This is a genomic window from Kribbella sp. NPDC104740 (assembly GCF_055583505.1).
The window spans coordinates 292682-683579 of sequence record NZ_JBVJNV010000001.1 but is presented as its reverse complement, the minus strand read 5'-3'; the positions used below and the strand labels follow the sequence as shown (position 1 = coordinate 683579).

The following is a 390898-nucleotide window of genomic DNA, read 5'->3' as shown; positions in this document are numbered from 1 at the left end:
GCAAGGGAAAAAGGGAGGGAGGTCACCCCCATCGCTGGCTCCACCAACCACCCCCCCCCCCCCCCCCCCCCCGCCCCGCCCGGGGCGGGAAGGGAAGGAAGGCGGGAAGCTCCGCTGTGGAGAGCGGAGGGCTGGGGTCGGAGCTGGCTCAGGTGAAGGTGGGCGTGTGCGGCCGGACCGAGCCGACGGGGACTCCTCCACCCAGCAGCGGCGAGTGCAGCTGCTTGTCCAGCACCTCGTGCTCGAAGCCGAGCATCTTCAGCGTCGCCGCCATCACGACCGCACGCGCCCGCGCCCCGCCGTCCTCGATCTTCAGCGCGATCCCCCGCCCGTCCGGCAGCCCGACGGCGTACACGCTCTCCGCGCCGACCTTGCCGAACAGGCCCGGGATCGCGTGGATCAGCTCCGACTCGTCCCGACGAGACCCACTCGCGTACTCCGGGAACGCCCGGAACGCGTCCGCCACCCGGCCTTCCAGCGTGGACGGCGAGGCCGCCGCGAACAGCCCGAACGACCGCGCCAGACCCGCGAGGCTGATCGCCAGAATCGGCGCCCCACAGCCATCAACAGCAACATGCGTGACCTTCTCGCCGGCCGAGTCCTCGACAGCGGTCCGGATCACCTGCTGCAGCGGGTGTTTCGGCGAGCGGTAGTCGTCCGCACCCCACACCCCGTCCGGCGACGTCTCCCGCGCGGCGTCGTGCAGCGGCCAGCCGTTCGCGACGCAGGTCGCGAGCATCGCGGCGTGCTTGCCCGAGCAGTTCATCGTGATCCGCTCCGGACCGTGCCCGGCCGCGATCCACTCGTCGCGCCGCCAGTCCTCGACCGGGTACTGCGCGGGCGTCCGCAGCGCGGACTCGTCCAGCCCGACCGACGCCAGGATCTCCCGTACGCCGTCCAGATGGATCTGCTCGCCGGAGTGCGACGCCCCGGCGAGCGCGAGCAGCCGGCCGTCCAGGTCGAGCCCGTGGCGCAGCATGCCGAGCGCCTGCATCGGCTTGTTCGACGAGCGCGGGAACATCGGCTGGTCGACGACGCCGACGGACCACTCGACGCCGCCGTCGGGGTTCGTCACCACGACGGAGCCGCGGTGGTGCCCTTCGACGAAGTCGCTGCGGACGACGTCGGCCACGATCACAGGTTCGGTCACGCCTGAACTGTACGGCTCCGGAGTCAGGAGCAAAAAGCCAAGTTGGGGATGATCCCGCTCACAGGCGCGAGCGGACGTGCAGCCCGACCTCCGGGTCCACGATCAGCTCCTGCGTCGCGGTCACCGTCGGCTGCTCCTCGGCCACGACCTGCAGCTCGATCTCGCTGTCCACCGAGCGCTTGACCAGCGCCAGTGCGATCGGCCCGAGCTCGTGGTGCCGCGCGGCGGACCCGACGAACCCGACCTGCTTCTCACCCACCCGTACGGCGTACCCGTGCTGCGGCAGGTGGTCGACCGAGCCGTCCAGGTGCAACCGGACCAGCCGTCGCGGCGGACGACCCAGGTTGTGCACGCGGGCGATCGTCTCCTGGCCGCGGTAGCAGCCCTTGTTCAGGTGCACGCCGACGCCGAGCCAGCCCAGCTCGTTCGGGATCGCGCGCTCGTCGGTGTCGAGCCCGAACCGCGGGTGCCCGGCCTCGATCCGGAGCGCCTCGTACGCCCACACACCGGCCGGCGGCCCGGCCAGCTCGGCGTACGCCGACAGCTCCGCCCGCGGCACGAACGCCTCGTACCCGCCGAGCGAGTCATCGCCGGACCGCGTCAGCGGGCCCCCAGCGGGCGCAGCGCCCGGCCGCCACACGATCGCGAAGCGGTCGGTGACGTCGGCGATCTCCACCCGCGACATGAACACCATCTTCTGCAGCCACTCCACCAGCGCCGCGGCCGCTCCGGGCTCGGTGTGCAGCCAGAAGGTCTCGCCGTCGTCCACGCCGTACATCGCGTGCTCGACGTGCCCGGTCGGCGACAGCAGCAGCGCCGTCGTCGACGTACCAGGCTTCAGGCCCTCGAAGTACTGCGTCGTCAGCGCGTGCAGCCAGGTGAGCCGGTCCGGCCCGCTGATCGTCACCACGTCGCGGTGCGAGAGGTCGACATACCCCTGACCCGCCGCCAGAGCCCGTTGCTCGCGCAGGTCCGAGCCGTAGTGCGCCGCGACTCCGGCGTCCAGGCCGTCGGCCTCGACCGCCGCGGGCAGGTCCAGCAGGGGGCTGCGCATCGATGACATGTCACCAGCGTACGTCGCGCGGCGTACGGCCGATGCCTCCCTCCGTGGGATGTGGACAACACCCGCGATCGCGACGCTGGAAGGACCACTCGGAGAGGACAGGACGATGACAGACAAGCGCTTCCGGTTCGGCATCGTGGCCACGCCGGACGATCAGTGGACCAAGACCGTACGCCGGGCCGCCGAGCTCGGGTACGCCACGATCCTGATGCCCGACGGGCTCCAACTGCTGTCGCCGTTCCCCTCCCTGGCGATGGCCGCCGCGGTCGCCGACATCCGCGTCGGCACGTTCGTCGCCGCGGCGCCGATGCGCACGCCGTACGCCGCCGCCTGGGACGCGCACACGCTGACCGTGCTGACCGACGGCCGGTTCGAGTTCGGGATCGGGACCGGGCGACCCGGGACGGACAAGTTCGCGGAACGGCTCGGACTTCCGTACGGATCGGCTTCGCAACGCCTGCAGCAGGTCCGCGAGACGCTCGACCACCTCGCGGAGCTGGACGGGGACCGGCACACGCCGGTGCTGATGGCCGCGGGCGGGCCGAAATCCCTGGCGCTGGCGGCCGAGCGCGCCGACGTGGTCTCGATCGCGAAGGGTGCGATGACGCCGCGCGCCGAGGTACAGCAGCTCGCTCAGGACCTGCGGGCGATGGCCGGCAGCCGGGCCGACGACATCGAGCTGGCGCTGAACCTGTTCGCGGCCGGGGACGGCGAGTTGCCGCCGTGGACGAAGCAGGCGACCGGCGTCGAGCCGGACGAGCTGCGGGCGACCGACTCGCTGATGCTGCTGCCGGGGAGTCCGCGGGAGATGGCGGACGAGCTGCTGCGGCGGCGGGACCTGCTCGGGGCTTCGTACATCAGCGTCAACTCGGCGTACCTGGAAGAGCTGGCGCCGGTGATCGAACTGCTGGAAGGGCAGTGAAAGGCCCAGCGCCCGTCATCTGTGGCTGACGGGCGCTGGGCTGAGGGGTGGGACGGATGGACTAGTGGTCGCGCTCCGGCGTCGTCTCCGGACCGGTGCCGACAGCGGCCGGTACGTCGCCCGCATGCGTGTCACCGGCGGCGAAGGCAGCCTCGTCGAACGGGTCCTCGCCGGCGAAGACCTGCTTGACCTGCTCGCGGTCGAGCTCCCCGACCCAGTGGCCGACCAGGACCGTGGCGACCGCGTTGCCGGCGAAGTTCGTCAGCGCGCGGGCCTCGGACATGAACCGGTCGATGCCGACGATCAGGCCGACGCCGTCGACCAGCTCCGGGCGGTGCGACTGCAGACCACCGGCGAGCGTCGCCAGACCGGCGCCGGTGACGCCGGCGGCGCCCTTCGAGGCGATGATCATGAACGCCAGCAGCGAGATCTGCTGCCCGATCGAGAACGGCTGGTCCATCGCCTCGGCGATGAACAGCGACGCCATCGTCAGGTAGATCGCGGTGCCGTCCAGGTTGAACGAGTAGCCGGTCGGGACGGTGATGCCGACGACGCTCTTCGAGACGCCGAGGTGCTCCATCTTGCCGATCAGCCGGGGCAGGGCGGTCTCCGACGACGACGTGGACACGATCAGCAGGAACTCGCGGCCCAGGTAGCGCAGCAGCTGGAAGATCGACAGCCCGGTGACCACCCGGAGAATGGTGCCCAGGACAACGACCACGAACAGCGCGCAGGTGATGTAGAAGGCGATCATGATCTTGCCCAGGCTGACCAGCGCGTCCACGCCGGTGGCGCCGACGACCGCGGCGATCGCGCCGAAGGCGCCGATCGGGGCCACCCACATGATCATCGCCAGCACCTTGAAGACCAGCCGCTGCAGGTGCGCGATCCCGTCCAGGACCGGCTGGCCCTTCGAGCCCAGCGCCTGCAGCGCGAAGCCGATCAGCAGCGCCACGAAGACCGTCTGCAGCACCTCGCCCTCGGTCAGCGCCGAGACGATCGTCTTCGGGATGATGCCGAGGATGAAGTCGGTGGTGGTCTCGTGCGCCGCCCCGACCTGCTTCTGGCCGGTCTCGCGGAGCTTGTCGGTCAGGTTCAGGCCGGACCCCGGCTGGACCAGGTTGCCGACCACCAGACCGATGCCCAGGGCCACCGTCGACATCACGATGAAGTAGAGCAGCGCGAGGCCACCGACCTTGCCGACGCTGGCGGCCTGGCGGACCGAGCCGATGCCGAGCACCAGCGTGCAGAAGATGATCGGGCTGATCATCATCTTGATCAGGTTCACGAAGCCGGTGCCGAGCGGTTTCAGCTCGACGGCGAAGTCGGAGAACAGGAAGCCGACGCCGATCCCGAGCAGGACGGCGACGATCACGGCGATGTACAGGAAATGGGTCCGGTCGTTGCGGACCGGGGTCGGGCGCGGTGCGGTGGTCGACATACGTGGCTCCTTGGCCGGGCGGTGCGGGGTTCTGAGTAACTGTGACGTGACGCACAGGACAACTGCGCATTTCGTTCATATCGTTCGTGGTCGGTACGCACAGTTCGGCGCGCGGCGAACCGTCGTACGGCGGCGAACAGATGCCGCGCACTACCAGTCGGGGCGCTGGTGTGGAGAATGTCGGCATGAAACGTCGGCCGTGGGAGCTGCGGCGCCAGGTGCTCTGGCTGCAGACCGGCACGGTCGCGGTCCTGATCGTGATGGTCTGGATCATCCTGGCCAGCCGGACCCGGGCCCGCGCCGACCGGGACGCCGCCCTGGCCGGGCTGACGCCGCCGGGCTGGGCCGAGCTGCTCCGCGGCGAGACCCGGACCATGCTCGGGATCGCCAGCCTGATGCTCGGCGTCGCGATCGCGGGCAACGCACTGGTCGCCTGGCGAGTCCGCCGCGCTACTCGCGGGATGGGGACCCAGACGCTCGCCTGGATGCTCGACTTCTACCAGGGCGTCCTGCGTGCCGCCCGCGAAGGCCTGCTGCTGATCGACGCCGAGGGCCGCGTCCAGCTGGTCAACGACGAGGCCCGGAAGCTGCTCGGGCTGCGCCAGGTCGAGGCGGGGACGACGGTCGAGGAGCTGCACCTGCCGACAGCTCTGTCCGAGTTGCTGTGCGCCGGGCGTACGGCGTACGACGAACTGCACCTCGGGGCGTACGGCGTGGTCGTGGTGAACCAGCAGCCGGCCCGGTCCGGGCGGATCGTGACGCTGCGCGACCACACCCAGCTGCAGGCGCTGCTCGGCGAGCTGGACGCGGTCCGGAGCCTGGCGGAGTCCCTGGAGGCGCAGAATCACGAGGCATCGAACCGCCTGCACACGGTGGTCAGCCTGATCGAGATCGGCCGGCCGGAGCGGGCGAGGGAGTTCGCGGTGTCGGAGCTGCAGTTCGCGCAGGCGATGACGGATCGCGTCGTCGGCACGGTCGGCGACCCGGTGCTCGCGTCACTGCTGCTGGCGAAGCTGTCGCAGGCGCAGGAGCGCGGCGTACTGCTGACGCTGGACCTCGGCTCCGAGGCGCTGAACACGCGGTTGCCCGCGCAGGACGTCGTCACCGTCGTCGGAAACCTGCTCGACAACGCGATCGAGGCGGCCCGGAGTGGGCCGGCGCCGCGCCGCGTCGAGCTGAAGGCCGGTACGACGCCGGACGCGATCGACCTCGCCGTCACGAACACCGGCGCCGAGCTCGGCTCGGTCGAGCTGGCCCGGATGTTCGAACGCGGCTGGACGACGAAGAACGAGCCAGGGCACGGACTCGGACTGGTGCTGGTCCGCAGCACGGTCGAGCGTTGGCAAGGGACGTTGATGGTCGACCCCGACTCCGAACTGGACGAGATCCCCGCGCTGACCGTGCGGGTCAGGCTGCCCCGGGCGGTGAGCGCGAGTGCCTGACCTTCTTCGGGTGCTGGTCGTCGAGGACGATCCGGTCGCCGCGGAAGCCCACCGCACTTACGTGGATCGTCTTCCAGGCTTCACCTGCGTCGGCATCGCCGGTACGGCGGCCCGCGCCCTCTCCGTCCTCTCCCAGGGCCAGATCGACCTGGTCCTGCTGGACATGAACCTCCCCGACGGCCACGGCCTCGACGTCGTCCGCCGGATGCGCGCCGCCGGCAACGCCACCGACGTCGTCGCCGTCACGTCGGCCCGCGAGGTCTCCGCCGTCCAGGCCGCCGCCCGGATCGGCGTCGTCCAGTACGTGCTGAAGCCGTTCGCCTTCGAGACGCTCCGCGACCGGTTGTCGGCGTACGCCCGCCAACGCCGCGCCGCCGAGTCCGGCCAGATCGTCGCCGACCAGGACGAGGTCGACCGCTTGTTGCACCCAGCAACAGTTTCCTCAGTGCCCAAAGGCCTGGCCGGATCGGTGTTGGACCGCGTAGTTCAACTCCTGGGCAACCGCGAAGGCTGGACCGCCGAGGAGGTGGCCACCGAACTCGGCACCTCCCGCATCACCGCCCGCCGCTACCTCGAGCACCTCGCCGACCAGCAGCAGGCTCTCCGCACCCAACGCTACGACGGCCGCAGCGGCCGCCCGAAGGTCGAGTACAGCTGGGTCAGCGAGAGCTGAGCCCCGCACCACCGGCAGGCTCCGGAGCGCCGACCCGGCTCCTACTCCCCGCGAGCTTGCTCGCGTACCCAGCCAGGCAGGCGGATCAGACAGCAGACAACGGGGTGCAGCGCGGGTTGGTCTGTTCAGACCCGAACGAGCGTCGCCCACAGGTGGGGCTGGAGCGGCTGGCCTTCGCCGGCCATGTCGTACGCCCAGAGCAGCTCGCCCTTGACCAGCCCGTAGAGCCGGTGCCCGGCGGTGACCTCCTTGGCGGTGGCTGTGCGCGCGATCACGTCGGTCTGCATCTCGACCTTGGCGCCGTCGATCTCGCCGTACCAGATCTCCGCGAACCCGGTCGGGTGCGCCAGCACGACCTCGAGCTTGTTGTCCGGCTTCGGCCGCCAGAACCCGGTCTCGACCGCGAGCGGACGCTCCTTGGTGCCGTCCTCGCCGACCACGTAGGTCTGGCTGACGTAGTGCAGGTACGGCTTGCCGTTGTGGCTGAAGTCGACCTGCTGCCCGAACTCGAACTTCTCGATCGTCGGGTAGTCACCGTGCCCGCGCCCCTCCCACCGGCCGAGCAGCCAGGCGAGCGGCATCAGGTCGGGGTGCAGGTCCTGCGGGATCTCGAAGGCCATTGGCTCAGTCTGTCAGTTCGCGCTACGGCCGCGGTACAGGCGGTAGACGACGAACGCCGAGAACCAGGCCATGAACACACTGACCAGGACCAGGAGGGTCGTGAAGATGACATGCAGCACGTTCGCCAGTCTAGGGGATACCCGTCCCGGCCCTCCGCTACGGTGGCGTGATGTCCCGCACGCTGGTGATCAAGCTGACCGCAGGCGCCGAAGCACCCGAACGCGCCAACCAGGCCTTCACCGTCGCCGCCTCAGCCGTAGCCGCCGGCGCCACGGTGTCCCTGTGGCTCACCGGCGAGTCCGTCTGGTTCGCCGTCCCCGGCCGGGCCGAGTCCTTCGACCTCCCCCACGCCGCCCCTCTCCCCGACCTCCTCGCGAGCGTCCTGGCCGGCGGCACCCTCACCGTCTGCACCCAGTGCGCCAAACGCCGAGACCTCACCGAGGCGGACTTCCACCCCGGCACGAGGGTCTCCGGCGCCCCGACGTTCACCGAGGAAATCCTCCAGGACAACGCCCAAGCAATCGTCTACTGACAGCCGCCCGGTGTCGCCCGCGACCTGACGCGGACCACAGGGCGCCCGCCGCTCGGCGGGTGCGGCCGAGACCTCGATTGCTGCTCAGCGGCTTCGGTCGCGGTCCTGGGAGTCCTGGCCGCGGTCGGTGTCGCGCTGGTGCTGGGCTCCCGCCGTACGGCCTGCTTGGCCGGCGGTCTCCAGCTGACGCTGAGGCCCACGCTCGGCCGGGCCCGCAACACCCTCGCGAGTGAGCGCACCGAGCTGTGCCTTCTCCGCATCGGTCATCGCAGGCGCATTGCTCTGCTGCCCGTTCGTCCGCTGCCCATCCTGCTGAGCTGCAGCCCTCCGGTCCTCTTCCAGCCGAGTCTCCAACGGCCCTGACGGACCCTGCGCCTCCCGAGCCTGAGCTTCAGCTCGCAGATCCCCACCGGTAGGCAGGCTCGAGGTCTCCACCTCAGCTCCCTCCTGCTGCTGCCGATCCACCTCGTCCCGCCCAGCAGCCCCCGGCTCATCCCGCTCAGCCTGCTCGACCTGCTGATCCCGCCCAGCCTGCTCCTGCTGATCCCGCCCCGGCAGTTCCTGCTCGACCTGCTGATCGCGAGCCGGCTGCTCCTGCTCGACCTGATCCCGCCCAGCCTGATCAAGCTCGTCCGGCGCCGGCCCTTCCTGCTCAGCCCGTACGTCGTCCTGATCCCGCTCAGCCTCGTCGCGCTCAGGCTGCTCAACCACAGACTCGTCGACCTCAGGCCGCTCAACCTCAGCAGGCTCCCGATCAACCTGTACGTCGTCCCGAGCAACCTCCCCCTGCGCAACCTCCGGCTCACCCTCAGCCCGGTCAACCTGCTCCACCGCCTGCGGATCAAGCCCCGGCTCGCCCTGCGCCACCGCCTGCGGATCGCGATCAGGCTCCGCCTGCTCGATCTCCTGCGGGTCGCGCTGCTGATCCGTCTCCTGCTCGTCGCGCTCGGCGTCTACCTGCTGGTTCTGGTCAGCCTCCGCCTGCGGCCCCTGGTCGGGCTCACCCTGCTCCGGGCCGTTCTCCCCTTGCTCAGGCTCGCCCTGCCCATCCCGCTCCGCCGCCTCCTGGACCTCCTGCGGATCGCGATCAGCAGCCTGCTCGGCCTCCTGCGGGTCGCGGTCTACCTCCGGCGACTCCCGGTCGACCTCCAGGTCATCCCGCGCGACCTCACCCTGCTCGACCTCATCCTGCCCGTCCCGATCCAGCGCCTCGGCCGCCACCGCAGCACCGGCCGCCGCAGCAGGCAGCCCATCAGGCCTACCCTCACGATCGCGATCCTCCGCGGCCTCACCCTCGCGATCCGGCTCACCATCGCGCCCCTGCTGCTCCGCCGTCCGCGCCTCGGCGTCCTGCTCGGCGGTCTCGGCCTCGCGGTCCTGCTCCGCGGTCTCCCGCTCGCCCTCCTCGCGATCCCGCTCAGCAGACTCCCGCTCAGCAGTCTCCCGCTCATCCCCCTCGCGCTCGTCGCGCTCGGCATCCTCCCGATCCCGCTCGAGCGTGTCCGGCACCCGATCCCCATCGCGATCGGTCAGCCGATCCACATCCGCGTCCCGCAACTCCCGGTCCCGCGTGTCCAGCACCCGATTCCCATCGAGATCCAGCGGATCCCGCTCGTCCTCCGGTCCGTCGACAGCCAGCGTCTCGTCCCCGATCGCCCGCTCCACCAGCCCCAGCGTCAACATCCGCCGCTGATGCTCGGTCAGGTTGTCCAGCTGCGCCCGCGCCTCCGGGTTGTTGCGCATGTACTGCACGACCGCCTCGGTCATCGCGCGGCGTTCGTGCTCGTCGAGCTCGCGCTCGCGCTCCTGCAGCTGGTTGTCGTCGAGCTCCGGCCCGTCGTTCGGGGCGAGCGTGTTGTCCTGCCCGCCCACCGCCGGCGCACCGACCCGCTGCCGGCGTCGCCCGCGCAGCAGCCGCCGCAGCCCGCGGAACTGCGCCCGCACAACGCGCGCGAGCTGCTTGAACCCGCGATACAGGCTTTCGAGCAGTTCTTCCTCGACCGACTGCGCCATCACGCCACCTCGCTCGCATAGACGGAGTACGCGAAGCCGGCGGCCGGATTCGCCTCACCCGGCAGCAGCCGGGTGGCGTACAGGTGGAACTCGGCGCCGGGGCGCAGCCACACCGCGAGGTGCCGCCGCCGTTCCCGCCACTCGCCGGGGATGCGTGGGTCGTTGCCCGGCCCGACGAACACCGGGTCGCCCCAGTGCTGCCGCGCGAGCGCGAGCTGGTCGGGCCAGTGGTCGTCGATCAGGTCCTCGGCGTCACCGACCTCCTCGGCCGTGATGTTGTACGCCGACCAGGTGCCGCGCGGGCTTTCCGGCAGGACGGCGTCCGGCAGCGCCAGCATCACCGTCTCGCGCGCGGTCACCAGCCCCCACGCGTACTCGGCCGGGTCGATGTCACCGGGCGCCCACGGCTGCCAGCCGGTCGCGGCGACGACCCGCGCGACCAGCGCGCGGATCCCGGCGGGACCGGTCTGCGGCGGCCCCCAGAGCCGGCTCCAGTCGCCCACTTCCGCGAGGTCGGACATCGCACGCGCGTCCTCGTCCGGCGACCGCAGCTGCGTCCTCACTGACCTTCCCTTCTCCGACCCCGACCAGAAAGCACCGACCTCGAGCAGACCACCAGGTTATGCCGATCCGGTGCCACCCGTTCCGACGTATCCACAGGCCCACCGGATCCGTCCCGATCCGGCCCGCGCGACCAACCACCCTTGCACGCCGTCGAGGCGCAGGCGACCCGCCAAAACCTGCAATCCGACAACGATCCGGCCTCGCCGCGCCAGCCCGGAGGCCGATCCGTCGGGGACCCGTAAGCCGCACCCGCGGACGTTCGCAGGAGGTAACCGCAAGGACGTCGCCGACCGGCGCCGGAGGCGTTCTGATGAAGAGATGAAGCTCCCACAGCCCGCCTTCCGCTCGGCGCTGCACCACCCGAGGGTCGCCACCGTCGTCGGCCGCTGGCTGGCGGTCGCGGTCGTGGTCTGCTTCCTGACCGGCCTGTTCAGCCACTTCCAGCAGGCGACTCCGGGCTGGTTGCACATCCCCAGCCGCCCGGCGTCCCTGTACCGGGTCACGCAGGGCCTGCACGTCCTCAGCGGCACCGTCGCGATTCCGTTGCTGCTGGCAAAGCTCTGGACGGTCTACCCGAAACTCTTCGAGAAGCCCCCGTGGCCGCCGAGCCGGGCCGCGCTCGCGATGCTCCTCGAACGCCTCTCGATCCTGGTCCTGGTCTCGGCGATGGCGCTGGAGCTGTTCATCGGCTTCCTCAACACCCTGCAGTGGTACCCGTGGCCGTTTCCCTTCAAGGAAACCCACTACGCCCTGGCCTGGATCATCGTCGGCGCCCTGCTCGTCCACCTCGCGGTCAAACTCCCGCTGATCCGCACCCACTGGTCCAGAACCCCAGCCGACCGTACGCCGTACGCACCGCTCGCCGCCGAGGCGTCAGAGCCAGTCCCCGCCGCAGAGCAGCCCCTCGCCGGCGAACCGCCGCGGGGCTCCCTCCCCGCCGAGACCCCGCCGCGTCTCTCTCTCCCCGCCGAGATCACCGGTCTCAGCCGCCGCGGCCTCTTCCGCACCGTCGCCGGCGCCGGCGCTCTCGTCGGCATCGCCTCGGTCGGCCAGTCCGTGCCCGCGCTCGGCCCGATCGCCGTCCTCGCCCCGCGCAAGCCGAACGTCGGCCCGCAGGATCTCCCCGTCAACCGCACCGCCCACGACGCCGGCGTCACGGCGGTCGGCGACGACTGGCGTTTCACCATCAGTGGCCCCCAGCAACTTTCCTGGTCCCTCGCCGACCTGAGATCCCTGCAGCAGCACCGCTCCGACCTCCCGATCGCCTGCGTCGAAGGCTGGAGCCAGGGCGCCACCTGGGGAGGTGTCCGCATCCGCGACCTGCTCCGCCTCGCCGGCGCTCCCGACCACTCGACCGTCCGCGTCGTCTCGATGGAGAAAGGCGGCTTCTACGCGACCAGCGAGCTCCCGCCCCAGTTCGCCGCCGACCCGCTCACGCTGCTGGCACTGAAGCTCAACGGCACCGACCTCGACCTCGACCACGGGTTCCCAGCCCGGATCATCGCCCCGAACCGCCCCGGCGTCCTGCAGACCAAGTGGGTCCACCGCCTGGAGGTCATCGCTTGAAAATCCTTCGCGCCGCCATGGCAGCCGTCGGCGTCGGCCTGGGCCTCTGGGGCCTGCGTCTGCTCCTTCAGACGCTCAGCCTCGACGCCCTGATCCGCCTCCCGCTCTGGCTGGGCGGCGCCGTCCTCGCCGACGACTTCCTGCTCGTCCCACTCACTGTCGCGGCCGGCTGGCTCCTGACCAGATGGTCGATCGGCCCCGGCCGGCACCGCACGGTCGGCACCGCCCGCACCACCGCCCTGTACGCCGGCCTGACGACCCTGATCGCCCTCCCCCTGCTGCTCCGCCAGGGCAAAGGCGTCAACCCGACCGTGCTCCCGCGCGACTATCTCCGCGACTGGTTATTGCTAGAGGCAACAATCATCGCCACCGGCGTGATCGTCGCGACCATTCAGTCCCGGCGCGCGCCTCGGACCCGGCGCGCGCCTCGGACCCGGCGCGCGGCTTGATCCCGGCGCGCCGCTCAGTCCCGGCGCGCGACGTTCAGCAGCTCACGCGCGGCATCCGTCGACATCGGCGGCCGCTGAGCCAGCGTCGCCAGCGCCGCAGCCCGCTCGACCAACTCCGCGTTGTGCGTGACCGGCTGTCCCTTGGCGAGCGTCAGCGTGTCCTCCATCCCGACCCGCAGATGCCCGCCCTTCGACAGCGCAGCGAGTGCGACCGGAATCGTCGTCCGGCCGACACCGGTCGCCGACCACGACGTCACCGCCGACGGCAGCGCGTTGACCGCGGCGACGAGCGCGTCCGGCGTACCGGGCATGCCACCGGGGACGCCCATCACGAGATCGCAGTGCACGCGACCGCCGTACGGAAGACCGAACTTGTCCAGCAGCCGGTGCAGCGCGGCGACGTGGCCGAGGTCGAACAGCTCGAACTCCGGTACGACGTGCCGTTCCTGCGTGAGCTGGTAGAGCTCGGTGACGAACGGCCACGGGTTCATGAACACGTCGTCGCCGAAGTTCACCGTGCCCATCGTCAGCGAGCAGGAGTCCGGCGCGGCCTCGAGGACGCGCAGCCGGTGCTCGAACGGGTCGGTGACGGCGCCGCCGGTGGAGAGCTGGACGATCAGCGCGGTGTTCTCGCGGACCGCGGCGACGGTCTCGGTGAGCCGGCCGAGGTCGAGCGTCGGGCGGTGCTCGGCGTCGCGGATGTGGATGTGGATCATCGCGGCCCCGGCCGCCTCGCAGCGCTTGGCCGTCTCGACCAGCTCGTCGAGGGTGGTGGGCAGCGCCGGGCAGTCCGCCTTGGCGGTCTCGGCACCGGTCGGGGCAACGGTGATCAACGTCGACGTCATGGACGAATCGTGCCAGATATCCCCCAGAAGCGGGAGATTCCCCCGTCGAAGACCCGATGAACCGGACATTTTCCCGAACGGCAGACTGTGACCCATGAGAGCTGTGGTGCAACGAGTGACGGACGCGTCGGTCGAGGTCGACGGCGAGGTGGTCGGCGCGATCGACCGCCCCGGGCTGCTGGTCCTGCTCGGCGTCACCCACGACGACACCGGGGAAACCGCCAAGACCCTCGCCGCGAAGCTCTGGACGCTGCGCATCCTCCGCGACGAACGCTCCGCCGCCGACGAGGACGCCCCGATCCTCGCCATCAGCCAGTTCACCCTGTACGCCGACACCCGCAAAGGCCGCCGCCCGTCCTGGAGCGCCGCCGCCCCCGGCCCGGTCAGCGAACCCCTGTACGACGCCTTCTGCGCGGCCCTGGAATCCCTCGGCGCCAAGGTCGAACGCGGCCGCTTCGGCGCGAACATGCAGGTCCACCTCACCAACGACGGCCCGGTCACCCTGATCCTCGACGCCTGACAACCCCACAAAACAACGGCCCCGGCGCGGATCCGAGGATCCGGCCGGGGCCGTGTGGTGCCTGTACTGGATCGGTGAGGTTCGACTCAGTCAGGTGGGGTGTGGGGCTGGATCAGCCGATCACACCGGCGGCCGAGTGGCCCACGACAACCTTGGTGTTCAGGCTGTAGACGTCGATCACCAGGGCGTTGACGGAGATGTAGCGGCTCTGCCGGAGGACCTGGTTGAAGGTCAGCTTGGCGACGCCGGGGATCTCCAGCTCGGCGTTCTCACCGGTCTTGACCGGGTAGACCTTGTTGCCGACCTTGATCGAGGCGATGGTCGAGTGCGAGTTCAGGCCGACCTTGCCGTCCTTGGTCTTCCACGCCGAGGCGGAGGACTCGATGGCGCCGATCGACAGGTTCGCGACCTTGATGCCCGCGACGTGCGAGCTGAAGTCCACGTAGGACTTCTCGGTGCCGATCGCACCCCGCTTGGTGGTGAACGCGGCGCCGACGTAGGCGACCTTCGGGATGTTCAGCTCGCCGACCGCGACCCGGTCCGTACGGCCTTCCGTGCCCTGGCAGGTGGCCTGGTAGGAGGTCGGACCCGACTTGACCAGCTTGTCGACGTTCGCCTTGGTGGCGTACGCGTCACCGATGACCAGCGCGGTGGCCGGCTTGGTGACCTCGGCGCGGGTCTTCAGGACCGCGACGTCGACACCCTCGGGGATGTACTTGTTCTTCACCGTCGCGTGCAGCACGACCGCCTGCGCGTACGAGTAGATGCCGGTGCTGGTCTTCACGCCACCGACCCGGTTCAGCACGATGTAGCCCAGGCCCGGGATGGCGACCTTGGTGTTCGGCTTGGCCTTCAGCAGCGACGGAACGTTCACGGCGCCGATCTTCACGCCGGCGAAGGTAGTGCTGCCGGTGTAGTAGGTGACGCCGTTCTTGATCCACGCGGTGGTCGTGGTCTTGGCGCCGGTCAGGTGCAGCAGCGAGCCGACCCGGATGTCGGCGGCGGTGGCGGTGCTGGTCACGCCGTTGCCGCGCTTCTCCGCGAAGGCGAAGGTGTCCGTGGTGACCGTCTTGGCGATGGCCTGGTTGTTCACGTTCGCGGTCGCCAGGTCGTTGCGGGACTTGCGGCTCGCGTCGGTGGTGCAGCTGATCTCGCTCTTGACCTGCGGGCCGCTGGCAGCGATGCCACCCTGGACGTCCGTGCCGATCGAGTAACCGTTGTAACCGTAGACCGGCGAAGCGCTCGCCGAGCCCGAGGTGAGCGCGATCGTCGAAGCCACGCCGACGACGGCGGCAACGCCGACGGCGGCGAACTTCTTGTTGATGCGGGGTCTCATGACCCCTCCTCCCTGAGTGATGACGTGACCCGAACTGCGGGCCAGGACACAGACACAACTCAGTCGGTCGCGGTAGGTAACGAGCCGCAGGGAGTCCGTAACCAAACCGTTACCCAACTCCCTGACACGCCGATGACACGCCGAAAACCCAGCAAATATTGGTGTTTCGGCACCTACCGTGCATCAGTACTGGCACCCGGCAACCAGTACGACGGCAACGAAGAGGGGCCCGAGCGCGCAAGGCCCGGGCCCCTCAGGGTCGTTCAATCTACAGAGCGTCAGACCGCGACGGCCACCTCGGCCACCTCGCCGTACTGCGCGACGACCTGCCGGTCGACCGGCTCGGCCTTCGGCGCGAGCGTCCGCAGCGTCCAGCTGCCGGGGGCCGCGAAGAAGCGGAAGTGCCCGGTCGCCGAGGTCGGGACCTCGGCGGTGAACTCGCCGCTGGAGTCCAGCAGCCGCACGTACGCGCCGCCGACCGGCTCCTCGCCGCGCAGGACCTGGCCCTGGATGACGGCTTCCTTGTCGATGTCGACGCCCTTGAGATCAAGGCCGCCCTGCTTGGCTCCGCACATGTCAGGCCTCCCCGGGCTCGTCGCCGAGCGCCACCGGTACGCCGACCAGCGAACCCCACTCGGTCCACGAACCGTCGTAGTTCTTGACGTTCTCCTGGCCGAGGATCTCGTGCAGCACGAACCAGGAGTGCGCCGAGCGCTCGCCGATCCGGCAGTACGCGATGGTGTCCTTGCCGAAGTCCACGCCCGCGTCCTCGTAGAGCTTCTTCAGCTCGTCGTCGGAGCGGAAGGTGCCGTCGTCGTTGGCCGCCTTGCTCCACGGGATGCTGGCCGCGGTCGGGATGTGCCCGGCGCGCTGGGCCTGCTCCTGCGGGAGGTGGGCCGGCGCCAGCAGGCGGCCGGCGTACTCGTCGGGGCTGCGCACGTCGACCAGGTTCTTGACGCCGATCGCCTCCTCGACCTCGCCGCGGAACGCGCGGATGTCCAGGTTCGGCGCCTTGGCGGCGTACTCGGTGGCGTCGCGCTTGACGACCTCGTCGGTCAGCTCGCGGCTGTCCAGCTCCCAGCGCTTGCGGCCGCCGTCGAGCAGACGGGCGTCCTCGTGGCCGTAGAGCTTGAAGTACCAGTAGGCGTAGGCCGCGAACCAGTTGTTGTTGCCGCCGTACAGGACGACGGTGTCGGTGTTCTTGACGCCCCGCTCGGACAGCAGCGCGGAGAACTGCTCCTGGTTGACGAAGTCGCGGCGGACCTGGTCCTGGAGGTCGTCCTTCCAGTCCAGCTTGATCGCACCGGCGATGTGGCCGGCGTCGTACGCCGAGACGTCCTCGTCGACCTCGATCAGCACGACGTTCTCGTCGGACTTGTGCTCCTCGACCCAGTCGGCCGAGACGAGAGCGGATTCCCTGCTCATGTGTGCTGCCTCTCAGTTGGTAGTTGCGGGGTTGGGCGTACGAATGCGTTGGATCAGCAAGAAGGCCTCGCAACCGAGGCACAGCCCGACCGCCGCGTTCACGAACGCGGCGACCAGGGCGAATCCGGTGGCCACGACGCCGAGCACCTCGGCGCCGCTGAGGTAACCGATCAGGCCGAGCCCGGCGAAGACCAGCCCGACCAGCTGGGCGAACCGCGGCGGTGCCGCGTCCTCCAGCTCCTTGGGCGGCGCCAGCCGGGGCCGGACCACCCGCTTGAACAGCAGCCCGTACGGCGACGCCTGGACGCCGAACACGACCGAGATCGCGAACACGACCGCCTGGATCGCCAGCGGCCACGGACTGTTCAGGATCAGGGTCAGCGCCAGGACCACGGTGGTCAGGGCCGCCGCGAACCGGAGTCCACGCGGATCGACCTGCGGGGTGACAGTTTCCGACATACGAACTCCTCGGCAAGGAGCTGGATCGAGACTCGCCCGCCCGACGGACTGCGGGAGGCGGCGTACAGCCGGACCGTGCTCAGCTACCGGTTCCGGAGCGCTCGGGACGCCGCCTGGTCAGGGGCGACGACACAGGGACGAGCGCATCCGGCAGTTGTCCACTGCCCTGCGCTTGGTCAGCCATGTCGTGTAAGCCACGTGTCGAGAGTACGGAAACCCGGCAGGCCCACCACCCGTGGTCCCACTTCCTGAGACAACTGATCAGGATGCGGGATCTCTCAGCCGGCCTGGCGGTCCACGGCCGCGCCCAGCGCGGCGATCACGTCGGCCTTGCGCGGGGCGCCGCTGGCGCGGGTGACGGTGTCGCCGGCGGCGTCGAGGACCAGGACGGTCGGGGTGCGCAGGATGTTCAGCCGGCGGACCAGCTCGAGGTGGGACTCGGCGTCGAGCTCGACGTGGCGGACGCCGTCGACCATGCCCTCGACCTCGGACAGGATCCGGCGGGTCGCGCGGCAGGGAGCGCAGAACGCGGAGGAGAACTGGAGCAGGGTGGCCCGCTCGCCCAGCTCGGCTCCGAGGTCGTCGGCGGTCAGGTGGTCGGCGCTGTCCACTGCTTGTCCTTCGCTCCTGCGGAACCGTCCGTCGTACCAGGTCTTGAGCACGCTGAGCAGCACCCCGGCGGCGACCGCGGCGACCAGCACGACAATCCCGGTACTCACAGCATTCGAGAGTACGTCGGTCGACTTTGCGGGCCGGCCCGCCGTCCCACTCCTTGGACGGTCAGCGAGCAGCGACGGTGATGACGACCCGGCGGTTGAGCTGCCGGTTGGCGGCGCTGGTGTTCGGTACGGCGGGCGCCGTCTCGCCGAAACCCTTGGTGGTGATCGCGTTCGCGGCGAACCCCTCGTTGCGGATCAGCCACGTCGCGACCGCCAGCGCGCGGCGCTCCGACAGCCGCAGCCCGTACGTCGCGTCGCCGCGATCGTCGGTGTGCCCCTCGACGCGCAGCAGCGGCCGGGCGTTGGCGGCCTTGATCTTCACCGCGATCGCGTGCAGCGCCCGTGCCGCGTCCGGCCGGATCGCCGCCTGGTCGGTGTCGAACAGGACGTCGCCGGGGGCGACGTAGGAGATCTTGCCCTCGCCGGTGAACACGTCGACCTTGTCCTGCCCGGGCAGCTTGCGCGACTCCAGCCGGGCCGGGTCGACATCCACACCGGGCAGCCGGACGGGCTCCAACTTCACGGTCTCGACCGCGACCCCGTCCGCGGAGCCGCCGGGCCGGGCGCCGCCGTTGCGCGACACCTCACGCCGTACGACGCCCTTGCGGGAGACCGTCGGCAGCTCGCCGTCCTTCTCCACCTGGCAGACCTGTGGCGAGTCGACGGGCGGCGCCTGCGCGCCGGCGAGTGTGACGGCGGCGAAGACGCGGCCCTCGACGCGGCTCTCCGGGATGGTGACCGGCGGGATGGCAGCGCCGGAGATCTTGATCGCGCCGAGGCAGCCGCCGGGGGCGTCGTACTGGACGACGCAGCCGGCGTCGATCACCTGGGCGGGGAGGGTGAATCCGTCCATGACGGTGCGGTCGCCGGACTTGAGCGGCGCGACGGTGACGGCGGGGACCTGGAGGTCGGGGAGCTGCTTGACGGTCCGGCCGGGACCGGGGGTGCACACCGGATCAACAGGCGGCGGCGTCACGGACGGCATCGACGGCGTACTGGAGGGCGTGCTCGAAGGAGTGCCGGACGGCGTCGTCACGGTGGCCGGCGCGGGCTGTTCAGCCGCTTGATTTCCGCCGGAACAACCGGTCAGCGCGGCGACGGCGATCATTGAAGGTAAACACCATTGCACGCGGCGTGACATTGTCGGCATTCCCCGATCTTTGCCCCTCCGCATGAATTGTCAATGAACGATCTCCCGAACAATGCCTGCCGTTTACCTTGCTGGGATTGGCTTCCTTCGTCGACGGGGCCCGGGGGTGGGCCGGACGCTTGCGACCGCGCGATCGCGGTGGGGGGAACAATGACGGTGCTTCACCTGGCCGAAAACCGGCTGGCGCTCGGTGACGTGTGGAACTGGATCACGAGCATTTCCTTTTCGGTCGACGACCTGTCGCGCTGGCGCGACCTGGTCCCGCTGGCGCTGGCCGGCCTGGTGGTCTGGGGGCTGTGGCTGTACCGGTTCGTGCTGTCCCGGCTGGCCCGCCCGATCGAGAACGACTTCACCACGACCACGTCGGTCGTCGTCCCGTCGTACCACGAGGACCCGGACATCCTGATGCGCTGCCTGGAGAGCTGGCGGTCGCAGCAGCCGGACGAGATCATCATCGTGCTCGACGTCGCCGACATCGAGGCGTACGAGCGGCTGGTCGCGCTGAACGACCCGGTGATCCAGCCGATCCTGTTCAAGCACGCGGGCAAGCGGTCCGCGCTCGGCGTCGGGATCCGGGCGGCGACGTCCGAGGTGCTGGTGCTGACCGACTCCGACACCAGCTGGGAGCCCGGGCTGCTCCGGGCCGTGCAGCACCCGTTCGCCGACCCGGAGGTCGGCGCGGTCAGCACGCAGCAGAACGTGCACGAGCGGACCACCAGCATCTGGCGCCGGGTCGCCGACTGGCTGGTCAACCTGCGGTACTACGACTACGTCCCGGCGATGGGCCGGGCCGGCGCGGTCGCCTGCGTCTCCGGGCGCACCGGCGCGTACCGGCGTACGGTCGTGCTGCCGGTGCTGGACAACCTGGAGAACGAGTTCTTCCTCGGCCGCCGCTGCGTGTCCGGCGACGACGGCCGGCTGACCTGGCTGGTCCTTGCCTCCGGCTACAAGACCGTGCACCAGTCGTCGGCCAAGGCGCTGTCGATGTTCCCGGCCACCTTCCGGGCCTTCGCCAAGCAGCGGATCCGCTGGAGCCGCAACTCCTACCGCTGCTACCTGACCGCGATCTACAAGGGCTGGCTGTGGCGGGTCCCGCTGGTCACCAAGGTCACCGTGCTGCAGATCCTGCTCACGCCGGTGACGATGGGGATCACGATGGGCTACCTGATCTTCAGCCGCCTCGACCTGACCTGGCAGAGCATCACGCTGGCCGTCGCCTGGCTGATCATCGCCCGCGGCATCCGCGGTATCTCGCACCTGCGCAGGCACCCGGCCGAGATCCTGCTGCTGCCGGTGGTCGCGGCGACGGTGATCCTGATCGCGCTGCCGATCAAGCTGTACGCGTTCGTGACGATGAACAAGCAGGGCTGGCTGACCCGGTCCGCCGACACGATCGGCGGCGAGGGCCAGGACGCCGCGTCGCTGCGCGGAGCCGGTACGACGACGCCGCTGCGGACGGAGACGCTGGCATGAGGAAGACAGCTCTCGCCGGGGCGCTCGGCATCGTCGCGCTGACGCTCGTCGCACCCAGCGCGTCCGCCGCCGACCCGACGACCCCTCCGGCGACGCCGAAGCGCCCGGCCGTCACACCGGTCACACCGGGCACACCCACGAAGCCCGCCGCCCCGACCACTCCGCCCGACGCCGACCAGCCGACCGACCCGAGCCGGAGCGCCGAGCCCGACGACAAGGCGATCGACCGGCTTCCCTACCCCGGCGACCCCGAGGCCGAGTCGGCGTACGTCGCCGACGAGGACCGCCGGCTGGTCGAGGTGCGAACCGTCGACTCGCTGGCGCGCTGGAGCAAGACGTCGCTGAACACGCCGTACCGGATCGCCACCGGGTCGGCGTACACGCTGGTGCTGACGCCGCGGCGCGAGGCGTACACGATCAAGGACCTGCTCGGGCTGGCGCCGCAGACCTTCGTGCGGCAGCCCGACGGCGGGTACCTGCTCTCCGAGCACGTCGTGGTGCAGTCCGGCGCGACGCTGAACCTGTCCTCGTCGGGCGGCCTGAAGCTGCGGCTGGCCAGCGATCCCGACGGCTTCGTCTCGATCGTCAACTACGGCGGCGTCCTGAACGTGCAGGGCGCCGAGGGCAAACCGGTCCGGATCAGCAGCTGGAACCGCGACACCGACAGCCCGGACACGCTCACCAACGACGGCCGCGCATACCTGCGCTCGCTCGGCGGCCAGGTCCGCTTCCGGTACGCCGAACTGTCCGACCTCGGCTTCTGGAGCGGCCGTACCGGCGGCCTGTCGCTGACCGGTACCGACCGGCCGAACAGCGGGTCGCTCGACAAACTCGGCAAGACGATGCAGGTCGGCAAGCAGGCCGACCGGGAACGCGCCAAGGCCAAGACCGACGACACCAAGAAGCCGGTCACGCTGGACGGCGCCGGCAAGTCGACGCTCAGCCAGATCCTGCCCGCCGGCGCGCTGCCGCTGCCCGAGGTCGACATCGCCACCCCGGAGTACAGCTACGTGTCGGCGCTGATCCAGAAGACCACGATCAAGCGGAACGCGTTCGGCCTGTTCGCCGCCAGCGCGAACGGCCTGGACATCCGGGAGAGCCGCTTCGACGACAACCTGGTCGACGGGCTGGTCATGCACCGCTACGTCACCAACGCGGTCGTCGACTCGACCGTTGCCGATGGCAACGCCGGCGACGGTTTCGTGCTGTCCCGTGCGACCACCGGCATCGTGCTGTCCGAGATCGAGGCCAGCCGCAACCACCGCAACGGGCTGACGATGTCCGGCCTGCCGCTGGCCGACGGCCCGAGCGCGACCGGTTCGAGCCTCGGCAGCTACGGCAACAACACCGTGTCGAACAGCAAGCTGACCGACAACGCCCGGTACGGCGTGGAGGTGGTCGGCGGCACCAACGTCGGCGTCAACGCCAACGACTTCCGCGGCAACGACATGGCGGTCGTGGTCCGCGGCGGCGCGCGGGACGTGTCCGTGGTCGGCAACCGGGTCACCGACCCGGGCCGGCAGGGCATCGCGCTCCGCGACGACGTGCACGCGTCGGTGGTGTCCGGCAACATCGTCAGCGGCGGCAGCACCAGCGTCTACATCCGCGACTCCGGTGCGAACGTCGTCCGCAACACGCTGTCCGACGCCGACTCGCACGCGGTCTCGCTGGTCGGCACGGTCAGCCTGACCAAGGTCAGCGAGAACACGATCAGCGGCCGCGGGCCGAGCGCGATCGACAGCAAGCGGGCCGACGACGTGAACATGCGGCGCTGGAAGAACGACGAGAGCAACTGGCACGACACGACGCCGTTCCTGGTCACGCTGAAGCGGTTCCTGCAGCCGCTGACCGCGATGTGGCTGCTGCTCGCCGCGCTGCTGATCTTCACCGCGGCCCGCGGCACGCGGCGGATCCGCCGGTTCGTGCACCCGTACGCTGACAAGGCGCCGGTGAGCGACGGGCGGCCCGTGCCCGCGTCGGCGGTCCCGGTCGACCAGCAGGGGGCGAGATGAACCGGCGTGACCTGATCGTCGCGGGATCCGCGGCGGCCGCCGTACTGCTGGTCGGTGGTGGGATCGTGGCGGCGGCGTGGCCTTCGCCGAGCGAGCCGGTGGTGGCGCCGTCCGTGCCGACGGTGCCGCCGGCGCCGAGCATGCCGCCGCTGGATCCTTCTCCTTCTGAGCCTTCTGCTGACTCGCCCTCTTCGTCGCCGGACGACGAGGAGTCGCCGGACAACGGCAAGCGCAAACCCGAGGACGCGCCGCTGCTCGCGGGCGTGGCTCCGGCCGGCCAAGGCCCGCTGCCGAACGCGTCGCCGGTCAGTTGCCCGGCCGCGTCGGTCCAGGTCTCCGACGCCGACGGCCTGACCAAGGCGCTCAAGGACGCCGCGCCGGGGACCAGCATCGCGCTCGCCGACGGCCGGTACGCCGGGAAGTTCGTCACCACCGCGTCCGGTACGGCGGACCGCCCGATCTGGCTGTGCGGCGGCGCCGGCGCCGTACTGGACGGCGACAACGTCCGCGGCGGTTACGTGCTGCACCTCGACAAGGCGCAGTACTGGCGGCTGGTCGGGTTCACGGTCACGAACGGGCAGAAGGGCGTGATGGCCGACACCACCACCGGCACGGTGATCCAGGGGCTGACCGTGCACGGCATCGGCGACGAGGCCATCCACCTGCGCGCGAACAGCACCGACAACGTCGTCCTGGCCAACACGATCCGGGACACCGGCAAGCGCCGGGACAAGTTCGGCGAGGGCGTCTACATCGGGTCCGCGGTCAGCAACTGGTGCACGGTGAACGACTGCAAACCCGACCGCAGCGACCGCAACGTCGTCAAGGACAACAAGATCGGCCCGACCACGTCGGAGGCGGTCGACATCAAGGAGGGCACCACCGGAGGGTTGCTGGAGGGGAACACCTTCGACGGATCGGCGCTCAGCGGCGCCGACTCCTGGGTGGATGTCAAGGGCAACAACTGGCTGATCCGGGGCAACACCGGCACCCGGTCCAGCACGGACGGTTTCCAGACCCATCAGATCCTGAAGGGCTGGGGCGACCACAACCTGTTCACCGGCAACACCGCCACCGTGAACGGGCCGGGCCTCGGTTTCGCACTGCGCCCGGCCGAGTCCAACGTCGTTGCCTGTGACAACAAGGTCACCGGCGCGGCCGAGGGCGTCAGCAACGTTTCCTGTCGCTGAACGATCACACACCTTCTTTTGGGGGGACACCCATGTCCGCACTTCCACGTCTCACCGTTCTCGGCACCGGCTACCTCGGCGCCACCCACGCGATCTGCATGGCCGTGCTCGGCTACGAGGTGCTCGGCGTCGACACCGACGCGGCCAAGATCGCCGCGCTCGCCGACGGGCGGGTCCCGTTCTACGAGCCCGGGCTGCCGGAGATGCTGCGCAAGGCGCTCGACTCCGGCCGGCTGCGGTTCAGCACCGACATCGCCGAGGCGGCCGCCTTCGGCGACGTCCACTTCGTCTGCGTCGGGACGCCGCAGGCCGCCGACTCACCGGCCGCCGATCTGCGGTACGTCGACCAGGTGGTCAGCTCGCTGGCGCCGTACCTGACCCGGCGGTGCCTGGTCGTCGGCAAGTCGACCGTGCCGGTGGGGACCGCGGCGCGGCTGACCGCTCTGCTGCAGTCGCTCGCTCCGGCCTCCACGGACGTCGAGCTGGCCTGGAACCCCGAGTTCCTGCGCGAGGGCTTCGCCGTCGAGGACACGCTGCGACCGGACCGCCTGGTCTTCGGCGTCGCGTCGGACTGGGCGCTCGAGCAGCTGCAGGCGTCGTTCGCGCCGCTGCTGGAGGCGGAGGTCCCGGTCGTCGTGACCGACCTGCCGACGGCCGAACTGGTCAAAGTCGCCGCGAACTCGTTCCTGGCCACCAAGATCTCGTTCATCAACGCGATGGCGGAGGTCTGCGAGCAGACCGGCGCCGACGTACAGCAGCTGGCCGCGTCGCTGGCCTTTGACCCGCGGATCGGCGGGCGATTTCTGCGGCCGGGGCTGGGTTTCGGTGGCGGATGCCTGCCGAAGGACATCCGGGCGTTCATCCACCGCGCCGAGGAGCTCGGGGTCGGCCAGGCGGTTTCGTTCCTGCGCGAGGTCGATGCGATCAACGGACGACGGCGGCAGCGGACGGTGGACCTGATCCGGGCGCAGGCCGGCGGGTCACTTGCTGGGGTGACGGTGTGTGCGCTGGGGGCGGCGTTCAAGCCGGACTCGGACGACATCCGGGATGCGCCCGCGCTGGATGTCGCCCGGCTGCTGGTGGCCGAGGGGGCTGTCGTGCGGGTGTACGACCCGCAGGCGATGGAGAACGCGCGGAAGGCTTACCCCGATCTGCACTACGCCTCCGGGGTCGCCGAGGCTGCCTCCGGTGCTGATGTCGTCGCGCTGCTGACCGAGTGGGACCAGTTCCGCGACCTCGACCCGTCGTGGCTCGGCTCCCTGGTCGGGCACCGGAAGATCGTCGACGGCCGGCACGCGCTCGACCCGGTTTCGTGGCAGGCGGCCGGCTGGGACTACCGGGCGCTGGGCCGGGCGGCCTGAAACCAGAGGAATTCTGCTGTCTGTATCGGGTTGAATAGGAGTGTGGACGGCGGGCTGACAGTGCGAGCGGGGGTGGTGATCCCCGAGGCGGAGCTGGGATGGCGGTTCTCCCGGTCGAGCGGCCCAGGCGGGCAGTCGGTGAACACAGCCGACAGCCGCGTCGAGCTGATCTTCGACCTGGCCGCGACGACCGCCCTCGGGGAGCCACTCAAGAACCGCGCCCTCGAGCGCCTGTCCACCCGCCTGGTCGACGGCGTCCTCACGATCGCCGCCTCGGAGCACCGCTCCCAGTGGCGCAATCGCGAGGCCGCCCGGGCTCGCCTCGCCAGCGTGCTGCGCGAGGCGATCGCCGCCCCGCCTCGCCAGCGGCGCCCCACCCGTCCGTCCAAGGGCGCGGTCCGCCGTCGCCTCGACGACAAGAAGCGCCGAGGCGAAACCAAACGCCTCCGCGGCCGCCCGTCCGACTGACGAACCTTCGGCTGGATACGCTTCGGCCGTGCAGGAAACGGGGAGCAAGGAGCAGGAGGAACTGCCCGAGCTGAAGGACGTGAAAGTCCGCGGCCGGTCGGTGAAGACCTGGGTGGTGAGCGCGGCGGTCGTGCTGCTGGCGATCTCGGCCGCGTTCGGCGGCCTCGCGAAAGCCTCCGCGGAGACCCCGCAGGTCGGCCCAGGAGCAGCAGTCGACGCCGGCCAGTTCAGCGTCACCGTCCAGCGCGTGGTCGTCGTCAAGGACCTCGAACCGCTCTTCAAGCCCGACGACGGCGGCGCTCTGATCGCCGTCGTCCTCAAGCTCGAGCTCACCGACAAGACCGGCGTCAAGGTCCCCAGCGACCTGATCCGCCTGCTGAACGTCAACGGCGTCACGCCCGAGGACCGCCCGTACGGCACCACCAACCTGCGCGACCAGACCCAGGACCCCGTGCTCACCCCTGACCACGCCGAGGACGTCGCCTACGTCTGGAAGTTGCCGAAGGCCACCGACCTGCCGACCGAGGTCGAGCTGAGCGTGCAGCACTACGAGTTCCGCGAATCCGTCCTCGACCACCACGTGAACTGGACCAAGGACACGATCGCCGCCGAGGTGACCGCTCCGGTGAAGGACAACACCCGATGACCCGCCGCAAGCTCGTCGACGGCGTCCTGGTGGTCGTCGTCCTGGTCGCGATCGTCGGCCTGTACCGGGTGACGCCGGACGACACCGACTTCCAGCAGCCGATCGCGGTCAAGGGCGTCACCGGCCAGGCCGTGCACACCCCGCGCTTCGACGTCACGGTCGAGAAGGTCCGGACCAGCAAGAAGCTCCGCGTCCCGCGCACCACCCCCGACCGCGACACGCTGACCGACTTCGTCGTCATCGACGCCGTCGTGACCGCGAACCGCGAACCCATCCACCTGCAGAAGATCGGCATCCAGGCAGCCGACGGTACGACGTACGCCGCCGCGAACCGCAGCGGGCTGGACCGCATCGATCTCCTGCACTTCCAACTCGCGCCCGGAATCCCGGTCCGCGGGCCGATCGTCGTCGAGATGCCTGCCGACCAGTTGCCCGGCGCAACCTTGCTGGTGCTGGAGCAGCAGATCTTCAACGATCTGCAGCCACAGGCAACGATCGCGCTGAAGATCGACGAGGACCAGCTGCCCGCGCTGCACGAGGACGTCGCGATCCTGAACCCGGCGGTGGAGCGATGACCGCCCGGCGCGCCCGCCCGGGCTGGATCCGGCGGAACACGGTCGCGCTCGCCTCGCTGGTGCTCACCATCCCGCTGCTCGGCTGGTGGTCGGTGCGCAGCGACTACGACTCCTGGTACAAAGCCGAGCCGCGCGACGCGGTCGAGGTCGCGGCCGGCGGTACGGCGTACCAGGACGCGACCTGGTTCGCGGCGAGCGTCGAGACCGACCCTTCACCGCGGGCGGGACGAACCGGCACACCCCTACCGGACGGCACGACGCGGGTCCGGGTCTACGTCCGGCTGCAGGTCGACGACCTCGCCAAGCTGGAGAAGCTCGGTGGTTGCCTGATGCACCTTCGCGCGAACGACGGGCGGACGTGGGACGAGTCGATCCTGGACGACGAGTTCCAGGACCGCCCGAGCGGCTGCACCGGCGGCGACGACGAGAAGCTGCAGAGCTGGCGGGACCCGCAGCTCGCGCCGTACTACCTGAAGCCGGTGGCGGGCAAGCCGTTCGAGACCGTCGCGGTGTTCGTCGTACCGACCGCGGTGGCCGGCGAGGTGACGCCGACGATCACGTGGGCGACCCGTCTTCCGCAGTACCTGGCATTCCCGAGGTAGCGGCGGTCAGGTCGGTGACGCCGTGGTCCTCGCCGCTGGCGGCCGTCGGGTGCACCGGGCGCGTCCGCGGTGTGAGGTAGCCGGCCAGGCCGCCGACCATCCGGTCGTACGCCGCGGCCAGCAGCGCGATCTGCAGCATGATCTTCAGCGCCTCGACGGCGAGCGCGATCGGGTCGTCGATCACCTTCCAGAACTGCAGCGACTGCGGCCCGACGACGTAGTCGCGCAGCAGGATCCAGACCGCGCCGGCGGCGTACGTGACGACGGCCCAGGCCAGGAAGTAACCGAGCATCGGCCGGATCCCGGACCGGGCGACCAGCCGGAACGCGTCGCGGACCGGCCGCCAGCGGTCGCGCCAGTCGGAGACCATCGAGTTGCCGGCCGCCTGCACCAGGCGCGGGGTGCGCTGCCAGCGGTTGCTGATCCGGTCGAACCGCCAGCGCAGCTGCTCGATCCGCTCGGCCTTCGGCACCACCCGGCCGTAGATCACCGCGGTCATCGTGATCCACATCAGCGGCAGCACCGCCGCGCTCCACAGATCACCGATGCCCGCGGCAACGAATCCGGTGACGGCGTCCCAGATCTCGCGGATCCGCTCGACGCCGAGCACGTGGTCGAGCACCCAGCCGTACGCGTCGTGACCCCACTGCCACAGCACCCGCTCCTGCAGCCAGCTCTTCGGTGAGGGCAGGTACGCCGACGCCTGGTAGGCGACGACGAAGATCCAGAGCGCCTCGAGATAGGTCGCGAACAGCTTGCGCGCCGGGCCGGTCTCTTCTGCGCCCTTCTTCTTCTTGAACACCAGCCGCAGCAGGTACGCCGCGACGCCGAGCGCGATGAACAGCCAGGTCGACAACGCCTGCAGCCCGGTCGGCGCCTGCGCGACCGTTCCACCAGTGAGAATGGTGGCGGCGTCATCCATCAGGTTGTGCACGGCCAGCTGGTACTCGTAGTTCAGCGCCTCGGCCTGCAGAAACTTGTACGCCGCGTAGAACGCCAGAAACGGCAGCAACGCCGACGCGAGCGCGTCAACCGCCCGCGCTTCCTTCCCCGCCTCGACCCCGTCCGGCGCCAGCACCCCTTCGGACACCGCCCGCCGGTGATACGGCAGCTCACCCCGCAGCACCAGGAACATCGCGACGTACATCGCCAGCGAAACCACCACCAGCAACGCCAGCACCGCAATCCCCGCCGCCTGCACCCGAGCGCCCGCCTGCACCGCGACCCACAACACCCCGCGATGCACCAGCTCCGCAACCACGAACACAGCCAACAACCGAGGCCAGGCCCGCCCGAACAACCCAGCAGCCCGCCCGACCGTCGTCAGCAGGTTCCCCGTATCCCGTGCCACAACCGCGCAATCTACCGCCCGAACAGGTCCCCCACCCCGAGCCACGGCCACCCTGACTCGAACCACGGCCGCTCCCACCCACAACCACGGTCCCCCTCGCCCCGGACCACGGCCCCCCGGTCCCAAGTCCCGCTCGGGCTACATCTCTCCCGGCCGGTGCGACCTCAGCCAGCGCCGACCCCACCGGCCGCATCGCAAACGACCGGCACCACAGCAAGACGCACTAGGGCCCGCCCATCCACCCATCGCCGAGATCCCATCGCTCAGGCCCTGGCTCTTACTCCCCGGCCGGCGCGGCCTCAGCCAAAACCGACCTCACCGGCCGCATCAAAAGCCGACCCGCACCACAACCGGCGTACAGAAAATCAGCCACCCGCGAACGGCGGCAGCGCGTCCACCAGCGCCCCGTCCGCGAGGCTGGCAGTCAGCTCAACCCGCTCCCCATCGACGAGGAACGTGCAAATACCCAGCACCCGAGCCAACTCCGGGCGATCGGCAGAAACCGCACCCACCAGCTCCTTCACCGACGCAGCCCGAGCCGTCGCGGTGGACTCGCCGGCGGCAGCGCGTGCAGCAGCGAAGTACCTGATCGTCACTTCCGGCATGTGGAAGACGCCTCACTCATCGATGGGTCCTGGAGTATTATGTCAGCTTGCTGTTCCACACCAGTGTGTCTCGGGCCCCCGGCAACGACGCCGTCGGGGCCTGACGTGCTTCAGGACCGGATCGCTCACCCGCGCTCCGCCGACCCGCACAAGGAGACAGCGTGAGCACGTTGTTGCTGCTGACGAACGCGCTGCAGGCCTCCACCGAGGTCCTGCCCTCTCTGGCCCTGCTCCCGCACCACATCCGGATCCTGCCGTCGGAGGTCGCCGCGCTCGTCGACGCCCCGGACGCCGACGCGGTCCTGCTGGACGCCCGCCGCGACCTGGTCACTGTCCGTGGTGTCGCCCGCCTGATCCGGACGACCGGCATCGACGTACCGCTGTTCCTGGTGGTCACCGAAGGCGGCCTGACCGCGGTGAACGCCGACTGGGGCGCCGACGACGTCCTGCTCGACACGGCCGGCCCGGCGGAGATCGAGGCCCGGTTACGCCTGGTGATCGGCCGCCTCGCCGCGGCCCGCAACGAGGACCCCGAGACCACGCTGATCCGCAGCGGCGACGTGGTCATCGACGAGGCGTCGTACACGGCGAAGCTGAACGGCCGCGCGCTCGACCTGACGTACAAGGAGTTCGAGCTCTTCAAGTTCCTCGCGCAGCACCCGGGCCGCGTGTTCACCCGCGAGCAGTTGCTCCAGGAAGTCTGGGGCTACGACTACTTCGGCGGTACCCGCACGGTCGACGTCCACGTCCGCCGCCTGCGCGCGAAACTCGGCCCCGAGCACGAGTCCCTGATCGGCACGGTCCGCAACGTCGGCTACCGCTTCGTCATCCCGCCGACCACGAAGGACCGCGAGACCGCCGACTCGCGCGCCTGAGTCCCACCAGTCACATCAGTCACGCCAGTCACAGCGCCGGGCTTTCCCAGCCCTGCAACGCGATCCGCGCGATCAGCCCCGCACAAGATCGGGCTTGCACCACCGCGTAGGCGGGGTGCTACCTTGCGTATTCGGTCTGTTCACGAAAGGTGACCGATGGCGCACGCTCCGACTTCGCACCGCCGTGGTGGTGGTGCTCACGCTTCGCATCGCAGCGATCCGTCCGACGGACCGATCCAGACGACCACCTGGCTCGGCCTGACCTTCGCCCTGGGCCTCGGGCTGCTGCTCAGCAGCCGCGCCCACGTCGGCGTCCACGCGGCCGGCATCACGCTGCTGGTGATGCTGATCCCGCTCACGCTGGCCGTCTTCGGCACCGGCGTCCGCCGCGGCATCGGCTCCGGCCGCGCCGCCATCGCAACCGGCGTCGCGCTGACCTTCGTCATCCTCAAGTTCGTGCTCTGAGCGTTCTCCACGCTCGGGCTGATCGGCCAACGCCTCATCGCTGCGCGCCTGATCACTCGATCCGGCTCAGCCCCGAAGCACACCCGCCCGGGCCACCTCCGCTGGAAGCAACCCGGGCGAGCGTCGTACAGCTGAGTACTACGAGATGCTGATCCGGTCCGTCGGCCCCGGGGTGTACGGGTCGTGCGCGGCCAGGTACGCCGCGAACGCGTCGATGTCGAGCCCGCCGAAGAACTTGTTCGTCGCCGTGGTGAAGGCCGGGAAGCCGTCACCCCCGTCGGACAGGAAGTTGTTCGTCACGATCCGGTACGACGTACCGTCGACGATCGGCTGCCCGGCGATCTTGATCGACGCCGCGTCCACCTTCGCGCCCGGCGTACCGGCCGGGTTGTAGGTGTAGGTGATACCGGCGATCTGCAGCACCTTGTTCGCGGCCTGGTTCGGGCCGGAGAACTGCTGCTCCAGCAGCGCCTTGATCTGCGTCCCGGTCATGTCCATCGAGACCAGGTAGTTGTTGAACGGCTGCACCGTGAACGCCTGCCCGAACGTCACCGCACCACCGGTCGAGGCCAGGTCGGCCCGGATGCCGCCCGGGTTCATGAACGCGACCACCGGCGTCTTGCCGCCGGTCACGGTCGACGGGTCGGCCAACTGGGCGTCGGCGATCAGGTTGCCCAGCGGGGACTCGCCGGAGTCGTCCGCCGTCCGCACCACCGACGGCGTGGTGATGTGCCCGATCACCTTGGACTCGATCGGCGCGACCAGCCCCTGGTACTTGGTGATCAGCTTGGTCAGGTCGCGGTTCTTCGGCACGTCCTGGGTGACGATCAGGTTGTTGGCCAGTGTGTTCAGCCGGTCGACGTCGTGCGTCGCGTTGTCGATGCTGAGCCGGACCTGGGTGACGACCTTGCCGAACGACGACGCGCTGGTGACGAGCCGCGGCTTGCCGGCCGGGTCGTTGATCGAGCAGTTGTACGCCGTGTGGGTGTGACCGGAGATCACCGCGTCGATCGCCGGGTCGAGGTTCTTGGCGATGTCGGTGACCGGGCCGGAGATCCCCGGGCAGCTGTTGAACGCGCGCGGGTCGCTCGGGAACCCGCCCTCGTGCAGCAGCACCACGATCGACTCGATGCCCTGCTTGCGCAGCTTCGGGACCAGCGCGTTCGCGGTCTCGACCTCGTCGGTGAAGGTCAGCCCCTCGACACCGGACTTGGTGACGATGTTCGGCGTCGCCTCCAGCGTCATCCCGATGAACGCGATCTTCTGGCCGCTGCGGAACTTCTTCACCGTGTACGGCGCGAGCAGCGTCTGCCGGGTGTTCTCGAAGAACACGTTGGCCGACAGGTAGTCGAAGTCGGCGCCCTTGAACTTGGCCTTCTTGTCCGGGCAGGAGTTCTGGTTGTTCTGCCCGTCGCCGTCGTTCAGGCAGCCACCGGTCTGCATCCGGAGCAGCTCGTGCCAGCCCTCGTCGAACTCGTGGTTGCCGACCGAGGCGGCGTCCAGGCCCATCTCGTTCATCGCCTCGATGGTCGGCTCGTCGTGGAACGCGGCCGACAGCAGCGGAGAGGCACCGATCAGGTCACCCGCGGCGACCGTCACGCTCTCCTGGCCCTGCGCCTTCGCGGCGGCGCGCAGGTTCTCCAGGTGGGTGGCGAGGTACTCCGCGCCACCGGCGGGCGTGCCGTTCACGTTGCCGCTGGAGCTGGTCGCCGGGTTGGGCGCCAGGTTTCCGTGGAAGTCGTTCAGCGCCAGCAGGTTGATCTGCGTGTGCGTCGGCTTCGGTTTCGCGGGTGCTGCCTGGGTCACGGTTCCCCCCGTGGCCAAGCCGAGTGCCACCGCGGCTCCGGCGGCCAGCAGGGCAACCGCCCGCGGACCCCTGAACCACGTCCTGTCTCGTCCTGTGAAGGCCATGTCTACTCCGTCGTAGTTTTCGATGCGGTGCCGCGAAGTTACCCGACGTACGGCGGCCCGGAACAGGACCTGAGCATGAACTCACCCGGACCTTTTACGGTATTCAGGTGACCCTCGAAGCAGTTCCCTCACCGTTGCCCTCGGCCACCGCCGCCGCCGTCACCGAACTCGCTCGCCTGGCCGCGCAGAGCGACGACGTCAACCCGCTGTCCGAGCAGACCCTGCTGCACCTGAACGGCGAGCACCACGGCGACCTGCACGTGCTCGCGTACGCCGGTGAGCCCGCGACCCTCGACGTCACCGGCCTCCACTCCACCCCCGGCGACCTGGTCGGCTACGCGTCGCTGAGCCCCGACGGCTCCGCCGAGCTCGTCGTCGCCCCCGAAGCCCGCCGCCAAGGCACCGGTACGACCCTCCTCCGCACCCTCCTCGACCACGCCCCCACCACCCTCCGCCTCTGGTCCCACGGCCGCCTCCCCGGCGCCGACGAGCTCGCCGCGCACTTCTCCCTGGAAGTCGCCCGCGAGCTCTACTTCCTCAGCCGCGCGAGCGCTCCCCTCCCCGAGATCACCTGGCCGTCGAACATCGCCGTACGCACCTTCGTCCCCGGCCAGGACGACACCGCCTGGCTCAAGGTCAACGCCGAAGCCTTCGCCACCCACCCCGAACAGGGCGCCTGGACCCAGGCCGACCTCACCGACCGCCTCAACCAGCCCTGGTTCGACCCCGAAGGCTTCTTCCTGGCCATCGACCGCAACACCAACGAACTCGCCGGCTTCCACTGGACCAAACTCGAACACAACGAGGGCGAGGTCTACGTAGTAGGCGTCTCCCCCACCCACCAGGGCACCGGCCTAGGCAAGGCCCTCACCCTCCAGGGCCTCCACCACCTCCAGGAAACCCGCGCCCTCGACACCATCACCCTCTACGTAGACGGCACCAACACCCCCGCCCGCCGCCTGTACGAATCCCTCGGCTTCACCACCGCGGCGCTGCACGTCCAATACGCCCCCACCGCCCTGTGAACGGTGTCACACCGAAATCATCCGCTCACACCGCGTCATAAACACGCTTCTCGCCCGTCCCACCACCAACCAGGAGCCGTCCGAGCCTCTCACCCCCCAGCCGGGCGGCTCCTGGCCCCAAACCTGGTTATCCACAGCTTGCAGCTTTGCCACCCACTGACCTCCCGCCCCCGACTACGATCAGAAGTCGACTACGGAGGGCTGACAAGAGTGACGTTCCGCAACCACCTCACCACCACGCTGATGGCCGCCACCCTGGCCACAGCCCTCGCCGCCTGCTCGAACAGCAGCCCTGAGGCCGGCAGACCGGACACGGGCCCGTCATCTCCCACCAGCACGTCTGCGACGGCGCCAACCACCACACCGTCTCCGACGATCGGGACACCGCCCTCTCGTCCCACGGCTGCCTCCGGTTCGAGTCTGGCCGCGGGAGAAGCCTTCATCGCGTACTACGTGGGCCTCCTGAACTACTCGTACACGACCGGCGACCCCAAGCCGTTCATGGCCGAGAGCGATCGGGGCTGTCTCGGTTGCAAAGCGCTCGCTGACTACGTCCAGAAGGTGAACGCGAAGAACGGCGGACTCACCGGTGACTACGTGGACAAGGTGCAGGAGGTCAAGGAGATCTACCGGGGCGCGGAGGGCAAGGCCGGGGGTTCCGCCATTTTGAAGTCCGGCGACTTCATCGAGCGAGCCGGGCCTACCGCCTCGCCGGTCCCGAAGAAGGCCACCACCGGGACCCTGGAATTCACCCTGTCCCCCTCGGGCGGTAATTGGGTGATGTTCGAGATGCAGATCGACTGATGAAGACGTCTCTTCGATCCTGCGCAGTGCTGACGTCACTGTTTGCCGTCGGGACGATGGGCATCGGTGTGACATCGGTGGTGACAGCCGACGGCGCCGCCGCCGGACCGACGGGGACCGCCGAGAAGCCGACCTCGGCCTCGACGAAGAAGCCGGACGTGAACGGCGATCCCACCCGTTGGGGCATCGTCCTGCACGGCGGTGGAAAGAATTCCGGGCGACAGATACCCAGGCTGGGCGCGAAGCCTTCCGCAAAACCAGACGACGGCTATCCGAGGAAAGACGTAGTCAGACCTGCTGGGGAATCGGAGCGGCGGCTGCCGTTCCGTCTGAACCGGGGGATTTGCGGGCTACCCGCGTCCGACGGGAGTGGGCGGATCGGGCCGACACGCTGTCAGGAAGCGGAACGGTTGCAGCCTGAGCAGACCACGCCTCCAACAGTTGCGGTGCGGGACCTACCTCGGCCCGAGGACGTCACCTGGGAACAGGTACTGGACGAGACCAGGAGTGTGGCGTTCCCCGGGTTGCGGGTAAAGGTGCAGCCTTCGGGGCGGACCTTGGTGAATCTCGACACGATCGTCTACACAGACCAGGCGAAGGTGTCGAACACGACCGTGAGGTTGCTGGGGTTCCCGGTGGCGGTTGAGGCGACGCCGATGAGCTATACGTGGAATTTCGGGGACGGGACGAAGATGACAACCGACTCGCCGGGGAAGCCGTACCCAGCCAAGGACATCACGCACAAGTACCTGAAGCGTGGCTCGGTGAGTGTCACCCTGACGACCAACTACGCCGCTCGCTTCAACGTTGACGGGACCGGGTGGCAGTACATCAACGGCACCGTGCCGATCACCGGGCCTGGTACACCTCTGCAGGTGCGGGAGGCCGTGCCGGTGCTGGTGGATCCGCCGAACTGATGCTTCGTCGTCAGTTAGGGGAGCGCCGGACGCAAGCCTGGATACTCGTCGGCTGCCTGGCCGTGGCACTCGCCGGCTGTTCCGGCGAAGGCCCGGCGGGCACCTCGGCGCCGTCCTCGGCAGGCGACCCTGCACCGTCAGCGTCTTCGCGTACGGCGACCCCGAGTGCGGTCCCCGAACGTCCAGCCGACGCGAGCGGGCTCAGCCTGGCGGCGGCCGAGGAGTTCGTCCGGTATTACAGCGACCTGATGAACTACGCCTCGGACACCGGTGACACCGCACCGATGCTGAGCAACAGCGACCCCGGCTGCGAGACCTGCAAGGCGTACGCGGACTTCGTCAGGGTCTCCAACGCAGCCAACGGTTTGCTGAAAGGCGACTACGCCGAGAAGGTCAGCGAGGTGACAGGACTGGCCCGTGGCGACACTGGGCGAGTCGGTGGCTCGGCGACGATTCGGGTCGGTCAGTACGTCAGCCGCCAGACGCCGGCGGCAACTCCTTTCACGAGCAAGGCCGCGACCTACACCCGCGAGTTCGCGCTGTCGGCTCGCGGAGAGAAGTGGGTCATGTACGAGATGAAAATGGTCGAGCTCTGAGTTGCGGTTCACTCTTCACGGGTTGAGGACCGACTTCACGTGGGCGTGGATTCGTAGCTGAGCCGCGCGCGTAGCGCCGCCCAAAGCGAGCATGTTGGCGAAGCCGTGGATGAGGGTGGGTTCCTGGTGGAGGACGGTGGGGACGCCTGCGGTTTGGAGGGCTTCGGCGTACTCGTTGCCTTCGTCTCGGAGGGGGTCGAAGCCGGCGGTGACCACATAGGCGGGGGCCAAGCCCTCCAACGAGCCGAACAACGGGGAGACCAGGGGATCTGGGCGGAGGGCTGGGTCGGGGGTGTAGTGCTCTCGGTACCAGAGGATTTCTTCTTCGGTGAGGAAGAAGCCTTCGGAGAAGAGGTCTCGGGAGGGGCGGCGGCCGACGAGGTCGACCGCGGGGTAGATGAGGAGTTGGAGGGCGGGCGGCGGGATGTCGCGTACGACGCATTGCTGGGCGACGACGGCGGCGATGTTGCCGCCGGCTGAGTCGCCGCCTACTGCCACCAAGGAGGCGTCGGCGCCGAGGTCTGCAGCGTGTTCGACGGCCCAGCTGAAGGCGGCGATGGCGTCTTCGGCGGCGACGGGTGCGGGGGCCTCGGGCGCCAGGCGGTAGTCGACGGACAGGACGCGGACGCCGGTTTCGGCAGCGACGTCGCGGCAGTAGGCGTCGTGGGTGTCGAGGTCGCCGACGACCCAGCCGCCGCCGTGGAAGAAGACGAGGAGGCCGCGGCCCGGCGTACGGGGGACGTAGAGGCGGGCGCCGAGTTGGCCGTCTGCGCCTCGGACGGTGAGTTCGGTCACGCGCTGGACCTCGCGGAGGGGGCCGGCGACGAGGGCGGTGCCGCGGAGCAGGCCGGCGCGGGCGGCGGCGACCGACTTGGGGACGCCGCCGCTGCCGGGGAGCATGGCTTCGAGTTTGAGCAGGAGCTGCACGTCCGGGTCGAGCACGTTGCCGTCGATCACGACCGAGGCGCCCGCGAGGCGGTGCCGGACCGCGGGGGGCAGGGCGTAGACCGGGGTCAGGGCATGGCTCTGGACCGCTTTCTGGACCGCGGTCAGCCCGGTCCGCAGCAGCGCGTCCACTCGTGGGTTCACAAAGCGTGACGCTAGCAACAATCAGCGAGATCGCGCAGACACGACCCTGACATGCCCTGCGCCACCTGACGTTCACCAAAGGATGGGATGCTGGTCAACGTGGCAGGAGACTTGTTGGCGTCGCACAACCGGGAGTACGACGTCGAGCCCCCGTACGACATCACGGAGGCCGGCGACCTACCCGAGGACCGGTTCTCGGACCGCGAGCTGAGCTGGCTCGCCTTCAACCAGCGGGTGCTGGAGCTCGCCGAGAACGACCGGGTCCCGCTGCTGGAGCGCGCCAAGTTCCTGGCGATCTTCGCGAGCAACCTCGACGAGTTCTACATGGTCCGCGTCGCCGGTCTGAAGCGCCGCATCGCGGCGGGCGTCGCTGTCCGGGCGGCCAGCGGCCTGATGCCGCGTGAGGTGCTCGACCGGAGCCTGAGCCGCAGCCGTGAGCTGATGGACCGCCAGGCCGAGACCTGGCGCAAGAGCGTGCTGCCGGCGCTGGTCCAGGAGGGCATCGACATCCTCCGCTGGGACGAGCTGGAGCACGCCGAGCGCGAGGCGATGACGACGTTCTTCAAGGACCGCGTCTTCCCCGTCCTGACTCCGCTCGCGGTCGACCCGTCGCACCCGTTCCCCTACATCTCCGGCCTGAGCCTGAACCTGGCCGTCGTGGTCCGCAACCCCGACTCCGGCGGCGAGCACTTCGCCCGGGTGAAGGTGCCGCCGCTGCTGCCCCGGTTCGTGCAGGTCGCCGAGGGCCGGTTCGTCCCGCTCGAGGACGTGATCGCGACCCATCTCGGCCAGCTGTTCCCGGGCATGGAGGTCACCCAGGTCCACACCTTCCGGGTGACCCGCAACGAGGACCTCGAGGTTGAGGAGGACGACGCGGAGAACCTGCTCGCCGCGCTCGAGAAGGAGCTGCTGCGGCGCCGGTTCGGCCCGCCGGTCCGGCTCGAGGTCGAGGAGTCGATCGATCCGAAGGTCCGCGCGCTGCTGGTCAGCGAGCTGGGTGTCACCGAGGCCGAGGTGTTCGAGGTCCCGGGTCCGCTGGACCTGCGCGGCCTGTTCGACATCGCCTCGCTGGACCGCGCCGAGCTGAAGTACCCGGGTTTCGTCCCGTCGACGCACCCGCAGCTGGCCGAGGTCGAGACCTCGAACCCGGCCGACATGTTCCACGCGCTCAAGCAGCGCGACGTGCTCGTCCACCACCCGTACGACAGCTTCTCGACCAGCGTGCAGCGCTTCATCGAGCAGGCCGCCGCCGATCCGCACGTGCTGGCGATCAAGCAGACCCTGTACCGGACCAGCGGCGACTCCCCGATCGTCGACGCGCTGATCGACGCCGCCGAGGCGGGCAAGCAGGTGCTGGTCCTGGTCGAGATCCAGGCCCGGTTCGACGAGCAGGCGAACATCAAGTGGGCCCGGCAGCTCGAGCACGCCGGCTGCCACGTCGTGTACGGCGTGATCGGCCTCAAGACGCACTGCAAGCTGTCGATGGTGGTCCGCGACGAGCCGGACGGCCTGCGCCGCTACGCCCACATCGGCACCGGCAACTACCACCCGAAGACGGCCCGGATGTACGAGGACCTCGGCCTGCTGACCAGCGACAAGGTGGTCACCGAGGACATCGCGCACCTGTTCAACCACCTGTCCGGCTTCGCCCGCAGTACCGGCTCCCGGCGGCTGCTGGTCGCTCCCCAGTCCGTACGCCGTGGCCTGCTGGACCGGATCGAGCGCGAGGTCCAGCACCACCTGGCCGGCCGCCCGGCCCGGGTCCGGATCAAGGTGAACAGCCTGGTCGACGAGGCCCTGTGCGACGCGCTCTACCGGGCGTCGCAGGCCGGTGTCCCGGTGGACCTGTGGATCCGCGGGATCTGCACCATCCGGCCCGGCGTACCGGGGCTGTCGGACAACATCCGGGTGCGCAGCATCCTCGGCCGGTTCCTGGAGCACAGCCGGGTGTTCTGGTTCGAGAACGGCGGCGAGCCGGAGGTGTGGATCGGCTCGGCCGACCTGATGCACCGGAACCTGGACCGCCGCGTCGAGGTGCTGGTCCAGCTGAAGCAGCCGGACCAGATCACCGAGCTGACCGACCTGTTCGACCTGGGCTTCGACGAGCGGACCGGGTCGTGGTGGCTGCAGCCCGACGACACCTGGCAGGCCCGGCTCAGCGGCCCCGACGGCGAGCCGCTGCGCGACCTGCAGGAGCGGCTGATCGCGACCCGCGGCCGGCGCCGCCAGGCCGACCCCAATCAAGCCTGACCGAGGAGACGATGAACAACCCGGCGACCGTGATCGCCGCGGGTGGTGTGGTGTGGCGGGAGGACCGCGGCACGCGCCGGGTCCTGCTGGTGCACCGCCCCCGGTACGACGACTGGTCGCTGCCGAAGGGGAAGCTGACCGCGCACGAGCACGTGCTGTCCGCGGCCCGCCGCGAGATCGAGGAGGAGACCGGCCTGCGGGTCGTGCTCGGCCCCTCGCTCGGCATCCAGCGGTACGACGTCCGCAAGAACGGCAGCACCGTGCCGAAGCTCGTGCACTACTGGTCGGCCGAGACGTACGACGACTCCGCGTTCGTCCCGAACGACGAGGTGGACCGGGTCGAGTGGCTGCCGGTCGAGGACGCCGCGCGCCGGCTCAGCTACCCGCGCGACGTGGACATCCTGCGCAAGCTCGAGCACGCCGTACCGGTGGTCGCGTCGCTGGTCGTGATCCGGCACGCGGAGGCAGTCAAGCGCAAGGACTGGGACGCCGACGACACCGACCGCCCGCTGACCGCGCACGGCAAAGCCACGGCGGACCGGCTGGTCGACGTACTGGCTGCTCTGGGTGTCGACCGGGTGCGCAGCAGCGACGCGGAGCGCTGCGCGACCACGGTCACGCCGTACGCCGCCTCGATCGGCCGCAAGATCCACCTGCACCCGGAGATCTCCGAGCGCGGCTTCGAGGCCGACCCGGCGGCGATGGACGGGCTGGCCGGGACCGCCTGGAAGCACGGTCACGTCACCGTCGTCTGCTCGCATCGCCCGGTCCTGCCCGCGCTGGCCCGCGAGCTCGGGCTCCCGGTCGGGAAGTTCTCCCCCGGCGCGTTCGTCGTCGCGCACCTGCTGGCCGACGGCCGGGTCGCCCACGAGCGGTTCGGCGCGCCGTAGCCGCGGTGACTCCACGCGACCTCGCCAATGCAAAGAGATCGTCACAGTCGGGGTCGCCGACGGGTGCGCCGGGGCCTGCCGGGTATGTTCCTACCGAGGAAACCGGCGCCCTACCGGGAGCCGGCGGCACGGAGAGGCCGGGACCGCACCATGACATCGATGCGCGAACTGACCCTGATCGGGATCCGGATGGAGTCGCCCAACCGGGCACCCGTGATGATGCTGCGCGAGACCGAGGGCTACCGCTACCTGCCGATCTCGATCGGTTCGGTGGAGGCGACCGCGATCGCCTACGAGGAGCAGGGCCTGCGCCCCTCCCGGCCGCTGACCCACGACCTGATGCGGGACCTGATCGAGGCCTTCGGCGTGCACATCGAGGCGGTCGAGATCGTCGAGCTGCGCGACGCGGTCTTCTACGCCGAGCTGGTGCTGGCCAACGGCGCCCGGGTGTCGGCCCGCCCGAGCGACTCGGTCGCCCTCGCGGTCCGGCTCGGTACGCCGATCCGCTGCACCGAGCAGGTCCTGCGCGAGGCCGGCGTCGCGACGCCGGAGGAGGAGCAGGCCGAGCTGGAGCGCTTCCGGCAGTTCCTCGACGGGGTAGCACCGGAGGACTTCTCCAGCTGAGCGTGCGCTAACCTCTGCGTGCGCCGGCGGCAGGGGTGACCCCCGGGCACCGACCTGGGGACCTCAGATGCGTATCCGCCGTACCGTCATCGCCGCCGGCCTGGCCGTTGCCGCCGTCGCTGCTTTCACCACGTCCGCCGCCGCGGCCGGCCCGGCCGCGCCGACCGGCGTGAAGATCGCCTGGGCCGACGCGACCCAGGAGCAGATCCGGGTCACCTGGACGGACGCGGGCGAGGCGAACAAAGTGCAGTTCGACGGCGAGGCGTTCGGCGCCAAGCAGGTCGGCGCGGTCGCGGCCGGCGCACCGAACGAGGTACTCGTTCCCACCGACAGCATCTACGGGGGCTACCGGGCGAACTTCACGGTCGCCCCGGTCGACAGCGCCGGTACGGCGGGTCCGATGGCGAAGTCGGTCGAGTTCGACACGTCCGCGATGGAAGCCGTCCCGATCACGTACGCCGCCCCGAGGGCGGACGGCTCGCTGCTGATCTCCTGGCACGACGCCGTACCGCAGTACGACTACAACCCGAACGACCCGTTCGACGGCTCCGGGCCGGTGCGCTACTCGGTCCTGGACCTGAACGGCAGCGGGGCCCAGACCCCGGTGCCCGGCAACATGCGGTTCGCCGTCGTCAAGACCCGGCCGCGGCCGTACTACGTCTCCGTGCGAGCGGACAACGTCTGGGGCCCGTCCAACTCGCGTCCGTTCACCTTCGACCAGACGGTCATCAGAGGCGGCGCGATCCCCACCTCGGCGGCGTACGGACAGATGCTGACCGTCAGCGGCACGACCGGCAACGGGCAGCAGCACATCGCGCTCCAGGCCAGGGACTCCGCGAGCAGGCCGTGGGTCACGCTCACCAGCACCTACTCCGGGTTCGACGGCGTCTTCCGCCTGCAGGCACCTTCCCCGGGCACCCGGCAGTACCGGCTCTACGCGCCGGCCTGGAAGCGGCAGGACAGTGCCGCTCTCGAGTACGCGACCGGCGTGACCACCTCGCTGACCAGGCACTCGATCGGCACCGCCAAGTTCAGTGCGAACGTCGTCAGCCTCGGCCAGAGCGTCACGGCCAGCCTCTCCATCGCCCCCGCGACCGGGATCCGCACGACGCTGCAGCGCTGGAACGGCAAGGCCTGGGTCGGGGTGAAGGACATCATCCTGTCCAAGGGCCGCGGGTCCTACACGTTCAAGCCCACGGCCCGCGGCACCACGGCGTACCGGTTCTTCGTCCCGAGTACGACGTACGGCGGCCGCGCGATCACCTGGACGACATCGGCATCGCTTCCGCTGGTCGTGCGCTGATACCGGACCGTGACCAAAGGGTGCTTGAAATCACTCAGCGTCACGGTCCTTAACTCAGTTCATCTGCTGGCCTCCTGGCGGCACGCCAGTCGTCGCGATTGCTACCGAAACCGTTCACCGCTCGTTCATCCGCGACGGACCGTGCGGTCATCTGCTCTCCCTACCGTCTGTGGCAGTTCACAAAGTCTGAATTCCCGCAGAAGGGCAACACTCTCGTGTCCGTCAATCGCCTGCTCCGCGTCGGCACCGTCGCCGTGGCTTCTCTCGGCGTGCTCGCACTGAGCGCTTGTGGCAGTGACCCCGAGCCGTCCGGCTCCTCGACCCCGTCGGGCGACAGCTCGGCCTCCACCGGTGGCGCCGACTGCCCCGAGGGCACCCTGAACGCCGAGGGATCCTCGGCGCAGAAGAACGCCATCGAAGAAGTCATCGCCAAGTACAACGAGAAGTGCGGCGACGTCACGGTGAACTACAACCCGACCGGTTCCGGTGCGGGTATCAAGCAGTTCAACGCCAGCCAGGTCGACTTCGCCGGTTCCGACTCGGCGCTGAAGACCGAGGGTGCCGACGGTGGCGAGTCCGAGGCCGCCGCTGCCGCCAAGCGCTGCCAGGGCAGCCCGGCGCTGAACCTGCCGATGGTCATCGGCCCGGTCGCCATCTCGTACAACGTCGACGGCGTCAGCAAGCTGATCGTCGACGGCCCGACCGCCGCCGGCATCTTCCAGGGCACCATCAAGACCTGGAACGCGCCGGAGATCGCCAAGCTGAACCCGGGTGTCACCCTCCCGTCGGCTCCGATCGCGGTGTTCTTCCGCTCCGACGAGTCCGGCACCACGGAGAACTTCACCAAGTACCTCGAGGCGGCCGGTGGCGGCGCCTGGAAGGGCAAGCCGGCCAAGAAGTGGACCGGCACCGGCGCCGGCAAGGAGAAGTCGGCCGGGGTCGCCGAGGGCGTCAAGAGCACCAAGAACTCGATCACCTACGTCGAGTGGAGCTACGCGGTCGACAACAAGCTCGGCATCGCGCAGGTCGACTCGGGCGCCGGCCCGGTCGAGCTGACCGCCGAGTCGGCCTCGAAGGCGCTGGCCGCGGCCAAGCCGGCCGGTACCGGTGCGGACCTGTCGCTGAAGCTGGACTACGCGACCAAGGCGCCGGGGGTCTACCCGATCATCCTCGCGACCTACGAGATCGCCTGCAGCAAGGGCCTGCCGGCCGAGAAGACCGCGCTGGTGAAGAGCTTCCTGAGCTACTTCGCGAGCGCCGACGGCCAGGGCGCGCTGACCGAGCTCAACTACGCGCCGCTCCCGGAGGAGCTGCGGACCAAGGTCGACGCCGCCATCCAGGGCATCAGCTGACCTGCGAGACCCGCGGTACGGCGTGATGCGAGCCCCGGCTTCCCTCCCACTGGGCAGCCGGGGCTCGCCTCGTGACCGAGCACTCCTTCCACCCAGGCGCTTGGAGCAGCACCTATGAGCAGTACAGACGGCACGGCCCCGCCCGCGGCTCCGTCCGACGACAAGAAGCTGGAGCTCGGCCCGGTCGGCCACCTCGGCGACCGGCTGTTCGCCGGCCTGGCCCGCGGGTCCGGCGGACTGGTGGTCCTGATCGTCGCCTTCGTCGGCATCTTCCTGCTGGCACTGGCGATCCCGGCCCTCACCAAGAACGACAGCAACTTCCTCTTCTCCCGGATCTGGGAGCCCGGCGCGATCCCGCCGCAGTTCGGCATCGCGGCGCTGTTCTACACCACCGTGGTCAGCTCGATCATCGCGATGGCGATCGCGGTCCCGATCGCGGTCGGGGTGGCGCTGTTCACCACGTACTACGCCCCGAAGCGGCTGGCCGCGCCGGTCTCGCACGCGATCGACCTGCTGGCCGCCGTACCGTCGATCATCTACGGCCTGTGGGGCATCATGTTCTTCGCCCCGATCCTGCGGCCGGTGATCGACGGCCTCAGCTCGGCGCTGGGCTGGATCCCGCTGTTCGAGAAGCCCGCGACCGACAACGTCGGGGTCGTCTTCACCGCGTCGGTGGTGCTGGCGATCATGATCCTGCCGGTGGTCACCGCGATCAGCCGGGAGATCTTCGCGCAGACCCCGATCGCGCACCGCGAGGGCGCGCTGGCGCTCGGGTCGACGCGCTGGGAGATGATCCGGATGGCGGTGCTGCCGTACGGCCGCTCGGGTGTGGTCAGCGCGTCGATGCTCGGCCTGGGCCGCGCGCTCGGTGAGACCGTCGCCGTACTGATCATCTTGTCGGTGCCGAACGGCAACGACCCGTGGAACTCCTCGATCTTCGCCGGCGGCGAGACGTTCGCCTCGAAGATCGCCAACAACGCCGCCGAGTTCGACTCGCCGGAGAAGACCGGCGCGTACATCGCGGCCGGTCTGGTGCTGTTCGTGGTGACCTTCCTGGTCAACTCGGCGGCCCGGCTCATCGTGGCCCGCAGCGCCCCCGGCGGCAAGCGGACCCGCAAGGTCAAGCGCGTCGGCGACAAGCCGCAGAGTGAAGGAGCATCGCTGTGACCACTCTCGCGGCGAACCGTCCGGCCTACGACGGCAAGACGCTGGACCTGACCGGCAAGTCCGGGGCGCGGGCCTTCCGCAACACCCTGGCCACGGTCCTGATCGTGCTGTGCTTCCTGATCGCGCTGGTCCCGCTGCTGTGGATCCTGTGGACCGTGATCAGCAAGGGCTACCACCTGCTCTTCGACGCCGGCTGGTGGTCGGAGTCGCAGCGCGGCATCACCGTACGCCGCGAAGGCGGCGGCGCGTACCACGCGATCATGGGCACGCTGATCATGTCCCTGATCACCGCGGTGATCGCGGTCCCGATCGCCATCCTCGGCGCGGTCTACCTGGTCGAGTACGGCAAGGGCACCAAGGCCGCCCGCGCGGTCAGCTTCATGATCGACATCCTGACCGGTGTCCCGTCGATCGTCGCGGCGCTGTTCGTCTACGCGGTCTGGATCACCGTCTTCGGGTTCAACCGGGTCGGTTTCGCGGTGTCGCTGTCGCTGGTGCTGCTGATGCTGCCGGTGGTGCTGCGCAGCACCGAGGAGATGCTCAAGCTGGTCCCCGACGAGCTCCGCGAGGCGTCGTACGCGCTCGGGGTGCCGAAGTGGAAGACGATCCTGAAGGTGGTCGTGCCGACCGCGTTCGGCGGCATCGTCACCGGCGTGATGCTCGGCCTGGCCCGGGTGATGGGTGAGACCGCGCCGCTGCTGATCCTGGTCGGCTACTCCAAGAACATCAACCTGAACCCGTTCGAGGGCTTCATGGGCGCGCTGCCGACGATGATCAACCAGGACCGCACCGAGCTGGCGCTGCAGCCGGCCGCGGACCGGGTCTGGGCGGCCGCGCTGACCCTGATCCTGCTCGTCCTGCTGCTCAACGCGCTGGCCCGCCTGGTCGCCCGCTTCAGCACGATCAAGTCCAAATAGTCGAGAGGTACTGAACCGATATGGCAAAGCGCATCGAGGTCAGCGGCCTCAACGTCTACTACGGCGACTTCAAGGCCGTCGAGGACGTGTCGATGACGATCGAGCCCCGCTCGGTCACGGCGTTCATCGGCCCGTCCGGCTGCGGCAAGTCCACCTACCTGCGGACCCTGAACCGGATGCACGAGGTGATCCCGGGCGCCCGCGTCGAGGGCAAGGTGCTGCTGGACCAGCAGGACCTGTACGCCAACGGCGTCGACCCGGTCGCGGTCCGCCGCGTGGTGGGCATGGTGTTCCAGCGGCCGAACCCGTTCCCGACGATGTCGATCTTCGACAACGTCGCGTCCGGGCTGAAGCTGAACGGCGTCAAGGACAAGAAGAAGCTCACCGAGGTGGTCGAGCAGTCCCTGCAGGGTGCCAACCTGTGGAACGAGGTCAAGGACCGCCTCGACAAGCCCGGCGCGGGTCTGTCCGGTGGTCAGCAGCAGCGGCTGTGCATCGCCCGGGCGATCGCGGTCGAGCCCGAGGTGATCCTGATGGACGAGCCGTGCTCGGCGCTGGACCCGATCTCCACGCTGGCGATCGAGGACCTGATCGAGAAGCTCAAGGACCGCTTCACCGTCGTGATCGTCACCCACAACATGCAGCAGGCGGCCCGGGTCTCCGACCAGACCGCGTTCTTCAACCTGGCCGCGACCGGCAAGCCCGGCCGGCTGATCGAGATGGGTCCGACCAAGCAGATCTTCTCGAACCCGACCGAGAAGGCGACCGAGGACTACATCACCGGCCGCTTCGGCTGAGCCGGCCGGTTAGGCGCCGCGGGCAAGCAGTTGCGCCCGCGGCGCTTTTCCTTGCCTGGAAGGGATCTAGACCAGATTCCGCAGTACGCCGTACGCCGCCATCGCGCCGAGGAACACCAGCGGCGCGACCTGCGCGAACCGGGCGCCCGGCCGGGGCCGCGGCAGGCGGAACCGGGCGAACCGCTCCAGCGTCCATGCCAGCAGCAGGTAACCGACCACCAGCGCGACCACCGGGAGCACCACGAACATGGGCGGGTTGTACGACCAGGCGCGCGCCACGTCGCCCTCGAGCAGGGCGGCGGCCATCCGCGTCGTCCCGCAGAACGGGCAGTTCAGCCCGGTCACGGCGTGGAACGGGCACGGCAGCCCGATCCGCCCACCCGACAGGCCGTTGACCGCGGCAAGCACCGCACCACCGGCCAGCACCGCCGCCAGCCCCCGCACCCGGCGGTCCAGCGGCTCAGGCATGGCGGATGCGCCTGCTGTGCCTCTAGGGTGTGCCGGTTGCATAGCTCCACGGTAGACCGTCATCCGGACTCTCCGGTGCGGTGCGTGGCCGGTGAGCCCCAGACTCGCTAGCCTGCATTGACTCCTCAACGAAGATCAGAAGGGATCGTCGTGAGCACTCCGACGCCACCACCGGGTTTCGACCCCCAGGACCCGAACCAGGGCAACGGGGATCAGACGCCGGACCAGCCGGGCCAGTACGGTCAGCAGCCGGGCCAGTACGGCCAGCCCCAGGACCAGCCCGGCGGTTACCCGGGTCAGCCGGGCCAGTACGGCCAGCAGCCTGGGTACGGGCAGCAGCCGGGACAGCCGGACTACGGCCAGCAGCAGCCGGGGCAGTACGGGCAGCAGCCGGGCTACGGCCAGCAGCAGCCGGGCGCGTACCCGGGTCAGCCGGGCGGCCAGTACGGGCAGCAGCAGGGCCAGCCGGGTCAGCCGGGTGGGTCCTCCTACCCGTCGTACCCGCAGGCCGGTGCGACGCCGTACGGCTCCTCGCAGCCCTACGGTGGTTACGGCTACGGCAACCCCGGCGGTGAACTGGCCACCTGGCCGGTCCGCGTGGGCGCCTCGCTCATCGACGGCATCATCGTCGCCATCCCGGGCTGGATCGGAAACCTGATCTCCGGCGCGGGTGACGGCGGCGCCGGCACCACCATCGTCGGCCTGCTGTTCAGCCTGGTCGGCCTCGGCCTGTGGATCTACAACCGTCTCGTCCTGCAGGGCCAGACCGGCCAGAGCTGGGGCAAGAAGGCCCTCGGCCTCAAGCTGGTCTCGGCCGACACCGGCCAGACGGTCGGCGTGGGCAAGGCGTTCCTGCGCGAGATCACCCACATCCTGGACGCCCTGCCGTGCTACCTGGGCTACCTGTGGCCGCTGTGGGACGACAAGAAGCAGACCTTCGCGGACAAGATCAACACCACGTACGTCGTCAAGCTCTGACGCCGGACCCGTCTGCGTACCGGACGCCGTGGCCCTCACCGGCCACGGCGTTCTGCTTGTCCAGAAAGGACTGTTGTGAGCACCCCTCCGTTCGACCCGAACCGCCCGCAGGACCAGCCGCCGCAGTACCCGGTCGTCCCCGGGCAGCAGCCGCAGCAGCCCGGCCAGTACGGCGGCCCGCCGTCGCCGTACCCGGGACAGCCTGGGTTCCCGGGGCAGCCTGGTCAGCCTGGCTACCCGAATCAGCAGCCGGGCTTCCCGAACCAGCCGGGCAACTACGGCCCTGCGCAGCCGGGCTACAACCCGTACTCCGGTGGCGGCGGTGGCTACGGCTTCAACTACGCCCTGCCCGGCCCGCTGGCCTCCTGGGGTTCCCGCGTACTGGCGTCGATCGTGGACTCGCTGGTCCCGATCGTCATCATCCTGGTCGGGGTGTTCGCCGGGATCGCGACCAGCGGCAGCCTGGAGACGATGAGCGACGCGGGCAGTGCGGTGCTGGTGATCTGCTACCTCGGGGCGATCCTGTTCCAGATCTGGAACCGGCTCATTCGGCAGGGCCGCACAGGGCAGTCCCTGGGCAAGAAGGTGGTCGGCCTCAAGGTCGTCTCCCCCGAGACCGGCGAACTGATCGGCTTCGGCCGCAACCTCGGCCGCGAGGTCTGCGCCTTTGTCTTCAACTACTTCTGCTTCCTCAACGTGCTCTGGCCGCTGTGGGACGACAAGCACCAGACCTGGCACGACAAGGTCGCCTCGGACATCGTCATCAAGCTCTAGTGGGAGAGCAGTAGCCCCGCACAGGTCACCGACCAGAGCACGCTGGTGAAGGTGCCGATGATGAACCGCTCGGCGACGGCCTGCGGGGTGACCGACGCCGGCTGGTCCGGACTGCGCAGCTCGGGGTACCGGGCCAGGCCCTTGATGGCCAGCACGATCGCCAGTCCCTCGGGCCAGCCGGCCACCATCGACCCGTAGATCGCGCCGCGCTCCAGCGCACCGATCAGCGCACCACCGCGAAGCACCTCACCGGCCTGCTGGGTCGACTGCGACCGGGTGTTGTTGCGGTCGACCAGCGACAGCACAGACGTCGTCAGCGGGCCGCCTCCCGCGACGGCGAGCCCGCCGGACACCAGGAGCAGCACGTTCCACCAGCCCTCGCGCCAGCCGGTGACGCCGTCACCGGCGAGCAGGATGATGCCGTCTGCGACCAGGCAAGCCAGCATCACGCCGCTGACCACGATCTCCTGCGTCGACCCGGCGGGCAGGATCCACGCCACGACAGCGAGGACCAGCCCGACCGCCGTCAGCGCCAGGACAGCGGCCGTCATGCAGCTGCCTGTACGACGAGGGGCGCGGCGCTCGTGCAGCAGCTCGCGGCGCTCACGCGGCAGCGCCCGGTACGAGCAGCTCGGCGGCCAGGAGGCGCCCCCGTTGCTCCTCGGCGAACCCGGCCGCCTGCGCCCGCTGCGTCACCGCCGACTGGCTGATGCCGAGCTTCACGCCGATCTCCCGGCGGGTCAGCCCCTCCGCCAGCAGGTCGGCCACCGCCCAGCCGCGCTCGCTGCGACGCCGCAGTACGGACGCCATCAGCCACAGCACGCTCTCGACCTGGTCGGCCACCCGCGGGTCGTCGCCGACGACGTTGACGTGGTGCGGGCTCGACTTCGCCTTGGTGACGGCCTCCCGCGCGTTCAGGAACGCCGACCCGCTACCCGCCCGCGTACTGCGCGGCAGCGGCTGGTCGACGGCACCGACGCCGAGCCCGACGTACCAGTGGTCGGCACGGATCAGCTGCACGATCACCTCGACCGTCGCCCGCGCCTCGGACAGCACACCCTGCACCTCGTCGCCGGCCGTCCGCTCGAACTTGCGCAGCAGCCCGGTCCGGCGCGGCCGCCGGTTCAGCGTGTTCAGCAGCTCGGGTACGAGATCACTGGCGCTACGACTGCCCCGCTGATCTACCGTGAGAACGAAGACCACCGCCCTGCACCTCCTTCTCGACGCAAGATTAAGGCTACAGTCTTATTCACGTAGAGTGAAGGAAAAAACCTGAACCGGTTCGCCCGATCACTCCCAGTGACCACCCGCGAGGCTCACCGAACTACCAATTCTCCGCTCAGAACCGGGGTCTTCGCCCACCGACTCACCGCGAGATCTCACGCGGAGTCAGGGATCTTGAGCACCCGAATCCCGCCCTCGACGGCAATCGCGAGCCGCTTGCCGGTTGGATCCAGAGCCACCACGGGCGACGGCAGGTGAGTGACTCCGAAGCAGGTGTCCCGATCGCTCACCTCGACGTCCTGCCACTCGGCCAGCACCTCACCGGTCCGTACGGACAGAACCCTCGGCCATCCGGACAGCGACACCAACTGGTTGCCCTGCCCAAGGATCGTCCCGAGCGGCCGGTCGCTCCGGTGCCGATGAACCCAGGCCGACGCCTCGAACGACCAGACCCCGAACTGCTGCGCTCCCAGCGCAGCCGCCTGGTCAGACCCGTCGCCAGTGGCAACAGCCACCCGGTCAGCGCCCAGCCAACAGCCGGAGATGACCTCAGCATTCTGCGCCGGATCCAACGGCAGCACACCGTCCCCGTCGAGCACCCCCGGCGACTCGACCGCCCGCTCCAGGTCGAACACATGGGCCAGCCCCGCCGGCTGCCATACCCACCCGGCCGACAGCACCCGGCGCCCGTCAGGACTCACCCGTAACTGCGAGTAGAACACGTCCGCCGGATCCCGTTCCCCCGCGGTGATCCGCTCCCCGGTCCCGAGCTCCTCGACCTGCAGGATGTTGTACTCCTCCGGACAGTGCACGACGACATCCCGCCCGTCCGGCAACATGCCGAGAGCAACCGGGTAGTCGTAGTCCTCGGCACAGTAGTAGCTCCGGTTGAGCTCCCGAACGAACTCTCCGTCCTTCAGCACCAGGGCTTTCGTCCCGCGCTCGCCGTACAGGACGGAGTACCGGCCGTGCGACACCGCTCGGTCGAACAGCGATCCCCAGTGCACCCTCCCGTAGTGCTCCACACCGTCGGGGGTCCACCGGCGGACTCCGATCGCGTCGACCAGGTCAGCGCCGTCCCACGACAGCGACAGGACCTCACTCGTCGCTTTCAGAAACCCACTCAACGCGGGTTCTCGCACAGGAACGGCGCCCGCTGCCCGCCCGCGTGGTACTCATACGTCCGCCCACCAGCAGTCAGGACGATCCGGCTCCCGCTCGTCAGCACCTGCGCGTACATCATCCCCGGCTCCGGGCACCCAAGGCTGCTGTCCGGCCAGGTGACCTCCTCCGCGCTGACCAACGTGATCTCGTCGAGGGCCAAGCCGAGGCGCTCAGCGAGGTCGGTCTTGGCTTGTTCCTGCGGTGTCATGGCGGGCTCCCGGTGCGGCGGCGGACGATGGAACGCCATCGTAGGGCGGCCCCGGTTGCCCGGGGCCACCACCACGTCCGCTCAGTCCGCGAGCGGCAGGTAGAGCTTCTTGTCGTGCGACTTGAACGTCTCCGACATCTCCGCGAAGCCGGCCTCGATGGCTTCCTCGGAGTCGAGGCCCTTCTCCTCGGCGTACTTGCGGATGTCGGCGGTGATCCGCATCGAGCAGAACTTCGGGCCGCACATCGAGCAGAAGTGCGCGGTCTTCGCGGGCTCGGCGGGCAGGGTCTGGTCGTGGTACGAGCGCGCGGTGTCGGGGTCCAGCGACAGGTTGAACTGGTCCTCCCACCGGAACTCGAAGCGGGCCGTCGACAGCGCGTCGTCCCACTCCTGCGCGCCCGGGTGCCCCTTCGCCAGGTCCGCCGCGTGGGCGGCGATCTTGTACGTGATCACGCCGGTCTTCACGTCGTCGCGGTCAGGCAGCCCGAGGTGCTCCTTCGGAGTGACGTAGCAGAGCATCGCCGTGCCCAGCCAGCCGATCTGGGCCGCGCCGATCGCGCTCGTGATGTGGTCGTACGCCGGGGCGACGTCGGTCGCGAGCGGCCCGAGGGTGTAGAACGGCGCCTCGCCGCACAGCTCCTCCTCGAGCCGGACGTTCTCGGCGATCTTGTGCATCGGGACGTGCCCGGGCCCTTCGATCATCACCTGGACGTCGTGCTCCCAGGCGACCTTGGTCAGCTCACCCAGCGTGCGGAGCTCCGCGAACTGGGCCGCGTCGTTGGCGTCGGCGATCGATCCGGGGCGTAGCCCGTCGCCGAGCGAGAAGGTCACGTCGTACGCGCGGAGGATCTCGCAGAGCTCCTCGAAATGCGTGTACAGGAAGGATTCCTGGTGGTGCGCGAGGCACCAGGCGGCCATGATCGAGCCGCCGCGGGAGACGATGCCGGTGATCCGCCGCGCGGTCAGCGGCACGTACCGCAGCAGTACGCCGGCGTGCACGGTCATGTAGTCGACGCCCTGCTCGCACTGCTCGATCACGGTGTCGCGGTAGACCTCCCAGGACAGCTCGGTCGGGTCGCCCTTCACCTTCTCCAGCGCCTGGTACAGCGGCACGGTCCCGATCGGGACCGGCGAGTTGCGGATGATCCACTCGCGGGTCTCGTGGATGTTCTTGCCGGTGGACAGGTCCATCACGGTGTCGGCGCCCCAGCGGGTCGCCCAGACCAGCTTCTCGACCTCTTCCTCGATCGAGCTGGTGACCGCGGAGTTGCCGATGTTGGCGTTCACCTTCACCAGGAACTTCTTGCCGATGATCATCGGCTCGGACTCCGGGTGGTTGTGGTTGGCCGGGATCACCGCGCGGCCGCGGGCGACCTCGGCGCGGACCAGCTCCGGGTCGACGCCTTCGCGGACGGCGATGTAGCGCATCTCCTCGGTGATGGTGCCGGCCCGGGCGTGCGCGAGCTGGGTGAGCTTCGGGCGGCCGCCGACCCAGTCCTTCCGGATCGCCGGCAGGCCGGCCTGGACGTCGATGGTCGCGGCGCTGTCGGTGTACGGACCGGAGGTGTCGTACAGGTCGAAGTGCTCGCCGTTGGTGAGGTTCACCCGGCGGCCGGGGACCCGCAGGTCGCCGATGTGGATCTTCTCCGAGCCCGAGATCGGGCCGGTGGTGACGGTCGGGCGAACGGAGTTGTTGCCGATGGTGGTCACGATGCTGCTCCCTACGCCGGAATTACCCGGACAGGTTCGGCGGTCGGCGGCACCGGTTCGCCCAGCCTGGCCGGTCCGGTCTCCCGGTCCACCAGGGGTGCGCAGTCCAGCCGCCCTCTCAGCCCGCTTCCAGCGCGAGCTCCCGCGTTTCGACTTTCCGCCGCCTACGATAACCAATCGGTCGTCTACTGCGTACTGGATCCCGCGCGTCGCCCGATCGCTCGGGTGGTGCAGGTCATTGACGCCGACCGGTAGCGTCGAGCCATGCGAGACATTGTCTACCCGCCGGTGATCGCCTTCGCGAAGACGGCGTTCAAGGTGCTCGACCTGAAGTTCGCGATGGTCGGCACCGAGCACGTGCCGCGGACCGGCGGAGCGGTGATCGCGCTCAACCACATCAGCTACGTCGACTTCGTGATCGGCGGGTTCGGCGCGCAGCCGAGCAAGCGGCTGGTCCGGTTCATGGCCAAGGAGGTGCTGTTCCGCAACCGGTGGTCCGGGCCGCTGATGCGCGGGATGCACCACATCGCGGTCGACCGCGAGGCGGGCTCCGCGTCGTACCGGCAGGCGTTGAGCCACCTGAAGGCCGGCGAGATCGTCGGGGTCTTCCCGGAGGCGACGATCTCGCGGTCGTTCGAACTGAAGGAGTTCAAGTCCGGGACGGTCCGGATGGCCGCGGCGGCCGGCGTACCGGTCATCCCGATGATCCTGTGGGGAACGCAGCGGATGCTGACCAAGGACCACCCGAAGGACTTCTCGCGGCACCAGAACGTGTCGATCACGGTCGGGGCGCCGATCACGGTGACCCGTAAGGACGACGCGACCAAGGCGACCGAGCACCTGCGGTCGACGATGGCCGGGATGCTCGACGAGACGATCCGGGCCTACCCCGAGCAGCCCGCGGGCGCCTGGTGGCTGCCCGCCTCGTACGGCGGGGGCGCGCCGACCCCGGAGGAGGCCGAGCGCCTCGACCAGGAGGAGCTCGCGCGCCGCCGCAGCCGCTGAACCGAACCTGTGCACCGGTGAACAACCCCTTGACCCCGCGCGGTCCCGGGGGTACGAAAGGCCTTTGGTTGTCGTGCTGGACCTGGGGGGTCCGTCTCGGCACGGTCGACGGCTCCTGGGCGGGGACGCCGGCTGACGGTTCCAGGCGGTCGGGGGAAGTTGCGTGGTGTTCGATTCCGAGGAGTTGCATCTCTTCGAACCGGGGCGGTTGAAGGTGGCCCCTCATATCGCCGAGGAGATCCCCGATGCGGGGGTCTTCTTCCTGTCCTGGGCGACCCAGGGGCTGCGCGAAGGGCAGGCGCGCGAGATCGAGTCGGCGGTGAACGGCCGGCGCTGCACGAACGGCTGGTTCCCGCTCGGCAGCCTCAGCGGCGTCGCCCTGCGCGGCCTGCGGCCCGGCCCGCTCACGTACCTGGCCCGGATGACCGCCGAGGACCCGGAGATCCTGCGTCGCTGGGCGACCAGGGCGCTGCCCGACCACGGGCGGACGGGCGAGGCCAAGCGCCGCATCGACGACACGTCGAACCACCTGCTGCTCACGCAGGGCCACGCGGCCGCGGCGACCTGGGTGGTCGCCGTACGGCCGCAGGCGTTCCTGGACGTGGGCATGCTCGGCGACAAGCTCTACGCGACCTGGGACGCGTACCTGAACTCCCTGCGCCCCAAGGACATGGTCAAGGCCGTACGCCGCTGGAACCGCTAGCTAGTGGAACTGCGGGATGATCAGGTACAGCCCGTAGAGCACCGCCGCGACGCAGGCCAGGAAGCAGAGCCCGGCGACAGCCGTGTCCACCGGCGACACCGCCCGCTTCTCGTCGACGGCGACCGCCCGCCGCGACAGCGCGGTGACGCCGAACGCGAACAGCACCGCCACGCCGACCCCGAAGAGCAGGCTGACCACTGCGACCTGTCCGAGTGCGCTCCAGTCGATGTGCATCCGCTGACTCCTCTCAGGCCACCGGCACCGAGGTGCTGGGGTACTCGTTGACGTTGCCGGCCGTGACCGGCTTCCGCCGGGAGGCGACGTAGATGGCGAACCCAGCAGCCGCGGCAGCGACCGCGATGATGGCGACGCCCGCGTTGCCCGAGTTGGCCACCCGCCCGGCCAGTGCGCCGACCACCGCCGCAGCAGGCAGCGTGAACAACCAGGCGAGCGCCATCCGCCCGGCGACGGTCCAGCGGACCTCAGCGAGCCGCTTGCCGAGCCCGGCGCCGAGGATGCTGCCGGAGCAGACCTGCGTGGTCGACAGCGGGAAGCCCAGGTGCGACGACGCCAGCAGTACGGCGGTGGAGCTGGTCTCCGCGGCGAACCCCTGCGGTGACTCGATCTCGGCCAGGCCCTTACCCATCGTGCGGATGATCCGCCAGCCGCCCAGGTAGGTGCCGGCGGCGATCGCCAGCCCGGCCGCGCCGATCACCCACACCGGCGGCCGCGAGCCGGGCGCGAGGCTGCCCGAGGTGATCAGCACCAGCGTGATGATGCCCATCGTCTTCTGCGCGTCGCCGGTGCCGTGCGCCAGCGAGACCAGCGAGGCGGACGCGATCTGGCCGGCCCGGAAGCCGTCGTCGACGGTCTTCTTCCGGCCGCGCTGGGTGATCGTGTACGCCAGGTAGGTGCCGAGCAGCGCGACCACCCCGGCCACGATCGGCGCCGCGACGGCGGGGATGACGATCTTCTGCACGACGGTGCCGAAGTTCACCGCGCCGCTGCCGGCCGCGATCCAGGTGGCGCCGATCAGCCCGCCGAACAGCGCGTGCGACGAGGAGCTCGGCAGGCCGACGTACCAGGTCAGCAGGTTCCACAGGATGGCCCCGACCAGGCCGCCGAAGATGATCGGCACGGTCACCTTGGCGTCGTCGACCAGCCCGCTGGAGATCGTCTTGGCGACCTCGGTGGAGATGAACGCACCGGCCAGGTTCAGTACGGCGGACAGCCCGACCGCGACCTTGGGTCTGAGCGCGCCGGTCGCGATGGAGGTGGCCATCGCGTTCGCGGTGTCGTGGAAGCCGTTGGTGAAGTCGAAGACCAGTGCGGTCGCGATCACCACGACGACGAGGAACGACAGATCCATCACGATCACATCCCGGAGAAGGGCGGCGTCAGGAACGCATTCGACGCTAATCCTTCCGGGTGAACCGGGCGTGAACTACTCGAGGACCAGGTGTGCCAGCCAGTAGCAGCACGCGGCGACGACCCCGGCGGCCGGAATGGTCAGCACCCAGGCGGTGACGATCCCCTTCGCGACCCCCCACCGGACCGCGGACAGCCGCTTGGTCGCGCCGGCGCCCATCACCGCAGAGGTGATCGTGTGCGTCGTCGAGACCGGGGCGTGCAGGCCGATCGCCATCACGTAGAGCACGGTCGCGGCGACCGCCTCGGAGGCGAAGCCGCGGGCCGGGTCCAGGTGGATGATCCGGCGGCCGAGCGTCCGCATGATCCGCCAGCCACCGGAGTAGGTGCCGAGCGAGATCGCGGTCGCGGCCGAGATCTTCACCCAGATCGGGATGCCCTGGCCGGGCTGCACGTGCCCGGTGGTGAGCAGCGCCAGGAACATCACGCCCATCGTCTTCTGGGCGTCCTGCAGGCCGTGCCCGAGCGCCATCGCGGCCGCCGACAGCGACTGCGCCAGGCGGAAGCCGCGGGTGGTCTTGCCGGGGTTGCTGCGCCGGAAGATCCACAGGATCGCGGTCATCAGCGCGAACGCGCCGAGGAAGCCGATCGCCGGCGACAGCACCATCGGGATGACGACCTTGTCGACGATGCCCGACCAGAGCACCACGCTGGTCGAGGCCAGGCCGGCGCCGACCAGGCCGCCGATCAGCGCGTGCGACGAGGAGCTCGGCAGGCCGAAGTACCAGGTGATCAGGTTCCAGGTGATGGCGCCGATCAGCGCCGACAGCACGATCACCAGCCCGTGCTGCCCGCTCGGGGTGACGATGATGCCCTTGCCGACGGTGTCGGCCACCTCGGTGCCCAGGAAGGCGCCGACGAAGTTCATCACCGCCGCCATCAGCAGCGCGACCCGGGGCGTCAGCGCCCGCGTCGACACCGAGGTGGCGATCGCGTTGGCCGCGTCGTGGAACCCGTTGGTGTAGTCGAAGATCAGGGCGATCGCGATGACCGCGACGACGAGCGCGAGCTCCACGCTCAGCTCTCCTTGACGGCGATCTGCTCGACCGTGTTGGCGACGTGCTCGAACGCGTCGACCGCGTCTTCCAGCAGGTCGATCACGGTCTTCACCTTCATCACCGTCAGCGCGTCGAACTCGCCGCTGAACAGCTTGGCGATGATCCGCCGGTGGACCGCGTCACCGGTGTTCTCCAGCCGGTTGATCTCGATCCAGTACTCGGCCAGGTCCTTCATGGTGCGCAGCCGCGGCATCGTCTCCGACGTCAGCGCGGCCATCCGCTGCAGAACCTCGATCTGCTCGGCCACCTCGCTGGGCAGCGACTCCAGGTTGAACAGGTGGATGGCGTCGACGGCCTCTTCCATGAAGTCCATCACGTCGTCCAGGTCGGACGCGAGACGGTAGATGTCCTCGCGGTCGAACGGCGTGACGAACGTCGAGTTCACCCGGCGGATGATCGAGTGGGTGGTCTCGTCGGCCGCGTGCTCGGCGTCCTTCATCTGGGCGGCGATCTGGTGACTGGACGACAGTCCGGTCCCCGCCGTGCTGCCGAGCAGGTCGGCCAGGATGCGGGCGCCGTCAACGAGGTGGTTGGCGGACTCGGTGAAAAGGTCGTAGAACGTCGGGTCGTTCGGACGCAGACGTAACGGCACTTCAAGCTCCGGGTGAACGAGGGACAAACCGTGAACATGCTAGGGGCAACGGACCGTTGAGCAGGCATCCGTCCCTGCAAAGTACCGCGAGATGGTGAACACATAGACTCAGTGCAACCAATCCGTGACCAGGCGGTTTCAGCGGGTGATCACGGCGTACAGGTCGAAGAGTCCGACCAGCAGGACCAGCCCCGCGGCGGCCTGAAGCACCCGCTCCTGGCCCAGGAAGCCCGGCGGCCTGTCCCCGGAGGCTTTGCGGAAGACCGCGCTGACAGCGGCCCAGCAGGCCAGCGCCAGCACGATCACCACGATGCCCAATCCGGTCCGTACGGCGGAACTTCCGTGCCCGGAGGCGAACAGCAGCACCCCGTTGGCGACTAGGCCGAGCGCCGTCCGCCGCCACGCGAGCAGCGTGCGCTCGGGCTGCAGACCGGGGTCGCGGGTCATCGCCAGAGCGCGAACAGCAGGCCGACCAGCCCGACCACCACGATCGTTGCCCCGAGCACCAACGGGAGCCGGGTCACCGGCAGCGGCCCGCCGCTGCGCATCGCGGTCAGATTCGCCTGCCAGCGGCGGAATGCGCCTGCCGTGGTGAGCAGACCGGCACCGACGAGCACGATGCCGATGATCCGGGCCGGCCAGCGGTCCCGGCCGAGGTCGAGGAACTGGACCGCGGACAGCCCACCGGCATAACAGGCGAGTGATGTCCGCAGGTACGCCAGGTAGGTGCGCTCGTTGGCGAGCGTGAACCGGTAGTCGGGCTCCTCGTCCGGGATCACCCGCAGCTCACCAGTCCCCGGCTCTGCTTGAGCGCGAGCACCCGGCGCACGCTGGCGTCGACCTGGGCGGAGAACTTCTTGTCCTGCTGGGCCTTCGCGACCACCGCGTCGACCATCGTCGCCGTCAGCGACGCCTTGGCCGTGATCACCACGTCGCCACCGGCCTCGATGAACAGCGTCGCGCGGTCGCCGGCCGGCACCGACGCCACCTCGGCGGCGGCGCCGACGTCGTCGGTGATCACCACGCCGTCGTACCCGAGGTCGCCACGCAGCATCCCCTGGACGATCGTCGGCGAGAAGACGGCCCGGTTGGTCTTGTCGATCTTGGTGTAGGTGACGGTGGAGACCATCACCAGGTCGCTGCCGGCCTCGATCCCGGCCGCGAACGGCGCCAGGTCGGCGTCACCGCGGACGGTGACGGTGTCGACGACGCCCGAGGAGAAGTCGGTGTTGCCGCGCACCCGGCCGAGGCCCGGGAAGTGCTTGACCGACGTCATCACGCCCGCGGCGTCCATGCCCTTCACGAAGGCGGCGACGTGCACGCCGATCGGGCCCGGCGTACTGCCGTAGCCGCGGTCGAGCGCGCCGATCGGCGCGTTGTCGTCGCCGAGGGACTTCGGTACGACGTCCGCGACCGGCGCGAGGTCGAGGTTCACCCCGGCCTGCTTGAGCTGCCGGCCCCACTGGGTCGCCTCGCTGGTGAGCTTCTGCGCCGACCAGCCGGCCTGCACGGTCGCGGCCGGGATCCGGTCGAAGCCGGTTCCCTTCAGGCGCTGGATCTTGCCGCCTTCCTGGTCCGCGGCGACGAACGGCTTGATCCCGTTCACCGTGGCCGCGGCGGTCGCGGCGGCCATCGCCGTCCGGGTGTGCGTCAGGCTGCCACCGTTGCCCATCAGCAGAACGCCACCAGGCTTACGACCCCGTACGACGGTCCGCTCGGCCGAGGTCATCCCGGTCGCGGTGATGCCCGTCATGATCAGCTGCGCCGCGCGCTCGCGCAGGGTGAGCCCGGCCAGCTTCTGGTCGAGGCAGCCGGTCTGCGGCGTGCCGGACGGCGTACTGGGCTGGTCGGTCGGGGTGCTGACCGGCGGTGGCGTGTTCGACGGCGGGAGCGGGACCGACGACGACGGCGCGGTGCTCGGGCCGGCCGTCGGTGAGCTCGTGTCAGCGCAGGCGGTCAGCAGAAGGGCGGTGGCTGCGACGGCTGCGACTCCCTGGAAGGTCTTCATCGCTGCCCATTGTTACCGCACCCCTCAGCTGGACTCCCAGGAGGCACTGTCGTCGGAGTGGCGGACCAGCGCGGCGCAGATGTCGTGCAGCTGCTGGACCTGCTCGGTGGTCAGTGGGTCGAAGACCGCGGAGCGGACCGTCTCGACGTGTCCCGGCGCGGTCTCCTCGAGCTTCTCGCGGCCCGCGTCGGTGAGGATCGCGACCTGCCCGCGGCGGTCCGAGGAGATGCCCTCACGGCGTACCCAGCCGACCTGCTCGAGGCGGTTCACCGCGTGCGACAGGCGGCTGCGCGAACCCAGCGTGGCGACCGCGAGCTCGCTCATCCGCAGGCGGCCGTCGGCCGCGTCGGAGAGCCGGACCAGGATCTCGTAGTACGTGTGCGGCATCCCGGCGTCGCGCTGGAGCTGCTGCTCGATCCGCCCGTTGACCACCCGCTGCGCCGCGATGAACGCGCGCCAGGCCTGCTGCTCTCGATCGTCCAGCCACCGGGGTTCCGCCATCACCGAAGCGTAGCCATCCCGGGGTCTTCACGTCCGGACGGCACGGTGGTCGGGACGACGAATCAGTCCGACCGCGACCGCGCAGATCACGATCCCGGCGGCGGCGAGCCAGCCGATCGTCTCGTGGAACATCAGGTACGCCAGCAGCATCGTGGTCGGCGGGACGAGGTAGAGCAGCGAGCTCACCCTGGTCGCGCCGGAGAGGCGCAGGTTGACCAGGTACAGACCCCAGCCGCCGGTGGTCGAGAGGACGACGAGCCAGACGGCGGCGCCGTAGAAGCCGAGGTCGTGCGGGACAGTCATCTGCCGAGTCGCCTGGGCGAAGCTGAGGAAGAGGACGCCGGAGACCAGGCTCTGCAGGCAGAGCGCGTCGAGGAGGTGGGCCTGCGGCTTGCGCTTGCGTTCGAGAACCGTCCCAGCGGCGAGGCCGAGCAGACCGCCGAACGGGAGCAGGAAGAGCAGCGGGGAGCCGTGGCCGAGGTCGTCGGCGACGACCAGGCCGACGCCGCCGAGGCCGACGAGCAGTCCGGTCCACTGCAGCGCGGTGACGCGTTCGCCGAGGAGCGGCCCGGCGACGGTGGCGATCAGGATCGGCTGGAGGGACCCGATCAGGGCGGTGATTCCGGCCGGGATGCCGTGGTCGATCCCGGCGAAGATCAGGCCGAGGTAGACGAACTGGGTCAGGAAGGCCATCGCGCCGTGGGTGATCAGGTCCTGGCGACTGATGCTCGGTCGGCGGATCGCGAGGATCACGGCGGCGATCGTCCCGGCGAGCAGGAAGCGCCAGGCGAGCAGGTCGACCGCGGAGCTGTACGTCGTACCCCAGCGGGCGCCGATGAAGCCGGAGCTCCAGAACACGACGAACCCGGCGCCGGCCAGCGCCGGGACGGCCTGCGATCTCTGGCGGGCGGCTGCTGCGATGGTCATACGAGTGACGTAACCATACCGGTCGGTATACTGTCAGTATGGTCGATCAGCAGCTGAGACCCACCCTGCTCGTGGAGCGCGCCCTGGTCCCGGCCGAGCGGCTGACGCCGGCCGGCGAGCGGATCCTCTCCGCGGCCTCGACGTTGTTCTACGCGTACGGCGTACGGGCGGTCGGGGTGGACGCGATCGCGGACGCGGCCGAGGTGACGAAGAAGACGCTGTACGACCGGTTCGGGTCGAAGGACCGGCTGATCGCGGCGTACCTGGAGGAGCGGAACCGGCAGTGGCACGCGTTCCTCGACGCCCAGCTCGCGCGGCGGGCGCCTTCAGGGCCTGAGGACGTGATCCTGGCGCTGTTCGCGGCGCTGGGCGAGTGGATGGAGGAGTCGCAGCGCGGCTGCGGGTTCATCAACGCGAGCATCGAGCTGGCGGCGCCGGACCATCCGGCGATGCCGGTGATCGTGGGGCAGAAGCAGTGGATGCGGGCGGAGTTCGTGGCGCAGGCGGAGCTGGCCGGGTTCGCTGAGGTGGAGGAGCTGGCGGATCGGTTGCTGCTGCTGCACGAGGGGGCGCTGGTGAGCTACCGGGTGATGCCTCATGCGCCGGAGGTGGCGCTGCGGGCTGCCGATGATCTGTTGGCCGGGTGGCCGCGCGCTTAGCTGCGCTTGGCGACCGTGAGACCGACGAGACGCGAGACCACCATCGCGACGTACCCGAGACCGGCCAGCTGCTCGAGCATGACCACCGAGCGCGCCCACGACTTGATCGGCACGATGTCGCTCAGGCCCGTGCTGGACAGCGTGGTGAAGCTCAGGAAGAGCAGCTCCATCCAGGTCCGGTCGTTCTGCGGGTTCACCGCGGCGATGAAGCTGCCTGGGTCGAGCGCCTGGACGACCACGAAGACGTACGCGAAACCCCACGCCACCAGCGTGAACGTCGCGCCGGTCGCGTACAGCTCGTCGACGCTGACGTCGTGGTCGGACAGCATGTACCGCAGCAGGCTGTACGCCGCGTAGAAGTAGAACGCCGCGTGGAACGCGCCCGAGATCGGCACGATCGCCTCGGTCGGGCGCATCGCGTCGACCAGTGACAGCACCACGGCCGGGATCCCCAGACACACGCTGACCCAGGTCAGACCGGGCGTCGAGCGGACCGAGAAGACCGCCAGCACCAGCACGATGATCCCGAGCGTCTCGAACCCGACCCGGCCCGCCCGCGACCCTTCCATCGCGGGATACACCAGGACGCCGAGCAGCTGCACGACCAGCAGCACGGCCGACGGGTGCCGCCGGGCGCTAGTGACCAGCGTCATCGAGATCCTCGCGGGAGGCGATGATCGCCTTGCGCCGGGCCAGCCGGTGGCTGCGCCGGATCTCGGCCTCGCGCATCCGCCGCCGGTCCTCGTCGTTCTCCGGCTCGACCTGCGGAACGAGCCGCGGCTGACCGTCGGAGTCGACGGCGACGAACACCAGGTACGCCGTGGCGACGTGCACCTGCGGACCGACCGAGTCCCAGCGGTCGGCGGTGATCCGGACCCCGATCTCCATCGAGCTGCGGCCGGTCCAGTTCACCTGGGCGGTGAAGTGCACGACGTCGCCGACCCGGACCGGGACCAGGAACTGCATCTCGTCCATCGACGCGGTGACCGCCGGGCCACCCGAGTGCCGGGCCGCGACGACACCCGCGACCGAGTCGACCAGCGTCATGATCACGCCACCGTGCACGGTGCCGAGCAGGTTGGTCTCGTTCTGCGCCGTGATGTGCGACAACGACAACCGCGCCGCCGACGACGGTCGCGACGCCGGGGTCTCCGCCATACCTCACCCTCCAGGAACTCGACTGCGGGCAGGATAACGGTCGCCTTGTCCACAGCCTGCGAACTCGTCGTCTCCGGCCGCCGAAGTCCTCGTACTTTTCTTGGCAAGGAGGCAAACATGACCATTCACCGACCCCCGGAACGGGCCCCAGGCAACAACTCTGCGCACAGGCCGGGCAGTGCTCCCGACCCTGTGCTGGCTCCGTTGACCGGCCCGCAGACCGCTCAGCTCATCCGGCTTGCGCTCGACGCCGCCGGCGAGCACGGCCTGCACGCGACCTTCGACGGCACCGACGCGTTGCTCCTCTCGCCAGGCCCGCTGCTCCCTCAGCTCAACTCCGACCTCGTCGCCGGGTTGAGCAACCTGGCCCGCGTCGTCGCCCCCGAACACCCCCACCGCTGGCCCCGCCTCGTGAGCGACCACTTCAACCGCCTGGGCGCCCACCTCAGTGACGGCCCACCTCCACCACCCACCGATCCCACTCACGACCTGATCGCGCGACTCGTCCCCACCACCGCACTCCCACCCAGCTGGACAGCCGGCATGCCCGAGTTCCTCCCCGGTCTCCTGGCCGTCCCCGCAACCCACACCGACGGTGTCGTCACCCTCCACCTCGACCCGAACGACTTCGGCATGACCCGCGAGGAGGCCCTCGACACCGCCCTGACCAACCTCCGGCACCACCCCGACCACGTCGAGCACTTCACCCACGAGGGCGCGACCATCACCGCTCTCAGCGGCTCCACCTTCGCCGCCTCCCGGGCGCTCGTCCTCGACACCGTCCTCCGCGAAACCCTGCACACCGAGAACCCACCACACGGCGTACTGGTCGCCCTCCCAGCCCGCAGCCTGCTCCTGATCCGCATCATCGAAGACCTCTCGATCCTCCCCGCCCTGGCCGTGATGCTCGGCCTCTCCCTACGCACCCACACCACCCAACCCGGCCCACTGACCCCATGGATCCACCACGTCACCGCCGCCGGCTGGTCCCCCGCGACCACCCAGCCCGACGACCTCCAGTCCATCCACCTGACCCCGGCCCTCCAAGCCCTGACCCGCACCTTGCCCTGATCCCCCGACCGAATGGGACAGTCAGACCATGCAGCCCTCGTCGCCCTCCCACGAGCTCTTCACCCGCGCCGCGGCCCACGCCGCCGCCTTCCGCGACTCCCTCGCCGAGCGCCCGGTCGGTGCCGCGCAGTCCTACCCGAAGGTCCGCGCCGCCTTCCGCCGCCCGCTCAACGACACCGGCCGGCCGGCACCGGAGATCATCGAGGACCTCATCGCCACCGCAGACCCAGGAATCGTCGCGAGCGCAGGCCCGCGCTACTTCGGCTTCGTCGTCGGCGGCGCACTCCCCTCCGCCACCGCCGCCGAGATCCTCGCCGCCGGCTGGGACCAGAACGCCTGGAACAGCGTCCTCTCCCCCACGACGGCAGCCGCGGAACAAGCAGCCGCCGACTGGCTGAAGGACCTCCTCGGCCTCCCACCCACAGCGTCGACCGGCTTCACCACCGGCGGCCAGTCAGCCAACACCGTCGCCCTGCTGGCAGCCCGCCACCACGTCCTCAACCAAGCCGGCTGGGACGTCGAGTCCGACGGCCTCAACGGCGCCCCCAAGGTCCGCATCGTCGCCGGCGAAGAACGCCACGCCACCATCGATCGCTCCCTACGCCTCCTGGGCTTCGGCTCCCGCTCCCTCGAACTGGTCCCCGCCGACACCAACGGCGCCCTGGACCTCGAAGCCCTGCGAACCCACCTCACCGGCCACACCGGCCCGCTCATCGTCTGCCTCCAAGCCGGCAACGTGAACACCGGCGCCGCCGACCCCCTCGGCGAAGCCTGCGACCTGATCCACGAACACGGCGGCTGGGCCCATATCGACGGCGCCTTCGGCCTCTGGGCGGCGGCCAGCCCCACCCACGCCCACCAGGTCACCGGCCTGGACCGCGCCGACTCCTGGGCCTGCGACGGCCACAAATGGCTGAACCTCCCGTACGACAGCGGCTTCGTCTTCTCCGCCCACCCCAAGTCACACGCCGACGCCCTCTCCTACAGCGCCTCGTACCTCGTCGCCTCCGGCGAACCCGAACCAGGCGACTACGCCCTAGAATCCTCCCGCCGAGCCCGAGGCCTAGCCGCCTGGGCCGCCCTCCAAGAACTAGGCCGCAAAGGCGTCCAAGACCTCGTCACCCGCACCTGCGCCCTAGCCCGCTCCTTCGCCACGCAACTAGAAGAAGCCGGCTACGAAATCGCCAACCAGGTAGTCCTCAACCAGGTCCTGGTCTCCTTCGGCTCCAACACCACAACCGACGAAGTAATCACCGAAATCCAAACCTCCGGCACCTGCTGGATGGGCGGCACCACCTGGCAAAACCGCCGCTACATGCGAATCTCAGTCTCCAACCACCTCACCACCGAGGCAGACGTCGCCCTCTCAGTCCAAGCAATCATCACCGCAGCCAACAAAACCCAACACCGCCACCACGCCGAGTGACCCCCACGATGCGCAGATCGGAGCCCTAGGCAACAAACACACACCACGCCACGACCATCCAACGAACGCGACGCCAGCCAGCAACGCACTCACCGACCACTCGTTCCCCAGCCGTCACACGGACGTCTGCGGCGCACTTCGCCGCCTCACCAGGCACCTCGTTCAACAACTGACCGCTCTCCACACCGCCATGAGCCCGCGACCGGCTCCTCACACCCCGAGCCCACCTCTGGGTCCCACCTGTGTGCGAGCTCGCCCACCGCTCGCTTCCTCACACCTCCGAGCCCACCTCTGCGTTCCACCCGTGCGCGAGCCCGCCCGCCGCCCACTTCCTCACACGCGCAAGCCCACCGCCGCCCCCTACACCCGTGCGCACCCCGGACGAACCGGTCCCGCCCCTGCCCCCATCACCACCCGACGGCGTCCCCTGTCCCAACGCAGGACGACGCACGCTGCCGTCCCTGTCCCCGCCTCATCGCGGGACGGTGTACTGCCGTCGAGACTCTCACCTCGCCACTGGCGCGACCTTCCTACCCGCGTTCACCGCCTGCTGGGTTCCGCCACCCGTCATATGGCTCGGCCGCTGCACCCGCATCCGCGGTCCAGCTGGCTGCCTGCCTTCCAACTTCCCCCAGGTCGCCCTGCCCTCCCGACCAACAGTTGCGCTCAACCAGCCCCACGAGCTCGCCGCCGGCTCCTCACACGCGAGCCCGCCCTTCGCCTACGCATGTGCCTGAGCCCACCGCTGGGCGCCGCTCGGTGTCGCTCCCGCGCCACCGCCCGACGCGCCGTGCCTTCCCGGGCTCCCCGGCTGCCGGATCTCGCCAGCCGCCGTCGCGTTCGGCCGCTGCGCCCACACCCGCAGACCCACGTGATGACTGCGTTTCGCCCTCCCGACAGATCGCCCCTGCACTCTGCTCGCCCGGCCAACGGCCGCGCTCAACCGATGCACGAGACCGCGCCTGGCTTCCTCATGCGCACGAGCCCACCGCTGCCTTGCTCACGTGCGCGAGCCCCAACTGGCTCCTCATGCGCGAGCCCACCGCGGGCTTCCCCGTACGTGAGCCGCCGTCCGGTCCTCATGTGCGCGATCCACCGCAGACTTCCACGCGCACAAGCCCACCGCTGGATTGCCTTGTGTGCGGCCCGCCGCTCGGTCTCCTAAGCACGCGGGCCCACCGCTGGCCTGCTCACGTGCACGAGCCCATCGGTGAACTCCGCATACGCAGCGCCGCGGGCGGCTTCCGCATACGCGCGAGCCCGCCGGTAGCTCCTGGGTGGGAGCTACCGGCGGGCTCAGCGAGCGCCGCAGATCAGGCGGCCGGGGGCATCAGGACCGTGTCGATCAGGTAGACCGTGGCGTTGGCGGTCTTGACGCCGCCGCAGATGACCTTGGCGTTGTTGACCATCAGGTTGTCGCCGGAGCCGGTGACGGTGACGGCGCCCTTTTCGACGGTGGTCTGCTTGCCGACGACGGCGGTCGGGTCGAGCTGGCCCGGAACGACGTGGTAGGTCAGGATCTTGGTCAGCAGGGCGCTGTCGGTCTTCAGGGTGTTGATGGTCGCGGCGGGGATCTTCGCGAAGGCCGAGTCGACCGGGGCGAAGACGGTGAACTCGCCGCCGTTGAGGGTCGAGACCAGGTCGACCTTCGGGTTCAGCTTGCCCGACACCGAGGCGACCAGGGTCTTCAGGAGCGGGTTGCCGGACGCGGCGGTCGCGACGGGGGCGGCGGCCATGCCGTCGATCGAGCCGGCGCCGGTGGCGTTGGCCTTGGCGTAGTCGGCGCAGCCCGGGCCGACCAGGCCGGACATGTTGTCGGCCGACGGGGTGGCGCTCGGGGTGTCCATCGGCGTCGAGGAGGTGCTGGTCGACGGGTTGCTGCCGCTGCCGGCGGTGTCGTCGCCGCCACCACAGGCAGCCGTTGCGAACAGCAACGAAACGGCCGCGGCGGAGATGGTGACGCGCTTGAGGGTGTTCGCCATGATGATCGTTCTCCTTTGAGTGGTGCTGGATCAGTACTTCGAGAAGTTCGTTGTTCTGTGGAAGTTTTGGGCTCTGTGCGTGGCTACTCGACCATCACCACCGTGTTGTGGAGGCCGCTGGAGCCGTTGGGGCGGGGAGCGGCACGGTCCGCGGTCTGGACTTGGCCGGTCCGGTCGGTGGCCCGGACGGTGAGGGTGTGGTTGCCCGGGGTCGCGTTCCAGCGGAAGGTCCACTGGCGCCAGATGTCGATGCCGGCCTCGTCCGCGAGCTGGGCGGGTTGCCAGGGGCCGTCGTCGACCTGGACCTCGACCTTGGCGATCCCGCGGTGCTGGGCCCAGGCGACCCCGGCGGCGACCGCCGGGCCGGGCTTGATCCGGGCGAAGCCCTTGGGGACGTCGATGCGGGACGAGGTCTTGATCGGCGCCTCGACCGACCAGCCGCGGTCGGTCCAGTAGGCGCTGAAGTCGTCGAAGCGGGTGACCTCGAAGTCGACGATCCACTTGGTCGCCGAGACGTAACCGTACAGACCGGGGACGACCATCCGGACCGGGAAGCCGTGGTCGAACGGCAGCGGCTCACCGTTCATACCGATCGCGAAGATCGCGTCCCGGCCGTCGGTCAGCGCCTGCAGCGGCGTACCGATGGTCAGGCCGTCGACGCTCGTGGACTTCACCGCGTCGGCACCGTCCTGCACGCCGGCCTCGCGGAGGATCTCAGCGATCGGTACGCCGATCCAGCGCGCGTTGCCGACGTACGGGCCGCCGACCTCGTTCGAGACGCAGGTCAGGGTGATGTCGCGTTCGATCACGCGGCGGTTGAGCAGGTCGGCGAAGTTCAGCCGGAGCTCACGGTCGACCATGCCGTGGATGCGGAGCTCCCAGTTGCGCGGGTCGACCTTCGGGACGGTGAGCAGCGTGTCCACGCGGTAGAAGGACTTGTTGGGGGTGGTGAAGGGGCTGACGCCGGCGACATCCGCGGAGACGCCTGCGGGTAAGGGCTTCGCCCGGCTCGCGGGTACGGGCAAGCGGATGCCGCGACGAGTTGCTTCGTCGACGCCGTCCGGGAGGAACCGAGCGACCGCTCCGCCCGCGACACCCGCAGCGCCCAAGGCGAACGTCGTCGCCAGGAACTTGCGGCGGTCGAAGCCCTCCGGGGCTTCGGCTTCGGGCTTTCTGCGGGTCAGGTAGCCGCCTGCCCGTAGTACGAGCCACATCCCGATCGTTGCTACCAGCAACGTGATCACACCGGGGAGCACCCGGACGAATCCGTTGGAGGCCAGCGATCGTCCGGTGGCCGCTGCGAGGATGGCCAGCAAACCCAGCAGGACGGTCATTCCGAGCGCGACCCGGGGGCGCTTGACGCCGATTGCTCCGGCGGCGAGCGCGAAGATGGCCACCGCGACCAGTACGCCGCCGACCAGGATCGGTTTGTCGGCGGTGCCGAGGTTCTTCACCGCCCAGTCCTTGGCCGGGCCGGGCGCGAGGTCGATCAGTTGGGTGCCGACGCCAACGACCGGTGAGGTGCCGCCGGCGATCGCCGCGGTCAGCTCGCCGAGCCCGAGGCCGGCTCCGGCGGCCACCAGGCCACCTACCGCTCCGAGTACTCGCTGCCGCACAGTCATGCCCGGACTTCGGACCTGTGCTCGACCCGGATGGGTCACTGGAGAAGATTTCTTCGAGCAGGCGGGAAGCTCCTGCCAGGTCAGCTACTTCTGGTCGTAGTGCCCCGGCCAGTCGTCGTAGCGGATGCGGGTGATGTCGAGGATCTCGCCGATCGTCGACCACTCGTTCTTGCCGAGGCGGGCCAGCGGGCGGAGGCGCTGGATGTCCGGGTGGTCGCCGTCCATCACGTCCTCGGCGATGGCGATGTGACGGACCCGCCCGATCACGACCGTGCAGTCGCCGAGCTCGAGGGTGGTGTGCAGCGTGCACTCGATCGCGACCGGGGACTCGGCGACGCGCGGCACCGCGACGGTCGTCGAGGGTTCGGTGGTCAGGCCGACGGCCTCGAACTCCGAGATCCCCGGCGGGAAGTTGGTCGCGGTCGCGTTGATCTGCTCGAAGAGCGGCTCGGCGGCGAAGTTGACCACGAACTCACCGGTGGCCTCGACGTTGTTCAGGCTGTCCTTGCGGCCGACCGAGGTGAACTGGACCATCGGCGGGCGCACGCAGGCGACGGTGAAGAAGGAGTGCGGTGCGAGGTTCAGTACGCCGTCCGCCGAGACCGAGGAGACCCAGGCGATCGGTCGCGGGACCACCACCGAGTTCAGCGCGGAGTAGATGACGCGGCCATCGACGACTTCCGGATCCAGATCGACTCGCATCGGTGCAGTATCTCGCGCGAAAACCGGTGGGCCTGCCGCGGCATCCCCGGAGGCGGAAGACTCGGCGCGTTAGAGCGTGTGCCGAACGACAGCGGAGGCGAGGGATGGGCAGCCGAGCAGTTGGTCGAGCGCGGCGGTCTCGATGCCGAGTCTGGGCGGTGGTTACAGGGCTGGATGGACGAGCTGCGCGAGCGCTTTGACGAGAACTCGCCGAAGGTGCTGCTGCACGGGGATCTCGCCTCGCAGAACCTGATGGTCGGCGACGACGGGCAGCTCGCGGCGCTGATCGACTGGGGTGACGCCGCCTGTCGAACCTCACCGGACCAGCCCACAACGGCGGGCGGCACTGGACCGCGGCCCCCGCGAGCCGCGTGCTGGGCGTGCTGCGGTTCGTCGCCTCAAGCCCGCCGGCGCCCTGGGACGGGCTGATCAAGAAGGTGGATCTCTGGGTCTGATCGACGGTGGTTGTGCTGGAATACAAGGGGTTCGCGGTCTTGTCACGACATGGTGCAGACTGAGATTCGTGACTGACTACACAGCAGCTGAGAACCGGTACGACGACCAGATGGCCTATCGGCGGACGGGACGCAGCGGTCTGCAGCTGCCGGCCATCTCGCTGGGTCTGTGGCACAACTTCGGTGACGACAAGCCGTTCGCGACGCAGCGCGACATCCTGCGCCGCGCGTTCGACCTGGGCGTCACCCACTTCGACCTGGCGAACAACTACGGCCCGCCGTACGGCTCGGCCGAGACGAACTTCGGGACGCACTTCGCGCGCGACTTCGCGAAGTACCGCGACGAGCTGATCCTGTCGACCAAGGCCGGGTACGACATGTGGCCGGGCCCGTACGGCCAGGGCGGCGGCTCCCGCAAGTACCTGCTCGCCTCGCTCGACCAGTCGCTGGACCGGATGGGCCTGGACTACGTCGACATCTTCTACTCGCACCGCTTCGACCCCGACACCCCGCTCGAGGAGACGATGGGCGCGCTCGACGCGGCCGTCCGCTCCGGCAAGGCCCTGTACGCCGGCATCTCGTCGTACTCCGCGGAGAAGACCCGCGAGGCGGCGGCGATCCTGGCCGACCTCGGTACGCCGCTGCTGATCCACCAGCCGTCGTACTCGATGCTGAACCGCTGGATCGAGGAGGACCTGCTGGACGCCGTCGGTGAGCTCGGTGTCGGCGTGATCGCGTTCTCGCCGCTGGCCCAGGGCATGCTGACCGACCGGTACCTGGACGGCATCCCGGCCGACTCGCGCGCCGCGCAGGGCAAGTCGCTGAGCACCGACATGCTCACCGAGGAGACCCTGAAGCACGTCCGCGCGCTGAACGAGATCGCGAAGCAGCGCGGCCAGTCCGTCGCGCAGCTCGCGCTGGCCTGGACGCTGCGCGACGACCGGGTCACCAGCGCGCTGATCGGCGCCTCCAGCGTCGCGCAGCTCGAGGACAACCTGGCCACGGTGAAGAACCTGAAGTTCAGCCAGGAGGAGCTCGACGCCATCGACGCGGACGCGGTCGAGGCCGGCATCAACCTGTGGAAGAAGAGCTCGGACCACTAGAAACACCTCGGTGAGCGGCTCGGCGCGCCCGAGCCGCTCACGGTCCGATCACGTGCGGTTGCGCGTGGTGGGGAGCGGGCGCACGCTGGGGAGAACCCCCAGGAGGTGGTTTCGATGACCGCTTCTACTCTTGAAGTGGCGCTCGGCTACGAGCACGGGAAGATCCGTGAACTGGCCGAGCCGGCCCACGAACCGGACGCGAGCCTGCCGCACCGGCGGCACGAGACGGACTGGTTCTACGCGATCGCGGCCCAGCACCTGGCCGCCGCGGAGGACGTGTTGCTGCCGAAGGTCCGGCGCCTGCCCGACGGGCGGTACCTGGTCTCCGCGTACGTCGGCAACGCCAAGCAGCTCGAGCGCTCGCTGCGGTTCCTGAAGGCCCGCCAGTACGGCGACAGCCGCGTGCTGCACCTGCGGGCCGACGAGGTCTGGCGGGTGCTCGACCGCCAGCTCGACGAGCACGAGCGGATGGAGACCGAGTACAGCCGGCAGCTGTGCGACACGCTCGGCGGCGAGGAGGTCAGCGCGCTGACCGAGCGGCTGCTGAGCGCCGAGGAGGTCGCGCCGACCCGGGCGCACCCGTTCTCGCCGCACACCGGGATGGCCGGGCGGATGGCGCACCGGATGTGGCGGGTCGCGGACACCGCGTGGGACAGCGCGGAAGGTCGCGTCGTACCGATGAACTACCACGCCCACCCCAAGCGCGACTCGGCCCTGTCGCACTACCTGCGCGGCGCCAAGATCCCGGAGGACCAGGACAGCTGAAACAAGTGATCGGACCGGCCCGAGGGATGCCTCCCGCGGACCGGCCCGATCGTGCTCCTGCCACTGCGCCTGGTTGTGGCGGGAGCGGGGCCTTCTCCACAGCGCCTGGAAGCGGAGAAGGTGTGGTTCCCGCCTCCGTCGCGCCTACGAGCGGAGATGGGACCCGGCGCCCTCCCCCGCTGCGCCTGGTGTGCGGGGGAGAGCGAGCTGTGCAGTTATTTGAGGGACTCGAGCGCCTTCTTCGCGCCCGGGTGCAGCGGAACCGGATCGGTCTGGGCGGCGGTCTCCAGGGTGATGTCCTTGGCGGCCGCGTTCACCTGGACCAGGGCGTCCTTGTTGTCGTAGATCACCTTGGTGAGCTTCTCGGCGAGCTCGTCCGGCATGTTCTTGCGGACCAGCAGCACGTTCGGAACGATGATCGTCTTCACGTCGCCCGGCTGCTTGTACGCCGCCGCCGGGATGGTGCCCTCGGCATAGATGGTGCCGTACTTCGTCGTCAGCGCCGGCAGCAGGTCCGTGATCGGGATCAGCTGGACGCCCTTGCCGAGGCTCGTGGTCAGGTCGGTGATGCCACCGGTCGGGATGCCGCCGGACCAGACCAGCGCGTCGATCGAGCCGCTCTTCATCGCGTCGACGGACTCGGGCAGGCCGAGCCGCTGCGCGGTGACGTCCTTGGCAGGGTCGAGCCCGGCCGCCTCGAGCAGCCGGCGCGCGATCACCTCGGTGCCGGAGTTCGGCGAGCCGGTCGAGACCCGCTTGCCCTTCAGGTCCGCGAACTTCGTGATCCCCGCGCCGGACCGGACCGCGACCTGGGTGTAGTTCGGGTAGAGCCGGGTCAGCGCGACCACGTCCTGCGGCTGCTGGAAGCTGTTCTGGCCCTTGACCGCGTCGGCGGCGGTGTCGCCGAGCGAGAACGCGATGTCGTAGTTGCCGGCCACCAGGCCCTGCACGTTCTGCACCGAGGCGCCGGTCTCGCTGGCGGTGGCCCGGTAGCCCTCGACCTTGTCCGAGATCACCGAGGCGAGCGCGCCACCGAGCTGGTAGTACACGCCGGTGGTGTTGCCGGTGGCAATCGTCAGCCGGCCACCGTCGGTCCCGGCGCCACCGGCCTCGGGTTCACGCTGCCCGCCGCAGGCCACCAGCGACACCGAGGCGGCGAGGGCGAGTACGGCGACGGGGAGGCGTCGGATTCTCATGAAGTGACGGATCCTTCCGGTTGTCCGGCCTGGCGCTGCCGCCGGACCAGGTTGATGACGACGGCAACAAGTAGCAAACCGATTCCGGCGGCGATGGTTACGGGCGCCAGGTAGAGCAGCAGCAGCGCGGCCGGGACGCAGAGCGCCCGCTCGACCCAGCTGGTGGCGACCAGGATCCAGCCGCCGGTGACCACGGCCAGCGCCGCGACCGCCAGCATCGACACCGCCAGCGTCCAGACCATGCCGACGAACGATCCCTGACCGAGCAGGTGCGCGCCGTTCTCGGTGAGCACGAACGCGAACGGGACCAGGAAGGCCGGCAGCGTGTACTTCCAGGCCTGCCACATCGTCGCCATCGTCCGGCCGCCGGTGATCGCGGAGGTGGCCACGGCGGCCAGCGCGGTCGGCGGCGACACCTCGGACAGGACGGCGTAGTAGAAGATGAACATGTACGCCTCGGCCTGGGTGACGCCGAGCTGCACCAGCGCCGGCGCGATGATCACCGCGGCGATGATGAACGACGCGGTGACCGGCACCGCGAGACCGAGGATCAGCACGGCGATCGCCGACAGCGCCACGGTCAGGATCAGGATCACGGTCGGGTCGTCGGTGACGCCGCGGCCGGCCTCGACGATGATCTCGGCCAGGTTCAGCCCGAGCCCGGTCTGGGTGGTGACCGCGACGATCACGCCCGCGGTCGCGCAGGTGGCCGCCACCGGCAGCACCGATCGGGTGCCCTGGGCAAGCGCCTTGAACAGCGGCCCGGGGGTGAGCCGGTGCTCGCGGTCGAGGAAGGACAGCACGATCTGCAGCAGTACGGCGTACACGACGGCCTTGAACGGCGGCACGTCGACCGCCATGAAGCCGATGATCACGAACAGCGAGAGGAAGTGGTAGCTGAACCGGAGCAGCAGCTTGCGGGCCGACTGGGTCGAGGTCTCGGCCGAGGTGGTGCCGTGCCGGCGGGCGTCGATCTCGATCGCGAGCAGGATGCCCAGGTAGTAGAGGATGGTCGGGATCACCGCGAAGCCGAGCACCGTCAGGTACGAGACCTGGAGGAACTCGGCGATGATGAACGCGGCCGCGCCGAGCGTCGGCGGGGACAGGATCGCGCCGATGCCCGCGGCGGCGAGCATGCCGCCGGCCGGTTCGGGTGGGTAGCCCGCGCGGCGCAGGATCGGCCAGGACACGGTGCCGAGCGAGACGGCGGTCGCCGTACCGGAGCCGGAGACGCTGCCGAGCAGGAAGCCGGCCAGCGTCACCGTCCGGCCGGGAGCGGTCCGGCTGCGCTTGAACGCGGCGAAGGACAGGTCGATGAAGAACTTGCCGGCGCCGGAGTAGTCGAGCACGGCGCCGTAGATGGTGAACAGCACGATGTAGCTGGCGGCGACGCCGAGCGGGGTGCCGTAGAAGCCGGCCGTGCCCATCGTGAACTGGGCGATGATCGCGTCGAAGTTGAAGCCCTGGTGCGCGAGCGACCAGGTGTAGGGCAGGTAGCCGCCGTAGTAGGCGTAGGCGATGAAGAGCAGGCTGAACAGCGGGAGCACCCAGCCCGTCGTACGGCGGCAGGCTTCGAGCAGCAGGATCAGCAGCAGCGCGCCGACCAGGACGTCGGTCGAGGTCGGCGCCTGGCGGCGCTCGAGGAAGCCGTCGAAGTCGAGCAGCGGGTAGAGGCAGACGACCAGCGCGACCGCGGCCAGGACCCAGTCCAGGATCCCCGGGTCGTCGTGGGTGCGGCCCTTGAACGGGTTCAGGAAGGCCGGCACCTTCCAGCCCCGATAGCACAACAAAGTGATCGGGAGAACCGCTGCGAGAAAAATCACTAAGTAGTACTGCGTGCCGGCCGACAGCGGGAAGAACACCTGGAGCAGGACGCCGACGCTGACCACCGCGCACCAGACCGAGATCACCAGATCCAGGGCAGGCCGCAGCCGCCGAGCGGGTTTCTCCTGCTCGTACTCGGCCAGCTCGGCGTCGGAGAGCGCGGCGGTGCCGCCCCCCGTACCAACACCCACAGTCATTGTCCGGTTCCCTCCCGTGGTCGGAGACTAGTGTCGCCGACCACGGCACGCAGTCACGTGATTACGTCTTTACCAAGATCTGACACATGTGAGCGTCTCCTGCCCTACGATCACGGCATGAGCGGCGCGGTGCGGATCCTGTTGGTCGAAGACGATCTCGACATCGCCAATGCGCTGATACCCGCGCTGCGCCGGTACGGGCTGATGGTGACGCACGTCCGGACCGCCGCCGACGCCCTCGCGGCCGACCCCGGCGACCTGGTCCTGCTCGACCTCGGACTGCCCGACGGCGACGGCATCAACGTCTGCCGGCAGATCCGGACCGTGTCCGACGTCCCGGTGATCGCGGTCACCGCGCGCGGGGAGGCGGCCGACCGGGTCCGCGGCCTGCGCAGCGGGGCCGACGACTACGTGGTGAAGCCGTTCGCGATCTCCGAGCTGCTGGCCCGGATCGACGCCGTACTGCGCCGTACCGGACTGCTCCAACCCCGCCCCCGGGTGACAGTCGGCGACCTGACCGTGGACATCGAGGCCCGCACCGTCCAGGTCGCCGACAAGCCCATCAGCCTGACCCGCAAGGAGTTCGACGTGCTAGCTGTGCTGGCCGCGCACCACGGCCGGGTGGTGCCGCGTGAGCAGGTCGCGCTGTACGCCTGGCAGTCCGTCTTCGAGGCGTCCTCGCGGACGATGGACGTCCACGTCGCCAGCCTGCGGGCCAAACTGGGCCGCCCCGAGCTGGTCCAGACGATCCGCGGCGTCGGCTACAGACTCGGTTCGGACTGACCGTTGCGCCGTCGCCTGCTGCAGTCCCTCGTCCCCCTGGTCGCCATCCTGGCCATCGTCGCGGCCGTGCCGCTGGCCAACTTCATCGCGACCAACACCACCCGCAACCTGTTCCTGTCGCGCAGCAACGACGCCGACTGGTTCGCCACCATGGCCGAGTCGCCGCTGCAGTCCGGTGACATCGCCACCCTGCGCGAGCTGGCGGTCCGCTACCACGAGCTCTACAACACCCCGGTCTTCGTCGTCGACGTCGACCGCCGGGTGGTCGCCACCTCGCGCTCCGGCGTGGACGTGAAGGACCCGGACATCAAGCTGGTCCTGGACAGCACCCTGTCCGGCCGGCTGCCGGCCGAGCCGAAGGCGCTGTGGCCCTGGCAGTCCGGCGAGATGGTCGTCTCCCGCCCGGTGGTGAACAACGGCCGTGTGCTCGGCGCCTCGGTGCTGCGGGTACCGACCGAGAAGGGCCGCCAGGACGTCCAGAACGGTCTGCTCCTGCTGCTCGGCGGACTGCTGATCTCGGTCGGAGCCGTTGTCATCGGCATCGTTCGCCCGGTCACCCGCTGGGTGCTCCGGCCGCTGAACGACCTGGACAACGCCACCCACCAGGTCACCCGTGGCGCGCTCGACACCCGGGTCTCCACCGACGGCCGCGCGCCGGAGCTGCGCCGGCTCGGCGACAGCTTCAACTCGATGGCGCTCAGCCTGCACCAGGCCCGTCAGCGCGAGCGTGAGTTCGTCGCCGACGCCTCGCACCAGCTCCGGACACCGTTGACCTCGGCAAGAATCCACATCGAGGGCCTGTCCCGGCTGTCGCCGACCGCGCGGTTCGCGCTCAGCGACATCGACCGGCTCGGCCGGATCGTCCAGCGGCTGTCCCGCCTGGCCGGCTCCGACCGCCCGGGCGACGTCGAGGGCAGCGAGGCACCCCTGGACCTCGCGCAGGCCGTCAAGGAGCGTCTGGTCGGCTGGAAGGCCGTGTACGCCGCCGACGACCTGGAGCTGATCATCGGCGAGATGGTCCCGGGCGGGGTCGCCGCCGAGCTCGAGGTCGACGACATCCTCGACGTACTGCTCGACAACGCCAGCAAGTACGGCGCCCCGCCGGTCGAGGTCTCGGTCACCCGGGACGGCACCGAGGTGGTGATGTCGGTGCGCGACCACGGGCTCGGGCTCGGATCGCGCGACCTGAAGAAGGTCGGCGAGCGGTTCTGGCGCAGCGCGCACCACCGGGAGATGCCCGGCACCGGGCTCGGCCTGGCGATCGTCCGCTCCGAGGCCGCCCGGGTGGGTGGCCGGGTGGTGGCCCGCCCGCCGATCGGTGGCGGTCTGGTGATCGAGGTCCGGGTCCCGCTGATCGACGACTACGAGGACTGAGTCCTTCAGACACACGAAAGGGCGGTGGAGGCAACGGCCTCCACCGCCCTTTCGGCGTTCTCAGACGTGGTTCTCCTTGTACCAGCGCTCTGCCGCCGGGTGCAGCGGGATCGGCATCGTCGCGATCGCGGAGCGGGCGTCCAGGGAGCCGGCCTCGGGGTGGATGGCCATCAGGTCGGCCTGCCGGCGGAACATCGTGCTCAGCGTCCACCAGGCCCAGGCGTCGGACAGGTTCTTCCGGGCCAGCAGGTAGTTCGGTACGGCGAGCGTCGGCACCGACGTCGACAGCTGGTACACCGACGGCGGGATCGACGACAGCACGTAGCCGCCGAAGCGCTTGCTGGCGATCTGCTGCGCGGTGGCGCCGATGTCGACCAGCTTGAACCCGATCGACTTCTGCAGGTCCAGGATCGGTTTGGTCGGCAGGCCGCCGCTCCAGATCAGCGCGTCGATGCCCTTCTTCGGGTTGGTGAGCCGGTCCTGCAGGCCCTGCACCGCGGCCTCGAGGCCGAGCGTCTTCTGCTGCACGCTGATCCCCGCGGTCTGCAGGATCCGCAGCGCCACCACGCGGGTGCCGGAGTTGACCGGCCCGACGCTGACGACCTTGCCCTTCAGGTCGTCCAGGGTGTCGATCGGCGACGAGGTCGGGACCACCACGTGCACGTAGTTGTCGTACGTCCGGGCCAGCGCCGTGAACCTCTTCAGCGCGCCGCTGCGGAACGCCGTGCCCGGGGTCCCCTCCCAGGCGTCCAGCGCCGAGTCGGACAGGCTGAAGCCGATGTCCGCGCTCCCGGCGGCGAGCATCCGCAGGTTGGCGACCGAGCCGTCGGTCATCACCGGCTTCATCTCCACACCGGTCTGCTCGGTGACCAGCTTGGCCAGGCCGGCGCCGTACACGGCGTACACGCCGCCCTCGTTACCGGTGGCGAACCTGGCGGGTCCGGCGGGAGCCGGCTCGTCGGAGCGGCCGCGGGAGCAGCCCGGGAGGAGCAGGGACCCGGCGGCCGCGGCCCCCAGTCCCAGCGCGTGGCGGCGGGTCAGCAGGCGGGGACGATCCATGGGGACAACCTAGTCGGGCTCAGGGTGCGGATGCCATCGCGGTCCGGTCACGACTGCTCACCCCACGTCCAGCTCCGGCGACTTCGAGCACCGTTCAGCCAGAAATCGGGCCCGGGAGTGACTGGCCGGTGCCCAAAGTGGTGCTGGGAGGGGGCTGCGGAGCGGTTTGCGTCTGGACGGGCCCCGGGATTGTGTGACAGCGTTGTCAACACAGTCGGCCTGGATGGCCGCGGAACCCCGTCAGCGGAGGATGATTTCGTGCACGACGACCGACAACTGATCGAGGAGCGGCTCAAGCGCGCCCTGCGGGAGCGGATCCGCCCCGCGGTCTACGGCGCCGCCGTCCCGCTGGCCATCGAGGTGTGGCACGCCCCGGGTGAGCCGGTGTCCCCCGCCGAGGCGCTGGCCCAGACGTTCGAGCCGGCCGAGATCGGCCTGCCCTGGGGTCCCGCCTGGGGCACCGCGTGGTTCAAGTTCAGCGGCACCGTTCCGGCCGAGTGGGCCGGCTCCGAGATCGAGGCCGTCATCGACCTCGGTTTCAGCGGCGGCCCGGGCTTCTCCTGCGAGGGCCTGGTGCACACCACCTCCGGCGTACCGCTGAAGGGCCTGCACCCGCGGCAGACCTACGCGCCGCTGTCGATCCTCGGCCCGGACGGCACCGCCGCCCAGCCGGGTGACGAGATCACCTTCTACGTCGAGGGCGCCGCGAACCCGGAGATCCCGCTCGACAACGCCTACGCCAAGGTCGACATCGGCGCCAAGCGCGGCGAGACCCCGATCTACCAGCTGACCCGCGCCGACCTGGCCGTGTTCAACGCCGACGTCTGGAACCTGATCCTCGACCTGGAGTCGCTGGACGGGCTGCAGAAGGAGCTGTCGCCGCAGGAGCCGCGGCGCCGGGAGATCCTGCGCGCGCTGAGCCGCGCCCTGGACGCCCTGGACTACGAGAACGTCGCCGGCACCGCCGCCGACGCCCGCGCGCAGCTCACCGACGTACTGAGCCGTCCGGCGCACGCCAGCGCGCACCAGCTGTCCGCCGTCGGCCACGCGCACATCGACTCGGCGTGGCTCTGGCCGCTGCGCGAGACCCGCCGCAAGGTCGCCCGGACCGTCTCCAACGTCGCCACGCTGGCCGAGGAGTACCCGGAGCTGGTCTTCGCGTTCTCGCAGGCCCAGCAGCACGCCTGGGTGAAGGACAACTACCCCGAGGTCTGGGAGCGGCTGAAGAAGGCCGTTGCCGAGGGCACCATCGTCCCGGTCGGTGGCATGTGGGTCGAGTCCGACACCAACCTGCCCGGCGGCGAGGCGCTGGCCCGGCAGTTCGTGCACGGCAAGCGGTTCTTCCTGGACGAGTACGGCATCGACACCCAGGAGGTCTGGCTGCCGGACTCGTTCGGTTACACCGCAGCGCTGCCGCAGCTGGTCAAGCTGTCCGGCTCGAAGTGGTTCCTGACCCAGAAGATCTCCTGGAACAAGGAGAACCGCTTCCCGCACCACACCTTCAACTGGGAAGGCCTGGACGGGACCCGGATCTTCACCCACTTCCCGCCGATCGACACCTACAACTCCGACCTGTCCGGTCGCGAGCTGGCGCACGCCCAGCGCAACTTCCAGGAGAACGGCGCCGCGACCCGCTCGCTGGTCCCGTTCGGGTACGGCGACGGCGGTGGCGGCCCCACCCGCGAGTTCGTCGCGACCGCCCGCCGGGTGGCCAACCTGGAGTCCTCGCCGCGGGTCACCATCGAGTCCCCGACCGAGTTCTTCAGCGCCGCCGAGGAGGAGTACGCCGAGCACGCGCCGGTCTGGTCCGGTGAGCTCTACCTGGAGATCCACCGGGCGACGTACACCTCGCAGGCCAAGACCAAGCAGGGCAACCGGCGCAGCGAGCACCTGCTCCGCGAGGCCGAGCTCTGGTCGGCGGCGGCCGTGGTGGCGGGCAAGCTCGACGTCTACCCGTACGCCGACCTGGACCGGATCTGGAAGGCCGTGCTGCTGAACCAGTTCCACGACATCCTGCCCGGCTCGTCGATCTCCTGGGTGCACCGCGAGGCCGAGGCGACGTACGCGCGGCTGGCCGAGGAGCTCGAGGCGATCATCGCGAAGGCCCAGCAGGCGCTGGCCGGCTCCGGTGACGCGCAGATCGTCTTCAACGCCGCACCGCACACCCGTGGTGGCGTGGCCGGGCTGGGCGCGGGCATCGCGGCCGGCGAGGGCCAGGCGGCGACGATCGACGGCAACGTCCTCGACAACGGCCTGATCCGGGTCACCGTCGACGAGCGCGGCCTGATCACCTCCCTGTACGACGTCGCGGCCGACCGCGAGGTCGTGGCCCCCGGCACCGCGGCGAACCTGCTGCAGCTGCACGTCGACACCCCGAACCATTGGGACGCCTGGGACGTCGACTCGTTCTACAAGAACAACGTCCGCGACGTCACCGAGGTCGACTCGGTCGACTTCAGCTCCGTCGACGGCGTCGCGACCGTGGTGGTCAAGCGGTCCTTCAACCGCTCCACGGTCACCCAGACGCTGCGGCTGCGGCCGGGCACCAAGCGGGTCGACATCGAGACCGCGATGGACTGGCACGAGTCGGAGAAGTTCCTCAAGGCGGCGTACCCGGTCGACGTGCACGCCGACCGGTCGGCCTCGGAGACCCAGTTCGGGCACATCTTCCGGCCGACCCACACCAACACCTCGTGGGACGCGGCGAAGTTCGAGATCGCGGCGCACCGCTGGGTGCACGTCGGCGAGCCCGGCTACGGCGTCGCCGTGGTCAACGACTCGACGTACGGCCACGACGTGAACCGGACCGCGCGGGAGGACGGTGGCACCACGACCACCATCCGTACGTCGCTGATTCGCGCTCCGCGCTTCCCCGACCCGAAGACCGACCAGGGCCTGCACGTGGTCAACCACGCGCTGGTCGTCGGCGCCGGGATCCCGGAGGCGATCGAGGAGGGCTACCGGATCAACCTGCCCGAGCGCGTCGTCACCGGCGCCGAGGGTGTTGCCCCGCTGTTCGAGGTGAGCAACGGCAACGTGATCGTCGAGGCGGTCAAGCTGGCCGACGACCAGTCGGGCGACGTCGTCGTCCGGCTGTACGAGTCGAGCGGGGGCAAGTCGCGGGCGACCGTGACGCCGGGCTTCGCCGCGGCATCGGTCACCGAGGTCGACCTGCTCGAGCGGCCGCTGGCCGACCGTGAGCTGGCCGACGGTGGAGTGGCGGTCGCGCTGCGTCCGTTCCAGATCCTGACGCTGCGGTTCAAGCGGGCCTGATCTAGCTGGTCGGGGCCCCGGGAGTTGTTGCCCGGGGCCCCTTCGCTATCTCCGGCGGACGTCGGTCCAGGCGGAGTCGGTGCACAGGCCGCAGTTCGGGCCGGTGAACTCGCGCGCCGCCTGGGGGTTGCTCTTCAGTTGGTAGGCGAACCATGCGGTGACGACACCACGGAAGCCGCCGCCGTCACCGGTCGGCTCCATGTGGGTGGCGCCCTTGAGCGACGCGTAGACGGTCGGGGCCGGTGCCTTCTGCCACATGCCGGCGACCAGCGCGGCGGGGACGACCGTGTCGGCGGCTCCGGAGAGGAACAGGCTCGGGCTCTTCAGGTTCGCCGGCGCCGCGAGCGGGCCGGGTTGCAGCGGGATCGTGGTGTCGATGCGGGCGTCCGCGCCGGCGTTGATCGCACCCTGACCGCCTTGGGAGTGCCCGGCCGCGCCGACGTGGTCGAGGTCGACGTGCTGGTGGAGGTCGCTGCCGGCTTGCTGGTCGAGGGTCGCCAGCAGGTCGATGCCCGCGCGCATCTCCGCGCCGGTGCCGGATATGGTGGTGTTCGCGGCGGCGACGATGAAGCCGTGGCTGGCCAGATGGCGGAGGAGTCCGCTGTAGATGCCCGGTACGGCGCCGGTTCCGTTGCCCCAGACAACCACAGGAGCTCGGCCGGAGATGGTCGCCGGGTAGTAGAGGGTGTGCGCCGCGAGGATCTGGGTCTTCACGGCGCTGGGGCCGGGGCCGGCCCAAGCCGGATCAACTGCAGCTGCCGGCGGCGCAGGCGCCGCCGCTGCGCCGAGCGCCGGAGGCGCTGCGGCGAGCAGCACGGCGAGCACGCAGGTTGCGAGTCGGCCGCGCATCATCGCGCCGCTCCGGCGACGATCTTCCCGAACGCGGCCATGCCCTGGGCGCTCGGGTGCAGAGGCGCGGCGACCGAGCTCGGGACCAGCCCCTCCAACCACCGCGTGCCGATCGGCGCGCACGCGTCGTGCCCGACGCTCGGCGTCCGCAGGTCGACGTACTGGGCACCATGCGCGGCCGACTGCTCGGCGAGCATCTGGTTGAGGCGGTCGATGGTCGCCTGCAGGTAGTTGGCATCGACGCCCCAGACCGGGACGGTCGGCCAGCACCCGTTCGGGCGGACGTACGTGCCGTAGCCGGTGACCAGGATCTTCGCGTTCGGCGCGAGCTGACGGATCTGCGCGAGCGCCTGGCCGAACGCCGGCGCGGTCGCCGTGATCCGCGCGGCGAGCTGGTCGACGCCGCCCGCGGTGAAGCGGCTCTTGCACGACGTACCGGCCGGCGGCGGCAGCAGGTTGATGCACGAGAGCGCGGCCGCGACGAGCCCGGTGTCGTTGCCGCCGATCGCGACCGTGACCACGTCCGTCGACGCCGACAGCGAGCGGAACTGCGGCGGCACGAAGCCGAACTGCTTTCCGGTGAAGTCCGGGATCACCGCGCCCGAGCAGGTCACGTCGGTCAGCCGCGCTCCGAGCGCCTTGGCGGCGACGTGCGGGTAGTTGGCCGACGAGCGCAGGCAGGCCAGGTCGATCTGCGGCAGGATCAGCGGCCCCGCGGCCGACGAGTCGCCCAGCGCGACGTACTCCAGCGGATCGGCCGCCTGAGCCGGTCCCGCGACCGCCCCACCCACCAGTACGCCGGCCGCGAGCGCCGCCACCCATCGTCCTCGTCGCATCCTCATCACCCTTCGCAGTCGTACGATCACCGAATACTTGCAGGTAATGTTCCAGCACAAAGCCGCTCCAGGTCGCTGGGGCGCGACCCAGACTTCCGGGGCTGATCGTTGTGACGGATCACAAGCTGACGGCCGGCGGGATCCCCGTCGACCGGATCCTCACCGGCCACCTGAGCCGGCTCGCCGACCAGGTCCTCGAGCATCTCGTCGGCAGCATCCCGCTCTACGCGCAGCTCCCGCGCGAGGAGCTGCAGGGCGACATCCGCCAGATCACCGAGCGCACGCTGCGCGCGTTCGCCGAGACCTTCCGCACCGGCGTGATCCCGACCGGCGCGACCCTCGAACCGCTCCGCGAGTCGGCCGCCAGGCGCGCCGAGGAGGGTGTCCCGCTGGAGGCGCTGCTGGCGGCGTACCACCTCGGCGGGCGGGTCTGCGCGGACTTCGTCGCCGACGGTTTCCGGCCCGAGGAGCTCCCCGACGCGCTCGCCCTCAACCGGCTGATCCTCGACTTCCTCCAGCAGGTCACCGCGACCGTCTCGGCCAGCTACTTCGAGGAGCGCCAGATCATCGCCGGCGAGGAGCAGGCCGGTCGCCAGTCGCTGCTCACCACGCTGCTCGACGGCGGTCCCGCGGCCGAGACCGCCCGCCGCACCGGTCTCCAGCTGCCCGCGGAGTACGCCGTCCTCGGGCTCGCGTACGGCGCGCACGCCGACGAGCAGCAGCCCGGCGTCGACGTCCAGATCGTTGCCCGCCGCAAGCTCCGCCGGATCCGCCTGGAGCTCGACCGGGTCGCTACCGGCGGACCGGGCAGCCCTCCGATGGCCACGCTCTCCGTAACCGACGGCATCGTTCTGCTGCCCGCTCCAGCGCCCGACCTCGACCTCCTGCGGTCCCGGATCGGCAAGGCCGCCGGTGTGGAGCTCGTCCTGGCCGTGTCGACCGCTGTGCCCGACCAGGTCCCCGCCGCCGTCGAGCTGGTCCGGGACCTGCTCGACGTGGTGCGGATCCACCGGCGGCCGCCCGGTGTCTACCGGCTCGACGATCTCGTGCTGGAGTACCAGCTCAGCCGCCCGAGTCCGGCGCGCGACCGGCTCGCCGTACTGCTGCAGCCGCTCACCGACCGCGCCGACCTGCTGGCGACGCTGCGCTGCTACCTCGCGAACAGCCGCAACCGCCGCCAGACCGCGACCGACCTGCACGTCCACCCGAACACCGTCGACTACCGGCTGCGTCAGGTCGCGCGGCTCACCGGCCTCGATCCGACGCAGGCCGACGACCTCCCGCGGCTCGTCGCGGCGCTGGCGGCGTACGACGCAAGCTGACGTTCACCTGGCTGTCGTAGCGTTGCCGCACTCACCTCGGGAGGTGGCATGACGCCGACACCGTTGCTCGGTGCCCGCACGCTCGACCGGCAGACCGCCCGCACCCTGCCGCCCGGCCCGAAGCTGCCGACGCTGGTGCAGACGGTGCTGTTCGCCGGGCACCGCAAGACGTTCTTCCCCCGGATGCGCGCCCGGTACGGCGACACGTTCACGATCCGGCTCGTCCCGTCCAGCCGGGTCTGCGTGGTGCTCAGCCGGCCCGAGCACATCCGCGACGTCTTCACCACGCCGCCGAGCGTCATGCACGCCGGCGAGGGCAACGAGGTGCTCGCGCCGATCATGGGCGAGCACTCGCTGCTGCTGATCGACGACGAGGACCACGCCCGGATGCGGCGGCAGCTGATGCCCGCGTTCCTCGGCCACGCACTGCGCGGGTACGCCGACATGATCGGCCAGCTGGCCCGCGCGGAGGTGCAGACGTGGCCGGTCGGGACGCCGTTCCGGATGCACGACCGGATGCGCACGCTGACGCTCGAGGTGATCCTGCAGGTCGTCTTCGGCGTCACCGACTCGACCCGGCTGAACGAGCTGCGGCCGCTGGTGGAGAAGATCGTCGAGGTCCGGCCGCTGACGATGCTCGGCGCGTTCTACCCGCGGCTGCTGAAGTACCCGCCGTGGCGCACGTACCTGGAGACCCAGCGGCGCGTCGACGAGATCCTGTACGACGAGATCGCGCGCCGGCGTACGGACGATGCCGGACGCAACGACGTCCTCAGCCGGCTGCTGGCCGCGGGCGAGTGGTCGGACGTGGAGCTGCGCGACCAGCTGGTGACGCTGCTGCTCGCCGGGCACGAGACGACCGCGACGGCGCTGGCCTGGGCGTTCCACGAGCTGGCCCGGATGCCGCAGGAGCTCGCGGCCGGTCAGCAGGCCGCCGACGAGGGCGACGACGAGCGGCTGGAGGCGATCACGAAGGAGTCGATGCGGCTGCACCCGGTCGTCTACCAGGTCGGCCGCCGCGTCACCGAAACGGTCGACATCGCCGGCTACCGCCTCCCCCGCGGCACCACGATCATGGCGGCTATCGGCCTGGTCCACGAGGACCCCGAGAACTACCCCGCCGCCCCGGTCTTCCGCCCGGCCCGCTTCCTCTCCGAAGACCCGCCCGCGCCGTCCACCTGGATCCCCTTCGGCGGCGGCGCCCGCCGCTGCATCGGCGCCGGCTTCACCCTGCTGGAGTCGACGGAGATCCTCCGCGCGGTGCTGTCGCAGTACGACGTACGCCCGGTCCGCCCAGCCCCCGAAAAAGCACAGCCGCGCAACGTGACCCTGGTCCCGTCCCGCGGCTGCGAGGTCGTCATCACCCGCAGGAGCTAGTCCTCCAGGTCGCCCACGTCTCCCAGGTCGACGTCGCGCAGCGAGTCGAGGTCGGACTCGTCCTCGTCGTCCAGCTCGAAGGGCTCGTCGTCGCTGACGACGTGGACGGCCGCCTCCTCGGCGCTCGCCGCGGCGCCGTCGAAGCCGACGTCGGTGGCGGTCAGCTCGTCGTCCTCGTCGGAGTGCGCGCCCTCGTCGGGCGCGACCAGGCGGCCGGAGCGCTCGGTACCGACCTCGGGGCCGCCGACGTTCTCGTCGTCCTCGGCGTACGGGTCCGTGTCGGGCTCCTCCTGGGCCAGCCGCTGGTCCAGCGACTCACCCTGCAGCGCCTCGTCGGCCGTCGTGCCGAACCCCTCGCCGGCCGACCACTTCTCCGGCGGCGAGTAGCCCTCGTCGAGCAGGTCGTCGACACCGCGGTCGTTCAGAGTGTCCTCCGGCTGCAACTGGTCCTCGTCGTCGACGCTGTAGCTGCCGTAGTCCTCACGGTTGTTCTCGGTCATGGACACACCCTGAACCTTCCGGCCGCCCCGAATCAACCCAGCGCGCGCCCGTGTCCTGGATGATGGCCCCATGGACCCGGTCCGACTGACGCTGGATCAGCTGCGCGAGCTCCGCGACGACATCGCGCCGCACGCCGCGCAGCGCTCGGCGGCCTCGGTCCGGCGCCGGATCGAGCGCTGGCAGAACCGGTCGTTCTTCATCGTCCAGTGCGCCCTCGCGGCCGCCGTCGCCTGGACGCTGGCCCGCTACGTCCTGGGCCATCAGCAACCGTTCTTCGCGCCGGTCGCGGCGATGGTCTGCCTCGGGTTCAGCTTCGGCCAGCGCCTGCGCCGGGTCGCCGAGGTGATGGTCGGCGTGGCGGTCGGGGTCGGCGTCGGCGACCTGTTCGTCCGCTTCTTCGGTACCGGTGTGGTCCAGATCGTCTTCGTGATCGCGCTGGCGATGAGCGTCGCGGTGCTGCTCGGCGCCGGCACGCTGATGACGACGCAGGCCGGCGTCCAGGCCGCGATCGTCACCACCCTGATGCCGAACGCCGGCGCCGGCTTCAACCGCTGGCTCGACGCGGTCCTCGGCGGCCTGGTCGCGCTGGCCGCCGCGACGATCGCCCCGGCGGCGGCGATTCGTCGCCCGAGGCAACAAGCTTCCGGCGTACTGAACGAGCTGGCGGCGATCCTGATCGAGACCGCCGAAGGCCTGCGGAACAGCGACGAGGACGCCGTCACCGACGCGCTGCGCCGCGCCCGGGCCAGCGAGGGCCTGCTGGACGACCTGCGCAGCGCCGCCGACGAGGGCGTCGCCGTGGTCCGCCTGTCGCCGTTCCGCCGCCGGCACCGCGGCCGGGTGAAGGAGATCGCCGACCTGGTCGTCCCGCTCGACCGCGCGATCCGCAACATCCGCGTCCTGGTCCGCCGCTGCGCGGTGTCGGTCTGGCGCGACGAGCAGATGCCCGCGGAGTACCCGATGCTGCTCGACCGGCTCGCCGACGGCACCCGCCTGATCGCCGAGTCCCTGTTCGAGCCGCAGGCCGACGTCGCCGCGCACCGCGTCCTCGGCGAGCTGGGCCGCCGGACGGCGGTGATGCCGATCCCGGGGTCGCTCTCGGCCGTCGTCGTGCTCGGCCAGATCCGTTCCACGGTCGTCGACCTGCTCGAGCTCACCGGTACGACGTACGACGAAGCGCGGGTGCTGGTCCCGCTCCGGCCGGACGGCCTGGACGAGAAGTAGCCGCGAGACCTAGGTCACATCGAGAAGTTCTGCGAAATCTCCGTCATACCCGGCGGTCCCGTGCGTCTCACCGGCATGACGATCCACCGACTGATGGCAGCCATCGCGACCGAGCAGGTCACGCTGCGCGACGGCGAGCCCACCGAGACCCCCGACGACCGGAGCGACGCCGCCGCTGAGCACCACTAGGCGCGAACCGGACGGACGGAGCCCAGGCGGCGCACCCGGACGGTCTTCCCCACCGAGGTAGACCGCACGGATGTCGCACACCAACGCAGAGGCGCCCATGCGAGGCGCCGCCGGCTCCGTCGAGTGCACCGCCACAGCGGTGCACGCAGAACCACCCGGCCACACCTGTCCTGACGCCGCTTGCGCGAGGCTCAGGCCAGGGGCCGGGTGGTTCTCTGCGTTTCAGAGGCTTTCCAGGCTGGTCAGGCGACGATGATCTCGGTGGTCACCGAGTTCGCGATGAAGCACTCCTCGTGCGAGCGGTGGTGGATCCGCTCCAGCGTCGCCGCGTCCGGCTGCTCGCCGGCGAAGACGATCTTCGGGTGCAGGGTCACCTGGGTGATCGCGATCCTGCCGCGCTCGTTCTTGGCCATCACGCCGACCGCGTGGTCGTCGTACGAGTCGACGACCAGCCGCTTCTTGGCCGCGATCGCGAGGAAGGTGAGCATGTGGCAGGACGACAGCGAGGCGATGAACGCCTCCTCGGGGTCGACCGGCCCCGGGTTGCCCAGGTACGCCGGGTTGGCGGACCCGGGCACGGTGATCCCGCCGTCGAAGCGCCACTCGTGGTCGCGGTTGTAGGTCTGGTAGGTGAACTCGTGCTCACCACGGCTCCAGCTGACGTCGACCACGTGCTCCGACACAGAACTCACCTCTCCGAGACGTTCCCCCTGCACCAGGCCGGGGCGGACACCGGGTTGCAGCGTACTGCGACGCCCCCGGGCAGCTGCGCGACGAAGTCGCTGTCGTAGCGGGCGGCCATCCCGGCGACCGGGAAGTCGGTGGTCACCCACTGCGCGCCGCTGGCCAGCGCGATCCCGACCCGGCTGGTCTCGCCGTTCAGCACGGTCGACATCGGCTCGTCGGAGCGGGTCCGGACCAGGTAGCCCTTGCGGACCAGCCGCTCGATCTCGGCCTGGTTCGCGCCGCGCGGGTCGTTGACCATCGTCACGGCCGCGTCCGGCTGGCCCTCGGGACCGCGGGTGAACACGGCCCGGCCCTCCAGGTTCGGCTTGCCGGTCCGGTACAGGTCGCGGATCGCGCCCTCGCCGCCGTTGTCGAAGAAGAACATCACCTTGCCGCGGGCCTGGTCGAGGGTCGGCCAGCCCTTCTTCAGCACCGACTGCTCCAGCGTCAGCCCGGGCTTGCGGACGTCGTCCGGCGACAGCAGCCGGCGCTCACCGAAGACCGAGCGGATCTCGGTGTCGATGCTGTCCAGGTTGGCCGCGTCCCACGGCGGAGCCTGTACGCCGCCCGCCGCGACGATCCGCGGGTCGGACTGCTTCAGCTCCAGCTGGATCACGATCGGCGCATGGTCGCGATGCTGGTCGGACCAGGTCTTCACCTGCTGCAGGCAGACGACGAAGCTGCGGCAGTTGGTGTTGTAGTCGAAGTCCGGAACGTGCATCACCTTGATGCCGGGCTTGGCCAGCTCCGGGTCGGTGAGCGGACCCTGTCCGGTCAGCTTCCGGATCAGCGGGTAGGTGTAGAGGCCGCCGGCCGGGTCCGGGAACAGGTCGAGCTCGAGGGCCCGGATGTTCTGGTCCTGCAGCTGCTGCGGGATCGAGGCGTGCGAGTACCAGATGTTCACCGCGCCCGGGTCCTGCGCCTGCTGCACCTGCTTCTCGGCGGCGCTCAGCTCGCGGTGGTAGGAGTTGTGCGCGCCGAGGGTCTGGATCTGGTTCATCCGGAGCGCCGACCGGGTCTGCTGCTGGTGGTCGGCGGCCTGCTGGGCGTCGCTGCCGCTGCCGCCGTTGCCGAGCGACGCGCCCGCGAGCCCGGCGGCCGCGACCGCCGCGGACGCGAGTCCGGCGGTGAGTTTGCTGCTGATCCGCATGCTGGTGGTTCCCCTCCGTCGATCTGGGCGGTACTGCTGGTGAGGATTGTGTCGCGCCGCAGGTCACAACCGGACGGCGAGAAGCTGTCATCGAACTGAACGACGGCGGATGGCAACGTTGTCCCCCTGCGCGGGGCACAATGACCTCATGGTCTCCACTACCGCTGGTGAGGAGCCGGGCGCGTATCCGTTGCGGCGGATGCCGACCCAGGACCGGGCCAGCCGTCAGGTCGAACGCATCCTCGACGCGGCCTGCGCCGAGGTGGTCGAGCGCGGCTACGACGCCGCGTCGACGAGCAGCATCGCCAAGCGCGCCGAGATCGCGGTCGGCAGCGTGTACCGGTACTTCCCGGACAAGCGCACGCTGATCCAGGCGATCGAGCGCCGCAACCAGCACCGCTACACCGAGGCGGTCCGGGAGCGGCTGGCCGTGGTGGCGGACTGGCGCGAGGCCGTCGACGTCACGCTGGACACCTTCCGCGAGATGCACCGGACCGACCCGGGCTTCCGCGCCGTCGTACTGAGCGGGCTGGGTGATCCGGAGCTGGAGGCGACACCGGGTGAGTTCGACGACCAGCACTCCGGCGAGTTCGCGGAGCTGCTGACCCAGCGGTTCGGCGCCACCGACAGCCGCGAGTTCCGGCTCGCGGTGACGCTCACGATCACGATGGGCGAGGCGCTGTCGCACCTCGCCGAACGGCTGCCCGCCGAGGACGCCGACGTGGTGCTCGCGCAGGGCCGGCCGACGTTGCACCGGCTGCTGGAGCCGTTCCTGCCCTGAAGCACGAAATCCCCCTGCCGTGAGGCAGGGGGCCCGAGCCGGTCGTCCGGCTCAGGACACCAGGGCCGTAGGACCCGGGTCCGAGGATCTCGGACCCAGCTGCGGCCAGTGGCTGACCCGTCCCTCGACCCGGCTCCGGCGCGGGTTGCGGACGTCGTAGCTCACGATCGCCCGGTCCTCGGCGGCGTACAGGTTGCGGCTCGCCGTCGGCAGCCGGCGGCTGACCTGGAACGGGCCTTCCCCGCGCCGCGTGTAGTACTCGACGAGGACCTCGACGTACTCCGCCGGGACACCGCCCTCGACCTGTCCGCGCAACGGTCCGCGAACCCGGACCACCCGGCCGGCGGTCCGCTCCTCACCGAGCCCGCGGCGCCGCTTCCGGCCACCCGCGAACACGTCCGACACGATGCATGCGGTGACCAGCAGCACCAGGCCGAATCCGCCCAACACAATGATCGTCAACATCGCACTCACCCCCGACGGGCCGGTCCCTGCGACCTGTGCAGTTCGCGACCGTCGTTCTCGTCACTTCCTGCGGCGGCCCTCGCCGCACACTCGTGAGACGACGCCACCCGGCACTTGGTTCCACGTCCTGACAAAGTCGCCGAAGGTGATCGGAGTGCTGCGGTCAGTCGCCGAACATGCCGAACTCGTAGCGCGCCGGGACGGGCCTGCTGGTACCCAGCAATGCTTGGGCTTGCTGCCAGTACTCCGCGAGCGGGTTCTCGCCCTCCCGTACGCCGGACGGCTCGACGCCCTCGTCGAGCAGCTTCTCCGCGCCGGCGCCGTCGCCGATCTCCAGCAGGTAGCGGACCTTGACGAGCCTGATCCGCTGGTCCTCGTCGTTGGCTTGCTCCAGCATTCGCCCGGCGCGCGCCGGATCGACCGCCAGCGCTGACGTCACCGCTTCCACGATCAGCGGCACCAGATCGGGCAGCAACTCGACCGCTCGCTCGTACGCCATGAGGTCGTTCGTCGCGATCGCCAGGTTCCGCAGCGCCCACGGGTTGTCACCCGACGCCCGCCACGCGTCGACCGCACCTTGCTCGTCGTCGGCGAACCAGCGCGCAACACCGCGGTGATACCAGGTCAGCCAACTGTCCTCAGCCTGCTCCAGCAACTCCTTCCACCCAACCAAGGTCCCATCGACCGCGGCAGCAACTGGCGAACCTCCTTCAAGTACCGGCGCCCAAGCCCGTTCCCGCTCGCCGATCGTCTCCGCACCGAACGGCGTCCCCGCCGACACCAACCACCCCGTGCGCACGAGCTCCAACGCACCCCACCCCGAGCCCTGCGCCAACTGCTCCGCCGGCGCCGCTTCCACGACCTCGAGCCAGCTCCGCTCCAGCGCTTCCAGGTCCCCCACCCGCGCGTCGAGCACCTCATCGGCCGCACCCCACTCACCGTGCGCCAGCGCCGGATCCACCGACACCCGCCCGTACGCCTCCAACCAGCTCCAACTCGTTGCTCCAGGCAACTTCAGGTGCTCCAGCTGCGTCCGCGCCAGCCCGGCCTGGATCTCGCAGTACCCCGGTCCATCGAGCCCCGGCGACAACCACTCCTGCCAGCGCCGGCCGCCGCGACCCTCGCCCCAGACGAACAGCTTCCGCCCGCGCAGCCGCTCAGTCGACGCCTGCAGCAACCCGTTGCCTTCAGCATCAACTGCCGCGATCCACGGTCGTTGCCCCGGCACCGGTTCGAAGAAGAAGTCCACCGCGCGCTTGTGCCGCATCGGGTATGTCAGGTCGATCCCGTCGTACTCCGGCACCCCGACCAGGTCGAGATTGTTGCCGTACCCGAACCGCCACGCCTGCCGCGCCGGGACCAGCACCCGCGTCTCCGGCGACTGCTCGACCGCGATGTTCGACCACCAGTACGCCGGGACGACGTCCGGCGACGGGTTCTGGATCCGCGCGCCGACGTACAGCAGGTCGGAGTCCGTGGGGAGCCAGAAGTCGAGCTGGGTGACGAGGTTGCGGCTGCGCTCCCACTCCCACAGGCGCAGGATCGGCGTACCGTCGGGGCCTTCGACGCGGGCCGCGTGCAGCGGGGAGCAGGTGCCGGTCCAGTGGCCGGTGCTGCCGAGGTTCCACTCGACGCCGCCGGCGAACCAGGCGTTGCGCAGGGCAAGGTTCGCGGGCTGGATCATCGGGTTGCGGTAGAGCAGCTCCTGGCCGGACGGTTTGTGGGCGAGCGAGTAGAGGCGGCCGCCGAGGCTCGGGAGGATCGTCGCTTTCAGCTGGTCGTTCTCGAGGACGAGCGCGGGGAGCTCCTGGTCGGTCAGCGCCCGGCCGTAGCCGTCCTGGTCGAGACAGGGCAGGACGCTGCGCAGTCCGCCGTACCGGATGTTCTCGGCGAGGTCCTCCGGGAGGGCGTCGAGGTTCTGGACGCGATGCAGGTCGCGGCTCCCGTGCAGCGGGGGCAACGGGTTCTCCTCGCCGAGGGCGGCGACGGGCAGGATCAGCGACTGCGCAGAAAGGGTCGTCACGGGGCTGATTCTTGCAAGTCTGCGCAGGTGCGGTCCAGGGGTCGCGTTGTCTGGTATCCATGGACGACCGACGCGAGGGGATGGGCCGATGGATGCAGATGTGATCGTCGTGGGCGCGGGACTGGCCGGGCTGGCCGCGACCGCCGAACTGGCCGACGCGGGCCGCAAGGTGCTGCTGCTCGACCAGGAGCCCGAGGCGTCGCTCGGCGGCCAGGCGTACTGGTCCTTCGGCGGCCTGATGTTCGTCGACTCCCCCGAGCAGCGGCGGATGGGCATCAAGGACTCCCACGACCTCGCGCTGCAGGACTGGCTCGGCTCGGCCGGCTTCGACCGGCTCGACGACGAGGACCACTGGGCCCGGCAGTGGGCCGAGGCGTACGTCGACTTCGCCGCCGGCGAGGAGCGGCCCTGGCTGCACGCGCAGGGCGTGCGCTGGTTCCCGGTCGTCGGGTGGGCCGAGCGTGGTGGGTACAACGCCGACGGGCACGGGAACTCGGTGCCGCGGTTCCACATCACCTGGGGGACGGGGCCCGGGCTGGTCGCGCCGTTCGAGCGGCGGGTGCGGGAGGCGGTCGCGCGCGGTCTGGTCGAGATTCGTTTTCGGCACCGCGTCGACGAGCTGACCGTCACCGGTGGGGTCGTCGACGGGGTCTCCGGAAAGGTGCTGGAGGCAAGCACCGTCGGGCGCGCGGAGCAGAGCTCGCGGGTCGAGGTCGAGGACTTCGCGCTGACCGCGCAGGCCGTGATCGTCACGTCGGGCGGGATCGGCGGCAACCACGACCTGGTCCGCTCACAGTGGCCGGCCCGGATGGGCAAGCCGCCGGAGAACATGATCAGCGGCGTACCGGCACACGTCGACGGGCGGATGCTCGCCATCACCGAGACCGCCGGCGGGCGGTACGTGAACCGCGACCGGATGTGGCACTACGTCGAAGGCATCCGCAACTGGGACCCGATCTGGCCGATGCACGGCATCCGAATCCTGCCCGGACCGTCGTCGCTGTGGTTCGACGCGACCGGCAAGCGGCTGCCGGTGCCGCTGTTCCCCGGCTTCGACACGCTGGGGACGCTCGAGCACATCATGAGCACCGGGTACGACTACAGCTGGTTCGTGCTCACGCAGAAGATCATCGAGAAGGAGTTCGCGCTGTCCGGGCAGGAGCAGAACCCTGACCTGACCGGCAAGGACATCCGCGGGGTGCTCGGTCGGGCCCGCGGCGGGGCGACGGCGCCGGTCCAGGCGTTCATGGACAAGGGCGCGGACTTCGTCGTACGGGACAACCTCGCTGATCTCGTGCGGGGGATGAACTCCGTTGCCGGGTCCGAGCTGATCTCGCTGCCCGAACTGGAACGCCAGATCGTCGCCCGCGACCGCGAACTGGAGAACACCTTCACCAAAGACCTCCAGATCACCGCCCTCCGCGGCGCCCGCAACTACCGCGGCGACAAACTCATCCGCGTCGCCCCGCCGCACCGCATCCTCGACCCGAAGGCCGGGCCGCTCATCGCCGTCAAACTCAACATCCTCACCCGAAAGTCCCTGGGCGGCCTGCAAACCGACCTCTCCTCCCGAGTCCTCCGCGCCGACGGCACCCCACTCCCCGGCGTCTACGCCGCAGGCGAAGTAGCCGGCTTCGGAGGCGGCGGCGTCCACGGCTACCGCTCCCTGGAAGGCACCTTCCTAGGCGGCTGCCTCTTCTCCGGCCGAACCGCAGGCCGCGCCGCCGCCCGCGCCGCCAGCTGACCACCTTTCCCCCACGCGGGCTCCTCCGTTCGCCAGCGCTCACTACGGTGCCTGCTCCCACCCACCCTTGGTTCAGCTGCGCGCTGACGCGCTTCAAGTGCGCGCTGACGCGCTGAGGTTAAAGCAGGTGCTTGCACACCTCCCCGGGCGCGATCTGTACGCCCAAGCGCGCGGCCCCTGCGCGGCGCCAACCCGCCGAGAGGTACGCCCACCGCGCAGGCGCCTCGCTCGCGTTCCTGGGTGCGCGCGGGGCTCGCGGGCTAGCGCCCGCCGTGCGCGTGCTTCATCCACTTCAAGTGGGCACTGCCGCACTGAAGGAGTGCAGCTCGTCGCGCGGCATGTATACCTACCAAGTGCCTGCGCCTTGTGAACTCCTCGCCGCGCTTCCCCATGCCTCCCCGCGAGTCAGGATGGGCCGCATACCTGCACTCCTAGTCACTCGTGTTAGTAAACACCCACGCGACCGGCACGCCCTTCTAACTGCGGCAGACGCCCGGCCGTTGTGAGCTCTCGCCCGCCGTGCGCAGGCTTCAGGCGCTTCAGATACGCACTGACGCGCTTAGCGCGATAGATGTCGGGCGCTCACCGCAGCCCTGTCTCTGACACCGGTGATGGACGCGTCCACCCGAGTAGCGCGAGTCCACTCAGTCCGAACATGATCGAGATGCCAGAAAGAAGCCAACTCGGGCCTTCACAGCGACGCCTACGCCAAGCTTGTCAGCTTGCCACGTCTTCGAGATGCTTCCGCACCTCGACCCTACGACTCGAAGCGCTGCACGAGCGCACCGGTTTCTTCCGACGAAGGCTGGTTGAGGCACTTGGCCAATCCCCACGCGATCGGACCGTCGCGACTGCTCGGCGAAGGCTGGGCCCATCAAGTCACCTCTACGCGAGGGACGTCATCTGGGCAGACATCACTCGACTGAGGAACATCACGCTCGATGTGTTCGGCGAGCCGGCTGGCGCTGTCTCCCACCGATTCCCTGCTTGAGCAGTCACTCACCGGTGGAGGCTCGGAGTGTATGCGCGTGTCCCTCCGGCCAAGCAGTCGGACTGGCCCGGCGCCCCCACGGACGAATCGAACAATCGCGTTCATCGTTGCCGCCGCTGCCGTTGAGAGCCGGCGTCGACATAGTTAAGCCCGCCGATGAGCCGAGCATCAAAGTTCCCACGAAGGATCTCTTGGCTGCGGGTACTGGCCGTGCTCCACCACCGCAGTCTGTGTGCTCCGATATCAGGTGTCACAGAGACGGCAGGCGTCCTCAAGATTCCGTTGACACTACGGAGCGCCAGGTCACCAGGGCCTTATGCGAGAGGCGGGGCCGCGACCCAGCGCTTGCGGACTGGATCTGACGTCCGACAAGTACTTCGAGAGCCACCTCATGCCGCCTGGCATCCAAGTAGTCAGTCCAGTCGGGTTCGCGGCAACACTCGCAGACCAGCCTGAACTCGCACTGGATGCGGTTACCGCGATGTCCGAGAGACAGAGGAACCCTGATGTCCATCGATGAGATCCTCGGCTTCCTCCACGACCAGTACGGCATGGAAGAAGCGATCGAACTGATTAACGACGCCCGATAGCCCGCAAGCAATCGGAAGCGGACGTTCCATAGAGTCACTAGCTACGCTGCGATAGTTGACTAGTAGCGCTCTGGAGGCCGATGCTCGTCTTGCATCTGACATGCAAGCCGAGCACACACTGAGACAAGCACGAGGCTAGTTGGATTAGGAATCAGACAACGATCAAACATCGACAGATCAAGAATCTGAGGCGACTTAAGTTCCATCAGATTCGTAACTGACGCTCTACTAGTCATCTCATCGATCTGCATCTTTGAGAGATCTTCCTCGATGCATGAGAGATGCAAGGTCTACACTTCGATCTATAGAGAAGCTGTAAGAGTGTGTAGAGTAGAGCTATCGGAGAGATGAGAGTCGTCCGACGGACTGCGGGGACCCTACCCAGTGATGAGTAGAGCCCCCGACAGGTGCGGCGCCTAACTAGCGCCGTTACGCCACGCCCAGTAGAGGGCCAGAAGAGCCGATCCTAGGCCTACCGCATCAGTTGCGAGCTGAAGTCTGCGGCGCCAAGGGTCGGTTTTTCTGTCTTCCGAATGATCTGGACCGCGATCCAGATCATTCGACCTGCTACTCGGATCACCTGGACTCACGCCTGGATCTTCCGAGGGGTCTTCACCTTCAGGCTCAGCCATCAGCCTCACCATCCTTCCTTTTGGGGGGTGCAGTCGTCGAACTCATTCGACGACTGGACCCACCCCAAAGGCTGACGGAACACTGACGGGATCCGCCCCCCGACGGGTTTCATCGAGGAGTTGGCGACCACCCGGACCCAACAATAGACGATGCCGCGGTGACTTTGTCCCCACCGTCGCCACGACGCCCAATCCAAGCAATTCCAAGCGGCCGTTCTAGGCCTATGATGTTCTACGCACAGTGACATTTGTTCGGCCAAAAGGCAGCGCGCACACTCAGTCTCGAACACGAGACTGATTACAGAAAGTAGTCTCCCTGCGGAGCGGTCGCGACTCACCAGATCAACCCCCGCGACGGCCATGCAATCTTGAATGCTACGCTCAGCAAACCGTTCGTCGCTGTCCGTCAGGGCGTCCAGAATGGGCGGTCAGACCACCCATCACTCCAAGGTCGGCGTGCCGAGGTCGACCAGCCTCCTGCCAAGCGAGAGGCCGCGGACTCGGGCGAGGTTCAGGCAGCAGACTCGATGTTCGACTTCCCCTCTGACTGATCGAGTTGGAGTCACCCTCAAGCCGGGGCGCCCTGACGCGACAGCCTGCCGCCGATCGACCCGGAAGCCGCGGAGTCACCACGCCGAGCGGGTAAGCAAAGAGTCCCCGCAAGCAATACATGTCCAGGTCTCCTGGGATCGAGCCGACATCGAAGCCTGCGACAGCCGCGAGTACACAGCAGCAGGCCGGCATCGCCGGAGCCCCGCGTCCGGCCGACCGCCGCTAGCAGATAGGGAACCAAGGTCGGGCCGTTGATCAGTCTCCAGCAGGTACACCGCAGTCAACACCAGCACCACTGACCTGGCGACGTGAAAGCCGGTCAGTCTCGGCCCGCCGATCCTCCGACACGGCTCGGGATCGACCCTCGATTGTGTCGACTTTAGTTCAGCAGAGGCTGGCGCCCGCCTGCGCCCGCTGACGCGCTGAGTTAAAGCAGGTGATCGCATACTCACCCAGCACGACTCCGCCCTGGCGACGGGTTTTCCCGCGTGTGCGGGTTGCACTACAGCTAGCTCAGCATGTGATTACACCCCCCTCACGGCCTCCCCACGCGCGTCAGGATGATCGCGTACCGGCACTCCTCATCGCTCGTGTTCGCGAACACACAGGCCACCGGTTCCCCCACCTCGATCGAGTCGCCCGGTCCAAGATCGTGGATGACGTCGCCCTCGTGGAACGTCAAGCGGCCCTCCAGCACCCACACCGCCTCGCGCTGGAACGCCAGCGATGCCGCGGGATACGGGATGTGCGCCCCGGGCGGCAGGAACACCTCTGCGATGTCCGTCGGAAAGCCCGGACCGGTGATCTGCCTGCGTCGATACCCCGTGTCCGGGTCGTGCCACTCGGCCGATTCAGCCGCGCGGTGGACGCCGCTCGGCTCCGCGGGCGCCAGGAGCGCGGAGACGCTGACCTGGAACGCCGCCGCGAGCTTGCCGAGGATCACCGCCGTCGGGCTGCTCTCGGCCCGTTCGATCCGGTTGATCATCGCGCGGGAGACGCCGGACGCGTCGGCCAGCTGGGAGAGGGTCCAGCGGCGTTGTTCGCGTTCGGTGCTGATTCTCGCAGCGATCTGTTCGATCAATGGATCTACTATATTGGACACAGCGCTATTATATAAGAAACGGGACCATCGGGTCCCTGAATGCTGGAGGACCTATGGAACTCGGTCTCGCCCTGCCCGTCGCCGGGCCGGAGACCTCGCCGGAGGCGATCGTGAAGGTCGCTCGGGAGGCGGAGCGGCTGGGGTACGCCGCGCTGTGGACGTTCGAGCGGCTGGTGCGGCCGCTGGAGAAGATCACGATGTGGTCGGGGGGTGAGCCGTCGCTGATGCCGGAGTTCTACGGGTCGGTGTACGAGCCGCTGGAGACGCTCAGCTACGTCGCGGCCGAGACGTCGCGGATCAAGCTCGGTACGGCGATCATGGTGGCGCCCGTGCACGTGCCGGTGATGCTGGCGCGGCGGTTCGCGACGCTGGACCGGTTCAGCGGTGGGCGGGCGATCGCGGGGCTCGGGCAGGGGTGGTTGCCGCACGAGTTCGAGACGGCGAACGTGCCGATCAGTCGCCGGGGTGCTCGGACCGAGGAGTTCATCGCGGCGATGCGGGCCTCGTGGGGGCCGGACCCGGTGCAGCACGACGGGGAGTTCTACAAGATCGCGCCGTCGCAGGTGAACCCGAAGCCGGTGCAGAGCCGGGTCCCGGTGCTGCTCGCGGCGAACGCGCCGGCCGCTGTGAAGCGGGCGGGGCGGATCGCGGACGGGCTGATCCCGATCACCGGCTCGGCGGAGGAGCTCGCGGGAATCGTCAAGCTGCTGCACGAGTCGGCACGGGAGGCGGGGCGTGATCCGCAGGAGCTGATGATCGTGAACCAGTCGCCGTGGCCGACGCCGATCACCCGCGATCCGATCGGCGCCAACCGTCCGTTCCTCGGCGGGTCGCCGAAGCAGGTCGCCGAAGATCTGCTGGCGGCGCGTGCGACCGGCGCCACGCAGGTCTACCTCGCCGGTGGGCAGGGCCTCGGTCTCGACGAGGGGATGAAGGCCGCGGACGTCGACGAGTGGCTCGAGCTGCTCGGCGAGGTCATCGAAGCCGCCAAGAGCATCGGCGTACTGGAGGAGTAGGGCGAGAGAGCGCGTACGGCATGTGGTGACGAGCCACTTGCCGTACGCCGCTTGTGGCGCTCGATCACCTGCCGGGCAACGGCGGCGGGCACCTACCTTGGCGCGCATCCGATCTCTTGGAGGGTCCATGCGCCGCCTCGCTGCCTCGCTCACTCTTGCCTTGTTCACAGCAGGTCTCGCCGTACCGGCGCAAGCCGCCAACTGCAAGCCGCTGAAGGTCCCGAGAGCGGAGTACAGCGAGACGACCTGTCTGCAGGACCTGACCACAGCAGGCGGTCGAACCAACCCTGCCGACTACGCCGGGCTCACTCACGCCGGACTGCCGCAGCCCAGGCCCGTCAAAGGCGTCCAGGTCGACGGCTACTTTCACGACACCTCGCACACGAACACCAACAACGGCTGGAACCACGACGCGCAGTTCGTGATCCGGCTCCCGCACCGCTGGAACGGCGGCCTGGTCGTCGCCGGCTCACCGGGCGTGCGAGCGCAGTACGCGAACGACCGCGCGATCTCGGACGACGTACTCGCGAAGGGCTACGCCTACGCGGCGACCGACAAGGGCAACACCGGCGCGGAGTTCTTCAAGGACGGGACCAAGCCGGGGGACGCGATGGTGGAGTGGAACAACAGGACGACCGAGCTGGCCAGAGCAGCCCGGCAAGTAGTTGCCCACCACTACGGGCGAAAGGCACGAACGGTCATCGCGGCCGGGATCTCCAACGGGGGTTATCTGGTGCGGTGGCAGCTGGAGAACCACCCCGAGCTCTACACGCGCGGGGTGGATCTGGAGGGCACGTTGTGGACCGCCGACGGACCCAACCTCTTCACCTTCCTGCCACCCGCGATCAGGGGCTATGAGCAACAAAATCCCGCCTTGATTATCGCGGCCGGGTTCGACAGCAGGTCGAGCTTTCTCTGGGACTACCACTACGCCGTCTACTGGAAGCTCACCCAGCGCATCTACGCCGCCGAGCTCGACCCCTCGTACGCCGGCCCCGAGGCCGACTACACCATCACCCCCGAAGCCAAGAAGGCGATCCGCCGCATCGCACTCACCGGTAACCTCAAGCGCCCGCTGACCACCATCCACGGCACCTACGACAGCCTGCTCCCGATCACCCAGGACTCCGACGTGTACGCCGCCATGGTCCGCCGCGCGGGAAAGCAGAAGCTGCTGACGTACCAGCGGGTCGAGGCAGGCAACCATGTCGACGGTCTCGTCGACGCCTACCCCGACCGGCTGGTCCCGCTGGTTCCCCTGCTGCGCAAGGCGATCTAGAACACCATCGACAGCAGATCGGCGAACAGCTCCTGCTCGTCGATCTCCAGGCCGCGGTTGGTGAACCAGGTCGCCATGTTGTGGCAGTCCCGGAGCAGGAACTCCATCCCCTTCGGGTTGCCGACGATGTCGAGCACCTGCGGCAGGTCGATCATCACGATCCGGTCCGGCTGGGCCAGCACGTTGTACGGCGACAGGTCGCCGTGCGCGAGCCCGGCGCGGGCCAGTTCGCGCATACCGCCGCGGAGCTGCTCGAAGTACAGCTCCAGCACGTCCTTCGACGGGCGGACCTGGGCCAGCCGGGGCGCGGCGCCGCCCTCGCCGTCGTCGATGAACTCCATCAGCAGCTCGGTGCCGTCGACCTGCACCGGGTACGGGACCGGCACGCCGGCCTTCCACAGCCGGTTCAGCGCGTCCCACTCGGCGTAGGCCCACTGGCCGGCCGCGACGCTGCGGCCGTGCGACGACTTCTTCGCCATCGCCCGGCTGTCGCGGGAGTTGCGGGTCCGGCGTCCTTCGACGTACGCCGTACTGCGGTGGAACGAGCGGTGCTCCTCGGTCCGGTACCGCTTCGCCGCGAGCAGCGACGAGCGGGCCGGGCTGTCGCCGATGGCCTCGACGGCGCGCTCCAGCAGGAAGACGTCGGCTTCCTTGCCGGTCTTGAGGATGCCGAGCTCGGTGTCGATCGCGGCCTGCTCGGTCACCACCCAGTCAGGGCGAGGTTCGGGACCGCGGCAGCCGCGTTCGACGTCGAGCCAGGTGGTCCAGCGCTGGTCCGGCCCCAGCCGTTCGTCGACCTCGGCGAACTGGAAGACGAAGTGCTCGTCGAGAGGCTCGGCGGACTGCTGCTCGGGCAGCTCGGTCCAGGGAAGGTCAGAGAGTTCGTGCTCGGTACGAAAGACGTCGGAAGACATCGGAGGTGCTCCTGGAGTGTGAGGTGAGTCTGACGCGGGCATGCCGCAGCACAGTGATGGCCATTCGTCAGCCCTCCTCAGGTCCAGGCAGCGTGAGTCGCCGCACAAACTCGACCAGGATGCCGGGAGTCCTTCCCCGGCGCAATTGATTTATCGGAACTGCGACCGCGCGGTCGGGCGCAGGCGCAGATGCTGGGTGCGGCGCCCGTCCAGCGCGGGCCGGTTCTCGAAGTACTCCCGGTACGCCGTGTCGTCGGCGAAGCGCGCGAACCAGACCAGCACGGTCTCGTCGCGCAACGGCAGCGCGGGGAAGTTGTTCGCGACCGGGAGGGTCTCGAAGACGCCGGCCAGCGGGGGCAGCCCAGGAACAACCTCAGCCATGAAGTAGTCGAGGAAACCATCGTCGAGCGATGGACGGTGGTAGACGGCACCACCAACAACAGAAGAAGACTCAAGTGGTGCTCGTGAGGTTTCCAGTGTCGGCCAGTCCTCCCCCAGCATCACCGGGCGCAGCAGCAGCGCGTCGTCCGAGTCCTTCATCGTCGCGTTCGCCGCCGCCGCGTACCGCTTCCACACCGGGCCGGAGTAGAACCCCTCCAACGCCTCCGCCCGAGCGGCGTACGACGTGAACCCCCGCAACCACACGAACCGATCCGCATCATCCAGATCCCGGAACTGCCCGCACAGATGCATCCCGTACGCCTCCTGCCCCTCGACGAACTCGCGATCGAACAACTCGATCAGCTCGTCGCGACGCCCCGGGAACAACGTGTACTGGCGCAGATCCAGCACGGCACAGGAATCCATGGCGCTCAGTCAACAGCCGAAACCTGTCATCCCCTGTCAGCGTTCCGGACAGGCCGGAGGGCCGCACCCCAGTGGCTGCGGCCCTCCCGGCACTCCCCAGGATCAGGTGAAGATGCTGACTCCGCCCGGGCCGACCAGCAGGCCGACGACGATCAGGGCGATGCCCATCAACAGTTGCCCGCGCACGAGCGAGACGATTCCGGAGATGACGAGAATCGCCGCGATGATCAAGAGCACCAAGGTCATGGTCGTTCCTTTCTCGACGCCGGACGATCGGTCCGGCAGCTGTACCCCGTGCCGCTGTGCAGCGGTTGCCCGCCCACACATCCAGTGCCCGCCGCCGACCCGGGCAAACGGTCCGCAGTACGGCGAATGGCGGGCGCGACCGCCGGGAACCGGGCAGGCACAGACCGCGAGCGAAGGAGACCCCGTGAAGATCGGCTACTTCCTGTCCAGCGAGGAGTACACCCCGGCCGAGCTGATCGAGCAGGCCCGGCTGGCCGAGGAGGCCGGTTTCGACGGGCTGTGGATCAGCGACCACTTCCACCCGTGGAACGACGAGCAGGGCCAGAGCGCGTTCGTCTGGTCGACGATCGGCGCCGTCTCGCAGGTCTGCGAGCTGCCGGTGACCACCGCGGTGACGTGTCCGACGGTACGGATCCACCCGGCGGTGATCGCGCAGGCGGCGGCGACCAGCGCCGTACTGCTGAAGGACCGGTTCCGGCTCGGCATCGGCAGCGGTGAGGCGCTGAACGAGCACGTGCTCGGCGACGTCTGGCCGACCGTCGACGTCCGGCTGGAGATGCTGGAGGAAGCGGTCGAGATCATGCGCCGGCTGTGGACCGAGGACGGATTCGTCTCCCACCACGGCAAGCACTACACGGTCGACACCGCGCGGATCTACACCCGCCCGGACGCGCCGCTGCCCATCTACATGTCCGGTTTCGGGCCCGAGGCAACGGACGTCGCGGCCCGGATCGCCGACGGCTTCATCACCACGTCGCCGGACAAGGAGCTTCTCGACCGCTTCCGCGCCCACGGCGGCGGCAGCAAACCCGCCCAGGCCGGCTTCAAGGTCAGCTACGCCCCGACCGAGGACGAGGGCATCGACCAGGCCCACCGCATCTGGGGCAACTCCGGCCTCCCCGGCGAACTCGCCCAGGTCCTCCCGTCCCCGCGGCACTTCGAGCAGGCGACCCAACTCGTCACCCGCGAGGCCACCGCCAAGGCGATCGCCGCCGGCCCCAAGGCCGACACCCACCTCGAAGCCTTCAAACCGTACGTCGACGCCGGCTTCGACGAGATCTACGTCGCCAACATGGGCCCGCACACCCCCGACATGATGACCCTGTACCGCGAGGAAGTCCTGCCCGAGCTACGCCGTACCAAGTAACTCCACGGCCCGCCGCAGATCCTCGACGAACAGCCCGAAGTCCCGCCGGAACTCCTGCGACCGCACCACCGCCGAAGGATGCACGGTGACGGTCGCCGGAGTCCCGTCCGGCAGCTCGATCGCCTCGCCCCGGTGCTCGGTCACCTTGAACCCCGTCCCCACCACCGCCCGCGCCGCCACGGCCCCGAGTACGACCACCAGCTCCGGTTTCACGATCCCCAGCTCCGCGGTCAGCCAGGGCGCGCAGGCACCGATGTGCCCGACGGCGGGCGTCTTGTGGATCCGCCGCTTGCCGCGCCGCTCGTACCGGAAATGCTTGACCGCGTTGGTCAGGTACACCTCGTCCCGCACGATCCCCGCGGCGTCCAGCGCCTTGTCCAGCAACCGCCCGGCCGGGCCGACGAAGACGTGCCCCTCCTTGTCCTCGACGTCGCCGGGCTGCTCGCCGATCAGCATCATCCGGGCCCGCGCCGGGCCTTCACCTGGTACGGCGTGCTCCGCGTGCTCCCACAGGTCGCAGCCGCGGCAGTCCGGCAGGGCAGCGCGCAGGCCGCGCAGGCCGCCGCGGGGCGGAACGAACTCTTCGGCGCCAGTGAAGTCGTTCACAGTTCACCGGTGCCCTGCGCGGGGTAAGCCCATTCCGGGCAGGTTTCAAACACCTGTAACAGCTGCGGGGTTGCGTGCGCGGCCGAGGGCTGGTCTGGTGGAGGAGAAGCGGCTCAGCCCATGACGCCGCCTCCCGCAGGACGACACGACGAGGTTTCTCCCGTGACGCTCGCACCCGCACCTCCTTCCGGCAGCAAGCAGCAGATCGCCGATCGCACCCAGGAACTGCTGGAGCAGGCCGCTGGTCTGCCCGAGCCCGAACGCCAGGACCTGCTCGACCAGGTTGTCATCCTGAACACCCCGATCGCCGTCTCGATCTCGTCGCGGTACCGGCGCAAGGGCGTCGACGCCGACGACCTCGAGCAGGTCGCCTGCCTCGGGCTGGTCAAGGCGGCCAACGGCTACAAGCCCGGTGAGGCGACCAACTTCCTCGCGTACGCCGTACCGACGATTCGCGGTGAGCTGAAGCGCTACTTCCGCGACTGCGCGTGGGCGGTCCGGCCGCCGCGCCGGGTGCAGGAGATGCAGGGCACGATCGCGGCCGCCGAGCCGGAGCTGACCCAGCGACTCGGGCACCTGCCGTCGGACCAGGAGACCGCGGAGGCGCTCGGGACCGGGCCCGACGAGGTCGCCGAGGCGGCGTCGGTGCGGGGCTGCTTCAGCACGCTGTCGCTGGACGCACCGGGGTCGACCGAGGGCGGCGCGACGCTGATCGAGACTGTCGCCGACGCCGAGGACGGTTACGAGCTGGTCGAGAACGTGCACACGCTGACGCCGGCGGTCTCCGACCTCGACGACCGTGACCGGCGGATCCTGGAGCTGCGGTTCTGCAACGGCCTCACCCAGGAGGAGATCGGCAACGAGCTCGGCGTCAGCCAGATGCAGGTCTCCCGGCTGCTCCGTGGCATCCTCGAACGGCTCCGCGCGGAGCTCAGCGCTCCGCAACCACAAGGCTGACGACGTACCCGAGTACGGCGGTCATCGCGAACAGCTCACCGCCGTCCTCCAACAGGTGCAGCAGCTGCAGCCCGCTGTCGCCGACGCCGGTCGCCAGGCCGTCCACCAGCATCCCGAAGACCGCCAGCACCAGACTCAGCCCGAACAGCCGCCGGTACGTCGTACGCGTCCGCGCGGTCCCCCGTCGGTAGCCCCAGGCAATCAACGCGAACAGCAACGCCCAGGGCAGATAAGACCGCCGCCGGCCGAAAAGCGCCAACTAGGCCAGCAGCAGCACCGCCCAGAACAGCTGCACGTAACCGAAGCTCTCCGCGATCCCGTGGTCGCTGGAGATGTTGAACGCCGCCGACTTCACCACCGGCACCCGCAGCCCGACTTGGACGCTGCGGTGCGCGAGATGCAGCACGAGCATCACCAGGTCGGTGCAGACGAGCAGATTAGAAAACGCTCATCGTCGCCAGCGCCAGTCGCGGACCTCGGGCAGGTCCTCACCGTACGTCGTCGTGTGCGCACGATGCCGAACCCGCTGGTCGACGAAGTACTGGCGCGCCTTGACCGCCCGCGTCCGCAGCGACGGCACGCGGTCGATCACGTCCATCGCCAGGTGGTACCGGTCGAGGTTGTTCAGCACCACCATGTCGAACGGCGTCGTGGTGGTGCCCTCCTCGACGTACCCGCGGACGTGCAGGTTCTCGTGCCCGGTCCGCCGGTACGTCAGCCGGTGGATGAGCCACGGGTAGCCGTGGTACGCGAAGATCACCGGCTTGTCGGTGGTGAACAACGCGTCGAACTCCGGCCCGGGCAGCCCGTGCGGATGCTCGGACGAGTCCTGCAGCCGCATCAGGTCGACCACGTTGACGACCCGGATCTTCAGGTCCGGCACGTGCTCGCGGAGCAGGTCGACCGCGGCGAGCGTCTCCAGCGTCGGTACGTCGCCGGCACAGGCCATCACGACGTCCGGGTCGCCGTCGTCGTTGGACGCGAAGTCCCAGACCCCGATCCCGCGCGTGCAGTGCAGCGCGGCCGCTTCCCAGTCCAGCCAGTTCGGCTGCGGTTGCTTGCCGGCGACAACGACATTGACGTAGTTCTTGGTCCGCAGGCAGTGGTCCATGGTCGACAGCAGCGTGTTGGCGTCCGGCGGCAGGTAGACCCGGACCACCTCGGCCTTCTTGTTCATCACGTGGTCGATGAACCCGGGGTCCTGGTGCGAGAACCCGTTGTGGTCCTGGCGCCAGACGTGCGAGGTGAGCAGGTAGTTCAGCGACGGGATCTTGCGCCGCCACTCCAGCCGGTTGATCGTCTTCAGCCACTTCGCGTGCTGGTTCACCATCGAGTCGACGATGTGCACGAACGCCTCGTACGACGAGAACAGCCCGTGCCGGCCGGTCAGCAGGTAACCCTCCAGCCAGCCCTGACAGGTGTGCTCGCTCAGCATCTCCAGCACCCGCCCGTCGGCCGCGAGGTGCTGGTCGGTCTCCCGCCGCTCGCCGAGCCAGGCCTTGCCGGTCACGTCGTACACCGCGTTCAGCCGGTTCGACTCGGTCTCGTCCGGGCCGAACAGCCGCAGGTTGCGGTGCTCCGCGTTCAGCGTGAACGAGTCCCGCAGGTACTGGCCGAAGACCTTCGTCGGCTCCCCGTCCTCCGCACCCGGCGCCTTCACCGGTACGGCGTACTCCGCGGGATCCGGCAGCTCGAGATCGCGGGTCAGCAGCCCGCCGTTCGCGTGCGGGCTCGACCCCATCCGCAACTCCGGCGACGGCGCCAGCTCCAGCACCGACGCGACCGGCTTGCCGTCGGCATCGAACAGCTCGTCCGGCCGGCAGCTCTTCAGCCAGTCCTCCAACTGGCGCAGGTGATCCTCGTTCGTCCGTACGCCGGACAACGGCACCTGGTGCGCCCGCCAGGTGTCCTCGACCGGCTCGCCGTCGACCGTGTGCGGACCGGTCCAGCCCTTCGGCGTCCGGAGCACGATCATCGGCCAGTCCGCCCGCGTCGGCGTACTTCCCTCGGTCCGCGCCTCCAGCTGGATCTCGTCGATCCGGTCCAGGCAGCGATCCATCGCCGCGGCGAGCGCCTGGTGCACGGCCGCCGGGTCCGAACCCTCGACCAGGTACGGCTCGTGGCCGTAGCCGCGCAGCAGCGAGTCCAGCTCGTCGTCGCCGATCCGGGCCAGCACGGCCGGGTTCGCGATCTTGTAGCCGTTCAGGTGCAGGATCGGCAGCACCGCGCCGTCGCGCCGCGGGTCGACGAACTTGTTCGAGTGCCAGGACGTTGCCAACGGCCCCGTTTCGGCCTCGCCGTCACCGATGACGCAGGCGACGACCAGGTCCGGGTTGTCGGCGGCCGCGCCGTACGCGTGACTGAGCGAGTAGCCCAGCTCGCCGCCCTCGTTGATCGACCCGGGCACCTCGGGCGCGACGTGGCTCGGAATCCCGCCGGGGAACGAGAACTGCTTGAACAGCCGGGCCATCCCGGCCAGGTCGCGCCCGGTGTTCGGGTAAGTCGCCGTCCAGCTGCCCTCGAGCCAGGTGTGCGCGACGATCGCCGGGCCGCCGTGGCCGGGCCCGATCACGTACATCAGCTCGCGCTCGCGCTGCCGGATCACCCGGTTCAGGTGTGTGTAGAGCAGGTTCAGCCCAGGCGTCGTACCCCAGTGCCCGAGCAGTCGCGGCTTGATGTGCTCGGGCCGCAACGGCTCGGTCAGCAACGGGTTGTCGAGCAGGTAGATCTGCCCGACTGACAGGTAGTTCGCGGCCCGCCAGTACGCGTCGAGGCCCTGCAACTCCTCGTCGCTCAACGGAGTGGCGTCGATTTGCTGCACCTGCTGCCTCCTACGGCTTCAGCAGCACCTTGACGGCGCCGTCCTGCTTCTTCTGGAACATCTCGTACGCCGCCGGCCCCTCGCTCAGGTCCAGGTGGTGGGTCGCGAAGCTCTCGACCCCGAGCACGTCCTTGTCGTCGAGCAGCGGCAGGATCTTGTCCGACCACCGGTGCACGTTGGCCTGTCCCATCCTGAGCTGGATCTGCTTGTCGAACAAGGTCATCATCGGCAGCGGATCCGCGCCGCCGCCGTACACGCCGCTGAGCGAGATCGTGCCGCCCCGGCGGACCGCGTCGATCGCGAGGTAGACCGCGGCCAACTGCTCGACGCCGATCGTCTCCATCATCTTGCGCTGGATCGCGTCCGGCAGCAGCCCGGTCGCCTTCTGGGCCAGCATGGCCTTCGGGGAACCGTGCGCCTCCATCCCGACCGCGTCGATCACGGCGTCCGCGCCGCGCCCGTCGGTCAACGTCCGGATCGCCTCGGCGGTGTCGTCGGAGTACTCCAGCGTCTCGACGCCGTTGTGCCGGGCGCGTTCCAGCCGCTCGGCGACCAGGTCGACGCCGATCACCCGCAGCCCGCGGTGCATCGCGATCCGGGTCGCCATGTCGCCGATCGGGCCCAGACCGAGCACGACGAGCGTGCCGCCGTCCGCGACGTCGGCGTACTCGACCGCCTGCCACGCCGTCGGGAGCACGTCGGACAGGTAGACGAACCGGTCGTCAGAGGGTCCGTCCGGCACCTTGATCGGCCCGTACTGCGCCTGCGGGACCCGCAGGTACTCCGCCTGGCCGCCCGGGACCTGCCCGTAGAGCTTCGTGTAGCCGAACAGCGCCGCGCCCATGCCCTGCTCGCGGACCTGCGTGGTCTCGCACTGCGTCTGCAGGTCCTGGTCGCACATGTAGCAGCTGCCGCAGGCGATCTGGAACGGTACGACGACCCGGTCGCCGGCCTTCAGGTTCGTGATCGAGGAGCCGACCTCCTCGACCACACCCATCGACTCGTGCCCGAGGATGTCGCCGGGGTCCAGGTACGCGCCGAGCACCTCGTACAGGTGCAGGTCCGAGCCGCAGATCCCGGTCGACGTGACCTTGATGATCGCGTCGGTCGGTTCCTCGATCTTCGGGTCCGGCACCTCGCCGTACTCGATCTTGCGCTTGCCCTGCCAGGTCAGTGCCTTCACGAAGTGCTCCTCTAGCGGCCGACAGCCTTCTCCAGCTCGGCCTTGCTCATCTTGGAACGGCCCTTGATGTTCTTCTGCTTGGCCTCGTTGTAGAGCTGGTCCTTGGTCCGGCCCTGGGACCCGCTGTGCGAGCGCAGGCCACCGCGCCGGCTGGACGAGATGTCGTGGGTGGAGCTGCGGCTCTTCTGCTTGGCCTCGCCGGACCGGGCGCGCTCCTTGTTCACCGTGCGCGCGGCGATCTCCTCAGCGACGTCCTCGCTGCGGCCGCTCTTCTTCAGCCCGGCCTTGATGTGCTGGTACTGCCGCTCACGCTTCTTGCTCGACCCTGCGGGCATGGTCCGCTCCTCTCGCGCTGACCGCCCGGTACCCCTCGCCTCCGCGGGCAATCAGTCCGGCGGTGCCGGGACCGGCGTGGCGGCCAGGGCCTTCGCGACCGCGACCAGGTTGCTCGCCATCGCGCGCCCGGTCTTGGCCGACCAGTCGTGGCCGTGCCCGGTCTCGTCGTAGCTCGGGCCGGGCCCCGGACCCTTGTTCCAGTACGTCCACGCCTGGCCCGGGATCGTGTACCCGATGTCGCCCAGCCCGCCGCTGATCTCGGAGATCACGTGGTGCGCGCCGTCCTCGTTGCCGGTGACGACCACCCCGGCGACCTTGTTGTACGCGACCGGCCGGCCGTCGCCGTCGGTCTCGGAGATCATCGCGTCCATCCGCTCCAGCATCCGCTGCGCGATCGACGACGGCCGCCCGACCCAGGTCGGCGTGGCCACGATCAGGATCTCGCAGGCCAGCAGCTGCTCGTGAACGGTCGGCCACTCGTCCCCGGTGCCCTCGTCGCTGGTCACGCCCGGCTGCACCGCCAGGTCGGCCAGCCGGACCCGGCTGACCTGGACGTCCTGCTTCTCCAGCGCGTCCACGACCACGTCGGCCAGCGAGTCGGTGTTCGACTTCGCCGGTGACGCCTTCAACGTACAGTTCAGCACCAAGGCCCGCATGTCCGCTCCTCCGTTTCGGCAACCCCCGTCGCCCCGCCGGTGCCCCGCGCCGAACCGCCCAACCCTGCTACTCCCGGGCGTCCTGGTCGAGCAACTTGTTCACCGAACGTTCGACCTTCGCCCGGGTCTTGGGGTCGTCGAGCTCGTCCACGTCGTCCACCGTCGCGGGGATCGTCCGGCCGCGCTCGTACTGGTCCACCACCCGCGGATCGACGTACGACGCCCGCGCGACCGTGGGCGTGTTCCCGAGGTGGTCCGAGACCTCGTCGAGCATCTCCTTGACCGCGCCGTTCAGCGCCTTCTTGGTCGTCGGCGGCTCCGCGCCCGCCAGCTCGATCGCCGCGACCACCGTCGCCGTCCAGGTCCGCAGGTCCTTGACCGTGTAGTCGTCGCCGACCAGCGCGTGGAAGCGCTCGTTCACCATCGCCGCGTCGATCCCGTGGTAACCGTCGCCGTCCCGGAACACCAGCAGCTGGTCCTTGTCGTGCCGCGCGCGCTTCAACGAACGCACCGCCGTGGCCAGCCGGTCGTCGTCCAGCTCCAGCTTGCGCGCGATCCCGCCCTTGGCGACGAAGTCGAACACCACCGTGCCGCCGCGGCGGACCGTCACGTCCTCGCGGAGCAGCGTGGCGGCGCCGCGGCTGCCGTACTCCTCGGCGTACCGGGTGTTGCCGGTCCGGAAGACGCCGTAGTCGAGCATCCGGAGCGCGACCGCGAGGACCTTCTCGCGGCCGAGGCCCTTACCGGCCAGGTCCTTGTCGACCGCCTCCCGGAACGCCGGGAGCTTGCGGGCGAGGCGGCGTACGCGGTCGTGCTTGTCCGCGTCCTGCGAGGTGCGCCAGTCGTCGTGATACAGGTACTGCCGCCGACCCGCCTCGTCGGTCCCGGTCGCCTGGATGTGGCCGTTCGGGTACGGGCAGATCCAGACGTCCTTCCAGGCCGGCGGAATCGCCAGCGTCCGGATTCGCTCGACGACGTCCGCGTCGGTGATCTTCCGGCCGTTCTCGTCGTGGTAGCTGAAGCCGCGGCCGTGACCCTTGCGGGACAGGCCGGGCTTGTCGGGAGTGGAACGCCGCAGCCGCATACCGGTCGGTACCCGGATCGCATGCATGAAGCGTGCGGGCCCGGGAACCGGACCGGCGTTGGGCAACGCGAGTGCGAGGAGAGGCTGGACATGGGTATCGGCGACAAGATGAAGAACGCGGCCGAGAGCGCCAAGGGCAAGATCAAGGAGCGCACCGGCGACGCCACCGACAACGAGGACCTGCAGGCCGAGGGCCAGACCGAGAAGACCAAGGCCGACCTGAAGCAGGCCGGCGAGAAGGCCAAGGACGCGTTCCGGGACTGACCTCACGCGTGGATCCCCACCACACCTCAATCCCCCCAGGGTGGTGGGGATCCGCTCTGTCCGGGCCCTGTTGCGGGGCCGGTGATCCTGTAGCGTCGGGCGGGTGGACTTCGAGGAGGCGGCGGACGCGCTCTACGCGGCGCCGGCGGCCGACTTCATTGCTACCCGCAACGAGCTGGCCAAGCAGCTGAAGGCCGATGGCGACCAGCTGGGGTCGACCCGGCTGAAAGCCCTGCGCAAACCGACCGTCGCGGCCTGGCTGGCGAACCTGGTCAGCCGGGAACAGCCCGACGAGATCGACGACCTGCTGGCGCTCGGCGACGAGTTCCGCGAGGCGACCACCGACCTCGACGGCGAGCGGTTGCGGGAGCTGACGCCGAAGCGGCACAAGGCGATCGACGTTCTGGTCAAAGCGGCCGGGAAGCTCGCCGACCAGCACGGGCAGAAGGTCAGCGCGGACGTCGGGCAGAAGCTGCGCGAGACGCTCGACGCGGCGCTGGTCGACCCGGCGGCGGGCGACGCCGTACGGGAGGCTCGGCTGAGCAGCGCGCTGCGGCACGTCGGGTTCGGGGTGGTCGACGAGAACGGTGAGCCGTCGAACGTGACGCCGCTGACCGACGACCGCCGGCAGGCGGCGAAGGACCGGCGGGCGAAGGCGCGTGAGGCCGAGGCCGAGGACGTTGCGGGCGGGGAGTCCGCGGCCGAGCGGAAGGCCCGGGAGAAGGCCGAGCGCGAGGAAGAGGAACGCGAGGCGGCCCGGAAGGCGGAGGCGCAGGCCGAGTTCGAGGCCGCGGTCGCGGCGGCGGAGAGCGCCGAGGCGACGGTCGAGGAGCTCGACGGGCAGCTCACCGACGCCCAGGAGGCGCTCGACCACGCCCGCGAGGAGGTGCGCCGGCTGACCGCGGAGCTGGACGAGGCGAAGAAGGTCGCCCGGGACGCGCAGAAGGAGAGCCGGGAGGCGCGCAAGCGCTACAACCGGCTCTGAGTGGGTACTTGCCGGACCGGAGAGGAGCTGGTCATGGCGAGGTCGATCTGGAGCGGGTACATCAACTTCGGGCTGGTGTCGGTGCCGGTCGGGCTGTACAGCGCGACCAAGGAGCACACGCTCGACTTCCACCAGTTCCAGCGCGGCACGTCGGACCGGATCCGCAACAAGCGCGTCAACGAGCGCACCGGCCGCGAGGTCGACTACGACAAGATCGTCAAGGGCCACGACATCGGCGGCGGCGAGTACGTCGTCGTCGAGCAGGACGAGCTGGCCGACATCGCGCCCGGCAAGTCCCGCTCGCTGGAGATCTCCACGTTCGTCGACCTGGACGAGATCGACCCGATCCACTTCCAGAAGAGCTACTACCTGGCGCCGTCGGACCGCGAGAACGCGTCGTCGTACGCACTGCTGCGGGACGCGCTGGCGAAGACGAACCGCGCCGGGATCGCCGGTTTCGTGATGCGCGGCAAGGAGTACCTGGCGACCATCCGCGCCGACGGCAAGGTGCTGGTCCTGGAGACCATGTACTTCGCCGACGAGATCCGCGACCCCGCCAAGGAAGTCGGCACACTGCCCGCCAAGACCTCCGGCAAACAACTCAAGATGGCCACCGACCTGATCGAGGCGATGGCCGGCCCGTGGAAGCCCACCGACTACAAGGACAGCTACACCGCCCGCGTGAAGAAACTGATCAGCACCAAACGCAAGGGCAAGGAAGTCGTCTTCACCGAGGAAGAGCCGGAGGCCACGTCGAGCACCGACCTGGTCACCGCCCTCCGAGCCAGCGTCGAAGCAGCCCGCGCCAAGCGCAGCGCCGGAGGCGGTAAGAAGACCGCCGCGAAGAAAACCACCGCCCGGAAGGCGACCGCCGGGAAATCCACCGCGAAGTCCGCCACCAAGAAAACCGCCAAGAAGGCCCCGGCGAAGAAGACGGCCAAGAAGAAGGCGGCCTGAACTCGCTGATTTATCAGGAACCTCTGCGCTCGCTCGTTCGTTCTCGTCGTGTCGGGTGGAGTGCGCGAGGGTTGGCGATGGAGCTTTCTCCGAGGGGTCGGCGGGTGGCGGGGGCTGCTGCGGCCGGGGTTGGGACTGCTGGGGCGCTGGTTGCTGTCCTGATGCTGGGGGCGGCGGCGACGGTGGCGCTGGTGGGGATCGTGTTCGCGCTGGTGTGGCCGTTGGCGGCGGTGATCAAGCACTTGGCCGACGAGCCGATCAGGCAGTCGTCGGCGGCGATCGCGGCGTACGCGGCGGGGGCGGTGTTGTGCCTGCCGGGGGTTGCTCGGTTGATCACCTGGGGAGCGATCGGGTTGGCGATCATGCTGGTGGTCGCCGCGGTGTTCGTGGGGCTTGATCTGGTGGTGGGGCGGTTGCCTCGGCGGGAGCGGCGGCTCACGTGGGACGAGGAGCTGGACGACGAGCGGTTGATCGCTTCGCTGCAGTGTCCGTTGAGTATCGAGGAGCTGTGCGGGGTGTGGAGCGAGACCGCGGCGACGCTGGCTGACAACGCGGGGACGCGGGATCGGCAGGCGGTGGCCGAAGTACGGCGGATCTGTCTGGACGAGTTCGAGCGGCGGAACCCGGCGGGGTTCCAGCAGTGGATCGAGGCCGGGGCGCCGAGCGATCCGAAGGGGTATCTGCTGCCGGAGCCCGAGACGGAGTCCTGACACGGGGTCGTGATCTGATGGGCGGATGATCAGATCGCGGGAGGATGCCGACTTCGTCGACTGCGTGGTACTGCTGCGCGACGTGCACGAGACGGCCGGCTACCCGATCAACTGGCCGGGCGACCCGAAGACCTGGCTGACCCCGCCGAACCTGCTCGGCGCCTGGGTGATCACCTCGTACGGCGAAGTCGCCGGCCACGTCGTCGTCACCGCCGTCGACGGCCGCGCGACCGTCGAGCGGCTGTTCGTCGACCCGAAGCAGACCGGCCAGGGCCTCGGTCGGCAGCTGCTCGACCACGCGGTCGCGGTCGCCGCCGAGCAGGGCCTCGAGCTGGCCCTGGATGTCGCCGACAACTGCACCGCCGCGATCGCCCTGTACGCCCGCGCCGGCTGGAAAGAAACCAGCAGACAGTCTGTGGACTGGGGTGGCGATCAGGTCTCCGCGCTGATCAGTTTCTCTGCGCCTTCTTCCTGATCCAGCGGGTTGGCGATCTCGTCCGACCGCATCCTCCCGAACCAGATCACCGCGAACGACACCAGCGCCGGCCCGACCCCGGCGACGATGAACACCGCCGTCACGCCGAACAACGCCCCGGCCGGCCCCGCCAGCGCCATCGACACCGGCATCAGCAGCAGCGACACGAAGAAGTCCAGGCTCGAGATCCGCCCGCGCAGGTGGTCCGGCACCCGGCGCTGCAGCAGCGTTCCCCAGATCACCATCGCCGCCGATCCGGTCGCGCCGACGATCGCGGCCCCGGCCATCATCAGCCACAGATCCCGCGCGAAGCCGAGCACCACGATCGGCACCGCCCCGACGCCCCACATCAGCGTCATCACCGTCAGGTACCGCCGGGGCAAGGCCCGCGACGAGATCAGCAGCGCACCGACCGCACCGCCGATCCCGAACGCCGCCATCACCAGCCCGAACTCGCGCGCGTCCCCGCCGAGCTGGTCGCGGATCGCGAACGGCACCAGCACCTCGAGCGGCCCGAGGATCAGCAGCACGAAGAACGTCCCGAACAGCAGCGACGCCAGCAACCACCGCGTACGCCGTACGTAGGTCCATCCCTCGCGCAGATCCGCGACCATCGCCCGTACGCCGGTCACCTCGCTCTCGGCAGCAGCACTCCCCGGCTCGTCCCGCAGGTTCATCGCCAGCACGCATCCGGCCGAGAACAGGTAGGTCAGTCCGGTCACCAGAATCGCGACCCCGGGCGAGATCGCCGCGATCACCAGCCCGCCGATCACCGGCCCGGTCGCCTGCTGCGCGAGCGGCCGGAGCGTCCCCTCCAGCCCGTTCGCCGCGAGCAACTCGTCGGCCGGCAGCAGCCGCGGCACCAGAGCCGTGTACGCCGGAATCAGGAACGCCTCCCCCGCGCCGACGAGCACAGCCGCGGTCGCCAGGTGCCAGATCTCCAGCAGCCCGACCAGCGCGAGCGCCGCCAGCCCGAGCAGCACCACCCCTCGTACGGAGTCGGCGACCACGATCACCGACCGCTGCGACAGCCGGTCGGCCGCGATGCCACCGAACAGCACGCAGACCAGCAGCCCGATGCTGTACGCCGTCGTGACGAACGACAGCTGCACCGGACCGCCGCCCAGCTCGATCACCTGCCAGGCCAGCGCGACCAGCCACAGCCCGCTCCCGAGCAGCGCGACGGCGAGCCCGATCCACAGCAGGCGGTAGTCCCGGTGCCGTAGCGGCCTGACTGCCTTCCAACCGACGCCCACGATGCACACCTCAAGAGTTGACAGCGAAACTATTGGCGCTCACCTTACGCAGATCAACAGTTCACCTGTCAACCGTTTACTCGTATACTCAAGGCCATGACCGCTTCGAGCACCGAGCAGCTGGACGCGTGGCGCGCGCTGTACCGCGCCGACACCCTGCTGTTCACGCATCTCGACCAGACCCTTCGCAGTATCGCCAAGATGACCTACTTCGAGCACGAGGTGCTGCGCGCGCTCGACGAGGCCGGCGGGAAGCTGCGGATGGCGCCGCTGGCGGAGACGCTGATGATCTCCCGCAGCGGCGGGACGCGGCTGGTGTCGAAACTCGAGGACAAGGACGGCTGGGTGGTCCGGACGACGTCGCCGGCCGACCGGCGCGCGACCTGGGCCGAGCTCACGCCGGCCGGGCGGGAGGCGCTGAAGGCTGCCCAACCCGTGGTCGATGCGGTGGTCGCGACGTTCTTCGCGGATCATGTTCCGGGTGAGGAGCTTCGACGAGCATCCCGGATCATGCACCGACTGGCCGACGCGAACCCCAACGACGACGGCTTCGACTGCGGCCTGTGAGCCGCCGGAGGTGGCGCGGTGAGTCAGGTCGACGAGTTGTTCGCCGAGCGCGTGCACGCCCTGAAACCCGCTCCCTGCGCGCACCCGCTCGACCTGGTCGACCGCCTGTACGACGCCCAGCTCGGCAGCCGTCACGCCGACCTCGCGGCCCGCTGGCTGCAGTCCCAAGGCCAGGGTTTCTACACCATCGGCTCCTCGGGTCATGAGGGCAACGCAGCCGTCGCCGCAGCCCTCAGGCCCACCGACCCTGCGCTGCTGCACTACCGGTCAGGCGCCTTCTACCTGGCGAGAGCCGAGCAGCACGGGGACAAGACGGCGCTCAGAGACATCCTGCTCGGTGTCGCCGCCGCGACCACCGAGCCGATCGCCGGTGGTCGCCACAAGGTGTTCGGGCGCCACGATCTCGCGGTGATTCCGCAGACCTCGACGATCGCCTCGCACCTCCCCCGGGCGATGGGCGTCGCGTTCTCGATCGCGCGGGCCGGCAAGCTCGGCGTCGAGTCGCCGTGGCCCGCGGACGCCGTCGTGGTGACGAGTTTCGGGGACGCCTCGGCGAACCACTCGACCGCGACCGGCGCGATCAACGCGGCGCTGCACGCGTCGTACCAGGGTCTGCCGATGCCGCTGCTGTTCGTCTGCGAGGACAACGGGATCGGCATCAGCGTCCGGACGCCGGACGGCTGGATCAAGCAGGCCTACGGGCAGCGCCCGGGGCTCCGGTACTTCGATGCCGACGGCACCGATCTCGACGCGACGCTGACGATGGCGACCGAGGCCGCCACCTTCGTCCGCCGCAACCGCCGCCCGGCGTTCCTCCGGCTGCGCACCGTCCGCCTGCTCGGGCACGCCGGCTCCGACGTCGAGGCGGCGTACCGGTCGCCGGCCGAGATCCTCGCCGACGAGGAGCTCGACCCGCTGCTCGGGACCGCCCGGATCCTGCTCGGTGCCGGCTGCAGCGCGGCCGAGATCGTCGACCGGTACGAGGCGAAGCGCGCCGAGGTGATGCAGCTCGCGCAGGAGGTCGCCGGCCTCCCGCAGCTCGCCTCCGCCGAAGCCGTGACAGCTCCGCTGCGGCTCAAACAAGCTCCGCCAGCCCAGCTGACCACCACCAGCACGGAGCCGCTCACCCTCAGCCAGTCCATCAACCGCGCCCTCGGGGAGGTCCTGACCACCTACCCCGAAGCGATGGTCTTCGGCGAGGACGTCGGCCGCAAGGGCGGCGTCTACGGCGTCACCCGCGGCCTCCAGAAAACCTTCGGAGCAGCCCGGGTCTTCGACACCCTGCTCGACGAACAGTCGATCCTCGGCCTGGCGCTGGGCGCCGGCGTCTCCGGCCTGCTCCCGCTCCCGGAGATCCAGTACCTCGCCTACCTGCACAACGCCGAGGACCAGCTCCGCGGTGAGGCCGCGTCGCTCAAGTTCTTCTCCCAGGGCCAGTACCGCAACCCGATGGTCCTGCGGATCGCCGGCTACGGCTACCAGAAGGGCTTCGGCGGCCACTTCCACAACGACGACGCGATCGGCGTCCTGCGCGACATCCCCGGTCTCGTCATCGCCTCACCGTCGCGCCCCGACGACGCGGCCGCGATGCTGCACACCTGTACGGCGGCCGCCCGCCACGACGGCGCCGTCTGCGTCTACCTGGAGCCGATCGCGCTCTACCACCGCCGCGACCTGCACGAGGACGGCGACGGCGAGTGGCTCGCGCCGCCGCCGGCCGAGCACGTCCCGATCGGCAAGGCCCGCACGTACGGCGACGGCCAGGACCTGACGCTGCTCACCTTCGGCAACGGCGTCCCGATGAGTCTGCGCGTCGCCGCGCGCGTGCCCGGCGTACGGGTGGTGGACCTGCGCTGGCTGGCGCCGCTGCCGGTCGAGGACCTGGTCCGCGAGGCGGAGACGACCGGCCGGGTGCTCGTCGTCGACGAGACGCGGCGGTCCGGCGGCGTCTCCGAAGGGGTGTTGGCCGCGCTCGTGGATGCCGGGTTCACCGGCCGGATGGCCCGCGTGACCAGCGAGGACAGCTTCGTGCCGCTCGGTGCCGCCGCTCAGCACGTCCTGCTCAGCGAGGAGACGATCGAGAAGGCAGCCCGCGACCTGATCAGCTGAACAGCCGCTGCCAGAACGACTTCTTGCGCGGTGCCGGATCCTCGGCGGCGGCAGCCTTCCGGCGCGCCTCGCGGGCCGGACGCGCGGCCAGCCACTCCTGCACGACCGCTTCCTCGTCGACCATCCCGACCGGTACGACGACGCCGGTGGTGTCCCGGATCTGCACCCGGATCCGGACGTTCAGGTCGCGCAGGTACTCGCGGACCTCGGACTCCGTGCGTAGCGTCGCGACCTTCTCGGCGACCTGCGCCTTCTCCTTGCGCAACTGCATCGACGGCGGCAGCAGCGCGTCGGTCTCGATGTTCTCGCGGCGGATGAAGTCCTTCACCCACCAGTCGGGGTCGTGCGCCTCGGCCAGCTTCAGCGGCTTGCCGGCCCCGGGCAGGTCCTCGAACTCGCCGCGCTGCTCGGCCTGCTTGATCTGGATCTCGACCCAGTCCTGGGTCTTCATGCCCGGCGGTTTCCGGTCGGTCATGATCGCCTCCCGTGGTTGCTCCTCACCCGGGACCTTGCCCGGACCAGCCTCCAGACAACCATATTGTGAACGTTTTCACAAGCCTTCTTTCCGCTCCGGCCAGAGCTCCGGCAGCGGGATCGGCATCCGCCAGATCCGCAGCCCCGGATCGACCAGCCCGTTCCGTACGGCGACGTACCGCAGCAACCGGAGCGGGCCCGCGATCAGCACGAACGCGAGCGGTAGCTCGATCACGACCGCGCTCAGCACCGCCTGCATCCGGTCGCCGCCGGGATGGCTGGTCAGCACGTCGAACCACGCGTCGCACAGCAGCAGTACGCCGGACGCGAACGCCGTCGGGAACAGCAGCTGCCGCCGCCGGTACCCGAAGATCGCGGTCAGCAGCAGCATGATCGTCAGCACGACGTCGAAACCGACCCAGGTCGCGACCCAGTTCCGCGCCTCGTACCGCTCCGGCAGCGTCACCGCGAGGTAGACCGTCCACGGGATCAGCGCCGCCACGCACAGCAGGATCAGCACGAACCGCCAGCGCCGGATCCGCTCCATCACCCGCCGGGCCGGCAGCAGCCCGGCCGGGACCGGCGCCAGCCGCAGGATCAGCTCCCGGCGCTCCTGCGTGGACATCTCCGCGATCTGCTCATCGGTCACCCGCACGCCACTCACAGTGCATGCTCACATGGGACGATGGCAGACACGAGCACCGCACGTCGAGAGGACAAACTTGTGCCGTCCGTGATCCTGTCCGTCGTCGCCGGGGAGCGCGTCCCGAACCCGCTCCGCACCACCCGCTCGACCAACCCGGCGAACACCGCCGATCTGGTCGGCGAGATCGGCCTGGCCGGTCCCGAGGTGTTCGTCGAGGCCGCCCGCGCGGCCCGGGCGGCGCAGACCGGATGGGCGGCGCTGCCGGCGCCGCAGCGCGGACAGGTGATCGCGAACGTCGGGCGGCTGATGACGGCGAACAAGGACCGGCTGGCCGCGCTGGTCACCCGCGAGATCGGCAAGCCGCTGGCCGAGGCGCTCGGCGAGGTCCAGGAGATCATCGACACCTGCGACTTCTTCCTCGGCGAGGGCCGCCGGCTGTACGGGCAGACGGTGCCGTCGGAGATGCCGGACAAGCAGCTGTTCACGTTCCGCCGTCCGGTCGGCACGGTCGCGGTGATCTCGGCCGGCAACTTCCCGGTCGCGGTCCCGTCCTGGTACATCGTCCCGGCGCTGCTCTGTGGCAACACCGTGGTCTGGAAGCCGGCCGAGTACTCGGCGGTCGTCTCGGACGCGTTCTACGAGATCTTCGCGCACTCCGGCGTACCGGCCGGGGTCTTCGACGTCGTGCACGCCGACGGCCCGGACACCTTCGCCGGGCTCGAGCAGGCGCTGGCCGCCGGGCTGGTCGACAAGGTCGGGTTCACCGGGTCGAGCGAGGTCGGCAGCCGGATCGGCGAACTGTGCGGCCGGCACCTGCAGACCCCGTGCCTGGAGCTCGGCGGCAAGAACCCGATGGTGATCACCGAGAACGCCGAGCTCGACCTGGCCGTCGAGGGCGCGCTGTTCTCGGGCTTCGGTACGGCGGGGCAGCGCTGCACCTCGCTCGGCACGGTGATCGTCCAGGAGGCCGTGCACGCCGACTTCGTCGAACTGTTCGCCGCGGCGGTGTCGGCCGCGAAGATGGGCGACCCGACCCAGGATGTGCTGTTCGGTCCGCTGCTCGACGAGAAGTTCGCCGCCGGGTTCGAGAAGTCGCTCGGCTGGATCGGCGACCACCACCGCGTCCTCGGCCGGACCGGCCGGGTGACCGCGGACAACCCGCGCGACGGTTTCGTCGGCGACCCCGCGGCCGGGCTGTTCTACCACCCGACGATCGTGGACGGCGTGCTGCCGGACGACGAGCTGTTCCTGAACGAGACGTTCGGCCCGGTGGTCGGCGTCACGACGTACGGCGACCTCGACGAAGCGATTGCTCTGGGCAACAAGTCGGGCTACGGCCTGTCCAGCTCGATCTACACCACCGACCCGCGGCAGGCGTTCCGGTTCGCCCAGGGCATCTCGGCCGGGATGGTCAGCGTGAACAACTCGACCTCCGGCGCCGAGGCGCACCTGCCGTTCGGCGGCAACGGCAAGTCCGGCAACGGGTCGCGGCAGAGCGGGATCTGGGTGCTCGACCAGTTCACCCGCTGGCAGTCGCTGAACTGGGACTACTCGGGCAAGCTGCAGAAGGCCCAGATGGACACGGTCACGGTCGAGGCCGACTTCGGGTTCCTGCTGCCTTGAGCCCGACGCCGCTGCCCGGGTCCGCCGACGTGGTGATCGTCGGCGGTGGCGTGATGGGCACCAGCATCGCCTTCCACCTGGCCGAGGCCGGCGTCCGGCGGGTGCTGCTGCTCGAGCAGGACGCGCTCGGGGCCGGGTCGACGTCGAAGGCGGCCGGCGGGGTGCGGGCGAACTTCTCCGACGCGGTGAACGTCGCGCTCGGCGCGCGGTCGCTGCGCGCGTTCGCCGACTTCGCGCAGCGGCCGGGGCAGCAGATCGACCTGCACGAGGTCGGGTACCTGTTCCTGCTCTCGACCGACGAGCAGGTCGCGTCGTTCGAGCAGAGCACCCGGCTGCAGAACGATCTCGGCGGGCCGACCCGGATGATCTCGGTCGACGAGGCGGTCGCGCTGGCCCCGCTGATCTCGCCGGACGGGCTGGTCGGCGCGTGCTTCTCGCCCGACGCCGGGCACTGCTCGCCGGAGTCGGTCGTGCTCGGCTACGCGACGGCCGCGCGCCGGCTCGGCGCGCAGCTGGTGACCGGGTGCGCGGTGACCGGGATCGATGTCGCGGGCAACGACATTCGCGGCGTACAGACCTCACTCGGCCCGGTCCGGACGTCGACGGTGATCTGCGCGGCCGGCGCCTGGTCGGCCGAGCTCGGCCAGTACGCCGGGGTGGAGCTGCCGGTGACGCCGCTGCGCCGGCAGATCGTCGTCACCGAGGCTGTGGCCGGTCTGCCCGACGACCTGCCGATGACGATCGACTTCGACAGCACCTTCTACTTCCACCGCGAAGGCCCCGGTCTGCTGGTCGGCATGTCCGATCCTGGTGAGCAGCCGGGGTTCCACCTCGACCGCTCCGACGCCTGGCTGCCGGGTTTGACCGAGGCGATGGAACGCCGCGCCCCGAGCCTGCTCGACGTCGGTCTGACCGGCGGCTGGGCCGGCCTGTACGAGAACACCCCTGACCACAACGCACTGATCGGTGAGGCGGACGACGTGAGCCGATTCCTCTACGCCACCGGCTTCTCCGGGCACGGATTCCTGCAGGGCCCCGCCGTCGGCGAAGTGATCCGCGACCTGTGGCTGCGGCGACCGCCGGTCGTCGATGTCTCTCCCCTGCACGCCCGTCGCTTCCGCGACGCGGCGGCCCGCGCGGAATTCAACGTGGTCTGATGACACTGCTGCTGAAACGCTCCGACATCCTCGGGCTGCTCGACGTCCCGGCCGTACTGCGGACGTTGCGCGCGGGGTTCACCGCTGCCGTTGGGGTCGAGCCGCAGCGAGTCCGCACGGATCTGCCCGGGCCCGGTACGGCGACGACGCTGCTGCCCGGGACGATCAGCGGGATCCCGGCGTACACGGTGAAGGTCAACGCGAAGTTCCCGCAGTCGACGCCGGCGCTGCGCGGGGTGGTGTGCCTGCACGATGCGCGGGACGGTGCGCTGCTGGCGATCCTCGACTCGACGACGATCACGGCGTGGCGGACGGGGCTTGCTGCTGCACTGGCGACTGATGTGCTGGCGGCGAAGACGGCGCGAACTGTTGGCGTGGTCGGGACCGGGGCGCAGGCGTCGATGGTGGTGCGCGGGTTGCGGGTGCTGCGCGAGGTCGAGCATCTGGTCGGGTACGACGTGGACCGGCGGCGGGCGCGGACGTTCGTCGCGCAGGCGGGGGTGCCGGGGGCGGTGGTCGACAGCGCGACCGGCGTCGCCGCCCGCGCGGAGATCGTGGTGCTGGCGACGTGGTCGCGGACGCCGCTGCTGACGGCGGCCGACGTACGGCCGGGGCGGCACTTCACCACCCTCGGCGCGGACGAACCCGGCAAGATCGAGGTCGGCGCGGACCTGCTCGCGGGGGCTCGGGTGGTGGTCGACGACGCTCGGCTGGCCACCGCGATGGGTGCCATAGGCAACGTTGGGTTGGACGAATCGTCGATCGGTGCGACGCTGGGTGAGGTGCTGTCGAACGCCAAGCCTGGAAGGGAATCGGCGGCGCAGGTGACGGTTTATGCGCCGGTCGGGTTACCGTGGCAGGACCTGGCCATCGCCTGGCCGGTCTACCAAGCAGCGCAGGCCACCGGTGTCGGAAGGACGATCGACTTCCTCAGCTGAGCAAGCACTCCGGCCGATGCCAGTGCGTGCGCCCGGCGCCTCGAAGGGGCGTCAGCGGTGCGTGCGGGGGGTGTTCGGCGGGTCGTCGGGGTCTTCCCAGTTGTCCGGGTCGCACCAGGCCGGGTCCCAGCCGCGCTGGCGGCAGTACTCGGCGAGGAGTTCTTCGCGGGTCATCGTGCGGGTGGGGGTGGTCCGAGGCGGGCGCGGCGTCCGGGTGACCGTCTTGGTCGGCTGCGGGTCCTGCTCCTCGGTGCGTTCCGGCGTCCGCGTCGTGCGCGACTTGGTCGGCACGGTGGTCGGCTTGACCGTCGGCTTCGTCGGCACTGGGGTGCTCGGGCGGACGGTCGGCGGTGGCGGGACGGACGGGGTCGGCGTCTGCGACGGGGTCGGGCTGCGGTCGTCGAGCAACGGGGCGGCCTGGGACTGCGGGGGTTCACCGTCGAGCGTCGACAGTCCCCAGAGCGCGAGCACCAGCACCGCGGCGACTCCGCCGGCGCCGATGATCACCAGGCGCCGCGGGGGTCCGCCGTACCGGCCGACCGGGCCGCGGACCGCGTTGCCCTTGCCGTCGACCCAGAAGTCCCAGTCCTCCGGCGCGGGCGGCCAGGAGGGGTCGGGCCGCCACGTCTTGGGCGGCACCCAGCTCCGGCGAGGCGGCGTGGGCCAGTTCGGCGGTACGACGAACCGCTTCACCACAACCTCCACCTCGCCGACGAAAACCCGACCCAGGCTAATGGATCCGCCGATCCCCAGACACCCCGCCCAGGTCAGCTTTCCGTTAGGACTGCACTGACCCAACGATCCAGGCCCCCGAAAAGCTACTTCCCCTATCAGGAATCCTCCGCTGATAGCCAGGACCGATGGCTACCAGTCCAGCTCCGCGGCAACGAACGGCACGTCGTCAGGTGCTGCCTTGCGGGCATTCAGGAGCGCCGACGCGTTCTCACCGACAGGGATCCGAAACGGCGCCTTTCCACCCTCAGCGACGGTTGTCGCGACCACCTCAGCGACCTCCCGCACCGACACCGGCTCCGCACGGAACGGCCCGAGCTTGTCCAGCAACGGCCGGTACGGATTCGCGTCGTCGAGGTACACCTGAGCGCGCTCCGCGCCACCCGACGACACCGCCGGCGGCTGCAGCACATGCACGGACACCCCGAAGTGCCCGGCCTCGATCGCGAGCACCTCGGCGAACGCCTCCAGTGCCTGCTTCGTCGCGCCGTACGCACCGATCAGCGGGATCACCATCCGCCCCTGGATGCTCGACATGAAGATCAGTTGCCCGGCGCCGCGCTCCCGCAGCTGCGGCAGCACCCCTTGCGCGACCCGCAACGCCCCGAAGACGTTCAGCTCGAACAGCTCACCCAGCGCCCCGAGCGGGATCGTCTCGATCGGCGCCCGCACGGTCGCTCCCGCGTTGCTGAGCAGTACGTCGACCCGCCCTGCTTCGGCGAGCGCCCGGTCGACCGAGGCCTGATCGGTCACGTCGAGCTGCACCTTCTGCGTCACGTCGAGGTCGTCCAGCATCGCCACGTCGCGAGCCGTCGCGATCACCTCGTGCCCGCGAGCCTGCAACGTCTCCGCCGCACCTCTGCCGATCCCCCGGGACGCCCCGGTGATGAGTACCCGTGCCATGTCGAACTCCTCAATTAGGTATGCTGACCTGCATAGTATCTGGGCAACGAAAGACCCGCCCGAGAGAGCCAGTCCCTCAGGCGCCCTTCGGGGAGACCCGCGCCGCGTGGCCGGCCAGGACCGTCCGCACGGAGTCCCACGGCGCCGGGCTGCGCAGCGCGCGGGAGGTGATCATCGCGCCCTCGACTCCCGCGATCACCGCCTCGGCGAGCACCCGAGCCTCCGCCCGCTGCACCCTGAACGCCACCAGATGGAACGCCATCCGATCCGTCATCTCGGCGTACGCCCGCCGCCCGGTCTCGGCGATCTCGTCGGACTCGGCCGTCGCACCCTCGATCACCAACGGGGCAATGCCGCAACCACGCCCATAGGAGCTGGCGACCATCCCGTCCCGACCCAGCTCGACGTACCGCTCGACCAACTCCCGGGCCGAGCTCGACTCGTCCGCCGCCCGGTCGATGATCGCGACCTGCTCGAACGCGTGCGCCTCGGCCGCCTCGATCGCCAACTGCGTCTTGCCCCCGGGAAAGTGGAAGTACACCGACCCCCGCGACGTCCCGCTGCGCTCGAGCACGTCGGAGAACGCGGTCGCGTGGTACCCGCGCTCCCGGATCAACTGCTGGGCGGCCTGCACCATCTGCTGCTTGGCGTCCGTCCGCTTTCCCATCCCGCACCCGCTCCCGTCAAAGGTATGACGGTAACCATACTACTTGCCGATCAACTTGGCGGCCGAGTCGAGCATGTCCGTGGCGTAGCGCTCGCTGAAGCCGGCCGCGAAACCGGTGACGGCGAACACCGCGACCGAGGCCGGCGTACCGACCGCGGAACCGCCCGCGAGGATGCCGGCCAGCAGTGTGAAGTAGGCGAGCGACCCGAAGATCGCGCCGACGCCCGGACGGAAGGCGCCGAGCAGCGTGCGGTGCCAGCGGGATGCGCTGTGGTCGATGACCAGCGACCCCTTGGACATCCGCTGGATGACGGAGATCGTCGCGCCCAGCGCCGACATCGCGACGGCAGCGACCAGCGCCGACGGGACCAGCGCGTCCTTCCACCAAGCGCTCGCGGCCAGACCGAGGAAGATCACCAGCAGGAACGTCGGCACGATCCCCGCGAGCACGCCCTGGAAGTACTCGAGCCGCGCCTGCCGCTGCAGCAGCACCTCGACGCGGGCCTTGACGACCTTGACCTCGTTCTTCGCGGCCGCGACCGCGGCGGCGATGTCGTCCACCGGCGCGTCGCTCGCGACCAGGTCCGCGGCGACCATCACGCGTGTCAGCCCGGAGTACGCGTGGTCGGTCGCCTCTTCGAGCTGCTGCACGACGTGCTTGCCGCGCAGCCCGTAGCCGGCTTCCTTGGCCATCACCTTGCAGTCGATCTCGGCGTCGACGAGCTCGGGCGGCGGCGAGTTGAGGATCGAGTAGACCGTGCGGTCCTTGGCCAGCAGGCAGCCGCCGACGACGGTGCTGCAGTAGTACTCCTTCTCGATGCCGCCGTGCAGCTCGGAGAACTTCTCGGCCACCGCCGGGATCAGCCAGAAGCCCGCCGTACTGGCGGCCTGGTCGGTCGAGGCCGCGAGTTGATGGGCCTGCACGAGATGCCGGAAGGTCGCGGGCCCGTGCGTCGCCGCCTGGTAGAGATCCGGGTACTGCGCGGCAGCGTCTTCACCCGATGTCATGCGCAGAGCGTACGGCGCGAATCATCCGCGCGGTGGCCCGCTGGTGTCGCGCACCTGAAGGCTCATCGGCAAGTACGTCGGCTCGGCGTCGTCGCCGTTCACCAGCAGCTGTTCGAGCAGCTCACCGGCCCGCCGGCCGAGCTCGTCACGCGGCACCGAAACCGTGGTCAGGTTGGAGTGCGCGACGCGTTCCAGCGAGATGTCGTCGAACCCCACCACCGAGTACGCCGAAGGCACCGCGACCCCCAGCTCACGCATCCGCGCCAGCGCGCCGAGCGCCACCAAGTCGTTGTAGCCAAGGATCGCCGTCACCTCCTCGGCCGCCAGCACCGCCGCGACAGCGTCGTACCCGGCCTCGCTCGTCGCACCGCACTCGACGACCTCGACCTCCAGCCCGAACGCCCGCGCCGAATCGAACGCCCGCAGCCGTTCCGCGTTCGCCCACGAGGCCGACGGCCCGCTCAAGTACGCCGCCCGCCGGTGCCCGAGCTGCGCCAGGAGCCCGCACACCGCGGTCATCCCGCCGTGGAAGTCGACCGAGATCGACGGCACCGGCAACCCCGGCACGATCCGGTTGAACAGCACGAGCGGATGCTTGCGGGCGACCAGCTCGGCCAGCTCCGTACGCGGCATCCGCGGCGAGCACAGCAGTACGCCGTCGCAGCAGCGCATCAGATCCTCGACCAGATCGTGCTCGACCGCCGGATCCTCATCGGACTCCATCACCATCATCCGCCGGCCGTGCGATCGCGCGACGGCCGAGACCGCCTTCAACACATCGGGAAAGTACGGGTTCGCCAGGTCCGGGACCAGGACGCCGATCGTTCCCCACTCACCGCGGGCAAGGCCCTGCGCGGCCGCGTTCGGGCGATACCCGAGGGTCGCGACCGCGGCGTGCACCCGGTCGACGAGCGACGAGTCGACCCGGGCGGTCCCGTTCAGCACCCGGGACACGGTGGCGGCGGAGACGCCGGCCGCCGTACTGACGTCGCTGATCGTGACGCGTGGCGGCCGGCCGGGACGCAGCGGCACGGCGGACCTCCCTCGTCGAGAAAGCGCTTGCAGGCAGATCCACAGGCTAACCGGCGCGACCGCTCAGCGGAACGCGTCGAAGGATCTGAAATCGCTTTCAGGCCAGGCCTTGCCAGCGTCCCGAGCGGCGACTACCGTCAATCGGCAAGCGCTTACCGAAGCACGTGAAGGGTGATTCCATGCAGCTGGACCGTCTCTCGTCCTTCCCGGTGACGGCGTTCGACGCCGCCGGCGAGCTGGCCCTCGGGCCGTACCGCGAGCACCTGCGGCAGCAGATCGACGCCGGCCCGGCCGCGATCTTCGCCTGCTGCGGGACCGGCGAGTTCTTCTCGCTCACCCTCGACGAGTACGCCGCCGCGGTCCGCGCCGCCGTGGAGGAGACCGCCGGAGCGCTCCCCGTCTTCGCCGGCACCGGCTACGGCACCGCGATGGCCAAGCAGTACGCCGCCGCCGCGCAGGAGGCCGGCGCCGACGGGCTGCTGGTGCTCCCGCCGTACCTGATCAAGCCGTCGCAGCAGGGACTGCTCGACCACTTCCGCGCGCTCGCGGCGTCGACCAGCCTGCCGCTGATCGCGTACCAGCGCGACAACGCCGTCTTCACCCCGGACTCGGTCGCCGAGCTGGCCCGGATCCCCAGCGTGCAAGGCTTCAAGGACGGCATCGGCGACCTCGACCTGCTGCAGCGAATGATGGCCGTCGCCCCCGGCCTCACCTACTTCAACGGGCTCCCGACCGCCGAGGTGACCGCCCGCTCGTACGCCGCGGTCGGTGTCAAGGCGTACTCCTCGGCCGTGCACTGCTTCGCCCCCGAGATCGCGCACGCCTACGAGGCCGGGCTCGACGAGCTGCTGCCGGAGTTCTACCTGCCGCTCGTGAAGCTCCGCGACAAGGGCGCCGGGTACGCCGTCTCGCTGGTCAAGGCCGCCGTCCGCCGTCGTGGTGTCGACGTCGGACCGGTGCGGTCGCCGCTGACCGACCCGCTGCCCGAGCACCTGGACGAGCTCGACCAGATCATCGAGCAGGGACTGACCGTGGTCCGGAAGGCGAACGCATGAAGATCACCGACGTCAACATCACCCCGATCGCGATGAAGGACCCGCCGCTGCGCAACATCCACGGCGTGCACCAGCCGTACGCGCTGCGCTCGATCCTGCAGGTGCACACCGACGAGGGCCTGACCGGGCTCGGCGAGACGTACGGCGACCTGGCGATCCTGACCGCGCTGCGCAAGGTCGCGCCACGGCTGGCCGGGCTCGACGTGCTCGACCTGAACGGGCTGGAGCGGATCATCCGGGAGACGCTCGGCGCGAGCGCCGGGCTGGCCACGCACGGGCTGGTCGGCGAGGCGAGCGACGAGAAGACGGTGATGACCGTGCTCTCGGCGTTCGAGGTGCCCTGCTGGGACCTGCAGGGCAAGGCGCTCGGGCGCCCGGTCGTCGACCTGCTCGGCGGCAAGGTGCGCGACGCCGTACCGTACAGCGGCTATCTGTTCTTCAAGCCCGCGGCGCACACGCCGTTGCCGGACTACCCGACCGACGCGTGGGGCGAGGCGATGGACGCCGAGGGCGTCGTCGCGCAGGCCCGGAAGATGGTCGACGGGTGGGGCTTCAAGTCGCTCAAGCTGAAGGGCGGCGTACTGCCGCCGCAGGACGAGGCCGACGTGATCCTCGCGCTGCGCGACGCGTTCCCGGACCATCCGCTGCGGCTCGACCCGAACGCGGGCTGGACAGTCGAGAGCAGCATCGCGGTGGGGAAGAAGCTCGACGGCGTCCTGGAGTACCTCGAGGACCCGGCCGGCGGCATCTCCGGGATGGCCGAGGTGGCTCGTGAGGTTTCGATGCCGCTGGCAACGAACATGTGCGTGACCGAGTTCGCGCACGTGAAGCCGGCCGTGCTCGTCGACGCCGTCCAGGTGATCCTGTCCGACCATCACTTCTGGGGCGGGCTGCGCCGGTCGCGCGAGCTGGCCGGGATCTGCCGGACCTTCGGGATCGGGCTGTCGATGCACTCCAACTCGCACCTCGGGATCAGCCTGGCCGCGATGACCCACCTGGCCGGCGCGACGCCCGAGCTGACCTACGACTGCGACACGCACTACCCGTACCTGGTCGAGGACGTCGTCGTCGAGGGAGTGCTGGGCTTCGTCGACGGCGCTGTGAAGGTCCCGGACGGCCCGGGGCTCGGCGTCGAGCTCGACCTGGACGCGCTAGCGCGGCTGGCCGAGCAGTACACGAAGTGTGGGTTCGACACCCGCGACGACATCACGCCGATGCGCGCCGTCCAGCCGGACTGGGACCCGGTGATCCCGCGGTGGTGAGGCACGGCGCGTTCGCCTACACCTGGGATCTGGTCGGCGATCCGTCGGCGGGTGACCGGATCGCGTCCTTGGGTGTCGACACGGTGACCTTGCAGGCGGCGTACCACTCCGTACGGGCGACGACCGCTTGGCACCCGCGGCACCGAGTCGTGCATGCGGAGCACGCGGCGGCGTACTTTCCGGTGCGGCCGGACCGGTGGACCGGGCGGCTTCGTCCGCCGGTACCGACCTGGGCGGTCGAGGACCCGGACCGCTTCGGTACGGCGTCGGCTGCGCTGAGCGCGGCCGGGCTGCGGACCGAGGCGTGGATGGTGCTCACGCACTCGTCGATCCTCGGGCGGTCGGCGCCGGATCTCACCGTGCAGAACGCCTACGGGGAACGGTTCAAGCATGCGTTGTGCCCGGCGCAGGCCGAGGTGCGTGAGTACGCGCTGACGCTGGTGCGGGAGGTCTGCGAGCAGTACGACGTACCGGCGTTGATGCTGGAGGCGTGCGGGTGGCTCGGGTTCGAGCACCTCGGGGCGCACGAGAAGACGAGCGGGGCCGATCTGTCGCAGTGCGCGCGGGATCTGCTGTCGATCTGCGTCTGTGCTGCCTGCTCGCCCGATGAGGAGCTTCCCGCGCGCATCCGGGCGCTGCTGGACCGTGAGCTGCAGGACGGCGTTCCTGCCGGCGACAACCTGGTCGACGCGCTCGGTCCCGACCTGGCCGGCGCGCTGTTCGCGCACCGGACGCGAGTGATCGGCGACCTCGTGCGTGACATCACCGCGCTGGCCGGTGATCGGCAGATCTTGCTGATGGCAACCGACGACCTGCAGGTCACCGGGCCCGATGTCGGGGTCGACGTGACCTCGATGTCGCCGACCGCGTACACGCTGAAATGCTGGGACGGGTCGGACACTCCGGTTAAGGCAGCGGCGGCTCGGACCGACGTTCCGCTCGTTGCCAACGTCAACGCTGTCGGCGAGCGCCCTGATGAACTGCCGTCGCTGGTCGGGCGGCTCGTGGCGGCTGGCGCCTCCGAGATCCGTTACTACCACGCCGGGCTGGCCTCCCCGGCGCGCCAGGCGGCGATCCGCGCCGCCGTACAGGAGGTGCAGTGATGCTCAACGGCCTCTACGTGATGGATCTGGCCCGCTTTCCCGACGTGTACGGCGAGGACGAGCGTGCGGCGCTCGAGAAGCACCTCCACGTGGTGGCGCCGCCGCTGACGCCGGCTGACCTCACGCCCGAGTTGCTCGCGGATGTGGATGTCCTCGTGACTTCTTGGGGTGGGCCGCAGCTCACTTCCGAACTGCTCGCCGCCGCGCCTCGGCTGAAGCTCGTGCTGTACGGCGCGGGGTCGGTGCGCTCGATCGTCACGCCGGAGTCGTGGGCGCGCGGTGTCCGGGTCACGACCGCCAACGCGGTGATCGCGGAGTCTGTCGCGGAATTCACGCTGGCCCAGGTGCTGTACGCGCTGAAGCACGGCTGGCGCTACGTCCTCGGTGCGCGCTCCCGTGGCGAGTCGTTGCCTCGGGCCACCAACGAGCCTGGTGCGAACGGCTCGGTCGTCGGCCTGCTCTCCCTGGGCGCCACCGGCCGTGCGACCGCTCGCCTGCTTTCCCGGCACGACCTGGTCCTGCAGACCCACGACCCGTACGTCGATCCGGCGACCGCCGCGTCGCTCGGCGTCCGGCTCGTGTCGTTGGACGAACTCTTCGCGACCTCGGACGTGGTCAGCCTGCACGCCCCCGTCCTGGACGCCACCCGCAAACTCGTCAGCACCGACCTGCTGCGCTCGATGAAACCCGACGCCACCCTCATCAACACCGCCCGCGGCGCCCTGATCGACGAGGACGCCCTGATCGCCGTACTGGCTGAACGCCCGGACCTGTTCGCGGTCCTGGACGTCACCGACCCCGAGCCTCCGCTCCCCGGCTCCCCGCTCTTCACCGTTCCGAACGTCGTCGTCACCCCGCACCTGGCCGGCACCCTCAACACCGAACGCCGCCGCCACGGCCGCCTGATGGCCGAAGAGCTGGCCCGGTACGTCGCCGGAGAACCGTTGCAGCACGAGGTCTTCGAAGCAGGTCAGGCGAGGTCCGCATGAACACAACTCTTGTTCTTCTCCCTCCACAAAGGGAAAGTGCTGCAGGTTGGGCCGAACAACTGATGTCGGACGTGCCCGAACTCACCGTCCTCGCCCCCGAACCCTCCGAAGTAGTGGACGCCCTGCGGACCGCCGATGCCGCCTACGGTGTTCTCCCTGCCGAGCTTCTTGCGGCGACCACCCGCCTCCGCTGGCTCCAAGCCCAGCAAGCCGGCCCACCGCCCGGCTTCTACTACCCCGAGCTCGTCGCCCACCCGCTCGTCGTCACCAACATGCGCGCGACGTACACCGACCACGTCGCCGAACACACCCTCGCGCTCATCCTCTCCCTCACTCGCGGCCTGCCCCGCTACGTCCACGACCAGGCCCGCGCCCAGTGGAACCCCGACTGGGACCCGCGCTCGGTCACTCCGTTGTCCGAGGCAACCGCCCTGGTCATCGGCGTCGGCGCGGTCGGCGCCGAGATCGGCCGGCTGCTCGCCGCCTTCGGCACCCGTGTCGTCGGCGCTGACCCGCGCCGTACCGAAGCCCCCGGCTTCACGGAGATCACCTCTGAGCCCGAACAACACCTGCCCACCGCCGACCTGGTGATCCTCACCGTCCCGCACACCCCGGCGACCGAGGGCATGGTCGACGCGCGCTTCCTCGAGCAGTGCAAGCGATCGGCGTACTTCGTCAACGTCGGCCGCGGCCCCACCGTCCACCTCGACGACCTCGACGCCGCCCTCGAAGCCGGGGAACTGCGCGGCGCCGCGCTCGACGTGTACGAGATCGAACCGCTCCCCACCCACCACCCGCTCTGGCACCGCCCGCGCGTCCTGCTCACCCCGCACGTCGCCGGAGCCGGGCCGCACGAGGCCGAGCGGCGGTACGCCGTACTGGTGGAGAACTGCCGGCGCTTCGTCGCCGGTGAGGACCTGATCAACGTCGTCGACAAGACCCAGTGGTACTGACCCGGAGGTTCTGCAAGGCCTCATAAGTCCGCCCCGATGAAGGAGTCCGACCATGCGTGGTACCCGCCCCCTCGCCCTTCTGGCCGCGCTCGCCGCGAGCGCCGCCGCCCTGACCAGCGCCGGCCCCGCGACCGCCGCCCCCGCCTGCACCTACCCCGCCGAGGTGCTGAACCTGAGCCGCTGGAAGCTGCAGCTCCCGCTGGACGACCCGAACCAGTCCGGCACCCAGGTCCTGCAGATCACCCAGCCACGGCTGAACACGTACGTCGTCAACCCGTGGTTCAAGCCGAACGCGTCGTGCAGCGGCGTGCAGTTCCGCAACGCCGTCAACGGTGTCACCACGCCGAACACCAGCTATGCCCGCTCGGAGCTGCGCGAGATGGAGAGCAACGGCACCAGCGAGATCAAGTGGTCGTCGAACTCCGGCACCCACACGATGGTGATCGACCAGTCCATCGACCACCTCCCGAACACCAAGCGCCAGCTGATCGCCGGCCAGATCCACGACGGCAACGACCGCTCGACGTTCCGCATCGACGGCTCCAGCCTCTACATCACCCGCGACAACGACACGAAGTACAAGCTGGTCACCAGCAACTACGTCCTCGGCACCCGCTTCCAGGCCAAGTTCGTGGTCAGCAACGGCTCCATCAAGGCGTACTACAACGGCGTGCTGCAGACCACCATCCCGGTCAGCTTCACCACCGGCTACTTCAAGGCCGGCGTCTACACCCAGGCCAACTGCACGAACTCGTCTCCGTGCGACTCCAGCAACTACGGCCAAACCACCTTGTACGGCGTGACCGTCACCCACAGCTGACAGAGCACGGGACCGCGAGCACCCTGTCCTGGGTACTCGCGGTCCCGTGGATCTGTGGGTCAGCGCTTGCGGTGCTTCGGGTCGGCGTCGTCGACGACCTCGACCTGCTCCTTGCGGACCTTCTCGCTGATCTGCTGCTCCTCGCGAACCGTCTCGGTGTCCAGCCCGACGCGTTCGACCGCGACGGTCTCCTTCGCGACCACCGGGCGCTCCTCGTGCAGCGTCACCTCGACGTCCTGCTCGCCGATCTTCCCGCCGGTGCGCCCGTCCTCGATCGGCTCGCGGACGACGTGCACCTCCTCGTGGCTGACCGGAACGGTGATCTGCTGTTCCTCGGTGACGACACGCTTGTGCAGCCGCACCTTGCCCGTCTCGACCGTCTCGGTCCCCGCGTGCAGCCGCTCCTCGGAGCGGACCATCTCCTCGCGGCCCTTCATGTCCTTGTTCTTCCCGGACATGCCCTTCCTCTGGTCGCCGCGCATGTCCTGCCCCGGCTGCATCGACCCGCCCATCTGCAGGTTGTAGTGCCGGTACAGCTCAGCGGCCTCGGCCTCGGAGAGGTGCCCCTGGTCGTCGATCCGCGGCGCGTCCTTGATCAGGTCCTTGCGCTGCCCCACGTGCAGCCCGTCCTGCTCGGCGTGCGCACCGGCCAGCGGGACGAACGACTCCTTGCTGCCGAACAGGCCGGTCTTCACCGTCACCCACTCCGGCTCCCCGGACCGGTCGGAGGCGTACAGGTTCGCGGCAGTGCCGACCTTCTGGCCCTCCACGTCGTACACGTCCTGCCCCATGGTGCGTTCCAGCTCCTGCGCGGTGCTCATCGCGGTCATCCCCGTTCTGCTTGTCGAAGGCAACATCCCTACGACCGCCGGGTACCCGGCGTCACCGACGGTAAACAGCCCGTTGCCGTCGGCAATTCAGACCACGTGCTCGAGAACCGCCTGCAGATCCACCCCCAGCGGCCGGTCCGCGACGATCGGCGGCACCACCGCGTCCACGGCGGCGTGCAACTCCCGCAATCCTTCAGGGATTTCCCGCTCGGACAGCGCGAACGCCTGGTGCACCGTCAGCAACTCACCCGCAACAACTTCGCGCGCCAATCGTACGGCGGTCGCAAGATTTCCAGCCGCCTCCCAGGAGAAACTCTGCACGTCCTCCTGCCCGTTCGACGTCTCCATCGCGCCGATTGCCGCCGGCAACGAGAGCCGCCGCAGCGCGTGCGTGGTCGCCACCGCCCGCTTGTGCACAGTCACCAGCCCCGCCTGAGGCCCCGGCACCCGCGCCAGCTGCGCCGGCAATCCCGTCACCGCAGGATCCAGCAACCGATGGATCCGAGCCGTCGAAACCTCCGCCGCATGCGTCAACGCCGCCACCACGTGATCGCAGTGCGCCGCCAGATCAATCCCGTGAAACCCAGCCGTCCCGAGAAACTCCCCGTCGAGAAAGGCCGGCGAGTCAGTCACCCCGTCCAGCCCTCGCTCCACGGCCTCCCCCAGCCGTTCCACAGTCCGCCTGACATGCGAGACGACCTGTCCCGCCACCCGAAACGAAACTGGAGCCTGCAAGGTCCCCGGCGCCCGCTCTTCGCCGGCCAGTCGAAGAATCCGAGCCTGCTCCGCAGCGAGCAGGTCATCCGCCCGCCCCACCCGGGCGTCGTACGGATCGCGGTTGGCCCCCACCACAGCAACCGCCCCCGCAGCCACCTCCCCCATCCGCCCCACCAGCCGCTCCAACACCTCTACCTGCAACCACGCCCGCCCAGTCGCTCCGGGAATGCCCGCCAACAAGGCGATCCCCTCCTTGGGCCCGAGTTCAAACGAAGAGTTGGTTGCTGGGTACAGCTTGCCTTCGGCATCCACCAGTTGGCCGATCCCCACCAGCGGGCCGAACGCGTGCGCCAGCGGAATGATCTCTCCCGCCGACCCCGCCCCCTCGGCCGGGATCGCGGGAGCGTACCCGCTGTTCAGCAACGCGACGAGCTGCTGGCACAGCTCAGGCGAAACACCTGCATCGCCGGTGAGGAACGTCCGCAAACGCGCGAGCACCACCGCGCGGGCTTCGGCGTACGGGAGCCACGGCGGGCCGCCGACTGCTCGGCCCAGCAGCAGATTGCGTTGGTGGACGCGTTGTTCGGCGTCGTCCAGGCGGCGTTTGCTCATCGCGCCCATGCCCGTGTTCACGCCGTAGACCGGCTCACCTGAGGACAACGCCTGGAGAAGGGCCGAACGGTTGGCGCGAAGCGACTCGAGCAGAGCAGGCGACAACTCCACAGGCACAGCGTCGAGGGTCAGATCCTCCGCGCGCTCGATCAGCATCAGTGGAACCTGAGCATCGTGCCGACCTCGGACTCCTCGGCGCGGCGCAGGATCAGGTGTGCGATCGCCACGTCGAGCAGGGACAGCCCGCGGTGCCACAGAAGCGTGCGCTCGGCGTCGGATTCGCGCCCGGGCTTGGCGCCGGCGACGATCTGACCGAGCTCAGCATGCAGCGTCTCCGGCGACAACCGGCCCGTGTCCACATGCCGCCGCAGCGAGCCGAACCGCCCGGACTGCGCCTCCCGCCAGTCGTCGACGACGACCTTGTCGATCACATCCAGCAGGTCCAGCTCGACAGCGCTCACCGTCCCGTACGGTACGACGAACGCCCCCGGCTTCACCGCCGCCGTACGCAGCAACACCTCCGGCTCGTTCAGCCGCGTCGCCTCGACGATCACATCAGCGCCGTCGAACGCCTCCTCCGCCGACGCGACCACCCGCACCGGCGTCGACAGCTCCGCCGACAGCTCCTCGGCGAACTTCTCCCGCGACTCCGGCCGGCGCGACGTCACCCGGATCTCGTCCAGGTCGAACAAGTCGTCCAGCATCGTCACGTTCCACCACGCCGTACCGCGTGATCCCGCGTGCCCGAGGATCTTGCTGTCCCGTCGCGCCAGATGCCGCGCGCCGACCGTCGTCATCGCGCCCGTCCGGGCAGCGGTGATCATCGTCGCGTCCAGGATCGCCAGCGGCACCCCGGTCGTCGGGTCGAACAGCGTCGCCACCGCCAGCTCGCTCGGCAGCCCGACCTGGTAGTTCGGCACGAAGTCACCGACCACCTTCACCCCGCTGACCCCGTGCTCGCCGAGCCGGTTGAGGTGCCCGCGCAGCACGTTGAAGTGCCCGATGCCGCCGTTGTCGGGGACCAGGTGCACCCGCGGCTCGAAGCTGGTCTGCCCCTCGCCGTGGTCGCGGACCGCCTCCTCGACGGCGTCCACGATCTCGGTCCGGGTCAGGCCGAGCGACTCGATCTCGGGCCCGGACAGGAAGCGCAACCAGATTCCCTCAGCCATGCGGATGTTCCTTTCCCAGTGCGACTTTGGTCTCGACCAGGTTCGCAGGCACCGACTTCGGTATCGCGAACCGTCTCAACGGCTGACCGCGGGCGTGGCGCGCTGTTACCGTCGGTGACCTGCGACGAGAAGGAGTACGACGATGCCGGCGAACACCAGGACGGTGGTCGGGCACTCCGCGACCGACAAGGCCCTGCTGTACGGCGGACTCCCGCTGCTCGGCGGCGCGCTCGGCTACTTCCTGCCCCGGATCGCCGACTGGGCCGCCGGCCTGCGCTGGGTCCCGTGGAAGGGCCTGTTCGAGCTGGTCGCCGGCTGGGACGCCTGGTGGGCGCAGCTGATCATGGTCGCGGTCGGGCTGGTCGGCGGGTTGTTCCTCGGCGCGATCGCGATGGACGACTCGCTGCGGATCACGGTCACCAACAGTGACGTCGAGCTGCTGAAGAACGAGAAGACCACGCTGATCCCGCGGGAGCGGATCGCGGCGGTGTTCCTGGACGGCAAGGAGCTCGTGATCCAGGACCGCGAGTCCGCGGAGCTGGCCCGCGAGAAGCACGACCAGCTGAAGGGTGACACGAAGAAGATCGGCGCCGCGTTCCGCGCGCACGGCTACCCGTGGTCCGACGGCGGCGACCCGTACGGCGAACGCTTCCGCCGCTGGGTCGAGGACGACCCGGAGCTGCCGCCCTCGGTGAACGCGGTGCTGCGTGCCCGCGCCAAGGCGTTCAAGTCCGATTCCGACGCCGCCGATCTGCGGGAGCTCCGCGCCGAGGTCGCCAAGCTCGGGTACGTCGTCCGCGACCAGGACAAGAAGCAGTACTGGCGCCCGACGACTCGCTGAGACTCAACCCTCCAGCAGGTCCAGCAGCGCGTCAGCGTACGCCTGCTCGGCGTCTGGACCGCTCGTCGAACCAGCAGTCGTGTTGACGGTGTAACCGTCCCCGGTCGCCTCCAGGCTGACGAACTGCGCCCCGAGCAGCGTCCGCAGCTGCTCCTCGCGCGGCAGCCAGATCACCTCGCGCTGCTCGATGCTGTCCAGCGCCCACTCGGTGGTCCCGTTGAAGCCGATCACCTTGCCGCCGGGGTAGTCGTGCACCTCGACGGTCATGTCGCTGACCACGAACACGTCGTCGTCCATCTCCCGGTCCGGGACCACGAACCGGTCCCCCGCGCCGGGCACCCACAGCGCGCCGGCCTTCCGCAACCGTCTTGCCTGCTCGACCGTGATCACGCTTTCCATCCTCCCCACCGAGGCAAATCCCAAAGATCGGCGGGCAGCTCCCAGCAACGGTTCAGCGCGACAGCGCCCGCCGCAGCTCGGTGGCGCGCGACCGCATCCGGTCCCGCGTCCCGGTCGTGAACCGGTGCAGCGGCAGATCGACGACCGCCGCCGCCTGCCCCTGGCTGACGGCGAGCAGCGCACGCACCCGCCGTACGGCGGTGTGCCGGTCAGGTGCCGCGGCGATCACGTCGAGCACCTCGTCGCGGCGCTCGAACGCGGCCAGCACCGCGTCGTAGATCTCCAGCTGCGTGTACGCCGACCGGTCGGGCTCGGGCTGTACTGCGTGGTCCTCTCCCCGGGCGCCGCCGCGGACGACCTGCCGCCACAGCGCGGGGACGACCGGACGCTGGCTGCGCCGGGTGGAGAGCCGGGTGCTGGTCACGGGCAAGGTCATCGTCATGTCGGGCGCTCCTGGTTTCACTTGGCGAGTGCGTAGGGTTCGCGGGGCGGGCACTTGCGGCCCGGGGCGGTCAGGGCCTCGAAGTGCCACGGTTCGTTGTCGTAGCGGCGGCAGATCCCGTAGCGGTAGCCGTTCAGCTCCAGCCACTTCGCGCCGGTGGCCGGCGTGATGTCGACCGCCCGGCCCTTGACGTGCTCGGAGAACTCCGGCGGCAGCACCCAGCGGACGGCGGCCTTGTAGGACCCGTACTTCTCGATCGCCTCGTCGAGCAGCCGGCGCTGCTTGGCGGCGCTGCGGCGGCCGGAGTTGATCCTGAGGTCGACCCCGTCGGCCTTCGCGGCTGCCATCGCCTTCAGCAACCGGGACCGCAGCTTGGGCGACATCCCCTCGGTCGACTCCTCGTCGTACGCCTGGCTGTCGGTGCTCTTCGTCTTGGTGGGCTTGGGTTTGGGGGTCCTGGTCGGCTTCGGCTTCGGTCGCGGTGTGGTGGTCGGCTTGTGGACCGGCGTCCCGGGGACGTCGCTGTCGGCGTCCAGCACCCGGCCGGTCGGTCCTGACCCGCCGACCACGGGCGCCTTGTCGCCGGGCGATCCGAAGCCGAGGAAGTCCGCGACCTGGCCGTGCCAGACCAGCAACGACGCGAGGACTGCGATCCCGGTCACGGACAGCAACCGGGCCCGGACCGACAGGCTCCGCGGCGGTGGCTCGTCGTTCGTCATGGGGTACAGCCTCTCGGTTCGCCGCGCCGGTCACATCCCTCCCAGGGACCGTCCTGCGCGACCGGAAGTCGGACCTGGGTAGCAGGTCCGACGCGGTCCCTCGTCCGAAAGTTGGAGCTTTTGCCCGTTCGGGCGAAGGAACCGGTAAATGATTGCCGCGACTACGCTGAGCTAGGTGTGGAGCCTTTGGCGGGGGATGTCGCAGCTGCAGCGGGACGTGCTGCTGGCTGCGCTCATCGGCGTCGGCTGGTTCCTCGCGCTGGCGGTGGTGAGCGACAGTTCGCTGCGGCCGGCGAACCCGAGTGTCTCGGTCGTGACCGGCCTGTTCCTGGTGATCACGGTCGCCGCCGGCCGGAGCCTGCCGCGGACGACGCTGGTCTTCGTCGCGCTGCTCTACCCCTTCGTGTACGCCGCCGCCGGCACCGGGCTCGCCTCGCAGGCGGGCTTCCACGTCTTCGGCCAGCCGGTGATCGCGAACGCCGCGCTGCAGTCCGAGATCCATCTCGTCCCGCTGCTCGTCGTCGGGTACGTCGCCGCCGCCAGCGGCGTCCGGCGGTTCACCTGTCTGTTCTTCACGATGGGCAGCCTGGCCGGCCTGATGATCGGGCTCCCGACCGTGGTCGCGCTGGTCCTGGCCAACTCCGACGTCGTGATCAGCCGCCGCTACCGCAACCTCCCGACCGATCTCTACAGCCTGTACGGCTACATCGACGTCTCGCTGTTCGTGTTCGCCGAGGCGCTGATCGGGGGCATGGTGCTGCTCGGCGCGAACGCCCTGCGCCGCCGGAAGTCCGTGCTGGTGCTGGAGAACCGCAACGCCGAGCTGGTCCGGCTGCGCAAGATCGAGGCCGAGCGGGTCGCCGCCGCCGAGCGGACCCGGATCGCCCGCGACCTGCACGACGTCGTCTCGCACCACATGAGCGCCGTGGTGATCCGGGCCCAGGCCGCCGACCGGGTCGCGGACCAGAACCCCGCCGCCCTCCGCGAGGCGGTCCGCTGGATCATCACCAGTGGCAAGGAGGCGCTGACCGCGATGCGCGAGACCGTGCGCGTGCTCAACACGGCGTCGCCGGGCAGCGGCGGCGAGACCACCCCGGTGCCGGACCTGGCCGACGTGGCCCGGATGGGCGACCGGCTGAAAGCGGTCGGCGTCGACGTGACGATGACCCTGCCGACCCGGCACCGCGAGCTGACCAGCGCGACCGACCTGACCGCCGTACGGATCATCCAGGAAGCGCTGACCAACGTGATGGTGCACGCGAAGGCGTCCGCGGCCCAGGTCAGCTGGCAGAGTGGGCCGCAGGGCGAGCTGCTGACCATCGACGACAACGGGAGCGGTGGCCCGCCACCGGTGAACGTGCTGGAGAACGCCCGGCGGAGCGCGAGCGGCCGCGGCAACGGACTGATCGGGATGCGCGAACGCGCCTTGGCTGTCGGCGGCACACTGGCTGTCGCAGCTGGACCCCTGGGTGGATGGAGAGTGCAGGCATGGTTGCCGCCGCAGAGATGACGGACCAGATCCGGGTGCTGGTCGCCGACGACCAGGGCGTGATCCGGACCGGGCTCGCGATGATCCTCGACCACGAGCCGGACCTGACCACGGTCGCGCAGGCCGGGGACGGCGAGGAGGCGCTGCGGCTGATCGACGAGTTCGACCCGGACGTGGTGCTGATGGACATCCGGATGCCGGTGATGGACGGGCTGGTCGCGACCGAGCGGATCACCCGGGCCAACCAGGCGGCCGGGAGGAGCAAGCCGGCCGTGCTGGTGCTGACCACGTTCGACGACGAGGCGTACGTGCTGAGCGCCGTACGGGCGGGGGCTTCGGGGTTCCTGCTGAAGGACACCGACCCGGATCTGCTGGTGTCCGCCGTACGGGCGGTGCACCGCGGGGACTCGCTGGTCGATCCGGCGTCGACGCGGGTGCTGCTGGAGCGCTGTGTGGAGCTGGAGCGCAAGGTCGGCGACGGCGGCAACGCGCCCGCCCCGCAGGACGCCGGGCGGTGGATCGGGGTGCTGTCGCAGCTGAGCGAGCGCGAGCGCGACGTCCTGGTGTGGATGGCCCGTGGGCTGTCGAACCGGGACCTGGCGGCGAAGCTGTTCGTGAGCGAGACGACGGTGAAGACCCACGTGAGCAGCGTGCTGTCGAAGCTCGGGCTGTCGAGCCGGGTGCAGGCGGTCGTCGTCGCCTACGAGGCCGGGGTGGTCCGGCCGGGCGAGGCCGAGGTGCGGTGGGAGTCCTAGAGGTACAGCCAGAGTCCGCCCGCCACGACGGCGAGCACGAGCAGGACGGTCAGGATCTGGCTGAGCACCGACGCCTGGCGGCGGCGGGGTAGGAAGTCTCCGGTCATACCCCCAAGCCTGCAAGGAATCCGGCCGCCAACCATCGGCCGCGGGGACGATCTCGCGGTGACGGAAGTCGCCCCCAGGTCGCAGCAGCCTCATCCTCCAGGAGGAGACCGTTGCTTCAGGCCACTATCCGCTCACCCGAAGTAGGCGGCCCGGACCTTCTGCGGCACGCACATCGCCCAGGCCTCCAGGACCAGCTCGCGCAGCTCGTCGGTGTCGATCGCCTCCAGGTGCACCTGGATCCAGCGGAACCGCTCCTCCGACGGCCGCGGCCGGAAGAACTTGTGCGGCTCGGCGGCGATCGCCGCGTCCCGCTCCTCCTTGGGGAAGCCGATCCCCATCGTCGTCTCGTCGGCCGACAGCGCGAGGTAGACGATCTGCCCGACCCGGAACTTCACCCGGTCCCGGACCAGCACCTCGTAGCTGCGCGGCAGACCCTCGGTCACCGCCCGGATGTCGCTGAGATCCACCATCCGTCGAAGGTAACGCGGATCACTGCCAGAACGTGTCAGTGATTACGTCCGGACCGGCGGATGCCGGGGTTTCGGCGACCGGCACGTACCGTGGTCGGATGCCCGACGAGGTGAAGAGCGCGGTCGAAGGGGCCGAGGTGGTGTTCCGCCTCGCCGACCCCGGCCACGCCCTGCCCGGCGTCCGGCTGTGGGAGGAGCTCGGGCTGGCCGGTGAGCTGCTGGAGTTCAAACCGGTCGAGTACGGCTGGGAGCTGCGGCTGCCGCGCCCGTCGGTGCACCGGATGGAGTACCTGTTCGACGTCGCCGACGCCGGGATGCGCACCGACCCGACCAACCCGCGGGTGGTCGGCGGCGCCTTCGGCGAGCACTCCTGGCTCCCGCTGCCCGGGTACGTCGAGCCGGCCTGGATCGAGGTCGAGCCGATCGCGTCCTCGCTGACGCCGCTGCCGGTCGCGGAGTCGCCGGTCGGCGCGGTCGACGTACAGGTCTGGTCTCCGGACGGGATCGCGCCGTCGTTCGAGCTGCCACTGCTGCTCGCGCACGACGGCCCCGAGTTCGCCATGTACGCCGGGCTGACCCACTACGCCGGCGCGATGGTGGCCGACGGCACCCTTCCGCCGTTCCGGCTGGCGCTGGTCCGGCCCGGCTCCCGCAACCTCTGGTACGCCGCCAACCCGGCGTACGCGGAGACGCTCGTCGACCACGTGCTGCCCGCGATCACCTCGGCTTACGCGAGCAAGGCGCCGGTGCTGATGGGCGCGAGCCTCGGCGCCCTCGCCGCCCTGTACGCCGAGTGGAACCACCCCGGCACGTTCGCCGGGCTGTTCCTGCAGTCGGGGTCGTTCTTCACGCTCACCACCGACCCGCAGGAGTCCGGCTTCGAGTACTACGCCGAGGTGACCGGCTTCGTGAACCAGGTGCTCGGGGCAACCGCCGCCCCGAGCGCGCCGCGGATCGCGATGACCGCCGGGACGCCGGAGGAGAACGTGCACAACAACCGGGTGATGGCCGCCCACCTGAGCAGCCTCGGGCTGGACGTCGAGTTCGACGAGACCCCCGACATGCACAACTTCACCGCCTGGCGCGACGTCCTGGACCCGACACTCACCACGTTGCTGAAGTATCTCTGGAGCTGAAATCGTGCGAGGGTAGCGAGACTGCGCGAAGGGGTGAGGCCGGTGGAGCGTGAACAGGTCGAGCTGGACGCACCTGGGCTGGACCGGCCCGGGACACTGATCCGCTACGGGCACTACGGCCGGCCGGTGCTGGTGTTCCCGAGCGAGCAGGGCCGGGCCTGGGACTACGAGAACAACGGCATGGTCGGTGCGATCGCCGACCTGATCGAGGCCGGTCGGGTGAAGCTGTACTGCGTCGACTCCTACGACCACGTGAGCTGGTCCGACCGGAGCATCCCGCTCGAAGAACGCGCGCAGCGGCACGGCCTGTACGAGTCGTGGATCCTCGAGCAGGTGGTGCCGGCGATCGGCCGCGACACCCCGGGCGCGTCCGACATCATCACCACCGGCTGCAGCCTGGGCGCCTTCCACGCGCTGAACTTCGCGCTCAAGCGCGCCGACCTGTTCCCGATCGCGATCTGCCAGTCCGGCAACTACGACGCCGCCAGCTGGCACGCGTGGGGCGACCGCGGCGACGCGACGTACTTCAGCAACCCGGCCGACTACCTGCCCAACCTGGACGGCGACCACCTGGAGTGGCTGCGCAACCGGGTCTTCCTGCTGCTCACCGTCGGCCAGGGCGACTGGGAGACGCACCCGACCGGCTCGCTGCCATCGGCGCGCGCGACGGCCGCCGTACTGGCGGCCAAGGGCATCCCTCATGAGCTGGACCTGTGGGGGTACGACGTAGCTCACGACTGGCCTTGGTGGCGCAAGCAGCTGGCCCATCACTTGCCCCGATTCTGTTAGGAGTCCAACTGTGCCTGACCGCTCTCAGCACTTGATCGGGTTGTTGCTCGGCGCCGAGGAGGACTGGCCGCAGGCGTTCGAGGCGCTGCTGCGCCGGGTCGGGCCGGTCCAGTACGACGGCCGCACGCACGAGTTCGGTACCGAGCGGCTGACCATCGAGCCGTTCGACCTGAACGACCCGGTCCGGGTCGGGCTGGTGATCGACCGGCTGGCGTACTGGTACTACCACCCGCGCGAGTGGCTGAAGAAGGCCGCGCTGATGAACGGCACCTACCTGCTGAACTCGCCGTTCACCTTCCAGTCGATGGAGAAGCACTCGGCGTACTGCGCGATGCTGCGGCTCGGGCTGAAGATCCCGCGGACCGTGCTGGTGCCGTACAAGAACCCGGTCGACAACGTCCGCTGGGCCTACACGTCGGCCAAGTACAACAAGTCGTTCGACCTGGACAAGATCGCCGACGACCTGGGCTACCCGATGTACATGAAGCCGTTCGACGGCGGCGGCTGGCGCGGGGTGTCGCGGATCAACAACCGCGAGGACCTGCACGCGGCCTACGACGAGTCCGGCGAGATGCTGATGCACCTGCAGGCCACGGTCGAGTACGAGAAGTTCGCCCGGGCGCTGTCGATCGGCGCCGAGACGATGGTGATGGACTTCCGCCCCGAAGAGCCGATGCACAACCGGTACGCCGTCTCGCACGACTTCCTGTCGCCGTCCGCGGGCCACCAGGCGGTCGCGATCAGCCGGATCGTGAACGCGTTCTTCGGCTGGGAGTTCAACTCCTGCGAGATGCTGGTCGCGGGCGACTCGGTGCACCCGATCGACTACGCCAACGCCTGCCCGGACGTCGCGGTCACCTCGCTGCACTACTACTTCCCGTGGGCGATCGGCGCGCTGGTCAAGTGGTCGGTGTTCTCGCTGGCGACCGGCCGGCGGACCAAGGTCGACCTGCACACCGAGCGGTACTTCGCGATCGCCGACGACGAGTCGCTCGACTACGATGCCAAGATCGACGCGTACCTGGCGCTGGCCGACGAGCACTTCGAGACCGCGAAGTACCAGGAGTGGTGCGCGCAGAACCTGCCGCACTTCGACGAGCAGCTGGTCGAGTGGGTCTCCGGGCCGGACTTCGACCGGATCCTCACCGAGACGGTCGCGGCGACGTACCCGGCCCACGAGCAGGACAAGTTCCAGGCCCACTTCCGCGGGCTCACCGGTCTGTGGGTGCTCGACCAGTCGCGCTGATCAGCCGGGCCGCCGGGCGGTGGGTCCATTCACCGTCCGGCGCTTGCTGGAGGAACTTCGCGCGCAGGTCGTCGACGTACGCCTCGCCGCGGGCGTTCGCGGTGGCGCGCATCGGGCCGGAGTGTGCGTAGGCCTCGAAGAACGTCGCGGCGTCGTCGTGGGTGATCGGAAAGCGGACCAGCTCGTCGCGGTCGAGGGTGAGCACCACAGCTGGGTCCTCCTCGGCTGCTGAGGCTCCGGGACGCAGCAGTGCCTTCATCTGGCTGAACGGCCCGTCCTCCTCCGTGACGGACGGCCAGTAGACGACCGAGAGCCTCCCCTCGGAGCGCAGCGCGTCGTACCAGGAGCTGAGCGCCTGCTGCGGATCCGGCAGCTGCTGCAGGCCGAACACCGACACGACCGCGCTGCAGGTCCGGTGCCACTGGGGGTCGAGCGTGGCGGCGTCGCCCTCGACCACACTGACCAGGTCGTGCCCGGCGGCCCGCTGCCGTGCCAGCTCGACCATGCCGGCAGACAGGTCGATGCCGACGATCTCCCGGTTGGGGAACTGCTCCAGCAACAGGTCCAGCTCGGGGAACGTGCCGCAGCAGGGCACCAGGATCGGACCGGGCGGCAGGTCGCCCAGCTCGGCCACTGCTGCCTCCACCCAGGGCCGGAAGCGCGGGACGAAGTACTGCTCGTAGCCGTCGGCCGCCTCGTCCCAGGCCCGGGCCAGCTCGTCGCTCACAGCAGCACCGCGCAGAACGCACCAGCCAACAGCAGCTGTACGACGGTGGAGGCGCCCCGGCGAGCGGACTTGGCCCAGCTCAGCTCAGACCACCTCCAGCCGGCCAGTGCGGTCGCGCCTGCCATCAGTGCGAGGCCGACGAGCCAGAGCCAGGGCGGTGACGCGTTCCAGTCAGCAGTGGCCCGGACGACGAGGAGGAACAGGACACCGGTGACCAGCACGATCACCAGGTCGGCCCGGTCGCGCAGCTTGCGGGCGTGGATCTGCCAGAGCGCCAGGACCGGGTAACCGACGGCCAGGGCGATCAGGATGATGTCCCTCACTGGGCCTCCAGGAGCTTGGTGGCGAAGTCGTCGACCGGTACGGCGACGTCGGACAGGACGACGACCGCGCGGCGGCGTTCCAGGTCGATCCCGATGAACGAGCGGTAGCCGCCGGTGCCGCCGTTGTGCCAGACCATGCTGCGATTGTCGGGCAGCGGAGTGGTCAGCCAGAAGAGCCCGATCCGGTCCTCGTCGAAGTCACGGCGCGGAGCCAGCGCCTCGACGTACTGGCCGCTGAGCAGAGCGCGAGCCAGCACTGCGAGGTCGTTGGCGGTGGAGACGACTCCACCGGCTGCCGCGTAGCCGGTCTGGACCCACGGCGCTTGCCGGCGCCCGCCGGAGCCGTAGCCGTCGGGGGCCGCGCCGGCGTCGCTGACCGGCGTACGGGTCTCCTTCATGCCTGCTGGTTGGAAGATGTCGTTCTGCAGGAGCTCCGGGTACGTCGTACCGGCTCGTCGAGCCAGTGCCTGGCCCAGCAGGGCTCCACCGAGATTCGAGTACGTCGACTTGCCGCGGCCGTCCGTGCTCGCCGCGCGGGCGTGGTCGAGCATCTGGTCGACGCTGTACGGGTACGGGTTCCCGGCGGACAGGCTGGCCACCAGCGAGCGCACCAGAGGCAGCGGCTTCCTCGTCGTGTTGGGCAGACCGGACTGGTGGGTCGCCAGCTCCTCCAGGGTGGCGGTGGCGACGTCCGATCCCTCCAGCGGCAGCAGCGAGCCGACCTGCTGGTCCAGCGTCACCTCGCCGCGGCGGACCGCCTCTCCGAGCAGGATCCCGGTGAGCGCCTTGCTGATCGAGCCGATCTCGAAGCTGCCGTGCTCGTCGGTGCCGCGTCCGGCGTACCGGGAGTTGACTTCGTCGACCACGGCCACGGACAGGCGGTGGCCGGGTCCTTCGTAGTTGTCGTCGATGAAACGCTGCAGCTCGGAGTCGCCAGTACGGGACTCGGCCAGGTGCAGCGCGCCGGGCCGGATCAGCCAACCACCGACGACCAGTGCGACGGCGAGCAGTACGGCGATGAGCTTCATCGGCTACCTCTCCAGAGCGGCCAGGATCGCGAGCAGCGCGACCTCCCGGGCCGGGGGGACGGCGAAGACGCCACGGCTGGGGGTGTGCAACCAGCCTTCGGCCGTCAACTGCCGCAGGTGGTGGTAGATCTGCCCGCTCGTGCCGAGGCCCTCGACCTCGCTGAGCGCGCTGACCGTCGTCCGTCCCCGCAGGATCTCGCGGAGCAGGGTCAGCCGGACCGGGTGCCCGAGCGCGGCCAGCGCCGAGGCCTGCGCGGCCCAGTCGGCGCTTTCCGGTGGACGAAGCCGCGCGGACTCCAGCGCGGCGACCCGCTGCTCCAGCGCCGCGAGCCGGTTATCCACAGGCTTCTCCACACTGTGGATACTACGTAGCTACGTAACTTCTACAAAGCGTCAGCGTGTCTAGAGTGTTCGGGTGCGTGACGACGAGGTGCCTGCGTGGTGGCGGCGGTTGGGGCTCGAGGGGCTGGTGGACGTGCACGTCCACTTCCTGCCCGACCAGGTGATGAACGCGGTCTGGGCGTACTTCGACCAGGCCGAGACGCACTACGGCGTGGCCTGGCCGATCAACTACCGGACCTCGGCGGCCGAGCGGGTGCAGACGCTGGGCGATCTGGGCGTCCGGCGGTTCCCGGCGCTCGTCTACCCGCACAAGCCGGGGATGGCCGCTTGGCTGAACGGGTGGGCGCGCGAGTTCGCGGCGGCGACGCCGGGCTGCGCGGTGAGCGGGACGTTCTTCCCGGAGCCCGGCGCGTCGGCGTACGTGAAGGAGGCGCTGGAGCTCGGCACCCGGATCTTCAAGGTGCACGTCCAGGTCGGTGACTACGACCCGCGCGACGAGGAGCTGGACGCGGTCTGGGGTCAGCTGGCCGAGGCCGGCGTACCGGTGGTGGTGCACTGCGGGTCGGGGCCGATCCCGGGCCGCCACACCGGGCCGGGCCCGTTCGGCGACGTACTGGCCAGGCACCCGCGGCTGACCGCCGTCATCGCGCACCTGGGCATGCCGGAGTACGCCGAGCACCTGGCGCTCGCCGAGACGTACCCGAACGTGCACCTGGACACGACGATGGCCCTGACGCCGTTCACCGAGTCACTGGCGCCCTACCCGTGGGAGCTCCGGCCCCGGATGGCCGCGCTGCAGGACCGGGTCGTGCTCGGCTCGGACTTCCCGAACATCCCGTACGCGTACGGCGTACAGCTGGAGGGCCTGGAGCGCCTGGACCTCGGCGACGACTGGCTGCGCGCCGTCTGCTGGGAGAACGGCCTACGGCTCCTCGACGGGTAGCCGCCCGGCGAACCAGGCCAGCGTGAGCCCGGTGAGCAGGGCGTCCCGGTCGATCTCCAGGCTGACCAGCTGCGCGTTCCAGGCGAGCAGCGCCGTGCTCAGCACCAGCGCGGAGATCTGCTGGCCCTCGTTGAACGCCGTGAGGTTCTCGTTGAACCAGCGGACCTCGGCCAGCTCGGCAGCGTCCAGCCCGCGCTGCTGCGCGACCGCCTCCGACACTGCCGTGTACGCCGGGGTGGCGCCGAGCCCCTCCCGGTCGTCGCCGACCTGGTACTCGTCGTAGCCCAGGCGGCGCATCAGCTCGTCCCAGCCGGCCGCCGCGCGCCTGCTGGGCGAACCGCCTTCCGGACCGTTCAGCGCGGTCCAGGCGATCGACGGGATGACCAGGTGGTACATGCCGGACACCTCCAACCGCATCGCCCTGTTCAGTACGTCCATCACGCCGCTGGGCCAGGCGTGCGTGAGCAGCGCCGGCCGGGCGTCCGGGTGCGGGGAGCGCAGGTGCAGGAAGTGGACGAACTGGCCACCGATCTCGGTGCCGTAGTGGTGGTAGGCGTTCAGCCGGGCCTCGTGCACCCGCCAGTCGTACTCGCCGAGCCAGTGGTCGAGCAGCTCGTCGGCGTACGCGGCCGGCACCACGCGGTCCAGGCCCGCGGCGATGTACCCGCCCCCGTCGCGGAACGCGCGGAGCCGGTCGTACAGCGCGTCGAGCTCGGCCTGCGGCACCCGCAGCCGCAGCTCCCGGACCTCGGCGGTGCGCTCAGTTCCCACCCATCGACCTCTCCCTCTCCCCGCTCTCACCAGCATGACGCTCCGGACGGACAGATTGTTGGTCCCGGCGCAGAGTTGCCTCTTCTGACAAAGAACGACCTGGTCGCCACAGAGTTGCACGCCGGGACTGACAGGTTGCTGTCATCTCGTTCTGGCGGAAACCGTTGACAACGTTGCCCACGCCTCGGCCACCCCGTTGCCGGGGCTATTCCAACGTTGTAAAGTCGGCGCCGACCTGCTCAGCACACCTCACGGGAGCAACTCGATGCCAAGCACCCAGCCCCGCCCCGAGCACCCCCGGCCGCAGTTCGTCCGCCCGCACTGGCTGAACCTGAACGGCGAGTGGCAGTTCGAGGCGGACAAGTCCGACTCCGGCCTGGAACGCGGCCTGGCCGAGCGCGAGCTCGAGCGCCGGATCACCGTCCCGTTCGCCCCGGAGTCGCAGCTGTCCGGGATCGAGGACGTCGACTACCAGGAGGCCGTCTGGTACCGGACCACCGTCACGATCCCCGCCGGCTGGACCGGCCACGACGCCGTCCTGCACTTCCAGGCCGTCGACCACGACGCCACCGTCTGGGTGAACGGTGTCGAGGTCGTCCGGCACCGCGGCGGCTTCACGCCGTTCAGCGCACCCCTGGCCGGCGTCGCCGCGCCGGGCGAGGAGGCGCTGATCGTGGTCCGCGCCCGGGACAGCAAGTCCGGCGCCCAGGCCCGCGGCAAGCAGAGCACGCTGTACTTCAACCGCGACTGCCACTACACCCGCACCACCGGCATCTGGCAGACCGTCTGGCTGGAGGCCGTCCCGACGGTCCACCTGGGCCGCCCGCGGATCACCCCGGACGTGGCCGGCTCGGCGTTCCACCTGGCCGTCCCGGTGTCGGCGAACAAGCCGGGCTGGAAGGTCCGAGCGGTGCTGTCCGACGCCGACGGAGAGGTGGTCGCCGCCGAGGTCCGGGCCGACCTGGACCTCGCCCCGCGCCTGCTGCTCGCCGTACCGGCTGACCGGGTGCGGCTGTGGGACACCAGCGACCCGCACCTGTACGACGTACGGCTGGAGTTGCTCGACGCCGACGGCACTGTGGTCGACCAGGCCGCCAGCTACGCCGGGCTGCGGTCGGTGTCGATCAACGGGCAGGCCGTGCTGATCAACGGCAAGCACGTGTTCCAGCGGCTCGTGCTGGACCAGGGCTACTGGCCGGAGTCGCTGATGACCGCTCCGTCCGAGGAGGCGCTGGTCGCTGACATCGAGCTGAGCCTGGCCGCCGGCTTCAACGGCGCACGGCTGCACCAGAAGGTGTTCGAGGAGCGCTTCCTCTACCACGCCGACAAGATGGGCTACCTGGTCTGGGGCGAGTTCGGCGACTGGGGTGCGGGGGTCGGCGACACCAACGTCGACAACCAGCAGCCGACCGCCACGTTCGTGACGCAGTGGCTGGAGGCGGTCGAGCGCGACTACAGCCACCCGTCGATCATCGGCTGGTGCCCGCTGAACGAGACCCACCAGCTGCTGCACGACCGGATCACCCAGCTCGACGACGTGACCCGGGCGATGTTCCTGGCCACCAAGGCGGCTGACACCAGCCGGCCGGTGCTGGACGCGTCCGGCTACTCGCACCGGGTGCCGGAGACCGACATCTGGGACTCGCACAACTACGAGCAGGACCCGGTCGAGTTCGGCAAGCAGATGGCCGGGCTGGCCGACGGAGCGCCGTACGGGAACACCGGTGGGCGGGAGGACCGGCCGATCTCGCAGCCGTACAACGGGCAGCCGTACTTCTGCAGCGAGTTCGGTGGCATCTGGTGGAACCCGGAGGCGGTCCAGCTCGCGGGGACCGACCGGGCCGAGTCGTGGGGCTACGGCCAGCGGGTGAAGGACGAGGCGGAGTTCTACGACCGCTTCACCGGGCTGGTCGACGTACTGCTCGACGACCCGCGGATGTTCGGCTACTGCTACACGCAGCTGACCGACGTCTTCCAGGAGGAGAACGGCATCTACCGCTTCGACCGGTCGTCGAAGCTGGACGTGGAGCGGATCCGCAAGGTGCAGATCCGCGCGGCCGCGTTCGAGCAGCAGGGTTAGAGCTCCAAGGCGGTTCGATCCGGTAGGACCTTGACCCCCGCTGCACGCACTCCCCTGTGCTGCGAAGAGCGGGGGTCAAGGACCGGATTGGTGTTGTTGAGGTGCGTGTAGACCCAGCTGGTGCCGGGCTGCAGCGCGCTCAACTTCCGCAGGTGGTCGAGGCTGGTGGCGATCGGGACGTGGCCCATCACGACCTGGGCCTGGTTGTCTGCTTGCGCCCGGCCGGTCATCTCCCCGGCGTCGTAGAAGGTGCCGTCGAGGATCACCGTCGTGGCGCCGTCGACGAAGTCCTCGAACTCCGGCGGCAGCGAAGCCAGGCACGGCGCGTAGACCAGTACGCCGCCCGTGCGCGGGTCCTGGAAGCGGTAGGCGACCACCCAGGGGCCGGCGCCGCCCGACGCGTACTTCGGCCGCTTGTCGCCGACCGGCAGGGCCTGGACGTGGAGCCCGGCAATCTGTTGGTGAGCACCAATAGTTGGCCATGACCAACTGCCGTACCGCTCGACGATGCCGCGGACCGGGAAGTCGTCGCGCAACGCGGCGTGCACGGCCGGCGGCGCGTGCACCTCCAGCCCGGCGCCTTCGCGCAGCATCAGCAGCCCGAGCGTGTGGTCCAGCTCGGCGTCCGTCAGCAGGACGCCGCGGATCGGTGTGTCCCGCGGCCCCGGGCCGGCGCGCAGCTCCGGCGCGGCGAGGATCTGGGAGCGGATGTCCGGGGACGCGTTGACCAGGTACCAGTCGCTGCCGTCGGCGCTGATCGCGAGCCCGTCCTGGGTCCGCGGAGGCAGCGCCGGGTCGGCGCACGTCGTACAGGCGCAGTTCCACTGCGGGAAGCCGCCGCCGGCCGCCGTACCGAGGAGGAGGACCTTCACCGGGCGCGCTTCCGCATCACGAACTCCTGCTCGGTCCGCGGCGTCCGCAGGATCAGGTCGACGATCCCGCGGTCCGGCGACTTGTGGCAGACCGGATCGGTCGAGGTCGCGTCGCCGGTGAGCAGGAACGCCTGGCAGCGGCAGCCGCCGAAGTCGACGTCGCGCCGGTCGCAGCCGCGGCAGGTCGGGCTCATCCACTCCTCGCCGCGGTAGGCGTTGAACGACTCCGAGCCGTACCAGATCTCGTGCATCGACGTCCGGCTCGCGTTGTCGAGCGAGAGCGTCTCGATCGCCGACGCCGCCGGGCAGGGCAGGACGGTCCCGTCCGGCGCGATCGTCAGCTGCCGCGCGCCCCACCCGTACATACAGGGTTTCGGGTACTCCTCGTAGTAGTCGGCGACCACGTAGATCACCTGCATCCGGCCTTTGAGGCGGTCGATCGCGGCTCGTACGACAGGCTCTGCCGCGGCAAGCTGCTCGGGTGTCGGCATCAGCTGGTCGCGGTTGCGCAGCGCCCAGCCGTAGTACTGGGTGTTCGCCAGCTCCAGCCGGTCGGCGCCCATCCGCTCGGCGAGGTCGATGATGCCGGCCAGTTGGTCGTGGTTCGCGCGGTGCAGGACGACGTTGACGCTGAGCGGCAGTCCGGCCCGCTTGATCAGCTCGGCGGCCACGATCTTGAGGTGGTGCGCGCGCGTCCCGGCGATCTTGTCGGCGCGGGTCGCCTCGGCGGCCTGGACGGAGAGCTGGATGTGGTTGAGGCCGCGGTCGACGAGGTCGTTCAGGCGCTGCTCAGTGAGCCCGAGGCCGCTGGTGACGAGGTTGACGTAGGCCCCGAGCCCGGCGGTGTGCTCGATCAGTTCGGGCAGGTCGGGGCGGCCGAGCGGTTCACCGCCGGAGAAGTGCACCTGGAGGACGCCGAGGTCGCGGGCCTGGGTCAGGATGTCCTTCCACTGCTCGGTGCTCAGCTCGTCCTCGCGGGCGAGCAGCTCGAGCGGGTTGGAGCAGTACGGGCAGTGCAGCGGGCAGCGGTGGGTGAGCTCGGCGGTCAGGCCGAGCGGTGCTTCGGTCATACCCACTCCACCACCTGACGGTCGGCGAGGCGGTCCAGTACGGCGTGGATGTCTTCCGTTCGGACGTTCTCGTACTGATTGCCCAGGGCAACGGCGATGTCGGCCGGCGTGCGTTCGCCGTCGCACAGCCCGAGGACCGCCAGGGCTGTGGGGTTGGGGACGAGGACACCCTCCGGGTAGAGGAGGACTTGCAGATCTCTGGTCCGGTCGTACGTCACGCGTACTCCGCGCCGCAGCTTCGGCCGGGTGCTCACTGCTTGGCCGCCGCGCGCTCGATGGCGTCGAGCAGCGACCACAGCACGTCGCACTTGAACGACAGCGCGGCGACCGCGGCGTCCTGCTGCTCGCGGGTCACGCAGTGCTCGACGACCAGTTCGAGCGTCTCCTGCCCTTCACCGGAGACCGCGTCGATCCGGTTCGTGAAGTAGGCCAGATCCTCGGCGCGAATCCACTCGTACGCCGCCAGCATGTCGACGACGCGCTGCTTCATCAGGTGGCCGGAGAACATCTCGGTCAGCCCGGAGGCGACCGCCTCGACCCACGACCGGGTCCGCGCGAACGTCACGTACGCGTCGACCGCGAACCGCGTCGCCGGTGCGAGGTGGCGCTGGTCGAGCACCTCCTCGCGGGTCAGCCCAACGGCCTCGCAGAGTCGCAGCCAGCGCTCGAGTCCACCCTCGCCGGCGGTCCGGCCGTCGTGGTAGACGATCCGGTCGAGCCATTGGCGGCGTACGGCGGGGAGCGGGCAGTTGCTGAGGATCGCCGCGTCCTTCTGCGGGATCATGCTCTGGTAGTACCAGCGGTTCGCGGCCCAGACCCGCAGCTCGCGCTCGTCCAGTTCGCCGTCGTGCAGCCGCCGGTGGAACGGGTGCGAACCCCAGTACCGGTGCTCGAGACCGCGTAATGCGGTACGGAATTCCTCGGCGTCCAACAATGCGGCGGCCACGGTACCTCCGGGGTTTGGAACGTCACAAATGGAACCATCGGACATTTCTCCCCACGGCGTGGAACACATTTGTCACAAATGCGCGCCGGGGGCGGCCGGACAGCCGGCGGAGCCCCGGGGAAAGGGACCCCGCCGACCGCGCCTCAGTCGACCCGGGCCGCGTAGGACGTGACTTCGGTCGGGGTCTCGAACTCGACGAAATCGGGCGTGGTCCAGGCTTCGCGCTCGGTGGGTTCCACCATGGTCTGCTCCTGACGTACATGACGGGGGGCGCCGTCATCCGCTGCCGGCCCGGCGGACCGGGAATCAGACCATAAGACTTAGGCAGGGAGTTTTTCTAGCCCTGTCCCTGAATTCGGAATACGCATACCACTAAAGTGTGCCGGTCGCCAGCTGAAGGCCGAGGCTGCCCAAACTCACACAAACCCAGAGAATCGCGCCGAGGCCGAGCGGACGCCATCCGGCTTTCCGCAGCTCACCGACGCGCAGCGAGAGCCCGATCCCGACCAGCGCGCTGGTGATGAGGAAGGTGCCGACGAGGGCGAGGTCGCTCTGGCGCTCGTCGGGCACGAGACCGGCGGTCCGCAGACCGGCCGCGACGAGGAACCCGACGAGGAACAGCGGAAGCATCCTGCGCCACGGCAACTTCTGACGAGAAGAGTCAGTGTTGTTTCGGTTGTCACGCCGAGACTTCAGAATCACCAAGCCCAGCACGATCGGCACCAGCATCAACGACCGCGTCAGCTTCACCACCAGCGCGTGATCGCCGGCCTCCTGGCTGAACGCATATCCCGCCGCCACCACCGACGACGTGTCGTTGACCGCCGTACCGGCCCACAACCCAAAGGCTTCCGGCCCGAGCCCCATCAGATGACCGAGCGGCGGGAACGCCAGCACGGCCACGACGTTGAACGTGAAGATCGTCGCCAGCGCGTACGCGACCGACGACTTCTTGGCCTCGATCGCCGCCGTCGTCGCCGCGATCGCCGACGCCCCGCAGATCGCCGTACCGACTCCGATCAGCGTCCGCGTGTCCCCGCGCACCCCAAGCAGCCGCCCGAACAACCAGGCTCCACCGAGCGCGATCGCCAGCGTCCCGAGCATCACCGGCAACGACCCGACACCGACGTGCGCGACCTGCTGCAACGACAGCCCGGTCCCGAGCACGACGATCGACACCTGCAGCAGGAACTTCGACGCGAACTCGTACCCCGGCCGCGCCCACTCACCACGCAGTACCGGCACGACCGCACCAACGAGAACCCCGAGCACCAGCCCGAAGACCGGCCCGCCGACAACAGGCACCAGCCGCCCCAGCGGCACCGCCGCCATCGCGAGCACGAGCACCACCAGCAACCCGGGCAGCCGCTCGACGAAATGAGGTTTCGCCGCCGCCTCCGGCGACGCCTGTGACCTAACCTCGACCTGCACGCCGGAACCCCTCGCTCTTAAATGTACGCACATTTAAGCTAAGAGATGACCGGACATTTGGCAAGCGAGTGTGACCGACGGATCGGACAGGAAGGCCTCGATGACCGAGCGCAAGCTCAACCGCGGCGGCGGCCGCCCGCTGTGGAAACAGCTCCAGGAGGAGCTGGTCCGCCGGCTCCGCGCGGGTGAGTTCGACGACGTCTTCCCCGGTGAGCTGGCCCTGGTCGAGGACTACCAGGTCAGCCGGCACACCGTCCGCCAGGCGCTCAGCCAGCTCCGCGCCGACGGACTGATCGTCGCCGAGCGCGGCCGCCAGCCGCGGGTCGCGACCGCGCCGGAGATCCGGCAGCCGATGGGCGCGCTCTACAGCCTGTTCTCCTCGGTCGAGGCCTCTGGCCTGACGCAGCACAGCGTCGTACGGGCTCTCGACGTGCGCGCCGACGGCGTGATCGCCAGCCGGCTCGGCCTGGAGGCGTCGATCCCGTTGGTCTACCTCGAACGCGTCCGTTTCGCTGGCGACGAGCCGCTGGCCCTCGACCGCGTCTGGCTGCCGGCTGACGTCGCCGACAGCCTGCTCGAAGCCGACTTCAGCCACACCAGCCTGTACGCCGAACTGGCGGCCCGCACCGGCCTCCGCCTGGAGAACGGCCGCGAGGACATCCGCGCCGTCAACCCGACCCCGGCCGAGCGGGCCCTCCTGCACTGCCCCGCCGGAGCCGCGGTCTTCTCCATCAACCGCCTCGCCCACGCGCAGGGCCGCCCGCTCGAGTGGCGGCACACCGTCGTCCGCGGCGACCGCTTCGCCCTGGCCGCGGAGTTCTCGGCCCACCAGGGCTACCGCCTCACCCCGTCGACCGACACCAGCCTCGCCTGAGCTGGTTCACGCCGGGCGCGTTGGCCGCTGGAGTGCGCCCGGCGTGAAGCTTTCTACAGCGTGATCGACTCCAGGTGGTCGACCTTCCGGAACTCGGCGCCCGCGGCAACGACCGACGCCTGCAGCTTCGCGAGACCACCCCAGTCGACGGCCGGCTTGTCGAGCGGCTCGTCGAAGTCGTCCCAGTGCGTCGCGATCACCAGCGGTACCGGCTTGATCGTCGACAGCAGCCGATCGGTCACCCCGGGCTCACCACCGGGCGCAGCCAGTACGACGTCCACCTGCAGGTCCTTCAGCGCCACCGGGTCGAACCCGGCCGTGCTCAGACTCAGGATCCGCAGCCCACCGATCGTCAGCACGTAGGCCAGCGTCCCGCCCTCGACCAGGTCCGCGATCGTCCGCGGCTTGGCCGGTACGGCGCCCGGCCGTGTCCCCGGGTACGCGAACTGGTGCCGCGCCCCGCCGCAGGAGTGCAGCGACCGGAACACCTCCACGGTGAAGCCCTTGCTGAAGGGCAGGTACTCCCCGCCGACCACCTGTGTCAGCTGGTCACCCGGCGCCCGCAGCGCCCGCAGCAGGTTGAGGTGCGTCTCGTTGCCGAGCACCGTCGCCTTCGTCCGGCGTGCGACGTACGGGACGTCGGGGAGGTGGTCGTAGTGCCCGTGGTGAACCAGGATCGCGTCGGCCTTGGTGACGTACTTGTCGATCACGCTGGGCTTGCTGACGATCCTGGTCGAGTCGTCCGCGCCCTCCGGCTTGTAGGTACCTGTGCGGAACCTGGTCAGCCACGGGTCGGTCAGCACCACCGCATCTCCGCAGCGGATCTGCCACGCGTGGTTGCCCCACCAGGTCAGCTCCACGGGCTGGCGGTCGGTTTCTGCTGTTTCTGCGGTCGCAGCCCGTACTCCTGCGGTTGTCGCGGCAGCACCCACCGCCGCGACCGCTGCTCCCTTGAGCACACCTCTCCGGCTCACCGTCATCCCCAGTCTCCTCACCTCGACGTGTTGCTCAGTCAAGGCGCTTCGGTGCGGCGATGTCGAATATGCTCTTACACATGACCCGATTGCCTGCACATATCGCCCCAGGTCAGCCAGGTCATGCTCACTGAACGCCACCTGCAAATCTTCGTAGCACTCGCCGATGAACAGCACTTCGGCGACGCCGCTCGCGTCGTCGGCATCACCCAGCCACCGCTCTCCCAGGGCCTGCGCCGCCTGGAGTCCCTGGTCGGCGCCAAGCTGTTCGAACGCGGCCCTGGCCGAGTCCAGCTCACTCCTGCCGGTGCGGCCCTGCTCCCGTACGCCCGGCGCGCGCTGGGCTCGCTCGACGAGTTCCACCACGCAGCAGGTGCCCAGGACCCCGAGGGCCCGGAGGTGCGGCTCGGGCTGACTCCGGAGGTCCCGCCGTCGCTAGGAGCGGCTGTAGCCGCAGCCCTGCCCTCAGGCCGAGTCACAGTCGTCACCGCTCCGACCAGCCAGCTCCTGCCGCAGCTGACGTCGACGCGGCTGCACCTGGCCGTCGTACTGCACCCGGCTGTGCTGGACGGGCTGGAGGCCGGCCCGGTGACGCTCCTGCCGACTCACGCGCTCGTACCGACCACCCTGCACCCGGACGACGCCACACCGCTCAAGCTGCGGGACCTGGACGCCCTGCCGATCGCCGTACGCCCGCGGGCTGAAGCACCGGCGGCCAGAGACCTCGTACTGGACACCCTGGACCTGCACAGACCAGCAGGCGGCACAGTGGTCGTCACCGACGACCGAGCGGCGCTGGCCATGGCCGCTGCGGGCCAGGCCATCGTCGTCACCCCGGACTCGGGTCTGCACGCCACCGGCCTCGGCCGCCATCCGCTGGTCGACGACCCGCTGCCCGTCCGCCTCCGCCTGGTCTGGCCGGCCACCCGTACGCCGTCCGCCCTGCTCCCCGAGGCCTTGGCCCGGATCGCCCAGGCTCTGGCGGTGACGCCGTGAGCGCCCGACTCCGAGCAGCCGTTCCGGCGGTGACGCCATGAGCGCCCAGCTCCGCGCGATCTTCGAGGACGCCGGCGCCCGCGGCTGGTTCCACGCGATCTCCCTCGACCGCCCCGACGAGGCGATCACCCTCGACGCCGACGACGTCGTACCGATGGCCTCGGTCTACAAACTGCCGCTCGTCATCGCCTTCGCCGAGCTGATCGACCGCGGCCTGGATCCTCGGGAGCCGGTCACCCTGCAACCGACCGACCGCACCCCCGGCCCGACCGGCCTCTCGATCTTCACCGACCCGGTCACCCTCTCGCTGCGCGACCTCGCCGCCTCGACCATGGCGCTGTCCGACAACGCCGCCGCCGACGCCCTGCTCGACGTCGTCGGCCTCGACCGCGTCGCCGACCTCCTGCACCGCACCGGCCTGACTGGTACCCGCATCCGCCGAGGTACCGCCGACAACCTCCGCGACCTCATCCGCCGTACCAGAGCGACCGACGCCGACGCGGCCCTCGCCGCCCTCGCGGACAACGACGCCACCACCCCGCCCGGCGTCTACGAAGCCGCCAACGCCTCAGCCACCACGGCCCGCGACATGACCACGCTCCTGCGCGCCCTCTGGTCCGGCGACCTGCTCTCCCCCGACCAGACCGCGTTCGTCCAGCGCCTGATGGCCCAGCAGGTCTTCACCCAACGCATCGCCGCCGCCTACCCCCACGACAGCGTCCGCACCTACGGCAAGACCGGCACCTTCGGCGCCCTCCGCCACGAGGTCGGCGTCGTCGAGCTCCCCGGCGGCCCGACCGTCGCCGTCGCCGCCCTCACCCGAGCCGCCCGCGCCGACCGCCGCCTCCCCCGAGTCGACGCAGCGATCGCGCAAGCGACCCGGTACGCCGTGGACCGCCTCCGCTAGTCGGCGACCACGGCGTACGCCTCGACCTCGAGCAGGATCTCCGGCCGGAACAGCCCAACCACCTGCACCGCCGTACTGGCTGGTGGCCGAGCCGTGTCCACATGCTCGTCCCGCGCCACCCGCACGGCCGGCAGCACCGCCAGATCAGTCACGAAGAAGTTGAGCTTCACGACATCGGCGAACGTCGCGCCGGCCGCCTCCAGACAAGCCTTCAGATTCGCGAATACCTGCCGAGCCTGCGCCGCCGGATCGCCGACCCCGACGACCTCACCATCGGCATCCAGCGCGACCTGACCCGAGATCGCGACCCACCGTCCCGGGCCGGTCACGACATGGCTGTAACCGTTGCCTGGGGCAACACCTTCGGGCTGCGGGTAGGAAAGTTGACTCACGAGAACACCCTTTCGTCGAGAACTCGCCTCCCATCCTGCCCGACGACTCTTGACCTCAAGTCGACTTGAACGGTTTCACTGGGATCATGACCAACGAGTGGGGTATCGAGCGGCTCGACCTGGACGCCTACCTGGCGCGGATCGGCGAGCCCGCCGGCGACGTCTCGGTGGAGACGCTGCACCGGCTGCACGCGGCGCACGTCCGCGCGATTCCGTTCGAGAACATCGACGTCATCCTCGGCACCCACCCGGGGCTCGAGCTCGACGTGATCCAGGCCAAGCTCGTCGGCCGCGAGCGCGGCGGCTACTGCTACGAGCACGCGCTGCTGTTCGCCGCCGTACTGGAGACGCTCGGTTTCGAGGTCGAGCGCCGGGTCGCCCGCGTCCAGCCGCACAAGTCCGGGCCGAAGACGCACATGAACCTGCTGGTCCGGATCAACGACGAGCCGTGGCTGGCCGACGTCGGCTTCGGCGCCGGCATCCTGCACCCGATGCCGCTCAAGGACGGCGCCGTCGTCGACCAGGCCGGCTGGGAGCACCGCCTCACCCAGGACGGCCGGACCTGGACGCTCGCGAAGCGCACCGCCGACGGCTGGGTCCCGCAGCACGCCTCCGACGACGAGCCGCAGCGCCTGATCGACTACCTGGTCTACCACCACTACGTCGCGACCAACCCGCACTCGCCGTTCTCGACCAAGCCGGTCGTGATGCGCCTCACCGACGGCGTCAGCCGCCGCCTGGTCGGCACCGAGCTCACCACCGAGCACGCCGACGGCCGCACCGAGCACCGCACCCTCACCACCGAGGACCTCGGCCCGGCCCTGGCCGCGCTGGACGTCGTACTCAACGACGAGGAACTGGACCGCCTGCTGCTGCGGTAGTGGGTTCAGACGCTTCGGCCCGCGCCGAACCGAGGGCGAGGCACGATGGGTGGATGACGACGACCGAGGGGCAGGAACTGGCGGCGTGGGCGCGGATGCTCGCCGACGGTACGCGGGCGACCGTCTGCCTCGCGCTGCTCGACGGCCGGGCGTGGACCGCGACCGAACTGGCGGCGCTGGCCGGTGTCTCCCGCCCGACGATCAGCGAGCACCTGAACCTGCTGGTCGAGGGCGGACTGCTCAGCGAGGTGCGGCAGGGCCGGCACCGGTACGTCGAACTGGCGAGCCCGGAGACCGCGCACCTGCTGGAAAGCCTGTCCGCGCTGGCTCCCCGGCGTACGGAAGTCGCGACCAGCCTGAAGACCGCGAGCCGCCGCGATGCGTTCGCCCGCGCCCGCACCTGCTACGACCACCTGGCCGGACGGCTCGGCGTCGCCGTCATCGACACGATGACCGAACGTGGCCTGCTCGACTGGACCGACGGCCTCGCGCTGACCCCCGATGGCCTGCGCTGGCTGGAGGAACTGGGCATCGAGGTGAAGACCGGACGAGGCCGCCCGCTCGTCCGTTCATGTCTTGACGTGACCGAACGCCGGCCACACCTCGCAGGCGCGGTCGGCTCCGCCCTGTGCACGCACGCGATCGGCCAGGGCTGGGTCCAGCGGATCCCCGGTGGACGCGCTCTCAAGGTGACCGGATCGCTCACCGCGCTGGGGCTTTCTGTCGGCGTGGTGCGAGAACTCGCTTCCAGGGTGTGAGATTCCCGGCAGGGAACACGCCTTCGACAGGCGATTGTCGGCGGAAACGCCTAGCCTTCGGCCATGACTGGTTTCGAGCCCGACACCGAGCTGGTGTCCCGCCTCCCTCTGCCCAGCCATGTCGTCGTCCAGGTGGACGGCGTCTGGTACCGCGGCTGGCTGATCGGCCGCGAGCACGAGGACGCGGGATGGACCGGTTTGGTGCAGTACGAGGGCGACGACGGCGTCGAGCGGACCGAACGGCTTCCGGCCGACCGGATCGCTCTGCCGGAGTCGGACCGACCGACTGAGCGAGCGTCGTAGGAGGAACGACCACAGACAGGCCCCCGGGGATGATCCTCGGGGGCCTGTCTGTGTAACGGGTACTTCGGGCGCCTCGCGCGAGAGCGGATCCCGCTCCAGGCCCTTCGGGCGGTTGACCTGGAGCGGGATCGCAGCGTTACACCCTCTGTATCGGTGGCGACACGGCCGGTGTTACACGGGTCAGGAACTTTTCTGGGCTCAGGACAACTTCCGGGTCTCGATCAGCCGCTGCGCGACGTCGCGCAGCTTCACGTTCCGGTCCTGGGAGTACCTGCGCAGTACGGCGAACGCCTGCTCGTCGGTCAGGTCGAAGCGTTCCATCAAGATCCCCTGCGCCTGGCCGATCAGCTTGCGGGCGTCGATCGCCTGCCACAGCGTCGACTCGCTGCGCGCGTTCGCGACCGCGACCGCCGCGTGGTCGGCGAACACCTGCGCCACCACGTCGTCGTACGCGCCGAAGCGCTGCGGCGCGGCGTCGTACAGGTTCAGGACGCCGACGGTGGTGGTCGGCGTCCGGAGCCGGACGCTCAGCACGCTGCGCAACCCGACCCCGGCGACGCCGACCGACCAGCGTGGCCAGCGGAGATCCCCTGACACGTCCCCGCTGACCACGTTCTTCTCGTCCTGCACGACGCTGAAGCTCGGCCCCTCGCCGGTCTCGAGCTGCACCCGGTCGGCCTCCTCGACCAGCGCGTCGGTCGCCGACGCCGACTCCAGCCGGCCGCCGCGCATCACCAGCAGCAGGCTGGCGTGCCCGGTCCCGATCCGCGGCAGCACGAACTCGAGGAAGCGTTCCGCGGTCTGTTCCACGTCAGGCTGCTCGTGCAGGACCTGGGCCATCCGGGCCAACTCCTGGGCGAACTCGTCGTTCACCGGGCCACTGCGCCCGACGGGTAGGGGGTTGGTCTCACCGGCGTGTGTCCTCAACGCGTCGAAATCACTGCGGGCGGCATGCTGCGCCACCGGCTGACTTCCCAACCGCGATGAACTTTAACACCGACCCCGAAACCGCCCCCAGGCAGCAGGCGACCCCGGTGCGTCGGGTCTGAACACCGGGGCCTGGAACGACCTGCCTCTCGAGCGACCGGCCCTTCCTGGCTCTCAGGTTCCCGTTCCCCCGGCCGTCATGCGCTCCGGTCGTTGCGGTCTCAGAAGTGCACCGCGAGCAGGATCCGGCCGCTGTCGGAACTGCGGATGTCGAGCGCGCGGATCTCGCTGCGGTGCAGCTTGGTGGTCGCGGCCGGGCGGACCGTCGTACCGGGTGAGGCTGTCCAGCTGGCGATCAGCGTCGACTTGCCGCTCTCGTCGGTGACGAACAGGTCGTAGCCGCGGGCCCGTTCGCTGGGCGTCGCGAGGTCGTCGTACCGGCAGCTGATCTCGATCGTCGTCCCCCAGCGCTCCTCGACCAGACGGGCGTCGGCGGTGAGTTTGCTGGCGACGGTCTGCGCGAGTACGACGTAGTCGCCCTCGGGCTCCTCGCGGGCCAGCGGGATCGCCACCACCGCGCCGATCGCGGCCGCGGTGGCGGCGGTCGCCGCGACGAGTCCCGCCACGCGGAACCGCCGCTTGCGACGGTCCCGCGTGACGGCCCGGACCAGCCCGGGCAACAGGTTCGGCGGGGTGGGGTCGAGGGTCGCGAGCGCCCGGTCCCCCGGCAGCAGCGCCAGGGTCCCGGGGACGCCCGCCAGCGACGCCACCTCCGCCGAACAGTCCGTGCACTTGCGCAGGTGCTCCTCGTACGCGCGCCTGTCCTGCGCCGACAACGCGCCGAGCAGGTAGGCAGCGTCCCAGTCCCGGTACGGATCGCTCATTCCTGCGTCACCCCCCTCTCCTGCAGCGCGAGCTTCAGCGCCCGCATCCCGTAGTGCAACCGCGACTTCACCGTGCCCGGCGGGATGTCGAGCTCGGCCGCGATGTCGGTGACGGTCCGCCGGCCGTAGTACGCGCGGACGATCACTTGCCGATGGTCCTCCGACAGCTGCGCCAGCGAGTCCGACACCAGCCACGCGTCCAGTACGGCGTTCGCGTGGTCCGCGCTCGGCCGCTCCGGGAGGTCGTCACTGGCGACCTCCCGGTTGACCCGGGCACTGCGCCGGTCGTCGATGACCAGGTTCCGCGCCACCGTGAACAGCCACGCCCGAGCCCCCGCTTCGTCCTCGGTCAGGATCTGCGGCCGCCGCCAGGCCCGCAACAGCGTCTCCTGCACGACGTCCTCCGCGAACCGGTCGTCACCGGTCAGCCGCACCACGAACCGCCACAGCGAGGGCGCATGCACATCATGCAGCTCCCGCAGCAGCGCCGCCCGGTCGTCGGCCATCGGCACTCCAGCTCTGTCGTCGTGCACCGCCACGGCGGCCCTCAGCCGCTCGTCTTGCTCCTGGAAGGAAGGCTACTTTCCAGCGCCCAACGCCCGTTCCCGAGCACCGCGATCAACAAGAACGCGAACGCGAACAAAGCCGCCTTCTCCCCACCGTTCTCCACCGGCAGCACCCCGTCAACCTGATGCACCGTGAAGTACGCGTAAGCCATCGACCCCGAACACAACAACGCAGCCCACCGAGTCCCGAACCCCACCATCACCAGCGCCCCCGCCACCCCCTGAATCGCCGCCGCCCACCAACTGGGCCAAACGAAGACCTCGATCCGCGTGGCTCCGAGCACCCCGAACAACGCCGCGCCCCCATGACTCGCAAACAAGAACCCCACCACAACCCTGAACAACCCCACCGTGTGCCCCTGCCAACGCTCCATGCCAACTCCTCAGGTGAATGGACGGCTTCCCACCCCCACCCGCCTCACGCTGACAGGGGCGCTCCTTCACCCCACAGAACGACCAGCACCCCCATCCGGTTCAACCCAAAGTCACTCTCCTGTCACCCTAAGAAACCACCCCACCCACTGGTCCCATATTCCTGAAGTCCGTTACCAGTTGGCCCCCCACCCCCCCGACCTGTCACACTGGACCCCACACCCGGGCCTCTAGCTCAACTGGCAGAGCAGCGGACTTTTAATCCGCGGGTTGTCGGTTCGAGTCCGACGGGGCCTACCACTACAAGGACGTCGCCTCCGGCGACGACAGCACAACCGGCGCCTCCGGCGCGGGCGCCTACTGTGGGTGCCCAGCGAGCACCGCCGGCGGTTTGCACGAGGGCTTACGGACCTGCCGCCGGCCTAAGGCCACCGAACAGCATGCTTTTGCGTCGTGCACCGTCTTTGCGAGGACCCTTCCAGCGCACTCCACGCGAGGGATTCTTCGCCTTCCGACCCATGTAGACATCCTGAGTCATCGACGGTAGAGAGTGTCCGGGCCGCGCGATCTGCCGAGCACTCTGGCCGGCGTCATCCAGCATCGTTGCGTGGCCTTCCGGAGCACGTGCAAGGTTCGAGTCCGTCGGGGCCATCAACTACAAGGCACCCGTCTATGGCGGCGACAGCATCACCGGCGCCTCCGCCGTGGGGTCTGATGGCTCGGATCTGCCGTGCGGCGTTGAGGGCCGCCGGTGGGAATGTCACTTGCTGCAATTCGGGTCGCCGTCGATTGTCGGTGCCAGGCCGCGATGTCTACCGTTCCCCTACTTCGAGCCTGTGGGGGAACGATGAGAATGGTTCGGCGCGTGTGTGCACTGTTGCTGGTGGTAGCTGTTGCCCTCGTCATCGACCTCGTGCCGGTGCATGGGCCTGCGACGGCGCAGGCCGTCCAGGTTGCGCAGCAGGGTGGGTCGAGGCCGAAGGGGGCTGCGACGGTGGCCGACGGTGAACCTGCGGCAAGCATCGGCATCGCTCTGGCCGGCGACCAGCGGACCTACCGGCTTCGCGTCCTCTCGCGCCGTTCGGTCGCCGGCGCCCGTCTCGTCTTCCGGGTGTCGGTCGGCAACACAGTCATCCGCACCAGCAGCGAGCCGTTGGGCGCACTGACTCCGGCTGTGGCTGTCGCCAAGACCTTCGACGGCGGTACGCCGCCCGCCTCGACGTTCGCGGTCACCGCCGAGGTGGTCGCGAACGGTGCGGCGGTGGCCGCCGCGACCCTCGCGGCCGGCGCGGTCCGCGGCACACTGCTCACCGCCGCGACGTTTGAGCAGCTCGAGAACAAGAAGATCGAGTACGCCGTAGGCAAGCGCTGGTTGTCCGCGGCCGCAGGAGACGAGCAGCGCCGCACCCGTGGAGCGACCGACGCCGGGCGGCTCACGAGCAACCTCGTGGCCGGTCTCACTGTCTCCGGAGTCGCCAAGTACACCGACGGCCGCGGTGTACAGCTCCCGATCCGTAACGGCCTGGTCCAGCTGTGGCGCGGGTCTGCGGTCGGGTCGGCGCGAACATCGGCCACAGGCGCGTACTCGATCACTCTCGGAACCGGTACCGCCGGGACCTACTCGGTCCGGATCATCGCTGACATGGGCAACGGCAGCGTCCTCTATCCCAACAATCAGCAGTACGTTGGCTACGGACCCTCCAAAGTGCTGTCCGACGGAATGTCCTGGACCGGCGCGAACATCACCACCGATCGTGACTCTGACACCGGTCACGCCTTCGCGGCGATGGACACGTTGAAGACGATGTCCGACTACTACCTGACCAAAAAGGCTTCCGGCTGGCCGACCGGTCTGAGCATTCGCTATCCCAGTGGCGACAACACCAGCTACGCGCGGGAAAGCGATCAGGCGATCTACATCGGCGGCGGCAATGTGCGCTGTGGAGACAGCTGGTGCGAGGAAGACGCCTTCGACTGGGATGTCATCGCACACGAGGTCGGCCATGTCGTCGCCTATCGAGCCGACATGGACGCTTCGGACGGCGGCCCCCACAACGTCTGCGACGACGCGTGGACCGGCAGCCAGACCAAGGCTGCCGCCGCGCGCCTGGCCTGGAGCGAAGGCTGGGCAAGCTTCTGGGGACAGGTCGCTCTGCGGGAGGTCTCCAAGCCTGCCGGACTGGCCTCCGACATCGGCGACGGGCGGTACCACGACTCGTCCTGGCCCCCGAACAATGCGGGGCTGTCGTTCTCGTACGGGTTGGAGGACGCGGGAGCATCGCTGTGCGGCGACGCAGCGGTGGGCGAGACCAGCGAGATGGGAGTCCAGGCAGTCCTGTGGGACCTGTACGACAACGTCGCCGACAACGAATCTTTCACCTCGGCGTCGGCGCAACTGTACGCCGCGATCTGGTCCGCGAAGCCGGTGACTCTGTCCCCTGCTGTCCAGTCGATTCTCGCGGCCCGCACTCTGGCGGAGCGCGAGAGTGCGACTGCGGTCTTGCGGAACGGCGGCCTCAGTCCGGTCGTCACGTCCCATGTATCCGGCCCGATCGGTGGATCGACTGCGCCCGAGTTCACCTGGTCGCGCGGCGGACCGAGTGGCCACCCCAACAACTCGTTCACCTTCGTGGTCCGGCGCAACGGCTCAGCCGCAACGTTGGCGAACATCTTCTTGGGCAACCAGACAAGGTTCCGTCCAGCCGACTTGGACTGGCTCGCCTGGGGCGCGGGTGGCGGAACGATCGTGATCGAGGTGCAGGGCAACGAGACGGCATCGCCGATCAGCGGGCCGTTCACTTCGCCACCGGTGAAGTTGACCTTCAGTACCGCTCCCATCAAGGTGATGGTCGTCGGGGACTCGATCAGCCAGGGTCACGAGGGCGACTACACCTGGCGTTACAGGCTCGCGAACCACCTCGGGTCGGCGGTGGATTTCGTTGGACCCTGGAGCGGTACGACGGACCTGCCGCCGACCTTGCCGACGGGCTGGCCGGACACACCGGTCCCACCGGAGTACCACGGTGCCTACCGGCCGGGGATCTCGTTCGACAGTGACCACTACGCTCGCTGGGGACGCCAACTGCATGAGGCGAAGGACAACATCCGCAGCACGGTCGCGGCGCAGAATCCGAAGTACGTCCTGCTCGAGCTAGGGTTCAACGACCTCGGCTGGGGCGTCTCCGGACCGGACGGTCTGTTCAACGATCTGAAGACTTTCGTCGCCCAGGCGCGGCTGGCCCGGCCCGACGTCGTTGTACTGGTCGCGAACGTGACCCAACGCACGCCCCTGGGGAGCAATCCGGGGCTGCCCGCCACCATCTCGTCGTACAACACGTTGCTGGCGAACTCGATCGGTTCCCTCAGCGCGACCGGATCGCCGGTCGCGCTGGTGGACATCGACGGACCCATGACGGTGGCCGACACCTATGACGGGCTCCACCCCAACGGAGTCGGTGAGTACAAGATCGCCAAGGCGTTCGCGAGCGTGCTGTCCAGCAAGTTCGGGCTGGGTGCGGCCTTCGGTACGGTTCCGTCGACCGTTGCGCCGTTGAACCCGGTCACACCGACTGGGATTCAGGCGATCAGTACCGACGCGGGCATCACCATCTCCTGGAACCACAGCTTCGGGGCAGGTGGGTACTGGTTGTACCAGCGCAACGCAACCCAGAACGGTGCCTGGGAACGTTCGGCTGCGCAGATCCCCGCCGACAGCTGGCGGATCAGCTGGGTCTTCAGGACGCACACCTACGAATTCAAGGTGGCCGCAGCACGGGGTGACTACGAGTCCGGCGTATCCGGAGTGGCCTCCGCAGTAGCGAACCCGACCACGGCTGACGGTCCGACCGTGACGAAGGTGATGCCCGGGTCGAACTACGTCGACCTGACCTGGACGCGGCCGACGGGTGCGTACAGCGGGACGGTGAGCTCGTACGTCGTGTACTACCTCGACGAGAACGAGCCGGACGCGTGGGTGAGCAGCGTGAAGACGTCTTCGACCTCGCTCCGAATCGCGAACCTGGTCGCGGGCCATCGGTACAACATCGCGATCGCGTCCGTGAACGCCTCCGGTGACGGATTGCCGAGCGGAGCACCCGGTGTCATCCCCGGCCGCGGGACGCCAGGCGTGCCGGGCGGCTTCACCGCGCGGATCGCACCGGACAATGTGTACTCGGCGCTGCTGTCGTGGTCACCGGTGAGCGGTGCGGCGGGCTATGCGGTGCAGTACCGCAACTGGGTACGAGAAGAGCCGTACCACCAGCTGTTCTTCTCTGTCGTCGGACGAACGACCGAACGGGTCGATCTGCTGATCTGGGACGGAGCCGCCGCTCATCAGTTCTGCGTGAGAGCATTCAACGGCACCCTGGTGTCCGCGTGGAGCAGCTGCTTGATTCCCACCGAGCAGGCACCGTCGAAGCTATCGGACGGCGCCGCACCACATGGGATACAGGAGAACGGTTTGATGCCGGAGTGGCGCTCTCGACTCGCACCGTCGTTGGGCATCGCTGCGGGCACAATGAACAGATGAAATCCTTCCAGAGGTCTGTCGCGTACGCCGTACTGGTGATGGTGGCAGCAGCCTGCTCCGGAGGACGGACGTGCGGTCCGTGCGCACCGCCGGCGCTGATCGAGGTCAGCGGACTGGCGGCGAGCGCGACCGCGGTCCGCGTCTGTCTCGACGACCGCTGCGAGCAACCGATCATCTTGGCCGCCGGGTCGCAGACCGTTGCCGTTGACAACGGAATCTACGACGCCTCGACCGTACGGCTGGAGGTGTTCGCGGGGAGCAAGGTGATCGGCTCGCACGCCGCGCAGGTGACATTGCGGCGACCGAGCGGCAAGGACTGCGACTGCGGCGAGTCGGCTCTGCTCGCGCCTGGAGCGAACGGCTCCCTGATCCGAAAATCGTAGAGCGCGGCCGATTCGGCGGTCTGGCCTTTGTCCTGGCCCTGCGTGGTTGCGAAGTATGGGGAAGGTCAGAGGTCCTTTCGGCTGAAGGACAGGGCGGCCAGACCCCATAACATCGTGATCCAGAGGGCCACCCAGGCTAGGTAGGCCGGGGTTAGGGCGGCTGGGCCTAGGAAGGGGAAGGCTTGGCCGCCTTCGTCGTTGGTGAATTGGGTTAGGGCGGCTGGGTCTTGGAAGGCGTGCATGGCGCCTCGCCAGAGGGCGTCGGTGGGGAGGAGGATTCGGGAGAGGGTGCCGATTCTGGCGATTGCCTCGTTGCCGAGAGAAGCTCCGATGCCGCCTACTACGCCGGCTACCCAGGTGGTGCCGAAGAGGCCTACTGCAACTACTCCGGAGGCCATGGGGGAGATGGCTGTGGAGAGGAGGGTTGCCAGGGTTAGGAGGACTGTGGTTTGGGCTGCCAGGAGGAGAAGGGCGCCTGCGGGGTTGGGGGGCCAGTAGCCGGTTGTGGCTAGGACTACTAGGCATTGGGCTAGGCCGGCGAGGATTACGAAGCCGGCGCCGAAGATGACTAGGCCTAGCCATTTGCCTAGGAGGAAGGTGCTGCGGCGGATGGGGCGGGCCAGGACTGTCAGGGCTATGCCGGATTCGGTTTCGCCGGCGAGGGTGGGGCCGGTTAGGAAGGCTGTGCCTAGGGCGGCTATGAGGCTGAAGCCGAACATTACGAGGTTCAGGAGGATTGAGGCCGTTAGGCGGGCTTCGCCTGTGGTTAGGGTGCCGCCTGATTCTGCTGCCAGCTTGGAGAAGCCCCAGGCTGAGAGGGACAGCAGGAGGACGGTGAGGATGCCCAACGCGAGCAGCACTCGGCGGCGGGAGGCTTCGCGGAGGGTCAGGGCGGTGATGGTGAGGACTGTGGTCATTGGTCTGCCTTGCGGAGGATGCCCAGGAGGCGTTCTTCGAGGGTGATTCGGCCGGGTTCTACGGCGTGGATTTGTACGCCGAGGGCGGCCAAGTCGCTGACCAGTTGGGGGACGGTGGCGTCGTCGTCTGCTGGGAGGGCGACGGTGGTCCAGTCGCCGGAGTGGTCGAGGATCACCGTTTGGGCGAGGCGGGCCTCGGCGTCAGGACCAACGCTGGTGAGGTGCAGGCGGACTTCGCGTTGGCCCAGGAGTTCGGCGAGGGTGCCGGCTGCGGCGACCTTGCCGTGGTCGAGGATGACTACTCGGTCGCAGACTCGTTCGACCTCGCCGATCAGGTGGGAGTTGAGGAGTACGGCGACTTCGCGTTGCTTCAGTTCCAGGACGATGTCGCGGACGTCGGCGCGGCCGAGGGGGTCGAGGGCGCTGGTGGGTTCGTCGAGGATCACGAAGTCGGGGCGGGCGACCAGGGCGACGGCCAGGCCTAGGCGTTGTTGCATGCCTTTGGAGAAGCCGCCGACGCGGTCGGCGGATCGTTGCCCTAAGCCCACAAGGTCCAGAGCTGCCTGGCGATCGGCCGCAGCGATGTTGGCTCGGGCCAGTTTCACGTGCAGGGTGAGGACCTCAGAAGCGCTTAGCCAGGGCTGGTAGCGGAAGAGTTCAGGGAGGTAGCCGACTCGGGAACGCGCCAAGGGCTCGTACGCCGGGCGGCCGAGCAGCGTGACCTCCCCGGCGTCCGGTGCGACCAGGCCGAGGAGCATCTTGATCACCGTCGTCTTGCCGGCGCCGTTCGGGCCGAGCAGGCCGACGACCTCGCCGCGGGCGACCTCCAGCGAGACGTCGTCGACCGCCACTCGCTTGCCGTACCGTTTCCGTAGCCCGGAGCAACGAACCGCGAACTCCGCCGCGGCCCGCGGTTCGTTGCTCACAGCATCCACGGCTTCGACGGCGTTCAGCGCAGGCCCCGTGCGACGTCGAGTACCTCGGACTTGTCCAGCGATCCCGCAACAGCGGTGACAACGCCGTCGGAGACCCACACCACCGCGGAGACCGACCGGTCTCGCGATGTCAGAACCGTTGCCTGGTGCCCGTTCACCGACTCCGAAGACGTGGTGACCTGGTCTTCCGGGACAGGCAGCGGCAGCGTCGACCCGTCAGCGCTGAAGGTCTTCAGCTTCGCCGCGACATCGGCGGGGATCCCTGGCAGCGAGAGCAGGTAGTCCCGCGCCACTGCGAACTCGATCCCCGACGAGTGCGCCGTCGGGGCGACCGCGCGGCCGACCAGCAGCGCCGGCATGCCGCTCGTCGACTCCCACAGCTGTCCCACCCCAGGTCCGGCATCGAGCCGAAGGGGCTTGCCGTCAAGCCCAGCAGGGGCCGGAGGCAACTTCTTACCGGCCGCCTTCGTTGCCTTCGCCTCCGAGTACGTGAAGGTCACGCTGACCTTCCCGCCCACCTGGTACGTCGGCGTACCGGTCACGCCGCTCGGCAGCTTGCTCACCTCGGGAACGTCCAGCCCCGACCGCTTCGCCGCAGCCGCCGCGTCGTCCACCTTGCGCAGGCCGTTCGCGCCGGTGATCTGCACGTCGCCGTACGCGCGCAGGTCCGGCAGCGCGACGAGGTCGGCCGCGCTCAGGCTGATCGGCGCGACCTTCTCGGTCTGGAAGATCGGCAGCCAGTCCTTCGCGGCCGCCGTACCGGCGCCGGCCATCACCACAGCCACAGCCAGTACGGCGACCGCGGGCCGCGTCACCAGGGTCGTCAATCTCCGAGGCAGCTTCTCCATGCATTGAAGATCGCTCATTATCGATCGAAAGTCAATAGACGCTCAGCCTGCCAAGCGACCGCCGGAGAGCTCGACAATCCGGCCGGCGAATCGCCGCGCGAGCATCCGATCGTGCGACACCACGACCAACGCACCCCCGTACGCCGACAACGCGCTCTCCAGGTCCTCCACCAGCGCCGGCGACAGGTGGTTGGTCGGCTCGTCGAGCAGCATCAGGTCGACCGGCCGGTGCAGCAGCCGCGCGAGATCGAGCCGCCGAAGCTGCCCGGTCGACAGCTTCCCGACCGGCGTGTGCAGGTCGTGATGCCGGAACAGCCCCAGCCCGAGCAGCGCACCGCGATGCTCGTCCGGCGTACCGCCAAGCCCACGCGCGTACGCCGCCAGCAACGGCTCGCCCGGCCGAGTGACGACGGTCTGCTGCGGCAGCCACCCGATCCGCGCCGGCCGTCGTACGTCGCCCTGGTCGGGCGCGAGATCCCCGGCCAGCACACGCAGCAGCGTGCTCTTCCCAGCACCGTTCGGCCCGATCACATGCAGCCGGTCGCCCGCCTTGATCTCCAGGCTGCGCACATCGAGCCGCCCGTCGACCTTCACCTGATGCAGGTCAGCGAGCGTGCTGGTCTGGGACGAGCCTCCCGCGACCTTGGCCGTGAAACGCATCGGCGCAGGCGGCCGCGGTACCGGCTCCTCCTCCAACCGCCGCACCCGCTCCTTGGCCTGCCGAACGCGCGCCGAGATCTGCTTCTCGACGTTGCGCTGATGCCGTCCCGGCGCCTCCGCATCGGGCCGCGGCCCCGACGCCAGCGTGTTCGCCGCCTTCCGCGCGAGCTCCTTCTGCCGAGCCAGCTCGACCTGCCAGTCCTCGTACTCCTGCTCCCACCGCAGCCGCGCGGTCTGGCGCGCCTGCAGGTAACCGGCGTACCCGTTCCCATACCGTACGACGACCTGCTGCTCCGCGTCGACCTCCCACAGCGCCGTCGTCACCCGCTCGAGGAACACCCGATCGTGCGACACGACCACGAGGCTCCCCGGATGGTTGCGCAGCCGCTCCTCCAACCACTCCAGCGCGGACGCGTCGAGGTGGTTGGTCGGCTCGTCGAGCAGCAGCAGCTGCGGCGACGCGGCCAGGATGCAGGCCAACCCGAGTCGGCATTGCTCGCCTCCCGACAGCGATCCGAGCAGCCGGTCGCGTTTGATGTCAGCGAGGCCCAGCCCGTGCATCGCCGACTCGACCCGCGCGTCGGCGGCGTACCCGTCGCGGGCCTCGAACGCCTCCAGCAGTTCGCCGTACGCCGTCAGCAGCTCGTCGAGATTCGCCGGCTCCGAGGCCAGCGCTTCCTCGGTCTCCCGCATCCGCGTCTCCAGAGAACGCAGCTCGGCCAGCGCATGGTCGACCGCGTCCTGGACGGTGTCGCCCGGCGGCAGCGACGGGGTCTGCGGCAGGTACCCGATCCCGCCCGGTACGTGCGTCCGGACCTGCCCGCCGTCCGGCCGGTCGATGCCGGCCAGCACCCAGATCAGCGTCGACTTGCCGGATCCGTTCTCACCGATCACACCGATCCGCTCGCCGAGCGCGACGGACTGGCTGACGCCGTCGAGCACGGTCCGCCCACCCGGAGCGCGGACGACGTCCGCGAGCACGGCCTGAAAGTTGCTTGTGTCCCTCATCAGATCTCACTTCTCGGTCGCAAACGACAGATGAACACCGAGAACGAGGAGTCGTGGATCAGCGCAGCACTCGACCCGTCCGGGCGCGACACAGAAGGTCGACGGCCCGCGACTCCCCGCAGGGGATCAGACGAAGAAGTAGTAGTGCATGCCGGAAACGGTAGCCGAAGCAACCGCCCGAGCGCTGCTGATTTTTCGCCGCCGACCGGCGTACTCTCGGACGATGACGCCCAGTCGATCGCCCGCCGGGCTGATCGGGCGCCGGGACGAGTGCCGAGCCCTCGACGCCCTGCTGGAGGGCGCGAAGGCCGGGCAGAGCGCCGCGCTCGTCGTCCGCGGCGAGGCCGGGATCGGCAAGTCCGAGCTGCTCCGGTACGTCGCCGAGCGCACGCCCGAGGACCGTCTGGTCCGAGCGGCCGGCGTCCAGTCCGAGATGGAGCTCTCGTACGCCGGACTGCATCAGCTCTGCAGCGCGCTGCTCGGTGGTCTGGACCACCTGCCCGGCCCGCAACGCGACGCGCTCGCGACGGCGTTCGGCCTGCGCGAGGGCCCGGCACCCGACCGTTTCCTGGTCGGCCTCGCCGTGCTCAGCCTGCTGGCCGATGCCGGAGGCAACCAACCGCTGGTCTGCCTGGTCGACGACGCGCAGTGGCTCGACCGCGCGTCGGCCCTGACGCTCGCGTTCGTCGCGCGCCGGTTGCTCGCCGAGTCCGTCGTGCTGATGTTCGCCGTCCGCGAGCCGACGCCCGACGAGACGCTCGCCGGGCTGCCCTCGTTGCTCGTCGAAGGGTTGCGCGACCGGGACGCGCGGACGCTGCTCGACTCGGCCGTCTCCGGGCCGCTCGACCAGCGGGTGCGCGACCGGATCGTCGCGGAGTCGCGCGGCAACCCGCTCGCGCTGCTCGAGCTGCCGCGCGAGTGGTCCGCGGCCGAGCTGGCGGGCGGCTTCGGGGAGCCGGATGCGCGGCCGGTGCCGAGCCAGCTCGAGCGGGAGTTCCTGCGGCGCGTCGCGGCGTACCCGGAGCAGACGCGGCGGTTGATGCTCACGGCCGCGGCCGAGCCTGCGGGCGACGTACGGGTTCTGCGTCGGGCTGCTGCGCGGTTGGGGATCGATGTCGAGGCCGCCGCGGCGGATGCCGCGGAGCTGCTGACGCTGGGGACGCGGGTGCATTTTCGGCATCCGCTCGTCCGGTCGGCGGTCTACCGCGCGGCGTCGCAGGCCGAGCGGCAGCAGGCACATCGGGCGCTCGCGGAGTCGCTCGACGCCGCGAGCGATCCGGATCGGCGGGCTTGGCATCGCGCGCAGGCTGCGGGCGGGGCCGACGAAGAGGTCGCGACGGAGCTGGAGCGGTCGGCGGAGCGGGCGCAGGCTCGCGGCGGGATCGCTGCGGTCGCGGCGTTCCTCGAGCGGGCGGCGGAACTGACCGACGAGCCGGTACGGCGTTCGCAGCGGTCGGTCGAGGCGGCGCAGGCGAAGTTCCGGGCGGGGGCCTTCGAGCCGGCGGCGTCGCTGTTGACGGCGGCCGCGGCTGGGCAGCCTGACGACTTCACGCGGGCGCGGATCGACGTACTGCGGGCCGGGATCGCGTTCACGCAGGGCCGCGGCAAGGAGGCGCCGGCGCTGCTGCTCGGTGCTGCGCGGCGGTTGGAACCGCTGGATGTCGGGGTGTCGCGGGAGGTGTACCTGGAGGCGGTCGCGGCGGTGATCTTCGCCGGGCATCTCGCCCGAAATCCTGACTGGCGGGAGATGGGCTCGGCGGCCCGCGAGGCGCCGGCCGCCGAGCAGCCGCGGGCAACCGACGAGCTGCTGGACGCGCTCGGCGTACGGCTTGCGGACGGGTACGCCGAGTCGGTGCCGATGATCGAGCGCGTCCTCACAAGGTTCTCCGGCGACGACGTACCGGTCCAGGAGTCCCTGCGCTGGCTCCTCCTCGCCGGCGTGATCGCCGCGGACCTCTGGGACCTCGACCGCTGGCACCAGGTCGCCGCCCGCCACGTCGCGATCATCCGCGAGGCCGGCGCCCTCAGCGAGCTCCCGCTCGCCCTCGACTCCTCCGCCGTCACCCACGTCTTCGCCGGCGAACTCACCACCGCGGCCGCGGTGATCGAGGAGGTCCGCGAGATCAGTACGGCGATCGGCAGCAACCAACCACCCTTCGGCGCGCTCGCCCTGGCCGCCGTACGAGGCCAGGAACGCGAAGCCCGCGCGATCATCGACGCCACCATCCTCGAAGCCGCCCCCCACGGCCAGGGCCTCGGCGTCACCGTCGCCCACTACCACGACGCCGTCCTCTGCAACGGCCTCGCCCGCTACGACGAAGCAATCACCGCGGCGCAGTCAGCCGCCATCCATCCCGAGGAATTCGGCGCGCCCCGCTGGGCCCTCGCCGAACTCGTCGAAGCGGCCGTCCGTACTGGCGCTCACGACCTGGCTTCAGACGCGCTGACCCAACTGTCGACCGCAACCGCCGCGTGCCAGACCAACTGGTCCCTCGGCATCCAGGCGCGCTCCCAGGCGCTGCTCGCGGACGACCCAGAACCGTTCTACCGCGAGGCAATCGACCGCCTCTCGCAGACGCGAGTCCGTGTGCATCTGGCCCGGACGCATCTCCTGTACGGCGAATGGCTCGCCCGGCAACCGCGTCGCGTCGATGCGCGGGAGCATCTGACCACGGCGCACGAAATGCTGACGACCTTCGGCGCCGATGCGTACGCCGACCGAGCCCGCAGAGCGCTGCACGCGACCGGCACGAAGCTCCGCCCACGCGGTGCGAGCCCGACGAGCGCGCTGACCTCGCAGGAGTCCCAGATCGCCCACTTGGCGTCGACCGGGCTCACCAATGCGGAGATCGGCGCGAGGTTGTTCCTCAGTCCGCATACGGTGGACTGGCATCTGCGGAAGATCTTCAGCAAGCTCGGGATCACTTCGCGCCGGGAGATCCCGACGCCGGCGTAGGTGCCCGAAGGCTCGCACTCAGCGCATTCGCCGCCAGCGCTCCAGATCCTCGATCACTTGTTCATTTCGTCTGGCGACGGGCGCGATGACGATCCCGAACTCCGCGAAGGCGACGATCGGCGTCCACACAATCCTTCCGGATCCACTGGCCCAGCGGACTGCAGGGAGCGCAGTGATTTCGCGGATCGTCGACCGCTGGATCGTCCGGCTGCGGAACAGGCCTCGGACGGTGAGAGCCTCAGCGTCGCACCGGACGGCGAGCCGGTAGCCGCGCACCATGACGACGACTCCGAGGATCGCGACGACGGCGGCACTGACGTGATGCCTGCCATCGGTCGTGTCGAACCACCAGCAGAGGCCGACTCCGGTCATGGTGCCACCTGGCAGGAGGTTGGCGATGCGCGTGAGCAGCAGCGGTCGCAATTCCACAGCAGCATGCTGCCAGTCGGAGCACTGCGCGGCGATCAGTCGGTGGTTCCACCCGCAGGTCGCCGGCGGCGCTCGGTGGGCACCTGGGTAGGCGCCCCAAAAAAGACTGTCGCCGCCGGAGGCGGTGTCCTTTGAGGCCAACCAACTGAAGGATCAGCGCAAGCGCGCGATGCCGCCGTACTCGATCCACTCCTGGGTGAGCTGCCGCGGGATGTCCTGGTCCGCCTCCGGGCGCCAGGTCGAGACCTCGACCAGCCCGGGCTCCAGGATGTCCATGCCCTCGAACCAAGCCGCGACGTCCTTCTCCTCGCGGACGCGGCCCCAGTGGCCTTGGGTGACCTGGTCCATGATCTTGGTGACCGAGTCGCGGATCTTGGCGTCCTCGCTGACCAGCTGGCACATCACCAGGTAGCTGCCGGGGACCAGGCGCTCGGCCGTACGGCGTACGACGGCCATCGGGCCGTCGGTGTCGCTGTCCGGGATGCAGTGGAAGACCGAGTTGAACAGGACCGCGACCGGCTCCTTGAAGTCGATCAGGCGGAGCGTGTCGGGGTGGGTGAAGATCGTCTCGGTGTCGCGCATGTCGGCCTGGATGACCGTGGTGCGCTCGTCCTCGACGAGCAGCGCGCGGCCGTGCGCGAGCACGACCGGGTCGTTGTCGACGTAGACGACCTCGGCCGCCGCGTCGACCTTCTGGGCGACGTGGTGGACGTTGTTCTGCGTCGGCAGGCCGGAGCCGATGTCGAGGAACTGCCGGATGCCGTGCTCCTCGGCCAGCACCCGGACGGCGCGCTGCAGGAACTGCCGGTTGTTCACAGCCAGGGCACGGGTGCTGGGGACGACCTTGTCCAGCTCCTCGACAGCCGCGCGGTCAGCCGCGAAGTTGTCCTTGCCGCCGAGGTAGAAGTCGTACATCCGGGCCGCTGTCGGAATGGACTCGTTCACCGTGGACTGTGACTCAGGCTGCATGGACCTTCCCCAAATTCGGAGCTGCGCGGAACGAACCGCCGGCCGACGACACCTTACTAGTTCCCGGTCACTAGCGGTATCAGCAGGCCACGCCAAGTGACAGCTCCGCCGTACGCCGGCCTCGGCGATCAAGGCCGGCGTCGGACGATCAGCAGAGACTCAGCAGGGCGTGATGCCGCTGTAGCTGTAGCCGTGCCAGTAGTCCTCGATGGCCCAGGCGCCGGCGGTGCGGGTCTCGCCGTCGCCGGTGTTCCAGTGGAAGGTGGCGACGGTGTGGCCGGTCTGGTTGTTGACCCAGGAGAAGAAGTCGGTCTCGAAGGGGTAGAACCGGCAGTTGTAGAACGTGTACTTGTTCCCGTTGAAGTTGCCGCGGTCGTAGACGCAGAAGTTCCCGTACGGGCAGGTCTGCCAGTCTCCCGCGGCCTTCTCCTGTCCGGGGTACGGGATCGTGGTGTCGCCGCCGCCGTCGGCCCAGACGACCTTGTTCGGGGCGACCTGCTCGCCACCACGAACGGCGAGCTCGGCGTCGACCGCGCGCTGCAGCTCCTGCTGCTGCGCGGTGGTGAGCTGCTGGTACGACGAAGCGCCGGCCGGCAGCGCCTGAGCCGTCAACGGGAGCGTGACGACAAGAGCGGCGACGATCGCCACCGCGCGAGAACGAAGGGACATCTGGGACCTCTCGGATCAGGGGCGGATCTTCGGGACCCCGAACCTAATCGAACCCGGGTTCACCATTTAGTTGTAGACAGCAACATCATTCCTTGCCCAGGGCCCGCAGTTCGGTCAGCCAGCTGGCGATCTGGGCCCGCGACCGGAAACCCAGCTTGTCGAGGATGTGCACGACGTGCGACTCGGCGGTCCGCCGGCTGATCACCAGCTTCAGCGCGATGTCCTTGTTGGAGAGGCCATCGGCAACCAGTACGGCGACCTCCTGCTCGCGAGCGCTCAGCGGACCGTACGACGGCGCGGCCGCGCGGGGCTTGCTGACCCGACCGAGCGCGTACGCGATCGCGGCGTCGAAGTCGGTCGCCGCCGCGGTGCCCCGGTCGAAGGCGGCGCGGTAGCGATCGGCCCCCAATGCCTCGCCGGAGTCACGCTCACAGCTGTCGTGCGCGTCCGACATCGCCAGCGAGCCGAGCATCGCCCGCCCACCACCCATCGGCCACAGCCTGTCGGCGACGCCGAGCAGCTCGGCCGCGCGCTCGTGCCGTCCCTGCGCCGCCGTCGTCCAGCAGAGCAGTTCCAGCCACGTCACCGCGCCGAGTACGTCGTGGAAGGTCTGCGCCAGCCGCACCGCCTCGACCAGGTGCGCGGCCGCGTCGTCGTATCGGCCGAGCATCCACTCGCTGAGCGCGCAGGCGAACAGCAGCGCGCTGCGCGCGTACAGCTCGCCGCTGTCGTCGCAGAGCTCCAGCCCGCGGGTCGCGATCGCCAGGCCCTCGTCGGGGTGGCCGAGCCAGATCTCGGTCTGGGCCAGCGCGGAGTGCAGCTGCCGGACGAAGCTGCTCGAAGGGTCGAGCGCGTGCAGCTGGGCGAGCGCGGTCCGGAACAGCGGCAGCGACTTCTCGACCTCGCCGCTGAGGAAGTAGTACGAGCCGAGCAGGAAGACGGTGTGCGCCGCGATGTCCTGGTCGCCGTGCGCGTCGGCCCACTCCTCGGCCTCGCGCGCGTACGCGTAGGTGCTCGACGCGTACCCCAGCAGACTCAGCGCGTACGACGTGATGCCGAGCGCCGCCGCCCGGTCGCGCGACGGCCCGGGGTTCAGCTCGAGCGCCTGCTCGAGCCACTGCCGGCCCTCGGCGGAGCGGCCACCGAAGAGCCACCAGAAGTGCAACGCGACGGCGAGCCGGAGCCCGGCCTGGTGCTCCCCCGGCGTCCTGAGGCTGAACTCCAGCGCCGAGCGGAGGTTGGCGTGCTCCAGCCGCGCCCAGTCCTGCGCCTCGACCTGCCGTACGCCGTGCCGCCAGCCCTCGCCCCACGCCTCGCTCAGCTGCAGGTAGTGATCCCGATGCGCACGCCGTACGACGTCCGGATCGCGGAGCTTCTCCAGCCCGTACTGCCGGATCGTCTCCAGCAGGTGGAACCGCGTCGCGCTCTCGGACTGCACGATCGACTGGTCGACGAGCTTGGCCAGCAGTTCGAGTACGTCGGGCCGGTCGCAGACCGCCTCGGCCGCGACGAGATCGAAGCCGCCGCTGAACACCGACAGCCTGGCCCACAGCTCCTGCGACGCCGGACAGCACAGGTCGTAGCTCCAGGCAACAGTTGCCGCGAGCGTCTGTTGCCGTGTCGCCGCGGTTGTGCGGCCGCGGCTGAGGACCGCGAACCGGTCGTCCAGCCGGGCCAGCAGCTCGTCGAGCGAGAGCACGCGCAACCAGGCCGCCGCCAGCTCGATCGCCAGCGGAATGCCGTCGAGCTGCGCGCACAGCTCGGCGACCGCGGACCGGTTGCCCTCATCAACGGTGAAGCCCACCGCGGCGGCCCGATCAGCGAAGAGCTGCACAGAGTCCGATGCCACCGGCAACGGCGGTACGACGTACAGGTGCTCGCCGTCGACGCCGAGCACGTGCCGACTCGTCGCGAGCACCCGGATCCCCGGCGCACCCCGGAGCAGCACGTCGATCAGCTCGGCGCACGCCTGCGCGAGATGCTCGCAGTTGTCGAGCACGAGCAGCAGCGAACGATCCCGGAGGAACTCGAGCAGCGCAGCGACCGGGTCCTCCGCATCCCGCAGCCCGAGCGCCGCGCTCACCGCCCGCCCGACCAGAGCCGGGTCCTCGACGGAGGCCAGCTCGACGAACCAGACCCCGTCGGGGAACGTACGCCGTACCGACGCCGCCAGGCGCAGCGCGAGACGCGTTTTGCCGACCCCGCCCGCGCCGGTCAGCGTGAGGAGCCGCCCAGTCGCGAGCAGGGCACGGCTGTCGGCGAGCTCACGCCGGCGTCCGACGAAGCTGGTCACCTCGGCCGGCAACGGACCCATCGACCACCTCTACCGCGGGAGGAAGGTTTCAGGGCGAAGATAGGCCACGGGCTGACGGCGCCGCTACAGTCATTCGACGGTGCCGTCGCGGTTGCTACGCCTCCAGGTAGTGCCTCAGGTCCGCCGCGGCGTGCCGGAACTCGGCACGCGTGGACGGCAGGTCGCGGATCGGGTTGAGCAGCGCCATGTCGTGGATCTGCCCGACGTACATCACCGAGACGACGTCGACGCCGGCCTCGTCGAGCTTGTGCCCGTACGCCTGCCCCTCGTCGCGGAGCACGTCGTTGCCGGAGGTGTGGATGATCGCCGGGGGCAGCCCGCGGAGCTGGTCCGGACGCGCCTGCAGCGGAGCGGCGTACGGGTTGTGGCGGGTCGCCTCGTCGGGCGCGTAGACGTCCCAGCCGAACTTCATGAACGCCTGCGGCAGGAAGCGGCCCTCGGCGTACTCGCGGTAGGAATCGGTGTCGAGCCGCGCGTCGGTCGCCGGGTAGAGCAGCAGCTGGACCTTGATCTCCGGGCCGTCGTGGTCGCGTGTGTAGAGCGTGAGCGCGGCGCTGAGATTGCCGCCGACGCTGTTCCCCGCGACCGCGAGCCGCGACGCGTCGAGCCCGGCCGCCGCACCGTCCTTCGCGATCCACTGCAACGCCGCGAAGCACTCCTCCAGCTGCCGCGGGAACACGGCGTCCGGGATCGGCGTGTACTCCACGAACACCACGGAGTACCCGGTCTCCACGACGAGATCCCGCGTCAGCCGCTGATGGTTGTTGAAGTCCCCCGCGATCCACACCCCACCGTGCAGAAACAGCACCACCGGCAGCTGACCCTCGACGCCCGCCGGCCGCTGGATGTAGAGCTTCACGCCCACCCCGTCGACCTCGACGTCCCGCTCCTCGACGTCCACCCCGCCCAGATCCACAGGCGCCGAGGCCTGCAACCCCGCCAACGTCCCCCGAACCTGCTCCCCCGGCAACAACCAGTACGGCGAGGAGTCCTTGTTCACCGCCGCCAGAAACTCCCGAACCCGCCGCTCGATCCGAAGATCCGTCGCCGCATCCGGCACCACGAACTTCTCGTCCATCCGACTCTCCTGCTCATGAGGGACTGATGCCGTCCGAGTCCAGCACCAGCCCTCACTCACCGGCATCCGTCAAAACACGGACTTCTCACCCGGACGATCGACGCCGCAGGCTGGCTGGAGAAGCAGCTCGACACCCGGCTGCCCAGCGCGGGCGGATTCCCGGCCGGAGAAAGCGTTTGATCCTCGGCGCGGTTCGCCGAAGACTACGGCGATGGACTGGAACGCCGAGATCCGCCGTCAGGTCGAGACCCACTGGACGACGCAGCTGCGCCCTCGCCTCGAGGGGCTGAGCGATCCGGAGTACTTCTGGGAGCCCGTCCCGGGCTCCTGGACCATCCGACCTGACGGCGACCGTTTCACCGCCGACTTCGCCGTGCCGCCGCCCGAGCCGGCGCCGGTGACGACCATCGCGTGGCGGCTCGGGCACCTGGTGGTGGTGCTGCGCGGGATGCGCGCGATGCCGCCGTTCGGTGGCGAGCCGGTCGACTTCGCCACCTTCCCGTACGCCGGTACGGCGGCTGAAGCGCTCGCGCAGCTGGACGCGGCGTACGGCGCGTGGATGGGCGACGTCGAGCGGCTCGGCGTCGACGGGCTGACCGCTGACACGGCGACCGAGGGCTGGCCGGTGGTCGCGATCGTGCTGCACGTCCAGCGCGAGCTGCTGCACCACGGCGCGGAGATCGCGCTGCTGCGCGACCTGTGCCGCGGGCGCTAGTCGCCCAGCTCTTCGAACAGGGTCAGCTGGATGCCGCCGGGGGTTTCCAGGCGCGCGTTGAGCGAGTTCCACGGGGTCAGTGTCGGCTCGGCGATCAGCGAGGCGCCGGCCTCGGTGAGGGTGCGCGTCGTACCGGCGGCGTCGGTGACCTGCAGGGCGAGCCGGAACTGGCCGGCGACGCGCTTGCCGACCTCGACGCGGTCGATGTACTCGGCGTGGTTCGGGTCGGTGATCTCCAGCGTCGCGCGGCCCGCGTCGAGGATGGTCACGCTGCCGTCCTCCGACGAGTAGGCCTCCTCGGTCGGCAGGCCCAGCACGTCGCGGTAGAAGGCGACCGTCTCGGCGTAGTCGGGGGCGGTGACGACCAGGCGCAGTTGCAGCACATTCTCGCTCATGCCGCGATTCTGGCCCCGGAAAGGGCGACCGGCGAGCGAAATTCCGTACCCGGGACCTTTGCGCGCGGCAAGCACCGGGGACACCGGTCCGTGACCGGCACCTCCGGTGCGCGAACACCCCGGAAACCCCAGCCCGCAAAGGATTACCCGCAAGCAGGTATTTGAACGGTGACATTGATGCGTTCGCTTGACAACGCTGCGTGAAATCCGGGTCTTGTGCGCACGCGAAAGCCGGTGCTGTCATGACGTCGGCAATCCGCCACTGCCAAAGGGAGGAAAGATCATGGAGAAGAAGACCGAGAAGCCCGAACCGCGCAAGATCATGGTCCGCAAGCTCGAGAAGCTCGAGACCACCGCGATGATCATCTCGGACCCGGGCTGCCGCAACGAGCTCTGCGGCTAGTTCAGCAAGCACCGGGGCGCGGGCTCATCACCCGCCCCCCGGTGCGCCCGGTCCTGGGGAGGGGGCACGCGTGCAACGACCGAAGATCAAGGGGATCCACAAGCCGGTCCGGCTGACGCCGTCGCTGGTGAACATCGGCGGCCGGCAGGTCGGCATCGGGGCCGAGATCGACGACGAGGACGGCGCCCTGTGGACGCTGCTCGGGCTGATGGACGGCACCCGGGAGCGCGCCGGGATCGTCGCCGAGCTGGTCGAGCGCACCGCGCTGACCGCCGACGAGGCCGCGGACATGCTGGAGACGATCATCGCCGCCGGGTACGTCGAGGACGCGGCCGCGCCGCCGCCGGACGACCTGAGCCCGGACGAGCTGGACCGCTACGACCGCGCCTTCAACTACTACGCCTGGGTCGACCTCACCCCGCGTCCCTCCCGGTACGCCGTCCAGGCACAGCTGAAGCGCAGCCGGGTCGTCGTACTGGGCCTCGGTGGTACGGGATCCGCCGTCGCGTCGTCACTCGTAGCGGCCGGGGTCGGATCCGTGCACTGCGTCGACTTCGACGTCGTCGAGGCCGGGAACCTCACCCGCCAGCTGCTCTACACCGAGGACGACCTCGGCCGGCCCAAGGTCGCGACCGCGGTCCGCCGGCTCGGCGCGATCAACTCCCACGTCCGCGTCACCGGCGAGGAGACCCGCGTCGAGAGCACCGACCACGTCGCCCGTCTGATGCGCGACCGCGACCTGCTGGTGCTCTGCGCCGACCAGCCGATGGACAAGATCCGCGACTGGACCAACGAAGCCGCGCTGCGCAGCAACACCCCCTGGATGATCGCCCAGTACGCCGGTCCGATGGCCGTCGTCGGGCTGTTCGTCCCCGGTCAGACCTGCTGCCAGGCGTGCCTGCCGAGTGTGCGCGACCGGCTCGTCGATCAGCACGGGTTCGAGCCGGAGGAGCTGTTCCCGTTCCGGGGGCACGCGGTGATCGCGCCGACCGCGAACCTGACCGGGCACCTCGCGGCGCTCGACGCGATCTACCACCTGGGCGGGATCCCGCCGAGCACGCTCGGGAAGATGTTCCACCTGAGCCTGACCGACCTGACCTACCACTACGCCGTCCGGCCGACGCCCGGCGAGAAGTGCGGGACCTGCGGCTGGGTCGGCGAATGAGCGAGGACGTGACGACCCGCACCGCCGACGCCCTGGACGCCCGGCCCAGCGAGAGTCCGGCCGGCGGGCTCACCGCCGACAGCCGGCTGGCCGTCGACCACCTGGTCGTCCGGCGCGAGGACGAGGACGAGTACGTTGTCGGCGATCCCGCGACCGGCACCTTCGTCGTCGTACCGGAGATCGGCGCCCGGCTCGTCGAGCTGCTCGGCCAGGGCCGGACCGTCGCCGAGGCCGGCGCCGACCTCGAACGCGAGACCGGCGAGCAGATCGACGCGCTCGACTTCGCCGAGGTGCTGCTCGACGCGGGGATCATCACCACCGATCCGCGGCCCGCCGCGCGGCACTGGTCGGCGTCGCGGATCCCGGCGTGGGTGGTCCGGCCGCTGTTCACGCCGCTCGCCTGGGTCCTGTACGCCGGGTGCCTGGTGACGGCGCTGCTGATGTTCGCCGTCGAGCCGTCGCTGCGGCCGACGTACGAGGACACGTTCATCTTCCCCGACATCGTGCTCAGCCTGCTGGTGACCAACCTGGTCGTCGTGGTGCTGACCATCGTGCACGAGATGTGGCACGCGTTCGCCGGGGCCGCTGTCGGCGTACGGTCGCGGCTGCGGGTCGAGCGGCGCGGGATCTTCCCGGTGCTGGAGACCGACCTGACCGGGCTGTGGGCGCTGCCGCCGGCCAAGCGGTACGGGCCGTTTCTCGCCGGGATGGCGATCGACAGCGTGATCCTGTTCGCCGCGGTCGCGCCGCGGTACGCGTGGTCGCGCGGCTGGATCGACCTACCGCCGGGGCTGATCCGGCTGCTCGCGATGGTCGTGCTGAGCCAGATCGCGAAGCTCGCGTTCCAGACGCTCGCGTACCTGCGCACCGACATGTACTTGGTGATGGCAACGGCCACGGGCTGCGGAAATCTGCACCAAGTCACGCGGCTGTCGCTGAAGAAGCTCGTCCGGCGGCTGAAGCCCGAGGAGCAAGTGATCCTGCGCGACGCGAGCCCGCGCGACCTGCGGGTGGCGCGCTGGTACCGGCTGCTCTACCTGACCGGCTTCACCTGGATGCTCTGGTTCGCCTGGCACTTCTTGTTGCCGAGCGCAAAGGTCACGTTCGGCTGGGCGTTCGGCGTACTGGTCGGTGCACCGATCGCGAGCCTGTACTGGTGGGAGGGTGTCGTGCTGCTGCTGTTCACCTCGGTCAACGTGTTCCTCCCGCTCTGGGTGGTCATCCGCAACCGGCGGCAGGCCGCGCGATGAAGACGCGGAAGTACGGCGTACTGGTCGGCATCATCGTCACCACGCTGTCGGTCCTGACCATGTCGAGCTTCGCCTTCGGCGTCCTGCTCGGCCAGTTCGGCGACAAACAGGCCCTGCCCTGCAACGAGATCCCCGGCACTCCGCAACCCTTCGAGGGCAACCGCCACATCGCCTACCAAGGCGCGCCGCACGAGCCGTACAAGACGCTGCCCCCGACGTCCGGCCCGCACTCCCCCCGCGTCGTCATCCCCGGCATCTACCGCAGCCCGATCACCCCCGAGCTCCAGGTCCACATCCTCGAGCACGGCCACGTCCTGCTCCAGTACGCCGACGACGTCTCGCCGGCCGACGTCGAACGCCTGGAGTCCATCGGCCGCCGCTACCCGCGCGACGTCGTCGTCGCGCCGTACCCGGAAATCGGCCACGGCATAGCCCTCACCGGCTGGCAACGCCTGCAACTCCTGCCCACCTTCGACGCCGACAAGATCGAGGCGTTCGCCACGAAGGTCCCGACCCGCTACAACCACCAGTGGCGCGACGGAGCCACTGACTGCGTCACCGGGAACTGAAAGCGAACTGAAAGTGACCGCTGATTGCCTGTCGCTCGATCACAACTCGAGGGAAAGGCAACGATCATGAAGAACCGTCTCCTCAAGACCGTCGGTGCGCTCGCACTCGTCACGGGCGCAGCCGCGGCGACCGCCGCACCCGCCGGCGCCAGTGCCAGCGGCTGCAACGGGCACGCGTGCGTGGGCGTCACCGGCTCCGGGCTGTACGTCGACCAGGCGTACGTCAAGGGCAACCAGTGGGGAGCGCTCAACTTCTACGGGCACTACCGAATCTGGGGCCCCGGCTTCAGCTACAACACCGCCGAGAAGCAGCAGAGCTGGACCTACGTCTACAGCTACACGATCCGGCGCAACCTGCCGAACAACAGCAAGGTCTGCGCGGAGGCCTGGGTCCGGAACGCCGACGGCAGCCACACCTCGAAGGGCCTGCCCTGCGTCACGATCCACTCGTGACCCCTCGCCCGGTCCGGCTACGGCCGGACCGGGCGCCACGGCAGGTGCTGCAGCGTCCAGGTGTTGCCGTCGGGGTCGGCGAAGTAGGCGAACTGGACGCCTCGGACGTCCTCGACCGGTTCGACTTCGATGCCGTTGGCAAGGAGGCGGTTGCGTTCGGCGTCGATGTCGGCGACGACGAGGTGCAGGCCGCGCAGCGAGCCGGGTTCCATGTCGAGCTTCGGGAAGCCGGTGGAGAGTTTGATCGACACTGACGAGCCGGGTGGGGTGAGTTGGACGACCCGTACGCCGGGGGCCGGCTCGACGTCGACGTCGAGGGTGAAGCCGACCTGGTCGGCGTAGAAGGCCTTCGAGCGGTCGAGGTCGCGGACTGGGATGGGGACGAGTTCGAACTGGAGGTTGCCGGGGGTGACCGGCGGATCGGTGGGCATGTCGGGGCTCCTTAGACGAGGGCTTCGCCGCCGTCGACCGGGACGGTGTGGCCGGTGACGAAGGTGTTGGTGAGGGTGAAGAGGACCGCCGCCGCCACGTCCGACGCGGTGCCGATGCGGTGGGCGGGGTTGGTGGTGGCGCGGTCGGCGAAGAGGGCGGCTTTCTTGTCGGGGCCCAGGGCGTCGTAGGCGCCGGTGTCGATGGTGCCTGGGGAGATGGCGTTGACGCGGATCGGCGCCAGTTCGACGGCGAGGGAGCGGACGACGGTGTCGACCGCCGCGTTCGTCGCGCCGACGGCGAGCATGCCGGGCATCGGCTTGCGGGCGGACTGGCCGGAGAAGAAGACGAAGGAGCCGTCCGACGGCATCAGCGGGGCGAAGTGTTTGGCGAGCAGGATCGGGCCGGTGACCTTGGTGGCGAAGGAGAGGGCGATCGTGTCCGGCTGCAGGTCGGCCAGGGCTCCGCGGGCTCGGGCGGAGGCGGTGGAGACGACGTGGTCGACCTTGCCGAGGGAGGCCGCGAGGGCTGCGATGGAGGACTCGTCGGTGAGATCTACCGGGTACTTTTCTGAAGTCCGTCCGGCAAGGATCACGTTGGCGCCGGCACCCACCAGAATTTCCACAGTTGCCGCGGCGATGCCGCTCGGGCGGCCGATCACCAGGACTGTGCGGTCGTGCAGGGTCATCTCAGTGCTTCCCGTCGGTGATGTCGCGGTCGACGCCGTGCGGGCGGACCTGCTGGCCGGGCTCCAGGTGCAGCTGTACGCCGTCCAGGTACACGTCGGCCTTGTCGGGTTCGAAGGAGACCAGGTCGCGGACGCGGCCGACCTCGTCGTACGCGTCGCGGTAGGACCAGGCCGCGCGCTCGGCGCCGGCGATGTCGTAGTAGTCGGCCATGCCCTTGTACGGGCAGAACGTCTGGCCCTCGACCGCGGTCAGCGCGCCGTCGACGATGTCCTCGCGCGGGACGTACCAGCGCGGGGCGAAGCCTGATTCGTACAGGACGACCGGGCGGGTCGTCTCTGCGACGACGCGATCGCCGACCCGTACAAGAAGGTGCCGCGACGTGTTGCGGATGTCGATGCGGTGGTACTGGTCGGCCGCGTGGCCGAGGATCCGCTCGTCCTCCTCGTAGAACGCGTCCATCGCACGCCACGCGAACGCGACCCGGCCGGCCAGTTCGTCGGCGTACTTCGGGAGGTCGACGTGCTGCCACGCCGCGCGGTCGGTGCTGCCGACGGTGTACCAGGTCGTCGCGCCGAGATCGCGGTGCTGGGTCTGGCGCGGAGCCTCGGTGAGGACCTCGGCGCGGACGTCGGCGAGCGGGAAGTACGCGACCGGGTAGCGGCCGGGCTCGTGCAGCAGGATCACGTCCTCGCTGTCGGCGATCCACTCGCCGGCGTACTGGACGCGCATCCGGCGGCGCAGGCGTTCGGCGTACAGGAGTCGTTCGGGCAGCGGTTCGGGGGTGAGGAAGCGGCCGACCGGGCCGGCGCCGAGCGGGCCTTGTTGCCAGGACAGTCCCATGAGAAGTTCCTTCCTAATGTTGAAATCTGGGATTAAGTATTAGTACGATGCTGCCATGAGCACAAGGCCTAATGTCAACGAGCTGCTGGACGAAGGCTTCGCGATGGGCGGTGAGCGACTGGTCGCGCTGGATCTGGCGGACACCGAGATGCTGGTGCCGAATCCGTCGATCGATCTGCTGGAGCCCGCGGGGCAGCGGGAGAAGTGGTGGGCGCTGCAGGCCGGGCGGCTGCCCGAGGGGCCGATCCCTGATGTCGCTTCGACGCGGAGGATCCGGTCGGCGGTGCGGGAGGTGCTCGATGCGCACCTGGCCGGGCGACGACCGGAGGCGACGGCGGTCGAGGATCTGAACGCGGCGTCGGCCTCCGCGCCGCAAAGCGTTCGACTCGATGACGGAGAGCTGCGAGTGCGCTACCACGTCGAGTACGGCGGGAACGCGAAGCTCGCGGCGATCGCGCGGGAGACGATCGAGCTGCTCGCGGACGCGGAGCAGCTCGCGCTGCTGCGGCGCTGCGCGAACCCGGAGTGCTCGATGCTGTTCCTCGCCGAGCACAAGCGCCGGCAGTGGTGCGTGGGCTCGATCTGCGGCAACCGCACCCGCGTCGCCCGGCACTACGAGAAGACGCGGAAGCAGTCATGAGCGTCCACGAGGACACCGTCCGGCGTACGGCCGGTTTCCACGAAGGCGAGCTCGCGGTCCAGCGTCGCGCCGGCGTCGAGTACGACGCCTCGCGCCTCGAAGGCATGCTGCGTCCCCCGCTGCTCGACGGCGGCGCGGCCAAGTTCCTCGCCCAGCGCGAGTTCGCCGTGATCACCGCCCGCGACCCCGACGGCCGGCTCTGGACTTCCCCGCTGCACGGACCGGCGGGCTTCCTCGAAGCCGCCGGTACGACGCTCGCCGTGCACACCGCGCTGCCGCCGGGTGATCCGCTGCACCTGCTGCCCGCCGACCAGCCGGCGGGCCTGATCGTGATCGAGTTCGCGATCCGCCGCCGCTTCCGTGTGAACGGGACGTTGATCGTCAGCCGGCCGGACCTGCTCGCGATCAGCGCCGACCAGGCGTACGGCAACTGCCCGCAGTACATCCACCCCAGGCCGTTGCCCCCAGCAACGGAGCGCCAGGTGACCGAGATGACCAACGGCCTGCTCGGCCAGGACCTGATCGAGCGCTCCGACACCTTCTTCCTCGGCACCACTCACCCCGAGCGCGGCGCCGACACCTCGCACAAGGGCGGCACCGTGCACCTCGACGGTGACACCGTGTGGTGGGCCGACCAGCCGGGCAACAACATGTTCAACAGCCTCGGCAACCTCGCCACCGACCCGACCGCGGCGCTGCTCTTCGTGGATTTCGCGACCGGGGACTCGCTTCACCTGTCCGGGCGGGCGACCATCGACTGGGATGCTCCGACCGAGACCGGCCGGGCCGTCCGTTTCACCCCGACCCGGTCGGTGCTGAGCTCAGGAGGATCGTGATGGCCACACTCGTCTCGCTGAACGTCGGGATGCCGAAGGACGTCGAGTGGGAGGGCCGCACGGTCCACACCGGGATCTGGAAGGCCCCGGTCGACGGCCCGCGGATGGTCCGGCGGCTGAACGTCGACGGCGACGGGCAGGGCGATCTGGGCGGGCACGGCGGCGAGATCCGGGCGGTGATGGTCTACCAGCTCGACTCGTACCGGCACTGGGAGAAGCATTTCGGCCGCGAGCTCGAGTACGGCGTGTTCGGCGAGAACTTCACCGTCGACGGGCTGCCCGACGCCGAGGTCTGCATCGGCGACCGGTACCGGATCGGGACGGCTGAGTTCGAGGTCACCCAGCCGCGGGTGACCTGCTACCGGGTCGGCATGCGGACGGGCGAGCCGGAGCTGCCGTCGCTGCTGGTCAGCCACCGGCGGCCGGGGTTCTACCTGCGGGTGATCACCGAGGGGATGGTCGAGGCGGGCGACGAGATCGTTCGGACGCGGGTCGGGCCGGAGCAGCTGTCGGTCGCCGAGGTCGACGGGCTGCTCTACCTGCCGAACCGCGACGAGGAGAAGCTGCGCGCGACGCTGCGAGTGCCGGCGCTGAGTCCGGGATGGGTGGGGTCGTTCCGGGAGCTGTTGGAGAAGACGGTTGAGGCGCCACAGGTTGGATGGACCGGGTTCAAGCCGCTGACCGTCGAGCGCGTCGTGCGGGAGAGCCCGACGGTCGTGTCGGTGCATCTGACGGGCGACCAGCTGCCGTCGTACCGGGCCGGGCAGTACTTGACCGTACGGGTGCCAGGACCAGCTGTGCGGAGCTACTCGTTGTCGACGGCACCGGGCGGTACGGCGTACCGGATCAGCGTGAAGCGGGACGGGGTGGCCAGCCGCTACATCCACGAGCAGCTGAAGGCTGGGATGACGCTCGACGTCGCGGCGCCGCGCGGCGAGTTCGTGCTGGAGGACGAGGTCGGGCCGGTGCTGCTGGTGTCGGGCGGGATCGGGATCACGCCGGTGCTCGCGATGCTGCACACGCTCGCGGCCTCGCCGCACACCCGGCCGGTCTGGTGGATCCACATCACGCGCGATCCGGCGTTCGGCGAGGAGGTGGACGAGCTGCTCGACGCGCTGCCGGAGATGCACCGGTTCGTCTACACCCACGGACGGCCGACGCCCGACGAGCTGCGGGCGCTCGGCGTACCGAAGGATGCGACGGCGTACATCTGCGGGCCGACGGCGTTCATGGACGACCTGCGTGGGCTGCTCACCGAGGCGGGTCTCACGCGGATCCACACCGAGCTGTTCGGGACGCTGCCGCCGATCAACCCGGGACTGGTCGGGCAGACCGTCGTACCGCCGCACGTTCCGGCGGGTGAGCCGGGGACCGGGCCGCTGGTGACGTTCGCGCGGAGCGGGTTGTCGGTGCCGTGGTCGGATCAGCACGGGTCGCTGCTGGAGCTGGCAGAGGCGTGCGACGTACCGGCGCGCTGGTCGTGCCGGACCGGTGTCTGCCACACGTGCGTGACCGATCTGGTCGCGGGCGAGGTCTCGTACGAGCCGCAACCGCTGGAGCCGGCCGGGCCCGGTCAGGTGCTGCCGTGCTGCGCGCGCCCGGCCGACGATGTGGTGATCGATCTGTAGGGGCATGATGGTTGCCGTGAGTGAAGAGCTGACGCCGGAGCTGGCGGCCACCATCGAGGAAGCGTTCGCACGACGGAGCCGGGCCAACATGGCGCCGACGATCGCGTTCTTCGAGGATCTGCTGCGCGAGCACCCCGGCAACCCGTACGTCCTGTACGAGGTCGGCGGCTCCTACGACACCGACGGCCAGGAGGAGAAGGCGCTCGTCTACTACGAGCGAGCCCTTCCCGGCCTCACCGGCGACACCCGGCGCCGCTGCCTGCTCCAGTACGGCAGCACCCTGCGCAACCTGGCCCGGTACGACGAGTCGCTGGACGTCTTCACCAAGGCCTGCCAGGAGTTCCCGGAGTCCGACTCCCTCCGCGTCTTCAAGGCCCTCACCCTGCATGCCTCCGGCCGCAAGGACAAGGCCCTCGCCTCTCTGCTGCTGGTGATCGCCGACCGCGTCGACACCGCCGAGATCAAGCGCTACGAGGCGTCGATCCGCGGCAACGCGGACTACCTCGCCTCGCACTGATCAACAGGCGCAGGCGACTCCGCGTGGTGCGACCAGCGGGTCGACGGCTCGGCGGCTGGTCCCCTCGACGGTTTCCACCGGCAGGCCTTCGCGGGTCCAGTACTCGAAGCCGCCGAGCATCTCCTTGACCGGGTGCCCGAGGCGGGCGAACTCGAGCGCGGCTCGGGTCGCGCCGTTGCAGCCCGGGCCCCAGCAGTAGGTGACGACGGGAAGCCCGGCCGGTACGACGCTCGCCGCGCGCGCCTGAATCTCGCGGGTGGGCAGGTGGATCGCGCCGGGGACGTGGCCCTGGTCCCAGCTCTCCTGGCTGCGGGTGTCGATCAGCGCCCAGCCGCCGACCCCGGCGCCGATGTCGGTGGCGACGTCCGAGCAGTCGGTCTCGAAGGCCAGCCGGGCGGCGAAGTGGGCGACGGCGGTCTCGGACGGCGCCGGCGGGACCTGCAGGACTGCTGACATGGGGACTCTCCTCGGTCGGGGAGTCCCCAGCGTCGCCGAGGCGAGCCGGCGCGGAGAAGTGGCAGAAACGACCTTGTGCTACGAATTACTGCCACTGCGCGCCGCGACCATCGCCCGCGCCCGCGCCGTCTTGATCGCCTTGGTCAGCGTCTCGATGTCGTACGCGCCGTAGTGCCGCTGCCCGTTGATGAAGAACGTCGGCGTCCCGGACACCCCGCTCAGGTCCGCGGTCTCGACGTCGCGGGCCACCCGGCCGGCCGCGACGTGCCGCTTCACCTCGTCGTGGATCCGGTCGTCGTCCAGGCCGAGCTGATTCGCGTACCGCATCAAGTCGGTCGGCTGCAGCTTGTCCTGGTTCGCGAGCAGCAGGTCGTGCATCTCCCAGAACGCGCCCTGGGCCGCCGCCGCTTCCGACACCTCGGCGGCGATCTGCGCCCGCGGGTGCACGTCGGTCAGTGGCAGATGCCGCCACACGTAGCGCAGGTCGTCGTCCTTCAGCAGGTCCCGTACGACGGTCTCCGCCAGCCCGCAGTACGGGCACTCGAAGTCGCCGTACTCGACCAACGTCACCGAGGCGTTCGCCGGGCCGCGGACGTGGTCGTTGTCGGGGTCGACCTCGTCGACGAGGTCGATCAGCTGCTCGGCGTCACCGAGCAACGCGGCCGCCTTCTGCGGCGGCGACAGCAGCTTCGCCGCCCGGAACACCGCCCAGGTCACCGCCGACGCGATCACCAGTGTCGACAGCAGCCCGACCTTCGCCTCGGCCAGCGCGTCGCCCTCGAACGCCAACGTTGCGATCAGCAACGACACCGTGAACCCGATGCCGGCGATCGTCCCGCTGCCGAGCACGCCGACCCAGCCGACCAGCGGCTTCACCCGGCCCTTGGTGAACCTGTTCAGCGCCCACGAGCTGACCGTCACCGCGATCGGCTTGCCGAACGTGTAGCCGAGGATGATCCCGAGCGTGATCGGTGACGTGTAGGCCTGGGCCAGGAAGTCCGGGTGGATGCTGATCCCGGCGTTCGCCAGCCCGAACAACGGGACGATCAGGTAGCTCGTCCACGGGTGGTAGAAGTGCTGGAGCCGGTCGTTGGGCGACAGCGTCGAGGTCACCCCGAGCGTCGCGCTGCGCGCCAGCTCCGGCGTCGGCTGCTCGCGGAACAGCCGGAACAGCCCGCTCGCCTGCTCGAGGTCGTCACGGCCCGGCGAGTACGCCGGCGCGGTCAGCCCGATCGCGAGGCCGGCGACGACCGGGTCGACTCCGGAGGTGAGCAGCGCCGCCCAGGTCACGATGCCCAGGAACACGTAGAAGACAGGGTTCCGGACGCCGGCCAGCGACAGCGCGAAGATGATGCCGAAGGCCACAATTGCCGCCAGCAACGGCATCATCGCGATGTTCTCGCTGTAGACGATCGCGATCACCAGCAGCGCGATCAGGTCGTCGACCACGAACACGGTCAGCAGGAAGACCCGGACCCGGTCCGGGACGCCGCGACCGACCAGCGCCAGCAGACCGAGCGCCAGCGCGGTGTCGGTCGACATCGCGACGCCCCAGCCGTGCGAGCCCTCGCCGCCGGCGTTGAAGGCGACGAAGACCAGGATCGGCAGGATCATCCCCGCCACGCCCGCGACCACCGGCAGCACGAACCGGCTCCGCTCGCGCAGGTCGCCCAGGTCGAACTCACGCCGCGCCTCCAGCCCGACGACCAGGAAGAACAGCGTCATCAGCCCGCTGTTGATCCACTCGCGCAGGTCGAGGCTGAGCTCCTCCTGACCGAGTTTCAGCGAGAAGTCGGTGTGCCAGAAGCTCTCGTAGGTGTCCGGCATCAGGTTCGCCCAGAGCAGCGCGAGCACGATCGCCGCCGCGAGCACGCCGGAGCTGCCCGCCTCGGTCCGCAGGAACGAGCGCATCGGCGTCGCGATCCCCCGGGTCCACAACGACCGCCCCGACAGTCGCGAAGTCGGCTCGGACACTTCAGTCCCCCTGCCCGGTCGGCCGGCGTACGGCGTAGGACTCCACGAGGGTCAGCATCGCATCCAGCGCCGCCCGCAGCGGCTCAGGGTCGCGGTGCGTCTGCGTCAGCAGTACGCCGCCCTGCAGCGCGGCGAGCAGCGCCGTCGCCAGCCGCGCCGGATCGGCGTCCGGCCGCAGCTCGCCGCGGTCGCGCATCGCCTGCAGACCGTCGCGGAGCGCGACCTCCCAGCGGCCGAACCCGGCGGCCAGCTCGCGCCGCGTCACCGGGTCGCTCTCGTTGAGCTCACCGGCCAGCGACCCGAACACGCAGCCGCCGGCGCAGGACCGGTCGACCTGGAGCTGCACCTGGGCGTCGGCCCAGCGCCGGAGCGCGGCGAAGCTGTCCAGCGCGGTCGCCCGGACGACGACGTCGGCCTGCAGGCCGACCACCGCCTGGACCAGGCTGCGCTTGTCTCGGAAGTAGTGCGTCATCTGCGAGCCGCTCACCCCGGCCGCGGACCGGACGCTCTCGATGCTCGTCCCCGCGACGCCGTGCGCCGCGATCAGGCCGGCCGCCGTACGGACGATCCGCTGCTTGGTGGCCAGGCCCTTGCTGGTCAGGCTCATGGTTCGAAGCCTACTGGGATGCACAACCCAGAACGTGCGGTCTACGCTCGCCTCCATGACCTATGTCGCGCGGATCGTGGACGTGCCCGGCAGCGGGCTCCGGCTCGAGCCGGCCGAAGGATCGGTCGCTCCGGAGCTGCCGAACGACGTGAACCTGCTGGGAATGGCGGCCGCACTGGCGCTCGGCGCCGCGGGGTACCAGCACCACCCGGAGGTCCGGGACCCGGAGATGCAGACGCTCGAGGCGCTGCTCGCGGGTGAGGCCGTGATGCCGTGGCGGCACCCGCAGCCGTCGGCGGACGCCGTACTGGTGTGTGAGACCGGGCCCGGTGGGCCGCAGTGCCGGGTGGAGCAGCGGCCGGCCTGACGACTGACGCGATCGCGGGGAGATCTGCGCCACTGATGGTGGTTGAACCGCGAACGAGTTTGTATACAGTACTCCGGGGGTTGTCAGTCGATCCGAGGAGTTCCGATGAATGACCGTCCGCCGTTGCCGCCGTTCACCGCCGAGACCGCGGCCCAGAAGGTCCGCGCCGCCGAGAACGGCTGGAACAGCCGCAACGCCGAGGCCGTCTCGCTGGCCTACACCGAGGACACCTCCTGGCGGAACCGGGACACCTTCGTCACCGGCCGCGCCGAGGTGGTCGCGTTCCTGACCCAGAAGTGGGAGCGCGAGCTCGACTACCGGCTGATCAAGGAGCTGTGGGCGTACACCGGGAACCGGATCGCGGTGCGGTTCGTGTACGAGTGCCGCGACGCCGGCGGGCAGTGGTACCGGTCGCACGGCAACGAGAACTGGGAGTTCGACGAGCACGGGCTGATGCGGGTCCGCAAGGCCAGCATCAACGACCAGCGAATCGAGGAAACCGACCGGTTGTTCCACTGGGAGGCTCCCGGGCCGCGGCCCGACGACCACCCGGGGTTGACCGACCTCGGACTGTGAGCTCTACACACATTTGACGTAGGACCGGCTAACAGTTCTGCGGCCACAGCCTGCATGATGTGCACTGTGGAACACTCCAGCCTCGGGGTGCCCTGACGCTGACCCATGTCTGGAGCCCGGATGGCAGAGTTCGACTACGCCGCGATGACGTCGGCCGACGCGTTCGCCCAGCTCGCGATCGAGCTGCACGACGCGCCCGGGATCGAGGAGACGATCGACGCGGTGGTGCAGTTCGCGCTGCAGGCGCTGAACTGCACGTACGCCGGGGTGGCGCTGCACCGGCGCGGCTCCCGGCCGGAGATCGCCGCGGTCACCGACCCGGTCGTCGCCGAGGTCTACGAGCTGCAGATCGACGACGGCGACGGCCCGCTGGTCACCGCGCTCCGCGACCGCTCGAACGTGCTGATCCGCGACACCTCCACCGACACCCGCTGGCCGAAGTGGACCGCCCGCGTCGCCCAGCTCGGCGTCCGCTCGGTCCTCGACGTTCCGCTCACCACCGGCACCGGCAGCAGCGCGTCGGTCGGCGTACTCGGTCTCTACAGCCCGCAACCCGACGCCTTCGGCGCCGATGACGAGGCGATCGCCCACATCCTCGCCCGGCATGCCTCGGTCGCCGTCGCCACCGCCCGCCACGAGGAGACGATGGCCCAGGCCGTCGACGCCCGAAAACTCGTCGGCCAGGCGATGGGCATCCTGATGGAACGCTTCGACGTCGACGGCGACCGAGCCTTCGCCATCCTCAAGCGCTACTCCCAGGACACCAACACCAAACTCCGCGACGTAGCCCAACACCTGATCGACACCCGCAAACTGCCCCACTAGCCGGACGACGCGCCGGTCGCCGGGTACGGATTGCGTATTCTGCCGTGCAGATCGAGCTGTGGACGGGGGTGGGCTGGTGGCGGGTGGGTGGGAGCCGTTGGTGGGGCCGGCGCAGCGGGTCGGGTTGGAGATCTTGCTGGACGGGCCCTTGTCGCGGGCGGAGTTGTCGCGGCGGGTGGGGTTGTCGCCGGGGAGTTTGACGCGGATCACGAAGCCGATGCTGGAGTCGGGGTTGCTGGTCGAGGTGTCGGCGGGGCCGAGTGATCCGCGGGTGGGGCGGCCTTCGCAGCCGCTCGACGTGGTCGCGGCGGCGCATCACTTCGTCGGGATCAAGCTGACCGGGGATCACGCGGTCGGGGTGTTGACGACGCTCCGGGCCGAGGTGATCGCGACGGCCGAGCTGCCGCTTCTGGAGCACAGTCCGCAGGCGGTGGCGGCGACGGTGGCTGAGCTGACGAAGACGTTGGCGGCGTACCAGCCCGAGACAGAGCTGAGTGGGCTCGGGGTCTCGCTCGGTGGGCATGTGGTGAACAAGAGCCAGGTCCGCTCCAGTGCCTTCCTCGACTGGTACGACGTACCGCTCGGCGAACTGCTGGCCGCGCACACCGACGTCCCGGTGGTGGTAGCGAACGACCTGACCGCGCTGACCGAGGCGACGCACTGGTTCGGCGCGGGCCGGGGCGCGGAGCGGTTCTGCCTGATCACGATCGGCGCCGGGATCGGCTTCGGGCTGGTCGTGCACGACCGGATCGTCGACAGCCCGGACGCCAGCCTCGGCCTGATCGGCCACCAGCCGTTGCTCGCCGACGGTCTGCGCTGCGAGCGCGGTCACGTCGGCTGCGCCAGCACGATCCTGACCACCGACGCGATCATCAGCCAGGTCAGCGAGGCCCTCGGCCGCGACCTCTCGTACGACGAGTGCCTGGATCTCGCCGCGCAAGGCGACCCGACCGCGAAGCCGCTGATCGACCGCGCGGGCTGCGCCATGGGCCGCCTCGTAGCGGCCGCGGCGAACTTCACGCTCCCCGACCGGGTCGTCCTCGGCGGCGAGGGCGTGCGCCTGGTCGAGGTCGCGCACGACGCTCTCCTCGACGGCCTGCACTTCGACCGCCACCCGGAGGCGACCGATCCTCCGATCGTCCTGCTCGACGCGAGTTTCAACGAGTGGGCCCGCGGCGCTGCAGTGATCGCGATCCAGACCTTTGTCCTGGGCAGCTGACACCCCTGTCGTAACTACCTATCTCGTGATAGACAGTTACCCATGGATGATCTGCTCCGCCGCTGGCAGTACGGCTGGGGTCTGTGCCGCGGCCTCGAACCCGCCGCCGACCGCAGCACCGCGCTCGACGTCACCCTCAACCTCCCGCACCGCGATCGCGAGTTCTTCGTCCACCCCGACGCCGACCCGGCGCCGTGGATCGACGCGGCCCGCACCGCCGCCCGCCCGACCTGGCTGACCGTCACCACCAACACACCCGACGAAGCCGAGACCGAGCTGACCAACAGCGGCCTCCAGCTCCTGCCGGAGCGACGCCTCCTGATGACCATCGACCTCAGCGCACACCCCGCGCCGGCCCATCGACACACAGTGCTGAGATCCACCGAAGGACCGCTCGAACGCGTCCGGATCCCCGGTTGGCAAGAAGACGCCGCGTCCGGCGATCGAGACGAAACGCCCACGGAGGCCGCCCGGGGCATGGCAGCCATCACCAACCGAGACGCCGTCCTGCACGACATCCACACCGACCCGGCGTACCGCCGCCAGGGTCTCGGCAGCATCGTGATGGGCGCACTCGCCGCACGAGCACGAGAACGAGGCGCGACCACCGGCCTGCTGATGGCGACCGTCGACGGCGCCGCCCTCTACCGCCGGCTCGGATGGGTGCCCCAGGCAACCATGTTGACGGCTACGGCCGCCTAGCCCGGTGCGCGGCGACCTTCGTCCGGTTCTGGCAGGCCGTCGAGCAGTACCGCTGCGTCCGGCTGCGCGTGCTGTCCAGGAACAGGTTGTCGCACCGCTCCGCCTCACACGAACGCAGCCGCGACGCGTCGTTCCCGATCACCCGGGCCACCGCCGTCGCGAACTCGGCGAGCCAGCCGATCGCAACCGACACACCGGTTCCGGCGAAGTGCAGATGCCACGGCTGGTTCCCTTCGCGGACCAGTCGCGGTGTCGCCATCGTCCGTTCGAGCATCGCGTTCACACCATCGGCCGCCGCGTCCACGTCGTCGTCGACGAGCAGCCGCAGTACGCCGTACAGCTCGCGCCCACCCTCAGCGAAGGTCGGCAGATCGATCTCGGGCACCCGCCGCGTCGTCAGCCGCAACGAAGCCACGACTCCGGCTTCGTCGCCCTCCGCCCGCACGCGCCCCTGCGCGAACTCACCGCCGAACACGTTCGCCAGCGCCACGGCGGCGAGGAACGAGTCGCTCAGATGGTCGGTGTCCGGCACCGGACAACCCTAGCGGCCCGGATCAACGACCAATGACCGATGACACCGCCCGGATCGTGGCCGCACTCGTCCTAAGGGACGGTTGCGCGGGGCCCGGCATGCTACCAGGGTCGTAGCCGGGGCACCGGAAACCTCCGACCTCGATCGGATGTGCACCTCGTTGCTGAATACAACAATGGTCGGCATGAACCTGGTGCAGAGTCCACCGCGGGCCGTCTTCGGCCTGGCGGAGGCCGCGATCGACCTCGGCGCGGTCCGGGCGAATGTTCGCCACTACCAGCGACAGCTCCAGCCCGGCACGGCGATCATGGCGGTGGTGAAGGCGAACGGTTTCGGCCACGGCGCGGTCCAGATCGCCAAGGCCGCGGTCGATGCGGGCGCGACCTGGCTCGGTGTCGCCCGCGCCGACGAGGCGCTGGAGCTGCGCGCCGCCGGCCTGACCGTCCCGATCCTCGCCTGGCTGTACGACGCGACCGAGCTGATGTGGCTGTCCGACGTCGACGTCAGTGTGGCAACGGTTTCCGAGCTGCAACAGGTGGTCTCGGCGCCGAGCGTGCATCACGTTCACCTCAAACTCGACACCGGTCTGCACCGTGGTGGCAGTACGCCGGACCAGTGGATCGAGCTGACCCGCGCGGCCGCGCACTACGAGGCGCTCGGCGCGATCAAGGTCCGCGGCATCTGGTCGCACCTGTCCCACGGCGACGACCCCGCCGCGACGCACAGCCGGCGGCAGCTCGAGCTGCTGCGGGCGGGCGTCGTACTGGCCCGCAGGGCGGGTCTCGACCCGTCGGTCATCCACCTGGCCAACTCGGCCGGCGCGCTCACGCTCGACGCCCCGGACTGCAACCTGGTCCGGATCGGCGCCGGTCTGTACGGCATCGACGAGCTGGACGCCGGGCTGCGGCCCGCGATGCAGCTGGTCACCAAAGTCGCGCAGGTCCGCCGGATCCGTGCCGGTGAAGGCGTTTCGTACAACCACGACCACATCACGCCGACCGACACCACGATCGTGCTCGTCCCGCTCGGGTACGCCGACGGCATCCCGCGCTCGGCCGCGGCCGGTGCGAGTGTGCTGATCCGCGGTGTCCGGATGCCGGTCCGCGGCCGGATCGCGATGGACCAGTTCATGGTCGACGCCGGTGACATCCCGGTCGAGCCGGGCGAACCGGTGGTGGTCTTCGGCCCCGGCGACCAGGGCGAGCCGACGGCCGCCGACTGGGCGCAGTGGGCCGGCACCATCCCGCACGAGATCTACACCGGCCTCGGGTCCCGGGTGCCGCGTCGCTACAAGGAGGCAACCCGGTGAAGGTCGCAGTGATCATGGGCGGCGTCAGCCCCGAGCACGAGGTGTCGCTGGCCAGCGGCAGCGGCATCGCCGCCGCGGCCACCGAGCTCGGCCACTCGGTCGTCCAGCTGGTGATCGAGCGCGACGGCAGCTGGCGCGACGGTCAGCACGAGGCGATCGAGCTGCTGCAGGACTGCGACGTCGCCGTACCGGCCCTGCACGGGCAGGGCGGTGAGGACGGTGTCATCCAGGGCTTCCTCGACCAGCTCCGCGTCCCGTACGTCGGCAGCGGCGTCGCCGCCAGCGCGGTCGGGCTCGCGAAGCCGATGACGAAGGCGGTGCTGCGCGCGTACGGTCTGCCGGTCACGCCCGGGATCACCTTGCACGGCGCCGATCTGCAGGACCCCGAGGCCGCGCACCAGCAGCTGAAGGAGGCCGGCATCGAGTTCCCGGTCTTCGTGAAGCCGGGCAACGGCGGTTCGAGCTACGGCGTGACGCGGGTGACCGACGCGGCCGCGCTGGCCGAGGCGATCGCGCTGGCCGCCGGGCTGGACGGCCAGGTGCTGGTCGAGCAGGAGATGCGGGGCCGCGAGATCGACCTCGCGGTGATGGAGTTCCCCGACGGCCGGGTCGACGCCGGGCCGGCGCTGGAGATCCACAGCACCCCGGAGCAGCCGTTCTTCAACACCACCGCCAAGTACTCCGAGGGCGCGGGCGAGCAGTTCGCCGTACCGGCTCCGCTGGACGCCGACCTGGCCGCGACGCTTCGGCGTACGGCGATGGAGGTGTTCGAGACGCTCGGCTGCGCGGGCCTGGCCCGGGTCGACTTCTTCGTGCCGGCCGACGGCCGGCCGGTGGTCAACGAGATCAACACCTTCCCCGGTTTCACGCCCGCGTCGCAGTTCCCGCTGATGTGGGCCGCCGCCGGGATGTCGTACGCCGATGTCGTGCAGAACCTGCTGGAGACCGCGCGTGCCCGTGCTGCTGAGTGACCAACGGATCACCCGGATCCCGGCGATCGAGAGCGGCGAACCTCTGGTCGACCTGTACGGCCGGGGCGTGCTCGCCCGCGACCGACAGTTCGTCCGGGACGGTCTCGCCGACCGGCTGGCGATCGCGGACAGCTTCCTGCCGACGGGCATCCGCCTGTACGTCGTCGAGGGGCTGCGCGAGCTGAAGCTGCAGCAGGAGATCTACGACGGCTACCGCGCCGAGCTGACCGAGCTGCACCCGGGCATCTCCGACGCCGACGTGCACGTCCTGGCCAGCCGCTTCGTCTCGCCGGTCGAGGTCGCGCCGCACGTCGCGGGCGCCGCGGTCGACCTGACGCTGGTCGGCGAGCACGGGCCGTTCGACCTGGGCACGCCGATCGACGCGACGCCCGAGCAGTCCGACGGCGCGTGCTTCTTCGACGCGGCCAACATCAGCCGGGAGGCCCGGAACAATCGGGCGCTGCTGGCCGACGTACTGACTGCGGCGGGTCTGGTGAACTACCCGACCGAGTGGTGGCACTGGTCCTTCGGCGACCGCTACTGGGCGTATGCCGAGAAGCAGGCGCACGCGATCTACGGGCCGGTCGAGCGCCCGGTGCTCTCCACGCACTGCTGAGCCAGGCCGGCCAGGATCTCCACCAGGTCCGGCCGGTCGAACGGGCCGACGTGCGGCGCGTCGATGCTGCGCACGTCGGTCGGGTTGTCCGGGGTGAGCCGGTCGGCCTCGGCGATGAAGCGGTCCTGCAGCGCGGGCGGGATCAGCCGATCCTGGGTGAACCGCACGTAGGTCCTGGGAATCCGCCCCCAGGTCTCGGCCTGCCCGCGCGCCTCGGCGAGCGGAATGCTCGCCGCCTCGTCGGGTTCGAGCAAGTTCAGCAGGCGGCTGACCCCCTCGTCGGTGAAGTCGCCGGCCAGGCACCGCTTGACCGCGTCGAACACCGCCGGGTCCGCGGACCGCCAGTTCACCCGCGTCGCCCCCAGCACCGCGGGATCGGCGACGATCGCCGCCTGGATCAACGGCAGCAGGCTCTCCGCGTTCTCCGGCGTCTCCAGGTAACTCACCATGTTCGGCAGCTCCACACAGCAGTACGCCGCCAGGTACACGACCCGATCGAGCAGCTCCGGGATCTCGTTCCCGACCCGACTCAGGGTCACGCCGCCCTGACTGGCCCCCGCCAGGATCACCGGCCCGGCCACCCGCCGTACGGTCTCGACGACGCGCGCGACGTTGTCCTCCACGGTCACCTTCGCCAACGGCGACGGCTCGACAGCCAGCGCCTCCAGGTCCTGCGGCGCCTGGTAGGCGCGCGGATAGAACGCCTCGTCGCCGTGCCCGGGCAGATCCACCCCGACGCTCCGCACGCCGCGCAAGGTCAGCTCCCGCACCAGCCCCGCGCACCAGTACGACGACGAATTGGTGCCGTGGACAACGATCACAGTTGGTTGGTTCGGCATGCGTACACCGTATTGAGCCAGCCTCCGCAGCCCCAGAGACCACGAAAAACACCACCACATAGTGTTTCGGTGGACTAGTACACTTCACTGAATGACCGAGCCTCCGTACCAGCGGATCGTGGCCGGGCTGCGGGCGGCGATCCTCGCCGGGGAGCTCCGGCCCGGGCAGCGGGTGCCGTCGGTGCGGCAGATCGCTCGCGAGTACGGCGTGGCGGCGGCGACCGCGAGCCGGGTGCTCGCGACGTTGCGGGCCGACGGGCTGGTGGAGTCGAAGGTCGGGTCCGGGTCGGTCGTGCGCGCGGCGGCGCCGCGCGTTCGGCGTACGGGTGTGGGGCTGAACCGGAAGCGGGTTCTGCGGGCCGCCGTCGCGATCGCGGATCGGGAAGGGCTCGACGCCGTCTCGATGCGCCGGCTGGCGAGCGAGCTGGAGGTCGGCCCGATGTCGCTGTACCGGCATGTGGCCGGCCGGGACGAGCTGACGACGCAGATGGCCGACGAGGTGTTCGGTGAGATCGAGCTGCCGACGCCGGGCCCCGACGGCTGGCGGGCGAAGCTCGAACTGCTCGCCAACGAGCAGTGGGCGCTGTGTCACCGGCATCTGTGGCTGCCGCGCGCAGTGTCGTTCACCCGCCCGCTGCTGGCGCCGAACATGATGGCGCAGACCGAGTGGACGCTCGCCGCGCTCGACGGATTGAACCTGTCGATGACGACGAGGATGCGAGAAGCGCTGACGCTGCACGCGCTCGTGGTCTCGTCCGCACTCGCGCGAGCGGACGAGGTCGAGGCCGAGCAGGAGACCGGCGTGACCCTCGAGCTCTGGGCGCTGGACCAGCGCGAGCGCGCCGGCGCGCTGCTCACCAGTGGGCGGTTTCCCTTGCTGGCCAGGGTTTCCGGTGAGACCGTGGCCGATCTGGACGGATTGTTCGCCTACAGCCTGGCCCGGCACCTGGACGGATTCGCTGCCCTGCTTGAGGATCCCTTGCGTTCCGGCGATTAAGGGCATCATACTGTGCTCTAAATACCGGCCCCTGCATACTGGATATTGATAGTAGCTGCCTATCACGTGATAGGCAGCATTGCTTTGACCCCAGCCGTCCGGGCAGGGACCGTGGTTGCATGACGATGCCTGTCACGGATTCCGCCCCTGTGCCCGGTGCCGGGCGCCCCCAACGCGTCCGCGAGATCGCGACCGAACGTCGCCGAATGCGCGGTGCCCTGATGCCGATCCTGCATGCCGTGCAGGAGGAGTTCGGCTGGGTCAGCCAGACCGACGTACCGGTGATCGCCGACGTGCTGAACCTGTCGGTGGCCGAGGTCCACGGCGTCGTCACCTTCTACCGCGACTTCCGGCGCGAGCCGGGCGGCCGCACCACCGTGCGGATCTGCCAGGCCGAGGCCTGCCGGTCCGTCGGTGGCGTCGAACTCGCCGACCACGCCAAGCGCAGCACCGGCCTCGGCTTCGGCGAGACGACGTACGACGGCCGCCTGACCGTCGACGAGGTGTTCTGCCTCGGCAACTGCGCGCTCGGCCCGGCCGTCCAGGTCGGCGACAAGGTCCACGGCCGGGTCACCCCGGCCCGGCTCGACGCGATCCTGGGAGAGGCCCGATGACCACCAAGGTGTTCGTGCCGCGCGACATGGCGGCCAAGTCGGTCGGCGCCGACGAGGTCGCCGAGCGGGTGCTGGCCGCGGCCCGCGCCGCCGGGACCGAGGTCGAGCTGGTCCGCAACGGCTCCCGCGGCATGCTCTGGCTGGAGCCGATGATCGAGGTCGAGACCGCCGAGGGCCGCGTCGGCTACGGCCCGGTCTCCCCCGAGGACGTCGACGGCCTGGTCGCCGCGGGCATGCTCGAAGGCGGCGCGCTGGCCGCGGCCGGTGACGACCCGACCGCGGGCCCGTACCTGGGTCTGGTCGAGGACCTGCCGTGGATGAAGCGGCAGCAGCGCCTCACCTTCCAGCGCGTCGGTCTCGTCGACCCGCGCTCGGTCGACGACTACACCGCCAACGACGGGTTCGCCGGGCTCAAGAAGGCGCTCACCATGACACCGGCCGAGGTGGTCGAGGAGGTCGTCGACTCCGGCCTGCGCGGCCGCGGCGGCGCCGGCTTCCCGACCGGGATCAAGTGGCGCACGGTGCTCGGCGCCGAGTCCGACCTGAAGTTCGTCTGCTGCAACGCCGACGAGGGCGACTCCGGCACCTTCGCCGACCGGATGCTGATCGAGGGCGACCCGTTCGTGCTGATCGAGGGCATGACGATCGCGGCGTACGCCGTAGGTGCGACCGAGGGCTACGTCTACCTGCGCTCGGAGTACCCGGACGCCGTCGAGGCGCTGAACGCCGCGATCGTGACGTGCCGCGACAACGGCTGGCTCGGCGAGAACATCCTCGGCTCGGGTCTCACCTTCGACCTGCAGGTCCGAGTCGGCGCCGGCGCCTACATCTGCGGTGAAGAAACGAGCATGCTGGAGAGCCTCGAGGGTAAGCGCGGGATGGTCCGGGCCAAGCCCCCGATCCCTGCCCTGGAAGGGCTGTTCGGCAAGCCGACCGTGGTGAACAACGTGCTGTCGCTGGCCACCGTCCCGACGATCCTGGCCAACGGCGCCGCGGCGTACGCGGCGTACGGTGTCGGGCGGTCGCTCGGCACGAGCGTCTTCCAGCTCGGCGGCAACATCGCCCGCGGCGGTGTCGTCGAGACGGCGTTCGGCATCACCCTCGGCGAGCTCGTCAACGACCTCGGCGGCGGCAGCGCCTCCGGCCGGCCGGTCCGCGCGGTCCAGGTCGGTGGGCCGCTGGGGGCCTACCTCCCGGTCAGCCAGTTCGACCTGCCGATGGACTACGAGGCGTTCGCCGCGGCCGGCGCGATGGTCGGCCACGGCGGGATCGTCGTCTTCGACGAGTCCGTCGACATGGCCGCGATGGCCCGCTTCGCGTTCGAGTTCTGCGCGGAGGAGTCGTGCGGCAAGTGCACCCCGTGCCGGGTCGGCGCGGTCCGCGGTGTCGAGACCATCGACCGGATCGTGGCCGGCCAGGACCGGCGCAAGAACCTCGTCCTGCTGGACGACCTGTGTGACCTGATGACCGACGGTTCGCTCTGTGCGATGGGCGGACTCACCCCGCTGCCGGTACGCAGTGCTGTCCGCCACTTCGGAGAGGACTTCGACGCATGACCCTGCTCAAGGAACCCGACTTCGGCACTCCCGCTCGAAAGGGCGAAGCGACGGTCGAGCTGACCGTCGACGGGATCGCCGTCACCGTCCCACCCGGTACGTCGGTGATGCGCGCGGCCAAGCAGGCCGGCGTCGACATCCCGAAACTCTGCGCCACCGACAACCTGGAGGCGTTCGGCTCCTGCCGGCTGTGCGTCGTCGAGATCGACGGCGCCCGCGGTACGCCGGCCTCCTGCACCACGCCGGTCGGCCCGGGCATGGTGGTCCGGACCCAGAACGAGAAGCTCGGCAAGCTGCGCCGCGGCGTGATGGAGCTGTACATCTCCGACCACCCGCTGGACTGCCTGACCTGCTCGGCCAACGGCGACTGCGAGCTGCAGGACATGGCCGGTGTCACCGGTCTGCGCGAGGTCCGGTACGGCTCCGGCGTGGACGCCGGCGCGAACCACATGGACCTGGAGACCGACCACTCCAACCCGTACTTCGACTTCGAGGCGTCCAAGTGCATCGCCTGCTCGCGCTGCGTCCGCGCCTGTGACGAGGTGCAGGGCACGATCGCGCTGACCATCGAGGGCCGCGGTTTCGACTCCAAGGTCGCCGCCGGTGCCGGTGTCTCGTTCATGGACTCCGACTGCGTCTCCTGCGGCGCCTGCGTGCAGGCCTGCCCGACCGCGACGCTGCAGGAGAAGTCGGTCGTCGAGCTCGGCATGCCGACCCGCTCGGTGATCACCACCTGCGCGTACTGCGGGGTCGGCTGCTCGTTCAAGGCCGAGCTGCGCGGCGACGAACTGGTCCGGATGGTCCCGTACAAGGACGGTGGCGCCAACGAGGGCCACTCCTGCGTGAAGGGCCGGTTCGCCTTCGGGTACGCCGACCACCCGGACCGCGTGCTCGAGCCGATGATCCGCGACTCGATCGAGGAGGAGTGGCGGACCGTCTCCTGGGAGGAGGCGATCGGGTTCACCGCGCGCCGGCTGCGCGAGATCCAGGCCGAGCACGGCCAGGGCTCGATCGGCGGCATCACCTCGTCGCGGACCACCAACGAAGAGGTGTACGTCGTCCAGAAGATGGTCCGCGCGGTCTTCGGCAACAACAACGTCGACACCTGCGCGCGGGTCTGCCACTCGCCCACGGGCTACGGCCTGAAGCAGACGTTCGGCGAGTCGGCCGGGACCCAGGACTTCAAGTCCGTCGACGACGCCGACGTGATCCTGGTGATCGGCGCCAACCCGACCGACGCGCACCCGGTGTTCGGGTCGCGGATGAAGAAGCGGCTGCGCCAGGGCGCGAAGCTGATCGTCATCGACCCCCGGCGGACGGACCTGGTCCGCTCGCCGCACATCGAGGCCGAGTACCACCTGTCGCTGCAGCCCGGCACGAACGTCGCCGTGGTGAACGCGATCGGGCACGTGATCGTCACCGAGGGCCTGGTCGACCGGGCCTTCGTCGACGCCCGCTGCGAGGGCTTCGAGGACTGGGAGACCTTCATCGCCGGCCCGGAGCACAGCCCGGAGGCGGTCGAGGGACTGACCGGCGTACCGGCGGCCGACATCCGCGCGGCGGCTCGCCTCTACGCGACCGGCGGCAACGGCGCGATCTACTACGGTCTCGGCGTCACCGAGCACAGCCAGGGCTCCACCACCGTGATGGGGATGGCGAACCTGGCGATGGCGACCGGCAACATCGGCCGCTCCGGCGTCGGCGTCAACCCGCTGCGCGGCCAGAACAACGTGCAGGGCTCCTGCGACATGGGCTCCTTCCCGCACGAGCTGCCGGGGTACCGGCACGTGAACGACGACGGTGTCCGCGAGGTCTACGAGCAGCTCTGGGGTACGCCGCTGCTGAACGAGCCCGGCCTGCGGATCCCGAACATGTTCGACTCCGCGATCGACGGCTCCTTCCGGGCGCTGTTCGTGCAGGGCGAGGACATCGCCCAGTCGGACCCGAACACCGCGCACGTGTTCGCGGCGCTCGGCGCGCTCGACCTGCTCGTCGTCCAGGACCTGTTCGTCAACGAGACGGCCAAGTTCGCGCACGTGCTGCTGCCGGGCACGTCGTTCCTGGAGAAGGACGGCACCTTCACCAACGCCGAGCGCCGGATCAACCGGGTCCGCCCGGTGATGGCGCCGCGGACCGGCAAGCAGGAGTGGGAGATCATCTGCGAGATCTCGCAGGCGATGGGCTACCCGATGCACTACGACAACACCGCGCAGATCATGGCCGAGATCGCGATCACCACCCCGACCTTCACCGGTGTCTCCTTCGAGCGCCTGGACGAGGTCGGCTCGATCCAGTGGCCGTGCAACCTCGAGCACCCCGACGGGACGCCGGTGATGCACGAGGAGGAGTTCACCCGCGGCAAGGGCCGGTTCATGGAGACTGTGTACGTGCCCACCACCGAGCGGTCGACCCGCAAGTACCCGCTGATCCTGACCACCGGCCGGATCCTGTCGCAGTACAACGTGGGTGCGCAGACCCGCCGTACGGCGAACGTGGCGTGGCACCCGGAGGACATCCTGGAGCTGCACCCGCACGACGCCGAGGTCCGCGGGATCGAGGACGGCGACACGGTGGCCCTGTCCAGCCGGGTCGGCCGGACCACGCTGCACGCCAAGCTGTCCGAGCGGATGCCGGTCGGGGTCTGTTACACGACCTTCCACCACCCGATCACCGGCGCGAACGTGATCACCACCGACAACTCCGACTGGGCCACCAACTGCCCGGAGTACAAGGTGACCGCGGTCCAGGTCGACCTGGTCGTCGAGCCCTCGACGGTCGAGCGCGAGAAGGTCTCGGTGGGCCACTGATGAGCGCGACCACGCTGCCGCCGCACGTCCGGCTGGCCAACGAGATCGCCCGGCAGTTCGCCCACAAGCCGGCCGAGGTCGCGGCGACCTCGATCGCCAACCACATCAAGGCGGTCTGGGACCCGCGGATGAAGTCGGCCCTGGTCGCGCACCTGGAGGCAGGCGGTGAGGACCTCGACCCGGTCGCGGCCCTGGCTGCCCAGCAACTGAAGGCCGGGTAGTGGCCCGACCCGGTCACCGGCACGCGGCGGCGGCCCTGCCCTGGGACGTCGCCCGCGAGCTGGCCCACGCGGCGGCCGCTGCCCTGGCTCCGCGCTCGCTGCCGCTGTCCGCCGCCGACGGTACGACGCTCGCGACACCGCTGGTGTCGCCGGTCGCCGTACCGCCGGTGGACCGGTCGGCGATGGACGGGTACGCCGTACGCGGTGACGGGCCTTGGCAGGTGGTCGGGACCGTCCTGGTCGCCTCGGAGGTGTCTGCGTCGCTGCTGGACGGCGAGGCTGTCGAGATCGTCACCGGGGCAGCTGTTCCTGCGGGGACCACTGGGGTCGTGCAGGAGGAGCGGGCTGTGCGGGACGGTGATCATCTGCTGGGGCGGGTGGTCGACGGGCAGCACATTCGGCGGGCTGGTGAGGAGTGCGCGGCCGGGGAGGTCTTGCTACCTGCTGGGGTGCGGATCGATCCGGCGGTCCTCGGTTTGGCGGCCGCCGTCGGGCTCGATCGCTTGACGGTGATCCCGAAGCCGCGGGTCGCTGGGCTCGTGACCGGCGACGAGTTGGTCGTCCGTGGAGCCTCCGGCCCTGGTCGCGTCCGCGACGCGATCGGCCCGATGCTCCCCGGCCTGATCGAGCGCGCCGGTGGCGTCTGTACGGCGGTCACGCACCTCCCCGACACCCGCTCGGCGCTCGTCGACGCCCTGGAGAAGACCGAGGCCGACCTCATCCTCGTCTCCGGCTCCTCGGCGTCCGGTCCTGCCGACCACCTCCGCGCCGGCTTGGCCGCTTTGGGTGCCGAACTCGTCATCGACGGCGTGGCCTGCCGCCCCGGGCATCCCCAGGCGCTCGCCCGCTTGGACGACGGTCGCCTGGTCGTCGGTCTCCCCGGCAACCCCTTCGCGGCCCTCACCGCATTCCTCACCCTGGGCGTCGCGGCCCTGCACCGGATGCGCGCCCTGTCGCTCCCGACGTTGCCCGTGGCCCCCATCCCCGGCGGCCTCGCGGGCCACCCCACGAGCACGCGCCTGGTCCCCGTCCGGGTCGCCCCTGAGGGTGCCGTTCCCGTGGGCCACGCCGGCTCAGCCATGCTCCGAGGCGCCGCCGCAGCTGATGCGCTGGCGATCATCGAGCCCGGCCCGACCACAGCAATCGCCGCCCGCCTGCTCTCGCTGGACCCGGGCGCTGCGCCCTGGCCTCTGTGATTCTTCTGCTCGTTCAGCCCCCGAGCGCGGTTACTGTGGCGGGATGGGGCTGAGTATCGGGCAGGTGTCGGAGCGGACCGGGTTGAGCGTTCACGCGCTGCGGTTCTACGAGCGCGAAGGGATCCTGGCCGAAGCTGTGCGGCGGGAGTCCAACGGGCGGCGGATCTACAGCGAGGACGACGTGGACTGGCTGGAGATGTGCATCCGGTTCCGGGCGTCGGGCATGCCGCTGGACACCATTCGCCGCTACACCGACCTCGTCCGCCAGGGTCCCGGGAACGAGGCGGAGCGGCTGGCGCTGCTGCAGGGCCATCAGCGGTACGTCGAGGAGCAGCTCGCGGCGTTGAACGCCTGCCACGAGGTGATCACCCACAAGGTGGAGATCTATCAGCAGCACCTCGGCGCCGGCACCGCCGATTGCCTGTGGACGATGCCCGCGTCAGCTGAGAGCGTCGAGGGCGAGCTGGACGTCCGCCTGGGTTGAGTAGACGTGGAAGGAGGCCCGCAGGCGACCATCCCGTACGGCGGCCCGGATACCGGCCCGCTTGAACGCGTCATCGGCGCCCGGTACGTCGGCGCTCACGATCGCGGAATCCCCCGCCGGCAGCCCGAGGCCGGCGCGGAACTCGTTGGCCAGGGCGAGGTTGTGCGCGTGGATCTTCTCGACGCCGATCTCCTCCAGCAGCTCGAGTGCGGGCGCGGCGCCGACGAAGCAGAACCACGCCGGCGACTGGTCGAACCGGCGCGCTCCCGCGGCGAGGTCCATCGCGGTTCCGTAGTACGAGCCGTGGACGTCGTCGGCGGCGTACCAGTTGGCGTGCAGCGGGCGGCAGCGCTCCTGCAGCTCCGGGGACAGGTAGCCGAACGTCGCGCCGCGCGGCGCCATCAGCCACTTGTAGCTGTGGGCAACCAACGCGTCCACGCCGGTGACGTCGATCGGCAGCCACCCGGCCGCCTGGCTCGCGTCGAGGACCACCAGCGCGCCGATCTTCTTGCTTGCGGCAACAACCGCCGGAAGGTCGAGCACCGACCCGGTCGAGGACTGCACGAGGCTGACGGCAACGACATCGACACCCGGCTGGATCGCCGCGACCAGCTCGCCGGTCGGCGCCGCCACCACCTCGATGCCCCGGTCGGCATGCACCTGCCACGGGAACACGTTCGACGTGAACTCCACCGAGTCCGTCAGCACCTTCGCGCCGTCCGGCAGCGCGGCCGCGATCGGCGCGACGGCCGCCGACACCGTGCTGCCCACGAACACGTCCGCGACCGGCGCTCCGATCAGCCGCGCGAACGACTCGCGCGACCGCGTCGTCGACCCGTCCCACGGCTCCCAGCTGGTCGCGCCGACGTGCCAGTCGGCGAGCGCGGACTGCAGCGCCTCCCAGGCGGGGCGCGGCGGCAGCCCGTACGAGGCGGTGTTCAGCCAGCCCGGCTGCGGCTCCCAGAGATGGGCGAAGTCGGCAACGTCCGTCATTGGTGCTCCCTGCGGGTGGCCCGAGCGGTCGGTGCCAGTCTGCGTCATCGCCGCAAAGCAGGTTGACCTAGAGCGCGGTCTAGCTCCTAGGTTCGTGAGCACACCACCACCTGAGGAGTACGCCGTATGCGATACCGCACTCTTGGCGCGACCGGCATCGAGGTCAGCGTGCACTGCCTGGGCACGATGATGTTCGGCGCGGTCGGCAACCCCGACCACACCGACAGCGCGCGGATCATCCACGCCGCGCTCGACCAGGGCATCAACTTCGTCGACACCGCCGACATGTACTCGTCCGGCGAGTCCGAGGAGATCGTCGGCAAGGCGCTGCAGGGGCGCCGCGACGACGTCGTGCTGGCGACGAAGGTGCACTTCCCGATGGGCGAGGGCCCGAACCGCGGCGGGAACTCGCGGCGCTGGATCACCCACGAGGTCGAGCAGAGCCTGCGCCGGCTCGGCACCGACTGGATCGACCTGTACCAGGTGCACCGGCCGGACCACCGGACCGACGTCGAGGAGACGCTGTCGGTGCTCACCGACCTCGTCCGGGCCGGCAAGATCCGCGCGTTCGGGTGCTCGACCTTCCCGGCGGAGGACGTCGTCGAGGCGTACCACGTGGCCGAGCGGCGCGGGTTCGGGAAGTTCCGGACCGAGCAGCCGCCGTACTCACTGATCGCGCGCGGGATCGAGCGGTCGCTGCTGCCGACGGCGCAGCGGCTGAAAATGGGGGTGCTGACGTGGAGCCCGCTGGCGTCGGGCTTCCTGTCGGGGAAGATCCGGAAGGATCAGCCGGTCGACCTCACCGTCGGGCGGGCGGCGCTGACGCCGTTCCGGTTCGATCCGTCGATCCCGGGGAACGCGGCGAAGTTCGAGGCGCTGGAGCAGCTGATCGAGGTCGCGGAGGGCTTGGGCCGGACGCTGCCGGAGCTGGCGCTGGCGTTCGCGGTGACGCATCCGGCGGTGACGTCGGTGATCACCGGACCCCGCACGATGGAGCACCTCGAGGGCACGCTGAAGGCGGCTGATCTGACGCTCGACGACGCGACGCTGGACCGGATCGACGAGATCGTCCCGCCGGGCACCGATCTGTACGCCGCCGACGGTGTCTGGCGGCCGTTGTCCCTGACGGATCCCGCGCGTCGCCGGCGTCCCGTCGCGGATCGCTCGGCCGGCTGACTACCTGCTCAACCCCGCGTGCACCTTGCCGGCCAGCTTCAGCAGCTGGGCTCGTTCGGTGGCCGTCAGCGGCGACAGCGTGGCGTTCTCCACCTTCTGGACGACGCCACGCGCCGTCGTGAACGTCCGCCGCCCGACCGGCGTCAGGGCGATCCGGTACCGCCGGCGGTCGTCCGGGTCGCGCTCGCGGGAGACCAGCTCGTCGTGCAGCAGCTCGTCCATCAACCGGACCATGTCGCTCGGGTCCAGCCCCAGGCCGCCGGCGAGCGCGCTCTGCGCCGCCGGGCCCTGGTCGGCCAGCTCGGCCAGCGCCGCGAACTGCCACAGCGTGATCCCGGGACGCACCGCGAGCCGCTCCGCGATCTCGCGCCGGCCGGCCACGCCCACCTTGTGCAGCACGAACGTGGTCATCCCCAGCAGCGTCTCCATGGCAGTCCATTGTAGGGTCGAACCAATCGTTGGTACTTCCCCACTAATTTGGAGCGGCCCGATGGACGCGCTGTACCCCCGCCTGCTGGTCGACGACTTCCCCGCGACCGTCGCGTTCTACCGCGGCGTACTCGACGAGCTGTTCGGAATTCAACCAGTGAAGGTGATCCCGGCGGCGGCGTACGCGAACTGGGACCTGCACGGCGAGACCGCACTGGTGCTGTTCGGCCGGGCGGCACTGAGCGCCGCGCTCGGCCTCGACCCGGACGAGCGGCCGTCGACGAGCACGATGCTGGTGCTGAAGGTCGACGACGTCGACACCGCCGCGGCGGTCGTCGAGAAGCACGGCGCGACACCGGTCGCCGTACCGCAGGACCGTCCGCAGTGGGGTCCGAACCTGCGCACCGCGCACCTGCGGGCGCCGGAGGGCACGCTGCTGGAGCTGCAGTCGTACTGAGCTCGATCCTCCCCCGGGACTTTTACGCCGCTCGCTCCGGGGAACCGGTACACGAGAACAGCCGGACAACGGAGAGAAGAAGCTGAGTTCGATGGCACTACCGCAGTCGATCCGGAACGCTGGGGAGCCGTGGACCGTCCAGGACCTGAGCAAGCTGGAGGAACTGGCCGCCGACAACTTTCCACCCTGCGTGATCGGGCTTCGGCTCGGCCGTCCCGAGGACACGATCGTCACGCAGGCCCGGCGGACCGGGATCAAGCTGACACCACTGAACCGCCCGCCGTACGGCGACTGAACAGGCCGATCCCGCGGGTGATGCCGCAACCAGCTCTCGCCGGTCGACTACCGTGGGCGGACCAGCGCCGGCGGACTCGGAGGGCTCCTTGTGGCAGTGACCATGCGTGATGTCGCGCAGCATGCCGGGGTGTCACCGAAGACGGTGTCCAACGTGATGAGCGGGTACCCGTACATCCGCGAGGAGACCCGGCAGCGGGTGCTCGCCTCGATCGACGCGCTCGGCTACCAGCTGAACATCTCGGCCCGGAACCTGAAGTCGGGCAAGACCGGCATCATCGGCCTGGCCGTGCCGGAGCTGAGCCTGCCGTACTTCGCGGAGCTGGCCGACGCGGTGATCACCGCGGCCGAGGAGCACGGGCTGACGGTGATGATCGAGCAGACCGGCGCGATCCGCGAGCGCGAGCTCACCGCGCTGAACCGGCCGCGCGGGCACCTGGTCGACGGGCTGCTGTTCAGCCCGCTCGGGCTCGGCCCGGACGACGTCGAGCACCTGCACATCTCGACACCGATGGTGCTGCTCGGCGAGCGGATCTTCCACGGCCCGGTCGACCACGTGATGATCGACAACGTCGCGGGGACGCGCGCCGCGACCGAGCACCTGCTCGCGCTCGACCGGCGCCGGATCGCGGTCATCGGCACGCATCCCGGCGAGCAGGTCGGCACCGCGGCCATCCGGTACGACGCGTTCGCGGCCGCGCTCGGCGACGCGGGCGTGGAGCCGGTCGAGCAGTTGGCCCGGCCGGCCGGGCCGTGGCACCGCGCGACCGGGGCCGAGGCCATGGAGGCGCTGCTCGCGTCGGGCGTGAAGTTCGACGCCGTGCTCGCGCTGAACGACACCCTCGCGCTCGGGGCACTGCGTGCGCTCGCCAAGCACGGGGTCAGCGTTCCTGACGACGTGGCCGTCGCCGGGTTCGACGACATCGACGAGGCGCGGTACAGCACGCCGAGCCTGACCACGGTCGACCCCGGCCGGGCGCAGATCGCGGCGACCGCGGTGGAGATCCTCGTCGGCCGGATGAACGGCGACGAGACCGAGCACCGCGAGGTGGTCGCGCAGTACGAGCTGCACGTGCGCGAGTCCACTTCCGGCCACTGACCGACGACCTCTTGACGCTGGTCGAGCGCCCGGGCATCATCCTTCTACACCGATGTAGTACACCGATGTAGATGCGTGCTCCACCGCCCTGGGAGGACACGAGGATGACTGTCAGCAGACCTTCCCGACGTACGGTGCTGGCCGGTGCGCTCGGTCTCACCGCAGCTCTCAGCGGGTGCGGCTCGTTCGGCCGCGACGCCCGGGTCCGCGAGTGGAACCTGTTCGGCGGCGGTGACGGCGCGCGGCTGCTGCAGATCCACGACAAGTTCGTTGCCGAGCACAAGGACATCGCGTTCGAGGCGCACACCCTGGCCTGGGGGCCGCCGTTCTACACCAAGCTCGCGATGTCCGCGGCCGGCGGCCGCGCGCCCGAGGTCGCGACGCTGCACCTGTCCCGCCTGAAGGGTTTCAGCCCGAGCACGATGCTCGACCCGATCCCGGTCGACCTGCTCGCCAACGCTGGGATCACCGAGCAGGACTTTCTCCCCGAGACCTGGAAGAAGTGCCACGTCGACGGACAGCTGTACGCCGTACCGCTCGATCAGCACCCGTTCGTCCTCTACTACAACACCGAGATCTGCCAGCAGGCCGGCCTGCTCGGGCCGGACGGCCGGATCAAGACCGTCAAGGGCGTCGACGCCTTCTTCGAGATGCTGAAGGCGGTCAAGGACGTCACCGGCAAGTTCGCCGCCTCGGTCGAGACGACCAACCCGTGGCGGATCTGGTGGACGCTCTACGGCCAGCTCGAGGGCGAGTTCTTCGACGAGTCCGGCCGCGAGCTCGTCCTCGACGACGCCAAGGCGCTCGAAGCCCTGCAGCTGATGGCGAAACTCTCGGCCGACGGTCTCACCCCCAAGTCGTCGGACTACGCGGCGCTGGTCGCGCAGTTCAGCAACGGCGACGCCGGGCTGAGCTTCAACGGCGAGTGGGAGGTCACGACGTACCAGACCGCGAAGCTACCGTTCAGCATGGCGCCGTTCCCGGTCGTGTACGACGTCCCGAAGTTCGCCGGTGACGCGCACACGTTCGTGATGCCGCACCAGGCGTCACGCCGGGCCGAGGACACCGCCGCGACCGTCGAGTACATCGCCTGGATGCTGAAGAACAGCGCGGACTGGGCGGCCGGCGGCCACATCCCGGCGTACCAGCCGGTGGTCGCCGGCCCGGAGTACCTGGAGCTCAAGCCGCAGGCCGAGTACCGCTCGGTCGCGCCGGACGTGCTGTTCGACCCGGACGCGTGGTTCAGCGGCTCGGGCGCGCAGCTGCAGAACGAAGCGGGGGCTGCTTTCGCGGGGGTGTTCTCGGGCCGGACGACGCCACGGCAGGCGCTCGACCAGTTCAAGGCCGCCACCCGGAAGCTGCTCGACACCCCGTCCCCGGTCTGACAGGAGCTGTGACGATGGCCGTGCAGACACCCACCCGCCCCCGCACGAAGACCACCGCAGCCGATCCACCGAGAAACGGGCCACCGTGGACCGAACGCTGGGGCGGCCTGTTCTTCGTCGCGCCGTTCGGCCTGTTCTTCGTGTTCTTCCTGCTCTGGCCGACCCTGGCCGGGCTCTGGAACAGCTTCTTCAACACCAGCCTGGCCGGAGTGAAGCAGGAGTTCCTCGGTCTGGCCAACTGGCGGGAGCTGTTCGGTGACCCGGCGGTCTGGGACTCGCTGAAGAACACGCTCGTCTTCACCGCGATGAGTACGCCGCCGCTGGTGCTGATCGCGCTGGTGATGGCCCTGCTGGCCAACCGGCGCGGCGTCTTCGGGTGGTTCCTGCGGTTCGCGTACTTCGCGCCGTTCGTGCTCCCGGCGACCGTGATCACGCTGATCTGGGTGTGGATCTACCAGCCCGGGTTCGGCCTGGTGAACGGGCTGCTGACGGCCGGCGGGTTCGCCGAGATCGACTGGCTGAACGCCGAGAACCGGGCGATGCTCGCGGTGGTGATCACGACGGTCTGGTGGACCGTCGGGTTCAACTTCCTGCTCTACCTGGCGGCCCTGCAGGGCATCCCGGCGCAGGTCTACGAGGCGGCCTCGATCGACGGCGCGAACGGGCGGCAGACGCTGTTCCGGATCACGCTGCCGCTGCTCGGCCGGACCACCGGGCTGATCGTGGTGCTGCAACTGGTCGCGTCGCTGAAGATCTTCGACCAGATCTACCTGATGACCGACGGCGGCCCGAACTACGCGACCCGGCCGATCATCCAGTACATCTACGAGAGCGGCTTCACCAGCTACCGGATCGGCTACGCCTCGGCGATCTCGTACCTGTTCTTCGCGATCATCGTGATCGTGTCGGTCGCCCAGTTCAAGCTGTTCGGCGGCCGGAAGGAGGATCGGGGATGACGCGCACCAGCTTCCCGAAGGTCGCGATCGCGGTCGGCGCGGCGCTGCTCGCCGTACTCTGGCTGGTTCCGTTGCTCTGGGCCCTCGACACGTCGCTCAAGCCCGAGGTCGAGACCACCCGGACGCCGATCAGCTGGTTGCCCTCGGCGCCCACCTCGGCGGCGTACCAGAGTGTGCTGGAGCAGGGGTCGATCCTGCGCTGGTTCGTGAACAGCACGGTGGTCGCGGTGCTGGTCACCGCGCTGACGCTGCTGGTGTCCGTGCTGGCGGCGTACGGTTTCTCGCGGACCACGTTCCCGGGGCGAAAGGTGATCTTCGGCGTGGTGATCGCCGGGATCCTGGTACCGCCGCAGGTGCTGATCGTGCCGCTGTTCCAGGAGATGTCGAGCCTGCGCCTGGTCGACACGTACTGGGGGATGGTGCTGCCGCAGGTGGTCGCGCCGGTGATGGTGTTCGTGCTGAAGAAGTTCTTCGACGGCGTCTCCCGCGACTACGAGGACGCCGCCCGGGTGGACGGCGCGACCCGCTGGCGGATCGTCTGGGGCGTGATGGTGCCGATGTCGCGGCCGATCCTCGTTGCCGTCGGCATCTTCACCTTCATCGGGGCCTGGAACAACTTCCTCTGGCCCTTCATCGTGACCACCGACCCGTCGATGATGACGATCCCGGTCGGACTCGCCACCGTGCAGGGCTCGTACGGCCTGCGCTACGCCCAGATCATGGCCTCGGCCGTGCTCGGCGGGCTGCCGCTGCTGATCGTCTACGCGCTCTTCCAGCGGCACGTCGTGCGCGGTGTCGGCGACGCCGGCATCAAAGGCTAGACATCCCACCTCACAAGGAGCATTCCCTCGTGCCTTCCGCTGCACTCGTCCTCGATCCCTCCTTCACCGTCGCGCCGGTCAGCCGGCGCACCTTCGGCACCTTCGTCGAGCACATGGGCCGCTGCGTCTACACCGGCATCTACGAGCCCGGGCACGCGACCGCCGACGAGGACGGCTTCCGCAAGGACGTCCTCGAGCTGACCCGCGAGCTCGGTGTCTCGCTGGTCCGCTACCCCGGCGGCAACTTCGTCTCCGGGTACCGCTGGGAGGACGGCGTCGGGCCGCGCTCCGAGCGGCCGCGCCGCCTCGAGCTGGCCTGGCACAGTATCGAGACCAACCAGTTCGGCCTGGACGAGTTCGTCCGCTGGTGCGCGAAGGCCGGCGTCGAACCGATGATGGCGATCAACCTGGGCACGCGGGGCGTCCAGGAGGCGCTCGACCTGCAGGAGTACGCCAACCACCCGGCCGGCACGGCGCTCTCGGACCTGCGCGCCGAGCACGGCGCGGCGGCGCCGTACGGGATCAAACTGTGGTGCCTGGGCAACGAGCTGGACGGGCCCTGGCAGATCGGGCACAAGACCGCGACGGAGTACGGGCGGGTGGCCGCCGAGACCGCGCGGGCGATGCGGATGGTCGAGCCCAATCTGGAGCTGGTCGCCTGCGGCTCGTCGGGCTCGGGGATGCCGACCTTCGGCACCTGGGAGCGCGAGGTGCTGCGCGAGTGCTACGACCTGGTCGACCACATCTCCTGCCACGCGTACTACGGCGACGACAACGACGACCCGGCGTCGTTCCTGGCCTCGGCCGTCGACATGGACCGCTTCATCGACTCGGTGGTGGCCAGCGCCGATCACGTCGGCGCCGAGCTGAAGAGCAACCGCCGGATCGACATCTCGTTCGACGAGTGGAACGTCTGGTACAAGGACCGGTCGCGGCTGACCGACGGCGACCCGGACGCGTGGGAGGTGGCGCCGCGGCGGATCGAGGACGAGTACAACGTCACCGATGCCGTTGTCGTCGGCAACTTGCTGATCTCGTTGCTGCGGCACAGTGACCGGGTCGCGGTCGCCTGTCTGGCCCAGCTGGCCAACGTGATCGCGCCGATCATGACCGAGCCCGACGGCCCGGCCTGGCGGCAGCCGACGTTCCACCCGTTCGCGATCACCTCCCGGCTGGCCGCGGGTCAGGTGCTGCGGGTGGAGACGTCGTCGCCGACCGTCGTCACCGAGAAGTTCGGCGAGGTCGCCGCGGTGGACGCTGTGGCGACGTACGACGAGGGCAAGCTCGCGGTCTTCCTCGTCAACCGCTCCCTCGACCAGACGATCGAGGTGTCGGTCGACGTCAGCCGGACCGGGGTTTCGACGGTCGACGAGGCACTGACGCTCGCCGACGACGACCGGCTCGCGGTCAACTCGGCGGCTCAGCCCGACCGGGTGGTGCCGCAGCCGAGCACGGCCACGCTGCAGGACGGCAAGCTGACCATCAGCCTCCCGCCGATCTCGTGGACGGCGCTGAGCCTGAGCTGATTCAGAGCACTCGCTCCCGGCGGAACCGTGTGATGGTGACGCCGGGGGCGATCTCGACCTGCTCGTCCTCGCGGTAGCCGCGGCTGAGGTAGAGCTTGGTGGCGGGTGCGTTCGCCGTACCGGTGGAGACCAGAGACAGGCCGCGCGGCTCCAGGTCGTCCAGGGCGTCGAGCAGCGCGGTGGCGTGGCCTTTGCGGGCGTACGCCGGGTCGACGATCAGGCGGGTGATGTCGACGGTCTCGTGGTCGGGGAACTCGTAGGCGACGGCGGCGACCAGCACCTCGTCGGCGAAGCAGCCGAGCCAGTGCTCGGTGGACGCCATCAGGGCGGACAGGTCCTCCTGCAGCGGCGGAATCCCGTCGAAGCCGATCAGAGCGGCCTCCACGGCGTACGCACGGTGCTGGACCTCGAGAAGCCGCGGCGCGAGCCCAGGGTCGGCCGGGCTGATCGGACGGATCACAACCCCACGCTAACCCGCCAACGTGTCAGGCGCGCGAGGAACCGATTCGGCGCCCCGGGTGACAATGGACGTCCGGGTCGCGCCGCGCCCGCCGCCTGAGTCGAAGGGAACTGCGTGAAGGTCTACCGGGACAGCTGGGGAGTGCCACACCTTCGCGCCGGCGATCCGTTGTCGCTGGTTCGGTTGCAGGGGCGCAACGTCGCGGCTGATCGCGCCTGGCAGATCGAGCTGCAGCGACGGAAGTTCTCGGGTACGACCGCCGCTTTGCTCGGCCCGGATGCGGTTGCTTGGGACACGTTCGCGCGGCAGACGCGGATCGCGGACACCGCCGAGCGGTGTTTCCGGGGGCTCGACGACGACACGGGCGCGTGGGTCGAGGCGTACGTCGCCGGCGTCAACGAAGGGCTTCCGGGCGGGGCCGCGCGGGCTCCGGAGTTCGCGCGGACCGGGGGGTCGCCGCAGGAGTGGGAGCCGTGGGCGCCGTTGGGGATCTGGATCGCGATCCACATCCTGTTCGCCGGCTTCCCGGACAAGCTGTGGCGCGGGGAGGTCTCGCGGCGGCTCGGCGACGGGATGATGCAGGTGTTCACGTCCGAGGGGCCGCGGTCGTCGGGGAGCAACGGGTGGATGATCCCCGGCGCCTTGACCGCGACCGGTACGGCGCTGATCGCCGGTGACCCGCATCGGTACGTCGAGAGTCCGGGGATCTATCAGCAGATCCGGCTCGCTTGTCCGGAGTACGACGTGCTGGGGCTGGCCGTGCCGGGTATTCCTGGGATCGCGCACTTCGGGCACGCCGGGGAGGTTGCCTGGGCGATCACGAACGCTGCCGCGGACTATCAGGATCTGTACGAGGAGCAGCTGCGGCGGACTGCCGACGGCGTGGAGGCGCTCGGGCCCGATGGGTGGGAAGCGGCGGCGGTGCACACCGAGTCGGTGCAGGTGGCGGGGCGGGACGCGATCGAGGTCGAGGTGATCGAGACCGCGCGCGGGCCGGTGGTGATCGATCAGCGGGTCAGCCTTCGCTATCCGCCGCGGGTCACGGGCCGGCTCGGGTTCGAGGTGCTCCCTCGGTTGCTTGAAGCAACGAATGTGGCGGCGGTGGACGCGGCGCTCGACGGGTGGGTCGAGCCGGTGAACGTGGTGCTTGCCGCCGACACCTCGGGCGGGCTGCTGCACCGCACCGCCGGGCTCGTCCCGCTGCGTGACGCGGAGAACCTGCTGCGCGTCGTACCGGCCTGGGAGAGCAAGCACCGCTGGACCGGCTGGTTCGACCCGATGCCGCGGGCGACGGTCGACGGCGTCGCGGTGATGGCGAACTCGCGGCACCTGGCCGAGCCGCTCGGCCTCGAGTTCAGCGCGCCGCATCGGTACCGGCGGATCCGGGAGCTGCTGACCGCGCGCGACGGCTGGTCGGTCGAGGACATGCCGACCATTCACACCGACACCTGGCTGGGCTCGGCCGGCAGCATCATCGACCCGCTCGCGTCGTTGCAGGATCTCTCCCCCGCCGCAGCTCTGATCCGCGCGCGACTGCAGGCCTGGGACCGCCGGATGGACGCGGCGAGCACCACGGCGTCGACGTACGCAGCGATCCGCAAGGCGCTGAGCCGCCGCATCACCGCCCACCCGGCGATCGCAGCGCTCGACGAGGTCGAAGTCGCGGAGATGTTCCTGCCGTACCTCGACCTGCTGACCCACGTGTCGTTCGCCCTGGAGAACCTGTTGGCCAGCGACCTCCCGATCGACTTCAGCGCGCTGCTGCGGGAGTCGCTGGAGGAGGTGGCGGCCCAGAAACCACGTGGGCCGTGGGGTGACACCCATCAGCTGGCGCCGCTGCAGGTGCTGCGTGGGTCGCTGTTCGAGCGGGGCGAAGCTCAGATCGAGCTGAGGCTGTCGGGTGATCACCACTGCGTCTGGTCGACGTCCAGCATCCCCGGGTCGGGTGACCTCAGTGTGCGCGCTTCCGCGGCCCGCTACGCGTGGGACCTCAGCGACCGGACCAAGAGCGGCTGGAGCGTGCCGCTGGGGGCGTCCGGCGTACTGGGTGATGAGCACCACCACGACCAGCTCCCCCTGTGGCTGCGTGGAGAGCTCGCTCCGATCGTGACGGACTGGGATCAGCTGACGCCGGAGTAGCTGTCGAGCACTACCTGCAGGCGGTCGCGGCGGAAGCGCCCTGGTTGGCGGTCGTACACCTGGCGTCCGGCTGCCGACCAGAACCGCTCAGCGGGCACAGCGTCGGCTCCGGGCGGCAGGAACTTCAGCACCTCGGCTACGGCCGCTGCGGCGAAGGCTGCCGTCTCCGCTGCCCTGTCGGGGTCGACGGCCGACATCAGCTGGTCGGCCACGTCGAGCCACTGCCCGGGGTCGAGCAGCGCCGACGGCTCCGGCCCGCCGAAGTTCGGTACGCCGCCCGCGTGCTCACGCGCGGGCAGCTCGAACAGGTACTCGCGCTCCGCCGAGCAGCCCTGGCAGGTTCCGTCGTACGCCGCGACCAGCTCGCCGTCGACCTGGGCGAGCGCGTGCCGCCACTCGGTCTCCACCGAGCCGCAGGTGGGGCAGGGCGTCAGGTCGAGGTACAGGTACGCCTCGTCCCGGGTGCGCGCGGCGGGCAGGACCATCGTCTACTCCTCGTCCTCTTCGTCGTCTTCGTCGTCGTCGATGTCGGTGACGCGGTTGGTGATCCGGTCCAGCGGCTTCGTCTCGCCGCGCAGGCGCGCCTCGAAGTCCGCGTAGCTGACGGTGGAAACCGGACGGTTGCCGGCCAGGAACTGCTCCAGCTGCTGATAGTCCGACTCGAACATCGTCAGATACGCGACGCCGCGCGGCGTCTGCGCGACCTCAGTCTCCCGCACCGCCCGGACCTCCCCGGTACGCCGCAGCTCCTGCTTGACCAGGCGTACGTCGTACGCGACCTCGACGCGCGCCGTCACCACCCGGCCCTTCTCGAACCGGCTGCGCTCCCGCCGTACGCCGCGTCCGTCGCTGGTCTGGTCGGCGAGCTGATCGCCGGCCGTCACGCCACCGGTCACGCCGCCACCGTCCAGGGTCGCGCCGCCGTCAACCGGCAGCACGCGTCCCGCGGTGACGGTGTGGCTGACCGTGTGCTGGCTGCGGTTCACCTCGCCGATCTCGACGCCGTCGACCGGGCTGCCGATCAGCTGGGCGCCTACGACGGTCGCTCCGACCTTCACCTCGACGGACTGCGACGCGTAGCCCGGCAGCGGTAGCCGCAGCACGGTGAAGCCGTCCGGCTGGGCCATCCGGCTGAACGACGCGTTCAGGGTCGCGGTCGAGAGCATCACGGCTAGCTCGGGCCGGTGCACGCGCATTCCGGCCTGGCCGAGCAGGTCGGTCAGCTGCTGCAGCACCACGTCGGTCAATTCGTTGCCTTTGGCACCTTCTACGAAGTAGGCGTCCGGGACGCCGCGGTCGTTCAGCGAGCCGTTCGGGGTGTCCGCGGTACTGCGCTCCAGGGCTGGTGCGGCGACCTCCGGCAGCACCCGGAGCGGGATGAGCTGCACGACCTCGCCGTCGAGCGTCGTCGGGGCGAGCGGGGTGAGCGGCGACTCGGTGCGCGACAGCGCGCGGCCGACCACGTTCCGCGCGGGCGTCGCCGTCGCCCCGGGCACGACCTCGACGGTGAACTTCACCCCGCGCCGGACCCGGTGCTGCCCGTCGAACGTCGCCAGCCGCTCAAGCCGGGTCGTCTGCTCTCCAACGGACACTGACGTGGAGCCGGTACGGTCGGTGCCTGCGGCGCCTGAACGACCCTCCTGCCAGCTCCCGTCGACACCAGCACCGAGCGACCGGCCACTGGTCTCGCCGGCGGTTCGCTCGTCGTACAGGTAGCGCTGGACGATGCTGATCGTCTGCTTGGTGGTCCCGAGCGACACCGCCTCGTCGGTGAACTCGGCGCGGATCCGCACGCCCACCTGCTGCGCGCCGAACTGCCCCGGCTGTCCGACCGGGTAGGTCCGAGCGAACCCGTCCGGGCCGAGCATGTCCTCCAGCCGCCCCCACCAGCGCTTGCCGGCCAGGTCTACAGCGAGCGCTTCAGCCAGCATCGGGTCGCTGTCCGGTGCGATGCCCAACTGGTCGCTCACCAGCGCCCGGACCTTGTCGAACAGCGCTACGCGGTCGCCCTGATCTGTGACCGAGGCCTGCTCGACCAGCGTCGAGCCCAGGTTCTCCTGGTAGTGCTCGGGGATCTCCACCTTCTTGGTTGCGTCCAGCTGCTCCGCCTGGTCCAGCACGAGCTCCAGCTGCGCTGCCTTGCTGCGTGGAGTCGGCCTGCCTGGCTGCAGCTTCTCCAGCAGCGCACGGGGCGTGTGCGACGCCGACACCTTCGGGACCACCTCAGCAACGGCCAGAGCGGCGCGGTACTGACGGATCAGACCAGTGGCGAGCCGCCGGTCCAGCTCCAGGCTGCCGTTCAGGTACCGCTCGACGGCGTCGGCCACCTGCTCGAGCGGCAGCGTCAGCTCGCCCTCGAGGTGGAAGCGCAGCACGTCCCGCTCGGCGACCTGGAAGACGACGGTCGCATCGGCTGCTGCCGGCTTTCCGTTCGCCGTCACGCCCAGGGCGGCGGTCCCCGCGAACAGGTAGTGCCGCCCGACCTCGATCGTCAGCCGCTCGACACCGGCGATGGTCTGGTCGGTCCGCGACGCCGAGCTGTTGGTGCCGTACTCCCCCGACAGGTTTCCACCGCTGCCGTCGCCGTTCGCCCCCAGCCCGGCCGAGGTAGAGCCGCCGGTACTCCGGCCAGCCGACAGACCGTGGCTGGTCAGCGCCAGGTTGATGTCGCCGACCACCGCGTCGCTGGTCCCCAGCAGGACCACGTCACCGATCCGGCCGTGCACCGCCAGGCTGCCGCGGCTGGAGACCGGTCCGGCGCCGCGGACCAGCGCGTCGGTCCGGTACGTCGTACGGGCCCACTCGGGGTGTGCCAGCAGGTGGCGGGGGTCGAGGAACGCCTCCAGGTGGTGACGCGCGGTCGGGTCCTGGCCGCCGAGCTGCTGGACGAGGCGGTTCAGCTCGTGGGCGTCCAGGGCGACCAGCGTCGCCCGGTCGAGCACCTGGTCGCTGACCGGTCCGTCGCTCACCGGTGTCGGGGTGACCTCGGTGGAGGGCAGCAGGTCGGTGTCGACGAGGATGCGCGCCGACGTTCCCGGCGTACCGGGGTGCAGGACGACGTCGTCGGCGCCGAGCTCGGTGACCACGAGCCGGTGCGGTACCTCGAACGCGGCGACCGGCGAGCGGCTCTCGACCAGCGTCACCTGGTTGAGCGTGCCGCCGGAGAACCAGCCCATCACGCGACCGAGCGCCTGCCGCCCGTACGACAGCGCCGACGCCGCGGTCGTGCCACCCGGCGCGTCCTGGGTGAGTCCGAGCGGCGACGCCCGCCAGGGCAGCGACTTGCCCCAGCCGTCGGTGCGGCTCGCAGTGTCAGAACCGATATTGAGTGTCACCATCGCCTCGTCGTTCGTGACGGCGACGGAGGACGGCGGGCCGGTGCGCAGCGAGATCCGCAGGGTGAGGGTCTCGGCCGCGCGGCCGGTCATCGGCTTGGTGAGCGTCACGAGGATGCCGCTCTGCACGGCGATGTCGTAGCCGGCTTCGAGCCTGTTCACCGAGAGCTGCGTGCGCAGCTCTGTCAGGTTCAGCAGCTGGCCCTGGCGTAGCAGCGGGTCGCTGGTCATCCGGGCGAGGTCTGGGTTGCCCTGAGCATCCAGCGGCGGCAGGAAGCCGCGCTCGGTCAGCGGTGCGATCAGGTCAGCCAGCGCCTGCTCGCCGCCGGTCACCTGTTGCGCCAGCCCGGGCCCTGCACCGGTGAGGCGGCTGGTGCCGCCGGCCAGCCAGTTCGGCAGCTCCAGGCGGCGTCCGGGGACCTCCACACCCTTGCGGGGATCGCCACGCAGTACCGGTACGCCGTTCTCGATCACTCGCTGACCTGTCTGGTCGTGGACGAAGGCGCTCTCCGCTACCGGCAGACCGTGCCGGTAGGCGTCGTTGGTGTGCAGCCGGACCAGCCCTTCGCTGCTACCGGCCACAGTGCCCTGCGACTCACCATCGAGGACCAGCGTGACCTTGTGCTCGAACACCATCCGGTAGCCCTGTGTCGGGCCGGTGTAGCGCTGCACACCGACGTGGATGCCGACGCCACCACCAGTCAGCGACTCCGACCGGTTGAGCGACCGGCCACCGCTGGCGGTCGGACCCAGGTCGACGCTGGTGTCGCCGAGGTCGGTGAGTGCCTGCCCGCCGTACCCGACGGTGGCGTTCAGCGAGGTGCTTGCGGAGAAGGCCTGCTGCCCGCTGGCGTTGCTGAAACCGACACGGACACGCTCCTGCCAGTGCGCCGTACTGGTGTCCCCGACCAGCTCGACCTGCTCGTAGCGGACGTCGGTCCTGATCTCCAGGTGGCCGACCGGGCGACCGCCTGCCTGCAGCGGACGCAGCAACGACTGCTCGGCGCTCTCGGCCAGCCGCGACGGGAGGTCCTGGGTGATCGCCTCCTGGATCTGCTGGCGCAGCAACGAGGCGTGGTCACCGAAGCGGCTCAGCTGATCGCCGTACTCGGTCAGCACGTCGTCGGTGAGGCTCTGCAGCCCGTCGAGGGAGGTGAGGGTGTGGTTGGGGAGGCGGCCGGACGGTTGCGCGCCGCTGGTGAAGGTCTTGGTGGGCGCGAGCACGGTGTAGGCGTGCGAGACCCAGGCGCGCAGCCGGGAGACGTCCTTGCCCTGTCCGCGGTTGACGGTGACGTCGGCGAGGAGGCGGTCAGGCTCGCCCGGGCGTCGCGCCTGCACGTGCCAGCTCGCGTGGCCGGCGTACAGGAGGGACTCGCCGCGGTTGTCCTCGACGGAGCCGTCCTGTCCGTACTGCGCGCCGTTGGAAGTGATCGAGCGGCTCCAGCCGGAGCTCTGCTCGCCCTTGAGGGTGATGAGCTGGCCGAGCGCGTTCACCCAGGAGTGCTCGCCGAACAGCTGCGTCAACGTGCTCAACCCGAACGCGCCGCTGGCGCCGATCCGGCCGTTCTGCGTGATCCCGAACTTCCGCGACGGCTGCGGCAACAGGCCGAGCATCGTCTCCGAGGCGCGCACCGAGGGATCGAGGACCTCGATCAGATCCGACACGCTCAACCGGAACCGGAGCTCGATCGGCCGCGCATGACCGGCTCTCAGGATCGCGCCGTCACTGGTCACCGCCTGCCCGAACTCCGCGTTGAGCCGATGCTGCAGGCTCCCCGGAGTGAACCGCTGATCGACGTGGTTGGCCGCCAGTACGGCGTTCACCTGGTTGGTCAACGCGGTCAGATGCGGCAGCCAGTCGGTGGGCAGCAAGCTCGACAACGCCATGAGCGGCGGCGCCACCGCAGCCAGGCTTTGCTCGTACTGCGCCAACTGCTTCGCCAAATCCGCCGCGGCCGTCGCCCGCTGCTCCGGCGTCATGGTCGCCGCGTCGGCAAGCAACAACCGGTAGCCCTCGGCAACAATCTCCAGCTGCGCGCGGGCTTGCTTGTACGCCGCAGCAACTCGCTCCTGCCACGCACTCACCTCCGCCTGCTTGGCCGCTTCCTTCTCAGCCTGATGCGCCCGAGCGAACCGCCCAGAATCAACGGCTTGCTGCGCCTTCGCAGCATCCTGCTCCGCCTGCTTCGCCGACTCGGCTGCCCGCTCCGCCGCCTCGGTCTTGGCCGCGATCCTCCGACTGATCTCATCCAACTGGCCCTGAAGATCCGTTACCTGCAGGGCGACATCAGCAACGAACGCATCCGTCTCCACCACGCCAACCCAAGGAAGCTGCGGCGGTTGATGATGCACCCGGATCGCTTCAACCAGCCCTTCCAGATCCTGCCGAAGCGCAGCGATCTCCACGTCCGACTGCGCCTCATCAAGCTGCCGACTCAACAGCCGATACTCGTTGAACTGCGCCGCCACACACAGATCCACGGTCTGCACCGAAGCCCGCCCCAACAACCGCCGCCACCGACTCCGCGGGGCCGCCTGTTCCTGCAGTGTGTGACTGATCTCGTGCACCCAGGCGCGTGTCAGCTGATCAGCACCCAACGCGGTCGAGATCCGCACCAGGTGTGGCCTTCCGACCGATCCCACCCGAACCGCCGTTGCAGCCACCCGCCCAGCAGGAACCGCCGAGCGGGAGATCTTGAAGTACTGCGGGCCGGTGCTGGTCTGCACCACAACCACACCTTCAGCAGCCTGCCCGGGGCGGCCGTTGATCAGGCCACCGAAGTCCTCCTCCTTGGCCGCCAACGCGGCCTGCACGGCTTCCCCAAGCGACCCAGCTGCCTGGCTGCTCCCATCAGCAACAAACCGCGTGCCGGGGACTTCCGGTGCGTGCACGGTGCGGCCTGGCCCATTGGAGCCGTCCCCGGTCCCGTCGGAAGCCGCCCGCTCCGGCGCCGCTTGCTGAGCGGGGGCCTGCTGGGACGCAGCAGCCGGTGCACCTGCCTGCTCCGGGCCGGGCTGCTGAGAGGTTGGCTGTTGGGCGGTGAGGCGGGCTGCGCGGAGGGCGATCCGGTCGGCGGCGCGGCGGGTTGCGGTGACGTCGAGCGGGTTGTCGGAGGCTGGGGTAGTGGGTTGCGTCGCCTGGTAGTAGCCGCCGCCTTCGAGCGGGATGGCGCCGGGCGGGACTTGCTCTGGGTTGGGAGCCGTGGGCTGCTCGGTCGTCTCCAGCGTGGGCTGCTCGGTTGGTTCTGGTGCTCGGTGGCGGCCGCCGGGAAGGTCTGTGCGGGTGTCGAGGTCGGTGCGGTCGGGTGTTGCGGGGGCGACCACCTCGGGGCGGTGGCGGCCGACGTACTCGGTCACCTCCTCGGGGCGGTGCCGGCCGACGTACTCGGTTGTCTCCTCGGGGCGGTGGCGGCCGACGTACTCCGTCGCCTGCTCGGGTATCTGGTTGCGTGCGGTCGACTCGTCGGCGTGGTGGCGGCCGGTCTGCTCGGCTGCGTGGTGGCGGCCGGTGGGGGTGTGGGGGCCGGTGGGGGTGTGGGGGCCGAAGGTGCGGGCCAGTTCGGTGATGGTGGTGGGCCCGTGGGACTCGGTGGTGTTGGTGGTTGGGTCGGTGAGGCGCACGGTGAAGCGGAGGGGGTCTGCGGTGGGGTGTGGGCGGGCAACTCGGTCTACGGTGACCTCGATCTGGTGGCCTTGTTCGGCCAGGGCTGTCAGAGCGCGTTCGACGGTGGTGAGGGCTTCGGTGTCGAGCAGTGGGGCGGTGCCGAACAAGGACTGGGCGCCGGTTGTTCGGGTGTGGTTCCACTCGAGGAGGCCGACGTCGGGTGCGGTCAGGGAGCGGATGGGGATTACTGCGTGGCCGCCGACCTGGTTGAGGTTTGGGGAGACGCTGAGGGCTGGGAGGGTCAGGCCCTGTGGGGCTCCGGACTCCTGCCACAGGCGGTGGGTTTCTTCGAGGGCTTCGTTGAACTGGGTTTGTACGAGGGCGCGCGAGTCGTCGGTGCCGTGAAGCATGTGGTGGTCCACGGCGTCTGCGGCTGCGGCCAGTTGTTCCAGTGCGACCAGGCGCTCGGCCAGGAGGGGTTTGCCGGCTGGTTCGGCGACCAGGCGGCGGATTGCTTGTTCCACGGCGGCGCGGGCCTGGGCGGTTGGGCCGCCGAGCACACGGCGTCCGGTTCGTGGGTCGACCGATTCGAGACGCGGGAACGTCCGGCGCACTCCGTTGTTGTCGGCAACTGATTCGTAGAGGCTGATGGCATGCGCGAGATTCGCTCGGACGTCGGCCAGCGGGCCGCCACTCCGCCCGAGTGCTTGCAGGCGGTCGATTTCGGCTGCCAGAGCGTCGATCCGCTGCAGGAGGGTGACGCGCTCAGACCGGGCGTCCTGGTCGAAGGCGCTCTCCGGCTGGCCGGGTGGCACGTTGTCCAGTTCCGCCCGTCGTAGCGCCGCGCGGATCAGGTCGGTGTAGTGCGGTGCGGTCTCGTCGATCGGAGCGGTCGCCGGGGCTGGCTGCGTCCGGTCGGTGATCTCCGCGGCCCGGGACGTCAGCTGTTCTACCAGGTAGCGCGTGACGGCGCGCTGTTCCAGCAGCTCGGCGCGGTCGACGGCCTGCTTGGCCAGGGCCTTCTCCAGGTGGGACTGGATGTCGATCTCGGTACGGCGGAACAGGTACCGAGCGACCGGCGTACCGATCATCGCGCCCGCCGCACCGGCGACCGTCAGGACGACACCGAGGTCGGGCAGGTCGAAGATCAGGTCCAGGCCGACCGCGCTGACCGCGCCGCCGAGGGCAGCGGCGGCCACCTGTACGGCGTACGCGGTGAACGGTGACTGGCCGGACGGCCGCGGGCCCGCAGGTGGCGCGGTCGGTGCCGGCAGGGCTCGGTTGGCGGCGCGGGTTGCGAGGTCGGGTGGGGCGCCGACGACGGCCTCGAGTTGCTCGGTCAGTTGGCGGAGCTGGGCGAGGCGGGGGCGGATGACCTCGGAGAGCGCCTCGGCCTGGGCGGCCTCCTGTTCGTGGCGGGCCCACTGTTTGCGGGCGTCGTTCGCGGCCTCCTCGCGATTGATGAAGTACTTGTCGCCCATCGCGCCGGCGACCGAGCCGAACAGGCCCGGGCCGACGGCGTTCAGCAGGCCCTCGACCTGCGCGCTGACGTGGCGTGCGAGCTCGGTCGGGTCGACGTCGACGGCTTGCTGGCCGCCGACGAAGACACGGCGGGCGGCGGCGGAGACGTTGTCGATCAGCTGGACGGCGAGCGTGATCCGGAACGGCGGGGCGCCGGGGATGGGTGGCTGGACGGGGGTGACGGTGGCGGGTGGGGCGGCGGTTGGGTCGGTGGCCGGTACGACGCCGGAGCGGATGTCCAGGGCAGCCAGCACTCGTTCGAGTCTGGTGCGTAGCTCGCCGAGCTCGGCGACGAGTTGGTTCGAGTAGAGCTGCGGGTCGGAGAGTCTGATTCGCTCGGTGGCGTCGACGCGGCGGAGGCGGAAGTCGAGCTTCTTCACGTCGACCAGGCGTTCGGCGAGGGACTTGGCGAGGGCCGAGGAGGCGATCACGAGCGCGGTCGACAACGCCGGTACGCCGAACAGGGTGAGTGCGCCGGCGACCGCTGCTGTTGCGAGGGTCGGGGTGGTGTGCCGGACGAGGTAGTTGCTCCACTTCGTGGCGCGGGGCAGGTGGGTGAGCGGCGGGCGGGTCTGCTCCGGGCCGTCGAGGAGGGCGTGCAGGCCGGGGTAGTCGTACTCGCGCTGGACGCGTTCCTCGACGTACGCCGGTTTCTTGCCGGGCTGCTTGCGGGCGTCGAGGTAGCGCTCGGACATCGAGCCGACGAGGGCGTTCACCATGGTGGGGACGGCGATGCCGACGCCGACCAGGGGGTCGCCGGTGAAGACTGTCGCGGCTGCGCCGATGACGATCGAGGACCAGCCCGAGCTGAGGATCGCCTTCGCTACGTAGCCGGCGCGGCTCACGCGGTCGTCGCCGAGGGTTTCGGTGCGATCCATGACGCGGTCGAGGATCGCGCGTTCGCTCTGGTCGAGGAGGGTTCGCAGGAGGTCGGCGTTGGGTTGACCTTCGGTGAGGCCCATCGCGAGGGCGAGCTTGCGGATCTCGGTGTCGAGCAGGGTGCGCCGGTGGGGTTGCTCCTGTACGCCGTACTGGCGAAGCTCGGCGCGGTCGCCGGTGTCGGAGATCTGCTGGGTGGCGTCGGTGTGCGGGGTGCTGTCGGGGCGGAAGACGGCTGGGCCGTCGGTGGCGCCGTGGACGATCGCGGCGGACTCGGCGAGGACTCTGGCCAGGAGTGGGGCGATCTCGTGGGCGGCCAGGCGGTCGGAGAGGAGGAGGTTGACGGTGGGGAGATTGGTGGTTTCAACGGAGTATTCGAGCTGTACGTCGGGGTGGAGTGGGCCTACGCGTTTGACCAGGCGGAAGGTTTCGCCGGTTTGGGTGCGGATGCGGTAGGCGCCGTTGCCCTCGGGGTGGACGGAGGCGAGGTCGACGGCCAGGGGGTTGTTGCCTGCGGCAAGTTCGTTCAGGAGGTTGGTGGAGTGATGGCTGACGAGGACCCAGCCGGGGAGGAAGCGCTCGACGCGGTGGATGGGTTGGGTCGAGGTGCTCGGGGCGGCAGGTCCCACCTGAGTTGCTGGTGGGGGCGGGGCGTGAGGCACCTGGGCCGGAGCCGCCGGCGGGCCTGTCGTCGGCGCCGGGGCCGGCGGGGTGACGGGGGTCTGCGGGACGGGCGCAGCGTGCGGCGTCGGTGAGGTGGGCTCGGTCTCCGGGGTGGTGGGGACCTCCGGTGTCCGCGGGGTCGTCGCCGTCTCGGGTGTTGGCGGGGTGGCGGGGGTTTCCGGCGTGGGCGTGGTCTCCGCGGACTCCTGGGTGGTGGCCTCCGGGGCTGACGAGGGCTCCGGGGTGGCCGCAGTACCGGGGGTTGGTTGGGGTGGGACGGGAGTGGGGGTTGTGGGGACGGCGCCGGGGGTGGTGGGGTCGTCGGGGTTTTCGAAGAGGTTTTCGGTGCCGGGGGTGAAGGTGTTGATCTGGGGAGTGGTGTAGCGGGCGAACTTCTCGCCTTTGGCGTTGGTGAAGGTGCGGCCGCCGGTCCAGATGGTTCGGCCGGTTTTCGGGTTGGTGACTGTGTAGGTGATGGTGATGGTGTCGGGGCGGGACTGGCCTGGGGGGAAGATGACCGTGACCTCGACGTGGTGGCCGGCGTCGAGCCAGGCGGCGATTTCGTTCTCCACCTTCTTGAAGGCGCCGGTGTTGAGGTTGCCGGTCTGGGGGAAGTAGTTGCCTGGCATCACGCGCTTGAAGAAGCGCCAGGCGAGGGCGTGGCCGCCCTGGTCGCCGGGGGCGCCTCGGTCGCGGGCGTCCTTGCGGGCTGCCGCGTCGTCGGCGTTGCGGCCGGAGCCGTCGTAGGCGTGCTCGAGGTTCGCCTGGACCATGCGGGGGGTGCCGTCGGGGTCGAAGCGCCAGCGGGCTTCGTTGGGGCCGTAGGAGTGCCAGGGGGTCCATTGCGGTTGGCTGATTTGCTCTGGTGCTACTACGGGGGAGTTCTCGTTGAACCAGCCGAATTCGGAGGGGTTGTCAGAGGAGAGGTGGTCTGCGGCTGGGGGGTCTGCTGGCGGGCCTGGGGGTCGGGTGGCGGTGGTGGAGTCGGTTGGGTCGGTGGCGGCGGGGGCGCTGGTGTCGGTAGGGGCGCTGGTGTCGGTGGGGTCAGTGGATGCGGTGAGGTCGGTGACCGGGTTGGCATCGGTGGCCGCGGCGGGGTCGCTGGTGGCGGTGGAGTCAGTCGTATCGGTGGAGTCGGTGGTGTCGGTGGAGCTGGTTCTGGGGTGCGCGTCGGTTGGGTTCACCGGCTTTGTGGCTTGGGAGGCGGGGTTGGATCGGGCGTCCGGGTGATGGGCTCTCGAGGGGTCGGTGGGGTGTTGCTCGATGGAGGTGGGGCGTCCATTGGGGTGCTGTGCGCCGGAGTTCTGGGACGCTGACGAGTGAGTACTTGAGGAGCCCTGCGTAGGCGCTGGGTTCTGGGCGCCGGTGGGGTTCTGAGAGCCGGCAGTGTTTTGGGCACCCGCTGGGTTCTGAGTGCCCGCCGTGTTCTGAGTGCCGGCCGGGTTCTGAGCACCCGCCGGGTTCTGAGTGCCCGCGGGATTCTGGGTGCCCGCCGGGTTCTGGGGACTGACTGGATTCTGCGTACCCGTTGGGTTCTGGGCACCCGTCGGGCCCTGAGGACTGGCGGGGTTTTGGGGGTCGACCGGATTCTGGGGGCCAGCCGGCGTGCCGACGGGTCCGCCAGGGTCGACGCCTCCGGCATGCACCACCACCGGCACCTGCGGCAGCGTGAACCCGTCCCCGCGGAAAAGGTTGCCAGTAGCAACACCCCCGTTCAGCGCCACGATCCGCGACGACGCCAGCGCACCGGCCAGCGGCGCCTGGTTCACGATCGCGTGCCCGTAGTCGGCCAGCGTCGGGACCTTCCCGTCGGCCAGCGCCTGCACCGTCGTACCGGCGACCGGGGACGTGATGCCGTTGACCACGAACGCGTGGCTCATCTGCTCGACGGTCCGGGTCAGGCCGGGCGGCGCGCCCAGGCGGTTGGTGAGGCGCCCGGCGGGGATCGACGCCGCATGCCCCAGCGGCTTCAGCACCGGCGCCAGACCAGCGCCCAGGAGGCCGGCGCCCGCGCTGATCAGCGTCTGCTTGAAGTTGTAGCCGGTCTGGTAGCCGCCCGCGATGCTCAGCGCCTGCTGGATCGCGTCGGCGGCTGCTTCGTCGGGGACTTCGGCGAGGGCCTCGAGGCCGAACCTCAGCGCGTGCGGCACCATCGCGGACGGTGCCTCCATCGCGGCGACGGCGGCGCGGCTGTAGCCGAGGAGCCGGAGCGCCAGCTGGCTGGCGAAGCGGCCCATCAGCACCCCGGCGCCGGGGAACATCGCCAGCGCGGCGAAGAGCGTCGCGTTCAGGACCAGTTCGGCGATGATCGAGTTCCGCAGCGCGGCGATCTGGCCGGCGAAGTCGCGGCAGAGTTTCTCCATGTCGCGGTACGCCTGGACCATGGTGCGGTAGTCGTCCAGGGTCCGGGTGACGTTGCGGTTGTAGATCGTCCCGGCGGAGTCCGGCCAGACATCGGGCAGTTCGTCGTTGGCGGCGGCCGCGGCGTCGATCATCTCGGTCATCAGCTGCGCGGCCTGGCCCCAGTCGTTGGCCAGTTGCAGTACGACGGCCTCGTCGGTCGACGGCCAGATGTTCTCGTCCAGGTAGGTCCGCAGCCACAGCCACAGCTCGGTCGTCGGTTCCGGGATCGCGCCCACGGTCAGCAGCCCGGGTCAGCAGTCGTCACGCCGTCAGCGGTACGGCGGTCAGAGGTCGCCGACCGAGCGCATCCGCGCCACGTCGCGCTGCGCCGACTCGACGTACTTGCCGACGATGACGCCGCCCTGGCTGCCCATCCCGCCGACGTTGCCGCTGGCGGCGTCCGACGCTTCCTGGATCGGCGGCTTGGCCGGGTTGTACGTCTCCCGGAACCGCACGCTGAGCGTGTCGAAGCCGGTGGTCGAGCCCAGCTCGCCGACCCGGATCGCGGCGCTCAGCAGGCTCCAGCGGGTGCCGAAGTCGGTGCCGGCCTTCTCCAGCCGGCGCATCGCCTCGCGGGTCTGCTCGGGGTACATGTCGATGTCGCCGACACCGCCGAAGTTGATCGGTCCTTGGCTCATCACAGTCCTCCTCGGCGGTGCTTGCGCAGCTCGGCGTTCAACGGTTCGAAGGCGAGGTCCGACGGGTCGTTCAGCCCGCCGGGGAACAGCGCCGACAGCCGGCCGGCCGCGGTCGCCTGCGCGTCAGCGACCGCAGCGTTGATCACCTCGCGCAGCGACTCGGCCAGCGCGGTGGCGTCGGCGGCCCGGTAGATCCGCGGGTCGAGGACGATCTCGCGGACTTCGCCGTACAGGCCGACGGTGGCCTCGATCAGGCCGTCGTCGGAGTGCGCGGTGCCGGTGGTGTCCTGGCTGACCGACCGGTACTCGCGGAACCGGCGGTCGGCGGCCTCCAGCTGGCCGAGCAGCGACTGCCCGGCGCCGGTGTCGTCCTGAGCTCTCATCCCCGCCTCCTCTGTCGACGCCCACTCTCCCGGCCGGTACGCCGTACGACGGCCGCTGACCGCTTCCGGCCACCAGCACCGGAGCACCCGGGACCTCCGCGACCCTCGGAGAGTGAAGACGAGGTGGCGCGTTCCGGTCCTGCTGATCTCGGCCGCCGTGCTCGCGGCCGGGCCGGTCGTCGTCCCCGCCTCGGCGGCGCCGCCACGCGGCGCCTGCACCAACCCCGAACCAGGCCGCCCGGTCGAGCGATTGTTGCCCTGGGCCCAGGAACTGCTGAAGCCCCAGCGCGCCTGGCCGTTCAGCACCGGCAACGGCGTGACGGTCGCCGTCGTGGACTCGGGCGTCGACGCCGATCATCCGCAGCTGCGCCGCGCCGGCAAGGTGCTGCGGGGCCGCGACTTCTACCTGGTCGGCACGCTGCCGGGCAACTTCGACTGTGTCTCGCACGGCACCGGCGTGGCCGGGATCATCGCCGCCGATCGCGCTGCCGGCGTCGGCTTCCAGGGGATCGCGCCGGGGGCGCGGATCCTGCCGGTGCGGGTGAGTGAGCGCGAGGCCGGCCAGAACGGGCAGGCCGAGCTGATCGACCCGCAGATCCTTGCCCGGGGCATCCGGTACGCCGTCGACCAGGGCGCGCGGGTGATCAACCTGTCGATGTCGGGCGATCAGGATCAGAAGCCGGTGCGCGAGGCCGTTGCGTACGCCGTACGGAAGGACGTCGTGGTGGTCGCGGCGGTCGGCAATCGTCAGGGCGATGCTCCCGGCGTGCTGCCGTCGTATCCGGCGCAGTACCCGGGTGTGCTCGGTGTCGGGGCGATCGACAACGGTGGGGCGCGGTTGCAGGCTTCGCAGTTCGGGCCGTACGTCGATCTGGTGGCGCCGGGTGGTTCTGTGCTGACGGCGGCGCGCAGTACGGGGCACGCCTACGCGGACGGGACGAGCTTCGCCGCGCCGTTCGTGGCGGGAAGCGCTGCGCTGGTGCGGGCGGCGTACCCGAAACTGACTGCTGCGCAGGTGATCCAGCGGCTGAAGGCGACGGCGAGCCCGGCGCGGGGTGGGGCGGACAGCCTGCAGTACGGCGCGGGGATCGTCGATCCGTATCGCGCGGTGACGGAGGCGATGATCGGTACGGCGGCGCGTGAGCTGCCGCCGATGCAGGCGCCGCCGCCGGATCACAACGCGCTGGCGCTCGCGGCCTGGTGGAGGACGGCCGGTGCGGAAGCGCGCTGGATGACGACGCTCGCGCTCGCTGGTGCCTGCGTGATTCTGATCGGCAGTGCGCTGCTCGTTGCCGGACGTAGACGACGCTGGGCTGCCGGACGGTCGGAACTCGTACGGCGGCCGACCCCCGAGTCCGAGCTACCGCCAGAGCGCTTGTTCGCCTGAGCGCATACACACCGCAGAGACCCCAACGCAGCAAGGCCCCGGCCGGATCACCCGGCCGGGGCCTTTCGTCGTACCGAGGCTCACAGACTGGCTGCGATGCTCCGGCAGGTGGCCAGCGTGCTGGCACCGTCGGCGGCGCACTGGTCCCACTTGACGGCCTGGTTCTGGGCGTGGTCCGCGGCCCCGAGCGTTCCGGTGACCTCCTGGTGCGTCGCGGCGAAGTGGCCGTCCGACGCGCTGTCGGTCCACTCCCCGCTGGCCAGGTTGCTCGCCGCGCGCAGTTCGTCCTCGGCCATCATCGTGCGGTCCGACGACACGCCGCGCAGGGACTGCGCGGACATGCCGATGCCGCTGAAGGCCTGGTAGATCTCTGGCATCCGAGTTGCTCCTTCCGGTGTCCGGTCCTGTCGGTCAGGCGGTCAGCGAACCGACGCTGTTGACCGCCTGCACGTTGTTGGCGATGGTGCTGTCGTACTGCGAGCTGATGCTGGAGACGCCGGCGGACCGGTTCTCCACCCGCGCGTGGTGCGGGCGCACGCCGCTCTGCCAGTTGTCACCGACCGCCGACGCGGCGGTGTAGCCCGGACCGCGCCACGAACCGTTCAGGTCCATCGTGGTCGAGGCCGCCCGGGTGGCGTTGCCGCTCAGGTCCTGCCCGTAGGCGTTGGTGCGGTTGGCGTGCTGGGTCATGCTCTCGGTGAAACCCTGGATGAAGTCACTCATCCTCTGCTCCTTCCTGGTGGTGGAACCTCACCGCCAAGGTAGGGACGGCACTCCCCGCGCCGGTCCCGGCGACACCTTCCTGCCACCACGGTCCGGGCCCCGGTCAGGCCCGTGATGATCGGAGCGCAGCGAACCGGTGGAGGTTGACGATGGCAACAGTGGTGGTACGACGCCCGATGCGGCGACCGGCGCCCGAACTGCCCGGTGGCGAGTTGCTGCTGGAGGCTCCGCCGGAGGTGCCCGAGCCGGGCGGCCGGCAGTGGGCGCAGATGCTGATGGTGCTGCCGATGGTGGCGATGATGGGCGCGATGATGCTGATGTTCTCCGGCAGCATCGCGAGCAGCCTGCGGTACGTGATCTTCGGCCTGTTCGGCCTGGCCATGATCGGGATGATCGTCGCCGGGGTGCTCAGCCGCAACAGCGGCGCGGGCAAGGTCGAGATGGGCCAGGCCCGGCGGACCTACCTGCGGCACCTGGCCCAGCAGCGGCTGCGGCTCGGTCGCTCGGTCGAGCAGCAGCGCGAGACGCTGCACTACCTGCACCCGGATCCGCGGTCGCTGTGGGCGCTGGTCGGCAGCTACCGGTTGTGGGAGCGCCGCCAGGACGACGCCGACTTCGGAGTGACCCGGATCGGCGTCGGCCGGCAGGGTCCGGCGACCACCATCGTGCCGCCCGACACCCAGCCGCTGGAACGGCTGGAACCCCTGTCGGCGTTGGCGTTGCGGCGGTTCGTCTCGACGTACGCGACGGTGTCGAACCTGCCGCTGGCGATCGCGGTGACCGGCTTCGCGCGGATCTACCTGCCGGGTGACGAGGACCGGTCGCGGTCGCTGGCTCGGGCGATGGTCGCCCAGCTCGCTTCGCTGCACGCCCCGGACAACCTGCGGATCGCAGTGTGCGCGGGCCCGGATCAGCGGGAGGAGTGGGACTGGGTGAAGTGGTTGCCGCACGCCCTCCACCCGGAGCGCAGCGATGCGCTCGGGCCGCTCCGGTTGATCGCCCCGACGATCACCGCGCTGGAGGCGATGCTGGACGACCTGCTGACCAACCGTCCCCGCTTCGATCCCGACACCGCAGGCTGGGCCGGCGGGCCGCACCTGGTGGTCGTGATCGACGGCGGAGTCGCCGACGGCTCGGACCATCTGCTGGCCGGCCCTGGCCTGGAAGGCGTCACCGTTCTCGACCTGACCTTCCCGCCGCCGCGAGCGCTCGACACCAGCGCGATCAGCCTCGACGTCGAGGCCGACGGTGCGCTGCACGCGGAGACGATGGACGGGACCGAACGGATCGGCGACGCCGACACGCTCGACCTGACCACCGCGGAGGGACTCGCCCGGCAGCTGGCCCCGCTGCGGCTCACCGCCGGGCAGCACGGCGAGCAGCCGCTGAGCGCCGATCTCGGGCTGGCCGAGCTGCTCGATCTCGGTGACCCGTTCGAGTTCGACCCCGAGGACACCTGGCTGCCGAAGCCGAGCCGGGACCGGCTGCGGGTCCGGTTCGGGCTGCGGTCGGACGGGCAGCCGATCGAGCTGGACCTGAAGGAGTCCGCGCAGGAAGGGATGGGGCCGCACGGCCTGCTGATCGGGGCGACCGGTTCGGGCAAGAGCGAGCTGCTGCGGACGCTCGTCCTGGCGTTGGCGATCACACACCCGCCCCGGTCACTGAACTTCGCGCTGGTCGACTTCAAGGGCGGTGCGACCTTCACCCGGCTGGACAAGCTGCCGCACACCAGCGCGGTGATCACCAACCTCGCCGAGGAGTTGCACCTGGTCGACCGGATGGCCGACGCGATCAACGGCGAGCTGCTCCGCCGCCAGGAGCTTTTACGGGCCGCAGGCAACTACTCGTCGCTGCGTGACTACGAGAAGGCGCGAGCCGCCGGTGCCCCGCTGGACGAGGTGCCGACGCTGCTGGTGATCTGCGACGAGTTCAGCGAGCTGCTGACCGCGCGGCCCGACTTCATCGACATGTTCGTCCAGATCGGCCGCGTCGGCCGGTCGCTGGGTGTCCACCTGCTGCTGGCCAGCCAGCGGCTCGAGGAGGGCCGGCTGCGCGGGCTGGAGACCCACCTGTCGTTCCGGATCGGTCTGCGGACCTTCTCCGACATCGACAGCCGCACCGTGCTCGGCGTCAACGACGCGTTCCACCTGCCGCGAGCACCTGGCCACGGGTTCCTGCGGGTCGGTACCGAGCAGATGGACCGCTTCCGGTCGGCGTACGTGTCCGGTGTGCATCGGCGTCCGGTGCCAGGCGCCGTACCGGTGCTCGGGGACCAGAGTGTGGAGCTGCTCGACTACTCCAGCGGGTACGTCGCACCGGCCGTCGAGCAGGACGAGGACGAAGCCACTGCCGATCCGGACGGTGTGTTAGACGAGGCGGTCGGCGAGAGCCTGATGGATGTCCTGGTCGACCGCTTCGAGGGCAAGGGCACTCCCGCGCACCAGATCTGGTTGCCGCCGCTGGACCAGGCGCCGGCGCTCGGCACTGTGCTGCCCAACGGACCTGCGGAGTACCCGGTCGGCCGCTACCGGCCCGGGCGGCTGCAGATCGTCGCCGGGGTCGTGGACCGCCCGCTGGAGCAGCGGCGCGACCCGCTGCTGCTCGATCTGTCCGCTGGTGGTGGCCACGTCGCGGTGGCGGGCTCTGTCCAGAGCGGCAAGAGCACTGCCCTGGTGACGATGATCAGCGCGCTGGCGATGACCCACTCACCACGTGACGTCCAGTTCTACTGCCTCGACTTCGGCGGCGGCGTGCTGACCGGCGTCCGCGACTTGCCGCACGTCGGTAGCGTGGCCGGCCGCCAGGACGTCAACGCCGTACGCCGGAGCGTCATCGAGGTGCTCGGCATCGTGGCCGAGCGGGAGAAGACCTTCGCGCAGCTCGGTATCGACAGCATGGAGACGTACCGAGAGCGGCGCCGGCAGGGCGAGCTGGCCGACCTGCCGTACGGCGACGTGTTCCTGGTGGTCGACGGCTGGGCGACGATCCGCAACGACTTCGAGGACCTGGAGCAGCTGCTCGCCGACATCGCGACCCGCGGTCTGGCGTACGGCGTACACCTGATGGTCAGTGTGGCGCGCTGGTTCGACCTGCGCACCAACGTCCGGGACCTGTGCGGCACCAAGCTGGAGCTGCGGATCGGTGACCCGATCGACTCGATGGTGGACCGCCGCGCGGCCGCGCTGGTCCCGGAGCGGTCGCCAGGGCGCGGGATCATCACCGGGCGCCACCAGTTCCTGATCGCGGCTCCCCGGCTCAGCGAGCCGCAGGGCGAGGAGCGGGTCTCGGTCGGGCTGGCCGAGCTGGTCCGGACCGTGGTCGAGGCGTGGCCCGGGCTGGCGGCCCCGGAGGTCCGGCTGCTGCCGGCCGACGTACCGTACGAGGCGGGCAACGGCGCGAGCTCCAAGGAGACCGGACTGGCCGTCGGTGTCGCCGAGCGCAGCCTCGAACCGGTGCTGCTCGACCCGAACGCCAACCCGACGTTCATCCTGCTCGGCGACACCGGGTCGGGGAAGACCGGCTTCCTGCGGACACTGGCGCGGCGGATCTCGGAGACCTACGCACCGGACGAGGCCTGTGTGCTGGTGATCGACCACCGCCGCAGCCTGCTCGGGACCGTCGAAGGGCCCAATCTGCTGGGCTACGGCACCGGCCACCAGGTCACCGAGAACCTGATCAACCGGCTCGTCCAGATCCTCGAGGAACGGCTGCCGGGGCCGGACGTGACGCCGCAGCAACTGCGCGAGCGCTCCTGGTGGCAGGGCCCCGACGTGTTCGTCCTGATCGACGACTACGACATGGTCGCCACCGGCGAGGGCCACCCGCTGATGCCGTTGCTGCCCTACATCCCGCAGGCCGCCGACATCGGGCTTCGGATCTACGCCGCCCGGCGGACCGGCGGCGCGATGCGCGGCCTGTTCGAGCCGGTGCTGGCCAAGATCCGGGCGGTCGGGTCGCCCGGGCTCCAGCTGTCCGGCAGCCGCGACGAGGGCATCCTGCTCGGCGGCCTGCGGGCCCAGCCGCTGCCGCCCGGCCGTGGCTTCCTGGTCAACCGCCAGGGCGACAGTCAGCTCGTCCAGCTGACCCATCCCCCGTCGGACGAGCGAGCGGTCTGACGCAGTTCCCGGTGCGGCACCGGCCGCACCTCGTGAGATGAAGGAGGATCGATGGCAGGCGAATTCATCAGCGCGCACAGGACCGAGGACATCGGCACGTTCAGCGGCCAGCTCGGCGTCGTCGCGGACAACTTCGAGGGCCACGCGAGCGCGGTGGGCCAGCGGGCCACCGGGGCGACCGGGACCAGCTCGATGGCCGAGGGCGCGGCGTTCCTGACCAGCGAGCAGCAGGCCCGCCAGACGCTCGGGCAGTTCATGACCGAGACGACGCAGGGCCTGCGCGGGTACCAGTCGGCGGCCGCCGCGACGCACCAGAACTACGACGGCGTCATCAGCGCGAACACCGCGACGATGAACACGCTGCTGCGGCCCGCGACCGGGCCCGGGCCCGGGCAAGGAGGCAACTGATGGCGAAGACCAGTTACAACGACGGCGCCGGTGTGAACAGCGCCACCACGCTGGACCAGCTGGAGGCAGCACTCAACCAGCTGTTCCAGGTCGCGTCCGGCGAGAACCGCATGGTCGCCTCGGTGAACGCGTCGAGGGACGCCTGGGAGCAGGCGGGCCAGGGCATCTTCGACGCGGTCACCGAGCTGCCGAGCAACACCAGCCAGGTGATGACGTCGTGGACCGACGACGCGGCGAAGCTGTTCGAGCAGGCCACCGAGCGGTCGACCCGGTCGCTCGCCACCGCGCACGGCTCGATCGTCGGGGCGGCCGCCGGGCCGTCCGGAGGGTCGGGGGTGGTGAACGCGCTGACCTCGCTCGCGGCGAACATCTCGCGGACCGTCGAGCAGGCCGCGACGATCAAGGACGCGGCCGACCGGCAGATCGCGTTCGCCCGGCAGTACGCGGCGAGCACGATCAACGAGCCGGGGGCCGCGATGGTGGCGTCGGAGGCGGAGATCGCCAACCAGTACGTCGACCAGATCCGGCCGACGGTTGCTCAGCTGGGCACGGCGCTCGATCTGCTCGGGACGATCTACGAGGGGACCGGGCAGCAGGTCACGTCGGCTGCGGCGCAGTTGAAGTGGGACGGGCCCGGGGCGAACGGTGCTGGACCGGGTGACGTGCCGGCTGGGACTGGGGCCGGTCCTGCTTCGGCTGGAGCTGGTGGAGGGCCGGCGGGCGCTACCGGTGGGCCCGGTGGAGCTCCCGGAGGGCCTGCGGATGCGGCGGGGCCTGGTGGCGGTGCGGGTGGGCCGGCGGACGCGGCTGGTGGTCCAGCTGACGCGGCGGGTGGTCCCGGTGGTGCGGCTGGTGGTCCTGCCGGAGCTGGGGGTGCTCCGGGTGGGCCGGCAGGCCCAGTGGGCGGAGGTCCCGGCGGGACCGAGCTGTCCCGGCTGTCGCCGGGTGGCGGTGGGCTGCCTTCTCTCCCGAACGGCGGGCTCCCGCACCTCCCCACGCAGACGCTGCCGAACAACGGTCTGCCGTTGCCGCCGGCCGGTGGGCTTCCGCTGCAACCGCTCGGGGCTGGTCTCAACGGGTCCGGCCCGAACGGCAAGGGCAAGTTGCCGCCGCTTCCCACGCTCGGCAAGCCCGTCGGGCTCGGCGGTGGCGGCGGGCTGGGCGGTGGCGGGCTCGGCGGCGGTGGACTGGGTGGTCTGCGCGGTGGCGGCGGTGACGTCGGCCTCGGCAAGAGTGGCGGCGATCAGCTGATCCCGCGGGCCGGCGAGCAGCTCACCCCGCCCAACCAGGCCACCGTCGGCCGAGGCCCGGCAGCACCTGGCTCCGCCTTCGGTACGACGTCCGCCGGTACGCCGGGCGGCCCGGCCGGTGGTTCGCCGATGATGCCGCCGATGGGCGGCGCGGCGGGCGCCGGTGGCGGCAGCCGTGGCGGCAGGCCGGGCGCCGGTGCGATCCGGCCGGTCAACCGGAAGCGCAAGACGCGCGAGGACGAGACGCCCGGCGTACCGGTCGGGCTGCGCGGCAAGGCCGGGCGGGAGCTGCCCGGGGCGTTCCCGACGCTCCCGGTCACCAACCGGCGGCGCAAGGACGAGCGGGACAAGCCGATCGACACGATCCAGCTGCTCGACGAGGAGCTGTGGAAGGTCGAGGAGGCGCAGGCCGTCGAGACCCAGAAGCGAGTGGGCCGCCTGGCCACCTGACCGGCAACGCAACCGGCCCGGACATCGCAGATGTCCGGGCCGGTTCGCGTGCGGGCGCGGCGCGGGAGACCGGCCGGCCGGCTCAGTGCACGGGCTGGACCGCCGCCACCGGGTCGAGCCCACTCCCCTGCGGGATCCGCGCGACCAGCTGGGCCGGGATGCGGACCGGCACGACGCCCTTGTAGCCAAGGGCTTCCAGCAGCGTCGGGTCGGCCAGCGGGTACGTGCGACCCAGGTCGGTGATCACCGAAACCGTGCCCGCCTTCGCCTGATCGGACGGCATCGCCTCGACCACGGCCGCCGTACCGGGCTCGACCAGCACGCGATCGGCCAGCGCCGTGCCGAGCTTGCCGCGCTTGACCGTCACCGCCGCCGCGTCCCGCGCCGGCATCGCCGCGTCGATCGAGACCGACGGCACCGGGTCACCAGGCTGGAAACCCGCGCACACGGTCCCCTGACCGTTGCGTGGGGCAACAAACTCGGGCCGGCTCCGCGGCGCCTGTCCCTCGTCGGCGGCGGTCGACGGCGACTCGGCCCGGGCCAGCGACAGCAGCCCGATCTCGAACGCGCTCGGCGACTTCCCTCCGTACGCCGCGGCCACCGGCCGGTAGGCGCGCTGGATGTCGTACTGCAGCGCACTGATCGGCCGCAGCTTGTCCTTCAGCGCCACGTAGTGCTGCCGCGCGCCGCTGGCCGTGGTCACCACGAACAGCTGGCCGATCCGCACTCCACCCCGATCCTGCACCGCGTACGACGGCCGCCCGGTGCCGGCGATCGCCAGCGGCGCGATCGGCTCGCCGTCGGGCAGCGCGGCGACGAACGCAGCGCCGACCCGAGCCCATGGCTCCGACCCCAGCGCCAGGCCGACCGTGGTCGTGTCGGACTTCTGGATCCGGTGCCGGTAGCCCTTCCAGATCAGGTACCAGTCACGGGTTTCCATCACCTCGACCAGCATCGCGGCGTCCGTCATCGGCGCGTCGCCAGGCGGACGGGACCCGATCATCAGCACCGACTCGCTGGTGGCCGCGCCGCTGCTGTCGAGGGCCGGCTCGGAGCACAGCGTCCAGCCGCCGGTCAGCAGCCGCTTGCGATCGGGCAACGCGTCCGGTGCGTCCTCGATCCCGATCAGCGGTCCACGCGGTACGTCGGCCAGCGACCGGCGCGAGACCCGGCGGACCTGGCCGTTCTTCCCCAGCGCGAGCAGCGCGGAGGTGTAGTTGGTGACCGGGTGCAGGTGCCCGTCGACGTACACGAACCGCGTCCCGGTCTCCTTCTCCACCACGACCACGTCGCCGCCGCTCCACGCCTTGCTACCGCCCGGCACGATCAGCCCGTAGACACCAGCGACGACCAGCGCCAGCACCAGAATCACGACGCCACCCACAGCAGCGCCGAGTGGGCGCTTGAACGGCGGCTGCTCCGGGTCGGTCTCGCGGGTGACCAGCGCCGACACCATCCGCTGGACGGAGAACTGGTGGGACTGCAGCTGATCCTTCCTGGTCGCCATCTCAGCCTCCCCAGCCCCGGACCACGCCGTACAGACCGAGTACGGCGGCCGCGACGGGGATCAGTGCCAGGACCACCACGATCTCCGCGACCTCGGCGTACCGGCTCAGGTAGGGGCCGGGCCGGCGGTTGCTGTAGCGCAGCCCGAGGAACACAGCCAGGCCGGCCAGCAGGAGCACGCCGGGAGCGATCACGGCGACCGGGTCGGTGAGCTGCCGAGTCAGCGGGCCGAGCGCTAGGCCGGTAGCGCCCGTCAGAGCGGGGATGAGCAGCAGCAACCGCTGCTTCACGATCGGGTAGAGCCGGGTGCGCAGGAACGCCCCGGCGGTCAGCAGTGCGACCAGGATCGTCGCCGACCTGGTCTCGGCGAGCACAAGCAGGATCTCGCAGACCGACAGCACCAGGGCGAGCCCAGCGAGCATCCCGGTCAGCAGGCCGTCGGCCCGGACCACTGCGCCGTACACCTCCTTGCGGGGTGGCAGCGGGTCGTCGCGGACCAGGTCCATCGTGGTCCGCGGCAGGATCGGCATCGGTAGCCGACCCAGCCGCAGCGCTGCTGACGCCAGCATCGGCGAGAAGGCCAGCAGTGCGGCACCGAGGATCGCTGCAACGTCATGGCTGTCGAGAGCCTCGGAGGTGCCGATCCATCCACCCAACACACCCAGTACGCCGGTAGCAGCAGCCGCGACGAACAGCATCGCGCCGTCGACGACACCGAGGTAGCAGCCGACCCCTGCCAGCATCAGCGCCGCGCTACCGGCCAGCACCTGCGGTGCGCCGATCGCCGGCCACTCCGCCGTACCGGCCAGCAGCAGACCGCCGCCGAGCGCAGCACTGGGCAACGCGATGCCGCCAACCATCACACCGGCTCCGGAGTCGCCCACCACTCGGGCCAGCGCGACCGCACCGGCGACCAGCACCAGTGTGGTGATCAGCAACCACCCAGCGGGCTCGTGCCAGGGCGCGCCCATCCGCAGGATCGTCACCGCGACCACCACGAGCGCAGCGGCGGCGCAGACGAGTCCGGCCAGCCTGGTGTGCCAGGGCGCCCAGGCGGCGCCGAGCAGGCCCGAGCCGGAGGCGACCGCGTCGACCAGGTCGTCGTACTCGAGCTCCGGCCACTCCAGGCGACGCGGCACCAGGTGCAGGATCTCGCCGTCGCGGATCCGGTGCGAGCCCAGGCTGCGGCCCAGGACGAGCTCCGTGCCGTCGGAGCGGCGCAGCACCCAGCCGCCGCCCGGCGCGCCCTCGTCGGCGAGGTGCTCACCGGCCTTGGTCAGGACGCCGGGCAGGACCTCGGCGACCGACGACTGCTCGGGCAACGCCAGGTCCAGCCGGCGCTGCGGGGTGGAAACCGTGACGCGGAGAAGTCCGGTGATGTGCATGGCAACCTTCCGTGGTCCACTTCCCTTCCACTGCACACTGTCGGCGTCCCGCGGTACCGACGGGCTCCCCTGACCTCTTGCGGCCACTCCCCGCGCGCGACAGGCTCCGCTGGCTACGGTCGGTCGAACCAGCCGATGCCGAAGGAGGCCGCCCGTGGAGCCGCTGCTGCTGCCTGTCGGGCACGACGTAGGTGTGCTGCACACCGCCGGAGGCGACCGGCGCCAGCAGGTCCGTGCGGGCCGGAACCTGGTCGAGCTGACCGACCCCGAGTACGTCGTGTGGCTGCTTGCCCACGGCACCGGTGACGACGACCGGCCGACCCGCTCGTCGGTCGCTGCCGCTGCCGAGCGGCTGGAGGTGAGCGCTGCCGACGTCACCGCGATCACCGATCAGCTGCTGGCGGTCGGCCTGCTCGCCGAGGTGGACCCCGAGGCCGGACCGGCTGTCGAGTTCGCGCAACGGCACCAGCTGGTCCCGCTGCTGATGGGACTCGGGCCTGACCAGGAGGAGGGCTCCCTGCAGACCATCGGCCTGTTCGGCCAGCCGATCGTCCAGGTCTCCAGTGCCGTGTACGACGTGTGGGCGTGGGCCCAGCTGACCCCGCATCTGTGGATCGCCTGCCAGGACGCGGCCGAGGTGGCTCGCCGGGTCGGTGTGACGGCTCCGGACGAGACCGAGCCGCGCGAGGTGCTGACCGGGATGCTGCGGTCGGTGCACGGACTCCTCTGCGTGCGGGCGGCGTACCTCGACCGGAGGGGTGTGGCGTGATGGTCTTCCCAGTTGGCCACTACACCGGGCTCCGCGCGTCGGACGACGGGCTGCTGCACACGATCCGGGCCGGCTGGCAGCAGCACCGGGTGGAGGAGGACGCCTTCGCCACCTGGGTGCTCGCCCATGGGTTGCGCGAGACCGGCAAGGAGAAGTGGACCGACGCGGACGTACTGGGCCAGGCAGAGCAGGCCGGAATCCCTGGTGCGGCAGGGCATCTGCAGCAGCTGGCCGCGCTGGGACTGGTCGCGAGTACTGACGACGTCGAGCAGTTCGCGCGGGGACATCTGCTGGGAGTGCTGTTCGTCGGTCTGGGCAACAGCCCGGAGCAGCTGGACGAGTACGCCGTCGGGCTGCCAGGGCTGGGCACTGCTGCTGTGCTGGACGCCAGCAGCTACGAGCTGTGGCAGTGGGGATCGATCGCGCCGACACTCTGGGACTTCTGCCAAGCGGCCGCTGTCGAGCCGAGCGACGTACTGGGTGACCTGCGGTTCCTGCTGGCGAACGGCTGCGCCTACCTGGATGTCGCTGCGGTGAGCTGAAGTTGGTGCGAGGATGACAGCGATGGCCGAGATCCCGCTGGAGGCACTGGTACCGCGGGCGACAGGTCCGGTGGCCAGTGTGTTCCTGCTCGCGCCGGCCGTCGCCGGTGGGCGGACGATGGTGCTGAAGGTCTACCCGCAGCCACTGGATCGGCGGACCTACAACGGTGTCGAGGTCGAGCAGGCGAAGCTGGCCGGGCTGCGGTCGTCGGCGTCGATCGTGCTGGTGCAGGGACTCGACGAACTGCCGGACGGGCGCACCGGGCTGCGGATGGAGTTCTGCCCGCAGGGATTGCGGGAGCTGGTCGCTGGTGGGCCGCTGCCGATCGGCGACGTGGTGGTGCTCGGGCAGATCCTCTCGTCGGTGCTGGCCGAGGCGCACGACATCGGGCTGGTCCACGGCGGTGTGACGCCCAGCAACGTGCTGGAGCGGGCCAGTGGGCAGCCGGCGCTGGCTGACTTCGGTCTGGCGCTGCGGCTGCGGTTCCCGCGTGACCTGATGGGCGACGCGGCGTACACGGCGCCCGAGGTGCTGCGCGACGGTGAGCTGTCCGAGCAGGCTGACGTCTACGGGCTCGGTGCGACGCTCTACCTCGCGCTGGCCGGGCACTCCCCCTTCCCGGCGCGACCTGGTGAGTCGCCGGACGACGTCGTACTGCGGGTGCTGCGTGAGCCGGTCCCCGCGGTGTCAGGGCGGGACGTACCGGCTGGGCTGACCGCGCTGCTGAGCCGGATGATGGCGAAGGAGCCGGACGACCGGCCGAGTGCTGCGGAGGCAGTGAGCGAGTTCGAGGCGCTGCTGCGCAGCCCGGAGGAGCCGGGCGCGGACGACCTGGACTTCGACGACTTCCGGGACGAGCTGGCGTCCGCGCGCGTCGCGGACGCGCCGCAGGTCGCGGCTGTCGCGCTGGCCCGGCCGCCGAAACCCCAACGGGACAAGGGCTGGCGGCCTTCCAAGGGACTGCTGATCGGCGCTGGGGTGGTGGCGTCGCTGGCCGCCGTACTGGTGGTCATGCTGCTGCCGAAGGACGAGCCGGACAGTGCACCGCCGGTGGCGACGCAGCCGACGACAGTGGCCCCGACGACTCCATCGGTGACACCAGCGGTGCGGCTGGAGCTCAAGCCGCCCAAGGACAACGGCACCTCGGTCCAGCTGGAGTGGACCAGCTCCAAGCCGCTCACCTACGCGCTGAACATGGCAGAGCAGGGCGGCAAGGACGCGCAGACCACCTATCGCGGCACTGGTACGTCGATGACCGTGCGGGTCAGCCCTGGCCTGCTCTACTGCTTCGAGGTCCAGGGCACGGACGGTACGGCGATCTACATCAGCGATCCGCAGCCACTGCGCGGCGCGACCTGTCGCCGCCGCTGAGCTTCCACAGGCTCCGCAGCTCCAGCGCCGCCTGCAGCCGATCGGCCAGCGGCCGGGAACGCAGCCCGCGCCGTACCTCCCGTACGCCGGCCCACGCGCTGCTGGTCACCTCCGGCCCGACCTGACCGCCCGACCACAACGCCTGGTCGACGCTGTTCGCCACGGCCACCAGTCCAGCGGCTGCTCGCTCGTCGGTGACGTCCTCCGCAGCCACTGCGAGGTCCCGCACGGTCATGCCCGTCGTCACCGCCACGCCGTGCGCCCGCAGCCGGTCGCGGGCCTCCGCCCACGCTCCCACCACCGCAGCATTGCCAGGGCGCCGCTTACGCCGTACTGCACGCAGCGTCTTCAGCAGCGGTACGCCGAGCAGCCAGAGCAGCAGCAGCGCGGCCGAGGCGATGAAGATCCCGAGCACCGGTACGTCGGGCCGTTCCCAGCCGCCGCCGTTGTCGGCCTTCTCCGTGGGCGGCGCGACCTCCGGGTCCTGGATCTCGTTCACCGGCGGCACCTCCCGCCGCGCCTGGTCGGTCACGTCCGCGTCGCTGCCCGGTACGACGGACTTGCCGGCCGCGGCCTGGCCGGACGGGTCCAGTGGCCACCAGCCGACGCCGTCCACCGCCACCTCGGGCCAGGCCAGCGCGTCGCCGTTGCGCACCGTGTACCAGCCGTCGGCGTCGGCCGTCGTGGGAGCGCGGAAGCCGACCACCAGCCGGGCCGGGATGCCGTTCGCCCGCGCCAGCGCGACGTACCCGGCGGCGAACTGCTCGCTGGTCCCCGGCTCGTCGTCGAGCAGGAACCGGCGCAGCTGCGGCCAGCTGTGCCCGGTCGGCAGCGGGTCGGTCGACGCGAGCTTGTAGCGCTTGCGCATGTAGTTCTCGAGCGCGAGCGCGGTGGCGAACGTCGCTCGCCGGCCGGCCAGCGCGTCGGAGGCCAGCGCGGCCACCTCGTTCGGGACGGCGCCGAGGTCGCCCAGCCCGCCGGGCGCGTCGGCGTCAATCCCCGCGGCCAGCAGGAGCTTGGCGTCCACCTTCGGCTTCGACCAGGTCAGCTCGTACCGGTCCGGAACCTCACCGGTCAGCAGCGTGCCGCCGATCGGCTCGATCTGCGGCTCGATCGCGCCGTGCACCGAGGACGGCAGCAGCTGTCCGGGCAGCCAGGGCCCGCGCAGCTCCTTCACCTCGACCTCAGCGCGCTGCGGCTCGACCGGTACCCGCACCTCGGGACCAGGGGTCAGCTCGGAGCCCAGCCGGAGGATCGGGTGGTCAGTGGTCCAGTTGGCACCGTCGAAGTCGTCCAGCGCGACCTGTCGCCACCGCCCGACCGGGCTGGGCGCCTGGTAGCGAAAGACGACGGTGTCCCTGTGCCGCCGGTCGAGGCGCCCGGCCAGCTCGTCCAGCGGGCTCGCCTGCCGGGTCGCCGGTGCAGCAACGCTTTGCGCCTGCTGCAGCGTGTACGGCGTACGGTCGAGCAGGTCTGCGGCGCCGACAGCCAGTGCGCCGACCACTGCCACGACCGTGACCACCACCACGGGCGTCACCGAGCGCCTGCTCTTGCCAGTCGCGTCCGGCACCAGCAGCGCGGCGAGAACGAGCCCGTACGCCAGCGCAACCAGTACGGCGTTGAGTCCGTTCAGCGCGATGTAGGCCTGCGCGATGCCCGTGACTGCCAGACCGGGCAGCACGCCGACCAGCGGCGGCGTACGGTCCAGCAGCTCGACTGCGAGCAGTGCTGCGAGCAGGACCAGCAGCGGGACGAACACCACGAGGTCCGGGTCCGGCCGCGCCGGCCAGGTCGACTCCAGCGTCAGCTGCCAGGCGGTGAGCCCGCGGCCGAGGGCGCGGACCGTCTCCAGTGTGGGGAGGCCGGCGAGCGTCGTACCGCGGAGGACTGTCTCGATGGTCGCGAGCAGACCGGCAGCGACGACCAGGAGCGGGCGCCAGGTGAGGAGCGTCGGCCTGTAGCGGCAGAGCTCGGTGACGGCGTAAATGACCAAGCAGACAAGGAGAACCGGCAGGAGGAGCGACCGCAGCCCGAAGACCGGGCCGAAGCACAGGCCTCCGACAGCAACGGCTGCAAGCACTGCGGCTGTCCTGCGCCGCGTGCTCACCCGATCACCCCGCTCCACTGCGTCAGCGCCTCACCGGCGTCGGCAGCGAGGATGACCCGGGCACCGAGGATCGGGGCGACACCGTGCGCCGGGCCGAGGCCCAGCACGGTCACCGAGCCGTAGCGGACCAGCAGCGGCGCCAGGTCGCTCGCCGTACCGTGGGCCCCGGTCACGACGACGATCGCTCCACCACTGGACGCTCCGGTCGTCAGCGCGCGCGGCAGCAGGCCCTCACGCTCGTCGCTCTGCTGAACCACGCACAGCTCGTCCAGGAACTGCCGCGATGCCAGGGCTCCACCAGGTGCGGCCAGGTCGGTGCCTGCTGATGTCAGCAGCCGGCAGCGGTGGCCGGCCATCGAGGCGGCGAACAGGATCGACGCCGCGACCTCGACCGCTTCCTCGAACGTTGCCTCAGGCAAGGGATCGGTGCGGGTGTCGAGCAGCACGGTCAGCCGGGGCTGGTCCGGGTCGACGTAGTCGCGGACCATCAGCTGACCGGTCCGCGCGCTGGCCTTCCAGTGCAGGTGCCGGACCTCGTCGCCGACCACGTACGGGCGGACGTCGCGCAGGTCCGCGGAGCCGCGCAGCGAGTCGTCGGCCGTGCGGCCGATGTGGTGGTGCCGCGGCCGCCCGGCGACCACAGTCCGGGTCGGGTGCCGCTTCGGGTGCACCCAGAGCACGGCGGTCTCGCCGGTGGCGACGCGGTTGCGGGCGAGACCGAGCGGGTCGGTGCGCTCCAGGGTGAGCGGCCCGACCTGGATCCGGCCACGCCGCGAGGTCGGCAGCTCGTACCGGTACGTCGCCTCGCTGTCCGGCCCGAGCCGCCGGATCGGCACCTGACGGCGCTCCGGCCCGGCCGAGTCGTGCGCCGCGAAGGAGGGCTGCCAGCGGTTCCCGGTGTTCCGCACGCGGAGCGTGGCCAGCGCCGGGCGGCCGCGCTCGACGCGGTCGGGCGAGAGGTCGCGGTGCACGGAGACCTGCGGGCGGCGTACCGTCAGAATGGTTGCTGCCAGCAACGCTCCGAGGCCGATCCCGCCGAGGGCGCGGAAGAAGGGGTAGCCGGCCAGCTCGCCGAGGGCGTAGGCCAGCAGCGCGCCGACGAGCACGGCGATGCCTCGCCCGGTGAGCCGCATCATGCCCTCCAGATCAGTTTGTTGGAGGTGATCTGGCCACCCGGTCCGGTCGCGTCGACCCAGACCTCGCCACCGGTGTCGTCGTTGTAGAACTTGTTCACCGTGATCGACCCGTTGGCGTCCGCGGTCAGCGGGTCCCCGCCGTCGTGCAGGTCACCGTAGTTGGTGGTGTGGCCCTGGAAGTTGTACGTCGCGTTGGGCTGCAGACCGCGGGCCACGATGTGGATGTAGTAGCAGTGCTCGGGACGGCACACGCCCTCGGTGTCCTCGGTGAACGCCGGACCCTGGCTGATCGTGATCGTTCCCTCTCCACCGGCGGTCGCGGTGACGGTGGCCGGCGCGCCGACCAGCAGACCTCGGCCGGGCACGTTGGTGACCGCGCGGACCTGGAACGTGTAGCGCTTGCCGTTGTCCAGGCCGGTCCAGCGGTAGCTGGTCCGGGTGGTGTTCTCCGGATCGCCGTCGAGCGTCACGCCGTAGCGGACCAGCGAACCACCGTTGAGGTTGGGGCGACGCCAGGACAGCGTGACTGCACCGTCCGAGCCTGTCCACGCGAGACCGACCGGTGCGTCGGCGGGGCCGCCAAGGGTGACACCTGCGGTGGACACACCCGGCCCGGTACCAACGCGGTTCCGTGCGCGGACGGTGAACGTGTAGGAGCGACCATTGGCCAGCCCTGAGATCACCACGCGCCGCGCGGAGCCCGCGAGCGTCCGGGTGCCGCCGGTCCACGTCACGACGTACGCCGAGATCGGTGCGCCGTTGGCCGCGGCAGCAGACCACGTGACCGTCGCCGAACCGTCGCCGGCGGTCCCAGCGACGTTGCGGGGAGCACCTGGGCGGCTGGCCTGGACCGTGGGCTTCGGCGGCGGCACCGGGCGCTCCGGCGGCTTGCTGGTCTCCGGTGGTTCAGGCCGCTCGGTAGCGCGCGGCTGGACCGGCCGCCGGGTGACCGGAGGGAGCTCCGGGCGCTGGGTGCTCGGCTGGACCGGAGGTGGCGCGACCGGCCTGTCCGTAGTCCTCGGCTGCACGGGCGCGAGCGTCGGCTTGTCCGGTGTCGGCTTGGGCTGCTCACCCTTGCGCTTGATCGGTCCTGCGGTCTCCACCTCGGTGACGTCACCGTTGCCGTCGACAACCAGGACGTGCTCGCCGGCCAGGCTGTCGACGTACACGCGGGAGTCGTCGCCACGCGTCAGGCCGGGCCGCTCGCCCGGCTTCACCTTGGCCAGCTTGGACGGCGCCGGGATCGGCCGCCGCCGCTCCTGCTCGCCGCGGCTGTCCAGCGTGACCAGGCTCTGGTCGGTCGAGTCCACCAGGGCCACCGTCTCGCCGGAAGAGGCGATCTGGTCGTAGCGGCCAGGCTTGAGCTGCTTCACCACCGGCTCGGCAGCGGGCTTGCCGCTGGTCAGCTCGGTTGTGTCGACCAGCTGCAGCGTGTTGCCGGTGACGATCGCGATCCGGCCGTCGACGTCGTTCGCCGCGACGATCGAGCGCTGTCCCAGCTCGAGGGTCGCCAGCGAGACCGCCCGGCCGAGCCCGTCGTTGCCCACCGTCTGCATCTGCCGCGCGGTGGTGTCGACGAACACCGCCTGCTCACCCACGAGCGTCAGCGACCCGTTGTGCCCGGCCGGAATCCTCGCCGTACAAGCGATCCGGGCACTGGTCACCGGCAGCTGGCAAAGCTGACCTGTGCTCGTGCGGTGAAGCCACACGGTCCCCTCCGGCGTCACAACCGGTTGGCCGACCGGCCCCTCGGTGGAGACCACCATGGGGTTCTCGCCGAACCGCTGCACCTGCCCGGCCTGCCGGTACACCGCGTACGCCGAACCAGCAGCCGTCAGCGTCACCGGCCGCTCCGACGCCGGCGCCGGGATCGGGTCCGCCACCCGCAGGTCGGACTTGCCGAAGCCGATCACCGACCCGTCGGCCAGCACGTAGCCGTTCTGGTCCGTCTCGACCACCTGCGCGCCCGGACCGACGCCGGGGATCGGCACCTCGGCCTCGACACTCTTGGTCCCGCCGTCGATCTTGAACACCTTGCCGAGCGTGCTGTTGTAGACCAGGTGGCCCGACTGGGTGAACCGCATCCCGCTCAGGTCCGCGCCCGCGCCGGTGACGGCGAGGGTGGTGACCACCATGCACCCCGCGACGACACCCGCGAGCGCCATCCGCGCGCGTACCTCGGGCCGGACCTTCCGCATGCTGACTCCCCGTTGTGATGACTGCTCAGGCGGCGCCGACGCTCGCGGTCGGGGCCGGCGTCGCCGCCAGCACCTCGTCGACCACGGACGACGGCGGCCGCTGGCTGAGCTCCGCGTCCGGCGTGAGCACCAGGCGGTGCGCCAGCACCGGCTGCGCCACCTGCTTCACGTCGTCCGGGGTGGTGAACGCCCGCCCGTCGGTGGCCGCGTAGGCGCGCGCCGCGCGGACCAGGGCGATGCTCCCCCGCGGGCTGGCGCCGTACCGGACCGCGGTGTGCTCACGGGTGGCGGCGACCAGCTTCACGGCGTACGAGCTGATCGCCGGGTCGACGTGCACCGAGCGGACGGCCGCGATCGCGTTCCGCAGCGCGGGCACGTCGATCACCGGGCTGAGCGAGTCCGGGCCGATCCGGCCGGTGTCGCCGAGCACGATCCGGACCTCGGCGTCGTGGTCGGGGTAGCCGATCTCGATCCGCATCAGGAACCGGTCCAGCTGCGCCTCGGGCAGCCGGTAGGTGCCCTCCATCTCGATCGGGTTCTGGGTGCCGATCACCAGGAACGGGTCCGGCACCGCGCGGGTGACCGAGTCGACGGTGACCCGCCGCTCGGCCATCACCTCGAGCAGCGCGGACTGCGTCTTCGGCGTCCCGCGGTTGATCTCGTCGGCGACCACCACGTTGGCGAAGATGCCGCCGGGGTGGAACTCGAACTTCTCGCTGCCCTGGTGGTAGACCATCACGCCGGTGATGTCGCCGGGCAACAGGTCGGGAGTGAACTGGATCCGGTTCCAGCTCGCGTCGATGCTGCGCGCGATGCAGCGGGCCAGCGTGGTCTTACCCAGCCCGGGCACGTCCTCGATCAGCAGGTGCCCCTCGGCGAACAGCGCGGTCAGCGCGAGCCGAACGACCTCGGGTTTGCCGTGGATCACCCGTTGCAGGTTGTCCGCGACCAGCCGGTAGGCCTCACCGGGCGGGATCGTCGCACTCATCAGCTACTCCAGACGAATTTGTTGGACATGAGGTCGGTCTCGCCGGGCGCGGTGGCCACGACCCAGACCTGCTGGCCGGGCGCGTCGGTCGCGAACCGGTCGTCGATGGTGATGCTGCCCTCGTCGTTGGTGGTCAGCGTGGCGCCGGGGTTCGAGGGCTGCCACTTCGTCGTGTACGGCGTGAAGTTGTACGCCGTGTTGGGTTTCAGCCCGGTGCCGACCACCAGGATGTAGGCGCAGCCGGGCGCCTCGCAGGCCTGCTCACCGCCGCCGTGGGTGGTGGCGGCACCGCGGGAGGCGACCAGCTTCGGCGTCGTCGTGCTGCCGCCGCCACCGACCACGATCGTGCGGACCGCCTGCTTGCCGAGCACGAAGTTGCCCTGGGCATCGGTTGTGGTCGCGCGCACGGTCACCCGGTACGTCGCCCCACTGGTCAGTCCAGGCAGCGTCGCGCTGGTGGCAGTCGTCGAGTCGGCCTTCGCGGTGCCCTCGCCCTGCGTCGGGTTGGCCGCGAAGTCGTAGCCCTGCAGGGTGGTGCCCTTCAGGTTCGGCCGGGTCCAGCTCAGCCTCAGGCTGTTGCCCGACGGGGTGACCTGGAAGTTGCCGGGAGCGTCCGGGACTCCTCCGGTCGGCACCACGCGGGACGTGCTGCTGCCTGGTCCGGTGCCGACACGGTTGGTCGCGCGGACGGTGAACGTGTAGCCGGTGCCGTTGGTCAGGCCGGTGACGTTGCGGCTGCGCGCCGCCGGACCGAGCCGCACACTGCCGCCGTTCCAGCTCAGCGTGTACGCCGTGACCGCCGCGCCGTTGGCGGCGGCCGCGTCCCAGGTGACCAGCACTGAGGCGTTGCCGGGCTTGCCGGAGACGCTGCGCGGGGCGCCGGGGCGGCCGGCCTGCACGGTCGGTTTCGCCGGAGGCGGCGTGGGCTTGTCGGGCTTCTCGGTCGGCTGGACCGGGCGGTCGGTGCTGGGCGGGTCGGTCGGCTTGTCCTCGGTCGGCCTGCCGGTCGGCCTGTCCTCCGTGGGTCTGCCGGTCGGTCTGTTCGTAGGTCGGTCGCTGGGCTTGGCCGTCGGACGCTCCGGGGGCTTCGGGTCTCCGGTGGCCGGTGGCTGCGGCGGCTTGGCCGTAGGCGGCGGCTGGACCGGGCGGTCCGGCGTACTGGGCTTGGCGGTCGGCTTGACCGCGTCCGGCGTCTTACGCTGGTCCGGGCGGGCCGCGTTGGTGTCGACGGCGACCACGTCGCCGGTGTCCTCGACGACCATCACCTGCTCGCCGGAGCGGCTGGCGACGTACAGGCGGGAGTCGCCTCCGCGGTACAGACCGGTCTTGTCCGAAGGGCCGACCTTGGACTCCTTCGACGGCTCCGGGATCTTGCGGGAGGTCCGCTCCTCGCCGTTGCGGTCCAGCGTGACCAGGGTGTCGGTGCTCTCGTCGATCAGCGCGAGGCTGTTGCCGGACGAGACGATCCGCTCGTACTTGCCTTTGCGGAGCTGCTTGCGGACCGGCGGTCCGTCGGTCTTGCCGCTGGTCAGCCCGGCCGCGTCGACCAGGTGCAGCACGCTCTGGTGCGGGTCGACGATGGCGAGCCGGCCGGTGACGTCGTTCGGCGCGACGATCGCGTCGCGCGGCAGGTCGTCGATCGGCAGCAGCACCTTGCGGCCGAGGCCGCCGTCATCCACGGCGTACATCTCGCGAGCAGTGGTGTCCACGAAGACGACCTGGTTCGCTCCGACGACTGCCAGCGAGCCGGTGTGACCGCTGGGCAGCTCGGCCGGGCAGGCGAGCCGGTCGGCGTCCAGCGGGAGCAGGCAGAGCTGGCCGCTGCCCGGGCGGTGCACCCAGACCGTGCCGTCCGCGGTGACCACCGGCGGACCGAGCGGTGCACCGACCTTGGCCGACGCCACCTTCTCGCCGAAGCGGACGATCTGGCCGCTGTCGCGGTAGACCGCGAAGGCCGCACCCCCGGCTTCCAGTACGACCGGGAGCTCGTCGAGCGGCGCGGGCAGCGGGTCCGCGACGTCCAGGCTCGACTTGCCGAACTGGAACGTCCGGCCGCGGGACAGGACGTAACCGTTCTGGTCGGTCTCGACCACCTGCGTGCCGGGACCGGCGCCCGGCAGCGGGATCTCCTGGTCGACGCTCTTGGTGCTGCCGTTGATGTGGAAGATCTTGCCGAGCGTGGAGTTGTAGATGTAGCGGCCGGGCTGCGCGAACTTCATCCCCGGCGAGGCGTTGCCGGCACCCGCGACCGCCACCCCGGTCACCGCGACGCAGCCCGCCACCACCGCGGCCAGCGCGGCGCGGGACCGCCGGTTCTCGCGGGCGGACGGCGGCCGGGGCCCGGGGCGGGCACCTCCCGTGACCGTCCGCAACATCTCGGTGACAGACCTCACAGCGACGAGACTAGGTCATCACCGGTACAGCCGGTGTCCAGATTCGATCCAGGCCGAAAGGTCAGCGTTCGGCGACCGGCAGCCGGAACTCGAAGATCGCGCCGCCCTCGTCGCCGTTGTGCACCTTCAGGTCGCCACCGTGCGCGAGCGCGACCCAGCGGACCACCGAGAGCCCGATCCCGGCCCCGGCCGAACCGCTGCCCGCCGCGAACCGCTCGAACAGGTCGTCGCCGATCGCCGGGTCGATCCCCGGGCCCTGGTCGGCCACGGTGATCCGCCCGTCGGCCACTGTCACCGTCACGATCGCCAGGTCGGCGCCGGGCGCGCGGCCGTGCCGCAGCGCGTTGTCGAGAAGGTTGCCGATGGCCCGTTGCAGCAGCGCCGGGTCGGCGCGCACCATCGTCGGCGCGGTGACCAGCGAGATCCGGGCCGAGTCGGACGGGGTGTCCTCGACCACTACGCCGACCAGCTGGTCGAGCCAGACCAGCTGCATGCTCAGCTGCTCGACACCGGCCGCCAGCCGGGCGCGGACCAGCAGGCCGTCGATGATGTCGCCCATCCGGCCCGCCAGCCGGACGGTCCGCGGCAGCAACTCGCCACGCTGGTGCGGGTCCTGCATGGCGGTCTCGGCGAGCGCGCGGAGCGCAGCGACCGGCGTACGGAGGTCGTGGGCTGTCTCGGCCAGCAGGTTCTCCTGCTCCTGCAGGGCTGCCATGGCCGGCCGGATGGCCCGGCCGGAGACCCAGTACCCGAGCAGGGCCGCCGCGAGGATCAGGAACGCGCAGACCAGCAGCACGGTGACCACCAGCTGCCGGTGGTCGCCCAGCTCGTCGTCGATGTCGGTCCAGGCGACCACCGCACCGGCGTACTGGCCGCTGGAGTCGCGGAAGGGCTGGACGGCGACGCGGACCTGCTGGCCGCCGAGCGCCTTGCGGTCGTCGCTGAGGACCACACCGTCGCTGACCGCCCGGGTGGCCAGCTGGTCGAGGACCGTGGGGTCCATCGGCGTGCAGTCCTTCAGGCTGGTGTGCCGGTCGAACGGCGCGGCGCCGCCGGGGACGATGACGAACTGCGGGCAGGTGGCGTTCAGCGGGTCCCGGTTGACCGCGGTGAAGTCGATGCCGCCGCTCTCGCTGACCAGCCGCAGCACCGGGCCGGTGACGACGTCCAGCTGGTTGCGGATGTCGGCTTCGGTGCTGTTGGAGTCCAGCCGCAGGATGAGCGGCGCCAGCACGATCAGGCCGATCGTGTTCATCACCGTGAACAGGACCGTCAGCCACCAGCGCAGGCGGCGCAGGCGCTCGGCCGCGGGACCGCGCATCAGGCGCCGTCCGCCCGGACCAGCCGGTAGCCCTGGCCGCGGACCGCCTCGATCAGGTCCGGGGTGCGCAGCTTGGTGCGCAGCCGCCGGATGGTGGCGTCGACGACGTTCGACATCGGGTCGGCGGCGGAGTCCCAGCAGTGCTCGATCAGCTCCGAGCGGGACACCGTCCGGTCCGTCCGGGTGATCAGGTACTCGAGCACGGCGAACTCCTTGGCGGTCAGGCCGAGCAGCACACCGCCCCGCCTGACCTCTCGCCGGCCGGTGTCCATCTCGACGTCCTGGTAGCGCAGTACGGGTGTCCGGCCGGTCCCGGCCCGGCGGCACAGGCTGAGCACGCGCGCGGTCAGCTCGGCCACGGCGAACGGTTTGACCAGGTAGTCGTCACCGCCGTACTCGAAACCGTCCACCCGGTCGGCCAGGGTGTCCAGGCCGGTCAGGAACAGCACCGGGACCGCCCAGCCCTGTTCCCGGCGGTGGCGAACATAGCGGATCGAGTCGCCGTCCGGCAGCAGCCGGTCGAACACGACGCAGTCGTAGGCGTTCACGAACAGCGCCTCGTCGGCGGCCGCGATGCTCACCGCCAGGTCGACCGCCAGCGCGGCCGACCGCAGCGCCGCCGGGACCGCCACCTGCAGGTCCTCGTTGTCCTCTACCACCAGTACGCGCACGCCTGTCCGTCCGTGTCATCGAAATGTCATCGTCCACCCGGATCGTATGTGTCATGAACGGTCACTCAGCGCACACACCGGCCCGGATCGCCTTCCGGGTGCTGGGCCCGCTCGAGGTCGACGGCCCGGACGGAGCCCCGCTGGACGTCACCGGCGGCAAGCCGGCGACGATGCTCACGCTGCTCCTGCTGCACCGCAACGCCTGGGTCAGCACCGACCAGCTGATCGACGCCGTGTGGGCCGGGCTGGACGCTCCGGCGTCCGCGCAGCGCAACCTGAAGACCTACGTGTGGCAGCTGCGCCGCGCCCTCCCCGACGAGCGCATCGAGAGCCGGCCCGGTGCGTACCGGGTGCGGGTGCTGGCCGGTGAGCTGGACGCGGACGTTGCCGCCGACCTGTCGGACCAGGCGCGCACTGCTCCCCCTGCCAAGGCTGTTGTGCTGCTCGAACAAGCCCTGGGCCTCTGGCGCGGCTGCCCGTACGACGGACTGACCGGCGACGCCACCTCCGCCGTCGACCGCCTCACCGAGCTGCACCGCTCGCTGCGCGAGGACCTGGCCGAGGCGCTGCTCTCGCTGGGCCGCTCCGCCGAGGCGATCTCGTTGCTGAGGGCCCTCACCGACGAGGACCCGCTGCGGGAGCTGGCGTGGACGCGGCTGATGACGGCGCTGCACGACACCGGCCGCCGGCACGAGGCGCTGGCGGCGTACCAGCGGGCTCGCACGGTGCTGGTCCGCGACCTGGGCATCGAGCCGGGCGCAGAGCTCAGCAGAGTGCACCAGCAGGTCCTCACTCCGACGCCCACTCCCTCTGGTCTTCCGCCCCGGATCCCCGGGTTCGTCGGGCGCGAGCTGGAGCTGGCGGCCGTTCGCGCGATCGGCTCTCCGGACCGGGTGAGTGTGGTGACGGTCGACGGGATGGCCGGGATCGGCAAGACCGCCTTCGTTCTGGAGGCTGCCGCCTTGATCCAGGGCCTCCCGGTCGTGCTCGAGGATGTCGAGAACGCCGCGCAGGTCCGCACCCTGATGCCGAACACCCCAGGCACCGTCGTCCTCGTGACCAGCCGCCACCGGCTGACCGGGCTCGACCGCGATCTGGCCATCACCCTGGAGCCCCTGCCCGCCGGCGACGCCGCCCGGATCTCCGACTGCGAGCAGGCGCTGCGCTGGGCCGCCGGTCACCCCGAAGCTCTCCGCCGCTTCACCGAGCTCCTCGCCGGCCGCCCGCCGTGGACCGCCGCTCGTCTGGCCGACCGGATCGACCAGCAGGCGACCCGGCACAGCGTCCTGCGCGACCTCCACGACCGCTTCGACACCACCTACCGCTCGCTGCCCGAGCCGGTCCGCAGGCTGTACCGCCTCCTCGGCCTGACGCCTCAGTTCGACGTACGCCGGGCAGAGCGGCTCCTCGGCGTAGACCAGCAGGAGGTCGAGCCGCTGATCGACGAGCTGATCGACCATCACCTGCTCTCGGAGCCCGCGCCGGGGCGGTTCAGCATGCACCCGGTCGTCCGCGACCACGCGCACCGGCTGCTGCTCACCTCTGGCTCCCCCGAAGACGTGAGGGTCGCATGAGGCCCCCGGCCGCGGCAGCTGCAGCTCCCGAGCAGCAGGTCGCCTACGCACCGACCGCAGCGACCACTCCCCGAGCAACCTCAGTCGGTACGCCGATAGCCGCTGCCGCGCCCCAGCGCTCCGCGCCGCGGCCGGTCGCCGTACCCACTGCGCTGACGGCACCAGCGGCTGCGCGCTCGTACCTGGTTGATCAGCCGCCGGCGCCGACACCTGTGGTCAGCAAGGTGGAGATCCCCGAGCGCACGATCCGCGTCGGGCAGGTCGTCTGCTGGCAGATCGCGCTGCTGGCTCTCGGTGCCGCTACCGCGGGCTCACGGCTGACGCTGATCCTCACCGGCGCGGCCGCGCTCACGCTGGTCCTGCTGACCGCTGTCCGCATCCGCGGCCTCTGGCTCTACCGCTGGGTCGGGGTGCTGCTCTCCTTCCTGGCCCGGCGCCGCCGGGTCGACCTGACCGGCGAGACCGCGCTCAACCTCACGAGCGTGTTCCTGGGCCGGACCACGGTGAGCACGCTGACGATCCGCGACCAGCCGTACGGCGTACTCAGTCATCCCGGTGGCGTCCTGCTGACGATCCGGGTCGGCGCTGACGCGCAGCACGAGCTGCTGCCGCGGCTGGCGTCCCTGACCGAGTCGGTCGACGAGCAGCCCGCTGCAGTGTCGATGCAGCTCGTGCTGCACACCGGCATCAAGCAGAACCAGCCGCTGCGGGCCTGGATCGCCGTGGCTGCCCGGCGTACGCCGGAGATCGCCACGGACGAGCAGATCAACCAGGTCCTCACCAACACCGTTCGCCGCCTGGTCCGCCGATTCGACCGAGAGCAGGTCGAGCACCTGCCACTGGACGAGTCGGACGTGCTGGCCTCGATCGGAGCGCTGGCGCACGCCAACGCCGGTCGCGGCCAGGTCCGCGAACGCTGGTCCACCTGGGCCGCCGGACCGGTCCTCCAGGTCTGCGTCCGCCTCACCGGGTACGCCGCACTGCCGCAGCCGCTCGCCCAGTCCCTGGTCGACACCCTGCTCGGTACGGCGACCGGCGCGGCCCAGACGCTCGCCCTCACCGTCACGGCTCCGCCCGACGGTCCCGAACCCGCCCAGCACGACGCCGTCCTGCGGGTGGCCGCTTCGCACCCGGCCACGCTCGACTCGGCGATCACCGTACTCACCTCGCTGGCCCGCTCCTTCGGAGTCGAGCCGGAACGTCTCGACGGGCGGCACAGCACCGGTCTTGCCGCCACGCTACCTCTGGGGGTCCCTCTCTCATGACTGTCACCGTGCTGAACCCGCCCAACGGCTTCCACCACGTCCCGGCCCAGGACGGCATCTCCGCGCTGCTCGCCAGCGCCCGCGACGAGGTGATCGCGATGAGCGACCTCTCGCCGGCCGGTCCGGCCTTCGGGCCGCGCGACGTCCGCCCCGGCGTGCGCTACCGGGCCATCTACCCCGACACCGCCCGGACCGCGCCGACGCTGTGCCGGCACCTCGCGGCGCTGTCGGTCGCCGGTGTGGCCGTCCGGACCGTGCCGCACGTCCCGCTGAACGGGCTGGTGGTCGACGGGCGGGCCGTCGTACTGCCGGCGGACACCTCCAACGGCAGCGTCGCCGTACTGCGGCTGAGCAGCGCGGTCGCCAGCACGACCGGGCTGTTCGAGCTGGTCTGGCCCAGTGCGGTGCCGCTGACCGACAGCGACCTGCCGGGTGACGCCGACCTGGACGAGCGGAACCGGGAGATGCTCCGGCTGCTCGCGCTCGGCGTCACCGACGAGGTGGCGGCCGCCCAGCTCGGCATCTCGGTGCGGACCGTGCGCCGGATGGTCGCGCAGATCATGGGCCGGCTCGGTGCGCGCAGCCGGTTCCAGGCGGGCGTGAAGGCCGCCGACCGCGGCTGGCTGCTGGACCGGGCCAGCTGATGCGGGTCCTGACCGTCGCCGCGGACCGTCCCGGCGCGTACCCGACCATCGGCTCCGCCCTGCTCGAGGCGCCCGACGGAGCCACGGTCGCGGTCGCTGCCGGGACGTACGCGGAGACGCTGGAGCTGAGCGGCCGCGTCGTCACCCTGCAGGCCGAGGCCGGCGGCGCCGTCGTACTGGACGGTGCCGGTGCCGACTGGCCGACGCTGCGCGCGGTCGACGGCGAGCTGACGCTGCGCGGGCTCGACATCCGGGCCGGCGACAACCTGGCCGTGTCGGTCGAGCGGACCGTGCTCACCGTCGAGCAGTGCGAGGTGCGCAGCCGCAGCCGTCCGGCGATCAGCGTGCACGCCAGTACGGCGTTCACCGTCGACCGCTGCACGATCACCGGCGCCGAGACCGGCATCGTGGTCGAGGGCGCGAGAGGCCGGATCCTGGACAGCACCGTCTCCGACGTCACCGGCGACGGGATGGTCGTTGCCTTGGGCTCCGATCCGCTGATCCGCGGCTGCACGGTGAGCGGCTGCGGCGGGCGCGGGATCTACGTGTACCAGTACAGCCGCCCCGAGCTGACCGACACCACGGTCGCGCGGACCGGCACCGACGGGATCGGTGTCGCGCACGGCAGTACGGCGACCATCCGCCGGGTCACCGTCGAGGACACCCGCGGCGCCGGGATCGCGTTCAGCCCGGGCTCCGGCGGGACTGTCGAGGGCTGCCGGACCGAGAACACCGCACTCGCCGGGATCCTGATTCCCGACGGCGCCACGGTCGAGGTGATCGAGAAGGCGTCCGCGCGGCCGGCCGACACCGACGGGCCGCTGGAGCAGCTGCTCGGCGACCTGGACGAGATGGTCGGGCTGCCCGGCGTGAAGGCCGAGGTGCACGCGCTGGTCGACGAGATCCAGGTCAACGAGTGGCGGCGCGCGGCCGGGCTGTCGGTCGGCGCGGTCAGCCACCACCTGATCTTCGCCGGGGCGCCCGGCACCGGGAAGACCACCGTCGCGCGGCTGTACGGCAAGCTGCTGAAGGCGCTCGGCGTGCTGCCGAACGGCGAGTTCACCGAGGTGTCGCGGCGGGACCTGGTCGGCCAGTACATCGGGCACACCGCGGAGAAGACCGCGACCGTGTTCGAGAAATCGCTCGGCGGCGTGCTGTTCATCGACGAGGCCTACACGCTGTCCCGCTCGGCCGGCAGCGGCGGCGACTTCGGGCAGGAGGCGATCGACGCGCTGGTCAAGCTGATGGAGGACCACCGCGACGAGATCGCGATCATCGTGGCCGGCTACACGACCGAGATGAACGACTTCCTGGACGCCAACCCGGGCCTGGCGTCGCGGTTCTCCAAGACGATCGAGTTCGAGAACTACTCGGCGCCCGAGCTGCTGCTGATCACCGACCGGATGGTCGCGGCCGGGGACTACCAGCTCGACGCGGCCGCCGCCGACCCGCTCACGGCGTACTACGAACAGATCGCCGACGCGCCGAACTTCGGCAACGCCCGCGAGGCCCGGCGGCTGGTCGAGAGCATCCGCAAAGCGCAGTCGCAGCGCCTGCGCGCGCTCGGCCGGATGCCCACCACGGAGGAGCTCCGCGCACTGCTGGCCGACGACGTCGCGATCGCCGCCGGCCTGCACAGTTCGGTGGGTGGGTGAGGCCACCCGGGGTGGTTCAGGTCAGGATCTTGTCGTCCCTGGTCTTGCGGTCGCGGCCGGCTGGGTGCCGGTCGGCCGGTTGGTGCTCGGTGCGTGGCGCCGGGCAGACCGGGCCGCGACGGATCGGTCCGCCGCCCAGCCGCCTGCTCTTCCACTGCTTCTCGTCGTAGTCGTAGTAGGTGTCGGTCCCTCCAACAGTCACTGCGGTCCTCCCTGTCACCCCCCGGTGCTCTTTCCACAGTCCGTCACCAGACCCCTGCAACACAAGGGATTCACGAAATTGAGTTGGTCGTGATCAAACCGCGTAGATCGCGACCGCGTGCCCGGAAAGCCTTATCCCCTGAGCGATCGGCTCGCTCGTCCCGAACACCATCACCTCGTACGACGGCCGCCCGTCGACCGGCACCACCTGCTCGTCGCCGGACAAGTTGGCGACTACTCGCAACGCACCCCGGGCGACCACCAGCCAGCCCTCCCCCGACGTCACCGCGACCGAGCCGAGCCGGTCGTCGCGCAGGTCGTCGTTGCGGGCCCGCAGCGCCAGCAGGTCGCGGTACCAGGCCAGCAGCTCCCGGTGCGGTGACTGGTCCACCTCGGTCCAGTCCAGCACCGACGACCGCCACGTCTCCGGGTCCTGCGGGTCCGGGATCTCGTCGGCGTCCCAGCCGAAGGCCGCGAACTCGCTGCGCCGCCCGTTGCGGACCGCGTCGGCCAGCTCCGGCTCCTCGTGGTCGGTGAAGAACCGCCACGGCGTCGACGCGCCCCACTCCTCGCCCATGAACAGCATCGGCGTGTACGGCGAGGTGATCACCAGCGCGGCGCCGATCGCCAGCTGGCCGGGTGAGAGCGCCGGGCGGTCGCCGAGCGCCCGGTTGCCGACCTGGTCGTGGTTGGAGGTGTAGGCGAGGAACTCCGAGCCCCGGTGCACCGACGGGTCGACCGGGCGTCCCCAGTCCTTGCCGCGGAACGAGGAGTACGACCCGTCGTGCAGGAACACCTGGGTGAGCACCTTCTCGAACACACCGGGCTGCGCGAAGTCCTCGTAGTACCCGGCCCGCTCACCGGTCAGCAGCGTGTGCAGCGCGTGGTGGTAGTCGTCGCTCCACTGCGCGGTCATCCCCATCCCGCCGTCGGCGACCGGGGTCACCATGGCCGGGTCGTTGAGGTCCGACTCGGCCACCAGTCCCAGCGGCCGGCCCAACTCGGCAGCCAGCGCAGCCGTCTCGTCGGAGAGCTGGGCGAGCAGGTGCTGCGGGCTGTCGTCCTGCAGCGCGTGGACGGCGTCCAGCCTCAGCGCGTCGATGTGGAAGTCGCGGAACCAGCGCAGGGCGTTGTCGCAGATCCAGCGGCGGACCTCCACCGAGCCGGTGTCGTCCAGGTTGACCGCCGGACCCCACGGGGTCGTGTGCTTGTCGGTGAAGTACGGCCCGAACGAGCCCAGGTAGTTCCCGGACGGCCCGAGGTGGTTGTAGACGACGTCCAGGCAGACCGCCAGCCCGACCGCATGGCACTGGTCGACGAAGCGCTGCAGCGCCTCCGGTCCGCCGTACGGCGCGTGCACGGCGTACAGGTCGACGCCGTCGTAGCCCCAGCCGTGCTTGCCCGGGAACGCGGCTACCGGGAGCAGCGACACCACCTGTACGCCGAGCGCGACCAGGTAGTCCAGGTGCCCGGCAGCTGCTTCCAGCGTGCCCTCGGGGGTGAACGTGCCCAGGTGCAGCTCGTAGAAGACAGCCCCGCGCACCTCCTGCCCGCGCCAGTCCGAGTCGCTCCAGCCGAAGCGGGACGCGTCGAACACCCTGCTGGGCCCATGGACGCCGTCCGGCTGCCAGGCGCTCCGCGGATCGGGCATCGGGTCGCCGCCGTCGACGGAGAACGCGTAGTCGGTGCCGTGCCCGGCGTCGGCGACCTCCAGCGACCACCAGCCGTCGGCCGACTTGGCCATCGCCAGGCGTTCGTTCAGCACCAGGGCGACTTCCGACGCGTCAGGCGCCCAGACAGAGAAGGTGTGCATTCCTCAGCTCCTCGCGAGCAGCGCCACCGGAAGCTCAGCCAGCAGCTCGTCGATCCGAGCCGCTCCACTACCCACGGACCGGCCCGTCAACACGTCCTGCCAGTCCCCTGACGGCAGCACGACGGCCGAGTCGCCCCAGCCGCCGAGCCGGTGCAGCGCGACCGGCAGCCGCGTCGCCAGCGTGATGACCTCGTTCCCGCGAGCGAACGCGACCGCATGCCCGTTGGACGTCGGCAGCGGCGTGTAGCTGCCCGCGAACGCTCCCGGGTTCTGCCGGCGTAGCCGGAGCGCCCTGGACGTCACCAGCAGCTTCTCGTCGGCCAGGTCTTGAGGAGAGCCACCAGCGTCCAGCCGGGCCAGCCGCTGGATGCGCTCCTGGTAGTCGACCGGGCGCCGGTTGTCCGGGTCGACGAGCGACAGGTCGACCAGCTCGCTGCCCTGGTACACGTCCGGTACGCCGGGCATGGTGAGCTGCACCAGCTTCTGCCCGAGCGTCGCTGCCCGCACGTACGGCGCCTGCGCGTCAGCGAACCGGCGTACGGACTCAAGCAGCTCGGAGTCGCCCAGGACCGCCGTCGCGAAGGCGGCGACCGCCTCCTCGTACTCACTGTCCGGTGAGGTCCAGCTGGTGTGCCGCTTGCCCTCCCGGATCGCCTTCTGCAGGTAAGCCTGCAGCCGGTCCTCGGCGAGTGGGCCGTCGTCCCACGTCCCCAGCAGGGTCTGCCAGATCAGGTACTCCGTGCTGCCGTCCAGCAGCGAGTCGCGGTAGTCCTCGGACTGCACCCGCCAGGACCGGACCGCCTCGACCCAGGCGGCCGGCTGCTCGGAGAGCACGCTCAGCCGGGCCCGGACGTCCTCGGACCGCTTGGTGTCGTGCGTCGAGAGGGTGGTCATCGTGCGCGGCCAGTGCTCGTTCAGGCGGGCAGCGTACGCGTGGAACTCCTCCGGCGAGACGCCGAAGTGCTCCGGGTCGCCGCCGACCTCGTTGAGCGAGCTGAGCCGGAACCAGCGGTAGAACGCGGTGTCCTCGACGCCCTTGGCCATCACCGGGCCACAGGTCTGCTGGAACCGCACGATCAGCTCGTGCCGCGCCCGCTCGTCGATCCGGCTCGCCGTCCCGGCCTCGCGGCCGAGCAGCAGGTCGCGGACCAGGTCGAGCGTCTCCTGCTGCTCCTCGTCCAGGTTCCGCCGGGCGAGCTCGGCCACGTGCTCCAGCTCCGCCACCGCCTCGGCTGGCGCCGCCTCTCCCGGTACGACGTACGCCCGGTAGCGGTCGAAGTTGACCAGCAGCTCGACCACGACCTCGTGGAACGCACGGCGGGTGTGGTCACGCAGGCGGACGTCGTCCTGGCAGATGCGGGCCAGCAGCTCGACCAGCCGGTGCACCTCGGCGTACTGGCCGTGCTTGACGATCTCCCGCTTCGCCTCCTCCACCACCGGGGCGAAGTCGGCCGGCTGACCGGTCAGGTCCGAGTGGTACGCCGCCAGCGGCGCGGCGCCCGCCGGGTCGACGAAGAGCCCGCCGACGCGCAGCAGCGCGTCGTAGCCCGTCGTACCGGCACAGGGCCAGTCGCGAGGCAGCTGCTCGTCGCCTTCGAGGATCTTCTCGACCACTACCCAGGCGCCGCCGGTCCGCTCGGCCAGGCGGCGCAGGTACCCGCGGGGGTCGGCCAGGCCGTCCGGGTGGTCGATGCGGAAGCCGTGCAGCTTGCCCTCGTGCAGCAGCGCGAACAGCAGCTCGTGCGTCGCCTCGAAGACCTCCTGCGTCTCCACCCGGACAGCTGCCAGCGTGTCCACGTCGAAGAAGCGCCGGTAGTTCAGCTCCTCGTCAGCGACCCGCCAGTGCGCCAGGCGGTACCACTGCTCGGTCACCAGCTCAGCGATCGGCAGGTGCTCGGTGCCGGGGCGCAGGGGGTACTCGTGCTCGTAGTAGCGCAGTACCGGCTCGTCGCCACTGCTGTCGACCGACAGCTCACCGTCGGCCAGCACCTTGCCGATCCGGTTCCCGAGCACCGCCATCAGCAGCGGCTGGTTCCCGGAACCCCAGTCGACGTCGAACCACTCCGCGTACGGCGAACCCGGCCCGTCCCGCAGCACCGACCAGAGCGCGGTGTTGAGCCGCGCCGGCGTCGGCACCGCCACGTGGTTCGGCACGACGTCAGCGATCGCCCCCATCCGGTGGTCGGCCAGCTTATCGGTCAGCCGGTCGAACGCCGGCCGACCACCAGCAGGCTCCGACAACCGGCTGTGGTCGACCACGTCGTACCCATGCATCGACCCAGGCGCCGCCTGGAGAATCGGCGACAGATAGGCGTGCGAGACGCCGAGGTCATGCAGATACTCCACAACCTCCGCCGCGTCATCGAACCCGAAAGCGCCATTGATCTGCAACCGATACGTCGACAGCGGTACAGCTGTCATCCGGCAGCCTGCCGCGGTCGAGTCAGGACCAGCGACCCCCGGGCCTCGATGCTGATCGTGCTGCCCGCCTCGTGTGGCTCGTCGCTCGCCCCACCGGTCGCGCTGCTGGTGTCGACCACCACCGTCCAGGACTCGCCGTACTCCTTGGCCGGGAGCAGGAAGTCGAGCGGCTGGTGGTCGCTGTTCATCAGGATCAGGAACGAGTCGTCGACCACCGGCTCGCCGCGGGGGTCCGGCTCGGAGATGGCGTCGCCGTTGAGGAACACCGCGATCGCCCGGGCGTCGTCGCGACCCCAGTCGGCGTCCTGCATCTCGGTGCCCTTCGGCGTGAACCAGACCAGGTCGCCCAGCCCGTCCACGCCCTGGTCGCCGTGGAAGAACCGGCGCCGGCGCAGCACCGGGTGCTCGGTGCGCAGCCGGACCAGCGACCGGGTGAACTCCAGCAGGTCCTTCTGCGCGTCCGACAGGTCCCAGTCCACCCAGGCGATCTCGTTGTCCTGGCAGTAGACGTTGTTGTTGCCGCCCTGAGTGCGGCCGAGCTCGTCGCCGTGCGCGACCATCGGCACGCCCTGGGAGACCAGCAGCGTGGTCAGGAAGTTGCGCTGCTGCCGGGCCCGCAGCGCGAGCACCGCCGCGTCCTCGGTCTCGCCCTCGGCCCCGGAGTTCCAGGACCGGTTGTGGCTCTCGCCGTCGCGGCCGCCCTCGCCGTTGGCGTCGTTGTGCTTGTCGTTGTACGAGACCAGGTCGCGCAGCGTGAACCCGTCGTGCGCGGTGACGAAGTTGATGCTCGCGATCGGCCGCCGGCTGTCGTCCTGGTACAGGTCCGAGGAGCCGGTCAGCCGGGAGGCGAACTCGGCCAGCGTGTACTTCTCGCCGCGCCAGAAGTCCCGCACGGTGTCGCGGTACTTGCCGTTCCACTCCGTCCACAGCGGCGGGAAGTTGCCGACCTGGTAGCCGCCGTCGCCGACGTCCCACGGCTCGGCGATCAGCTTCACCTGGCTGACCACCGGGTCCTGCTGGACCAGGTCGAAGAACGCCGACAGCCGGTCCACCTCGTGGAACTGGCGGGCCAGCGTGGCCGCCAGGTCGAAGCGGAAGCCGTCCACGTGCATCTCGGTGACCCAGTAGCGCAGCGAGTCCATGATCAGCTGCAGGACGTGCGGGTGCCGCATCAGCAGGCTGTTGCCGGTACCGGTGGTGTCGTAGTAGTGCGACTTGTCCTGGTCGACCAGCCGGTAGTACGCCGCGTTGTCGATGCCCTTGAACGACAGCGTCGGGCCCATCTCGTTGCCCTCGGCGGTGTGGTTGTAGACGACGTCGAGGATCACCTCGATGTCAGCCTCGTGCAGCGCCTGGACCATGGTCTTGAACTCGGTCACCTGCTGGCCGCGGGTGCCGGTCGAGGAGTAGGCGTTGTGCGGGGCGAAGAAACCGATCGTGTTGTAGCCCCAGTAGTTGGACAGCCCGCGCTCCTGCAGGTGCCCGTCATCGGCGAACTGGTGCACCGGCATCAGCTCGATCGCGGTCACCCCGAGCTCCTTGAGGTGCTCGACGATCGCCGGGTGCCCGATCCCGGCGTAGGTGCCGCGGATCTCCTCGGGCAGCCCCGGATGGGTCTTCGTCAGGCCCTTGACGTGCGCCTCGTAGATCACGGTCTCGTGGTACGCGTGGCCCGGCGGCCGGTCGTTGCCCCAGTCGAAGAACGGGTTGGTGACGACCGACAGCATCGTGTGCTCCCGGTTGTCCATCGTGTTCAGCTCGTCCGGCTCGGCGAACCGGTAGCTGAACAGCGACTCGTCGGCGTCGATCTGCCCGTCGACGGCTTTCGCGTACGGGTCCAGCAGCAGCTTCGACGGGTTGCACCGGTGCCCGGCGGCCGGCTCGTACGGGCCGTGCACCCGGTAGCCGTACCGCTGCCCCGGCTGCACCGCGGGCAGGTACGCGTGCCACACGAACCCGTCCACCTCGGTCAGCTGGACCAGCTGCTCCGACCCGTCGTCCCCGATCAGTGCCAGGTCAACTTGTTCGGCAACCTCCGAGAACAACGCGAAGTTCGTACCGGAGCCGTCGTACGTGGCTCCGAGGGGATAGGGACGACCTGGCCATTTCTGCACTCGACGAAGGTACCCATCCCTATCCCCATCCGGGCAACGCTGGCGTGTTTTCACGCCAGGTGTTCACCTCAACTGACGGCGACGCCCTTCGTGACGCTCACCACGGTGGCGTGGTCGGCGTCGGCGAGCCAGACGACGCGGTAGTACGACGTACCGCGCAGCGTCGGCTTGATGCTGAAGCCGTAGTTGCCGGTCGCGTTCAGTTTCGCCGTGGCCACGGTCGGCCAGGACGGGCCGGTGAGTCGCTGGAGGTAGACCGTCGTGCCGGGGTGCTGCGGGCGGAGGAACCCGTAGACCGGCGTGGTGGCGCCCAGCTTGATGGCGGTCGCCAGGTTGATCGTGATGGTCGGCTTGACCTCGATCGTGGCGTTGCCGCTGCGCGAGCCGAGCAGGTCCGGGGAGCCGTTGTAGCCCCACGCGTACACCGTCGAGACGGTCGGCTTCTGCACCGACGACGCCTGACCGGTGCCGTCGGAGGTGACCTTGGCGACCTCGCGCCAGGTCGAGCTGTTCTTCGCCCGCGCGTAGAGCGACAGCGGTACGCCGGTGAGCGAGGCGCCGGTGTCCTTGCGGGTGGCGCGGGTGTAGAGCGTGACCGCGCCGCCGTAGCTGATCGCCGGAGCGCTCGCCGCGACGGTAGCGCCGGTGCCGACGAGCACGGTGTCCACGCCGGGGCCGATCTTGCCGCTGCTGTCCTTCACCCAGGCCCGGAACGCGTAGCTGGTCGCGTTGGCGAGCCCGGTGGCGGTGGTGGAGCCCGCGGTGCCGGTGTAGACGGCGGTGCCGACGTTCGGCAGCGGCGGCGGGGTGGTGCCGGTGTTGCGGCGGACGATCACCTGGCTGCCGGCGGGGGCGGCGTTCCACTTGAGGGCGGCGGTGGAGTAGGCGCCGGTCGCGTCGAACCCGGTGAGCGCGGCAGGAGGGGCGGTGAGGTTCACCGCGTTGCTGTCGATCTCGATCTGCACGCCACCGTGCGTCTCGAAGTGGTCACCCTGGTACTGGTGAACGCGCTGACGATTGGTCCACATGGTCGACGGGATGTACTTGTCGTCGGTGGTGTTGGTGACCATGTTCCAGCGAGCGAACCAGAGGTTGTCCGGCCGGGTGTAGGCCGTGTTGTTGTACGCGCTGGCCAGATCGACACCACCGGAAGCAGCAGCGACGTACGCGCCACCGACATAACCACGGGTGTTCAGTTCGAGCGTCCAGCCACTCAGGTACGACAGCACCGCCGCCTTGCACGCCGCAGTCGACGTGTAGGCCTCGATGTCGCTGTAGATCGCGCTGCGCTGCGCGAACCCGAGCAGTTGGGCAGAGGCGACCGCGTTGGCCGCAGCAGTCCGGCCCTGCGCCCGCGCAGTGGCCGGGTCCGCCGACATCCGGGTGGATTGGGTGCTGCAGGGGGCCTGCATGCCGACGTCGATCAGCAGGAACTGCCACCCCTTGGCAGCGTTCGTGGCGACCCACTCAGGGGTCAGGTTCGGCTGGCCGCAGGCGCGGTGCTCACCGCTCGTGTAGATCCCCACCGCCTTGTACCCCGAGCTCGGGTACAACCACGCATCCATCGCCGCCTGGCTAGGCGCCGTACAAGCGTCGAACGCGAACCCACCCTGCAGGTTGCCGGTAGCAACCACGGACGGCGCCACAGCAGCAGCACGCGGCTGAGCGACCCGGCTGACCTTGCCGGTCACCCGGCCCGTGTCCAGCACCTCACGCGCCCCCTGCTCACCACCAGCGCTGTAGTACGCCGTAGCAAGCACTCCCGCGTCAGCAACAGCCTCCTGGACCTCGCCAGGAGTAGTCCGAGCAGCCCGGGTCAGCGGCTCCAGCACCAGTCCCTGGCTGCGTCCGGTCAGGCTCGCCGGGCAGTCCGGCTGGGCAGTGCTCTTCCCCAGGTACACGGCAGGGCGGTCGAACCGGACACACGCGGTCGGGTTCTTCGCCAGGTCGACGACCTGCCAGTCGGCGGGCACCGTGACCTGGTAGCCGCGGTACTCGACGGTCTTGTCCCCGGCGGCCTGCGCGGGCAGCACGCCCGTCGCAAGTACCGCGAAGGGCACAACGATCTTCCACAACCTCACAAGAACTCCTCACAGGGCAGGCGGCCGCCGCGAGTATTTCAGAGGGACCAGACCAAACGCCTGCGTATTGCTACTTACTGCAACGCCGCAGCCCGCTCCTGGGAGCCGACAAGGCCGAGCGACGCCAGTACGGCGTTGCCGAGCAGCACGACGCCGGAGCCGACCCCAGCGACCAGACCCACCAGCGGCCGGTCCTGCTGGGCGAAGGCGATCACCAGCCCGATCACCCCGAGTACCGACATCACTACGCCGATCGCGAGCATCTCCCGGTTGCCGCGCATCCACCAGTACGCGAACGCGACGAAGTGCAGCCCGACGACCAGCGCCACCCAGCCGACGGCAGCGGTCGGCTCGACCCTGTTCAGCACGGCCAGCCCGCCGAACAGCAGCACCACCTCGGCGGCGACGATCGCGAAGTACCCGCGAGCAGACTGCTGCTGCGGCTTGCGCGGACCACCGGCCCGCAGCAGCTGGACGAACGCCACCAGCACCAGCAGCGCCGCGGCGATCGCCACCGCGCTGACGATCGCGCGCCCGGGTGAGCCCAGCTTCGCGGAGTTGACGAGGATGAACACGAGTCCGAACGACGCTCCGACGACGTGGCCGGGCTGGGCGGGGGTCAGCTTCACCGCGTGAACCTACCCCGCGCCCAGGGTCTCAGAGGATGTAGCGATCACCCGGCTGAACCACCCGCAACCAGCGACTACCGTACGGCTCCAACTCGAGCCGGACAGTGCCGTCCTCGGCGACTTCCGCCGTACCGGGTTGGAGCAGGTCAACAGCCTGTACGCCGACGCCGGTGCCCGACACCGCCAGCGTCACGGCAGCCGGCTCGGCGGAGAAGTTGTGGGCCGTGACCACGCACCCGTCCTCGTACGCCGAACAGTGCGCGAGCACGGTCGGCGACTCGTGCTCCAGAACCGTGCAGTCGCCCCAGGACAGCTCCGGCGTCTCCCGGTAGCGCTGGATCAGCAGCTTGATCCAGTTGAGCAGCGAGTCCGGGTCGCGCCGCTGGGCGGCCACGTTGACGTGCTCCGGGGACAGGTCTCCGGTGACGACCTGACCGGCCAGGTCCGCCGCGTCGGCGGTCGAGAAACCGCCGTTCACCGAGGCGGTCCACTGCATCGGAGTCCGTACGGCGTTGCGGCCCTCCATCGCCAGGTTCTCCCCCATGCCGATCTCCTCGCCGTAGAACAGCACCGGCGTACCGGGCAGGGAGAAGAGCAGGCTGTAGACCATCCGTAGCCGCCGCTGGTCGTTGCCGAGCATCGGAGGCAGCCGCCTGCGCAGCCCACGCCCGTAGAGCTGCATGTCCTCGTCCGGGCCGAAGGCGGCGAACACCTCCTGCTTCTCCTCGTCGGACAGCTTGTCCAGCGTCAGCTCGTCGTGGTTGCGGACGAACGTGCCCCACTGCGCCTCCTCCGGCGGGGCCGGCCGCTCGCGGAGCGCCTTGACCAGCTCAGCCGGGTCCTGCCGGGCCAGCGACAGGTACATCTTCTGCATCCCGATGAAGTCGAAGCACATGGTCAGCTCGTCGCCGTCCTCGTCCCCGAAGAACTGCCGGGTCTCCTTGTACGGCAGGTTCACCTCCCCCAGCAGCACCGCCTGCCCGCTCCGGCGGCTCAGGAACGCCCGCAGGTCGCGCAGGTAGTCGTGCGGGTCCGGCAGGTTGTCCGGGTCCAGCGCGCCGTCGGTGTCGAGCAGGAACGGTACGGCGTCCACCCGGAAGCCGGAGATGCCCAGCTGCAGCCAGAAGCCGATCACCCGGATGATCTCGTCGCGCACCTCCGGGTTGGTGATGTCCAGGTCCGGCTGGTGCTTGTAGAACCGGTGCAGGTAGTACTGGCCCGCCTGCTCGTCGTACTGCCAGAGGCTGGTCTCCTGGTCGGGGAAGACGATCCCCTCCGCCGCGTTCTCCGGCGGCTGGTCGCGCCAGACGTACCAGTCCCGGTACGGCGACTCGCGCGACTCCCGCGCGCTCCGGAACCACGGGTGCTGGTCGGAGGTGTGGTTGACGACCAGGTCGGCGATCACCCGCATGCCGCGGTCCTGCGCCAGCGTGATCAGCTCGACCAGGTCGCCGTGCGTGCCCAGCCGCGGGTCGACGCCGTAGAAGTCGGTGATGTCGTAGCCGTCGTCGCGGTCCGGTGTCGGGTAGAACGGCATCAGCCACAGGCAGGTGACGCCCAGCTCGGCCAGGTGGTCGATCCGCTGCGACAGGCCGCGGATGTCGCCGCGGCCGTCGCCGTCGGTGTCGAAGAACGTCTCGATGTCCAGGCAGTAGACGACGGCGTTCTTCCACCAGATGTCGGCGGTCTCGGTCAGCCTCACGGGCGAGTCACCTCCAGCTGCGGCAGCACCTTGTCGCCGAACACGTCGACGAACTCCGTCTGCTCCTGGCCGACGTGGTGCAGGTAGATGGCGTCGAACCCGAGTGCCGCGTAGGCGTTGAGCCACTCCGCGTGGCGGGCGGGGTCGGAGGAGACGTGCACGGTCTTGTGCATCGCCTCCGGCGGAACGTGCTCAGCTGCGAGGTCGAAGGACTCCGCTGTGTCGGTGTCCCAGCAGAACGGCGGCGGGAACACGTTGCTGCGCCACTGGTCGTGGGCGATCGCCAGAGCCTCCTCGTCGCTGGCTGCGTAGCTCAGGTGCACCTGGAGGCAGACCTTGCCGCGGCCGCCTGCTTCCTTGTACGCCGAGACGATGCGGCGCAGGTGGTCCGGTTCGGCGTTGACGGTGATCAGGCCGTCGGCCCAGCCGGCGCACCACTGCGCCGTACGCTCCGAGACTGCTGCGCCGAGCAGGGCCGGCACCTCAGTGGGTAGCGTCCAGAGCCGGGCTCGGTCGACGGTGACCAGGCCTCGTTGGCTGACCTCGTCGCCACGCAGGAGGCGGCGGATCACGTCGACCGCCTGCTCGAGGCGCTCGGTGCGCTGCTGCTTGTCGGGCCAGCGCTCCCCGGTGATGTGCTCGTTGCTGGCCTCGCCGGTGCCCAGAGCGGCCCAGAAGCGGCCGGGGTACATCGAGCTCAGCGTGCCGATCGCCTGGGCGATGATCGCGGGGTGGTAGCGCTGGCCTGGTGCGTTGACGACGCCGAAGGTGAGGTCGGTCGCCTGGAGCGCCGCGCCGAGCCAGGACCAGGCGAAGCCGGACTCGTTCTGGCGGAGGCTCCAGGGGCTGAAGTGGTCGGAACACATGGCCGCTGTGAAGCCGGCTTGTTCTGCCCGCACCACCGCTTGCAGCAGGCCGGCGGGCGGGACCTGTTCGTGCGAGGCATGGAAGCCGTAGACAGTCATACGTCCCCGTGCCCGTACGCAGCGGACGGCACACGTCTACTGAGCGGTCGGCTCCGGCGTGGGCTCGGGTTTCGCCGTGGTCGTGCGCCCGGTCTGCGCGTTCTGGTTGGCCGCCTCGACGATCGCCGCCGCCACCTGCCGGAGCTTGACGTTGCCCGACTGCGACAGCCGGGCCAGGAACGCGAACGCCCGGTCGTCGTCCAGCGTGTACCGCTCCATCACGATCCCGACCGCCTGGCCGATCACGTTCCGCGTCGCCAGCGCCTCCGACATCGTCTCGCCCTGCCGCGCCCACCCCATCGCCAGCGCCACCTGCCCGGCGAACAGGCTGCCCAGATGCACGGAGTCGTCGTCGATCCCGTACGGCTTGGTCGAGTACAGGTTCAACGCGCCCCGCGCATGCGGCTCCGCGCGGAACTGGAACGCCAGATGCGCCCCCAGACCGAGCTCTGCCGCCCGCGGCCCGAACTCCGGCCAGCGCGAGTCCGTCGCCAGATCACCGACCATCACCACCGGCTCACCCAGCGCGGCGTCCAGGCACGGCCCCTCGTGCAGTTCGTACTGAAGGACGTCGGCCCGCGTCGCCAGCGGCCCGGTCGGCGCGAGCGTGTCGATCCGGCCGTCCTTGCGGGTCAGCGAGATGCTCACCTCGACGATCCCCGGTACGGTCTCGGCCGCGCTCTGGGTGATCACCAGCAGCGTCTTCTCCAGCGCCATCGGTGACTGGATCGACGCGGCGACCTCGGTCATCACCTCCGCCAACTGCCGCAGGTCCGGCGATTCCGCGCGCACCGACTCCATAGTTGCCCCCTCCCAACGGGTGTTCCCCGCCAGTCTCCCCCCTGGGACCTACTTTCCGGGGCGAGGCCCGCGCCGGGCCAGCGCGTGGGTTCCGTCGCAAAGCGGTTTCAGCGCCGACCGGCCGCAGCGGCAGAGCGCGATCGTGCCGCGCTCGGGGGTGATCTCGGCGCCGTTCTCGTCCTGCAGGACGAAGTCGCCACGGACGATCAACGGGCCGTCGGGGTACGCGCGGATCACGGAGTCGCTCATGACCGTCCGGTACCCGGCATGAATCGGGGTACCGGTCAGCCCACGGTTCAAAGGAGTGTTCGATGCGACTTCCACCCCCTCGCGGGCCCCTCAGCGGATGGGTGATCGACCACCTGCACGGCGCGCGTACGCCGTACCCCGGCCTCGGCCAGGCGCAGGTGCTCGACGACGATTTCCAGCTCGCGCTGTGGTGCTGCTACGAGCTGCACTACCGCGGTTTCGACGGCGTCGACCCGGAGGCCGAGTGGGATCCCGACCTGCTCGCGTTCCGCGCCGAGCTCGAGGAACCCTTCACCGGCTGGCTCCGGACGCTCACCAAGCAGGAGCCCTCGGCAACGACTCCGGTCGCCGACCAGTTGCGCGCCCTGATCGACGCGGACGACGGGCCGTCGCTGGCGGCGTACCTGCACCGGCACGCGACGCTGGACGAGTTCCGCGAGTTCGTGATGAACCGCTCGGTCTACCAGCTCAAGGAAGCGGATCCGCACAGCTACGGGATCCCGCGCCTCGACGGTGCCGTGAAGGCTGCCCTGGTGGAGATCCAGGCCGACGAGTACGGCGGCGGCCGCGCCGAGCGCATGCACGCCGAGCTGTTCCGGACGACGATGCGCTGGCTCGGCCTCGACGACAGCTACGGCCGGTACGTGCCGGACGTCCCCGGCGTCACGCTCGCGCTGTCCAACACCATGTCGCTGTTCGCGCTGCACGGCCGGTGGACGGGCGCGCTGCTCGGGCACCTGGCCGCGCTGGAGATGACGTCGACGCTGCCGAACCGCCGCTACGCCAGCGGCGCGGCGCGGCTCGGCGCGACGGACGAGCAGGCCCAGTACTTCACCGAGCACGTCGAGGCGGACGCCGTCCACGAGCAGATCGCTGCGCACGACCTGTGCGGGGCGTACGCCGAGGAGCGCCCCGAGGCGGTCGGCGACATCCTCTTCGGGGCCGCCTGCTGCCTGGCGGTCGACAATCTGGTCGCCGTGCACCTGCTGAGCGCGTGGGGCGCCGTACCGGAAGGACAGGTCGCCAGCTGACGCGGTCGCCTACCGCAATCGGTCGCGTACAGAGAGTACGTTCGTTGCCATGATGAAGCGTGCCGCGGCGATCGCCGGCGTCCTGGTCCTGACGATCTCGGGGGTTTCGACCGCCGCGACGGACCGAAGTCAGATCGTCGGCGGCACGCTCGCGGCCCTGTCGGAGGCGCCGTGGGCGGTCGCCCTGACCAACTCCCGCTCGGCGAACGACAGCGGCCGCTGGTGCGGCGGCGCACTGGTCCGCCCGAACAAGGTGCTGACCGCCGCCCACTGCATGACCAAGCCGATCGACACCTACACCGTCGTACAAGGCCGCGCCGAACTGCTCGACACTCGCGGCGGCCGGACCTCGCAGATCAGCAAGGTCTGGATCCACCCCGGCTACAACGACCAGGCCAACCGCAACGACTTCGCCGTCCTCACCCTCAGCACCCCGATCACCGGCGTCCCGTTGATCGCCCTGGAAACCAACCCCAAGGCCGACCGCAAAGGCGTCGTCCCCACCGTCTTCGGCTGGGGCGAAACCCAGAACACCGGCCCCGCCGACACCTTCCACAAACTCGCCGTCCCCGACCTCGGCGACGCCACCTGCCTGGCCAACCCCGAGTACGTCGACAACGGCTACGCCGCCGCCACCAACATCTGCGCCGGCTACCTCAACGGCGGCAAAGACGCCTGCCAAGGCGACTCCGGCGGCCCCCTCGTCCTCAACGGCCGCCTCCTCGGCACCGTCTCCTGGGGCAAAGGCTGCGCCGAAAAGGGCTACCCCGGCGTCTACGCCGAGATAGCCCCCGCAGTGAAAACCCTGCAAGCGCAGTTCGCGAACTAGCCTTTACCGCACTGATTCCCCCAGGAACGGAGCCCTCGTGCCTGAGCCGGTTCGTGTGATTCGAAAGGCTGAGCTGGTCGCCGCGGATCCGACGGCGGGGATGTTGCGGACGAAGGCGTTCGAGGTGCCGGTGCTGTGGGCGGGGAAGGTCGAGACGGCGCCGGGGCGGTGTCCGGGTGGTGAGCCGTCGGTGGCGGTGATCGCGCGGGCCGGTGGGGGGATTCCGACGGTGAACGTGGAACCGCCGCCGGACCTGGGAGTGCGGTAGGTCCGGCGGCGGGGTCGCGGACTACGGCATGCGTTCGTACGCCGGGAGCGTGAGGAAGTCGGCGTAGTCGTCGGCGATGGCTACTTCCAGGAAGGTTTCCCGGGCGTCCTTGTAGAGCGAAGGGTCGTCGCCGAGTTTGGTGATTTCCTCGTCGGCGAGTTGGGTGACGAGGTCGGCGGTGACTGTGGCGCCGGTGTCGAGGACGACGGCGTTCTGGCGCCACTGCCAGATCTGGGAGCGGGAGATCTCGGCGGTGGCGGCGTCTTCCATCAGGTTGAAGATGCCTACGGCGCCGGTGCCCTGCAGCCAAGCGGCCAGGTACTGGATGGCGACGCTGATGTTGTTGCGGAGGCCGGCTTCGGTGACCTCGCCGGGGGTGGCGGCCACGTCGAGGAGCTGGGCCTCGGTGACGGAGACGTCTTCGCGGAGCTTGCCGAGCTGGTTCGGTGTGGAGCCGAGGACCTTGTCGAAGACCTCGCGGCAGGTGTCGACCATGCCGGGGTGGGCGACCCAGGAGCCGTCGAAGCCGTCGCCGGCCTCGCGGGTCTTGTCGGCCTCGACCTTGGCGAAGGCCTGCTCGTTGACGGCCGGGTCCTTGCTCGGGATGAACGCGGCCATACCGCCGATCGCGTGCGCGCCGCGCTTGTGGCAGGTCTGCACCAGCAGCTCGGTGTACGCGCGCATGAACGGCACCGTCATCGTGACGCTGTTGCGGTCGGGCAGCTGGAAGTCAGCACCGCGGGTGCGGTAGGTCTTGATCACGCTGAACATGAAGTCCCAGCGCCCGGCGTTCAGCCCGGCCGAGTGCTCGCGCAGCTCGTACAGGATCTCCTCCATCTCGAACGCCGCCGGGTAGGTCTCGATCAGCACCGTCGCCCGGATCGTGCCGCGGGGAATCCCGAGGAACTCCTGCGCGAGCACGAACGCGTCGTTCCACAGCCGCGCCTCGAGGTGCGACTCCATCTTCGGCAGGTAGAAGTACGACCCCTGCCCGCGGTCGAGCTGCAGCTGCCCGCACGCGGTCAGGTAGAGCGCGAAGTCGACCAGCGACCCCGACGTCCGCTCGCCGTCGACGAGCAGGTGCTTCTCCGGCAGGTGCCAGCCGCGGGGCCGGACGACGATGGTCGCGAGCTCGTCGTCCGGCTTCAGCGCGTACGACTTGCCGGCCTCGCTGGTGAAGTCGATCTTGCGGGTGATCGCGTCGAGCAGGTTGAGCTGCCCGCCGATCACGTTCTCCCACAGCGGCGTGTTGGCGTCCTCGTGGTCGGCCAGCCACACCTTCGCGCCGGAGTTCAGCGCGTTGATCGTCATCTTCCGGTCGGTCGGCCCGGTGATCTCCACCCGCCGGTCGACCAGCCCGGGCGCCGGGTCGGCGACCCGCCACTCCGGGTCGTCCCGGACGCCGGCAGTCTCGGCCAGGAAGCCGAGCGACCCGCCCGCGGCGATCTCCTCGACCCGGGCGCGGCGCCGGTCGAGCAGCTCCAGGCGTCGCGGGTTCAGCGCGCGGTGCAGCTGCTCGATCAGCTCGAGCGCCCGCTCGCTGAGGATCTCGTCGTACCGCTCGTGCATGGGTCCCGTGACCTCGACTGCCACAACTGCTCCTCTACTCGACGACCAACACTTCGTGATCGGTGATCCGGTCCACCTCGACCGTAATCCAGCCGTCCTCCGGCGTCACCGCGGCCTCCCCGCCACCGACCAGCAGCGAGGCCCGGCTCCCGTCAGCGCGCACCGCCACCGTGAACGGCCCGGCCGGCGTGAACTCCTCCAGCCGCCCGCGCCACGCACCGCCCTGGTCGAGGTTGACCAGGTGGACGACGGTCCGCGACCCCTGCCGGTACACCTGGCAGTCCAGTACCCCGGCACCGGAGACCCGCAACGGGAGCTCCCCGGCGAAGCGCCTGACGAGGTTCGCCAGCAACCGCCCGTGGTCCGGGTGGTGGTAGCGCGCGTAGAGCCGGTCGAGGTCGGCCGCCAGGTACGCCGTCCGCTCGCCGAGCACCAGCGCCGGTACGTCGGTCCGCGGCTCCGCCATCCAGGACTTCTCCGGCGGGTAGATCGGGAACGGCGGCACCAGCGTCAGCGCTCCGGTCCCCTCTACTACCTCGAGCGCGCCGCCGAACGGCAGCAGGTCGGTCCCGTCGAACCCGTCAGCCACCGAGCGATCCTCGATCCGCAGGTAGCTGTGGCTGTCGTAGGTCTCCCAGCTGCCCGACGACCCACCCACCTGCCGCTCCCCGCTGTGCCGTACGCCGAGCAGCGAGCCCAGCGCGAAGTCGTCGCGGCGGTCGCCCCACTCGTCGTAGAGGGAGGACTCCCCGGTGACGATGAGCGATCCCCCACCCGCCACATACTCCTTCAAGTCAGCACACTCGGCATCGCTCAGAACGCCGACGTTGGGAACCACCAGAACAGAAAACGAGCTGTCGACAGATGCCGTGGGCAAGTACGGAATGCGGGCTCGCACCAGCGCGTCGACCCACCCTCGGTACGGCAACTGACTCACCGTCTCCGGATCGTCCTTCCCGTGGAAGTCCACACTGCGTTGACTCCACAGCAACCCAACAGTTGCCACCGGCACCCGATCCACCAGGTACTGCTCATGAGCAGCATGCCAACCGAACAGCGCCTCCGCCGTCCCGTACTGCCGCCGGTCCTCGTGCACCGACCCGATGTGGTGCCACCACGGCTGGATCCCACCCGCGAACCCCTCCAGCGCCCACATCCGCGCCTCCGGCTCCGGCTTGCTGCCGAGCCGGAACGTCGGCGTTCCCGCGTCGTACATCGCCGTGCTCTCCGGGATCAGCGTCTCCCACCCGAGCATCCCGTGCAGCCGCTTCCCGGTGTCCGCGTTCGCCTGAAACCCCGACTCGTCATGCCGCCACTGCGAGTCCAGGAAGAAGATCGGCGCCCGCGCACAGATCGCCGCGTCGTCCCGCAACCGCTTGCTCTGCGCAACGACCTCCCCACCGTTCATCCCGATCCACAAGCAATCGGGCCCGCCCGCACGCTGCGTCACCGAGTTGTTCAGGTCCCACACCGCGAGCCGCCGCTCGTAGCTCCACCGGATCCACCGCCGGTACGCCGCGTCCTCCCAGTCGACGGCGGCCGGCAGTTTCTCCCCGAAGCTCTCGCGGCAGTTCGCGCAGTAGCAGATGCTGTCCCGCCCGAGCCCGCTCCAGCTGTTGTCGGTGATCCCGTCCGGCGCGGTCCTCTCGATGATCTCCTCGAGCACGCCGGTCAGGAAGTCGCGGTAGTACGGCCCGGTCACGCAGGCGACGTACAGATCACCCGCCCGGTAGGGCGCACCCGACGCATCAACAGCGAACCAGTCCGGGTGCGCGTCGTACAAGGGCTGGTGCGCCCGGTTCGAGTCCATCCGCGCCAGCACCGTCAGCCCTTCGGCCCGCGCCGCCTCGACGATCTCGCCGTACAGGTCCCGGTCGCCGAGGAACTCGGCGCGATGATGCAGCGGGAACTTGCTCGGGTAGTACGCGACGATGCCGCCGGCGTTGACGATCGCGCCCTGCACCCTGGTCCGGCGCCACTGGCCGCGCCACCAGTCCGCATCGTACCGGGCCGGGTCCTTCTCGGTCAGGTTCGTCTGGGCCCAGCGCAGCGTACGCCGGTACCAGGGTGCGCCGGTCATCCGGCCAGGCTCTTCAGCGCGTCACCGGAGCCGGACAGGTTGTCCAGCACCATCTCGGAGTACTTCCGGCTCAGCACGACACCTTCGGCACCCCCTTCGAACGCGGCCAGTACGGCGTCGCGCACGCTGTCGCGCGTGCACGTCGTCAGGTCGCCCTCGTTGTCGTCCCAGTTGATCTTCGTGCCCAGGTCGCGCGGCGCCTCCAGCCCGCGCTGCTTGGCGACGCCGACCGGGATGTCGATGTCGATGCCCGGGTAGATCGCGCTCTGGCCACCGACCCCGGCGACCGCACGCTCGGTCTCGCGCCGGACGTAGTCGGCGGTGAACCCGGTCTGCGGCAGCTTGTCGTACGAGCCCTCGTCGAGCTGCAGCAGCTTCATCATCAACGGGTAGACGTCCTCGGGCTCGGCGTCGGCGAACAGCGCGCCGCAGATGCTCTTCACCCAGGTGAAGAAGCGCGGCCCGGCGCAGTTGTTGTAGATCACCACCTTGATGAAGTCGGAGAACTTGGCCATCTCGCCGTAGTCCTGGTCCGCTCGGTAGAACGGGCTGAACGAGATGTTGTGGTAGACGTGCCAGCCGACCTGGGTCTCGGGCTTGATCGCCTTGGCGACGCCGTAGATGTCGCGGTAGATCTGGCGCTGGCTCTCGGTCCACAGCGTCTGCCAGGCCAGGACCTCGGGGAAGTTCAGCAGGATCCGCCAGAAGGTGACGAACGCCCCGTCGGCCGGCCGCTCACCGGCGCCGATCCGCTGGTTCCACTCGATCAGCTCGCGGTAGCCGCGCTGCGCCCGGTCGACGTCGATGCCGCGGTCCTTGCCGATCTGCTTGCAGTGCTGGCAGAAGCAGCCGATCTCGGGCACGTCGACGGTGCCCTGCATCAGCATGTTCAGTGGACCGGGCCGCTCCGAGCACCAGGCCAGGCCGTCCAGGTCGTAGCTCTGCAGGTAGTCCTCGACGAAGCCGAGGTGCCAGTTGCGGTAGTCGGGGTTGTTGAAGCAGGGCCGGCGGCCCGGCCGCGACCACGGGTCGACCTCGAGCACCTTGGCGAAGTTCGGGTACGTCCGCAGCTGCCGGGCGCCACCGCTCTCCTCCATCCAGGCGAACGACTTCATCCCGCGCTCGCGGGCCTTCGGGATCACCTCGTCGAAGAGGTCGAGCCCCGGGTGCTCGGGAGCCGCCCCGGCCGAGCCGAGCACGGTGTTGCCGTAGTACTGCGGGTGCGTGGTCGCGTAGTTGCCGCCGACCCAGCCCAGGTCGTACTCCTGACCACCGTGGTCGGGAATCGGGTGCCCGGGGATCTGCCGCCCGCCGGTGCCCCGGGTCCAGGTCGGCGTGGCCAGGAAGAGCGCGTTCACCGCGCCCCGGTCGGCCAGGATGTCCAGTGTCTGGTCGACGCCTTCGTCGACGAACGAAACCGCTCCGATCTGCATGGCTACGAGCCGGTCCGGCACGTCGCTCACCCCTTCATTCCTGTCATCGTGATGCCTTGGATGAAATAGCGCTGCGCGAAAAGGAAGACGGCGATCACCGGTACGACGGAGACCGTCGCACCGCACATCAGCAGACTGATCTGGGTGAAGTACTCGCCCTGGAACTGGGCCAGCGCCACCGGAAGCGTCTGCAGGTTCTCGGAGTTGATGTAGATCAACGGCCCGAACAGGTCGTTCCACGACTCGAGGAAGGTGAACACCCCGATCGCGGCCAGGGCCGGTTTGGTCTGCGGCAGCATGATCCGCCAGTAGATGCCGAACGTCGAGGCGCCGTCGATCTTGCCGGCGTCCTCCAGCTCCTTCGGCACGGTCAGGAAGGACTGCCGCATCAGGAAGGTCGCGAAGACCGGCGTGAGCACCTTCGGCACCCACAGCGGGTACTGGGTGTCCACCCACCCGATGTGCCGGAACACGATGTACTGCGGGATCAGGTACGCGATCCCGGGGATGATGGACGTGGCCAGCAGCACCATGAACGCGATGTCCCGGCCGGCGAACTTCAAGCGGGCAAAGGCGTAGCCCGCCATCGAGGCGACGATCAGGATGCCGATCACGTTCAGCCCGGCCAGCTTCACGCTGTTCCACAAGAAGACGGGGATCAGCTCGAAGATCTGCCGGTAGTTGTCCCACTGGGCGTCCTTGGGCAGGAACTGCGGCGGTACCGACAGCACCTGCGCCTCGGGCCGCAGCGACGCGCTGATCATCCAGACCAGCGGCGCCAGGAACGCGACCGCGAACAGCGTCATCACGACGTACTGCGACGTCTTGGTGGCGATCCTCATGTGTAGAACACCCACCTCTTCTGCAGCCGCCACTGCAGGAACGTGACGGCGGCGATCACCGCGAACAGGATCCAGGCCATCGCCGAGGCGTAGCCGACCTTCCCGAAGCCGAACGCGTTCTGGTAGATGTTGAAGATGTAGACGCTGGTGGAGTGTCCCGGCCCGCCCTTGGTCATCACGTAGATCAGCCCGAAGACCTGGAACGACGTGATGAACTGGGTGATCAGCAGGAACAGGAAGTGCGGCGTGAGCAGCGGCAGCGTGATGAACCGCAGCCGCGCCCAGGCCCCCGCGCCGTCGATCCGGGCCGACTCGAAGTACTCCTCGGGCAGCCCCTGCAACCCGGCCAGCAGGATGATCATCGGGTAGCCGATGCCCTGCCAGACGCTGACCAGGATCACCGCCGGCATCGCCCAGCTCGAGCTGGACAGCCACTGCGGCCCGGTGATCCCGAGCTGGCCGAGGATCCCGTTGATGACGCCGTTGTCGGGCTGGAAGAACCAGAACCAGACGAACCCGATGGCGACCACGTTCGTCACGTACGGCGCGAAGTACGCCGTCCGGAAGAACGCCACACCCTTGATCGGCCGCGCGCACAGCAGCGCCAGCACCAGCCCGAGGCCGATCGTCAGCGGGATGCTGGCGAGGGTGAAGTAGATCGTGTTCTTGAACGTCTGGACGAACAACGGGTCGTTGCCGAACAGGTCGCGGAAGTTCTGCAGCCCGACGAACTTCGGCGCCGAGATGCCGTTCCAGCTGGTCAGCGACGCGGCCATCGAGACCACGATCGGGAAGAACTGGAACACCACCACGCCGACCACGATCGGGCTGATGAACAACCAGCCGACCAGGTTCTGCCGGCGGCGTTCCCGGCGGGCGGCGGCGACCGCCACCGGGCGGCCGCGGGCCAGGGATAACGTTGCCATTGGCAATCAGCCCTTCAGTGCGGTCTCCACCTGCGGCGTGATCTGTTGGAGCACCTCGGCGACCGGCTTCTCGCAGTTGTAGGCCTGGTCGAGCGCGGGCCGGTACAGCTCCCGGGCGCCGAGCGTGTTCTTGGTCTGGTTGGTCGCGGTGAGGTGCTTGGACGCCTCACCGAACAGGCCGATGTGCTCGGGCATCTTGCCCTTCGGCGCGAGCTCGGCCGCCGCCTTGTTGTTGATCGGCGTGAACGAACCACCCTCGAGCAGGATCCGGCCGCCGTCCTCGCTGGCCAGGTACTTGAGCAGCGCCCAGGCCTGGTCGGGGTTCTTGGCCGACTTGGGGATGCAGAAGACGATCACGCTGGACTCGGTCTTCTGCTCCAGGTCGGCCGGCGGCGGCGCGACGTCCCAGGTGAAGTCCTTGATCGTCGTGCGCAGGTACGGCACCGTGCCGAAGGTCGCGTAGAGCATCGCCAGTTTGCCCTGCGCGAACATCTGCGTCTCGGCGTTGTCCTGCTGCAGCGACGACCAGGGCGGCTGCACCTTGTCCTTGCAGGTCAGGTCGGTGGCCCACTGCAGGGCCTCGATCTCCTTGTCCCCGGACAGCGTGAACTTGGTGCCGTCGGTGGAGAAGATCCCGGTCTCGCTGCCGTGGTTCACGGTGAACGTCTGCTCGTACCCGGTGTCCAGGTAGATCAGCCCGCCGTACCGCTTGCCCGGGATGGTGAGCTTCTTGGCCCGGTCGGTGAAGTCGTCCCAGTGCCAGCCCTCCGCGCTCCAGGTCGCCGGCGGCAGCGGGACGCCAGCCTCCTTGAACATGTCGACGTTGTAGAAGACCAGCCGCGGCTCGTAGCCGACCACCCAGGCGGTGTGCGACCCGTCGGGCTGCTTCGGGAACTCGTACACCTCCTTGGCGAACTGCGTGGTGTCCAGCCCGTCCTTCTCGATGTACGGGCGCAGGTCGAGCAGCGCGCCCTGCTCGGAGAAGCCGCGGACGAAGTCGTCGTTGATCCGCATCACGTCCGGCGGTGCCCCACCGGCCAGCAGCGTGCGCATCTTGGTGTCGTACTCCTGGGTGACCGCGGGCTGGATCGTGACGCTCGCACCCGAGGCCTTCTCGTGGGCCTGGATCGCCTGCTCCAGCGGCGTTCCCTTGACCTGCTGCCAGTTGAGGAAGGTGAGGCCCTTGCCGCCACCGCCCGCGTCGTTGCCGCTGCCACCGCAGCCGGCCAGCATGGTGCCGGCCGCGATGCCGCCCAGCCCCGCCAGGAACTTGCGGCGGCTGAGGTTGGAGGGGATTGTCTGCACCGGAATCTCCCATCCACGATGGATGAATACGTATACAATGAATACGTATACACAGCTATTCTGCAGTGGTCAACGGCGAGTGGCCACACTCTTCAGTAGGGTTTCGGCTCCGACCACGAGGGGAGGCGGCGATGGGACGTCCACCGACGAGCAGGGACCTGGCGCGCCTGGCGGGGGTTTCGCAGGCGACGGTGTCCCGGGTGCTGACCAACAACCCGCGGGTGAACCCGGAGACCCGGGCCCGGGTGCTGCAGGTGCTCAAGGAGGCCAACTACACGCCGAACGCGCTGGCCCGCGCGATGAAGACCGGCCGCACCGACACCATCGGTGTGTTCATGACCCGCGTGACCAGCCCGTTCCACGCCGAGCTGCTCGACGAGATCGGCCGCGTGCTGAGCTCGCTCGGGCTGCACATGATCCTGTGGAACATCGAGCACGACCCGGAGGAGTCGGTCAGCCGCGTGCTGCAGCAGCGGCTCGTCGACGGCTTCCTGCTCACCTCCGCGACGTACGACTCGACGCTGCACACGATGGCCGTCGAGTCCGGTACGCCGACCGTCCTGCTGCACCGCGGCATCGACGGGCTCGACTGCGACCAGGTCGTCGGCGACAACTGGCAGGGCGCGTACGACGCCGGCCGGTACCTCGCCGAGGCCGGTCACACCGAGATCGGGCTGGCCCGGCTGGAGCACACCGGGAACACATCCCGGGACCGCGAGCTCGGCTTCCGGGCCGGGCTCGCCGACGCGGGCGTGAAGATCAAGGCGCGCAACACGGTGACGGTCGGCGTACCGCACGCGGACGGTCACGCGGCGGCGCAGAAGCTGCTCTCGCAGAAGAAGCCGCCGACCGCGATCTACACGATGACCGACCTGCTCGCCTTCGGCATCCTGGACGGCGCCCGCGCGCTCGGCGTCCGGGTGCCCGACGACGTCTGGGTGATCGGCTACGACAACACCGACCTGGCCGCCTGGGAGTCGTTCGACCTGACCTCGGTCGCGCAGCCGATCCACGCGATCGTCGAGAAGGGCATCGACCTGCTCCGGCTCCGGATCGCCGAACCGGACCGCCCGACGGAGATCGTCACCCTGCCCTGCCCGCTGGTCATCCGGGGCTCGACCGCGAACACCCCGTCGAAGGGCTAGCCGAGCGCCGGCAGCACGTCGCGCAGAACCGCGGCGTGCTCGCCGGGCGAGGTCAGACCCATCCCCATCGTGTTGACGTCGAGGTGCGTCGCGCCGAGCTCGCGCCAGGCGGCGGCGAAGGCGGCCCACTCGGACTCGGGGACGCGGCCGAGGGTGAGCCGCGCCTCGATGCCGATCTCCGCAGGGTCGCGCCCGGCCTGTACGGCGTACGCGCGGATCCGCTCGACCGCGGCGCGGGCCTCGTCGGTCGGCCCGCTCTGCGGCATCCAGCCGTCGCCGAGCTCGCCGGTCCGGCGCAGCACCGCCTCGGCGCCGCCGCCGAACCAGATCGGGATCCGGCGACCGGGCAACGGGTTCAGGCCGGCCTCCTCGAAGCGGTGGTACTTGCCGTCGTACGAGATGACCGGGTCGGCCCAGAGCTTGCGGAGCAGATCGACCTGCTCCTCCAGCTTGGCGCCGCGCTGCTTGAAGGGGACGCCGAGCGCGTCGTACTCGACCGGGTTCCAGCCGATCCCGACGCCGAGCCGGAGCCGGCCGCCGCTGAGCACGTCGACCTCGGCGGCCTGCTTCGCGACCAGCGCGGTCTGGCGCTGCGGGAGGATCACCACTCCGGTGACCAGCTCGACCTGGGTGGTGATCGCCGCGAGGTAGCCGAAGAGCACGAAAACCTCGTGGAACAAGGACTTGTCGGTGTAGCCGGTCCAGCCCGGGCGGTTCGCCGGGTCGGCGCCGAGAACGTGGTCGTAGGCAACGACATGGGTGTAGCCGGCCTGTTCGACGGTCTCGGCCCAGGACCGGACCACCGCCGGGTCGCTGCCGATCTCGAGCTGGGGAAAGACGGCACCGATCCTCATCGTGCGGCTCCTTGCAGTAGGTGGACGATTCCGCGGACAGCCTGGTCGAACGGCGCGTCGTCACCGGCCGCGCGGGCCAGCACGTACCCACCCTGCAGTACGGCGGCGACGGTCGCGGCGGTGGCGACCGGGTCGAGCGCGGCCGGGAACTCGCCCGACTCCTTGCCCTCGGCAAGGATCTCGGCGAGCCGTTCGCGGATCCGCCGGAAGGTCGCGTCGACCGGCGCGCGCAGGCCTGCGTCGGCCATCACGTCCGGGTCGGCGGTGAGTCGGCCGATCCGGCAGCCCTTCTGCACCTCGCGGTCGCGCTCCAGGTACCGGGTGATGCGTTCGACCGCCGTACCGGGGCCGGACAGCTGCTCCTCGGCCGCCGCGGTCAGCTCGGTCGCGGACCGCTCGATCGCCACCTTGGCCAGCTCGGCCTTACCGGTGAAGTGGTGGTACATGCTGCCCTGCCCGGCGTCGGCCGCGGCCTGGATCGCCTTCGGGCTGGTGCCCACGTAGCCCCGCTCCCAGAGCAGCTGCTGCGTGCTCCGGATCAACCGCTCGACTGTCTCCACCCTGTTCACTGTACTGACAGGTACAGCACCGAATGGCCTCGCCCGAGGCAGACCGATAGTCTCGGACGCCATGAGCACCTCCGTCGCCATCGCCGTCATCACCTTTCGGCGACCCGAGCTGCTGAAGGACCTGCTGGACAGTCTGCAGGCCCAGGAGTTGCCCGCGGACAGCGACTACGCCGTACGGATCGTCGTGGTCGACAACGACGCGGCCGGCTCGGCCGCGGAAGTGATTGCCGCGTCAACCGGCCCGTACGAGGTGGTCTCGGAGATCGAGCCCGAGCCCGGCATCCCGTTCGCCCGCGAGAAGTCGGTCCAGCTCTGCTGGGACGACGACGCGCTGATCTTCGTCGACGACGACGAGGTCGCGCCCGCGGGCTGGCTGGCGACGCTGCTCGGCGCCTGGGAGAGCACCGGCGCGGACGTCGTGACGGGCCCGATCCAGGGCATCCTGCCGCCGGACGCCCCGGCCTGGAACCGGTACAGCGACGTGCACGACTCCACCGGCAAGCACAAGACCGGTGACGTGCTGAACAAGGCGTACACGAACAACACGCTGGTCGCGCAGAAGGTGTACCACCAGGTCACGCCGGCCTTCCACCCCGCGTTCCGGTTCACCGGCTCCAGCGACCTGCACTTCTTCCTGCGCGTGCACCAGGCCGGGTTCCGGATCGTCTGGTGCGAGGAGGCCCGGATCACCGAGGACGTGCCGGCGTCGCGGACCACGCTGCGCTGGCTGGTCCGGCGCGCGTTCCGGTCAGGCAGCGGCGACAGCATCTCCCGGGTGCTGATCCGGCCGGGCGTGGCCAGCATCGCGAAGGCGCTGGCCTATGCTCTGGCGCGGATCGGATCGGCCTTCGTCTACGGCCTGGCCGGTCTGGTGCTGGTACGCAAGACCTATCTGCTGAAGGCCGTTCGCCGGTTCTTCTCGGGCATCGGCAGCCTCGCGGGCATAGTAGGGATCAACCATGACGAGTACCGGGAACGGCACCACACCGACGGTGGCGACGCTGTGCCACGCGATCTGGCAGCTGGAACGGGAGCTGGATCTGCTGAGCTGGCGGATCCAGGGCGCCCACCCGTGGCCGATCATCCGGATGCGCGTCTTCCATGAGCTGACCAAACGCGGCGGCATCCACGGCGAGCCCCACCCGGTACGCCGGACCCGGTCGGACAAGGCCCGCCTGGTCGGCAAGCACGTGGCCGGCGTCGTCGGGAAGAACCCGTTCCTGGCCGGCGGCACGTACGACGCCCTGGTGGTGCCGCACCCGCGCAAGCCCGCCGGGATCGAGATCTACACCGACAAGCTGCGCATCGAGCTCGGCTCGTCGGCGCTGGTGCTGGACTCCGGGATCAACGGGACACCGCTCGCGGGCAGCCGGAACCTCGACTTCTTCACCTCGGCCGCGGGCGCGGTCCGCAGCCGCTCGATCGACGCCCGGACCACGACGATCGCGAACGCGCTCGAGGCATTGACCGGCGTCAAGGTCCCGATCGGCGCGCTGGTCGCCCGCGAGATCCCGAAGCACCTGCGGCTGCGCACGCTCTACCGGGCGCTGCTGCGCCGGCACCGGATCAAGACCGTGTACTCCGTGGTGTCGTACTTCCACCAGCACATCACCGGCGCGGCCCGCGACCTCGGCGTCCCGGTGGTCGAGCTGCAGCACGGCGCGATCAGCCCGTACCACCTCGGCTACAGCTACCCCGGCAGCCCGGTCGTCGCCGACCAGCCGGACGAGCTGTGGTGCTTCGGCTCGTACTGGGAGACCGTCGCCGAGCTGCCGGCCGGGATGACGACCGCGGTGATCGGGGCGCCGTTCCTGCCGGCTGCTGACGAGTCACTGAAGGTCGGCGACCAGGTGCTGTTCCTCTCGCAGGGCACGATCGGGCGGGAGCTGTTCGACTTCGCGGTCGCGTTCGCGGGCTCACGGCCGGAGCTGGACGTGGTCTACCGGCTGCACCCGAGCGAGCACCTGTCGGACTACCTGCTGCCCGTCGACAGCCGGCTGCGGGTCTCCGCCGGGTCGGCTGAGTCCACGGTGGAGCTGCAGCGGGCGGCGGCGTACCAGGTGGGTGTGTCGACGACGGCGCTGTTCGAGGGGATGGCGCTGGGCTGCCGTACGGCGGTCGCCGAGCTGCCCGGGCACGAGTACCTGCAGCCGGTGGTCGACCGCGGCGACGCGCTGCTGGTGCCGGACGCCGCGACGCTGGCGGCTCGGATCGACTCGGCGCCGCTGTGCGCGGACAGCTCGGTGTACTACGCGGCCGACCAGCTCAGCGCCGTACTGAAGGATCCCTCCCGATGAACCCGAGCAGGCGGTCCTGCAGCGGGGCGTCTGCCGGAACAGGGATCTCGGGGCCGAAGACCTCGACGTCGGGGCCGAAGGCGCCCGGGGTGCGGTAGAGCGTCATCATCTCGGCCGGGATCGCGGTCGTACTCCGCCAGAGCCGCTCGACGTCGGCCGGGTCGATGGTCTCGTCCTGGCCGGTGGCACGGGCCAGGTCCCAGCCGTGCAGCACCAGGTCGTCGCTGACCACCTGGTCGATCTGCGCCTCGGCGGTCATCCTTCCCGCCGGCGTGTCGACCTCCTGCGCGGCGAGCTCGGGGTTGTCGAGCACCTCCTCGACCGCCTTGCGGGCCGCGCGGAACGTGGTGAGCGGGTCGTCGTCGTTGCCGAACGAACGGCCCACCGGCCCGAGCATGTAGCCGTGCATCGCGATCACGTGGTCGACCACGTCCCGCGCCGTCCACTTCACACAGGGCGACTGGTTGCCCCAGTCCCCTGCCCCGACCCTCGCGACCTTGTCCTCGAAGGCCTGCGCCCGCCGCCTGTACCGGTCCCCGATGTCTGCCATCGGGCCACCCTGCCACCCGATCGGCCGAAACAGAACCGTCTGAGCCACCCGTCGCCGGGTACCGGGGCGGCTCGCTGATGATGAGGAGGTTCCGTGATGAGTGGCATCACGCAGTCCGTGGACGTCGCCGTACCGGTCACGACGGCGTACAACCAGTGGACCCAGTTCGAGTCCTTCCCGCACTTCATGGACGGGGTCGAGGAGGTCCGCCAGCTGGACGCCACGCACACGCACTGGGTGACGCGGGTGGGCGGCGCGACCCGGGAGTTCGACGCCACGATCACCGAGCAGCACCCCGACGAGCGTGTCGCGTGGAAGTCGGACTCGGGCCCGCACCACGCGGGCGTCATCACCTTCCACCAGCTCGACCCGACCACCACCCGGGTGACGGCTCAGATGGAGATCGACCCGGAGGGTTTCCTGGAGAAGGTCGGCGACAAGCTCGGCGTGGTCGAGGGCCGGGTGAAGGGTGATCTGCAGCGCTTCAAGACGTTCATCGAGGCGCAGGGCACCGAGACCGGAGCCTGGCGGGGCGACGTCCCGCGGTAGCCGGACGATTTTGTCGGTGGCAGTTCGTACTGTCACCGGCATGCGTTGGGTGGAGCTCGGGCGGAGTGGGTTGGCGGTGAGCGAGCTCGGACTGGGGCTGGCTTCGTTGGCGGGGATGTTCGCCGAGGTGCCTGAGGGGCAGGCGGTGGCGACGATCGACCGGGCCTGGGAGCTCGGGGTGCGGTTCTTCGACACGGCGCCGGTGTACGGGTACGGGGTCTCCGAGCGGCGGGCGGGAACAGCGTTGCGCGGGCGGCCCCGGGACGCGTACGTGCTGTGCACGAAGGTCGGGCGGTTGATCGAGCCCGGTGGGACCGATCTGCAGCCGATCTGGGCCGAGCCGCCCGCGGGGATCGGGCCTCGGCTGGACTACTCGTACGGCGCGGTGATGCGCTCGTTCGAGGAGAGCCTGCAGCGGATGGGGATCGATCGCATCGACATCCTGCACATCCACGACCCTGAGCTCGACTACCCGACGGCTTCGACCGAGGCGCTGCGGGCGCTCGTGGAGCTGCGCGACCGGGGGACGATCCGGGCGCTGTCGCTCGGGATCAATCACGCGGATGTCGCCGCGAGGTTCCTTCGCGAGGCGAGCGCGACGCCCGACTGCGTGCTGATCGCCGGGCGGTACAGCTTGCTCGACCAGACCGCCGCCGAGGAGCTGCTTCCGCTCGCGCAGCAGCTGGGTGTCGCGATCATCGGTGCGGGAGTCTTCCAGGGCGGGCCGCTCGCGGTGCCGAGCAAGAGTCCGAGCCCGGTGCGGTATCCACCGCTCCCACCTGAGGTCGCCGCTCGCCTCGACCAGCTGCGGCGGATCAGCGACCGGTACGGCGTGCACCTGCCGGCCGCCGCGCTGCAGTTCCCGCTCGCGCACCCGGCGATCCCGGCCGTGGTCGTCGGCGCCCGCACCCCGGCCGAGATCACCGAGGTCGCGGGCTACCTCGACCACCGCATCCCCCCGGCGTACTGGCGCGCCCTGGAACAGGCGGGCCTGATCCCGCTACGGTCGGCCTGAGGAGGTGCGGATGCGATTCGCGATGATGCACAAGACGAACCCGGCACTCGAGGCCGGCGAGGCGCCGGACCCGGAGATCCTGGCCCGGGCCGACGCGGTGCTGGAGGAGATGCGCCAGGCCGGCGTGCTGCTCGTCGCCGAGGGGTTGCTGCCGAGCAGCTACGGCGCGCGGGTCAGCTTCCCCGACGGCCCGCCGCGGGTGCTGGACGGGCCGTTCACCGAGACGAAAGAGCTGGTCGCGGGCCTGTCGATCATCCGGGTCGCCTCGAAGGAGGAGGCCGTCCGGTGGGCGCTGCGGTTCGCCGAGGTCGACCCCGGGACCGAGATCGACATCCTTCAGCTGGCCGACTGACCGCTCACTCGGGGCGAGCTCAGCTGCTCACTCGAACGAGCTGAGGACGCCCTCTTCGGCGCTCACCAGCGCGTCGATCGCCGCGAAGAAGGCGGCGATCCCGGGCAGGTTCGGGCCCTTCGCGCTGCTCGCCTTGTAGTCCTCGCTGGTCTCCCACTCGACGATGTCGAGCCACTCGTCGTCGGCCAGCTCGACGAGGCGGGCGGAGACGAAGCCGGTCCGGTCCGCCGCGAAGTCGGCGAGCATCCCCGGGCGGGCGGCCAGCAGCTCGTCCCGCCGGGCGGCCTTGAAGCGGGTCAGTTCCACAGCAGTCATGGTAACCATCCTTGATAGTCAGTAATGATGACTATATCAGGTTCACCGCGGCCCACTGCCCGATGTCCTCCCGGCGGATCGCCGTCGCCATCAGGTCCGGGAAGAGGTCCGGCGTACAGGCGAACGTCGGGATGCCCAGATCAGCGAAGGCCGCCGCGTTGTCGGCGTCGTACGACGGCGCCCCCGAGTCGGCCAGCGCGAGCAGCGCGACGACCTGAACGCCGGAGTCGACCAGCGAGCGGGCCCGCCGCAGCAGCTCCTCGCGGTTGCCGCCCTCGTACAGGTCGCTGATCAGCACCACCACGGTCTCGGCCGGCCGGGCGATCAGCGTCTCGCAGTACGCCAGCGCCCGGTTGATGTCCGTCCCGCCGCCGAGCTGCGTCCCGAACAGCACGTCGACCGGGTCTTCCAGCTGGTCGGTCAGGTCGACGACCGCCGTGTCGAAGACGACCAGGCTGGTCCGCAACGACCGCAGCGACCCCAGTACGGCGCCGAACACGCTCGCGTAGACGACCGACTCGGCCATCGAACCGGACTGGTCGATCGCCAGCACGATGTCGCGCTGCACGCTGTGGTTGCGCCGCGCGTACCCGACCAGCCGGTCTGGGACGATCGTGCCGAGCGCCGGCGAGAAATGCTTCAGGTTGAGCCGGACCGTGCGGTCCCAGTCGATGTCCGCGTGCCGCGGCCGGGCGGTGCGGCCGGCCCGGTCGAGGGCGCCGGTGACAGCGGCCCGGGTCCGCTCGGCGAGGCGTTTCTCCAGGTCGGCGACGACCCGGCCGACCACCTCGCGCGCGGTCTGCTTGGTCTCCTCGGGCATCACCTCGTTCAGCGCGAGCAGCGTGCTGACCAGGTGTACGTCGGGTTCGACGGCGTTCAGCAGTTCGGGCTCCATCAGCATCCGGGTGATCCCGAGCCGCTCGACGGCGTCACGCTGCATGACCTGGACGACGGAGCTCGGGAAGTACCCCCGGATGTCGCCGAGCCAGCGCGCCACCCGCGGCGCCGACGAGCCGAGCCCGGCCGACCGCTTGGTCCCCGGCTCACCGCGCTCGGCGTCGTACAGGGCGGCCAGCGCCGCGTCGACCGACTGGTCCTGCTTCGACAGCGTCGTACCGGTCTCCGGGTCGGCCTCGCTGCCGAGCACCATCCGCCAGCGACGCAGGCGTTCGTCGTTCATCACACCCCCAGCAATCGGGCGACCGTCGGCAGCACCGACGCCGCCAGCTCGGCGTCCAGGTCATTGTCCTCAGCAACGATCCGCACCGGCCCGCCCAGCGCCTGCGCGCGCTCGCCGATCGACCGGCGCTCGGGCTTGGCGAAGGTCCCGAAAGTCCTGCGCAGCAAGGGCAGAACCTCCAGGAACGCCTCGTCCGGGATCGCCGCGAGCCATCCGTCGACCAGCCCGAGCAGCCGTTCGTCGTGCACGAGCAGCAGACCGCCACCGGCCAGGAACCCTTCGACGTACCCAGCGGCCTCGCCGGTCGGCGTTCCCGGCGACAACGCGCGTCCCAGCCTGAGCGCGACTTCCCCCGCCGAGACGCGTGACGTGTCGAGCATCAGCCGCGTCAACCGCCCGCCGATCAGCGGCGGCACCGACGTACGGTCGCTCAGCCCTTCCAGCGTCGCCAGCCAGAGCTCGCGCGACTCCGCGGAGAGCAACGCCGTCGCGTCCTGCACCCCGTCGATCCGCTCCAGCACGGCCGCGGCCGCCTCCGGATCGAGCCCGTGCACAGTCCGTCCGAGCCCGGCGCACACCCGAGCCACCATCCGCTCGGCAACGGCTCCGAGCCCGGCCGTGTCACTTCCCCGTACGTCGCCGTACCGCGCGGACCGCGCCAGCGCCGGCAGCGCGGCCATCAGGTGCCCGACGTCCGCATCCTTCGCCGCGCGTGTGTCCACTCCCGCGAGCAAGGCCGGCAACGCCTCGGCGAGATCCGCGAGCAACGACCGTTCCAGCGCCGCGGTCACCTCAGCGAGCGTCGACGAGTCAGCAGCAGCCGCGAGCATCTTCGTCGTCGCCGCCCCCGCGACCGTCGTACCGTGCGCTCCGGCCGCGACCAGGTCGACCTCGAGCCCGGGATCCCAAGCCAGCTTCCACATCTCGCGAAACGTGCCCTGTGCCCGCCGGTCGTCCGACGTCGGCCGGCCCCAGTCGATGCCGAGGATCCGCAACCGGTGCAGCAGATGCGACTTCTCCCGGTCGTTCTCCTTGCGCAGATCGAGATCGATTACCCGCTCGGCCGGGTCGCGCTTCAACCGCAGCCGCCGCGCCTGCGCGGCCAGATCCGCCGCGACCGGCGCCTGCGGCGTGTCACCCGGAACACTCCCGAGCAGCTCACCGACGACGGCTTCCCGCGTCACCAGATCGAGCAGTACGTCGTTCCCGCCGCACAGGACGGCGCGCGTCGCCTCGGTCATCTCGCTCAGCCCGGCGAGCGGCCGTTCCCTCAACGCCGCAAGGGTTTCCGCGAGCCGTACGGCCTCGATCACGTGGGCACTCGACACCGGCAGGTCCTCGGCGCGCAGCACCCGCGCGACCTTGGTCAGCCAGCGCGTGGTGATCTGGTCGGGCGCTGTGAACAGGTGGTGGTACCAGCCCGGCGACGTCACGCCCGCGCCGTACCCACTCGCGTTGGCCAGCCGGCTGTGCGTCCACGGCACCCAGGTGCACGCGACCTTGCGCTTGGCCAGGCCCTTCAGGATCCGCGCGTCATGTGTTGCCGGAGGCAACGGTGCGGTCAGCGCCGGGACGTGCCAGGCGCCGCAGACCACGGCGATCCGCTCGAAACCCTCCTTGATCGCCTTGCGCAGCGTCTGCCGCATGTACGCCTCGCGCTGGGCCTCGCGGCCGGTCGCCTGCTCGCCGTGCCGCAGCTCGCGCATCGCCTCGGCGATCACCGTGAACGGCTCGGCGCCGTCGCGCCGGTGCTCGATCACGTCGTCCCACCAGCGCTCCGGGTCGTCGTACCCACCGGCCGCCGCCAGCGTCGCGAGCGGGTCGATCGACGCACCGCGCTCGCGCTCCGACGACCCGAACATGAGCGCCGCGGGCAGGTCGCAGAACCGCACCGGTACGTCGCTCGCGAGCGCGAACCGGATCGCCTGCCACTCCGGGCTGAACACCGCGAACGGCCAGAACGCGGCCCGGGTCGAGTCGTCGACGGCGTACGCCAGCAGTGCGACCGGCGGCACCATCTCGGGGTCCGCGGCCAGCTCGACCACCTTGTCGGCCTCGGGCGGACCCTCGATCAGCACGATGTCCGGCTGCAGGTCGGCCAGGGCAGCCACCAGCGCCCGGGCCGACCCCGGACCGTGGTGCCTGATCCCGAACAGGTGGACGGGCATCAGCTCAGGTCCCGGCACGCCCGGTAGAAGTCCGACCAGCCGTCGCGCTCGCGGACCACGGTCTCCAGGTACTCCGACCAGACCACCCGGTCGGCCGACGGGTCCTTGACGACCGCGCCGAGGATGCCGCCGGCCACGTCGTACGAGCGCAGGACGCCGTCGCCGAAGTGGGCCGCGAGGGCGAGCCCACCGGTGACGACGCTGATCGCCTCGGCGGTCGACAGCGTGCCGGACGGCGACTTGACCGCGGTCCGGCCGTCCTCGGTCCGGCCCGAACGCAGCTCGCGGAAGACCGTGACGACGCGGCGGATCTCGTCGAGCGCGCTGTCCTGCGGCGGCAGCTCCAGCGACGCGCCGAGCTGCGCGACCCGGCGGGAGACGATCTCGACCTCGTCGTCGGCGGAGTCCGGCAGCGGCAGCACGACGGTGTTGAAGCGGCGCCGGAGCGCGCTCGACAACTCGTTGACGCCCTTGTCGCGGTCGTTCGCGGTGGCGATCACGTTGAAGCCCTTGCGAGCCTGGACCTCACCGGCCAGCTCCGGGATCGGCAGCGCCTTCTCGGACAGGATCGTGATCAGCGCGTCCTGCACGTCGGACGGCATCCGGGTCAGCTCCTCGATCCGCGCGATCTTCGCCTCGGCCATCGCGCGCTGCACCGGGCTCGGCACCAGCGCCGCCTCGCTCGGGCCCTGGGCGATCAGCTGCGCGTAGTTCCAGCCGTAGCGGATCGCCTCCTCCGCCGTACCGGCGGTGCCCTGGACCAGCAGCGTCGAGTCGCCGCAGATCGCCGCCGCGAGGTGCTCGCTGACCCAGGTCTTCGCCGTACCGGGTACGCCGAGCAGGAGCAGCGCCCGGTCGGTCGCCAGCGTGGCGACGGCAACCTCGATCAGGCGGCGCGGGCCGACGTACTTGGGGGTGATCTCGGTGTCTCCGGCCTGGCCACCGAGCAGGTACGTGACCACGGCCGCGGGCGACAGCTGCCAGGCCGGCGGCCGAGCCCTGTCGTCGGTGGCGGCCAGCGCCGCCAGCTCGTCGGCGTACTCGGATTCGGCATGCGGGCGCATGACGGCAGTGCTCATGACAGCTCCTCGTACATCTCACGACGGAAATTCAGGGTCTCCACCAGGCGCAGGCGCCAGGTGTCTTCCTCACCGGTCGGCTCACGGGTGATCGGGTGGTTCAGAACCTCAGGCGGTACGGCGCGAGCGGCCGTGCTCGCCAGGCGAGCCCAGCTGCGGTGGGTGCCGGCCTTGGCCAGCAGGTCGAGCACCAGCTGAGCCAGCGGCGCCGGCCAGGGGACGGGGAGGCCGCCGACGAGCTCGGTGAGGTCAGTGGTCTTCCGCAGGTGCTCGATCGCTTGCGGCCACTGCTCGGCGGGCAGCACTCGGAGCAGCTCGCCCGTGCGTCCGTCGGTCGCTGCGTCGCTCAGGAGCAGTGCGGTGGCCCAGTCAACGCGCTGCTCGCGGACAGCTGCCTCGGCCCAGGCTGCTTGGAGCACTTCTGCTGCTACGCCTTCAACCGGTCGCTGCAGGATGTCTGGCGACGGCAGCGGGGCTGCTGCGACGAGCTGCTTCAACCACCCAGCGCGACGGCCGAGCCCTGGGTGCGCCTGCGGGTCGATGCCGTCCCGCTCCATCGCCTTGGTGACCCGCTCGGGCAGCTGGATCGCCAGGACACCCTGCGTCTCGGTCAGGTACGCCGCCACCCGCTCAGCCATCCGCAGGCTGTACTGCGAACCGCCGATGCTCGCCAGCAGGTCGGCCGCGAGTCGCCGTACGTCCTTGGCCCGGTCGTCGAGCGCGTGCTCGAGGAACTCCTCATCCTGCGCGCTCAACCCCGTGCGCAGCGCTCCCAGGAACTCCACTCGGGTAGCGGCCGTCTCGCTCGGCCACACGTCCCGCAACGCCTCCAGCGCTGCTGCTGGGTCGGTGGTGCGCAACCGCTTGAACCAGGCCCGCCGCTGCAGCGCGTTGCCGTGTGTCCACACCTGCGGGTCGTCGTTGACCGCCTCATGCATGAAGCGCCACTCCGGGTTCAGCTCCGCCAACCAGGCAGCGCGCCGCCCCGCAGCGGCGACCACCAACGGCCGGTACTCCGCTCTGCCTCGCGCGTAGTCGGCCAGCGCCGGCAGGTGCTCCGGTGGGATCCCCCAGCCCTTCGCGTCCGCAACCCGCAACCACTCGCCTAGTGCTGCCGACTGGAAGCCTGTGAGCATCGCCGCCAGGCGTCGGATCGCGTTGCTCCGCGGGAGTGGGCGGTCGTCGCCTTGAGCTTCCGGCAACGCCTCAATCCCTTGCAGAGGAAGGCGTCCTGCTCGCTTGTAGAGCGTCGCCAGTGCTGCGGCATCCAGCAGCCCGGCATCGTCCTTCAGCTGCTCCTGCACTGCCGGAGGAAGCTCGTCGAACACCGGAGGCCGCCGCTCGGTCCCCAGCAGAGCGGAGGAGACAAGCCCGTCCCAGCCCCTCATCCGCACACCCCCGCGACACGTCCGCTCACACGATCACCGCTCGGTCGCCGTCCCACGCGGTCATCGGGCGGAAGCCCGCTCGGTTCCATTCGCCTGCGACGGTGATCGGCGCGCCCGCGGAGACGGCCAGCAGCTTCCACGGGTCGAACGTCGGCAGAACCTCCAGCGCTCCGTCTCCGTCGACCAGCGCCCAGGTGGAGCCGTTGCGCGCTGGGCGCACGTCCTGCAGCACCAGCGGCCAGCGCTCGTTCCACGGGTCGGCGGTGAGCGATTCGACATACGCGGCGAGCGCCTGGTGCGCGGTGAGGCCGGACGGCCTGGGACCAGGAAGGCGAGGGGCAGTCTGGGTGAGGAGAGCGCGGAGCGGCAGGGCACCGGGATAGAACGAGAGCACGGCGGGAAGCAGCTCGCCCGGGCGCGCAGGCAGCGGATCGAGCCGGCGACCAGCGGGCGCGAACGCGAGAATCAGCGCCAGCCGCCCACTTGTTGCCCCACGCAACCAAAGCCGCCGTACGGTCAACCGGTCGTCAGGCTCGACGACCCGCCCCAGCACCAGCCAGTCGTCCTCGACCTTCTCCCCCTCAGCCTGGACGCGGGCGGTCTCCACGGTCCATCCGATGCGCGTCTGCACCGTGTCGGCCATCGCAGGCGGCAGATCACGCAGGCGGCTGTGCGCCGACACAGTCAGGTGGATGAGCGCCAGCTCCTCCAGCAACTCCCCCGGCCACCCGTGGCCACGCCCGACCACCCCGGCTGCTCGTCGTACAGCGCCGGCAACACCAGGCGCCTGCGCGTCGACCATCCGCGCCGCCAGCCGGCTCAGCTCCTCGTACCCACGCTGCTCGAACCCGCTGAGCCCTTTCCGTACCTGGTCGTCGAGCCAGCTCTCCAGCTCAGCCATCCCCGCAGACACCCGATCAGCCCGCCGCGTGGCCCGCGCCTGCGCAGCCAGTGGGTCAGCAACCTCGCCAGGCTTCTTCTCAGCCCGCTCAGCAGCCTTCTCCGCGCGACTGCTGCGCTCGGCCAGCCACTTGTCGACCCACTCCGGCTCCTCCGCCGCCGGCAACCCACCAGCAGCCCACAGCAACATCAGCCCCAGCGAGTGCTTGCACGGAAACTTCCGGCTCGGACAGCTGCACTTGAACGCAGGCCCGCTCAGATCGACCGACGTCTGGTACGGCGACTTCCCGCTGCCCTGGCAGTACCCCCAGAGCGCGGCATCGGAGCTACCGGCCTCGGACCACTTGGTGACCCGCGCCTGAGCCTGCCCGGCTTTCGCAGAGGCCGGATCCGGCGCAAGCGCCAGCACCTGCTCCACATCCCAAGGCCCCACTACGCTCCCCGCTCTCGCCTCCGTCTAGACGAGAGCATGCCATCAGCTACAGACACCTCACCCAAAGGCCTGCTGCTCGGACTCGTACCTGTTCGGGTAACCGTTGCCGGTCGGCGTCGCAGGCGGGGTAGGCGGAGGCGCCGGAGTGTCCGACAGTCCGTCCCGTACGGCGCTCAGTAGCTGCTGCTCTACTGCTTGCAACCCAGCGATCCGCTGGCGGATCGCCTCCTCCTCTGTCCGCGCCGCCGACACGATCTCCTCGGCGTCTGCCTTGGCGGTCTCTCGCAGGTGGTCAGCGGTCCGCTGGCTGGCGCTCAGCACGCTCAGCTCGTACCGGCGCAGCTCGTCCACCCAGGCGCCGTCCTGCGGCTGGGCGGCGAGGACAGGTGCCATCGGGTGCTCGCTGTCGACCGGAGGAAGCGTCCGCTCCAGGTCGGCGATCTGCTGGTCGACCCGGGTGAACAGGTCGGCCACGTCCGTGCGCATCTGCCGGATGACGGTCGCCGCGGCGGCGACTCGTTGACTGGCCTCCCGCTCGCGTTCGAGGGCCGTTCGTTCGGCTGAAGTGATGACACCGAGCGCAACCAACGCATCCCGCTCAGCAGCATCGGTCGGCTCTGGAACTACTTCGGTCGGGGCGTCTTCACTCATCGCCACAGTCCTCCGCAGCGGCACCTCGCGGATGAACAGCACCGCCAGCAGACTCACCACACCGGCAGCCGCCGCGATCAGGAAGATCCGTCCCGTCGCATCGCCGTACGCATGCCGTACGACCTCCGCCACCTGCGGCGGCAACGCACCCACATCCAGCACGCTCGCCCCCGGCGCCTGCAGCCCGGCCCCCGGATCCAGCTCCCGCAGGTTCCGCGTGATCAATTCCGTCACCCGGCTGGCGAGCACCGCACCCAACACCGAAACCCCAACAGCACCACCCAGACTCCGGAAGAACGTCACCGAAGCACTAGCGGCCCCCACCTGGCTGACATCCACCGTGTTCTGCACCGCCAGCACCAGGTTCTGCATCAGCATCCCCATGCCGATGCCCATCGCCCCCATGCCGACTGCCAGATACCAGTACGGGCTCGTGTGATCGATCGTCCCGAGCACTCCGAGCCCACCGATCAGCAACAACCCGCCCAGCACGAGATACCGCTTCCACTTCCCGTACCGCGTGATCATCTGCCCCGCGCCCACCGACCCGAAGAACGACCCCAGCATCATCGGGATCGTCAGCAGCCCGGACTCGGTCGCGCTGTAGCCGCGCGCGATCTGGAAGTACTGCCCGAGGAACACCGCCGACCCGAACATCGCCAGCCCGACCGCCAAGCTGGCCACGATCGCCAGCGCCGTCGTCCGCTCCCGTACGACGGACAGCGGGACCAGCGGCTCCTTCGCGCGGGTCTCGACGACCACCGCGAGGATCGCGAGCACCGCCGTACCGCCGAGGTAGTACGCCGTCTCGCGCGACCACCACGGGAAGTGGGTGCCGGCGAACGACACCCAGACCAGCGGGAGACTTGCGGCGCCGCTGATCAGGATCGCGCCGAGGTAGTCCATCCGCACCTTGCGCTTCAGCAGCGGCAGGTGCAGGTAGCGCTGCAGGACGACGAGGCTGATCATCGCCAGCGGCACGCACACGTAGAAGCACCAGCGCCAGCCGAGCCAGTCCGTGTCGACGATGACGCCGCCGAGCAACGGCCCGCTGACCGTGGCGACGGCGACGACAGCGCCCATGTACCCCGAGTACCGGCCGCGGTCGCGCGGCGGGATCGCGGCGCCGATGATCGCCTGCGCGAGCGCCATCAGCCCGCCCATCGCCAGTCCCTGCAGGACCCGCGCCCCGATCAGGAACGGCACGTTGTGCGCCATCCCGGCCAGCGCCGACCCGATCACGAACAGCACGATCGCGAGCTGGACGAGCAGCTTCTTGCTCATCAGGTCGGACAGCTTGCCCCAGACCGGCGTCGAGACCGTGGTGGCCAGCAGGCTCGCGGTGATCACCCAGGTGTACTGCGTCTGGGTGCCTTCGAGGTCGGCGATGATCGTCGGCAGCGCGTTGCTGACGATCGTCGAGCTGAGCATCGCGGTGAACAGCGCGGCCAGCAGACCGACCAGGATCTCGAGGATCTCCCGGTGCGTGAGCTCGGGATCGGCGGCGCGGGTGGGAGCGGGGGCGGGTGCCGGCGCGGGCGCGGCGACCGGGGTCTCGGTGACAGCCATCGGGGGTGGATCCGTCCTCACGCAGTCGTTCGGCCGGAACAGCCGGTCGGGCTGCTCCGGGGCGGAGTACGGCCTCCAGGTCCTCACCCAGGCCTTATTTGGTTGCAGTAGGAAACTGTAAGGCAGCTCAGCGTCACGCTTGATGCCGGGTCAGCCATCGGGTTGATCGACCTGTTCCGAGGCGCGGTACGCGCGTAACATCCGTTGGCTGTTGAGCGATCAACAGCGGGAAGCCTCGGCGGAGCTGTCAGGGCCCGCCGAGGCTTCCGCCGGATTCGTCAACTGCCGGCGCCGCGACCGGTCCGGGTCTGCAACTCGTCGATCAGCTGTGAGGCCGCCGCTTTGGTCAGCCCGGCCGGCACCTCTTCACCGGCCTCCTGCGCGAGGGTGTGCAGGTAGGACTCCTGCGGCCCGGTCATCGGCTCGTCCCCCGTCGTCCAGTCCTCCGGCTCCTTGTCCGGCACTGGATGCACGTCCTGACTCATCGGTCCTCCTCGTTCGAACACCAGCTCGATTACCGGCACCAGTACCCGCGCCGGCACTTCGCATGCATACGTCAGGACGCGCGCTTGAGAAGCCGTACGGCGTTGGCAGTAGTCCTCGGTCGCCACCCCTCAGCAACCGCAGCCTCGTCCAGCGCGGCGATCTGGTCGGCCACTGCCTCCACCGGCGTGAAGCAGTGGTCGCTGCCGTACAGCAGGTGGTCAGTGCCCGCTACTGCCTGCAGCGCCGGCAGCTGATTAGGCACCGGCGTACCGGCGACGTCGTACCAGAGGTGCTTGAGCTGGTCGGTCACGCTGGGCAGGTCGCTGGTCGGAGCGAAGGTGTCGCGGAACAGGTCGAGCCGGTCGCCCAGCAGCGGGATGACTCCACCAGCATGCGTGACGACGAAGCGGATCCGTGGGTAGCGGGTGAAGATCCCGCTGAGCACCAGGTCGGTCACCGCGCGGGCACTGTCGAACAGGAACTCGATCATCGGCCGCGGCCGGTCCAGCGAGACCTGTCGCCACTGCGGCGGCGAGGTCGGGTGCAGGAACACCACTGCCGCCCGCTCGTCCAGTGCGCGCCACAGCTGCTCCCAGGACGGATCGCCTGGGTACTGCCCGCCGGCGTTGCTGTTCAGGATGACGCCGTCGGCCCCCAGTACGTCGTACGCGTGCTCCAGCTCGACCAGCGCGCCGTCGACGTCCGGCAGCGGCAGGCTGGCGAAGAACCCGAACCGGCCCGGGTGATCCTTGGCCAGCTCGGCCGCGGCCTCGTTCATCCGCCGGGCCAGCACCTGGGCGCGGAAGTCGTCGCCGAAGTGCACGCCGGGCGAGGACAGCGACAGGATCGACCGGGCGATCCCGTTGCGATCCATCAGCTCCAGGTGCTTGGCCGCGCTCCACGTCGGCCAGGCCGGCATCCCGTCCGGCCGCACGTGACCGGCCCGTTCGGCGGCGTCGACGTACTCCTTGAGCAGGAAGTGCGCGTGCACGTCGATCAGTTCACTCATCGGTCTCACCTCCGTCGGGGTCCGGGCGGGCGGGAGCGAGGGCGACCGTTCAGGCCGCCCTCGCCGGGGTCGTGGTCACGCGGTGGTCGGGTGCAGCAGGTCGTCGAGCTCGACCCGGCGCAGGAACTCCGAGCGGATCCGGTCGGCGACCGCGTTCACCACGGCGGCGCCGTCGTCGGAGGGATCGACGTGGACCCGGAACGGGCGGCGGCCCTTCTCGGTGTCGACGACCCGGACGATCTCCTGGGCCACCTCGGCGACGTCGGCCCACGCGGGCTCGAGCTCGCGCAGCTTCTGGCTGACCTGGTCCATCATCCCGGCGTACCTGGTCTCGTACGCCGCGACGATGTCGGTGTCGGCGGGCGAGCCGCTGTGCGCGAAGTGGTTGGTGCCGTGGGTGAACGAGCCGGGCACGACGATCGTCGACTCGATCCCGAACCGGGCGACCTCGAGGGCGTAGCTGACCGCGAGCGCGTCCATCGCGGCCTTGGCGGCGAAGTACGGAGCCAGGTACGGCGGGGTGCCGCCGCGGGTGCTCGAGCTGCCGACCCAGAGCAGCAGTCCGTCCTGCTGCTCGCGCAGGTGCGGCAGCGCCGCGCGGTTGAGTCGCTGGGTGCCGATCACGTTGGTGTCGTACAGGTTGGCGAGCTGCTCCGGGGTGAAGGCCTCGGCCGGGCCGGTGACCATGTGGCCGGCGTTGTGGATCAACACGTCCAGCTTGCCCTGCTCGGCCAGGACGGTCCCGACCGCCTGCCGCGCGGACTCGTCGGAGCTGATGTCCAGCTCGACCGTGCGCAGGTCGACCGAGTTGTCCTTGGCGTAGTCGGCGGCCTCGGCCGCGGCGGCGGTGTTGCGGCCGGCGACGTCCCGCATCCCGGCGTACACGGTGTGGCCGGCGTCGGCCAGGGCGCGGGCGGTGAGGGCGCCGAAACCGCTGGAGGCGCCGCTGATCAGGATGGTTTTGGGCATGGCAAGACTTCCTTTCGGGCAGGCAGAAGCCGGGTACGGGTGAGGGGTGGAGCACGGGGTGCGGGCGCCGCAGGGGCGGGCGCCCGCGGCGGATCAGGCCGCGGAACCGCCGTTGGCGTAGATGGTCTGGCCGTTGATCCAGCGACCGGGCCCGGCCAGGAAGGCGACGATCTCGGCGATGTCCTCGGGCTGGCCGAGGCGCTCCAGCGGCGGCTCGGCGATCATCCGGTCGATGATCTCCTGCGGCTTGCCGGCCATGAACAGGGCGGTCTCGGTCGGGCCGGGGCCGACCGCGTTGACGGTGATGTCGCGGCCGCGCAGCTCGCGGGCCAGGATCAGGCTGATCGAGTTCACCGCGGCCTTGCTGGCGGCGTACGCGGAGTAGTTCGGGCGGGCCAGCGTGGTCAGCGAGCTGGAGATGTTGACGATCGCGCCGCCGTTGCGCAGCCGGCGGGCGGCCTGCTGGTCGACCACGAAGGTGCCGCGGACGTTCACCCGCAGGTGCTCGTCGAGGACGCTCAGGTCCAGGTCGGCCAGCGGGCTGAGCTTCATGATCCCGGCCGCGTGCACCAGCACGTCGATACCGCCGAACTCCAGCTCCGCGGTGTCGAACAGCGCGCTCACCGACTGCTCGTCGGCGACGTCGGCCTGGACGGCGATCGCCCGGCCACCGGCCTGCTCGACGTCCTTGACCGCTTCCTCGGCCTCGGCCTTGCCACCGCTGTAGACGACCACCACGTCGAAGTGGTCCTTGCCCAGGCGGACCGCGGTCTCGCGGCCGATCCCCCGCGACCCACCGGTCACGATCGCCACCCGGTTGGTGTTCTCCGTCATCGTCGATCTCCTTCGTGCTGCTCGGTGCGTTCTTGCTGACACCAGAAGCTTCCCGCGCCGGATGGATCAAGTCCAACGACTCAACTCGATGGGTGGATCAATTCTGTTGATGCGCCAGGTCCTGACCGGGCAACGTGCCCGGCGGGTGGTTCAGGTGCGTGACGACCAGCCCGAGCAGTGCCCGGAGCGCGACCGACGGTTTCCGCTTCCGCAGCGTCGCCATGTAGAGCGACCACTGGAAGGTGTGGTCGGTGATCGGCACCGCCCGGATCGCCGGCTCGTCGGCCACGGCGTACCCGGGCAGGATGCCCAGCCCGACGCCGTGCCGGACGAACTGCACGCCGTTGTCGATCCCGAGCGCCTCGACCACCACGTGCCGGCCGATCCCGGCCGCGTCGAAGGTCTGGTCGATCAGCGACCGGGTGCCGAAGCCCGGCGGGAAGTCCACGAACGCTTCGTCGGCCAGGTCCGCCAGCTCGACCGAACGCCGCCGGGCCAGCCGGTGCCCGGTCGGTACGGCGAGCACCTGCGGCACCTGCAGCAGCTCCCAGGCCGTCAGCTCGCGCGGCACGCTGCCCGCGCCGACGCCGAGGAAGCCGACCTCGATGTCACCGTTGCGCAGCCCGGCGATCACCCCGGCCGACCCCTCCGGCTCGACCCGCAACTGCAGCTCCACGTTCTGGTGCCGGCGCCGGAACTCACCCGCGGCAGCCGGCAGGTCGATCAGCCCGAGCCCCGGCAGCAGCCCGACGCGCACCGTCCCGCGCATCCCCGCACCCAGCTCGTCGACCACGTCTCGCGCGCCCTGCACCGCGTCCATCACCGCCAGCGCCTCCGGCAGCAACGCCGTACCGGCCTCGGTCAGGACGACGCGCTGCGCGGACCGCTCGAACAGCGTCACCTTCAGATCGCGCTCCAGCGAAGCGATCGCCGCGCTGACCGCACTCTGCACGACATGCAACCGCCGGGCCGCGAGCGTGAAACTCCGCTCGTGCGCCACCGCGACGAAGTACTCCAGCTGCCGAAGCTCCACGGCACGAGTCTGGCAGCATCCGCGTCGAGAACGCCGAGACGACTCCGACGGGACCGGATGAGCGGCCCGGTGACTTGGTTACGGCGTGCGGACCTGGTCCTGGTCGACCCAGACCAGGTGGCCGTGGTGGCTGATCAGGATCTCGGGCGACCCTGAACTCGCCGTACGGCGGGACAACGCCTCGCCGGCGATCCAGCGGCCGCCGATCCGGACGTGCACCGACTCGGGCCGGGTGGGAGTGGCAACAGGCATGGGACCTGACTTCTGAACTGGGGCGGCGACGGGTAGGCGACGTCTGGTGGAACGGGAGTGGCGCTGCAGGTCGGGCATCTTCGTCCTCGGGAGGGACCGCAGTCGTCGGCGCTGTCACGCCGGCTGGCTGCTCAACCAAAGGCCACCCTACAACCGGACCGGGAATGATCCCTAGCCGTATCTCGAAACCGCCGGTAAAACAAAGACCTTCAGGAATTCACCGGCCGAAAGCGGGCACCGGGGGTGTGCGACCAAGGAGGTCCACGATGACGACCAACCCGATTCCCCCGATCGTCCCGACCGGCCCGGGCAGCGACCCGGACGAGAACCCCGACCTGGTCGACCCGGTACTGGAACCGAACCCGGACGACGCTCCCGAGCAGGAGGACCCCAACGAGCAACTGCCCCGGGAATAAGTCTTCGCGAACAATCGGCAGCCGGGCACCGGCTGCCGATTGTTTGTTCCGGAAACTATTTCCACTCGGGCAGCTGCTGCAAAGCCCAGGTGTTGCCGTCCGGGTCGTCGAAGAAGACGAACTTCCCCCACGGGAAGTCCTGCACCTCGCTGACCCCGACCCCGCGCCCGGCCAGCTCCTCGCGGGCCGCCGCCACGTCGGCGACGACGATCTGCAGACCGCGCACCGAGCCCGGCTCGCCCTGCGGCATTCCGGTGCCGAGGGCAATCGAACAGGCCGACCCCGGCGGCGTCAGCTGGACGAAGCGGACCTCGTCGCTGACCTGGTGGTCGTGGTCGGCGACGAAGCCGACCTGCTCGGTGTAGAAGGCTTTCGACCGGTCGACGTCACTGACCGGTACCGACACCAACTCCAGTTTCCAATCCATTCCCGTCCCCTCCTGCCTAGGTCCCTGATGCGGCAACCTACCGGGGGAAGCGGTCAGATTCCGGCCACCCGGTTGCCGACCAGGCCCTTGGGTACCGGGTCGTCATCCCGACACCACGGAGGGCAACCATGACGACGCAGACCCCGGCCGTCCACCAGGACGGTCAACGGGCCGCACCGGACGAGCACGTGGGCGCGCTGGTCGCCCAGTTGACCGCCGACGTGAGCCACCTGGTCCGCGACGAGCTGCAGCTGGCCAAGGCCGAGCTGAAGACGAAGGGCAAGGAGGCCGGCCTCGGCGCCGGCCTGTTCGGCGGCGCCGGAGCGTTCGCGTTCTACGGGCTGGGCGCGCTGATCGCGACCGCGATCATCGGGCTCTCGTACGCCGTACCGGCCTGGCTCGCGGCGCTGATCGTGACGCTGCTGCTGTTCGCGATCGCGGGCGTGGCGGCGCTGCTGGGCAAGAAGCACGTCAGCCAGGCGACACCGCCGGTCCCGCAGCGCGCCGTCGAGGGCGTGCACGAGGACCTCGAAGCCCTGAAGGGCCACCAGCCGGAAGGGAAGATCCGATGAGCACCACCACGCGGCAGAACACCGCGCGCAAGACGCCCCGGCCCGCGGCCACCGACGGGATGACCGAGGTCGATGCGCTGCGCGCCGACCTCGAGATGACCCGTCAGCACCTGGCCGACACGGTCCAGGAGCTGAGTCGCCAGCTGAACGTCCCGCGCCGGATCAAGGACTCGGCCGCGAGCGCCGGGCACCGCGCCGCGCAGGCGGCGGGGACCTTCGGCCAGCGCGCGAAGGCGACCGCGGGCGACGTCGGCGTACGCGTCAGGACCACCGCGGGCGGGATGGGCGAACGCGCCAAGCACCTGCCGGAGCACGCGAAGAATCTCCCGGCCAAGGCCAAGCAGGCTCCGGAGCTCGGCCGCAAGCACCCCAAGGCGACCGCCGCCGTCGGAGGCGCGGTAGCTCTCGGCGTAGGCGCGGCGGCCTGGATCGTGGGACGCAACCGGTGAGCACCAAAGCCGTCAAGCTCGCCTACCGCCCGTTCGGCCTGGTCTCCGGCATCGCCGGCGGCCTGGTCGCGGGCGCGATCTTCAAGCAGGTCTGGCGCCGCCTCGCCGACGAGGACGATGCCCCCGACGCTCTGCAGTCGGAGTACCCCTGGCGTCAGCTCCTGCTCGCCGCCGCCCTCCAGGGCGCGGTGTACGCCGTGGTCAAGGCCGCCGTCGACCGCGGCGGCGCCAAGGCCTTCGAACGCTGGACCGGCGAGTGGCCCGGCGACTGATCCCCACCCCGTGAACTGACGGTGGCCCCAGCTCGGATGCGAGCGGGGCCACCGTCGTTTTTCCGGGTGTATACCTCCGGAACATGAATAGAACAAGACGTACTGGGCACCAGATGAGTGCAAGTACTGGTTGCCCAAGGCCCCGGCGTTGAGCAGACAGCGCCGGGGCCGCCACCAACCGGCAATCAGTCCGGCGGCTCGGGAGTGACCGGTACGTCGAGCGCAGGATCGTCCGTCGTGGACTCCGCCGGCGGATCCTCCTCCGGCCCCCGGGTCTCGTCGACCAGGTCGTCGATCAACTCTTCCGGCCTCTCGGTCATTGGCTCCCCTTCCGTCGCTGAAACAGCTCCCGGTACCCAGTGTCGCCCGGCGCACCCATCTCACGCTGTGTCGTCAGGTTGTCGACGTTCTGCGCGATAGGCCCTCGACGGCCGTGGCGCAAGAGCACTACCGTCACAGCTTCTGGTGATTACTGCAGGTGAGGAAGTTCATGGACGTCGATCTACGGTTGGTGCGCTACTTCCTGGTGATGGCGGAGGAGTTGCACTTCACCGCCGCCGCCCGCCGGTTGTACGTGTCCCAGCCGGCACTCAGCAATCAGATCCGCCGCTTGGAGAACCAACTGGGGGCCCAGCTGTTCGAGCGTTCCCCCCGGGGCGTGACGTTGACCGCCGCCGGGGACGCGTTCCTTCCGCACGCGCAGAGCGCGCTCGCCGCGATCCGTTCCGGTGTCGCCGAGGCGACCGCCGCCGCCGGCCGCGACCAGGTACTGCGCATCGACGTGCTCCAGACCGACCTGGTCACGCCGCGCGCCGTACTGGCCCGTCTCCGCGAGCGCCTCCCCTCGCTGCGGCTGGAAGTCAGCAGCCGCGGTAGCCGCGAGCAGGAGCAGCGGCTGCTCAGCGGCGAGCTCGATCTGGCGCTGTGCGGTTCGACGGCCCACCTGGCAGACGGCCTTGTCCAGCGGGTGATGCGCCGCGAGGCGCTCGGCATCGCGCTGCCGACGGACCACCCGTTGAGCGACGCCGACGCGGTCGCTGTCCGCGAGCTCGCTGACGAGGTGCACTACCTGCCGCGCGACGACTTCGCCCCCGAGTGGAACGACTTCGTGCTCGGCTGCTTCCGTACGGCGGGCTTCCAGCCGCGCCGGCACCCGGCGAGCACCGACGGGACCAGCTCGGCGCTCGAGCTGGTCAAGGCCGGCGAGTGCGTCGCGCTCGGACTGCTCTCGACGCCGGCGCCGGACGGGGTCGTGGTGAAGCCGCTCGCGGCCGGCGTACCGCCGTACACGTGGACCCTGCGCTGGCGCGATTCCGCGCACCCGCCGACGGCCGCGCTCGGGGTGTTGCGGTCCCTGGACTGATGCAACAGGTTCGTGTGAGTTCGGGGTCGGATGCATAACTTCGGCATCCATGGGGTAGGAATGACTCACACAGATATTGACCGCGGTCCAGACATGTGCCGCGCCGTGACTCAACGTCGCGAGGTCAAGAATCATGGGCACCGTACTTGCCAGTTCCACCGTCGAAGAGCTGCACCCTTCCGATCCGAAGCAGCGCCGAGACCTGGCCACCCGGGAGCTTCTCTCCCGCCGAGCGGCCACCACCGACGAAAGGCTCCAGCAGTCCTTGCTGGAGGAAGCCATCGAGCTGAACCTGGGCATCGCCCACAGCATCGCGAGCCGTTTCCGCGGTCGCGGTGTCGAGGCGGACGACCTGGACCAGGTCGCTTACCTGGGTCTGCTGAAAGCGGCCCGTAGTTACCGTCCCGACACCGGGACACCGTTCCTCGCGTACGCCGTACCGACCATCCGTGGTGAGGTGAAGCGCTACTTCCGCGACTGCTCGTGGACCGTGCGGATCCCCCGTCGCCTGCAGGAGCTGCAGGGGTCGATCGCGAGCGTTCGCCCGCAACTGGTCCAGGACCTGCAGCGTGATCCCACGCTGGAGGAGCTGGCCGAAGCCGTCGGCACCGACGTGGCCGAGATCGAGGCCGCGATCGCCGCCGACGGGTGCTTCTCGGTCCTGTCGCTGGACCGTCCGGTCGACGGCGAGTCGACCGCGAACCTGGCCGACACGATCGCGGACGAGGAGGACACCTCGTTCGAGCGCACCGAAGCGGTCGCCGTGCTCGAACCGGTGCTGAACGAGCTCGCCCCGCGCGAACGCAAGATCCTCGAGCTGCGCTTCATCGAGGGTCACACCCAGGCCGACATCGGCGCGGAGATCGGCGTCAGCCAGATGCAGGTCTCCCGGCTGCTGCGCGGGATCCTGGACAAGCTGCGCGACCAGATCGAGCCCCCGGCCGTCTCCGCGGCCTGATCGCCCCGCCTGCGGTTCGCCGTACACTCATCCGTACGGCGAACCGCACGCGGAGGATTAGATGCCATCGGCACCCATTTTCGTGGTGCAGCTGCACGACGCGCGCCGCCGGCACTACGACGTCCGTCTCGAGGTCGACGGCGTCCTGAAGTCCTGGGCCGTCCCGCTCGGCCCCTCGCTGGACCCGGTGGTCAAGCGGCTGGCCGTGTTCACCACCGACCACGAGCTCGAGTACGCGACGTACGAGGGTGTGCACGCCGGCGCCAAGTACGGCAGTGGCGCGGTGATCGTCTGGGACGCGGGCGTCTACACCAACCTCACCCGCGACAAGCAGCGCCGCCTGGTCGATCCGGCCGACGCCATCGAGCACGGCCATCTCAAGTTCCACCTCAACGGCGTGAAGCTGCAGGGCACCTGGGCGTTCACCCGCACCGACCGCGACTGGCTCCTGGTCAAGGTCCGCGACGACTCCGCCGATCCCCTGCTCGACCTCACCGCAGCCGAGCCCCGCTCGATCCTCAGCGGTCTCACCATCGACGAGATGGCCGCTACAGCAACCTGATCACCGCGGTCGCGACGATCCCGCCCGCGACCGCGACCAGCATCGGTACCTTGGCCAGCGCCAGTACGCCGGATGCCCCGACTCCCGCGAGCTGCGTCCAGTCGAGCTGCTTGCCGCCGAGTTCGGTCACGATCAACCCGGCCAGCAGCACCGGCGCGGTGAGCGCGGTCATCCTGATCACCGGCGGCGGCAGCTTGCGCTGGGCGATGACCAGCGGCGCACTCGCCTTCATCAGCCAGCTCAGCACGGTGACAGCCGCCACGGACAGCCAGATCCTGATCATGCGGTCTCCTTCTCCGGCAGTACGCCGATCAGCGCGGCCGCGGTGGCACCGAGCAGCGCGTAGCCCGGGCTGGTCACGAACAGCAGCGCGGCTGCGATCGCCGCCCCGAGCAGCGCCGCGGCGAAGGCCCGCCGCGATCTGCGCAGCTCGTCGATCGCGAGGATCAGGAAGAACGCGGGAAACGCGACATCGAGGCCGAGCGTGTGCATGAGCTCGGGCGAGGGGGCCGTGAGCGCGCCGATCGCCGTACCGCTGACCCAGAAGACCCACTGCGGGACACTGGCCCCGATCAGCCGGGCGGCGTCGTACCGTCCGTCGTCGGTGTGCGCGGCGACGAACGAGGCGTCCGCCAGCGCCAGCGCCTGCACCGATCGCCGAACCCGGCCGCCTTCGAGGTTCTCGTTGAGCGCGACACTCATCACCAGGTAGCGGGCGTTGATCAGCACCGCCGAGGTGATCGCGGCGAGCGCGGACCCGCCGGCCAGCGCGGTCAGCAGCGTGAACTGCGCCGACCCGGAGAACGCCAGCGCCGAGAACACGACCGGAAGACCGAACCCCCACCCCCGCGCCTCCGCCTCGGCCCCGAAACTCAACGCCAGCACGAAAGCCGCCGCCCCGGGGCCGGCCCCGAGCCGCATCCCGTCGACGAAGTCCTGACGTCTCATCCGCGCGTCCCGCGGTGTTGTCGCTTCACCCTCGTCCTGTGCCCACAGTCCGCCGGGCTGCACTCACCAGCTGTCGACGTGCAGCACCTCGTCGAGCGGCTGGCGCTTGGCGGGCTTGAAGTCCGTACCGATCGTGTACGCCGTGGGGATCAGCACCGTCTGGCGGACGTCCTCGGGGATCCCGAGCAGCGCGGAGATCTCGGTCTCGTACTTCAGGTGCAGCGTCGTCCACGCCGTCCCGAGTCCGCGGGCGCGGGCCGCGAGCATGTAGCTCCAGGCCGACGGGAGGATCGAGCCCCAGAGCCCGGCCTGATTGCCCGCCGGCAGGTTCTTCGCCGTCAGGCACGGGATCGCGAGTACCGGGACCTGGCCCATCCGCTCGCCGAGGTAGGCCACGCTCGACCCGACCCGTTGCTGGATCGGCGCGCGGTCCGGGTCGTCGGCGTACAGGCGTCCAGCGGCACCCGAGGACTCCAGGTACGCCGCGACCGCCTGCCGGTAGTACTCGCCGATCTGCGCGCGCTTGTCCGGGTCGGTGATCACCAGCCAGTACCACGACTGCCGGTTGCTGCCGGACGGCGCCTGGAGCGCGATCTCGATGCACTCGCGGATCAGCTCCGGCGGCACCGGGCGTTCCAGGTCGAGCCGCTTGCGCACGGTCCTGGTCGTGGTGAGCAGTTCGTCGGGCGTCAGGTCGAGTGTGGTCACCCAGCCAGTCTTAGCAGGTGTACATGCTGTTCGGGTGCACCGTCTCGCAGTACCGGACGTGCAGGTGGTTGTCGTGCGCCGGCCAGTTGCTGGTCAGGCCCTCGCTGATCAGCGTCGGGTCGTTGAACCAGATGTAGCGCACGTGCCCGGGCGCCGCCGCCCGGATCGCCTGCACCAACTGCCGCGTCGCGGCGCGGTCGTACGTCGCCGACTGCCAGGTGATCCGGCCCGCGCTGCACTGCCCGTTGTCGGTGCGGATCGGCCAGATGTCGATGTCCAGCCCGTTCTCGTGGCTGCCGTGGCCGGGGATGTCGCCGCCGTGCTCGAAGCCGGCGTCGCCGTACGGGACCTTGCCCTGGCCGGTGCCGGCGAAGTTCCGGGTGGCCTGCTCGAGCTGGGCGACGGCGGCCGCCGCGGCCCAGTTGGCCGCCGTACCGTTGCCGTCCGGGTCCTGGTCGCACAGGTTCGCGGCGAAGTCGGGGTAGTCGTAGTGCCAGGTCAGGTTGCGCCAGGTGACCGGCCCGGCGATGCCGTCGGCGCCGATCCCGGCGTGCGACTGGAAGGCCGTCACCGCGTCCTTGACCGCGGCACTGAAGACGCCGTCGACCGGGAGCGCCAGGCGCCGCTTGGCGTTCAGCTCGACCTGCAGCGCGCGGACGGCGTTGCCGCTGTCGCCCTGGCGGATGGTCGGGACCAGCGCACCCCAGGTCTGCGGGCCCACGATCCCGTCGGACCCGAGGCCCTTCGCGGTCTGGAACGCCTTCGCCGCGGCGACTGTCGACGGACCGAAGACGCCGTCGGCCGAGACGCTCTGGCCGTGGTGCTGGAGCAGGTACTGGATCGCCTGGACGTCCGCGCCCCGGTTGCCGGTGCTCTGGGTCGGGAAGAACGCGTTCGCGTAGGCGTGAGCGGGCGTTGCGGCGGTGCCGATCAGCACGATCGCGAGCAGCAGCAGGCCGAGTTGTCTCATCGCTGGACTCCATCCGGGGCGGGGAACGGCAGGTCAACGAGTAACTTCTACTGGTTCACCATCGGGCAGAATCTTGCGGGCCGCAAGGTCTCGGCGCCGGAGCGCTAGGGTCGGGACCATGGCGAGGTATTTCGACGTGCATCCGGAGAATCCGCAGAAACGCGCGATCGGGCAGGTGGTCGACCTGGTCCGCGGCGGCGGCCTGATCGCGTACCCGACCGACTCGTGCTTCGCGCTCGGCTGCCAGCTGGGCAACAAGGACGGCATCGACCGGATCAAGACGATCCGGCACCTGGACGACCGGCACCACTTCACGCTGGTCTGCCAGGACTTCGCGCAGCTCGGGCAGTTCGTGCACATCAGCAACGCGGTGTTCCGCTCGATCAAGGCGGCCACGCCCGGCAGCTACACGTTCATCCTGCCGGCCACCAAGGAGGTCCCGCGCCGGCTGCTGCACCCGAAGAAGAAGACCGTCGGCGTCCGGATCCCCGACCACGTCGTAGCGCAGGCTCTGGTCGCCGAGCTCGGCGAGCCGCTGCTGTCCAGCACGCTGCTGCTGCCCGACCACGAGGAGCCGATGACGCAGGGCTGGGAGATCAAGGAGGAGCTCGACAACCAGGTCGACGCCGTCATCGACTCCGGCGAGGCCGGCACCGAGCCGACCACCGTGATCGACTTCTCCGAGGACTTCCCGGAGATCGTCCGGGTGGGTGCGGGAGACCCGACGCCGTTCGAGTAACAGCTCAGAGGTGAGAGGTGATCACCGAGATCGACAGCGCGAGGCAGCCGAGCACGAAGACCAGCAGCCAGCGGGCCCGGCGAGCGGCGCGCTCGTCTCCGGGGGCCGGGGGTGCGGTCGGACTTGTCATGTCAACATCATCCACCGAGCCGCGACCTCGGTGAACACCGGTACCCCGACTTCAGGGACGGCTCCGGGGTGGACTACCTGACCACCCCTACGGGGACGGCCGTCACCAGCAGGTTCGACTCGTAGCCGCCGCGGGCCGCGTCGTACGCGCCGGTGCAGGTGATCAGCGACAGCTTGTGCTCGCCGACCTGGTCGAAGGCGCCGCTCCGCGTCGCGAGCGCGTCCTTCGGCACCGACACCACCGAGCTCACCCGGTACGCCGCACTGTGCCCGGCGCCCTGCAGCACAACGGTTTCCCCGACCTTGATCCGCAGCAGCCGGGCGAAGTACCCGATTCCCTCGGTCGCCGAGTCGACGTGCCCGGCGAGCACCACGGCCCCGAACGGATCGCCGGCCTCGGCGCCACCGTCCCACCACCCGACCCGGCGGACCGCGTCCGGTACGGCGAGCCGCCCGTCGACCGTGCTGGCCGGGTCGACCGCGGCCTTCGCGCCACCCGGGAGCACCACCTCGGCGGGGACGAACCGGATCCGCTGGCTCGCGGCCGGCGTACCGACTCTTGCCGGAGGCACCGATCCGGTGGCTGCGGGCGGCGGCCCCGTGCTTTCGCCGCCGCCCGCCTCTCGGCTCTGACCTGCTCCGTCCGCCGGAGCGGCGCACCCCTCCAGGGCCACACCGAGGACGAGAAGCAGACCGAGCAACACCTTCTTCAGCGACGGACCACCTTCCGGACCGTCAGCAGCACCGCGCACCCGGCGAGCAGCGCCAGGCCGATCAGCGGCGACGGGTTGTCCTGCATCGCCGCAATCTGGCCGCCCGTCCCGGTGTCGACCGTGCCCGGCCGGTCGGACCCGGTGCCCGGCAGCCGGATGGTCCCGACCGCGACATTCATCGTCTTGGAGTTCGGTTCACCGACCGCGAATACCCGGGTCAGGTAACCGGCCTTGACGGGTAATGATGCAGGCCCCAGAATGACCGGCCCGGTGGCACCCGCGGGCACGATCTCGACGGTGTAAGTTCCCGCCGGAACGACTACGTCGAGTGATTCCCCGTTGGCCACGTTCGCGAACAGCACCTTGCCGTTCACCCGAATGTCGGCCGGCCCGACCGCGGCCGTGTGCGCGACCCGGACCGCGGCCTTGTCCTTCGCGACCGCGGTCAGCTTGTTCGGGTACGTCGTGATCACCGGCGCGGCGGTCGGCGCGGCCGGACGGTGGATCACCACGTCCTGGTTGCTCCCGGCCCCGACCGAGACCTGGCGGTCGACCAGCGTCTTCCCGCCCGCGACAGCAGTGATCCGGCGCTGCCCCTGCGCCACCTTGAACGGACCGACAACCTTGGTCGCGACGACCCCACGCGCCACGACCTTGCCGTCGACCTGGACGTCCACGGTCTGCCCGGGCAGCCCTTGGACGACGTACACGGTGCCGTTGCCGGCCGCCCCGGCCGGGCTCGCCAGCACCGCCGGCACCGCGGCGACGATCACCCCGAGCACCAGCGAAATCACTCTGCGGAAATGCGGACCGGGAATTCTCGAAAACTCCCCAGTGACTTTCCGTCGGCTTCCGGCGACTGCCCGGAATGGCCCGAACACTTTCCGTTCCCGCATTCACTGCCCCCTCAGAAATGCCACTCCCGAAAATGCCTGACGGTCTAATTCCGGCGTATCGTACGCAGAAGTCGCACTCGGCCACCAGAGGAAGTGGCCGGGTCGTTGGGGGCGATTCAGCATGTCCGTTCGTACCTGTCTGGCCGGCGCCGTCCTGATCGTGGGGCTGCTGGCAACGACCGCCTGCTCGTCCGAGCTGGCGGGGCCGACCCCGCCCAGCCCGGGACCGTTGCCCGCGGGCAGCGGCGCGGCGCCGGTGCAACCACCGCCGACCGCCGAGGGGCCCGGCCTGACCGCGCCGGGAATCCGGCTCACCGCCGTACCGCGCGGTGACGGGAGTTTCGACGTCACCGAAGAGGTGATGCTGCGCGACCCGACCGACCGGTTGCAGCTGCGACTGCCGCAGTCGGGTGAGCGGCTGCAGGGGATGATGGCGCGAACCACGCCGGAGGCAACCAGCCTGCGGATCGTTGCCGACGGCGATCCGGTGCTGCTGCCGGAGACCGATGTGAAGGCGACGCGGGAGCTGCCGCTGAACGCGGCGGCCACCGAGCTGAAGCTGACCTACCGGCTGAGCGGTTCGTCGGCGCGCAGCCTGCCGTCGCGGGTCGGACGGGCACTGGCCGCGATCAGCCCGCTGACCGCCGCCACCGACGGGACGCTGCCGACCAACCTGGCCGTGTCGGGCGGCGGACTGCTGAACGCGGTCTGCCCACTGATGACCGAGACGCGGTGCGCGGTCGGTGAGCCGCCGGGGCTGGGGATCCAGCAGGGACTGCCGGCCGACCGGGCGCTCGCCGTACTGCAGCTGGACCTTCCGATGCAGCCCTGACCGTCGGCCCTACCCTGTCCTTATGGTCGACGCTCAGGCGGGTTCACCCGATCGAATCGCATTCGGTACGGCGCGCGCCCGCTGGGTGCTCGCCGCCACGGCCCTCGGGTCCGGCATGGCCTTCCTCGACGGCACGGTCGTCAACGTCGCGCTGCCGGCGATGGGCGAGGACCTGGACGCCGGCATCTCCGGCCTGCAGTGGATCGTCAACGGCTACATGCTGATGCTGGCCTCACTGATCCTGCTCAGCGGCTCGCTCGGCGACCGGCTCGGCCGGCGGCGGCTGTTCGTGATCGGCGTGATCTGGTTCGCGCTCGCCTCGGCGATCTGCGCGGCCGCCCCGAACCTCGAGGTGATGATCGCGGGCCGCGTCCTGCAGGGCATCGGTGGCGCGCTGCTCACCCCAGGCAGCCTGGCGATCCTGCAGACCAGCTTCCAGCCGTCGGACCGCGGCAAGGCGGTCGGCGCCTGGTCCGGGCTCACCTCGGTCGCCGCGGCGGTCGGGCCGTTCATCGGCGGCGGCCTGGTCGACAGCGGCTCGTGGCGACTGATCTTCCTGCTGAACCTGCCGATCGCCGCCGTCACCGTGCTGGTCACCCTGCGGCACATCCCGGAGTCCCGCGACGAGACGATGGCCGGCAAGCTCGACGGCACCGGCGGGCTGCTGGCCACGGTCGGCCTGGCCGGGCTGACGTACGGGCTGATCAGCGCGGGTGACCACGGCTGGGGCGACCCGATGGTGCTGACCGCGCTGGCCATCGGCGTGGTCGGGCTCGCGGCGTTCGTCGAGGTCGAGCGGCGCAGTTCGCACCCGATGCTCCCGCCGGGCATCTTCGCCAACCTGCGCTTCACCGGCGCCAACCTGGTCACCGTCGTCGTGTACGGCGCCCTCGGCACCGCCACGTTCCTGCTCGTCGTCTACCTCCAGACCGTCCTCGGGTACGACGCGCTGACGGCCGGCGCCGCGCTGCTCCCGATGACGCTGCTGATGCTCACGCTCTCCGGGTACGCCGGCAGCCTGTCCGAGCGGATCGGCGCGCGGATCCCGATGACCGTCGGGCCGCTGTTCATGGCCGTCGGGTTCCTGCTGATGCGGCGCATCGAGCCGGGCGTCGGGTACTGGACCGCCGTGCTGCCGGGCGTCGTCGTACTGGGGATCGGCCTGGTCTCGACGGTCGCGCCGCTGACCGCGACCGTGCTCAACTCGGTCGAGGACCACCACGCCGGGATCGCGTCCGGCGTCAACAACGCGGTCGCCCGGTCGGCGCAGCTGATGGCGGTCGCGGCGATCCCGCTCGCGGCCGGGATCACCGGCGACTCCTACCGCGACCCGATGGCGTTCAAGGGCAGCTTCATGACCGCGATGGTGATCTCGGCCGTGCTCGCCGCCGGTGGCGCCGTGCTGGCCTGGGTGACGCTCGGCGACCGCACCTCCCGGCGTACGACGCCGGAAGCGGTGACGACCCACCGGCACTGCGCGCTGGAGTCGCCACCGCTGTCGAACAGCCCGACTAAGACACCGTGAAGGTCCGCGACGTCCCGGTGAACGGCGTGATGGTGCCGTTCAGCGCCTTCGCGTCGCCGTGGTGCACGATCCGGTAGGTGCCGGGGGCATCGGCCTTCCAGGTGATCGTCGCCTTCGAGTCGGCGATGCCGCCGCGGGCCCAGCGGTACGTCGTACCCCAGTCACCGTCGTCGGCAACTCGTTGCCATTGGCCACCAACTGATTTCTGCACCTCGAGGAACGTGCCGTTGCGGTGCAGGTTGTTCTTCGGGTGCCCGGTGACGAAGGCGACGGTGACGGTCTGGTTCAGCTGGTACGTCGGCGCCGCGTCGGTGAGCACCTGGCCGAACGACTTGAACGGCGGCGGGGTGTCGAGGACGACGCCGGTCTGCAGGTTGAGCTCGGCGGTGATCGGCTTCGGCGGGCGTGCGCCCAGGTCTACGGGTTGGCTTGTTTTCAACGCGTTGGCGAGCTTCGCGAACTCCTGCTGGTACGCCGGCAACGTGTACTTGCCGAACAGCGTCGACCCACCCTCGTACTGCTGCAGCTGGTACTCCTCGGGCGTCGTCACGTACTGGCTGTACGCGTTGGCGTACCCCTGCACCAGCACGTTCTCCAGCGGTACGCCGAGCTCCTGCGCGACCGTCCTGCGCAGCCGTAGGCCGGACACGATCGTCACCTCACCCGGCACCGCGATCAGGTGCAGCTGCCCGAGCTTGACGAGCTGGATCGGTACGACGTCCGGCGTTGCCTGCAGCTGGCCGGTCGGGACCGCGGGAGCCTTCGGCGACTGGCAGCTGATCAGCCACGGCGGCACGTCCACGTTGAACGGCTTGAGCAGCTCGAAGAACGGGTTCGTGACGCCCTCGGGGATGATCGGGATCCCGGGTCCGTCCTCGACGCTGCCGGCCAGCGTGGAGACACCGACCACGCCCGGGCAGGTCCGGTGCGGCTGCCCGTCCGGGGTGTAGCGCGGGTCGACCTGGACTGCCGACATGTCGACAAATCGCATCCGGGCGTCGATGCTCCCGGCAATGGTTGCCCGCGGCCCGTTGTACGCCTGCTGCGCGGCCTGCTGCTGGCGCTGCCCGATGATCTGCTCGTTGGTCAGCGGATCCTCGGTCGGCCCCGAGCCCGGCCGCAGGTTGAGGTTCGGCGACATGTCGCCGGCGTTGGTGTTCGGGAACGCAGCGACGAATCCGTTGCTGTCGTCGTCGAGGTAACGCACACCCTTGAGATCGTGCTCCCACCGGTAGGCGGCGTACCCCTTGTTGTCCGGCGAGATCAGCGTGTTCTCGTTGGTGATCGAGGTCGGGTGCGTCGCGAACCAGTTGATCGCCCCGATCTCCTTGCTGCCCTGCTGGAACCGCAGTACGGTCACCGCCGGATCGATCCCCTGCGGGAACGCGGCCTCGTCGGCCGCCGGGTTCTCGTCGAACGCAACGCGCGACCGGTTGACGCTCGCGTTCGTCAGCTCACTGCGCCCGAGGCTGATGTCCCCCGGCCGCAGGTTCTCGTGCGCCTCCACCACCGCCTCGACGATCCCGTCCACCGTCGCGTCGAACGCCTGCTTCTGGAACCCGAGGATCGACAGGTTGTAGGCCAGGTTGTGCGACTGCCCACCCGGCCCCGAGTGCGTGTGCGTCGCCGACAGCAACACGTTCCGCTCGCCGTACAGCCCGCCGTACCTGGCCTGCAGCTTCGCCAGCACCGCATCCCGCTGCGCCTGGAAGATCATCCCCAGATCAGCGTTCACGTAGGCCACCCGCTCCTGCGTCCCCTGATCCACCACCACGAACGCCCGGGCCCGCAACCGCTGATGGATCCCGCTCGTGTTCTGCCCGAACTTCGAGTACCCCATCATCCCGTTCTCCGCCGCCGGCCCGGTGACGTCGGAGATCCCACTCCCGACCAGATAAGGCTCAGCAGCCTGCGCCGGCTGCACCCCCACTCCCGCAGCCACCAGCGCCCCCACGACCCCCAACCTCCACCACCGAGCCACGGCAACTCCCCTCCGCAGAAACTGAGCACCTCTCACCTTTGCCCCGGAGAGTAACCACCTCGCTCCTCTTTGTGAAGTCCATAGCGTTTTGACACACTCGTACTGTACGTTCGTACACATGACCTGGATCCGAGCCACCTACGGCCCTCTGACGATGGCCACCGCCCTGGCCGTAGCCGCCCTGATCCCCAACCCCTGGCTAGCCGCAGCCGCCTGCACTCTCATCGCGGTGGCCCTGATCCGCCCGTGGCGCCACAAGCTAGGCCTGACCGGCGGCCCCCGCCCCTTCCTGATCGGCCTGGCAGTCCCCCTGGCCGGCGCCACCGTCCTCTTCACCCTCGGCACCCTCACCGACTGGCTCACCTGGGGCCCGGTCGACGCCCCTCAACTACTCCGCTTCCTCATCACCAACACCGTGATCGCCGTACTCCTGGAAGCCTTCCCCGAAGAACTCACCCTCCGAGGCCACACCTACACCACCCTCCGCAACCACCGCCCCTGGATCGCAGCAGTCACCACCACAGCCCTCTTCCTGACCGTCCCCGCCCTGTCCTCAGTCATCCAATGGGCCCTCACCCTGGGCACCCACCACCCGACCTTGGTCCCCACCGGCGAAGACCCCATCACCTACCTGATCCTGCTCACCCTCTTCGGCCTCACCCTCATCACAGCCCGCAACGCCACCGGCTCCCTGTGGACAGCGATCGGCACCCACCTGGCGTTCCTCACCATCAACCGCCTCACCTTGTACGGCGAGGACCGCAACGCCGGCTGGTCGATGCATCTGGAAACCCCAGACGCGATCCTCCTGATCCCGGCGTACTTGTTGCTCACAGCAATCACCTTCAAGATCATCCGCCGAAGGCTTACTCGCCCTGCCGCAGCACAGCGTCCTGGAACTCTGCCGGCGGTTGGTACCGATGCTCCGTGATGTAGTGCACGATCAACGACGGCGCCGCGTACCACTGCCCCGCCTCGCTCTCCACGTGAATTTCTCCCATCCCGAGCCAGACAAATCCCTCGGGAACCGGAGCCGCCACCCCGATCGGCGACTCGACATCGCAGAACCGGCAAGAGTGAGATCCCCGGGTCAGCTCCTGCTGATCACCCGCAAGCACCAACAGCGCATCGACCACTGGTCGTGCAACCGTCCCGACCGGGAACCTGTGCCCCCGATCCAGCCAGCCGACGTTCAGCATCTCCCGCTCTGACGGCCAGAACTCGTACCGGGAGAGGTCCGGGTAGTAGGTCACTCGATCACATCTTTCCAAGACGCTCGGTGAAGTCTTCCACCGTCAGCACCACGGTGAGCACCGGCGCCACGTCGTCGAGGAAAGTGACCGTCCCTGCTTCGACATCGACGCTGACATCGAGGCTCGTCAACGACAGGTACGTCGAGCCACTCGGCTTCTCCAGCGCCGCCCGGACGCCCCCTCGCGTGTCGTCGTCGAGCTCGTCACGGAAGAAACGATCGACCAGTTCCCTACGCGAGGACTCGACGAACTCGTCGAGGTACTCCACCATTTCGTCAACCAATCCTTCGGTCACGCTGAACGGCTCGAAGCAGACCCGGAGGAACTCTCGCTTGGCCTCGATGTCCGCGAAGCCGGCCCAGGAGGCGGGCTGCGTGGCGAGGCGACGGCGAACCGCCGCAACCTCCAGCCGTTCGGACGACAGCTCACGCCAGGTCTCCCACCGAGCGGCCTCATCGACGGCCCCCTCCGACCGGCAGACCTCGATGATCTCGGCGACGAGGGCGCTGTGCATGCCCGCGAGACGCGGAGAGCCCAGCAGCACCTCGTCGTTCGGGCTCTCGGCGAACCGGGCGCCCATCAGCGCGCGATGCATCAGCAGCAGACCGTTGAGGTCCTTCACTTCCATCAGAGCGTCACTTCCCGAAGACATTCGGTCCGGCGTACAGGATTCGTCCCAGTTTGAGGCTGCCTTGGTGGATGAATTCGTTCGCCTGCTCGCCGGCCCGGAGACCGGCACCCTCCAGCATCTCGAACGCGACCATGTGACTGCCCTTGCCGAGATACTTCGGGTTGCCCGCGAACAGATGCGTCCACGCCTCCTCGGCACTGTACTGACCCTGGGTCACGAACACCTTGCCGGCGCTGTTCGCCTTCAACTTGTTCGAGTCGAGGATCTTCGACAGCGCGCCCTCGTCGGTGTAGTGGAAGAACGTGTTGTCGGACAGGTTGTCCACCAGGTCGTCCAAGCTGCCCATGGGCGGGCAGTTGTGGACCAGGAGGCTGGAGGGGCCTACGTAGTAGTTGTGGTCGTTGGCTACGGCGAAGTTGTAGACCGTGGTGCTCTTTGTGGTGCGGGTGATCGTCGCGATGACGGCTGACTTGCCGTCGGCCTGGAGGAGTTTGTCGCCTGGTTTCAGGTCGCCGGACTCGATCCAGCCGCGGTCGGGGGTGTAGAAGGGGTGCTCGGTGGTGACCGGGACCTGGCCGCCGTCGGTGAGGGTGATGGTCATCAGGTCGGAGGCCTGCTTGTTGAACAGGCTGGTGACCTTCTGCAGGCGGCGTTCGCCGGTGACCTGGTCGCGGGCCCAGACCTCGTCGCCGACCTTGATGTCCTCGATCGGTTTCGGGCCGTCGGCCGTGTCGACCGTCGTGCCGGCGGGGAAGCACTTGCAGCCGCCGTCGACGGCCTTGCCGACGGTTGTCGACGCCTCCTCGGCCGCGTCCTTGGTGCCCTTGGCGACAGTCTTGGCTTCCTTGGCCGCCTTGATGCCCTTGTTGACGTACTTCGCGCCCTTCGCCGCGGTGGCTGCGTAGCCGGCTAATGGGATCGCTGAGGCGGCGCTGAGGGCTGCGTTGACGTAGTCGCCTTCGGCGGCGTACCAGGCTGCGTTGGCCAGGTCGGCGACTTCGCCGACGACCGGTATCAGGCCTATGACGTCCAGCGCCGCATGGCCGAGGTCGCCCTTGTGGTCGGCTACCCAGTCGCCGGCCTTGCGGAGGGCTTCGGCGGTGGCTACCGGGTCGGAGAGGGTTTTGACGACGTCTTGGACGATCGGGCCGACGGTGTTGACGGCCTTCTCGAACAGGTCGGTGACGGACTTGCGGACGTCCTTGATCAGGTCCTTGAGGCTGCCGCCGCCTCCGTTCAGGGGGTTGCCCTGGCGGAAGAGTGGGTCGGTGACGCCCGTCGCGTTCGGTTGGGGGGCGTACTTGACGGATTTCTCCAGCTGGACTCTCGCCTTGACGGCGGGGTCGACCGGCTTGGGCTTCGGCTTCGCGGTGGAGCCGGGGCCGGGGCCGCCGTCGCCGGGGCCTCCGTCGTCGTCGCCGCCGTCGTCGTCGCCGCCCGGACCGCAGTTCGGGGGGCAGGGGTCCTTCGGCGGCGGGCAGCGGCGGGGGTCGCAGTTGATCTTGCCGCGGTCCCAGCGGCACTCGAGGTGCTGGCCGATCGGCAGGGTCTTCGTCGGGACGACGTAGCTGGCCTTCGACGCGTCGAAGCCCTTGCCGGTACTGCGGTCGGCGCCGCCGTCGTTGTTGCCGCCGCCGGTGTTCGGCGGCTTGCCCGGCTTGAAGCTGCACGACTGGGTGATCGGTCCGTAGTCGTCGATCGCCGCGTTGCCGGTCGGGTCGGTGTGCGTGACCGGGTTCGCGTTGCCGTACAGGTACTTGTTCGCGGCCACCGACGGTCCGCCGGAGTACGTGATGGTGTCGCGCGAGTCGAACGTCCCCGACTCCGGGTCGTACCAGCGGGCGCCCATGTTGACCTGGCCGGTGGCCGGGTCGCTCCAGTCGCCTTGGTAGCCGACGCCGTACTTCAGCCCACCAGCGGCCAACTGCTTGCCGAACGGGTCGAAGCTCCGAGAATCCGGCAGCGCGCCCAGCGTCGCGTCAGCCGGATCGAACCCGCCGATGACGTCGCTGCGCCCGTCGGAGAGCAGCAGGCGCTTCGTCGTTCCCTGGGCGACCGAGAGGATCTCGTCGCCGACCCCGCGCCCGTAGATCTGCGTGCCGTCAGCAACGACCTCGTTCGACGACCCGCTGTACTGCATCGTCGTCCCGTTGCCGACCACCGGGCGATCCGCCCCGTCGTACGAGTACGCGCGTCCCTCCTGCGAAACCATCCGGTCCAGAGCGTCGAACGTCATCGCGTCCGTCGTCGAGCCGTTGGTCTTCGACAGCAGTGTGCCGCGGGCGGAGTAGCTGTAGTCCGACGTCCCGTCGGTGATCAGCCGGTTGCGTTCGTCGTACCGGGCGGTCTTGCCGTCGATCGAGGTGCGGTTACCTGCAGCGTCCCAGCCGTACGACGTGGTCTTGCCGCCGCCCGTCCAGGTCTTGAGGCGCCCGGCCTCGTCGTAGGTGTAGGTGTTCGCGCCGGCGCCCTGGACGCCGGTGGTCGTCTTGCCCGTGAGGCGGTCGTCGAGGTCGAAGTCGTACGCGACCGAGCTGACCGTCGCGCCCGCGCTGTTCTTCAGGCCGTCCGATTTCAACCGGCCGAGAGCGTCGTACTCGAAGGTGCGGGTCCGCCCGAGCCCGTAGTTGATCGTCTTCGGCGCCCCGGCGGCGTCGTACCCGAGGGTCTGTTGCGTCCGGCTGACCGGATCGGTGATCGTGCTCAAGCGGCCGTTCGTGTACGCGAAGTCCGCGACCCCCGCCGCGTCCGTACGCCGGACCATCGCACCATCGGCATCGAAGCTGAACGTCGCCGACCCCGAAGGCCCGTTGGCGCTCAGCATCTGGCCGCGGTCGTTGTAGGTGTAGACGTTGTCCGCGCCGATGCTGTTCACCGCGGTGACCCGCCCGAGCACGTCGTACCCGAGCTTGCGCTGAGCCGCCGGTACGCCGGTCCCGCCCGCGCCGTTCTCGTCCGTCAGGCGACCAGCAGCGTCGAAGACACGGTCGCGGGTCACCCCGCCGGGCGCGACCACCTTCACCGGGTTCCCGGCGGCGTCGTACGACGTCGTCCAGGTCCGGTCAGCCGCGGCCGGATGCGCGACAGTGGACGGCTCGACCACAGACTCAGCCAGCCCGAGGCTGTTCACCTTCGTGTACGTCGAGTTCCCGCGCCCGTCCGTGTACCGGGTCTGGTTGCCCGCCGCGTCGTACCCGAAGCTCGTCGACAGCGTCTCGGTCGCGGAGACCGGCTCCTGCTGCGAGACCTGCCGGCCGAGTGCGTCGTAGCCGTAGCTGACAGTCGCGCCGACCGGCGGCTTCAGGGTCAGCACGTTGCCGTCGGCATCGAGTGTGTAGCTGGTCCGGCGGACCACGTTCTGGGCCGCGTCGAGGTCGCTCCCGGCCACCATCCGGTCGGCCAGGTCGTACGTCGTCAGCTGGATGCGGCCGAGCCCGTCGACGGACTCGACCTGCCGGCCGGCGAAGTCGTACCCGAACTGGGTGGTCACGTTCGACGGGTCGATCGCCTTCACCGGCTGGCCGACGCTGTCGTACTCGGTCCGGCCGGTCGCCCCCGACGGTGACACCGTGCTGAGCACCCGCCCGGCATCGTCGTAGGTGTAGCGGGTGGTCAGGTTGTCGGTGACCGGCTTGCGCTCGACCTGCGTCGACGTGATCACCCGGTCCAGATCGTCGTACGTCGACTCGGTGGTCCCGCCCAGCGGGTCGATCGTCTTTCGCAGGTCCCCGTTCCCGGTGTACTCGAAGCGCCAGACCGCCCGCTCCGCGTCACTGCTCGCGGGCTGGTCGCGGACGACCATCCGGTCCTGCCGGTCGTACCCGTACCGCGTGGTCGCACCCCGCGCGTCGGTGACCGCGACGACGTTCCCGTTCGGGTCGTACGCCGTGCGCACCTTCGGCGTGATCGCCGTCCCGCCCGGCGGCGTGTACGACGGCCCGCTGCTCTCGACCGGTTGCCCGACCTGGTCGTAGACCGTCGTCCCGACGTTGCCCAGGGCATCCTTCGCCGAGACCGGCTGCCCGAACGCGTCGTACCCGACCGTCGTGACCGGCGCCGCGACAACCGCCGGCTGGCCGTTGGACTCGACGGCGACCTTCGGCTGGGTGACGACGTCCTGCCGCCCGAGCTCGTCGTAGGCGTACGTCGTGGTGAAGTCGGCCTTGACCGCGCCTGACTCGTTGCCGCGTGGCGGCGTGATGCTGGTCTGCAGGCTGCGCTGGTCGTAGGTCCAGCTGGTGGTCAGCCCGTTGGTCGCGTCCAGCCAGCTGGTCTGCGACGTCTGCCGTCCGGCCGCGTCGTACCCGTACGTCGTGCGCCGCTCGAGTCCGGAGATCTGCTGGTGGGTGTTGGAGAAGTCGCCGGTCTCGGACTTGGTCAGGACGTTGCCGGCGATGTCGTACGTCAGCGTGGTCTTGCGGTCCAGCCCGCCCGGGTCGAGCGTGCTGGTCTTCACCCGCCCGGCCGCGTCGCGGGTGTACGCGATCGTCGTCTTGCCGTTGTCGCTGACCTGGCGGATCAGGTTCCCGGCGCCGTCGTAGGTGTTGGTCTCCAGGACGATGTCGCGCTTGCTGCCGTCGGGGTTGTGGAAGTCCTTCAGGATCCGGGACTTCACCAGGCCGTCGGTGTAGTACAGCGTCTGCGTCGTCCGGCCCATCGCGTCGGTCTCGCGCACCTGCCGGCCGACGGCGTCGTAACCGACCGACCGGATCACCTTGTACCCGGTGTCGTCGGTGCTGTCGGCATCGACCAGCCGGACCTCGGCGATCGCGTTCCGGGCCGTGTAGGCGTACTCGTACCGGTTGCCGTTGGCATCGACCATCATGGTCTGGTTGCCGAAGGCGTCGTACGAGAACTGGACTTCGTGGCCGCCGGCATCGGTCTGCCGGGCCAGCCGGTTGCGGTCGTCGAAGGTGTACGTCGTGACCCGCGGCTCGCCGCCACCGATCAGGTCGACCGACTCCTGCGCGGTCATGTTGCCGTCGTCGTCGTACGAGACGGTGACGCGCTGCTGGTGCTCGGCGCCGGTGACCTTGTCGGTGGTGACCGGTCCGGTGGTCGTCCGCAGCCGCGACGCCGCGTCGTACGTGAAGGTCGTCGTGACCCCGCTCGGGAACGCGTCCGAGATCTGGGTCTGGCTGGTCTTCCGCCCGACCGCGTCGTACCCGAAGGTGGTCGCCAGCCCGGTCGGGCTGGTGACCTTCGCCAGCTGCCCGGTCGAGTGGTAGTCGTACGTCGTGACCGCGCCGCGGGCGTCGGTCGTGGTCCGGACCAGGCCGGACGGCATCAGCCCGGTCGGCCCGGCCTCGGTACCGTCGGTGTAGGTGTTGCGGACCGTTCCCGCCTCGGTGCTGTTCTGCGTGACCAGCTCGCCCTGCGGCAGATAGGTGTACGCCGTCCGCGCGGTCGGGTCGGTCGCGCTCGTCGCACGCCCGTCCCGCGACTCGGTCGGCAGGCTCCAGCGCGGGTCCAGCGGATCGGTCAGCCCGCTCAGCGGGTACGTCGTGTAGCTGGTGTGGCAGTCGGTCGCGCCGGTGCGGCAGGTGGTCCGCGACGTGTTGTTGCCGCGGACGTCGTAGGCGAGGGTGGCGGTCTCGCCGTTCTCGTTCGTGGTCTTGATCAGCTGCCCGGACTTGTCGTACTCGTAGCTCCGCACGGCGATGCCGTCCAGGGCGTGCCAGTCGAAGATCGGGTCCTGCGACCCGGACCCCGGCGTGACGACGCAGAACTGCGGATCGTTCGGGTCCGGCGTGTTGCAGGGCGTCGGAGTCGTGGTCGGCGGCGGCGCCGGCGGCAGGTCCTCCTCGCGCGTGCCGAGCCCGTTCGGTACGCCGGCCCGCAGCAGCCAGCCGCCGATCCCGTCGTACTCGTAGAAGTAGCGGCGGTCGGCCGGGTCGCGCACCTCGACGGTCCGGCGCAAGTCGGTCGAGCTCCCGCTGAGCGCGGGCGCGCCGATCTTCCACAGCCCGCCGTCGTCGTCGGTCAGCTCGGCGATCCGCTCGGTCGCGGTGTCGTACTTCGCCGCCGAGACCACCTTGCCGCTCGGCTGGGTGACGGTGGTGAGCTGGTCGGAGGCGTTCCGGCCGAGCTTGTAGTGCGCCGCGACGACGTCCGCGCTGAGCGGCCGCGAGTACACCGCGACCTCGTCGACCGCACCGGCCAGGTAGTTGCGCGTGGCCGTTCCCCAACCCGGCCAGGCTCCGGGCGCGACGGCGTAGGCCGCGCCGACCTGGTTCGCGACCATCCCGAGGTGGTCGACGTTGCGGCCGGTGCTGGTGCCGATCTGCGCGCCGTCGACGTACAGGGTCTGGGTCGCGCCGTCCGAGGTCAGCGCGACGTGGTGCCAGTTGCCTTCGTCAACGGTCGCGGTGGTGGTGATCGGCGCCGCGGCGCCGTTCCAGAACTGGCCACGCAGCTTGCCGTCCGACCCGACGTACAGGACCGGCAGGCCGGCCGTCGAGATGGCCTCGATCTGGCCGTTCTGGTAACCCAGCAACGGGTTCGCCCGGCCCTTGGAGACGATCCGGAACCACATCTCGACGGACTGGTTGCGGTTCTTCCGGATCGCGCCCTTGGGCAGGTCCAGGTACGACGGCCCGGCGGTCCCGCTGAACGACGCCGCGGTGTCGCTGGACCCGGTCAGCCCGCCGGCGACGTTGTTCGCGACGCCCTTGTAGGTGCCGTTGTCCTTGCCGAAGTCGACGGTGACCTCGCTCGCGGCGACGGCGCCGTCGTCGTTCATCCGGTAGTACAGCTCGGGCTTGCTGTCGGTGACCGAGGTCCGGTAGTGCGAGCCCTGCGCGAACCCGTACGTCGTGCACTTGCCGTCCGGCCCACAGACCGAGGTCAGCAGGTCACCGGTGTAGCTGTAGGTCCACTTGAGCGCGGCGCCGTCGACCGGCTGCGTGCTCACGGAGGCGATCCGGGTGCCGTTCCAGGTGAAGGTCAACGACCGGTTGTTGCCCTGCTGGCTGGTGACACGCAGGAGCTTGCCGTCGGTGCCGTACTCGAACAGCATCGGCTTGCCCCAGCGGCCCTTGATCTGGGTGAGCTTGCCGGACACCGAGAACGTGTAGGTGTTGGCGTTGCCGTCCTTGAAGGCCCAGGTGTTGGTCGTCGCGCTGAACGTGAGCCCGGCCTGACGCGCGGCGGGTCCGACGTACGTGCCGTCGGGGTTCTTGCCGAACCGGACCTGCTGGCCGTCGGGGTAGGTGATCAGCACGCTGCCCTCGGCCTCGGGCACGAGCTTCAGGTCGTACTTGCTCGACCAGCCCGCGCCGAACACCCCGGTCCGCCGCGGGTCCAGGCTGTTGTACGTCCGGACGACGTCGAGCTCCGGCCCGGCGACCGGGATCGACGCGTCGACGGCGGACACCAACTGGTTTCCGAGGTTCGGGTCGAACGGCTGGTCCCCGCTGCCGTGCGGCGCGTTCGCGAGCCGGGAGGTGATCTCGGGCTGCGGTACGTCGGTCAGCAGCGACACCCGCTCGGGTGCCGGCGGCGACACCGTGACGCCGCCGTTCGCGTCCTTGGCCGACAGCCGCCAGGCGTACTCCTTGTTCCACGCCAGCCGCCCGGCCGGGACGGTGTAGTTGCCCGCGGCCTGGTACGGCGAGTTCGTGCACCCCGTGAACGTCCCCGTGGCCGTCTTCTCGCAGATCTCGAAGCTGTAGGTGACACTCGACGTCGGTGCGTCGATGTCGAACGCGCGTCCCCACAGCTGCGGGGTGAGCGTCTGGGTCCGGTAGCCGTTGTCCGGCGACAGTTGGTCGACGACCGGCGGCAGGTTCCGGACCTCGATCGCGATCCGGGCCGGGCTGACCTTCTCGGTGGTGAAGTCCGGCCCGCCGACCTTCGCCATCGTGAAGTACACCCGGTACTGCTTCACCCCGGTGCCGGCGCTCATCGCCTTGATCGTCGCGTCGAGCGTGACGCTGCTGCCGCGCGCGATCGTGGTCGGCAGGCTCGCGCCGCGGTACTGGTAGAGCTGCCGGTCGTTCAGGTCGGTGACGACGGTCTTCAGGTAGTACTGCGACGGCGCCCAGGCGGCCGCGCTCAGGTTCTTCACCCTGATCTGCAGCTTGCCGTCCTGGTTCTGCAGCACCGGCGGCTTCGGCTGCCCGAGCACCTGGTACGACGCGTTGTACTCCGAGTGCGTGACGAACAGCGTCGGCGGGTTGGTGATGTCAGACCCGGTCCCGGCGAACAGCTTCCAGGAACCGTCGTCACCGACCGGCCCGCGCAGCGACAGGCCCTGGTTGGACGCCGGCGTGGTCACCCAGCGCTGCACCAGCGTGGCGCCGTTCGCGCCCAGGTCGAACGCGATCGGCACCGGCTTGCACTTCGAGGTGGTGGAACCGCTCGCGATGTACCCCTGCGCGAAGGTCTTGGACGTCAGCGCCGCACCGACCGCCGGGCCCGGGTACCTCAGGCTCGGGTCGGGTGTCCAGGCGCCGGTCACCGGGTAGACCGTCACCGGCCGCGGCGTGCAGGACGGCGCCCGGAAGCTGCTCACCTGCAACTGCGCGCCGAAGACCGTGTGGTTGGCCAGCGCGCTGACGTCGAACTTCAGGTACGCCGCCGCGCGGTTGCCGTTCTGCCGGCCGACCATGAAGTCGCTGTTGCCGACGTAGCTGCCGGAGTCGCGGACGGTCAGCGCCGCCGACGACTCGACCTCCTTCACCGTCGGGTCGATCCGGACCGGGTAGACCCGGCCGGGCGCGTCCAGCCAGTCGTTGCTCGGCGTCACCTTCAGCGCCGGCTTGCCGTCCTGCTCGACCAGCGCGTAGCTGACGTCACTCGACGTCGCGGCCGCGGCATCGGCCATGAACCCGGCCGGGATCACCGCCTTCTTGTTGCCCTCAGCATCGACCAGCGCGACCTCCCGGCCGTCGAGCCGCGGCGTCAGCCCGTCCAGGTGCAGCGGGAAGACGAAGCTGCGCGCGGCCGTCTTCGACCGCAGGATCACGGTCTCCTTGACGCCGCCCGGTTGGCTGGTGAGCTCGAGGTCCGCGCCGGGCGCGACGCCGGCGTACCGGACGGTGTCGGTCCCCGCCTGGGTCCCGGCAACAGGCTGGGCGCCGCTCAGGCCCCAGCCGACCTTCTGGCCGCCGCTCAGCACGACCTCGGCGACCGGCCGGCCGGCGGTGAGTTTCGCGGCCAGCGTCGACGTGACGCTGTCGCCCGAGCTGCGCCAGCCGTTGCCGGTCAGGGCCCGGTCGCGGCTCAGCGTCGTACGGGCGGGGGCCCACGAGCCGTCCGGACGCTGGAAGTTCCTGGGGGTCGTCGAGACCGCGGTGGTCTGGGTGCCGTCGGCGTTCGCGTACGTCGTCTCGTACCGGCCGCGGTCGATCTCGCGACTCGTCCGGGCGTCGAAGCCCTTCGGCGTCGCGGGGCTGACCGGCGGCAGCACCTTCACCGTGCTGACCGGCGTCGGCTTCTGCCCGACCTGGAGATCGGGGTAGCGCGCCTTGAGACTGGCCGGCACGGTGTGGTTGCGGTTCTCGCCGACCTCATGTGGCTGGCCGGCCGCCGAACCCTCGCGCTGCTCGGGCGCGGGCTGCGTGCGGTGGTTGGACGGCGTACCGTCGGCACCGCGCAGCTGCGGCACCGCGGCGGCGTAGTTGGCGGACCCCGCGCAGACAGCGGTGGCCAGGAGTACGGCCAGCCCCTTGGCCGACCAACGACGGACGGCCCGTTTCCGGGCGCGCGAAAGCGATCCAGCCATGTGGAGTACCCCTAGCGAAAGTTGTCCTACTCGTCCCCCGAGCGACGACAACGCGAGGAAGCTAGCACCGCGGCGATCACGCTGGCCAGTGATCTGGTGGCCGGTTGCAACTTGCTGCAGAAACCCTGCCAGACAAGGCGATCCGGGCTAGTCTCCGAGCCGACCGGCGGTCTCCCCTGACCCGCCGTCGAACTGGGCATGCGGCTCGGGGCGGGCCTCTCGCATGCATCGTCCGAGTACTGGGGGTTTCCCATGGTCCGCACCCTGTCCACCCACCGGCCCGGCCGCCGGCGGCGACGGCTCGCCGCCGCCGCACTGACCGCAGGCCTGCTCACCGGTGGCCTGTCCACGATCACCGCGCCGGCCCAGGCCGACGACGCCGACGTCACCTGTACGACGGTGCAGCCGGTCTTCGCGGTGACCGCCGCGGGTGAGCTGATGCGCTACGACTTCAACGACCTGAGCAGCAACGCCGAACCGATCCTGGCCCGCAACCCGGTTCAGATCGGCGGCCGCGGCTGGGACCAGTTCGGCAAGATCCTCGGCGGCCCGGACGGCTGGATCTACGCGATCAGTGCCGCCGGCACCTACCAGTACCACTGGAACGGCAGCACCTTCGACGTGTCGTTCCGGTCGCTGGGCAAGATCTTCGCCGGCTGGTCGCAGCCCGCGCGGAAGAACAAGATCACCATGGACGCGCGCGGTGACGTCTACCTGATCGAGGACAACGGCCAGCTCAGCCGGTACCGGCGCGACCCCGTCACCAACACGTTCAGCGTCCAGCCGGTCGGCACCGGGTTCGGCGCCTTCACGTCGCTCACCGCCGTCGGCGACGGCGTACTGGAGGCGGTCCGGAACGACGGATCGCTGCACCGGTACCACTACGAGCCGACCAGCGACCGGTACCTCGACTACATCCAGACCGGCAACAGCAGCTGGACGAACTACAAGACGATGCTGTCACCGGGCGCCGACATCGTGGTCGGGATCAACGCGGCCGGGCAGATGCTGCAGTACCGGTACAAGCGCGAGACCAACACCTTCCTGGTGAACGCCCGCCAGATCGGGACCAGCTGGCAGAACTTCCTGAACGTGTTCGCGACCTCGAACGCCTGCAAGCTGACCAAGTCGTACATCCCGGCGACGCCGTCGGTGCCGCAGCAGAGCTACCCGCAGCTCAACGTCCTGCAGTCCGCCGACGGTGCGGTCGAGTTCGCGCACACCGACAACATCGGCCAGGCCAAGTGGGGGCACACCCCGGACCCGGTCGACTTCGGCGGTACGGCGTGGACGCCGCTGCACGGCCCGAACGCCTTCACCGGTACGCCGGCGCTGGCCGAAGGGGCCGACGGCAAGCTCGACATCTCGATGCACGGCACCGACAGCCGGATCCAGGCCCGGACGCAGACCGGCGCCGACACCGCGCTGGTCGGTGAGCTGCAGGATCGCTCTGGGCTGGTGGCCTCGGACGCCGCGGCCGGGAAGTCGCCGGCGACGAACAAGCTGGTGCTGTTCGCGGTCGACGGCGACGGGGTGCTCTGGGGCAAGCGGCAAGCGCCGCTGGCCAACGGGTTCCTGCCCTGGTCGAAGTTCACGGGCCCGGTGCTGTCGTCCGGTACGCCGGTGATCGCGCCCGGCCCGAACAACACGCTGATCGTGATCGTCCGCGACGTCGCGGGCACCTTCTGGTCGGCGAGCTGGAGCGGGACCGGCCTGTCGGCGTTCAGCAGCCTCGGCGGCAGCGACTTCACCGGCAAGGTGTCGGTCGTCCAGTACCCCGGCCAGTTGCTCCGCGTCGTCGCCCGGGACGCCGACGGGCACATCAAGACCCAGAAGCAGACCGCCGCTGGTACGACGTGGCCCGGGACGTGGGACGTCGTCGGCGACCCGGCGCAGGTGTGGCCCGGGCAGCCGTCCGCGGTGATGTCGCCGGACTCCGGGCTGATCGAGATCGTGGCCCGGGGCAGCGACAACCAGATCTGGTTCGCCCAGGAGCTGATCCAGGGCTCGGGTCAGTTCCCGCAGTTCAAGGCGGTCCCGACCGGCTACGACGAGCAGTACCCGACCGACCCGACGGCGTTCGTCTACACCGCGGGCGGCGACCAGAAGTGGGCGATCGCGACGTACAACCAGAACTTCCAGGTGCGGGTCGCGACCACCCAGCTGGTCAGTGGGTTCGCCGCGAAGTCGACCGCTGACCCGGTGTTCGGCACCCACAAGGTGTCCTGAGACCTGACGGGCGCGAAGGTGGGTCACCAGCCAGGTGGCCCACCTTCGTGTTTCACAGGCTCCGGTAGTGCTTGCGGGTCTCCGGCGTCAGGTGCTCGACGGCGTAGCTGAGCATCGTGCGCGGCATCCGGGCGGCGTACTGGTCGAGGAAGGCCAGGAGCTCGTCGGCGGAGACGCGTTTGCCGGCCTCGCGGAGCATCCAGCCGGCGGCCTTGTGGATCAGGTCCTCGCGGTCGTCGAGGACCTCGGGGACCAGGTCGTAGATGTCGGTGCTGTCGCCGGCGCGGATGAAGCGGTGGGTGGCGACGAGCGCGATCCGGCGGTCCCAGATCAGCTCGGAGCGGATCAGGGTGTGCAGGACGTCGCCGGGGCGGCCGAGCAGGTGGCCGCCGACGATCTCGGCGGCGCTGCAGTCGACCAGGTCCCAGTTGTTCACGTGCTCGGTGTTGCGCAGGTAGAGGTCGAAGATCGCGGCGACCTCGCCGGGGTCGGCGGTCCGCGGTTTCAGCGCGCGGTCGGCGCGGTCGGCGAGCAGGCAGAGGACGGCGAGGCGGTGCTCGTGGACCGGGCTGCGCAGCGCCTCCTCGAGGTCGGGCAGCGGGAGCCCGGCGCGCAGGTACGGCTTGAGGATGCCGCGCAGCGTCGAGAGCTTGACGCCGATCATCACGTCGCCCTCGCCGTAGCCGCCGGGCTTGACCTGGAAGTAGCCGGACAGGATCGCCGCGGTGCCGGCGTCGGCCTCCGCGTCGATGGCGGCGAGCAGGTCGTCCACGGTCGGCATCAGATCAGCAGGCCCCCGCTGGCGCGTAGGTTCTGGCCGGTCAGCCAGCGCGCGTCCGGTCCGGCGAGGAAGGCGACGACGTCCGCAACGTCCGCCGGTTCGCCGACCCGGCCGAGCGCGGTCAGTCCGACCAGCAGCTCGGCGGCCTCCGGCGGGTTGGAGTCGCGGAACATGTCGGTGTCGGTCGCTCCGGGCGAGACCACGTTCGCGGTGATGCCGCGGGGGCCGAACTCGCGGGCCGCGACCTTCGTGACCTGCTCGAGGGCGCCCTTGCTTCCGGCGTACAGGGAGATGCCGGGGACCGGGAAGCTGGTGTTCAGTGTCGAGACCGTGATGATCCGGCCGTGGTCGCGCAGCACCTCGCCGGCCCGCTTGATCGCGAAGAACGGGCCCTTGAGGTTGGTGCCGAGCATCTGCTCGTAGTCGTCCTCGGTGACGTCGGCGAGCGGTTTGACCATCGAGCGGGCCGCGTTGCAGACCAGGATGTCCAGCCCGCCGGCCGGTTCGGCCGCGGCTTCGAACAGTCCTGGGAGCGCAGCGAGATCGGCCTGATCAGCCTGTACGGCGTACGCGCGACCGCCGGCGGCCCCGACCTCCGCGACCACCTCGTCGGCGGCCTGTTGCGAAGCGGCGTACGTGAAGGTGACCGCGGCGCCGTCCGCCGCGAGCCGGCGGACGATCGCGGCACCGATCCCACGCGAACCACCGGTGACCAGCGCGGCCTTGCCGTCCAGGACGCCCATCACAGGGCTTTCTGGAGCTGTCGCATGGTGCTGATCTCCTTGGTCTGGGTGACGGTTACGTCCTGGGCCAGCTCGCCGATCCGCAGGTCGGCGCCCTTCTCGATCGCCGTCGCGCTCATCGCCAGCGCGCCCTCATGATGCTTGATCATCAAGGTCAGGAACAGGGCGTCGAACGCCGGTCCGGTGGAGTGCAGCAGCTTGGCCAGCTCGGCCGGCGTCGCCATCCCGGGCATCCCGGAGTGGTCGCTGTGCTCCACGTGCTCGAGCGCCGGCGGAGTGCCACCGCGCTCGGTGAGCAGCTGGCGCATCGCCGCGATCTCGGGCTTCTGGCCGACCCGGATCCGGTCGGCCAGCGCCTTGACCTGCGCGTTCGCCGCGGCCGTCCGCGCGCGCTCGGCCATCACCAGGGCCTGGCTGTGGTGGATCATCATGTCGCTCAGGAACGTCAGGTCGTCGGGGTCCGTGGAGGCGGCCGACGTCGGCGCTGTGGCGAGCGTTCGATTCGGGCCGCCCGGCGTACCGGGGACGATGACCGGCAGCGACGGGGTCGGGGCGGGGGCGGCCGCGGGCGTGCTCGAGCTGCACCCGGTCAGGGCGAACCCCAGGGCGGCGACCAGTGGCAGGGCGAAGTTCCTCACAGCACCTCACTCTTCGTGGCAAATCGCTTCCCCACAGTGTCTATCACGCTTACCCTGAGGCAATCGATCGATTCAACTGCACAGAAGGGACCCCGGCATGCGCCGCCCACGCACGCTCGTCCGTCTCAGCCTTTCCATAGCCCTGATCGCCGGTCTGACCGGCCTGTCCGGTGCCGCCTCCGCGGAGGTCCCCACGCCGCCGGAGACCGGTGCCGCCAAGAGCGACAACATCACCCACCTGGCCAGCGCGCCGATGACCGGCCCGCTTGCGGGTGGGGTGAACACCGACATCGCCTTCGCCGGCAAGCTCGCGTACGTCGGGAACTACTCCGGGTTCGCGATCTACGACATCGGCAACCCGGCCAAGCCGCAGCTGGTCAGCCAGGTCTCCTGCCCGGGCAGCCAGAACGACATCAGCATCTACGACGGCCTGCTGTTCCTGAGCACCGACTCGTCCCGCAGCGACAACTCCTGCCAGAGCGTCGCGCAGTCGCCGACGATCAAGGAGTCGTGGGAGGGGATCAAGGTCTTCGACGTCAAGGACCCGCGCAACCCGCGCTACGTCGCCGCCGTCGAGACCCGCTGCGGTTCGCACACGCACACGCTGGTCCCGGACAAGCTGAAGCGCTCGGTGTACGTCTACAACTCGTCGTACAACCCGAACGCGACGTACCCGGACTGCCAGCCGCCGAACGACCGGGTCGACATCGTCAAGGTCCCGCTGCGGCACCCCGAGCAGGCCGCCGTGGTGGCCTCGCCGGTGCTGTTCCCGGACGGCGGGTTCCCTGGCAGCCCGACCGGCTCGGCGACCAGCGGCTGCCACGACATCACCGCGTTCCCGGCCAAGAACATCGCCGCCGCGGCCTGCATGGGTGACGGTGTGCTGCTGGACATCTCGCGGCCGGAGCGGCCGAAGGTGATCGACCGGGTCCAGGACGCGGCCAACTTCGCCTTCTGGCACGGCGCCACCTTCAACGGCGACGGCAGCAAGGTCGTCTTCATGGACGAGCTCGGCGGCGGTGGCGGCGCGGAGTGCAACCCCGAGGTCGGCCCGAACAAGGGCGCCACCGCGGTCTTCGACATCAAGCACCGCAAGCTGCAGTTCCGCAGCTACTACAAGATCGACCGGCACCAGGCCACCGACGAGAACTGCGTCTCGCACAACGGCTCGCTGATCCCGGTCAAGGGCCGCGACATCATGGTCCAGGCCTGGTACCAGGGCGGTTTCTCGGTCTGGGACTTCACCGACTCCGCGCACCCGAAGGAGATCGGCTACTTCGACCGCCCGCCGCGCGACCCGGCGTCGTTCGGTGGCTACTGGTCGGTCTACTACTACAACGGCGCGATCTACGGCACCGAGTCGGTGACGGCGTTCGACGTGTTCAAGATCAAGGACCGGCGGACGGATCCGGCCAACCGGGTGAAGCTCAAAGAGCTGAACGTGCAGACGCAGCCGGCGTTCTGGGGCTAAGCGCTTACATCACGCTCCGGGGTCACTGGCCGTACAACCATTGTGACCCCGGAGCATTCCGGCATACGGTTGCACCAGGGCTGTCACCCACCACGCCAGGACCGACCGGCGTTTCGCGGGGCTGCCCGGGGGAGAGACCGCCGTGAGCCAGCCCGATTCCCAGGACGGCGAGATGATCAGGACCACCTTCGACGCAGTCACCGAGGAACTGCGGCCTGGTGTCGTGCTGGTCAAGCTGTCCGGTGAGATCGACATCGCCACCACCGACTTCGCCTCGGAGTCGATCCGGGCGGCGATCGCGCCGCCGGCGCGCAGTGTCCTGATCGACGTCTCCGCGGTGACGTTCTGCAGCTCGGCCGGCCTCGGCAACCTGGTCGAGGCCCGCCGCCTGGCCACCCAGTACGGCATCCAGCTCGCCCTGGTCGGCGTCGGCCGCCCGGTCGACCGCCCGCTGACGATCACCGGCCTGGGCCAGGAGTTCCGGATCTTCGCCTCCGTCGAGGACGCCGAGCGCCAGACCGGCGACTGAGCCTCCGGCTGCCGTTGTCGGCGGCCACCATGTGGAATCGTTGGCAGCCGAGGGTTGCCGGTTGTTGTGGACTGTTCCGCTTAGACTGCCGCGCATGAACTCGCGGGGGCAGGGCCGTCCGCGTCCGGCAGCGGCGGTCAAACGACCGACTGTCCAGGACGTCGCCCGCGAGGCCGGGGTTTCGCCGTCAACGGTTTCCCGCGCACTGCACACCCGTGGTTACGCATCTCCGGACGTGCGCGAGCGGGTCCGGGCCGCGGCGGCCAGGATCGGCTACGTGCTCGACCACAACGCGCGCAACCTGCGCAGCCGGTCGTCGACGTCGATCGGGGTCCTGATCTCCGACCTGCGCAACCCCTTCTACGCCGACCTCGCGGCCGGGATCGAGGAGGAGCTGCGGGCGGCGGAGTACCAGATGGTCCTGGTCAACGACAACGGCGATCCGGCCGAGGAGATGCGCGCCGTGGAGACGCTGCTGGCGATGCGGGTGCCCGGCGTGATCGTGACGCCGGTGACCGCGGCCTGCCCGCGGGTGCTGCAGGACAACGGCGTCCACGTGGTCTGCGCGGACCGCGAGCTCGGCCGGTCCGGCAGCGACGTCGTCCTGAGCGACAACAAGGCCGGCGCCCGGGAGCTGACCGAGCACCTGATCGAGCTCGGTCACACGCGGATCGGCTTGCTGATCGACGAGACCAAGTGGTCGACCGGCGCGGGCCGGCTGGCCGGCTTCCAGGCGGCGCACGCCGAGCACGGCCTCGCGGTCGACGAGAACCTGATCGCCTACACGAGTTTCGACGCCGACGCCGCGCAGCTGACCACGAGCCGGCTCCTCGACGAGCAGGACCTGACCGCGATCGTCTCCGCCAACAACGTGCTGGCGCAGGGCGCACTCGCCGAGATCAAGCAGCGCCGGTTGAAGGTTCCCCGCCAGATCAGCCTGGCGGCGTACGACGACGTCCCGTGGATGTCGCTGGTGCAGCCCGGGCTGACCACGGTCGACCAGCACACCGTCGAGCTGGGGCGCAGCTGCGCGCGATTGCTGCTGGCCCGGATCCGCGACGAGCTGCCGGCCCGGCGGCGGATCGTGCGGGTGGCGCCGAAGCTGGTCGTGCGGGGGTCGACGGGGGCTGCTCCTTAAGCAGGGAAGCTGGTTGAGTCCCACTGTGCTGAGTGGTCCATTGGGATACTGGTCTTGTTCAGCGGAGCGCTTCGGTTGCCGGTGACAACCTCTGCCGCCATCAGCGCCGCACCTTCGGCCGCGGCCGCCTGGCTGTCGACGACGGCGAACTCGCGTCCGTTCGCCTGCGCCTTGCGGCGCATCCAGCCCTTGCTGCGCGTCGGTCCGCCGAACGCGATCGTCGTACGCCAGTCGATGCCGAGCCTTCGGGTCTGCTCCTCGGCCATCCAGCGGGCGTGCAGGCTCAGCCCGTCGACGAGCGCGCGCATCTCGGCGGCCTGGTCGGGGACGTCCGAGCGGGCGTCGTACGTGACGGCCGGATCGGGCGCGGGCGCCTGCCGTCCTTGTGGGTACGGCGCTGCCGGGCGCGCGCTGGGCGGGCAGTCCGGGTCGAGGACACTCGCCAGCCACGCGTGGTCGCGGCCGAAGTACGCGAGCCGCTCGTCGATCAGACCACCCACCGCGCCGTGACCGGAGACGGCGGTGGCGAGCCGGCCGTCGGCGTACCAGCCGACGCTGATGCCCTCGCGGCGGAGCTCGTCGTCGAGCACCAGCTCGCGGCTCGGCGTGATGATCGCCTCGGCGGTGCCGAGCGAGTCCGCGACCTGCCCGGGCTCGCGCACCCCGGCCGCCCACGCGCCGACAAGGTGGTCATGACCACACAGGACCACCGGGACGCCGTCCGGCGTGTACGCCGTGACGCTCATCGGCTCGGCGATCTCGGGCAGCCGGTCGAAGCCGCCCCAGCCGAGCAGCTCGTCGTCCCAGCGGCGCCGGCGCAGATCCAGTACGCCGTACCGCTGCGCGTGAGTGAGATGCGTCGCGTACCGCCCAGTCAGCGCGGCGAGCACGAGGTCGGGAGCGCCGGCCCAGAGCCGCGTCTTCCCGATGATGTCGGAGGTCTCCGCGAGCCAGCGCCAGGTGGTCAGCGGGAGCTTGGCGCTGAGTCTGAGGCCGGTCCGCGCGTACAGGCTCTGCGGGCCGAGCTCCTCGCGGAGACGCTGCGCCTGCGCCGTACCGGGCTGGTCGCGCCAGCTGATGAGCTGCGTCAGCGGCTGGAGATCGGCACCGAGCGGGACACCGGTCTCGGCCATCCCCGCGATCCCGATCCCGTCGATCCGCTCGCCCTCGGCAACGTCCTCGACCAGCTTGGTGACGACGTGCTGGAGCTGCTCCGGATCCCCCGGAGTCGGGACCCCGAGCGTCCGGCGTTGCGGGATCAGGCAGACTTTGGTGTTGGTGGTTCCGACATCTATCCCCAGGAACGTCACCTTCAGCAGGCTAGACCGGTTGATGCGATAGCGTCCTGAGTCCCCGAAGCAAGGAATCTTTTTCATGGGTGAGTCCAAGATCGTCGTCGTGGTGCCGACCTACAACGAGCGGGAGAACCTGCCGGAGCTGGCCAAGCTGCTCGCCGGGCTGGACCTGCCCGGGCTGCAGATGCTGGTCGTCGACGACAACTCCCCCGACGGCACCGGTGACGTCGCCGACGAGCTGGCCAAGGCCGCGCCGGAGCAGGTCGGCGTCCTGCACCGGACCGCGAAGGACGGCCTCGGCCGCGCCTACATCGCCGGGATCACCCGCGCGCTCGACGAGAACGCCGACATCGTGATCCAGATGGACGCCGACCTGTCGCACCCGGCGTCGGTGCTGCCGACGATGGTGGAGACGCTGCGGACCACCGACGCCGGCCTGGTGATCGGGTCGCGCTACGTGCCCGGCGGCTCGGCCGCGGCCGAGTGGGCCTGGCACCGCCGGCTGCTGTCGGCCTGGGCGAACTTCTACGTGAACACGATCCTGCGGCTGCACGTCAAGGACGCCACCGCCGGGTTCAAGGCGTGGAAGGCCGACACCCTGCGCGCGATCGACGTCGGCACCATCCAGAGCAACGGGTACTCGTTCCAGGTCGAGATGAACACCCGCGCGGTCCGCCGCGGCTTCCGGATCGCCGAGGTCCCGATCCGGTTCGAGGAGCGCACCCACGGCGCGTCGAAGATGAGCCTGAAGGTGCAGCTCGAGTCGGCGCTGATGCCGTGGAAGCTGCTGTTCAAGCGCTCCTGAGTCTCGCTTCGTCGAAGGGCCGGTACGGCGTACCGGCCCTTTGTCGTTTCACCCGTAGCCGAGCTCGTGCAGCCGGGCGTCGTCGATGCCGAAGTGGTGCGCGATCTCGTGCACGACCGTGATGTTCACCTCGTCGACGACGTCGTCGACGGTGTCGCAGATCGCCAGCGTCGGGTTGCGGTAGATGGTGATCCGGTCCGGCAGCACGCCGCCGTACCAGTTTCCGCGCTCGGTCAGCGGGATGCCCTCGTAGATCCCGAGCAGGTCCGGGTCGCTCGCGGGCGCGTCGTCCTCGACGAACACCGCCACGTTGTCGATCAGCGCGGCCAGCTCCGGCGGCACCTCGTCCAGCGCCTCGGCGACCAGCACCTCGAAGTCCGCCCGGTTCATCTCGATCACGGACCCAGCGTAGTGAGGCGCACCACACGGCGTCCGGCGACAGATTCCTGCCATGCCGGATTCCGCCAGCGCGATACCTCGTAACCGGCGTTACCCGCTGCTGATACTGACGGCCATCGGTCGCGTCCCGGCGACCGGCGTTTCCGTCCCCAGCTCCAGGAGATCCGGTATGACAAAGCGCTTCCTGACCGCGGTGGTCACCACCGCCGCCGTCCTGGGCGGCTTCACGGCCGCTCCCGCCCTCGCCGCACCCACCACCCCGGCCGCAGCGGCCCCTGCCCCGGCGTTCGCCGGGCTCTCGTCGCCGATCGCTGTCGAGCTCGCGCAGCGGCTCCCGGAGATGCGCAAGGTCGCGGCCGACGTCCAGGCCCGGCTCGGCAGCGAGGACAGCCAGCTGCGGGAGCGCATCCTCGACGTCATCGACCCGACCGACTACGAGTGCCCGACCGCGAACCCGCCGGTGCTAGACGCGATCAGCGCCGAGATCGCGACCTGGACCGCGGACCAGAAGCTGGCGTCGGCGTACGTGCTGATCTTCGACCTGGTGATGAAGGACGCGGTGTACTTCCCGCAGCCGGCCGGCAAGTTCACGTACGGCGCGAAGGGCACGTACACGAAGAAGGCGAACGACACGTTCAGCGGGCTGCGCAAGTTCTGGGACATCAAGTCCAAGGACATCCAGCTGGTCCCCGCGCACGGCCGGATGCTGCTCGACACCGCCCGGGTGACCCGGGTCTTCACGACGCTCTACGGCCAGCCGGCCGACCTGTCGCTGAACACGGCGAACTTCATCAAGGACCAGATCAACAACCCGGCGATGAAGTACGGCGACCAGCCGGCGTACACGTTCAACGCGTACGCGTTCAGCGCCGAGGGCCAGCCGGTGCCCGGCGTCGGCACCGTCGGCGACAAGATCGTGATGGGCGACGGCGTGCTCGACGGGTTCGGCCTGGTCGGGCTGGGTGACGTGACCACCCAGGCGATCCTGGCGCACGAGTTCGGGCACCACATCCAGTACGAGGACGGGCTGTTCACCTCGACGCTGCCGGCGCCCGAGGCGACCCGGCGTACGGAACTGATGGCAGACTCGTTCAGCGCGTACTTCCTGACCCACGCCCGCGGCGAGCGGATGAACTGGAAGCGCGTCCAGCAGTTCACCGCCATGTTCGCCCAGATCGGCGACTGCGGCTTCGACGGCGCCGGCCACCACGGCACCCCCAACCAGCGCGTCAAGGCCGCCCTGTGGGGCTACGGCGTCGCCCAGGCGGTCTGGCCGCGCTCCCTGGTCCTGCCGTCCCGCGTCTTCGCCTGGCTCTTCGAGAAGCACCTGCCGCGACTGGTCGCACCGGACGCCACCGACACCACGGTCCTGAAGGCCGCGGACGAGGCCGCCACGTCGGTCAGCTAGTCGTTTTCCCCTCTCCGATCGGCTGGCTGGACTCTGGGGGCAGAGTCCAGCCAGCCCCCTCCCCAGCGGCCCGATCCCCTTTGGCAACAACTCGTTTTGGACCTTCGCCAAGACTCCTCTATGCTTACGGCTGTCCCTGGAGCTTCGGCTCCCGCGGGTCCGAGTCCCCATCGTCTAGTGGCCTAGGACGCTGCCCTTTCAAGGCGGTAACGCGGGTTCGAATCCCGTTGGGGATACGGTCGAAAGGCCGATTAATTGAACAGTTCGAAGATGGTGTACCATCGTCGAGCATCCTGGCCCAGTAGCGCAGTTGGTTAGCGTGCCGCCCTGTCACGGCGGAGGTCGCGGGTTCGAGTCCCGTCTGGGTCGCCAGGAGAAGGCGGCGGATGTCCTGAACATCCGCCGCCGCCTTTTCTCCCCGGTCAGGTAGCTCAGCTGGTAGAGCGTCCGCCTGAAAAGCGGAAGGTCGGCGGTTCGAGACCGCCCCTGACCACACATCTCACCTGCGGTTTCTCCATCGGAGAACCGCCAACCTCCCGCAAAAGACCGCAACGAGGACCGCAACGCCTACCCGGCGACGACTTCCGCGAGCTGGTCGAGCGCCTTCCGCTGGTCCTCCAGCGATGCATGCGCGTAGATCGCCATCGTCACCTGTACGTCCGCGTGCCCGACGATCGCCTGCACGATGTGCGGCGGCACCTTAAGCCGTAGGAGCAAGGTCACACAGCTGTGCCGGAGATCGTGGAAGCGCATCTCCCCTAGGCCGGCCTCAGCCCGAAGCGGGTACCAAGTCCGCCGCAGATTGTCCGGCTCGATCGGCGTACCGATCTCGGTCGTAAACACGTAGCCGGTATCAACCCACTTCTCACCGGCCAACAACCGTTCTTTGGCCTGCTGCCGCTTGTGGACCAGGAGCACGTCCAAGCAGAGCTCGATCAACGGCACCGTACGGCGCGACTTCCGCGTCTTCGGAGTGACGGCCTGGAGCGCACCGTCAACCCGTTGCAGCGTGCGCCGGATCTCGACTGTCTTCTCGACCCAATCGATGTCATCCCACTTCAGCCCGAGCAACTCGCCGCGACGCAATCCCATGAACAGCGCCAGCACGAACAGCGCGTACAACCGCGTGGCCTTAGCTGCCTTCAGCAACAGCCGAGCCTGCTCCTCAGTCGCTCCCCGATTGGTGTCGTACTGCGCGCCCTCCACCTGGACCAGCTTGGCGACGTTGCGCTGTAGAACCTCCTCACGCACCGCCGCCTGCAGAGCATTCCGCAGCACCGCGTGAATCTGCTGAACGAGCCGATCCGACGGCCGGCGCTCGCAGCACCTCCCGATCGCGCAGCACCGTGCCTGATCGCCGCGCCGCTCGTCGTACCCGTGCCGGCAGCACAGGCACATGTTCCGGATCCGCTTCATGAACAACCGCACGTCGGCACCGGTCAGCTTGTGCAGCTTCTTCCGGCCCAGCTCGGGGATGAGATGCACCCGCGCCACCAGCTCGTACCCCTGGTGAGTCTTCGGCTTCCTCGCAGGCTTCACGATGTGCTCAAGCCAGTACTCCAAAAACGTCGACACGAGCCAGTTGTTCGCCTCGGCCGGGATGCCCTTGTCCGACTTCGACTGCAGATCCCGGAGCTTGCGAACCACCTCGTCGCGATCTTTGCTCGACACTTCCCGCCGGGCGTACGTGCCATCGGACTGCAGCACGTACGCCGCGCCGAACCAGCGCTTCTTGTTCTCGCGCCAGTAGACGGACCCATCACCGTTTGCGGCTCTCACGCTGCGGTCTCCTCTTCCAGAAGTTGAATGGCTTCCTCCAGTGCCGAGACCCGCACAAGACGGCGAGAGCCGATCTTGACGGTCTTCAGCTTCCTACTGCGGATCAGGTCGTAAAGCGTCGAGCGATGAATGCCGAGCCGCGCGGCGGCGTCTTCCGTGGTGATCAACAGCCGGTTCGCGTCAGCGATCTCAACCGTGCTCATCAGTGGTGTAGCTCCGTTCTGTCCGGGCGCGCTCATGCGGTCTCGCGGTTCGGGTGGGTGACGTCGACCAGGTCGGGGACAGCTCTGGGGACCCAAGGCGTACCAGCCGTACCAGGCTCGTTTTGCCTGGTCAGGGTTGAGGAGGCTTGGTCGGTTGGTACGGCTTGAGCCGTACCAGTGGTGGAAGCCTCTTCGGGGCTGACCTGCGATGTTGAGGCTGGTACGGCTGGTACGGCTTCCCCAGCCGCTGGCTTTGGCTCGGGGCAGTAGCGGCTCCACGCGTCGGTGAAATCGCTGCGGTGGTACCCCTTGGCTTGACCGGTGGGGAACCGGATTGTGTCGCTGCGGATCTCGAATTCCCGCAGCAGGTTGCCCATGCGCATCGCGGTGAGTCCGGCCGGGCCCATGGTCGCCCAGGGCGCTTCCGGGTCAGTGCGGAGCCGGTCAAGCAGGGTCTGCGTGGGCAGCGCGTCAGCGTCCTGGAACGCGGTGCGGCAGTCGGCCAGCAGCCGCGACGGGATGGACGTCTCATCGCCCGCGTCGCGATCGCTGGTGAGCGCTACAGCGGCCTTCCTGGCAGCACGCGGCCATTGCCCGCCCGCCAGGTCGGCCACGGCAATCATGGGCTCCCAGGTGTCGGCCGCGCGGTCTTCCAATGGCATGTCCGGCGTCGCGGCTCGCAGCTCGTCAATGTGGCCGGTGAGCCACTGGTTGAGCCGCTGCCGCAGCTCGTCCAGCTCGGGGCCATCGCGGCGGACCCGGTACGGCGCGACCTCCTCGCCCGATGCGCGGCGACGCATCCGGATCACGGCGGCGCGGTCCTCGATCGTGTCCGGCATCGCCCCAATCCCTGCCAGAGCGGCCATCGCGAACGTCTGGATCTTCTCCACCGACCGCGACCCAGCGTCGTAGCGCAGAGCAGGGCGGTTGCGCTGATGCCCGGCGTTCAGCAGCCCGCGCAGGTCCTCGTTGTCGCCTGCCTTCGGGCCAAAGATCGTGTCCGCCTCATCGATCAGCAACGTCGGCGGATCGGACGGCGCCATACCGATCGACCGGTAGACCGCTGACGGGGAGGCGTTGACGGTCATCAGCGGCCGGTGACTCATCCCCTCGACCATGTCCAGGAGCCGCGACTTCCCACACCGCCGCTCGGGTGCTCGGATGACAAGCCGCGGAGCACAGTTCCACGCCGCAACGGCATGGGTAGCAGCGATCCAGAGCACAACGGCTGTCGCTGCTGACTGGCTCGGCAGGATCACGTACCGGTCGATGGTGCGGCTGACGTCGTCGAGCAGCTCGGCGCCGTCGACGAGCTCGGCGGCGTCGGCCTGGTCGTGCTCGGGGGTGGTCATGCGGCGATCCCTTCGTCACGGAAACCGCCAGCGATGGCGGCCCTGATCTCTCGGGCGGTCTGGTCGGCCTGCTCCCCCACAGCCGTCAGCGCAGCGACAGCGGCGGTGTGGTCGATGGCTCCGGCGGCGATCATCTTGGCGACGCCTCTGGCGGCCCCGTAGAGCGTCGTGCGGCGCTTCCCCTCGGGTGCTTGCCGTACGGCGTCCAGGTGCGCGCTGAGGAGCTTGTCGGGGTGGGAGATGCCCCGCCCCGGCGTCGTGGTGATTGGGCCGGCACTGGGAGGAGCGCCAGTCACGGGCGGCGGCGGAAGACAGGCGGCGATGAGAGCGGGGGGCATCTCCACCGGGTCACCAGAGCCCTGCCGCCACTCGTACGCCCGGCCCGTGCGGTGATGGATCGACGGCGGCAGCACGACGTACCCGCCGTCAGCCTTCACATCGATTCCCGGCCGCGACGGCATCGGACGAGACGGCATGAGCCGTCCGGGGTGACGGTAGTACAGGTGCGTGCCCCACGAGCCGGTGAGGACCTGCAACGTCCGGGGCGCGATCCCCTTCACGGCAAGGTCGATCAGGTTCGGGGTGCCGCCGTGATCGGGGTCAACGTCGACCACCAGGAGCCCGGACACCGCGCCGGTTCGGACGGCGAGCTGTCCGCCCGGGACGGCGGCGACGATCGCAGCGACGCGGGCCGGGTCGGTGGTCGCGGCGTAGAAGCCGTGGCAGGTCAGGTGCCCGCAGCTCGCGGGGTCGTGGTCGCCACCAGCAACGACCGGGCGGCAGGCCCGGCAGTTGGCTACCGGCCGCTTGGAGCGACCGAGCACGAACACCGGCCAGCCACGTCCGGCCGCGTCGAGAGCGGCGGTCAGGATGTCGTTCATCGGGTGATCTCCCCTCGAGGTGGTTCTCAGCGGCGCGGTCACTTGCTCGCGCCCTTGCTGGTCGAGTTGCTGCCCGCGCTGCGGGTGCGGCGGTAGTAGCTGATGACCTTGCGCCCGACCCGGACCCGCAGCCCGGAACCGTCGCACCGACCGCAGTGCCGGAACGCGTTGCCGAACGGGGACTTGAACTTGCCGACGCCCTTACAGCGGCGGCACTTCCCGAACGGCCAGACAGCACAGGTCAGCAGGTAGAACACGACGCAGGTAGTGACGATGAGTGCCACGATGGCGGCTTGGGTGACGGTGTGGACGGTCGCGGTGAGGTCGATCGAGGCGCTACCCAGGCAACTACCGTCGGTAGCGGCGGTGAGGGTGGCGGTAGCGGGTGCAGTCGGCATGGGATGCCTCCAGAGGGCTGTTTTTGGGCGTGAGGAGCCGTGACCGCTACCCGCTACGCGTGGATGAACGGCCTGGTCAGATCTGGGTTGCGGGGTAGCGGGACGGGTAGCGTTGCCGCTACCGGTAGCGGCCAGGCCGCTACTTCAGCCATCCCCGCCACCCCAATTGAGTTGGTTACTCTCTGTTGCTCGCGGCTTAGGTGTTGCGGCGGGCGATGGCGGCGCGGATGTCGTCGGCCTTGGCGCCCTTGCGGGTCGCGCCGTCGCGCTTGACGTTGACGCTGGACACGTTCAGCCCGCGCGCCTGGGCGCTGATGGCGTCCGGGGTGGTGCCGTCGTACTGCTCGGGCATCTGGTCGGCCAGCCGACCGGCGATGGTGTCCCAGTGGGCGGCGGTGTCGGCGCCCATGACGGTCAAGATGTCGGCCAGGACGTCACGGCTACCGCGCTGCATCTCCTCGCCTGCCGCCATGCCGGACAGCAGCCCGAGCCGTTCCCGCAGCACGCGGGCAGCGGTCAGGATCTTGTCCGCGTCTGTGGCGTCGGCCAGCTCGGTCCGCACGGTCGGCGTGGCATCGGATGCGCCGTAGAGGTAGCCGACGCCCCGGTACTCATCGCCGACCGGCAGCGTCGCTGCGTCGAAGCCTTCCTGATAGGCGTCGCCGCCCAAGATCGCCTCGGACACGACTCGGTTGCCACACTTGAGCGCGAACCGCAGCGTGTGGTTGTCCCTGTACCGGTTGAAGAGTCGGGCCACATCACCCGCCCCGACACCGGACGGCTTCTGTGAGCTGGACTCGATGATCACACCGGCTGACGGGCCGACGGCTTGGATACGGGACAGCTTGGCGGCGATCTCCTTGTTGACCGCCTGGTCCTCGGTCTCGAAGTACACCTGAAACTCTTCCATCACCAGGACCAGGACGTGCAGGTCCGGGTAGCGGGGATCGTTGTGGAGTTCCTCGGTGAGCTTGCCTTCGGGGCACAGCTCGACCGGCAGCGTCGTCAGGATGCTGTTCACGTGGTCAATGTGGGCAAGGATCTCGCCCAGGATCGCCCGGAACGTCTCGATCGGGTCATCGGTGTTGGGGTTCGGGTGGGTGCCGAAAACGATGCGGTGGGCAACCTTCTTGAACGCGAGCCAGTCCGGCGAGTTCTTGCCGTCAACCACGATCAGCCGCACGTTCGGATCCAGGGCCGCGTACAAGGCCAGCAGACGGGCAAAGTACGTCTTGCCCTTACGAGGCTGGGCGCCGACCAGCAGTGAGTTCCACATCAGCGACAACTTGACCGGCGAGTCCCGCTCGTCGCGGCCGATCACGAACGCCTTCCAGATCGACCGGCGCTTGCAATCCAGCAGCGACGTCCGGCCCACAGGCACCGCGAGCGGGTCACGGTCGGCCACAAACAGCGTGTGGCGACGCGAGCTGGTCTTGTCCGGAGTCAGGAACACCTGATTTACATGGACATCCAGGCCGGAGGCGATCTTCTCCCGGCAGTTCGCCACGTCGGTCCAGCCCTTGCCGTACGGGAGATCCACCAGCACCTGCGAGCCGGTGTTGCGGGCATCGCGAGACATCTGCGATCCGAACCGCACTTCCTGGTCCGCGCGGTCGGGCTTACCTAGTCCGGCCGCGTAGTAGGCGCGCAGCACGATGTCTGAGTTGAGCTTGCGGAACCGGGGAGCGACGACCGCAGTACCAACCAGGGTCTGACCGGCCGGGCGGCCGTAGTGCGCGGCCGCAGCGACCAGACCAGCGCCCGCGAGGGCGACAGCGGCTGTAGGAGCGGCGTTCAGAGCGATCGGCGCACTGATGGCAAGCCCGATGTTCTGAGCCGCGAGAACGCCACCCCGCCACAGCCGCGTTCGCTTGAGCTCGCGGTGGATCTTCTCCCACTCCTTCAGCTCGTTGCCGTCAGCGGCCTTCTGCTCAAGGGCAAACGAGTTCGGCACCCACCACCAGTTGAGCTGATTCCGTACCAGCCGGGCGAATCCGCGACCGGCGAACCAGGACAACTTTGCGCCATACCAGGGCGACCGGACCGCGTGAAACGCAGCGACATGACCTGACCTGGCAACCGCGCGGCGGACCGTGGCGCGGAGGTTCTGCGGGAGCAGGTGCACCGGGATGATCGGCAGTCGCTCCCCCGGCGTCACCGGCACCGCCAGGCCCGGCGTATCCACCGGCACGAGCACCTTGCCCGCACCGGATTCAGTGTCGTCGTCAAGGGCGACTTCGTAGGCGGTGTCCATCCGCTCGACGTCGTCCGCCGACAGCGGCACCGTTTTGCCGGCATTGTCGTCCGGCGCCTGCGGGGTCTCGTCGCGGCGGGCGCGGTGCGCGTCCAGGTCGATCGGTTCGGGCACGTTCTCGTTGGGAAGCTCGCTCATGTCAGTTCCCCTCGCTCTTGGCGGGACGGGCGTGGATGAGATGGGCGAGGGCGGCGCCCATGCCGAGTACGGCGACCGGCAGGCACGCAACGACGGTGGTGATCTGCCACGGCGCCCGCGTCACTCCGGCCGCCTCCAGCAGGTGGTAGGCGACCTGACCGAGCGCGCCCAGCACGAGCGCGGACAGCGCCGACCACTTCGCGAACCGGCGAGCCGACGCTGGGACCTGACCGGACAGCCAGACCCGCAGGGCGAAGGCGGCGTACGTCTCGACGCCGATCGGCAGCGTGATGGCGGAGTTGATCGTGAACCCGTCCGCGATCCCCGGCAGCGGGTGGACGACTCCGAAGCCGGTCAGGGTTCCGAGTCCGACCCAGCCGGACCAGACCGCCACGAACGCGGGCAGCGCCAGCAGCAGCACCGGCCACGACCGGACCGACCGAGCTGCGTCGGCGGGCTCGCCGGATGCTTCCGGAAGGGCAGCCGCGGGGACTACCTCGACTGGGGTGGGCTCGGCAACGACCCCCGGGTCTACAGGCGCCGTGACCTGCGGAGATGCCTCCCCCGCAGCCGCGCGGGGCATCTCATCGTTCCTCGGGTCAGCCCCAGTCTCGGGTGCGGACTCGACCGGGTCCGGGACGGGGTGCAGGTGCGTCCCGGTCGCCGCAGCATCTTCCTCGATCAGGACCAGCCGTACGGCCTTGGCCTTCTCCTTGCCGATCCGGAAGTGCTTCATCAGTCGGTTCTGTGACGGTACCGAGCCCGCCTCGTCGGCCAGCTTGCGGGCGGCCGGGATCAGGTCTTCGACCGGTACCGGGTAGGTCGTGCGCAGCGGTGTGCTCATGCGTTGATCTCCTTGCCTGCAAGGACGCGTTGGGCGTCGGCGAGGAAGCCGGTCAGGGCCCACAGGTCGCCGTAGGCGACAGCTGCGTCAGCCGTACCGGCCGGGGGAACGTCAGCAGTCACAAGAGCGACCACGAAGACGAAGCGGGCCTCAAGGTCGGCCGGGATCTCGACGGCAGCGTCTAGGCCGAGACGCTCGGTCCAGACCTCGTTCAGACCCGTCAGTCGACGGCGGTTCACCGCGCACCACCAATGAGCAGCAGGGTCCAGCCGACCAAGTTGGTACCGGCGATGGTCGCAATCAGGGAGAGCTGCAACAGGCGATGCTTAACCCAGCTCAACCGGCTCAGGACAACTGCCTGAGCGCACACCTCCCGAATCGCGCCTTCACTGTCCAAGCGGTCGACCAGGCCATCCGGGGAGTGGTGGCGGATGGTGCCGAAGTACAGAACGCTGCCGTTGCTGTGCTTCGTGTGGCGGGCCCGCAGGATCGGCAGCACGACTGCGACGGCGAACAGAACCGCAGCGACCATCAGGAAGATGCCGAGCGACACCACTAGTCGGCCTGTCGTGCCGAGCCGGTCCGGGTGGGCGAGGGTCAGGACACCGGCCAGAAGCGCGGTGTTCAAGGTGGCGACGAATCCGGCCTTGGTGTCGGCCTTGCCGATCGACCCGGCGACCGCGTCGTGAATGCGCCACGCCATCGCCAGTTCTCCGCCGTCAACCGGCTGAATCTGAGCGATCGTTGCGAGGACCTGCGCACGGCGCAGGCGGTACAGCTCGCTGTCGACAGAGAGCGCGTCATCGGCGGCCTTGAGCTCCTGCAATGCCTCCTGCGCAGGATCGACGCCAGTCATGCCACGTCCTCCGACTCCGGCTCGTGGTCGGCCACCTCGCGGCCGATCTCCAACACCCGGCGCTGCGCCCGGCGCACCCGGCGCCGGTCCAGCACCGACGCGGCCGGACCCGCGTTGATGAACGCAATCTCGGCGTCCAACAGCTCCAATTCGGCCGCCAGCAGCGGCCATTCCCGCTCGATTCCGGCCAGATCGGCCGGGGTCGGCTCGTCGTCCTCGACGGGCGAAAGGTGGATGATGTTCACGGGTTGTGCTCCTCTACGCAATGGACTAGTGCGATCCAGACGCCTCGGCGGCTGCAACCGCCGGGGCGTCACCTTCAAGCTTGTTCAACCTGACCAACCTGCCTAGCCAGGTCGTTATGTGGCTAACCTACATAGCCTGGCTAGCCAGGTCAAGCTTTTCGGCACAGCTCGCCTAGCCTGCCTAGTCAGGTAGTAGAATCAGGCTCATGGAGCAGCAGCTAGACCCGACTGACCCGCGCCCGCCGTACAAGCAGGTCGCCAACGCGCTGCGCGCGGCGATCCTCACGCACAAGTTCAAGGCCGGGGAGAAACTCCCCTCACAGAACGATCTCGCTACTCAGTACGGCGTCGCCCGCATGACCATCCAGCAGTCTCTGCGCATCCTTCGGGACGAAGGTCTCATCGTGTCCCGCGTCGGCAGCGGCGTGTACGTCCGCGAGCAGGCCGACCAGGCTGTCGGACTCCGACCCCACATCGAGAAGGCTTTCGAGCGCGACTCCGTCACCATCGACTTTGCCGGCCTGACCGGCGAAACGCTCCTCGGCGCCCTGGAAGAGCCCATCGACCGCATCAGGCGCGGCCGCCTCACTCCCCAGGCCATCACCATTCGGATGCTCCTGCCCGACCTCGCGCAGCCCATGGCCGTGCCGTCCCGGGCTGGCAAGAACCCTGGTGACGACCCCGCAGTCAGAGCCCGCATGGAACAGATCGCTCAGCGATCAGCCGGAGAAATCGTCGCGTCCATCCGCGAGCTCGGCGAGCTGGGCCTGGTCTCCAAGGTCAACGCCGAAGTCCGGGTCGTCGGCTTGCCGATGATGTTCAAGCTCTACGCCCTGAACGACGAAGAGGTCTTCTTCGGCTTCTACCCCGTCGTAGAACGTGACGTCGAGATCAACGGCAAACCAGTCCCTACGTTCGACGCCGTTGGCAAGGACACCGTTCTCTTCCACCACTCAACCAGCGACGACGACCGAGCCACCGGCTCGCAATACGTCGAACAAGCCCGCCGCTGGTTCGACAGCCTCTGGGGCACCCTCGGGCAGGGCCGCGACCTGTGACCACCGATCCCCTGACAAAGATCCTCAGCTCCGCGGAAGCCGTCCTCTTCGACTTCGACGGCCCCATCTGCTCAGTCTTCGACGGCTACCCCGCGCCGAAGATCACCCACGAGCTCTTGGAGCTGGCGAGGCGGATGCGAACCAAGCTGGAACCTGCCTTTGAACAGGCCTCCAGCCCTCATGATCTGCTGCTCACTGCGGCCGGCGACGTGGTGCTAGCCCACCAGCTCGAGGTCGCTCTTCAGAAGGCCGAGTTGAGAGCGATCGAGACTGCCCGCCCAACGCGTGGCGCGGCCGAATCAATCGCGGCTTGCACAGCAAGCGGACGCCAGGTGGCAATCGTGAGCAACAATTACGCGGAAGCAGTCAACAAATACCTTGCGCGAACTGGACTCTCAGAAAGCGTTACAAATGTCGAGGGTCGCAGTGCTGCGGATCCGAAATTAATGAAGCCAAATCCTCATCTGCTCCAGAGAGCGATCAGCACCCTTGGCATCTCCGGGTCGCGTTGTGTCTTCATCGGTGATCAGACAACCGATATTGAGGCAGGCATTGCAGCAAACGTTCCAACCATCGGCTACGCCAACAAGCCTGGCAAGATCACGGCGCTTAAAAAGGCTGGGGCGGATGCCGTATTTCTTACGATGATGGATGTGGCAGAGGCGATCCGTAGGGACCCTGAACTCTAATTGCTGGTTGCCGTCGACGTGAGGAATGGATTGATGACTTAACTGAAATCCGCACCCCTCCCACTCGCAAGTTTCAGCCGAACTGCGGTTCCGATAGATGATCTAGATCGAGCCGCTCACTCTTGCGTATCCGGCTATTGGGGAAGTCGTCATCACTGACCATCTCACTAGTAACCTCGACGACGGCTCGGCTAACTGCGTCGTCTCCGCGATGCTTCCCCGGGGGCTTGCAGCGCGCCGCCCAGGCGTCCCCCAGGGCAGTCCACAACCAGTAACGCTGAGCATCATCAGACGTCTTAGCAAGCCGCTCTGCAATCTCGAAAGAGTTTCGCTTCAGCTCACCCTTGCCCTTATACAACCACGACACGAGGTCGCCCGGGATGTCAGGCAAATTATCACCGGCAAAGAACGGCAGCTCGCCAGGCTTGAGCAAGAAGCAGAGATTCAGATAATAGGGCTCTTCCGTCCATCCATTCACAGATTCAACATAGATATCCTCAACTTGCCGAAAAGCCCACCCTTCGGGATTCTGCTTGTCATGCTTGGACGCGGCGACCTTCTCCAGTGGTCGCAGCCACGGCGTGACCTCGTCGGGGAAGGGGAAACGGCTGAACCGCCTACCGACGGCCTTGCCGAATCGGCTCACCTGGCGCATGCTACTCACACCGTGGACGTGATCGAACGTGACAAGGTGCGATTTGTAAACCGTCTCGACATCATCCAGGTCAGCGAACGCGGCTAGTCCGAGCGCCGGCACATGAACGAAACGTGGACGCTTTCCCTCTCTCGCTTCCTCGGCATCGCGCTCGTCGCCCAAGTACGCGAGCCGCGCCACCTGAACCTTGGGGCGATCTACCCGCACGATGTCGCATGTCTGGCTGATGACGACAGCGCCGTGCGGCATTTGCAGCACGGCGCTCTCACCACTCGGGCCGCTCGTCGGCAACTCGGTGAGGTCTGCTACTACATCAGCTTGTCTCCACTCCTGCAGCGTTAGCGCAAGGTCCTGTACGGCGTGCTCTGCAACCCGATCTCCGACCGCTTCACCGGCATCGGGTGTGTCGATTGGCGTCACTTGATCTCTCTGACTTCATCGTGCTTAGCGCCGAGAAGTTGATCCGGCGTGAATGGACTTCCAGCAATATTGTCTGCAGAATTACCCCCGTTTCTCGCTCGAAACTCATCCAGGATGCTGCGCCCGTTTCGGCTGGGCATCAACAGCTTGGAGCGTCTCTCATCCACTGATAGTGCAGCAACATCTCTGACGGTCGCGTAGAACTCATGCAGCCGCTCCAGGTTCGCCGAATTCATTCGGCCCCCTGATGCCCACAGGTGTACTGCGCGGCGAGATACACCAAAAATCTTGCCCAGCTGGTCCCAGGTGAGGCCGGTTTCGTCATGCAGCCAGCGGACCATGTCACCCTCGCTAGGGATAGGCCTACTAGCCGAAAACTTGCGCTGCTCGACATTTCTCCCAGGGCCAGTCCTCTGCAGATTGCCCCCATACACACGCGGATCGAAGATCCTGACGTTTGACGTGGAACTGTTCAGCAGTAGGACTTCGCTTGCGGTACTAACGGGAGCAACACTAGACGTTCCCGCGAATGCACCGACCAACGCCACCCCGGTCCCGAGCAAGAAAACCAGACGGCCCGAATTCTGAGGTTCAATCGGCTGCGGCTCCTTCGCCACTTGGGAACTAGTGGTCGGATATGTGATTGACAAGTTTTCCCCCAAACCGGTCCAAGAATTGATTGGTCACGGCCCACCTGAAGAACCGATAGTCGCGCTCCGCCAACTCCGATGCTCGCTTTACGACAGCGCCAGCGTCAACATTCGGGACCTCAGTGGTATAGGCATCCAGATCCAACACCCAACTCTGACGATCGATTCCATCGACAGCAGGATCCAAGACCGCATTCGGCGGCAATAGGCCAGCTCGAATATGTATTCCACATCCGTCCGATAGATCATAAACAGAGTCGAAGATCGAATGCGTCAAAGTGGCAGTTGATGGAAGCGGCACTGCAACACTGCCCAAGATTTCGGCGCGCACGAAATCTCTTAGGCGATTAAGATCGTCGACCCCCTCAAGACGATTGATGTAACGCACGCCGATTCGCTCAATCTTGGCTGGCTCGGCGATCGCCATGAAGCATCGAACTGCCGTCGCCATGCGATCAAAAAACTTGTCGTGCCCCGGATAGTTGGAAGTGTCGATCGCAAGGAACGAATTTCCGTAGCTCACCTGCCATTCGCCGTCTCGAGTAGCCAACTTCCACAATTTTTCTCCACTGCGTGACGGCGCAACGTTGTCAGGCGTGATGGTCACCGATAGTTCATCACCTTCAATCAGTAGCGGATAGTCCTCGGCCATTGCTCCAGCGAATCGATTGGGCACATCACTCGCATGCCAGTTGAACCGTGGAAATCGAATCTGAGCAAGGACGCGGACCAAAGGAGCCGGAGTCAGGGCGACATCCCTGACCGGCTCATCGCCGAACGGGCTTGACAGCTCAGGTTCCTCCATGCTTCACACTGTACTTCACACTCCCCGTCCGCGCGATGCTTCCGCTCTGTGAAGTGGGGTGTGAAGCACTGACTGACCGCTTACGGCGATGAGCGGCTACGTCGCCTGCGTCGCCTTGGCTGGTCGCAAGAAGTCTTCCGTCGCTGATCGTGAGCTTCGCTCGGGGAAGCCCTGACGCGACAGAGTTTTGATGTACTGACGTAGCCGCCTCGGCGTGCGTGAAACTTCTTCCCTGCCGACACGCACGGTGACCGCAAACAGCACCGTAACGAGGAGCGATTGCCCCGGACGTCGTTTGGACCGAGAGGGCCACCCGCCAGCCAGGCGTGCCGGCGCCGATCTCATCGTGGAGAGCACACTAGATGCGGCGAGAGCGGTTGGCTGAGGGATGCCGGAGGCATCGATCTTTCTGGAAGATCCATCTCAGGAGATCCGGGCATCGGTCCGCCTTGCGCGGACATAGCCACTGGCACGCGCATCCAGCCCCGTCTCACTACGCTCGCTGTTGGAGCGTAGCTCGAGCGTAGTGAGACGGGGCTGGATGGCTACCTCAACGACACGCCAGTCAGTTTTGTGACCTTGATCACAATTTTTGCCAATCTGATCCCCGTCGAGGCACCCTGGTGCTTGACGGGTACTTTGGTACCTGGGAAACTTGTCATACCGAGCCTAGGGGACACTGTGGCTACTGCTGTCACTCCGATCAAAGTCGATGCCGAAACCGACAAGCGGATCTCTCATGCAGCGCACTTCCTCGGACGATCGAAGAAGGACGTTGTAGACATAGCTGTTCGTGAGTACATCGAGAACCACAGAGAAGACATCGAGAAGGGTGTCTCGCAGGCTCTGCATCAACTTGACGGTTCAGTTGCAAGCTCTGTCGCATTGCTAACCGGTTTCTCTCGTGCCAAGCTAGATGAACTTGGCGGGGTAGAGGGGCCAAAGTAGCTAGCTTCAGGGGGATCCATGGAAGGTCGATTTAGTCATGCCCACCGAAAGTGGTGCAGATAGTGACCGAGTCGACCTTTCCTCCTGTGCGGCCGACTAAGCGATGCCTTGACGACTTAGGGCTAGCCTTTCCGTCTCTCGAATCCCCTCTTCAAGAGATTGAGCACACGCTTATCAAGAAGGCCCAGCAGATACCGGAAGAATTCGCCGCCGGAGGCTGCGAACGAGTGCATTGCCTTAGTGACCGGGTTTGGTTCAAGTGCAAGGCATCGGTCTACCGAGCCGCAGTTACCAAGCTCAACTGGAACGACACGGCGAAGCCAGAACTTCTTCAAGGCAGCGATGCATGGTGGTGGATCGGCGCAGCTGGCGAGAGGCGCGCCGACAGTGCCACCGATTTTTACAAGCAACTCGAGGCCGAGGCCACTCGGGCCGGCAAGGGCCAAGAGGAAGTCAGCTCTACTCATCTACTACCGCGGACGGTCGATCTCGAACGGCTAGAGGCTGAGATCGTAACCCGAGCCGTAGTCAGCATCCATCGAGTGGTACGCGAGCTAATCGCAAGCTCGCTGAAAGACGGCAAGCTGTGGTCGGCGACTCTTACAGGACACGAAGTTACGGCAGGAGTCCGCACCAAAGACGGCGACGCCTATCTAGCGATTTCTGCCGAAGGGTTCCCGGACTCCCGAGTGATCGCAGTGATCCTCAATGCAGTTCCGCACATGGAGGAGAGCGACTGGATGGCTGAACCTGGTGGCGCGATGGGTATCGAACCCGCTGCAGGACAGATCATCTACTCTGCCATCATCTCTGCGCAGTCTCAGGCGGCAATTTTGGACGAATGCTCGCCAGAAGACGACTAAGTACGGTCGCCCGGCATGCGGTGGGGTGACCACCCTCCTAGGTACCGCAACCAGTACCGCAACGGCCACCGCCACCCACCATCAGGCGCCGCTTGGCAGGACAAGCGCTCCTACGCCTCAGCATTCGCCCCGGTATCCGCTATCGAACTGAAAAGCGGAAGGTCGGCGGTTCGAGACCGCCCCTGACCACATATCTTGATCGTCGACCCTCTCCGGTTTCGGAGGGGGATTTTTTCTTTCTGTGCGAGCGTCGCGGCCGCGTGTGGATCCTCACATTGCTGGTGAAGCGGGCCATCGGCAAGCAGCGCTGCGACAGCCGGCTGTGATCAGTGGTTGGTCAGGTGAGGAACTCGCGGAGGTTTGCTGCGAGGGCGATCGCGAGGGTCTCTCGGCGTCTGAGGTGGGAGGTTCTCAGGAGGTCGGTGAGGCGTTGCTGTTGGGAGTTCGTGGGGAGGAAGTACATCGGGGCTTCCGGTTGGCTGCCGAGGCTCGACAGGGTGGGGTCTGGGTCTTGGTGGAGTTCCAGGTCGGCGATCACTGCTTCCCAGCCGCCCAGGTTGCGGTGGATCCACCAGGCTCGGCGGCGTAGGGCGGGGTCGGTGGAGGACTTGAGGGGTGCCAGGTCGGGGATCGTCCAGAGGCGAGGGTTGTGGATGAGGACCTCGCCGGCCAGGCGGGCGATTCGGGTGTGGGGCGCGGCGGTGAGGGTGAAGAGGGTGGGGACGTCCTCTGGGGTGGCGTTGGGTTTCAGGAGGGTCAGGCCGACCTTGCGGAGGGCGGGTTCGTTGCTGGCGATCAGGGTGAGGATCTCGGGGCGGGCGACTGGGGCTTTGAGTTCCGTCAGGCCGATGTAGGCGCGGGCTCGGGTGGTTGCGGGTGCGTCGGAGTGGGCGATCTCGGCGTACGTCGTACTGGGGTTGTGGCCCAGTTCTTCCCAGCGGCGGCGGGCCCAGAGGCGGACCAACGTCGAGCGGTCTACGAGGAGGCGTTCGACGTCGGTCGGGTTGAGGTCGGCTGCGGTCAGGCGGACCAGGGCGAGGACTCGGCTGTCGGCGGCGCGGGCGTGGAGAAGGAGACGGGTGATGAGCTCGGGTGAGCCTTCGTCGAGGACGATGCGGTTGAGGAGTTGGCGGACGAGTTGGTCAGGCTCGCGGGGGTGGAGCTTGGTGACGTCGGCGAGGGTCAGCAGGCCGGTCTCGTGGCTGTGGTGGAAGGCTGCTCGGCGTACGTCGGGTTCGGCGGACTCCCGGAGGAGCGCCCAGACGTTCGCCTCGCCGTGAAGCGTGACCAGGGAGCGCAGGTACTGCGGCAGGACGTCGGCGCCGCGGCTGCGGTTGTCGATGCGGTGGAGCAGCGGGACGATCCGGGCGGCCTGACGGAGGGTGGTTCGCCCGCGTACTTCGGCCAGCGCCGTCGTACGGATCACCGCGACGTAATCGTTGATCCGCATCGTCAGCGCGCGGTCGGCGGCGTTCCCGTCGGCGCTGATCAGCGCGCGGACCGCGGGCTCGCGGACGAAGCCGTTGCGGTGCATGCTCGCCAGTACGGCGATCATCGGGTGTGACTGCTCGAGGACCTGCGGAGTCCACAGCTCCGGCGGGCCCGTCGTCGGGCCTTCGTACCGGGATTCGCGGGCGTAGTAGTCGATCCGCAGCAGTTCGCGCGCGGTCGCCGTACTGAACCAGGACAGGCTGTTGTCCAGGCCGACCCGGTCGCCGCTCAGGGCGGCGTCCGCGGCTTCGCGGAGGCGTTCGCGGATCTGCGTCGGGCTCAGCATGCTGCTCATCTTGGCTGACCGGACGCCGCGACGTCCGGGAATTATCGATGCGGCTCAGATACCGGTGGTGCCGTCCAGGGACTCCCGGATGATGTCGGCGTGGCCGGCGTGGCGGGCGGTTTCCTGGATCATGTGGAGCATCACGTAGCGGAGGTTGCAGTCGGCCAGGTCGGGGCGGGTGCCTCGCGCTTCCAACGGCGTGGTGGTGGTGATCGCCTTCGACTTCTCGATCTGGGCGCGGTAGTCGGCGATGCAGCTCTCGACGCTGTCGGCGTCGGCGAGGGCGAAGTCGGCGTTGGGCTCGGTGGGTTCGACCTCGGGCCAGCCGTCAGGGAGTTTCCGGCCGGCCACCAGGTACTCGAACCAGCGTTGCTCCCAGATCGTGGCGTGCTTGACCAGGGCCAGCAGCGACAGTGAGCTCGCGGACGGGGTCTTGCGGGCCGCGTCGTCGGAGAGGTCCTCGACCTTGCGAATCAGGCCGATGCGCTGGGCGTCGAGGATGTTCTCCAGCGCCGAACGCTCGTCGGTCGGAAGGCGGTTCACGTCGATCCAGCTGGCCATTCCGCGATCGTAGCGGTGCGGCGGGTGACGGCGGACAAGGTTCATCGCGCGGTGGTTCGGCGTTCACCGGCGCGATGCAGGTTCGGCGGTATGGAATCAGGAGTTTTCTCTCGTAGGCGCGCTCGAGTCGCGGTGGCGATCGGCGCGGGGGTGGCCTTGATGTGCGCGGGCGCGGCGGTGAGTCAGGCCGGCGGCTTCTGGCCGCGGCCGACGCACGGGTTTCGCGTTGTTGCGGACTCGTACGCCGGGCACGGTGCGGTGAGTGGGGACGTACTGCGCAACGACGCCGGCGCGACTGCCGTCGTACGGAATTCGCAGCCGGCGAATGGGGCCGTGACGGTCGCTGCGGACGGGTCGTTCGTGTACACGCCGAAGGCCGGGTTCAAGGGGACGGACAGTTTCACGTACACGGCGACGGACGCCGTACAGGTGTTCAAGAACAGCAAGGCCGGCGGGGGCGCTTTGGCACCGTTGGCGAAGGTCGCGGGGCCGGGTGGGAGTACGACGGAGATTTCCGGTGAGGGTTTCGGGTCGGCGTTGGCCGCCGTACCGGGAAAGGCCGGGTACTTCTACGGGCTGACCGACCGCGGGCCGAATGCGGATGCGCCGGACGGGAACAAGTCCGAGATGCTGCTCGATTTCCAGCCGCAGATCGGGAAGTTCAAGCTCGTCGACGGGCGGGCCGAGCTCGTCGGCAAGGTTTTGCTGAAAGGGCCGAAAACGCTGGGTGGCAAGAAGTACAGCGGGCGGCCGCCGCACGACACCAGCGAAGTGATCGACGACGTCAATGCGACGAACGCCAACGGGGGTACGCCGGTTCCTGTTGCGCGCGACGCTTACGGCTACGACTCGGAAGGGCTCGTTGCGCTGCGGGACGGGACGTTCTGGGTTTCGGACGAGTACGGGCCGTACGTGACGCATTTCGATGCTGATGGTTACGAGATCGGGCGGCTCACGCCGTACCGGGACAGCGTGGACAACTCGGCACACAAGATCCTCGGGTACTTGCCGGCCGAATTGGCGAATCGCGTGAAGAACAAAGGGATGGAAGGGCTCACTGTTACGCCGGACGGATCGACGCTCGTTGGTGTGATGCAGTCGGTATTGCAGATGCCGGATCTGGGGAGCGTGAAGGCGGCTGGGGTTGCGCCGGTGCGGATTGTCGCGATCGATCTGCGAACCTACCGTTCCAAGCAGTACCTCTACCTGCTGGACAATCCCGGTACGACGGGTGCAGCGATCAGCGAGATCACGGCGTTGTCGAACACGCGATTCCTGCTGGACGAGCGGGATGGCGCGTTCGCGCCGTTCGCACAGAAGAGCCTGAACGAGATCGACATCGAGGGCGCTACGGATGTCAACGGGCTGACTGTCGGTGGGAAGTCGCCGGAGGCTCTTGTTGGCGCCTCGACTACCAACGCCGCGCTGGCTTCGCTTACCTCTGCTGGGATTCAGGTTGCTCTGAAGCAACCAGCCGTAAATGTCGGGGCGTTGGTGAGCCAGTTCGACCCGACGGGCAAGTTCTTCGGCCACGACAAGGTCGAGGGCGTTGCGACGACCGATGGCGGGCGGACGCTGTACGTGTCCAACGACAACGACTTCGGGATCGACACGATCGTCGTCGATCCGGACGGGAAGTGGACGGTGCACCAGAAGGTCCTGCCGCCGACCGGGCGGACGGACAACGGCGAGATTCTGAGGATCGACACCTCTAAACTGCCGGCCGTTCTGAAGACCGTGACGGTGACCGTTCACGTGCGCTGAGATGCTGGCGGGCCCGTCCCCCGTTGTCGGACGGGCCCGCCAGGTCAGGGCCGAAGCTTCCCGAACACGACTCGACTCAGCAGAGCCACGAGCACGAAGGCGACGAGACCGGCCAGGGCGATCACCGAAACGACGCATGCGCCGTTGATGGCCATCGTCAGTCGGGGTGTCGTCTTCGTGAAGCCGTCGGTCAGCATCGCGAGGCTCGCGAGCGTCAGGAAGCCAGCGGCGGCGAAGCCGAGCACGATCCAGTGGTGGCCGCCGAGGGTTGCCGTGGCGGTGAGCGGAGAGGAGTGATCGAGCCAGGCCCCGAAGGTGTACATCCAGATCACGGCCATCAGATCGGCTGCCATCAAGGTCCACAGGGTGACGGCGGAATGAGAGGCACTGCGCGTGGCTGTGTTGTGCCGCGGCATGCGTTGCAACATTGTCAACACCTCCGAACTTCCCAAGCGCACCGCTCCTAGGCGGTGCCGGTCGTGAAGACGAGGGACCATCGAACGCCGGGTGCTCGGCGTTGGGAGATAGCCGTGGACGGAGGCGCCACGCGAATGGCGTCGCTCGGGATGTCGGGTGGGCCGGCAGGTTGTCTGCCTGGACGGAATCCTCAGAGCGCGCGCGTGGCTGGTGGGTTCCGTCGTCTCCTCTACCAGTAATACCGGTGGTTGGGATGAAGTCAGTGGAGCTTGTGTAATTACAGTAGAACGTGGTGTAGTCCGGTGCAATAGCGAAAGTTGCTTGAACTGAACCGTGACCTGACGCTCGGTGAGCCGTTGAAGGTGCGGCGGCCGCGGTGATCCACAGTGGACTTCAGTGGAATGACACCGATCCATAGCGCTTCAGGTGTTACGGGTGTAGAACATGTATACGGTTACCGGACGCGTACGCGCGTGCGGGGCGCTCTCTATCTGGGAGGAACGGGTCTTGGCCGTTGGACCAGAGGCCGGCCGGCTTGCCGAACGGCTTCGTGAGCTTCGGACATCGCATGAGCCAAGGCTGACTCAGGCGGACCTGGCGCGCGCCCTCAGTGAAGAGGCTCCGGCCGCCGTCGCGACGATCAGCTCCTGGGAATCACAGCGGGATCCGAAACTGCCACCGGAGGAGCGGCTCCACTCGTACGCGCTGTTCTTCTGCTCGGATCGATCGAGTGCCAAGCCTCCGCGGCTGCTGTCCGAGGGCGAACTCACGGACGACGAGCGGCAGCGATTCGACGAGCTTCACGACGAACTCATTGCATTACGCAACGCGGTGGGCGGCCATGCCGGTCCCGGCGGATCAGCTGTCCTCAGCTCGCCGACCTGGACCTTCGACGACGGGCCCATCACGGTCATCTGCCCGGAGGCGCCGCTGAGCGAGCGGCCTCAGATGGCCAACGAGAAGAATCCGAACTACACCCGGATGTACCGGTACGCCGATCTGGACGCGTTGATCGAACTCTGGGGCCACATTCGGGCCGCCAACCCCAATGCCGAGGTCAGTCATCGGCTGGCGTCGGAGGTGGGCCCGGACGACCTCTCCGGTCACGTCGTCGTGATGGGCGGTGTCGGGTGGAACCAGCTCGCGCGGCGACTCCTGAAGGCATTGCGCGAAATGCCGGTGTCCCAAATCGAGGTCGACGCACTGAAGACGGGCGACATCTTCAGGACCAGCGGGGCCGAACCGGGCGAGTACTGGCCGGTGTGGGAGGACTTCGGTGACGCCGGGCGTGAACTGGTTGAAGATGTCGGATTACTGGCGCGAGTGCGTAATCCGTACAACCACAGCCGGACCATCACCATTTGCAACGGGGTCCACAGCCGCGGAGTGCTCGGGTCGGTGCGGGCGCTCACCGATGTTGCCGTCCGGGAGCGTAACGAAGTGTTCCTCGCCAACCGTTTCCCCGGTGGATCGTTCGCGCTGCTGATCCGGGTGCCGGTGGTGAACGGTGAGGCGATGTCCCCAGATCTCGAAATCGAACGGAACCGGCTCTTCGAGTGGTCTCCGAAGGAGAAGGCGACCACTCGATGAGCAGCAGGACACACCACGTCGCGTCACATGCTTCGCTGCTGCGCGACGTTTCGTCCGTTCCTCCCTCAGGGACGAACGGACGGCTGGATGCGATCGTCGTACCGGCCACCAGGCCGAATCTGCAGCGGGTGATCGATCTTTCGGCGATGCTGTCGGTCCCGCTGGTGGTGCTGTGCAGCAACAACGCAAAAGCGGAGAAAGTCGCGGTCCGGGTCGATGCGACATTCAACGCGCGAGCGCTCCTCATCGACCTACCACCGGCGTATCAGTTGTTCAGCGGCGATCACTCGACGTCGGACCAGGCGTTCAGGGAAGCCAGCGCCGGGCGTACCAGCGACCTGAGCCTGAAACGCAATCTGGGACTGGTTCTGGCCCGGTTGCGGGGCTGGAGCAAGATCCTCTTCATCGACGACGACATCCAGCCGCTGAGTCCCCGCGACGTCTCTCGCTTCTCCGGCTCACTCGATCGCCATCCGGTGGCCGCGATGGCGAGCAGGTACTTCCCGGACAACTCGGTGGTCTGTCATGCTCGCCGGCTCGCAGGGTTTCCCCAGGACGTGTTCGTCAGTGGCGCTGTGCTCGGCGTCAACACCCAGGATCCGGCGGTGTCGTTCTTCCCGGATGTCTACAACGAGGACTGGTTCTTCTTCGCGCACCATGCGGCGGAGCGATCATTGCCGAAGATCGGTGAGGCTCGGCAGGACGAGTACGACCCGTTCATGGATCCCGAGCGGGCTGCTCGCGAGGAGTTCGGCGACGTTCTCGCCGAGGGACTGTATGCGTTGTTCAGCGGTATGCGCGGATGGAAGCTGAAAGATCAGCTGAAAGCTGCCGAGAACCTGAACCACTGGCGACAGTTCATCGACGATCGGAACACCGTGATCTCGAAGACGTTCGATCGCCTGTCGGCTGCGCAGTGCGGGCCCGGGACAGACCCGTCGTCGGCACAGAAATCGCTGCTCAGGGCCGCTGAACAACTGGGCATGATCGGGCCCGACCTCTGCGTCGAGTTCATCAGGCAATGGCGATCGGACATCGAGCGGTGGCAGCGATTGATGCCACCGAGAGGGCTCGCACTCAGCGAGAGCGAGGCGCTGGACGTGCTCGAGCTGACGAACTGGATCTCCTGCGGCTACGGCCAGCGTTCGGAAGGGCGCAACTTCAAGCGCACTTCCGACAGAGTTCCCGTGAGAGCGTGATGCTCGACGGTCTCGAAACCCAAGCTCTCATAGGCTTCCCGGGCGAGGTCATTGCCGTCGAGGACCCAGACGTACCAGTGCTGAACATCGGATTCGAGCTCCATGATGCGGTGGAGCATGGTGCGGAGCACGCCTTGTCTGCGGTGGGCCGGGTCGACCCACACCGACTCGATGTGCCTGGAGTCCGGTAGTTGCTCAGGGTCCTGGACGGACCGCGCGATCCCGACGGCCTGCTCGTCGATCGAGGCGACCACCCAGGACTCTTCGGTGCACCGTGTGCGCCAGTAGGCCTCGTCACCCGATCTGGTCGCGTCGGCGTTCGGCAGGAACGCGGCGGGTGATTCCTCGAGAGCGCTGAGCCGGAGATCCTGGAGGAGTTTCCAGTCGTCGGCAGTGAGTATCTCGACGCGCAAAACTCCCCCTCACCCGGCGCGCCTCGCGGTGGCCGTTCAGCGGTCCCAGTCTTGGCCATCCGGAACAGACCGGCAACGCGCGCCGAGTGTCGCCTTGGGGCGGGGTCGGTTTGTCCGGAGCAATGCTCGCCGGCACCCGGGCGATTGAGGATGTGACTGCTTGCCCTTCAGAGTCGGCGTCAGGCTGGGAGCGATCTTGGTGAGTTTGGTGTGCTCGGTGGGATCGGTTGGAACAGAGCCGCCGAGCACGTACAGCGAGCGCTGAAAAGCCTTACGGTCCAGCAGGTCATGGTTCCGGGATTGCGGAACGGCCTGGCGGTGGCCCCTGACTTGGCGGTTGCTGGGAACCGGTTGTACGAGTGGTCGCTTGAAGAGTGAGGTCTGCGGTGGTTGCAGGCCAGCCGGCCCGGGCTGGGAGGCCCGGGCCGGCCGTTTGGGCTTACGACGTCACGCGGGAGCGGGCGAGGGTTCGCCAGGTGCGGGCGGGGTCGGGGAGTCTGTGGTCGAGGTGGAGGTCGTGGGTCGTGAGGGCGGGGGTGGCGGTGGGTGGGCACTGGGTGGCCCACTCGCCGGTGGGGGTGGCGATGCCGGCTGTTGTGTTGGGGAGGTCGGGGTTGGTGGAGACGGCGAGGCTTACCCAGATGAGGTTGAGGACGGCGTGGGCGGGGGTTGCGGCGGCGGCGTTGTCCTTGGTGATGCCGGAGGTGGCGTAGGACAGGAGGACGCAGTCGGCGTCGCGGCGTACGTAGTCGATGAAGATCTCGGGGATGTGGGCGTCCATGCCGACGGCCAGGCCGAAGCGGAAGCCGTCGAGGTCGAAGGTCTTCGGGTCGGTGCCGGGGGTGTACATGTAGTTGAGCTTGGTGGTGGACAGGGTGCGTTCGTCGTAGCGGGTGACGAGGGTGCCCTGGTCGTTGAAGACGTAGAGGGAGTTGTGGGGGCGGGCGTCGGGCTGTCGGTGGAGGGACGGGATGGCGGTCCAGATGCCTAGTTCGGCCGACAGGGCGGCGATCGAGGCCAGTTCCTCGTCTAGGACGTGCCACTGGGCTTTGGTCCAGTCGGACGGGCCCAGCTCGTCGGGGCCGAGTTCGGACATGACGTACTTGCTGGGGAAGCAGAGGGCTCCCTCGGCGAAGTGGACGAGGCGGGCGCCTTCCTTTGCCGCCTGACGGATGAAGGTGCGGACCTCGGCGCCGCTCTCGCGGAGGGCTGCCTCGTCGGTCGGGTCCTGGCGGACCGTCGACTGTACGACGGCCAGTCGCAAGGTCGACGGGGGCTGGGTCTGGGTCTGGGGAGTTTCCGGCATGTCTTCTCCTGAAGGAGTCGGACGGAAGTGCCGGAGGGCAGCCGTGTAGGACTCGCCGGTTTTGGCGGCGCGGGCGCGGACCCGTCGCTTCAAGTTCCTGTGCGCTGTCATCTGGCCTTCCACGCACTCGACCGCGATCCCCCAGCGACCCCGTCCGAGGCGGATGACCAGGACGAGCGGCCCGAGATCGGAGATCCCTTTGCCTTCAGCAGCGGACCGGGCTGGGGCCGGTCGACGAAGGTGAGGCGCGGGCCGCGCCGGACCTCCATCTTGACCGAGGGCGGGCGGGGTCGTCAAACAACCTGCGCTTGTCGGAGCGGCTCGGTAGGGTCGGCGGCATGAGGATTCCGGTGCTGATCGTGAGCGGACCGGTCGGGGTCGGGAAGAGCTCGGTCGCGCACGAGATGTTCGACCAGCTGATCGACCGCGACATCGCGCACGCGGTGATCGATCTCGATGCCTTCGGCATCAGTTGGCCGTACGCCGAGGGCGACCCGTACAACGAGCGGACGGCGCTGCGGAACCTGGCATCGGTGTGGGCGAACTACGCCGAGGCCGGCATCGACCGGGCGATCATCGCGCGCGTCGTCGAGGCCGAGGCCGACCTCGCGGGGTACGCGGAGGCGATCCCAGGCGCCGAGATCCAGGTGTGCCGGCTGGTCGCCGACGACGGCGTACTGCGCGAGCGGGTGCGGCGGCGCGAGGTCGGGTCGTCGTACGAGGGGCTGGTCCGGCGGTCGGTCGAGCTGGCCGCGAGTCTGGAGCAGTCGGGGCCGACGGATTTCGTCGTCGAGACGAGTGGGCGGGAGCTGGCGGAGATCGCGCTGGAGGTGCTGACCAAGGCCGGGTGGATCTCGGGGTGAACGAGGTGCTGCGGGAGGTCGCGGCGCCTGGTTCGCCGGGGGTGTACTTGTTTCTCGACGGCGCTGGTGAGGTCCTGTACGTCGGGAAGGCGGGCAACCTCAAGCGGCGGCTGGCGCAGCATGCCGCGGCAAAGGGACCTCGGGTCGGGCTGTACGAGAGGTACGACCTGGTACGCCGAGTGGTCTGGGAGGTCGCGGCGTCCGAGGAGGCGGCGGCCTGGCGGGAGTCGGAGCTGATCTTCGCGCTGCGGCCGGCGTACAACGCGAACACCGGGGTGCGTGGGGTCGCGGCCGTGGGGCAGGATGCCCGGATTCCTTACCTGGTGGCCCGGGACGAGGGCGCGGGGGTTGTGCGGCTGCGGCTGGAGACGTCTGCTGAGGGACGGGCCTACGGATGCTTCCCGCATCTGGGGAAGGGCGTCTCGTCGTCGCTCGGGATCGCTTGCAGCGATGGCTACACGGCGCTGCTTCGGTTGCTGTGGGCAAGCGATGGCGCCGGGGAACGGATGCCTGCGGCAATCACTCGGTCGGCGCCGGAGGAGTTCGCGGTGGTGGTCGAGCTGCGGGAGGAGTTGCACGGGTTCCTGGCTGGGTCGCGGGCGAAGCTCGCGGACGAGCTGCTGCAGCGGGCGGGCGCTCGGCCGGCGTACATGCTGCCGGCGTTGAAGCGGGACCGGGACGCCGCGCTGAGGTTCTTCGCGGGTGGGCCGCGGCTCGTGCGGGAGCGGAGGTTGCGGCACGGCGTACGGGGGCGGGTGCTGGATGTGGCGACGTACCGGCGGTTGGTCCTCCAGGAGATCGCGCCGGTGCTGCAGGGCTGAGGTCAGTCGACCCAGCGCCACCAGGCGGACTCGCCGTCGATGTGCAGGAGGTACTCGGCGACGGCGGTGCCGTTCGGGTTCACGAGGGTGAGGGTAGAGCGGATCTCGGCAGTCGCGGACGCCCAGGCGTCCTCGTCGGACTCGAGCTGCTCGAAGAGGTGCTTGACGTCGTCGAACGCGGGCGTCGGCTCGACGTGGGCCTGGAGCCACGGGTAGTCGGCGCCGACGACGACCAGGGCGGCGACCAGTTCGTCGCCGCGTTTCAGGTGCCAGGTCTGGTCTTTCATGGGGTCGAGCCTAGGGCGTGTCTCCTAGTTCCCGCCGTAGCGAGCAGGTGCTCGGCGCGGTAGCTCGGAGTGCTGGAGTGAACGCCTCGATGTTTTTCCATCGTGGCCTTTGCTCCAGTGCTCCGAGGTGCCGTGCCGAGTGCCGCGCAGTAGGCGGGAACTAGGAGACACGCCCTACGCCGCGGCGGGCGCGGGTAGGTTCTGCGGTATGGCGCGGACTCTTGCGGATGGGCAGACGGCTGAGGTCTACGTAGTCGACGTACGGACGGGGGTGAGTCGGCTGGTGTTCTCTTCGACCGAGGTGCTGGTCGAGGCTCCGAACTGGTCGCCGGACGGGAAATGGCTGGTGCTGAACGGGGACGGGAAGTTGTTCCGGCTCTCCGTGGCAGGCGGGGAGTTGGAGGAGATTCCGCTCGGTGGAGTGCCGGAGATCAACAACGATCACGTGATCGGGCCTGATGGGGAGACGGTTTACGTTTCCGCTGAGGACGGGCATTTGTACGGTGTGAGCCGCGGGGTTGCTCGGCGGGTGAGCAATGAGCGGGGTCTCGGGTTTCGGTATTACCTGCACGGGGTTTCGCCGGACGGTTCGACGTTGGCCTACATCGGGATGGACGCTGAGCGGCGGACGAATGTGTGGACGATTCCGGCATCGGGTGGGGACGATGTGGCGGTGACGGATGACGCCTTTGCTGATGACGGGGCGGAGTTCGGGCCGGACGGGGAATGGATCTACTTCAACTCGGAGCGGGCGTCGGCGAATGCGCAGCTTTTCCGGATTCGCGGTGAGGTGCTCGAGCAGTTGACGCACGACGAGCGGGTGAACTGGTTTCCGCACCCGGCGCCGGACGGGTCGGCGATCGCGTACGTGAGTTTCCCGCCGGGGACGGTTGGGCATCCGGCTGATGTCGAGGACGTTCGGGTGCGGTTGCTGGTCGACGGGGAGATCCGGGAGGTCGCGACGGTGTTCGGTGGGCAGGGGACGATGAACGTGCCGAGTTGGTCGCCGGACAGCCGGTTCTTCGCGTACGTCGCTTACCCGGTCGGTTAGGTCGCGTCCGGCGTGAAAGTCCGTCGCGGCCGGCGGGGAGCCGGAGGTAGGTTCGCCGGATGGTGACGGTGGAGCGGCTCACGGCCGAGCACGCGGACGAGCTGCTGCGGTTCGAGCGGGAGAACCGGGAGTACTTCGCGCGGGTGATCCCCGACCGCGGCGACGCGTACTTCGCGGAGTTTCCCGCGCGGCACGCGGCGCTGCTGGCGATGCAGGACGCGGGGACCGACCGGTTTCATGTCCTGGTCGACGACGGCCGGATCCTCGGGCGGGTCAACCTGGTGATGATCGAGAACGGCACCGCCGACCTCGGCTACCGCATCGCGGAGTCGGCCGCCGGGCGCGGGCTGGCGACGTGGGGGGTGCGCGAGGTCGTCGGTACGGCGTACGGGCTGTCGGTGATCACCGCGCGGACGACGGTCACGAACCTCGCGTCGCAGAAGGTCCTCGCGCGCACCGGGTTCGTGCGCACCGGAGACATCGAGCTGAACGGCAAGCCGGCGTACAGCTTCGCGCTGAACCTAGAGGAGTAGCTCCGCGATTTGGTCGGCGAGGGCTATGCCGAGGCGGGGTTGGTTGTGGAGGCGTTCCCAGAGGGCTGAGCTGACGGCTCGGGCTTGGGTGGTTCGGCGGGCGAGGGTGGGGTCTACGCCGGCTGCTTCGCTGTACGTCGTGAGGCGGCGGTGGAGGCCTTGCTCGACGTTGTCGGTGATTTCCTCGATGCGGTCGCGGACGATGGTGGCGGCGTCGAAGGCTGCGGTGCCGGCCAGGCCTTTGGGGTCGATGACGAGCCAGGGTTCGCGGTGGGCTCGGAGGATGTTGGCGAAGTGCAGGTCGCCGTGGAGCATCGTGTCGGTGGGGTCTTCGGCGAGGGCCTCGATGGTCTCCAGGGCCGCGTCGATCTGGCGGCGTGGGAGCGGGTGGCCCAAGTGTTTGCTTTGGGCAAGTAGTTGGCGGGACCAGCCGGGGAGGGTTGCCGTCAGGCGGGGGATCTCGGGAGGGGCTGGTACGGCGAGGCGGCGGGCGAGGTCGCCGGCCAGGTGCCAGGGGTCTTCGGTGGCTGTGGACAGGGTTTCGCCGGGGAGGCGTTCGAGGAGCATCGCGAAGGCTGCGTCGTCGCGTTCGAGGAGGTGGATCGCGGCGGTGCCGGACCAGGTGGCGAGGGCGGTGGGCTCGAAGCGGTGGCCGGGGTGGGGGAAGGAGAGTTTGAGGATGACGGGGGTGCCGGCGCGGGTCGCGGGGACGATGAGGGCGACCTGGCCGTGGATCGCGGGGGCGGTTTGGGTGCAGTTCCAGCGCCCGAGGTGGTGCTCGGTGAGGCTTGGGAGCTGGTCGAGCCAGGTCCGGCCGGGAGCACCCTCCCGGGCGATGGTTTGCTGGGCGAACGCGGCGGGGATCACCCGCACACCGTAGACACCCGGCGCCCGGGCGGCCGCGCGAGCGCCGGGGCGGCCGCGCCCGGGGAACCGCGCACCGCGCCGCGAGCGGACTCGCAGGCGACGCGCGGCTGACTCCGCGGCCAGGCCGCGGCGATCAGGCCGCGGCGGCTGCTTCCGCGAGCTGGTCGGTGGTCGGCTGGATCCGCGGGGTGATCACGGTGACGGCCACGTTGGCGACCGCGAAGAGTGCCGCGATCAGCATGCCGCGCTGGAAGCCGTCGACCAGGGCCTGCTGCTGGGCCACGCCCGCGGTCAGGGCGTCCGTCGTACGGGTGATCGACAGGGTGGTGACGACGGCGAGGCCGAGGGCGCCGCCGACCTGGTACATGGTGGTGACGGCGCCGGAGGCCGCGCCGGCCTCGTGGTGCTCGACCTCCGAGACAGCGGCGATCTGGGCCGGTACGGAGACCCCGATGATGCCGAGTCCGAACAGGATCAGGCCGGGCAGCAGCGAACCGGCGTACCCGGAGGTGGCGTCGGCGTGCGAGAGCAGGAACAGCCCGGCCACGCTGAGCACGGAGCCGCCGAGCTGGACTGTGCGGGTGCCGAACTTCTGGACCAGCTGGGACGCGAGGACCGCGCCGAGCACGGCGGCGACGCCCATCGGGAGGAAGTGGACGCCGGCCTCCAGCGCGGAGTCGCCGCGGACCTGCTGCAGGTAGATCGCGGTCAGGTAGAACATCGAGAGGAAGCCCGCGCCGTTCAGGGCGAGTGACAGGCTGGAGACGCTCAGGGCCCGCGAGCGGAAGAGTCGCAGCGGCACCAGCGGCGCCTTCGACCGGGACTCGACCACGACGAAGGCGGTCAGGAGCAGGATGCCGCCGATCAGGACGCCGAGCACCTCGAACGATCCCCAACCGCGCGGTTCGGCGCGGACCACGGCGTACACGATCGCCAGCAGTCCACTCGTCCCGAGTACGGCGCCGGCGGTGTCGAAGCCGCGCGGCCGGTCCTCGTTGTGGCGCATGTCGGGCACGAAGACCGGGATCAGCGCGACCAGCGCGAGCACGATCGGGACGTTGACGAAGAACACCCACTGCCAGCTGAGCGAGTCGACCAGTACGCCGCCCGCCACGACGCCGAGGGTGCCGCCGAGCCCGGCGAGCCCGCCCCAGACGCCCATCGCGATGTTGCGTTCGCGGCCGTGCGCGAACGTCATCGTCAGGATCGCGAGCGCGGCCGGGAGAGCAGCGCGCCGCCGAGCCCCTGGACGGCGCGGGCGCCGATCAGGAACTCCGGCGAGGTCGCGAGCCCGCCGACCAGCGAGGTGACACCGAACAGCAGCAGCCCGGCGATGAAGACGCGGCGGGGGCCGAGCAGGTCGGCCATCCGGCCGCCGAGCAGCAGGAAGCCGCCGAAGAGCAGGGTGTACGCGCTGATCACCCTGCGGCGGCTCGCGCAGCTGCACGAGGTGACCCCGATGGCGCTCTACCGGCACTTCAGCGACAAGCTCGACCTGCTGAACGCGCTCGGCGACCGGCTGCTCGCCGACATCGAGCTGCCGGAGCCGTCGGAGCGTCCGTGGGAGGAGCGGCTGCAGCAGATGCTGACGGCGTTCGTCGCGGCCCTGCGGCCGCACCCGCGTGCGGCCGGGCTGACACTGACCCGGATCCTGATCGCCGAGCCCGGCCTGGAGATGGCCGAGCGGACGATGGAGATCCTGGTCGACGGCGGCTTCGACCCCGACTACGCCGCCGAGGTGGGCCGGCAGTCGATCTGCTCGCTGATCACCCTGGTCACCACCGAGCCCGGCGCTGGCGAGGACCCCGAGCCGTCCGCGCGCGAGCAGGCCCTGCGCCTCAAGCGCGCCACGCTGAGCGCGCTCGACCCCAAGCGCTACCCGCTGATCACCGGCACCGCCGACACCCTGGTCTGCCCTGCCTCCACCGACGACTACTACTCGTTGGGTATCGATCTCGTCGTCGCGGGGATCCGCGGCGTCCGACCGGCATGACGATCAGCATCCTGACGTACCTCGAGCAGACCAGCCCGTACGACGTACGCCCCACCAAGCCCACCTCCGCCGAGCTGCGCCGGGTCGAGGAGCTCTCCCCCGAGTTCGCCCGCAACCTCTACAGCGCCGTCGGCGGCGAGTGGCACTGGACCGAGAAGGTCAAGTGGGACTGGGCCCGCTGGGTCGAGCACCTGACCAGGCCGGCCTTCGAGACCTGGGTCGCGTACGCCGGCGGCGTACCGGCCGGCTACATCGCGCTGAAGGGCGAGGGCACCGAGGTGGAGGTGGAGAACTTCAAGACCCGCGGTCTCCGGCCCTACAAGACAGAGCAGGAGGAGCGCCCGGACGCCGACGGGCCGACCCCTGGTCCGTGGCCTGGGGCTAACCGTCCAGCTGCTCCCTGAGCTCGGCCAACTGCTCAGCGGTGCCGCCTGTCCTCTCTATCTGCTCCAGTACGCCGTCCGCCGCGCCGCCGGTGCGGATGAGCAGCTCTGCTAGATAGAGCAGTGCCGGTAGCCGCTCCTCGTCGCTGGCGTCGGCGTGACGGCGCAGTGCCGCTTCCAGCACGCGGATCCCGGCGGCCTCGTCGCCGTGTGAGTCGGCCTGGCGGGCCGCGTTGAGCAGTGCGCGTTCGAAGCGGTCGCCGGTTGTGGTTTCCTCGGCGCCGGAGCTGATTCGCAGCCAGTTGCCGGACGGGTCGATCAGGGAGAAGCCTGCGCTCGTGCCCTGTTTGCGGCGTGGGCGGGTGATCCGTGGCAGCCCGGCGACCGGCAGCTTGCCGTACGTCGCGCGCAGCGCCGCCGCGAACTCGTCGTACAGGGCCTGGGTGTCGGGGACGCCGACGACGACGCTGAACAGCGAGTTCTCCACGTCGTACCCGGGCAGGCCGAAGAAGTGCAGGTCGAAACCGTCGCCGCGGCTGACGCACAGGTACGGGTTCGGCCGGGCCTGGCGGTAGGTCTGCCGGAAGCCGAGCGCCAGGTAGAACGGCAGCACGTCGTCGAGGTCGCGGGTGGGCAGGATCGGAATCGTCCGGACACTCATGCCGCACACCGTACCGTACGCCGTACGGCTCACGCTCGGACCGGCCGGTCGGGCGACACGGCGTGAGTCGGCGACTACGCTCCGAACCAGACCATCACCACGGGAGGTTCGAAAAATGGCGGGCAAGTTCGAGCTGTACGAGGACAAGTCGGGCGAGTTCCGGTTCCGGCTGAAGGCCGGCAACGGCGAGGTGATCGCGACCAGTAGCGAGAGCTACAAGACCAAGGCCTCGGCGCTGAACGGGATCGAGTCGATCAAGAAGAACGCCGGCGACGCGCAGGTCGACGACCAGACCTCCTGAGCGACCCCGGTGACGGCAGGGACCATCCGCGTCCCTGCCGTCCAGGCCGTCAGCGCTCCTGCTCGAAGACCACTTCGCGCACCTCGACGCCGAGGCCCTCGACGCCGGCGTCGGGAATCATCGCCGCCAGTTCCTCGACCCGCTCCCGGGACGCGCAGTCCAGCAGGTAGTAGCCGGCCAGGAACTCCTTCGCCTCCACGAACGGCCCGTCGGTCACCGCCGGGACGCCGTCGCGGACCTTCACCACCGACGACTTGGCCGGCTCGGCCAGCGCCACCGTGCTGCGGAACTCGCCCGACTCCTGCACGGTCGCCAGGAACTTCTCGTGCCCGCTGAAGATCGCCTGCTGCTCGGCCTCGGTCAGCGCGCTCAGGACGTCGGGGTTGATGTTCAGGACCACCAGGTACTTCACGAGGATCTCCTCCGGTTCCGGCTCCCGGAGTGGAAGCCGCTCGTCATCAGTACGGAGCCGGGCCGTCCGTCTTGACATGCTACGAACCCTGGCGGCCACGGAGTGGTTGTGGGACGGTGAAGTCTCGGAAAGCCGGTTTGCTGGGGGAGCCGCGAACGGCTTTGGGGGAACTGCTGATGCGTCGCGTCGTCCTGTCCTGTCTCGTCCTCGTCGCTGCGCTGCTGGTTCCGGCCGGCCCGGCGCAGGCGGCCACGATCACCGTCACCACCACCGCCGACGTCGTCAGTGGCGCCGACGCCTTCACCTCGCTCCGGGAGGCGGTGACCGCGGCCAACGCGGCCGCGACGCCGACCACGATCACGCTGGCGGCCGCGGCGTCGTACGGGCTGAACCTGTGCGGCGACAACGACACCAACGCCTCCGGCGACCTCGACAGTACGTCGGCGCAGCCGCTCACCATCGACGGCAACGGCGCGACGATCGACCAGAACTGCGCCGGCGAACGCGTGCTCGACGCGATCGACTCGGACGGCTCGATCGCCTTGCAGGCGGTCACTTTGACCGGTGGCGACGACGTCGACGGCGCCGCGCTGCGGCACAACGGCGACGCCTCGCTGACCGACTCCACAGCGACCGGCAACAACGCCGGTACGGGCAGGGTGCTCGCCAGCTCGCTCGGTGGCGCAGTGCTCGACCTGACCGACTCCAGCGTTCACGACAACACCGGTACGGGCGTGGCACTGTCGCTGGGCACAGTGCACATCACCGGCACGACGATCAGCGGCAACACCGGCCGCGGCGTCGGTCTGACCGACGGCGCGCTGACGGTGACCGGCTCGACGATCAGCGACAACGGTGGCGACGGCGTACGGACCACTGGGCAGGGGTCGGGGTTGTTCACGCTGACCGACACGACTGTGGACGACAACGGCGGGACCGGCGTGATCTGCTCGGCCTGCGGCGACCTGACGGTCACCGGCTCGACCATCACCGGCAACCACCCGGCCGGGACGAGCCAGGGCGGCGGCGTACAGGTGCTGTTCGACCAGGACGCGCCGACTGACCAGCCGGTCGTCACGGTGACCGAGACGACGATCTCCGGGAACACCCGGACCGGCGCGGGCGGCGGCCTCAGCACCGGCATCATCGAGAACAGCGGTGGGCCTCCCCCGGCGCAGATCCACGTGATCCGCTCGACGATCAACGGCAACACCGCATCGGGTGTGGCCGACAGCCAGGGCGGCGGCATCTCCGCGCTGACCGGCGAGGTGCGGGTCGACAACTCGACTGTCACCGGCAACAACGCGGACGCGGCAGGCGGTGGCATCTACACGCTGGACCACGACGTGCACCTGCGGCACGCGACGGTGTCCGGCAACACCGCTGGTGGAGTCGGCGACAACGTGGCGACCAATGCTGGGCTGCACAGCTTCGGCTCGATCCTGGCCGGCGGTCCAGGTGCGGACTGCGCGATCGAGCTGGCGACCACCTCTACCGGATACAACCTGGACGGCGACGGCAGCTGCTCGCTGGCCGGCCCGGGAGACCAGACCGGCAGCCCGCAACTGGCAGCACTCGCCAGCAACGGCGGCCCGACCCAGACCATGCTGCCGCTGGCTGCATCGCTGGCGAACGGACTAGTCCCAGCAGCGGCGTGCACTGTACTTACTACGGACCAGCGCGGAGTCGCGCGACCACAGGGCACCAACTGCGAGGCCGGAGCCGTTGAAGTCGCCGAAGCCCCACCAGCTCCGAGCTGCACCCACACCGGTACGAACGGCAGCGACCTGCTGATCGGCACGCCCGGCAACGACGTCCTGTGCGGCCTGAAGGGCGACGACCTGCTGCTCGGCGGTGGCGGCAAGGACATCCTGTACGGCGGCAAGGGCAAGGACGTCCTGATCGGAGGTCCCGGCAAGGACGTGCTGAACGGCGGGCCGGGCAAGGACTTCTGCCTGGGGATCGGAGACACCCTGATCTCCTGTTGAATAAGGACATGCTGACCTACGACGACGTACGAGCTGCTGCTGACCGGATCGCTGGAGCGGCCCACCAGACGCCGGTGCTGACGTCGCGGACGCTGAACGAGCGGGTCGGCGCCGAGGTGTTCCTGAAGGCGGAGAACTTCCAGCGGATCGGGGCGTTCAAGTTCCGGGGTGCATTCAACGCGGTCAGCCGGCTGACCGCGGAGGAACGGGCCCGCGGCGTCGCGGCGTACTCGTCGGGGAACCACGCCCAGGCGGTCGCGCTGGCCGCGTCGCTGGCCGGGACGCGCGCGGTGATCCTGATGCCGGCCGACGCGCCGCCGACGAAGGTCGCGGCCACTCGCGGGTACGGCGCGGAGGTGGTCACCTACGACCGCTACACCGAGGACCGGGCGGCGCTGGCCACGAAGCTCTCGGAGGATCGCGGGCTGACGCTGATCCCGCCGTACGACCACTACGACGTGATGGCCGGGCAGGGCACGGTGGCGCTGGAGCTGATCGAGGAGGTCGGGCCGCTCGGCGCGCTGTTCGTCCCGGTCGGCGGCGGCGGGCTGTTGGCCGGCTGCGCGACCGCGGCGACCGTCGCCTCCCCCGGGATCCGGATGATCGGCGTCGAGCCGGCCGCGGGCGACGACCACGCCCGGTCGCTGGCCGCCGGGCAGCGGGTCGAGATCGCCGTACCGCGGACGATCGCCGACGGCCAGGCGATCTCGGCGCCCGGCGAGCTCACCTTCGCGGTGAACCAGCGGCTGGTGGAGGCGTTCGCGCTGGTCTCCGACGACGAGATCCGGGCCGCGATGGCGTTCGCGTTCGAGCGGCTGAAGATCGTTCTCGAGCCGAGCGGCGCGAGCGCGCTGGCGGCGCTGCTGGCCGGCCGGGTCGCCGACCTGCCGGAGCGGGTCGGAGTGGTGCTTTCAGGCGGGAACGTGGGCCTGGAGAGGTTCCTGGAACTGCTCGGCGAAGGGCAGCCTGAGTACTGACTGTGCCGGTTGTCACACACAGCAACCTCCGACTGTGACCCAGGTCACAGAAATCGGCTGAGCGGGCGCCTGAACGCCGCTCAGACACGCTCAGGACACCTGGTGTTCAGCAGCGGTCGCTGATCCGTCAGAGAGCCACTGAGGGCCTTTTGGGAGGGTCTCTGTGGATTGGAGGGTTTGCGTCGTGACCGTTCTGTTATACAGTCGTCGGCGGTTCGACAAATTAGCCGAACTGCATGTGTGTCAACGCCGAGTCCTGCCAGGCACACATGTTCCCCTCGAACAACCATGGCAGGAGTGGGGGACCCAGGATGTTGGGGTCCGGCTGTGAGTGGCCGGGTCCCTGGGGTGAAGTCCGCGGGAGCGGACCGGGCGATCGACTTCCAGCCCGAACCCGACAGCTAACTCCGCAGGCGTCGGGAGACAACCATGCCCGTCACTGCCCGACGGACAGCGCTTCTGCGCGCCGTCACCACGAGCGAGTCCAGTACCCGGCCGACCGGACGGACGCTGGCCAAGCACCGCAAGACCAGCAAGTCCTCGGCTCCCCGCACCCCGCGAGCCGCGGCCGCCGTCCTCTCGGTCGGCCTGGCCGTCTCCGGCGGAGCGGCGCTCACCATCGCCGCCCCGGCCGACACCGCTCACGCAGGGACCTCGAAGACCACCTCGGCCGCGTGGGCCCGGGGCAACAAGGCGATCAGCACCAAGCCGCTGCTGCGCTACGCCGACGCCGGCTCCGCCGTCCGCTACGTGCAGCGCTCGCTCGACGTCCCGGCCGGTGGCTGGTACGGCTCGGCGACCCGCACCGCGGTGGCGAACTTCCAGCGCCGCGTGGGCCTGCCCCGCACCGGCACGATGACCGTGAACACCTGGCGCTCGCTGTTCTACGCCGCCAGCCACGGTCTGCTGCACGGCGGCTCCGGCAAGGCCACGACCTTCCAGGCCAAGGTGCTGAAGGAGGCCGCGAAGCTCAAGGGCACGCCGTACCGCTACGGCGGCACCACGACCAAGGGCTTCGACTGCTCCGGCTACACCGGCTACGTCTACAAGAAGGCCGGCAAGAAGCTGCCCCGCACCTCGCGTCAGCAGTACGCCGCGACCAAGCACATCAGCCGCAAGGCGGCCAAGCCGGGCGACCTGGTGTTCTTCAAGAGCGGTGGCGGCGGCGTGTACCACGTCGGCATCTACGCCGGCGCGAACACCCTGTGGCACGCCTCGAAGCCGGGCAAGCCGGTCGCGAAGGCGAAGATCTGGAGCTCGAACGTGGCCTTCGGCCGCAAGTGATGCTCCGGACCGGGGCTGACCCGGTCCAGACCGTCAGCGAGACCGGATCCCCCCTCCGGTCGCTGACCTGAAACCGGCTGTGCGTCGCCGCCCCACCCCTCCGGCGGCGCACGGCCGGTTTCCTTTTACTCGTCCAGGAGTCCCGCGTCGTGCGCGAGGATCGCGACCTGGACGCGGTTGGTGGCGTTCAGCTTCACCAGCACCCGGGAGACGTGCGCCTTCACGGTCGCCTCGCTCATGAACAGCGTCTTGCCGATGTCGGCGTTCGACAGCCCCTTCGCGACCGCGGCCAGCACCTCGCGCTCCCGGTCGGTGAGCGCGGTCAGCCGCGCCCGGGCGTCGCGCTGACGATCGGTCCGCGGGTCCGCGGCGAAGTGCCCGATCAGCCGCCGGGTCACCGCCGGCGACAGCATCGCCTCACCGGCCGCGACGACCCGGACGGCCTGCACGAGCTCACGCGGCGGCGTGTCCTTGAGCAGGAACCCGCTCGCCCCTGCCTGCAGCGCCCGGAACACGTAGTCGTCCAGATCGAACGTGGTCAGTACGACGACCTTCGGCGGATCCGGCAGCGCCTGGATCTCGCGGGTCGCGGCGAGCCCGTCCAGCCGCGGCATCCGGATGTCCATCAGGACGACGTCCGGCTTGTGCTCGCGGACCATCGCGGCCGCGTCGGCACCGTCCTCGGCCTCGGCGACCACCTCGAGGTCCTCGTCGGACTCCAGGATCATCTTCAGCCCGGCCCGGACCAGCGCCTCGTCGTCCACGATCAGCAGCCGTGTCATGCCTCTCCTTCTCTCCCGTCCGACCAGGGCAGCCAGGCCTCGACCTGCCAGCCGCCGTCCTGCGTGGGCCCGGTGGTCAGCTGGCCGCCGGACAGGGTGACGCGCTCGCTCAGCCCGACCAGTCCCGCACCGGACCCCGGGAGAAGTGAACCAGCCGCGACCGGCCGGACGTTGCGGACCCGCACGGTGACGCCATCACCTTCCTGACCCCGGACCAGGACCTCGGTGGTCGCGCCGCGCGCGTGCTTGTGGACGTTGGTCAGCGACTCCTGGACGACCCGGTAGACCGTCCGCCCGACCAGCGGCGGTACGTCGTCCGGCAGGTCGATCGAGCTGCGGACGTCGACGCCCGCAGCCCGCGAGTCGTCGACGAGCTTGGCCAGGTCGGACGCCTTCGGCACCGGCGCCAGGTCGGCGCCGTCCTCGCTGACGTCGGCCTTGAGGACGCCGAGCACCTCGCGCAGGTCCTCCATCGCCTGCCGCGCGGTCTGCCGGATCAGCCCGGCGGAGCTCTCCACCTTCTCCGGTCCGACCGCCGGGTTCACCTCCAGGCCGCCCGCGTGCAGCGCGATCAGCGACACCTTGTGCGCCAGGACGTCGTGCATCTCCTGGGCGATCCGGGCCCGCTCGCCGAGCTTGGCCTGCTCGGCGCGCAGCTCGCGCTCCGCCTCGGCCCGCTCGGCCCGGTCCCGCAGCGAGACCATCAGGTCCCGCCGGGCGCCGATGTAGGCACCGACCGCGACCCAGCTGCCGATCAGGAACGGCCCGGTGAAGAGCAGCACGTACGGCTCGGTGTTGTCCCCCCACGAGGTCCCGACGTACGCCGCGTAGCCGGCCACGCTCAGCACCGCGAGCCAGACGTCCCGGCGGCGGATCGCCAGCGTCAGCAGCGCCAGGCCCATCGGGACGAAGATCTGCGCGACGGCCATCGCGAGGATGCCGATCACCGTGACGGCGATCGGGTACCGGCGGCGCCACCACAGCACCAGCGAGGCGAAGATGCCGACGCCGAGCACGAACCAGCTCCTGGTCACCCACCCCTCGCGGCCGCCGGTGCTGGTCGCCTGGGCCAGGATCGTCAGCAGGCTGAAGCCGATGTACATCAGGTCGCGGAAGCGCGGGGCGTGCTTGACGAACCAGGCGTACCACCGGCGGACCCGGCGGTACGGCCGGCGCAGCCAGGCGTACGACCAATGCATTCCGTCAGCCTAGTCGCGCTGTGTCATGTCTTTCGTCCCCCTTGTGGGGGTCCTGGAGTCACAGTTGTGGCGACTTTCGTAGGGGGCCGGTCGAGACGGTCGGTCGATGTGGCGCGGGGGTCCGCGGCGGAAGAGTAGGGCCCATGATCACCGTCGAGAACCTGAGCAAGCGGTACGGCAGCACCACGGCTGTCAGCGATGTCTCCTTCACCGTCCAGCCCGGCAGCATCACCGGCTTCCTCGGGCCGAACGGTGCCGGCAAGTCCACCACGCTGCGGATGCTGACCGGCCTGACCCCGCCGAGCGCGGGCACCGCCACCATCGCCGGCCAGCGGTACGCCGACCTGCCCAACCCCGGCCGCGTCGTCGGCGTCATGCTCGACGCCGCCGCCCAGCACCCGGGCCGGACCGGCCGCGAGACGCTGGCACTGAACGCGAGCGTGCTCGGCGTACCGAAGTCCCGGGCCGACGAGATGCTCGAAGCGGTCGGCCTGACCGGCGCCGCGAAGCGCCGCGTCGGCCAGTACTCGCTCGGCATGCGGCAGCGGCTCGGCATCGCCAGCGCGCTGCTCGGTGACCCGGCGGCCCTGATCCTCGACGAGCCGGCCAACGGCATGGACCCCGAGGGCATCCGCTGGATGCGCGGACTGCTCCAGGACTTCGCCGCCCGCGGCGGCACCGTGATCCTGTCCAGCCACCTGCTGGGCGAGGTGCAGGCCACCGTCGACCGGCTGGTCGTCATCGGTGGCGGCCGGATCGTCGCCGACGGCTCGCTCGACGAGCTGCTGGCCGGCAGCGGCACGCTGGTCCGCGGCCTGGACCCGATCGGCCTGAACCAGGCCCTCACCGCGGCCGGGCTGAGCCTGGAACCGCTGCAGGACGGCGCCCTGCGCGTCGACGCCACCGCCGAGCAGGTCGGCCGGGCGGCCGCCGCCGCGGGCCAGATCCTGATCGAGCTGCGCGAGAGCGACAGCGCCGGCCTGGAGGAGCTGTTCTTCCAGCTGACCACCCCGACCGCCGCCGCGGCCTGACCACGTCTTCCACAGGAGCTTCTGACATGACTGTCACCGAAATGACCACCCCGGCCCCGGCGGCCACCGGTAAGCACCGGGCCGCAGCGGTCTCCACCAGCCTGCCGCCCGCGCGCCGCCAGTCGTTCGCCAAGCTGACCGGCATCGAGCTGCGCAAGTCCGTGAACACCCGCAGCGGCCGGGTCCTGATCCTGGCCATCCTGGCCCTCGCCGTCGCGGCGCTGGTCTGGGAGCTCACCCACCTCGGCGACAAGCCGGCCCGGTTCGACGGGTTCCTCGGCGCCGCGTCGACCGGCGTACTGCTGATCCTGCCGGTGATCGGTGTGATGGCGATGACGAGCGAGTGGACCCAGCGGACCGCGCTGACCACGTTCACGCTGTCGCCGCGCCGGATCCGGGTCCAGCTGGCCAAGTTCGTCTCCGCGGTGCTGCTGAGCGCCGTCGTGCTGACGGTCACGGCGGCGATGGCGCTGGCCGCAACCGCGATCGGCGGAGCGATCGGCGGCACCGGTACGACGTACGCCGGGATCGGCGGATCGCTCGCCGGGGCCTACCTGAGCACCGCGCTGAACGTCGTGATGGGCGCCGCCTTCGGTGCCGTGATCGCGCAGACCGCGGCGGCCGTACTGGTCTTCTTCGTCGCCCCGACCGCCTGGGCGCTGGCCGGGCCGGCGCTGTTCAAGGACAACGCGAACTGGCTGGACGTCTTCGGCGCCTTCGGCCGGATCGCGGAGCGTGACCTGCACGGGATGCTGCCCGAGACGCTCACCGCGGTCGCGGTCTGGGTCCTCCTGCCGACCGTGGTCGGACTGTGGTCAAGCTCACGTCGTGAGGTGAAGTAACCAGCACGACTGAGCGCAAAAGACGCGGTGGGCCTGACCGGTTTGAGGGGACCGGGCAGGCCCACCGGACTGTCATCGGAGGTCTGGGGGCGTCCGAGCAGGGGGCGGTGCGTGTGTCGATCCCCGGCTCCGGGTAACCTAGAACCACGATTACTGACGACTGATCCGTGGACGCCACGCTGCGTACCCGGTTGACTTGTGCGAGGGGGTCGACGCTATGGGGCGCGGCCGTGCAAAGGCCAAGCAGACGAAGGTCGCTCGCGACCTGAAGTACCGCACCTGGGACACCGACCTGGACCAGCTCAAACGAGAGCTGGCCGGCGGGAACGAGGGCGGTACCGGTTCTGCGAACGGTGACTACGACGCAGACGCCGGCGATGACGCCGACGACTACCACCCCCGTCGGTAAAGCGACAGCAGCTCCGTTGACTGGTCCACGCGTCTGAGGCGCCTGGACCAGTCAGCTGTGCTCGACCGACGGAGTTCGTCCACACCAGCACCGCAGGTGATCTCGGCCTGCCGTTTTCGGTGTGAGCTGTGCTTCTCGAGGTGGGGGGTGCAGCGGGGGGGAAGGCACACTGGCGACTTCCTTCCCCGGGGGGTCTTTCCGCCCCCCACAGAGGGCCCTCTCCTCGTCCTCCTTGGGGTCCCC

375 protein-coding genes, 4 tRNA genes, 1 pseudogene and 1 riboswitch are annotated in these 390898 nt (G+C 69.7%); of the genes and pseudogenes, 178 read left to right on the top strand and 202 right to left on the bottom strand.

Annotated elements, in window-relative coordinates:
* Positions 1 to 148 precede the first annotated feature (148 nt).
* Positions 149 to 1150, bottom strand: a complete 1002-nt coding sequence (locus ACZ6Z4_RS03255) for an asparaginase (protein ID WP_465557611.1) — start codon at positions 1148 to 1150, stop codon at positions 149 to 151.
* A gap of 58 nt (positions 1151 to 1208) precedes the next feature.
* Positions 1209 to 2213 carry a CAF17-like 4Fe-4S cluster assembly/insertion protein YgfZ gene (gene ygfZ / locus ACZ6Z4_RS03250; RefSeq protein ID WP_465557609.1) on the bottom strand — a complete coding sequence of 335 codons (1005 nt, stop codon included), beginning with the start codon at positions 2211 to 2213 and terminating at the stop codon, positions 1209 to 1211.
* Between the two features lie 106 nt (positions 2214 to 2319).
* On the opposite strand from ygfZ, the gene ACZ6Z4_RS03245 reads away from it, so the two are divergent.
* Positions 2320 to 3135 carry an LLM class flavin-dependent oxidoreductase gene (locus tag ACZ6Z4_RS03245; protein ID WP_465557607.1) on the top strand — a complete coding sequence of 272 codons (816 nt, stop codon included), beginning with the start codon at positions 2320 to 2322 and terminating at the stop codon, positions 3133 to 3135.
* Between the two features lie 61 nt (positions 3136 to 3196).
* On the opposite strand, the gene ACZ6Z4_RS03240 is transcribed toward ACZ6Z4_RS03245, so the two are convergent.
* Entirely contained in the window at positions 3197 to 4576 is a 1380-nt protein-coding gene (locus ACZ6Z4_RS03240) for a cation:dicarboxylate symporter family transporter (protein ID WP_465557605.1), read from the bottom strand.
* 185 nt (positions 4577 to 4761) lie between these two features.
* Between ACZ6Z4_RS03240 and ACZ6Z4_RS03235 the strand changes: the two genes are divergently transcribed.
* Together ACZ6Z4_RS03235 and ACZ6Z4_RS03230 are read left to right on the top strand one after the other, a co-directional pair.
* Positions 4762 to 6018 carry a sensor histidine kinase gene (locus tag ACZ6Z4_RS03235; protein WP_465557603.1) on the top strand — a complete coding sequence of 419 codons (1257 nt, stop codon included), beginning with the start codon at positions 4762 to 4764 and terminating at the stop codon, positions 6016 to 6018.
* Positions 6011 to 6691: a response regulator gene (locus tag ACZ6Z4_RS03230; RefSeq protein WP_363667243.1), complete on the top strand. Its 681-nt coding sequence runs from the start codon at positions 6011 to 6013 to the stop codon at positions 6689 to 6691. The genes ACZ6Z4_RS03235 and ACZ6Z4_RS03230 overlap by 8 nt, the downstream gene beginning before the upstream one ends.
* 125 nt (positions 6692 to 6816) lie before the next feature.
* Here ACZ6Z4_RS03230 and ACZ6Z4_RS03225 read toward each other — a convergent pair whose 3' ends face one another.
* A complete protein-coding gene (locus ACZ6Z4_RS03225) occupies positions 6817 to 7311 on the bottom strand; it encodes a heme-binding beta-barrel domain-containing protein (protein WP_363667245.1) in 495 nt (164 codons plus the stop codon).
* A 170-nt stretch (positions 7312 to 7481) separates the two neighbouring features.
* Between ACZ6Z4_RS03225 and ACZ6Z4_RS03220 the strand changes: the two genes are divergently transcribed.
* The gene (locus ACZ6Z4_RS03220) at positions 7482 to 7844 is read left to right on the top strand and encodes a DsrE family protein (RefSeq protein WP_465557600.1); all 363 of its coding nucleotides are present in this window, start codon (positions 7482 to 7484) and stop codon (positions 7842 to 7844) included.
* Positions 7845 to 7928: 84 nt separating this feature from the next.
* Here ACZ6Z4_RS03220 and ACZ6Z4_RS03215 read toward each other — a convergent pair whose 3' ends face one another.
* Positions 7929 to 9857: a hypothetical protein gene (locus ACZ6Z4_RS03215; protein WP_465557598.1), complete on the bottom strand. Its 1929-nt coding sequence runs from the start codon at positions 9855 to 9857 to the stop codon at positions 7929 to 7931.
* Positions 9857 to 10420, bottom strand: coding sequence for a hypothetical protein (locus ACZ6Z4_RS03210; RefSeq protein ID WP_465557596.1), 564 nt, complete (start codon positions 10418 to 10420; stop codon positions 9857 to 9859). The genes ACZ6Z4_RS03215 and ACZ6Z4_RS03210 overlap by 1 nt, the downstream gene beginning before the upstream one ends.
* Before the next feature lie 319 nt (positions 10421 to 10739).
* Here ACZ6Z4_RS03210 and ACZ6Z4_RS03205 point away from each other — a divergent pair, with 319 nt between their 5' ends.
* Positions 10740 to 11987 (top strand): molybdopterin-dependent oxidoreductase, encoded by a 1248-nt coding sequence (locus ACZ6Z4_RS03205; RefSeq protein WP_465557594.1) that lies wholly within the window; start codon positions 10740 to 10742, stop codon positions 11985 to 11987.
* A complete protein-coding gene (locus tag ACZ6Z4_RS03200) occupies positions 11984 to 12436 on the top strand; it encodes a hypothetical protein (protein WP_465557592.1) in 453 nt (150 codons plus the stop codon). The genes ACZ6Z4_RS03205 and ACZ6Z4_RS03200 overlap by 4 nt, the downstream gene beginning before the upstream one ends.
* A 14-nt stretch (positions 12437 to 12450) precedes the next feature.
* Here the strand turns inward: ACZ6Z4_RS03200 and ACZ6Z4_RS03195 are convergent, their stop codons facing one another.
* A complete protein-coding gene (locus ACZ6Z4_RS03195; RefSeq protein WP_465557590.1) occupies positions 12451 to 13281 on the bottom strand; it encodes a beta-keto acid cleavage family enzyme in 831 nt (276 codons plus the stop codon).
* A gap of 94 nt (positions 13282 to 13375) precedes the next feature.
* On the opposite strand from ACZ6Z4_RS03195, the gene dtd reads away from it, so the two are divergent.
* Positions 13376 to 13801, top strand: a complete 426-nt coding sequence (gene dtd / locus ACZ6Z4_RS03190; RefSeq protein ID WP_465557588.1) for a D-aminoacyl-tRNA deacylase — start codon at positions 13376 to 13378, stop codon at positions 13799 to 13801.
* 112 nt (positions 13802 to 13913) lie between these two features.
* Here dtd and ACZ6Z4_RS03185 read toward each other — a convergent pair whose 3' ends face one another.
* The 6 genes from ACZ6Z4_RS03185 to ACZ6Z4_RS03160 form a co-directional block, all read right to left on the bottom strand.
* Positions 13914 to 15137: a choice-of-anchor P family protein gene (locus ACZ6Z4_RS03185; RefSeq protein ID WP_363667260.1), complete on the bottom strand. Its 1224-nt coding sequence runs from the start codon at positions 15135 to 15137 to the stop codon at positions 13914 to 13916.
* 278 nt (positions 15138 to 15415) lie between these two features.
* Entirely contained in the window at positions 15416 to 15712 is a 297-nt protein-coding gene (locus ACZ6Z4_RS03180) for a DUF1416 domain-containing protein (RefSeq protein ID WP_363667262.1), read from the bottom strand.
* 1 nt (position 15713) lies between these two features.
* The gene (locus tag ACZ6Z4_RS03175) at positions 15714 to 16562 is read right to left on the bottom strand and encodes a sulfurtransferase (RefSeq protein WP_465557586.1); all 849 of its coding nucleotides are present in this window, start codon (positions 16560 to 16562) and stop codon (positions 15714 to 15716) included.
* A 12-nt stretch (positions 16563 to 16574) separates the two neighbouring features.
* Complete coding sequence (locus ACZ6Z4_RS03170) at positions 16575 to 17021, bottom strand: DUF4395 domain-containing protein (protein WP_465557584.1); 447 nt, start codon at positions 17019 to 17021, stop codon at positions 16575 to 16577.
* A gap of 278 nt (positions 17022 to 17299) precedes the next feature.
* The gene (locus ACZ6Z4_RS03165; RefSeq protein WP_465557582.1) at positions 17300 to 17740 is read right to left on the bottom strand and encodes a thioredoxin family protein; all 441 of its coding nucleotides are present in this window, start codon (positions 17738 to 17740) and stop codon (positions 17300 to 17302) included.
* 61 nt (positions 17741 to 17801) lie between these two features.
* Positions 17802 to 18848: an OmpA family protein gene (locus ACZ6Z4_RS03160; protein ID WP_465557580.1), complete on the bottom strand. Its 1047-nt coding sequence runs from the start codon at positions 18846 to 18848 to the stop codon at positions 17802 to 17804.
* 192 nt (positions 18849 to 19040) lie between these two features.
* Here ACZ6Z4_RS03160 and ACZ6Z4_RS03155 point away from each other — a divergent pair, with 192 nt between their 5' ends.
* The 8 genes from ACZ6Z4_RS03155 to ACZ6Z4_RS03120 are packed head-to-tail and all read left to right on the top strand — an operon-like array spanning position 19041 to position 27217.
* Positions 19041 to 20363, top strand: a complete 1323-nt coding sequence (locus ACZ6Z4_RS03155) for a glycosyltransferase (protein ID WP_465557578.1) — start codon at positions 19041 to 19043, stop codon at positions 20361 to 20363.
* Positions 20360 to 22375 (top strand): right-handed parallel beta-helix repeat-containing protein, encoded by a 2016-nt coding sequence (locus ACZ6Z4_RS03150; RefSeq protein WP_465557576.1) that lies wholly within the window; start codon positions 20360 to 20362, stop codon positions 22373 to 22375. Before ACZ6Z4_RS03155 ends, ACZ6Z4_RS03150 begins: the two co-directional genes overlap by 4 nt.
* A complete protein-coding gene (locus tag ACZ6Z4_RS03145) occupies positions 22372 to 23565 on the top strand; it encodes a right-handed parallel beta-helix repeat-containing protein (protein WP_465557574.1) in 1194 nt (397 codons plus the stop codon). Before ACZ6Z4_RS03150 ends, ACZ6Z4_RS03145 begins: the two co-directional genes overlap by 4 nt.
* Before the next feature lie 32 nt (positions 23566 to 23597).
* On the top strand, positions 23598 to 24926 hold the full coding sequence (locus tag ACZ6Z4_RS03140; RefSeq protein ID WP_465557572.1) for a UDP-glucose dehydrogenase family protein: 1329 nt from the start codon (positions 23598 to 23600) through the stop codon (positions 24924 to 24926).
* A 42-nt stretch (positions 24927 to 24968) separates the two neighbouring features.
* A complete protein-coding gene (gene arfB / locus ACZ6Z4_RS03135; protein WP_465557570.1) occupies positions 24969 to 25394 on the top strand; it encodes an alternative ribosome rescue aminoacyl-tRNA hydrolase ArfB in 426 nt (141 codons plus the stop codon).
* A 28-nt stretch (positions 25395 to 25422) separates the two neighbouring features.
* Positions 25423 to 26040 carry a hypothetical protein gene (locus ACZ6Z4_RS03130; protein ID WP_465557568.1) on the top strand — a complete coding sequence of 206 codons (618 nt, stop codon included), beginning with the start codon at positions 25423 to 25425 and terminating at the stop codon, positions 26038 to 26040.
* On the top strand, positions 26037 to 26615 hold the full coding sequence (locus ACZ6Z4_RS03125; protein ID WP_465557566.1) for a DUF4352 domain-containing protein: 579 nt from the start codon (positions 26037 to 26039) through the stop codon (positions 26613 to 26615). The genes ACZ6Z4_RS03130 and ACZ6Z4_RS03125 overlap by 4 nt, the downstream gene beginning before the upstream one ends.
* Entirely contained in the window at positions 26612 to 27217 is a 606-nt protein-coding gene (locus tag ACZ6Z4_RS03120) for a hypothetical protein (RefSeq protein ID WP_465557564.1), read from the top strand. Before ACZ6Z4_RS03125 ends, ACZ6Z4_RS03120 begins: the two co-directional genes overlap by 4 nt.
* Here the strand turns inward: ACZ6Z4_RS03120 and ACZ6Z4_RS03115 are convergent.
* Both ACZ6Z4_RS03115 and ACZ6Z4_RS03110 read right to left on the bottom strand, forming a co-directional pair.
* Complete coding sequence (locus tag ACZ6Z4_RS03115) at positions 27171 to 28568, bottom strand: hypothetical protein (RefSeq protein WP_465557562.1); 1398 nt, start codon at positions 28566 to 28568, stop codon at positions 27171 to 27173. The genes ACZ6Z4_RS03120 and ACZ6Z4_RS03115 overlap by 47 nt on opposite strands.
* Positions 28569 to 28933: 365 nt before the next feature.
* On the bottom strand, positions 28934 to 29173 hold the full coding sequence (locus ACZ6Z4_RS03110) for a MoaD/ThiS family protein (protein ID WP_465557560.1): 240 nt from the start codon (positions 29171 to 29173) through the stop codon (positions 28934 to 28936).
* Between the two features lie 161 nt (positions 29174 to 29334).
* On the opposite strand from ACZ6Z4_RS03110, the gene ACZ6Z4_RS03105 reads away from it, so the two are divergent.
* Together ACZ6Z4_RS03105 and ACZ6Z4_RS03100 are read left to right on the top strand one after the other, a co-directional pair.
* Positions 29335 to 30048: a response regulator transcription factor gene (locus ACZ6Z4_RS03105; RefSeq protein ID WP_363667292.1), complete on the top strand. Its 714-nt coding sequence runs from the start codon at positions 29335 to 29337 to the stop codon at positions 30046 to 30048.
* A 156-nt stretch (positions 30049 to 30204) separates the two neighbouring features.
* Entirely contained in the window at positions 30205 to 30513 is a 309-nt protein-coding gene (locus ACZ6Z4_RS03100) for a hypothetical protein (protein ID WP_465557557.1), read from the top strand.
* Positions 30514 to 30651: 138 nt separating this feature from the next.
* Here ACZ6Z4_RS03100 and ACZ6Z4_RS03095 read toward each other — a convergent pair whose 3' ends face one another.
* Positions 30652 to 32319 carry a bifunctional metallophosphatase/5'-nucleotidase gene (locus tag ACZ6Z4_RS03095; protein ID WP_465557555.1) on the bottom strand — a complete coding sequence of 556 codons (1668 nt, stop codon included), beginning with the start codon at positions 32317 to 32319 and terminating at the stop codon, positions 30652 to 30654.
* A 212-nt stretch (positions 32320 to 32531) separates the two neighbouring features.
* Here ACZ6Z4_RS03095 and mshD point away from each other — a divergent pair, with 212 nt between their 5' ends.
* The 4 genes from mshD (at position 32532) to ACZ6Z4_RS03075 (ending at position 35766) form a co-directional block, all read left to right on the top strand.
* Positions 32532 to 33449, top strand: coding sequence for a mycothiol synthase (gene mshD, locus ACZ6Z4_RS03090; RefSeq protein WP_465557553.1), 918 nt, complete (start codon positions 32532 to 32534; stop codon positions 33447 to 33449).
* Between the two features lie 210 nt (positions 33450 to 33659).
* On the top strand, positions 33660 to 34253 hold the full coding sequence (locus ACZ6Z4_RS03085) for a DUF6318 family protein (RefSeq protein WP_465557551.1): 594 nt from the start codon (positions 33660 to 33662) through the stop codon (positions 34251 to 34253).
* Positions 34253 to 35170 carry a PKD domain-containing protein gene (locus tag ACZ6Z4_RS03080; protein WP_465557549.1) on the top strand — a complete coding sequence of 306 codons (918 nt, stop codon included), beginning with the start codon at positions 34253 to 34255 and terminating at the stop codon, positions 35168 to 35170. Before ACZ6Z4_RS03085 ends, ACZ6Z4_RS03080 begins: the two co-directional genes overlap by 1 nt.
* A complete protein-coding gene (locus ACZ6Z4_RS03075) occupies positions 35170 to 35766 on the top strand; it encodes a DUF6318 family protein (RefSeq protein WP_465557547.1) in 597 nt (198 codons plus the stop codon). Before ACZ6Z4_RS03080 ends, ACZ6Z4_RS03075 begins: the two co-directional genes overlap by 1 nt.
* A gap of 15 nt (positions 35767 to 35781) precedes the next feature.
* Here the strand turns inward: ACZ6Z4_RS03075 and ACZ6Z4_RS03070 are convergent, their stop codons facing one another.
* Positions 35782 to 36855, bottom strand: coding sequence for an alpha/beta hydrolase (locus tag ACZ6Z4_RS03070; RefSeq protein WP_465557545.1), 1074 nt, complete (start codon positions 36853 to 36855; stop codon positions 35782 to 35784).
* Between the two features lie 87 nt (positions 36856 to 36942).
* On the opposite strand from ACZ6Z4_RS03070, the gene ACZ6Z4_RS03065 reads away from it, so the two are divergent.
* The 8 genes from ACZ6Z4_RS03065 to pstB all read left to right on the top strand — a co-directional run bounded on the left by ACZ6Z4_RS03065 (position 36943) and on the right by pstB (position 46155).
* Complete coding sequence (locus ACZ6Z4_RS03065; RefSeq protein ID WP_465557543.1) at positions 36943 to 39105, top strand: RNA degradosome polyphosphate kinase; 2163 nt, start codon at positions 36943 to 36945, stop codon at positions 39103 to 39105.
* A gap of 11 nt (positions 39106 to 39116) precedes the next feature.
* Positions 39117 to 39995 carry an NUDIX hydrolase gene (locus ACZ6Z4_RS03060; RefSeq protein WP_465557541.1) on the top strand — a complete coding sequence of 293 codons (879 nt, stop codon included), beginning with the start codon at positions 39117 to 39119 and terminating at the stop codon, positions 39993 to 39995.
* A 150-nt stretch (positions 39996 to 40145) separates the two neighbouring features.
* The gene (locus ACZ6Z4_RS03055) at positions 40146 to 40619 is read left to right on the top strand and encodes a bifunctional nuclease family protein (RefSeq protein ID WP_273482675.1); all 474 of its coding nucleotides are present in this window, start codon (positions 40146 to 40148) and stop codon (positions 40617 to 40619) included.
* A 67-nt stretch (positions 40620 to 40686) separates the two neighbouring features.
* Positions 40687 to 41922: a hypothetical protein gene (locus tag ACZ6Z4_RS03050; protein WP_465557538.1), complete on the top strand. Its 1236-nt coding sequence runs from the start codon at positions 40687 to 40689 to the stop codon at positions 41920 to 41922.
* Positions 41923 to 42137: 215 nt separating this feature from the next.
* Entirely contained in the window at positions 42138 to 43274 is a 1137-nt protein-coding gene (pstS, locus tag ACZ6Z4_RS03045; RefSeq protein ID WP_465557536.1) for a phosphate ABC transporter substrate-binding protein PstS, read from the top strand.
* A gap of 114 nt (positions 43275 to 43388) precedes the next feature.
* Positions 43389 to 44441, top strand: a complete 1053-nt coding sequence (gene pstC, locus ACZ6Z4_RS03040; RefSeq protein WP_363667317.1) for a phosphate ABC transporter permease subunit PstC — start codon at positions 43389 to 43391, stop codon at positions 44439 to 44441.
* Complete coding sequence (gene pstA, locus ACZ6Z4_RS03035; protein WP_465557534.1) at positions 44438 to 45358, top strand: phosphate ABC transporter permease PstA; 921 nt, start codon at positions 44438 to 44440, stop codon at positions 45356 to 45358. Before pstC ends, pstA begins: the two co-directional genes overlap by 4 nt.
* Before the next feature lie 20 nt (positions 45359 to 45378).
* Complete coding sequence (pstB, locus tag ACZ6Z4_RS03030) at positions 45379 to 46155, top strand: phosphate ABC transporter ATP-binding protein PstB (RefSeq protein WP_363667321.1); 777 nt, start codon at positions 45379 to 45381, stop codon at positions 46153 to 46155.
* Between the two features lie 66 nt (positions 46156 to 46221).
* Here the strand turns inward: pstB and ACZ6Z4_RS03025 are convergent, their stop codons facing one another.
* Positions 46222 to 46623: a DUF2752 domain-containing protein gene (locus tag ACZ6Z4_RS03025; protein WP_465557532.1), complete on the bottom strand. Its 402-nt coding sequence runs from the start codon at positions 46621 to 46623 to the stop codon at positions 46222 to 46224.
* 150 nt (positions 46624 to 46773) lie between these two features.
* Here ACZ6Z4_RS03025 and ACZ6Z4_RS03020 point away from each other — a divergent pair, with 150 nt between their 5' ends.
* Positions 46774 to 47601: an RDD family protein gene (locus ACZ6Z4_RS03020; protein ID WP_465557530.1), complete on the top strand. Its 828-nt coding sequence runs from the start codon at positions 46774 to 46776 to the stop codon at positions 47599 to 47601.
* Between the two features lie 75 nt (positions 47602 to 47676).
* Complete coding sequence (locus ACZ6Z4_RS03015) at positions 47677 to 48375, top strand: RDD family protein (RefSeq protein WP_465557528.1); 699 nt, start codon at positions 47677 to 47679, stop codon at positions 48373 to 48375.
* On the opposite strand, the gene ACZ6Z4_RS03010 is transcribed toward ACZ6Z4_RS03015, so the two are convergent.
* The 5 genes from ACZ6Z4_RS03010 to thiC all read right to left on the bottom strand — a co-directional run bounded on the left by ACZ6Z4_RS03010 (position 48372) and on the right by thiC (position 52681).
* Complete coding sequence (locus tag ACZ6Z4_RS03010) at positions 48372 to 48926, bottom strand: hypothetical protein (RefSeq protein ID WP_363667329.1); 555 nt, start codon at positions 48924 to 48926, stop codon at positions 48372 to 48374. The two genes, ACZ6Z4_RS03015 and ACZ6Z4_RS03010, sit on opposite strands and share 4 nt — an antisense overlap.
* 52 nt (positions 48927 to 48978) lie before the next feature.
* A complete protein-coding gene (locus ACZ6Z4_RS03005) occupies positions 48979 to 49578 on the bottom strand; it encodes a transposase (protein ID WP_465557526.1) in 600 nt (199 codons plus the stop codon).
* A 176-nt stretch (positions 49579 to 49754) separates the two neighbouring features.
* The gene (locus ACZ6Z4_RS03000) at positions 49755 to 50726 is read right to left on the bottom strand and encodes a hypothetical protein (RefSeq protein WP_465557524.1); all 972 of its coding nucleotides are present in this window, start codon (positions 50724 to 50726) and stop codon (positions 49755 to 49757) included.
* Complete coding sequence (locus ACZ6Z4_RS02995; RefSeq protein WP_465557522.1) at positions 50723 to 50971, bottom strand: hypothetical protein; 249 nt, start codon at positions 50969 to 50971, stop codon at positions 50723 to 50725. The genes ACZ6Z4_RS03000 and ACZ6Z4_RS02995 overlap by 4 nt, the downstream gene beginning before the upstream one ends.
* An 81-nt stretch (positions 50972 to 51052) precedes the next feature.
* Positions 51053 to 52681, bottom strand: coding sequence for a phosphomethylpyrimidine synthase ThiC (gene thiC / locus ACZ6Z4_RS02990; protein ID WP_465557520.1), 1629 nt, complete (start codon positions 52679 to 52681; stop codon positions 51053 to 51055).
* Positions 52682 to 52945: 264 nt separating this feature from the next.
* Here thiC and ACZ6Z4_RS02985 point away from each other — a divergent pair, with 264 nt between their 5' ends.
* Together ACZ6Z4_RS02985 and ACZ6Z4_RS02980 are read left to right on the top strand one after the other, a co-directional pair.
* Positions 52946 to 53686, top strand: coding sequence for a lysophospholipid acyltransferase family protein (locus ACZ6Z4_RS02985; RefSeq protein WP_465557518.1), 741 nt, complete (start codon positions 52946 to 52948; stop codon positions 53684 to 53686).
* Positions 53687 to 53852: 166 nt separating this feature from the next.
* Positions 53853 to 54389, top strand: a complete 537-nt coding sequence (locus ACZ6Z4_RS02980) for a hypothetical protein (RefSeq protein WP_465557516.1) — start codon at positions 53853 to 53855, stop codon at positions 54387 to 54389.
* On the opposite strand, the gene ACZ6Z4_RS02975 is transcribed toward ACZ6Z4_RS02980, so the two are convergent.
* From ACZ6Z4_RS02975 to ACZ6Z4_RS02935, 9 genes are all read right to left on the bottom strand, one after another.
* A complete protein-coding gene (locus tag ACZ6Z4_RS02975) occupies positions 54390 to 54623 on the bottom strand; it encodes a hypothetical protein (RefSeq protein ID WP_465557514.1) in 234 nt (77 codons plus the stop codon).
* A 13-nt stretch (positions 54624 to 54636) separates the two neighbouring features.
* Positions 54637 to 55761, bottom strand: coding sequence for an inorganic phosphate transporter (locus ACZ6Z4_RS02970; protein ID WP_465557512.1), 1125 nt, complete (start codon positions 55759 to 55761; stop codon positions 54637 to 54639).
* A gap of 72 nt (positions 55762 to 55833) precedes the next feature.
* Positions 55834 to 56832: an inorganic phosphate transporter gene (locus tag ACZ6Z4_RS02965; RefSeq protein WP_465557510.1), complete on the bottom strand. Its 999-nt coding sequence runs from the start codon at positions 56830 to 56832 to the stop codon at positions 55834 to 55836.
* A 2-nt stretch (positions 56833 to 56834) separates the two neighbouring features.
* A complete protein-coding gene (locus ACZ6Z4_RS02960) occupies positions 56835 to 57467 on the bottom strand; it encodes a DUF47 domain-containing protein (protein ID WP_465557508.1) in 633 nt (210 codons plus the stop codon).
* 138 nt (positions 57468 to 57605) lie between these two features.
* Positions 57606 to 57914: a DUF202 domain-containing protein gene (locus tag ACZ6Z4_RS02955; RefSeq protein WP_465557506.1), complete on the bottom strand. Its 309-nt coding sequence runs from the start codon at positions 57912 to 57914 to the stop codon at positions 57606 to 57608.
* Entirely contained in the window at positions 57911 to 58246 is a 336-nt protein-coding gene (locus ACZ6Z4_RS02950) for a YidH family protein (protein ID WP_363667353.1), read from the bottom strand. The genes ACZ6Z4_RS02955 and ACZ6Z4_RS02950 overlap by 4 nt, the downstream gene beginning before the upstream one ends.
* Complete coding sequence (locus ACZ6Z4_RS02945; RefSeq protein ID WP_465557504.1) at positions 58243 to 59475, bottom strand: glycoside hydrolase family 3 N-terminal domain-containing protein; 1233 nt, start codon at positions 59473 to 59475, stop codon at positions 58243 to 58245. The genes ACZ6Z4_RS02950 and ACZ6Z4_RS02945 overlap by 4 nt, the downstream gene beginning before the upstream one ends.
* A gap of 24 nt (positions 59476 to 59499) precedes the next feature.
* The gene (locus ACZ6Z4_RS02940; RefSeq protein ID WP_465557502.1) at positions 59500 to 59976 is read right to left on the bottom strand and encodes a MarR family winged helix-turn-helix transcriptional regulator; all 477 of its coding nucleotides are present in this window, start codon (positions 59974 to 59976) and stop codon (positions 59500 to 59502) included.
* 27 nt (positions 59977 to 60003) lie between these two features.
* Positions 60004 to 60903, bottom strand: coding sequence for a DMT family transporter (locus ACZ6Z4_RS02935; RefSeq protein ID WP_465557500.1), 900 nt, complete (start codon positions 60901 to 60903; stop codon positions 60004 to 60006).
* A 38-nt stretch (positions 60904 to 60941) separates the two neighbouring features.
* On the opposite strand from ACZ6Z4_RS02935, the gene ACZ6Z4_RS02930 reads away from it, so the two are divergent.
* A complete protein-coding gene (locus ACZ6Z4_RS02930) occupies positions 60942 to 61562 on the top strand; it encodes a TetR/AcrR family transcriptional regulator (RefSeq protein WP_465557498.1) in 621 nt (206 codons plus the stop codon).
* On the opposite strand, the gene ACZ6Z4_RS02925 is transcribed toward ACZ6Z4_RS02930, so the two are convergent.
* Both ACZ6Z4_RS02925 and ACZ6Z4_RS02920 read right to left on the bottom strand, forming a co-directional pair.
* Positions 61559 to 62215: a potassium channel family protein gene (locus ACZ6Z4_RS02925; RefSeq protein ID WP_363667363.1), complete on the bottom strand. Its 657-nt coding sequence runs from the start codon at positions 62213 to 62215 to the stop codon at positions 61559 to 61561. The two genes, ACZ6Z4_RS02930 and ACZ6Z4_RS02925, sit on opposite strands and share 4 nt — an antisense overlap.
* Positions 62199 to 62720 (bottom strand): acyl-CoA thioesterase, encoded by a 522-nt coding sequence (locus ACZ6Z4_RS02920; protein WP_465557496.1) that lies wholly within the window; start codon positions 62718 to 62720, stop codon positions 62199 to 62201. The genes ACZ6Z4_RS02925 and ACZ6Z4_RS02920 overlap by 17 nt, the downstream gene beginning before the upstream one ends.
* 204 nt (positions 62721 to 62924) lie before the next feature.
* On the opposite strand from ACZ6Z4_RS02920, the gene ACZ6Z4_RS02915 reads away from it, so the two are divergent.
* Together ACZ6Z4_RS02915 and ACZ6Z4_RS02910 are read left to right on the top strand one after the other, a co-directional pair.
* The gene (locus tag ACZ6Z4_RS02915; protein ID WP_465557494.1) at positions 62925 to 63791 is read left to right on the top strand and encodes a hypothetical protein; all 867 of its coding nucleotides are present in this window, start codon (positions 62925 to 62927) and stop codon (positions 63789 to 63791) included.
* 28 nt (positions 63792 to 63819) lie between these two features.
* The gene (locus tag ACZ6Z4_RS02910; RefSeq protein ID WP_465557492.1) at positions 63820 to 65217 is read left to right on the top strand and encodes a pyridoxal phosphate-dependent decarboxylase family protein; all 1398 of its coding nucleotides are present in this window, start codon (positions 63820 to 63822) and stop codon (positions 65215 to 65217) included.
* Between the two features lie 1313 nt (positions 65218 to 66530).
* Here the strand turns inward: ACZ6Z4_RS02910 and ACZ6Z4_RS02905 are convergent.
* From ACZ6Z4_RS02905 to ACZ6Z4_RS02895, 3 genes are all read right to left on the bottom strand, one after another.
* Entirely contained in the window at positions 66531 to 67199 is a 669-nt protein-coding gene (locus ACZ6Z4_RS02905) for a fasciclin domain-containing protein (protein WP_465557490.1), read from the bottom strand.
* A gap of 83 nt (positions 67200 to 67282) precedes the next feature.
* Positions 67283 to 68779, bottom strand: coding sequence for a molybdopterin-dependent oxidoreductase (locus tag ACZ6Z4_RS02900; protein ID WP_465557488.1), 1497 nt, complete (start codon positions 68777 to 68779; stop codon positions 67283 to 67285).
* Between the two features lie 126 nt (positions 68780 to 68905).
* Positions 68906 to 69523, bottom strand: coding sequence for a flavin reductase family protein (locus ACZ6Z4_RS02895; protein ID WP_465557486.1), 618 nt, complete (start codon positions 69521 to 69523; stop codon positions 68906 to 68908).
* A 78-nt stretch (positions 69524 to 69601) separates the two neighbouring features.
* Between ACZ6Z4_RS02895 and ACZ6Z4_RS02890 the strand changes: the two genes are divergently transcribed.
* The 3 genes from ACZ6Z4_RS02890 (at position 69602) to ACZ6Z4_RS02880 (ending at position 71846) form a co-directional block, all read left to right on the top strand.
* Positions 69602 to 69952, top strand: coding sequence for a phosphotransferase (locus ACZ6Z4_RS02890; RefSeq protein ID WP_465557484.1), 351 nt, complete (start codon positions 69602 to 69604; stop codon positions 69950 to 69952).
* A 94-nt stretch (positions 69953 to 70046) separates the two neighbouring features.
* Positions 70047 to 71081, top strand: a complete 1035-nt coding sequence (gene mgrA / locus ACZ6Z4_RS02885) for an L-glyceraldehyde 3-phosphate reductase (RefSeq protein WP_363667379.1) — start codon at positions 70047 to 70049, stop codon at positions 71079 to 71081.
* 114 nt (positions 71082 to 71195) lie between these two features.
* On the top strand, positions 71196 to 71846 hold the full coding sequence (locus ACZ6Z4_RS02880; RefSeq protein ID WP_465557482.1) for a hypothetical protein: 651 nt from the start codon (positions 71196 to 71198) through the stop codon (positions 71844 to 71846).
* Between the two features lie 215 nt (positions 71847 to 72061).
* On the opposite strand, the gene ACZ6Z4_RS02875 is transcribed toward ACZ6Z4_RS02880, so the two are convergent.
* Positions 72062 to 73042 (bottom strand): TAXI family TRAP transporter solute-binding subunit, encoded by a 981-nt coding sequence (locus ACZ6Z4_RS02875; protein ID WP_465557480.1) that lies wholly within the window; start codon positions 73040 to 73042, stop codon positions 72062 to 72064.
* Complete coding sequence (locus ACZ6Z4_RS02870) at positions 73039 to 75063, bottom strand: TRAP transporter permease (RefSeq protein ID WP_465557478.1); 2025 nt, start codon at positions 75061 to 75063, stop codon at positions 73039 to 73041. Before ACZ6Z4_RS02870 ends, ACZ6Z4_RS02875 begins: the two co-directional genes overlap by 4 nt.
* 117 nt (positions 75064 to 75180) lie before the next feature.
* Here ACZ6Z4_RS02870 and ACZ6Z4_RS02865 point away from each other — a divergent pair, with 117 nt between their 5' ends.
* Together ACZ6Z4_RS02865 and ACZ6Z4_RS02860 are read left to right on the top strand one after the other, a co-directional pair.
* Entirely contained in the window at positions 75181 to 75846 is a 666-nt protein-coding gene (locus ACZ6Z4_RS02865) for a response regulator transcription factor (protein WP_012918592.1), read from the top strand.
* A gap of 3 nt (positions 75847 to 75849) precedes the next feature.
* Positions 75850 to 77220, top strand: a complete 1371-nt coding sequence (locus ACZ6Z4_RS02860) for a sensor histidine kinase (protein WP_363667388.1) — start codon at positions 75850 to 75852, stop codon at positions 77218 to 77220.
* Between the two features lie 60 nt (positions 77221 to 77280).
* Here the strand turns inward: ACZ6Z4_RS02860 and ACZ6Z4_RS02855 are convergent, their stop codons facing one another.
* A complete protein-coding gene (locus ACZ6Z4_RS02855) occupies positions 77281 to 78279 on the bottom strand; it encodes a TAXI family TRAP transporter solute-binding subunit (RefSeq protein WP_465557474.1) in 999 nt (332 codons plus the stop codon).
* Positions 78280 to 78537: 258 nt separating this feature from the next.
* Here ACZ6Z4_RS02855 and ACZ6Z4_RS02850 point away from each other — a divergent pair, with 258 nt between their 5' ends.
* The gene (locus tag ACZ6Z4_RS02850) at positions 78538 to 81552 is read left to right on the top strand and encodes an alpha-mannosidase (RefSeq protein WP_465557472.1); all 3015 of its coding nucleotides are present in this window, start codon (positions 78538 to 78540) and stop codon (positions 81550 to 81552) included.
* A 45-nt stretch (positions 81553 to 81597) separates the two neighbouring features.
* Here the strand turns inward: ACZ6Z4_RS02850 and ACZ6Z4_RS02845 are convergent, their stop codons facing one another.
* Both ACZ6Z4_RS02845 and ACZ6Z4_RS02840 read right to left on the bottom strand, forming a co-directional pair.
* Positions 81598 to 82404 (bottom strand): alpha/beta hydrolase family protein, encoded by an 807-nt coding sequence (locus ACZ6Z4_RS02845; protein ID WP_465557470.1) that lies wholly within the window; start codon positions 82402 to 82404, stop codon positions 81598 to 81600.
* Complete coding sequence (locus tag ACZ6Z4_RS02840; protein WP_465557468.1) at positions 82401 to 83237, bottom strand: SGNH/GDSL hydrolase family protein; 837 nt, start codon at positions 83235 to 83237, stop codon at positions 82401 to 82403. Before ACZ6Z4_RS02840 ends, ACZ6Z4_RS02845 begins: the two co-directional genes overlap by 4 nt.
* A gap of 110 nt (positions 83238 to 83347) precedes the next feature.
* On the opposite strand from ACZ6Z4_RS02840, the gene ACZ6Z4_RS02835 reads away from it, so the two are divergent.
* Complete coding sequence (locus ACZ6Z4_RS02835; protein ID WP_465557466.1) at positions 83348 to 84559, top strand: PucR family transcriptional regulator; 1212 nt, start codon at positions 83348 to 83350, stop codon at positions 84557 to 84559.
* 48 nt (positions 84560 to 84607) lie between these two features.
* The gene (locus tag ACZ6Z4_RS02830; protein WP_465557464.1) at positions 84608 to 85936 is read left to right on the top strand and encodes a cytochrome P450; all 1329 of its coding nucleotides are present in this window, start codon (positions 84608 to 84610) and stop codon (positions 85934 to 85936) included.
* On the opposite strand, the gene ACZ6Z4_RS02825 is transcribed toward ACZ6Z4_RS02830, so the two are convergent.
* Positions 85933 to 86436: a DUF5709 domain-containing protein gene (locus ACZ6Z4_RS02825; RefSeq protein WP_465557462.1), complete on the bottom strand. Its 504-nt coding sequence runs from the start codon at positions 86434 to 86436 to the stop codon at positions 85933 to 85935. The two genes, ACZ6Z4_RS02830 and ACZ6Z4_RS02825, sit on opposite strands and share 4 nt — an antisense overlap.
* A 70-nt stretch (positions 86437 to 86506) precedes the next feature.
* On the opposite strand from ACZ6Z4_RS02825, the gene ACZ6Z4_RS02820 reads away from it, so the two are divergent.
* Positions 86507 to 87661, top strand: a complete 1155-nt coding sequence (locus ACZ6Z4_RS02820; RefSeq protein WP_465557460.1) for an FUSC family protein — start codon at positions 86507 to 86509, stop codon at positions 87659 to 87661.
* A gap of 431 nt (positions 87662 to 88092) precedes the next feature.
* Here the strand turns inward: ACZ6Z4_RS02820 and ACZ6Z4_RS02815 are convergent, their stop codons facing one another.
* Positions 88093 to 88533 carry an OsmC family protein gene (locus ACZ6Z4_RS02815; protein ID WP_465557458.1) on the bottom strand — a complete coding sequence of 147 codons (441 nt, stop codon included), beginning with the start codon at positions 88531 to 88533 and terminating at the stop codon, positions 88093 to 88095.
* 5 nt (positions 88534 to 88538) lie between these two features.
* The gene (locus ACZ6Z4_RS02810; RefSeq protein WP_465557456.1) at positions 88539 to 89726 is read right to left on the bottom strand and encodes a phosphatidylinositol-specific phospholipase C1-like protein; all 1188 of its coding nucleotides are present in this window, start codon (positions 89724 to 89726) and stop codon (positions 88539 to 88541) included.
* A 148-nt stretch (positions 89727 to 89874) separates the two neighbouring features.
* On the opposite strand from ACZ6Z4_RS02810, the gene ACZ6Z4_RS02805 reads away from it, so the two are divergent.
* Complete coding sequence (locus ACZ6Z4_RS02805; protein WP_363667405.1) at positions 89875 to 90507, top strand: TetR/AcrR family transcriptional regulator; 633 nt, start codon at positions 89875 to 89877, stop codon at positions 90505 to 90507.
* Between the two features lie 51 nt (positions 90508 to 90558).
* On the opposite strand, the gene ACZ6Z4_RS02800 is transcribed toward ACZ6Z4_RS02805, so the two are convergent.
* A complete protein-coding gene (locus ACZ6Z4_RS02800) occupies positions 90559 to 90972 on the bottom strand; it encodes a hypothetical protein (RefSeq protein ID WP_465557454.1) in 414 nt (137 codons plus the stop codon).
* 163 nt (positions 90973 to 91135) lie between these two features.
* The gene (locus ACZ6Z4_RS02795) at positions 91136 to 92995 is read right to left on the bottom strand and encodes a DUF5107 domain-containing protein (RefSeq protein WP_465557452.1); all 1860 of its coding nucleotides are present in this window, start codon (positions 92993 to 92995) and stop codon (positions 91136 to 91138) included.
* An 88-nt stretch (positions 92996 to 93083) separates the two neighbouring features.
* On the opposite strand from ACZ6Z4_RS02795, the gene ACZ6Z4_RS02790 reads away from it, so the two are divergent.
* Entirely contained in the window at positions 93084 to 94739 is a 1656-nt protein-coding gene (locus ACZ6Z4_RS02790) for an FAD-binding dehydrogenase (RefSeq protein WP_465557450.1), read from the top strand.
* 3300 nt (positions 94740 to 98039) lie between these two features.
* Here the strand turns inward: ACZ6Z4_RS02790 and ACZ6Z4_RS02785 are convergent.
* Positions 98040 to 98585: a helix-turn-helix domain-containing protein gene (locus ACZ6Z4_RS02785; protein WP_465557448.1), complete on the bottom strand. Its 546-nt coding sequence runs from the start codon at positions 98583 to 98585 to the stop codon at positions 98040 to 98042.
* 74 nt (positions 98586 to 98659) lie between these two features.
* Here ACZ6Z4_RS02785 and ACZ6Z4_RS02780 point away from each other — a divergent pair, with 74 nt between their 5' ends.
* Both ACZ6Z4_RS02780 and ACZ6Z4_RS02775 read left to right on the top strand, forming a co-directional pair.
* Positions 98660 to 99622, top strand: a complete 963-nt coding sequence (locus ACZ6Z4_RS02780) for a TIGR03619 family F420-dependent LLM class oxidoreductase (protein ID WP_465557446.1) — start codon at positions 98660 to 98662, stop codon at positions 99620 to 99622.
* Between the two features lie 127 nt (positions 99623 to 99749).
* Entirely contained in the window at positions 99750 to 100901 is a 1152-nt protein-coding gene (locus tag ACZ6Z4_RS02775; RefSeq protein WP_465557444.1) for an alpha/beta hydrolase family protein, read from the top strand.
* Here the strand turns inward: ACZ6Z4_RS02775 and ACZ6Z4_RS02770 are convergent.
* The 3 genes from ACZ6Z4_RS02770 to ACZ6Z4_RS02760 all read right to left on the bottom strand — a co-directional run bounded on the left by ACZ6Z4_RS02770 (position 100898) and on the right by ACZ6Z4_RS02760 (position 102868).
* Positions 100898 to 101815, bottom strand: a complete 918-nt coding sequence (locus ACZ6Z4_RS02770; RefSeq protein WP_363667419.1) for a serine protein kinase RIO — start codon at positions 101813 to 101815, stop codon at positions 100898 to 100900. The two genes, ACZ6Z4_RS02775 and ACZ6Z4_RS02770, sit on opposite strands and share 4 nt — an antisense overlap.
* 150 nt (positions 101816 to 101965) lie before the next feature.
* The gene (locus ACZ6Z4_RS02765) at positions 101966 to 102622 is read right to left on the bottom strand and encodes an NIPSNAP family protein (RefSeq protein WP_465557442.1); all 657 of its coding nucleotides are present in this window, start codon (positions 102620 to 102622) and stop codon (positions 101966 to 101968) included.
* Positions 102623 to 102724: 102 nt separating this feature from the next.
* Positions 102725 to 102868, bottom strand: coding sequence for a GPGG-motif small membrane protein (locus ACZ6Z4_RS02760; RefSeq protein ID WP_363667423.1), 144 nt, complete (start codon positions 102866 to 102868; stop codon positions 102725 to 102727).
* A gap of 184 nt (positions 102869 to 103052) precedes the next feature.
* Here ACZ6Z4_RS02760 and ACZ6Z4_RS02755 point away from each other — a divergent pair, with 184 nt between their 5' ends.
* The gene (locus tag ACZ6Z4_RS02755; protein ID WP_465557440.1) at positions 103053 to 104015 is read left to right on the top strand and encodes a TIGR03557 family F420-dependent LLM class oxidoreductase; all 963 of its coding nucleotides are present in this window, start codon (positions 103053 to 103055) and stop codon (positions 104013 to 104015) included.
* Here the strand turns inward: ACZ6Z4_RS02755 and ACZ6Z4_RS02750 are convergent.
* Entirely contained in the window at positions 103998 to 104621 is a 624-nt protein-coding gene (locus tag ACZ6Z4_RS02750; protein WP_465557438.1) for a UdgX family uracil-DNA binding protein, read from the bottom strand. The genes ACZ6Z4_RS02755 and ACZ6Z4_RS02750 overlap by 18 nt on opposite strands.
* A gap of 162 nt (positions 104622 to 104783) precedes the next feature.
* Here ACZ6Z4_RS02750 and ACZ6Z4_RS02745 point away from each other — a divergent pair, with 162 nt between their 5' ends.
* Positions 104784 to 105578 (top strand): sigma-70 family RNA polymerase sigma factor, encoded by a 795-nt coding sequence (locus ACZ6Z4_RS02745; RefSeq protein WP_465557436.1) that lies wholly within the window; start codon positions 104784 to 104786, stop codon positions 105576 to 105578.
* On the opposite strand, the gene ACZ6Z4_RS02740 is transcribed toward ACZ6Z4_RS02745, so the two are convergent.
* The 7 genes from ACZ6Z4_RS02740 to ACZ6Z4_RS02710 all read right to left on the bottom strand — a co-directional run bounded on the left by ACZ6Z4_RS02740 (position 105553) and on the right by ACZ6Z4_RS02710 (position 111685).
* Complete coding sequence (locus ACZ6Z4_RS02740; RefSeq protein ID WP_465557434.1) at positions 105553 to 105837, bottom strand: hypothetical protein; 285 nt, start codon at positions 105835 to 105837, stop codon at positions 105553 to 105555. The genes ACZ6Z4_RS02745 and ACZ6Z4_RS02740 overlap by 26 nt on opposite strands.
* Positions 105838 to 105990, bottom strand: coding sequence for a hypothetical protein (locus ACZ6Z4_RS02735; RefSeq protein WP_465557432.1), 153 nt, complete (start codon positions 105988 to 105990; stop codon positions 105838 to 105840).
* Positions 105991 to 106026: 36 nt separating this feature from the next.
* On the bottom strand, positions 106027 to 108399 hold the full coding sequence (locus ACZ6Z4_RS02730) for a phosphoketolase family protein (RefSeq protein ID WP_465557430.1): 2373 nt from the start codon (positions 108397 to 108399) through the stop codon (positions 106027 to 106029).
* A gap of 10 nt (positions 108400 to 108409) precedes the next feature.
* Positions 108410 to 109582: a zinc-dependent alcohol dehydrogenase gene (locus ACZ6Z4_RS02725; protein ID WP_465557428.1), complete on the bottom strand. Its 1173-nt coding sequence runs from the start codon at positions 109580 to 109582 to the stop codon at positions 108410 to 108412.
* Between the two features lie 11 nt (positions 109583 to 109593).
* Positions 109594 to 109917 (bottom strand): plasmid stabilization protein, encoded by a 324-nt coding sequence (locus ACZ6Z4_RS02720; protein ID WP_363667435.1) that lies wholly within the window; start codon positions 109915 to 109917, stop codon positions 109594 to 109596.
* 51 nt (positions 109918 to 109968) lie between these two features.
* A complete protein-coding gene (locus ACZ6Z4_RS02715; RefSeq protein ID WP_465557426.1) occupies positions 109969 to 110574 on the bottom strand; it encodes a flavodoxin family protein in 606 nt (201 codons plus the stop codon).
* 67 nt (positions 110575 to 110641) lie between these two features.
* Positions 110642 to 111685, bottom strand: coding sequence for a DNA topoisomerase IB (locus tag ACZ6Z4_RS02710; protein WP_465557424.1), 1044 nt, complete (start codon positions 111683 to 111685; stop codon positions 110642 to 110644).
* A gap of 63 nt (positions 111686 to 111748) precedes the next feature.
* Here ACZ6Z4_RS02710 and ACZ6Z4_RS02705 point away from each other — a divergent pair, with 63 nt between their 5' ends.
* The 5 genes from ACZ6Z4_RS02705 (at position 111749) to ACZ6Z4_RS02685 (ending at position 115049) form a co-directional block, all read left to right on the top strand.
* On the top strand, positions 111749 to 111922 hold the full coding sequence (locus ACZ6Z4_RS02705; protein WP_465557422.1) for a CsbD family protein: 174 nt from the start codon (positions 111749 to 111751) through the stop codon (positions 111920 to 111922).
* A 103-nt stretch (positions 111923 to 112025) separates the two neighbouring features.
* Complete coding sequence (locus tag ACZ6Z4_RS02700) at positions 112026 to 112907, top strand: hypothetical protein (protein WP_465557420.1); 882 nt, start codon at positions 112026 to 112028, stop codon at positions 112905 to 112907.
* Between the two features lie 33 nt (positions 112908 to 112940).
* Positions 112941 to 113864: a non-homologous end joining protein Ku gene (ku, locus tag ACZ6Z4_RS02695; protein ID WP_465557418.1), complete on the top strand. Its 924-nt coding sequence runs from the start codon at positions 112941 to 112943 to the stop codon at positions 113862 to 113864.
* Positions 113865 to 113941: 77 nt separating this feature from the next.
* Positions 113942 to 114574 (top strand): hypothetical protein, encoded by a 633-nt coding sequence (locus tag ACZ6Z4_RS02690; protein WP_465557416.1) that lies wholly within the window; start codon positions 113942 to 113944, stop codon positions 114572 to 114574.
* A 25-nt stretch (positions 114575 to 114599) separates the two neighbouring features.
* Complete coding sequence (locus ACZ6Z4_RS02685; RefSeq protein WP_465557414.1) at positions 114600 to 115049, top strand: GNAT family N-acetyltransferase; 450 nt, start codon at positions 114600 to 114602, stop codon at positions 115047 to 115049.
* On the opposite strand, the gene ACZ6Z4_RS02680 is transcribed toward ACZ6Z4_RS02685, so the two are convergent.
* Positions 115007 to 116305 (bottom strand): MFS transporter, encoded by a 1299-nt coding sequence (locus ACZ6Z4_RS02680; protein ID WP_465557412.1) that lies wholly within the window; start codon positions 116303 to 116305, stop codon positions 115007 to 115009. The two genes, ACZ6Z4_RS02685 and ACZ6Z4_RS02680, sit on opposite strands and share 43 nt — an antisense overlap.
* 96 nt (positions 116306 to 116401) lie before the next feature.
* Between ACZ6Z4_RS02680 and ACZ6Z4_RS02675 the strand changes: the two genes are divergently transcribed.
* Both ACZ6Z4_RS02675 and ACZ6Z4_RS02670 read left to right on the top strand, forming a co-directional pair.
* Positions 116402 to 116872: a MarR family winged helix-turn-helix transcriptional regulator gene (locus tag ACZ6Z4_RS02675; RefSeq protein WP_363667452.1), complete on the top strand. Its 471-nt coding sequence runs from the start codon at positions 116402 to 116404 to the stop codon at positions 116870 to 116872.
* An 18-nt stretch (positions 116873 to 116890) separates the two neighbouring features.
* On the top strand, positions 116891 to 118981 hold the full coding sequence (locus ACZ6Z4_RS02670) for a thiamine pyrophosphate-dependent enzyme (RefSeq protein ID WP_465557409.1): 2091 nt from the start codon (positions 116891 to 116893) through the stop codon (positions 118979 to 118981).
* Here ACZ6Z4_RS02670 and ACZ6Z4_RS02665 read toward each other — a convergent pair.
* Complete coding sequence (locus ACZ6Z4_RS02665) at positions 118974 to 119456, bottom strand: DnaJ family domain-containing protein (RefSeq protein WP_465557407.1); 483 nt, start codon at positions 119454 to 119456, stop codon at positions 118974 to 118976. The genes ACZ6Z4_RS02670 and ACZ6Z4_RS02665 overlap by 8 nt on opposite strands.
* 75 nt (positions 119457 to 119531) lie before the next feature.
* On the bottom strand, positions 119532 to 120110 hold the full coding sequence (locus tag ACZ6Z4_RS02660; protein ID WP_465557405.1) for a hypothetical protein: 579 nt from the start codon (positions 120108 to 120110) through the stop codon (positions 119532 to 119534).
* 69 nt (positions 120111 to 120179) lie between these two features.
* On the opposite strand from ACZ6Z4_RS02660, the gene ACZ6Z4_RS02655 reads away from it, so the two are divergent.
* The 3 genes from ACZ6Z4_RS02655 to ACZ6Z4_RS02645 are packed head-to-tail and all read left to right on the top strand — an operon-like array spanning position 120180 to position 123819.
* Positions 120180 to 121724 (top strand): aldehyde dehydrogenase family protein, encoded by a 1545-nt coding sequence (locus ACZ6Z4_RS02655; RefSeq protein ID WP_465557403.1) that lies wholly within the window; start codon positions 120180 to 120182, stop codon positions 121722 to 121724.
* Entirely contained in the window at positions 121721 to 122881 is a 1161-nt protein-coding gene (locus tag ACZ6Z4_RS02650) for an NAD(P)/FAD-dependent oxidoreductase (RefSeq protein ID WP_465557401.1), read from the top strand. The genes ACZ6Z4_RS02655 and ACZ6Z4_RS02650 overlap by 4 nt, the downstream gene beginning before the upstream one ends.
* A complete protein-coding gene (locus ACZ6Z4_RS02645; protein ID WP_465557399.1) occupies positions 122881 to 123819 on the top strand; it encodes an ornithine cyclodeaminase family protein in 939 nt (312 codons plus the stop codon). Before ACZ6Z4_RS02650 ends, ACZ6Z4_RS02645 begins: the two co-directional genes overlap by 1 nt.
* A 51-nt stretch (positions 123820 to 123870) precedes the next feature.
* Here the strand turns inward: ACZ6Z4_RS02645 and ACZ6Z4_RS02640 are convergent, their stop codons facing one another.
* The 5 genes from ACZ6Z4_RS02640 to ACZ6Z4_RS02620 form a co-directional block, all read right to left on the bottom strand.
* Entirely contained in the window at positions 123871 to 124524 is a 654-nt protein-coding gene (locus ACZ6Z4_RS02640; RefSeq protein WP_465557397.1) for a hypothetical protein, read from the bottom strand.
* Between the two features lie 159 nt (positions 124525 to 124683).
* Positions 124684 to 125454 carry an SDR family NAD(P)-dependent oxidoreductase gene (locus ACZ6Z4_RS02635; protein ID WP_465557395.1) on the bottom strand — a complete coding sequence of 257 codons (771 nt, stop codon included), beginning with the start codon at positions 125452 to 125454 and terminating at the stop codon, positions 124684 to 124686.
* Between the two features lie 76 nt (positions 125455 to 125530).
* Positions 125531 to 126121, bottom strand: coding sequence for a TetR/AcrR family transcriptional regulator (locus tag ACZ6Z4_RS02630; RefSeq protein WP_465557393.1), 591 nt, complete (start codon positions 126119 to 126121; stop codon positions 125531 to 125533).
* 39 nt (positions 126122 to 126160) lie between these two features.
* A complete protein-coding gene (locus ACZ6Z4_RS02625) occupies positions 126161 to 127129 on the bottom strand; it encodes a hypothetical protein (protein ID WP_363667473.1) in 969 nt (322 codons plus the stop codon).
* Positions 127130 to 127150: 21 nt separating this feature from the next.
* Positions 127151 to 128161 carry a LacI family DNA-binding transcriptional regulator gene (locus ACZ6Z4_RS02620; protein ID WP_465557391.1) on the bottom strand — a complete coding sequence of 337 codons (1011 nt, stop codon included), beginning with the start codon at positions 128159 to 128161 and terminating at the stop codon, positions 127151 to 127153.
* Between the two features lie 179 nt (positions 128162 to 128340).
* On the opposite strand from ACZ6Z4_RS02620, the gene ACZ6Z4_RS02615 reads away from it, so the two are divergent.
* The 6 genes from ACZ6Z4_RS02615 (at position 128341) to ACZ6Z4_RS02590 (ending at position 134343) form a co-directional block, all read left to right on the top strand.
* Positions 128341 to 129216 (top strand): 5-dehydro-4-deoxyglucarate dehydratase, encoded by an 876-nt coding sequence (locus ACZ6Z4_RS02615; protein ID WP_465557389.1) that lies wholly within the window; start codon positions 128341 to 128343, stop codon positions 129214 to 129216.
* Complete coding sequence (locus tag ACZ6Z4_RS02610; protein WP_465557387.1) at positions 129213 to 130478, top strand: glucarate dehydratase family protein; 1266 nt, start codon at positions 129213 to 129215, stop codon at positions 130476 to 130478. The genes ACZ6Z4_RS02615 and ACZ6Z4_RS02610 overlap by 4 nt, the downstream gene beginning before the upstream one ends.
* Positions 130472 to 131581 carry a hypothetical protein gene (locus ACZ6Z4_RS02605; RefSeq protein ID WP_465557385.1) on the top strand — a complete coding sequence of 370 codons (1110 nt, stop codon included), beginning with the start codon at positions 130472 to 130474 and terminating at the stop codon, positions 131579 to 131581. Before ACZ6Z4_RS02610 ends, ACZ6Z4_RS02605 begins: the two co-directional genes overlap by 7 nt.
* Complete coding sequence (locus tag ACZ6Z4_RS02600) at positions 131581 to 132570, top strand: hydroxyacid dehydrogenase (RefSeq protein WP_465557383.1); 990 nt, start codon at positions 131581 to 131583, stop codon at positions 132568 to 132570. The genes ACZ6Z4_RS02605 and ACZ6Z4_RS02600 overlap by 1 nt, the downstream gene beginning before the upstream one ends.
* A gap of 62 nt (positions 132571 to 132632) precedes the next feature.
* A complete protein-coding gene (locus ACZ6Z4_RS02595) occupies positions 132633 to 133523 on the top strand; it encodes a D-2-hydroxyacid dehydrogenase (protein ID WP_465557381.1) in 891 nt (296 codons plus the stop codon).
* Between the two features lie 52 nt (positions 133524 to 133575).
* Positions 133576 to 134343 (top strand): polysaccharide lyase family 7 protein, encoded by a 768-nt coding sequence (locus ACZ6Z4_RS02590; protein ID WP_465557379.1) that lies wholly within the window; start codon positions 133576 to 133578, stop codon positions 134341 to 134343.
* A 59-nt stretch (positions 134344 to 134402) separates the two neighbouring features.
* Here ACZ6Z4_RS02590 and ACZ6Z4_RS02585 read toward each other — a convergent pair whose 3' ends face one another.
* From ACZ6Z4_RS02585 to ACZ6Z4_RS02575, 3 genes are all read right to left on the bottom strand, one after another.
* Positions 134403 to 135173 carry a DUF2382 domain-containing protein gene (locus ACZ6Z4_RS02585; RefSeq protein ID WP_465557377.1) on the bottom strand — a complete coding sequence of 257 codons (771 nt, stop codon included), beginning with the start codon at positions 135171 to 135173 and terminating at the stop codon, positions 134403 to 134405.
* A gap of 87 nt (positions 135174 to 135260) precedes the next feature.
* A complete protein-coding gene (locus ACZ6Z4_RS02580) occupies positions 135261 to 136658 on the bottom strand; it encodes an aromatic amino acid lyase (protein ID WP_465557375.1) in 1398 nt (465 codons plus the stop codon).
* Positions 136658 to 137671: an ornithine cyclodeaminase family protein gene (locus ACZ6Z4_RS02575; protein WP_465557373.1), complete on the bottom strand. Its 1014-nt coding sequence runs from the start codon at positions 137669 to 137671 to the stop codon at positions 136658 to 136660. The genes ACZ6Z4_RS02580 and ACZ6Z4_RS02575 overlap by 1 nt, the downstream gene beginning before the upstream one ends.
* Before the next feature lie 142 nt (positions 137672 to 137813).
* Between ACZ6Z4_RS02575 and ACZ6Z4_RS02570 the strand changes: the two genes are divergently transcribed.
* The gene (locus ACZ6Z4_RS02570) at positions 137814 to 138512 is read left to right on the top strand and encodes a YqeB family protein (RefSeq protein WP_465557371.1); all 699 of its coding nucleotides are present in this window, start codon (positions 137814 to 137816) and stop codon (positions 138510 to 138512) included.
* Positions 138513 to 138515: 3 nt separating this feature from the next.
* On the opposite strand, the gene ACZ6Z4_RS02565 is transcribed toward ACZ6Z4_RS02570, so the two are convergent.
* The 3 genes from ACZ6Z4_RS02565 to ACZ6Z4_RS02555 are packed head-to-tail and all read right to left on the bottom strand — an operon-like array spanning position 138516 to position 140072.
* Positions 138516 to 138911, bottom strand: coding sequence for a pilus assembly protein CpaE (locus ACZ6Z4_RS02565; protein ID WP_465557369.1), 396 nt, complete (start codon positions 138909 to 138911; stop codon positions 138516 to 138518).
* Between the two features lie 52 nt (positions 138912 to 138963).
* A complete protein-coding gene (locus ACZ6Z4_RS02560; protein ID WP_465557367.1) occupies positions 138964 to 139353 on the bottom strand; it encodes a hypothetical protein in 390 nt (129 codons plus the stop codon).
* A 17-nt stretch (positions 139354 to 139370) separates the two neighbouring features.
* On the bottom strand, positions 139371 to 140072 hold the full coding sequence (locus ACZ6Z4_RS02555) for a M15 family metallopeptidase (RefSeq protein ID WP_465557365.1): 702 nt from the start codon (positions 140070 to 140072) through the stop codon (positions 139371 to 139373).
* A 175-nt stretch (positions 140073 to 140247) separates the two neighbouring features.
* On the opposite strand from ACZ6Z4_RS02555, the gene ACZ6Z4_RS02550 reads away from it, so the two are divergent.
* Positions 140248 to 141582 carry a sensor histidine kinase gene (locus ACZ6Z4_RS02550; protein WP_465557363.1) on the top strand — a complete coding sequence of 445 codons (1335 nt, stop codon included), beginning with the start codon at positions 140248 to 140250 and terminating at the stop codon, positions 141580 to 141582.
* Positions 141579 to 142316 (top strand): response regulator, encoded by a 738-nt coding sequence (locus ACZ6Z4_RS02545; protein WP_465560577.1) that lies wholly within the window; start codon positions 141579 to 141581, stop codon positions 142314 to 142316. Before ACZ6Z4_RS02550 ends, ACZ6Z4_RS02545 begins: the two co-directional genes overlap by 4 nt.
* 239 nt (positions 142317 to 142555) lie before the next feature.
* Here the strand turns inward: ACZ6Z4_RS02545 and ACZ6Z4_RS02540 are convergent, their stop codons facing one another.
* Positions 142556 to 142894, bottom strand: a complete 339-nt coding sequence (locus ACZ6Z4_RS02540) for an MmcQ/YjbR family DNA-binding protein (RefSeq protein WP_465557361.1) — start codon at positions 142892 to 142894, stop codon at positions 142556 to 142558.
* Positions 142895 to 142992: 98 nt separating this feature from the next.
* Here ACZ6Z4_RS02540 and ACZ6Z4_RS02535 point away from each other — a divergent pair, with 98 nt between their 5' ends.
* The 3 genes from ACZ6Z4_RS02535 to ACZ6Z4_RS02525 are packed head-to-tail and all read left to right on the top strand — an operon-like array spanning position 142993 to position 146065.
* Positions 142993 to 144030: an alpha/beta hydrolase gene (locus ACZ6Z4_RS02535; protein ID WP_465557359.1), complete on the top strand. Its 1038-nt coding sequence runs from the start codon at positions 142993 to 142995 to the stop codon at positions 144028 to 144030.
* 42 nt (positions 144031 to 144072) lie between these two features.
* A complete protein-coding gene (locus ACZ6Z4_RS02530; protein WP_465557357.1) occupies positions 144073 to 144819 on the top strand; it encodes an esterase family protein in 747 nt (248 codons plus the stop codon).
* A 10-nt stretch (positions 144820 to 144829) separates the two neighbouring features.
* Complete coding sequence (locus ACZ6Z4_RS02525; protein WP_465557355.1) at positions 144830 to 146065, top strand: ATP-grasp domain-containing protein; 1236 nt, start codon at positions 144830 to 144832, stop codon at positions 146063 to 146065.
* Here ACZ6Z4_RS02525 and ACZ6Z4_RS02520 read toward each other — a convergent pair.
* From ACZ6Z4_RS02520 to ACZ6Z4_RS02505, 4 genes are read right to left on the bottom strand one after another with little or no spacing between them, the layout of a single operon-like run.
* The gene (locus ACZ6Z4_RS02520; RefSeq protein ID WP_465557353.1) at positions 146031 to 146792 is read right to left on the bottom strand and encodes a class I SAM-dependent methyltransferase; all 762 of its coding nucleotides are present in this window, start codon (positions 146790 to 146792) and stop codon (positions 146031 to 146033) included. The genes ACZ6Z4_RS02525 and ACZ6Z4_RS02520 overlap by 35 nt on opposite strands.
* The gene (locus ACZ6Z4_RS02515; RefSeq protein ID WP_465557351.1) at positions 146789 to 147115 is read right to left on the bottom strand and encodes a hypothetical protein; all 327 of its coding nucleotides are present in this window, start codon (positions 147113 to 147115) and stop codon (positions 146789 to 146791) included. The genes ACZ6Z4_RS02520 and ACZ6Z4_RS02515 overlap by 4 nt, the downstream gene beginning before the upstream one ends.
* Positions 147112 to 148143, bottom strand: a complete 1032-nt coding sequence (locus ACZ6Z4_RS02510; protein ID WP_465557349.1) for a serine hydrolase domain-containing protein — start codon at positions 148141 to 148143, stop codon at positions 147112 to 147114. Before ACZ6Z4_RS02510 ends, ACZ6Z4_RS02515 begins: the two co-directional genes overlap by 4 nt.
* Positions 148144 to 148146: 3 nt before the next feature.
* The gene (locus tag ACZ6Z4_RS02505; RefSeq protein ID WP_465557347.1) at positions 148147 to 148497 is read right to left on the bottom strand and encodes an ArsR family transcriptional regulator; all 351 of its coding nucleotides are present in this window, start codon (positions 148495 to 148497) and stop codon (positions 148147 to 148149) included.
* 61 nt (positions 148498 to 148558) lie between these two features.
* Here ACZ6Z4_RS02505 and ACZ6Z4_RS02500 point away from each other — a divergent pair, with 61 nt between their 5' ends.
* On the top strand, positions 148559 to 149428 hold the full coding sequence (locus tag ACZ6Z4_RS02500; protein WP_465557345.1) for an amidohydrolase family protein: 870 nt from the start codon (positions 148559 to 148561) through the stop codon (positions 149426 to 149428).
* Here ACZ6Z4_RS02500 and ACZ6Z4_RS02495 read toward each other — a convergent pair.
* Positions 149408 to 150199 (bottom strand): epoxide hydrolase N-terminal domain-containing protein, encoded by a 792-nt coding sequence (locus tag ACZ6Z4_RS02495; RefSeq protein ID WP_465557343.1) that lies wholly within the window; start codon positions 150197 to 150199, stop codon positions 149408 to 149410. The genes ACZ6Z4_RS02500 and ACZ6Z4_RS02495 overlap by 21 nt on opposite strands.
* A gap of 265 nt (positions 150200 to 150464) precedes the next feature.
* Between ACZ6Z4_RS02495 and ACZ6Z4_RS02490 the strand changes: the two genes are divergently transcribed.
* Entirely contained in the window at positions 150465 to 152279 is a 1815-nt protein-coding gene (locus ACZ6Z4_RS02490) for a glycoside hydrolase family 2 protein (protein ID WP_465557341.1), read from the top strand.
* Here the strand turns inward: ACZ6Z4_RS02490 and pqqB are convergent.
* From pqqB to ACZ6Z4_RS02460, 6 genes are all read right to left on the bottom strand, one after another.
* A complete protein-coding gene (pqqB, locus tag ACZ6Z4_RS02485) occupies positions 152276 to 153151 on the bottom strand; it encodes a pyrroloquinoline quinone biosynthesis protein PqqB (RefSeq protein WP_465557339.1) in 876 nt (291 codons plus the stop codon). The genes ACZ6Z4_RS02490 and pqqB overlap by 4 nt on opposite strands.
* Positions 153148 to 154221 carry a pyrroloquinoline quinone biosynthesis protein PqqE gene (pqqE, locus tag ACZ6Z4_RS02480; RefSeq protein ID WP_465557337.1) on the bottom strand — a complete coding sequence of 358 codons (1074 nt, stop codon included), beginning with the start codon at positions 154219 to 154221 and terminating at the stop codon, positions 153148 to 153150. The genes pqqB and pqqE overlap by 4 nt, the downstream gene beginning before the upstream one ends.
* Complete coding sequence (gene pqqD / locus ACZ6Z4_RS02475) at positions 154218 to 154475, bottom strand: pyrroloquinoline quinone biosynthesis peptide chaperone PqqD (RefSeq protein WP_465557335.1); 258 nt, start codon at positions 154473 to 154475, stop codon at positions 154218 to 154220. Before pqqD ends, pqqE begins: the two co-directional genes overlap by 4 nt.
* Positions 154472 to 155167, bottom strand: a complete 696-nt coding sequence (gene pqqC / locus ACZ6Z4_RS02470) for a pyrroloquinoline-quinone synthase PqqC (RefSeq protein ID WP_465557333.1) — start codon at positions 155165 to 155167, stop codon at positions 154472 to 154474. Before pqqC ends, pqqD begins: the two co-directional genes overlap by 4 nt.
* A 143-nt stretch (positions 155168 to 155310) precedes the next feature.
* Entirely contained in the window at positions 155311 to 155409 is a 99-nt protein-coding gene (gene pqqA / locus ACZ6Z4_RS02465) for a pyrroloquinoline quinone precursor peptide PqqA (RefSeq protein WP_363667533.1), read from the bottom strand.
* Between the two features lie 130 nt (positions 155410 to 155539).
* Positions 155540 to 156598, bottom strand: a complete 1059-nt coding sequence (locus ACZ6Z4_RS02460; RefSeq protein ID WP_465557330.1) for a YeiH family protein — start codon at positions 156596 to 156598, stop codon at positions 155540 to 155542.
* Positions 156599 to 156698: 100 nt separating this feature from the next.
* Between ACZ6Z4_RS02460 and ACZ6Z4_RS02455 the strand changes: the two genes are divergently transcribed.
* Complete coding sequence (locus ACZ6Z4_RS02455) at positions 156699 to 157472, top strand: GntR family transcriptional regulator (RefSeq protein ID WP_465557328.1); 774 nt, start codon at positions 156699 to 156701, stop codon at positions 157470 to 157472.
* 53 nt (positions 157473 to 157525) lie between these two features.
* Here the strand turns inward: ACZ6Z4_RS02455 and ACZ6Z4_RS02450 are convergent, their stop codons facing one another.
* A complete protein-coding gene (locus ACZ6Z4_RS02450) occupies positions 157526 to 158452 on the bottom strand; it encodes an MBL fold metallo-hydrolase (protein ID WP_465557326.1) in 927 nt (308 codons plus the stop codon).
* A gap of 117 nt (positions 158453 to 158569) precedes the next feature.
* Here ACZ6Z4_RS02450 and ACZ6Z4_RS02445 point away from each other — a divergent pair, with 117 nt between their 5' ends.
* A complete protein-coding gene (locus ACZ6Z4_RS02445) occupies positions 158570 to 159442 on the top strand; it encodes a LysR family transcriptional regulator (RefSeq protein ID WP_465557324.1) in 873 nt (290 codons plus the stop codon).
* Between the two features lie 37 nt (positions 159443 to 159479).
* The gene (locus tag ACZ6Z4_RS02440) at positions 159480 to 160349 is read left to right on the top strand and encodes a serine hydrolase (RefSeq protein WP_465557322.1); all 870 of its coding nucleotides are present in this window, start codon (positions 159480 to 159482) and stop codon (positions 160347 to 160349) included.
* Here ACZ6Z4_RS02440 and ACZ6Z4_RS02435 read toward each other — a convergent pair.
* The gene (locus ACZ6Z4_RS02435) at positions 160346 to 160741 is read right to left on the bottom strand and encodes a RidA family protein (RefSeq protein ID WP_465557320.1); all 396 of its coding nucleotides are present in this window, start codon (positions 160739 to 160741) and stop codon (positions 160346 to 160348) included. The two genes, ACZ6Z4_RS02440 and ACZ6Z4_RS02435, sit on opposite strands and share 4 nt — an antisense overlap.
* A gap of 86 nt (positions 160742 to 160827) precedes the next feature.
* On the opposite strand from ACZ6Z4_RS02435, the gene ACZ6Z4_RS02430 reads away from it, so the two are divergent.
* The 3 genes from ACZ6Z4_RS02430 to ACZ6Z4_RS02420 all read left to right on the top strand — a co-directional run bounded on the left by ACZ6Z4_RS02430 (position 160828) and on the right by ACZ6Z4_RS02420 (position 162683).
* The gene (locus tag ACZ6Z4_RS02430) at positions 160828 to 161622 is read left to right on the top strand and encodes an arylamine N-acetyltransferase family protein (protein ID WP_465557318.1); all 795 of its coding nucleotides are present in this window, start codon (positions 160828 to 160830) and stop codon (positions 161620 to 161622) included.
* Positions 161623 to 161675: 53 nt separating this feature from the next.
* Positions 161676 to 162380, top strand: a complete 705-nt coding sequence (locus ACZ6Z4_RS02425; protein WP_465557316.1) for an ArsR/SmtB family transcription factor — start codon at positions 161676 to 161678, stop codon at positions 162378 to 162380.
* 63 nt (positions 162381 to 162443) lie between these two features.
* On the top strand, positions 162444 to 162683 hold the full coding sequence (locus tag ACZ6Z4_RS02420; protein ID WP_465557314.1) for a hypothetical protein: 240 nt from the start codon (positions 162444 to 162446) through the stop codon (positions 162681 to 162683).
* A gap of 198 nt (positions 162684 to 162881) precedes the next feature.
* Here the strand turns inward: ACZ6Z4_RS02420 and ACZ6Z4_RS02415 are convergent, their stop codons facing one another.
* The 4 genes from ACZ6Z4_RS02415 to ACZ6Z4_RS02400 all read right to left on the bottom strand — a co-directional run bounded on the left by ACZ6Z4_RS02415 (position 162882) and on the right by ACZ6Z4_RS02400 (position 165434).
* Positions 162882 to 163556, bottom strand: coding sequence for a GAF and ANTAR domain-containing protein (locus ACZ6Z4_RS02415; protein ID WP_465557312.1), 675 nt, complete (start codon positions 163554 to 163556; stop codon positions 162882 to 162884).
* Between the two features lie 275 nt (positions 163557 to 163831).
* Positions 163832 to 164494 carry an anti-sigma factor family protein gene (locus tag ACZ6Z4_RS02410; RefSeq protein ID WP_465557310.1) on the bottom strand — a complete coding sequence of 221 codons (663 nt, stop codon included), beginning with the start codon at positions 164492 to 164494 and terminating at the stop codon, positions 163832 to 163834.
* A complete protein-coding gene (locus ACZ6Z4_RS02405) occupies positions 164491 to 165000 on the bottom strand; it encodes a sigma-70 family RNA polymerase sigma factor (protein ID WP_465557308.1) in 510 nt (169 codons plus the stop codon). The genes ACZ6Z4_RS02410 and ACZ6Z4_RS02405 overlap by 4 nt, the downstream gene beginning before the upstream one ends.
* Before the next feature lie 41 nt (positions 165001 to 165041).
* Positions 165042 to 165434: a DoxX family protein gene (locus tag ACZ6Z4_RS02400; RefSeq protein ID WP_465557306.1), complete on the bottom strand. Its 393-nt coding sequence runs from the start codon at positions 165432 to 165434 to the stop codon at positions 165042 to 165044.
* A 222-nt stretch (positions 165435 to 165656) separates the two neighbouring features.
* Here ACZ6Z4_RS02400 and ACZ6Z4_RS02395 point away from each other — a divergent pair.
* The 3 genes from ACZ6Z4_RS02395 (at position 165657) to ACZ6Z4_RS02385 (ending at position 170343) form a co-directional block, all read left to right on the top strand.
* A tRNA-Lys gene (locus ACZ6Z4_RS02395) sits at positions 165657 to 165732 on the top strand.
* Positions 165733 to 166297: 565 nt separating this feature from the next.
* A complete protein-coding gene (locus ACZ6Z4_RS02390) occupies positions 166298 to 169960 on the top strand; it encodes a fibronectin type III domain-containing protein (RefSeq protein WP_465557304.1) in 3663 nt (1220 codons plus the stop codon).
* Complete coding sequence (locus ACZ6Z4_RS02385) at positions 169957 to 170343, top strand: hypothetical protein (RefSeq protein ID WP_465557302.1); 387 nt, start codon at positions 169957 to 169959, stop codon at positions 170341 to 170343. Before ACZ6Z4_RS02390 ends, ACZ6Z4_RS02385 begins: the two co-directional genes overlap by 4 nt.
* Positions 170344 to 170408: 65 nt before the next feature.
* Here the strand turns inward: ACZ6Z4_RS02385 and ACZ6Z4_RS02380 are convergent, their stop codons facing one another.
* Genes ACZ6Z4_RS02380 through abc-f form a run of 4 tightly spaced genes read right to left on the bottom strand, consistent with a single transcriptional unit; the run spans position 170409 to position 174711 of the window.
* Complete coding sequence (locus tag ACZ6Z4_RS02380) at positions 170409 to 171260, bottom strand: ABC transporter permease (RefSeq protein ID WP_465557300.1); 852 nt, start codon at positions 171258 to 171260, stop codon at positions 170409 to 170411.
* Positions 171257 to 172186, bottom strand: coding sequence for an ABC transporter ATP-binding protein (locus tag ACZ6Z4_RS02375; protein ID WP_465557298.1), 930 nt, complete (start codon positions 172184 to 172186; stop codon positions 171257 to 171259). The genes ACZ6Z4_RS02380 and ACZ6Z4_RS02375 overlap by 4 nt, the downstream gene beginning before the upstream one ends.
* A 23-nt stretch (positions 172187 to 172209) precedes the next feature.
* Positions 172210 to 173043 (bottom strand): hypothetical protein, encoded by an 834-nt coding sequence (locus ACZ6Z4_RS02370; RefSeq protein WP_465557296.1) that lies wholly within the window; start codon positions 173041 to 173043, stop codon positions 172210 to 172212.
* A 42-nt stretch (positions 173044 to 173085) separates the two neighbouring features.
* Positions 173086 to 174711: a ribosomal protection-like ABC-F family protein gene (abc-f, locus tag ACZ6Z4_RS02365; RefSeq protein WP_465557294.1), complete on the bottom strand. Its 1626-nt coding sequence runs from the start codon at positions 174709 to 174711 to the stop codon at positions 173086 to 173088.
* A gap of 223 nt (positions 174712 to 174934) precedes the next feature.
* Here abc-f and ACZ6Z4_RS02360 point away from each other — a divergent pair, with 223 nt between their 5' ends.
* Positions 174935 to 177667: an ATP-binding protein gene (locus ACZ6Z4_RS02360; RefSeq protein ID WP_465557292.1), complete on the top strand. Its 2733-nt coding sequence runs from the start codon at positions 174935 to 174937 to the stop codon at positions 177665 to 177667.
* 18 nt (positions 177668 to 177685) lie between these two features.
* Here the strand turns inward: ACZ6Z4_RS02360 and ACZ6Z4_RS02355 are convergent, their stop codons facing one another.
* From ACZ6Z4_RS02355 to ACZ6Z4_RS02335, 5 genes are all read right to left on the bottom strand, one after another.
* A complete protein-coding gene (locus ACZ6Z4_RS02355; RefSeq protein ID WP_465557290.1) occupies positions 177686 to 178096 on the bottom strand; it encodes a PH domain-containing protein in 411 nt (136 codons plus the stop codon).
* Between the two features lie 153 nt (positions 178097 to 178249).
* On the bottom strand, positions 178250 to 179041 hold the full coding sequence (locus tag ACZ6Z4_RS02350) for an SAM-dependent methyltransferase (RefSeq protein WP_465557288.1): 792 nt from the start codon (positions 179039 to 179041) through the stop codon (positions 178250 to 178252).
* Positions 179042 to 179224: 183 nt separating this feature from the next.
* A complete protein-coding gene (locus tag ACZ6Z4_RS02345) occupies positions 179225 to 179734 on the bottom strand; it encodes a hypothetical protein (protein ID WP_465557286.1) in 510 nt (169 codons plus the stop codon).
* A gap of 85 nt (positions 179735 to 179819) precedes the next feature.
* Positions 179820 to 182048 (bottom strand): ATP-binding protein, encoded by a 2229-nt coding sequence (locus tag ACZ6Z4_RS02340; protein ID WP_465557284.1) that lies wholly within the window; start codon positions 182046 to 182048, stop codon positions 179820 to 179822.
* 94 nt (positions 182049 to 182142) lie between these two features.
* Positions 182143 to 183126 (bottom strand): alpha/beta hydrolase, encoded by a 984-nt coding sequence (locus ACZ6Z4_RS02335; protein ID WP_465557282.1) that lies wholly within the window; start codon positions 183124 to 183126, stop codon positions 182143 to 182145.
* A 211-nt stretch (positions 183127 to 183337) separates the two neighbouring features.
* Here ACZ6Z4_RS02335 and ACZ6Z4_RS02330 point away from each other — a divergent pair, with 211 nt between their 5' ends.
* A complete protein-coding gene (locus ACZ6Z4_RS02330; RefSeq protein WP_465557280.1) occupies positions 183338 to 183841 on the top strand; it encodes a DinB family protein in 504 nt (167 codons plus the stop codon).
* On the opposite strand, the gene ACZ6Z4_RS02325 is transcribed toward ACZ6Z4_RS02330, so the two are convergent.
* Complete coding sequence (locus ACZ6Z4_RS02325) at positions 183838 to 184236, bottom strand: VOC family protein (protein ID WP_363667627.1); 399 nt, start codon at positions 184234 to 184236, stop codon at positions 183838 to 183840. The genes ACZ6Z4_RS02330 and ACZ6Z4_RS02325 overlap by 4 nt on opposite strands.
* 473 nt (positions 184237 to 184709) lie before the next feature.
* On the opposite strand from ACZ6Z4_RS02325, the gene ACZ6Z4_RS02320 reads away from it, so the two are divergent.
* From ACZ6Z4_RS02320 to ACZ6Z4_RS02305, 4 genes are all read left to right on the top strand, one after another.
* Positions 184710 to 185804: a HesA/MoeB/ThiF family protein gene (locus ACZ6Z4_RS02320; protein WP_465557277.1), complete on the top strand. Its 1095-nt coding sequence runs from the start codon at positions 184710 to 184712 to the stop codon at positions 185802 to 185804.
* Positions 185801 to 187054 (top strand): PqqD family protein, encoded by a 1254-nt coding sequence (locus ACZ6Z4_RS02315; RefSeq protein WP_465557275.1) that lies wholly within the window; start codon positions 185801 to 185803, stop codon positions 187052 to 187054. The genes ACZ6Z4_RS02320 and ACZ6Z4_RS02315 overlap by 4 nt, the downstream gene beginning before the upstream one ends.
* Positions 187051 to 187623 (top strand): DUF3105 domain-containing protein, encoded by a 573-nt coding sequence (locus tag ACZ6Z4_RS02310; RefSeq protein WP_465557273.1) that lies wholly within the window; start codon positions 187051 to 187053, stop codon positions 187621 to 187623. The genes ACZ6Z4_RS02315 and ACZ6Z4_RS02310 overlap by 4 nt, the downstream gene beginning before the upstream one ends.
* 66 nt (positions 187624 to 187689) lie before the next feature.
* A complete protein-coding gene (locus ACZ6Z4_RS02305) occupies positions 187690 to 188076 on the top strand; it encodes a hypothetical protein (protein WP_465557271.1) in 387 nt (128 codons plus the stop codon).
* A gap of 17 nt (positions 188077 to 188093) precedes the next feature.
* Here the strand turns inward: ACZ6Z4_RS02305 and ACZ6Z4_RS02300 are convergent, their stop codons facing one another.
* Genes ACZ6Z4_RS02300 through ACZ6Z4_RS02290 form a run of 3 tightly spaced genes read right to left on the bottom strand, consistent with a single transcriptional unit; the run spans position 188094 to position 190034 of the window.
* A complete protein-coding gene (locus ACZ6Z4_RS02300) occupies positions 188094 to 188507 on the bottom strand; it encodes a VOC family protein (protein WP_465557269.1) in 414 nt (137 codons plus the stop codon).
* 11 nt (positions 188508 to 188518) lie between these two features.
* Positions 188519 to 189193 (bottom strand): SDR family oxidoreductase, encoded by a 675-nt coding sequence (locus ACZ6Z4_RS02295; protein WP_465557267.1) that lies wholly within the window; start codon positions 189191 to 189193, stop codon positions 188519 to 188521.
* 1 nt (position 189194) lies between these two features.
* Positions 189195 to 190034 carry a DUF427 domain-containing protein gene (locus tag ACZ6Z4_RS02290; RefSeq protein WP_465557265.1) on the bottom strand — a complete coding sequence of 280 codons (840 nt, stop codon included), beginning with the start codon at positions 190032 to 190034 and terminating at the stop codon, positions 189195 to 189197.
* Between the two features lie 55 nt (positions 190035 to 190089).
* On the opposite strand from ACZ6Z4_RS02290, the gene ACZ6Z4_RS02285 reads away from it, so the two are divergent.
* From ACZ6Z4_RS02285 to ACZ6Z4_RS02270, 4 genes are read left to right on the top strand one after another with little or no spacing between them, the layout of a single operon-like run.
* The gene (locus tag ACZ6Z4_RS02285; protein ID WP_465557263.1) at positions 190090 to 190674 is read left to right on the top strand and encodes a CGNR zinc finger domain-containing protein; all 585 of its coding nucleotides are present in this window, start codon (positions 190090 to 190092) and stop codon (positions 190672 to 190674) included.
* Entirely contained in the window at positions 190671 to 191510 is an 840-nt protein-coding gene (locus ACZ6Z4_RS02280; protein WP_465557261.1) for a pyridoxamine 5'-phosphate oxidase family protein, read from the top strand. The genes ACZ6Z4_RS02285 and ACZ6Z4_RS02280 overlap by 4 nt, the downstream gene beginning before the upstream one ends.
* Entirely contained in the window at positions 191510 to 193138 is a 1629-nt protein-coding gene (locus ACZ6Z4_RS02275; protein WP_465557259.1) for an MOSC domain-containing protein, read from the top strand. Before ACZ6Z4_RS02280 ends, ACZ6Z4_RS02275 begins: the two co-directional genes overlap by 1 nt.
* Positions 193139 to 193145: 7 nt before the next feature.
* Positions 193146 to 193655, top strand: a complete 510-nt coding sequence (locus ACZ6Z4_RS02270) for a tetratricopeptide repeat protein (RefSeq protein ID WP_465560575.1) — start codon at positions 193146 to 193148, stop codon at positions 193653 to 193655.
* Here ACZ6Z4_RS02270 and ACZ6Z4_RS02265 read toward each other — a convergent pair whose 3' ends face one another.
* The 3 genes from ACZ6Z4_RS02265 to ACZ6Z4_RS02255 form a co-directional block, all read right to left on the bottom strand.
* Entirely contained in the window at positions 193656 to 194111 is a 456-nt protein-coding gene (locus tag ACZ6Z4_RS02265) for a rhodanese-like domain-containing protein (protein ID WP_465557257.1), read from the bottom strand.
* 78 nt (positions 194112 to 194189) lie between these two features.
* Entirely contained in the window at positions 194190 to 196085 is a 1896-nt protein-coding gene (gene nhaA / locus ACZ6Z4_RS02260; RefSeq protein ID WP_465557255.1) for a Na+/H+ antiporter NhaA, read from the bottom strand.
* A 1-nt stretch (position 196086) separates the two neighbouring features.
* Positions 196087 to 196692: a TetR/AcrR family transcriptional regulator gene (locus ACZ6Z4_RS02255; protein WP_465557253.1), complete on the bottom strand. Its 606-nt coding sequence runs from the start codon at positions 196690 to 196692 to the stop codon at positions 196087 to 196089.
* A gap of 55 nt (positions 196693 to 196747) precedes the next feature.
* Here ACZ6Z4_RS02255 and ACZ6Z4_RS02250 point away from each other — a divergent pair, with 55 nt between their 5' ends.
* The 5 genes from ACZ6Z4_RS02250 to ACZ6Z4_RS02230 all read left to right on the top strand — a co-directional run bounded on the left by ACZ6Z4_RS02250 (position 196748) and on the right by ACZ6Z4_RS02230 (position 200381).
* A complete protein-coding gene (locus ACZ6Z4_RS02250; protein ID WP_465557252.1) occupies positions 196748 to 197059 on the top strand; it encodes a hypothetical protein in 312 nt (103 codons plus the stop codon).
* A 105-nt stretch (positions 197060 to 197164) separates the two neighbouring features.
* Complete coding sequence (locus ACZ6Z4_RS02245) at positions 197165 to 197635, top strand: nuclear transport factor 2 family protein (protein WP_465557251.1); 471 nt, start codon at positions 197165 to 197167, stop codon at positions 197633 to 197635.
* A gap of 120 nt (positions 197636 to 197755) precedes the next feature.
* Entirely contained in the window at positions 197756 to 198460 is a 705-nt protein-coding gene (locus ACZ6Z4_RS02240) for a GAF and ANTAR domain-containing protein (RefSeq protein WP_465557250.1), read from the top strand.
* 76 nt (positions 198461 to 198536) lie between these two features.
* The gene (locus ACZ6Z4_RS02235) at positions 198537 to 199679 is read left to right on the top strand and encodes an ROK family transcriptional regulator (RefSeq protein ID WP_465557248.1); all 1143 of its coding nucleotides are present in this window, start codon (positions 198537 to 198539) and stop codon (positions 199677 to 199679) included.
* Positions 199680 to 199721: 42 nt separating this feature from the next.
* Positions 199722 to 200381 (top strand): GNAT family N-acetyltransferase, encoded by a 660-nt coding sequence (locus ACZ6Z4_RS02230; protein ID WP_465557246.1) that lies wholly within the window; start codon positions 199722 to 199724, stop codon positions 200379 to 200381.
* Here the strand turns inward: ACZ6Z4_RS02230 and ACZ6Z4_RS02225 are convergent.
* Positions 200368 to 200913, bottom strand: a complete 546-nt coding sequence (locus ACZ6Z4_RS02225) for a CGNR zinc finger domain-containing protein (RefSeq protein ID WP_465557244.1) — start codon at positions 200911 to 200913, stop codon at positions 200368 to 200370. The genes ACZ6Z4_RS02230 and ACZ6Z4_RS02225 overlap by 14 nt on opposite strands.
* A 184-nt stretch (positions 200914 to 201097) precedes the next feature.
* On the opposite strand from ACZ6Z4_RS02225, the gene alr reads away from it, so the two are divergent.
* Genes alr through ACZ6Z4_RS02210 form a run of 3 tightly spaced genes read left to right on the top strand, consistent with a single transcriptional unit; the run spans position 201098 to position 203809 of the window.
* Complete coding sequence (alr, locus tag ACZ6Z4_RS02220; RefSeq protein WP_465557242.1) at positions 201098 to 202222, top strand: alanine racemase; 1125 nt, start codon at positions 201098 to 201100, stop codon at positions 202220 to 202222.
* The gene (locus ACZ6Z4_RS02215; protein WP_465557240.1) at positions 202219 to 203193 is read left to right on the top strand and encodes a D-alanine--D-alanine ligase family protein; all 975 of its coding nucleotides are present in this window, start codon (positions 202219 to 202221) and stop codon (positions 203191 to 203193) included. Before alr ends, ACZ6Z4_RS02215 begins: the two co-directional genes overlap by 4 nt.
* Positions 203174 to 203809: a M15 family metallopeptidase gene (locus tag ACZ6Z4_RS02210; protein ID WP_465557238.1), complete on the top strand. Its 636-nt coding sequence runs from the start codon at positions 203174 to 203176 to the stop codon at positions 203807 to 203809. The genes ACZ6Z4_RS02215 and ACZ6Z4_RS02210 overlap by 20 nt, the downstream gene beginning before the upstream one ends.
* Here ACZ6Z4_RS02210 and ACZ6Z4_RS02205 read toward each other — a convergent pair.
* The gene (locus ACZ6Z4_RS02205) at positions 203767 to 204648 is read right to left on the bottom strand and encodes an alpha/beta hydrolase (RefSeq protein ID WP_465557236.1); all 882 of its coding nucleotides are present in this window, start codon (positions 204646 to 204648) and stop codon (positions 203767 to 203769) included. The two genes, ACZ6Z4_RS02210 and ACZ6Z4_RS02205, sit on opposite strands and share 43 nt — an antisense overlap.
* Positions 204649 to 204739: 91 nt before the next feature.
* Between ACZ6Z4_RS02205 and ACZ6Z4_RS02200 the strand changes: the two genes are divergently transcribed.
* From ACZ6Z4_RS02200 to ACZ6Z4_RS02170, 7 genes are all read left to right on the top strand, one after another.
* A complete protein-coding gene (locus ACZ6Z4_RS02200) occupies positions 204740 to 205645 on the top strand; it encodes a GntR family transcriptional regulator (RefSeq protein ID WP_465557234.1) in 906 nt (301 codons plus the stop codon).
* Positions 205646 to 205764: 119 nt separating this feature from the next.
* A complete protein-coding gene (locus tag ACZ6Z4_RS02195; protein ID WP_465557232.1) occupies positions 205765 to 206259 on the top strand; it encodes an NADH-quinone oxidoreductase subunit NuoE family protein in 495 nt (164 codons plus the stop codon).
* Positions 206256 to 207815 carry a formate dehydrogenase beta subunit gene (locus tag ACZ6Z4_RS02190; RefSeq protein ID WP_465557229.1) on the top strand — a complete coding sequence of 520 codons (1560 nt, stop codon included), beginning with the start codon at positions 206256 to 206258 and terminating at the stop codon, positions 207813 to 207815. The genes ACZ6Z4_RS02195 and ACZ6Z4_RS02190 overlap by 4 nt, the downstream gene beginning before the upstream one ends.
* The gene (gene fdhF, locus ACZ6Z4_RS02185; protein ID WP_465557227.1) at positions 207812 to 210622 is read left to right on the top strand and encodes a formate dehydrogenase subunit alpha; all 2811 of its coding nucleotides are present in this window, start codon (positions 207812 to 207814) and stop codon (positions 210620 to 210622) included. Before ACZ6Z4_RS02190 ends, fdhF begins: the two co-directional genes overlap by 4 nt.
* Positions 210622 to 210843, top strand: coding sequence for a formate dehydrogenase subunit delta (locus ACZ6Z4_RS02180; RefSeq protein WP_363667686.1), 222 nt, complete (start codon positions 210622 to 210624; stop codon positions 210841 to 210843). The genes fdhF and ACZ6Z4_RS02180 overlap by 1 nt, the downstream gene beginning before the upstream one ends.
* Entirely contained in the window at positions 210843 to 212039 is a 1197-nt protein-coding gene (locus tag ACZ6Z4_RS02175; protein ID WP_465557225.1) for a molybdopterin molybdotransferase MoeA, read from the top strand. The genes ACZ6Z4_RS02180 and ACZ6Z4_RS02175 overlap by 1 nt, the downstream gene beginning before the upstream one ends.
* 43 nt (positions 212040 to 212082) lie before the next feature.
* On the top strand, positions 212083 to 212523 hold the full coding sequence (locus tag ACZ6Z4_RS02170) for a MerR family transcriptional regulator (RefSeq protein WP_465557223.1): 441 nt from the start codon (positions 212083 to 212085) through the stop codon (positions 212521 to 212523).
* On the opposite strand, the gene ACZ6Z4_RS02165 is transcribed toward ACZ6Z4_RS02170, so the two are convergent.
* Positions 212479 to 213516 (bottom strand): aminotransferase class V-fold PLP-dependent enzyme, encoded by a 1038-nt coding sequence (locus tag ACZ6Z4_RS02165; RefSeq protein ID WP_465557221.1) that lies wholly within the window; start codon positions 213514 to 213516, stop codon positions 212479 to 212481. The two genes, ACZ6Z4_RS02170 and ACZ6Z4_RS02165, sit on opposite strands and share 45 nt — an antisense overlap.
* Before the next feature lie 126 nt (positions 213517 to 213642).
* On the opposite strand from ACZ6Z4_RS02165, the gene ACZ6Z4_RS02160 reads away from it, so the two are divergent.
* Complete coding sequence (locus ACZ6Z4_RS02160; RefSeq protein WP_465557219.1) at positions 213643 to 214692, top strand: aldo/keto reductase; 1050 nt, start codon at positions 213643 to 213645, stop codon at positions 214690 to 214692.
* Here ACZ6Z4_RS02160 and ACZ6Z4_RS02155 read toward each other — a convergent pair whose 3' ends face one another.
* Positions 214693 to 215121, bottom strand: a complete 429-nt coding sequence (locus ACZ6Z4_RS02155; protein ID WP_465557217.1) for a MarR family winged helix-turn-helix transcriptional regulator — start codon at positions 215119 to 215121, stop codon at positions 214693 to 214695.
* Positions 215122 to 215182: 61 nt separating this feature from the next.
* Between ACZ6Z4_RS02155 and ACZ6Z4_RS02150 the strand changes: the two genes are divergently transcribed.
* The 7 genes from ACZ6Z4_RS02150 to arfA all read left to right on the top strand — a co-directional run bounded on the left by ACZ6Z4_RS02150 (position 215183) and on the right by arfA (position 221659).
* Entirely contained in the window at positions 215183 to 215578 is a 396-nt protein-coding gene (locus tag ACZ6Z4_RS02150; protein WP_465557215.1) for a VOC family protein, read from the top strand.
* 91 nt (positions 215579 to 215669) lie between these two features.
* Positions 215670 to 215873, top strand: coding sequence for a hypothetical protein (locus ACZ6Z4_RS02145; RefSeq protein ID WP_465557213.1), 204 nt, complete (start codon positions 215670 to 215672; stop codon positions 215871 to 215873).
* 102 nt (positions 215874 to 215975) lie between these two features.
* A complete protein-coding gene (locus ACZ6Z4_RS02140; RefSeq protein ID WP_465557211.1) occupies positions 215976 to 216971 on the top strand; it encodes a LacI family DNA-binding transcriptional regulator in 996 nt (331 codons plus the stop codon).
* A 104-nt stretch (positions 216972 to 217075) separates the two neighbouring features.
* Positions 217076 to 218356: an extracellular solute-binding protein gene (locus tag ACZ6Z4_RS02135; protein WP_465557209.1), complete on the top strand. Its 1281-nt coding sequence runs from the start codon at positions 217076 to 217078 to the stop codon at positions 218354 to 218356.
* A gap of 14 nt (positions 218357 to 218370) precedes the next feature.
* A complete protein-coding gene (locus ACZ6Z4_RS02130) occupies positions 218371 to 219312 on the top strand; it encodes a carbohydrate ABC transporter permease (RefSeq protein ID WP_465557207.1) in 942 nt (313 codons plus the stop codon).
* Entirely contained in the window at positions 219309 to 220133 is an 825-nt protein-coding gene (locus ACZ6Z4_RS02125) for a carbohydrate ABC transporter permease (RefSeq protein WP_465557205.1), read from the top strand. Before ACZ6Z4_RS02130 ends, ACZ6Z4_RS02125 begins: the two co-directional genes overlap by 4 nt.
* A gap of 29 nt (positions 220134 to 220162) precedes the next feature.
* The gene (gene arfA / locus ACZ6Z4_RS02120) at positions 220163 to 221659 is read left to right on the top strand and encodes an arabinosylfuranosidase ArfA (protein ID WP_465557203.1); all 1497 of its coding nucleotides are present in this window, start codon (positions 220163 to 220165) and stop codon (positions 221657 to 221659) included.
* A gap of 1 nt (position 221660) precedes the next feature.
* On the opposite strand, the gene ACZ6Z4_RS02115 is transcribed toward arfA, so the two are convergent.
* Positions 221661 to 222119, bottom strand: coding sequence for a GNAT family N-acetyltransferase (locus ACZ6Z4_RS02115; protein WP_465557201.1), 459 nt, complete (start codon positions 222117 to 222119; stop codon positions 221661 to 221663).
* A 114-nt stretch (positions 222120 to 222233) separates the two neighbouring features.
* Between ACZ6Z4_RS02115 and ACZ6Z4_RS02110 the strand changes: the two genes are divergently transcribed.
* Positions 222234 to 224258 carry a penicillin acylase family protein gene (locus ACZ6Z4_RS02110; protein ID WP_465557199.1) on the top strand — a complete coding sequence of 675 codons (2025 nt, stop codon included), beginning with the start codon at positions 222234 to 222236 and terminating at the stop codon, positions 224256 to 224258.
* On the opposite strand, the gene ACZ6Z4_RS02105 is transcribed toward ACZ6Z4_RS02110, so the two are convergent.
* From ACZ6Z4_RS02105 to ACZ6Z4_RS02090, 4 genes are read right to left on the bottom strand one after another with little or no spacing between them, the layout of a single operon-like run.
* Positions 224240 to 224743, bottom strand: a complete 504-nt coding sequence (locus ACZ6Z4_RS02105; protein ID WP_465557197.1) for a hypothetical protein — start codon at positions 224741 to 224743, stop codon at positions 224240 to 224242. The two genes, ACZ6Z4_RS02110 and ACZ6Z4_RS02105, sit on opposite strands and share 19 nt — an antisense overlap.
* A gap of 3 nt (positions 224744 to 224746) precedes the next feature.
* On the bottom strand, positions 224747 to 236899 hold the full coding sequence (locus tag ACZ6Z4_RS02100; RefSeq protein WP_465557195.1) for a WXG100-like domain-containing protein: 12153 nt from the start codon (positions 236897 to 236899) through the stop codon (positions 224747 to 224749).
* Positions 236900 to 236947: 48 nt separating this feature from the next.
* A complete protein-coding gene (locus ACZ6Z4_RS02095; protein ID WP_465557193.1) occupies positions 236948 to 237301 on the bottom strand; it encodes a hypothetical protein in 354 nt (117 codons plus the stop codon).
* Positions 237301 to 237684: a YbaB/EbfC family nucleoid-associated protein gene (locus ACZ6Z4_RS02090; RefSeq protein WP_465557191.1), complete on the bottom strand. Its 384-nt coding sequence runs from the start codon at positions 237682 to 237684 to the stop codon at positions 237301 to 237303. Before ACZ6Z4_RS02090 ends, ACZ6Z4_RS02095 begins: the two co-directional genes overlap by 1 nt.
* A 112-nt stretch (positions 237685 to 237796) precedes the next feature.
* On the opposite strand from ACZ6Z4_RS02090, the gene mycP reads away from it, so the two are divergent.
* The gene (mycP, locus tag ACZ6Z4_RS02085; protein WP_465557189.1) at positions 237797 to 239071 is read left to right on the top strand and encodes a type VII secretion-associated serine protease mycosin; all 1275 of its coding nucleotides are present in this window, start codon (positions 237797 to 237799) and stop codon (positions 239069 to 239071) included.
* Between the two features lie 80 nt (positions 239072 to 239151).
* On the opposite strand, the gene ACZ6Z4_RS02080 is transcribed toward mycP, so the two are convergent.
* Both ACZ6Z4_RS02080 and ACZ6Z4_RS02075 read right to left on the bottom strand, forming a co-directional pair.
* A complete protein-coding gene (locus ACZ6Z4_RS02080; RefSeq protein ID WP_363667727.1) occupies positions 239152 to 239448 on the bottom strand; it encodes a hypothetical protein in 297 nt (98 codons plus the stop codon).
* Positions 239449 to 239482: 34 nt separating this feature from the next.
* Positions 239483 to 239794, bottom strand: coding sequence for a hypothetical protein (locus ACZ6Z4_RS02075; protein WP_363667730.1), 312 nt, complete (start codon positions 239792 to 239794; stop codon positions 239483 to 239485).
* A gap of 149 nt (positions 239795 to 239943) precedes the next feature.
* Here ACZ6Z4_RS02075 and eccCa point away from each other — a divergent pair, with 149 nt between their 5' ends.
* The 3 genes from eccCa to ACZ6Z4_RS02060 are packed head-to-tail and all read left to right on the top strand — an operon-like array spanning position 239944 to position 246017.
* The gene (eccCa, locus tag ACZ6Z4_RS02070; RefSeq protein WP_465557187.1) at positions 239944 to 243909 is read left to right on the top strand and encodes a type VII secretion protein EccCa; all 3966 of its coding nucleotides are present in this window, start codon (positions 239944 to 239946) and stop codon (positions 243907 to 243909) included.
* A gap of 51 nt (positions 243910 to 243960) precedes the next feature.
* Positions 243961 to 244317 (top strand): hypothetical protein, encoded by a 357-nt coding sequence (locus ACZ6Z4_RS02065; RefSeq protein WP_465557185.1) that lies wholly within the window; start codon positions 243961 to 243963, stop codon positions 244315 to 244317.
* A complete protein-coding gene (locus ACZ6Z4_RS02060; protein ID WP_465557183.1) occupies positions 244317 to 246017 on the top strand; it encodes a hypothetical protein in 1701 nt (566 codons plus the stop codon). The genes ACZ6Z4_RS02065 and ACZ6Z4_RS02060 overlap by 1 nt, the downstream gene beginning before the upstream one ends.
* Before the next feature lie 82 nt (positions 246018 to 246099).
* On the opposite strand, the gene eccB is transcribed toward ACZ6Z4_RS02060, so the two are convergent.
* Complete coding sequence (gene eccB / locus ACZ6Z4_RS02055; RefSeq protein ID WP_465557181.1) at positions 246100 to 247524, bottom strand: type VII secretion protein EccB; 1425 nt, start codon at positions 247522 to 247524, stop codon at positions 246100 to 246102.
* A 1-nt stretch (position 247525) separates the two neighbouring features.
* Positions 247526 to 248908, bottom strand: a complete 1383-nt coding sequence (gene eccD, locus ACZ6Z4_RS02050) for a type VII secretion integral membrane protein EccD (protein WP_465557179.1) — start codon at positions 248906 to 248908, stop codon at positions 247526 to 247528.
* Positions 248909 to 249062: 154 nt separating this feature from the next.
* Between eccD and ACZ6Z4_RS02045 the strand changes: the two genes are divergently transcribed.
* From ACZ6Z4_RS02045 to ACZ6Z4_RS02035, 3 genes are read left to right on the top strand one after another with little or no spacing between them, the layout of a single operon-like run.
* The gene (locus tag ACZ6Z4_RS02045) at positions 249063 to 249677 is read left to right on the top strand and encodes a hypothetical protein (RefSeq protein ID WP_465557177.1); all 615 of its coding nucleotides are present in this window, start codon (positions 249063 to 249065) and stop codon (positions 249675 to 249677) included.
* The gene (locus tag ACZ6Z4_RS02040; protein ID WP_465557175.1) at positions 249677 to 250219 is read left to right on the top strand and encodes a hypothetical protein; all 543 of its coding nucleotides are present in this window, start codon (positions 249677 to 249679) and stop codon (positions 250217 to 250219) included. Before ACZ6Z4_RS02045 ends, ACZ6Z4_RS02040 begins: the two co-directional genes overlap by 1 nt.
* A 22-nt stretch (positions 250220 to 250241) precedes the next feature.
* On the top strand, positions 250242 to 251591 hold the full coding sequence (locus tag ACZ6Z4_RS02035) for a serine/threonine protein kinase (protein ID WP_465557173.1): 1350 nt from the start codon (positions 250242 to 250244) through the stop codon (positions 251589 to 251591).
* On the opposite strand, the gene ACZ6Z4_RS02030 is transcribed toward ACZ6Z4_RS02035, so the two are convergent.
* From ACZ6Z4_RS02030 to ACZ6Z4_RS02000, 7 genes are all read right to left on the bottom strand, one after another.
* Positions 251545 to 253671, bottom strand: coding sequence for a transglutaminase TgpA family protein (locus ACZ6Z4_RS02030; protein WP_465560573.1), 2127 nt, complete (start codon positions 253669 to 253671; stop codon positions 251545 to 251547). The genes ACZ6Z4_RS02035 and ACZ6Z4_RS02030 overlap by 47 nt on opposite strands.
* Before the next feature lie 23 nt (positions 253672 to 253694).
* Entirely contained in the window at positions 253695 to 254831 is a 1137-nt protein-coding gene (locus tag ACZ6Z4_RS02025; RefSeq protein WP_465557171.1) for a DUF58 domain-containing protein, read from the bottom strand.
* Complete coding sequence (locus tag ACZ6Z4_RS02020) at positions 254831 to 257032, bottom strand: fibronectin type III domain-containing protein (protein WP_465557169.1); 2202 nt, start codon at positions 257030 to 257032, stop codon at positions 254831 to 254833. Before ACZ6Z4_RS02020 ends, ACZ6Z4_RS02025 begins: the two co-directional genes overlap by 1 nt.
* Positions 257033 to 257057: 25 nt before the next feature.
* Positions 257058 to 258020, bottom strand: a complete 963-nt coding sequence (locus ACZ6Z4_RS02015; RefSeq protein WP_465557167.1) for an AAA family ATPase — start codon at positions 258018 to 258020, stop codon at positions 257058 to 257060.
* Positions 258020 to 260413, bottom strand: a complete 2394-nt coding sequence (locus ACZ6Z4_RS02010) for a fibronectin type III domain-containing protein (protein ID WP_465557165.1) — start codon at positions 260411 to 260413, stop codon at positions 258020 to 258022. Before ACZ6Z4_RS02010 ends, ACZ6Z4_RS02015 begins: the two co-directional genes overlap by 1 nt.
* A 61-nt stretch (positions 260414 to 260474) precedes the next feature.
* Positions 260475 to 261734: a sensor histidine kinase gene (locus ACZ6Z4_RS02005; protein WP_465557163.1), complete on the bottom strand. Its 1260-nt coding sequence runs from the start codon at positions 261732 to 261734 to the stop codon at positions 260475 to 260477.
* Positions 261734 to 262405, bottom strand: coding sequence for a response regulator transcription factor (locus ACZ6Z4_RS02000; RefSeq protein ID WP_465557161.1), 672 nt, complete (start codon positions 262403 to 262405; stop codon positions 261734 to 261736). The genes ACZ6Z4_RS02005 and ACZ6Z4_RS02000 overlap by 1 nt, the downstream gene beginning before the upstream one ends.
* A 53-nt stretch (positions 262406 to 262458) precedes the next feature.
* Here ACZ6Z4_RS02000 and ACZ6Z4_RS01995 point away from each other — a divergent pair, with 53 nt between their 5' ends.
* From ACZ6Z4_RS01995 to ACZ6Z4_RS01980, 4 genes are read left to right on the top strand one after another with little or no spacing between them, the layout of a single operon-like run.
* Entirely contained in the window at positions 262459 to 263979 is a 1521-nt protein-coding gene (locus ACZ6Z4_RS01995) for an AfsR/SARP family transcriptional regulator (RefSeq protein ID WP_465557159.1), read from the top strand.
* Entirely contained in the window at positions 263976 to 265244 is a 1269-nt protein-coding gene (locus tag ACZ6Z4_RS01990) for a hypothetical protein (RefSeq protein ID WP_465557157.1), read from the top strand. The genes ACZ6Z4_RS01995 and ACZ6Z4_RS01990 overlap by 4 nt, the downstream gene beginning before the upstream one ends.
* Positions 265241 to 265888 (top strand): helix-turn-helix transcriptional regulator, encoded by a 648-nt coding sequence (locus ACZ6Z4_RS01985; RefSeq protein WP_465557155.1) that lies wholly within the window; start codon positions 265241 to 265243, stop codon positions 265886 to 265888. Before ACZ6Z4_RS01990 ends, ACZ6Z4_RS01985 begins: the two co-directional genes overlap by 4 nt.
* Positions 265888 to 267543 (top strand): right-handed parallel beta-helix repeat-containing protein, encoded by a 1656-nt coding sequence (locus tag ACZ6Z4_RS01980; RefSeq protein WP_465557153.1) that lies wholly within the window; start codon positions 265888 to 265890, stop codon positions 267541 to 267543. Before ACZ6Z4_RS01985 ends, ACZ6Z4_RS01980 begins: the two co-directional genes overlap by 1 nt.
* A 16-nt stretch (positions 267544 to 267559) precedes the next feature.
* Here ACZ6Z4_RS01980 and ACZ6Z4_RS01975 read toward each other — a convergent pair whose 3' ends face one another.
* From ACZ6Z4_RS01975 to ACZ6Z4_RS01930, 10 genes are all read right to left on the bottom strand, one after another.
* Positions 267560 to 267745, bottom strand: coding sequence for a hypothetical protein (locus ACZ6Z4_RS01975; protein ID WP_465557151.1), 186 nt, complete (start codon positions 267743 to 267745; stop codon positions 267560 to 267562).
* 93 nt (positions 267746 to 267838) lie between these two features.
* On the bottom strand, positions 267839 to 269557 hold the full coding sequence (treZ, locus tag ACZ6Z4_RS01970; protein ID WP_465557149.1) for a malto-oligosyltrehalose trehalohydrolase: 1719 nt from the start codon (positions 269555 to 269557) through the stop codon (positions 267839 to 267841).
* 3 nt (positions 269558 to 269560) lie between these two features.
* Positions 269561 to 271978 (bottom strand): malto-oligosyltrehalose synthase, encoded by a 2418-nt coding sequence (gene treY, locus ACZ6Z4_RS01965; protein ID WP_465557147.1) that lies wholly within the window; start codon positions 271976 to 271978, stop codon positions 269561 to 269563.
* Positions 271975 to 274092, bottom strand: a complete 2118-nt coding sequence (gene glgX / locus ACZ6Z4_RS01960) for a glycogen debranching protein GlgX (protein ID WP_465557145.1) — start codon at positions 274090 to 274092, stop codon at positions 271975 to 271977. Before glgX ends, treY begins: the two co-directional genes overlap by 4 nt.
* 68 nt (positions 274093 to 274160) lie before the next feature.
* Positions 274161 to 276173 (bottom strand): DUF1906 domain-containing protein, encoded by a 2013-nt coding sequence (locus ACZ6Z4_RS01955; protein WP_465557143.1) that lies wholly within the window; start codon positions 276171 to 276173, stop codon positions 274161 to 274163.
* 74 nt (positions 276174 to 276247) lie between these two features.
* Positions 276248 to 276802, bottom strand: coding sequence for a hypothetical protein (locus ACZ6Z4_RS01950; protein WP_465557141.1), 555 nt, complete (start codon positions 276800 to 276802; stop codon positions 276248 to 276250).
* A 28-nt stretch (positions 276803 to 276830) separates the two neighbouring features.
* On the bottom strand, positions 276831 to 278504 hold the full coding sequence (locus tag ACZ6Z4_RS01945) for an alpha-amylase family protein (RefSeq protein WP_465557139.1): 1674 nt from the start codon (positions 278502 to 278504) through the stop codon (positions 276831 to 276833).
* Positions 278501 to 279469: a TIGR03885 family FMN-dependent LLM class oxidoreductase gene (locus ACZ6Z4_RS01940; RefSeq protein WP_465557137.1), complete on the bottom strand. Its 969-nt coding sequence runs from the start codon at positions 279467 to 279469 to the stop codon at positions 278501 to 278503. Before ACZ6Z4_RS01940 ends, ACZ6Z4_RS01945 begins: the two co-directional genes overlap by 4 nt.
* Before the next feature lie 36 nt (positions 279470 to 279505).
* Positions 279506 to 280270 (bottom strand): GAF and ANTAR domain-containing protein, encoded by a 765-nt coding sequence (locus ACZ6Z4_RS01935; protein ID WP_465557135.1) that lies wholly within the window; start codon positions 280268 to 280270, stop codon positions 279506 to 279508.
* Positions 280271 to 280318: 48 nt separating this feature from the next.
* Complete coding sequence (locus ACZ6Z4_RS01930; RefSeq protein WP_465557133.1) at positions 280319 to 280519, bottom strand: CDGSH iron-sulfur domain-containing protein; 201 nt, start codon at positions 280517 to 280519, stop codon at positions 280319 to 280321.
* Between the two features lie 62 nt (positions 280520 to 280581).
* Between ACZ6Z4_RS01930 and ACZ6Z4_RS01925 the strand changes: the two genes are divergently transcribed.
* From ACZ6Z4_RS01925 to ACZ6Z4_RS01915, 3 genes are read left to right on the top strand one after another with little or no spacing between them, the layout of a single operon-like run.
* On the top strand, positions 280582 to 281550 hold the full coding sequence (locus tag ACZ6Z4_RS01925) for an iron-containing redox enzyme family protein (RefSeq protein ID WP_465557131.1): 969 nt from the start codon (positions 280582 to 280584) through the stop codon (positions 281548 to 281550).
* A gap of 49 nt (positions 281551 to 281599) precedes the next feature.
* Complete coding sequence (locus ACZ6Z4_RS01920) at positions 281600 to 282379, top strand: S1 family peptidase (RefSeq protein ID WP_465557129.1); 780 nt, start codon at positions 281600 to 281602, stop codon at positions 282377 to 282379.
* A gap of 55 nt (positions 282380 to 282434) precedes the next feature.
* On the top strand, positions 282435 to 282647 hold the full coding sequence (locus tag ACZ6Z4_RS01915; protein WP_465557127.1) for a hypothetical protein: 213 nt from the start codon (positions 282435 to 282437) through the stop codon (positions 282645 to 282647).
* A 21-nt stretch (positions 282648 to 282668) separates the two neighbouring features.
* Here ACZ6Z4_RS01915 and aceB read toward each other — a convergent pair whose 3' ends face one another.
* The 6 genes from aceB to ACZ6Z4_RS01885 are packed head-to-tail and all read right to left on the bottom strand — an operon-like array spanning position 282669 to position 290802.
* A complete protein-coding gene (gene aceB / locus ACZ6Z4_RS01910; RefSeq protein ID WP_465557125.1) occupies positions 282669 to 284240 on the bottom strand; it encodes a malate synthase A in 1572 nt (523 codons plus the stop codon).
* 10 nt (positions 284241 to 284250) lie between these two features.
* The gene (locus tag ACZ6Z4_RS01905; protein ID WP_465557123.1) at positions 284251 to 286296 is read right to left on the bottom strand and encodes an alpha-amylase family protein; all 2046 of its coding nucleotides are present in this window, start codon (positions 286294 to 286296) and stop codon (positions 284251 to 284253) included.
* On the bottom strand, positions 286293 to 287759 hold the full coding sequence (locus ACZ6Z4_RS01900) for a hypothetical protein (RefSeq protein WP_363667801.1): 1467 nt from the start codon (positions 287757 to 287759) through the stop codon (positions 286293 to 286295). Before ACZ6Z4_RS01900 ends, ACZ6Z4_RS01905 begins: the two co-directional genes overlap by 4 nt.
* The gene (locus tag ACZ6Z4_RS01895; RefSeq protein ID WP_363667803.1) at positions 287756 to 288571 is read right to left on the bottom strand and encodes a carbohydrate ABC transporter permease; all 816 of its coding nucleotides are present in this window, start codon (positions 288569 to 288571) and stop codon (positions 287756 to 287758) included. Before ACZ6Z4_RS01895 ends, ACZ6Z4_RS01900 begins: the two co-directional genes overlap by 4 nt.
* A complete protein-coding gene (locus ACZ6Z4_RS01890; protein WP_363667805.1) occupies positions 288568 to 289497 on the bottom strand; it encodes a carbohydrate ABC transporter permease in 930 nt (309 codons plus the stop codon). The genes ACZ6Z4_RS01895 and ACZ6Z4_RS01890 overlap by 4 nt, the downstream gene beginning before the upstream one ends.
* Positions 289498 to 289503: 6 nt before the next feature.
* Positions 289504 to 290802, bottom strand: a complete 1299-nt coding sequence (locus tag ACZ6Z4_RS01885; protein WP_465557120.1) for an extracellular solute-binding protein — start codon at positions 290800 to 290802, stop codon at positions 289504 to 289506.
* Between the two features lie 131 nt (positions 290803 to 290933).
* Here ACZ6Z4_RS01885 and ACZ6Z4_RS01880 point away from each other — a divergent pair, with 131 nt between their 5' ends.
* Positions 290934 to 291947 (top strand): LacI family DNA-binding transcriptional regulator, encoded by a 1014-nt coding sequence (locus ACZ6Z4_RS01880; protein ID WP_465557118.1) that lies wholly within the window; start codon positions 290934 to 290936, stop codon positions 291945 to 291947.
* Here the strand turns inward: ACZ6Z4_RS01880 and ACZ6Z4_RS01875 are convergent.
* Together ACZ6Z4_RS01875 and ACZ6Z4_RS01870 are read right to left on the bottom strand one after the other, a co-directional pair.
* The gene (locus tag ACZ6Z4_RS01875; RefSeq protein WP_465557116.1) at positions 291944 to 292801 is read right to left on the bottom strand and encodes an LLM class F420-dependent oxidoreductase; all 858 of its coding nucleotides are present in this window, start codon (positions 292799 to 292801) and stop codon (positions 291944 to 291946) included. The genes ACZ6Z4_RS01880 and ACZ6Z4_RS01875 overlap by 4 nt on opposite strands.
* On the bottom strand, positions 292798 to 293361 hold the full coding sequence (locus ACZ6Z4_RS01870; RefSeq protein ID WP_465557114.1) for a TetR/AcrR family transcriptional regulator: 564 nt from the start codon (positions 293359 to 293361) through the stop codon (positions 292798 to 292800). The genes ACZ6Z4_RS01875 and ACZ6Z4_RS01870 overlap by 4 nt, the downstream gene beginning before the upstream one ends.
* A 70-nt stretch (positions 293362 to 293431) precedes the next feature.
* Between ACZ6Z4_RS01870 and ACZ6Z4_RS01865 the strand changes: the two genes are divergently transcribed.
* Together ACZ6Z4_RS01865 and ACZ6Z4_RS01860 are read left to right on the top strand one after the other, a co-directional pair.
* Positions 293432 to 294475: a glycosyltransferase family 2 protein gene (locus ACZ6Z4_RS01865; protein WP_465557112.1), complete on the top strand. Its 1044-nt coding sequence runs from the start codon at positions 293432 to 293434 to the stop codon at positions 294473 to 294475.
* Positions 294459 to 295667, top strand: coding sequence for a hypothetical protein (locus tag ACZ6Z4_RS01860; protein ID WP_465560570.1), 1209 nt, complete (start codon positions 294459 to 294461; stop codon positions 295665 to 295667). The genes ACZ6Z4_RS01865 and ACZ6Z4_RS01860 overlap by 17 nt, the downstream gene beginning before the upstream one ends.
* On the opposite strand, the gene ACZ6Z4_RS01855 is transcribed toward ACZ6Z4_RS01860, so the two are convergent.
* Positions 295636 to 296217 carry a TIGR03086 family metal-binding protein gene (locus tag ACZ6Z4_RS01855; protein ID WP_465557110.1) on the bottom strand — a complete coding sequence of 194 codons (582 nt, stop codon included), beginning with the start codon at positions 296215 to 296217 and terminating at the stop codon, positions 295636 to 295638. The genes ACZ6Z4_RS01860 and ACZ6Z4_RS01855 overlap by 32 nt on opposite strands.
* 96 nt (positions 296218 to 296313) lie before the next feature.
* Between ACZ6Z4_RS01855 and ACZ6Z4_RS01850 the strand changes: the two genes are divergently transcribed.
* From ACZ6Z4_RS01850 to ACZ6Z4_RS01840, 3 genes are read left to right on the top strand one after another with little or no spacing between them, the layout of a single operon-like run.
* Positions 296314 to 296766: an SRPBCC family protein gene (locus tag ACZ6Z4_RS01850; protein ID WP_465557108.1), complete on the top strand. Its 453-nt coding sequence runs from the start codon at positions 296314 to 296316 to the stop codon at positions 296764 to 296766.
* A 40-nt stretch (positions 296767 to 296806) separates the two neighbouring features.
* Positions 296807 to 297781, top strand: coding sequence for an aldo/keto reductase (locus ACZ6Z4_RS01845; protein ID WP_465557106.1), 975 nt, complete (start codon positions 296807 to 296809; stop codon positions 297779 to 297781).
* Between the two features lie 10 nt (positions 297782 to 297791).
* Positions 297792 to 298133, top strand: a complete 342-nt coding sequence (locus ACZ6Z4_RS01840; protein WP_363667823.1) for a YciI family protein — start codon at positions 297792 to 297794, stop codon at positions 298131 to 298133.
* A gap of 27 nt (positions 298134 to 298160) precedes the next feature.
* Here ACZ6Z4_RS01840 and ACZ6Z4_RS01835 read toward each other — a convergent pair whose 3' ends face one another.
* The 13 genes from ACZ6Z4_RS01835 to ACZ6Z4_RS01775 all read right to left on the bottom strand — a co-directional run bounded on the left by ACZ6Z4_RS01835 (position 298161) and on the right by ACZ6Z4_RS01775 (position 312399).
* Entirely contained in the window at positions 298161 to 298448 is a 288-nt protein-coding gene (locus tag ACZ6Z4_RS01835) for a hypothetical protein (RefSeq protein ID WP_465557103.1), read from the bottom strand.
* A gap of 31 nt (positions 298449 to 298479) precedes the next feature.
* Complete coding sequence (locus ACZ6Z4_RS01830) at positions 298480 to 299628, bottom strand: VWA domain-containing protein (RefSeq protein ID WP_465557101.1); 1149 nt, start codon at positions 299626 to 299628, stop codon at positions 298480 to 298482.
* Entirely contained in the window at positions 299628 to 301796 is a 2169-nt protein-coding gene (locus tag ACZ6Z4_RS01825) for a DUF5682 family protein (protein ID WP_465557099.1), read from the bottom strand. The genes ACZ6Z4_RS01830 and ACZ6Z4_RS01825 overlap by 1 nt, the downstream gene beginning before the upstream one ends.
* Positions 301796 to 302875, bottom strand: coding sequence for an ATP-binding protein (locus ACZ6Z4_RS01820; protein ID WP_465557097.1), 1080 nt, complete (start codon positions 302873 to 302875; stop codon positions 301796 to 301798). The genes ACZ6Z4_RS01825 and ACZ6Z4_RS01820 overlap by 1 nt, the downstream gene beginning before the upstream one ends.
* On the bottom strand, positions 302872 to 304263 hold the full coding sequence (locus ACZ6Z4_RS01815; protein ID WP_465557095.1) for a DUF5691 domain-containing protein: 1392 nt from the start codon (positions 304261 to 304263) through the stop codon (positions 302872 to 302874). The genes ACZ6Z4_RS01820 and ACZ6Z4_RS01815 overlap by 4 nt, the downstream gene beginning before the upstream one ends.
* Before the next feature lie 25 nt (positions 304264 to 304288).
* A complete protein-coding gene (locus tag ACZ6Z4_RS01810) occupies positions 304289 to 305572 on the bottom strand; it encodes an SWIM zinc finger family protein (protein ID WP_465557093.1) in 1284 nt (427 codons plus the stop codon).
* Positions 305573 to 305653: 81 nt separating this feature from the next.
* Entirely contained in the window at positions 305654 to 307816 is a 2163-nt protein-coding gene (locus tag ACZ6Z4_RS01805) for an MDR family MFS transporter (RefSeq protein ID WP_465557091.1), read from the bottom strand.
* A 278-nt stretch (positions 307817 to 308094) separates the two neighbouring features.
* Positions 308095 to 308301 (bottom strand): DUF3072 domain-containing protein, encoded by a 207-nt coding sequence (locus tag ACZ6Z4_RS01800; protein WP_363667838.1) that lies wholly within the window; start codon positions 308299 to 308301, stop codon positions 308095 to 308097.
* 71 nt (positions 308302 to 308372) lie between these two features.
* Positions 308373 to 309311, bottom strand: a complete 939-nt coding sequence (locus ACZ6Z4_RS01795; RefSeq protein WP_465557089.1) for an amidohydrolase family protein — start codon at positions 309309 to 309311, stop codon at positions 308373 to 308375.
* A gap of 75 nt (positions 309312 to 309386) precedes the next feature.
* Positions 309387 to 310280, bottom strand: a complete 894-nt coding sequence (locus ACZ6Z4_RS01790; protein ID WP_465557087.1) for an SDR family oxidoreductase — start codon at positions 310278 to 310280, stop codon at positions 309387 to 309389.
* A gap of 93 nt (positions 310281 to 310373) precedes the next feature.
* The gene (locus ACZ6Z4_RS01785) at positions 310374 to 311114 is read right to left on the bottom strand and encodes an SDR family oxidoreductase (RefSeq protein WP_465557085.1); all 741 of its coding nucleotides are present in this window, start codon (positions 311112 to 311114) and stop codon (positions 310374 to 310376) included.
* A gap of 97 nt (positions 311115 to 311211) precedes the next feature.
* Positions 311212 to 312147, bottom strand: coding sequence for a LysR family transcriptional regulator (locus ACZ6Z4_RS01780; protein WP_465557084.1), 936 nt, complete (start codon positions 312145 to 312147; stop codon positions 311212 to 311214).
* A gap of 78 nt (positions 312148 to 312225) precedes the next feature.
* A complete protein-coding gene (locus ACZ6Z4_RS01775; RefSeq protein ID WP_363667851.1) occupies positions 312226 to 312399 on the bottom strand; it encodes a hypothetical protein in 174 nt (57 codons plus the stop codon).
* A 266-nt stretch (positions 312400 to 312665) separates the two neighbouring features.
* On the opposite strand from ACZ6Z4_RS01775, the gene ACZ6Z4_RS01770 reads away from it, so the two are divergent.
* Positions 312666 to 312815 carry a hypothetical protein gene (locus tag ACZ6Z4_RS01770; protein WP_465557081.1) on the top strand — a complete coding sequence of 50 codons (150 nt, stop codon included), beginning with the start codon at positions 312666 to 312668 and terminating at the stop codon, positions 312813 to 312815.
* Positions 312816 to 312870: 55 nt separating this feature from the next.
* On the opposite strand, the gene ACZ6Z4_RS01765 is transcribed toward ACZ6Z4_RS01770, so the two are convergent.
* Complete coding sequence (locus ACZ6Z4_RS01765) at positions 312871 to 313242, bottom strand: VOC family protein (protein ID WP_465557079.1); 372 nt, start codon at positions 313240 to 313242, stop codon at positions 312871 to 312873.
* Positions 313243 to 313370: 128 nt separating this feature from the next.
* On the opposite strand from ACZ6Z4_RS01765, the gene ACZ6Z4_RS01760 reads away from it, so the two are divergent.
* From ACZ6Z4_RS01760 to ACZ6Z4_RS01750, 3 genes are read left to right on the top strand one after another with little or no spacing between them, the layout of a single operon-like run.
* On the top strand, positions 313371 to 313814 hold the full coding sequence (locus ACZ6Z4_RS01760; RefSeq protein WP_465557077.1) for a phage holin family protein: 444 nt from the start codon (positions 313371 to 313373) through the stop codon (positions 313812 to 313814).
* Positions 313811 to 314263 (top strand): DUF3618 domain-containing protein, encoded by a 453-nt coding sequence (locus ACZ6Z4_RS01755; RefSeq protein ID WP_465557075.1) that lies wholly within the window; start codon positions 313811 to 313813, stop codon positions 314261 to 314263. Before ACZ6Z4_RS01760 ends, ACZ6Z4_RS01755 begins: the two co-directional genes overlap by 4 nt.
* Positions 314260 to 314535, top strand: a complete 276-nt coding sequence (locus tag ACZ6Z4_RS01750; protein ID WP_465557073.1) for a DUF4235 domain-containing protein — start codon at positions 314260 to 314262, stop codon at positions 314533 to 314535. Before ACZ6Z4_RS01755 ends, ACZ6Z4_RS01750 begins: the two co-directional genes overlap by 4 nt.
* Positions 314536 to 314720: 185 nt before the next feature.
* Here ACZ6Z4_RS01750 and ACZ6Z4_RS01745 read toward each other — a convergent pair whose 3' ends face one another.
* Positions 314721 to 314855 (bottom strand): hypothetical protein, encoded by a 135-nt coding sequence (locus ACZ6Z4_RS01745; RefSeq protein ID WP_465557071.1) that lies wholly within the window; start codon positions 314853 to 314855, stop codon positions 314721 to 314723.
* Positions 314856 to 315025: 170 nt separating this feature from the next.
* On the opposite strand from ACZ6Z4_RS01745, the gene ACZ6Z4_RS01740 reads away from it, so the two are divergent.
* From ACZ6Z4_RS01740 to ACZ6Z4_RS01730, 3 genes are all read left to right on the top strand, one after another.
* On the top strand, positions 315026 to 315898 hold the full coding sequence (locus tag ACZ6Z4_RS01740) for a LysR family transcriptional regulator (RefSeq protein ID WP_363667867.1): 873 nt from the start codon (positions 315026 to 315028) through the stop codon (positions 315896 to 315898).
* A gap of 133 nt (positions 315899 to 316031) precedes the next feature.
* Positions 316032 to 316856, top strand: a complete 825-nt coding sequence (locus tag ACZ6Z4_RS01735) for a SigB/SigF/SigG family RNA polymerase sigma factor (protein WP_465557069.1) — start codon at positions 316032 to 316034, stop codon at positions 316854 to 316856.
* A gap of 61 nt (positions 316857 to 316917) precedes the next feature.
* Positions 316918 to 317418 carry a DNA polymerase ligase N-terminal domain-containing protein gene (locus ACZ6Z4_RS01730; RefSeq protein WP_465557067.1) on the top strand — a complete coding sequence of 167 codons (501 nt, stop codon included), beginning with the start codon at positions 316918 to 316920 and terminating at the stop codon, positions 317416 to 317418.
* On the opposite strand, the gene ACZ6Z4_RS01725 is transcribed toward ACZ6Z4_RS01730, so the two are convergent.
* The 4 genes from ACZ6Z4_RS01725 to ACZ6Z4_RS01710 form a co-directional block, all read right to left on the bottom strand.
* Entirely contained in the window at positions 317405 to 317701 is a 297-nt protein-coding gene (locus tag ACZ6Z4_RS01725) for an AzlD domain-containing protein (protein WP_465557065.1), read from the bottom strand. The two genes, ACZ6Z4_RS01730 and ACZ6Z4_RS01725, sit on opposite strands and share 14 nt — an antisense overlap.
* On the bottom strand, positions 317698 to 318366 hold the full coding sequence (locus ACZ6Z4_RS01720; RefSeq protein WP_465557063.1) for an AzlC family ABC transporter permease: 669 nt from the start codon (positions 318364 to 318366) through the stop codon (positions 317698 to 317700). Before ACZ6Z4_RS01720 ends, ACZ6Z4_RS01725 begins: the two co-directional genes overlap by 4 nt.
* A gap of 63 nt (positions 318367 to 318429) precedes the next feature.
* Positions 318430 to 319074, bottom strand: coding sequence for a nitroreductase family protein (locus tag ACZ6Z4_RS01715; RefSeq protein ID WP_465557061.1), 645 nt, complete (start codon positions 319072 to 319074; stop codon positions 318430 to 318432).
* Between the two features lie 10 nt (positions 319075 to 319084).
* On the bottom strand, positions 319085 to 320044 hold the full coding sequence (locus ACZ6Z4_RS01710) for a penicillin-insensitive murein endopeptidase (protein ID WP_465557059.1): 960 nt from the start codon (positions 320042 to 320044) through the stop codon (positions 319085 to 319087).
* 118 nt (positions 320045 to 320162) lie between these two features.
* Here ACZ6Z4_RS01710 and ACZ6Z4_RS01705 point away from each other — a divergent pair, with 118 nt between their 5' ends.
* Positions 320163 to 320783, top strand: a complete 621-nt coding sequence (locus ACZ6Z4_RS01705) for an L-threonylcarbamoyladenylate synthase (RefSeq protein WP_363667879.1) — start codon at positions 320163 to 320165, stop codon at positions 320781 to 320783.
* A 4-nt stretch (positions 320784 to 320787) separates the two neighbouring features.
* On the opposite strand, the gene ACZ6Z4_RS01700 is transcribed toward ACZ6Z4_RS01705, so the two are convergent.
* From ACZ6Z4_RS01700 to ACZ6Z4_RS01690, 3 genes are all read right to left on the bottom strand, one after another.
* Positions 320788 to 320913, bottom strand: coding sequence for a hypothetical protein (locus tag ACZ6Z4_RS01700; RefSeq protein ID WP_363667881.1), 126 nt, complete (start codon positions 320911 to 320913; stop codon positions 320788 to 320790).
* A 73-nt stretch (positions 320914 to 320986) separates the two neighbouring features.
* The gene (locus tag ACZ6Z4_RS01695) at positions 320987 to 321484 is read right to left on the bottom strand and encodes a class F sortase (RefSeq protein ID WP_465557056.1); all 498 of its coding nucleotides are present in this window, start codon (positions 321482 to 321484) and stop codon (positions 320987 to 320989) included.
* Between the two features lie 137 nt (positions 321485 to 321621).
* Complete coding sequence (locus tag ACZ6Z4_RS01690; protein ID WP_465557054.1) at positions 321622 to 322419, bottom strand: DUF4397 domain-containing protein; 798 nt, start codon at positions 322417 to 322419, stop codon at positions 321622 to 321624.
* A 223-nt stretch (positions 322420 to 322642) separates the two neighbouring features.
* Between ACZ6Z4_RS01690 and ACZ6Z4_RS01685 the strand changes: the two genes are divergently transcribed.
* A complete protein-coding gene (locus ACZ6Z4_RS01685) occupies positions 322643 to 323353 on the top strand; it encodes a hypothetical protein (protein ID WP_363667887.1) in 711 nt (236 codons plus the stop codon).
* A 22-nt stretch (positions 323354 to 323375) separates the two neighbouring features.
* Entirely contained in the window at positions 323376 to 324878 is a 1503-nt protein-coding gene (locus ACZ6Z4_RS01680) for a DHA2 family efflux MFS transporter permease subunit (RefSeq protein ID WP_465557052.1), read from the top strand.
* On the opposite strand, the gene ACZ6Z4_RS01675 is transcribed toward ACZ6Z4_RS01680, so the two are convergent.
* The gene (locus ACZ6Z4_RS01675) at positions 324865 to 326832 is read right to left on the bottom strand and encodes a neutral/alkaline ceramidase (protein ID WP_465557050.1); all 1968 of its coding nucleotides are present in this window, start codon (positions 326830 to 326832) and stop codon (positions 324865 to 324867) included. The two genes, ACZ6Z4_RS01680 and ACZ6Z4_RS01675, sit on opposite strands and share 14 nt — an antisense overlap.
* A gap of 145 nt (positions 326833 to 326977) precedes the next feature.
* Here ACZ6Z4_RS01675 and ACZ6Z4_RS01670 point away from each other — a divergent pair, with 145 nt between their 5' ends.
* Entirely contained in the window at positions 326978 to 327790 is an 813-nt protein-coding gene (locus ACZ6Z4_RS01670; RefSeq protein ID WP_465557048.1) for a CPBP family glutamic-type intramembrane protease, read from the top strand.
* Here ACZ6Z4_RS01670 and ACZ6Z4_RS01665 read toward each other — a convergent pair.
* From ACZ6Z4_RS01665 to ACZ6Z4_RS01655, 3 genes are read right to left on the bottom strand one after another with little or no spacing between them, the layout of a single operon-like run.
* Positions 327726 to 328058: a DUF7919 family protein gene (locus ACZ6Z4_RS01665; RefSeq protein WP_465560567.1), complete on the bottom strand. Its 333-nt coding sequence runs from the start codon at positions 328056 to 328058 to the stop codon at positions 327726 to 327728. The genes ACZ6Z4_RS01670 and ACZ6Z4_RS01665 overlap by 65 nt on opposite strands.
* A 58-nt stretch (positions 328059 to 328116) precedes the next feature.
* The gene (locus ACZ6Z4_RS01660) at positions 328117 to 328740 is read right to left on the bottom strand and encodes a hypothetical protein (RefSeq protein WP_465557046.1); all 624 of its coding nucleotides are present in this window, start codon (positions 328738 to 328740) and stop codon (positions 328117 to 328119) included.
* A gap of 7 nt (positions 328741 to 328747) precedes the next feature.
* Positions 328748 to 338470 carry a polymorphic toxin-type HINT domain-containing protein gene (locus ACZ6Z4_RS01655; RefSeq protein ID WP_465557044.1) on the bottom strand — a complete coding sequence of 3241 codons (9723 nt, stop codon included), beginning with the start codon at positions 338468 to 338470 and terminating at the stop codon, positions 328748 to 328750.
* A 252-nt stretch (positions 338471 to 338722) separates the two neighbouring features.
* Between ACZ6Z4_RS01655 and ACZ6Z4_RS01650 the strand changes: the two genes are divergently transcribed.
* Positions 338723 to 340699, top strand: a complete 1977-nt coding sequence (locus tag ACZ6Z4_RS01650; RefSeq protein WP_465557042.1) for a tachylectin-related carbohydrate-binding protein — start codon at positions 338723 to 338725, stop codon at positions 340697 to 340699.
* Positions 340700 to 340751: 52 nt separating this feature from the next.
* Here ACZ6Z4_RS01650 and ACZ6Z4_RS01645 read toward each other — a convergent pair whose 3' ends face one another.
* The 3 genes from ACZ6Z4_RS01645 to ACZ6Z4_RS01635 are packed head-to-tail and all read right to left on the bottom strand — an operon-like array spanning position 340752 to position 342861.
* Positions 340752 to 341480: a DNA alkylation repair protein gene (locus ACZ6Z4_RS01645; RefSeq protein WP_465557040.1), complete on the bottom strand. Its 729-nt coding sequence runs from the start codon at positions 341478 to 341480 to the stop codon at positions 340752 to 340754.
* The gene (locus tag ACZ6Z4_RS01640) at positions 341480 to 342223 is read right to left on the bottom strand and encodes an SDR family oxidoreductase (protein WP_465557038.1); all 744 of its coding nucleotides are present in this window, start codon (positions 342221 to 342223) and stop codon (positions 341480 to 341482) included. The genes ACZ6Z4_RS01645 and ACZ6Z4_RS01640 overlap by 1 nt, the downstream gene beginning before the upstream one ends.
* Positions 342223 to 342861, bottom strand: a complete 639-nt coding sequence (locus ACZ6Z4_RS01635) for a DUF305 domain-containing protein (protein WP_465557036.1) — start codon at positions 342859 to 342861, stop codon at positions 342223 to 342225. Before ACZ6Z4_RS01635 ends, ACZ6Z4_RS01640 begins: the two co-directional genes overlap by 1 nt.
* Before the next feature lie 97 nt (positions 342862 to 342958).
* On the opposite strand from ACZ6Z4_RS01635, the gene ACZ6Z4_RS01630 reads away from it, so the two are divergent.
* From ACZ6Z4_RS01630 to ACZ6Z4_RS01620, 3 genes are all read left to right on the top strand, one after another.
* Positions 342959 to 344332 carry an LVIVD repeat-containing protein gene (locus ACZ6Z4_RS01630; protein WP_465557034.1) on the top strand — a complete coding sequence of 458 codons (1374 nt, stop codon included), beginning with the start codon at positions 342959 to 342961 and terminating at the stop codon, positions 344330 to 344332.
* A gap of 142 nt (positions 344333 to 344474) precedes the next feature.
* Positions 344475 to 344861 carry an STAS domain-containing protein gene (locus ACZ6Z4_RS01625; protein ID WP_465557032.1) on the top strand — a complete coding sequence of 129 codons (387 nt, stop codon included), beginning with the start codon at positions 344475 to 344477 and terminating at the stop codon, positions 344859 to 344861.
* Between the two features lie 94 nt (positions 344862 to 344955).
* Positions 344956 to 345999: a LacI family DNA-binding transcriptional regulator gene (locus ACZ6Z4_RS01620; RefSeq protein WP_465557030.1), complete on the top strand. Its 1044-nt coding sequence runs from the start codon at positions 344956 to 344958 to the stop codon at positions 345997 to 345999.
* On the opposite strand, the gene ACZ6Z4_RS01615 is transcribed toward ACZ6Z4_RS01620, so the two are convergent.
* Entirely contained in the window at positions 345996 to 347309 is a 1314-nt protein-coding gene (locus ACZ6Z4_RS01615; protein WP_465557028.1) for an FGGY-family carbohydrate kinase, read from the bottom strand. The genes ACZ6Z4_RS01620 and ACZ6Z4_RS01615 overlap by 4 nt on opposite strands.
* A gap of 64 nt (positions 347310 to 347373) precedes the next feature.
* Here ACZ6Z4_RS01615 and ACZ6Z4_RS01610 point away from each other — a divergent pair, with 64 nt between their 5' ends.
* On the top strand, positions 347374 to 348099 hold the full coding sequence (locus ACZ6Z4_RS01610; protein WP_465557026.1) for a polyprenol monophosphomannose synthase: 726 nt from the start codon (positions 347374 to 347376) through the stop codon (positions 348097 to 348099).
* Positions 348100 to 348147: 48 nt separating this feature from the next.
* Here the strand turns inward: ACZ6Z4_RS01610 and ACZ6Z4_RS01605 are convergent, their stop codons facing one another.
* Positions 348148 to 348498, bottom strand: a complete 351-nt coding sequence (locus ACZ6Z4_RS01605; RefSeq protein WP_363667947.1) for a metallopeptidase family protein — start codon at positions 348496 to 348498, stop codon at positions 348148 to 348150.
* Positions 348499 to 348667: 169 nt separating this feature from the next.
* On the opposite strand from ACZ6Z4_RS01605, the gene ACZ6Z4_RS01600 reads away from it, so the two are divergent.
* The 4 genes from ACZ6Z4_RS01600 (at position 348668) to ACZ6Z4_RS01585 (ending at position 350399) form a co-directional block, all read left to right on the top strand.
* The gene (locus tag ACZ6Z4_RS01600; RefSeq protein WP_465557023.1) at positions 348668 to 349906 is read left to right on the top strand and encodes a hypothetical protein; all 1239 of its coding nucleotides are present in this window, start codon (positions 348668 to 348670) and stop codon (positions 349904 to 349906) included.
* Between the two features lie 163 nt (positions 349907 to 350069).
* Positions 350070 to 350142, top strand: a tRNA-Glu gene (locus ACZ6Z4_RS01595).
* A gap of 59 nt (positions 350143 to 350201) precedes the next feature.
* Positions 350202 to 350278, top strand: a tRNA-Asp gene (locus ACZ6Z4_RS01590).
* 48 nt (positions 350279 to 350326) lie between these two features.
* Positions 350327 to 350399: transfer RNA gene (locus ACZ6Z4_RS01585), tRNA-Phe, on the top strand.
* 74 nt (positions 350400 to 350473) lie between these two features.
* Here the strand turns inward: ACZ6Z4_RS01585 and ACZ6Z4_RS01580 are convergent.
* The 10 genes from ACZ6Z4_RS01580 to ACZ6Z4_RS01535 form a co-directional block, all read right to left on the bottom strand.
* On the bottom strand, positions 350474 to 351685 hold the full coding sequence (locus tag ACZ6Z4_RS01580; protein ID WP_465557021.1) for a tyrosine-type recombinase/integrase: 1212 nt from the start codon (positions 351683 to 351685) through the stop codon (positions 350474 to 350476).
* On the bottom strand, positions 351682 to 351888 hold the full coding sequence (locus ACZ6Z4_RS01575) for a helix-turn-helix domain-containing protein (protein WP_465557019.1): 207 nt from the start codon (positions 351886 to 351888) through the stop codon (positions 351682 to 351684). Before ACZ6Z4_RS01575 ends, ACZ6Z4_RS01580 begins: the two co-directional genes overlap by 4 nt.
* A gap of 32 nt (positions 351889 to 351920) precedes the next feature.
* Positions 351921 to 353240, bottom strand: a complete 1320-nt coding sequence (locus ACZ6Z4_RS01570; protein WP_465557017.1) for a DUF3631 domain-containing protein — start codon at positions 353238 to 353240, stop codon at positions 351921 to 351923.
* A complete protein-coding gene (locus ACZ6Z4_RS01565) occupies positions 353237 to 354121 on the bottom strand; it encodes a bifunctional DNA primase/polymerase (protein WP_465557015.1) in 885 nt (294 codons plus the stop codon). Before ACZ6Z4_RS01565 ends, ACZ6Z4_RS01570 begins: the two co-directional genes overlap by 4 nt.
* A gap of 38 nt (positions 354122 to 354159) precedes the next feature.
* Positions 354160 to 354519 carry a hypothetical protein gene (locus ACZ6Z4_RS01560; RefSeq protein ID WP_465557013.1) on the bottom strand — a complete coding sequence of 120 codons (360 nt, stop codon included), beginning with the start codon at positions 354517 to 354519 and terminating at the stop codon, positions 354160 to 354162.
* Positions 354520 to 354715: 196 nt separating this feature from the next.
* Positions 354716 to 356911, bottom strand: a complete 2196-nt coding sequence (locus ACZ6Z4_RS01555) for a cell division protein FtsK (RefSeq protein WP_465557011.1) — start codon at positions 356909 to 356911, stop codon at positions 354716 to 354718.
* A gap of 1 nt (position 356912) precedes the next feature.
* Positions 356913 to 357755, bottom strand: a complete 843-nt coding sequence (locus ACZ6Z4_RS01550) for an ABC transporter permease (RefSeq protein WP_465557009.1) — start codon at positions 357753 to 357755, stop codon at positions 356913 to 356915.
* Positions 357752 to 357994 carry a hypothetical protein gene (locus ACZ6Z4_RS01545; RefSeq protein WP_465557007.1) on the bottom strand — a complete coding sequence of 81 codons (243 nt, stop codon included), beginning with the start codon at positions 357992 to 357994 and terminating at the stop codon, positions 357752 to 357754. Before ACZ6Z4_RS01545 ends, ACZ6Z4_RS01550 begins: the two co-directional genes overlap by 4 nt.
* On the bottom strand, positions 357991 to 358611 hold the full coding sequence (locus ACZ6Z4_RS01540) for a Pycsar system effector family protein (RefSeq protein ID WP_465557005.1): 621 nt from the start codon (positions 358609 to 358611) through the stop codon (positions 357991 to 357993). Before ACZ6Z4_RS01540 ends, ACZ6Z4_RS01545 begins: the two co-directional genes overlap by 4 nt.
* Entirely contained in the window at positions 358608 to 358856 is a 249-nt protein-coding gene (locus ACZ6Z4_RS01535) for a DUF6284 family protein (protein ID WP_465557003.1), read from the bottom strand. Before ACZ6Z4_RS01535 ends, ACZ6Z4_RS01540 begins: the two co-directional genes overlap by 4 nt.
* A 206-nt stretch (positions 358857 to 359062) precedes the next feature.
* On the opposite strand from ACZ6Z4_RS01535, the gene ACZ6Z4_RS01530 reads away from it, so the two are divergent.
* Both ACZ6Z4_RS01530 and ACZ6Z4_RS01525 read left to right on the top strand, forming a co-directional pair.
* On the top strand, positions 359063 to 359914 hold the full coding sequence (locus tag ACZ6Z4_RS01530; RefSeq protein ID WP_465557001.1) for a GntR family transcriptional regulator: 852 nt from the start codon (positions 359063 to 359065) through the stop codon (positions 359912 to 359914).
* Entirely contained in the window at positions 359911 to 360603 is a 693-nt protein-coding gene (locus tag ACZ6Z4_RS01525) for an HAD family hydrolase (protein ID WP_465556999.1), read from the top strand. The genes ACZ6Z4_RS01530 and ACZ6Z4_RS01525 overlap by 4 nt, the downstream gene beginning before the upstream one ends.
* Positions 360604 to 360676: 73 nt before the next feature.
* Here the strand turns inward: ACZ6Z4_RS01525 and ACZ6Z4_RS01520 are convergent, their stop codons facing one another.
* The 3 genes from ACZ6Z4_RS01520 to ACZ6Z4_RS01510 form a co-directional block, all read right to left on the bottom strand.
* Positions 360677 to 361678 (bottom strand): hypothetical protein, encoded by a 1002-nt coding sequence (locus ACZ6Z4_RS01520; protein ID WP_465556997.1) that lies wholly within the window; start codon positions 361676 to 361678, stop codon positions 360677 to 360679.
* Positions 361675 to 362019, bottom strand: coding sequence for a hypothetical protein (locus tag ACZ6Z4_RS01515; protein ID WP_465556995.1), 345 nt, complete (start codon positions 362017 to 362019; stop codon positions 361675 to 361677). Before ACZ6Z4_RS01515 ends, ACZ6Z4_RS01520 begins: the two co-directional genes overlap by 4 nt.
* A 283-nt stretch (positions 362020 to 362302) precedes the next feature.
* On the bottom strand, positions 362303 to 363133 hold the full coding sequence (locus tag ACZ6Z4_RS01510; protein WP_465556993.1) for a TIGR04255 family protein: 831 nt from the start codon (positions 363131 to 363133) through the stop codon (positions 362303 to 362305).
* A 681-nt stretch (positions 363134 to 363814) separates the two neighbouring features.
* On the opposite strand from ACZ6Z4_RS01510, the gene ACZ6Z4_RS01505 reads away from it, so the two are divergent.
* Together ACZ6Z4_RS01505 and ACZ6Z4_RS01500 are read left to right on the top strand one after the other, a co-directional pair.
* Positions 363815 to 364081: a hypothetical protein gene (locus ACZ6Z4_RS01505; protein ID WP_465556991.1), complete on the top strand. Its 267-nt coding sequence runs from the start codon at positions 363815 to 363817 to the stop codon at positions 364079 to 364081.
* Between the two features lie 62 nt (positions 364082 to 364143).
* Complete coding sequence (locus tag ACZ6Z4_RS01500) at positions 364144 to 364944, top strand: hypothetical protein (protein WP_465556989.1); 801 nt, start codon at positions 364144 to 364146, stop codon at positions 364942 to 364944.
* A 337-nt stretch (positions 364945 to 365281) separates the two neighbouring features.
* Here the strand turns inward: ACZ6Z4_RS01500 and ACZ6Z4_RS01495 are convergent, their stop codons facing one another.
* Positions 365282 to 366721 (bottom strand): HEAT repeat domain-containing protein, encoded by a 1440-nt coding sequence (locus ACZ6Z4_RS01495; RefSeq protein WP_465556987.1) that lies wholly within the window; start codon positions 366719 to 366721, stop codon positions 365282 to 365284.
* Between the two features lie 54 nt (positions 366722 to 366775).
* Positions 366776 to 367282, bottom strand: coding sequence for a DinB family protein (locus ACZ6Z4_RS01490; RefSeq protein ID WP_465556985.1), 507 nt, complete (start codon positions 367280 to 367282; stop codon positions 366776 to 366778).
* Positions 367283 to 367372: 90 nt separating this feature from the next.
* Between ACZ6Z4_RS01490 and ACZ6Z4_RS01485 the strand changes: the two genes are divergently transcribed.
* Positions 367373 to 369046 carry an esterase-like activity of phytase family protein gene (locus tag ACZ6Z4_RS01485; RefSeq protein WP_465556983.1) on the top strand — a complete coding sequence of 558 codons (1674 nt, stop codon included), beginning with the start codon at positions 367373 to 367375 and terminating at the stop codon, positions 369044 to 369046.
* A gap of 44 nt (positions 369047 to 369090) precedes the next feature.
* On the opposite strand, the gene ACZ6Z4_RS01480 is transcribed toward ACZ6Z4_RS01485, so the two are convergent.
* Entirely contained in the window at positions 369091 to 369474 is a 384-nt protein-coding gene (locus tag ACZ6Z4_RS01480) for a hypothetical protein (protein WP_465556981.1), read from the bottom strand.
* A gap of 496 nt (positions 369475 to 369970) precedes the next feature.
* On the opposite strand from ACZ6Z4_RS01480, the gene ACZ6Z4_RS01475 reads away from it, so the two are divergent.
* Together ACZ6Z4_RS01475 and ACZ6Z4_RS01470 are read left to right on the top strand one after the other, a co-directional pair.
* Positions 369971 to 371053: a hypothetical protein gene (locus tag ACZ6Z4_RS01475; protein ID WP_465556979.1), complete on the top strand. Its 1083-nt coding sequence runs from the start codon at positions 369971 to 369973 to the stop codon at positions 371051 to 371053.
* Positions 371050 to 372252: a hypothetical protein gene (locus ACZ6Z4_RS01470; protein ID WP_465556977.1), complete on the top strand. Its 1203-nt coding sequence runs from the start codon at positions 371050 to 371052 to the stop codon at positions 372250 to 372252. Before ACZ6Z4_RS01475 ends, ACZ6Z4_RS01470 begins: the two co-directional genes overlap by 4 nt.
* Here ACZ6Z4_RS01470 and ACZ6Z4_RS01465 read toward each other — a convergent pair.
* Together ACZ6Z4_RS01465 and ACZ6Z4_RS01460 are read right to left on the bottom strand one after the other, a co-directional pair.
* Positions 372186 to 372665 carry a GNAT family N-acetyltransferase gene (locus ACZ6Z4_RS01465; RefSeq protein ID WP_465556975.1) on the bottom strand — a complete coding sequence of 160 codons (480 nt, stop codon included), beginning with the start codon at positions 372663 to 372665 and terminating at the stop codon, positions 372186 to 372188. The two genes, ACZ6Z4_RS01470 and ACZ6Z4_RS01465, sit on opposite strands and share 67 nt — an antisense overlap.
* Before the next feature lie 439 nt (positions 372666 to 373104).
* Positions 373105 to 373971 carry a carbon-nitrogen hydrolase family protein gene (locus ACZ6Z4_RS01460; protein ID WP_465556973.1) on the bottom strand — a complete coding sequence of 289 codons (867 nt, stop codon included), beginning with the start codon at positions 373969 to 373971 and terminating at the stop codon, positions 373105 to 373107.
* 338 nt (positions 373972 to 374309) lie between these two features.
* On the opposite strand from ACZ6Z4_RS01460, the gene ACZ6Z4_RS01455 reads away from it, so the two are divergent.
* Together ACZ6Z4_RS01455 and ACZ6Z4_RS01450 are read left to right on the top strand one after the other, a co-directional pair.
* Positions 374310 to 374834: a P-loop NTPase family protein gene (locus ACZ6Z4_RS01455; RefSeq protein ID WP_465556971.1), complete on the top strand. Its 525-nt coding sequence runs from the start codon at positions 374310 to 374312 to the stop codon at positions 374832 to 374834.
* A complete protein-coding gene (locus ACZ6Z4_RS01450) occupies positions 374831 to 375655 on the top strand; it encodes a nucleotide excision repair endonuclease (RefSeq protein WP_465556969.1) in 825 nt (274 codons plus the stop codon). The genes ACZ6Z4_RS01455 and ACZ6Z4_RS01450 overlap by 4 nt, the downstream gene beginning before the upstream one ends.
* Before the next feature lie 2 nt (positions 375656 to 375657).
* On the opposite strand, the gene ACZ6Z4_RS01445 is transcribed toward ACZ6Z4_RS01450, so the two are convergent.
* Positions 375658 to 375942 carry a hypothetical protein gene (locus ACZ6Z4_RS01445; protein WP_465556967.1) on the bottom strand — a complete coding sequence of 95 codons (285 nt, stop codon included), beginning with the start codon at positions 375940 to 375942 and terminating at the stop codon, positions 375658 to 375660.
* A gap of 208 nt (positions 375943 to 376150) precedes the next feature.
* Between ACZ6Z4_RS01445 and ACZ6Z4_RS01440 the strand changes: the two genes are divergently transcribed.
* Positions 376151 to 376993 (top strand): TolB family protein, encoded by an 843-nt coding sequence (locus ACZ6Z4_RS01440; RefSeq protein WP_465556965.1) that lies wholly within the window; start codon positions 376151 to 376153, stop codon positions 376991 to 376993.
* A gap of 59 nt (positions 376994 to 377052) precedes the next feature.
* The gene (locus ACZ6Z4_RS01435) at positions 377053 to 377526 is read left to right on the top strand and encodes a GNAT family N-acetyltransferase (RefSeq protein WP_465556963.1); all 474 of its coding nucleotides are present in this window, start codon (positions 377053 to 377055) and stop codon (positions 377524 to 377526) included.
* On the opposite strand, the gene ACZ6Z4_RS01430 is transcribed toward ACZ6Z4_RS01435, so the two are convergent.
* Positions 377515 to 378393 carry an aminoglycoside phosphotransferase family protein gene (locus tag ACZ6Z4_RS01430; protein ID WP_465556961.1) on the bottom strand — a complete coding sequence of 293 codons (879 nt, stop codon included), beginning with the start codon at positions 378391 to 378393 and terminating at the stop codon, positions 377515 to 377517. The two genes, ACZ6Z4_RS01435 and ACZ6Z4_RS01430, sit on opposite strands and share 12 nt — an antisense overlap.
* Positions 378394 to 378526: 133 nt before the next feature.
* Positions 378527 to 379761 (bottom strand): annotated as a pseudogene (locus ACZ6Z4_RS01425) (MFS transporter).
* Between the two features lie 37 nt (positions 379762 to 379798).
* On the opposite strand from ACZ6Z4_RS01425, the gene ACZ6Z4_RS01420 reads away from it, so the two are divergent.
* Together ACZ6Z4_RS01420 and ACZ6Z4_RS01415 are read left to right on the top strand one after the other, a co-directional pair.
* On the top strand, positions 379799 to 380386 hold the full coding sequence (locus ACZ6Z4_RS01420) for a TetR/AcrR family transcriptional regulator (protein WP_465556959.1): 588 nt from the start codon (positions 379799 to 379801) through the stop codon (positions 380384 to 380386).
* Entirely contained in the window at positions 380383 to 380790 is a 408-nt protein-coding gene (locus tag ACZ6Z4_RS01415; protein ID WP_465556957.1) for a hypothetical protein, read from the top strand. Before ACZ6Z4_RS01420 ends, ACZ6Z4_RS01415 begins: the two co-directional genes overlap by 4 nt.
* Here the strand turns inward: ACZ6Z4_RS01415 and ACZ6Z4_RS01410 are convergent.
* Positions 380768 to 381430 carry a VOC family protein gene (locus ACZ6Z4_RS01410; protein ID WP_465556955.1) on the bottom strand — a complete coding sequence of 221 codons (663 nt, stop codon included), beginning with the start codon at positions 381428 to 381430 and terminating at the stop codon, positions 380768 to 380770. The genes ACZ6Z4_RS01415 and ACZ6Z4_RS01410 overlap by 23 nt on opposite strands.
* 115 nt (positions 381431 to 381545) lie before the next feature.
* On the opposite strand from ACZ6Z4_RS01410, the gene ACZ6Z4_RS01405 reads away from it, so the two are divergent.
* Positions 381546 to 381731 carry a YegP family protein gene (locus ACZ6Z4_RS01405; RefSeq protein WP_363667998.1) on the top strand — a complete coding sequence of 62 codons (186 nt, stop codon included), beginning with the start codon at positions 381546 to 381548 and terminating at the stop codon, positions 381729 to 381731.
* Positions 381732 to 381780: 49 nt separating this feature from the next.
* On the opposite strand, the gene ACZ6Z4_RS01400 is transcribed toward ACZ6Z4_RS01405, so the two are convergent.
* Positions 381781 to 382221 carry a YciI family protein gene (locus ACZ6Z4_RS01400; RefSeq protein WP_465556953.1) on the bottom strand — a complete coding sequence of 147 codons (441 nt, stop codon included), beginning with the start codon at positions 382219 to 382221 and terminating at the stop codon, positions 381781 to 381783.
* A gap of 98 nt (positions 382222 to 382319) precedes the next feature.
* On the opposite strand from ACZ6Z4_RS01400, the gene ACZ6Z4_RS01395 reads away from it, so the two are divergent.
* From ACZ6Z4_RS01395 to ACZ6Z4_RS01385, 3 genes are all read left to right on the top strand, one after another.
* A complete protein-coding gene (locus tag ACZ6Z4_RS01395; protein WP_465556951.1) occupies positions 382320 to 384131 on the top strand; it encodes a right-handed parallel beta-helix repeat-containing protein in 1812 nt (603 codons plus the stop codon).
* 8 nt (positions 384132 to 384139) lie between these two features.
* Positions 384140 to 385108: a pyridoxal-phosphate dependent enzyme gene (locus ACZ6Z4_RS01390; protein ID WP_465556949.1), complete on the top strand. Its 969-nt coding sequence runs from the start codon at positions 384140 to 384142 to the stop codon at positions 385106 to 385108.
* A gap of 237 nt (positions 385109 to 385345) precedes the next feature.
* A riboswitch (cyclic di-AMP (ydaO/yuaA leader) is annotated at positions 385346 to 385538 on the top strand.
* Positions 385538 to 386392 (top strand): C40 family peptidase, encoded by an 855-nt coding sequence (locus ACZ6Z4_RS01385; protein WP_363668006.1) that lies wholly within the window; start codon positions 385538 to 385540, stop codon positions 386390 to 386392. Its footprint overlaps the riboswitch before it by 1 nt.
* 125 nt (positions 386393 to 386517) lie before the next feature.
* On the opposite strand, the gene ACZ6Z4_RS01380 is transcribed toward ACZ6Z4_RS01385, so the two are convergent.
* Together ACZ6Z4_RS01380 and ACZ6Z4_RS01375 are read right to left on the bottom strand one after the other, a co-directional pair.
* Positions 386518 to 387174: a response regulator gene (locus ACZ6Z4_RS01380; protein ID WP_465556947.1), complete on the bottom strand. Its 657-nt coding sequence runs from the start codon at positions 387172 to 387174 to the stop codon at positions 386518 to 386520.
* Positions 387171 to 388373 carry a sensor histidine kinase gene (locus ACZ6Z4_RS01375; RefSeq protein WP_465556945.1) on the bottom strand — a complete coding sequence of 401 codons (1203 nt, stop codon included), beginning with the start codon at positions 388371 to 388373 and terminating at the stop codon, positions 387171 to 387173. Before ACZ6Z4_RS01375 ends, ACZ6Z4_RS01380 begins: the two co-directional genes overlap by 4 nt.
* Before the next feature lie 143 nt (positions 388374 to 388516).
* Between ACZ6Z4_RS01375 and ACZ6Z4_RS01370 the strand changes: the two genes are divergently transcribed.
* The 3 genes from ACZ6Z4_RS01370 (at position 388517) to ACZ6Z4_RS01360 (ending at position 390655) form a co-directional block, all read left to right on the top strand.
* Positions 388517 to 389404: an ABC transporter ATP-binding protein gene (locus ACZ6Z4_RS01370; protein ID WP_363668013.1), complete on the top strand. Its 888-nt coding sequence runs from the start codon at positions 388517 to 388519 to the stop codon at positions 389402 to 389404.
* A 26-nt stretch (positions 389405 to 389430) separates the two neighbouring features.
* Complete coding sequence (locus ACZ6Z4_RS01365) at positions 389431 to 390246, top strand: ABC transporter permease (RefSeq protein ID WP_465556942.1); 816 nt, start codon at positions 389431 to 389433, stop codon at positions 390244 to 390246.
* 217 nt (positions 390247 to 390463) lie between these two features.
* Positions 390464 to 390655 carry a DUF3073 domain-containing protein gene (locus ACZ6Z4_RS01360; RefSeq protein ID WP_363668017.1) on the top strand — a complete coding sequence of 64 codons (192 nt, stop codon included), beginning with the start codon at positions 390464 to 390466 and terminating at the stop codon, positions 390653 to 390655.
* The last annotated feature ends 243 nt before the right edge of the window (positions 390656 to 390898 follow it).

Bases quoted from the DNA above. Each gene is read 5' to 3' on its own strand.
- ygfZ (WP_465557609.1), bottom strand. From the start codon at position 2,213: ATGTCATCGATGCGCAGCCCCCTGCTGGACCTGCCCGCGGCGGTCGAG.
- ACZ6Z4_RS03245 (WP_465557607.1), top strand. From the start codon at position 2,320: ATGACAGACAAGCGCTTCCGGTTCGGCATCGTGGCCACGCCGGACGAT.
- ACZ6Z4_RS03240 (WP_465557605.1), bottom strand. From the start codon at position 4,576: ATGTCGACCACCGCACCGCGCCCGACCCCGGTCCGCAACGACCGGACC.
- ACZ6Z4_RS03235 (WP_465557603.1), top strand. From the start codon at position 4,762: ATGAAACGTCGGCCGTGGGAGCTGCGGCGCCAGGTGCTCTGGCTGCAG.
- ACZ6Z4_RS03225 (WP_363667245.1), bottom strand. From the start codon at position 7,311: ATGGCCTTCGAGATCCCGCAGGACCTGCACCCCGACCTGATGCCGCTC.
- ACZ6Z4_RS03220 (WP_465557600.1), top strand. From the start codon at position 7,482: ATGTCCCGCACGCTGGTGATCAAGCTGACCGCAGGCGCCGAAGCACCC.
- ACZ6Z4_RS03215 (WP_465557598.1), bottom strand. From the start codon at position 9,857: ATGGCGCAGTCGGTCGAGGAAGAACTGCTCGAAAGCCTGTATCGCGGG.
- ACZ6Z4_RS03205 (WP_465557594.1), top strand. From the start codon at position 10,740: ATGAAGCTCCCACAGCCCGCCTTCCGCTCGGCGCTGCACCACCCGAGG.
- ACZ6Z4_RS03195 (WP_465557590.1), bottom strand. From the start codon at position 13,281: ATGACGTCGACGTTGATCACCGTTGCCCCGACCGGTGCCGAGACCGCC.
- dtd (WP_465557588.1), top strand. From the start codon at position 13,376: ATGAGAGCTGTGGTGCAACGAGTGACGGACGCGTCGGTCGAGGTCGAC.
- ACZ6Z4_RS03185 (WP_363667260.1), bottom strand. From the start codon at position 15,137: ATGAGACCCCGCATCAACAAGAAGTTCGCCGCCGTCGGCGTTGCCGCC.
- ACZ6Z4_RS03180 (WP_363667262.1), bottom strand. From the start codon at position 15,712: ATGTGCGGAGCCAAGCAGGGCGGCCTTGATCTCAAGGGCGTCGACATC.
- ACZ6Z4_RS03175 (WP_465557586.1), bottom strand. From the start codon at position 16,562: ATGAGCAGGGAATCCGCTCTCGTCTCGGCCGACTGGGTCGAGGAGCAC.
- ACZ6Z4_RS03170 (WP_465557584.1), bottom strand. From the start codon at position 17,021: ATGTCGGAAACTGTCACCCCGCAGGTCGATCCGCGTGGACTCCGGTTC.
- ACZ6Z4_RS03160 (WP_465557580.1), bottom strand. From the start codon at position 18,848: ATGATCGCCGTCGCCGCGCTGACCGGTTGTTCCGGCGGAAATCAAGCG.
- ACZ6Z4_RS03155 (WP_465557578.1), top strand. From the start codon at position 19,041: ATGACGGTGCTTCACCTGGCCGAAAACCGGCTGGCGCTCGGTGACGTG.
- ACZ6Z4_RS03150 (WP_465557576.1), top strand. From the start codon at position 20,360: ATGAGGAAGACAGCTCTCGCCGGGGCGCTCGGCATCGTCGCGCTGACG.
- ACZ6Z4_RS03145 (WP_465557574.1), top strand. From the start codon at position 22,372: ATGAACCGGCGTGACCTGATCGTCGCGGGATCCGCGGCGGCCGCCGTA.
- ACZ6Z4_RS03140 (WP_465557572.1), top strand. From the start codon at position 23,598: ATGTCCGCACTTCCACGTCTCACCGTTCTCGGCACCGGCTACCTCGGC.
- ACZ6Z4_RS03125 (WP_465557566.1), top strand. From the start codon at position 26,037: ATGACCCGCCGCAAGCTCGTCGACGGCGTCCTGGTGGTCGTCGTCCTG.
- ACZ6Z4_RS03120 (WP_465557564.1), top strand. From the start codon at position 26,612: ATGACCGCCCGGCGCGCCCGCCCGGGCTGGATCCGGCGGAACACGGTC.
- ACZ6Z4_RS03110 (WP_465557560.1), bottom strand. From the start codon at position 29,173: ATGCCGGAAGTGACGATCAGGTACTTCGCTGCTGCACGCGCTGCCGCC.
- ACZ6Z4_RS03100 (WP_465557557.1), top strand. From the start codon at position 30,205: ATGGCGCACGCTCCGACTTCGCACCGCCGTGGTGGTGGTGCTCACGCT.
- ACZ6Z4_RS03080 (WP_465557549.1), top strand. From the start codon at position 34,253: ATGAAGACGTCTCTTCGATCCTGCGCAGTGCTGACGTCACTGTTTGCC.
- ACZ6Z4_RS03075 (WP_465557547.1), top strand. From the start codon at position 35,170: ATGCTTCGTCGTCAGTTAGGGGAGCGCCGGACGCAAGCCTGGATACTC.
- ACZ6Z4_RS03065 (WP_465557543.1), top strand. From the start codon at position 36,943: ATGCTGGTCAACGTGGCAGGAGACTTGTTGGCGTCGCACAACCGGGAG.
- ACZ6Z4_RS03060 (WP_465557541.1), top strand. From the start codon at position 39,117: ATGAACAACCCGGCGACCGTGATCGCCGCGGGTGGTGTGGTGTGGCGG.
- ACZ6Z4_RS03055 (WP_273482675.1), top strand. From the start codon at position 40,146: ATGACATCGATGCGCGAACTGACCCTGATCGGGATCCGGATGGAGTCG.
- ACZ6Z4_RS03050 (WP_465557538.1), top strand. From the start codon at position 40,687: ATGCGTATCCGCCGTACCGTCATCGCCGCCGGCCTGGCCGTTGCCGCC.
- pstC (WP_363667317.1), top strand. From the start codon at position 43,389: ATGAGCAGTACAGACGGCACGGCCCCGCCCGCGGCTCCGTCCGACGAC.
- pstB (WP_363667321.1), top strand. From the start codon at position 45,379: ATGGCAAAGCGCATCGAGGTCAGCGGCCTCAACGTCTACTACGGCGAC.
- ACZ6Z4_RS03025 (WP_465557532.1), bottom strand. From the start codon at position 46,623: ATGCCTGAGCCGCTGGACCGCCGGGTGCGGGGGCTGGCGGCGGTGCTG.
- ACZ6Z4_RS03010 (WP_363667329.1), bottom strand. From the start codon at position 48,926: ATGACGGCCGCTGTCCTGGCGCTGACGGCGGTCGGGCTGGTCCTCGCT.
- ACZ6Z4_RS02995 (WP_465557522.1), bottom strand. From the start codon at position 50,971: ATGACACCGCAGGAACAAGCCAAGACCGACCTCGCTGAGCGCCTCGGC.
- ACZ6Z4_RS02985 (WP_465557518.1), top strand. From the start codon at position 52,946: ATGCGAGACATTGTCTACCCGCCGGTGATCGCCTTCGCGAAGACGGCG.
- ACZ6Z4_RS02975 (WP_465557514.1), bottom strand. From the start codon at position 54,623: ATGCACATCGACTGGAGCGCACTCGGACAGGTCGCAGTGGTCAGCCTG.
- ACZ6Z4_RS02955 (WP_465557506.1), bottom strand. From the start codon at position 57,914: ATGACCCGCGACCCCGGTCTGCAGCCCGAGCGCACGCTGCTCGCGTGG.
- ACZ6Z4_RS02945 (WP_465557504.1), bottom strand. From the start codon at position 59,475: ATGAAGACCTTCCAGGGAGTCGCAGCCGTCGCAGCCACCGCCCTTCTG.
- ACZ6Z4_RS02940 (WP_465557502.1), bottom strand. From the start codon at position 59,976: ATGGCGGAACCCCGGTGGCTGGACGATCGAGAGCAGCAGGCCTGGCGC.
- ACZ6Z4_RS02935 (WP_465557500.1), bottom strand. From the start codon at position 60,903: ATGACCATCGCAGCAGCCGCCCGCCAGAGATCGCAGGCCGTCCCGGCG.
- ACZ6Z4_RS02930 (WP_465557498.1), top strand. From the start codon at position 60,942: ATGGTCGATCAGCAGCTGAGACCCACCCTGCTCGTGGAGCGCGCCCTG.
- ACZ6Z4_RS02925 (WP_363667363.1), bottom strand. From the start codon at position 62,215: ATGACGCTGGTCACTAGCGCCCGGCGGCACCCGTCGGCCGTGCTGCTG.
- ACZ6Z4_RS02920 (WP_465557496.1), bottom strand. From the start codon at position 62,720: ATGGCGGAGACCCCGGCGTCGCGACCGTCGTCGGCGGCGCGGTTGTCG.
- ACZ6Z4_RS02910 (WP_465557492.1), top strand. From the start codon at position 63,820: ATGCAGCCCTCGTCGCCCTCCCACGAGCTCTTCACCCGCGCCGCGGCC.
- ACZ6Z4_RS02905 (WP_465557490.1), bottom strand. From the start codon at position 67,199: ATGGCGAACACCCTCAAGCGCGTCACCATCTCCGCCGCGGCCGTTTCG.
- ACZ6Z4_RS02895 (WP_465557486.1), bottom strand. From the start codon at position 69,523: ATGCGAGTCGATCTGGATCCGGAAGTCGTCGATGGCCGCGTCATCTAC.
- ACZ6Z4_RS02880 (WP_465557482.1), top strand. From the start codon at position 71,196: ATGACCGCTTCTACTCTTGAAGTGGCGCTCGGCTACGAGCACGGGAAG.
- ACZ6Z4_RS02875 (WP_465557480.1), bottom strand. From the start codon at position 73,042: ATGAGAATCCGACGCCTCCCCGTCGCCGTACTCGCCCTCGCCGCCTCG.
- ACZ6Z4_RS02870 (WP_465557478.1), bottom strand. From the start codon at position 75,063: ATGACTGTGGGTGTTGGTACGGGGGGCGGCACCGCCGCGCTCTCCGAC.
- ACZ6Z4_RS02865 (WP_012918592.1), top strand. From the start codon at position 75,181: ATGAGCGGCGCGGTGCGGATCCTGTTGGTCGAAGACGATCTCGACATC.
- ACZ6Z4_RS02855 (WP_465557474.1), bottom strand. From the start codon at position 78,279: ATGGATCGTCCCCGCCTGCTGACCCGCCGCCACGCGCTGGGACTGGGG.
- ACZ6Z4_RS02845 (WP_465557470.1), bottom strand. From the start codon at position 82,404: ATGATGCGCGGCCGACTCGCAACCTGCGTGCTCGCCGTGCTGCTCGCC.
- ACZ6Z4_RS02840 (WP_465557468.1), bottom strand. From the start codon at position 83,237: ATGCGACGAGGACGATGGGTGGCGGCGCTCGCGGCCGGCGTACTGGTG.
- ACZ6Z4_RS02830 (WP_465557464.1), top strand. From the start codon at position 84,608: ATGACGCCGACACCGTTGCTCGGTGCCCGCACGCTCGACCGGCAGACC.
- ACZ6Z4_RS02825 (WP_465557462.1), bottom strand. From the start codon at position 86,436: ATGACCGAGAACAACCGTGAGGACTACGGCAGCTACAGCGTCGACGAC.
- ACZ6Z4_RS02820 (WP_465557460.1), top strand. From the start codon at position 86,507: ATGGACCCGGTCCGACTGACGCTGGATCAGCTGCGCGAGCTCCGCGAC.
- ACZ6Z4_RS02810 (WP_465557456.1), bottom strand. From the start codon at position 89,726: ATGCGGATCAGCAGCAAACTCACCGCCGGACTCGCGTCCGCGGCGGTC.
- ACZ6Z4_RS02805 (WP_363667405.1), top strand. From the start codon at position 89,875: ATGGTCTCCACTACCGCTGGTGAGGAGCCGGGCGCGTATCCGTTGCGG.
- ACZ6Z4_RS02800 (WP_465557454.1), bottom strand. From the start codon at position 90,972: ATGTTGACGATCATTGTGTTGGGCGGATTCGGCCTGGTGCTGCTGGTC.
- ACZ6Z4_RS02790 (WP_465557450.1), top strand. From the start codon at position 93,084: ATGGATGCAGATGTGATCGTCGTGGGCGCGGGACTGGCCGGGCTGGCC.
- ACZ6Z4_RS02780 (WP_465557446.1), top strand. From the start codon at position 98,660: ATGGAACTCGGTCTCGCCCTGCCCGTCGCCGGGCCGGAGACCTCGCCG.
- ACZ6Z4_RS02775 (WP_465557444.1), top strand. From the start codon at position 99,750: ATGCGCCGCCTCGCTGCCTCGCTCACTCTTGCCTTGTTCACAGCAGGT.
- ACZ6Z4_RS02770 (WP_363667419.1), bottom strand. From the start codon at position 101,815: ATGTCTTCCGACGTCTTTCGTACCGAGCACGAACTCTCTGACCTTCCC.
- ACZ6Z4_RS02765 (WP_465557442.1), bottom strand. From the start codon at position 102,622: ATGGATTCCTGTGCCGTGCTGGATCTGCGCCAGTACACGTTGTTCCCG.
- ACZ6Z4_RS02760 (WP_363667423.1), bottom strand. From the start codon at position 102,868: ATGACCTTGGTGCTCTTGATCATCGCGGCGATTCTCGTCATCTCCGGA.
- ACZ6Z4_RS02735 (WP_465557432.1), bottom strand. From the start codon at position 105,990: ATGCTCGTGCTGCATCTCGCGCACCGCAGCGTCCAAGTCGGGCTGCGG.
- ACZ6Z4_RS02720 (WP_363667435.1), bottom strand. From the start codon at position 109,917: ATGCCCGCAGGGTCGAGCAAGAAGCGTGAGCGGCAGTACCAGCACATC.
- ACZ6Z4_RS02715 (WP_465557426.1), bottom strand. From the start codon at position 110,574: ATGCGGGCCTTGGTGCTGAACTGTACGTTGAAGGCGTCACCGGCGAAG.
- ACZ6Z4_RS02710 (WP_465557424.1), bottom strand. From the start codon at position 111,685: ATGCATGCGATCCGGGTACCGACCGGTATGCGGCTGCGGCGTTCCACT.
- ACZ6Z4_RS02705 (WP_465557422.1), top strand. From the start codon at position 111,749: ATGGGTATCGGCGACAAGATGAAGAACGCGGCCGAGAGCGCCAAGGGC.
- ku (WP_465557418.1), top strand. From the start codon at position 112,941: ATGGCGAGGTCGATCTGGAGCGGGTACATCAACTTCGGGCTGGTGTCG.
- ACZ6Z4_RS02690 (WP_465557416.1), top strand. From the start codon at position 113,942: ATGGAGCTTTCTCCGAGGGGTCGGCGGGTGGCGGGGGCTGCTGCGGCC.
- ACZ6Z4_RS02685 (WP_465557414.1), top strand. From the start codon at position 114,600: ATGATCAGATCGCGGGAGGATGCCGACTTCGTCGACTGCGTGGTACTG.
- ACZ6Z4_RS02675 (WP_363667452.1), top strand. From the start codon at position 116,402: ATGACCGCTTCGAGCACCGAGCAGCTGGACGCGTGGCGCGCGCTGTAC.
- ACZ6Z4_RS02665 (WP_465557407.1), bottom strand. From the start codon at position 119,456: ATGACCGACCGGAAACCGCCGGGCATGAAGACCCAGGACTGGGTCGAG.
- ACZ6Z4_RS02645 (WP_465557399.1), top strand. From the start codon at position 122,881: ATGACACTGCTGCTGAAACGCTCCGACATCCTCGGGCTGCTCGACGTC.
- ACZ6Z4_RS02635 (WP_465557395.1), bottom strand. From the start codon at position 125,454: ATGGCACGGGTACTCATCACCGGGGCGTCCCGGGGGATCGGCAGAGGT.
- ACZ6Z4_RS02630 (WP_465557393.1), bottom strand. From the start codon at position 126,121: ATGGGAAAGCGGACGGACGCCAAGCAGCAGATGGTGCAGGCCGCCCAG.
- ACZ6Z4_RS02625 (WP_363667473.1), bottom strand. From the start codon at position 127,129: ATGACATCGGGTGAAGACGCTGCCGCGCAGTACCCGGATCTCTACCAG.
- ACZ6Z4_RS02615 (WP_465557389.1), top strand. From the start codon at position 128,341: ATGCAGCTGGACCGTCTCTCGTCCTTCCCGGTGACGGCGTTCGACGCC.
- ACZ6Z4_RS02610 (WP_465557387.1), top strand. From the start codon at position 129,213: ATGAAGATCACCGACGTCAACATCACCCCGATCGCGATGAAGGACCCG.
- ACZ6Z4_RS02600 (WP_465557383.1), top strand. From the start codon at position 131,581: ATGCTCAACGGCCTCTACGTGATGGATCTGGCCCGCTTTCCCGACGTG.
- ACZ6Z4_RS02595 (WP_465557381.1), top strand. From the start codon at position 132,633: ATGTCGGACGTGCCCGAACTCACCGTCCTCGCCCCCGAACCCTCCGAA.
- ACZ6Z4_RS02590 (WP_465557379.1), top strand. From the start codon at position 133,576: ATGCGTGGTACCCGCCCCCTCGCCCTTCTGGCCGCGCTCGCCGCGAGC.
- ACZ6Z4_RS02585 (WP_465557377.1), bottom strand. From the start codon at position 135,173: ATGACCGCGATGAGCACCGCGCAGGAGCTGGAACGCACCATGGGGCAG.
- ACZ6Z4_RS02580 (WP_465557375.1), bottom strand. From the start codon at position 136,658: ATGCTGATCGAGCGCGCGGAGGATCTGACCCTCGACGCTGTGCCTGTG.
- ACZ6Z4_RS02575 (WP_465557373.1), bottom strand. From the start codon at position 137,671: ATGGCTGAGGGAATCTGGTTGCGCTTCCTGTCCGGGCCCGAGATCGAG.
- ACZ6Z4_RS02570 (WP_465557371.1), top strand. From the start codon at position 137,814: ATGCCGGCGAACACCAGGACGGTGGTCGGGCACTCCGCGACCGACAAG.
- ACZ6Z4_RS02565 (WP_465557369.1), bottom strand. From the start codon at position 138,911: ATGGAAAGCGTGATCACGGTCGAGCAGGCAAGACGGTTGCGGAAGGCC.
- ACZ6Z4_RS02560 (WP_465557367.1), bottom strand. From the start codon at position 139,353: ATGACGATGACCTTGCCCGTGACCAGCACCCGGCTCTCCACCCGGCGC.
- ACZ6Z4_RS02555 (WP_465557365.1), bottom strand. From the start codon at position 140,072: ATGACGAACGACGAGCCACCGCCGCGGAGCCTGTCGGTCCGGGCCCGG.
- ACZ6Z4_RS02545 (WP_465560577.1), top strand. From the start codon at position 141,579: ATGACGGACCAGATCCGGGTGCTGGTCGCCGACGACCAGGGCGTGATC.
- ACZ6Z4_RS02540 (WP_465557361.1), bottom strand. From the start codon at position 142,894: ATGGTGGATCTCAGCGACATCCGGGCGGTGACCGAGGGTCTGCCGCGC.
- ACZ6Z4_RS02535 (WP_465557359.1), top strand. From the start codon at position 142,993: ATGCCCGACGAGGTGAAGAGCGCGGTCGAAGGGGCCGAGGTGGTGTTC.
- ACZ6Z4_RS02510 (WP_465557349.1), bottom strand. From the start codon at position 148,143: ATGAAGCTCATCGCCGTACTGCTCGCCGTCGCACTGGTCGTCGGTGGT.
- ACZ6Z4_RS02490 (WP_465557341.1), top strand. From the start codon at position 150,465: ATGCCAAGCACCCAGCCCCGCCCCGAGCACCCCCGGCCGCAGTTCGTC.
- pqqE (WP_465557337.1), bottom strand. From the start codon at position 154,221: ATGACCGAAGCACCGCTCGGCCTGACCGCCGAGCTCACCCACCGCTGC.
- pqqA (WP_363667533.1), bottom strand. From the start codon at position 155,409: ATGGTGGAACCCACCGAGCGCGAAGCCTGGACCACGCCCGATTTCGTC.
- ACZ6Z4_RS02455 (WP_465557328.1), top strand. From the start codon at position 156,699: ATGACCGAGCGCAAGCTCAACCGCGGCGGCGGCCGCCCGCTGTGGAAA.
- ACZ6Z4_RS02450 (WP_465557326.1), bottom strand. From the start codon at position 158,452: ATGACGGTGAGCCGGAGAGGTGTGCTCAAGGGAGCAGCGGTCGCGGCG.
- ACZ6Z4_RS02445 (WP_465557324.1), top strand. From the start codon at position 158,570: ATGCTCACTGAACGCCACCTGCAAATCTTCGTAGCACTCGCCGATGAA.
- ACZ6Z4_RS02440 (WP_465557322.1), top strand. From the start codon at position 159,480: ATGAGCGCCCAGCTCCGCGCGATCTTCGAGGACGCCGGCGCCCGCGGC.
- ACZ6Z4_RS02430 (WP_465557318.1), top strand. From the start codon at position 160,828: ATGACCAACGAGTGGGGTATCGAGCGGCTCGACCTGGACGCCTACCTG.
- ACZ6Z4_RS02425 (WP_465557316.1), top strand. From the start codon at position 161,676: ATGACGACGACCGAGGGGCAGGAACTGGCGGCGTGGGCGCGGATGCTC.
- ACZ6Z4_RS02420 (WP_465557314.1), top strand. From the start codon at position 162,444: ATGACTGGTTTCGAGCCCGACACCGAGCTGGTGTCCCGCCTCCCTCTG.
- ACZ6Z4_RS02410 (WP_465557310.1), bottom strand. From the start codon at position 164,494: ATGAGCGATCCGTACCGGGACTGGGACGCTGCCTACCTGCTCGGCGCG.
- ACZ6Z4_RS02405 (WP_465557308.1), bottom strand. From the start codon at position 165,000: ATGGCCGACGACCGGGCGGCGCTGCTGCGGGAGCTGCATGATGTGCAT.
- ACZ6Z4_RS02400 (WP_465557306.1), bottom strand. From the start codon at position 165,434: ATGGAGCGTTGGCAGGGGCACACGGTGGGGTTGTTCAGGGTTGTGGTG.
- ACZ6Z4_RS02385 (WP_465557302.1), top strand. From the start codon at position 169,957: ATGAAATCCTTCCAGAGGTCTGTCGCGTACGCCGTACTGGTGATGGTG.
- ACZ6Z4_RS02380 (WP_465557300.1), bottom strand. From the start codon at position 171,260: ATGACCACAGTCCTCACCATCACCGCCCTGACCCTCCGCGAAGCCTCC.
- ACZ6Z4_RS02370 (WP_465557296.1), bottom strand. From the start codon at position 173,043: ATGGAGAAGCTGCCTCGGAGATTGACGACCCTGGTGACGCGGCCCGCG.
- abc-f (WP_465557294.1), bottom strand. From the start codon at position 174,711: ATGAGGGACACAAGCAACTTTCAGGCCGTGCTCGCGGACGTCGTCCGC.
- ACZ6Z4_RS02360 (WP_465557292.1), top strand. From the start codon at position 174,935: ATGACGCCCAGTCGATCGCCCGCCGGGCTGATCGGGCGCCGGGACGAG.
- ACZ6Z4_RS02345 (WP_465557286.1), bottom strand. From the start codon at position 179,734: ATGTCCCTTCGTTCTCGCGCGGTGGCGATCGTCGCCGCTCTTGTCGTC.
- ACZ6Z4_RS02340 (WP_465557284.1), bottom strand. From the start codon at position 182,048: ATGGGTCCGTTGCCGGCCGAGGTGACCAGCTTCGTCGGACGCCGGCGT.
- ACZ6Z4_RS02335 (WP_465557282.1), bottom strand. From the start codon at position 183,126: ATGGACGAGAAGTTCGTGGTGCCGGATGCGGCGACGGATCTTCGGATC.
- ACZ6Z4_RS02330 (WP_465557280.1), top strand. From the start codon at position 183,338: ATGGACTGGAACGCCGAGATCCGCCGTCAGGTCGAGACCCACTGGACG.
- ACZ6Z4_RS02325 (WP_363667627.1), bottom strand. From the start codon at position 184,236: ATGAGCGAGAATGTGCTGCAACTGCGCCTGGTCGTCACCGCCCCCGAC.
- ACZ6Z4_RS02315 (WP_465557275.1), top strand. From the start codon at position 185,801: ATGAGCGAGGACGTGACGACCCGCACCGCCGACGCCCTGGACGCCCGG.
- ACZ6Z4_RS02310 (WP_465557273.1), top strand. From the start codon at position 187,051: ATGAAGACGCGGAAGTACGGCGTACTGGTCGGCATCATCGTCACCACG.
- ACZ6Z4_RS02305 (WP_465557271.1), top strand. From the start codon at position 187,690: ATGAAGAACCGTCTCCTCAAGACCGTCGGTGCGCTCGCACTCGTCACG.
- ACZ6Z4_RS02300 (WP_465557269.1), bottom strand. From the start codon at position 188,507: ATGCCCACCGATCCGCCGGTCACCCCCGGCAACCTCCAGTTCGAACTC.
- ACZ6Z4_RS02295 (WP_465557267.1), bottom strand. From the start codon at position 189,193: ATGACCCTGCACGACCGCACAGTCCTGGTGATCGGCCGCCCGAGCGGC.
- ACZ6Z4_RS02290 (WP_465557265.1), bottom strand. From the start codon at position 190,034: ATGGGACTGTCCTGGCAACAAGGCCCGCTCGGCGCCGGCCCGGTCGGC.
- ACZ6Z4_RS02285 (WP_465557263.1), top strand. From the start codon at position 190,090: ATGAGCACAAGGCCTAATGTCAACGAGCTGCTGGACGAAGGCTTCGCG.
- ACZ6Z4_RS02280 (WP_465557261.1), top strand. From the start codon at position 190,671: ATGAGCGTCCACGAGGACACCGTCCGGCGTACGGCCGGTTTCCACGAA.
- ACZ6Z4_RS02275 (WP_465557259.1), top strand. From the start codon at position 191,510: ATGGCCACACTCGTCTCGCTGAACGTCGGGATGCCGAAGGACGTCGAG.
- ACZ6Z4_RS02270 (WP_465560575.1), top strand. From the start codon at position 193,146: ATGGTTGCCGTGAGTGAAGAGCTGACGCCGGAGCTGGCGGCCACCATC.
- ACZ6Z4_RS02265 (WP_465557257.1), bottom strand. From the start codon at position 194,111: ATGTCAGCAGTCCTGCAGGTCCCGCCGGCGCCGTCCGAGACCGCCGTC.
- ACZ6Z4_RS02255 (WP_465557253.1), bottom strand. From the start codon at position 196,692: ATGAGCCTGACCAGCAAGGGCCTGGCCACCAAGCAGCGGATCGTCCGT.
- ACZ6Z4_RS02250 (WP_465557252.1), top strand. From the start codon at position 196,748: ATGACCTATGTCGCGCGGATCGTGGACGTGCCCGGCAGCGGGCTCCGG.
- ACZ6Z4_RS02245 (WP_465557251.1), top strand. From the start codon at position 197,165: ATGAATGACCGTCCGCCGTTGCCGCCGTTCACCGCCGAGACCGCGGCC.
- ACZ6Z4_RS02240 (WP_465557250.1), top strand. From the start codon at position 197,756: ATGGCAGAGTTCGACTACGCCGCGATGACGTCGGCCGACGCGTTCGCC.
- ACZ6Z4_RS02230 (WP_465557246.1), top strand. From the start codon at position 199,722: ATGGATGATCTGCTCCGCCGCTGGCAGTACGGCTGGGGTCTGTGCCGC.
- alr (WP_465557242.1), top strand. From the start codon at position 201,098: ATGAACCTGGTGCAGAGTCCACCGCGGGCCGTCTTCGGCCTGGCGGAG.
- ACZ6Z4_RS02205 (WP_465557236.1), bottom strand. From the start codon at position 204,648: ATGCCGAACCAACCAACTGTGATCGTTGTCCACGGCACCAATTCGTCG.
- ACZ6Z4_RS02200 (WP_465557234.1), top strand. From the start codon at position 204,740: ATGACCGAGCCTCCGTACCAGCGGATCGTGGCCGGGCTGCGGGCGGCG.
- ACZ6Z4_RS02195 (WP_465557232.1), top strand. From the start codon at position 205,765: ATGACGATGCCTGTCACGGATTCCGCCCCTGTGCCCGGTGCCGGGCGC.
- ACZ6Z4_RS02190 (WP_465557229.1), top strand. From the start codon at position 206,256: ATGACCACCAAGGTGTTCGTGCCGCGCGACATGGCGGCCAAGTCGGTC.
- fdhF (WP_465557227.1), top strand. From the start codon at position 207,812: ATGACCCTGCTCAAGGAACCCGACTTCGGCACTCCCGCTCGAAAGGGC.
- ACZ6Z4_RS02180 (WP_363667686.1), top strand. From the start codon at position 210,622: ATGAGCGCGACCACGCTGCCGCCGCACGTCCGGCTGGCCAACGAGATC.
- ACZ6Z4_RS02170 (WP_465557223.1), top strand. From the start codon at position 212,083: ATGGGGCTGAGTATCGGGCAGGTGTCGGAGCGGACCGGGTTGAGCGTT.
- ACZ6Z4_RS02165 (WP_465557221.1), bottom strand. From the start codon at position 213,516: ATGACGGACGTTGCCGACTTCGCCCATCTCTGGGAGCCGCAGCCGGGC.
- ACZ6Z4_RS02160 (WP_465557219.1), top strand. From the start codon at position 213,643: ATGCGATACCGCACTCTTGGCGCGACCGGCATCGAGGTCAGCGTGCAC.
- ACZ6Z4_RS02155 (WP_465557217.1), bottom strand. From the start codon at position 215,121: ATGGAGACGCTGCTGGGGATGACCACGTTCGTGCTGCACAAGGTGGGC.
- ACZ6Z4_RS02150 (WP_465557215.1), top strand. From the start codon at position 215,183: ATGGACGCGCTGTACCCCCGCCTGCTGGTCGACGACTTCCCCGCGACC.
- ACZ6Z4_RS02145 (WP_465557213.1), top strand. From the start codon at position 215,670: ATGGCACTACCGCAGTCGATCCGGAACGCTGGGGAGCCGTGGACCGTC.
- ACZ6Z4_RS02140 (WP_465557211.1), top strand. From the start codon at position 215,976: ATGCGTGATGTCGCGCAGCATGCCGGGGTGTCACCGAAGACGGTGTCC.
- ACZ6Z4_RS02135 (WP_465557209.1), top strand. From the start codon at position 217,076: ATGACTGTCAGCAGACCTTCCCGACGTACGGTGCTGGCCGGTGCGCTC.
- ACZ6Z4_RS02130 (WP_465557207.1), top strand. From the start codon at position 218,371: ATGGCCGTGCAGACACCCACCCGCCCCCGCACGAAGACCACCGCAGCC.
- ACZ6Z4_RS02125 (WP_465557205.1), top strand. From the start codon at position 219,309: ATGACGCGCACCAGCTTCCCGAAGGTCGCGATCGCGGTCGGCGCGGCG.
- ACZ6Z4_RS02105 (WP_465557197.1), bottom strand. From the start codon at position 224,743: ATGGTCCTGCCCGCCGCGCGCACCCGGGACGAGGCGTACCTGTACCTC.
- ACZ6Z4_RS02095 (WP_465557193.1), bottom strand. From the start codon at position 237,301: ATGAGCCAAGGACCGATCAACTTCGGCGGTGTCGGCGACATCGACATG.
- ACZ6Z4_RS02090 (WP_465557191.1), bottom strand. From the start codon at position 237,684: ATGAGAGCTCAGGACGACACCGGCGCCGGGCAGTCGCTGCTCGGCCAG.
- ACZ6Z4_RS02080 (WP_363667727.1), bottom strand. From the start codon at position 239,448: ATGCCAGAGATCTACCAGGCCTTCAGCGGCATCGGCATGTCCGCGCAG.
- ACZ6Z4_RS02075 (WP_363667730.1), bottom strand. From the start codon at position 239,794: ATGAGTGACTTCATCCAGGGTTTCACCGAGAGCATGACCCAGCACGCC.
- eccCa (WP_465557187.1), top strand. From the start codon at position 239,944: ATGGCAACAGTGGTGGTACGACGCCCGATGCGGCGACCGGCGCCCGAA.
- ACZ6Z4_RS02065 (WP_465557185.1), top strand. From the start codon at position 243,961: ATGGCAGGCGAATTCATCAGCGCGCACAGGACCGAGGACATCGGCACG.
- ACZ6Z4_RS02060 (WP_465557183.1), top strand. From the start codon at position 244,317: ATGGCGAAGACCAGTTACAACGACGGCGCCGGTGTGAACAGCGCCACC.
- eccB (WP_465557181.1), bottom strand. From the start codon at position 247,524: ATGGCGACCAGGAAGGATCAGCTGCAGTCCCACCAGTTCTCCGTCCAG.
- eccD (WP_465557179.1), bottom strand. From the start codon at position 248,908: ATGCACATCACCGGACTTCTCCGCGTCACGGTTTCCACCCCGCAGCGC.
- ACZ6Z4_RS02040 (WP_465557175.1), top strand. From the start codon at position 249,677: ATGGTCTTCCCAGTTGGCCACTACACCGGGCTCCGCGCGTCGGACGAC.
- ACZ6Z4_RS02035 (WP_465557173.1), top strand. From the start codon at position 250,242: ATGGCCGAGATCCCGCTGGAGGCACTGGTACCGCGGGCGACAGGTCCG.
- ACZ6Z4_RS02025 (WP_465557171.1), bottom strand. From the start codon at position 254,831: ATGCGGCTCACCGGGCGAGGCATCGCCGTGCTCGTCGGCGCGCTGCTG.
- ACZ6Z4_RS02020 (WP_465557169.1), bottom strand. From the start codon at position 257,032: ATGCGGAAGGTCCGGCCCGAGGTACGCGCGCGGATGGCGCTCGCGGGT.
- ACZ6Z4_RS02015 (WP_465557167.1), bottom strand. From the start codon at position 258,020: ATGAGTGCGACGATCCCGCCCGGTGAGGCCTACCGGCTGGTCGCGGAC.
- ACZ6Z4_RS02005 (WP_465557163.1), bottom strand. From the start codon at position 261,734: ATGCGCGGTCCCGCGGCCGAGCGCCTGCGCCGCCTGCGCTGGTGGCTG.
- ACZ6Z4_RS01995 (WP_465557159.1), top strand. From the start codon at position 262,459: ATGAACGGTCACTCAGCGCACACACCGGCCCGGATCGCCTTCCGGGTG.
- ACZ6Z4_RS01990 (WP_465557157.1), top strand. From the start codon at position 263,976: ATGAGGCCCCCGGCCGCGGCAGCTGCAGCTCCCGAGCAGCAGGTCGCC.
- ACZ6Z4_RS01985 (WP_465557155.1), top strand. From the start codon at position 265,241: ATGACTGTCACCGTGCTGAACCCGCCCAACGGCTTCCACCACGTCCCG.
- ACZ6Z4_RS01980 (WP_465557153.1), top strand. From the start codon at position 265,888: ATGCGGGTCCTGACCGTCGCCGCGGACCGTCCCGGCGCGTACCCGACC.
- treZ (WP_465557149.1), bottom strand. From the start codon at position 269,557: ATGCACACCTTCTCTGTCTGGGCGCCTGACGCGTCGGAAGTCGCCCTG.
- treY (WP_465557147.1), bottom strand. From the start codon at position 271,978: ATGACAGCTGTACCGCTGTCGACGTATCGGTTGCAGATCAATGGCGCT.
- ACZ6Z4_RS01940 (WP_465557137.1), bottom strand. From the start codon at position 279,469: ATGACTGTCTACGGCTTCCATGCCTCGCACGAACAGGTCCCGCCCGCC.
- ACZ6Z4_RS01935 (WP_465557135.1), bottom strand. From the start codon at position 280,270: ATGGAGTCGGTGCGCGCGGAATCGCCGGACCTGCGGCAGTTGGCGGAG.
- ACZ6Z4_RS01930 (WP_465557133.1), bottom strand. From the start codon at position 280,519: ATGAGCGACTCCGTGATCCGCGCGTACCCCGACGGCCCGTTGATCGTC.
- ACZ6Z4_RS01925 (WP_465557131.1), top strand. From the start codon at position 280,582: ATGCGACTTCCACCCCCTCGCGGGCCCCTCAGCGGATGGGTGATCGAC.
- ACZ6Z4_RS01920 (WP_465557129.1), top strand. From the start codon at position 281,600: ATGATGAAGCGTGCCGCGGCGATCGCCGGCGTCCTGGTCCTGACGATC.
- ACZ6Z4_RS01905 (WP_465557123.1), bottom strand. From the start codon at position 286,296: ATGACCGGCGCACCCTGGTACCGGCGTACGCTGCGCTGGGCCCAGACG.
- ACZ6Z4_RS01895 (WP_363667803.1), bottom strand. From the start codon at position 288,571: ATGAGGATCGCCACCAAGACGTCGCAGTACGTCGTGATGACGCTGTTC.
- ACZ6Z4_RS01890 (WP_363667805.1), bottom strand. From the start codon at position 289,497: ATGGCAACGTTATCCCTGGCCCGCGGCCGCCCGGTGGCGGTCGCCGCC.
- ACZ6Z4_RS01880 (WP_465557118.1), top strand. From the start codon at position 290,934: ATGGGACGTCCACCGACGAGCAGGGACCTGGCGCGCCTGGCGGGGGTT.
- ACZ6Z4_RS01875 (WP_465557116.1), bottom strand. From the start codon at position 292,801: ATGAGGATCGGTGCCGTCTTTCCCCAGCTCGAGATCGGCAGCGACCCG.
- ACZ6Z4_RS01865 (WP_465557112.1), top strand. From the start codon at position 293,432: ATGAGCACCTCCGTCGCCATCGCCGTCATCACCTTTCGGCGACCCGAG.
- ACZ6Z4_RS01860 (WP_465560570.1), top strand. From the start codon at position 294,459: ATGCGCGTCTTCCATGAGCTGACCAAACGCGGCGGCATCCACGGCGAG.
- ACZ6Z4_RS01855 (WP_465557110.1), bottom strand. From the start codon at position 296,217: ATGGCAGACATCGGGGACCGGTACAGGCGGCGGGCGCAGGCCTTCGAG.
- ACZ6Z4_RS01850 (WP_465557108.1), top strand. From the start codon at position 296,314: ATGAGTGGCATCACGCAGTCCGTGGACGTCGCCGTACCGGTCACGACG.
- ACZ6Z4_RS01845 (WP_465557106.1), top strand. From the start codon at position 296,807: ATGCGTTGGGTGGAGCTCGGGCGGAGTGGGTTGGCGGTGAGCGAGCTC.
- ACZ6Z4_RS01840 (WP_363667823.1), top strand. From the start codon at position 297,792: ATGCGATTCGCGATGATGCACAAGACGAACCCGGCACTCGAGGCCGGC.
- ACZ6Z4_RS01835 (WP_465557103.1), bottom strand. From the start codon at position 298,448: ATGACTGCTGTGGAACTGACCCGCTTCAAGGCCGCCCGGCGGGACGAG.
- ACZ6Z4_RS01830 (WP_465557101.1), bottom strand. From the start codon at position 299,628: ATGAACGACGAACGCCTGCGTCGCTGGCGGATGGTGCTCGGCAGCGAG.
- ACZ6Z4_RS01825 (WP_465557099.1), bottom strand. From the start codon at position 301,796: ATGCCCGTCCACCTGTTCGGGATCAGGCACCACGGTCCGGGGTCGGCC.
- ACZ6Z4_RS01820 (WP_465557097.1), bottom strand. From the start codon at position 302,875: ATGAGCACTGCCGTCATGCGCCCGCATGCCGAATCCGAGTACGCCGAC.
- ACZ6Z4_RS01815 (WP_465557095.1), bottom strand. From the start codon at position 304,263: ATGAGGGGCTGGGACGGGCTTGTCTCCTCCGCTCTGCTGGGGACCGAG.
- ACZ6Z4_RS01805 (WP_465557091.1), bottom strand. From the start codon at position 307,816: ATGGCTGTCACCGAGACCCCGGTCGCCGCGCCCGCGCCGGCACCCGCC.
- ACZ6Z4_RS01800 (WP_363667838.1), bottom strand. From the start codon at position 308,301: ATGAGTCAGGACGTGCATCCAGTGCCGGACAAGGAGCCGGAGGACTGG.
- ACZ6Z4_RS01795 (WP_465557089.1), bottom strand. From the start codon at position 309,311: ATGAGTGAACTGATCGACGTGCACGCGCACTTCCTGCTCAAGGAGTAC.
- ACZ6Z4_RS01790 (WP_465557087.1), bottom strand. From the start codon at position 310,280: ATGCCCAAAACCATCCTGATCAGCGGCGCCTCCAGCGGTTTCGGCGCC.
- ACZ6Z4_RS01785 (WP_465557085.1), bottom strand. From the start codon at position 311,114: ATGACGGAGAACACCAACCGGGTGGCGATCGTGACCGGTGGGTCGCGG.
- ACZ6Z4_RS01775 (WP_363667851.1), bottom strand. From the start codon at position 312,399: ATGCCTGTTGCCACTCCCACCCGGCCCGAGTCGGTGCACGTCCGGATC.
- ACZ6Z4_RS01770 (WP_465557081.1), top strand. From the start codon at position 312,666: ATGACGACCAACCCGATTCCCCCGATCGTCCCGACCGGCCCGGGCAGC.
- ACZ6Z4_RS01765 (WP_465557079.1), bottom strand. From the start codon at position 313,242: ATGGATTGGAAACTGGAGTTGGTGTCGGTACCGGTCAGTGACGTCGAC.
- ACZ6Z4_RS01760 (WP_465557077.1), top strand. From the start codon at position 313,371: ATGACGACGCAGACCCCGGCCGTCCACCAGGACGGTCAACGGGCCGCA.
- ACZ6Z4_RS01755 (WP_465557075.1), top strand. From the start codon at position 313,811: ATGAGCACCACCACGCGGCAGAACACCGCGCGCAAGACGCCCCGGCCC.
- ACZ6Z4_RS01745 (WP_465557071.1), bottom strand. From the start codon at position 314,855: ATGACCGAGAGGCCGGAAGAGTTGATCGACGACCTGGTCGACGAGACC.
- ACZ6Z4_RS01740 (WP_363667867.1), top strand. From the start codon at position 315,026: ATGGACGTCGATCTACGGTTGGTGCGCTACTTCCTGGTGATGGCGGAG.
- ACZ6Z4_RS01735 (WP_465557069.1), top strand. From the start codon at position 316,032: ATGGGCACCGTACTTGCCAGTTCCACCGTCGAAGAGCTGCACCCTTCC.
- ACZ6Z4_RS01730 (WP_465557067.1), top strand. From the start codon at position 316,918: ATGCCATCGGCACCCATTTTCGTGGTGCAGCTGCACGACGCGCGCCGC.
- ACZ6Z4_RS01725 (WP_465557065.1), bottom strand. From the start codon at position 317,701: ATGATCAGGATCTGGCTGTCCGTGGCGGCTGTCACCGTGCTGAGCTGG.
- ACZ6Z4_RS01720 (WP_465557063.1), bottom strand. From the start codon at position 318,366: ATGAGACGTCAGGACTTCGTCGACGGGATGCGGCTCGGGGCCGGCCCC.
- ACZ6Z4_RS01710 (WP_465557059.1), bottom strand. From the start codon at position 320,044: ATGAGACAACTCGGCCTGCTGCTGCTCGCGATCGTGCTGATCGGCACC.
- ACZ6Z4_RS01705 (WP_363667879.1), top strand. From the start codon at position 320,163: ATGGCGAGGTATTTCGACGTGCATCCGGAGAATCCGCAGAAACGCGCG.
- ACZ6Z4_RS01700 (WP_363667881.1), bottom strand. From the start codon at position 320,913: ATGACAAGTCCGACCGCACCCCCGGCCCCCGGAGACGAGCGCGCCGCT.
- ACZ6Z4_RS01685 (WP_363667887.1), top strand. From the start codon at position 322,643: ATGTCCGTTCGTACCTGTCTGGCCGGCGCCGTCCTGATCGTGGGGCTG.
- ACZ6Z4_RS01680 (WP_465557052.1), top strand. From the start codon at position 323,376: ATGGTCGACGCTCAGGCGGGTTCACCCGATCGAATCGCATTCGGTACG.
- ACZ6Z4_RS01670 (WP_465557048.1), top strand. From the start codon at position 326,978: ATGACCTGGATCCGAGCCACCTACGGCCCTCTGACGATGGCCACCGCC.
- ACZ6Z4_RS01665 (WP_465560567.1), bottom strand. From the start codon at position 328,058: ATGCTGAACGTCGGCTGGCTGGATCGGGGGCACAGGTTCCCGGTCGGG.
- ACZ6Z4_RS01660 (WP_465557046.1), bottom strand. From the start codon at position 328,740: ATGGAAGTGAAGGACCTCAACGGTCTGCTGCTGATGCATCGCGCGCTG.
- ACZ6Z4_RS01655 (WP_465557044.1), bottom strand. From the start codon at position 338,470: ATGGCTGGATCGCTTTCGCGCGCCCGGAAACGGGCCGTCCGTCGTTGG.
- ACZ6Z4_RS01650 (WP_465557042.1), top strand. From the start codon at position 338,723: ATGGTCCGCACCCTGTCCACCCACCGGCCCGGCCGCCGGCGGCGACGG.
- ACZ6Z4_RS01645 (WP_465557040.1), bottom strand. From the start codon at position 341,480: ATGCCGACCGTGGACGACCTGCTCGCCGCCATCGACGCGGAGGCCGAC.
- ACZ6Z4_RS01640 (WP_465557038.1), bottom strand. From the start codon at position 342,223: ATGGGCGTCCTGGACGGCAAGGCCGCGCTGGTCACCGGTGGTTCGCGT.
- ACZ6Z4_RS01630 (WP_465557034.1), top strand. From the start codon at position 342,959: ATGCGCCGCCCACGCACGCTCGTCCGTCTCAGCCTTTCCATAGCCCTG.
- ACZ6Z4_RS01620 (WP_465557030.1), top strand. From the start codon at position 344,956: ATGAACTCGCGGGGGCAGGGCCGTCCGCGTCCGGCAGCGGCGGTCAAA.
- ACZ6Z4_RS01610 (WP_465557026.1), top strand. From the start codon at position 347,374: ATGGGTGAGTCCAAGATCGTCGTCGTGGTGCCGACCTACAACGAGCGG.
- ACZ6Z4_RS01600 (WP_465557023.1), top strand. From the start codon at position 348,668: ATGACAAAGCGCTTCCTGACCGCGGTGGTCACCACCGCCGCCGTCCTG.
- ACZ6Z4_RS01575 (WP_465557019.1), bottom strand. From the start codon at position 351,888: ATGAGCACGGTTGAGATCGCTGACGCGAACCGGCTGTTGATCACCACG.
- ACZ6Z4_RS01570 (WP_465557017.1), bottom strand. From the start codon at position 353,240: ATGACCACCCCCGAGCACGACCAGGCCGACGCCGCCGAGCTCGTCGAC.
- ACZ6Z4_RS01565 (WP_465557015.1), bottom strand. From the start codon at position 354,121: ATGAACGACATCCTGACCGCCGCTCTCGACGCGGCCGGACGTGGCTGG.
- ACZ6Z4_RS01560 (WP_465557013.1), bottom strand. From the start codon at position 354,519: ATGCCGACTGCACCCGCTACCGCCACCCTCACCGCCGCTACCGACGGT.
- ACZ6Z4_RS01555 (WP_465557011.1), bottom strand. From the start codon at position 356,911: ATGAGCGAGCTTCCCAACGAGAACGTGCCCGAACCGATCGACCTGGAC.
- ACZ6Z4_RS01550 (WP_465557009.1), bottom strand. From the start codon at position 357,755: ATGAGCACACCGCTGCGCACGACCTACCCGGTACCGGTCGAAGACCTG.
- ACZ6Z4_RS01540 (WP_465557005.1), bottom strand. From the start codon at position 358,611: ATGACTGGCGTCGATCCTGCGCAGGAGGCATTGCAGGAGCTCAAGGCC.
- ACZ6Z4_RS01530 (WP_465557001.1), top strand. From the start codon at position 359,063: ATGGAGCAGCAGCTAGACCCGACTGACCCGCGCCCGCCGTACAAGCAG.
- ACZ6Z4_RS01515 (WP_465556995.1), bottom strand. From the start codon at position 362,019: ATGGTCCGCTGGCTGCATGACGAAACCGGCCTCACCTGGGACCAGCTG.
- ACZ6Z4_RS01510 (WP_465556993.1), bottom strand. From the start codon at position 363,133: ATGGAGGAACCTGAGCTGTCAAGCCCGTTCGGCGATGAGCCGGTCAGG.
- ACZ6Z4_RS01495 (WP_465556987.1), bottom strand. From the start codon at position 366,721: ATGCTGAGCCCGACGCAGATCCGCGAACGCCTCCGCGAAGCCGCGGAC.
- ACZ6Z4_RS01490 (WP_465556985.1), bottom strand. From the start codon at position 367,282: ATGGCCAGCTGGATCGACGTGAACCGCCTTCCGACCGACGAGCGTTCG.
- ACZ6Z4_RS01485 (WP_465556983.1), top strand. From the start codon at position 367,373: ATGGAATCAGGAGTTTTCTCTCGTAGGCGCGCTCGAGTCGCGGTGGCG.
- ACZ6Z4_RS01480 (WP_465556981.1), bottom strand. From the start codon at position 369,474: ATGTTGCAACGCATGCCGCGGCACAACACAGCCACGCGCAGTGCCTCT.
- ACZ6Z4_RS01470 (WP_465556977.1), top strand. From the start codon at position 371,050: ATGAGCAGCAGGACACACCACGTCGCGTCACATGCTTCGCTGCTGCGC.
- ACZ6Z4_RS01460 (WP_465556973.1), bottom strand. From the start codon at position 373,971: ATGCCGGAAACTCCCCAGACCCAGACCCAGCCCCCGTCGACCTTGCGA.
- ACZ6Z4_RS01455 (WP_465556971.1), top strand. From the start codon at position 374,310: ATGAGGATTCCGGTGCTGATCGTGAGCGGACCGGTCGGGGTCGGGAAG.
- ACZ6Z4_RS01445 (WP_465556967.1), bottom strand. From the start codon at position 375,942: ATGAAAGACCAGACCTGGCACCTGAAACGCGGCGACGAACTGGTCGCC.
- ACZ6Z4_RS01440 (WP_465556965.1), top strand. From the start codon at position 376,151: ATGGCGCGGACTCTTGCGGATGGGCAGACGGCTGAGGTCTACGTAGTC.
- ACZ6Z4_RS01435 (WP_465556963.1), top strand. From the start codon at position 377,053: ATGGTGACGGTGGAGCGGCTCACGGCCGAGCACGCGGACGAGCTGCTG.
- ACZ6Z4_RS01415 (WP_465556957.1), top strand. From the start codon at position 380,383: ATGACGATCAGCATCCTGACGTACCTCGAGCAGACCAGCCCGTACGAC.
- ACZ6Z4_RS01410 (WP_465556955.1), bottom strand. From the start codon at position 381,430: ATGAGTGTCCGGACGATTCCGATCCTGCCCACCCGCGACCTCGACGAC.
- ACZ6Z4_RS01405 (WP_363667998.1), top strand. From the start codon at position 381,546: ATGGCGGGCAAGTTCGAGCTGTACGAGGACAAGTCGGGCGAGTTCCGG.
- ACZ6Z4_RS01400 (WP_465556953.1), bottom strand. From the start codon at position 382,221: ATGTCAAGACGGACGGCCCGGCTCCGTACTGATGACGAGCGGCTTCCA.
- ACZ6Z4_RS01395 (WP_465556951.1), top strand. From the start codon at position 382,320: ATGCGTCGCGTCGTCCTGTCCTGTCTCGTCCTCGTCGCTGCGCTGCTG.
- ACZ6Z4_RS01390 (WP_465556949.1), top strand. From the start codon at position 384,140: ATGCTGACCTACGACGACGTACGAGCTGCTGCTGACCGGATCGCTGGA.
- ACZ6Z4_RS01385 (WP_363668006.1), top strand. From the start codon at position 385,538: ATGCCCGTCACTGCCCGACGGACAGCGCTTCTGCGCGCCGTCACCACG.
- ACZ6Z4_RS01380 (WP_465556947.1), bottom strand. From the start codon at position 387,174: ATGACACGGCTGCTGATCGTGGACGACGAGGCGCTGGTCCGGGCCGGG.
- ACZ6Z4_RS01375 (WP_465556945.1), bottom strand. From the start codon at position 388,373: ATGCATTGGTCGTACGCCTGGCTGCGCCGGCCGTACCGCCGGGTCCGC.
- ACZ6Z4_RS01370 (WP_363668013.1), top strand. From the start codon at position 388,517: ATGATCACCGTCGAGAACCTGAGCAAGCGGTACGGCAGCACCACGGCT.
- ACZ6Z4_RS01365 (WP_465556942.1), top strand. From the start codon at position 389,431: ATGACTGTCACCGAAATGACCACCCCGGCCCCGGCGGCCACCGGTAAG.
- ACZ6Z4_RS01360 (WP_363668017.1), top strand. From the start codon at position 390,464: ATGGGGCGCGGCCGTGCAAAGGCCAAGCAGACGAAGGTCGCTCGCGAC.